This window comes from Kocuria flava (assembly GCF_001482365.1).
GTDB lineage: Bacteria > Actinomycetota > Actinomycetes > Actinomycetales > Micrococcaceae > Kocuria > Kocuria flava.
Map to the genome: position 1 here is coordinate 734,032 of NZ_CP013254.1, position 457,153 is coordinate 1,191,184.

At 74.3% G+C, this 457,153-nt stretch carries 399 protein-coding genes, 3 rRNA genes, 8 pseudogenes and 2 riboswitches (1 of these 412 cut by a window edge); of the genes and pseudogenes, 210 read left to right on the top strand and 200 right to left on the bottom strand.

All coding sequences use genetic code 11. The features are described 5' to 3' along the window. Window positions 1-28: 28 nt before the first annotated feature. The 3 genes from AS188_RS03395 to AS188_RS03405 all read right to left on the bottom strand — a co-directional run bounded on the left by AS188_RS03395 (window position 29) and on the right by AS188_RS03405 (window position 2,686). Entirely contained in the window at window positions 29-1,519 is a 1,491-nt protein-coding gene (locus tag AS188_RS03395; RefSeq protein ID WP_083529221.1) for an amino acid permease, read from the bottom strand. Between the two features lie 107 nt (window positions 1,520-1,626). Beyond that, window positions 1,627-1,830, bottom strand: a complete 204-nt coding sequence (locus AS188_RS03400) for an antitoxin (RefSeq protein ID WP_058857657.1) — start codon at window positions 1,828-1,830, stop codon at window positions 1,627-1,629. Between the two features lie 148 nt (window positions 1,831-1,978). Beyond that, a complete protein-coding gene (locus tag AS188_RS03405) occupies window positions 1,979-2,686 on the bottom strand; it encodes a FadR/GntR family transcriptional regulator (protein WP_058857658.1) in 708 nt (235 codons plus the stop codon). A gap of 138 nt (window positions 2,687-2,824) precedes the next feature. Between AS188_RS03405 and AS188_RS03410 the strand changes: the two genes are divergently transcribed. From AS188_RS03410 to AS188_RS03455, 10 genes are all read left to right on the top strand, one after another. Continuing rightward, window positions 2,825-4,204, top strand: coding sequence for a GntP family permease (locus tag AS188_RS03410; protein ID WP_058857659.1), 1,380 nt, complete (start codon window positions 2,825-2,827; stop codon window positions 4,202-4,204). Next, a complete protein-coding gene (locus AS188_RS03415) occupies window positions 4,204-4,980 on the top strand; it encodes a glucose 1-dehydrogenase (RefSeq protein WP_058857660.1) in 777 nt (258 codons plus the stop codon). Before AS188_RS03410 ends, AS188_RS03415 begins: the two co-directional genes overlap by 1 nt. 42 nt (window positions 4,981-5,022) lie before the next feature. Continuing rightward, the gene (locus AS188_RS03420) at window positions 5,023-6,045 is read left to right on the top strand and encodes an L-idonate 5-dehydrogenase (protein ID WP_058857661.1); all 1,023 of its coding nucleotides are present in this window, start codon (window positions 5,023-5,025) and stop codon (window positions 6,043-6,045) included. Next, the gene (locus AS188_RS03425) at window positions 6,042-7,583 is read left to right on the top strand and encodes a gluconokinase (RefSeq protein WP_058857662.1); all 1,542 of its coding nucleotides are present in this window, start codon (window positions 6,042-6,044) and stop codon (window positions 7,581-7,583) included. Before AS188_RS03420 ends, AS188_RS03425 begins: the two co-directional genes overlap by 4 nt. A 235-nt stretch (window positions 7,584-7,818) precedes the next feature. Further along, the gene (locus tag AS188_RS03430; RefSeq protein ID WP_236945042.1) at window positions 7,819-9,195 is read left to right on the top strand and encodes an FAD-binding oxidoreductase; all 1,377 of its coding nucleotides are present in this window, start codon (window positions 7,819-7,821) and stop codon (window positions 9,193-9,195) included. Window positions 9,196-9,301: 106 nt separating this feature from the next. Continuing rightward, complete coding sequence (locus AS188_RS03435) at window positions 9,302-9,607, top strand: antitoxin (RefSeq protein ID WP_058857664.1); 306 nt, start codon at window positions 9,302-9,304, stop codon at window positions 9,605-9,607. A gap of 705 nt (window positions 9,608-10,312) precedes the next feature. After that, entirely contained in the window at window positions 10,313-11,263 is a 951-nt protein-coding gene (locus tag AS188_RS03440) for a hypothetical protein (protein WP_058857665.1), read from the top strand. Window positions 11,264-11,375: 112 nt separating this feature from the next. Then, window positions 11,376-12,344, top strand: a complete 969-nt coding sequence (locus AS188_RS03445; protein WP_058857666.1) for an asparaginase — start codon at window positions 11,376-11,378, stop codon at window positions 12,342-12,344. A gap of 40 nt (window positions 12,345-12,384) precedes the next feature. Then, the gene (locus AS188_RS03450) at window positions 12,385-12,747 is read left to right on the top strand and encodes a YciI family protein (protein WP_058857667.1); all 363 of its coding nucleotides are present in this window, start codon (window positions 12,385-12,387) and stop codon (window positions 12,745-12,747) included. Continuing rightward, the gene (locus AS188_RS03455) at window positions 12,744-13,778 is read left to right on the top strand and encodes a hypothetical protein (protein ID WP_058857668.1); all 1,035 of its coding nucleotides are present in this window, start codon (window positions 12,744-12,746) and stop codon (window positions 13,776-13,778) included. Before AS188_RS03450 ends, AS188_RS03455 begins: the two co-directional genes overlap by 4 nt. A 19-nt stretch (window positions 13,779-13,797) precedes the next feature. Here AS188_RS03455 and AS188_RS03460 read toward each other — a convergent pair whose 3' ends face one another. After that, on the bottom strand, window positions 13,798-14,436 hold the full coding sequence (locus tag AS188_RS03460) for a hypothetical protein (protein ID WP_058857669.1): 639 nt from the start codon (window positions 14,434-14,436) through the stop codon (window positions 13,798-13,800). A gap of 156 nt (window positions 14,437-14,592) precedes the next feature. On the opposite strand from AS188_RS03460, the gene AS188_RS03465 reads away from it, so the two are divergent. Together AS188_RS03465 and AS188_RS03470 are read left to right on the top strand one after the other, a co-directional pair. Continuing rightward, a complete protein-coding gene (locus tag AS188_RS03465; protein ID WP_058857670.1) occupies window positions 14,593-15,756 on the top strand; it encodes a PP2C family protein-serine/threonine phosphatase in 1,164 nt (387 codons plus the stop codon). A 53-nt stretch (window positions 15,757-15,809) separates the two neighbouring features. Further along, on the top strand, window positions 15,810-17,039 hold the full coding sequence (locus AS188_RS03470) for a multidrug effflux MFS transporter (RefSeq protein WP_058857671.1): 1,230 nt from the start codon (window positions 15,810-15,812) through the stop codon (window positions 17,037-17,039). A 43-nt stretch (window positions 17,040-17,082) separates the two neighbouring features. On the opposite strand, the gene AS188_RS03475 is transcribed toward AS188_RS03470, so the two are convergent. From AS188_RS03475 to AS188_RS03490, 4 genes are all read right to left on the bottom strand, one after another. Then, on the bottom strand, window positions 17,083-17,766 hold the full coding sequence (locus tag AS188_RS03475; RefSeq protein WP_058857672.1) for a hypothetical protein: 684 nt from the start codon (window positions 17,764-17,766) through the stop codon (window positions 17,083-17,085). Between the two features lie 142 nt (window positions 17,767-17,908). After that, window positions 17,909-18,649, bottom strand: coding sequence for an SDR family NAD(P)-dependent oxidoreductase (locus AS188_RS03480; RefSeq protein ID WP_058857673.1), 741 nt, complete (start codon window positions 18,647-18,649; stop codon window positions 17,909-17,911). Between the two features lie 201 nt (window positions 18,650-18,850). Beyond that, window positions 18,851-19,054: a hypothetical protein gene (locus tag AS188_RS03485; RefSeq protein ID WP_058857674.1), complete on the bottom strand. Its 204-nt coding sequence runs from the start codon at window positions 19,052-19,054 to the stop codon at window positions 18,851-18,853. 24 nt (window positions 19,055-19,078) lie between these two features. After that, complete coding sequence (locus AS188_RS03490) at window positions 19,079-19,552, bottom strand: hypothetical protein (RefSeq protein ID WP_058857675.1); 474 nt, start codon at window positions 19,550-19,552, stop codon at window positions 19,079-19,081. Between the two features lie 163 nt (window positions 19,553-19,715). On the opposite strand from AS188_RS03490, the gene AS188_RS03495 reads away from it, so the two are divergent. Continuing rightward, window positions 19,716-20,264 carry a CueP family metal-binding protein gene (locus AS188_RS03495; RefSeq protein WP_058857676.1) on the top strand — a complete coding sequence of 183 codons (549 nt, stop codon included), beginning with the start codon at window positions 19,716-19,718 and terminating at the stop codon, window positions 20,262-20,264. An 82-nt stretch (window positions 20,265-20,346) separates the two neighbouring features. Here the strand turns inward: AS188_RS03495 and AS188_RS03500 are convergent, their stop codons facing one another. The 6 genes from AS188_RS03500 to AS188_RS03525 all read right to left on the bottom strand — a co-directional run bounded on the left by AS188_RS03500 (window position 20,347) and on the right by AS188_RS03525 (window position 27,643). Further along, window positions 20,347-21,150, bottom strand: a complete 804-nt coding sequence (locus AS188_RS03500) for an IclR family transcriptional regulator (RefSeq protein WP_236945043.1) — start codon at window positions 21,148-21,150, stop codon at window positions 20,347-20,349. A gap of 201 nt (window positions 21,151-21,351) precedes the next feature. Next, complete coding sequence (locus AS188_RS03505) at window positions 21,352-23,190, bottom strand: BCCT family transporter (protein ID WP_083529222.1); 1,839 nt, start codon at window positions 23,188-23,190, stop codon at window positions 21,352-21,354. A gap of 7 nt (window positions 23,191-23,197) precedes the next feature. Continuing rightward, window positions 23,198-23,974, bottom strand: a complete 777-nt coding sequence (locus AS188_RS03510; protein ID WP_058857678.1) for a creatininase — start codon at window positions 23,972-23,974, stop codon at window positions 23,198-23,200. A gap of 126 nt (window positions 23,975-24,100) precedes the next feature. Then, window positions 24,101-25,357, bottom strand: coding sequence for a M24 family metallopeptidase (locus AS188_RS03515; protein WP_058857679.1), 1,257 nt, complete (start codon window positions 25,355-25,357; stop codon window positions 24,101-24,103). 93 nt (window positions 25,358-25,450) lie between these two features. Next, window positions 25,451-26,794 carry an MFS transporter gene (locus AS188_RS03520; protein ID WP_058857680.1) on the bottom strand — a complete coding sequence of 448 codons (1,344 nt, stop codon included), beginning with the start codon at window positions 26,792-26,794 and terminating at the stop codon, window positions 25,451-25,453. A gap of 189 nt (window positions 26,795-26,983) precedes the next feature. Then, on the bottom strand, window positions 26,984-27,643 hold the full coding sequence (locus tag AS188_RS03525) for a GntR family transcriptional regulator (RefSeq protein ID WP_058857681.1): 660 nt from the start codon (window positions 27,641-27,643) through the stop codon (window positions 26,984-26,986). Between the two features lie 154 nt (window positions 27,644-27,797). On the opposite strand from AS188_RS03525, the gene AS188_RS03530 reads away from it, so the two are divergent. Genes AS188_RS03530 through purU form a run of 7 tightly spaced genes read left to right on the top strand, consistent with a single transcriptional unit; the run spans window position 27,798 to window position 36,537 of the window. Beyond that, entirely contained in the window at window positions 27,798-29,108 is a 1,311-nt protein-coding gene (locus AS188_RS03530) for a serine hydroxymethyltransferase (protein WP_058857682.1), read from the top strand. Further along, the gene (locus AS188_RS03535; RefSeq protein WP_058857683.1) at window positions 29,108-30,325 is read left to right on the top strand and encodes a sarcosine oxidase subunit beta family protein; all 1,218 of its coding nucleotides are present in this window, start codon (window positions 29,108-29,110) and stop codon (window positions 30,323-30,325) included. The genes AS188_RS03530 and AS188_RS03535 overlap by 1 nt, the downstream gene beginning before the upstream one ends. Window positions 30,326-30,345: 20 nt before the next feature. After that, complete coding sequence (locus AS188_RS03540) at window positions 30,346-30,633, top strand: sarcosine oxidase subunit delta (RefSeq protein WP_058857684.1); 288 nt, start codon at window positions 30,346-30,348, stop codon at window positions 30,631-30,633. Then, complete coding sequence (locus tag AS188_RS03545; protein WP_058857685.1) at window positions 30,630-33,545, top strand: sarcosine oxidase subunit alpha family protein; 2,916 nt, start codon at window positions 30,630-30,632, stop codon at window positions 33,543-33,545. The genes AS188_RS03540 and AS188_RS03545 overlap by 4 nt, the downstream gene beginning before the upstream one ends. Further along, window positions 33,538-34,242 carry a sarcosine oxidase subunit gamma gene (locus AS188_RS03550; RefSeq protein WP_058857686.1) on the top strand — a complete coding sequence of 235 codons (705 nt, stop codon included), beginning with the start codon at window positions 33,538-33,540 and terminating at the stop codon, window positions 34,240-34,242. Before AS188_RS03545 ends, AS188_RS03550 begins: the two co-directional genes overlap by 8 nt. Next, window positions 34,242-35,642: an L-serine ammonia-lyase gene (locus tag AS188_RS03555; protein WP_058857687.1), complete on the top strand. Its 1,401-nt coding sequence runs from the start codon at window positions 34,242-34,244 to the stop codon at window positions 35,640-35,642. Before AS188_RS03550 ends, AS188_RS03555 begins: the two co-directional genes overlap by 1 nt. 22 nt (window positions 35,643-35,664) lie before the next feature. Next, entirely contained in the window at window positions 35,665-36,537 is an 873-nt protein-coding gene (gene purU, locus AS188_RS03560; RefSeq protein ID WP_058857688.1) for a formyltetrahydrofolate deformylase, read from the top strand. Window positions 36,538-36,822: 285 nt separating this feature from the next. On the opposite strand, the gene AS188_RS03565 is transcribed toward purU, so the two are convergent. The 3 genes from AS188_RS03565 to AS188_RS03575 all read right to left on the bottom strand — a co-directional run bounded on the left by AS188_RS03565 (window position 36,823) and on the right by AS188_RS03575 (window position 40,988). Beyond that, complete coding sequence (locus AS188_RS03565; RefSeq protein ID WP_058857689.1) at window positions 36,823-37,974, bottom strand: S-(hydroxymethyl)mycothiol dehydrogenase; 1,152 nt, start codon at window positions 37,972-37,974, stop codon at window positions 36,823-36,825. 143 nt (window positions 37,975-38,117) lie between these two features. Next, window positions 38,118-40,589, bottom strand: coding sequence for a GcvT family protein (locus AS188_RS03570; RefSeq protein ID WP_058857690.1), 2,472 nt, complete (start codon window positions 40,587-40,589; stop codon window positions 38,118-38,120). Window positions 40,590-40,625: 36 nt separating this feature from the next. After that, window positions 40,626-40,988: a bifunctional 3-phenylpropionate/cinnamic acid dioxygenase ferredoxin subunit gene (locus AS188_RS03575; protein WP_058857691.1), complete on the bottom strand. Its 363-nt coding sequence runs from the start codon at window positions 40,986-40,988 to the stop codon at window positions 40,626-40,628. A gap of 347 nt (window positions 40,989-41,335) precedes the next feature. Between AS188_RS03575 and AS188_RS03580 the strand changes: the two genes are divergently transcribed. From AS188_RS03580 to AS188_RS03600, 5 genes are all read left to right on the top strand, one after another. Next, complete coding sequence (locus AS188_RS03580; RefSeq protein ID WP_058857692.1) at window positions 41,336-42,535, top strand: NAD(P)/FAD-dependent oxidoreductase; 1,200 nt, start codon at window positions 41,336-41,338, stop codon at window positions 42,533-42,535. Between the two features lie 75 nt (window positions 42,536-42,610). Next, complete coding sequence (locus AS188_RS03585) at window positions 42,611-43,777, top strand: aromatic ring-hydroxylating oxygenase subunit alpha (protein WP_058857693.1); 1,167 nt, start codon at window positions 42,611-42,613, stop codon at window positions 43,775-43,777. After that, window positions 43,774-45,735 (top strand): BCCT family transporter, encoded by a 1,962-nt coding sequence (locus AS188_RS03590; RefSeq protein WP_058857694.1) that lies wholly within the window; start codon window positions 43,774-43,776, stop codon window positions 45,733-45,735. Before AS188_RS03585 ends, AS188_RS03590 begins: the two co-directional genes overlap by 4 nt. A gap of 32 nt (window positions 45,736-45,767) precedes the next feature. Beyond that, entirely contained in the window at window positions 45,768-46,619 is an 852-nt protein-coding gene (locus AS188_RS03595) for an IclR family transcriptional regulator (RefSeq protein ID WP_058859705.1), read from the top strand. A 35-nt stretch (window positions 46,620-46,654) separates the two neighbouring features. Continuing rightward, window positions 46,655-47,131 (top strand): hypothetical protein, encoded by a 477-nt coding sequence (locus AS188_RS03600; protein ID WP_058857695.1) that lies wholly within the window; start codon window positions 46,655-46,657, stop codon window positions 47,129-47,131. A gap of 30 nt (window positions 47,132-47,161) precedes the next feature. Here AS188_RS03600 and AS188_RS03605 read toward each other — a convergent pair whose 3' ends face one another. Beyond that, the gene (locus AS188_RS03605; RefSeq protein ID WP_058857696.1) at window positions 47,162-47,614 is read right to left on the bottom strand and encodes a hypothetical protein; all 453 of its coding nucleotides are present in this window, start codon (window positions 47,612-47,614) and stop codon (window positions 47,162-47,164) included. A gap of 426 nt (window positions 47,615-48,040) precedes the next feature. Between AS188_RS03605 and AS188_RS03610 the strand changes: the two genes are divergently transcribed. The 10 genes from AS188_RS03610 to AS188_RS03655 all read left to right on the top strand — a co-directional run bounded on the left by AS188_RS03610 (window position 48,041) and on the right by AS188_RS03655 (window position 58,754). After that, entirely contained in the window at window positions 48,041-49,414 is a 1,374-nt protein-coding gene (locus AS188_RS03610; protein WP_058859706.1) for a hemolysin family protein, read from the top strand. Further along, complete coding sequence (locus AS188_RS03615; protein ID WP_058857697.1) at window positions 49,411-50,457, top strand: hemolysin family protein; 1,047 nt, start codon at window positions 49,411-49,413, stop codon at window positions 50,455-50,457. Before AS188_RS03610 ends, AS188_RS03615 begins: the two co-directional genes overlap by 4 nt. Before the next feature lie 138 nt (window positions 50,458-50,595). Next, entirely contained in the window at window positions 50,596-51,606 is a 1,011-nt protein-coding gene (locus AS188_RS03620) for a metal ABC transporter substrate-binding protein (protein WP_058857698.1), read from the top strand. Between the two features lie 25 nt (window positions 51,607-51,631). Next, window positions 51,632-52,390, top strand: coding sequence for a metal ABC transporter ATP-binding protein (locus AS188_RS03625; RefSeq protein WP_058857699.1), 759 nt, complete (start codon window positions 51,632-51,634; stop codon window positions 52,388-52,390). 26 nt (window positions 52,391-52,416) lie between these two features. Next, window positions 52,417-53,277 (top strand): metal ABC transporter permease, encoded by an 861-nt coding sequence (locus tag AS188_RS03630; protein ID WP_186815337.1) that lies wholly within the window; start codon window positions 52,417-52,419, stop codon window positions 53,275-53,277. A 567-nt stretch (window positions 53,278-53,844) separates the two neighbouring features. Continuing rightward, window positions 53,845-54,000: riboswitch (cyclic di-AMP (ydaO/yuaA leader) on the top strand. A 5-nt stretch (window positions 54,001-54,005) separates the two neighbouring features. Then, window positions 54,006-54,656: a C40 family peptidase gene (locus tag AS188_RS03635; RefSeq protein ID WP_058857700.1), complete on the top strand. Its 651-nt coding sequence runs from the start codon at window positions 54,006-54,008 to the stop codon at window positions 54,654-54,656. 164 nt (window positions 54,657-54,820) lie between these two features. After that, a complete protein-coding gene (locus tag AS188_RS03640; protein WP_058857701.1) occupies window positions 54,821-55,717 on the top strand; it encodes an alpha/beta hydrolase in 897 nt (298 codons plus the stop codon). Between the two features lie 9 nt (window positions 55,718-55,726). Beyond that, window positions 55,727-56,227, top strand: coding sequence for a GNAT family N-acetyltransferase (locus AS188_RS03645; protein WP_058857702.1), 501 nt, complete (start codon window positions 55,727-55,729; stop codon window positions 56,225-56,227). 47 nt (window positions 56,228-56,274) lie between these two features. After that, window positions 56,275-57,624, top strand: a complete 1,350-nt coding sequence (locus AS188_RS03650) for a DUF2254 domain-containing protein (protein ID WP_211268315.1) — start codon at window positions 56,275-56,277, stop codon at window positions 57,622-57,624. Between the two features lie 53 nt (window positions 57,625-57,677). After that, window positions 57,678-58,754: an NAD(P)-binding domain-containing protein gene (locus AS188_RS03655; RefSeq protein WP_058857703.1), complete on the top strand. Its 1,077-nt coding sequence runs from the start codon at window positions 57,678-57,680 to the stop codon at window positions 58,752-58,754. Here AS188_RS03655 and AS188_RS03660 read toward each other — a convergent pair. The 7 genes from AS188_RS03660 to AS188_RS03690 all read right to left on the bottom strand — a co-directional run bounded on the left by AS188_RS03660 (window position 58,734) and on the right by AS188_RS03690 (window position 63,984). Then, window positions 58,734-60,227 carry an NCS1 family nucleobase:cation symporter-1 gene (locus tag AS188_RS03660; protein ID WP_058857704.1) on the bottom strand — a complete coding sequence of 498 codons (1,494 nt, stop codon included), beginning with the start codon at window positions 60,225-60,227 and terminating at the stop codon, window positions 58,734-58,736. The two genes, AS188_RS03655 and AS188_RS03660, sit on opposite strands and share 21 nt — an antisense overlap. A gap of 256 nt (window positions 60,228-60,483) precedes the next feature. Then, window positions 60,484-60,885, bottom strand: coding sequence for an Ig-like domain-containing protein (locus tag AS188_RS03665; protein ID WP_058857705.1), 402 nt, complete (start codon window positions 60,883-60,885; stop codon window positions 60,484-60,486). A 68-nt stretch (window positions 60,886-60,953) separates the two neighbouring features. Continuing rightward, window positions 60,954-61,991, bottom strand: a complete 1,038-nt coding sequence (locus AS188_RS03670) for a GmrSD restriction endonuclease domain-containing protein (protein WP_261340415.1) — start codon at window positions 61,989-61,991, stop codon at window positions 60,954-60,956. Between the two features lie 273 nt (window positions 61,992-62,264). After that, window positions 62,265-62,579: a hypothetical protein gene (locus AS188_RS03675; protein WP_058857706.1), complete on the bottom strand. Its 315-nt coding sequence runs from the start codon at window positions 62,577-62,579 to the stop codon at window positions 62,265-62,267. Window positions 62,580-62,746: 167 nt separating this feature from the next. Continuing rightward, window positions 62,747-63,070, bottom strand: a complete 324-nt coding sequence (locus AS188_RS03680; RefSeq protein ID WP_058857707.1) for a DMT family transporter — start codon at window positions 63,068-63,070, stop codon at window positions 62,747-62,749. After that, the gene (locus AS188_RS03685) at window positions 63,070-63,450 is read right to left on the bottom strand and encodes a DMT family transporter (RefSeq protein ID WP_083529225.1); all 381 of its coding nucleotides are present in this window, start codon (window positions 63,448-63,450) and stop codon (window positions 63,070-63,072) included. Before AS188_RS03685 ends, AS188_RS03680 begins: the two co-directional genes overlap by 1 nt. Window positions 63,451-63,453: 3 nt before the next feature. Beyond that, complete coding sequence (locus tag AS188_RS03690) at window positions 63,454-63,984, bottom strand: TetR/AcrR family transcriptional regulator (RefSeq protein ID WP_058857708.1); 531 nt, start codon at window positions 63,982-63,984, stop codon at window positions 63,454-63,456. Between the two features lie 176 nt (window positions 63,985-64,160). Here AS188_RS03690 and betT point away from each other — a divergent pair, with 176 nt between their 5' ends. The 5 genes from betT to lhgO all read left to right on the top strand — a co-directional run bounded on the left by betT (window position 64,161) and on the right by lhgO (window position 71,868). Next, a complete protein-coding gene (gene betT / locus AS188_RS03695; RefSeq protein WP_058857709.1) occupies window positions 64,161-66,308 on the top strand; it encodes a choline BCCT transporter BetT in 2,148 nt (715 codons plus the stop codon). Continuing rightward, entirely contained in the window at window positions 66,305-67,798 is a 1,494-nt protein-coding gene (locus AS188_RS03700) for an aldehyde dehydrogenase family protein (protein WP_058857710.1), read from the top strand. Before betT ends, AS188_RS03700 begins: the two co-directional genes overlap by 4 nt. 116 nt (window positions 67,799-67,914) lie before the next feature. Further along, complete coding sequence (locus tag AS188_RS03705; RefSeq protein ID WP_058857711.1) at window positions 67,915-69,537, top strand: GMC family oxidoreductase; 1,623 nt, start codon at window positions 67,915-67,917, stop codon at window positions 69,535-69,537. Window positions 69,538-69,716: 179 nt separating this feature from the next. After that, the gene (locus AS188_RS03710) at window positions 69,717-70,427 is read left to right on the top strand and encodes a dienelactone hydrolase family protein (RefSeq protein WP_058857712.1); all 711 of its coding nucleotides are present in this window, start codon (window positions 69,717-69,719) and stop codon (window positions 70,425-70,427) included. A 220-nt stretch (window positions 70,428-70,647) separates the two neighbouring features. After that, a complete protein-coding gene (lhgO, locus tag AS188_RS03715; RefSeq protein ID WP_058857713.1) occupies window positions 70,648-71,868 on the top strand; it encodes an L-2-hydroxyglutarate oxidase in 1,221 nt (406 codons plus the stop codon). 9 nt (window positions 71,869-71,877) lie between these two features. Here the strand turns inward: lhgO and AS188_RS03720 are convergent, their stop codons facing one another. Beyond that, on the bottom strand, window positions 71,878-72,321 hold the full coding sequence (locus AS188_RS03720; RefSeq protein ID WP_058857714.1) for a DUF1801 domain-containing protein: 444 nt from the start codon (window positions 72,319-72,321) through the stop codon (window positions 71,878-71,880). A 143-nt stretch (window positions 72,322-72,464) separates the two neighbouring features. Between AS188_RS03720 and AS188_RS03725 the strand changes: the two genes are divergently transcribed. Then, entirely contained in the window at window positions 72,465-72,800 is a 336-nt protein-coding gene (locus AS188_RS03725; RefSeq protein ID WP_058857715.1) for a DsrE family protein, read from the top strand. A gap of 12 nt (window positions 72,801-72,812) precedes the next feature. Here AS188_RS03725 and AS188_RS03730 read toward each other — a convergent pair whose 3' ends face one another. The 5 genes from AS188_RS03730 to AS188_RS17320 all read right to left on the bottom strand — a co-directional run bounded on the left by AS188_RS03730 (window position 72,813) and on the right by AS188_RS17320 (window position 79,820). Continuing rightward, window positions 72,813-73,838, bottom strand: coding sequence for a zinc metalloprotease (locus tag AS188_RS03730; protein WP_186815335.1), 1,026 nt, complete (start codon window positions 73,836-73,838; stop codon window positions 72,813-72,815). A gap of 306 nt (window positions 73,839-74,144) precedes the next feature. After that, a complete protein-coding gene (locus AS188_RS03735; RefSeq protein WP_058857716.1) occupies window positions 74,145-75,227 on the bottom strand; it encodes a CobW family GTP-binding protein in 1,083 nt (360 codons plus the stop codon). Next, window positions 75,224-76,897 carry an amidohydrolase gene (locus AS188_RS03740; protein WP_058857717.1) on the bottom strand — a complete coding sequence of 558 codons (1,674 nt, stop codon included), beginning with the start codon at window positions 76,895-76,897 and terminating at the stop codon, window positions 75,224-75,226. The genes AS188_RS03735 and AS188_RS03740 overlap by 4 nt, the downstream gene beginning before the upstream one ends. 65 nt (window positions 76,898-76,962) lie before the next feature. Beyond that, a complete protein-coding gene (locus AS188_RS03745) occupies window positions 76,963-78,453 on the bottom strand; it encodes a sodium:solute symporter family protein (RefSeq protein ID WP_058857718.1) in 1,491 nt (496 codons plus the stop codon). A 239-nt stretch (window positions 78,454-78,692) separates the two neighbouring features. Beyond that, window positions 78,693-79,820, bottom strand: coding sequence for a thermonuclease family protein (locus AS188_RS17320; protein WP_058857719.1), 1,128 nt, complete (start codon window positions 79,818-79,820; stop codon window positions 78,693-78,695). 461 nt (window positions 79,821-80,281) lie between these two features. Between AS188_RS17320 and AS188_RS03755 the strand changes: the two genes are divergently transcribed. After that, window positions 80,282-81,031 carry a nuclease-related domain-containing protein gene (locus AS188_RS03755; protein WP_236945045.1) on the top strand — a complete coding sequence of 250 codons (750 nt, stop codon included), beginning with the start codon at window positions 80,282-80,284 and terminating at the stop codon, window positions 81,029-81,031. A gap of 96 nt (window positions 81,032-81,127) precedes the next feature. Then, complete coding sequence (locus AS188_RS03760) at window positions 81,128-81,346, top strand: hypothetical protein (protein ID WP_058859713.1); 219 nt, start codon at window positions 81,128-81,130, stop codon at window positions 81,344-81,346. A 48-nt stretch (window positions 81,347-81,394) separates the two neighbouring features. Here AS188_RS03760 and AS188_RS03765 read toward each other — a convergent pair whose 3' ends face one another. Next, entirely contained in the window at window positions 81,395-81,721 is a 327-nt protein-coding gene (locus tag AS188_RS03765; RefSeq protein WP_058857720.1) for a GYD domain-containing protein, read from the bottom strand. A gap of 279 nt (window positions 81,722-82,000) precedes the next feature. Between AS188_RS03765 and AS188_RS03770 the strand changes: the two genes are divergently transcribed. Next, window positions 82,001-82,297 carry a hypothetical protein gene (locus tag AS188_RS03770; protein WP_058857721.1) on the top strand — a complete coding sequence of 99 codons (297 nt, stop codon included), beginning with the start codon at window positions 82,001-82,003 and terminating at the stop codon, window positions 82,295-82,297. Window positions 82,298-82,352: 55 nt separating this feature from the next. Here AS188_RS03770 and AS188_RS03775 read toward each other — a convergent pair whose 3' ends face one another. The 3 genes from AS188_RS03775 to AS188_RS03785 form a co-directional block, all read right to left on the bottom strand. Further along, window positions 82,353-83,309 (bottom strand): NAD(P)-dependent oxidoreductase, encoded by a 957-nt coding sequence (locus AS188_RS03775; RefSeq protein WP_058857722.1) that lies wholly within the window; start codon window positions 83,307-83,309, stop codon window positions 82,353-82,355. A 101-nt stretch (window positions 83,310-83,410) separates the two neighbouring features. Continuing rightward, window positions 83,411-84,070: a response regulator gene (locus AS188_RS03780; protein ID WP_058857723.1), complete on the bottom strand. Its 660-nt coding sequence runs from the start codon at window positions 84,068-84,070 to the stop codon at window positions 83,411-83,413. Beyond that, a complete protein-coding gene (locus AS188_RS03785; RefSeq protein WP_058857724.1) occupies window positions 84,067-85,278 on the bottom strand; it encodes a sensor histidine kinase in 1,212 nt (403 codons plus the stop codon). Before AS188_RS03785 ends, AS188_RS03780 begins: the two co-directional genes overlap by 4 nt. Before the next feature lie 153 nt (window positions 85,279-85,431). Here AS188_RS03785 and AS188_RS03790 point away from each other — a divergent pair, with 153 nt between their 5' ends. Next, complete coding sequence (locus AS188_RS03790; protein WP_058857725.1) at window positions 85,432-85,854, top strand: hypothetical protein; 423 nt, start codon at window positions 85,432-85,434, stop codon at window positions 85,852-85,854. A gap of 47 nt (window positions 85,855-85,901) precedes the next feature. Next, complete coding sequence (locus AS188_RS03795) at window positions 85,902-86,453, top strand: DUF1772 domain-containing protein (protein ID WP_147050387.1); 552 nt, start codon at window positions 85,902-85,904, stop codon at window positions 86,451-86,453. A gap of 90 nt (window positions 86,454-86,543) precedes the next feature. On the opposite strand, the gene AS188_RS03800 is transcribed toward AS188_RS03795, so the two are convergent. From AS188_RS03800 to AS188_RS03805, 3 genes are read right to left on the bottom strand one after another with little or no spacing between them, the layout of a single operon-like run. Continuing rightward, window positions 86,544-87,791, bottom strand: a complete 1,248-nt coding sequence (locus AS188_RS03800) for a flavin-containing monooxygenase (protein ID WP_269465328.1) — start codon at window positions 87,789-87,791, stop codon at window positions 86,544-86,546. Continuing rightward, window positions 87,788-88,159 carry a flavin-containing monooxygenase gene (locus AS188_RS17705; RefSeq protein WP_269465329.1) on the bottom strand — a complete coding sequence of 124 codons (372 nt, stop codon included), beginning with the start codon at window positions 88,157-88,159 and terminating at the stop codon, window positions 87,788-87,790. The genes AS188_RS03800 and AS188_RS17705 overlap by 4 nt, the downstream gene beginning before the upstream one ends. Then, window positions 88,156-89,040, bottom strand: coding sequence for an alpha/beta hydrolase (locus AS188_RS03805; protein ID WP_236945046.1), 885 nt, complete (start codon window positions 89,038-89,040; stop codon window positions 88,156-88,158). Before AS188_RS03805 ends, AS188_RS17705 begins: the two co-directional genes overlap by 4 nt. A 69-nt stretch (window positions 89,041-89,109) precedes the next feature. Between AS188_RS03805 and AS188_RS17085 the strand changes: the two genes are divergently transcribed. Next, complete coding sequence (locus tag AS188_RS17085) at window positions 89,110-89,787, top strand: GntR family transcriptional regulator (RefSeq protein WP_058857726.1); 678 nt, start codon at window positions 89,110-89,112, stop codon at window positions 89,785-89,787. Window positions 89,788-89,844: 57 nt separating this feature from the next. Here AS188_RS17085 and AS188_RS03815 read toward each other — a convergent pair whose 3' ends face one another. Both AS188_RS03815 and AS188_RS03820 read right to left on the bottom strand, forming a co-directional pair. Next, window positions 89,845-90,042, bottom strand: coding sequence for a hypothetical protein (locus AS188_RS03815; protein WP_058857727.1), 198 nt, complete (start codon window positions 90,040-90,042; stop codon window positions 89,845-89,847). 224 nt (window positions 90,043-90,266) lie between these two features. Then, window positions 90,267-91,217, bottom strand: a complete 951-nt coding sequence (locus AS188_RS03820; protein WP_058857728.1) for a helix-turn-helix domain-containing protein — start codon at window positions 91,215-91,217, stop codon at window positions 90,267-90,269. A gap of 128 nt (window positions 91,218-91,345) precedes the next feature. Between AS188_RS03820 and AS188_RS03825 the strand changes: the two genes are divergently transcribed. The 4 genes from AS188_RS03825 (at window position 91,346) to AS188_RS03840 (ending at window position 94,704) form a co-directional block, all read left to right on the top strand. Then, window positions 91,346-91,651, top strand: a complete 306-nt coding sequence (locus tag AS188_RS03825; protein ID WP_058857729.1) for an NAD-dependent epimerase/dehydratase family protein — start codon at window positions 91,346-91,348, stop codon at window positions 91,649-91,651. Between the two features lie 279 nt (window positions 91,652-91,930). Further along, the gene (locus tag AS188_RS03830) at window positions 91,931-93,214 is read left to right on the top strand and encodes a hypothetical protein (RefSeq protein ID WP_058857730.1); all 1,284 of its coding nucleotides are present in this window, start codon (window positions 91,931-91,933) and stop codon (window positions 93,212-93,214) included. Between the two features lie 166 nt (window positions 93,215-93,380). Next, window positions 93,381-93,914, top strand: a complete 534-nt coding sequence (locus tag AS188_RS03835; RefSeq protein ID WP_058857731.1) for a hypothetical protein — start codon at window positions 93,381-93,383, stop codon at window positions 93,912-93,914. A 94-nt stretch (window positions 93,915-94,008) separates the two neighbouring features. Then, a complete protein-coding gene (locus AS188_RS03840; RefSeq protein ID WP_058857732.1) occupies window positions 94,009-94,704 on the top strand; it encodes an EcsC family protein in 696 nt (231 codons plus the stop codon). Between the two features lie 22 nt (window positions 94,705-94,726). On the opposite strand, the gene AS188_RS17325 is transcribed toward AS188_RS03840, so the two are convergent. From AS188_RS17325 to AS188_RS03870, 7 genes are all read right to left on the bottom strand, one after another. After that, entirely contained in the window at window positions 94,727-94,855 is a 129-nt protein-coding gene (locus tag AS188_RS17325; RefSeq protein ID WP_162628902.1) for an AraC family transcriptional regulator, read from the bottom strand. Window positions 94,856-94,911: 56 nt separating this feature from the next. Next, window positions 94,912-96,138 carry an IS110 family RNA-guided transposase gene (locus AS188_RS03845; protein ID WP_058857733.1) on the bottom strand — a complete coding sequence of 409 codons (1,227 nt, stop codon included), beginning with the start codon at window positions 96,136-96,138 and terminating at the stop codon, window positions 94,912-94,914. Between the two features lie 418 nt (window positions 96,139-96,556). Further along, window positions 96,557-98,977 carry a hypothetical protein gene (locus AS188_RS03850; protein ID WP_058857734.1) on the bottom strand — a complete coding sequence of 807 codons (2,421 nt, stop codon included), beginning with the start codon at window positions 98,975-98,977 and terminating at the stop codon, window positions 96,557-96,559. Between the two features lie 652 nt (window positions 98,978-99,629). Continuing rightward, on the bottom strand, window positions 99,630-100,424 hold the full coding sequence (locus tag AS188_RS03855; RefSeq protein ID WP_058857735.1) for a TIGR03084 family metal-binding protein: 795 nt from the start codon (window positions 100,422-100,424) through the stop codon (window positions 99,630-99,632). Then, on the bottom strand, window positions 100,421-100,813 hold the full coding sequence (locus AS188_RS03860; RefSeq protein ID WP_147050612.1) for an AMP-binding enzyme: 393 nt from the start codon (window positions 100,811-100,813) through the stop codon (window positions 100,421-100,423). Before AS188_RS03860 ends, AS188_RS03855 begins: the two co-directional genes overlap by 4 nt. A gap of 34 nt (window positions 100,814-100,847) precedes the next feature. Then, window positions 100,848-101,207, bottom strand: a complete 360-nt coding sequence (locus AS188_RS03865) for an AMP-binding protein (RefSeq protein ID WP_058857737.1) — start codon at window positions 101,205-101,207, stop codon at window positions 100,848-100,850. Between the two features lie 82 nt (window positions 101,208-101,289). After that, window positions 101,290-103,167, bottom strand: coding sequence for a hypothetical protein (locus AS188_RS03870; protein WP_058857738.1), 1,878 nt, complete (start codon window positions 103,165-103,167; stop codon window positions 101,290-101,292). Between the two features lie 207 nt (window positions 103,168-103,374). On the opposite strand from AS188_RS03870, the gene AS188_RS17180 reads away from it, so the two are divergent. Continuing rightward, the gene (locus AS188_RS17180; protein WP_058857739.1) at window positions 103,375-105,783 is read left to right on the top strand and encodes an McrB family protein; all 2,409 of its coding nucleotides are present in this window, start codon (window positions 103,375-103,377) and stop codon (window positions 105,781-105,783) included. Next, window positions 105,767-106,948, top strand: coding sequence for an McrC family protein (locus AS188_RS03880; protein WP_083529539.1), 1,182 nt, complete (start codon window positions 105,767-105,769; stop codon window positions 106,946-106,948). The genes AS188_RS17180 and AS188_RS03880 overlap by 17 nt, the downstream gene beginning before the upstream one ends. Here the strand turns inward: AS188_RS03880 and AS188_RS03885 are convergent. From AS188_RS03885 to AS188_RS03905, 5 genes are read right to left on the bottom strand one after another with little or no spacing between them, the layout of a single operon-like run. Continuing rightward, a complete protein-coding gene (locus AS188_RS03885; protein WP_236945047.1) occupies window positions 106,928-107,677 on the bottom strand; it encodes a 4Fe-4S single cluster domain-containing protein in 750 nt (249 codons plus the stop codon). The two genes, AS188_RS03880 and AS188_RS03885, sit on opposite strands and share 21 nt — an antisense overlap. Beyond that, window positions 107,655-108,512, bottom strand: coding sequence for a ComEA family DNA-binding protein (locus AS188_RS03890; RefSeq protein WP_083529228.1), 858 nt, complete (start codon window positions 108,510-108,512; stop codon window positions 107,655-107,657). The genes AS188_RS03885 and AS188_RS03890 overlap by 23 nt, the downstream gene beginning before the upstream one ends. Next, window positions 108,493-108,714, bottom strand: coding sequence for a DUF2997 domain-containing protein (locus AS188_RS03895; protein ID WP_058857742.1), 222 nt, complete (start codon window positions 108,712-108,714; stop codon window positions 108,493-108,495). The genes AS188_RS03890 and AS188_RS03895 overlap by 20 nt, the downstream gene beginning before the upstream one ends. Further along, a complete protein-coding gene (locus tag AS188_RS03900; RefSeq protein WP_058857743.1) occupies window positions 108,711-109,163 on the bottom strand; it encodes a hypothetical protein in 453 nt (150 codons plus the stop codon). Before AS188_RS03900 ends, AS188_RS03895 begins: the two co-directional genes overlap by 4 nt. A 29-nt stretch (window positions 109,164-109,192) precedes the next feature. Continuing rightward, window positions 109,193-110,905 carry an AAA family ATPase gene (locus AS188_RS03905; protein ID WP_058857744.1) on the bottom strand — a complete coding sequence of 571 codons (1,713 nt, stop codon included), beginning with the start codon at window positions 110,903-110,905 and terminating at the stop codon, window positions 109,193-109,195. A gap of 162 nt (window positions 110,906-111,067) precedes the next feature. On the opposite strand from AS188_RS03905, the gene AS188_RS03910 reads away from it, so the two are divergent. Beyond that, a complete protein-coding gene (locus AS188_RS03910; RefSeq protein ID WP_058857745.1) occupies window positions 111,068-112,315 on the top strand; it encodes an IS256 family transposase in 1,248 nt (415 codons plus the stop codon). A 346-nt stretch (window positions 112,316-112,661) separates the two neighbouring features. Here the strand turns inward: AS188_RS03910 and AS188_RS17330 are convergent, their stop codons facing one another. The 3 genes and pseudogenes from AS188_RS17330 to AS188_RS16360 form a co-directional block, all read right to left on the bottom strand. Continuing rightward, a complete protein-coding gene (locus tag AS188_RS17330; RefSeq protein WP_261340416.1) occupies window positions 112,662-113,066 on the bottom strand; it encodes a maleylpyruvate isomerase family mycothiol-dependent enzyme in 405 nt (134 codons plus the stop codon). Continuing rightward, a pseudogene (locus tag AS188_RS17810) lies at window positions 112,960-113,460 on the bottom strand (maleylpyruvate isomerase N-terminal domain-containing protein); the annotation flags it as partial. The gene AS188_RS17330 and the pseudogene AS188_RS17810, both read right to left, overlap by 107 nt. Window positions 113,461-113,647: 187 nt before the next feature. Then, on the bottom strand, window positions 113,648-113,797 hold the full coding sequence (locus AS188_RS16360; protein WP_083529229.1) for an S-layer homology domain-containing protein: 150 nt from the start codon (window positions 113,795-113,797) through the stop codon (window positions 113,648-113,650). A gap of 63 nt (window positions 113,798-113,860) precedes the next feature. Between AS188_RS16360 and AS188_RS03920 the strand changes: the two are divergent. The 3 genes and pseudogenes from AS188_RS03920 to AS188_RS03930 form a co-directional block, all read left to right on the top strand. After that, window positions 113,861-114,955, top strand: a pseudogene (locus tag AS188_RS03920) (IS256 family transposase); the annotation flags it as partial. Window positions 114,956-114,996: 41 nt separating this feature from the next. Further along, entirely contained in the window at window positions 114,997-116,577 is a 1,581-nt protein-coding gene (locus AS188_RS03925; protein WP_211268301.1) for a transposase, read from the top strand. A 112-nt stretch (window positions 116,578-116,689) separates the two neighbouring features. Then, window positions 116,690-116,944: pseudogene (locus tag AS188_RS03930) on the top strand (transposase); the annotation flags it as partial. A 15-nt stretch (window positions 116,945-116,959) separates the two neighbouring features. On the opposite strand, the gene AS188_RS03935 reads toward AS188_RS03930, so the two are convergent. After that, a complete protein-coding gene (locus tag AS188_RS03935; protein ID WP_058857748.1) occupies window positions 116,960-118,675 on the bottom strand; it encodes an S-layer homology domain-containing protein in 1,716 nt (571 codons plus the stop codon). A 282-nt stretch (window positions 118,676-118,957) separates the two neighbouring features. Here AS188_RS03935 and AS188_RS03940 point away from each other — a divergent pair, with 282 nt between their 5' ends. From AS188_RS03940 to AS188_RS16825, 11 genes and pseudogenes are all read left to right on the top strand, one after another. Continuing rightward, on the top strand, window positions 118,958-119,746 hold the full coding sequence (locus AS188_RS03940) for an MFS transporter (protein ID WP_147050300.1): 789 nt from the start codon (window positions 118,958-118,960) through the stop codon (window positions 119,744-119,746). Window positions 119,747-119,768: 22 nt separating this feature from the next. Then, window positions 119,769-120,686 (top strand): LysR substrate-binding domain-containing protein, encoded by a 918-nt coding sequence (locus tag AS188_RS03945; protein ID WP_058857750.1) that lies wholly within the window; start codon window positions 119,769-119,771, stop codon window positions 120,684-120,686. Window positions 120,687-120,848: 162 nt separating this feature from the next. After that, the gene (locus AS188_RS16365) at window positions 120,849-122,606 is read left to right on the top strand and encodes an AIPR family protein (protein WP_083529231.1); all 1,758 of its coding nucleotides are present in this window, start codon (window positions 120,849-120,851) and stop codon (window positions 122,604-122,606) included. Between the two features lie 458 nt (window positions 122,607-123,064). After that, window positions 123,065-127,294 (top strand): BREX system serine/threonine kinase PglW, encoded by a 4,230-nt coding sequence (gene pglW / locus AS188_RS03950; RefSeq protein WP_058857751.1) that lies wholly within the window; start codon window positions 123,065-123,067, stop codon window positions 127,292-127,294. Next, window positions 127,291-130,845, top strand: a complete 3,555-nt coding sequence (gene pglX / locus AS188_RS03955; protein ID WP_058857752.1) for a BREX-2 system adenine-specific DNA-methyltransferase PglX — start codon at window positions 127,291-127,293, stop codon at window positions 130,843-130,845. Before pglW ends, pglX begins: the two co-directional genes overlap by 4 nt. Before the next feature lie 52 nt (window positions 130,846-130,897). Continuing rightward, window positions 130,898-134,620 carry a BREX-2 system ATPase PglY family protein gene (locus tag AS188_RS03960; protein ID WP_058857753.1) on the top strand — a complete coding sequence of 1,241 codons (3,723 nt, stop codon included), beginning with the start codon at window positions 130,898-130,900 and terminating at the stop codon, window positions 134,618-134,620. After that, entirely contained in the window at window positions 134,610-137,336 is a 2,727-nt protein-coding gene (gene pglZ, locus AS188_RS03965; protein ID WP_058857754.1) for a BREX-2 system phosphatase PglZ, read from the top strand. Before AS188_RS03960 ends, pglZ begins: the two co-directional genes overlap by 11 nt. Continuing rightward, window positions 137,333-138,655: a BREX system ATP-binding protein BrxD gene (gene brxD / locus AS188_RS03970; protein ID WP_058857755.1), complete on the top strand. Its 1,323-nt coding sequence runs from the start codon at window positions 137,333-137,335 to the stop codon at window positions 138,653-138,655. The genes pglZ and brxD overlap by 4 nt, the downstream gene beginning before the upstream one ends. Next, window positions 138,655-140,781 (top strand): DEAD/DEAH box helicase, encoded by a 2,127-nt coding sequence (locus AS188_RS03975; protein WP_058857756.1) that lies wholly within the window; start codon window positions 138,655-138,657, stop codon window positions 140,779-140,781. Before brxD ends, AS188_RS03975 begins: the two co-directional genes overlap by 1 nt. Window positions 140,782-140,977: 196 nt before the next feature. After that, window positions 140,978-142,303 (top strand): annotated as a pseudogene (locus AS188_RS03980) (ISL3 family transposase). Window positions 142,304-142,430: 127 nt separating this feature from the next. Continuing rightward, window positions 142,431-144,944 (top strand): P-loop NTPase, encoded by a 2,514-nt coding sequence (locus tag AS188_RS16825; RefSeq protein ID WP_169797980.1) that lies wholly within the window; start codon window positions 142,431-142,433, stop codon window positions 144,942-144,944. Window positions 144,945-145,225: 281 nt separating this feature from the next. Here the strand turns inward: AS188_RS16825 and AS188_RS03985 are convergent, their stop codons facing one another. Next, entirely contained in the window at window positions 145,226-148,615 is a 3,390-nt protein-coding gene (locus AS188_RS03985) for a UvrD-helicase domain-containing protein (protein ID WP_058857757.1), read from the bottom strand. Further along, complete coding sequence (locus AS188_RS03990; protein WP_058857758.1) at window positions 148,612-151,521, bottom strand: PD-(D/E)XK nuclease family protein; 2,910 nt, start codon at window positions 151,519-151,521, stop codon at window positions 148,612-148,614. Before AS188_RS03990 ends, AS188_RS03985 begins: the two co-directional genes overlap by 4 nt. Before the next feature lie 251 nt (window positions 151,522-151,772). Here AS188_RS03990 and AS188_RS03995 point away from each other — a divergent pair, with 251 nt between their 5' ends. Continuing rightward, the gene (locus tag AS188_RS03995) at window positions 151,773-152,915 is read left to right on the top strand and encodes an ATP-binding protein (RefSeq protein WP_058857759.1); all 1,143 of its coding nucleotides are present in this window, start codon (window positions 151,773-151,775) and stop codon (window positions 152,913-152,915) included. 295 nt (window positions 152,916-153,210) lie between these two features. Then, the gene (locus tag AS188_RS04000) at window positions 153,211-154,521 is read left to right on the top strand and encodes a hypothetical protein (protein WP_058857760.1); all 1,311 of its coding nucleotides are present in this window, start codon (window positions 153,211-153,213) and stop codon (window positions 154,519-154,521) included. Between the two features lie 269 nt (window positions 154,522-154,790). On the opposite strand, the gene AS188_RS04005 is transcribed toward AS188_RS04000, so the two are convergent. The 3 genes from AS188_RS04005 to AS188_RS04020 form a co-directional block, all read right to left on the bottom strand. Beyond that, on the bottom strand, window positions 154,791-155,393 hold the full coding sequence (locus AS188_RS04005) for a GIY-YIG nuclease family protein (RefSeq protein ID WP_147050307.1): 603 nt from the start codon (window positions 155,391-155,393) through the stop codon (window positions 154,791-154,793). A gap of 555 nt (window positions 155,394-155,948) precedes the next feature. Further along, window positions 155,949-156,176: a hypothetical protein gene (locus AS188_RS04015; protein ID WP_058857763.1), complete on the bottom strand. Its 228-nt coding sequence runs from the start codon at window positions 156,174-156,176 to the stop codon at window positions 155,949-155,951. Window positions 156,177-156,423: 247 nt separating this feature from the next. Further along, window positions 156,424-156,807: a hypothetical protein gene (locus AS188_RS04020; RefSeq protein WP_058857764.1), complete on the bottom strand. Its 384-nt coding sequence runs from the start codon at window positions 156,805-156,807 to the stop codon at window positions 156,424-156,426. Between the two features lie 327 nt (window positions 156,808-157,134). Here AS188_RS04020 and AS188_RS04025 point away from each other — a divergent pair, with 327 nt between their 5' ends. From AS188_RS04025 to AS188_RS04040, 4 genes are all read left to right on the top strand, one after another. Further along, on the top strand, window positions 157,135-157,332 hold the full coding sequence (locus AS188_RS04025) for a helix-turn-helix transcriptional regulator (protein ID WP_058857765.1): 198 nt from the start codon (window positions 157,135-157,137) through the stop codon (window positions 157,330-157,332). Next, entirely contained in the window at window positions 157,332-158,522 is a 1,191-nt protein-coding gene (locus AS188_RS04030; protein ID WP_058857766.1) for a type II toxin-antitoxin system HipA family toxin, read from the top strand. Before AS188_RS04025 ends, AS188_RS04030 begins: the two co-directional genes overlap by 1 nt. A 204-nt stretch (window positions 158,523-158,726) precedes the next feature. Continuing rightward, window positions 158,727-159,092, top strand: coding sequence for an SdpI family protein (locus AS188_RS04035; protein WP_058857767.1), 366 nt, complete (start codon window positions 158,727-158,729; stop codon window positions 159,090-159,092). Between the two features lie 146 nt (window positions 159,093-159,238). Next, complete coding sequence (locus AS188_RS04040; protein WP_058857768.1) at window positions 159,239-162,493, top strand: DEAD/DEAH box helicase; 3,255 nt, start codon at window positions 159,239-159,241, stop codon at window positions 162,491-162,493. Between the two features lie 57 nt (window positions 162,494-162,550). Here AS188_RS04040 and AS188_RS04045 read toward each other — a convergent pair whose 3' ends face one another. Beyond that, window positions 162,551-163,732 carry an MFS transporter gene (locus tag AS188_RS04045; RefSeq protein WP_058857769.1) on the bottom strand — a complete coding sequence of 394 codons (1,182 nt, stop codon included), beginning with the start codon at window positions 163,730-163,732 and terminating at the stop codon, window positions 162,551-162,553. Window positions 163,733-164,497: 765 nt separating this feature from the next. After that, window positions 164,498-165,841, bottom strand: a complete 1,344-nt coding sequence (locus tag AS188_RS04055) for an alkaline phosphatase PhoX (RefSeq protein ID WP_058857771.1) — start codon at window positions 165,839-165,841, stop codon at window positions 164,498-164,500. A 362-nt stretch (window positions 165,842-166,203) separates the two neighbouring features. Between AS188_RS04055 and AS188_RS04060 the strand changes: the two genes are divergently transcribed. Next, window positions 166,204-167,436, top strand: a complete 1,233-nt coding sequence (locus AS188_RS04060; RefSeq protein ID WP_058857772.1) for an MFS transporter — start codon at window positions 166,204-166,206, stop codon at window positions 167,434-167,436. A 110-nt stretch (window positions 167,437-167,546) separates the two neighbouring features. After that, window positions 167,547-168,362, top strand: a complete 816-nt coding sequence (locus tag AS188_RS04065; protein WP_083529235.1) for a glycine betaine ABC transporter substrate-binding protein — start codon at window positions 167,547-167,549, stop codon at window positions 168,360-168,362. A gap of 60 nt (window positions 168,363-168,422) precedes the next feature. On the opposite strand, the gene AS188_RS04070 is transcribed toward AS188_RS04065, so the two are convergent. The 4 genes from AS188_RS04070 to AS188_RS04085 form a co-directional block, all read right to left on the bottom strand. Further along, window positions 168,423-168,971: a hypothetical protein gene (locus AS188_RS04070; protein WP_058857774.1), complete on the bottom strand. Its 549-nt coding sequence runs from the start codon at window positions 168,969-168,971 to the stop codon at window positions 168,423-168,425. A gap of 37 nt (window positions 168,972-169,008) precedes the next feature. Beyond that, on the bottom strand, window positions 169,009-169,632 hold the full coding sequence (locus AS188_RS04075) for a hypothetical protein (protein ID WP_058857775.1): 624 nt from the start codon (window positions 169,630-169,632) through the stop codon (window positions 169,009-169,011). A 164-nt stretch (window positions 169,633-169,796) separates the two neighbouring features. Beyond that, window positions 169,797-170,924 (bottom strand): flavin-containing monooxygenase, encoded by a 1,128-nt coding sequence (locus AS188_RS04080; protein WP_058857776.1) that lies wholly within the window; start codon window positions 170,922-170,924, stop codon window positions 169,797-169,799. A 33-nt stretch (window positions 170,925-170,957) separates the two neighbouring features. Beyond that, window positions 170,958-172,352, bottom strand: coding sequence for an FAD-binding oxidoreductase (locus AS188_RS04085; protein ID WP_058857777.1), 1,395 nt, complete (start codon window positions 172,350-172,352; stop codon window positions 170,958-170,960). Window positions 172,353-172,449: 97 nt separating this feature from the next. Here AS188_RS04085 and AS188_RS04090 point away from each other — a divergent pair, with 97 nt between their 5' ends. Then, complete coding sequence (locus AS188_RS04090; RefSeq protein WP_169797981.1) at window positions 172,450-175,350, top strand: AfsR/SARP family transcriptional regulator; 2,901 nt, start codon at window positions 172,450-172,452, stop codon at window positions 175,348-175,350. A gap of 43 nt (window positions 175,351-175,393) precedes the next feature. Here AS188_RS04090 and AS188_RS17650 read toward each other — a convergent pair whose 3' ends face one another. Both AS188_RS17650 and AS188_RS04100 read right to left on the bottom strand, forming a co-directional pair. Then, window positions 175,394-178,030 carry an AAA family ATPase gene (locus AS188_RS17650; RefSeq protein WP_058857779.1) on the bottom strand — a complete coding sequence of 879 codons (2,637 nt, stop codon included), beginning with the start codon at window positions 178,028-178,030 and terminating at the stop codon, window positions 175,394-175,396. Next, a complete protein-coding gene (locus AS188_RS04100; RefSeq protein ID WP_058857780.1) occupies window positions 178,027-179,166 on the bottom strand; it encodes a metallophosphoesterase family protein in 1,140 nt (379 codons plus the stop codon). Before AS188_RS04100 ends, AS188_RS17650 begins: the two co-directional genes overlap by 4 nt. A gap of 258 nt (window positions 179,167-179,424) precedes the next feature. Here AS188_RS04100 and AS188_RS04105 point away from each other — a divergent pair, with 258 nt between their 5' ends. Further along, window positions 179,425-180,948 carry an acetyl-CoA hydrolase/transferase family protein gene (locus AS188_RS04105; protein ID WP_058857781.1) on the top strand — a complete coding sequence of 508 codons (1,524 nt, stop codon included), beginning with the start codon at window positions 179,425-179,427 and terminating at the stop codon, window positions 180,946-180,948. Between the two features lie 82 nt (window positions 180,949-181,030). On the opposite strand, the gene AS188_RS04110 is transcribed toward AS188_RS04105, so the two are convergent. Beyond that, window positions 181,031-181,876, bottom strand: coding sequence for an urea carboxylase-associated family protein (locus tag AS188_RS04110; protein WP_058857782.1), 846 nt, complete (start codon window positions 181,874-181,876; stop codon window positions 181,031-181,033). Window positions 181,877-181,911: 35 nt separating this feature from the next. Then, window positions 181,912-182,589, bottom strand: coding sequence for a GntR family transcriptional regulator (locus AS188_RS04115; RefSeq protein ID WP_058857783.1), 678 nt, complete (start codon window positions 182,587-182,589; stop codon window positions 181,912-181,914). Between the two features lie 194 nt (window positions 182,590-182,783). Here AS188_RS04115 and AS188_RS04120 point away from each other — a divergent pair, with 194 nt between their 5' ends. Together AS188_RS04120 and AS188_RS04125 are read left to right on the top strand one after the other, a co-directional pair. After that, complete coding sequence (locus AS188_RS04120; protein WP_236945048.1) at window positions 182,784-184,085, top strand: Nramp family divalent metal transporter; 1,302 nt, start codon at window positions 182,784-182,786, stop codon at window positions 184,083-184,085. Between the two features lie 86 nt (window positions 184,086-184,171). Then, complete coding sequence (locus AS188_RS04125; RefSeq protein ID WP_236945049.1) at window positions 184,172-185,056, top strand: creatininase family protein; 885 nt, start codon at window positions 184,172-184,174, stop codon at window positions 185,054-185,056. 17 nt (window positions 185,057-185,073) lie between these two features. Here AS188_RS04125 and AS188_RS04130 read toward each other — a convergent pair whose 3' ends face one another. Continuing rightward, window positions 185,074-185,796, bottom strand: a complete 723-nt coding sequence (locus AS188_RS04130; RefSeq protein ID WP_083529541.1) for a nuclear transport factor 2 family protein — start codon at window positions 185,794-185,796, stop codon at window positions 185,074-185,076. 209 nt (window positions 185,797-186,005) lie between these two features. Here AS188_RS04130 and AS188_RS04135 point away from each other — a divergent pair, with 209 nt between their 5' ends. Beyond that, the gene (locus AS188_RS04135) at window positions 186,006-186,977 is read left to right on the top strand and encodes a CapA family protein (protein ID WP_058857785.1); all 972 of its coding nucleotides are present in this window, start codon (window positions 186,006-186,008) and stop codon (window positions 186,975-186,977) included. A gap of 12 nt (window positions 186,978-186,989) precedes the next feature. Here the strand turns inward: AS188_RS04135 and AS188_RS04140 are convergent, their stop codons facing one another. Continuing rightward, complete coding sequence (locus AS188_RS04140; protein WP_058857786.1) at window positions 186,990-188,273, bottom strand: benzoate/H(+) symporter BenE family transporter; 1,284 nt, start codon at window positions 188,271-188,273, stop codon at window positions 186,990-186,992. A gap of 176 nt (window positions 188,274-188,449) precedes the next feature. Here AS188_RS04140 and AS188_RS04145 point away from each other — a divergent pair, with 176 nt between their 5' ends. From AS188_RS04145 to AS188_RS04155, 3 genes are all read left to right on the top strand, one after another. Further along, window positions 188,450-189,346, top strand: a complete 897-nt coding sequence (locus tag AS188_RS04145; protein WP_058857787.1) for a helix-turn-helix transcriptional regulator — start codon at window positions 188,450-188,452, stop codon at window positions 189,344-189,346. Between the two features lie 160 nt (window positions 189,347-189,506). After that, window positions 189,507-190,145, top strand: coding sequence for an HD domain-containing protein (locus AS188_RS04150; protein ID WP_058857788.1), 639 nt, complete (start codon window positions 189,507-189,509; stop codon window positions 190,143-190,145). A gap of 95 nt (window positions 190,146-190,240) precedes the next feature. Next, entirely contained in the window at window positions 190,241-190,738 is a 498-nt protein-coding gene (locus tag AS188_RS04155) for a VOC family protein (protein ID WP_058857789.1), read from the top strand. Window positions 190,739-190,784: 46 nt separating this feature from the next. Here the strand turns inward: AS188_RS04155 and AS188_RS04160 are convergent, their stop codons facing one another. Next, window positions 190,785-191,492 carry a ComEA family DNA-binding protein gene (locus tag AS188_RS04160; protein ID WP_058857790.1) on the bottom strand — a complete coding sequence of 236 codons (708 nt, stop codon included), beginning with the start codon at window positions 191,490-191,492 and terminating at the stop codon, window positions 190,785-190,787. Window positions 191,493-191,710: 218 nt separating this feature from the next. Here AS188_RS04160 and AS188_RS04165 point away from each other — a divergent pair, with 218 nt between their 5' ends. From AS188_RS04165 to AS188_RS04185, 5 genes are all read left to right on the top strand, one after another. Next, on the top strand, window positions 191,711-193,102 hold the full coding sequence (locus tag AS188_RS04165; RefSeq protein WP_058857791.1) for a solute carrier family 23 protein: 1,392 nt from the start codon (window positions 191,711-191,713) through the stop codon (window positions 193,100-193,102). Window positions 193,103-193,456: 354 nt separating this feature from the next. Beyond that, window positions 193,457-194,107 (top strand): excalibur calcium-binding domain-containing protein, encoded by a 651-nt coding sequence (locus AS188_RS04170; RefSeq protein WP_058857792.1) that lies wholly within the window; start codon window positions 193,457-193,459, stop codon window positions 194,105-194,107. A 39-nt stretch (window positions 194,108-194,146) separates the two neighbouring features. After that, complete coding sequence (locus AS188_RS04175; RefSeq protein ID WP_058859717.1) at window positions 194,147-194,863, top strand: class F sortase; 717 nt, start codon at window positions 194,147-194,149, stop codon at window positions 194,861-194,863. 192 nt (window positions 194,864-195,055) lie between these two features. Then, window positions 195,056-196,141, top strand: coding sequence for an ATP-binding protein (locus AS188_RS04180; protein WP_058857793.1), 1,086 nt, complete (start codon window positions 195,056-195,058; stop codon window positions 196,139-196,141). 280 nt (window positions 196,142-196,421) lie between these two features. Then, window positions 196,422-197,309 (top strand): polysaccharide deacetylase family protein, encoded by an 888-nt coding sequence (locus AS188_RS04185; protein ID WP_058857794.1) that lies wholly within the window; start codon window positions 196,422-196,424, stop codon window positions 197,307-197,309. A gap of 115 nt (window positions 197,310-197,424) precedes the next feature. On the opposite strand, the gene AS188_RS04190 is transcribed toward AS188_RS04185, so the two are convergent. The 8 genes from AS188_RS04190 to AS188_RS04225 all read right to left on the bottom strand — a co-directional run bounded on the left by AS188_RS04190 (window position 197,425) and on the right by AS188_RS04225 (window position 203,993). Beyond that, window positions 197,425-197,658, bottom strand: a complete 234-nt coding sequence (locus AS188_RS04190) for a hypothetical protein (RefSeq protein ID WP_058857795.1) — start codon at window positions 197,656-197,658, stop codon at window positions 197,425-197,427. Between the two features lie 17 nt (window positions 197,659-197,675). Continuing rightward, a complete protein-coding gene (locus tag AS188_RS04195) occupies window positions 197,676-197,978 on the bottom strand; it encodes a DUF4193 domain-containing protein (RefSeq protein ID WP_058857796.1) in 303 nt (100 codons plus the stop codon). Window positions 197,979-198,140: 162 nt separating this feature from the next. Further along, on the bottom strand, window positions 198,141-199,652 hold the full coding sequence (locus AS188_RS04200) for an amidase (RefSeq protein WP_058857797.1): 1,512 nt from the start codon (window positions 199,650-199,652) through the stop codon (window positions 198,141-198,143). Between the two features lie 76 nt (window positions 199,653-199,728). Next, window positions 199,729-200,694 carry a 5-oxoprolinase subunit C family protein gene (locus AS188_RS04205; RefSeq protein ID WP_058857798.1) on the bottom strand — a complete coding sequence of 322 codons (966 nt, stop codon included), beginning with the start codon at window positions 200,692-200,694 and terminating at the stop codon, window positions 199,729-199,731. Continuing rightward, window positions 200,678-201,598 (bottom strand): 5-oxoprolinase subunit B family protein, encoded by a 921-nt coding sequence (locus AS188_RS04210; protein ID WP_058857799.1) that lies wholly within the window; start codon window positions 201,596-201,598, stop codon window positions 200,678-200,680. Before AS188_RS04210 ends, AS188_RS04205 begins: the two co-directional genes overlap by 17 nt. Further along, on the bottom strand, window positions 201,595-202,959 hold the full coding sequence (locus AS188_RS04215; RefSeq protein ID WP_058857800.1) for an acetyl-CoA carboxylase biotin carboxylase subunit: 1,365 nt from the start codon (window positions 202,957-202,959) through the stop codon (window positions 201,595-201,597). Before AS188_RS04215 ends, AS188_RS04210 begins: the two co-directional genes overlap by 4 nt. 3 nt (window positions 202,960-202,962) lie before the next feature. Further along, window positions 202,963-203,202, bottom strand: coding sequence for an acetyl-CoA carboxylase (locus tag AS188_RS04220; protein WP_058857801.1), 240 nt, complete (start codon window positions 203,200-203,202; stop codon window positions 202,963-202,965). A gap of 44 nt (window positions 203,203-203,246) precedes the next feature. Continuing rightward, the gene (locus AS188_RS04225; protein WP_058857802.1) at window positions 203,247-203,993 is read right to left on the bottom strand and encodes a 5-oxoprolinase subunit PxpA; all 747 of its coding nucleotides are present in this window, start codon (window positions 203,991-203,993) and stop codon (window positions 203,247-203,249) included. 353 nt (window positions 203,994-204,346) lie between these two features. On the opposite strand from AS188_RS04225, the gene AS188_RS04230 reads away from it, so the two are divergent. Both AS188_RS04230 and lepB read left to right on the top strand, forming a co-directional pair. Further along, window positions 204,347-204,937 (top strand): DUF6448 family protein, encoded by a 591-nt coding sequence (locus tag AS188_RS04230; protein WP_058857803.1) that lies wholly within the window; start codon window positions 204,347-204,349, stop codon window positions 204,935-204,937. A gap of 21 nt (window positions 204,938-204,958) precedes the next feature. Continuing rightward, entirely contained in the window at window positions 204,959-205,486 is a 528-nt protein-coding gene (lepB, locus tag AS188_RS04235) for a signal peptidase I (RefSeq protein ID WP_058857804.1), read from the top strand. Between the two features lie 52 nt (window positions 205,487-205,538). Here the strand turns inward: lepB and AS188_RS04240 are convergent, their stop codons facing one another. Beyond that, entirely contained in the window at window positions 205,539-207,020 is a 1,482-nt protein-coding gene (locus tag AS188_RS04240; RefSeq protein ID WP_058857805.1) for a DHA2 family efflux MFS transporter permease subunit, read from the bottom strand. Window positions 207,021-207,127: 107 nt separating this feature from the next. Here AS188_RS04240 and AS188_RS04245 point away from each other — a divergent pair, with 107 nt between their 5' ends. Further along, window positions 207,128-207,754, top strand: coding sequence for a TetR/AcrR family transcriptional regulator (locus AS188_RS04245; RefSeq protein WP_058857806.1), 627 nt, complete (start codon window positions 207,128-207,130; stop codon window positions 207,752-207,754). A gap of 18 nt (window positions 207,755-207,772) precedes the next feature. Here the strand turns inward: AS188_RS04245 and AS188_RS04250 are convergent, their stop codons facing one another. Continuing rightward, the gene (locus AS188_RS04250; protein WP_083529241.1) at window positions 207,773-208,396 is read right to left on the bottom strand and encodes an AmiS/UreI family transporter; all 624 of its coding nucleotides are present in this window, start codon (window positions 208,394-208,396) and stop codon (window positions 207,773-207,775) included. 251 nt (window positions 208,397-208,647) lie between these two features. On the opposite strand from AS188_RS04250, the gene AS188_RS04255 reads away from it, so the two are divergent. After that, window positions 208,648-209,595 carry a helix-turn-helix transcriptional regulator gene (locus tag AS188_RS04255; RefSeq protein ID WP_058857807.1) on the top strand — a complete coding sequence of 316 codons (948 nt, stop codon included), beginning with the start codon at window positions 208,648-208,650 and terminating at the stop codon, window positions 209,593-209,595. A 64-nt stretch (window positions 209,596-209,659) separates the two neighbouring features. On the opposite strand, the gene AS188_RS04260 is transcribed toward AS188_RS04255, so the two are convergent. Then, the gene (locus AS188_RS04260) at window positions 209,660-210,766 is read right to left on the bottom strand and encodes a GAF domain-containing protein (protein WP_083529242.1); all 1,107 of its coding nucleotides are present in this window, start codon (window positions 210,764-210,766) and stop codon (window positions 209,660-209,662) included. Window positions 210,767-210,908: 142 nt separating this feature from the next. On the opposite strand from AS188_RS04260, the gene AS188_RS04265 reads away from it, so the two are divergent. Then, window positions 210,909-212,720 carry a flavin-containing monooxygenase gene (locus tag AS188_RS04265; protein WP_147050310.1) on the top strand — a complete coding sequence of 604 codons (1,812 nt, stop codon included), beginning with the start codon at window positions 210,909-210,911 and terminating at the stop codon, window positions 212,718-212,720. 71 nt (window positions 212,721-212,791) lie between these two features. On the opposite strand, the gene AS188_RS04270 is transcribed toward AS188_RS04265, so the two are convergent. Continuing rightward, window positions 212,792-213,571 (bottom strand): acetoin reductase, encoded by a 780-nt coding sequence (locus AS188_RS04270; protein WP_058857809.1) that lies wholly within the window; start codon window positions 213,569-213,571, stop codon window positions 212,792-212,794. A gap of 215 nt (window positions 213,572-213,786) precedes the next feature. On the opposite strand from AS188_RS04270, the gene AS188_RS04275 reads away from it, so the two are divergent. Beyond that, entirely contained in the window at window positions 213,787-214,353 is a 567-nt protein-coding gene (locus AS188_RS04275; RefSeq protein ID WP_058857810.1) for a hypothetical protein, read from the top strand. A gap of 27 nt (window positions 214,354-214,380) precedes the next feature. Here the strand turns inward: AS188_RS04275 and AS188_RS04280 are convergent, their stop codons facing one another. The 6 genes from AS188_RS04280 to AS188_RS04305 all read right to left on the bottom strand — a co-directional run bounded on the left by AS188_RS04280 (window position 214,381) and on the right by AS188_RS04305 (window position 219,447). After that, a complete protein-coding gene (locus AS188_RS04280; RefSeq protein ID WP_058857811.1) occupies window positions 214,381-215,553 on the bottom strand; it encodes a thiolase family protein in 1,173 nt (390 codons plus the stop codon). Then, window positions 215,534-216,943 (bottom strand): class I adenylate-forming enzyme family protein, encoded by a 1,410-nt coding sequence (locus AS188_RS04285; protein ID WP_058857812.1) that lies wholly within the window; start codon window positions 216,941-216,943, stop codon window positions 215,534-215,536. Before AS188_RS04285 ends, AS188_RS04280 begins: the two co-directional genes overlap by 20 nt. Before the next feature lie 3 nt (window positions 216,944-216,946). After that, a complete protein-coding gene (locus AS188_RS04290) occupies window positions 216,947-217,543 on the bottom strand; it encodes a biotin transporter BioY (protein WP_058857813.1) in 597 nt (198 codons plus the stop codon). Window positions 217,544-217,621: 78 nt separating this feature from the next. Further along, window positions 217,622-218,317, bottom strand: coding sequence for an energy-coupling factor transporter transmembrane component T family protein (locus AS188_RS04295; RefSeq protein WP_058857814.1), 696 nt, complete (start codon window positions 218,315-218,317; stop codon window positions 217,622-217,624). Beyond that, entirely contained in the window at window positions 218,317-219,072 is a 756-nt protein-coding gene (locus AS188_RS04300) for an energy-coupling factor ABC transporter ATP-binding protein (RefSeq protein WP_083529243.1), read from the bottom strand. The genes AS188_RS04295 and AS188_RS04300 overlap by 1 nt, the downstream gene beginning before the upstream one ends. Before the next feature lie 42 nt (window positions 219,073-219,114). Continuing rightward, window positions 219,115-219,447 carry a CHY zinc finger protein gene (locus tag AS188_RS04305; RefSeq protein WP_058857815.1) on the bottom strand — a complete coding sequence of 111 codons (333 nt, stop codon included), beginning with the start codon at window positions 219,445-219,447 and terminating at the stop codon, window positions 219,115-219,117. A 107-nt stretch (window positions 219,448-219,554) separates the two neighbouring features. Here AS188_RS04305 and AS188_RS04310 point away from each other — a divergent pair, with 107 nt between their 5' ends. Together AS188_RS04310 and AS188_RS04315 are read left to right on the top strand one after the other, a co-directional pair. Further along, window positions 219,555-220,235 carry an HD domain-containing protein gene (locus AS188_RS04310; protein WP_083529244.1) on the top strand — a complete coding sequence of 227 codons (681 nt, stop codon included), beginning with the start codon at window positions 219,555-219,557 and terminating at the stop codon, window positions 220,233-220,235. Beyond that, a complete protein-coding gene (locus AS188_RS04315; RefSeq protein ID WP_058857816.1) occupies window positions 220,232-221,707 on the top strand; it encodes an aldehyde dehydrogenase family protein in 1,476 nt (491 codons plus the stop codon). Before AS188_RS04310 ends, AS188_RS04315 begins: the two co-directional genes overlap by 4 nt. A gap of 16 nt (window positions 221,708-221,723) precedes the next feature. Here AS188_RS04315 and AS188_RS04320 read toward each other — a convergent pair whose 3' ends face one another. Together AS188_RS04320 and AS188_RS04325 are read right to left on the bottom strand one after the other, a co-directional pair. After that, the gene (locus tag AS188_RS04320; protein WP_058857817.1) at window positions 221,724-222,617 is read right to left on the bottom strand and encodes a hypothetical protein; all 894 of its coding nucleotides are present in this window, start codon (window positions 222,615-222,617) and stop codon (window positions 221,724-221,726) included. 179 nt (window positions 222,618-222,796) lie between these two features. Beyond that, a complete protein-coding gene (locus AS188_RS04325; RefSeq protein WP_058857818.1) occupies window positions 222,797-224,317 on the bottom strand; it encodes a GntP family permease in 1,521 nt (506 codons plus the stop codon). A gap of 116 nt (window positions 224,318-224,433) precedes the next feature. Between AS188_RS04325 and AS188_RS04330 the strand changes: the two genes are divergently transcribed. The 5 genes from AS188_RS04330 (at window position 224,434) to AS188_RS04350 (ending at window position 229,004) form a co-directional block, all read left to right on the top strand. After that, the gene (locus tag AS188_RS04330) at window positions 224,434-225,915 is read left to right on the top strand and encodes a four-carbon acid sugar kinase family protein (RefSeq protein ID WP_058857819.1); all 1,482 of its coding nucleotides are present in this window, start codon (window positions 224,434-224,436) and stop codon (window positions 225,913-225,915) included. After that, window positions 225,912-226,829 carry an NAD(P)-dependent oxidoreductase gene (locus AS188_RS04335; protein ID WP_058857820.1) on the top strand — a complete coding sequence of 306 codons (918 nt, stop codon included), beginning with the start codon at window positions 225,912-225,914 and terminating at the stop codon, window positions 226,827-226,829. The genes AS188_RS04330 and AS188_RS04335 overlap by 4 nt, the downstream gene beginning before the upstream one ends. Next, window positions 226,822-227,586 (top strand): FadR/GntR family transcriptional regulator, encoded by a 765-nt coding sequence (locus tag AS188_RS04340; protein ID WP_058857821.1) that lies wholly within the window; start codon window positions 226,822-226,824, stop codon window positions 227,584-227,586. The genes AS188_RS04335 and AS188_RS04340 overlap by 8 nt, the downstream gene beginning before the upstream one ends. Next, entirely contained in the window at window positions 227,583-228,359 is a 777-nt protein-coding gene (locus tag AS188_RS04345; protein ID WP_058857822.1) for an SDR family NAD(P)-dependent oxidoreductase, read from the top strand. Before AS188_RS04340 ends, AS188_RS04345 begins: the two co-directional genes overlap by 4 nt. A 120-nt stretch (window positions 228,360-228,479) precedes the next feature. Beyond that, window positions 228,480-229,004, top strand: a complete 525-nt coding sequence (locus tag AS188_RS04350; protein ID WP_169797982.1) for an excalibur calcium-binding domain-containing protein — start codon at window positions 228,480-228,482, stop codon at window positions 229,002-229,004. A 176-nt stretch (window positions 229,005-229,180) separates the two neighbouring features. On the opposite strand, the gene AS188_RS17345 is transcribed toward AS188_RS04350, so the two are convergent. From AS188_RS17345 to AS188_RS04365, 3 genes are all read right to left on the bottom strand, one after another. Beyond that, entirely contained in the window at window positions 229,181-229,741 is a 561-nt protein-coding gene (locus tag AS188_RS17345; protein ID WP_058857824.1) for a hypothetical protein, read from the bottom strand. A 21-nt stretch (window positions 229,742-229,762) separates the two neighbouring features. Then, window positions 229,763-231,571 (bottom strand): AMP-dependent synthetase/ligase, encoded by a 1,809-nt coding sequence (locus AS188_RS04360; protein WP_058857825.1) that lies wholly within the window; start codon window positions 231,569-231,571, stop codon window positions 229,763-229,765. Window positions 231,572-231,743: 172 nt separating this feature from the next. Then, entirely contained in the window at window positions 231,744-232,229 is a 486-nt protein-coding gene (locus AS188_RS04365) for a glutathione peroxidase (protein ID WP_058857826.1), read from the bottom strand. A 107-nt stretch (window positions 232,230-232,336) separates the two neighbouring features. On the opposite strand from AS188_RS04365, the gene AS188_RS04370 reads away from it, so the two are divergent. After that, the gene (locus tag AS188_RS04370) at window positions 232,337-233,248 is read left to right on the top strand and encodes a phosphotransferase (protein WP_058857827.1); all 912 of its coding nucleotides are present in this window, start codon (window positions 232,337-232,339) and stop codon (window positions 233,246-233,248) included. A gap of 15 nt (window positions 233,249-233,263) precedes the next feature. On the opposite strand, the gene AS188_RS16830 is transcribed toward AS188_RS04370, so the two are convergent. Further along, a complete protein-coding gene (locus AS188_RS16830) occupies window positions 233,264-233,413 on the bottom strand; it encodes a hypothetical protein (RefSeq protein WP_157570911.1) in 150 nt (49 codons plus the stop codon). A 249-nt stretch (window positions 233,414-233,662) separates the two neighbouring features. Then, entirely contained in the window at window positions 233,663-234,817 is a 1,155-nt protein-coding gene (locus AS188_RS04375; protein WP_058857828.1) for a YkvI family membrane protein, read from the bottom strand. 228 nt (window positions 234,818-235,045) lie between these two features. Here AS188_RS04375 and AS188_RS04380 point away from each other — a divergent pair, with 228 nt between their 5' ends. The 7 genes from AS188_RS04380 (at window position 235,046) to AS188_RS04410 (ending at window position 242,491) form a co-directional block, all read left to right on the top strand. Next, window positions 235,046-235,843 (top strand): VOC family protein, encoded by a 798-nt coding sequence (locus AS188_RS04380; RefSeq protein ID WP_058857829.1) that lies wholly within the window; start codon window positions 235,046-235,048, stop codon window positions 235,841-235,843. Between the two features lie 68 nt (window positions 235,844-235,911). Further along, the gene (locus AS188_RS04385) at window positions 235,912-237,618 is read left to right on the top strand and encodes a carbon starvation CstA family protein (RefSeq protein WP_058857830.1); all 1,707 of its coding nucleotides are present in this window, start codon (window positions 235,912-235,914) and stop codon (window positions 237,616-237,618) included. A gap of 12 nt (window positions 237,619-237,630) precedes the next feature. Continuing rightward, a complete protein-coding gene (locus tag AS188_RS04390; RefSeq protein ID WP_058857831.1) occupies window positions 237,631-237,906 on the top strand; it encodes a cory-CC-star protein in 276 nt (91 codons plus the stop codon). After that, window positions 237,897-238,907: an ArsA family ATPase gene (locus AS188_RS04395; RefSeq protein WP_058857832.1), complete on the top strand. Its 1,011-nt coding sequence runs from the start codon at window positions 237,897-237,899 to the stop codon at window positions 238,905-238,907. Before AS188_RS04390 ends, AS188_RS04395 begins: the two co-directional genes overlap by 10 nt. Before the next feature lie 13 nt (window positions 238,908-238,920). Further along, the gene (locus AS188_RS04400) at window positions 238,921-240,453 is read left to right on the top strand and encodes a molybdopterin-dependent oxidoreductase (protein ID WP_058857833.1); all 1,533 of its coding nucleotides are present in this window, start codon (window positions 238,921-238,923) and stop codon (window positions 240,451-240,453) included. Between the two features lie 44 nt (window positions 240,454-240,497). Further along, entirely contained in the window at window positions 240,498-241,802 is a 1,305-nt protein-coding gene (locus tag AS188_RS04405; protein WP_058857834.1) for an MFS transporter, read from the top strand. A gap of 116 nt (window positions 241,803-241,918) precedes the next feature. Beyond that, complete coding sequence (locus AS188_RS04410; RefSeq protein WP_058857835.1) at window positions 241,919-242,491, top strand: hemerythrin domain-containing protein; 573 nt, start codon at window positions 241,919-241,921, stop codon at window positions 242,489-242,491. A gap of 19 nt (window positions 242,492-242,510) precedes the next feature. On the opposite strand, the gene AS188_RS04415 is transcribed toward AS188_RS04410, so the two are convergent. Further along, on the bottom strand, window positions 242,511-243,185 hold the full coding sequence (locus tag AS188_RS04415; protein ID WP_058857836.1) for an SDR family NAD(P)-dependent oxidoreductase: 675 nt from the start codon (window positions 243,183-243,185) through the stop codon (window positions 242,511-242,513). A gap of 246 nt (window positions 243,186-243,431) precedes the next feature. Here AS188_RS04415 and AS188_RS04420 point away from each other — a divergent pair, with 246 nt between their 5' ends. Continuing rightward, window positions 243,432-244,331, top strand: a complete 900-nt coding sequence (locus AS188_RS04420; RefSeq protein WP_058857837.1) for a hypothetical protein — start codon at window positions 243,432-243,434, stop codon at window positions 244,329-244,331. Between the two features lie 46 nt (window positions 244,332-244,377). Here AS188_RS04420 and AS188_RS04425 read toward each other — a convergent pair whose 3' ends face one another. Together AS188_RS04425 and AS188_RS04430 are read right to left on the bottom strand one after the other, a co-directional pair. Continuing rightward, complete coding sequence (locus AS188_RS04425) at window positions 244,378-245,574, bottom strand: acyl-CoA dehydrogenase family protein (protein ID WP_058857838.1); 1,197 nt, start codon at window positions 245,572-245,574, stop codon at window positions 244,378-244,380. Continuing rightward, a complete protein-coding gene (locus tag AS188_RS04430) occupies window positions 245,571-246,293 on the bottom strand; it encodes a TetR/AcrR family transcriptional regulator (RefSeq protein ID WP_236945050.1) in 723 nt (240 codons plus the stop codon). Before AS188_RS04430 ends, AS188_RS04425 begins: the two co-directional genes overlap by 4 nt. A gap of 121 nt (window positions 246,294-246,414) precedes the next feature. Between AS188_RS04430 and AS188_RS04435 the strand changes: the two genes are divergently transcribed. From AS188_RS04435 to AS188_RS04465, 7 genes are all read left to right on the top strand, one after another. Next, window positions 246,415-248,022 carry a carboxyl transferase domain-containing protein gene (locus AS188_RS04435; protein ID WP_058857839.1) on the top strand — a complete coding sequence of 536 codons (1,608 nt, stop codon included), beginning with the start codon at window positions 246,415-246,417 and terminating at the stop codon, window positions 248,020-248,022. 4 nt (window positions 248,023-248,026) lie between these two features. Beyond that, window positions 248,027-250,126, top strand: a complete 2,100-nt coding sequence (locus tag AS188_RS04440) for an ATP-binding protein (protein WP_083529245.1) — start codon at window positions 248,027-248,029, stop codon at window positions 250,124-250,126. 3 nt (window positions 250,127-250,129) lie between these two features. Next, complete coding sequence (locus AS188_RS04445) at window positions 250,130-251,290, top strand: acyl-CoA dehydrogenase family protein (RefSeq protein ID WP_058857840.1); 1,161 nt, start codon at window positions 250,130-250,132, stop codon at window positions 251,288-251,290. Between the two features lie 11 nt (window positions 251,291-251,301). Then, complete coding sequence (locus AS188_RS04450) at window positions 251,302-251,790, top strand: MaoC family dehydratase (RefSeq protein WP_058857841.1); 489 nt, start codon at window positions 251,302-251,304, stop codon at window positions 251,788-251,790. A gap of 50 nt (window positions 251,791-251,840) precedes the next feature. After that, complete coding sequence (locus tag AS188_RS04455; RefSeq protein WP_058859723.1) at window positions 251,841-252,713, top strand: HpcH/HpaI aldolase/citrate lyase family protein; 873 nt, start codon at window positions 251,841-251,843, stop codon at window positions 252,711-252,713. Beyond that, window positions 252,710-253,534: an electron transfer flavoprotein subunit beta/FixA family protein gene (locus AS188_RS04460; protein WP_236945051.1), complete on the top strand. Its 825-nt coding sequence runs from the start codon at window positions 252,710-252,712 to the stop codon at window positions 253,532-253,534. The genes AS188_RS04455 and AS188_RS04460 overlap by 4 nt, the downstream gene beginning before the upstream one ends. Before the next feature lie 61 nt (window positions 253,535-253,595). Continuing rightward, complete coding sequence (locus AS188_RS04465) at window positions 253,596-254,552, top strand: electron transfer flavoprotein subunit alpha/FixB family protein (protein WP_058857842.1); 957 nt, start codon at window positions 253,596-253,598, stop codon at window positions 254,550-254,552. Here the strand turns inward: AS188_RS04465 and AS188_RS04470 are convergent. After that, window positions 254,549-255,055, bottom strand: coding sequence for a MarR family winged helix-turn-helix transcriptional regulator (locus AS188_RS04470; RefSeq protein ID WP_373865612.1), 507 nt, complete (start codon window positions 255,053-255,055; stop codon window positions 254,549-254,551). The genes AS188_RS04465 and AS188_RS04470 overlap by 4 nt on opposite strands. Before the next feature lie 220 nt (window positions 255,056-255,275). On the opposite strand from AS188_RS04470, the gene AS188_RS04475 reads away from it, so the two are divergent. From AS188_RS04475 to AS188_RS04510, 8 genes are all read left to right on the top strand, one after another. Further along, entirely contained in the window at window positions 255,276-255,788 is a 513-nt protein-coding gene (locus tag AS188_RS04475) for a hypothetical protein (protein WP_147050328.1), read from the top strand. A 328-nt stretch (window positions 255,789-256,116) separates the two neighbouring features. Beyond that, complete coding sequence (locus tag AS188_RS04480; protein WP_058857845.1) at window positions 256,117-257,742, top strand: peptide ABC transporter substrate-binding protein; 1,626 nt, start codon at window positions 256,117-256,119, stop codon at window positions 257,740-257,742. A gap of 102 nt (window positions 257,743-257,844) precedes the next feature. After that, window positions 257,845-258,768 (top strand): ABC transporter permease, encoded by a 924-nt coding sequence (locus AS188_RS04485; protein WP_058857846.1) that lies wholly within the window; start codon window positions 257,845-257,847, stop codon window positions 258,766-258,768. Continuing rightward, window positions 258,761-259,738, top strand: coding sequence for an ABC transporter permease (locus tag AS188_RS04490; RefSeq protein WP_083529246.1), 978 nt, complete (start codon window positions 258,761-258,763; stop codon window positions 259,736-259,738). The genes AS188_RS04485 and AS188_RS04490 overlap by 8 nt, the downstream gene beginning before the upstream one ends. Further along, window positions 259,735-260,793 carry an ABC transporter ATP-binding protein gene (locus AS188_RS04495; RefSeq protein WP_058857847.1) on the top strand — a complete coding sequence of 353 codons (1,059 nt, stop codon included), beginning with the start codon at window positions 259,735-259,737 and terminating at the stop codon, window positions 260,791-260,793. The genes AS188_RS04490 and AS188_RS04495 overlap by 4 nt, the downstream gene beginning before the upstream one ends. Continuing rightward, the gene (locus AS188_RS04500; RefSeq protein ID WP_058857848.1) at window positions 260,786-261,829 is read left to right on the top strand and encodes an ABC transporter ATP-binding protein; all 1,044 of its coding nucleotides are present in this window, start codon (window positions 260,786-260,788) and stop codon (window positions 261,827-261,829) included. The genes AS188_RS04495 and AS188_RS04500 overlap by 8 nt, the downstream gene beginning before the upstream one ends. Window positions 261,830-262,029: 200 nt before the next feature. Next, complete coding sequence (locus AS188_RS04505) at window positions 262,030-263,283, top strand: NRAMP family divalent metal transporter (RefSeq protein ID WP_083529247.1); 1,254 nt, start codon at window positions 262,030-262,032, stop codon at window positions 263,281-263,283. Further along, entirely contained in the window at window positions 263,280-264,083 is an 804-nt protein-coding gene (locus AS188_RS04510; RefSeq protein WP_058857849.1) for a putative hydro-lyase, read from the top strand. The genes AS188_RS04505 and AS188_RS04510 overlap by 4 nt, the downstream gene beginning before the upstream one ends. A gap of 114 nt (window positions 264,084-264,197) precedes the next feature. Here the strand turns inward: AS188_RS04510 and AS188_RS04515 are convergent, their stop codons facing one another. The 4 genes from AS188_RS04515 to AS188_RS04530 are packed head-to-tail and all read right to left on the bottom strand — an operon-like array spanning window position 264,198 to window position 268,992. Further along, complete coding sequence (locus tag AS188_RS04515; RefSeq protein ID WP_236945052.1) at window positions 264,198-264,893, bottom strand: GntR family transcriptional regulator; 696 nt, start codon at window positions 264,891-264,893, stop codon at window positions 264,198-264,200. Window positions 264,894-264,942: 49 nt separating this feature from the next. Continuing rightward, window positions 264,943-266,667, bottom strand: coding sequence for an acetyl/propionyl/methylcrotonyl-CoA carboxylase subunit alpha (locus AS188_RS04520; RefSeq protein WP_058857850.1), 1,725 nt, complete (start codon window positions 266,665-266,667; stop codon window positions 264,943-264,945). 4 nt (window positions 266,668-266,671) lie between these two features. Continuing rightward, window positions 266,672-268,231, bottom strand: a complete 1,560-nt coding sequence (locus tag AS188_RS04525; protein ID WP_307725689.1) for a 5-oxoprolinase subunit B/C family protein — start codon at window positions 268,229-268,231, stop codon at window positions 266,672-266,674. Next, window positions 268,228-268,992 carry a LamB/YcsF family protein gene (locus AS188_RS04530; RefSeq protein ID WP_058857851.1) on the bottom strand — a complete coding sequence of 255 codons (765 nt, stop codon included), beginning with the start codon at window positions 268,990-268,992 and terminating at the stop codon, window positions 268,228-268,230. The genes AS188_RS04525 and AS188_RS04530 overlap by 4 nt, the downstream gene beginning before the upstream one ends. A 296-nt stretch (window positions 268,993-269,288) precedes the next feature. Here AS188_RS04530 and AS188_RS04535 point away from each other — a divergent pair, with 296 nt between their 5' ends. Then, a complete protein-coding gene (locus AS188_RS04535; RefSeq protein ID WP_058857852.1) occupies window positions 269,289-270,173 on the top strand; it encodes an ROK family protein in 885 nt (294 codons plus the stop codon). A 19-nt stretch (window positions 270,174-270,192) separates the two neighbouring features. Here the strand turns inward: AS188_RS04535 and AS188_RS04540 are convergent, their stop codons facing one another. Beyond that, window positions 270,193-271,419 carry an MFS transporter gene (locus tag AS188_RS04540; RefSeq protein WP_058857853.1) on the bottom strand — a complete coding sequence of 409 codons (1,227 nt, stop codon included), beginning with the start codon at window positions 271,417-271,419 and terminating at the stop codon, window positions 270,193-270,195. Window positions 271,420-271,780: 361 nt separating this feature from the next. Here AS188_RS04540 and AS188_RS04545 point away from each other — a divergent pair, with 361 nt between their 5' ends. Both AS188_RS04545 and AS188_RS04550 read left to right on the top strand, forming a co-directional pair. Then, window positions 271,781-272,101 (top strand): putative quinol monooxygenase, encoded by a 321-nt coding sequence (locus tag AS188_RS04545; protein WP_058857854.1) that lies wholly within the window; start codon window positions 271,781-271,783, stop codon window positions 272,099-272,101. Between the two features lie 79 nt (window positions 272,102-272,180). Next, window positions 272,181-272,984, top strand: a complete 804-nt coding sequence (locus tag AS188_RS04550; RefSeq protein ID WP_058857855.1) for an IclR family transcriptional regulator — start codon at window positions 272,181-272,183, stop codon at window positions 272,982-272,984. Window positions 272,985-272,997: 13 nt separating this feature from the next. On the opposite strand, the gene AS188_RS04555 is transcribed toward AS188_RS04550, so the two are convergent. Next, window positions 272,998-274,596 carry a GMC family oxidoreductase gene (locus AS188_RS04555; protein ID WP_058857856.1) on the bottom strand — a complete coding sequence of 533 codons (1,599 nt, stop codon included), beginning with the start codon at window positions 274,594-274,596 and terminating at the stop codon, window positions 272,998-273,000. Then, entirely contained in the window at window positions 274,593-275,207 is a 615-nt protein-coding gene (locus AS188_RS04560; RefSeq protein ID WP_058857857.1) for a hypothetical protein, read from the bottom strand. Before AS188_RS04560 ends, AS188_RS04555 begins: the two co-directional genes overlap by 4 nt. A gap of 349 nt (window positions 275,208-275,556) precedes the next feature. Here AS188_RS04560 and AS188_RS04565 point away from each other — a divergent pair, with 349 nt between their 5' ends. Then, window positions 275,557-277,098 carry an alpha/beta hydrolase gene (locus tag AS188_RS04565; protein ID WP_058857858.1) on the top strand — a complete coding sequence of 514 codons (1,542 nt, stop codon included), beginning with the start codon at window positions 275,557-275,559 and terminating at the stop codon, window positions 277,096-277,098. Between the two features lie 217 nt (window positions 277,099-277,315). Next, entirely contained in the window at window positions 277,316-277,969 is a 654-nt protein-coding gene (locus AS188_RS16835; RefSeq protein WP_058857859.1) for a hypothetical protein, read from the top strand. Window positions 277,970-278,096: 127 nt separating this feature from the next. Here the strand turns inward: AS188_RS16835 and AS188_RS04575 are convergent, their stop codons facing one another. Beyond that, the gene (locus tag AS188_RS04575) at window positions 278,097-279,074 is read right to left on the bottom strand and encodes an EamA family transporter (protein WP_058857860.1); all 978 of its coding nucleotides are present in this window, start codon (window positions 279,072-279,074) and stop codon (window positions 278,097-278,099) included. Between the two features lie 85 nt (window positions 279,075-279,159). Here AS188_RS04575 and AS188_RS04580 point away from each other — a divergent pair, with 85 nt between their 5' ends. Then, the gene (locus AS188_RS04580) at window positions 279,160-280,353 is read left to right on the top strand and encodes a PQQ-dependent sugar dehydrogenase (RefSeq protein ID WP_058857861.1); all 1,194 of its coding nucleotides are present in this window, start codon (window positions 279,160-279,162) and stop codon (window positions 280,351-280,353) included. On the opposite strand, the gene AS188_RS04585 is transcribed toward AS188_RS04580, so the two are convergent. The 7 genes from AS188_RS04585 to AS188_RS04615 form a co-directional block, all read right to left on the bottom strand. Then, window positions 280,292-281,134, bottom strand: a complete 843-nt coding sequence (locus AS188_RS04585; protein WP_058857862.1) for a hypothetical protein — start codon at window positions 281,132-281,134, stop codon at window positions 280,292-280,294. The two genes, AS188_RS04580 and AS188_RS04585, sit on opposite strands and share 62 nt — an antisense overlap. Window positions 281,135-281,315: 181 nt before the next feature. Beyond that, window positions 281,316-281,612 (bottom strand): DUF1540 domain-containing protein, encoded by a 297-nt coding sequence (locus AS188_RS04590; protein ID WP_058857863.1) that lies wholly within the window; start codon window positions 281,610-281,612, stop codon window positions 281,316-281,318. 128 nt (window positions 281,613-281,740) lie between these two features. Further along, entirely contained in the window at window positions 281,741-282,781 is a 1,041-nt protein-coding gene (locus AS188_RS04595) for a siderophore-interacting protein (protein ID WP_058857864.1), read from the bottom strand. A gap of 10 nt (window positions 282,782-282,791) precedes the next feature. Continuing rightward, window positions 282,792-283,700 (bottom strand): ABC transporter ATP-binding protein, encoded by a 909-nt coding sequence (locus AS188_RS04600; RefSeq protein ID WP_058857865.1) that lies wholly within the window; start codon window positions 283,698-283,700, stop codon window positions 282,792-282,794. After that, window positions 283,697-284,767 (bottom strand): FecCD family ABC transporter permease, encoded by a 1,071-nt coding sequence (locus AS188_RS04605; RefSeq protein ID WP_058857866.1) that lies wholly within the window; start codon window positions 284,765-284,767, stop codon window positions 283,697-283,699. The genes AS188_RS04600 and AS188_RS04605 overlap by 4 nt, the downstream gene beginning before the upstream one ends. Beyond that, complete coding sequence (locus tag AS188_RS04610; RefSeq protein ID WP_058857867.1) at window positions 284,764-285,849, bottom strand: FecCD family ABC transporter permease; 1,086 nt, start codon at window positions 285,847-285,849, stop codon at window positions 284,764-284,766. The genes AS188_RS04605 and AS188_RS04610 overlap by 4 nt, the downstream gene beginning before the upstream one ends. 13 nt (window positions 285,850-285,862) lie before the next feature. Further along, window positions 285,863-286,942, bottom strand: a complete 1,080-nt coding sequence (locus AS188_RS04615) for an iron-siderophore ABC transporter substrate-binding protein (protein ID WP_058857868.1) — start codon at window positions 286,940-286,942, stop codon at window positions 285,863-285,865. Between the two features lie 229 nt (window positions 286,943-287,171). On the opposite strand from AS188_RS04615, the gene AS188_RS04620 reads away from it, so the two are divergent. The 5 genes from AS188_RS04620 to AS188_RS04640 all read left to right on the top strand — a co-directional run bounded on the left by AS188_RS04620 (window position 287,172) and on the right by AS188_RS04640 (window position 294,609). Next, window positions 287,172-288,656: a pyridoxal phosphate-dependent decarboxylase family protein gene (locus AS188_RS04620; RefSeq protein WP_058857869.1), complete on the top strand. Its 1,485-nt coding sequence runs from the start codon at window positions 287,172-287,174 to the stop codon at window positions 288,654-288,656. Continuing rightward, the gene (locus AS188_RS04625; protein WP_058857870.1) at window positions 288,656-289,954 is read left to right on the top strand and encodes a lysine N(6)-hydroxylase/L-ornithine N(5)-oxygenase family protein; all 1,299 of its coding nucleotides are present in this window, start codon (window positions 288,656-288,658) and stop codon (window positions 289,952-289,954) included. The genes AS188_RS04620 and AS188_RS04625 overlap by 1 nt, the downstream gene beginning before the upstream one ends. Then, entirely contained in the window at window positions 289,951-292,389 is a 2,439-nt protein-coding gene (locus AS188_RS04630; RefSeq protein WP_058857871.1) for a GNAT family N-acetyltransferase, read from the top strand. The genes AS188_RS04625 and AS188_RS04630 overlap by 4 nt, the downstream gene beginning before the upstream one ends. A 63-nt stretch (window positions 292,390-292,452) precedes the next feature. Continuing rightward, window positions 292,453-293,553, top strand: a complete 1,101-nt coding sequence (locus AS188_RS04635) for a hypothetical protein (protein WP_058857872.1) — start codon at window positions 292,453-292,455, stop codon at window positions 293,551-293,553. Between the two features lie 48 nt (window positions 293,554-293,601). Continuing rightward, window positions 293,602-294,609 carry a DNA topoisomerase IB gene (locus AS188_RS04640; protein WP_058857873.1) on the top strand — a complete coding sequence of 336 codons (1,008 nt, stop codon included), beginning with the start codon at window positions 293,602-293,604 and terminating at the stop codon, window positions 294,607-294,609. Between the two features lie 49 nt (window positions 294,610-294,658). Here the strand turns inward: AS188_RS04640 and AS188_RS04645 are convergent, their stop codons facing one another. Continuing rightward, on the bottom strand, window positions 294,659-295,894 hold the full coding sequence (locus tag AS188_RS04645; RefSeq protein WP_058857874.1) for an FG-GAP repeat domain-containing protein: 1,236 nt from the start codon (window positions 295,892-295,894) through the stop codon (window positions 294,659-294,661). Window positions 295,895-296,082: 188 nt separating this feature from the next. Next, window positions 296,083-296,322 carry a PLDc N-terminal domain-containing protein gene (locus AS188_RS04650; RefSeq protein ID WP_058857875.1) on the bottom strand — a complete coding sequence of 80 codons (240 nt, stop codon included), beginning with the start codon at window positions 296,320-296,322 and terminating at the stop codon, window positions 296,083-296,085. A 115-nt stretch (window positions 296,323-296,437) separates the two neighbouring features. Between AS188_RS04650 and AS188_RS04655 the strand changes: the two genes are divergently transcribed. After that, the gene (locus tag AS188_RS04655; RefSeq protein ID WP_147050330.1) at window positions 296,438-296,851 is read left to right on the top strand and encodes a DUF6544 family protein; all 414 of its coding nucleotides are present in this window, start codon (window positions 296,438-296,440) and stop codon (window positions 296,849-296,851) included. Window positions 296,852-296,878: 27 nt separating this feature from the next. Here the strand turns inward: AS188_RS04655 and AS188_RS04660 are convergent, their stop codons facing one another. The 4 genes from AS188_RS04660 to AS188_RS04670 form a co-directional block, all read right to left on the bottom strand. Continuing rightward, complete coding sequence (locus AS188_RS04660; protein ID WP_058857877.1) at window positions 296,879-297,415, bottom strand: flavodoxin domain-containing protein; 537 nt, start codon at window positions 297,413-297,415, stop codon at window positions 296,879-296,881. A 92-nt stretch (window positions 297,416-297,507) separates the two neighbouring features. Continuing rightward, window positions 297,508-297,996 carry a DUF4389 domain-containing protein gene (locus tag AS188_RS17355; RefSeq protein ID WP_236945054.1) on the bottom strand — a complete coding sequence of 163 codons (489 nt, stop codon included), beginning with the start codon at window positions 297,994-297,996 and terminating at the stop codon, window positions 297,508-297,510. Next, the gene (locus AS188_RS04665; protein ID WP_236945055.1) at window positions 297,954-299,159 is read right to left on the bottom strand and encodes a DUF4389 domain-containing protein; all 1,206 of its coding nucleotides are present in this window, start codon (window positions 299,157-299,159) and stop codon (window positions 297,954-297,956) included. Before AS188_RS04665 ends, AS188_RS17355 begins: the two co-directional genes overlap by 43 nt. 79 nt (window positions 299,160-299,238) lie before the next feature. Then, the gene (locus AS188_RS04670) at window positions 299,239-300,237 is read right to left on the bottom strand and encodes a zinc-binding alcohol dehydrogenase family protein (RefSeq protein ID WP_058857878.1); all 999 of its coding nucleotides are present in this window, start codon (window positions 300,235-300,237) and stop codon (window positions 299,239-299,241) included. Between the two features lie 211 nt (window positions 300,238-300,448). Here AS188_RS04670 and AS188_RS04675 point away from each other — a divergent pair, with 211 nt between their 5' ends. Next, window positions 300,449-301,276: a VOC family protein gene (locus AS188_RS04675; protein WP_058859729.1), complete on the top strand. Its 828-nt coding sequence runs from the start codon at window positions 300,449-300,451 to the stop codon at window positions 301,274-301,276. A 123-nt stretch (window positions 301,277-301,399) separates the two neighbouring features. On the opposite strand, the gene AS188_RS04680 is transcribed toward AS188_RS04675, so the two are convergent. The 3 genes from AS188_RS04680 to AS188_RS04690 form a co-directional block, all read right to left on the bottom strand. After that, on the bottom strand, window positions 301,400-301,657 hold the full coding sequence (locus AS188_RS04680) for a hypothetical protein (RefSeq protein WP_058857879.1): 258 nt from the start codon (window positions 301,655-301,657) through the stop codon (window positions 301,400-301,402). A 125-nt stretch (window positions 301,658-301,782) separates the two neighbouring features. Continuing rightward, entirely contained in the window at window positions 301,783-302,154 is a 372-nt protein-coding gene (locus tag AS188_RS04685; RefSeq protein WP_058857880.1) for a FluC/FEX family fluoride channel, read from the bottom strand. Beyond that, window positions 302,151-302,558, bottom strand: coding sequence for a fluoride efflux transporter FluC (locus AS188_RS04690; protein WP_058857881.1), 408 nt, complete (start codon window positions 302,556-302,558; stop codon window positions 302,151-302,153). The genes AS188_RS04685 and AS188_RS04690 overlap by 4 nt, the downstream gene beginning before the upstream one ends. 88 nt (window positions 302,559-302,646) lie before the next feature. Here AS188_RS04690 and AS188_RS04695 point away from each other — a divergent pair, with 88 nt between their 5' ends. Continuing rightward, window positions 302,647-303,717: an FUSC family protein gene (locus AS188_RS04695; protein WP_058857882.1), complete on the top strand. Its 1,071-nt coding sequence runs from the start codon at window positions 302,647-302,649 to the stop codon at window positions 303,715-303,717. A 15-nt stretch (window positions 303,718-303,732) separates the two neighbouring features. Here AS188_RS04695 and AS188_RS04700 read toward each other — a convergent pair whose 3' ends face one another. Beyond that, window positions 303,733-304,464 (bottom strand): GAF and ANTAR domain-containing protein, encoded by a 732-nt coding sequence (locus AS188_RS04700; RefSeq protein ID WP_058857883.1) that lies wholly within the window; start codon window positions 304,462-304,464, stop codon window positions 303,733-303,735. Between the two features lie 109 nt (window positions 304,465-304,573). Here AS188_RS04700 and rlmC point away from each other — a divergent pair, with 109 nt between their 5' ends. Next, a complete protein-coding gene (rlmC, locus tag AS188_RS04705) occupies window positions 304,574-305,701 on the top strand; it encodes a 23S rRNA (uracil(747)-C(5))-methyltransferase RlmC (protein ID WP_058857884.1) in 1,128 nt (375 codons plus the stop codon). Here the strand turns inward: rlmC and AS188_RS04710 are convergent. Both AS188_RS04710 and AS188_RS04715 read right to left on the bottom strand, forming a co-directional pair. Beyond that, window positions 305,665-306,480: an ABC transporter ATP-binding protein gene (locus AS188_RS04710; protein ID WP_083529251.1), complete on the bottom strand. Its 816-nt coding sequence runs from the start codon at window positions 306,478-306,480 to the stop codon at window positions 305,665-305,667. The genes rlmC and AS188_RS04710 overlap by 37 nt on opposite strands. A gap of 2 nt (window positions 306,481-306,482) precedes the next feature. Beyond that, window positions 306,483-307,589: an ABC transporter permease gene (locus tag AS188_RS04715; protein ID WP_058857885.1), complete on the bottom strand. Its 1,107-nt coding sequence runs from the start codon at window positions 307,587-307,589 to the stop codon at window positions 306,483-306,485. A 248-nt stretch (window positions 307,590-307,837) separates the two neighbouring features. On the opposite strand from AS188_RS04715, the gene AS188_RS17655 reads away from it, so the two are divergent. Next, window positions 307,838-309,121 carry a sensor histidine kinase gene (locus tag AS188_RS17655; RefSeq protein WP_058857886.1) on the top strand — a complete coding sequence of 428 codons (1,284 nt, stop codon included), beginning with the start codon at window positions 307,838-307,840 and terminating at the stop codon, window positions 309,119-309,121. After that, a complete protein-coding gene (locus tag AS188_RS04725) occupies window positions 309,118-309,744 on the top strand; it encodes a response regulator (RefSeq protein ID WP_058857887.1) in 627 nt (208 codons plus the stop codon). The genes AS188_RS17655 and AS188_RS04725 overlap by 4 nt, the downstream gene beginning before the upstream one ends. Before the next feature lie 1,220 nt (window positions 309,745-310,964). Here AS188_RS04725 and AS188_RS04735 read toward each other — a convergent pair. The 4 genes from AS188_RS04735 to AS188_RS17365 form a co-directional block, all read right to left on the bottom strand. After that, window positions 310,965-312,374: an MBL fold metallo-hydrolase gene (locus AS188_RS04735; RefSeq protein WP_058857889.1), complete on the bottom strand. Its 1,410-nt coding sequence runs from the start codon at window positions 312,372-312,374 to the stop codon at window positions 310,965-310,967. 136 nt (window positions 312,375-312,510) lie between these two features. Then, window positions 312,511-313,641, bottom strand: coding sequence for a glycosyltransferase family 4 protein (locus tag AS188_RS04740; protein ID WP_058859730.1), 1,131 nt, complete (start codon window positions 313,639-313,641; stop codon window positions 312,511-312,513). 5 nt (window positions 313,642-313,646) lie between these two features. Beyond that, window positions 313,647-314,858, bottom strand: coding sequence for an NAD-dependent epimerase/dehydratase family protein (locus AS188_RS04745; RefSeq protein ID WP_058857890.1), 1,212 nt, complete (start codon window positions 314,856-314,858; stop codon window positions 313,647-313,649). Window positions 314,859-314,911: 53 nt separating this feature from the next. Beyond that, window positions 314,912-315,307, bottom strand: a complete 396-nt coding sequence (locus AS188_RS17365; RefSeq protein ID WP_236945056.1) for a class I SAM-dependent methyltransferase — start codon at window positions 315,305-315,307, stop codon at window positions 314,912-314,914. A gap of 650 nt (window positions 315,308-315,957) precedes the next feature. Here AS188_RS17365 and AS188_RS04755 point away from each other — a divergent pair. Next, window positions 315,958-316,461 carry an Lrp/AsnC family transcriptional regulator gene (locus AS188_RS04755; RefSeq protein ID WP_058859731.1) on the top strand — a complete coding sequence of 168 codons (504 nt, stop codon included), beginning with the start codon at window positions 315,958-315,960 and terminating at the stop codon, window positions 316,459-316,461. A gap of 9 nt (window positions 316,462-316,470) precedes the next feature. Here the strand turns inward: AS188_RS04755 and ilvD are convergent, their stop codons facing one another. Beyond that, the gene (ilvD, locus tag AS188_RS04760) at window positions 316,471-318,162 is read right to left on the bottom strand and encodes a dihydroxy-acid dehydratase (RefSeq protein ID WP_058857891.1); all 1,692 of its coding nucleotides are present in this window, start codon (window positions 318,160-318,162) and stop codon (window positions 316,471-316,473) included. Between the two features lie 201 nt (window positions 318,163-318,363). Here ilvD and AS188_RS04765 point away from each other — a divergent pair, with 201 nt between their 5' ends. Continuing rightward, complete coding sequence (locus tag AS188_RS04765; protein WP_058857892.1) at window positions 318,364-319,263, top strand: SDR family oxidoreductase; 900 nt, start codon at window positions 318,364-318,366, stop codon at window positions 319,261-319,263. 68 nt (window positions 319,264-319,331) lie between these two features. Further along, window positions 319,332-319,754, top strand: coding sequence for a ChaB family protein (locus AS188_RS04770; protein ID WP_058857893.1), 423 nt, complete (start codon window positions 319,332-319,334; stop codon window positions 319,752-319,754). Window positions 319,755-319,773: 19 nt separating this feature from the next. On the opposite strand, the gene AS188_RS04775 is transcribed toward AS188_RS04770, so the two are convergent. After that, on the bottom strand, window positions 319,774-320,526 hold the full coding sequence (locus AS188_RS04775) for a TSUP family transporter (RefSeq protein ID WP_058857894.1): 753 nt from the start codon (window positions 320,524-320,526) through the stop codon (window positions 319,774-319,776). Between the two features lie 137 nt (window positions 320,527-320,663). On the opposite strand from AS188_RS04775, the gene AS188_RS04780 reads away from it, so the two are divergent. The 3 genes and pseudogenes from AS188_RS04780 (at window position 320,664) to AS188_RS17755 (ending at window position 323,800) form a co-directional block, all read left to right on the top strand. Then, window positions 320,664-322,127, top strand: a complete 1,464-nt coding sequence (locus AS188_RS04780; protein WP_058857895.1) for an aldehyde dehydrogenase family protein — start codon at window positions 320,664-320,666, stop codon at window positions 322,125-322,127. A gap of 153 nt (window positions 322,128-322,280) precedes the next feature. Then, window positions 322,281-322,655, top strand: a pseudogene (locus tag AS188_RS17750) (DEAD/DEAH box helicase); the annotation flags it as partial. 98 nt (window positions 322,656-322,753) lie between these two features. Next, window positions 322,754-323,800 carry a helicase-related protein gene (locus AS188_RS17755; protein ID WP_307725719.1) on the top strand — a complete coding sequence of 349 codons (1,047 nt, stop codon included), beginning with the start codon at window positions 322,754-322,756 and terminating at the stop codon, window positions 323,798-323,800. Window positions 323,801-323,813: 13 nt separating this feature from the next. Here the strand turns inward: AS188_RS17755 and AS188_RS04790 are convergent, their stop codons facing one another. Both AS188_RS04790 and ppk2 read right to left on the bottom strand, forming a co-directional pair. Beyond that, a complete protein-coding gene (locus AS188_RS04790) occupies window positions 323,814-324,371 on the bottom strand; it encodes a dihydrofolate reductase family protein (protein WP_058857896.1) in 558 nt (185 codons plus the stop codon). A 38-nt stretch (window positions 324,372-324,409) separates the two neighbouring features. Continuing rightward, window positions 324,410-325,345 (bottom strand): polyphosphate kinase 2, encoded by a 936-nt coding sequence (gene ppk2 / locus AS188_RS04795; RefSeq protein ID WP_058857897.1) that lies wholly within the window; start codon window positions 325,343-325,345, stop codon window positions 324,410-324,412. Window positions 325,346-325,558: 213 nt separating this feature from the next. Here ppk2 and AS188_RS04800 point away from each other — a divergent pair, with 213 nt between their 5' ends. Continuing rightward, a complete protein-coding gene (locus AS188_RS04800; RefSeq protein ID WP_083529253.1) occupies window positions 325,559-326,779 on the top strand; it encodes an FAD-dependent oxidoreductase in 1,221 nt (406 codons plus the stop codon). 157 nt (window positions 326,780-326,936) lie between these two features. On the opposite strand, the gene AS188_RS04805 is transcribed toward AS188_RS04800, so the two are convergent. After that, the gene (locus tag AS188_RS04805; RefSeq protein WP_058857898.1) at window positions 326,937-327,482 is read right to left on the bottom strand and encodes a TetR/AcrR family transcriptional regulator; all 546 of its coding nucleotides are present in this window, start codon (window positions 327,480-327,482) and stop codon (window positions 326,937-326,939) included. 122 nt (window positions 327,483-327,604) lie between these two features. Between AS188_RS04805 and AS188_RS04810 the strand changes: the two genes are divergently transcribed. After that, a complete protein-coding gene (locus AS188_RS04810) occupies window positions 327,605-329,116 on the top strand; it encodes an MFS transporter (RefSeq protein WP_058857899.1) in 1,512 nt (503 codons plus the stop codon). Here AS188_RS04810 and AS188_RS17190 read toward each other — a convergent pair. The 4 genes and pseudogenes from AS188_RS17190 to AS188_RS04820 all read right to left on the bottom strand — a co-directional run bounded on the left by AS188_RS17190 (window position 329,079) and on the right by AS188_RS04820 (window position 331,211). After that, window positions 329,079-329,306, bottom strand: a complete 228-nt coding sequence (locus tag AS188_RS17190) for a hypothetical protein (RefSeq protein ID WP_211268317.1) — start codon at window positions 329,304-329,306, stop codon at window positions 329,079-329,081. The genes AS188_RS04810 and AS188_RS17190 overlap by 38 nt on opposite strands. Before the next feature lie 314 nt (window positions 329,307-329,620). Further along, window positions 329,621-330,130, bottom strand: a pseudogene (locus AS188_RS17760) (FAD-dependent monooxygenase); the annotation flags it as partial. Next, window positions 330,091-330,597 (bottom strand): annotated as a pseudogene (locus AS188_RS17715) (FAD-dependent monooxygenase); the annotation flags it as partial. The pseudogenes AS188_RS17760 and AS188_RS17715, both read right to left, overlap by 40 nt. Window positions 330,598-330,605: 8 nt before the next feature. Then, window positions 330,606-331,211 (bottom strand): hypothetical protein, encoded by a 606-nt coding sequence (locus AS188_RS04820; RefSeq protein WP_058857900.1) that lies wholly within the window; start codon window positions 331,209-331,211, stop codon window positions 330,606-330,608. A 168-nt stretch (window positions 331,212-331,379) separates the two neighbouring features. Between AS188_RS04820 and AS188_RS04825 the strand changes: the two genes are divergently transcribed. From AS188_RS04825 to fmdA, 4 genes are all read left to right on the top strand, one after another. Next, window positions 331,380-331,901: a mycothiol transferase gene (locus AS188_RS04825; RefSeq protein ID WP_058857901.1), complete on the top strand. Its 522-nt coding sequence runs from the start codon at window positions 331,380-331,382 to the stop codon at window positions 331,899-331,901. A 195-nt stretch (window positions 331,902-332,096) separates the two neighbouring features. Next, entirely contained in the window at window positions 332,097-334,037 is a 1,941-nt protein-coding gene (locus AS188_RS04830; protein WP_058857902.1) for a peptidoglycan DD-metalloendopeptidase family protein, read from the top strand. Between the two features lie 249 nt (window positions 334,038-334,286). Beyond that, window positions 334,287-334,571: an FmdB family zinc ribbon protein gene (locus AS188_RS04835; protein ID WP_058857903.1), complete on the top strand. Its 285-nt coding sequence runs from the start codon at window positions 334,287-334,289 to the stop codon at window positions 334,569-334,571. Window positions 334,572-334,615: 44 nt separating this feature from the next. Next, window positions 334,616-335,869 carry a formamidase gene (fmdA, locus tag AS188_RS04840; RefSeq protein WP_058857904.1) on the top strand — a complete coding sequence of 418 codons (1,254 nt, stop codon included), beginning with the start codon at window positions 334,616-334,618 and terminating at the stop codon, window positions 335,867-335,869. Window positions 335,870-335,945: 76 nt separating this feature from the next. Here the strand turns inward: fmdA and AS188_RS04845 are convergent, their stop codons facing one another. After that, window positions 335,946-336,473, bottom strand: coding sequence for an alpha/beta fold hydrolase (locus AS188_RS04845; protein ID WP_058857905.1), 528 nt, complete (start codon window positions 336,471-336,473; stop codon window positions 335,946-335,948). Window positions 336,474-336,694: 221 nt separating this feature from the next. On the opposite strand from AS188_RS04845, the gene AS188_RS04850 reads away from it, so the two are divergent. The 4 genes from AS188_RS04850 to AS188_RS04865 all read left to right on the top strand — a co-directional run bounded on the left by AS188_RS04850 (window position 336,695) and on the right by AS188_RS04865 (window position 340,239). After that, the gene (locus tag AS188_RS04850; protein WP_058857906.1) at window positions 336,695-337,735 is read left to right on the top strand and encodes a zinc-dependent alcohol dehydrogenase; all 1,041 of its coding nucleotides are present in this window, start codon (window positions 336,695-336,697) and stop codon (window positions 337,733-337,735) included. Next, complete coding sequence (locus tag AS188_RS04855) at window positions 337,723-338,133, top strand: 6-pyruvoyl trahydropterin synthase family protein (RefSeq protein ID WP_058857907.1); 411 nt, start codon at window positions 337,723-337,725, stop codon at window positions 338,131-338,133. Before AS188_RS04850 ends, AS188_RS04855 begins: the two co-directional genes overlap by 13 nt. Continuing rightward, complete coding sequence (locus AS188_RS04860) at window positions 338,126-339,214, top strand: glycosyltransferase family 4 protein (RefSeq protein WP_058857908.1); 1,089 nt, start codon at window positions 338,126-338,128, stop codon at window positions 339,212-339,214. The genes AS188_RS04855 and AS188_RS04860 overlap by 8 nt, the downstream gene beginning before the upstream one ends. Before the next feature lie 122 nt (window positions 339,215-339,336). Next, window positions 339,337-340,239: a class I SAM-dependent methyltransferase gene (locus AS188_RS04865; protein ID WP_083529255.1), complete on the top strand. Its 903-nt coding sequence runs from the start codon at window positions 339,337-339,339 to the stop codon at window positions 340,237-340,239. Window positions 340,240-340,245: 6 nt separating this feature from the next. Here the strand turns inward: AS188_RS04865 and AS188_RS04870 are convergent, their stop codons facing one another. Further along, window positions 340,246-341,046 (bottom strand): CDP-alcohol phosphatidyltransferase family protein, encoded by an 801-nt coding sequence (locus AS188_RS04870; RefSeq protein ID WP_058857909.1) that lies wholly within the window; start codon window positions 341,044-341,046, stop codon window positions 340,246-340,248. 98 nt (window positions 341,047-341,144) lie between these two features. Here AS188_RS04870 and AS188_RS04875 point away from each other — a divergent pair, with 98 nt between their 5' ends. Together AS188_RS04875 and AS188_RS04880 are read left to right on the top strand one after the other, a co-directional pair. After that, a complete protein-coding gene (locus AS188_RS04875; RefSeq protein WP_147050463.1) occupies window positions 341,145-343,247 on the top strand; it encodes a chorismate-binding protein in 2,103 nt (700 codons plus the stop codon). A 9-nt stretch (window positions 343,248-343,256) separates the two neighbouring features. Then, entirely contained in the window at window positions 343,257-344,141 is an 885-nt protein-coding gene (locus AS188_RS04880) for a lysylphosphatidylglycerol synthase domain-containing protein (RefSeq protein WP_058857910.1), read from the top strand. On the opposite strand, the gene allB is transcribed toward AS188_RS04880, so the two are convergent. The 9 genes from allB to AS188_RS04925 all read right to left on the bottom strand — a co-directional run bounded on the left by allB (window position 344,119) and on the right by AS188_RS04925 (window position 356,272). Continuing rightward, window positions 344,119-345,438 carry an allantoinase AllB gene (allB, locus tag AS188_RS04885; RefSeq protein WP_058859734.1) on the bottom strand — a complete coding sequence of 440 codons (1,320 nt, stop codon included), beginning with the start codon at window positions 345,436-345,438 and terminating at the stop codon, window positions 344,119-344,121. The genes AS188_RS04880 and allB overlap by 23 nt on opposite strands. A 366-nt stretch (window positions 345,439-345,804) precedes the next feature. Next, entirely contained in the window at window positions 345,805-347,016 is a 1,212-nt protein-coding gene (locus AS188_RS04890) for a glycerate kinase (RefSeq protein ID WP_058857911.1), read from the bottom strand. Window positions 347,017-347,114: 98 nt separating this feature from the next. Beyond that, a complete protein-coding gene (gcl, locus tag AS188_RS04895) occupies window positions 347,115-348,890 on the bottom strand; it encodes a glyoxylate carboligase (RefSeq protein WP_058857912.1) in 1,776 nt (591 codons plus the stop codon). 67 nt (window positions 348,891-348,957) lie between these two features. Further along, entirely contained in the window at window positions 348,958-349,887 is a 930-nt protein-coding gene (locus AS188_RS04900) for a 2-hydroxy-3-oxopropionate reductase (RefSeq protein ID WP_058857913.1), read from the bottom strand. Window positions 349,888-349,976: 89 nt separating this feature from the next. After that, a complete protein-coding gene (locus AS188_RS04905; protein WP_058857914.1) occupies window positions 349,977-350,771 on the bottom strand; it encodes a hydroxypyruvate isomerase family protein in 795 nt (264 codons plus the stop codon). 252 nt (window positions 350,772-351,023) lie between these two features. Next, window positions 351,024-351,845: a bifunctional allantoicase/(S)-ureidoglycine aminohydrolase gene (locus AS188_RS04910; protein WP_058857915.1), complete on the bottom strand. Its 822-nt coding sequence runs from the start codon at window positions 351,843-351,845 to the stop codon at window positions 351,024-351,026. A 1-nt stretch (window position 351,846) separates the two neighbouring features. Next, window positions 351,847-353,199 carry a DUF6986 family protein gene (locus tag AS188_RS04915; RefSeq protein WP_058857916.1) on the bottom strand — a complete coding sequence of 451 codons (1,353 nt, stop codon included), beginning with the start codon at window positions 353,197-353,199 and terminating at the stop codon, window positions 351,847-351,849. Then, on the bottom strand, window positions 353,196-354,809 hold the full coding sequence (aceB, locus tag AS188_RS04920) for a malate synthase A (protein ID WP_058857917.1): 1,614 nt from the start codon (window positions 354,807-354,809) through the stop codon (window positions 353,196-353,198). Before aceB ends, AS188_RS04915 begins: the two co-directional genes overlap by 4 nt. 41 nt (window positions 354,810-354,850) lie before the next feature. Beyond that, entirely contained in the window at window positions 354,851-356,272 is a 1,422-nt protein-coding gene (locus AS188_RS04925; RefSeq protein WP_058857918.1) for an NAD-dependent malic enzyme, read from the bottom strand. A 167-nt stretch (window positions 356,273-356,439) separates the two neighbouring features. On the opposite strand from AS188_RS04925, the gene AS188_RS04930 reads away from it, so the two are divergent. Continuing rightward, window positions 356,440-357,204, top strand: coding sequence for an IclR family transcriptional regulator (locus AS188_RS04930; protein WP_058857919.1), 765 nt, complete (start codon window positions 356,440-356,442; stop codon window positions 357,202-357,204). On the opposite strand, the gene aceE is transcribed toward AS188_RS04930, so the two are convergent. The 5 genes from aceE to uraD all read right to left on the bottom strand — a co-directional run bounded on the left by aceE (window position 357,107) and on the right by uraD (window position 363,736). Beyond that, window positions 357,107-359,983 carry a pyruvate dehydrogenase (acetyl-transferring), homodimeric type gene (aceE, locus tag AS188_RS04935; RefSeq protein ID WP_083529256.1) on the bottom strand — a complete coding sequence of 959 codons (2,877 nt, stop codon included), beginning with the start codon at window positions 359,981-359,983 and terminating at the stop codon, window positions 357,107-357,109. The two genes, AS188_RS04930 and aceE, sit on opposite strands and share 98 nt — an antisense overlap. 121 nt (window positions 359,984-360,104) lie before the next feature. Then, window positions 360,105-361,658 carry a nucleobase:cation symporter-2 family protein gene (locus AS188_RS04940; protein ID WP_058857920.1) on the bottom strand — a complete coding sequence of 518 codons (1,554 nt, stop codon included), beginning with the start codon at window positions 361,656-361,658 and terminating at the stop codon, window positions 360,105-360,107. A 273-nt stretch (window positions 361,659-361,931) separates the two neighbouring features. Continuing rightward, entirely contained in the window at window positions 361,932-362,843 is a 912-nt protein-coding gene (gene pucL / locus AS188_RS04945; RefSeq protein WP_058857921.1) for a factor-independent urate hydroxylase, read from the bottom strand. A 72-nt stretch (window positions 362,844-362,915) separates the two neighbouring features. After that, on the bottom strand, window positions 362,916-363,242 hold the full coding sequence (uraH, locus tag AS188_RS04950; RefSeq protein ID WP_058857922.1) for a hydroxyisourate hydrolase: 327 nt from the start codon (window positions 363,240-363,242) through the stop codon (window positions 362,916-362,918). Beyond that, complete coding sequence (gene uraD, locus AS188_RS04955; protein WP_058857923.1) at window positions 363,239-363,736, bottom strand: 2-oxo-4-hydroxy-4-carboxy-5-ureidoimidazoline decarboxylase; 498 nt, start codon at window positions 363,734-363,736, stop codon at window positions 363,239-363,241. The genes uraH and uraD overlap by 4 nt, the downstream gene beginning before the upstream one ends. A 228-nt stretch (window positions 363,737-363,964) precedes the next feature. Here uraD and AS188_RS04960 point away from each other — a divergent pair, with 228 nt between their 5' ends. Next, window positions 363,965-364,756 (top strand): SDR family oxidoreductase, encoded by a 792-nt coding sequence (locus tag AS188_RS04960; protein ID WP_058857924.1) that lies wholly within the window; start codon window positions 363,965-363,967, stop codon window positions 364,754-364,756. A 173-nt stretch (window positions 364,757-364,929) separates the two neighbouring features. Here AS188_RS04960 and bcp read toward each other — a convergent pair whose 3' ends face one another. From bcp to AS188_RS04980, 4 genes are all read right to left on the bottom strand, one after another. After that, on the bottom strand, window positions 364,930-365,397 hold the full coding sequence (gene bcp, locus AS188_RS04965) for a thioredoxin-dependent thiol peroxidase (RefSeq protein ID WP_058857925.1): 468 nt from the start codon (window positions 365,395-365,397) through the stop codon (window positions 364,930-364,932). A 124-nt stretch (window positions 365,398-365,521) separates the two neighbouring features. Further along, a complete protein-coding gene (locus AS188_RS04970; protein WP_058857926.1) occupies window positions 365,522-365,710 on the bottom strand; it encodes a hypothetical protein in 189 nt (62 codons plus the stop codon). Between the two features lie 264 nt (window positions 365,711-365,974). Next, the gene (locus AS188_RS04975) at window positions 365,975-366,754 is read right to left on the bottom strand and encodes a RibD family protein (protein ID WP_058857927.1); all 780 of its coding nucleotides are present in this window, start codon (window positions 366,752-366,754) and stop codon (window positions 365,975-365,977) included. A gap of 7 nt (window positions 366,755-366,761) precedes the next feature. Beyond that, the gene (locus tag AS188_RS04980) at window positions 366,762-367,301 is read right to left on the bottom strand and encodes a hypothetical protein (protein WP_058857928.1); all 540 of its coding nucleotides are present in this window, start codon (window positions 367,299-367,301) and stop codon (window positions 366,762-366,764) included. Between the two features lie 148 nt (window positions 367,302-367,449). Between AS188_RS04980 and AS188_RS04985 the strand changes: the two genes are divergently transcribed. The 3 genes from AS188_RS04985 to AS188_RS04995 all read left to right on the top strand — a co-directional run bounded on the left by AS188_RS04985 (window position 367,450) and on the right by AS188_RS04995 (window position 369,609). Continuing rightward, on the top strand, window positions 367,450-367,707 hold the full coding sequence (locus AS188_RS04985; RefSeq protein ID WP_058857929.1) for a DUF3072 domain-containing protein: 258 nt from the start codon (window positions 367,450-367,452) through the stop codon (window positions 367,705-367,707). A 67-nt stretch (window positions 367,708-367,774) separates the two neighbouring features. Beyond that, window positions 367,775-368,806 (top strand): NAD-dependent epimerase/dehydratase family protein, encoded by a 1,032-nt coding sequence (locus AS188_RS04990; RefSeq protein ID WP_058857930.1) that lies wholly within the window; start codon window positions 367,775-367,777, stop codon window positions 368,804-368,806. A gap of 197 nt (window positions 368,807-369,003) precedes the next feature. Next, window positions 369,004-369,609 (top strand): superoxide dismutase family protein, encoded by a 606-nt coding sequence (locus AS188_RS04995; RefSeq protein WP_083529257.1) that lies wholly within the window; start codon window positions 369,004-369,006, stop codon window positions 369,607-369,609. Between the two features lie 82 nt (window positions 369,610-369,691). Here AS188_RS04995 and AS188_RS05000 read toward each other — a convergent pair whose 3' ends face one another. Then, complete coding sequence (locus tag AS188_RS05000) at window positions 369,692-370,711, bottom strand: AsnC family transcriptional regulator (RefSeq protein WP_058857931.1); 1,020 nt, start codon at window positions 370,709-370,711, stop codon at window positions 369,692-369,694. A 133-nt stretch (window positions 370,712-370,844) separates the two neighbouring features. Here AS188_RS05000 and AS188_RS05005 point away from each other — a divergent pair, with 133 nt between their 5' ends. From AS188_RS05005 to AS188_RS05015, 3 genes are read left to right on the top strand one after another with little or no spacing between them, the layout of a single operon-like run. Next, window positions 370,845-371,600 carry a DUF5058 family protein gene (locus tag AS188_RS05005; protein ID WP_058857932.1) on the top strand — a complete coding sequence of 252 codons (756 nt, stop codon included), beginning with the start codon at window positions 370,845-370,847 and terminating at the stop codon, window positions 371,598-371,600. A 28-nt stretch (window positions 371,601-371,628) separates the two neighbouring features. Further along, complete coding sequence (locus AS188_RS05010; protein WP_236945058.1) at window positions 371,629-372,432, top strand: hypothetical protein; 804 nt, start codon at window positions 371,629-371,631, stop codon at window positions 372,430-372,432. A 36-nt stretch (window positions 372,433-372,468) separates the two neighbouring features. Further along, window positions 372,469-373,695 carry an amidohydrolase gene (locus tag AS188_RS05015; RefSeq protein ID WP_058857933.1) on the top strand — a complete coding sequence of 409 codons (1,227 nt, stop codon included), beginning with the start codon at window positions 372,469-372,471 and terminating at the stop codon, window positions 373,693-373,695. Between the two features lie 174 nt (window positions 373,696-373,869). Here AS188_RS05015 and AS188_RS05020 read toward each other — a convergent pair whose 3' ends face one another. The 4 genes from AS188_RS05020 to AS188_RS05035 all read right to left on the bottom strand — a co-directional run bounded on the left by AS188_RS05020 (window position 373,870) and on the right by AS188_RS05035 (window position 378,341). Then, window positions 373,870-375,228 carry an MFS transporter gene (locus AS188_RS05020; protein WP_236945059.1) on the bottom strand — a complete coding sequence of 453 codons (1,359 nt, stop codon included), beginning with the start codon at window positions 375,226-375,228 and terminating at the stop codon, window positions 373,870-373,872. A 61-nt stretch (window positions 375,229-375,289) separates the two neighbouring features. After that, entirely contained in the window at window positions 375,290-376,150 is an 861-nt protein-coding gene (locus tag AS188_RS05025; RefSeq protein ID WP_058857934.1) for a DUF4097 family beta strand repeat-containing protein, read from the bottom strand. Continuing rightward, complete coding sequence (locus AS188_RS05030) at window positions 376,147-376,872, bottom strand: response regulator transcription factor (protein ID WP_058857935.1); 726 nt, start codon at window positions 376,870-376,872, stop codon at window positions 376,147-376,149. Before AS188_RS05030 ends, AS188_RS05025 begins: the two co-directional genes overlap by 4 nt. Beyond that, window positions 376,872-378,341 carry a sensor histidine kinase gene (locus tag AS188_RS05035; RefSeq protein WP_083529259.1) on the bottom strand — a complete coding sequence of 490 codons (1,470 nt, stop codon included), beginning with the start codon at window positions 378,339-378,341 and terminating at the stop codon, window positions 376,872-376,874. Before AS188_RS05035 ends, AS188_RS05030 begins: the two co-directional genes overlap by 1 nt. Before the next feature lie 234 nt (window positions 378,342-378,575). Here AS188_RS05035 and AS188_RS05040 point away from each other — a divergent pair, with 234 nt between their 5' ends. Then, complete coding sequence (locus AS188_RS05040; protein WP_083529260.1) at window positions 378,576-379,946, top strand: FAD-binding oxidoreductase; 1,371 nt, start codon at window positions 378,576-378,578, stop codon at window positions 379,944-379,946. Window positions 379,947-379,962: 16 nt separating this feature from the next. Here AS188_RS05040 and AS188_RS05045 read toward each other — a convergent pair whose 3' ends face one another. After that, complete coding sequence (locus AS188_RS05045) at window positions 379,963-381,243, bottom strand: ABC transporter permease (RefSeq protein WP_058857937.1); 1,281 nt, start codon at window positions 381,241-381,243, stop codon at window positions 379,963-379,965. Next, window positions 381,240-381,992, bottom strand: a complete 753-nt coding sequence (locus AS188_RS05050; protein ID WP_058857938.1) for an ABC transporter ATP-binding protein — start codon at window positions 381,990-381,992, stop codon at window positions 381,240-381,242. Before AS188_RS05050 ends, AS188_RS05045 begins: the two co-directional genes overlap by 4 nt. 246 nt (window positions 381,993-382,238) lie before the next feature. On the opposite strand from AS188_RS05050, the gene AS188_RS05055 reads away from it, so the two are divergent. Beyond that, window positions 382,239-382,724, top strand: a complete 486-nt coding sequence (locus tag AS188_RS05055; protein ID WP_058857939.1) for an SNARE-associated domain-containing protein — start codon at window positions 382,239-382,241, stop codon at window positions 382,722-382,724. A 148-nt stretch (window positions 382,725-382,872) separates the two neighbouring features. Here AS188_RS05055 and AS188_RS05060 read toward each other — a convergent pair whose 3' ends face one another. Next, on the bottom strand, window positions 382,873-384,456 hold the full coding sequence (locus tag AS188_RS05060) for a thiamine pyrophosphate-binding protein (RefSeq protein ID WP_058857940.1): 1,584 nt from the start codon (window positions 384,454-384,456) through the stop codon (window positions 382,873-382,875). A gap of 252 nt (window positions 384,457-384,708) precedes the next feature. Between AS188_RS05060 and AS188_RS05065 the strand changes: the two genes are divergently transcribed. From AS188_RS05065 to AS188_RS05075, 3 genes are all read left to right on the top strand, one after another. After that, window positions 384,709-385,275, top strand: coding sequence for a helix-turn-helix domain-containing protein (locus tag AS188_RS05065; RefSeq protein WP_058857941.1), 567 nt, complete (start codon window positions 384,709-384,711; stop codon window positions 385,273-385,275). 62 nt (window positions 385,276-385,337) lie between these two features. Beyond that, on the top strand, window positions 385,338-386,420 hold the full coding sequence (speB, locus tag AS188_RS05070) for an agmatinase (protein ID WP_058857942.1): 1,083 nt from the start codon (window positions 385,338-385,340) through the stop codon (window positions 386,418-386,420). Next, a complete protein-coding gene (locus AS188_RS05075) occupies window positions 386,417-387,655 on the top strand; it encodes an aminotransferase-like domain-containing protein (protein ID WP_083529261.1) in 1,239 nt (412 codons plus the stop codon). Before speB ends, AS188_RS05075 begins: the two co-directional genes overlap by 4 nt. 30 nt (window positions 387,656-387,685) lie before the next feature. Here the strand turns inward: AS188_RS05075 and AS188_RS05080 are convergent, their stop codons facing one another. Further along, window positions 387,686-388,912, bottom strand: coding sequence for an FAD-dependent oxidoreductase (locus AS188_RS05080; protein ID WP_058857943.1), 1,227 nt, complete (start codon window positions 388,910-388,912; stop codon window positions 387,686-387,688). 85 nt (window positions 388,913-388,997) lie between these two features. After that, window positions 388,998-390,167: a type III polyketide synthase gene (locus tag AS188_RS05085; RefSeq protein ID WP_058857944.1), complete on the bottom strand. Its 1,170-nt coding sequence runs from the start codon at window positions 390,165-390,167 to the stop codon at window positions 388,998-389,000. A gap of 264 nt (window positions 390,168-390,431) precedes the next feature. On the opposite strand from AS188_RS05085, the gene AS188_RS05090 reads away from it, so the two are divergent. Beyond that, the gene (locus AS188_RS05090) at window positions 390,432-392,066 is read left to right on the top strand and encodes a S8 family serine peptidase (RefSeq protein ID WP_058857945.1); all 1,635 of its coding nucleotides are present in this window, start codon (window positions 390,432-390,434) and stop codon (window positions 392,064-392,066) included. 25 nt (window positions 392,067-392,091) lie between these two features. On the opposite strand, the gene AS188_RS05095 is transcribed toward AS188_RS05090, so the two are convergent. Further along, window positions 392,092-392,637, bottom strand: a complete 546-nt coding sequence (locus tag AS188_RS05095; RefSeq protein ID WP_143709841.1) for a DUF2238 domain-containing protein — start codon at window positions 392,635-392,637, stop codon at window positions 392,092-392,094. Beyond that, window positions 392,634-393,422 carry a glycosyltransferase family A protein gene (locus AS188_RS05100; RefSeq protein WP_058857947.1) on the bottom strand — a complete coding sequence of 263 codons (789 nt, stop codon included), beginning with the start codon at window positions 393,420-393,422 and terminating at the stop codon, window positions 392,634-392,636. Before AS188_RS05100 ends, AS188_RS05095 begins: the two co-directional genes overlap by 4 nt. A 60-nt stretch (window positions 393,423-393,482) precedes the next feature. Between AS188_RS05100 and AS188_RS05105 the strand changes: the two genes are divergently transcribed. The 5 genes from AS188_RS05105 to AS188_RS05125 are packed head-to-tail and all read left to right on the top strand — an operon-like array spanning window position 393,483 to window position 399,235. Next, window positions 393,483-394,049 (top strand): MarR family winged helix-turn-helix transcriptional regulator, encoded by a 567-nt coding sequence (locus tag AS188_RS05105; RefSeq protein WP_058857948.1) that lies wholly within the window; start codon window positions 393,483-393,485, stop codon window positions 394,047-394,049. A 47-nt stretch (window positions 394,050-394,096) separates the two neighbouring features. Continuing rightward, window positions 394,097-395,200: a polyprenyl synthetase family protein gene (locus tag AS188_RS05110; protein WP_083529262.1), complete on the top strand. Its 1,104-nt coding sequence runs from the start codon at window positions 394,097-394,099 to the stop codon at window positions 395,198-395,200. After that, window positions 395,197-397,689, top strand: a complete 2,493-nt coding sequence (gene crtI, locus AS188_RS17765; RefSeq protein WP_083529263.1) for a phytoene desaturase family protein — start codon at window positions 395,197-395,199, stop codon at window positions 397,687-397,689. The genes AS188_RS05110 and crtI overlap by 4 nt, the downstream gene beginning before the upstream one ends. After that, the gene (locus tag AS188_RS05120) at window positions 397,686-398,057 is read left to right on the top strand and encodes a lycopene cyclase domain-containing protein (RefSeq protein ID WP_373865616.1); all 372 of its coding nucleotides are present in this window, start codon (window positions 397,686-397,688) and stop codon (window positions 398,055-398,057) included. The genes crtI and AS188_RS05120 overlap by 4 nt, the downstream gene beginning before the upstream one ends. Then, on the top strand, window positions 398,054-399,235 hold the full coding sequence (locus tag AS188_RS05125) for a prenyltransferase (protein WP_058857949.1): 1,182 nt from the start codon (window positions 398,054-398,056) through the stop codon (window positions 399,233-399,235). The genes AS188_RS05120 and AS188_RS05125 overlap by 4 nt, the downstream gene beginning before the upstream one ends. A 95-nt stretch (window positions 399,236-399,330) precedes the next feature. Here the strand turns inward: AS188_RS05125 and AS188_RS05130 are convergent, their stop codons facing one another. The 3 genes from AS188_RS05130 to pdhA are packed head-to-tail and all read right to left on the bottom strand — an operon-like array spanning window position 399,331 to window position 403,054. After that, the gene (locus AS188_RS05130; protein WP_058857950.1) at window positions 399,331-400,812 is read right to left on the bottom strand and encodes a dihydrolipoamide acetyltransferase family protein; all 1,482 of its coding nucleotides are present in this window, start codon (window positions 400,810-400,812) and stop codon (window positions 399,331-399,333) included. A gap of 2 nt (window positions 400,813-400,814) precedes the next feature. Next, window positions 400,815-401,864: an alpha-ketoacid dehydrogenase subunit beta gene (locus AS188_RS05135; RefSeq protein ID WP_058857951.1), complete on the bottom strand. Its 1,050-nt coding sequence runs from the start codon at window positions 401,862-401,864 to the stop codon at window positions 400,815-400,817. Continuing rightward, window positions 401,861-403,054, bottom strand: a complete 1,194-nt coding sequence (gene pdhA, locus AS188_RS05140) for a pyruvate dehydrogenase (acetyl-transferring) E1 component subunit alpha (RefSeq protein ID WP_058857952.1) — start codon at window positions 403,052-403,054, stop codon at window positions 401,861-401,863. The genes AS188_RS05135 and pdhA overlap by 4 nt, the downstream gene beginning before the upstream one ends. A gap of 252 nt (window positions 403,055-403,306) precedes the next feature. Between pdhA and AS188_RS05145 the strand changes: the two genes are divergently transcribed. The 3 genes from AS188_RS05145 to AS188_RS05155 all read left to right on the top strand — a co-directional run bounded on the left by AS188_RS05145 (window position 403,307) and on the right by AS188_RS05155 (window position 406,556). Beyond that, window positions 403,307-403,759 (top strand): Lrp/AsnC family transcriptional regulator, encoded by a 453-nt coding sequence (locus AS188_RS05145; protein ID WP_058859742.1) that lies wholly within the window; start codon window positions 403,307-403,309, stop codon window positions 403,757-403,759. A 116-nt stretch (window positions 403,760-403,875) separates the two neighbouring features. Beyond that, window positions 403,876-404,008: riboswitch (SAM riboswitch) on the top strand. A 14-nt stretch (window positions 404,009-404,022) separates the two neighbouring features. Beyond that, entirely contained in the window at window positions 404,023-405,357 is a 1,335-nt protein-coding gene (locus AS188_RS05150; RefSeq protein WP_058857953.1) for an O-acetylhomoserine aminocarboxypropyltransferase/cysteine synthase family protein, read from the top strand. Next, window positions 405,354-406,556 (top strand): cystathionine gamma-synthase, encoded by a 1,203-nt coding sequence (locus tag AS188_RS05155; protein ID WP_058857954.1) that lies wholly within the window; start codon window positions 405,354-405,356, stop codon window positions 406,554-406,556. The genes AS188_RS05150 and AS188_RS05155 overlap by 4 nt, the downstream gene beginning before the upstream one ends. Window positions 406,557-406,648: 92 nt before the next feature. Here the strand turns inward: AS188_RS05155 and AS188_RS05160 are convergent, their stop codons facing one another. Further along, the gene (locus AS188_RS05160; protein WP_236945060.1) at window positions 406,649-407,749 is read right to left on the bottom strand and encodes a tellurite resistance/C4-dicarboxylate transporter family protein; all 1,101 of its coding nucleotides are present in this window, start codon (window positions 407,747-407,749) and stop codon (window positions 406,649-406,651) included. Window positions 407,750-407,913: 164 nt separating this feature from the next. Between AS188_RS05160 and AS188_RS05165 the strand changes: the two genes are divergently transcribed. Continuing rightward, window positions 407,914-408,780 (top strand): sulfurtransferase, encoded by an 867-nt coding sequence (locus tag AS188_RS05165; protein WP_058857955.1) that lies wholly within the window; start codon window positions 407,914-407,916, stop codon window positions 408,778-408,780. Here the strand turns inward: AS188_RS05165 and AS188_RS05170 are convergent. From AS188_RS05170 to AS188_RS05180, 3 genes are all read right to left on the bottom strand, one after another. Then, window positions 408,777-410,309, bottom strand: coding sequence for an SDR family oxidoreductase (locus tag AS188_RS05170; protein WP_058857956.1), 1,533 nt, complete (start codon window positions 410,307-410,309; stop codon window positions 408,777-408,779). The genes AS188_RS05165 and AS188_RS05170 overlap by 4 nt on opposite strands. 104 nt (window positions 410,310-410,413) lie before the next feature. Further along, the gene (locus AS188_RS05175; RefSeq protein WP_058857957.1) at window positions 410,414-411,529 is read right to left on the bottom strand and encodes a fatty acid desaturase family protein; all 1,116 of its coding nucleotides are present in this window, start codon (window positions 411,527-411,529) and stop codon (window positions 410,414-410,416) included. 55 nt (window positions 411,530-411,584) lie between these two features. Beyond that, window positions 411,585-412,637 carry a ferredoxin reductase gene (locus AS188_RS05180; protein ID WP_058857958.1) on the bottom strand — a complete coding sequence of 351 codons (1,053 nt, stop codon included), beginning with the start codon at window positions 412,635-412,637 and terminating at the stop codon, window positions 411,585-411,587. 94 nt (window positions 412,638-412,731) lie between these two features. On the opposite strand from AS188_RS05180, the gene AS188_RS05185 reads away from it, so the two are divergent. Continuing rightward, complete coding sequence (locus AS188_RS05185; protein WP_083529264.1) at window positions 412,732-413,937, top strand: PucR family transcriptional regulator; 1,206 nt, start codon at window positions 412,732-412,734, stop codon at window positions 413,935-413,937. 36 nt (window positions 413,938-413,973) lie between these two features. Here AS188_RS05185 and AS188_RS05190 read toward each other — a convergent pair whose 3' ends face one another. Then, complete coding sequence (locus AS188_RS05190; RefSeq protein ID WP_058857959.1) at window positions 413,974-414,789, bottom strand: lysophospholipid acyltransferase family protein; 816 nt, start codon at window positions 414,787-414,789, stop codon at window positions 413,974-413,976. 218 nt (window positions 414,790-415,007) lie between these two features. Between AS188_RS05190 and AS188_RS05195 the strand changes: the two genes are divergently transcribed. Next, window positions 415,008-415,406 (top strand): DUF4870 domain-containing protein, encoded by a 399-nt coding sequence (locus AS188_RS05195; RefSeq protein WP_058857960.1) that lies wholly within the window; start codon window positions 415,008-415,010, stop codon window positions 415,404-415,406. Between the two features lie 23 nt (window positions 415,407-415,429). On the opposite strand, the gene AS188_RS05200 is transcribed toward AS188_RS05195, so the two are convergent. Further along, window positions 415,430-416,131 carry a response regulator gene (locus AS188_RS05200; RefSeq protein ID WP_083529266.1) on the bottom strand — a complete coding sequence of 234 codons (702 nt, stop codon included), beginning with the start codon at window positions 416,129-416,131 and terminating at the stop codon, window positions 415,430-415,432. Window positions 416,132-416,308: 177 nt separating this feature from the next. Here AS188_RS05200 and AS188_RS17090 point away from each other — a divergent pair, with 177 nt between their 5' ends. Then, on the top strand, window positions 416,309-416,452 hold the full coding sequence (locus AS188_RS17090; RefSeq protein ID WP_169797983.1) for a hypothetical protein: 144 nt from the start codon (window positions 416,309-416,311) through the stop codon (window positions 416,450-416,452). A 59-nt stretch (window positions 416,453-416,511) separates the two neighbouring features. Next, a complete protein-coding gene (locus AS188_RS05205) occupies window positions 416,512-417,747 on the top strand; it encodes a sensor histidine kinase (protein ID WP_169797984.1) in 1,236 nt (411 codons plus the stop codon). Here AS188_RS05205 and AS188_RS05210 read toward each other — a convergent pair. Then, complete coding sequence (locus tag AS188_RS05210; RefSeq protein WP_058857963.1) at window positions 417,679-418,962, bottom strand: MFS transporter; 1,284 nt, start codon at window positions 418,960-418,962, stop codon at window positions 417,679-417,681. The two genes, AS188_RS05205 and AS188_RS05210, sit on opposite strands and share 69 nt — an antisense overlap. A 60-nt stretch (window positions 418,963-419,022) precedes the next feature. Here AS188_RS05210 and AS188_RS05215 point away from each other — a divergent pair, with 60 nt between their 5' ends. From AS188_RS05215 to AS188_RS17815, 5 genes and pseudogenes are all read left to right on the top strand, one after another. Next, a complete protein-coding gene (locus tag AS188_RS05215) occupies window positions 419,023-419,655 on the top strand; it encodes a DNA-3-methyladenine glycosylase I (protein WP_373865617.1) in 633 nt (210 codons plus the stop codon). 43 nt (window positions 419,656-419,698) lie between these two features. Continuing rightward, window positions 419,699-419,893 carry a hypothetical protein gene (locus AS188_RS05220; protein ID WP_058857965.1) on the top strand — a complete coding sequence of 65 codons (195 nt, stop codon included), beginning with the start codon at window positions 419,699-419,701 and terminating at the stop codon, window positions 419,891-419,893. Next, a complete protein-coding gene (locus AS188_RS05225) occupies window positions 419,890-420,774 on the top strand; it encodes a PhzF family phenazine biosynthesis protein (protein WP_236945061.1) in 885 nt (294 codons plus the stop codon). The genes AS188_RS05220 and AS188_RS05225 overlap by 4 nt, the downstream gene beginning before the upstream one ends. 2 nt (window positions 420,775-420,776) lie before the next feature. Continuing rightward, entirely contained in the window at window positions 420,777-421,640 is an 864-nt protein-coding gene (locus tag AS188_RS05230) for an SMP-30/gluconolactonase/LRE family protein (RefSeq protein ID WP_058859746.1), read from the top strand. 53 nt (window positions 421,641-421,693) lie between these two features. Beyond that, window positions 421,694-421,801 (top strand): annotated as a pseudogene (locus AS188_RS17815) (hypothetical protein); the annotation flags it as partial. A gap of 651 nt (window positions 421,802-422,452) precedes the next feature. Here AS188_RS17815 and AS188_RS05235 read toward each other — a convergent pair. Continuing rightward, window positions 422,453-423,013 carry a GNAT family N-acetyltransferase gene (locus AS188_RS05235; RefSeq protein WP_058857966.1) on the bottom strand — a complete coding sequence of 187 codons (561 nt, stop codon included), beginning with the start codon at window positions 423,011-423,013 and terminating at the stop codon, window positions 422,453-422,455. A 210-nt stretch (window positions 423,014-423,223) separates the two neighbouring features. On the opposite strand from AS188_RS05235, the gene AS188_RS05240 reads away from it, so the two are divergent. The 3 genes from AS188_RS05240 (at window position 423,224) to AS188_RS05250 (ending at window position 428,315) form a co-directional block, all read left to right on the top strand. Next, a complete protein-coding gene (locus AS188_RS05240) occupies window positions 423,224-425,347 on the top strand; it encodes a 3-hydroxyacyl-CoA dehydrogenase NAD-binding domain-containing protein (protein ID WP_058857967.1) in 2,124 nt (707 codons plus the stop codon). A 48-nt stretch (window positions 425,348-425,395) separates the two neighbouring features. Next, complete coding sequence (locus tag AS188_RS05245; protein ID WP_058857968.1) at window positions 425,396-426,634, top strand: acyl-CoA dehydrogenase family protein; 1,239 nt, start codon at window positions 425,396-425,398, stop codon at window positions 426,632-426,634. Window positions 426,635-426,737: 103 nt separating this feature from the next. Further along, entirely contained in the window at window positions 426,738-428,315 is a 1,578-nt protein-coding gene (locus AS188_RS05250; RefSeq protein ID WP_058857969.1) for an AMP-binding protein, read from the top strand. A 230-nt stretch (window positions 428,316-428,545) separates the two neighbouring features. Here AS188_RS05250 and AS188_RS05255 read toward each other — a convergent pair whose 3' ends face one another. Further along, window positions 428,546-428,893: a hypothetical protein gene (locus tag AS188_RS05255; protein ID WP_058857970.1), complete on the bottom strand. Its 348-nt coding sequence runs from the start codon at window positions 428,891-428,893 to the stop codon at window positions 428,546-428,548. A gap of 509 nt (window positions 428,894-429,402) precedes the next feature. On the opposite strand from AS188_RS05255, the gene AS188_RS05260 reads away from it, so the two are divergent. The 3 genes from AS188_RS05260 (at window position 429,403) to rrf (ending at window position 435,117) form a co-directional block, all read left to right on the top strand. Beyond that, a 16S ribosomal RNA gene (locus AS188_RS05260) occupies window positions 429,403-430,931 on the top strand. A gap of 747 nt (window positions 430,932-431,678) precedes the next feature. Then, window positions 431,679-434,814 (top strand): 23S ribosomal RNA (locus tag AS188_RS05265). A 186-nt stretch (window positions 434,815-435,000) separates the two neighbouring features. Continuing rightward, window positions 435,001-435,117: ribosomal RNA gene (gene rrf, locus AS188_RS05270) — 5S ribosomal RNA — on the top strand. Together the 16S, 23S and 5S rRNA genes form the textbook arrangement of a ribosomal RNA operon. A 117-nt stretch (window positions 435,118-435,234) precedes the next feature. Here the strand turns inward: rrf and AS188_RS16840 are convergent. Continuing rightward, on the bottom strand, window positions 435,235-435,393 hold the full coding sequence (locus AS188_RS16840) for a hypothetical protein (RefSeq protein WP_157570912.1): 159 nt from the start codon (window positions 435,391-435,393) through the stop codon (window positions 435,235-435,237). Between the two features lie 228 nt (window positions 435,394-435,621). Here AS188_RS16840 and AS188_RS05275 point away from each other — a divergent pair, with 228 nt between their 5' ends. The 5 genes from AS188_RS05275 to AS188_RS05295 all read left to right on the top strand — a co-directional run bounded on the left by AS188_RS05275 (window position 435,622) and on the right by AS188_RS05295 (window position 439,510). Next, entirely contained in the window at window positions 435,622-436,434 is an 813-nt protein-coding gene (locus tag AS188_RS05275; RefSeq protein ID WP_058859747.1) for an alpha/beta fold hydrolase, read from the top strand. A gap of 117 nt (window positions 436,435-436,551) precedes the next feature. Further along, window positions 436,552-437,490: an SDR family oxidoreductase gene (locus AS188_RS05280; RefSeq protein ID WP_058857971.1), complete on the top strand. Its 939-nt coding sequence runs from the start codon at window positions 436,552-436,554 to the stop codon at window positions 437,488-437,490. A 135-nt stretch (window positions 437,491-437,625) separates the two neighbouring features. Continuing rightward, complete coding sequence (locus AS188_RS05285; RefSeq protein WP_058857972.1) at window positions 437,626-438,414, top strand: hypothetical protein; 789 nt, start codon at window positions 437,626-437,628, stop codon at window positions 438,412-438,414. Beyond that, window positions 438,411-438,881 (top strand): phage holin family protein, encoded by a 471-nt coding sequence (locus AS188_RS05290; RefSeq protein WP_058857973.1) that lies wholly within the window; start codon window positions 438,411-438,413, stop codon window positions 438,879-438,881. Before AS188_RS05285 ends, AS188_RS05290 begins: the two co-directional genes overlap by 4 nt. Then, window positions 438,878-439,510 (top strand): DUF3618 domain-containing protein, encoded by a 633-nt coding sequence (locus AS188_RS05295; protein WP_058857974.1) that lies wholly within the window; start codon window positions 438,878-438,880, stop codon window positions 439,508-439,510. Before AS188_RS05290 ends, AS188_RS05295 begins: the two co-directional genes overlap by 4 nt. Window positions 439,511-439,664: 154 nt before the next feature. On the opposite strand, the gene AS188_RS05300 is transcribed toward AS188_RS05295, so the two are convergent. Continuing rightward, on the bottom strand, window positions 439,665-440,489 hold the full coding sequence (locus AS188_RS05300) for a GDSL-type esterase/lipase family protein (RefSeq protein WP_058857975.1): 825 nt from the start codon (window positions 440,487-440,489) through the stop codon (window positions 439,665-439,667). Between the two features lie 54 nt (window positions 440,490-440,543). Then, window positions 440,544-441,560, bottom strand: a complete 1,017-nt coding sequence (locus AS188_RS05305; protein ID WP_058857976.1) for an LLM class flavin-dependent oxidoreductase — start codon at window positions 441,558-441,560, stop codon at window positions 440,544-440,546. A gap of 113 nt (window positions 441,561-441,673) precedes the next feature. Between AS188_RS05305 and AS188_RS05310 the strand changes: the two genes are divergently transcribed. The 4 genes from AS188_RS05310 to AS188_RS05325 all read left to right on the top strand — a co-directional run bounded on the left by AS188_RS05310 (window position 441,674) and on the right by AS188_RS05325 (window position 444,691). Then, complete coding sequence (locus AS188_RS05310) at window positions 441,674-442,453, top strand: alpha-ketoglutarate-dependent dioxygenase AlkB family protein (protein WP_083529268.1); 780 nt, start codon at window positions 441,674-441,676, stop codon at window positions 442,451-442,453. A gap of 78 nt (window positions 442,454-442,531) precedes the next feature. Then, a complete protein-coding gene (locus tag AS188_RS05315; RefSeq protein WP_058857977.1) occupies window positions 442,532-443,083 on the top strand; it encodes a flavin reductase family protein in 552 nt (183 codons plus the stop codon). 192 nt (window positions 443,084-443,275) lie between these two features. Beyond that, window positions 443,276-443,926 (top strand): flavin reductase family protein, encoded by a 651-nt coding sequence (locus tag AS188_RS05320; protein ID WP_083529269.1) that lies wholly within the window; start codon window positions 443,276-443,278, stop codon window positions 443,924-443,926. A 168-nt stretch (window positions 443,927-444,094) separates the two neighbouring features. Further along, window positions 444,095-444,691: a YceI family protein gene (locus AS188_RS05325; RefSeq protein WP_058857978.1), complete on the top strand. Its 597-nt coding sequence runs from the start codon at window positions 444,095-444,097 to the stop codon at window positions 444,689-444,691. 68 nt (window positions 444,692-444,759) lie between these two features. On the opposite strand, the gene AS188_RS05330 is transcribed toward AS188_RS05325, so the two are convergent. Both AS188_RS05330 and AS188_RS17385 read right to left on the bottom strand, forming a co-directional pair. Then, on the bottom strand, window positions 444,760-444,972 hold the full coding sequence (locus tag AS188_RS05330) for a hypothetical protein (protein ID WP_147050618.1): 213 nt from the start codon (window positions 444,970-444,972) through the stop codon (window positions 444,760-444,762). Window positions 444,973-444,977: 5 nt separating this feature from the next. Further along, the gene (locus AS188_RS17385) at window positions 444,978-445,376 is read right to left on the bottom strand and encodes a cell division protein CrgA (RefSeq protein WP_058857980.1); all 399 of its coding nucleotides are present in this window, start codon (window positions 445,374-445,376) and stop codon (window positions 444,978-444,980) included. Between the two features lie 168 nt (window positions 445,377-445,544). On the opposite strand from AS188_RS17385, the gene AS188_RS05340 reads away from it, so the two are divergent. Continuing rightward, window positions 445,545-446,183: an aminodeoxychorismate/anthranilate synthase component II gene (locus AS188_RS05340; protein WP_058857981.1), complete on the top strand. Its 639-nt coding sequence runs from the start codon at window positions 445,545-445,547 to the stop codon at window positions 446,181-446,183. A gap of 8 nt (window positions 446,184-446,191) precedes the next feature. On the opposite strand, the gene pknB is transcribed toward AS188_RS05340, so the two are convergent. The 7 genes from pknB to AS188_RS05375 are packed head-to-tail and all read right to left on the bottom strand — an operon-like array spanning window position 446,192 to window position 455,900. Then, window positions 446,192-448,195 (bottom strand): Stk1 family PASTA domain-containing Ser/Thr kinase, encoded by a 2,004-nt coding sequence (gene pknB, locus AS188_RS05345; RefSeq protein WP_058857982.1) that lies wholly within the window; start codon window positions 448,193-448,195, stop codon window positions 446,192-446,194. A gap of 3 nt (window positions 448,196-448,198) precedes the next feature. Continuing rightward, a complete protein-coding gene (locus tag AS188_RS05350; RefSeq protein WP_058857983.1) occupies window positions 448,199-449,932 on the bottom strand; it encodes a protein kinase domain-containing protein in 1,734 nt (577 codons plus the stop codon). Then, on the bottom strand, window positions 449,929-451,374 hold the full coding sequence (locus AS188_RS05355) for a peptidoglycan D,D-transpeptidase FtsI family protein (RefSeq protein WP_058857984.1): 1,446 nt from the start codon (window positions 451,372-451,374) through the stop codon (window positions 449,929-449,931). The genes AS188_RS05350 and AS188_RS05355 overlap by 4 nt, the downstream gene beginning before the upstream one ends. Then, on the bottom strand, window positions 451,371-453,086 hold the full coding sequence (locus AS188_RS05360; RefSeq protein WP_058857985.1) for an FtsW/RodA/SpoVE family cell cycle protein: 1,716 nt from the start codon (window positions 453,084-453,086) through the stop codon (window positions 451,371-451,373). Before AS188_RS05360 ends, AS188_RS05355 begins: the two co-directional genes overlap by 4 nt. Beyond that, entirely contained in the window at window positions 453,083-454,624 is a 1,542-nt protein-coding gene (locus AS188_RS05365; protein ID WP_058857986.1) for a PP2C family protein-serine/threonine phosphatase, read from the bottom strand. The genes AS188_RS05360 and AS188_RS05365 overlap by 4 nt, the downstream gene beginning before the upstream one ends. Window positions 454,625-454,628: 4 nt before the next feature. Next, window positions 454,629-455,117 carry an FHA domain-containing protein FhaB/FipA gene (locus AS188_RS05370; RefSeq protein WP_058857987.1) on the bottom strand — a complete coding sequence of 163 codons (489 nt, stop codon included), beginning with the start codon at window positions 455,115-455,117 and terminating at the stop codon, window positions 454,629-454,631. Next, on the bottom strand, window positions 455,118-455,900 hold the full coding sequence (locus AS188_RS05375; RefSeq protein WP_058857988.1) for an FhaA domain-containing protein: 783 nt from the start codon (window positions 455,898-455,900) through the stop codon (window positions 455,118-455,120). Between the two features lie 332 nt (window positions 455,901-456,232). Here AS188_RS05375 and rraA point away from each other — a divergent pair, with 332 nt between their 5' ends. Beyond that, window positions 456,233-456,715 (top strand): ribonuclease E activity regulator RraA, encoded by a 483-nt coding sequence (gene rraA / locus AS188_RS05380; RefSeq protein WP_058857989.1) that lies wholly within the window; start codon window positions 456,233-456,235, stop codon window positions 456,713-456,715. A gap of 6 nt (window positions 456,716-456,721) precedes the next feature. On the opposite strand, the gene AS188_RS05385 is transcribed toward rraA, so the two are convergent. Next, a protein-coding gene (locus AS188_RS05385) for an NADPH-dependent 2,4-dienoyl-CoA reductase (RefSeq protein ID WP_058857990.1) crosses the window boundary here: on the bottom strand, window positions 456,722-457,153 show its 3' end. Its footprint extends 1,608 nt past the window's final position; only the last 432 of its 2,040 coding nucleotides appear in the window; its start codon lies beyond the right edge, outside the window — the gene reads right to left on this strand; the stop codon is at window positions 456,722-456,724.

Below are 457,153 nucleotides of genomic sequence, written 5' to 3' on the forward strand. Positions count from 1 at the left end.
CGCCCGGCGGGGCGGACGGAGGACCCGCTCAGGCCCCGGGCCGGTCGGCGGCGGCCGCCGGGGACCCGGTGCCCGCCGGGGATCCGGCGGCCGCGCCGGCCTGCTCGGCGGGCCGGGCCCGGCGCCCGAGCACCGCGCACAGCACCGCGATCAGGGCGACGAGCCCGCCGGTGAGCACCAGCTGCGTGCGCACGACGGGGTCGAACCAGCCCAGCACGAGGATCCCGCCCACGAGGGCCAGCGCCAGCCAGGACAGGTAGGGGAAGCCCCACATCCGCAGCGGCAGCTCCCGGCCCTCCCGGTCGGCGCGGCGGCGCAGGACGATCTGGGAGACCAGCGAGAGGGCCCACACCACGAGCACGGTCGAGCCGATGGTGTTGAGCAGGAACCCGAGCACGGCCTCCGGCCAGAGGTAGTTGAGCACCACGGCCACGAAGCCGAAGAGCACCGAGGCGACCACCGCCGGGACGGGCACCCCGGAGCCGCTGAGCCGCACGAACCGGCGCGGGGCGCAGCCGCGGTCGGACAGGGAGTGGAGCATACGGGAGGCGCCGTAGAGGTTGGCGTTGAGCGCCGAGAGCAGGGCCAGGGCGATCACGACCGCCATCACGGCCTGCGCCCCGGGCAGCCCGGCCACGGAGAGCACCGCCACGAACGGGCTCGAGGACAGGCTCTCGGTGTTCCACGGCAGGATCAGGACCATGAGGGCCACCGAGCCGACGTAGAAGACGAGCACGCGCACCACGATGGTGCGGATCGCCCGGGCCACGTTGCGCTGCGGGTCGCGGGTCTCGGCGGCGGCCACGGTGACGAGCTCGGTGCCGCCGAAGGCGAAGACGACGACGAGCAGCGCGGCCGCCACGCCGGTCACCCCGGTGGGCATGAACCCGCCGTGGGCGGTGAGGTTGGCGAGCCCGGGCGAGGGGCTCGGCAGCAGGCCCAGCAGCAGCGCGGCGCCCACGAGCAGGAACGCCACGACCGCGCCGACCTTCAGCAGTGCGAACCAGAACTCGGACTCCCCGAGCGCGCGGACGCTGACGAGGTTCAGCGCGGTGAAGACGACCATGAAGGCGAGGGCCAGCGACCACTGCGGCAGGACGGGCCACAGCTCGCTGAGGATCTGGGCGGCGGCGGTGGCCTCGGCGGCGATGACCACGACCAGCTGCGCCCACCACAGCCACCCGAGGGTCTGCCCGGCCGTGCGGCCCAGGGCCTTCTCGGCGTAGACGGAGAACGCCCCGCGGGCGGGGTCGGCGGCGGCCATCTCGCCCATGGCCCGCATGACGAGCACGAGCACCACGCAGGCGACGAGGAAGGAGATCAGCACGGCGGGCCCGGCGAGGGCGATCGCGGAGCCGGTGCCCACGAACAGGCCCGTGCCGATGGCGGAGCCCAGGGCCATCATCACGAGGTGGCGGGGCTTGAGGTGCTGGGCGGACGCCGGGTCGGGCGTCCCGTGGGGGGCGGGAGCCGCGGCGGGGGTGGTGCCGCGCTCCTGCGTCAGGAGGGTTTCACTCATGGACCCCCATGGTGTCACCCGGATCACACGGGAATGAAATCCAGGTCACAGCACAGGGGTGGGCGAGGGGTGCCGCCGCGGGGCCGGGACCCCGCGGCGGCACGGGCTCACTGCTGCTCGCCGCCCTCGTCCTGGCCGCCGGAGAGGAAGTCCCCGGCCTTCTCCTGGGCGGTGTCGACGTGCTCGGCGTGCTGCCCGCCGGTGCGCTCGTCGACCCTGTCGCCGGCCTTGTCGATGCCCTGCTGGACCTGGTCCGGGTGCTGCCCGGCGAGGTCCTTGGCCTTGTCCGCGAATCCTCCGATGTCAACCATGGTCGGTCCTTCCGTCGTTCGGTGGCCGGGGGCCTGCGCCGCCCGGCTCGGATCCTCCCCATCGTGCCGTGTGCACCCGCCCCTGGCCACCCCGCCGCGCGGTGTTCGCCCGCCGCGCACACCGCCCGCTCCGGTGCGGCCCGGCCGTTCAGCGCCCGTGCGGGGGCGGCTGGACGTCCCCGAGCACCTCCGAGACGACGGCCCGGGCGTGCTCCTCGGCCGCCGCGGGGTCCCCGGCGAGCACGGCGGCGGCGGTGGCCTCGTGGTGGGCCAGGGCGGCGGGCTCCGGGTCCGCCGGCATCAGGCCCAGGCTCGTGCGGCCCGAGAGCACCTCGGCCACCACGTCCCGCAGCGCGGCGAGCATGGGGTTGCCGCTGGCCTCGAGCAGCAGGCGGTGGTAGGCGGTGTCGACCGCCAGGTACTCCGGGTCCGTGCCCCGCCCGGCCTCCCCGAGCTCCCGCAGCCGGGCGGCGAGACCGGCCAGGCGGGCCCGCTCGTCGTCGCCGGCGCGCACGGCCGCCAGCCGGGCGGCCACGGGCTCGATGGCCGAGCGCAGCTCGGTCAGGTCCAGCAGCTGGGCGGCCCGCCCCGGCCCGCCCAGCCGCCACCGGATCAGCCGGGGGTCGAACGGGTTCCAGGACTCCGGGGGCAGGACCGTGACGCCCACCCGGCGCCGGGACTCGACCAGTCCCATCGACTCGAGCACGCGCACGACCTCGCGCACGAGCGTGCGGGAGGCGCCGAGCTCCTCCTCGAGCCCGGCCAGGGTCAGGACCGTGCCCGGCGGGCGGGTCCCGGAGGCGATGGACTCCCCGAGCCGGTCCAGGACCGCGCCGTGCAGCTCCACGCCGTGCATGGGCCCTCCGTCCGTGGCCGGGGCAAGTCCTTGCCGCTGGTTGCCAAAAGTATGATCTTTCTGCCAGCCTAGCGCGTGTCGTGGATCACGACGACGCCTCACCGCCCGATCCGGGCACGAGATCAACGGAGATGCTCAGTGGACGACTGGACACAGACCCTCGGCACCGCGCCCCTGCTGGGCATCGCGGCGGCCGCCATCGCGCTGATCCTGGTCCTGGTGATCAGGTTCAAGCTGCACGCCTTCCTCACCCTGATCGTGGTCGCCCTGCTGACCGCCTTCGCCACGGGCATCCCGACGGGCATGATCGTGGACACCGCGGTCGAGGCCTTCGGCGGCACGCTCGGCTCGGTCGCCCTGCTGATCGGCCTCGGCGCGATGCTCGGCAAGCTCGTCGAGCACAGCGGCGGCGCCCGGGTGCTCGCCGACAGGCTCGTGGAGATCTTCGGGGAGAAGCGGGCGCCCTTCGGCCTCGGCATCGCCTCGCTGATCATGGGCTTCCCGATCTTCTTCGACGCCGGCCTGGTCGTGATGCTGCCGATCATCTTCGCCGTCGCCCGCCGGGTCAGCGGCAACAACGTGCTGCTCTACGGCATCCCCGCCGCCGGTGCTTTCTCGGTCATGCACGTCTTCGTCCCGCCGCACCCGGGCCCCGTGGCCGCCACCGAGCTCTACGGCGCCGACCTCGGCACGGTCCTGCTGATCGGCCTGCTCCTGGCCTTCCCGCTCTGGTACTTCTCCGCGTACCTGTGGGGCAAGCGCGTGGGCACCAAGTACGTCCTGCCCGTCCCCGGGTTCTTCGGCGAGGTCGACCCCGACCAGCCCGCCGACCCGCCGAAGGTCGGCACCATCGTGGCCCTGTTGCTGCTGCCGCTCGTGCTGATCTTCATGAACACCGGCCTCGACTTCCTGCGCGCCGCCGGCACGGTCTCCGAGGACACCTCCTGGTTCCAGCTGCTCTCCGCGCTGGGCGAGTCCCCGGTCGCGCTGCTGATCTCGGTGCTCGTGGCCCTGTTCGTGCTCGGCACCCGGCGCGGCGAGCACGGCACCGCGCTCGAGAAGGTCGTCGACTCCTCCCTGGGCCCGGTCGCCTCCGTCATCCTCATCACCGGCGCCGGCGGCATGTTCGGCGGCATCCTGCGCGCCTCCGGCATCGGCGACGCCCTGGCCTCGTCGCTGGACGGCATCGGGCTGCCCGTCATCTTCGCCGCCTACCTCATCGCCGTCGTCCTGCGCCTGGCCCAGGGCTCCGCGACCGTGGCCCTCGTGACCGCCGCCGGGCTGATGGCCCCGGCCGTGGCCGCGGGCGGGTTCGGCTCCGTGGAGGTCGCGGCGATCGTGCTGGCCACCGCCGCCGGCTCGGTGTTCGCCGGCCACGTCAACGACTCCGGCTTCTGGCTGGTCGGCCGGCTCATGGGCATGGACGTCAAGACCACCCTGAAGACCTGGACCGTCCAGCAGGCCCTCGAGTCCGTGCTGGGCTTCCTGATCGTCCTCCTCGTCTTCTGGATCGCCTGATGCGCCCCGTCGCGCAGCTGTTCGACCTCACCGGCCGCCTGGCCCTGGTCACGGGCTCCTCCCGCGGCCTCGGCCGGGTCCTCGCCGAGGGCCTCGCCCAGGCGGGTGCGCGCGTGGTGCTCCACGGCCGCGACCGGGAGGCCCTGGAGGCGTCCCGGGCGCAGATCGCGGCGGCCACGGGCACCGACCCGCTCACGGTGCGCTTCGACGTCACCGACGCCGCCGCGGTGCGCGAGGCGCTCGCGGCCCTGGTCGCCGCCCACGGCGTGCCCGAGATCCTCGTCAACAACGCCGGGATCCAGCGCCGGGCGCCGTTCAGCGAGTTCTCCGCCGAGGACTGGGACGAGATCGTCGCGGCGAACCTCTCCAGCGCGTTCCACGTCTCCCGGGCGCTGGCCCCGGGCATGCAGGAGCGCGGCTCGGGGAAGATCGTCAACGTCGGTTCCGTGCAGTCCGTGCTGGCCCGGCAGACGATCGCCCCCTACTCGGCGACCAAGGGCGGGCTCGTGATGCTCACCAAGGGCATGGCCGCCGACCTCGCCCGCCACAACGTGCAGGTCAACGCGATCTCGCCCGGCTACTTCGCCACCGAGATGAACCAGGCCCTCGTGGCCGACGAGCAGTTCAGCGCCTGGGTCGCCCAGCGCACCCCCGCCCAGCGCTGGGGCCGGGTCGAGGAGCTCGTCGGGACCCTCGTGTGGCTGTGCTCCGACGCCTCGAGCTTCGTCTCGGGGCAGAACGTCCTCGTGGACGGCGGGATGACCGCCGTCGTCTGAGCCCGTCCGTCCCCGCCGCCCGCACCCCCAGGAGGAGTCCCCATGCAGGCCGTCGTCATCCACGGGAAGCTCGACCTGCGGGTCGAGGACCGCCCCGTCCCCGAGCTCGGCGAGGGGCAGGTGCGGCTGCGGATCGCCTACGCCGGGGTGTGCGGGTCCGACCTGCACTACTACTACGAGGGCGCCAACGGCGAGTACGCCGTGCGCGAGCCCCTCGTGCCCGGCCACGAGGTCTCCGGGACCGTGGACCTCGACCCGTCCGGGGAGCTCGCCCCCGGCACGCCCGTGACCGTCCACCCCGCCACCTTCGGCACCCCCGAGCCCGGCATCCTGGACCGCCGGCACCTGTGGCCCGGCGGGGCCTACCTGGGCAGCGCCTCGACGGACCCGCACACCCAGGGCGGGATGAGCGAGCACCTCGTGGTGCGCCGCGACATGGTCCGGGTGCTGCCGGCGGGCCTGGGGCTGCGCGCCGCCGCGCTCGCCGAGCCCCTGGCCGTGGCGCTGCACGCCCTCACGGTGGCCGGGGACGTGGCCGGGCGCCGGGTGCTCGTCTCCGGGTCCGGGCCCATCGGGCTGCTCGCCGCCGCCGCGGCGCTGGCCCGGGGCGCGGCCGAGGTCGTGGCCACCGACGTGCTCGCGGGCCCGCTCGAGCGGGCCCGCGCGCTGGGGGTGCACGGCACCGTGCGCGTGGGCACCGAGGAGGTCCCGCCCCTGTCCTTCGACGTGGTCCTGGAGTGCTCCGGGGTGCCCGCGGCCGTGAGCGCGGCGCTCGTGGGCGCGCGCCGGGCCGCCGTGGTCGTCCAGGTCGGCATGGTCCCGGGGGAGCCCCGCCCGGTGAACCTCGCCCCGCTGGTGTCCAAGGAGCTGCAGCTGCGCGGGAGCTTCCGCTTCGACGACGAGATCGGCGAGGCGCTCGAGCTGCTCGCCCGCCGCCCGGAGATCGAGGACGTCGTCACCCACGTGCTCCCGGCCGGGCAGGCCGTGGCGGCCTTCGAGGCCGCCCGCGACTCGGCCGCCTCCGGCAAGGTCCTCGTGTCCCTGCGCCCCGGCGGCGCCCGGTGACGGACCCGCGCGCCGGGGCGGCAGGGCCGGTCGTCGTCGGCGTCGACATCGGCACCACGGCCACCAAGGCGGTCGCCTTCACCCCGGCGGGAGAGCAGCTGGCCTGCGCCTCCGCCGGCTACCCCCTCGAGGCGCCCGCGCCCGGCCGGGAGGAGCAGGACCCCCGGCGGATCCTCGAGGCGGTGCTCACCACGGTGCGCCGGGTCGCCGCCGAGGTCGGCCCCGCGCGGGTGGCCGGGCTGTCCTTCAGCGCCGCGATGCACAGCCTGCTCGGGCTCTCGGCGGCGGGCGAGCCGCTGACCGGGCTGATCACCTGGGCCGACGCCCGCGCGGGCGCCCAGGCCGAGCGCCTGCGGGCCGCGCCCGGCGGCCTGGAGCTGCACCGGCGCACCGGCACCCCCGTGCACTCGATGTCCCCGCTGGTGAAGCTCGTGTGGTTCCGAGAGGAGGAGCCGGCGCTGTGCGCCCGGGTCGCCGCGTGGGCCGGGATCAAGGAGTGGGTGCTGCTGCGGCTGTGCGGTGAGCTCGTGACCGACCACTCCGTGGCCTCGGCGACCGGGCTGCTGGAGCTGAGCACCCTGGACTGGGACGCCGAGGCCCTGGACCTCGCCGGCCTCGGCCCGGACCGGCTGCCCCGCCTCGTGCCCACCACCCACGTCCTGCCGGGCCTCACCGCCGAGGCCGCCGCGGCGACGGGGCTGCCCGCGGCGACCCCCGTCGTCGTCGGCGCCAGCGACGGGCCGCTGGCCAACCTCGGCCTGGGGGCGGTGCGCCCGGGTGTCGCCGCGTGCTCGATCGGCACGAGCGGGGCCCTGCGGGTGGTCGTCGACCGCCCCGTGGTCGACCCCCGCGGGCGCGTGTTCTGCTACGCCCTCGTGCCCGGGCGCTGGGTCGTGGGCGGGGCGATCAACAACGGCGGCGTGGTGCTCGGCTGGGCCGGCGACGCCCTGGCCCCCGACCTCGGCGACGAGCCCGAGGAGGAGCTGCTGGCCCTGGCCGCCCGCGTCCCGGCCGGTTCCGGCGGGCTGCTCATGCTCCCCGCCCTGCTGGGGGAGCGGGCGCCCCGCTGGACCTCCATTCCCCGTGGGGCATATGTCGGGCTCACGCGCGCCCACCGGCGGGAGCACCTCGTGCGCGCCGCCCTCGAGGGGGTCTGCCAGCAGCTGGCCCTCGTTCTCGACTCGATGCGCGAGGCGGGGTTGCCCGTCACCGAGATCCGCGCCACGGGCGGGTTCGCCCGCAGCCCCCTGTGGCGCCGGCTGCTCGCCGACGTCCTCGGCACGGAGATCTCCTTCGCCCCCGGCCACGACGGCTCCGGCTTCGGCGCGGCCCTGCTCGGGATGCAGGCCCTCGGGCTGGTCCCCTCGGTGGACGTCGCCGCCGACCTCGTGACCGTGGCCGAGACCGTGGCCCCGGACCCGCACGACGCCGCCGTCCACGCCGCCCTGCGCCCGGTCTTCGACGGCCTGCACGACGCCCTGGCCCCGTCCTTCACCGCGCTGCGCGACCTCGCGGGCCGCCTGCCGCTGGAGCGCTGAGCCCCCGGGCCGCCCCGGCCCGGACGGTGGCCCCGTCCCGGCCCGGACGGTCCGGCCCGCGGCCCGCGTCGTCGCCGGTCCGCCGTGCCTGCGGCCCCGCGGGTCCCGAACCGGTATCGATCCGCCGGACGCCCCCCTCGGACGGGCGCGACGGCCGTACCCTGGACCCAGCCTTCCGCGCGGGACCGCGATCCGCGCGGCACCACGACCGTCGACGGCGCCGAGGGGGCGCGCGGTGTTCACACGGACCGACGTGGCCGAGCTCGTCCCGCAGATCTGCGGGCCCGTCCTGCTGCCCGGCGACCCCGGCTTCGCCGAGGAGGTCGCCGGCTTCAACCTCGCCGCCGTCCACCGCCCCGACCTCGTGGTCGGCGCCGACGACACCGGGGACGTCATCACCGCCGTGCAGTGGGCGGCCGCCCACGACGAGCCCGTCGGCGTGCAGGCCACCGGCCACGGGGCGGACCTGCCGATGGAGGGCGGGCTGCTGCTGACCACCCGCCGGATGCAGGAGCTCGTGGTGGACCCGGTCCGCCGGTGCGCCCGGATCGGGGCGGGCGTGCGCTGGGGGTCGGTGATCGACGCCATCGCCCCCCACGGGCTCGGGGTGCTCAACGGCTCCTCGACCCACGCGGGAGCCGTCGGGTACACGCTCGGCGGCGGGCTGCCCGTGCTGGGCCGGGTCTTCGGCTTCGCCGCCGACTGGGTGCGCGCCCTCGAGGTCGTCACCCCCGACGGCCGGCTGCGCGCGGTGGACGCCGAGCACGAGCCCGAGCTGTTCGCGCTGCTGCTGGGCGGGAAGGGCAACCTGGGCATCGTCACGACCATGACCCTGGAGCTGTTCCCGCTGGGGCCGCTGCTCGGCGGCGGCATCTTCTGGCCGGGGGAGGACGCCCAGGAGGTACTGGCCGCGTTCAGCCGGTGGGCCCCGGGGCTGCCCGCGGCCGCGAGCACGTCCGTGGCGCTGCGCTGGATGCCCCGCTCCGCGGCGGTGGACCCCCGGGTGGCCCGCCGGCAGGTCGTGCACCTGCGCTTCTGCTGGGTCGGGGACCCCGAGGAAGGCCGGCGCGCGCTCGAGCCGATGCGCTCGACCGGCCGGCCGCTGCTGGACACGGTCGCGCCGCTGGACTACCGCCGGATCGACCGCGTCCACCTCGACGCCACCCAGCCGGGCCTGTACGTGCTCACCGGGGAGTTCCTGCGGGACTTCGACGCCGCGGCGCTCGCGGCGCTGCTCCAGCACGCCGGCCCCGGCACGCAGTGCCCCCTGCCCGAGGTCGGGATCCGCCTCATGGGCGGGGCGCTGGCCGGGCCGGGCGCGCGGGACGACGCCGTGACCGGCCGGGACGCCGCGTTCTTCCTCGAGCTGATCGGCCGGCTCTCCCCGGGGGTGGCCGAGCGCACCCCGCCCGCCCTCGCGGCGATCCTGCGGGCCCTGGCCCCCTGGAGCACCGGGCGGGCCTTCGTGAACCTGCACGGGATGCCCGGCGGGGAGTCGGAGCGGGCCCGGGCCTGGTCCGAGGAGGTCTACGCGCGGCTCGTGCGCGCCAAGGCCGTCTACGACCCGCAGAACCTGCTGCGCTTCCAGCACGTCGTCGGCCAGGTCCGCTGAGCCCGCCCGCCGGGCCCGGCCTGTCCCGCCCGGCCCGCGCCCGGCATGATGGGACCGGGCCGTCCGCGGGCAGCGCGGGCGGGACACACCGGAAGGAGACACGACCGTGGACCTCAAGGGCCTCGTGAACAAGGCGAAGGACTACGCCCGGCGCAACCCCGACAAGGTCGGCAAGGTCATCGACCGGGCCGGGAACCTCGTCGACCGGCGGACGGGGCGCAAGTACGAGCGCCACGTGGACAGCGCCCAGCAGAAGGCCCGCGACCTCCTCGGCGGAGGCCCCGGGACGGGACCGCGGCCCGGGGACGGGTCCGCACCCGGGTCCGTGCGGCCCGGGGAGGCCGGCCCGGACGGGCAGCCGCCCCGCCAGGACCCGCACGGCCGGGGCCCGCAGGAGCCGCCGCGCCCCTGAGCGCCGTGCCGCCCGCCCCGCCGGGGCGGGACCCGTGCGGCCCGGCCGGACCCGCCGGCCGGGCCGCCGGCGTGCTCAGGGCCCGCACGGCCGCGGCCGTGCGGGCCCTCGAGGCGGCGACCGCGGCGGAGACGGGGCGGTCCGGGCCCGCCCGGCGAGCGGCCCGGCGGCGCAGGGCGCCGCTCACGGCGCGTGCCACCAGCAGGGCCAGTCCCGCCGCGGTGGCGGCGGCGACGACGAGGGCGGGAACGAGGACGACGACGACCATGCCTGCTCTTCTCCGGGGGCTCGAGCACCGTCGGGCGCGAACGGGGCCGCGGCCGCCGGGGGAGCGGGCGCGGGGAGCCGGCGCCGGGGGCGGGCGCCGGGGCGACCGCCGGGGGAGGCGGTCCCTCCCATCCTCCCGACCCCGGGCGCCGGCGCAATGGACTTTCGGCGGAACTTTCGCCCCGCCCCCTCGACCCGGCGGGGCGAGGGGGCCGGAGCGCACGCCGCGGGCCACGGCTCCGGAGTGTTCCCCGCGGATGGGCGCCGCCGCTGTCACAATGGCCCCGTGACCTCCGGGAACGGACGGGCGCGGGCGTGTGGGCCACGCCGGTGCCGCCCGCTCCCGCCGGGTCGCGCCACCGCGGCCTCCCCCCGCCGCGGCCGACCGACCGCCCGCAGCACGTCCGCCCCGCTCCTGTCCCCCCGAGGAGTTCCCCCATGTCATCCACCTCCGCCACGCCCGGTCCCGAGGACCGGGTGAGCTGCCGCAGCGCCCACGACCCGTTCGCCACCGGCCCCTACCCGGTGCGCTTCGGCTCCCCGGCCGAGCTCGCGGCCGCGACCCGGCACGAGTACCTGGCCCGCACCGGGCCGCTGCTGGTCGCGTCCCGGGCGGGCTACCACCCGGACGGCCCCTGGCCCGGCTCCGCCCTCGAGTCGGCGCAGAACGTGCTCGCGACCCGCCCGGGCGTGCTCGTGCAGCTGGACCTGCGCCGCACCGTCGACGGCACGTGCGTGGTCCTGCACGAGCCCGTCATGGGCCGGGCCTGCACGGGCGTCGGCCCCATCAGCGAGCAGTCGGCCGACTACGTGCTCAGCCAGCGCCTCGTGGACAACCACGGCGAGGTCTCCGGCTACCGCGTCCGCGAGGCCGCCGACTTCCTCGCGTGGGCGGTGCGGGAGGGGGCGGTGCTGTGGCTGGTCGCCCACGACGTCGACCCGGCCGAGGTCGTGCGCCTGGTGCGCGCCCACGACGCCGCCGCCCACGTCGTCGTCGCCGTCCACGGCCGGGCGGAGCTGACGGCCTACCGCGAGCTCGCCCCCGAGCTCGTCTACTGCGTCCCCACCGGCCGGGACGGCCTCGGCACGGCCGAGGACGTGCGCCGGGAGGCCCCCGACCCGGCCCGGCTGATCGGCTGGGGCGGGCAGTACATGCCCGACCCGGAGGAGGGGCTGCGGCTGCGGTCCTGGGACGTCCCCACGGTCCTGGACCTCACCCGCTACGACGAGAACCTGCACGACGACGAGCTCGACCCGCACTGCTACCGGCGCGCCGTGGAGACCGGCTGCCTGATCCTGGTGACCACCCACTACCGGGAGGCCGCCGACCTGCTCGGGGTGCGGCCCTGGCAGGCCGCGCCCACCGGCCGGCGCGCGCAGCGCGGCTGACCTTCCGCCGGGGCGCCGCGGGGACTAGCGTCGGAACCCAGCGGTGCCCGGGCCCCCGGGAGCGGCGCGACCGGGGCGGGCCACCGACGCAGGCGAGTCCAGGAGGCAGGCCATGGTCCACGTCCAGCTGCTCGGCACCGGCGGCACGATCGCCTCGCGCGGCAGCGGGGAGACCGGGGCGGTCGCGACCGACCTCGCCGCCGGCCTGGCCCGCGGCGAGCACGGGGCCGTCACCGTCGGCGCCCGCGACGTCCTGACCACCAACAGCTTCCGGCTGGACCTGGCGGACCTGCGCCGCATCGCCGAGGCCGCGCGGGAGGCCCTGGAGGACCGCGGCAACGACGGCGTGGTGGTCACCCACGGCACCGACACCCTCGAGGAGACCGCGTTCCTGCTGGACCTCGTCCACGCCTCGCCCAAGCCGGTGGTGCTCACCGGGGCGCAGCGCCCGGCCGACAGCCCCGCCCCCGACGGGCCGGGCAACGTGGCCGACGCCGTGCTGGCCGCCGCCTCGACCGCGCTGCACCACTGCGGGGCCGTGATCGGCTTCGCCGGCACCGTGCGCACCGCCCGCGGGGCCCGCAAGGCCCACACCACCGCCCCCGACCCGTTCGCCGGCGGCACCGAGGTCGCCCGCATCGCCGGGGGCCGGCTGCACGTGCTGGCCAAGCCCGTGCGCCGGCCGCCGCTGCCGCTGCCGGGCCCGGGCTTCGGCACGGCCCGGGTCGAGGTCGTCACCGCCTACCCCGGGGCGACCCCGCACCTGCTCGAGGCCGCCGTGGCCTCCGGGGCGCAGGCGGTCGTGCTGGCCGGGACCGGAGCGGGCAACGCCGGGCCGGGCTTCGCCGAGGCCGTGCGCGCCGCGGTCGGGGCCGGGTGTGCGGTGGTCCTCGGCAGCCGGGTGCCCTGGGGGCCGGTCGTGCCCCGCTACGGCGACGGCGGCGGGGTCGACCTCGTGGCCGCCGGCGCCGTGCCCGCCGGGGAGCTCAGCCCCTTCCAGGCCCGCATCCTGGTGGCGCTGCTGCTCTCCCACGGCACGGCCCCGGCCGAGCTGCCCGCGGCGCTGCGCCCGTACCTGTGACCACCGGCCCCGTTCCCGCCCGAGCCCAGGAGGACCCGTCATGAAGCACTACCTGCTCAGCATCGAACAGCCCGACGGCGGTCCCGCCGGCCCCGAGGTGCTCGGGCCCGTGATGGAGCGCGTCGCCGCGTTCAACGACGAGCTGCGGGCCGCCGGCGCCTGGGTCTTCGCGGGCGGGCTGGACCGGGCCGAGGCCTCCGTCGTCGTCCGCTTCCACGGGGACGACGTCGTCACCACGGACGGGCCCTACGAGCGGGAGGACGAGCACGCCGGGGGGATCTGCGTGCTGGCCGCCCCCGACTACGACGCGGCCATCGAATGGGGGCGCAAGCTGGCCCGCGCCACGACCCTGCCGGTGGAGGTGCGGGAGTTCCAGGGAGAGCCGGCCGAGCACCTGCCGTGAACCCCCCGCGCGGGCCCGGCAGGCTCCGGGCGCTGGTCCGCACCCTCGCCCGCGTCGCCGCACGGGCGCTCACGGCGCAGCTGCTGCGCTGGCTGCTGAGCCTCGTGCGGATCGGCCGCGACGCCGCGGCGGCGGCCCTGGCCAACCGCACCGCGACCTCCTCGGTGCTGGGCGAGGCCCCCGTGGTGGTCAGCCTCGCCTCCCACGGGCGGCGGCTGCGCACCGTCCACCTCGCCGTCGAGGCCATCGCCGCCGGCACCGTGCGCCCCCGCCGGCTGGTGCTGTGGGTCCCCGACGCCGCCGTCGTGGCCGACCCGCCGCCGCCGCTGGCCCGGCTGGTCGCCCGCGGCCTCGAGCTGCGCCGCGCGGACCCGGACCGGGGCCCGCACAACAAGTACTGGCACCACGTGGTCTCGTGCGCCCACCACGAGCTGCCCCTGGTCACCGCCGACGACGACGTCCTCTACGGGCCGGGGTGGCTCGAGCAGCTGCTGGCCGCGCACGCCCGCCACCCGCAGGACGTCGTCGCCCACCGGGCCCACCGGATCCGGCTGGAGAACGGCCGGGTGCTGCCCTACGCCCAGTGGGGTCCGGCCGTGCCGGGCACCGTCTCGCGGCGGACCTTCGCGACCGGGCTGTCCGGGGTGCTCTACCCGCCCCGGGTGCTCGACGCGCTGCGGGAGGCCGGGCCCGCCTTCGAGCGGTGCTGCCCGCGGGCCGACGACGTCTGGCTGCACGTCACGGCCCTGCGCCTGGGCGTGCCCGTGCGCCCGGTCGCGGACGGCGCCACCACCTACCCCGCGGTGCCGGGCACGGTGTGGGGCGGGCTGTGGCCGCGCAACGTGCTGGGCGGGGGCAACGACGCCCAGGTCGCCGCGACCTACACCCCGGAGGACGTCGCGGTCCTGTGGCGGGACCAGCTGGCCACGGAGGGACCCGTGCCCCGCCTGCGCCCCCGCCCCCGGGGGCGCCGTGCGGGCCGCGGGGGCCCCCGCGGTGTGCGGGGCGCGCGCACGCCCGGTCCGCGCTGAGCGCCCTGCGGGCCCGGCGTCAGCCCGCGCGCCCGCGCAGCACCGCCTCGTAGAGGTTCGTGGACACCTGCCCGAGCCGGTGCGCCCGCTCCACCGCGGCGAAGCCGCCGGGGACCTCGTCGTAGGGGAAGTGGATCAGGTCCGCCACGAGCTCCCAGTGGTCGATCATCCCGCCCGTCCACAGCCGGCAGATCTCCTCCGGGGTGTCGCCCGAGAAGGCGGGGACCTCCGGCAGCACGTACTCCTCGTCCGGCACGCGCCAGGCCTCGATCGCGTCGAGGTCGCCCGCGAGCTCCTCGAGGGTGTCGTAGTGTGCGCTCCGGTCCGCGGCCACGCTGCCGCTCGCGGAGGCGAGCTCGACGTCGAAGCCGCCCTCGGCCGCGGCGAACACCGAGGTGGGCCCGGGCTCACCGCCCACGCCGGCGTCCAGCGGCAGCTGCGAGGGCAACCACTCCCAGCCGTCGCCGAGCTGGTCCATCTCCAGGTCGCGGTAGGCCGTCCAGCCGCGGGCGACCAGCAGCTCGTGGGCGTCGTCGTCCCACGTGCCCTGCTCGGCGCCGGTGATCTCCGGCTCGGGCGCGGCGGCCCCGGCGTGGAAACGGCGGCGCTCCTGCTTCTTCTTCGCGGCGGCCTTCTTGCGGGGCTTGCTCTTGGGCACGGGGTCTCCTGGCGGGCGGGAGGACCGGGCGGCGGGTCCTCGGGACCTCCATGATGACCCATCCCCGCGGCCCCCGCGGCGCCTCCGCACGGGGCCGTGGGCGGCCCGGCCCCGTCGTCGGGCGCCGCACACCGTGCGCTGGTTAGAGTGAAGTGCATGGAGCATTCGGAGGCCGAGCGCGTCGGGGCCCTGCACGCCCTGGGCGTGCTCGACACCCCGCGGGAGGAGCGCTACGACCGCGTGGTGCGCCTCGCCCAGCAGATCTTCGGGGTGGGCGCCGCCGCCGTGAACCTCGTCGACGCCGACCGGCAGTGGACCAAGGCCGAGGTGGGGCTGCCCGGGCTGGTGAACACCCCGCGGCGGGACTCCTTCTGCGCCCGCACCGTCGAGCACCCGGGCGCGCTCGTGGTGCCCGACGCCGCGGCCGACGACCGCTTCCGCGCCAACCCCTTCGTCCGCGGCGACCCGCCCGTGCGCTTCTACGCCGGGCACCCGCTGCGCGCCCCCGGCGGGGAACGGATCGGCTCGCTGTGCCTGACCGACCCCGTCCCGCGGGAGCTCACCGCGCGCGAGCAGGCGATCCTGGCCGAGCTGGCCGGGCTGGTCGAGCACGAGCTCGCCGCCCAGCACGAGATCGACCACGCCGGGCAGGTGCAGCGGATGCTGATGCCGCGCACCGCCCCGTCCGTCCCCGGCTGGGACCTCGCGGCCCGGTGGGCGCCGGCGCGCGAGCTCGGCGGGGACTTCTACGACTGGTGGGTCCAGGACGGGCGGCTGCAGCTGCACGTCGCCGACGTCATGGGCAAGGGCCTGCCCGCCGCCCTGCTGGCCGCCTCGGTGCGTGCGGTCCTGCACGGGTCCGCCCGCTACAACGACCAGCGGGCCGCGGTCGACCGGGCCGGGGCCGCCCTGGAGTCGATCCTCGAGGACACCGGAACCTTCGTCACCGCCTTCGCCGCCCGGGTGGATCTCGGCACCGGCGTCCTCGACTACGTCGACGCCGGTCACGGCCTCGCCGTCGTCTGCGACCCCACCGGGGCCCACCGCCGGCTGTGCTCCTCCGGGCTGCCGCTGGGCGCGCTGCCGGGCAGCACGTGGGAGCCGCGCACCGAGCGGCTCGCGCCCGGGGAGACCCTGCTGGTGATCAGCGACGGGCTGCTCGACTACTTCCCGGACGTCCCCGCCGCCCTCGCCCGCGCCGGCCGGGCCGTGGCGGACAGCGCAGGCTGCGAGGAGCTCGTCGAGCGGGTGCTGCGCTTCGCGCTCGAGCGAGGGCTCGACGACGACGTCACCGTGCTCGCCCTGCGCCGCGCCGGCTGAGCGGGAGTAGCCTCGGGAAGGCCCGCCCTCCCGCCCCGCGTCCCAGGAGCCGCATGTCCTCGTCCCGCCCGCCCGAGCCCGTGCGCTCCCGCCTGGACCTGCCCGGGCGCGCCGACCACCTCGTCCTCGTGGGCGCGCTGGGGATCCTCAGCGCCGTGAGCCCCATGGCCATGGACATCTACCTCGCGTCCATGCCGGCGATGGCCGACGACCTCGGCGCCTCCGCCTCCGCCGTGCAGCTGACCATGACGACCTACATGGTCGGCATGGCCGTGGGGCAGTTCCTGCTCGGGCCCGTCTCGGACGTGCTGGGCCGGCACCGGCTGATGGTCGCGGGCAACGTGGTCTTCCTGCTCAGCTCCGTGGCGGTCGTGCTCGCCCCCGGCATCGGCACGGTCCTGGCCCTGCGCACCCTGCAGGGGGTCGCCGGGGCGGCGGGGGTCGTCATCGCCCGCGCCGTCGTCTCGGACATCGCCACCGGCCGGCAGGCCGCGAAGCTGTTCTCGGCGCTGGCGACCATCACCTCCCTGGCCCCGGTCGTGGCGCCGCTGCTCGGCGGGGTCATCGCCACGGTGGCCCCGTGGCAGGTCGCCTTCTGGGCGCTCGCCGGCTTCGGGCTGCTGATGCTCCTGTGCTCGGTGCTCGTGGTCCCGGAGACCCTGCCCCGGTCCCGCCGCCGCACCGGCGGGATCGGGGCGGCGGTCGCCGGCTCCCGGGCCGTGCTGCGCAACGGACCGTTCATGGCCTGGGCGCTGGTCTTCGGGCTGAGCTTCGGCACCCTGTTCTCCTACGTCTCGGCGTCCTCGTTCGTGGTGCAGAACGTCCTGGGCTACTCGGCGCTCGCCTACTCCGCCGTCTTCGCCGTCAACGCCGCGGGGATGATCGCGGCGGCGCTGATCAACGCCCGGCTCGTCGACCGGATCGACCCGGCGGTGGTGCTGCGCACCGCGCTCACGGTCCTGGCCGCGGTCACCGTGGTGGGCCTGGGACTGGTCCTGGCCGGGATCACGGGATGGACCACGCTGGTGCAGCTGTTCGTCGTCCAGACCTGCGTGGGCTTCGTGATGGGCAACGCCACGGCCCTCGCCCAGGAGCGGGTGCCCGGCCGGGCCGGTGCGGGCTCCGCCGTGCTCGGGCTCGTGCAGTTCCTGCTGGGCGGGCTGGTCTCCCCGCTCAGCGGCATCGCCGGGCAGCACACGGCGGTGCCGATGGCGGTGCTCATGGCCGGCTGCGCGGTGCTCGCCCTGGGCGCCGCGGTCGTGGCGACCCGGCTCTCCCGCTGAGCGGGCCGGGCCGCGACCCCGGGCGAGAGCCCGGTGTGCCGCCTCAGCCGCCGAGCTGCCGGGCCTGCTCGTCCCAGGCGGCGTGGGCGTCTCGGGTGCGGGTCGCGCGGTCGATCTCGCGCAGCGCCCGCAGCGCGGCGTTGCGCTGCCGGGCCAGGGAGTCCGCGGCGGCCCGGGCGGCCGCGTCCTGGCGCCCGCGCGCCCTGGCCTCGGAGATGGTGCGCATGACGGCGTCCACCCCGTCGGAGCCGCCGGCGAGGTAGGCGGCGCGCACCTGCGGGTCGGGGTGGCACAGGCAGCGCTCGTCGGACTGCCCGAGCCGGGTGTCGAACTCCCGCCCGGTCAGGTCGGAGAGCATCGCCGCCACCCGGTCCAGCCGCTCCTCGACCTCCGCGAGCAGCCCGGCGCGGGCGGCCGCCGGGCGCAGCGACCACAGGAGCTGGCCGTGCCGGCGCAGGGCGGCCGCGTCCCAGTCCGCCCGGGGGACCTCCGCCAGCCGCGCCGCCACGAAGGCCGCGTCCCCGCCCCGCTGCGGGGGCGGCAGCGCGCCCAGCTGGGCGCCCAGCCAGGCCGCGCGCATGTCCTCCGCCCCGGCGTGCCGGGCCTGCTCGGGGGTGATCCGGGGGCGCGGCGGCGCGGCGGCGCCGGTGGCGCGCACGGCGTTCAGGGCCAGGTGCACCAGCAGGCCCAGGGCGAGGAGGGCGGCGGCGAGGGCGGCGGCGATCACGGCCGTGCTCCCCGCGGGCGGGGCGCCCCGTGCGGGACGGCCCGGTGGGTGCGGCGCCGGTGCGTGGTGCTCATGGGATCCTCCCGAACCCTGCGGCCCTGGACCTCCAGGGTATCCGGGCGGGAGGCCCCGGCACAGGGGGTCAGCCCGGGACCGGGTTGTGGGCGGTGCCGGCGGTCTCCCCGCCGTCGACGACGATCTCGGCGCCCGTCACGAACGACGCGTCGTCCCCGGCGAGCCAGGCCACCGTCGCGGCGACCTCCTCCGGCCGGCCCGCCCGGGCCATCGCGACGTGCTCGACGTCCGGGGACATGCCCTCGGTCATCGGGGTGGCGATGAAACCGGGGTGCACCGAGTTGACCCGGATGCCGTCGGCGGCGAGATCCAGCGCCGCGGTCTTCGTCAGCCCGCGCACCCCGGACTTCGAGGCGGTGTAGGCGGGGATCCGCTCGTAGCCGCGCAGCCCGGCGATCGAGGAGACGTTCACGACCGACCCGCCGCCGCGCTCGCGCATCGCGGGCACCACCGCCTGCAGCCCCAGGAACACCCCGGTGAGGTTCACGGCCAGCACCCGGTCCCAGTCCTCCCGCGAGTGCTCCGCGGTGTGCCCGAAGGCGACGATCCCCGCGTTGTTGACCAGCACGTCCAGCCCGCCGAAGGCCGCCACCGTCGCGTCCACCGCCGCGGCCCAGCCCCCGGCGTCCGTGACGTCGAGGTGCACCCGCTCGGCACGGGCCCCGAGCGCGGGGTGCACGTCCGTCTCCGGCAGGACGTCGGCCAGCATCACCCGGGCGCCCTCCTCGACCAGGCGCACGGCCACGGCCGCCCCGATCCCGCGCGCCGCGCCGGTGACCAGCGCCGTCCGTCCCTCGAGCGTCCCCATGGCGCTCCCCTTCCGCGTCGCTCGTGACCGGGGCGCCCCCGCGCCCCCGGGCGGGACCGGACGGACGACGACGCCCCGCCGCGGCTCCCGCTCCTCCAGCAGAGCACCGCCGCGGCCGCAGCACAACGGGCCCGCGCCTCCCCGCCGGGATGTGACCCGGCGGCGGTGGGCGTGCGGCGTTCCGCTGCGGCGGGGCCGAGTTCAGCCCTCCTCGTTCTCCCCGTGGTCGCTCGAGCTGATGATCAGGAAGGTGATGCCGACGGCGAGGAAGGCGATGCCGCTGCCGGCGTTCTCGGCACCGAACGCGGTGCCGACCCCGATTACGAGGAACACGACCCCCAGGACGAGGAACGTGCTGGTCCTCCGGTGCTCGGGACGGTGCGGTGGGTCGTCGTGGCGGGGCATGGGGTTCCTTCCGGGAGCCGGGGGTCAGGGGCGGGCGAGCAGGTCCACGCCCAGGGCGGTGAGCAGGCCGAAGGCGGTGCCCCACAGCAGGATGGAGACGATCTGCCACAGGATCACGGCGTTGCGGGCGGCGCCGAAGGAGACCATGGCGGTCGCGGTGATCTGGCTGGGCAGGATGGTCTGACCCAGGAGGCTGACCCCGGCCACGCCGTACCGGTCGAAGGCCCGCCGCAGCTTCTGCCGCTGGGCCGAGGGCTCCTTCCGGGAGTCGGCGAACCGCCCCCGCAGCCGGTGCGCGCCCAGCACCAGCAGCAGCATGGAGGCGATGTTGCCGACCACGGCCGCGCCGACGGCGGCGACCGGGTGCAGCCCCGCCAGGACGCCGATCACCGAGCCGAAGTAGGACTCGACGAAGGGCACGGCACCGGCGAGCAGCACCCCCAGCCACTGCAGCAGCGGGGGCAGGGACGAGGTGAAGTCCTGGAGGGTCTCGAGCACGGGGATCCTTCGGTCGTGGGGGCCGGGGCGCGCGGTGGCCGGATCCGGCGGTTCCCAGCGTAGGGACGCGGGTGCGGCGGCGGATCCGCCCGGAGGCTGAGCCGCGCGGGGGAGGTCGGGTGCCCCGGGAGGAGAGGACCGCCGGCCCCGGTAGCCTGGGGGCATGAGATCCGTGCTGCTCCCGCTCCCCGCCGCCGCCGTGCTGCTCCTGTCCGCCTGCGCCGGGGACGACGGCTCCGCCGACCCCCTGCTGGCCGAGCACGGCCTGACCGGGATGAGCACGGAGGAGGTCGTGGCGCAGCTCGACCGCACCCACGAGGACCGCGAGGCCGGTCTCGCCGGGTCCGTGACCTACGACGAGGTGCTGCTGGCCGACGGCGCCGCGGAGACCTCCCTGCCGATGCCCGAGGACCGGTTCTACCTCGCGATCGCGCCGTACCGGACGACGACGCACGAGTGCTTCGCCCACAGCCTCTCCGGCTGCCAGGGGGAGCTCGTGGGCGAGGACCTCGACGTGCGGATCACCGACGCCTCCGGGGCGGTGCTCGTCGACGAGCAGGTCACCAGCTACGAGAACGGGTTCGTGGGCTTCTGGCTGCCCAAGGACATCACCGGCACCGTGGAGGTCTCCTCCGCGGACGGGGCGGCGCGCACCGCGTTCGGGACCTCCGCCGGGGACCCGACCTGCCTGACCACCATGCGGCTGGTCTGAGCCCAGCGGCACCGCACACGGCCCGCGCGCCCGGCCGGGTTCCGCACCTCGGCCCGTGCCGCGGGGATCCCGTCGGTCCGGCTCAGACCCTGCCGGTCGAGCCGCCCAGGCGCTGGGAGATCTCCCCGGCGGCGGCGCGGCAGGCGTCCTGCAGCAGGCGGGCCTGCTCCTCGCCGACCCGGTAGCGGGGCGCGGCGATCATCGTGACCGCGACCAGCTCGCCGCGGTGGTCGTGGACGGGGGCGGCCACGCCGACCTCGTCCACCGAGGTCATCCCGTAGTTGAGGGCCACGCCGTCGCGGGCGACCTCCGTCAGCAGCCCGAGGTAGGCGGTGACGGCGTCCTCGGTGGGGGCGGGGTGCTCGATCGCCCCGGACAGCAGCATCGTCCGGACCCGCTCGGCCGGCTGGCCGGCGAGGAAGACCTGCACCGAGGCGCTGTGCGCCGTGTTGAAGCGGGCACCCAGCGGGGTGGTGTGCTTGATCTGGCGGCGGCTGGGGATCTGCTCGACGCACACGCTCTCGGCACCGTTCCACAGCATCAGGGTGCTCGTCTCCCCGGTCTGCTCGGCCAGGGCCTGGAGCACCGGGTAGGCGACCCGCCGCTCGTCGAGGTCGGCCAGCAGGGGACCGGTCACGGAGATCAGCCCGAGCCCGAGCCGGAAGCGGCGGCTCTGCGGGTCCCGCTCGACCAGCTCCTCCTGCTCGAGGACCGAGAGGATCCGCGAGACCGTGCTCTTGTGCAGGCCGACCTGCGCGGCGATCTCGGTGACGCCCAGCGACGGGCTCTCCGTGGAGAAGCAGCGCAGCACGCTGATCGCGTTGGAGACGACGGAGGCGGCGCGGGCCTCGCCGTTGGACGGGGAGCTCTCGGCTGACACAGGCATAGGACTGACCATTCTTCACCATCGGACGGTTCCCGCGGGCCCGCACCGGCGCGCGCCGTGCCACGGGGCCCGCGACCCGGCCGGGCACGGGCACGGCACCGGGTGCGGCGCCTCGGGACGCCGCACCCGGTGCCGGTGCTGGGGGAGGGGGCCGCCCGCCGTCCCCCGTCGGGGGGAGCGGGCGGCCCGGGGCTCAGCGGCTCAGGGGCCGGTGGCCGCCGGTTCGGTGCCGGCCCGGGCGGAGGCCGGACCGGTGCCGTTCGGGCTCGGCCGCTCCGGACCCGGCTGCTCCGGCCCCGCCCGTTCCGCGCGCGGGGCCGGCGGGAGGTCCCCGGCCTCCATGCGGGCCCCGGCGAGGCGCTCCGCGGCGGTGGGCGTCGGGTCGTTGACCTCCCGCTCCAGGCGCACGATCTCCCGGTTGCGGGTGATCAGACGGCGGACCAGGTTGGCGATCATGAGCAGGATGATGAAGGAGAACGGGAACGCGCCGATGATGGTGCCGGTCTGGACCGTGTCCACCACGGCCGTCCCGCCGAGGGTCAGCAGCGTGACGGCCACGGCCCCGATGCTGGCCACGAGCACGACGCGGAAGAGGGGGCCGGCCTTGCGCGGGGCGGAGACGAACTCCGCCAGGGCGTGGGCGCCGGAGTCCAGCGAGGTGACGTAGTAGGTGGCCACGAGCACGGTCGCCACCACGAGCAGCAGGGACCCGATGACGGGCACGGACTCGAGCATCACGAACAGCCCGCTCGAGGTGTCGGCGGCCACGGCCCCGGAGATGCCCCGGTCGCTGCGGTCGTCGTAGTACAGGGCGGCCGAGCCGATGACGCCGATCCAGATCATGACGATCAGGGAGGGGACCACGGTGACGCCGATGACGAACTCGCGGATCGTGCGCCCGCGGGAGATGCGGGCGATGAACCCGGCGACGAAGGGGCTGAAGGCGATCACCCAGCACCAGATGAACACGGTCCACCAGCCGTTCCAGCTGTCCTGCCAGGTCTCCAGCGGCCGGCCCGAGGTGCCGGCGTCGGTCCAGAAGCTCATCGCGGTGAAGTTCGCGAGGAAGGAGCCGAAGGTCTGGGTGATGTTCGAGAGCAGGAAGATCGTGGGGCCGAAGACGAACACGGCCGCGATCAGCACGATGCTCAGCACGGAGTTGAGCTCGCTGACGCGCTTCATGCCCTTGTTGATCCCGAAGAACGCCGAGACGGCGGTGAGCCCGCCCAGCCCGAGGATGACGACCAGCCACAGGCCCGGGCCCGAGGAGACCCCGGTGAAGGAGCCAAGACCGGAGCTGAACTGCATGGCGGCGAAGCCGAAGGAGGTGGCCAGGCCGAGGACCGTGGCGCTGATGGCGAGCAGCTCCACGACCACGCCGGCCCCGCGCTGGGACCACTTGGGCAGGATGTCCACGGTGGCCTCGCGGAAGGTCAGGGTCTTGCCCAGGTTGTGGTGGGAGTAGGCCAGGCACACGGCGACCACGCAGTACATCGCCCACGCGGTGAAGCCCCAGTGGAAGTAGGACCAGACCATGGCGCCCTCGCCGGCACCGTCCGGGCCGGCGGGCACCACCGGGTTCTCGTCGCGCAGCATGATGGGCTCGGCCACGGACCAGAAGATCAGGCCGATGCCCTGTCCGCAGGCGAAGAGCATCGAGTACCAGGCGAACTTCCCGTGCTCGGGGCGGGCGTCCGGGCCGCCGAGGCGGACCTTGCCGACCCGGCTGAACACCAGCCACAGGCACACCGCCACGGCCACGACCGAGTAGAGGATGAACAGCCACGTGAAGTTGCCGGTCACGAACGTGCGCGCGCCGGAGATCGACTCCGCGGCGCCGGCCGGGTCGAGCGTGACGACCACCAGCACGGCGATGATCAGCAGCGGCGGCAGGACGGCGATGATGGTCCGGTCCAGGGGCGGCAGGTGACGGCCGCGGAAGCGCGGGATGTTGATGGCCCCGGTCGTCACGTCGACGTCGGAGTACCCGTTGCCGTGGTCCGGCGCGGACGCCGGACCGGTCTCGAGGTGCTTGGTCATGTCGGACTCACTTCCCGAACTCGCTGGAGACCGCGCGGGCGATGCCTGCCCGCACGGCGTTGAGCAGCAGCTCGCCCCGCTCCGCGGTGGCGCCTGCCGGTGAGGAGAGGCAGCCCGAGCCCGGGGTGCGGGCCGGGTCCTCGGGGAACACGTCGTAGGGGGTCAGCTCGGCCGGGGGGTGGACCGGGGCCCGGGACATGTCGACCTTCCCGGGGTGCAGGTGGAGCATCAGGGAGGTCTCGAGCACGCCGCCGTGCTCGATGTCCCAGCCGAGGAAGCCGTCGGGGAAGACGGCCTCCAGGGTCTGCTCGTCGACGAAGTCCCAGTAGGACAGCAGCAGCGCCCGCACCGGCCCGCCGTCGTCGTCGCGGTGCTCGCGCACGGCCAGGTCGAGGCCCTCGTAGAGGAACTGGTAGTTCTCGAAGTGGCCGTTGACGACCACGACCCGGCGGATGCCGTGGCGGAAGAACTCGGAGACCACGTCGCGGGTCTGCAGGATCAGCACCTGCCCCGACAGGCTCGTGGTGCCCACGCGGTGGTTGCCGCCGCCGGAGCGCGGCTGGGACTTGTAGCCGTAGCGGAACGCCGGGGCGACCACGGCGTCGAGGTCGTCGGCGACCGCGGCGCAGACGGCGGTGGAGAGCATCGCGTCCACCCCCAGCGGCATGTGGGGGCCGTGCTGCTCGGTGGCCCCGGTGGGCACGAGCACCAGGCCGTGGCCGGTGGACGCGTACTCCTCGTACGAGGCGGCGTCGAGGTCTTCGAGGTGGCGGGTGCTGACCACAGGGATCCTTCCGTGTGCCCGGGGCGCCGGCGGCGCGGACCCGGTGCGGGGTGCGGGGTTCCCGGGCGGCAGGCCCGGGGAGACCGGTGGCGCCGCCCGCGGGCGGCGCCACCGGGGAGGAGCGGCTCAGGCCTCGATGATGTTGTGCTCGGGGCCGTAGGGGAACTTGGTGATGTTCTCGGCGCCGTCCTCGCCGACCACCAGGATGTCGTGCTCGCGGTAGCCGCCGGCGCCCGGCTCGCCCTCCGGGATCGTGATCATCGGCTCCATGGACACGACCATGCCCGGCTCCAGCACCGTGTCGATGTCCTCGCGCAGCTCCAGGCCGGCCTCGCGGCCGTAGTAGTGGCTGAGGACGCCGAAGGAGTGGCCGTAGCCGAAGGTGCGGTTGGCCAGCAGGCCGTGGGAGACGAAGATCTCGTTGAGCTCCGCGGCGATGTCCTTGCACACCGCGCCCGGCTTGATCAGCTCGAGGCCGCGCTCGTGGACCTGGACGTTGATCTCCCACAGCTCGCGCGAGCGGGCGTCCGGCTCGCCCAGGAACAGGGTGCGCTCGAGGGCGGTGTAGTAGCCGGAGGTCATCGGGAAGCAGTTCAGGGACAGGATGTCCCCGCGCTGCAGCTTGCGGGTGGTGGCCCAGTTGTGGGCGCCGTCGGTGTTGATCCCGGACTGGAACCACACCCAGGTGTCGCGCACCTCGCGGTGCGGGAAGGTGCGGGCGATCTCGTGGACCATCGCCTCCGTGCCGGCCAGCGCGACCTCGTACTCGGTGATGCCCTCGCGGATCGCGGCGCGGATGGCCTCGCCGCCGAGGTCGCCGATGCGGGCGCCGTGCTTGATGACCTCGATCTCCTCGGCGGACTTGATCATGCGCTGGCGCATGGCGTCCTGGGAGACGTCGGTGAGCTCGGCGCCCTCGAAGGCGGCCTGGATGCGCTGACGGGTCAGCAGCGGCAGGGCGTCGTCCTCCACGCCGATCCGGTTCGCCTTCACGCCCCGCTGGCGCAGGACCTCCTGGAGGGCGAAGTAGAAGTTGTCGCGCTGCCAGTCGGTGTAGACGATGTTGTCGCCGTAGCTGGTGCGCCACGGCATGCCGGCGTCGATGTTGGCGGTGACCGTGACCGAGTCGTCGGCGGTGACGACCAGGGCGTAGTTGCGGCCGAACGTCGTGTACAGGAAGTCCGAGTAGTACTTGATGCCGTGGTAGCTGGTGAGGATGACGGCGTCCAGCTGCTTGGCCGCCATGATCTTCCGCAGGCCGGTGAGGCGGCGCTCGAACTCGGCGTCGGAGAAGGTCAGCTGCTCCTTCTGGCCGTTGTGCAGGACCTTCAGGCGCTCGAGCTCGGCGACGGAGGTGGCGTTGGCGGTGGTCGTGGTGGTCATGGTGATCCTTCCGTGGGTGGTGCGTGCTTCGGGTGTGGAGTGGTCCGCGCCGGGCGGCGCCGGACCGGGAGGGGTGGTCTGTTCGGGGAGCGCTCAGTGCTCCAGGGGCTTGCCGCCGGTCTCCCGGGAGAGGGCGACGGCGACGAAGGACACGGCCGCGGCGGCCATCAGGTACCAGGCCGGGGCGAGGTTGGTGGCGAAGGCGGAGATCAGCAGCGTGGCCATGAAGGGTGCGGTGCCGCCGAAGACGGCGTTGGCGAGGTTGAAGCTCACGGCGAAGCCGGTGTAGCGGATGCGGGTCGGGAACAGCTCGGCCAGGAAGCTCGGCAGCGTGCCGTCGTTGAGGGTCAGCATCGCCCCCAGCAGCACCTGGACGGCCAGCACGGCCAGGAACGTCCCGGACTCCAGGACCATGAACGCCGGCACGGTCAGCACGACGAAGCTCACGGACGCCGCCATGAGCATCCGCTTGCGGCCGAAGCGGTCCGAGGCCAGGCCGGTGAGGAAGATGAAGCCCACGTAGGACAGCAGCGCCAGCGAGGTGGCCAGGAACGACTCGGTCTTCCCGAGCCCGATCTCCTCGGAGAGGTAGGTCGGCATGTAGCTCAGCAACACGTAGAAGCCCACGGCGTTGAGCAGCACCGCGCCGACCGCGCGCAGCAGGGCGCCCCAGTGGTTGCGGAACATGTCCCGGACCGGGGCCTGGATGACCTCGTCCTCCTCGGCGAGCTCCTGGAACGCGGGGGTGTCCTCGAGCTTCGTGCGGATGTAGCGGCCGATCAGGCCCATGGGCGCCGCGAGCAGGAAGGGGATGCGCCAGCCCCAGCTGTTGAGCTGGTCGTCGGAGAGCAGCGCGGTCAGCCCGGCCACGAACAGGGAGCCGAAGAGCAGACCGGTGGCCGTGGAGGCCGGGACCACGGCGGCGTAGAGGCCGCGGCGGTTGGCGGGGGCGTACTCGACGAGGAACGCCGAGGCCCCGGCGTACTCGCCGGCCGCGGAGAAGCCCTGCACGATGCGCACCACGAGCAGCAGCACCGGCGCGAAGATCCCGATGGTCGCGTAGCCCGGGATGAGGGCGATGCAGAACGTGGAGACGGACATGATGAGGATCGACAGGGACAGCGCGGTGCGCCGGCCGAGCTTGTCGCCCAGGTGCCCCCAGACGAAACCGCCGAGCGGGCGGACGAAGAACGAGATCGCGAACAGGGCGAAGGTCGCCAGCAGGGCCGTCTGCGGGTCCGACTCCGGGAAGAAGACCACCGCGATGGTCGCGGCCAGGTACCCGTAGATCGCGTAGTCGAACCACTCGACGAAGTTGCCGATGAAGCTCGCGGTCACCACGCGGCGGCGGACCGAGGGGTCCGGGGCGCCCGGGGCCGGCGGGCTCGCCGGCACGGCCTGGGCCGCAGCGGCGGCGGCGTCGGAGGAGTGTGACATGTCATCTCCCTGGGGTGGTGTGTTGCATCTTTTGCAACAGCGTTGCCTCAATGTAGGGAGTGGTCCGGCTCACGGTCAATGGGTTCCGCGTTAATTCGTGTTAACCATCGGTAACGGTCTGCAACACGGTTGCTTCGGGCGCGGGGATGACGGCATGCGCATGCGCCGCCCGGGCCGGCGCGGAGGTTCTCAGAGGACCTTGCGCACCTGCTCCTCGAAGTCGCGGATGTGCTCGAGCATGATCGTGGCGGCCTCCTCGTCGCGTCCCTCGAGCACCGCGGTGAGCAGGGCGGTGTGCACCGCGATGTGCTCCTGCAGCTGCGGGATCCGGTCGGCGGCCACGCACCAGATGCGGGTGGCCAGGTTGCCGTAGCGGGTCAGGGTCGTCTCCAGGTGGGCGTTGCCCGCGGCGGCGTAGACGGCGCGGTGGATGGCCACGTCCCAGCGCAGCGTGTCCTCGCGCTCCTCCGCCGCCGGCTGCTCGAGCTGGTCCCGCAGCCGCAGCAGGCGCTCGCGGGCGGCGCCCCCGTGCCGCTCGGCGGCCAGGCGGGCGGCCAGGGGCTCCAGGACCTCGCGCACCTGCGAGATCTCGGACAGGGCGGTGATGTCCACGGTGGTCGCGAAGGTTCCCCGGCGGGGGTAGGTGACCACGAGGTGCTCCGACTCCAGGCGCTTGAGGGCCTCGCGCAGGGGGGTGCGCCCCACGCCCATCTCCTCGCTGAGGCGGGCCTCGTTGAGCGGGCTGCCCGGTGGGATGTCGAGCAGGATCAGCCGGTCCTGCAGCCGGAGGAAGGCCTGGTCGGCCAGGGACCGTCCGCCCTCCGTGGTGTCGTCGTGCTGCAGCAGCATGCGGGGAACCCTTTCCTGCGGCGGGGATGACGGTGCTGTGACGGGTGTTCGGGCCTCCCGGAAAAAAGTGCTTGACCCCGAGTGGTCCTGCTCACATACTAAGGGTCAACAACTGATATATCAGTTGCACACCGCAGACATCCCAGGAGGTCACATGACCGTGCACGAGGAGTCCCCTCTGTACCAGCTGCTGGCCGAGAGCGATCCCGAGATCGCCGCCGCCGTCGACGCCGAGCTGCGCCGCCAGCAGTCCACGCTCGAGATGATCGCCTCCGAGAACTTCGCCCCGAGCGCGGTCATGGAGGCCCAGGGCTCCGTGCTGACCAACAAGTACGCGGAGGGCTACCCCGGCCGGCGCTACTACGGCGGCTGCGAGCACGTCGACGTGGTCGAGCAGCTCGCGATCGACCGCCTCAAGGCGCTCTTCGGCGCCGAGCACGCCAACGTCCAGCCCCACTCCGGGGCCCAGGCCAACGCCGCCGCGATGTTCGCGCTGCTGGACCCGGGGGACACGATCCTCGGCCTGGACCTCGCCCACGGCGGGCACCTCACCCACGGCATGAAGCTCAACTACTCCGGCAAGCTCTACCGCGTGGTGGCCTACGGCGTCTCCCCGGAGGACCACCGGATCGACATGGCCGAGGTGGAGCGCCTCGCCCTGGAGCACCGGCCCCGCATGATCGTCGCCGGCTGGTCCGCCTACACCCGTCAGCTGGACTTCGCCGAGTTCCGGCGCATCGCCGACGCGGTGGGGGCCTACCTCATGGTCGACATGGCCCACTTCGCCGGGCTCGTCGCCGCCGGGCTGCACCCGAACCCCGTGCCCCACGCCCACGTGGTGACCTCCACGACCCACAAGACCCTCGGCGGCCCCCGCGGCGGCGTGATCCTCACGACCCAGGAGCTGGCGAAGAAGATCAACTCCGCGGTCTTCCCCGGCCAGCAGGGCGGCCCGCTCGAGCACGTGATCGCCGCCAAGGCCGTGGCCTTCAAGCACGCCGCCGGCGAGGAGTTCCGCGACCGCCAGCGGCGCACCCTGGAGGGCGCCCGCCTGCTCGCCGAGCGCCTGCTCGCCCCGGACGTGCTGGCCGCCGGCATCGACCTGGTCAGCGGCGGCACCGACGTGCACCTGGTCCTCGTGGACCTGCGCGACTCCGAGCTCGACGGCAAGCAGGCCGAGGACCGGCTGCACTCGATCGGGATCACCGTCAACCGCAACGCGGTCCCCTTCGACCCCCGCCCGCCGATGGTCTCCTCCGGGCTGCGCATCGGCACCCCGGCCCTGGCCACCCGCGGCTTCGGGCCCGAGGAGTTCGCCGAGGTCGCCGACATCATCGCCGAGGCCCTCGTGCGCGAGCCCGAGCCGGCGCACACCGAGCGGCTGCGCGAGCGCGTCACCGCCCTGACCGAGCGCTTCCCGCTCTACCCGAACCTGTCCGCCCCCGTCCTGAACGGAGCCCTCTGATGGCCGACCTCCTGCCGGAGCACCCGGACTTCCTGTGGCACAACCCCGACCCCAAGCCCTCCTACGACGCCGTGATCGTCGGCGGCGGCGGGCACGGGCTGGCCACCGCCTACTACCTGGCCAAGAACCACGGCATGACCAACATCGCCGTGCTCGAGCGCGGCTGGCTCGCCGGCGGCAACATGGCCCGCAACACCACGATCATCCGCTCCAACTACCTGTGGGACGAGTCCGCCGGGATCTACGAGCACTCCCTGAAGCTGTGGGAGCAGATGGAGGACGAGCTCGACTACAACGTCTTCTTCTCCCAGCGCGGCGTGATGAACCTGGCGCACACCCTCCAGGACGTGCGCGAGAGCGTGCGCCGGGTCAACGCCAACCGCCTCAACGGCGTGGACGCCGAGTGGATCGACCCGCAGCAGGTCAAGGAGCTGTGCCCGATCATCAACATCGGGGACGACATCCGCTACCCGGTGATGGGCGCGACCTACCAGCCGCGCGCCGGCATCGCCAAGCACGACTGGGTCGCCTGGGCCTACGCCCGGGCCTGCGACCGGATGGGCGTGGACATCATCCAGAACTGCGAGGTCACCGGGTTCGTCAAGGACGGCGAGCGCGTGGTCGCCGTGGAGACCTCCCGCGGGACGATCCGCACGGGCAAGGTCGGCCTCGCCGCCGCCGGGCACTCCTCGGTGCTCGCCGAGCTCGCCGGGTTCCGCCTGCCCATCCAGTCCCACCCGCTGCAGGCCCTGGTCTCGGAGCTGCACGAGATGGTCCACCCGACCGTGGTGATGTCCAACCACGTGCACGTCTACGTCTCCCAGGCGCACAAGGGCGAGCTCGTGATGGGCGCCGGCGTGGACGCCTACAACGGCTACGGCCAGCGCGGGTCCTTCCACGTGATCGAGCAGCAGATGGCCGCCGCCGTCGAGCTGTTCCCGATCTTCGCCCGGGCCCACGTCCTGCGCACCTGGGGCGGGATCGTCGACGTCACCCTCGACGCCTCCCCGGTGGTCTCCAAGACCCCGGTGGACCAGATGTACGTCAACTGCGGCTGGGGCACCGGCGGCTTCAAGGGCACGCCCGGGGCCGGGTACACCTTCGCCCACACCATCGCCACCGACGAGCCGCACCCGCTCAACGCCCCCTTCAGCCTCGAGCGGTTCGAGACGGGCATCCTCATCGACGAGCACGGCGCCGCCGCCGTGGCGCACTAGCGGACCAGGAGAGAGAGACCATGCTGCTCATCGAGTGCCCCTACTGCGGGCCGCGCAACGAGACCGAGTACCACTACGGCGGCGAGGCACACGTCGCCTACCCCGAGGACCCCTCGGCCCTGTCCGACAAGGAGTGGGCGGAGTACCTCTTCTACCGCAACAACCCCAAGGGCCTGCTCAAGGAGCGCTGGGCGCACAGCACCGGCTGCCGCCGGTGGTTCAACGTCGTGCGCGACACCGCCACCTACGAGATCCAGGCCGTCTACCGGATGGGCGAGACCGCCCCGCAGAACGGAGGTGTCCGATGACCACCCAGCCCCAGCGCCTGTCCGCGGAGCGCAGCCCCGCCCACGGCATCGACCGCTCGGCCACCGTGCGCTTCAGCATCGACGGCCAGGAGCTCACCGGCCACCCCGGTGACACCCTCGCCTCGGCCCTGCTGGCCGCCGGCCGGGTCTCCTGCGCCGACTCGATGTACCTCGGCCGCCCGCGCGGGATCATGGCCGCCGGCGTCGAGGAGCCCAACGCCCTCGTGAAGGTCGCCGCCCGCACCTCCGCCGACGTCGACGAGTCGATGCTGCCGGCCCCGGCCGTGGAGCTCACCGACGGCCTGTCCGCCACGTGGCTGCGCGGCATGGGCCAGCTCGACCCCCGGGAGGACCGGGCCGTCTACGACCACAAGCACGTGCACACCGACGTGCTCGTCGTCGGCACCGGGCCCGCCGGCCTGGCCGCCGCCCGCGAGGCCGCCCGCTCCGGGGCCCGCGTGCTGGTGATGGACGAGCAGCCCGTGGCCGGCGGGTCCCTGCTCGCCGGCCGCGACCAGCGCATCGACGGCGAGGACGCCGTCGCGTGGACCCGGACGGTCGTCGCCGAGCTCGAGGACGCCCCCGAGGTCACCGTCCTGGCCCGCACCACGGCGATCGGCAGCTACGACAGCAACTACGTCGTGGCCGTCCAGCGGCGCACCGACCACCTCGGCGGCGCCCCCGCCGAGGGCGTCTCCCGCGAGCGGATCTGGCACGTGCGCGCCCGCCAGCTCGTGCTGGCCACCGGCGCCCACGAGCGCCCGATCGTGTTCGAGAACAACGACCGGCCGGGGATCATGCTCGCCGGGGCCGTGCGCGCCTACCTCAACCGCTGGGGCGTGGCCGCCGGGTCCGAGGTCGTCGTGGCCACCACCAACGACTCGGCCTACGACGTGGTCGCCGACCTCGCCGCCGCCGGGGTGGGCGTGGCCGCCGTGGTCGACTCCCGGCCGCGGCTCGAGGGTCGGGCGGCCGAGCTCGCCGCCGCGGCCGGGGTGCGGGTGCTCACCGGCAGCGCCGTGGTCGACACCCTCGGCGAGGGCGCGGGGGGCCGCGTCAGCGGCGTCGTCGTCGCCCCGCTCGACGACGACGGGCAGCCCGCCGGCCCCGCCGAGACGCTGCCGGCCGACCTGCTGGCCGTCTCCGGCGGGTGGACCCCCGTGGTGCACCTGCACAGCCAGCGGCAGGGCAAGCTGATCTGGGACGAGCGCCTCGCCGCGTTCGTGCCCGCCGCCCCGGTGGCCGGCCAGCACACCGCCGGGTCGGTCAACGGCACCACGGACCTGTCCTGGTGCCTCACCGAGGGTGCGCTCGCCGGCGCCGAGGCCGCCCGCCGGGCCGGCTTCCAGGTCCAGCCCTCCGCCCCCGAGGCGGAGAGCGTCGAGTCCGCCCCGGTGCGGCCCCTGTGGCTCGTGCCCGCCCGCGAGGGCGAGCCGGCCGAGTGGCGGAACTCCTTCGTGGACCTGCAGCGCGACCAGACCGTGGCCGACGTGCTGCGCTCGGTCGGGGCGGGGATGCGCTCGGTGGAGCACGTCAAGCGCTACACCTCGATCTCCACGGCCAACGACCAGGGCAAGACCTCGGGGGTCAACGCCATCGGCGTGATCGCCGCGGCGCTGAACACCCAGGACGTCGGCGGGATCGGCACCACCACCTACCGCGCCCCCTACACCCCGGTGGCCTTCGCCGCCCTCGCGGGCCGGCAGCGCGGGGAGCTGTTCGCCCCCGCCCGCCGCACCCCGATGCACGAGTGGCACGAGGCGCACGGGGCGCTGTTCGAGGACGTCGGGGAGTGGAAGCGCCCCTGGTACTACCCGCAGCCGGGCGAGGACATGGACGCGGCCGTGCTGCGCGAGTGCGCCGCGGCGCGCGAGTCGGTGGGCTTCATGGACGCGACCACCCTCGGCAAGATCGAGATCCGGGGCAAGGACGCCGGCGAGTTCCTCAACCGCGTCTACACCAACGCGTTCAAGAAGCTCAAGCCCGGCATGGGCCGCTACGGCGTGATGTGCACGCCCGACGGCATGGTCTTCGACGACGGCGTGACCCTGCGCCTGGACGAGGACCGGTACCTGATGACCACCACCACGGGCGGGGCCGCCAAGGTCCTCGAGTGGCTCGAGGAGTGGTCCCAGACCGAGTGGCCCGAGCTGGACGTGGTCATGACCTCCGTGACCGAGCAGTGGGCGACCATCGCCGTCGTCGGCCCGAGGTCCCGGGACGTCGTCGCGGAGCTGGCCCCGGACCTGGACGTCTCCCAGGACGCCTTCCCGTTCATGGCCTTCCGCGAGACCGTGCTGGCCTCCGGGGTCCCCGCGCGGATCTGCCGGATCTCCTTCTCCGGGGAGCTGGCCTTCGAGATCAACGTGGCCGGCTGGTACGGGCTGCGCACCTGGGAGGACGTCGCCGCCGCCGGCGAGAAGTTCGGCATCACCCCGTACGGCACGGAGACGATGCACGTGCTGCGCGCCGAGAAGGCCTTCCCGATCGTCGGGCAGGACACGGACGGCACCGTCACCCCGCAGGACCTCGGCATGGAGTGGGTGGTGTCCAAGACCAAGGACTTCATCGGCAAGCGCTCCTACTCCCGGCCCTCCGCGACCAGCGAGGACCGCAAGCAGCTCGTGGCGGTCCTGCCGGCCGACCCGCAGTTCCGGCTGCCGGAGGGCGCCCAGCTGATCACCGCGGGCACCCCCGTCACCCCGGAGGAGGGGCCCGTGCCGATGGAGGGCCACGTGACCTCCAGCTACCGCAGCGCCGCCCTGGGCCGGACCTTCGGCCTGGCCCTGGTGAAGAACGGCCGCAACCGCATCGGCGAGACGCTCCAGGCCCCGCTCGACGGGCAGCTGGTCGACGTCGTCCTCGCCGAACCCGTCCTCTACGACCCCGAAGGGAACCGCCGAGATGGCTGAGCAGCTGATGACCGACGACGCCACCGACCTCACGACCCTGCGCCGCAGCCCGCTGGCCCACCTGGCCGGGGCGATGGCGGAGCGGACCGTGACGGGCGAGCGGGGCGTGGCCCTGCGCGAGGTGCCGTTCCTGACGATGGTGGGGCTGCGGCTCGTGCCCGGCACGGACTCCGCCTCGACCGTCACGGACCTGACCGGCCTGCCCCTGCCGGGCGGCCACGGGGAGGTCACCGGCGACCCGGCGGCCACCGCCGTGCTGTGGCTGGGCCCGGACGAGTTCCTGCTCGTGGGCCCCGACGAGACGGTCGTGCCCGCAGGGCTCACCGGGGGCGCCGAGCGCGAGCCCGGGGCCCTGCCGAGCCTGTCCACCGCCCCGGCGGCCGTGCGCCTGTCCGAGGCGCTGGCCGGGGCCGGGGTGCCGGGGCAGGTCGTGGACCTCTCCGCCAACCGCACCACGCTCGAGCTCTCGGGCCCCTCGGCGCGGGAGGTCCTCGAGAAGGGCTGCCCGATGGACCTGCACCCGCGGGCCTTCGCGGCCGGCACCGCCGTGGCCACGACCCTGGGCCCGGTCCAGGTCCTGCTGTGGCGCACCGGGGAGCAGGAGTGGCGGGTTCTGCCGCGCGCCTCCTTCGCGGACTACACGGCCCGCTGGCTGCTGGACGCCATGACCGAGTTCGCGGCTCCCCAGGTGCCCTGATGGCCCTCAGCGTCCTCGACCTGTTCTCCGTCGGCATCGGGCCCTCCTCCTCCCACACGGTGGGCCCGATGCGGGCGGCCCGGCGCTTCGCCGAGGGCCTGCGGGCCGACGGCCTGCTGGATCAGGTGGCCCGCGTGCAGTCCGAGCTCTACGGCTCCCTCGGCGCCACCGGGTGGGGCCACGGCTCGGACAAGGCGGTGGTCCTGGGCCTGCTCGGGGAGGACCCCGAGACGGTCGACACGGACACCGCCGACGACACGGTGCGCACCACCGGCGAGCGCGGCGAGCTGCTGCTCGCCGGGGTGCGCCCCGTGCCCTTCGACCGGTCCGGGGACGTGGTGCTGCACCGGCGCAAGTCCCTGCCGGCCCACCCCAACGGGATGACCTTCCGGGCCCTGGGCGCGGACGGGCAGGTGCTGCGCGAGCGCACCTACTACTCCGTGGGCGGCGGGTTCGTGGTGGACGAGCAGGCCGCCGGCGCGGACCGGGTGGTGGCGGACGCCACGGTGGTGCCCCACCCGTTCCGCTCCGGGGCCGAGCTGCTGGCGATCTGCCGCCGGGAGGGGCTGAGCATCGCCGAGGTGATGCTCGCCAACGAGCGGGCCTGGCGCCCCGACGAGCAGACGCGCGAGGCGCTGCTGCGGATCTGGGCCGTGATGCAGGAGTGCGTGGAGAACGGCTGCACCCGCCCGGAGCCCACGCTGCCCGGCGGGCTGAAGGTCCGCCGCCGGGCCCCCGCGCTGCGCGCCCGGCTGCAGGAGCTCGAGGCGGCCGCCGCCGCGGCGCCGGGGCGGGTCGACGACCCGCTGCGGGCCATGGAGTGGGTCAACCTCTTCGCGCTGGCGGTCAACGAGGAGAACGCCTCCGGCGGGCGGATCGTGACGGCCCCCACGAACGGGGCCGCCGGGATCATCCCGGCCGTGCTGCACTACTGGGCGCGCTTCGTCCCCGGGGCCGACGACGACGGCGTGGTGCGGTTCCTGCTTACCGCCGGCGCCATCGGCATCCTCATCAAGGAGAACGCCTCGATCTCCGGGGCCGAGGTCGGCTGCCAGGGCGAGGTCGGCTCGGCCTGCTCGATGGCCGCCGCCGGGCTGTGCGCGGTCCTGGGCGGGACCCCCGAGCAGGTCGAGAACGCCGCCGAGGTCGGCATCGAGCACAACCTCGGGCTGACCTGCGACCCGGTGGGCGGGCTCGTGCAGATCCCGTGCATCGAGCGCAACGCCATCGCCTCCGTCAAGGCCGTCAACGCCGCACGGCTGGCCCTGCAGGGCGACGGCGAGCACAAGGTCTCCCTCGACCAGGCCGTGAAGACCATGCGGGAGACCGGCAAGGACATGAAGATCAAGTACAAGGAGACCTCTCGTGGTGGACTCGCCGTCAACGTCGTCGAATGCTGATCCGCGCCCGCAGGGGGAGGCCGTGCTGACCGCGCCGGCCACCACCGAGCTGGTCCTGACCCTGGACTGCCCCGAGCGGCCGGGGATCGTGCACGCCGTCAGCGGCGTGCTGCTCGAGCACGGCTGCACGATCGTGGAGCTGACCCAGTTCGACGACCGCCGCTTCGGGCACTTCTTCATGCGCGTGCACGTGGCCTCGGCCACCGGGGAGGGCCTCGACGCCGACGCCCTGCGCGCCGACCTCACCCCGGTGGCCGAGCGCTTCGGGATGCGCTGGGAGCTCAACGAGCACGGGGCCAAGCGGCGCGTGCTCGTGATGGTCTCCAAGTTCGGCCACTGCCTCAACGACCTGCTCTTCCGCGCCCGCACCGGGGAGCTGCCGGTGGACATCGTCGCGGTGGTCTCGAACCACCGCGACCACCAGCGCCTCGTGGAGTGGCACGGCATCCCGTTCTTCCACGTGCCCGTCACCCCGGACACCAAGCCCCGGGCCGAGTCCCGGCTGCTGGAGCTCGTGGACCGCTTCGAGGTGGACCTCGTGGTCCTGGCCCGGTACATGCAGGTGCTCAGCGACTCGCTGGCCACCCGGATGGAGGGACGGGTGATCAACATCCACCACTCGTTCCTGCCGTCCTTCAAGGGCGCCAAGCCCTACCACCAGGCCTACGAGCGCGGGGTGAAGACCGTGGGCGCCACGGCCCACTACGTCAACGCCGAGCTGGACGAGGGGCCGATCATCGCCCAGCAGGTCGTGGAGGTGGACCACACCTACGGACCCGAGGACCTCGTGGCCGCCGGCCGGGACACCGAGTGCAAGGCGCTGTCCAACGCGGTGAAGTGGCACTGCGAGGGCCGGGTGATCCTGCACGGCAACCGCACGGTCGTCCTGCGCTGAACGCCGCCCCGGCAGGGCGCGGCGGAGGGCCGGCGGGGAGCTCCCCGCCGGCCCTCCGCGCGTGCCGGGGCCGTTCCGGGTCCGGCGGTGCGGGGGAGAGGCACCCGCCCGCAGCCGAGCGGTGCCGGGCGCACGGCTCCTCCCCGGGGCTGCGCGCCCGGGCGCACGGCGACGCCCCCCGGGCAGCCGGGGGGCGTCGTGGCGGTGCGGGTCAGCGGCCGGCGCGTTCCTGCCGGCGGGGGCACCGGCCCGCCGCGACGGTGCGGCCGGGAACGCGGCCGGCGCTCACCGGGCGGCTCCGGCCGTCTCGCTCCGCTCCGTCCCGGCCGCGGCCGTGCCGTCGCGGGCGATCTCGACCACGGAGCGCAGCACCGTTCCGGTCCGCATCCTGGCGAAGGCCTCGTCGACGTCCTCGAGCCCGATCCGCTCGGTGACGAAGCCGTCGAGGTCCAGCCGGCCCAACAGGTACTGGTCCACGAGCATGGGGAAGTCCCGCGAGGGCAGGGTGTCGCCGTACCAGGCGGACTTGATGGCCCCGCCGTGGCCGAAGACCTGGTCCAGCGGGGCCTCCCAGGTGGTGCCCGGGGCGGGGACCCCGACCAGGACCAGGCGCCCGGCCAGGTCGCGGGCCTCGAAGGCCTGGGCGAAGGTGGGGGCGATCCCCACCGCGTCGACGACCAGGTCGGCGCCGTGCCCGCCGGTGAGCTCCCGGATCGCGGCCACCGGGTCGGTGTCCTTCGAGTTCACGGTGTGGGTGGCGCCGAACCGCCGGGCGGTGGCGAGCTTGTCGTCGTCGAGGTCCACGGCGACGATCGTGGTGGCCCCGCCCAGGGCGGCCCCGGCGATCGCTGCCGCACCGACCCCGCCGCAGCCGATCACGGCCACGGACTCCCCGCGCTGGAGGGCCCCGGTGTTGAGGACCGCGCCGATGCCGGCCATGACCCCGCAGCCGAGCAGGCCCACGGCCGCGTACTGCTCCGGGGCCAGCTCGGCCTCGATCTTCGTGCACTGCCCGGCGGCCACCAGGGTCTTCTCGGCGAAGGCGCCGATGCCCAGGGCGGGGGTCAGCTCGGTGCCGTCCTCGAGGGTCATCCGCTGCGTCGCGTTGGCGGTGTCGAAGCAGTACCAGGGCCGGCCCTTCTTGCAGGCCCGGCACTGCCCGCACACCGCGCGCCAGTTGAGGATCACGTGGTCGCCCACGGCGACCTCCGTGACGTCCTCGCCGACGGCCGAGACGATGCCCGCGGACTCGTGGCCCAGCAGGAACGGGTAGTCGTCGCCGACCCCGCCCTCGACGTAGTGGTGGTCGGTCTGGCAAACCCCGCAGGTGAGCACGTCGACCAGGACCTCTCCGGGCCCCGGGTCCGGGACCAGGACCGTCTCCACGCTGACCGGCTGGTTCCTGCCCCTGGACACCACGCCCTTGACCTTGTGCATGCGCTGTCCTGCCTTTCGTCGTCGTCGGCGCCGGGACCGGCGCCGTTCGAGGAGGTTCCGTGCTCCCGGGGATCCGTAGGCTCCCCGGGGCCCGGGGCGGTGCGACCGCGGCCGGGGCGACGGGCGTCCCGGCCGCGGAGGTCTCAGCCGCGGATGCGCTCCATGCCGGGGTCCACGAGCGGCTCGGCCGAGACCGTGGCCGGGACCCGCTCGCAGTGGTAGAGGATCTCCACGGTGTCGCCCTCGGTGACCTCGGGCGGCAGCCACGCGTAGGCGACGGGCCGCCCGACGGTGTAGCCCCACGCGGCGCTGGTGACGTAGCCGGCGGGGACCCCGTCCACGAACACGGGCTCCTTGCCGAGCACCACGGTGCGGCCGTCGTCCACCGTCAGGCAGCGCAGGCGGCGCCGGGCCGGGGGCTCGGCCGCGACGGCCGCCGAGCCCACGAACTCGCCCTTGTCCTTCTTCACGGCGAAGTCCAGCCCGGCCTCCACGGGGGTGTGCTCGGTGGTCATGTCCGTGCCCCACGCGCGGTAGCCCTTCTCCAGGCGCAGGCTGTTGAACGCGGCGCGCCCCGCGGGGACGATCCCGTGCTCCCGGCCCGCCTCGGCCAGCAGGTCCCACAGCCTCAGGCCCTGGTCGGCGGTGGTGTAGAGCTCCCACCCGAGCTCGCCCACGTAGGACAGCCGCATCGCGGTGACCCGCAGCCCGCCCACCCGGATCTGCTTGGTGCGGAAGTACTTCAGCCCGTCGTTGCTGAGGTCGTCCCGGGAGACCTTCGCCATGACCTCGCGGGCCTTCGGGCCCCACAGGCCGATGCAGCAGGTCTCGGCGGTGATGTCCCGCACCCGGACCCAGGCGGTGGGGTCCTCGGCGCTCTGCCGCTTCGCCTCGGCGCAGAGGTAGGCGACGTCCACGGCGCCGTTGATGCCGGCCTGGAACAGCTCCTCGTCGAGCCGGGCCACCGTGATGTCGCTGCGGATCCCGCCCTTCCCGTCCAGCAGGAGACAGTAGGTCACGGCTCCGGGCTTGCGCAGGACGTTGCCGGTGCTCAGCCGCTGCAGCAGGGCGGCGGCGCCGGGGCCCTCGACCGTAACACGCGCGAGCGGGGTCATGTCGTACATCGCCACGGCGGTGCGGGTCCTCCAGGCCTCGACGGCCGCGACGGGGGAGTGGTACCTCGCCGCCCACGGCTCCCGCTCGGGCTCGCGCCACTGCTCGGGCAGCTCGTCCAGGAGCGCCGCGTTGGACTCGTACCAGTGGGGCCGCTCCCAGGCGTGGCCCTCCAGGAAGAAGGCGCCCAGCTCGCGCTCCCGGGAGTGGAACGGGCTGACCCGCAGGTCGCGCGGGGATTCCCGGGGCTGGAGGGGGTGGAGGACGTCGTAGATCTCCACGAAGTTCTGCTTGCCGGTCTCCTCGACGTACTCGCGGGACAGCTGCACGTCCTCGAAGCGGGTGGCCTCGCAGCCGTGCAGGTCCGTCTCGGAGGCACCCTCCACGAGCAGCTCGGCCACGGCCTTGGCCACACCGGAGGAGTGGGTGACCCACACGGCCTCGGCGACCCAGAAGCCCGCGAGGTCCGGGGACTCGCCGATGAGGGGACCGCCGTCCGGGGTGAAGGAGAAGATCCCGTTGAACCCCTCGGCCACCTCGCTGCCGCGCAGGGACGGCAGGAAGCGCCGGCTCTCCTCCCACTGCGGGGCGAAGTCCTCGGGCGTGAACTCCAGCCGGGACGGCATCCGGTCGTGGGCGATGTCCCGGGGCGCCCAGCGGGGGAGCTCCTCGAGGTCCACCGGGATCGGGCGGTGGGCGTAGGAGCCGATGCCGATCCGGTCGCCCCACTCCCGGTAGTACAGGTCGGCGTCCTGGTGCCGCAGGATCGGCAGGGTGGCCCCGTTCGGGGCGTCGTGCCTGCCGACGAGCTCCGGGACGGCGGAGGTGAAGACGTACTGGTGGGCCAGGGGCTGGAGGGGGCAGGGCATGCCGGCCAGCTCGCCGATCGCCGGTCCCCAGAAGCCCGCGCAGGAGACGACGACGTCGGCCGGCACCGTCGACCCGTCGGCGACGGTCACCCCGGTCACGCGGCCGTTGGCCCGCTCGATGCCGGTGACGGTCGTCTCCGCCCGGTAGGTCACCCCGGCCCGGGAGGTGCGCTCGACGAGCACCTGCACGGCCCGGGCGGCGAGGGCGAGCCCGTCCGTCGGCACGTGGTAGCCGCCGAGGACCATCTCGGGGTTCACCAGCGGGTGCTGCTCCAGGACCTCCTCGGGGGTGAGCAGCCGGCCCGGCAGGCCCCACGACGCCGCCCAGCCCACCTTGCGCTTGAGCTCCTCCAGCCGTTCGGGAGTGGTGGCCACCTCGAGGCCGCCGACCTGGTTGAAGCAGCCCAGGGAGAGGAGCTTCTCCACCGTGTACGTCGCGAACCGGGTCATCGTGCGCGAGGGGTTCGTCTGGTAGACGAGCCCCGGCGCGTGCGAGGTCGAGCCGCCGGGCAGGGGCAGCGGCCCCTGCTCGAGGACGGTGATGTCGGTCCAGCCGCGCTGGACCAGCTCGTCGGCGAGGTTCGTGCCGACGATCCCGGCTCCGATGACGACGACGCGGGGGGTGGTGCTCATGGGCGGTCCTCCTGACCTGTGGGTGCCGGGCGTGGTTCAGCTCGGCCGGGACTCGTGGCCGTGGACCGTGAGGCCGGGCGGCAGGTTCGGGGCCTCCTCGGACTCCCGGACCACGATGTCGCCGTCGACCACGCTCACCTCGTGGACCCGCACGGGCAGCTTCGCCGGCGGGGCGTCGACGGCGCCGGTGCGCAGGTCGAACTTCGAGGCGTGCAGCGGGCACTCCACCTCGCAGCCCTCCACCCAGCCGTCGGCGAGCGAGGCGTCCTGGTGGGTGCACGTGTCGTCGATCGCGAACAGCTCGCCCTCCTCGGTGTGGAACACGGCAATGGGCGGCGTCGTCTCGAGCCGCAGCGCCTCGCCGGGTGCGAGGTCCTTCAGGGGACAGGCCTTGTGCATCCGAACGGATCCTTTCCTGAGGAGCGGCCGTGCCGTGCCGGGTGCTCCGACCCGGCCGCATCGACCTCACGATGAGCAACGAGTGTTGCGATGCGCAACATCGTGGGGACCGCTTCCGCGTCGTGTCAAGGATTGCGCCGTTCTCCCGGGGTGTCGCCGGGTCACACGGGCGCGCGGTGTGAAATCCGTGTGTCGAATTCCCGGAACCTCTTGACGGCGGGGGTGGGGAGGCCCACGCTGTTCCTCACATCACGCATCGCGTTGCACTTGACGCACAGGCGGATGGAGCGGCGGGATCCCCGCCGCGCCCCCGACCACCTGCACCAGACACCCGAAAGGGGTCCCCCATGGAGTCCCTCGTCATCGTCGGGGCGTCCCTCGCCGGCCTCGCCGCCGCCCGGGCCGCACGGAACCACGGATACACCGGCCGCCTCACCGTCGTGGGCGAGGACCCGCAGCGCCCCTACGACCGCCCCCCGCTGTCCAAGGACTTCCTCGCCGGCCGGATCGGCGCGGAGGACCTCGCGCTGGAGACGGAGGCCGACGACCTCGACGCCGAGTGGGTCCTGGGGGTGCGGGCGGTCTCCTTCGACGCCGTCACCCGCACCGTCGTGCTCGACGACGGCCGGCTGCTGCACGCCGAGGGCCTCGTGGTCGCCACCGGCGCCTCGCCCCGGTCGCTGCCGCCGATCGCCGGCCTGGACAACGTCGTGACCCTGCGCACCGTCGCGGACGCGCACCGGCTGCGGGAGCTGCTGGCCCCGGGCCGGCGGCTGGTCGTGGTCGGCGCCGGGTTCATCGGCGCGGAGGTCGCCTCCACGGCCCACGAGCTGGGGCTCGAGGTCACCGTGGTCGAGAAGTCGCCCACCCCGCTGTGCGGGCCCCTCGGGGCCGAGCTCGGCGCGGTCGTGGCCGGCCTGCACGAGCGCGCGGGCGTCGAGCTGCTCTGCGGCACCGACATCGAGCGCTTCGAGGTCGCCGGGGGCGCCGTGCGCGCGGTCCACCTGGCCGGCGGGCGGCAGCTGCCGGCCGACGTCGTGGTCGTCGGCATCGGCGCGGCGCCCAACACCGCCTGGCTGGAGGGCTCCGGGGTCGAGCTCGGCAACGGCGTGCTGTGCGACGCGGTGGGCCGCACCGGTGTCCCCGGCGTCGTCGCCGTCGGCGACTGCGCCGCCTGGTACGACCCCGCCACGGGCACCCACCGCCGGGTCGAGCACTGGACCGGCGCCGCCGAGCGTCCGGCGATCGCCGTCGGCGCGCTGCTCGGGGCCGATCCGGCGGAGCTGCCGGCGGTGAAGCCGCCGTACTTCTGGTCCGACCAGTACGGCACCCGCCTGCAGTTCGCCGGGGACGCCGCCCGCGGGGACCGCATCGTCTACGAGCAGGGCGGGCCCGGCGAGGACTCCCTGCTGGCCGTCTACTACGCCGGCGACGAGCCGGTCGCCGTGCTCGGCTGGAACCAGGTGCGGCTGTTCTGCCGCTGGCGCAAGACCCTCGAGAAGCTCGCCGCCGCCCGCGCGGCCGCGGCTCCCGCCGTGGCCGCCTGAGCCCGACCCGCCCGTCCCGACCCCCGTCCGCCGCCCGTGCGGCGGGCCGCCGCCTCGACCCTCAGGAGCACGACCTTGTCGACCACCGTCATCTCCGACAGCCTCATCGCCACCCTGCCCGGTTCCAGCTACGTCGACGAGGAGGTCTTCCGCGCCGAGCAGGAGCGGATCCTCGAGCAGATGTGGTTCTGCGCCGTGCGCGCCTCGGACCTGGACAAGCCCGGGGCCTTCCGCACCGTGCAGGTGGGCCGGGAGTCGATCATCATCACCCGCAACCGCAAGCACGGGATCCGGGCGTTCTACAACGTCTGCCGCCACCGCGGCGTGAAGCTGTGCACGGAGCAGACGGGCGAGGCCGGCCGCTCCTTCCAGTGCCCCTACCACGCGTGGACCTACGACTTCGACGGCAAGCTGATCGCGGCCCCCAACCTCACGAAGATGCCCGACATCGACCGCCAGGAGTACGGGCTGGTGGGCGTGCCGGTGCGGGAGTACCTCGGCTACGTGTGGGTCTGCCTGGCCGACGAGCCCCCGTCCTTCGAGGAGGACGTGGTGGGCGCGATCCAGGAGCGGCTCGGGGACGCGACCGCGATCGAGGGCTACGACGTCGCCCACCTGTCCGTGGGCCGGCGGATCACCTACGACGTCAAGGCGAACTGGAAGCTCATCATCGAGAACTTCATGGAGTGCTACCACTGCGCGACCATCCACCCCGAGCTCACCGAGGTGCTGCCCGAGTTCGCCGACGGGCTGGCCGCGCAGTACTTCGTGGGCCACGGCGCGGAGTTCGGCGAGGAGGTCCAGGGCTTCACGATCGACGGCACCGAGGGCCTCGAGCGGATCCCCGGGGTCGCCGAGGACCAGGACCGGCGCTACTACGCGATCACCATCAAGCCCACGGTGTTCGTCAACCTCGTGCCCGACCACGTGATCGTCCACCGCATGTTCCCCCTCGCCGCGGACCGCACGGTCGTGGAGTGCGACTGGCTCTACCTGCCCTCGGTGGTCGAGTCCGGCAAGGACGTCTCCGCCTCGGTCGAGCTCTTCCACCGGGTCAACCAGCAGGACTTCGACGCCTGCGAGCGCTGCCAGCCCGCGATGAGCTCCAGGGTCTACGCCAAGGGCGGGGTGCTGGTGCCCAGCGAGCACCACATCGGCGCGTTCCACGACTGGATCCTGACGAAGGTCGGGGACGTCCTCGAGCGGCGCACCGCACCCGCGGCCCAGGAGGTGCAGGGGTGAGCGGCGACGGCGGCCGGCAGGACCCGGCCCGCCCCGCCGACGCCCCGGCGCCGCCGGAGGTGCGCCCGCCCGTGGACGACACCACGCACCTGCACGAGACCGAGGCCCAGGAGGCCGCGATCCTCGACGAGCTCAGGGTCGGGGTCGCCGAGCGCCGCACCTCGGTGCGCGCCGGGCTGGAGGGCCTGGACCGCACCATCCTCGTGGTCACCGGCGCCCTCGTGGTCGGCTTCGTGCTGTGGGGCTTCCTCGGCACGGAGTCCCTGTCCGCCGCGTCCTCGGCCGCGCTGGCGTGGGTGCTCGAGAGCACCGGCTGGGTCTTCGTGCTGCTGGCCTCGCTGTTCGTCGCCTTCGTGCTGTGGTTGGCGCTGGGCCGGTTCGGGGCCATCCCGCTGGGCAAGGACGGGGAGCGCCCGGAGTTCCGCACGGCCTCGTGGATCTCCATGATGTTCGCGTGCGGGATGGGCATCGGCCTGATGTTCTACGGCGTCGCCGAGCCGCTCTACCACTACGTCTCCCCGCCGCCGGCCACGGTGGACGGTCAGAGCGCCGAGGCGATCGAGACGGCCATGGCCACCTCGCTGTTCCACTGGACCCTGCACCCGTGGGCGATGTACGCGGTGCTCGGGATCGCCATCGCCTACGGCACGTTCCGGATGGGGCGCAAGAACCTGCTCTCGGAGGCGTTCGTGTCCCTGTTCGGGCGCCGGGCGGTCGACGGGGTCGGGGGCAGGCTCATCAACATCCTCGCGATCTTCGCGACCCTCTTCGGCTCCGCGGCCTCGCTGGGGCTGGGGGCCCTGCAGATCGGCAGCGGCCTGCAGTTCAACGGCGTGGTCGGGCAGGTGGCGACCCCGCTGCTGGTGCTGGTCATCGCGGTGCTGACCTTCTGCTTCGTGGCCTCCGCGGTCTCGGGGATCGAGCGCGGCATCCAGTTCCTGGCCAACACCAACATGGTGCTCGCCGTCCTCATGGCCGTCGTGGTCTTCGCGGTCGGGCCCACCCTGTTCGTCCTCAACCTGGTGCCCACGGCGATCGGCTCGTACTTCCAGCAGCTGCCGGAGATGGCCGCCCGCACCGAGGCCGCCGGGGACGCGTCGATGCGCGAGTGGCTCTCCGGGTGGACCGTCTTCTACTGGGCCTGGTGGATCTCCTGGACGCCCTTCGTGGGGATGTTCATCGCCCGCATCTCCCGCGGGCGCACCATCCGCCAGTTCGTCACCGGCGTGCTGCTCGTGCCCTCGCTGGTGTCCCTGCTGTGGTTCGCCGTCTTCGGCGGCACCGCGATCGACATCCAGCGCCGGGCCGACGCCACGCCCGACCCGGGGGACGGGATCGCCACGGTCGTGGACGGGGTGCCCACCATCGCCTTCGACAGCGCGATCTACGACATGTTCACCGGACTGGACGCGCCGCAGGCGCTGACGACCGGGCTGGCGGTGCTGGCCATGGTCCTCACCGGCATCTTCTTCGTCACCGGGGCGGACTCCGCCTCCATCGTCATGGGCTCGCTCAGCTCCCGGGGCAGCCTGGAGCCCTCGCGCCCCGTCGTCGTCCTCTGGGGCGTGCTCATGGGCGCGGTGGCCGCGGTGATGCTGCTGGCCGGCGGGGACACCCCCGCCGAGGCCCTGAGCGGGCTGCAGCGGATGACGATCGTGGCCGCGCTGCCGTTCGTGCTCGTGATGGCCCTGCTGTGCGTGGCGCTGGTCCGGGACCTGCGGCGGGACCCGATGTGGCTGCGCCAGCGCCTGTCCGAGTCGGTGATGAACCGGGCGGTGCGCACCGCGGTCGACGAGTACGGCCACCAGCGCTTCACCCTGGTCACCCGGGAGAGCGCCGACCCGCCCACGGGGCAGCTGCGGGCGGTCGACGCCACCGCCGCCGGGCAGCCGATCTACGCCGCCCCGAACGGGAAGGACCGGCCCCGGACCACGGGACGGGCCCCGGAGCGGACCTGAGCCCCGTGACGGCCGTGGATAGCATGGGGGTCATGCCCCCTCATGCCCGCGCCTCCTCCGACCCCGCCGACGCCACGACCGAGCGCAGCGGCGGGGAAGGAGGAGGCGGCGGCGTGCAGTCCGTGGACCGGGCGATCTCGGTCCTGGAGATCCTCGCCCGCACAGGCGGGTCGAGCGTGACCGAGGTGGCCGCCGAGCTGGGGGTGCACAAGTCCACCGCCTCCCGGCTGCTCGCCGCGCTGGAGGCCCGCGGCCTCGTCCACCACGCCGCCGACCGCGGCCAGTACCGGCTCGGCTTCGGGATCCTGCGCCTGGCCCACGCGATCCCCGGACGGCTGAGCGTGGTCACCGAGGCCCGCGACGAGATCCGCGAGCTGGCCCGGACGGTCTCGGAGACCGTCAACCTGGCGGTGCTGCGCGAGGGCCACGCCGTCAACGTCGGCCAGGAGATGGGCCCGTCCACGGTCTCCACCTACGACTGGATCGGGAGCATCACCCCCCTGCACGCCACGGCCTCCGGCAAGGTGCTGCTCGCGGGGCTGCCCTCCGAGGACCGGGCCCGGGTGCTCAAGGAGCAGGGCCTGCGCTCCTACACCGCCCGCACGGTCACCTCCCGCAAGGCCCTGGAGCGGCAGCTGCTGGACGTCGCGGCGCAGGGCTACGCGGCCACGTCCGAGGAGTTCGAGATCGGCCTCAACTCCGTGGCCGTGCCCGTGCACGACCACCTCGGGACCGTGGTCGCGGCCATCAGCGTCTCCGGTCCCGCCTTCCGCTTCTCGGACGGGACGATGGAGGCGGTGCTCGAGGACCTGCGCGCGACCGGTGAGCGGGTGAGCCGGCGGATGGGCTGGGTGCCGGTGGACGGGACCGCCCCGCGCGGCTGACCGGCCGCGCCGGGGCCCGCCGCTACCCTGGGCCCATGACCGTGGAGCTGGACGAGCAGGGCACCGTCACCGCCGGGGGCCGCCCCGTGGACTGGGCCACCGCCTACCACTGGGCCGTGGACTCGCCCGAGACCATCACCGACCTCGTGCACGACACCAGGGCGTTCGTCACCGTCCTCGCCGCGGCCGAGCACGCGGGCCCCGGGGAGCAGGCCGCGGCCGTGCCCCGCGCCTTCGCCGCCGGAAGGCCCCGCCGCCCGGGGGCCACCTGGGCGGACGGGCAGCCGCAGGGCCCGGGCCCCAACGCCGTCGAGGTCCCCGGGGACGAGCAGGCCCCCGGCGGGGCGCGCGGGGCGGGGACCCCGGACGAGGCCGGCACCGCGGCGAGCCGTCCCGCCGAGGCGTCCGTCCCCGGGACGGACACCCCGGCGGACGACGACGGCGCCCCCGCCGCCGGCGGAACCGCCGCCCCGGGTCCGGCCGCGGAGCAGGCGGACTCGGAGCGCCCGTGAGCGCCCGCCGGCGCACGCTGCCGCCGGGGGCTACGCCGGGTTCTTGATCCCGAGCAGCTGCTCGAGCACCGTGTCCGGCTCGACCGGCCGGACCCGCACGCTCACCGCACCCATCCCGTGCAGCGCCGCCAGCGTCCCGATCCCGCGCCGCAGCTCCGCCAGGTCCCGGGCGGAGCGGTGCCGGTCGTAGGCGCGCGCGGTGGCGACGGCCCAGGCGTGGTGGTCCGAACCCGGCCCGGTGGGCGCTGCGCGGTCCCGGAAGTCGGCCGGGACGTCCCCCTCCCGCACCGCGAGCATCGTCAGGTCGAACACCGTGTCCGGGGCCGGGGCGAGCACCACCTCCGTCACCGGCTCCCCGGAGGGGTCCTGCGCGGGTCCGGCGGTGGCGACCAGGCCCCACCGGCAGGCGTAGTCGCCGAGGGCCTCGCAGAAGGCGCGCGGCACGGTCTCCGCGCAGGTGGAGAACTCAAGGGTCGTGGGCAACGGGCGGTCCTCGGGTCGGGTGCGGTGGGTGTCCGGGCGCCGGTCGGGCGGCCGCGGCCCGGGCGGTGCGCCGGGGCCGGGCAGGACACTGCAGGTCACACTATCCGAACGCCGGACGGCGCACTTGACACGGGGCCTGCCGCGCGATCCGTTTCTGTCGGCTCTTCGGGGGACAGGGCCGGTCGGTGCAGGAGCGGTTCGAGCCGTGTCCCGCCGGCCACGAGGAGCCCTGCCGGCCCCGGCCGGCGGACCCGACGGGGCTCCCAGGGTGCTCACGGCCGGCGCTGCTAGCTTCTGTGCTTCCCGCGGTCCGAGAGCCGGTCCGCCGCACGAGTGAGATACGGAGATCATGAGCGCCCTCTGCGACGCACCCTGTGACAGACCCGGGCCTTCGGGCCGTGCAGATGTGACGGGGTGGTGGGGCTGATGGAAGTCCTGTCGATCCTCGTGGGGGTGGCGCTGATCGCCGCCTGCGGCGCCTTCGTGGCCGCCGAGTTCTCCCTGATCACCGTCAACCGCAACGACGTCGAGGCCGCCGCCGCGGCCGGGGACCGCCGGTCGGCGGGCGTGCTGACGGCGATGCGGACCCTCTCCACCCAGCTCTCCGGCGCCCAGCTGGGCATCACCGTGACGAACCTGGGCATCGGCTTCCTGGCCGAACCGGCCGTCGCCGCGCTCGTCGTGGGACCGCTCACCGGTGCCGGGCTGTCCCCGGTGGCGGCGCGGTCGGCCTCGATCGTGCTCGCCCTCGTGCTGGCGACCGGGCTGACCATGATCTTCGGCGAGCTCGTGCCCAAGAACCTGGCCATCGCCCGGCCGCTGGGCACCGCCCGGGCGGTCACCGGTTTCCAGCGCGGCTTCACCACGGCCCTGGACTGGCCGATCCGCCTGTTCAACGGCAACGCCAACCGCATCGTGCGGGCCCTGGGCGTCGAGCCGCAGGAGGAGCTGGCCTCCACCCGCTCCCCGGAGGAGCTCGCCGGGCTCGTGCGCCACTCCGCCGACCGGGGCGCGCTGGCCGCGGCCACGGCCGAGCTCGTGGAGCGCTCCTTCGCCTTCGGCGACCGGCGCGCCCACGACGTCATGGTCCCGCGGGGCCGGATGATCACGCTCGCCCCGGACGAGACGGTCCAGGAGCTGCTGGCCCGCGCCCGCGCCACCGGCCACTCCCGCTTCCCCGTGGTCGCGGCGGAGGAGGGCCGTGTGGCCGGGGTGGTGCACGTGCGCCACGGTCTCGCGGTACCCCACGAGCGGCGCCACGAGGTGGCCGTCGGCACGGTCATGGGCGAGGCCCGGTTCGTGCCGGACACGGTCGAGCTGGACGAGCTCATGGACACCCTGCGGGCCGGCGGCCTGCAGATGGCGGTGCTGGTCGACGAGTTCGGCGACACCGCCGGGCTGGTCACCCTGGAGGACCTCGTGGAGGAGCTCGTCGGCGAGGTCCGCGACGAGCACGACCCCGTCGTCGAGCCCGTCACGGCGGAGGCCGACGGCTCCTGGGACCTGCCCGGGGCCCTGCGCCCGGACGAGGCGGCCGAGCACCTGGGGGTGGGCGTCCCCGAGCACGAGGAGTACGAGACCCTGGCCGGGCTCGTGACCCTGCACCTGGGCCGCCTCGCCGAGGTCGGCGACCGGGTGGCCGTGGCCGCCGAGCCCGCCCCCGGGGCGCCGCCGGCCACGATCGGCCTCGAGGTGACGGCCGTCGACGAGCACCGCATCACCGCGGTGCGCGTGCACGTCGAGTCCCCCCAGGGCGACGGCGCCGCCGTCGCCGCGCACGCCGAGGGGGCCCGGCGGTGAGCGAGCTGACCGGACTGGTCCTGACCGTGGTGCTGCTGGGTGCCAACGCCTTCTTCGTCGGTGCGGAGTTCGCCCTGATCTCCGCCCGCCGGACGGTCGTCGAGCCCAAGGCCCTCGCCGGGTCCTGGGCCGCACGGGTCACCCTGGGCGCGATGGAGAACGTCTCGATGATGATGGCCGGCGCGCAGCTGGGCATCACCATCTGCTCGCTGGCCCTGGGCTGGATCAGCGAACCGGCCATCGCGCACCTGCTGGAGGTGCCCTTCGCCGCGATCGGCGTCCCCGAGGCGCTGCTGCACCCCGTCGCCTTCGCGATCGCCCTGTCCCTGGTGACCTACCTGCACGTGGTCTTCGGGGAGATGGTGCCCAAGAACATCGCCCTGGCCGGCCCGGAGCGGATGGCCGTGGTCCTCGGCCCCGTCCTCGTCGGCGTGGTCACCGTGCTGCGCCCGCTGCTGTGGCTGCTCAACGGGGTGGCCAACACGATCCTGCGGCTGCTGAGGGTGGAGCCCAAGGACGAGGTCGCCTCCGTGTTCACCCGCGACGAGGTCGCCGCCCTGGTCGAGGAGTCCCGCCAGGGCGGGCTGCTGGAGGCCAACGACGAGCGGCTGCTGCTCGGCGCGCTGACCTTCGAGGAGCGCAGCGTGGCCGGGGTCGTCATCCCCCTCGCGGAGGTCACCGTCCTGCCCGCCGGGACCACCCCTGCCCAGGCCGAGACCGTGGCCGCGGGCGGGTTCTCCCGCTTCCCGGTCCTCGACGTCTTCGGCGAGCCGGCCGGCTACGTCCACATCAAGGACCTGCTGGAGCTCGACGCCCGGGTGCGGGACGCCCCGATCGATCCGCTCCTGATCCGGCGGCTGCCGGAGATCGGCCGGGAGGTGCCCCTGCGCCGCGCCCTGGCGCTGATGCAGCACTCCGGGGCGCACCTGGGCCTCGTGCTCGGGCCGGAGGGCAGGGCCGAGGGGATCGTGACCCTCGAGGACGTGCTCGAGGAGCTCGTCGGCCAGATCCGCGACGACAGCCGGCGGCTGCGCGTGCGCTGACCCGGCACCGCCCGCGTCCGTGCCGGCCCTCCGCGGGGAGGGCCGGGGCGGACGCGTTCCGGCGGGCGCCGGGCGGGGACCGTGCGCCCTGCGTCTCCGCAATTGACAACGATTCTCAAATACGTGAGAATCGTTCGCATGAAACGATCCCCGCTCCTCGCGCTGTCCGCGCTGACCGCCCTCCTGCTCTCCTCCTGCGCCGCCCCGTCGGAGGAGACCGCGGCCGGCGGGGAGGAGGGGGAGACGCTCAGCGTGATGACCTCCTTCTACCCGCTGCAGTACGTGACCGAGCGCGTGGGCGGCGAGCAGGTCCGGGTGGAGTCGATGACCCCGCCCGGGGCCGAGCCCCACGACCTCGAGCTGTCCCCGGCGGCCGTCGACCGGGTGCGCACCGCCGACGCAGTGGTCTACCTCGCCGGCTTCCAGCCTGCCGTCGACGACGCCGTGGCCCAGGCCGCCCCCGAGCACGCGCTCGACGCCGCCCACGCCGGCATCGAGGGCGAGGCGGCCCACTCCGCCCAGGAGCACGCCGCCGCGGAGGAGGGCCACGGCGCCGAGGCCCACGCGGGCGAGGCGTCCGGGGCCGAGGAGGGCCACGCCGAGGAGGGCGGGGCCGACGACGGTCACGGCCACGGCGCCCAGGACCCGCACTTCTGGCTGGACCCGCAGCGGCTGGCGGCCGTCGCCGTCGAGGTCGCCCACGAGCTCGGCGAGGCCGACCCGGACAACGCCGCGCTCTACGAGCGCAACGCCGAGGAGCTGACCGGTGAGCTCGAGGCCCTGGACCAGGAGTTCGCCTCCGGCCTGGAGACCTGCGAGCGGCGCACCGTCGTCGTCGCCCACGAGGCCTACGGGTACCTCACGGACAAGTACGACCTCGAGCAGGTCTCCGTCGCCGGGCTCGAGCCCGACACCGAGCCCTCCCCGGCGCGCCTGGCCGAGATCGGCAAGGTCGTCGAGGAGGAGGGCGTGACCACGGTCTTCGCCGAGTCCGAGGTGGACACCGGCGTCGCCGAGACCCTCGCCGCCGAGCACGGCGTGGAGACCGCCGTCCTCGACCCCGTCGAGACCCAGGCGGACGAGAGCGCCGACTACCAGCAGGTGATGCGCGCCAACCTCGAAGCCCTGCGCGCCGCACTGGGCTGCTGAGCCCGTGCCCGAGGAGAATCGGGGCATGGTGCTGCGCATTGACGACCTGGACGTGACCCTCGGGTCGAACCCCGTGCTGCGCGGGATCGGCCTGGCCGTGGCCGCGGGCGAGGTCGTGGCCGTGCTCGGGCCCAACGGCTCCGGCAAGTCCACCCTGGTGAAGACCGTCACCGGGCTCGTGGCCCCCGACCGCGGCCGGGTGCGCGTCTTCGGCGCGGATCTCGCCGGCCCGCACCGGCAGGTGCCCTGGCAGCGCCTGGGCTACGTGCCCCAGCGCACCGGGGCGACGACGGGGGTGCCGGCCACCGCCCTCGAGGTCGTGGCCTCGGGGCTGCTGCACCGGCGCTCCCTGCGCCCGGGCCGCGGCGCCCGGCGCCGCTGCCTCGACGCGCTCGCCGAGGTCGGGCTCGCCGACCGCGCCGGCGACAGCGTGCAGGTGCTCTCCGGCGGCCAGCAGCAGCGGGTGCTCATCGCCCGGGCCCTCGTGCGCGAGCCCGACCTGCTCGTGCTCGACGAGCCCCTGTCCGGGATGGACCGGGCCTCCATGGAGGCCCTCGCCGGCACGCTCGGGCGGCTGCGCGAGCGCGGGGCCACCGTGCTGGTGGTCCTGCACGACCTCGGCCCGCTCGAGCGGCTGATCACGCGCACCGTGGTCCTCGAGGGCGGCCGGGTGGTCCACGACGGCCCGGTGGCCCCCGGCCCGGAGGAGCACCCCGAGGCCCACCCCCACCCCGAGACCCCCGGTCGCCCGCCGACCGCCCCCGACCTGGAGAGGAACTGGTGACCCCGGTGCTCGAGACGCTGAGCGCGATGCTCGCCAGCCCGCTGATGCAGCGGGGCCTGATCGCCGCGGTGCTCGTGGGCCTCGCGGCCCCCGTGATGGGCACCTACCTGGTCCAGCGGCGGATGGCGCTGCTGGGCGACGGCATCGGCCACATGGCCCTGACCGGCGTGGCCATGGGCTGGCTCACCGGTGCCGCGGCCGGGCTGGGGGACAAGGACGCCCTGGCCGTGCCCGGGGCGATCGTGGCCTCCGTGGGCGGGGCCCTGCTGCTCGAGGCCGTGCGCCGGCGCGGTCGGACGAGCGGGGACGTGGCCCTGGCCCTGCTGTTCTACGGCGGGATCGCCGGCGGCGTGCTGCTGATCGGGATCGCCGGCGGCACCTCGGCCAGCCTCACCGGCTACCTCTTCGGCTCGATCTCCACGGTGACCACCGCGGACGTGTGGCTCACCGCCGGACTGGCCGCCCTCATCCTCGGCGTGGGCATCGGCCTGCGCCCGGCCCTGTTCGCCCTGTGCCACGACGAGGAGTTCGCCCGCGCCTCCGGGGTGCCGGTCCAGGCGCTGAACCTGCTCGTGGCCGTGGTCGCGGCCCTGACCGTCTCGGTGTCCATGCGGGTGGTCGGGGTGCTGCTGGTCTCGGCGATCATGATCGTGCCGGTGGCCACCGCGCAGCTGCTGACCCGCTCCTTCGCCACCACCATGGCCGTGGCGATGGGCCTGGGCGCCGCGGTGTGCGTGGCCGGGCTCGCGATCACCTACGTCCAGCCCCTGTCCCCGGGGGCGACCATCGTGGTGCTGGCCATCGGCGCCTACACCGTGGCCGCGGTGGCCGCACCCGTGCTGCTGCGGCTGCGGGACGGGCGCGCCCGGCGGACCGCGGCGGCCTGAGCCGCGCCGCCGCCGGCACCCGCGGAGGTGGCGCCGGGGCGCTCGCGGGCGCCGGCCGCGTCCTGCGCCCACGCCCCGCAGCTCCTCACCCCGCCCCGGACCGCCCCGGACGGGGCGGTGGGCCCCCGCCGGACATGACAGTCCTGTGAAGAATCCCGCCGGCTCCCGCCCGTGGTGAACGGCACATCCTGATTCCCGCCTGGTGCCGTCCTCCCCGGCCGCCGGGTGCGGGAACCGCTCCGCCGGCACCCGTCCGGGGCGCGCCCTCGGACGGGCGGGCCCCGTCCGCCGGCGCGACGCCCCTGGTCAGCCCGGTCCCGGAGGCGCCGAGGCTCGCCGGGGGTCGGTGCGGAGGGGCCCGCCTCCGGCTGCCCGGGCGGGGGCCGAGCCGGGAGCAGGAGCTGGGCGCCGGGCGGGAGGCGCCGCACAGGAGCCTGGGAACGGCCCCGGCGATGCCGTTATCGAAATGTGACATGCAGGCTCCGGGCTGGCTACGGTCACCGACGTGCCGAGGACAGATCCGCCCGGCACCCCCGGGCACGACGCCGAGTTCTGCCGGTGTCCGGGGTCCACCAGACCGTTTCGGCAGAAGCGGGGGAACCACTTCTCGGTCCCGGTCCGCCCGGGACCTCGGGGTGAAGCTCGCCCGGACGTGCGCGTCCGGGCGGCCGGGTGACTCCCACCCGAACCCGACAGCTCACCCCGCAGGCGCAGGGAGGAACACCAGCATGACCTTCTTCAGCAGCAGCTCCGCCCGCCACCGCGCGAGCGCCTCGTCCCGTCTCGTGCGCGGCACCGTGCTCACGGCCGCCGCCGGCGCGGCGGTGCTCGGCTCCGTGGCCCCGGCCCAGGCCTACGCCGAGATCCCGGTCGCCCCCGAGAGCTCGTCCACCGCGCCCGCCGCGGCGACGGCGTCCCTCACCGCGGCGAGCACGGCCGCCCCCGCGCCGCTGGACGCGCCCACGGCCGCCCCGGCCGAGGAGCCCGCCGGCACGGACCTCGCCCCCCAGTCGGAGGGCGTCGTCGAGATCGCCTCCACCGCGTCCTCCGGCGGCATCGTCGGCACCGCGATGCAGCAGGAGGGCAGCGGCTACGTCTACGGCGGCACCGAGCCCGGCGCCTGGGACTGCTCCGGCTTCACCCAGTGGGTCTACGAGCAGCAGGGCATCGACCTGCCCCGCACCAGCCAGCAGCAGTGGGCGGCCGGGACCCCGACCTCCGACCCGCAGCCCGGCGACCTCGTCGTCCAGAACGGCGGCGCCCACATCGGGATCTACCTCGGCGGCGGCAAGATGATCTCCGCGCTGAACCCGTCCCAGGGCACCGTCGTCCACTCCGTGGACGCCATGCCGGTCGACGCCTACGTCAGCTTCCGCTGACACCCGGCGCGGGCACGGGCCCCGCCGAGGACGACGCCGGGGCGCCGTGCCGGTCCGCCGACCGCGCCGGCGCCCCGGCCCCTCCCACCGGAGGAGCGGTAGCCTGCGGTACGAGTCGTGGAGGAACCCCGCCGCGCCCGGACGAGCACCGGAGGAAGCACCCCATGAGCCTGAGGATGGCCCTGACCGCCCGGGCGGTCGCCGCCCGCGCCCGCCGCACGCCGCGGCGGGAGCTCGCCGCGCTGCACGGCCGGCCCTGCCCGCCGCCCGCCCGCGTCCCGCGGGACCTGCGGCGCAGCCACGCGGTGGAGCGCACCGAGGTCGCCGGGCGGCCCGTGCTGCGGCTGACCCCGCGCGCCGGGGCGGACGGGACCCACCTGGTCTACCTGCACGGCGGGGCGTTCGTGAACCCGCTGCTGCCCGCGCACTGGTGGATCGTGCGCGAGCTCGTGCGGGGCACCGGCACCACCGTCACCGTCCCGCTGTACCGGCTGGCCCCCGAGGGCGATGCCGACGAGGGCTACGACTTCCTCACCGCCGCCTGGGCCGGCCTGACCGAGGACCCGGGGGTGCGGCGGATCGTGGTGGCCGGCGACTCCGCCGGCGGCAACCTCGCGATCGGCCTGGCCATGGCCCTGCGCGACGCCGGCCGGCGCGGCCCGGACCACGTCGTCGCCTTCTCCCCGGCCCTGGACCTCACCGCCTCCCACCCGGCCGTGCGCGAGCTGGACCCGCACGACCCGATGCTGGCCGTCGACGAGGTCCAGCCCCTGTGCGCCGCCTGGGCCGGGGACCGGGCGCTGACCGACCCCGTGGTCAGCCCGCTCTACGGGCGGGTCGAGGACCTGCCGCCGGTGCACGTGGTGCAGGGCGGGCTCGACATCCTCACCGCCGACGCCCTCGAGTTCGCCCGCCGGCTGGCCGCCGCGGGCAACCCGGGCCGGCTGATCTACGAGCCCGGCGCCTTCCACGTCTACGTCGGCGCGTGGTGGACCCCCGAGGCCCGGCGGGCGCTCGCGCACGTGCGCTTCCTGCTCACCGGCCCCGGGACCGTGCGATAGGGTCCGGGCATGTCGCAGATCCGTGAGGCCCGCCCCCAGGACGTCCCCGCCGTCCTGGCGATGGTGCGGGAGCTGGCCGAGTACGAGCGGGAGCCCGATGCCGTGCGCATGAGCGAGGAGCAGCTGGCCGAGGCCCTGTTCGGGACGCACCCGGCGGTCTTCGCCCACGTCGTGGACGACGGCGAGCGCCTGCTCGGCTTCGCCCTGTGGTTCCGCACCTTCTCCACCTGGGAGGGCGTGCACGGGATCCACCTCGAGGACCTCTACGTCCGCCCCGAGGCCCGCGGTGCCGGCCACGGCAAGGAGCTGCTGCGCACCCTCGCCCGGCACGCGGTCGACCGGGGCTGGGCCCGCGTGGAGTGGAGCGTGCTGAACTGGAACGAGCCGTCCATCGGCTTCTACCGCAGCCTCGGGGCCCTGCCCCAGGACGAGTGGTCCGTCTTCCGCCTCACCGGGGACGCCCTGCGGGAGGTCGGGGCCGCGCGGGAGCACGAGCCCCGTTCGGCGTGAGGCCCGGACCGGCGGGTCCCCGGGGAGCGACGAGGAGGACGACGACGGTGGTCGGCACCGTGCTGGCGCTGCGGCTGCGCGCCGGGCTCTACGCCTTCCGGGAGAGCCTGTTCCTGCTGCCGGCGCTGATCGTGGTCGCGGGCGCGGTGGCGGCCGAGGCCGCCTGGGCGCTCGACCGCGCGGCTCCGGAGCTGCTGCCCGTCTCGCTGCGGATGTCCACCAACGCCGCGATCTGGCTGCTCAGCGTCGTGGCCGGGGCGACGATCACCACCGCCGGGGTCGTGTTCTCCCTGACCGTGGTCAGCCTGCAGCTGGCCTCCAGCCAGTTCTCGCCCCGGGTGATGCGCTCCTTCGTCCGCGACCGGCTCAGCCAGGCCGTGGTGGGCCTGCTCGTGGCCACGTTCGTCTACTGCGTGCTCGTGCTGCGCCACCTCAACGGTGAGCCCGCCGAGCCCGCGCCGGGGCTCTCCCTGGCGCTCGCGGTGGTGCTCACCGTGGCCACGGTGCTGCTGATCATCGCCCACCTGGACCACCTCGCCCGCCGGCTGCAGGTGGGGGAGGTCGTGCGCTCCATCGCGGGGGAGGGGCGCGACGTCGTCGACGCCGTCCTGGCCCGCGGTGCGGCGGAGGAGCCCCTGCGCGGGCGGGTCGAGCTGCCCGGAGGCGGGTGCCGGGTGGTGCGGGCCCCGCACGACGGCTGGGTCACCCAGGCGGGCAGCGCCGACATCCTGGCGGCCGTCCCCCCGGGCACCGTGGTGCGCCTGGAGACCCGCACCGGCGCCTACATCCATGAGGGCGAGGCCCTGGCGACCTTGTGGCCGGTCCCGGACCGGCCCGGGCCCGTGGACCGGCGCCTGGGAGCGGTCGTGCGGGTGAGCGCGACCCGCACGATGCAGGAGGACGTCGACTTCGCCGTGCGCCAGCTCGTGGACATCGGCCTGCGGGCCCTCAGCTCCGCGGTCAACGACCCGACCACGGCGGTCGAGTCCGTGCTGCGGCTGGGCAGCCTGCTGCGCCGGCTGATCGCCTGCGACCTCCCGCCGGAGGCCGTGGGCGGGCCCGCCGGGAGGGTGCTGCTGCGCCCGTGGGAGCTCAGCCACGAGGAGTACCTCGGGCACGCCTTCGACCAGCTGCGCCACGCCGCACCGGCCCAGCCGCAGGTCGCGGCCGCCCTGCTGCGCACCCTGCGGATGCTCGCCGTCCACGCGGAGGACGTCGGGCGCCCCGGGCTGGTGGCCCCGCTGCGCCGGCAGGCCGCCCTGCTGCTCGAGGCCGCCGAGGCGGAGCCCGCCCTGCACCCCGCCGACTGGCGGTGGCTGCGGGCCGTGGCCGACGCCGCGACCGACCCGGCCGACCACGGCCCCCGCCTCGTGGACGGGGCCGTGCCCGCGGAATAGCGCGCACCCGCTCCGCGTTGCCCTTTCATTGACATGTCAATGAAGGAGTCGCCGTGCTGGACGTCGTCGTTCTCGGGGCCGGGCAGGCCGGGCTGTCCGCCGCCCACCACCTGCTGCGCCGGGGCCTGGAGCCCGAGCGGGAGTTCGTGGTGCTCGACGCCAACCCCGGTCCCGGGGGCGCATGGCGGCACCGGTGGCCCTCGCTGACCTTCGGCGGCGCCCACGCGATCCACGACCTGCCCGGGATGCCGCTGGGGGAGCCGGACCCCGCCGAGCCGGCCTCGGCCGTGGTCGCCCGCTACTACGGCGACTACGAGCGCCGCTTCGGTCTGCCCGTCCACCGCCCCGTGGCCGTGCGGCGGGTCGGGTCCACGACCGGCGACGACGCCGGGCCGCTGCGCGTGACGGCCGAGGACGGCGCGTGGGAGACCCGGCTGCTGATCAACGGGACCGGCACGTGGGACCGCCCGTACTGGCCCCACTACCCCGGGCGCGAGCTCTTCCGCGGCCGGCAGCTGCACACCCACGACTTCCGCGGCGCCGAGCAGTTCCGCGGGCAGCACGTGGTCGTGGTCGGGGCCGGGACCTCGGCCGTGCAGTTCCTGCTCCAGCTCGAGCGGGCCGGGGCCACGACCACCTGGTCCACCCGTCGCCCCCCGCAGTTCACCGACCGGACCTTCGACGCCGCGTGGGGCCGCGACGTCGAGCACCGCGTCGCCGAGCGCACCCGGGCCGGGCTGCCCCCGCTCAGTGTCGTGGCGACGACCGGTCTGCCCCTGACCCCGGAGTACCGCGCCGGCATCGAGGCCGGGGTGCTCGTCTCCGCCGGTCCGCTGCAGGCCCTCGTCCCGGACGGGGTGGTCCTGGCCGGCGGCCGGCACGTGCGCGCCGACGCGGTGCTGTGGGCCACCGGCTTCCGCGCCTCCCTGGACCACCTCGCCCCGCTGCGGCTGCGCGAGCCCGGCGGCGGGATCCGCACCGACGGCGTGCGGGTGCTCCGGGACCGGCGGGTGCTGCTCGTCGGCTACGGCGCCTCCGCCTCGACGCTGGGGGCGACCCGCGCCGGACGGGCCGCCGCCCGCGAGGCCGTGCGCCTGCTGGCCGGGTCCTCAGCGGTCGTCGGCCGATGACCGCACGGTCACCCCGCGCATCGCGATCCGGTGGAAGAGCCCGCCGAGCGCCGCGCCGATCACCCACGCGAAGCCGCTGAGTCCCGCCAGCTGCGGCAGCCACACGGCGAGCACCGAGAACACGGCGGCCAGGGCGAAGGCGAGCACGGCCCGCCGGTTCCAGCCGTCCGTGAACCAGTAGGTGCCGCGCGGGTCGGCCGAGTACAGGTCCTGCAGGTTCAGCCGCTGCTTCCGCACGAGGTAGTAGTCGGCCACGATGATGCCGTACAGCGGGGCGAGCACCGCCCCGAGGGTGTCGACGAAGCGGGGCAGGCCGATCGTCGAGATCACGGCCACCCACAGCGCGCCGATGACGAAGCCCGCGACCGCGGTGATCGTCCCGGCCGTGCGGAAGGAGATCCGCGACGGGCTGATGTTGGACAGCGAGTAGGACGGCGGGATGAAGTTCGCGACCACGTTGATCCCCAGCGTCGCCACCAGGAACGTCACCGCGGCCAGCACGGTCAGCGCCACGTTGTCCACGAGGGCCACGATCTCGGCGGGATTGGTCAGCGGCTCCCCCCCCCGGCCGTCCTGGTAGAGCAGGTAGGCCCCGGCGGTGATGAACACGGACAGGAACGTGAACAGGGCCAGGCTCACCGGCAGGCCGGTGAGGTTGCCGAGGCGCATGGCCCGCTCCGTGTGCACGTTGCGGGCGAAGTCCCCGAAGTTGATGACGACTGCGGCGAAGTAGGCGATCATCGTGCCCGTCACCCCGGCGAACGCCGAGACCGCCGCCCACCCGGTGACCTCGGAGCGGGAGAAGACCGAGCTCACCGCCCGGGGCAGCTCGGGGCCCAGCTGCACCCAGATGGCCGCCAGCAGCGCGATCATCACGAGGTAGACGGCCGGGCCCACGATGTTGAGGAAGCCGGCGATCCGGTCGATCCCGCCCAGGAACAGGGCGACCTGCAGCACCGAGGCCAGCACATAGGAGACCCACGAGACCCGGTCCATGCCGAGGAACAGCGCCCCGCCGGGGGAGCCCAGCAGTGCGTCGAGTGCGAGGGCGATCGCGGTGGAGGCGAAGTAGGTCTGCGCGCCGTACCAGAAGATGGCGACGACGGCGCGCACGATCGCCGGGAACTGTGCCCCGCGCACGCCCATCGAGGCGCGGGCGAGCACCGGGTAGGGGAAGCCGTACTTCACGCTGGGGCGGCCGCTGAGGTCCACGAGGACCTTGATGACGAACCCGGCCAGCAGGATCGCGGCGAAGACCCACCAGCCGCTGATGCCCGCGGTGATGAACAGGCTGGCCGCGAGCGTGTAGCCGGCGAGGCTCTGGATGTCGTTGGACCAGACGTTGAAGATCGCGAACCAGCCCCACGTCCGTCGCGAGGCGGGCAGCGGGGCGAGGTCCGCGTTGAACAGGCTCGGATCGGCCGAGCGCACCGCCAGGTCGGCGTCGTCCAGGTCGTTGTGCTGAGCGGGCATGATCGTCGCTTCCCCGCGCCGCGTGCGGCACGTGCGCCGTGGCGGGGCGCCGCCCCGCGCGTCGATGTGATGCAGGACACCACGATGACGGCAACCGCGGGAGGAAGGGGGAATGCCGGCGACGTGTCGTGACGACCTCTGTGCTCCGCCCGGAGGCCGGCCGCGGCGGCCCGCCCGCGGACAGGGGCGGGCCCCCGGTGCCGGGTGGCGCCGGGGGCCCGGGCGGCGCGTGCCGCCGTTCCGTGCGGGGACGGGGTCAGGCGATCAGCCGGCCGTCCTCGACCGTGAACTGCACGGTGCCCGTGCCGGTGACGCCCGAGGCGTCGGTCGCGGTCACCGCAGCCGTGTACTGCCCGTCGGCCAGCCCGGGGGTCGCCGTGCCGGCGGGGTCGAAGGAGCCCTCGACCGGGGCCGCGAGCGGGCCGCCGACCACGAGGTAGTCGTAGGCGGTCCCCGGGGCGGAGGCGTCGGCGCTGCCGAGGACGATCTGCCCGCCCGGCTGCTGGGTGACGGTCACGGGCACCGCGCCCGCGGCGTCGGCGGCCACGGGCGGCACCTCCGGCAGCTGCTCCGCGGGCACGCACCCGAGGGAGAAGAGGCCCGCCGCCAGGGCCCCGGTCGTGACCAGTGCTTTTCCTCGTCCGTTCCTGATGTCCATGGGGCGACCGTAGACAGCCCCGCGGAGCCGATGCCACCCCACGATCGTCCAGTCAGGAAGCTCCGGGCTCACTCGCAGGCGACGCCGTCCCGGTCGCCGTCGAGGCCGGCGCGGTAGCCGGGCTCGCCCGCGTGCAGCGGGGCGGCGCCCGCCTCCCGCACCGCGGCGCAGTTCGGGTAGTGGACCTCCTCGGCCGGGGCGGGCGCGGGGGCGGGCGCGGGGGCGGGCGCGGGCTCCTCCGCCGGGGCCTGCTCGGGGACGGGCGCGGCGCCGGGCAGGGGCTGGCCCGGGCAGTCGACGAGGACGTCGGCCATCGCCTGCTTCTCGGGCGCGGTGACCCACAGGTCGTAGCGGGTCTTGACGGCGATCTGGAGCGCCACGAACTCGCAGCGGAACGCCTCGTTCGGCGGCAGCCACTGGCCGGCGTGCTTGTCGGACTTCACCCCGTTGGTGGGCCCGTCCACGGCCAGCAGGTTCAGGGGGTCGTTGGCGAGGGCCACCCGCTGGTCCTGGCTCAGCCGCCGGGCGCCGCTGACCCAGGCGTTGCCGAGGGAGACCACGTGGTCGATCTGGACGTCCGAGGAGGTCAGCACCCCGCGCCGGAACTCGATGACCGTCCCGGTGTAGGGGTCCTCCAGAATCCCGGAGCGCACCGTGCACCCGTCCTCCGTGACCACGTCCGTGAGGTCGCGGGCCAGGACGTCGTTGCGGGCGTCGCAGCCGCTGCCGTCGGGGTCGGCCCACCCGCCGAAGTCGCCCTCGCGGTCGTAGTCGGACATCGTCCCGGCGGCCGCGACCGGCAGGTCCGCCAGCGCGGTGGCGGCCGGGGAGGCGGGCGCCGGCGGCGGGGACGGGGCCTCCGGCGCCGCCGTGGTGGGGGCAGCGGGGGCGGGGGTCGCCCCCGGCGTCGCCGGATCGCTCCCGGACGGGGTCCCGGCGGAGGGGGCGAGCGTGGCGGCCGAGGGCCCGGGTGCCGGGGCGGGGGAGGGTGTGTCCGTGCACCCGGCCAGCAGGCCGAGGGCGAGGGCCGCGGCCGCGAGCCGGGGGCCGGTGCGCAGCAGCGGGGAACGACGGCCGGGGCGGGACGAGGGCGAGGTGGGGGTCACGGAACGGCTCCTGGGGCGGGAGGGCGGGGGGTGCGCAGGGGCTGCCCCACCATTGTGGGGCCGGAACCGGCCGTGGGCCGAACCCCCGGCGCGTCCCCGCGTCCCCGTGTCACGGCGCGCGGCGGCTGGGCTCCGGGTGCGGGTCCCCGTGTCGCGGCGCCCGGTCGCCGGCGGCCGCCCGACGGTCGCGACCCGCACAGATCCGTCCGCGCCGGCGCGGCGACCAGCACCTGCGCGGACGCCGGGGTCTGCGCGGCGCTCCGGGGAGGGAACTCAGTACCCGCGCAGGGCGTCGATCGCCTCGCCGAGGCTCGCGCCGGGGTGGTCGCGGCGGTAGCGCCGGATGGCGTGGACCGGCGGGACCGGGGCGCTGCCGGCCCGCGGCGGGTCGCCCAGCGTGCCGGTCGACAGGCCCACGGCGGCGGCCGCCGCGAACAGCAGCGCCGCCCAGCCGAAGGCCTGGGCCTCCAGCAGCAGCACGGTCCCGCTCACCACGAACAGCGCCATGGCCGCGAGCACCAGCCACTTCGCGACCTGCTCCGAGGGGTGCTGCGCGGTGCCCCCGTGTGCGTCGTTCCGGTCCGTCATCGCGACCCCCTTCGTCGTCGGTTCCCCCGCCCGAGGACCTGGACGGGTCCTCCCCGACCCTAGGCCCCGGGGGCCCTCCGGGGCAGGGGACTTAAGTCCAGACCTTCATGCCGAACGCGGCATGTGTCCTGATCAGGACGGAGAGATGCCGGATCGGGAACGGCCGTTCAGGCGGCCGGGGCGCCGAGCTCGATGAGCAGCACCCCGCCCACGATCAGGGCGACGCCCAGTGCCGAGACCCACGTGAGGGGCTCGCGGAACAGCGCCCAGCCGGCCAGCGCGGTCAGGGCCACCCCGGCGGCCGACCAGATCCCGTAGGCGACCCCGAGGTTCATCCCCTCGGCCAGGGCCAGGCTCAGGCACGTGAACGCGATCAGGTAGCCGGTGACCACGGCGGCGTACCACCGGGGCCGGCCGCGGGCGGCCATCCGCAGGGACAGGGTCGCGGCGACCTCGGTGAGGATCGAGCCGGTGAGGAACAGCCAGGCCATCAGGCGTCCCCCCGCCGGGCGGAGCCCACGGGCTGCCGCTCCTGCTCCGGGGCCCCGCCGGGCCGGGCCGTGCCCAGCTCGACGCACAGCACGCCCGCCACCACCAGCACGATCCCGGCGAGCATGAGCGGGGTGAGGGCCTCGCCGTGCACCGCGGCGGCGCCGAGGGCGGTGAGCGTCACGCCCAGCGCCGCCCACACGCCGTAGGCCACGCCCAGCGGGGTGCCCAGGCGCAGCACCGCGGCCAGCAGCGTGAACGCGGCGGCGTAGCCGGTTCCCACGAGGACGTACCAGGCAGGGTTCTCCAGCGCGGCCTTCAGGGACAGCGAGGCGACCACCTCGCAGGCCACGGCGGCGCCCAGCAGGGACCGGCGCAGCACGGCTCAGCCCGCGAGCAGCTCGTCGGCGACCGCCCGCACCCGCGCCCGCTCCTCCGGGCCGGGGGCGAAGACGTCCGCGGCGTCGGCGAACCACACGCCGTCGGCCAGCAGCCGCACGGCCAGCAGGCGGGTGCGCCGCTCCACGGGCAGGTCCTCGGGCAGGTCCACCCACGGGGCGATCCGCTCCGCCCAGTGCTTCTTGAGCGTGGCCCGCAGCCGCTGGTCGGTGAGCATCACGAGGTCGGTCTCGTCGACCTCCCCGGACAGGCACCAGTCCAGGTAGGCCCGGATGCGCTCCTCGGCGGGCACCTGCTCCGCCGGGGCGGACAGGCGCCGGGACATCTCCGCGTCCCAGCCGTCCAGGACCCGGTCCACGAGGGCGAGCATGAGCGCCTCCTTGGTCCGGAAGTGGTACATCACCCCCGGTTTGCTCAGCCCGACCCGGCGCGCGGTCGACTCCAGGGAGACGGTGCCGCCGCTGCGCACGAGCTCGAGGGCGGCGTCCAGGATGCGGTCGCGGGTGGGGGAGTTCATGCCCCAGACTTTACCAACCGGAAGGTTGGTGACACCATGTGACGCAGGCCGGGGCCCCGCGGGGCGCGATCCCGGCCCGCCGCGGGGACGACGACGTCCCGCTCCCGCCCGGTCCGCCCGGACCGGCGTGCGGGCGACCCCACGAGACCGGACCACCCTTCCCAGGAGGACCCGACATGACCGCTGCCCTGTCCACATCCGCCCCCGAGAGCGAGGAGCCGCCGGGCGTGCCGCGGACCCGCCCGAAGGTCAACCGGGCCGTCTTCGCCGGCTCGGGCGTGAGCATCGTGCTGTTCTCTCTCTGGGCGATCCTGGCCCCCGAGCAGGCCTCCGCCGTGATCGGCGCCGTGGTCGGCTGGATCGCGACCAACATGGGCTGGTTCTACGTGCTCACCGCCGCGGTGGTGACGGCGTTCGTCGTCGTCGTCGCGGTCTCCCGGGAGGGCACCATCAAGATGGGCCCGGACCACTCGAAACCGCAGTACAACCTGTTCACCTGGACCGCGATGCTCTTCGCGGCCGGGATCGGGATCGACCTGCTGTTCTTCTCCGTGGCGGAGCCGGTCACCCAGTACTACGGCCCGCCGGCCGGCGAGGGCGGAACCCTCGAGGCGACCCGCATGGCCGTGGTGTGGACGCTGTTCCACTACGGCGTGATCGGCTGGGCGATGTACGCGCTGATGGGCATGGCCTTCGGCTACTTCGCCTACCGCTGGAACATGCCCCTGAGCATCCGCTCGGCCCTCTACCCGCTGATCGGCCGGCGGGTCCACGGCCGGGCCGGGGACGCGGTGGACATCGCCGCGCTGCTGGGCACCATTTTCGGCGTGGCCACCTCCCTGGGCATCGGCGTGGTCCAGCTCAACTACGGCCTCTACCTGCTCTTCGGCATCGAGGAGGGCGTCGCCGCCCAGACCGCCCTGATCGTCGTGGCCGTGGTCATGGCCACCGCCTCGTGCGTCTCCGGGGTGGACAAGGGCATCCGCCGGCTCTCCGAGCTCAACGTGCTCATGGCCGTGGCCCTCGTGGCGTGGGTGCTGATCGCCGGGCGCACGTCCTTCCTGCTCGACGCCACCGTGAAGAACCTCGGCGACTACGTGGCCGAGCTGCCCTCGATGGCCCTCGACACCTTCGCCTACACCGGGGCCGCCGAGTGGATGGCCGGGTGGACCCTGTTCTTCTGGGCCTGGTGGATCGCCTGGGCCCCGTTCGTGGGGCTGTTCCTGGCCCGGATCTCCCGTGGGCGCACCCTGCGCGAGTTCGTGGTCGCGACCCTGACCGTGCCGTTCGTGTTCATCCTCATCCTGGTCTCGGTCTTCGGCAACAGCGCCCTGGAGATCGTCACCGGCGGCGACGACGCCTTCGGGCAGGCCGCCATGAACACCCCCGAGCGGGCCTTCTACTCCCTGCTCGAGCAGTACCCGGGCGCGCCGCTGCTCATCGCGCTCGCGACCCTGTCCGGGCTGCTGTTCTACGTCACCAGCGCCGACTCCGGGGCGCTCGTGATGTCCACGTTCACCTCGACCATCCAGGACCCCACCCAGGACGGGCCCAAGTGGCTGCGCGTGTTCTGGGCCGCGGCCACCGGCCTGCTGACCCTGGCGATGCTGCTCGTGGGCGGGGTGCCGACCCTGCAGAGCGCCACGCTGATCATCGGCCTGCCGTTCTCGGTCGTGATGTACCTCGTGATGATCGGTTTCTGGAAGGCGCTGCGCGCCGAGCGCTCCCAGCGGGAGGGCCGCTCCGCGACCCGCCGCTCCGTGACGGCCTCCCGCACCCCGGGCCCCGACAGTCAGTGGCGGCGCCGGCTCACCCGCATCGGCTCCTTCCCGGGCCCGCGGGCGGTGCGCCGCTACGAGGAGCAGGTGCTGGCCCCGGCCCTGGCCGAGGTCGTCGAGGAGTTCTGCGCCCAGGGCCACGACGCCCAGCTCTCCAGCTCGGAGGTCGGCTACCAGGGGCTGTCCGAGTTCACGCTGTCCGTGCCGATGGGCGAGGACCGGGACTTCTGCTACCAGATCTACCCCGTGGCCACCCCGGTCCCGGCCTTCGGCGGGTTCCGCACCAACCCCGACTCCGACCTCTACTACCGCCTGGAGGTCTTCAACGAGACCGGCTCGCAGGGCACCGACGTCATGGACTGGAACCGCGAGCAGCTCATCAACGACGTCCTCGACAACTGGGAGGCCCACCTGGCCTTCCTGAGCATCCACACCGGCCCGTCCAAGATCCAGGCCGGCGCCGAGGGCCACCCCGACTGGTCCACCGACATCCGCGACGTGCCGACGGGGCAGATCCCCGCGGCGACCAAGGAGGCACAGCCGTGACCGAGACCCTGTTCATCGACGGACGCTGGGAGCCCGCCGCCGCCGGCGGCACCCGCACCATCGTCTGCCCCGCCGACGGCACCGAGGTCGGCACCGTCTCCGAGGCCGCCGCCGAGGACACCGAGCGCGCGATCGCCGCGGCCCGCCGCGCCTTCGACGACGGCCGCTGGTCCTCCGTGCCGGCCCCGCAGCGCGGGGACCTGCTGCTGCGGGTCGCCGCCCGGCTGCGCGAGCGCAAGGACGAGTTCGCCCGCGCCGAGTCCCTGGACACCGGCAAGCGCCTGGCCGAGTCCGAGATCGACATGGACGACATCGCCGCGTGCTTCGACTGGTTCGGCAAGAGCGCCGCCGAGCACGCCGGGCGCGTCGTCGACGCCGGGAACCCGGACGTGGTCTCCCGCGTGGTCACCGAGCCGGTCGGGGTGTGCGGGATGATCACGCCCTGGAACTACCCGCTGCTGCAGGCCGCGTGGAAGATCGCCCCGGCGATCGCCGCCGGGTGCACGTTCGTGCTCAAGCCCGCCGAGCTCACCCCGCACACGGCGGTGCTCATGATGGACGTCCTCCAGGAGGTCGGCCTGCCCGACGGCGTGGCCAACCTCGTCACCGGCGCCGGCGCCGAGGCGGGGGCGCCGCTGGCGAGCCACCCGGACGTGGACCTCGTCTCCTTCACCGGCGGCGTGGTCACCGGCCGGTCGATCGCCGCCGCGGCCGCCCCGACCGTGAAGAAGATCGCCCTGGAGCTGGGCGGGAAGAACCCCAACGTGGTCTTCGCCGACGCCGACTTCGACGCCGCCGTGGACAACGCCCTCAACGGCGCGTTCGTCCACTCCGGGCAGGTCTGCTCCGCCGGGGCGCGGCTGGTGGTCGAGGAGTCGATCGCCGAGCGCTTCGTCGACGAGCTCGTCCGCCGTGCCGAGGGCATCCGCCTCGGCGGGCCCTTCGACGAGCAGGCCGAGACCGGCGCGCTGATCTCCGCCGCCCAGCGGGAGAAGGTCCACGCCTACGTCCAGCGCGCCCGCGAGCAGGGCGCCCGCGTCCGCTGCGGCGGCGAGTTCGCCACCGGCACCTCCGCCGACGGCTCGCTCGAGCTCGAGCGGGGCTTCTTCTACCTGCCCACCGTGATCGACCGCTGCACCCGCGAGATGGACTGCGTGCACGACGAGGCCTTCGGCCCCACCGTCACGGTCGAGACGTTCACGACCGAGGACGAGGCCGTGGCCATCGGCAACGACACCGTCTACGGGCTCGCCGGGGCCGTGTGGACCTCCGACGCCGGGCGCGCCCAGCGGGTCGCCGCCCGTCTGCGCCACGGCACGATCTGGATCAACGACTTCCACCCCTACCTGCCGCAGGCCGAGTGGGGCGGGATGAAGCAGTCCGGCGTCGGCCGCGAGCTCGGGCCCACCGGCCTGGGCGAGTACCAGGAGCTCAAGCACGTCTACCAGAACACCGCCCCCGCCGTGACCGGCTGGTTCGCCCAGCACTGACCCGCGCCCGCCCGGCGTCGTCGTCGTTCCCGTGCCCGACGACGACGGCGCCGCGGCGCCGCCCGGTGCCATCCGGCCGGCGCACCCCGGCCGACGAGACCCGTCAGAGGAGAGACATGACCACGCCCAGCACCACCCCCGCCCCCGAGACCCCGCAGGAGTTCGACTACCTGGTGGTCGGCGGCGGCTCCGCCGGAGCCGTCGTCGCCGCCCGGCTGTCCGAGGACCCGGCCGTGACGGTCGGGCTCATCGAGGCCGGCCCCCACGACCGGGGCGTCGACGAGGTGCTCACCCTCAACCGCTGGATGGAGCTGCTCGAGTCCGGCTACGACTGGGACTACCCGCTCGAGGAGCAGGAGAACGGCAACTCGCACATGCGCATGGCCCGGGCCAAGGTGCTCGGCGGCTGCTCCTCCCACAACTCCTGCATCGCGTTCTGGGCCCCGGCCGAGGACCTCGACGAGTGGGAGGAGCGGTTCGGCGCCGAGGGCTGGAACGCCGAGACCGCCTTCCGGCTCTACCAGAAGCTCGAGACCAACGACGCCCCGGGGGCCCACCACGGCCACGACGGGCCGGTGCACCTGATGCAGGTCCCCGACAACGACCCCTGCGGCGTCGCCGTGCTCGAGGCCTGCGAGCAGGCCGGGATCCCGCGCACCCCGTTCAACACCGGCAGGACCGTGGTCGAGGGCGCGAACTTCTTCCAGATCAACCGCCGCGCCGACGGCACCCGGGCGTCCTCGTCCGTGTCCTACCTGCACCCCGCCGAGGACCGCCCCAACCTCACGGTCCTGCACTCGACCCAGGCCAGGCGCGTGGTGGTCGAGGACGGCCGGGCCGTGGGCGTGGAGGTCGTCGACAACGCCTTCGGCACCGCCCGCACCGTGCGCGCCCGCCGCGAGGTCGTCGTCTCCGCCGGGGCGATCGACACCCCGAAGCTGCTGATGCTCTCCGGGATCGGCCCCGCCGAGCACCTGCGCGAGGTCGGCGTGGACGTGCTCGTGGACGCCCCCGGCGTCGGCTCGAACCTGCAGGACCACCCCGAGGGCGTGATCCAGTGGGAGGCGAAGCAGCCCATGGTCACCGACTCCACCCAGTGGTGGGAGGCCGGGATCTTCACCCGCGTGGACCCCGGCGGGGACCGGCCGGACCTGATGATGCACTACGGCTCGGTCAACTTCGACATGCACACCTACCGGCAGGGCTACCCCACCGCGGACAACGCCTTCTGCCTCACCCCCAACGTCACCCACGCCCGCTCGCGCGGCACCGTGCGGCTGCGCTCGCGCGACTTCCGGGACAAGCCGAAGGTCGACCCCCGGTACTTCACCGACCCCGAGGGCTACGACATGCGGATCATGACCGCCGGGATCCGCAGGGCCCGCGAGATCGTCGCGCAGTCGGCGCTGTCCGAGTGGGCGGGGGAGGAGCTGTTCCCCGGCAAGGACGTGCAGACCGACGAGGAGATCGCCGACTACGTGCGCCGGACCCACAACACCGTCTACCACCCCGCCGGCTCGTGCCGGATGGGCCCGGTCGAGGACGGGATGTCCCCGCTGGACCCGCAGCTGCGGGTCAAGGGCGTGGCGGGCCTGCGCGTGGCCGACGCCTCGGTGATGCCGGAGCTGGTGACCGTCAACCCCAACATCACCGTCTACATGATCGGCGAGCGGGCGGCGGAGCTCATCGCCGCCGACCGGCAGGCGGCGGCGGTGCCGGCCGGCGCCGAGACGGCCTGAGCGGCGGCGCGCTGCCCCCTGCCCCTCCCGCCGAGTGACCCCGTTCCCGGCCATTGACCACGCCGTGCCTTGGTCGGTCGACCGGAACGGGGTCACTCGGCGGGAGGGGGAGCGCCCGCCCCGTGCCTAGACTGACGACGACGGGCCGCCGCGGCCGCCCGTCGTCGTCGCCCGACCGGATGCAGGAGCACGCAGTGGAGCAGACCCCGCACCAGAACGTCACCTTCCCCTCGGCCGGCGGCACGGCCCACGGCTACCTGGCGCTGCCGGAGGGCGGGCGCGGCCCCGGCGTGATCGTCGTCCAGGAGTGGTGGGGGCTGACCGACCACATCCGCGACGTCGCCGACCGGCTGGCCGCCGAGGGGTTCGTGGCCCTCGCCCCGGACCTCTACGGCGGGCGGGTCACCCACGACCCGGACGAGGCCCGGAGCATGATGGCCCGGCTGCCCGAGGACGAGGGCGCCCGGCTGCTGAGCGGGGCCGTCGACCACCTGCTCGGGCACGAGGCGGTCACCAGCACCACCGTCGGCGCGATCGGCTTCTGCATGGGCGGGGGCTTCGTGCTCGCGCTCGCGGCCCACGAGGGCGGCCGCGTCAGCGCGGCCGTGCCCTTCTACGGGGTGGGGCAGGGCGTGCCGGAGTCCTACGAGACCGTGCAGGCCTGCGTGCAGGGCCACTACGCCCGCCAGGACCGGGCCTACCCGGTCGAGGAGGCGCAGGCGCTCGAGGAGCGGATCCGCCGGGAGTCCTCGGCCCCGGTCGTGGAGTTCCACTACTACGACGCCCCGCACGCCTTCCACAACGACGAGAAGCGGCAGAACTACCGGCCCGAGCACGCCCGCACCGCGTGGACCCGGGCCGTGGCGTTCCTGAAGGAGCACGTGCGCTGAGCAGTGCCTCCGCCCCGCCCCGCCCCGCCCCCTTTCCGCCGAGTGACCACGTTCCCGGCCACTGACCACGCCGTGCCGTGGTCACCCGGCGCGGACGGGGTCACTCGGCGGGGAGAGGTGAGCGGGGCGGGGCTGGCGCGTAGGGTGCTGGGAACCGCTGCCGAGGACCCGCCGCCGACCCGGCCGCGGGCCGAGCACGCCGCAGGAGCAGGAGGGGACCGTGCCGTCGTTCGCCGTCGTCGGAGCAGGGATCATCGGGGCCGCCGTGGCCCGGGAGCTGACCCTGCGCTTCCCCGGTGCCGCCGTGACCGTCTTCGAGAAGGAGCCGCAGGTCGCCGCCCACCAGACCGGGCACAACTCCGGGGTGGTCCACGCCGGGCTCTACTACGAACCGGGCGGGCTCAAGGCCCGGCTCTGCCGCCGCGGCGCCACGCTGCTCCAGCGGTTCTGCGCCGACCGGGAGCTGCCCTACGAGGAGTGCGGCAAGCTCGTCGTCGCCCTCGACGCCGCCGAGGAGGCCCGGCTGGAGGCCATCCACGAGCGGGCCGTGGCCAACGGGGTCCCGGACGTGCGGATGCTCGGCCCCGAGGGGATCCGGGAGGTCGAGCCGCGGGCCGTGGGCCGGGCGGCGCTGCACTCCCCGCACACCGCGATCGTCGACTACGCCCGGGTCACCCGGGCGCTCGCCGACGACGTCGTGGCCGCCGGCGGCACCGTGCACCTGGGCACACCGGTGCGGCGGATCGGCGGGACGGCCACGGGGGCGATCGTGCACACCGACCGGGGCCGCCACTCCTTCGACCTGGTCGTCGTCTGCGCCGGCCTGCAGTCCGACCGCCTGGCCCGCGCCTCCGGCGGGGAGGAGGAGCCCGCGATCGTGCCGTTCCTCGGGCAGTACTTCCTGCTCGACCCCGCCCACCGCGACCACGTCCGCGGGCTGGTCTACCCGGTCCCCGACCCGCGCTACCCGTTCCTCGGCGTGCACCTGACCAAGCGCATCGACGGGGAGACCACGGTCGGGCCCAACGCGTTCCTCTCCCTGTCCCGCGAGGGCTACCGCGGGCTCGGGCTCGCGCCGAAGGACGCCCTCGAGACCGTCGCCCACCCCGGCTTCCGGCGCTTCGCCGCGCGCAACCTGCCCACCGCCGCCCGCGAGATCCGCACGGTCCTCTCCCGGCGGTGGTTCCTCGAGGAGGCCCAGCGCTACGTCCCCTCCCTGGCCGGGGCCGGCACCACCCGGGTCCCGCGCGGGATCCGCGCCCAGGCGATGACCCGCGACGGGGCGCTGGTCGACGACTTCGTCATCCAGCACCGCGGCCGCGTCACCCACGTGCGCAACGCACCCTCGCCCGGGGCGACCTCGTCACTGGCGATCGCCGAGCACATCGTCGCGGCCGCGGCCCGCGAGCACGGGCTGCCGGCGGCGCCGGTGCAGGAGTAGCCCCGGGACTCAGCTGCCGCCGGCCGGGTCCTTCCCGCCGTCGCGGGCCCGGGCCGGCCACGGGACGTCGCCGAGGGCCGCGTAGGATGCGGCGACGATCTCCTCGAGCACGGCCAGGTCCACGGCGTCGAGGTCCTTGACGTAGAGGCAGCCCACGCCGGTGGTGTGCGGGCCGAGCCGCTCGAGGCGCTCGCGGTGGGCGTCGACGCCGTCGTAGAGGTAGATCGTCGTGGCGGCCCTGCGCGGGGCGAAGCCGGCGGCGGGGGCGTCGCCCTCGTGCCCGCTGGCGTACCTGTAGTGGTACTGGCCGAAGCCGATGACGGTTCCCCACATCTCGGCCGGCTGCCCGGTGACCCGGGTGAACAGCGGCAGGAGCCGCTCGGCGTCGGCCCTCCGCTTCCTCGGGCTCACCCCGGCCAGGTGCTCCTCGACGGACTGTCCGGTCTTCTCCACGGCGGGCTCCTCACGGTCGCTGGGAGGACGATCCTCGCAGGGACCGGGATCGCGGCCCGGTCCGACACGGCGGGACGGCCCGGGCGGGTGCGCGCGGCGGCTGGCTACAGTGGCCGGGACGTCCCCGCACCGGAAAGGTCCCCATGACGCACCGCGCGCTGATCCACCTCAACGAGGCCGCCCCGGAGAAGATCCGGGCGGTGCTGCAGAACACCACCAACCTCCTCGCCGCCCTCGGGCCGGGGACCCGGGTGGAGCTCGTCGCCCACGGTCCCGGGATCGCCGTGGCCACGGAGCCGCCCACCGAGCAGCTCACCGCGCTGCTGGACGCCGGGGCGAGCCTGTGCGTGTGCCGGAACACCCTGACCGCCCGCGGCCTGAGCGAGGCGGACCTCCACCCGCAGGCCGAGGTCGTGCCCTCCGGGGTGGCGCACCTGGTGGTCCGCCAGGCCGAGGGGTGGGCCTACCTGCGCCCCTGAGCCGGGCGCCCCTCACAGGTCCGGGGCGCAGGTTCCCGCGCCGAGGCGGGCGAGGCCGGCGCGGTCCCCGGCGGCGAGGTCGGTGACGCCCGAGGTCTCGGGGTGCATGAGCTGCGCGGGGTCGTCGACGTGCGCCAGGCCGACGACGTGGGCCAGCTCGTGGAGGATCACCGCCCGCACGAGCTCGGGCCGGTCCATCATCCGCGTCAGGGCCGGGGCGTCGAGGGTGACCTGCCCGCTCACGGACACGTACGTCCCGTCCCGGCTCAGCCGCGGGGTGCTGCCGCCCAGCCCGGCCACGTTCCCGGCGAGGTCGGGGTGCTCGGCGGGGTCGGACCACGTGATGAGCACCGGCGCCCACTGCCGCCCGTAGCGCTCGGGCTGGTACGGATCGCGCTGGGAGGAGGGCGCCTCGTCGGTGGTCCCGGCGTCGATGAACTGCAGGCCGGTCGCGGCCGAGATCCGCCCGACGGCCTCCTCGATCAGTCGCTGCCCGCCCGGGGGCGCGTTGTCCGGGCGGACGACGACGCGGACCGGGCGGCACGGGTCCCAGGCGAGGACCTCCTGCTCCGGGTCCGGGGCCTCCATGAAGCGGTGGCTCCCGGTCCCGGTCGCGGCCGGCGGGGTCCCCAGGGGCTCGTCGGCCGCCCCGACCCCGGGCGGGGGCGCCGACGCGTTCGGCAGGTACGGGCGCACGACCGGCAGCGCGTGGTCGGCGAACAGCCCCGGGGTGAACCACAGGGTCGCGAGCAGCACGACGCCAATCGCGGGCGAGGCCCGCCGGGCCCGGCTGCTGCGCCGGGTGCCCCGCGCCCACCGGCGGGCGTCCCGGCGTCCGGCGCGGTCGTCCCGCCGCTGCTCCCGGCGCCGGCGGGAGGGGCTCAGCCCGGCCCGCCGCTGCTGCTCGGCCGCCTCGTCGAGCACCCACTGCGGGATCCGCCCGCTCGGGGCCCGCTGCACGGGCAGGCGGACGCCGGGCGCGGGCTCGTGGCGCCCGCGCGGGCCCTGGTGCGGCGCGGTGCTGCCGGTCTGGTGCATGGAGTTCCCCGGTTCCCCCGTCGGGGCGGCGAGGCCCTGCCCCCGCAGGGGCGGGGAACGGAGCGGAGCGCCGAGCCGACAATGAATCACTAAAGCAAACGAAGCGTACCCCGGGGAAGCGGCGCGTGGGGAGGTGCCGGCGCCGACCCGCGTCATCGTCGGGACGGGTGCAGCGGCCGGACCGCGTGGGGCGGGCTGCGAGGTGCGGGAGGCGGGCGGCGCTGCGGGGTCGTGGCGGTGCCCGGCGGGGGCGGACTTCGCGGAAGGGGCGGCGTGGGCGGAAGCGCGCAGCGCGGCGGGGTGGCGCTACGGGTCGGTGGCCGCCGGGGGCGGGACCGCGCAGCCCAGCACGGCGCTGCGGGCCTCGTCCAGGACCTGCCGCGCGTCGGGGCCCGCGGCGATGAGCACCAGACCCGGGTGCTCCGGGACGGGGCGGTCGGCGGCGCGCGGGTGCCGGTCGACCCGGCCGCCGGCGAGCTGGACCTCGTGCCACCGCCCGCCCCGGTCCCGGACCACGCCCTTGGCCCGGGCCAGGGGTCCGGACCGCTCGGCCAGCACCCGGGCGAGCGCGTCGACGTCGACGGGGCCGGGATCCTCCACCGCGCTGGTCACGTGGGTCCGCGCGTGGTCGTCCGGAGCGGCGAGGGCCGGTGCCGCGACCGCAGGTGCCGGGGCAGCGGGAGCCGGAGCGCCAGGAGGAGGCGCGTCGTCGTCGTCGGCCGGGCCGGCAGCGGCAGCCGGGGCGCCCGGAGAGGGGCGCGCAGCGCCGTCGTCGTCGGCGGGCGGGACGGAAGGCGCCGGGGCGGGGCCGGCGAAGGCCGCGGTCGCCGCGGCGCCCGGGTCGGCGGGGTCCTGCACGAGCAGCCGGGCGCCCGGGGCGGCCTCCCGGCACGCCGCGACCGCCGCCTCGAGCTCGGCGGGGGCGGTGAGGTCCGTCTTCGTCACGAGGACGACCTCTGCGGCGGCGAGCTGGCGGGCCACGGTGTCGGCGACGTAGGCGTCGCGCAGCAGCCGCCGCACGGCGGTCGCGTCCGCGCAGACCAGCACGGGGCCGGGGGAGAAGCCGGGGAACCGACGCCACGCGGCGAGCTGGGCGGGGTCGCCCACGCCGGAGACCTCGCACAGCACGTGGTCGAGGTCCCCGCGGGCGGCGAGGGCGGTCATGGTGCGCAGGGCGTCGTCGCTGATCTGGCAGCAGATGCACCCGTTGGTCAGCTCGATCGTGTCCCCGGAGGCCGAGGCGATGAGGTCGGCGTCGATGTTGACGCTGCCGAAGTCGTTGACGACCACGGCCGTGCGCCCCGGCAGCACCCCGCCCAGCAGGCGGTTGACCAACGTCGACTTCCCCGAGCCCAGGTAGCCGCCGATGATCCCGAGCCGGGCGGTCACGGCGCCGAGCCCGGGGCCGGGACCACGCTCGCGTGGTGGTCGCCGCCGACCACCGTGCCGAGGACGTGGATGCCCCCAATCTCCTCGGGGACCACGGCCAGCGGGTCCTCGGCCAGCACGGCGAGGTCGGCGAACTTCCCGGCCTCGAGCGAGCCGACCTCGTGGTCGCGCTTGAGCAGGTACGCCCCGCCGATCGTGACGGCCTCGAGCGCCTCCTGCACCCCGATCCGCTCGTGCTCGCCCATCACACGCCCCGAGACGGTCAGGCGGGTCACGGCGTGCTTGACCGCGTGCAGCGGGCCCAGCGGCGTGACGGGGGTGTCGGAGTGCAGCGAGATCGGCACCCCCAGCCGCAGCGCGGTGGCCGCGGCGTTCATCCGCGCGGCCCGGTCCGGGCCCACGGTCAGGTCCATGTGCTGGTCGCCCCAGGCCCAGATGTGGTTGGCGAACACGTTCGCGCACGCGCCCAGGGCGGCCATGCGCCGGTACTGGGCCGCGGTGCTCAGCTGCGAGTGCGTGCACGTGTGCCGGTGGTCGGGGCGCGGATGGGTGGTGAGGACGGCCTCGAGGGTGTCGAGGAACAGCTGGGTGGTCTGGTCGCCGTTGCAGTGCACGTGGATCAGCAGCCCGGCCCGGTGGAAGGTCTCGAAGGCCTCGCAGAACTCCTCCGGGCTCACGGCCCAGATCCCGTTGGGCTCGCCGTTGAGGTAGCCCGGCTCCAGCAGGCGGGCGGTGAAGCCCTGGATGGAGCCGTCGAGCATGAGCTTGACGTTGCCGAAGCGCAGCCGGTCCGTGCTCAGCTCCCGCAGCTGCACCAGCCGTTCGGCGGCCTCGGGCAGGGGCCGGGAGACGGGGCCGACGCCGGCGCCGAAGTGGAAGACGTCGAGCCGGGCCGGGAACCCGTCGTCGACCGTGGAGCGGTAGAGCTCCACGCCGTCGTCGTCCATGAGCAGCATCGACCCGAGGTCGGTGAGCGTGGTGGTGCCGGTGTTGACGCCGTCCTGGGCGAAGCGGCGCAGCGCCCGGGCGTCGATGGTCAGCAGCCCCGTGCCGGCCGTGAGCTCCTCGACCAGGCCCATCGCGGCGAACTCCTGGAGCTCCCCGGTGGGGTTGCCGGCGTCGTCCTTGACCACCCCGGGGACGGGGGTGGAGGCGTCGATGCCGAACCGGCGCAGCACCGCGGTGTTCACGGCGCACACGTGCCCGCTGGTGTGGGCCACGTGGATCGGCCGGGTCGCCGAGACCCGGTCCAGCTGCGCGGCCGCGAACGGCTGGCCCGGGAAGTAGATGGGATCCAGGCCCCAGGCCAGCAGCGGTTCGTCCGGGCCGGCCAGCTCGGCCTCGGCCTCGCGCAGGCGCTGCAGCACCTCGTCGAGGGTGCGGCAGCCGGGCCAGCGGCGGCCGTCGGGATCGGTGCGGTCCACCAGCCCCACGTAGGTGTTCGCCCACACGTTGCCGGAGCCGGCGTGGCTGTGGGCCTCGACGAAGCCGGGCAGCAGCACGGTCCCGGCGTAGCGCTCGTCGAGCACCGCGCCGGGATAGGTCATCAGCTCCGCGACGGTGCCGACGGCGCGGATCCGGTCCCCGCGCACGGCGACGGCCTCCGCCGTCGGCCGGGCGGGGTCCATGGTGCGCACGAGGCGGGCCGGGTAGACGGTGGTGGGCTCCATGGGGTCCTCTCGGTGGCGCGGTCCGGGGCGGTCGGCGTCGCGGCTCGTGCAGGGAACGGGTCGGGTCAGTCGGCCTCGGGCCGGCGGACGGCCGCCAGGTCCGGCGCGCCCGTGCGCTCCGCCGGGGCGGCGGCCGCGCGCAGGCGGCCGGCGCGGAACTCGCGGACGTAGGCGGTGACCTGCTCGTCCGGGGCGTGGGGGGTCAGCAGGCTCACGGCGACCAGCAGCACCGCGGAGGCCACCAGGCCCGGGGCGATCTCGTGCAGGCCGAACGGCTGGCCGGCCAGGCGCCAGAGCAGCGTCGCGGCCAGGGCGCCGATCGTGCTGGCGAGCACGCCGGCCTTCGTGGCCCGCTCCCAGAACATCGCCGCCAGCACGGGAGCGACCAGCGCGGCGGCGGTGAAGGACAGCGCCACCTGGTAGATCGCGATGATGTCCTCCACCCACAGGGCGATCACCAGGCCCAGCACGGCCATGAACCCGACGGACAGCCGCGAGACCCGCAGGATCCGGGTGTCGTCCGCGGCCGGGTTCACCCACCCCTGGTAGATGTCCTTGGAGATGTTGATCGCCCCGCTGAGCAGGAACGACGTCGCGCCCGTGAGCAGCGCCGCCAGCAGCGAGACCATGAGCAGCCCGCCGATCGAGCCGGGGAAGACCTCGGCCACGAACGAGGTGTAGATCGCGTCCGGGTCGGTGCCCTCCGGGAACGCCTGGACGGCGGTGATCCCGATGAGGATCGCGAAGAGTGCGATGAGCCCCGAGATCAGGAAGCCGACGACGACGGCGGAAATCCCCGTCCTGGTGGTCCGGGCGGCGGTCAGGCGCTGCCAGGTGGTCTGCCAGACGATGTAGAACGGCCCGAAGATCAGGAACCAGTTCAGCAGCTCGGTGAAGCCGATGCTGCCGAAGCTCAGCAGGTGCTCCGGGGTGGACCCGACGACGGCCTCGGGCCCGCCGACGTAGTTCACGCCCAGCACGAGCATCAGCAGCACGCCGGCCACGATGACGACCGTCTGGACGGTGTCGGTCCACGCCACGCTCGGCATGCCGCCGATCATGGTGAACGCCAGGGTCACGGCGAAGCCGAGGACGATCCCCCAGAGCACCGGCAGGTCGGTGATCGAGGACAGGATCGAGCTCATGCCCACCAGCTGCATGCCGAAGGTGGGGGTCATGTAGAGGAAGCCGATGATCAGCGCCGGGACCAGCGCCGAGAGCTTCCCGAACCGCCGGGCGAACAGCTCCGGGACGGTGTAGAGGCGCAGGGCGCGGATCGTGGGGCCCAGGACCAGCACCGCCACGACCGTGAACCCGGTGAAGGCGAGCACCGTGATGAAGTAGGAGATGCCCAGCTGGAAGCCCTGGCCGGCGCCGCCGATCAGCGCCGCCGAGCCCGTCACCGTGGCGATCACCGAGCCGCAGATCGGGAAGAACCCGAGGCGGAAGTCGGCCATCGCGTAGTCGTCGGCGGTCTTCACCGTCTGCGCCGAGCGCACGCTCACCGCGAAGAGCAGGAGCAGGAACCCCACGATCCACACCAGATACCAGTTCATGGGCCCTACCGCCGTTCCTGTTCGGAGTTTCCCGGTCCACGCACTCGATCGGCCGCACACGGCATGCGGGGCCTCCCGCCGGCGGGCGCCGCGGTCGGACCGGGGCGGAACCCCCGAGCGGGTTCGGGCACGGGTTCATCCTGACGGCGTGGCGGGATCACCACAAGTCGGGGGACAGGAAACGCGGCGAGGGCCGGCCGTCCGCGCGGACGGCCGGCCCTCCGTGCTGTCCGGCCGGATCAGCAGGGCCTGAAGACCTTCCCGCCCGGCGCGTAGCAGCGCGGGCCGGTGTAGCCGGGGAGGTCGGCGTAGTAGCCCGGCGGGGCCTGCTCCACGATGTTCGCCCCCGGGTTCGGTGCCGGCTGGGGAGCCGGAGCAGGCGCGGGCGCGGGAGCAGGTGCGGGCGCCGTGGGCTGCGGCGCGGGCACGGCCGGAGCCGCCGGGGCGGGCCTCGGGGCGGGCGCCACCGGCTGCGGGGCCGGTGCCGGGGGCGCCGGGGGTGCCGGCGGGGTGTCGCGCCGCTCGGCCGCGGCCCGCTCCGCCGCCCGGCGCTGCTGCGCGGCGCGCTGCGACTCCAGCGCGGCGACGTCGTCGCGGACCGCCGCGATCTTCCCCTTCAGCGAGGGCAGGCCCACGAGGTGGCGCACGTGCGGGTGGGCGTCGCCGTCGACCGCGTCCAGGGCCGCCAGGAACGCCACCGCGGCGGCGACCTCCCCGGCCGCGTCGGCGAGGTCCGCCGGCTCCGCCCCGGCGAGCGCGCTCGCGGCCTGCTGGACCTGCGCGGGGATCGTGCAGCCGTGGGCGGGGTCGAGCAGGCCGACCTGCCGCTCCTGCGCCTCGGCGAAGGCCTCCTCGACGGGCGGGAGGAAGCGGTCGTTGGGTGCGATGTAGAGCGGGGTGCCCAGGCCCTGGCGGGCGATCTCGGCGTTGACCAGCGTCCCGTCGCCCAGGAACACCCCGGCCAGCGTGCGGCCGTAGGAGTCGGTGCGCTCCTGGTCGTACTCGAGCCCCACCACGGTCCCCGCCGGCAGCAGCTCCTCGAGCAGCGCGGTCGCCTCGGGGCCCATGCACTGCACGACCTCGTTCGGGTCCTTCGTCTCCGGGGTGTCGATGTTCAGCAGCCGCACCCGCACGACCTCGCCGTCCAGCCGCACGTCCACGGTGTCGCCGTCGATCACCCGCTCCACCACCGCGCGCTCGCCGCGCACCTGCGCGGTGGGTCCCGCCGTGGTGGTCCCCGCAGCCGCGGGGGTGGCCGACGACGACGGCGCCGCGCCGGTCGAGGCCGCCGTCCCGCCGCAGCCGGTCAGCAGCAGGAGGGCGAGCGCGGCGGAGCCCAGACGGGCAGCGGATGAGGGAGGCGTCATGACGGGGGAGTCCTCTCGGAAAAGCATCAGGTGCCGCCCAGCCTATGGATGCACGTGCAAATACCGGCGCAGGCCGCTGTCCCCAGTTGCGGGGGCACGGAAAGGGGTGAATGGAATGCTGGCCAGGCCGTTCGTCGCACATGCCACCACGTCATCGCACGCCACGGCGTCTCGCCTGCTTGTGGTGTGCACATGCAAAGAGATGGAATCCGGTGACCACCCCTCGTTCCCGAGAGCAGGCCATCGTGACCCTTCACCCGCCGACGGCACCCCGGCATGTCGGGCCGGAGCCCTCCGCCCGCTCCACCGCCGTCCCGCCGGTCGCCTTCCCGGACGACTCCTCGCCGCCTTTCATCCGCTCGCTGGGTTTCGCGGCCTTCCGCCTGCTCCGACCGAGGCCCGAGCCCGCGACCGAGCCGCCCCTCCGGCCGCTGACGGACCGGTGCGCGGCTCAGGCCGTGATGGCCGAGGCCCTCTCCGTCCAGGAGGGCGTGCCGCTCCGGTCGTGGTGGGGCCGCCTGACCGGTGCCGACCCGCTCAGTGCCGAGAGCCGTCCGTGGGTGCGGGGTGCGGAGGGCGAGCTGTGGGTCGGCGAGCTCCTCGACCGGCTGGGCCCGGAGTGGACGGTGCTGCACTCGGTGCCCGTCGGGGCCGGGGCCTCCGACATCGACCACGTGCTCGTGGGCCCGGCGGGGGTGTTCACGCTGAACACCAAGCACCACGCAGGGCAGGACGTGTGGCTCGGGGAGCACCTGCTCATGGTCGCGGGGCAGCGCACCCACCACCTCCGCCACGCCCGCCACGAGGCGGCCCGCGCGGCCAAGAGGCTCGGTGCCGCCGTGGGGGAGCCCGTGCACGTCACCCCGGTGATCGTGCTGGTGGCCCCGAAGGAGCTGACCGTCCGGCAGCGCCCTGCCGACGTGCAGGTGCTCACGGACCAGAGGCTGCTGCGGTGGCTGCGCCGTCGTCGTGCGGTGCTGACCGCCGATCAGGTCGCCCGCCTCGAGGTGGCGGCCGTGCGGCCGGAGACCTGGCACGACGCGCCCGGCCCCGCGGAGGACCCGGTCACGCTGCGCGAGCGCTTCACCGCGCTCCAGGAGAGCGTGCGCGCGGCCCGGCTCCGCCGCGCGCTGTGGCGGTTCGGCGGTCCCGCCGCTGCGGTGCTCTTCTTCGGGTCTGAGCCGGTCCGCGCGGTGCTGAGCGGTCTCTGACTCGCACAGCGCTGAAGTGCTCTGTGCACGGTGACGGTGGGCGACGCCCGTCCGGGCGCTCTTGCGGGGCCCGTCCCGCGGGCGCACAGTGTGGGCATGACGAGGACGTCCCCGTGGTTCGTGCTGGCCGCGGTTCTCGCGGCCTTGTTCCACCTGGTGGTCGGGTTCTACTACCTGGCCAGCGGCTTGATGGCGCCGCTGTGGGCCGTGGTGCTTCTGGCCGTCTGGTGGGTGCTGCTGGTCCCGGTCGCGGCCGCCGCCACGTGGTTCGGCGTCATGGCCTTCGGCAGTTCCGTGCTCGGCTGGAGACCCTGAGGCCGCCGTCGCGGTCCCCCCGGTTGCGAGCGACGCCCGTGAGGGACGTCAGGCGCCGGGCGGCCGGTAGGCGACCTGTCCGGCGCGGCGCAGGGCGTCCATGGTCTCCTCGACGCTCAGGAGCACCGTGGTCTCGAAGGAGCTCAGGGCCCCGCCGCCGGTGATGGCCAGGGCCACCGCGGCCATGGACGCGTTGTCGGGCGCCTCCCAGAGGGTGTACCCGTCGTGGGCCCCGAAGGCGTACCAGAAGCCGTGGAGCTGCCCGCCGACCGACTCGATGTACTGCCGCCCGGCCACGCGGCGGTCCTCCGGGCGGGCGATCATCCGCGCCCACGTCTCGGGGGTGTAGCTGAACCTCGTCAGGTAGAGCGGCATCGTCCCGTCCTTCCGTCCGGCGCGGCAGCGACGGCACCGCGCGCAGGGGGTGCCCCGACCGTAGGCCCGGGCCCGCGCGGCCCCAAGGGCGGAGGCCGCATCGACACCGGTCCGTGACTCCCGGCGGTTCCGTGTCGGGACCCGGGACGACGACGGGCGGCCCGCCGCCGCGCCCGTCCGCCAGGAGCGGGCCGTCATGTGGTGTTCACGCAGGTCCGCCCGGGTGTCGCGGACCTAGACTGGGACTCCCGAAAGGCCTGATCCGAAGGAGTGTGCGTCATGGCCTTCGTCCAGCTGATCGAGTTCAGCACCTCGAAGCCGGAAGAGGTGGAGAAGATCGTCGCGGAGTGGGAGAGCAGCTCCCAGGGGAACAGGACCGCCCGGCGGGTCCTGTCGACGAAAGACCTCGACAATCCGAACCGCTACACCCACATCGTCTTCTTCGACTCCTACGAGTCCGCCATGGAGAACTCCAACCTCCCGGAGACCCAGGAGTACGCGAAGAAGCTGATGACCCTCATGGACGGGGAACCCGTTTTCCGCAACCTCGAGGTCTTGGAGGAGCACGAGCTCTGAGCCACGGACGCAGGGCCCCGGTGCGCACGCGCACCGGGGCCCTGCGCCCGTCGTCTCAGGCCGATGCGCCGCTGCGCTCCACCCGGTTGGTGAACTCGCCGCCGCCCGCCAGGGCCTCGAGGTTCTGACGCAGCAGCTCCCCGCCGCCGATGGGCCGCCCGCCGGCCATGTGCGGGGTGATGGTCAGGTTCGGCGCCGTCCACAGGGCGGCGTCCGCGGGCAGGGGCTCCCGGGAGGCGACGTCGATGGCCGCGCCGGCGATGGACCCGCTGGTCAGGGCGTCCACGAGGGCGTCCTCGTCGACGGTCGAGCCCCGGCCCACGTTGACGACGAAGGCGTGCGGGGGCAGGGCGTCGAGCCGCTCCTGGTTCAGCGCGCGTTCGGTGGCCGGGTCGTGGGGCAGGATCAGCACGAGCACGTCCGTCTCCGGCAGCTGCTCGGGCAGCTGCTCGGGGGTGACGACCGGGTAGCCGCCGCGCTCGCCGGCGCTGCGGGCCACCCCGGTGACCGTGCTGCCCAGCGCGGTGCACAGCCCGGCCAGGTGCTGCCCGATGGCGCCGAAGCCCCAGATGAGCACGCGCGCGTCCAGCAGGGTGGTGAGCCGGCCCTCGGGGTGCAGCGGCTGCAGCCCGCCCAGCTCCGGGTCCCACAGGTGCTCCTCCTGGGAGCGCGCCGCGGCCGGCAGCTGCCGGACCAGGTGGAGCATCAGCGCGAGCGCGTGCTCGGCCACGGTCAGGGTGTGCAGGCCGATGCCGGCGCAGAGCACCGCCTCCTGGCGGAACCCGGCCTTCAGCACGGCGTCAGGCCCGGCCGCCAGCGCCTGGACGAGCTCCACCCGGGTCAGGCGGCGGGCGGTCTCCTGCAGGACGTCGAGCGGGGTGCCCCAGTCGACGAGGACCTGCGCGTCGGCGTGCTCCTGCGGCACGGGCGCCTGGGCGTCGTAGCGGACCACCTCGTGGCCGGGCAGGTCCGCGGCGGCGATGTCGGCGGTGTCGGGGATCAGGATCTTCATCGGGTCGGGCTCTCCTGCTCGGGTCGGCGGGCTGGGCGGTCCGGCGGGACGCGCAGCGGTGGTGGGACCCACCGTACGAGGCGGGGCCTGCGGCCGTCGCGTCACGAGCCGGGTGTGATCAGCCCGGTCTCGTAGGCGAGGACCACCAGCTGCGACCGGTCCCGGACGTCGAGCTTGGTCAGCAGCCGGGAGACGTAGGTGCGCGCGGTGGCGGGGGAGAGGAACAGCGCCCGGGCGATCTCGTCGTTGCTCAGCCCCCGCCCGACCTGTTCGAGCACCTCGCGCTCGCGGTCGCTCAGGGCCCGCAGCGGGGCGTCGTCGAGCGGGGTCCCCGAGCGGGAGGCCACGGCCGAGAGCACGGTGCGGGTCACCGACGGCGAGAGCAGGGAATCCCCTGCGGCGACCACGCGGACGGCCCGGCGCAGGTCGGCAGGAGAGACGTCCTTGAGCAGGTAGCCGGCGGCACCGGCGCGGATGGCCTCGAACACGTGCTCGTCCTCGTCGAAGGTGGTCAGGACGAGCACCCGGACGTCGCGCAGCGCCGGGTCGGCCACGATCCTGCGGGTGGCCTCGAGGCCGTCCAGCTCGGGCATGCGGATGTCCATCAGCACCACGTCCGGGTGCAGCTCGCGCACCCGGGCCAGCGCGGCCCGCCCGGTGGCGGCCTCCCCGACCACGGCGATGTCCCCGTCCCGCTCGGCCAGGGCCCGCAGCCCCGTGCGCACCAGTTCCTGGTCGTCGACGACGACGACGGCGATCACGGTCCCAGCCTCGCCGGCAGCGTGGCGCGGACCTCGAAGCCGCTGCCGTCCCGGGGACCGGCGGTGAGGGTGCCGCCCAGCAGGCCCACGCGCTCGGCCATCCCTGCCAGGCCTCGCCCGTCCCTCCCGGTGCCGGCCGCCCGGACGGGGGCGGTGCCCGGGGGCGTGCCGCGCCCGTCGTCCGTGATGCTCAGGTCCAGGGTCCCGTCCCGCAGCCGGGCCGCCACGACGGCGTGCCGGGCCCCGGAGTGCCGCAGGACATTGGTGAGGGACTCCTGGACGATCCGGTAGGCCGCCGCGTCGATGGTGGCGTCCAGCTCGGCCGGGTCGACGTCGATCCGCGCCGTCACCGCCACGTCGGTGTCCTCGGCGGTGGCCAGCAGCTGCGGGAGCCCGGCGAGCCCGATGCTGCTGCGCTCCGCCGGATCGGCGCCGGGGGTGCGCAGCAGCTTCACGGTGGTCCGCAGCTCCCGCAGGGTGGCGGAGGCCGCCGACCGGATCTGCTCCAGCGCCCGCGCCACCGCGTCGTCGTCGCGCCCGAGGGCCTCGGCGGCCACGCTGCCGTGCACGGCGATCACCGACATCGTGTGCCCGACGGTGTCGTGCAGGTCCCGGGCGATCCCGGCTTTCTCGGCCTGCAGGCGGCGCTCGGCCTCCCGGCGCTCCTCGGCGGCGGTCAGCGCCCGCAGCCGCTCCTGCTGGACGCGCAGCTCCCGGCGCGAGCGCACGCTCACCCCGAGTGCCACGGCCGCCGCGACCAGGGCGATGTCCGTGAGCAGGTCGTAGCTGACCAGGTAGGAGACCGGCAGCCCCTCGTCCACGCGGAAGTAGGCCGCCACGGACACCAGCACCGCCCCGGCGGTGACGACCGACCGGGTGCGGTCGGCCTCGGCGGCCGAGAACAGGGCGGCCACGGCCGGCAGGGCGATGCCGATGGGCGGCAGCTGGAACACGTAGTAGACGAAGATGCCGAGCACCGTCAGCGCCAGCACCGTCCGGGGCGCGTGCCGCCGCGCCAGGAGCACGGCCCCGAAGCCGGCGGCGAAGAGGTAGGCCGGGGCGCCGGCGCGGCCGGTGCCCTCCAGGTCCGCGGCGGCGACGACGGCCACGACGACGGCCATCGCGGCCGCGAGCACGCCGTCGACCAGCCGGGGGTCGACCTCCCCGGCCGGCCGGGGCGCGGTGCGGGTGGCCACGGTGCTGGGCATGGTCCCAGCGTAGCCACGCCGCCCGCCCCCGCCCTCCGTCCCAGCGCGACAGTGCGGGTCGCCTGCAGGCGACCGGAACCGTCGGTCGGGGGCGACGCACGAGACGCTTCCGGCTCGATGTCCGCCGGGGCGGCGCTCCGTAACGTCGGTGCCATGACGAACTCGGCTGACTCCTCTCCGACCACCCGTCCCGCCGTCAACTGGGTGCTGGTGCTGGGCCTGGGCGCGGTCGCGCTGGTCCGTCCTCTCGCCCGGATCACCGGGGCGGCCGAAGGCCTCGGGGCGCCCGCGGGGCCGCTGCTGCTCACGGGGCTGGTCACGCTGGTGTGGGTCGGCGTCGCAGGCCTCGGCCGTGTGCCCCGGCCCGTGCTGACCCTGGTGCTGGCCGGCCTCCTCTACGGGATCTGTGTCATCCCGCTGAGCGCGGTCCTCTCGACCGTGCTGACCGGCACGGTGCAGGGCCCGGTCGCCGTGCCGATCGCGGTCGTGCCCGTCCTGCTCACGAACGCCCTGTGGGGCCTCGTGGCGGGTCTGCTCGCCCTGGCCGTGCAGCACGTGCGCGGAGTCCGGCCATGATCCCGGCGACACCCGGCCCCGCCCGCTCCTCGGACAGGAGGCGCCCCGTGCGCGCCCTGACCCGACCGGCCCTGCCCGTCCTGACGGCCTACCTGTGGGTCACGATGACCTCGTTCGGCGCCGTCGTCCTGGAGACGGTCATGGTCTACCCCAACGTCTTCGCCGACCCGCCGGGCTCCCTGGAGCTCGGGATGGAGTTCTTCGCCCTCAGGGGTCCCTCCGACGTCTTCCCGCCCCTGGGCCTCGCCTCCTGGGTGCTGGGGGCGGCCTCCCTGGTGCTGTGCCGGCGGGTGCCCACGGTCCGCTGGTGGGTGCTGCTGAGCCTGATCATGTTCGTGGCGGAGGGGGTGGTCTCGATGCTGTACTTCTGGCCGCGCAACGAGGTCCTGTTCGTCGAGGGCACGGCCGTGCACTCCGCCGAGCACCTGAGGCAGGTCGCCGCCGAGTTCGAGACCTGGCACGCCCGCTCCCGGACGGTCCTCAACACCGTCGCGGCCGTGGCGGCCTTCACCGCCCTCGGCCGGGCGTATCGGCTCCACGTCCTCGCCACCGGCTCCGGCGCACGGCACGGCGCCGCGGCGGCGCGCCGTGGCCGCTGAATCCCCGCCGGGGCCCGCGACACCGGGTTGCGGCACGGAGAGGGCCCCGGCGCGGACGTGCACCGGGGCCCTCCGCTCGGCGGATCGGGGTCAGACCAGGCTGAAGCCCTCGTACTGCTTGGCCGCGACCTCGTCGCACTTGGCCCGGTAGGCCCCGACCCCGCCCACGTAGGGCATGAACACCCGCGGCTTGCCGGGCACGTTCGCGCCCAGGTACCAGGAGTTGGCCTGCGGGAACAGGGTCGTGTCCGCGGCGTCGTTGACGTGCTGCACCCACGCGTCCTCCGCCTCGGGGGAGGCCTCGGAACGGGTGAGGCCCTGGTCCTCGAGGTAGCGGATGTGGTCGGTGATCCAGTCGACGTGCTGCTCGATCGAGGTGACCATGTTGCTGAGCACCGACGGGCTGCCGGGGCCGGTGACCAGGAACAGGTTCGGGAACCCGGCGGTGGCCAGCCCGAGGTAGGTCCGCGGGCCGGCGGCCCACTTCTCGGCCAGGGCGAGGCCCTCGGTGCCCCGGATGTCGATCCGGTTCAGGGCCCCGGTCATGGCGTCGAAGCCGGTGGCGAAGACGATCGCGTCGACCTCGTACTCCCGCTCCGTGGTGGCCGGGCCCCGCTCGGTGAGCCGGGTGATCGGCGCGGAGCGGACGTCGACCAGGGAGACGTTCTCCCGGTTGAACGTCGCGTAGTAGTCGGTGTCCACGCAGATCCGCTTGGTGCCCACGGGGTGGTCCCAGGGCTTGAGCAGCTCCGCGACCTGCGGGTCCTCGACGATCTCGTCGATGCGCTCGCGGATGTACTGGGCCACGACGTCGTTGGCCTCCTTGTTGATCGCGAGGTCCGAGAAGCACTGCCCGAGGCGGAACCCGCCCAGCGTCCAGTGCTCCTCCATGACCTTGCGCTGCTCCGCCGGGTCGGTCTCCAGGGCCGAGGCGGTGCTGGGCGGGAACGGCAGCCCGGTGGGGGTCTGCCGGGCGATCTCCCGGATCCGCGGGTACTCGGCCTTGATCTTCGCCCACTCCTGCGGGTCCAGCGGCTGGTTGCGCGCCGGGACGCTGAAGTTCGGGGTGCGCTGGAAGACCGTGAGGTGCTCGGCCTGCTTCGCGATCTCGGGGATCGACTGGATGCCGGAGGAGCCGGTGCCGATCAAGGCCACGCGCTTGCCGGTGAAGTCCACGCCCTCGTGCGGCCAGGAACCGGTGTGGTACACCTCCCCGGTGTAGTCGGCCAGGTCCTCGAAGTCCGGGACGCGCCCGGCCGAGAGGCACCCGGTGGCCATGATGCAGTACCGGGCGCTGACGGTCTCCTCGGTGCCGTCGACGGTCGAGCGGGTGGTCACGCGGCCCACCGTGCGGCCGCGTCGTCGTAGACCGCGGAGACCACCTCGGTGTCCAGCGCGATGTGGGGGCGCAGGTCGAAGCGGTCGGCCACGTGGTTGAGGTAGCGCAGGATCTCGGGCTGGGTGGGGTAGCGCTCGGTCCACTCCCACTCCTGCTCCAGCTCCGGGGAGAAGGAGTAGGAGTAGTAGGGGCTCTCCACGTCGCACCGGGCCCCGGGGTAGCGGTTCCAGTACCACGTGCCGCCCACGCCGTCGCCCTTCTCGATCACGGCCACGGACATCCCCGCCCCGCGCAGGCGGTGGAGGAGGTAGAGGCCGGAGAACCCGGCGCCGACGACGACGACGTCCAGCGCGCGCACGGTGCTCATCGCTCGCCCGCCTCCTCCAGCTCGGCCCGGACGTCCGTGGCGATCGACTCCACCACGAAGTCCATGACCTCCGCGCTGGCCGGCAGCACGTTGACCATCGAGAAGAAGCCGTGCAACTGGCCCTCCCACCGGCGGTGGTGGACCTCGACCCCCGCCTCCTCGAGCTTCGCGGCGTAGGCCTCGCCCTCGTCGCGCAGGACGTCGTGGGCGGCGGTGATGACCAGCGCCGGCGGCAGCCCGGAGAGGTCCTCGGCGTGGAACGGCGCGGCGTCCGGGTGCGTGCGCTGCTCGGCGTCGGGGACGTACTGGTCCCAGAACCAGGACATGAACTCGGTGGTCAGCAGCGTCTGGTTCTCCTCCTCGCCGTAGGACGGGCGGGTGAAGTCGGCGTCGGTGACCGGGTAGATCAGCACCTGCTTCGCGATCGCCGGCCCGCCGTTCTCCCGCGCCCGCAGGGCCATGACGGCCGAGAGGTTCCCGCCGGCGCTGTCCCCGCCCACGTAGAGCGGGGCCTGCGCCCCGGCGAGCTCCGCCAGGTGCTCGCCCGCCCAGGTCAGGGCGGTCCAGGAGTCCTCCACCGCGGTGGGGAAGGGGTGCTCCGGGGCCTTGCGGTAGTCCACGAGGACGACGGCGCAGCCCGACTTCTCGGCCAGCTGCCGGCCCAGGGTGTCGTAGCCGTCGATGTCCTGCAGCACCCAGCCGCCGCCGTGGAGGTAGACGAACACGCCGGTCGGCGACTCCCGCGGCACGTGCACCCGGATGCGGAAGCTGCCTCCGTCGGAGGCGTCCAGGACGTGGTCCTCGGTGCGGTGCATCTCGGGGCCGGTGCCGAACATCTCGTTCATGGCGGCGGCGGTGGCGCGGGCCTCGGCGGGGCTCATCTGCCACATGGGCTTGGCGTCGGGCCCGGCGGCGACGTCCGGACCGGCCGACGGAGGGACACGAGGACTGTGGCGTTCGAGATGCCGGCCACCCGGCGCGAGGCGGTCGCGCAGCACCTGCGGGAGGAGATCCTCTCCGGCGCCCTGCCCCCCGGCGCCCCCATCCGCGACGCCGAGATCGCCGCCCGCCTCGACGTGAGCATCACCCCGGTGCGCGAGGCCATCACCGAGCTCATCGGCGAGGGGCTCGTGGTCAGCACCGCCAACAAGCGCCGCCACGTCGCCGTGCTCACCCAGCGTCAGGCCATCGAGCTCATGGACGTGCTCGGGGTCGTCACCGTGGCCGCGCTCGAGCGCGCCGTGCCCGCCCTCGACGACGGACGCCTCGATGCGCTCGCCGGCGCCGTCACCCGCTTCACCGAGGAGGTGGGGCAGCATCATTTCGAGGCCTCCCGCGCCGGCCTGATCGACGCCGTGCGCGTGCTGCTGGCCACCGCCGACAACGACGAGCTGACGGCGATGGCCGAGCACGTGATGCTGCGCTCGCTGCGGCGGATCTCGCTCTACCCCTCCGGCCACCTCGTGCCGCTGTGGGCCGAGGGCTGGCAGGAGACCCTGCGGCTGCTGCGCGCGGGCGCCGGCCCGGAGGCGGTGGCCCGGCTGAAGGCGTTCTTCACGGAGCTCACCACCCGGATGCGGGCGGACCGCCCGCTCGACGCGACGGTCGGGCCGGCCGCGCAGGGCTGAGCGCGCACCGGGTGCCGGTGCCCGGGGTCCTCGGCGCGGCCGTTGGTCTCGGCGGTCTCAGGGCGTGCAGGTTCCGCCGCGCGGGGCGCCCTCGCCCAGGGCCACCAGGCTGCGGCGCAGCGTGTGCCACCAGCCGTCCCAGCCGAGCTCGTGCCACGGCACCCGGTCCTCGGCCGGGATCGCCAGGCGCCCGATCGCCGTGTACACCGCCAGGATGCCCGTGGCGGCCAGCAGGAGGAACAGATCCGTCGTCATGGGTGGCTCCTTGCCCGTGGGGGCCGGTCCGATCCGGCGCCCGCTCGTGCTGACCAGCCTGCTCGTCCGGCTCCGGCCGCACGAGTGGCAGAAATGCCGCCTTCCGATCAATTTCTGCCAACCCTGGTCAGGGGTGCGCCGCGCGGGCGGAGGACGGCCGCCCCCGGCGCGCGCCGCGGTGCTGCTCGGTCCGGGATTCCCCGCCCGTGCCGCCGGGGTGGTGCTCAGGCGGTGGTCGCGAAGCGGCGGCGGTACTGCTGTGGGCTGAGCCGGCGGACCCGGGCGAAGTGGTGGCGCAGCGTGGCCGCGTTGCCGAAGCCCACGTCCGCGGCGATGCGCTCCACCGGCAGGTCGGTCTCCTCGAGCAGCTGCTCGGCCCGGTGCAGGCGCCGCGCGGTGATCCAGGCGTGCGGGGTCGTGCCCGTCTCGTCGCGGAACCGGCGGGCGAAGGTGCGCGGGGACATGGCCGCGCGCCGGGCCAGGGCGTCGACGTCGAGCGGTTCGCCGAGGTGCGCCACGATCCAGCCGAGCAGCGGGTCCAGCGTCTCGGCCCGGCGCTCGGGCACCGGGTCCTTGATGAACTGGGCCTGCCCGCCCTCGCGCTGCGGCGGCACGACCATGCGCCGAGCCACGGTGTTGGCGGCCGCCGAGCCGAACTCCTGGCGCCACAGGTGCAGGCAGGCGTCGAGGCCCGCCGCGGTGCCGGCGCTGGTGAGGACGGGGCCGTCCTCGACGTAGAGGACCTCGGGCACCACCTGCGCGGCGGGGAACCGCGCGGCCAGCTCCGCGGTGTGCATCCAGTGGGTGGTGCAGCGGCGGCCGTCGAGCAGCCCGGCCGCCCCCAGCACGAAGGCCCCCGAGCAGATGGACAGCAGCCGGGCGCCGCGGGCGGAGGCCGCGCGCAGCACGTCGAGCACCTTCGCCGGGACCTCCCGCTCCCGGGACATCGCCGGCAGGACCACGAGGTCCGCCGCGGCCACCCGGTCGAGCCCGTGGTGGACCGCCAGGTCGAAGCCCGCGGTCGTGCGGACCGCCCGCCCGCCGGGGCTGCACACGGCGAAGTCCATCACCGGCAGGCCGTCGGCGGAGCGGTCGATCCCCCACGCCTCGCAGGCCACGCCGAGCTCGAACGGGGAGACCTCGTCGAAGACGACGACGGCGACGCTGCGGATCATGGGCCCAGGCTCCCACGGTGGTGGCACCTTCTCGACGGTCGGCGGAAAAGTGACCCTCGCGGCCGGGCGGTACGGCGGGAAGAATCAGCCGCAGCACCACCGGAGCGCAGGCGGACAGGGGAGCGGCGATGGCGGACACGGACAGCGGCGAGCGCCCGAGGGTGGCGGTTCTGGGCGCGACCGGGCTGCTGGGCTCGCGGGTGGTGGCGCACCTGAGGGCGCGCGGGGCCGAGGTCGTCGAGGTCTCGCGCCGGCACGAGGTCCGCGACCTGGCGGAGCCGGCCCGCGCGGTCGCCGCGCACCGCGGCGGGCGCCGACGGGTGCTGCGGGTGCCCGTGTATCTCACCGCCCTCGGCAACGGCGACCTCCTACCCCGGGGCGAGGTCACGACCGCCCCGACCCGGTTCGAGGACTGGTTGCGCGCGGGCTCCTGAGATCGTCGGTCACGGCCGCCTGCTCGACCACCCCGGGCGGCACGAGCGCACCGGGCGTACCCCCTCCACGGGGTGCTGTCCCCAGAACTGGCTCTTCGCTGAGACACATGCGGATGCATAGGATCCGGGTGTCGACTCCGGTGCTCCTTAGTTCGGCTTCGGCCGCCTCCTGAGGTCCTCCCCGGTCGGGTCGCACCACCCGCCGCGCCCTCCCTCATACCGCCTGCACGCACGACCGTGTCCTCCACCGCAGGCGTCGAACCGCCAGAAGTAGGTCCCATGCTCCGCCGTCCTGCCGTGCCCACCGCGCCCGCTGCCCGCCGGGGCCTGTTCTGCCTGCTCCTGGCCGTGCCGCTGGCACTGACCGGGTGCACCAGCGTGGAGGTCGCCGTCGACTCCCCGCAGCAGCAGCCTGCTCCTGCGGTGGCCTCACCGTCGTCGTCGGACGCCTCCGCACCCCGGCCCGTCGCGGCTGCCGAGCCGGCGGCGACCAGGACCTTCACCACCCCGGACGGCGCCTACCGCTTCGAGCACCCTGCGGAGTGGACCGTGCGCGCCGATCCCGCGGAGGCCGGCGTCTACGCCGTGCGCGACGGCAGCGGCCGGCTGATGGCGGGACTGGCCATCGGCGACCGGGCCGATCCTGTCGCCAGCCCGGTGCACCCGGTGTCCGCCCACACCTCCGTGGACGTGCCCGGTCTCGCCGGCCCGCTCGGGCGGCCCGTCAGCGCGGTGGTCGGGCTGTTCCCCGGCCAGACCGTCGGCGGCGAGGCGGTGGCCTTCGGCCTGGCCGACGGCGGGGACCCCGCTGCGAACTACGGGCGGGTGCGGTCGGACGATGCCTCGTTCGTCTACTTCGGCGGCACCCGGGCCATCGGCAACGGTGCCACGATGCTCTCGCAGGCCGCGGTGGACCGCGAGATCGACGCCTACACGGCCTCTCCCGAGGGCCGCGCCGTGGTGGCGATGCTCGCCAGCTTCACGGTGGACACCTCCGTCACCGGGAGCGTCTGCCGCGACGGCGACTACGTCTACACCGACCTGAGAGGCCTCGGCTGCGACGAGGCACAGGGCGTCGTCGGCGAGCTGCGCGCTTCCGGGAGCGCCGAGGACGACCAGTCCGTCGTCTCGGACGAGTACTACTGCTCCGGGGACGGCGTCGAAGAGACGGCGTACCACGACCCGATGTACGCCTGCGGCGTCGTCGGTGCCGCGGACGTCAGCTTCCTCCTCGACCCGGTCACCATCACGGCCGACCACCCCCTGCTGCACGTCGAGACCGGCCCGACGATCAGTGCCCCCGAGGAGATGACCGACGTCGCCGCCGACTGCGTGGGCGTGAACTACGAGTTCACCGAGGTCGACGGCCTGACGTGCCCGGAGGCCAAGGGCATGCTCCAGCCCTTCCTCGAGGGGAAGGGAACACCCGCCGACAGCGATGGCCAGGTGCTCGACGACACCCAGTGCACCCGTGCGCCGGCCGAGCGCGGCGGCGCCACCGTGCCCTCGTGGTCGTGCTTCCGGGAGCAGGGCGGGTCCTTCGTGGCCTACGCGCGGATGTAGGCCACCTCGAGCCCGGATGTGGTGTCCCGGCGGCGTCTTGCCGGGAGAGGTCTGTTGGTTCTCGGCGGGGCCACGACGACATGCCCGGTGAGTGCTCCACGGCTGCGCCGACGTCCTCCCAATTGTGAAATTTTGATGTGTTCATTGCCGCACAGGAAGAAGATCCATGAAGAACTTGGACCGCAATCAGATCATTTCTGGTGCCCAGCGATATGTCTCGATGGCCAAAGAGCGGTGGGCCCGGGCGTCCGTGAGGCAGCGGAAGATCGTCGGGGGCATCCTGGCTGTGCTTCTCGTCGTCATCGGGATCAATGTGCTGACGGACGATGCAGCCGACTCCCGGACGAGCCTCTCCGGTGGCGCAAGTACGGGACAGGGAGCTTCTGCGATGACTCCCGGGGAGATCGCCCGATGGGCAGAAGATGTGGAGGACGAGTACCTGGCTCAGTACGGCTACACCGAATTCATGGAGGCCGAGACAGCGCCGGGGACCGTGCCCAGTGCCATCAACACCTTTGACGCCACTGATCAGGGGGAGCTGAAGGTGTACATCTGGGCGTGGATCAGCGAGGACGACGCCCAGGTCGTCGCCGATGACGTGGCGGCCACGCTGGCGGGATCTCCTGATGCCCCCGAGACCGTGGTGGTCAGCGTTGCGTGGGACAAACCCACGCTGGCCAGAGCTTCTGTCAGGGGGTGATTGCGCCACCGTCATCCGTCTCGACATCAACGTAAGGAACCGAGAACGACAACTTCTCCGAGCATCTGGTTCTACCACTCACTAGCCTTTGCTCATGCAAAACAATGCGTACGTCAATGCTGGGCACGATCTTCCTGAATCGTCGGACTCCACGAAACGGGAGAAGATCAGCGCCCGCGCCATGCAGGTCGCCGAGACGGTGCTCAACGTCGGGGTCGACGGCAAAGGTCCGTGGAAGGGCTCGATCGAGGTCGCGGAGGAGCATCTCGCCAAGCACGGGGACGTCGAGAAGGCCATCGAGCGGCTCATCGCTACCCATGTGCGGATCACCTCTGGCTCGGGGTTCCTGACCGGGCTGGGTGGACTTCTGACACTGCCTGCGGCCGTGCCCGCGGATTTCACCGCACTGTGGCTGACCCAGGCCCGCCTTGCCGGCGCGATCGCGCACCTGCGCGGGTACGACCTCCGGTCCGAAGAAGTGCGTTCCGTCGTCCTGATCTCCTTGATCGGCTCCTCGGCGACTGAGGTGCTGGCTGCAGCAGGCGTGGAGATCGGCACCAAGACGGCGGTCGGCGTGATCAAGCAGGTGCCCGGAAAGGTGCTGATCGAGATCAACAAGAAGGTGGGATTCCGTCTCGTCACGAAGGCGGGTTCGAAGGGCATCGTCAACCTGACCAAGCTTGCGCCCATTGCGGGCGGCATTGTCGGCGGCGGCGTCAATCTCGTCAGCACCCGGGCCGTGGGCGCATGGGCGAAGACCAACTTCTCGGCCGACAGCTCGGACGGCTGACAACGAGTGCCGGGTCGGCTGTTCAACTCCAGGGTCCGCGCTTGCGTGCTCGGTCCAGAACGGGCGAGGGCTGGACGCCGTACTCCCCGCGGAACAGGGCCGAGAACCGGCCGAGGTGCGAGAACCCGCAGACGAGGTCCACCTGCGTCACCGTCGCCTTCGGAGCGCTCTGTCGCAGCAGGCGGGGGGGTGCCTCTATGGTTTCCGTCAAGCGGCCAGGGCCACCGGTGACGTGTTCTGGGGCTCGGTGGGGTCTTGGTAGAGGGTGCCGTCGCGCAGCATGGCGAACAGGACGTCGGTCCGTCGGCGGGCCAGGGCGATGATCGCCTGGTTGTGGCGTTTGCCCTGGGCGCGTTTCCGGTCGTAGTAGGCCCTCGAGGGTGGGTGGTTGAGTGAGGCGAAGGCCGAGAGGAACAGTGCCCGCTTCAGGCGTTTGTTGCCGCCCTTGGCGGCGTGCTCGCCGCGGATCGAGGTTCCCGACCTTCGGGTGACCGGGGCGATCCCGGCGTAGGAGGCCAAATGCCCGGCATCTCGGAAGTCCTTGCCGACGACCTCGGTGAGGATTCTCGCGGCGGTCCTGACCCCTATCCCGGGCATCGAGGTCAGGACCGGGCAAAGAGGGTGGGCCTCCACGAGGGCCTCGACCTGGGCGGCCACCGTGGCCCGTTGGTGGATCAGGCCGGCCAGCTGCCCGGCCAGGATCGGCACGACGGTGGCGGCGGCCTCGGTGCCGGCCACGACCACGGTCTGCTGCCCCAGAGCGTCGAAGATTTCCTCGGTGAGGGTCTCGGCCAGCCGGGGTGCGTGCTTCTTGAGCCTTGCCCGCACGTGGCCCCTGCCGGCCGCGGCGAGCTTGGCCGGGGTCGGGTAGCGGCTGAGCAGATCGGCGACCGCCGGGTGGGTCACCCGCGATCCCAGGACCCGTTCCAGGGCGGGGTGGATCTGGGTGAGCATGCCCCGTAGGCGGTTGGAGGTGGCGGTGATCTGGGTGGCGAGGTCGTCGTCGAAGCCGGCCAGCACGGCCAGTTCGGCGATCTGGGCCTCATCGACCTGGATGTCGCGCAGGGTGTGCGGCATGGTCCGGGCGGCCTCGGCGATGATCAGTGCGTCGCGGGCGTCGGTCTTGGCCGTGCCCGGGTGCAGATCGGCGATCCGGCGCATCGCCAGCCCGGGCAGGTAGGCCACCTGTACGCCATCGGTGCCTTCGGCGACGGCCACCGGCAACGCCCCGATCGTGGCCGGCTGGTCCACGACCATCAGCACCGGCCCATGGGCCGCGGCCAGGTCGGTGAGGATGGCCCGCAGCCGGGTCTCGTCGTTAGGCAGGGCCTTGTCGTAGACCGTCTTCCCCGCAGCCGTCACCGCCACGGCGTGGTGGTCGGACTTGCCGACGTCGAGGCCGACGAACACCGCCGGTTGTGGTTGCTCTGACATGGCCGGGCCCCTTCTCATCCGCTGCTGTACGAGCATGCTGGCCGGCCGGATGGTGATCACGCTCGGCATCCACGTTACGAAGGCCCTAATCCAGCGGGCCCTGCCTCTATTAGCGATCCGCGATCACCGGACCGGTCCTCGGTGACTACACCCCCCGGATCATGGATGACTGGGGGCAAACGATCATGCCGAGGACCGGCCGGTCAGCACCCCTCCATCCTGTCGGACCGAGGAGTTGGGAAGAAGGTAACGGGGGGCGCTTTCCAGCCGGGTCGTCGTGACGAACGCGAGGGGTGACGTGCCGAGGTGGTTCCTGAACACGGTCTGCGGTCACTCCGCGGGAGCAATGACACGCGGAGGGCTCCGCCTCTTCGAGTGAAGAGGTGGGGCCCTCCGCGTGTCGGGTACCCCGATGGACCTACCAGGTGCCCGACAGATCCAGTGACAACCGGTCGCCCTCCAGGACGATGGGCGCCGAGAAGTAGACCGTCTCGGTCGTGTCCTGGCTCTCCCAGTCCGCCGGCTCCTCGTCGTCCCACTCGGTGTTGTACTCGTAGGTCAGGGTGACCTCCCCGGGGTCCTCCGTGCTCAGGTAGACCGAGCCCCAGGTGTCCTCCACCGCGTACGTCGGATAGGACTCCACCGTCCACACCGGGTTCCGGTAGTCGTCGTCATCGTCGTAGAAGGATGAGCCGAACGGGCAGTCCTCCGGGTCGAACTCGGCCTTGGCCGCACACGCATCGATCGCCGCGTTGGCGGCGGCGATCGCGTCGTCCCGCACGGCGTCCGTCGGCTCTGCGGTGAAGCTCACCGCAGTGGTGTCCCCGGAGCCGTCCGCGCGGACCTCCACGGTCTGCTCGGCGCCGTAGCTCATGTACTTCCCGCCCGGCGGCGGTGTGATCACGTAGTCACCCGGCAGCGCGACGAGACTGACGTTTTCGCCGTCCGAGATCCCGGCCTCGTCCAGATCCAGCGGCGTGTCGTTCACCGTCAGCTCGGTGACCCCGGCCGGGACATCCACCGACAGGGTCTGGTAGAGGGCGGACCCTCCGCCCTGGAGCTTCCAGTCCTTGAAGAGACCGGCCCTGCGGCCGTCCTGGGCCAGTGTGAACTGCACGGGCGTGGTGACGGAATCCTGGGTGATCTCGGCGGAGACCTCTGCCGTGGAGCCGTTCACGGTCACGTCCTGGATGCTGTAGTCGGTGACGGGATTCGCCGCGGCGCCGTACACGTCGTCGTTCAGCAGCAGGCGCTGATCGGTCGGCACGTTTGGGTCGAGCGCCTGGGTGGCGTCCGCGGCCCGCCCGTCGACGACGGACTGCAGGTAGGACTCGACCGCATGGCTGGGGCTGAACACCGTCCTGCTGAGCACGGAGTGGGCCACTGCGGCCGCCACGGCGAGAACGGCCACGGCCAAGCCGGCGACCAGCGCGGTCCGCACCTTCTTCCGGGTAGCCTCGCTCATCGGGGGCCGGGACGGGTCGGCTTGCTGCTGGGCCCCGCCGGAGGATGCCGCAGGCGACCCGGCCGGGGTGCCGTCGGGGGAGCGGCCCGGTACCTGGTCCGGAGCCGGGCCCGACGCCGCGGGAGCGGACGGCTGCAGACGCCGGACGAGACCCGAGGGCAGGACGTCGGCGAGGGCCGGGGCGACGTAGCGGGAGAGCACCTCGACGATGCCGCCGACCACCAGCAGGACGAGGCACGTCCAGGCGGCAGGACGCAGCAGCGCGGCGGCGGACACCGTCCCGAGCCCGAACAAGCTGGCGTCCATGCCGGCGGCCACCCGTGCCACGGCCGTGAGCAGCAGCCCGAGCAGGAAGTAGAGCAGCGGGAGGACCGCCCACGAGGCGGGCCGGGCCAGGGTGGCCGGACCGGCGTCCCGGCGCACGCGCCAGGCCACCGAGGCGACGACCACCGACACGACCGCCAGCAGGAGCAGGAGCGCCACGACCCACCCGGGCAGCTGGACGCCCCACAGGTAGGCGGTTCCGCCGCTCGGCGCGTCGGCCCATGCCAGCAGCTGGCGGGCGGCGCCCTCCGTCTGCACGGAGATCCCGGAGAGATGGGCCCAGGTGAACAACCACAGCACTGCGGACGGGACCCACAGCGGGGTACTGAGCCCGCCGGCCCAGCCGCCTTCGGTGAACGCCACCACGACCAGCAGGAGTGCCGCCGGAACCAGGAAGACCGCCAGGTGCACGGCGAGGACCGGCAGGGCCCGGCTCAGCGACGGCAGGTACCTGTCGCCCAGCCCCACCAGCCGAGCACCCGGACGCTGCTGTCCCCGCGGGAGCAGGGCGGCCATCAGCACCAGTGTCCCGGTGAGCCAGGCGAGGACGAAGGCCGTGCCGGACGCCGCCTCCAGGGACAGCGACATGGGGAAGGACGACTCGTCGTCGCTGTACCGGACCGTGGAGATCGTCGCGAGAAGGACGACGACGGCCGCGAGGGCGAGGCCGCCGGCGAGGGCCAGCACACCGGTCGAGGCGGTCCCCAGCGGCCCGATCCGGCCGACGAGCCGGCGGGCCAGCAGGTGCAGGGCCAGCGCACCGATCGCGGCGAGCAGCAGGGGGGAGAACAGGACCGAGAAGACCTCGTTGCCGCTCTGCGTCCCCATCAGCGGGGAGCCCATGGAGGCGGTGAGCCGCCCGAAGAACGCCATGGCGACCAGCTGGGCGGGCAGGCTGAACAGGATGCTTGCCGGGTGCGGTCCCTCCTCCGTGGACATGCCGGTGGACGACGCGGCGTCGTCGATGGCCTCGGACGGCGAGCCGTTGTCCGAGGAGAGCGCGACCCCGACGGCGAGCAGCAGCAGCAGGACCGTCGCGCTGAGGAACATCGCGGCGTAGGAGCCCAGGACGGCGAGCGCGGTGCCGCCCCAGTGCCTGGGCGTGAGTGCCGACAGCCATGCCGGGACGGTGGCCCGGGCAGCCGCCGGCGCCGTGTTCCCCGCCGCCGCTTCCCCGGAAGGCGTTCCCGGAGGGCCATCCGTCGCCGGCAGCTCTCGCGTGTCCTCGGTGGAGGCACTGGGCGCGGCCGGACCGTGCGCGGTGGCCGGTCGCGGGGAGGCGTCGTCCTCCGGGGGATCGGGGGGAAGGTGTGAAGAACTCATCGGGGGCCTCTCGGGGGAACGATGCCAATGAATCCATCATGGCCGAGCGGTCCCCGAGCAGGACATCGGTGCTTCGGCGGGGAGGCGGAGCCCGCGGGAACACGCCGTCGAGGGGCCACGAAGCCGAGGGCGTGCCGGTTCCAGGTCGCCGGTGCGTCCCGCGACGGCGGGACCGTCCCGCCAGTGCTGAACACCCAGCAGAGGCGCACTCCGAGGCGGCGGGCCTCGTCCTTCGCCCCGAAACGTGCGGTGACCCAATCAGCGCGGGGTCACAGGTTCAGCTCGCCGTCGAGGTCGCGCACTCTGCCCACGCCGTGGACCTCGCGGCACGGGCCCGGGCCGTGGAGGCACATATCGGCGCTCATCGGAATCGGTCCGCTTACTCCGCCTGAGGCAACGGCTCCCGCCCCGGGCCCGGCCGGCCGGCGAACGCCTGGACGATGTCGAGCCACGCGTCGGCGTCGGGGCCCTCGGCGACGAGGTCCCCGTCCCGGCGGTGCCGCCGCCGGGTGGCGAGCAGCGCGAAGTCCAGGGCCGGGCCGGTCACGCGCTGGGCCGCCTCGGACGGGCCCCAGGTCCAGGTCCCGTCCTCGTGGGTGAGCTCGACGCGGAACGGCTCGGCCGGCGGGTCCAGCCGGCGCTGCGTGAAGGCGTAGTCGCGGGTGGCCACGCCCAGGTGGGCGACGTGCCGCAGCCGGTGCGAGGCCACCGGGGGAACCCCGAGGGCGTCGCGGACGTCCTGGCCGTGGGCGAAGGTCTCCATGATCCGGGCGCTGGCCATCATGGGCGCACCCATGGGCGGGCCGATCCACGGGATGCGCTCGCCCTCCGGCACGGCGGCGAGCCGCTCGAGCACCCGGCGGCGGCTGTCCTGCCAGGACGCCAGGATCTCGGCCGGGGGCCGTGCGGCACCCTCCTGGGCGCCGCGGTCGACGACGTCGGCCTCCGCCCGGAACCGCTCCCGCAGCTGCGCGAAGACCTCCGGCTCCTCGAGGGCGGTCAGCACGGTCCGCTCCGTCCAGGTGAGGTGGGCGACCTGGTGGCGGATCGTCCACCCCTGCGCCGGGGTGGGGCGGTCCCAGTCCTCGGCGGGCAGCGGGCGCAGCAGCTCCTCGAGCAGGTCCCCCTCCTGGCGCAGGTCGGCCAGCAGGGCAGCGGGGTCGGGGCGGGTCATCGGCTCATCACGGTGCGCAGCTCCTTCTTGAGGATCTTGCCGGTCGCGTTGCGGGGCAGGTCGTCCAGGAACTCTACGTCGGTGGGCACCTTGTAGGAGGCCAGGCGCTCGCGGCACCAGGTGCGCAGCTCCTCGGCGGTCGCGGTGGAGCGCCCGCTCAGCACCACGAACGCCCTGCCGGTCTCGCCCCACCGCTCGTGCGGCATCCCGACCACGGAGGCCAGCACGACGTCGGGGTGCTGGTAGAGCACGCTCTCGACCTCGGCGGGGTACACGTTCTCCCCGCCGGAGATGTACATGTCCTTCCACCGGTCCACGATGTGGAAGATGCCGTCCTCATCGACCTGGGCGGGCAGACACCCTACGAACGCCTCCGCCAGAAAACCCAAGACCCCCTGTCATAAGCCTCCGTCAGTTGCACAACTAGCCCTCGGGCGTGATGGCCTTCGCCGTCTCCTCCGGTTTGTTCCAGTACCCCTGCATGAGCAGGGGACCGCGCACCCACAATTCGCCGATCTGCCCGGCGGGAACCTCCGCGCCCTCGAGGTCGCGGACGCTGCACTCGGCGTGGATCACCGGGATCCCGATGGCCGAGGGGCCGTCGCTGCCGCGCGGGGACATGGTGAGGATGGTGGATCCGGCCTCGGTGGCGCCGAAGTCGGCCATGACCCGCACGCCCTTGGCGGCCCACTGGTCCACGAGGGTGCGGGGGACGGGGGAGCCTCCGACGGCGACGACGACGGGCCGCAGCCTCGCCTCATCGAATCCCGGCAGGGAGGCCATGAGCTGGAACAGCTGGAGGTCCGTAATCCAGGTGCGACCGACGTCGAACCGGGTGATGTTTCAGCGCCGGCTCGAAACTCCGTCAGTTGGTCATGGTGTTCGTGAGATGACGGCCGATGTACCCGATGTAGATCTTGCCGGTGTTCGCGTAGTCATCGTGGTAGTACATACGGGGACTCAGCATCCCGATCGAGGCGAGTTTGAAGTGAGCCTTCATCGTGATGACCTGTTCGGGCGCAACCTCCGCCGGGACCGGGAAGATCCTTTCGCCGCCGAACTGCTTCATGGTGACTGCGGTCTCGGTCGGGCCGTGCTTGCCGGCGCTGACGCCGTCGTAGCCCTCGGGCCGGTTCTTCAGGAATTGGTCCACGCCGCTGTCCCAGTTTCCGTCGTTGCGGGCCCGTACGTACTCTCTCAGTGCACCGCAGGCTTCCCAGGCGCTCCGCACGGCCAGTTGAAGTGTGTCCGCGGCGTCGACGACTCGTACCTTGTCCATGTCACCCGTGAAGACCAGGACATCTTGGTCTTCCTGGAGCCGGGCGATGAGTTCCACGCACGACGACGGATAGGCCTCCAGTGCATCCTCAGGCGTTTCGCCGTACGCCGTCTCGTAGTCTGACCTCTCCGCGAATCGGTCCCGCAACCAGCGGACCGTTGCCCGAGACTTCTCCAAATCGTCCTGCAGTTCGGCGCGCTCGATCTGCTGGTCGTCGAGGGCACGCACGGCGTCGCGCCGAAAGTCCTCGAGTTCCTCGATTCGAGCGAGCTGTTCTTTGATGCGCAGGCTCGCCGCCTGCAACGCCCCGCTGCGTAGGCTCTCGGGAGACGGCGCGGTGTGGCCGGGACGGATTGCCTGCTCCAGAGCGGCGCGTGTGATGGACGTGATGCCCAGGACCGAGCGGACGAGATCGAGCTGGGCCTCCGCCGCGGAGACGGCGGGACGTTCGGCGTGGTCTGTGCCGACGTCCTGGAAATCCGCCGGCTGGAGCTCAACCCCCGGCGGTGTGGCGCTGATGTCCGGCGATGACGGCACGTCAACGGCACGGTCGTGCGCAGGGAGGACAGGCTCCTCAAAGGCTGCGAGCAGTGCACGCGTCTCCGCGCGGGTGAAGGCGCGTTTCGCGCGAATCACTTCTGCCGGATCCAGGCGTGTGGCCGCATGACGGCGGGCGGTGTTCGCCAGGAGTTGTCTGACTCGCCAGTCCTTCTCGTTGGCGAGAGTGGCAGTCGTCAGATACCGGTGGCGGCGGGAGTCCACGATCTGGGCGGGTGCCACTCCTGGGTAGTATGTCCGCAACATCCATGGGCCAACCGCGTGGTAGCCCAGCCTTTCGCTGAGCACCTGGGTGGCGCGTGGTGTGAGGACGATCGACTGCGCCATGCCGAAGACCTCACGGGTCCAGGTGGACACCCGCGTCCGGAAAGCTTCGTAGAGATCAGGTACGTCAGCGGTCCCCGCGACGAACACGAGTCCGTGCCGATCCTGGTCCTCGAGCAGCTCCACGAGCCGATCGACCTCGTTCACGTCCCACAGCTTGACCTCGTCGACGAGTTGCATGGAGGCATCACGCACGTCGAGGGCTTGCATGAGGTACCGGGCCAGTTTGGGAACGGCGACGAAGTTCCCCTCAGAGTTCGTCACGGTCAGGTCGATCCACCCGACGGAGGACGCCACCACCTCGGTGCACCACGTACCTTGTGGCGTCTCCGATTCGATAAGCCGGCACCGGACGTAGTCGTCATGACCGCGGGTATGCTCGACGACCGATGCCCGGACCCTTTCAGAGACGTATTCCGCACCGTGGGTGCAGTCGAAGTCGATCCCTTTGGTGCGCAACCACGTTGCGAACTGGTCTTGGACCGTGGCCAACGTCAGTTCGGGAGTCTCGGTGCGCATGAACGCGCGGTAGTCCCGGGGGCCGAGCGTATCCAGGTCCTCGGTCTCGACTGGTTGTGACATCGTCTCCTCATTTCCGTGCCGGTGTGCGCGCCCGAACCACGCTGCGAGCGATCGCCGGATCCCATGTCTTGCTGCCAGTGATGTATTTGCATGGTAGGTCCGTGGGCCGACCCCATAAGGAGGACTGGGCCGTCCCAAGTCCATGATTGCGTGAGCTCGGCGGTGAGGCGCTCCCAGCGATGGAGCCTCACTCGGCATCATGGACCCATGGAAGAACCCGATGACGTGACAACCAGCCGCTCCCGCGTGACTCTTCCCTCCGCGCAGAAGATGTACTGGGCGGCGGAGCAGTGGCGGAACCGCGCGTTGATCGACGACCGCAGCCTTTTCAGCGGGGAGCCCATGAACGGCGCAGCTGCAGCGCAGGAGCTGGTGGAGGCGTTCGTGGAACAACCTGACCTGGGCGCTGGGACCTTCTACGAGAAACTCGAGACCCAGCTGGCCACGGTCAGCGCGGACGCGGTGCAGCTTGCCGCGGAGCTGATGTACGTCTACTACCTCATCGTCACCACCCGAGCGGCGCGGGGGAAGACGAAGCGCGAGCAGATCCAGATGATCCTCGACTACCGCGACGCCGGCACCACGGATTTGCCGGACGAGTTCGCCGAGGCGCTCGCCGGCGGTGTCGCCCACCCGGGAACCGGCTACAACACGTTCCGGTGGAAGATGTTCGCCTATCTCATCCGGGTCTACGAGGCGGCGAAGAAACTTCCTCGCGCCGAGCGAAGCGGAGTCTTCACCGAATGGGACGCTTTTCAGCGTTTCATGGGCGGCATCGACGACCAGTCCGTGTGGAGCCAGCGCTTCGCCCTCGAGCACATGCTCTTCCCGGACTACGCGCCGGCCATCACGAGCCGCGACGACCGCAGTGCTCTGCCCAAAGTGTTTGCGAAGCGGCTGGGCGGGGAGTACGAGGTCGCCGAGATCGTCCGCCGGCTCGAGCCGAACGCCTGGTTCGGGAACCGTGCCTACACGGACCTGTACCGCACGCCTTATCGGGAGCTGTGGCAGCAACCCAACCCGAAGATGGACGCCTATGTCTCGTGGGCACGGCGCTTCACCGACATGCTGGAGCAGCCCCGTGCCACCTGGCAGGAGCGTGCGCTGCGGGCAGCGGAAACTCTGCGGGCGGCAAGCAGCGGGGCGCCTATCGCTGAGCCGCTGCGGGCAGCGCTCCACGACCTGGATTCGGGGCTCGCGTCGGCCGTCTCGGCCGTCGTGTCCTGGGCCGAGAACGACGACGCTGCCGCCCGGCACGCCCTGACCGCCTTCGCGGATCACCGCGGCGGGGAAGCGATCGATCGGTTCCTGGACCGGGTGCCCGACGACGTGCTGACAGGCGGCAGAGCCCAGATGGCACTCGCCTCGGCCTTGCTCATGGCCCAGGGCGCCGAGGAATTGCCTCTCTGGCCGTTCGACACCGCGGCTGCGTCACACCGCCTCGCCAACGGCTATCCGGGACAGGACTCCTCCACCGTGGGGGAGAACTACGTTCTCTACCTCGAGCGTCTCGACGCCGTTCGTGTCGGGCTGGGAACGCCAGAGAACCTCTGGGCTACTCGCCTCGACGCCGCCGTGCTCGCCGACCTCCTCGTCCGCACCGGCCGTCCCGACGGGTGGGAGGACGCCGAGTGGCGTGCCTTCGACGCCTGGCGCACCGGCAAGGCGGTCGCCCTGACCACGCAGGCCAGCACCTCTTCCGCGGGAGCGGTCACCGCGCCGGCGGAGGCCCCGGAGACGGAGGCGTCGTCGACCTCCTTCGAGGACCTGGCGGCCGCGCTGTCCCTGGATGAGCAGGGCATCGAGTGGCTCGAGGAGACCCTCGAGCTGCTCCGGCTGAAGAAGCAGCTGATCCTTCAGGGCCCTCCTGGTACGGGGAAGACCTATCTGGCACGTGAACTCGCGGAATTCCTTGCTGAGGACCCGAAGCGAGTGACGCTCACCCAGTTCCACCCGGGCACCAGCTATGAGGACTTCGTGCAGGGACTGCGCCCGGACCCGGAGAATCCCACGTCGTTCCGGGTGGTCGACGGCCCGCTCATCCGCATCGCCGAGGAGGCGCGGGCACATCCGGAGGCCACCTACGTGCTGCTCGTCGACGAGATCAACCGCGGCAACGTGCCAGCGGTGTTCGGGGAGCTCTACTTCCTGCTCGAGTACCGTGGCGAGACGGTCACGCTGACCTACGGCAAGGACTTCAGCCTGCCCGGAAATCTCTTCCTGATCGGCACCATGAACACCGCCGACCGCTCCATCACCGCCCTGGACTCCGCACTGCGCCGGCGTTTCTACGTCCGGGATCTGCGCCCGGGTGAGACCCCGGTGGACGGCATGCTTCGCAATCACCTCACCCAGCACGACGCCGAGCTGGAATGGCTCGCCGAACTCCTCGACCGGGCGAATGCCATCATCAAGGACAAGGACCAGCGCGTCGGCCCCAGCCACTTCATGGGGCGGCAGATGGACGAGACACGGGCCCGTCGCGCTTGGAACTACACCGTGATGCCGACATTGCGCGAGGTGTTCTACCGTCGCCCGGAGCTGCTGGACCAGCTCGAGTTCGCGACCCTGAAGGCGGCCGTGACGCACACGGCGGGCGATGCTGCAGCTGACTGAGTGGGAGACCTCCGGGCCCCTGACCCTGACTCCCGCCCAGCGGCACGTGCTGGAGACCCGCTTCGAGGCCGTCGTCCGCGCGAGCGGCCACGGGGATGAGGTCGCTGTGCGCCCCGGCGGCGTGGTGGGCAGCGTCAGCGTCGGCGGCGTTCCGATCGTGGTGCGGCCCAAGATCCCGATCGACCGGGTGCTGTTCATGACCGCCTACGCCGCGGACCCGTTCCGGTGGGAGGAGAACTGGTCGGTCATCGCCGGCGCCGACGACCTCGAGGACGGCATGGCCGCCCTTTTCGTCGCGGCCTGCCGCCGGACACTGCAGCGCGGACTGCTGCGCTCGTACCGCACCGTCGACGCCGACCTGCCGATGGTCAAGGGTCGGGTGCGCTGGAACGTCCAGGCGCGGCGGCCGGCACCGCTACCCGTGGCGTCCCGCTTCCAGGTGCACGACGACGACATCACGGAGAACCGGATCCTCCGCGAGGCACTCGCGGCGCTGCGCCACAGCCGCCTGACGGACCCGGCGCTCGCGGCCGGTGTGGACCGCCTGTGGCGCAGCCTCGAGCACGTCCGGCCCCTGCGGGAACCCCTCGCCGCACTGGACACGATCACCTGGACCCGTCAGAACGAGCACTACCGCCAGGTCCTCGGCCTGGCGCGGGTCGTGCTGGAGAACTCCATGGCCGACCTCGCCGGGGGAGTCGTGGGCACGATCGGCTTCACGCTGCACCTGCACACGGTTTTCGAGCAGTTCGTGCGCACGGCCCTGCGCGAGGCCGCCGGCCTCACGGAGACGGAGTTCCCCGACAGTTGGCGAGGGAAGGGGCTTTTCCTGGCCGAGAGCGGGCAGGTCCCACTGGTCCCGGACCTCGGTGTGCGGGTCGGCGCACACTGGCGGTTCGTGGGCGACGTGAAGTACAAGCGGGACGCAGGACCCGGCCACGAGGCAGATCTCTACCAACTGTTGGCCTATGCCACGGCAACCGGCCTGCCGGAGGCCACGTTGATCTACGCACAAGGGCCGCAGGTGCCGGTCACGCATGAGGTGCGACATGCGGGGAAGCGACTGCACCTGTGGCATCTTGACCTCACCAGTGAGCCACGGGAGGTCCTACGGCAGCTCCGCGGGCTGACGCCCGCCTTGTCCTCATCGGCGGCGGACCGGTAGACCTCCGCTGTCGGAGCCGGCCCCGAGGGGTGCCGAGCCGGTCTCGGACGGGGCGATCCCATCACGGGAGCGGCGCAAGCGAGACGGCGGACGTTGCCGGGTCCCGAGGTCGGCGAGAAGCGTGTCGAGATCGTCCGAGGCAGCCCATCCGTTGACGGAGACCTGCCCCTCAGCGGTGACTCGGACTTCCAGGCGGTCATTGCATGCGCCCAGCCTGTTCCGGAGGTGGGCATATCGCGGGGTGAGGAAGTGGAAGCGCTGATTGGTTGAGCCGACCCAGGGGCGGGCGAGGTCGGGGCGCGCACGGTCATAGGGACCGTCCACCAGAAGATCGGTGGCCTCCAGGAGACGACGAACACTCGTGTCACCACGGGCCGCACGGGTCTCCAGGTCTTCGCGGAGGAAACCGGTGAACGTCATGACGGACAGGCCGCCGACGCGGACCGCTTCGGCCAGCGCGGCGAGGCCCTCAGCCTGCTCGAAGGGCTCGCCGCCGAGCAGGGTGATGCCCTCGACGTCCGAGCGATCGGCTTCCTCCGCGAGCTGGAGGGCTGCCACGGGACGCCCACCCGTCCTGGCCCACATGTGCGGATTGAAGCACCCGCGGCACCGAATGCTGCACCCCTGGATCCACACCGCGAACCGGCGCCCGGGTCCCTCGGCCTGGGTCACCGGGACGACGTGCGCCACGCGCAGCGTTGCCGTGTCAGATGTCAAGGATTCGTCCACCTGGGGGCCCCTGACGCGGGCCGCGCTGCTCTGTGGTCGGGGCGTCGACCGTGACGAGGTGGGCGATTCTCGTGTACTGGTGAGGCTGCAGTCCCGTGGACCGCACGAAGTCGTCGTCGTCCCGGAATCGGCCCTGAGCCTTCCGCACGGACAGGATGTGCTGGGCGAGAACTTCGTCGATGCCGGGAAGTCGGGCCAGGTCCTGGGCTGTCGCCGTGTTGACGTGCACACGTCCGAACTGCACCGGTGCTGGTCTCGATGCCGGTGGCGATGCGGGGGCAGGAGGTACGAACTGCGCCGGCCCGCGCGGCGGGGGCGGCGTCCACGGTCGAGGACCCGGTGCCGGGGCCTGCCGACCGGGCTGGTAATAGGCGGCGTTGTCGATGCCCTGGAAGCTGTGGCTCGGCTGGCCGGGCTGACGCAAATCGGCAGGCGGCGCCTGTGGCGGAGCGCCCTCCGTGTACCAGGGGACGAGTGAGGCGCGCCACCGAAGGTACTCCTTGTTGAGGATGAAGGCATGAATGACCCCGCCGACCCATGTGCCTAGGAGTAGCAGCCCTCCGACGTCGGCGAACGCCTGCACTCCCGTGGACCTGGCCGCCTCGTCGAGAACGAAGAGCAAGACACCGAGACCGGCATAGATCGCCGCGATGACCCACCACCGGCGCTTCCTCGTGCGCGCCGCGACGTAGACGAAGCCGACCCACGAGAACAGGCCCAGGCCGAGAATGGGCGCGAGCAGCCACGCGCTGTGACGGAGGCGCCACTTCCCGTTGGCGAGCTTCTGCGCAGCCATCGGCTGGCCTCCGACGGAGTTATTGCTGACGTAGTTCATGTCGTACCTCGGTGTGGATGGTGCCCTCTCGCCGGTCGTAGTCGGCGGTGAACGTGCTGTGGACAGTGGTGGCCTCGAGCAGGTCCTCGAGAACGGCGATCGACTCCAGGCAGCTCGGGCCGAGCATGCCCCTGGTCTCGGCCGTGATGGCGCCGTCGGGATCGACGCGAAGGACGATCTGCCGGGGCTCGGGGGCGGTCACGCCGAAGCTCCCACGGTCAGGACCACGGTGACGCTGTTATCGTGCTCGACGGTTTCGGACTCCAGGGTCATCCCGGCCTGGGGCGCCCGTTCGCGCAGCTTGGCGAGCACCTCCTGCTGGACCCGCCCTCCGTATGCCGCGTCGACGGCCGCGATGATCTGTTCCGCCCGGTCGGTGTCGACCTCGCCGACCAGGTGCACCGACCAAGCACCCTCCGCATCGCGCTGGAACTCGGCGTGGACTCTCTGCCACTCCGCCGACAGCCGGTTCTCGTGGAGCGCCGTCGAAGCGCCGGTATCGGCGAGCGCGGCCGCGAGGAGGTGCTCATTGCGCATGCGGGTGGCGACATGGCAGACCGTGCGACCGTGTGCATCGATCTCCGGGCGGCTGGCCTTCCACGCCGCAACGGCGGCCATGGCCGCGGGCACCAGGATCAGTGAGACGCTCATGGGGATCCCTCCGGGGAGTAGTGAGTCATCTAGAAGTCCACCAGTCGACCGCCGCGGCTCAGCGGAAGCTCGACCACCGTCCCGGTGGACGTGGTCCCTGCCTCGTCCGGTCCGTCCGGCCCAGGAGGCGTCTCGACGCCGTATCCGGTGCGATCCTCCCCTGCGGTCGCGGCGACAGCACGGACGGCGGCCCAGGCGCGGATCGCCCGGATCTGCTCGGCCTGGGTGATGCTGAGGGGCACCATGTTCTCGACAGCGCGGAACAGGTCCTCCTCGGTCAGCGGACGTCGTTCCGAGAAGGCGTCGAAGAGCCCGGCAATGACGGCGTGCTCGATCTCGGCTCCTGAGTACCCCTCCGTCACGTCCGCCAGCCGGGACGTCAGGGCGTCGTCGATCGTCAGCCCGGTGGCGACGTTCCCGTTGCCCAAGCGTTTGTGGAGGTGCAGTCGCCACACATCGCACCGCTCGGCCGCGGTGGGAAGGTCCACGAAGAAGATCTCGTCGAAGCGGCCCTTCCGCAGGAACTCAGGGGGCAGAACATCGACGTTGTTGGCCGTGGCGATGACGAACACGGGCGCGCTCTTCTCCTGCATCCAGGAGAGGAAGGAACCGAAGACGCGGGAGGACGTGCCGGAGTCCCCGGCGTTGCCGGCAGCCCCGGAGAATCCCTTCTCGATCTCGTCGATCCACAGGACGCACGGAACCGTTGCCTCGGCCGAGCGAATGGCATTGCGCATGTTCTGCTCGCTGGACCCCACGAGACCGGCGAACACCTTGCCGATGTCGAGTCGCAGAAGGGGAAGACTCCACGCGGAGGCCACGGCTTTCGCGGTGAGGGACTTGCCGCAACCGGGCACGCCGGTCATCAGCACGCCCTTCGGCGCAGGAAGCCCGTAGTCGGCTGCGGCAGCCATCCAGGAGTTGTCACGTTTGCCCAACCACCGCTTGAGGTTCTGCAGACCACCCACGTCCGCGAGGTCCACGTCCGCCGGCACGAATTCCAGCAACCCGGATTTGCGGATCGTCTGACGCTTCTCCTCGAGGACCACCTGGACGTCCTCGTTGGCCAGCACGCCGTTGTTCACCATGGCGCGCGCAAACGCGTTGGCGGCCTCGTGGAGCGTCAGCCCCATGGCGGCCTGAGCCAGTCGCTCCCGCCCGGCCTCGTCCACTTCGACCCGGATCCGCCCGCCCGAGGCGTTGGTGTCGATCATGGCGTCGAGAAGCTGCCGGATCTCGGTCTCATCAGGTAGCGGGAAGTCAACGATGGTGATGTCCTTCTCCAGCTCCGGTGGGATGCGCAGCACCGGGGACACGAGGACGAGTACCCGCGCCGCGGTGCCGGTCTGGAACGCCTCGGCGATGTCGCGGATGCGGCGGGTCACGGCCACATCCGCGGGGCGCCCGGTGCCGTCGCCGAGATGGGCGTGCAGGTCACGGAACACGAAGACCCCGGGCTCCTCGTGCTTCAGTACGCGTTCGAGGGCCTTCGCGGCATCGTTCGTGCCGGACGGGATCTTTCCCTCCGGATCCACCAGGCCCTGGGTCGCCGACCAGGTCCACACCGGACGCGGTGTTCGTACGTGCTCGGCGTCGGAAGCGATCGCCGAGATCTCCCGGAGGACTCGGGTCTCCTCGAACGACTCGATGTACAGAACGGGGAAACGCGCCTTGAACAGCAGGCCCAGGGTGTCCCGAAAGGAAGGTCTCGCCCGTCGGGCTGGTCCCGCTACGTCCTGCATGTGATGTGTCCCCTGTTCCTACGGTTGCCACCTATCGGTTCGAGTTGCGTCCTGCAGAGTGGTGTACGGGTAGCCCGGTGAGCGCGTCGCCACAGACGAAGGCGGTCACCGCGTGATCCTTCGAGTGAACCTTCCACAGCACTCTCGAAGAGGACCATCACGATGACCGCTCCTTCCAGTATCGACCCTGCCCAGTTCCTGCACGAGCACCTCGCCCAGGCCTCTCCGGACCTGCTGCGCGAGATGCTCACGACCTTCGTGAACACCTTGCTCTCGGCCGAGGCCGACACGGTGTGCGGGGCCGCCTACGGGGCGTCCTCGCCAAAGAGGGTGAACTCCCGCAACGGCTACCGCCACCGTGACTTTGACACCCGCACCGGGACCATCGACGTGGCGATCCCCAAGCTGCGGACCGGCACCTACTTCCCGGAGTGGCTCCTGGAACGGCGCCGCCGGGCCGAGTCCGCCCTGACTTCCGTGGTGGCCACCTGCTACCTGCTCGGCGTCTCGACCCGTCGGATGGACAAGCTCGTGCAGTCGTTGGGCATCACCGGGCTGTCTCGCTCCCAGGTCTCGACCATGGCCACCGACCTCGACGAGCACGTGGAGTCCTTCCGCACCCGCCCGCTCGATGCCGGCCCCTACACGTTCGTGGCCGCTGACGCACTGACGATGAAGGTCCGCGAGGGCGGGCGGGTGGTGAAGGTCGCGGTCATGGTCGCCACCGGCGTCAACGCCGACGGGCACCGGGAGATCCTCGGGGTGCAGAGCGCCACGGCCGAGTCCGGCGCCGGGTGGCTGGGGTTCTTCCGGGATCTGGTGGCCCGCGGACTGGCCGGGGTGCGACTGGTGACTTCTGACGCCCACGCCGGGCTGGTGGAGGCCATCGGGGCGACCCTGCCCGGGGCGTCCTGGCAGCGGTGCCGCACCCACTACGCGGCCAACCTCATGGCGACCACCCCGAAGGCCTCCTGGCCGGCGGTGAAGGCGATGCTGCACTCGGTCTACGACCAGCCCGACGACGCCTCGGTGCAGGCGCAGTTCGACAAGCTCCTGGAGATGGTCGAGCCCCAGCTGCCGGCCGTGCACGCCCACTTGGACGAGGCCAGGGCCGACATCCTGGCCTTCACCACCTTCCCGAAGGGGCTGTGGCGCCAGATCTGGTCCAACAACCCCAACGAGCGGCTCAACCGCGAGATCCGCCGGCGCACCGACGTGGTCGGGATCTTCCCGGACCGGACCTCCCTGATCCGTCTGGTCGGGGCGGTGCTGGCCGAGCAACACGACGAGTGGGCCGAAGGCCGCCGCTATCTGGGCCTGGACGTGCTGGCCAAGTCCCGACTGACCCTCGTCAATACCGCCGACACCGATCAGGAGGACACCACCGCCCTCGGCGCCCTCAGCGCCTGACCCCACAAGGATCACGCCGAATCTGTACACCACTCAAAAGGACTTGACCTCGGTTCGTCGCCGATGCGCCTGCACATCTAGCACCTGCGGAGGCCTGTGGCAGTGGTCCCCCCCAGGCTATCTCCATCGATGTGCATATATAGAGAGTGCGTGCTGAGATGACGCTGGCCTCGTTTCCGTGATGGCGAAGCGTGCGGTCACGAGCGGCTCGTGGCCCTCGATGAGTGGGGCGAAGACAGCCAGGGCGTGGGGGGGAAGGCCGACGGTTTCCTCCGGCTGATGACGCTCAGGAGGTCCTCGGACCTGCTCACGGACAGTTGTGAGCCAACCCGTGATGGTCGGCACGTCACCTGATCGCCGATCCCGGCTCACGCCCCGGGCCCGGCGGACCGGCGTAGGCCTGGACGACGTCCAGCCAGGCGTCGGCGTCGGGGCCCTCGGCGCTGACGGCGCAGTCCTGGCGGTGCCGCCGCCGGGTGGCGAGCAGGGCGAAGTCCAGGGCCGCCCCGTGCACCCGCTGGGCGGCGTCGGCCGGTCCCCAGGTCCACGTCTCGTCTTTGTGGGTGAGTTCCACCCGGAACGGTTCCGTGGGCGGGTCCATCCGGCGCTGGGCGAAGGCGTAGTCGCGGGCGGCCACGGCCAGGTGGGCGACGTGCCGCAGCCGGGGCGAGGCGGCCGGCGGGAGGCCGAGGGCGTCGCGGACGTCCTGGCCGTGGGCGAAGATCTCCATGATCCGGGCGCTGGCCATCATGGCCGCGCCCAGGGGCGGGCCGATCCACGGGATGCGCCCGGCCCTCCGGCGCGGCGGCGAGCGCCTCGAGCACCCGGGTCCGGGACGTGCACCAGGACTCCAGGATCTCGGTGGGGGAGAGTGCGGCGCCCTTCTCGGCAGCGCGATCGACGACGTCGGGATCGGCAGCACACCGCTCTCGCAGCCCGGCGAAGATTGCAGAGGCCTCGATCGCGCTGAGCACGGCACCGTCCGTCCAGGCCAGGTGGGCCACCTGGTGGCGCACCGAGCACCCTGCGGCCGGGGTGAGGAGGTCCCAGTCGGAGTCGGGCATCGGGCGCAACAGTTCCCCGAGGAGATCGCCCTCATCCCGCAGGACGACCAGCATGGTCGGGGCGGGCCATTGGATCACCATATTGCGCAAGTCCTTCTTGAGGATCTCGCCGGTCGTATTCCGCGGCAAGTCGTCGAGGAACTCGACCTCGGCCCGGACCTTGTAGGCCACCAGCCGCTATCGGCACCAGTCGCTCAGGTCCTCGGAGGTCCTGGGGCAGGGGCCCAGGCACGCGAAATGTCGCGCTGCGACCACAGCGCCTGCCCGGTCAGAGGGCGCTGGCGGCCAACCGGTACATGAACGCGGCCATCTGGTCGCGCAGCACTGGCCCGTAGGGACGGAACTCTTTGCCGCGCGAGGTGTTCCACCCGCCGGAGACTCCCTTGCCAGCCAGCCAGGCGATCGGCTTGTAGAACACGTGGGACTATCGCAGTAACGGTGTAAGAGGCCCAATCACCCCGAGAGGGGCTGGAGGGTCGACATGAGCGAGAACATCGAGACACTGGTGGACGTGAGCCCACCACCACCCGGCGAGCAGCCGGATCAGACACCGGAGCTGTCCCCGGCCGAGCAGGACACGGTCCGGGAACTGGTCCGTGCCGCCCGCGCCAGCGGGACGGCGTTGACCGGTCCGGGCGGATTGTTGAAGCAGCTGACCAAGATGGTCGTCGAGGCCGCCCTGGACGAGGAGATGAACGAGCACCTCGGCTACGAGCCCGGCGAGCCCGAGGGGCGCAACCGCGGCAACTCGCGCAACGGGAAACGGTCCAAGACGGTCATCACCGACAACGCCGGCCCCGTGCAGATCGAGGTCCCGCGGGACCGCGAGGCGACCTTCGAGCCGGTAATCGTGCGCAAGCGCCAGCGGCGCCTTTCGGACCTGGACCAGGTCGTCCTCTCGCTCTCGGCCAAGGGACTGACCACCGGGGAGATCAGCGCGCATCTGGGCGAGGTCTACGGCGCGGAAGTCTCCAAGGACACCGTCACCCGCATCACCGACCGGGTCATCGAGGAGATGCAGGCGTGGTGGGCCAGGCCCCTGGAGCAGGTCTACGCGGCGGTGTTCATCGACGCGATCATGGTCAAAGTCCGTGACGGGCAGGTCCGCAACCGGCCCGTGTACGCCGCCATCGGGGTGGACCTGGCCGGGCACAAGGACATCCTGGGGATGTGGGCCGGGGACGGCGACGGGGAGTCGGCGAAGTTCTGGTACGCCGTGCTGACCGACCTGAAGTCCCGCGGCGTCAAGGACGTGTTCTTCGTGGTCTGCGACGGCCTGAAAGGCCTGCCCGACAGCGTGAACGCGGTGTTCCCGGCCGCGATCGTCCAAACGTGCATCATCCACCTGATCCGCGGGACGTTCCGGTACGCCTCGCGGAAGTACTGGGACGAGCTCGCCAAGGACCTGAAACCGGTCTACACCGCCCCGACCGCTGCCGCCGCCGAGGCCGCCCTGGAGGAAGTGGAGGACAAGTGGGGCGCCCGGTACCCGGCGATCAGCCGACTCTGGCGCGGGGCGTGGACGGAGTTCGTGCCGTTCCTGGACTACGGAGCCTGTTGCAGAATCGGGTGTTGCCCAGGCGTGGTTTGTCGGTGGCGGGCAGGGGATGATGTGACATGGCCAAGTCGTATCGCCCGGTGCTCCGGAACCAGCCGATGCTGTTGCCGGTGGATCTGCGGGAGTGGCTTCCGCAGAATCACCTGGTCTGGTTCGTGCTGGAGACCGTCGAGGCTCTCGACACCACTGCTCTGGAACGCACCCGGCGTCGCGGTGGGGCCGGCGCGGCCGGCTACGACCCGCAGATGCTGCTGGGACTGTTGGTCTACGCCTACTGCCAAGGGGTGCGGTCCTCGCGGGCGATCGAACGGATGTGTCTCACCGACGTGGCGTTTAGGGTGTTGTGCGCCCAGGACGGCCCGGACCACACCACGATCGCCCGGTTCCGCGCCGATTCCCAGGACGCGTTCACGGAGTTGTTCGCGCAGGTCTTGATGATTGCCGCCCGGGCCGGGCTGGGCCGGTTCGGTACGGTCGCCATCGACGGCACCAAGATCGCAGCCAACGCCTCGATCGACGCCAACCGTGGCCAGGACTGGTTCGACCGCCACGTCGCCGGCGTGGTCGCCGAGGCCGAGGAGACAGACCGGGCCGAGGATGCTGCAGCACATGAGAGTGATGGCGACGACCGCCCGGATCGGGTGCCCGCCGCCTTGCGGGATCGCACCCGGCGGCTGGAGAGGATCCAGCAGGCCTCCGAAGAGCTCAAGGCCCAGCGGCAACGACGGACCCGGGAACAGGCCGAGCACGAGGCCGCCGCATTGGCCCGGCGCCGCCGCTCGGAGCAAGGACAGCCGGTGGTGGGCCGGATCCCGAACGGGCCGCACCGGCTGGCTGAGGCACGGGCGCACCTGGCCCGGGAGATCACCTCCCATCAGGCGAAACTGGACCGGTACGCCGCCCTGGTCGCGGCCGGCAGGAAACCGATGGGGCGACCACCGGTGCCGATGGCCGAGAGCACCAGGGTGGCGCGGGCGCGCCGCGTCGTGGCCAACGCCGAGGCCGCCGCAGCCGCCGTGGAGCCGGTCCCGGCCGGGAAGGAGCTGCCGAAGGTCGTGGCGAACACCACCGACCCGCAATCGCGGATCATGCCGACCCGTCGAGGGTTCCTGCAGGGATACAACGCCCAGGTCGCGGTCACCAGCGATCAGCTCATCGTCGCGGTGCAGGTGGGACAGACACCGAACGATCAAGCCTGCTTCACCCCGATGATGGACGCCGCCCAGGACGCCGCGACGCGGATGCACGCCCACACCGGCAACCCCGATCACCTGGTGGGCACCGTGCTGGCCGACGCCGGGTACAACAGCGACGCCAACCTCACAGCCGCAGGACCGGACCGATTGATCGCTCTGGGCAAGCGGCGCGACGACCAGCGCGCCGCAGCCCAGGAACCAGCACACGGGCCGCCGCCAGCGGAGGCGACCCCGCGTGAGGCCAACGCCCACCGGCTACGCACCCGTGAAGGCCGCGATCTCTACAAGCGGCGAGCAGCGACGGTGGAACCCGGCATCGGCAACCTGAAGAAGATCATCGACCGGTTCTCCTGCCGCGGCCTCGATCACGCCACCAGCGAGCTACACCTGGCCGCCACAGCGTTCAACATCCTCAAAATCCACCGAGCAACCCCCACCGCCTGAAGGCAGGGGTCCTGGACCCCTGTCCTCGGCGCGGTTCTGGGCCGGCCCCTCGTCATCATCGGCTCAGGCCAGCTTTGGACCGGCTCCTGCAGGCCGATTCTGCAACAGGCTCTACGACGTGGAGATCCGCCGGGTGATCTGCTCGACCAACGCGATCGAGTCGCTCAACGCCCGGTTTCGCCGTGCCGTGCGGGCCCGGGGGCACTTCCCGAATGAGCAGTCCGCGATGAAGACCCTGTACCTCGTCGTGCGTTCCCTGGACCCGAAGGGTACCGGGCAGACACGATGGGTCACACGGTGGAAGCCGGCGCTGAACGCCTTCGCCATCACCTTCGCCGACCGGATGCCGGCAGCGGAGAACCACTAACCATGGAAACGCCTCTTACACCGTTAGAGCGACAGTCCCGAACACGTGGCTGGTGGGGACGTCGATGAACGGCGACACCGCCGGTGGGGTGAACTCCGGCTCCCCGGCCAGGCGGTACATGAACGCGGCCATCTGGTCGCGCAGCACGTTGGACTCCGGCCGGTAGAGGCGGGTGCCGCCGGGGCCGGACCAGCCGGTGGAGATGCCCTGCGCGGCCAGCCAGGCCATGTGCTTGTAGAACGCGCGAGTGGTGGCGACGTCGGCGAACGGTGAGGTGGCCGGGGCCGTGTAGGCCGGTGAGCCGGCCAGGCGGTAGAGGAACGCGGCCATGATCTCGCGGGTCACTTTCGCGGTGGGGCGGAATTCCTTGCCCCGGGGCGTGGACCAGCCTCCGGAGACGCCGACCTCCGAGAGCCAGGAGATCTCGTTGTAGAAGACGTAGGAGGTGGACACGTCGGTGAACGGGGTCATCACCGGCCCGCGGTAGGGCATCCCGTCCCAGGCGTTGTGCATGACCACCGGCCGGAAGTCGGGGGAGTAGCCGTCGGAGAACAGCATGCCCCCGGTCGCCGTGTAGACGATGTCCTCCAGCCCATGGGTGGTGATCTGGGAGATCAGCCGGGAGGGCAGCGAGATGACGTGCTGGGCTTCCTGCCACTGCCAAAACAGACGGTTGGTGCCCTCGATGCGGGTGAGCGTGACCTGCCCGGGCAGGGACCTACCGAAGTAGTCGTCGGGTGATCCGGCGTTGAAGGTCATCATGCGGGCGCCGTTGGCCGGGTCGATCTCCTGTACGGCGCTCTCGGCAGAGACGTAGAGCTTGCCCAGCACCTCCACGATGGCGTGCAACACCTCGTAGGGCCAGTAGCTTGCGGTGCGGTGCGGCTCCTCACGCTGCCACAGCACCGTGGAGGTCGCCGGGTCGAAGGCGAAGACGACCGGAGCGACGCTGTAGTCGGTGCCGTTGGGACGGGTGGTGCCGTAGACGGTGTCGCCGATGGCCGTCAGGTGGTTGACCCGGTGGCCCGGGAAGAGGTCGTGGCGGATCGAGACCGTCCCGGTGGACTTGTTGATGATGCCCAGCGCACCGGTGGTGCCGGCGGGCGCCTCGCCGTAGTAGTCGTCGTACCCGTCGGGCACGGCGGCGAAGACGGCGTGGGAGTTGGTAGCGGCCCACGACTCGGCCCGCTCCTGCCCGCTGCCGGCCAGGGAATGAATCCGGCGATAGGAGGACGCCGAGCCCGCGCCCATGCTGATGACGTGGGAGTAGATGCCTCCGTCGCCGGTGCCGAAGTACAGGATGTTCCCTGCCACGGTCATTCCGGAGACCCAGCCGATCGCGGCGGTCTCCGGGGAGAGCTGGTAGGCGCGCGTGGACATGTTGGTGGCTGTCAGGCCCAGCTTGTCCTTCTGCTTGCCGCCGGCGTAGATGATGTTTGTAGCGCGGTTGAGCGCCGTCGCGCCGGGCAGGGCCGTCGCCTGCTGCGTGGAGCTGTAGCGGGACCAGTAGCGGAAGACGTAGAAGGTCCCGGAGTCGGTCTCCGGGGTGTCGAAGAAGAGGCCGGAGTACCCGGTGGAGGCCGTCGACGCGGTGAGCGCCATGCGAGTCGGCTCGGCGGCCACGGCCGGGGAGAGACGGGTGCCGCCGGCGAGGGCTGCGGCACCGCCGAGCAGGGCGACGGCGGAGAGCAGGGTGCGCCGCGTAGGCACGGCAGTGGAGAGCTCAGACACGGGGGTGTTTCCTTTCGCGGTGCTGTCTGGATGCAGCACGGGGATGGTGGCCGGGGACGCCACGGTGCCGAGCTTAGGCGTATGGCGGACTCGATCCCGAAGGTGTTTCTTTTTGCAACGCGACCGCGGGGCCCGAGCGCACCATGGCGGTGAGTCAGAGTCCGCTCAAATGCAGGAGGAGGCGGCTCGGTAGAACAACGCCGCCATTCGTCCGCGAGAAACTTCCTACAACCGTCGGTAGACCGTGCCAGTGGAGCTCGACCCTTCGGCGGTAATTTTGGCGTGGGACATCCACCAGACCGCCTTCTAAAAGGTCGAGAAGAAGGTGATGTCCTCCTGCAGGCTGCGAATCCCCTTGGGGTCGACGCCCTGCTGGGCCTCTACGGGCTGCTCATCCGTTTCCGGATGGCGGAGTCCCACGTGTTCGAGGCCAGTGCCGAGGCGGCAGCGGCCGACGTCGTCGTCGCCCGCCCGTCCGTGTGGCGCACCCTGTGGAGCGAGAAGCGGGCGGTCCTGCACATCTCGGCTCTGTCGATGAGCGGCGTGGTCGTCTTCTACACCTGGTTCATCTTCGCCCCGTCCTACGCGGTGGCCGTGCACGGGCTGGATGCCCAGCACTCCCTGGTGGCCGGGCTGCTGGTGCAGGGCGTGTTCCTGGGCATGATCCCGCTCATGGGCCGGCTGGCCGACCGGTGGGGCCGGAAGCCGCTGGCCTTCGTCTTCACCCTGGGCTTCGCCGTCCTGGCGTTCCCGCTGGAGTGGCTGCTGGGCTCCGGGTCGGTGAGCCTGTTCGCGAGCATGGGCATCGCCTCGGTGCTGCTGGCCGCGGCCTGCGCCCCGCTGGGGGCGATCTTCACCGAGCTCGTGCCCACCCGGGTGCGGGCCACCGTGGTCGGCTTCACCTACGGCGGCGCTTCGCCGGTCTTCGGCGGCAGCGCCCCGTACCTGAACACCTGGGTGTCCTCCCAAGGTATGCGCGCAGTGTTCGTCGTCGCCCTGATCGCCGCCTGCCTGGTCACCGCGGCCGTCACCCTGCGGATGCCGGAGACCCGTACGGTAGAGCTGACCTGATCCCCGGCGCGAGGCGGCACTGATGACACGGTTCACCCTGCGGCAGCTCGAGTACTTCCGGGCGATCGCACGGACCGGGAGCATCAGTGCCGCCGCCGCGCAGGAAATGACCTCCCGCTCCGCCATGGCCAGCGCGCTCGGGGAACTGGAGAAGTCGCTCGACGCGGAACTGGTCATCCGACGCAAGGCGCAGGGCATCGTGCTCACCGAGGCCGGCCAGGAGGTGCTCGAGCTCGCCTCGAATCTGCTGCACCAGGCCGAGGAGCTCGAGGGCGCGGTTCATCCGGAGCGCCTGCGCGGCACGGTGTCCGTGGGCTGCTTCAGTTCGCTCGCTCCGACCTTCCTGCCGGTCATGATGGACACGTTCGCCCGCGCCCACCCCGACGTTCAGTTCCGTGCCCATGCCGAGCCGGAAGACCTCCTGCTCAAGCGGCTGCGGGCCGGGGAGATCGACGTGGCGGTCTCCTACAATCTGCACGAGGACCCCACTTTGGAGTCGGTGGAGCTCTACCGCACCCGCATGCACGTCATCCTGGCCGCCGACGACCCGCTGGCTGCCGAACCCACGGTGCCCGCCGCCGCGCTCATGTCCCGGCGGCTCATCCTCCTCGACACCCCGCCGAGCCCGCAGTACGTCATGGAGTACTTCACCGGCCAGGGCTTGTCCCCGCGCGCGGAGGAGATGTTCTCCATCTTCGAGCTGCTCCGCTCGCTGGTGGCGCGGGGGATGGGCTACTCCCTGTTCATCCAGGAGCCGGCCGGCGGGCTCAGCTATGAAGGGCTCCCGCTGGCCAGCCGTCCACTGGATCCACCACCGTGGACCGAGCGGGTCTCGATCGCCCTGCCCGCGAGGCGGCGTCCGTCGGGGACGGCGCGGGCGTTCGTCCTGGCGGCGAAGGCTGCGGCTCCGAGCTACTCGCCGCCGGACCCGTACTGGTAGGGCAAAGGTTCTGGCTCCGCAGGCCGCAACCGTTTATGGGCGACCTGAAGTGCAAATACGAGTACGGGCCCGGCCATGAGGCCGCTCTCTACGGTGACATCGACTCGACCACCCGCCACGTGTCCTCGGGCCCGAGATGGCATCGCGCGATAGATTCATCCAATGAGCGACTCCCCGGATCAAGTCATCGCGAAGGACAACTTCACCCAATACAAGGCAGCCAACTACGCGAAGCTCTCGGACGATGAGGCCTTCGAGCGGTTCACCATGAGCTTGCTGCTAAAGCAGTACGGCGCCGGACCTGCCGACATCGAGCAGGGCCTGGTATCTGGGACCGACGATGGTGGCATTGACGGCTTCTACGTGTTCCTGAATGGCCGTGAACCGGTAGGGTCTGATTCAATACGGCTCACAAACCGCAGGAATGCTCTTGAAGGACTACAAACAGGCGTCACTCTCGACGTAGTAGTCGTCCAGACAAAAAAAGAGTCGACTTGGGACACGAATGTTTTCCCTAAAATTGAAAGCGCTCTGAAATCCATCTTTGACACTAGTCAGACAGCCGCCGACCTCAGATCATTCCCTCTCAATGACGACATAATTGAGAAGACAATGACGTGGCGGAAGCTACGCTCCAAGATCGCGATGCTCGCGCCTGTCGTTCATTTTCATGTGTACTACGCCACCTTCGCGAAGCAACCAGATGTAAACAACTACATGAAAACTAAGGCCCGACAACTTAAAGCATGGTTGGTGACCAGCCTCCCTACGGGCAGCACCACCTCAGTGGAGTACGTAGGTGATGCCGAACTCGTCACTCGTCTGCGTGTTGGATCGGACTTCGTGGCGAAGCTCGTTTTAACGAAGTTGCCGATTCGCGAAGCTAATGCCCTGGTAGGGCTGGTCTCGATCAAAGACTATCTCAAGTTTCTGAGATACGATAAATCCAAGGTAATCCGAAATGAGATGTTTGCCGTTAACGTGCGCGATTACGCTGGATCGAATGTCCGCGTCAACGATGCGATTGGAAAGACCCTCGCGGGTGATTCTGAGTCTCTGTTCTGGTGGCTCAATAACGGGATCACGATTATTGTTGACAAAGCCGACAATCCACTTGAACTCGTGTGGGTGCTGACGAATCCTCTAATCGTGAACGGCCTACAAACGTCACATGTCATCCATGAACAAGATCTGGCCAAGAGCATTACGAAAAAACGACTAAATCAGTCCGTCCTCGTCCGGGTGATTACTGAATCTGACCCCGAAGTGCGCGAAGCGATCATCAGCGGGACCAACAATCAGACCGCGATCGCAAGCCTCCAGCTTCACGCAAACGAAGAGAAGCAGTTACGCATCGAAGAGTTCCTGCGCGCCTACGGCTGGTACTACGAACGCCGTCGTTACCAGTATCGCGGAATGAAGGTTCCTGCGAGCAGGATTCGAAACATGACCGAGGTGGGTCAGGCAGTCATGGCGTATCGTCTCCTCCAGCCTGACACTGCCAGGGCGCGGCCTACGTCGTTGCTCGGCACCAACGCCGGGTGGGAGAAAGTCTTTGATTCTAGTGAATCGGAGGAACTCTACCTGAAGGCTTTAACTGTGGTCGATGCGGTCGATGATTACCTCAGAACGAGTGAAGCAAAGGCTATTGCTGATGATCTGACTAATGCGCGCTATTACCTTGTTGCCGGCTACGGGTTGCGAACGTCTGGCATCAAGAAGCTCGAGGACTTCGAAAAGATTCCCACTTCGGCCTTGAAGCAAAATCCATCCGCGACTGTGCTCACTGAACTGCACGAGCTTCTCTATCAAGAGGTTGGAAAGCTTGATGATGGCAAGACTGCTCTGGATCGTATGTTTAAAGGCGCCAAACTGAAGACGGCATTCTTTGATCAAATTCTCGGACTAAACGCTCACTAGCGGTTCGCCATTGGAATACTCCCCCCAGATACGTTTAATTCGACCAGGTAGAAATGGTGCCCTTACCATAGGTTATCGTTCGGAATGCTGGGCGCCGCTGCCCGGCTTCCTGTCGGGCATCGAACCTGTCTGCGCCGGGCATGGGCAAGGGGTGTGAGCCGGACTCGCTTCGAAGCCAGACTTGTAACCTTTACGCGGGACAGTCCGACGCTCGTCCGTTCGGTCGTGGGAAGTCGATCGGGGCGTCGAATCGTGGAGCCCGAACTGACTTCCAGCTCGGTCGCCGTGGTCAAGTGGCGTGCGTTGCAGCCTGGCCGTTCGGAGAGGTTGCAACGCCGTAGCCGAGAGTTCGGATCCTCTAGGGTGGAGGGATGTGCCGTCATCAAACCGGTTGCATTTTCATGATGCTGTTAGCGTGACTGCACCGTAGCGACACCGGGAAGCAGGGAGGAACGACGTTGGCTGACGAGAGGTGGATCGAAGTCAGCCCGTCGGAGTTCGAGCACGAGGCCCAGGGTCTGGCCTACCTCCGGGAGCGGCTCCCGGACGAGATGCCCTACCGTGCATGGACCAACTTCGAGTTCCGCGACTCCCAGGGTCGCTGGCACGAGGTCGATGCCATGATCCTCACGCGCAACACCCTCCACATCGTCGAGCTGAAGTACTACAGCGGGACCATCACCGGCACGGACACCCGGTGGCGTCGCGAGAACGGCGGCGGCAGCCGCTCCGAGGACTCTCCGCTCATGCTGGCGCAGAAGAAGGCCCGGGTCTTCGCCTCCCGGCTCAAGGACGAGTTCGCTGATTGGGCGACCAAGAACGGTGTCGACCACCGAGCGCTCATGCGGCAGGTCGTCCCGTACGTGAAGGCGGACGTGTTCCTCCATCACCCGCGCGTCCGCGTCGACCTGAGCGAGGAGTCGAAGCAGGATCTGTGGGGCCTCGACGCCACCGAGAACGTCTCCGGGCTCCCCGGGGTCACTAGCCTCATCCTGGAGGAGCCGCACAGCGGCACGCCGATCGGCAGGAACCAGGAGAAGATCCTCGCCGAGCTGATCGAGCGCGTCGGCGTGCAGCGCCGCGAGCGGCAGTACGGCTCGTGGACCCTGCACGCCAGCGAGGTCCTCGGCCAAGGATCCGACTGGCTCGATCTCGCCGCGAGCCACTCCGCCGTCCAGGACCGCCAGGCACGGATCCGCATCCACCTCACGCCCGAGGGCGCGTCGAAGGAAGAGGTCCGCCGCCGGCGCCAACTGGCCGAGCACGAGTTCCGCCTCATGAGCAGGCTCTCTCACGACGGCCTCATGCGCCCGGTGGACTTGCTCGAGACCGACATGGGCGTGGGCCTCGTCTACGACTACGACAAGGACTACCAGCGGCTGGACCTCTGGATGGCAGACCAGGTCAACGGCGCAAAGCTTGAGGACCAGCTCGAGATCATCCGGCAGGCTGCCGAAACGCTCGACTACGCCCACCGCAATGCCGTGGTGCACCGCGGTCTCTGGCCGCAGGCGGTGTGGGTCAAGCGCGAGCGGAACAGGCTCGCGGTGAAGCTCAGCGACTGGCAGACCGCCGGCTCGGCCTCCGCCGACGCCGCGGAGACCGGCGTGACCAGCCTCGTCCGGTCCGAGGCCACCGTGTTCGGAGGAACGGACGACGACGGTTCACGGGCCGACGTGTACCGCGCACCGGAAGGCCGCTGGATCGGACCGTCCACCGATCGCATGGGGCTGGACGTGTTCTCCCTCGGGGCGCTCGCCTTCTATGTCCTCACCGGCCGGCCTCCGGCTGACAGCCCTCTTGACCTGGCGGAGAAGCTCCGCGAGCAGGGCGGCCTGGACGCCGCGGCCCTGGTGCCACAGCTCGGCTCCAACATCCGTGATGCCGTGCGCAGCGCCACCCGACCCCGGCCCAGTGACCGCACGCAAACCGTCCGGGACTTCCTGGACCAGCTGGAACGCCCGGACGTCGACGAGACCGTTGTGGACGATCCGTTGGAGGCCACCGCGGGCACCGTCCTGGTCGGCGGCCGGTTCGTCGTGCAGCGGCGCCTGGGTAAGGGCTCGACCGCCGTCGGCATGCAGGTCGAGGACCGGTCCGGCGAGGAGCCGATGGTCCGTGTGCTCAAGCTCGCGCTCGACGACAAGGCGGCCGCCCGTCTGGAGGACGAAGCCCAGGTCATGGCCGACCTGCCGCGTTCCCCGCGCCTGGTCGCTCGTGTGGAAGGGCCGATCGACGTCGACGGCCGCCAAGCCCTCCTCCTGGAGTCCGCCGGGCCGCAGACCCTCACCGAGCTGCTCCGCGAGCGCCGGGGCCGTCTGTCCCTGGACCTCACCGAACGCTTCGGCAACGACCTGCTCCAGGCCGTCGAACTCCTCGACAAGGCCGGCATCGTCCACCGCGACATCAAGCCCTCAAACCTCGGGGTACGGGCCGACAGCAACAAGTCCAAGCACCTCGTGCTCTTCGACTTCTCCGCCTCCCGGGCCGACCCCGGCAATCTGGAGATCGGCACCGCGCCGTACCTGGACCCGTTCCTGGGGAAGGACCGCCCGCAGTTCGACTCCGCCGCGGAGCGCTACGCCGCCGCCGTCGTCCTCTTCGAGATGGCGACCGGTCGGACGCCCTACTACGGGGACGACCCGTACGCAGCGCCTACCGTGGTGGACGACGACGTCACCATCCGGCCCGGCGAGCTCGACCCGTCGGTGGAGCAACCGCTCGGCGAGTTCTTCCGCCGCGCGCTGGCCCGCGATATCGCGGACCGTTTCGACACCGTCCAGGACATGCGGACGGCGTGGCAGCGGGTGTTCACCGGCCAGGCCACCACGGCCCCGGAGGACGCCGACGAGCTCGCCGAACGGGCGGAACTGGACACGCCCCTCACGGAGGCCGGGCTCTCCGCCAGGGGGCTCTCGGCCCTCGAGCCCTTCCGCGTGACGACCGTCGGGGACCTGCTGGCGGTCGACGCCGTCCGGCTCAACCACCTGTCGGGGGTGGCCGAGCCGAGCCGCCGGGAGGTCAAGGGCCGTGCGAACGCCTGGCGGCGCCGCTTCGGCGAGCAGGTCGCCCTGGACACGGACCGGTCCGGGCTCCCGACCCTCACGCACGCTGCGGACCTCCTCCACGCGGTGCTCACCAGCACCCGCACCACGAGCGGCGTCGAGGCCGTCGACCTGATCCTCGGACGGACGGGCTCCGTCGACGCCTTCGCCACTCAGGCGGAGCTCGGCGGATCCATGGCCAAGCCCATCACGTCGGCGGGGACAAGCCTGCTCCTCGACCGTCTCCAGGACACCTGGGCGAAGCACGACGACAGCCTCCGGCTGCTGCGGGCGCTGGAGCGCGTGATCGACGCCCGGCTCGACGAACTCGGCCAGGTCGCCACGCCGGAGGAGCTTGCCGACGCCATCCGGAATGCCTCCGCGGCGGGGCCCGAGAAACCGGCCGAGGCCCGCCGACTCGCCCACGGCCTGCTGCGGATCGTCGTCGACCGGCGCCGCGCCCAGCTGCGCGGCGAACAGGACGCACAGCCCCTGGAGATCCGGCGCCGCGAGAAGCGCGTCCTGGCGGTGGCCCGCGACACCCGATTGCTGGACCGGGCGGACTCCCTGGGCGCCGAAGCCGACGCCCTCGTCCGCCGCCTGGCCGCCGAGGACGATCTCGTTCCGGCGGAGCGCGTCCTGGCAGGGCTCCAGAAGCACAGACAGGACGACGACCCTCCGACGCTGTGGGACGGGCTCCGTCCCGTGCGTCTGGCCGCGCAGCTGTCGGCGACGGCGGCGGCCACCAGCATCGGCGAGCTGTACTCCCGCGACCTGCCTGCCCATCGGGCCGTGGCGCTCGTGCTCGGCGGGATGGGGGTCCGGGAACTGCACACGCCCAAGGAGATCCACGACCGCGTCCGGACACGCTTCCCGTCGTTCGGATCCCTGCCGAACCGCCCGGGCCTGGACTCCGTGCTCCGGGACGCCGGCGTGGAGCTGATCTTCGACGAGACGCGCAAGGCCTATGTGAGCCCGACGGTGCGCGGTGACACGGCAGGCCTCTACACCCAGGTGCCCACCTATGTGGCGGACACCGCGGAGGACCTCAGCGCCGGTGCGCTGACGCAGCGGCTCAAGGACAGCATCGACCGCCGCTCCTACCTCGTGCTCGGCACCCGCCCGGACCGCATGGACAAGCTTCAGCGAATCCTGCAGGACCAGTTCGGCGGTCAGGTCCTGGACGTCACCAGCCTGCTCCTGGACGAACTGCACCGGATGGCCGACGAGGGGAAGGTCCCGCCCTGGACCTCGCTCGTGGCGGCCGACGCCCAGCCGGAGACCGCCCGGCCGCGCAAGGGCCTGCAGGTCGTGGTGGACCGGGCCATTCCCGCGGTGATCGACCGGTTGCACGAGGCCATGAACGACGCCGACCGCCCAGGGCCGGTGATCCTCACCGAGACCTCGCCGCTGGTCCGCTACGGCCACGGCGCGGTCCTGCGCCGGCTCAGTGACCTGACCGAGCGCAGGGAGCGCGCGGTGTGGGTGCTCGTGCCGCAGTTCGCGTCCCACATCGGTGCCATGGTCGACGGTGAGTCCGTGCAGACCTCCCCGCAGCAGTTCATTCCCGTCGATTCCGTGTGGATCGACCCCCGGGCGGCCCAACTGCTGGAGCCCGGTGATCCCCGAGGAGCCCACGCATGACAGCCACCCCCCAGCTGACCGCCGACCTGCAAAAGCTGGTCCTGGAGGTCGAGGACGACCTCCGCGCCCGGCTGGAGGCGGACCCCGAACGCAGCAGGGACTGGCACGAGGAGCACCGACAGGCCATGCGTGCCCGGCGCACCGCCATGGCCTGGACGACCTGGCGGGACGACCGCATCGTCCAGGCAGCGGTCTCCTGGGTGCTCACCACGGTCTTCGCCCGCTTCGCCGAGGACAACGAACTGGTGGGCCCCACCTGGTTCACCGGACCCGGCGAGAGGCGGCACCATGCCGTCGAGGCCCAGCAGGCCTTCTTCCGCGAGCACCCCGAGCTGACCGACCGTGAGTGGATCGAGGAGTCCTTCCGGCACCTGCGCAGCCACCCCGCGACCGCCGGGCTGGTTGACGACCACGCCTGGTTGCGCCTGATCAGTCCCTCCGGCCAAATGGCGACCCGCATCATCGAGTTCTGGCGCAGGCTCGGCGACGACGGCGCTCTGGCCCACGACCTGACGGATCCGGTGCTGTCCACCCGATTCCTGGGGGACCTGTACCAGGACCTCTCCGAGCACGCCCGGGAAACCTTCGCCCTGCTCCAAACGCCGGAGTTCGTCGAGGAGTTCATCCTCGACCAGACGCTGACGCCGGCCCTCGACGAGCGCCCGCTCGAGGGCTTCAAGCTCATCGACCCCACGTGCGGTTCGGGGCACTTCCTGCTGGGCGCCTTCACCCGGTTCAACGACCTGTGGGCGCAGAAGGCCCCGAGCATGGGAGCGCGGGAGCGCGTGCAGAAGGCCCTGGAGTCGGTCTACGGCGTGGACATCAACGCCTTCGCCGTGGCCGTGGCGCGGTTCCGCCTCACCATCGCCGCGATGCAGGCCTGCGGCGAGCGGTCCCTGGACACCGCCGATGCGTTCGACATCCATGTGGAGACCGGCGACTCGCTGATCCACGGCAAGGCCGAGGACATGTTCGAAGGCTTCTCGGACGGCACCGGCGCCGACCTGTTCGCCTACGCCACCGAAGACCAGCAGGCGCTCAAGGAGATCCTGACACCGGGACAGTACGACGTGGTCGTGGGGAACCCGCCATATATCACCGTCAAGGACAAGACGCTCAACGAGCGGTACCGGGAGCTGTACCGCACGTGCAAGGGCAAATACGCCATGACTGTGCCCTTCATGGAACGGTTCTTCGAGCTCGCCAAGCGCGGCTCATCGCACCAGCCCGCGGGCTGGACCGGGCAGATCACCTCGAACTCCTTCATGAAGCGCGAGTTCGGATCGAAGATCATCGAGGACTTCCTGTCCCAGCTCGACCTCCGGTCGGTCATCGACACGTCCGGTGCCTACATTCCGGGCCATGGCACGCCCACCGTCATCCTGGTGGGGCGCAACGACCGGCCACAGTCAGGAATCGTCCGTGCGGTACTCGGCATTCGAGGGGAGCCTGGCCGTCCCGCCGATGCTTCCCGCGGGCTGGTGTGGGCGTCCATTTCCGCTCATGTCGGCGATCCAGGCTACGAGGATGAATGGGTCTCGGTCGTCGACCTCGAGCGACAAGTGTTGGCTGCGCATCCCTGGAGTTTGACCGGAGGATCAGCTCCCGCAGTCGCTGGGCGAATCGAAGCCGCTCGGCACTCAAACCTCGGGGACATCACGTATCGGATCGGCGTCTTCGGGATCATGGGCGCCGATGACGCCATGATGCTTGAAGATGGTGTGGCCGAACGCACCGACCGGGAAACGTCTGCGGTATCGGCTCTGGTCGTCGGCGACAGGGTGCGGGACTTTTCCATCACCGAGACTTACCCCACATGGTTTCCGTACACCGAGAACCATGCGCTCCGTCGCATCGACGAGTTCCCTGGCTGGGGTCGGCACTTGTGGCGGGTGAGGACTGAGCTGGGCAATCGGGCGACATTCTCGAAACAAACGTATTTTACAGAGGGTCGGCCGTTCTATGAATGGCACCAACTGCCGAAGGACATCGGGGTTTCGAAGCTGACTCTGACGTTCGCTTTTGTAGCGACGCATAATCACTTCGTGCTCGACCGGGGTGGGAAGGTCTTCAAACAGTCCGCTCCGGTGGTCAAGCTGCCCGAGGGGGCGACGGAGGAGGAGCACCTGGCGTTGCTTGGCGTCCTCAATTCGGCGGTGGCCTGCTTCTGGCTCAAGCAGAACAGTCACAACAAGGGCAGTACCGTGGATTCCAAGGGAGCTCGGCAGACACAGGTTCCGTGGGAGAACTTCTATGAGTTCACCGGTACAACACTCAAGGATTTCCCTTTGCCTAGCCATCTAGATGCCCGTTTGGCGGCCTCCCTAGATGGATTGGCGCAGCAACGTCAGGAGATCACTGGCCGACTGGCTGCCGGGGACCAGGTCCCGGATGTCAGTTCCACTGCTGGCTGCGCGGATCGGGATGCCAGCCTGCGGCGTCGCATGGTCGCCCTGCAGGAGGAGCTGGACTGGGAGAACTATGCGGTATACGGCTTGCTGAACGACACGCTGACGTTCGACACCGCTCGCCTGCCGGAGGTCGCTCCGGGACAACGCGCCTTCGAGATCGTGATGGCTCGCAAGGTCGCAACCGGTGAGCTGGACAGCGCGTGGTTCACCCGACACGGCAGCACGCCTATCACCGACATCCCGCAGGACTGGCCGCAGGACTACCGCGAGCTGGTGCAGCGGCGGATCGACGTCATCGAGTCCGACCGCATGATCAATCTTCTCGAGCGCCCCGAGTACAAGCGCCGCTGGGCCGAGGAGCCCTGGGAGAAGCGCCAGGAGCGCGCTCTGCGCGGATGGCTCCTGGACCGGATCGAGGCTCGGGAGCACTGGTTCGACCGGCAAGGGCGTCCGTCGGTGCGCAGCATCGGTCAACTGGCCGATGCGCTGGGGCGTCACCAGGACTTCGTGTCCGTCCTTGAGCTGTGGGCGGGACAGCGGGACGTGGACCTGGTGGCCACGCTGACCAAGCTGTTGATCGACGAGGCGGTGCCCTACCTCGCGGCGTGCCGGCTGAAAGAACCGGCCCTGCGCAAGTGGGAGGCGTGGAAGACCACGTGGGACCTCCAGCGGCGCGAGGATGCGGGAGAGGATGTCGGACAGATTCCCGTGCCGCCCAAGTACACCACCGCGGACTTCCGCAAGCAGTCCTACTGGTCCCACCGCGGGAAGCTGGACGTGCCGAAGGAACGCTTCATCGTCTACCCCGGGGCGGAGCTGTCCACCGACCGGTCGATGCTGCTGGGCTGGGCGGGCTGGAACCACGCCGAGCAGTTCCTCGCCCTGGCCTCGCACATGGACCGGATGATTGCCGACGGCGCCGAGGACGACCGGCTCGTCCCCGTGCTGGCCGGGCTGCACGAGCTCCTTCCGTGGGTGCAGCAGTGGCACGCCGAGCTCGACCCCGCTTACGGGGTGAGCCTCGGCGACTTCGCGGCGCAGGAGGTCGAACAGCGGAGGGCGCGCCTCGGCGTCGCCCTGGACGACCTCGTCGCCTGGCGTCCGCCAAAGGCGACCCGTGGCCGGAAGAAGGCTTCATGACGGCCGCACTGTGCACTCTGTCCCCGACGGACCCGGATGGAAGGATCAGCGCGTGACCTCCCCCCTCCTCAAGGACGTATTCGACATCCCCCGCCGCGCCGGGGCAGAGGACTACGTCCTGCGCCTCACCAGCACGGTCGACGACGACGGCGCCGCCCAGGCGATCCACGACTACGTGGTCACGCCTGCGCTGGTAGAGGCCTTCGACCAGGCGCTCGACCTCGTGTCCAGCGGGATCCGGGAGCGAAAGAACCGCGGGGCCTTCCTCGCCGGGTCCTTCGGCTCCGGTAAGTCGCACTTCATGGCCGTGCTCCACGCCCTGCTGCGGCACCGCCCGGAGGCGCGGGCCATCGAGGAGCTGCAGGACGTCGTCGTCCGCCACGACGACGCTCTGCGGGAGAAGAACATCCTCCCGCTGGCCTTCCACTTCCTCGACGCCTCGTCCATGGAGGAGGCGCTGTTCGACGGGTACGTCGAGCAAGTCAGGGCGCTGCACCCGAAGGCCCCGCTGCCGGCGTTCTACCGGACCGACGACCTCCTGCGCGACGCGGAAGGGCTGCGCGCGTCCATGGGGGACGCGGCGTTCTTCGCCGGGCTCGGCGGCGACGCCCCGGCCGACGACGAGTGGGGCATGGTGCTCGGCGGGGACGGCTGGGACCGCGCCCGGTACGACGCCGCGCGGGCGGCTGGGCCGCACAGCACGGAACGCCAGGAGCTGGTGACCGCACTCACCGACGCCTACTTCCGGTCGTACACCCGGCAGGGCACCTACGTGGACCTGGACGAGGGGCTGCGGGCGATGTCCGAGCACGCCCAGAGCCTCGGCTACGACGCCGTGGTGCTGTTCCTGGACGAGCTCGTCCTGTGGCTGGCCTTCGCCATGCACAGCCCCGACTTCTTCCGGCGGGAGTCGCAGAAGATCACCAAGCTCGTGGAGGGCTCCTACGGCCGGCTCCCGGTCCCCCTGATCTCCTTCATCGCCCGCCAGATGGACCTGAGCCAGTGGTTCGCGGACTCCGGGGCCAGCGGCAGCCAGCAGGCCGCCCTGGACCAGGCCTTCCGCCACCAGGAGGGCCGGTTCGCGACGATTACTCTGGGCGACGACAACCTGCCCTACGTCGCCAGCAAACGCCTGCTCCAGCCCAAGGACGACGCCGCCCGCGCCGCGGTGGCGGCCGCCTTCGACCACCTCGACCGCGCGCCCGACGTCTGGACCGTGCTGCTCGACGGGGTCAACACCGACGAGCAGCACCGCGGGGCCGACGAGAAGTCGTTCCGGATGACCTATCCGTTCTCCCCGGCGCTGGTCTCCACGCTGCGGTCCCTGTCCGGGGTGATGCAGCGCGACCGCACGGCGCTGAAGGTCATGCAGCAGATGCTCGTGGAGCGTCAGGACACCATGACCATCGACGAGGTAATCCCCGTCGGCGACGCCTTCGACCACATCGTCACCGGAAAGAGCAACGCCGTGCTCGATCCCCAGGCCGCGGCCCTCTTCCGGTCCGCCGCCCAGCTCTACGAGGAGAAGCTGCGGCCGGTCCTGCTGGAGACCAACAACCTCTCCCCGCAGGACCTCGAGGACCGCAACAGCTTGCCCCCGGCCTACCTGGCGGACGAGCGGCTGGCCAAGACGCTGCTGCTGTCTGCCGTCGCCACGAAGGTGCCCGCGCTCAGCCGGCTCACCACCACGCGCCTGGCCTCCCTGAACCACGGCTCGATCGTCTCACCCCTGCCCGGTGGCGAGGCCCGGGTCGTCGGCGCCAAGGTGCGCACCTGGGCCAGCCGCGTGCCCGAGATCCACGTGGACGACGACCACCAGGACCCCGTGGTCCGCGTCCAGCTCTCCGACGTCGACTACGAGTCGATCGTGGACAAGGCCCGGGTTGAGGACAACGCCGGCCGCCAGCGCAACATGCTCCGTCGGCTCCTCCTGGAAAACCTCGAACTGAACCTGGGCGAGGACACGGACATGACCGGCGCCCACCGGCACACGGTTGTGTGGCGGGGGTCCCGGCGCGAGATCGAGATCGTTTTCGGCAACGTCCGTGATGCCGGCGACCTGCCCGAGGACCGGCTGCGGGCCACGGCCGGCACCTGGCGCTTCGTCATCGATCACCCTTTCGACGAGGAAGGCCACTCCTACCGGGAGGACGTCGAACGGATCGACAGCCTCCTGGCCCGCAATGTCGCCAGCCAGACCGTGCTGTGGCTGCCGCGGTTCCTCTCCCAGGAGAAGCTCAAGGAACTCCGCCGCCTCGTGGTCCTCGATTGGCTGCTGACCGGCAGCGGGGACCGATGGAACCAGTACTCCCAGCACCTCAGCGAGACCGACCGCAGCGTGGCCAAGGAGATCCTCCACGGCCAGCGCCGGACCCTGCACGACGCCCTGCACAAGGCCGTCGCCCAGGCCTACGGCGTGATCACCGCTCAGGGCGGGACTCTGCAGGAAGGGGCGGCGAGCCAGGTGCTCTGGTCCCTCGATCGCGGGTTCACCCCGGAACTGGCCACCGACCGGCCGATGAAGGTTGCCTTCGAGCGGCTGGTCTCCGACGCCTTCGACGCCAGCTACCCGGGGCACCCGGAGTTCGAGCCGGCGGATCAGGAGGTCCGGGTGCCGCAGCTGCAGCAGGTCCTGCGCCACGTCGAGCGCGCCGTGGCGCACCCTGACCACCGGGTGCCGCTGGAGGGCGATCACGTCGCGGTCCGTCGGATCGCCAATGCGCTGAATGTGGGCCAGGCGACGGAGACCCACTTCCTCTTCGGCGAGGACCGCTTCGGCGACTGGCCGCGGCTCATCGCCCGCGGCATGGTGGAGCAGGGCCTCCAGGAGAACGAGCCCGTGACCGTCCAGCAGCTGCGCGGCATCCTCGAGCGCGCCGAACCCGCGCGCGGACTGCGCGACGAGGTCGCCGACACGGTGATCATCGCGTGGGCGGCGCTACGGCAACGAGCCTGGTTCGCCTACAACGTGCCGATGAGGGAGCAGGTGGTCCCCGGAAAGATCCAGGGGACCTGGGAGCTCCGCCCGCAGGAGATGCCCGAGCCGGAGGAGTGGGACCGTGCCCGGAACCGGGCCTCGAAGCTCTTCGGCGTGGGCGACCAGCCGTACCTCACCGCCTCGGCGGTCAACCGTCTGAGCCAGCACGTCACAGACAAGGCCGCCGCGCTCGCCGCTCCGGCGCAGGACCTCGTCACCGCGCTGGAGCAGGCCTACGGAAAGCTCGGCCTGCGCCAGGGAGCCCGGCTCGACATGGCTCGTGCCGCCGCCACGCTGGTGCGGACCCTTCGGGAGCTGTCCGGGGTGCCCCTGGTCCGGCACCTCGCCGCCGCCGACCTGCCCGGGACCGACGCGATGGCCTCGGTCTCCCTCGACAAGGCCGCAGGTGTGGCCCAGGCTCTCCGCGCCGTCGAGTGGGAGCCGCTCGATGCCCTTCTGCAGGCCCGGAACGACTCCACCGAGCGTGGCGAAGCCGCCGCAAAAATCCTCGACGCCCTTGGCACAGCACTGACCGCCCACGAGTACGAGCAGTCACTGGTCGGAGCGCTCGCGGTCGCGAAGAAGGCCGCCTGGGACTGGGCCATGCGCCCGTGGGGCGTTCGTCCCGAAGGACCGGACACGGAGCCGCCCCACCCCAATCCTCCTGACATCGCGTGGCACGCCCACACGGTGACCTGGGGCAGCAACTCCCTGCAGCAGTTGCAGGAGGAGCTCGACCAGCGCAACGCGGAGGGTCGCAGGATCGAGTTGCGCTGGAGGTTCGTCGATGGTGGCTGACGTGCTCGCGGCTCCGGCCGTGACGGGCGCGGCCGTGGCCGCCGTCGTCGCCAGGGTCGAGGCCACCGGCCGTCACCGGAACGGCGGCGTCCTCGGCATCCGCGCAGTCCCCGACCCGGATGTCACGGTGGCCCGCCCCTCACCGGCCGGCCACCGGATCCAGGTGGAAGCCTGCCCGTCCACCCTGGCGGTCTGGGACGCCCTGCACCGCTGGGACGGGACCGGGTGGCTGGTCGTCCTCACCGACCGGCCCGAGGACGACCTCGGTCCCGGCACCCTCGCCCGCCTGGTCGACCATCGACTCCTGACCCCGGATCCGTGGGAAGCGGCAATGCAGGTGTTCGGGGCCCGCACCCTCCAGCGGGCGCTACTGGCCGAGGGCAGGCAGTCCGACCTGCCGTCCCAGCTCGTCGCCATCACCCCCGACGACGGCTGGCCCACGGCGCCGGGCGGCGTGCTCACGAGGGAGCACGTGTTCGCCTCGGTGGCCGTGAAGTACCTCGGTCTGCTGCTGGGCGCCGACGCGCCGGGCATCCTCCAGTGGACCACGCGGCCCGAGGCGGTTTCGGCCGTCTCCACGCTGCGTGCGCGGACGGGCGATGCTCTGACCGACGCGGTTCTCGGTTGGTTGGCAGACCAGACCGGTCCGGCGCGTCGTCCGATCCTGCACCTGCTCGAACGCGGACGGCTCGGCGAGATCCTCCCCGCCGGTCTCGCGCTCCACCTGCTCCGCCGCGCGTCGCGCGACCTGCGGGAGGAGGCACAGACAGCCGCCGTGCGGCTCACCGAGCGGCTCTGGAGCGGACTGGATCTCCGTTCCGAGGAAGCCGAGGGGATCGGCACACTGTGCGAGGTCACGGTCCAGGAACTCTTGGAGCGCACCGCCACCCGGGAGACCGGCGAGCGCATTCTCGACCGCACCGACCGGGCGCTCATCGAGGTGTCCGCACCGACGGTCGCCCGGGGCTCCGGGCTCCTTCCCTCGTCGCTCAACGCTGCCTACGAAGTGCTCGGCCGGGCGCTCGCGAACGGGACCCACGGCGTGGAGCCCGCGTGGCAGGCCATCGATAAGCACCCCCTGGCGCGGGGCACCGGAGGCCGCCCGGACCCACGGCGTGCTCCGGCCGAGGCGGGAGTGCGGATCACGCGCTGGATCGCCCATCTGACCGAGGCGGGCGAATCCCCGGATCTGGTCTCGCTCACCCGCCGGCAGAGCGCCGACGACGCCTGGGTGGATGCCGCCGTCAACACCGCCGCCCGCGGCGTGGACGATCCGGACCTGGCGGTGGGGCTCGAAGCGGTCGTCGGTCGGGCGTTGGAGCTGCGCCGCGGCCACGACCGGGAGTTCGCCCGGGCCCTGGCGGACGAGGGCACGGCCACGGGCCGACCCCTGCGTGGAGCCGCACAGGGCGATGGCCGGGTGTGGCGGATCGAGGAGTTGGCCCATGAGGTGATCGCCCCGATCGCCCGCGAGGAGCCCACTCTCGTGCTGCTGCTCGATGGCATGAGCACCGGGGCGGCGACCCAGGTGCTGGACAGCGTCCTGCAGGGCGGAGCGCAGTGGACGGAGCTCGTCCCGGCCGGCACCACCCGCCGTGCCTCCGCGCTCGCCGTGCTGCCCAGCCTCACCGAGCACAGCCGGACGTCCTTCTTCAGCGGCCGCCCAGTCACCGGCGGCCAGTCCGAGGAACGCGCCGGCTTCGCCGAGACCACCCGCGTGGCCGGCCATACCTCCGGCAAGCTGTTCCACAAGGCTGTGCTGGACACCCGCCGCGCCGGCTTTCAGCTCGCAGCCGACGTCGCGGACGCCATTGCCGACGTGTCCCGGCACCGCCTCGTCGGGTGCGTGCTCAACACCATCGACGACGCCCTCGACCGCAGCGACCCCGCCGGGACGGTGTGGAACGAGGAGCTCGTCAAGCACCTCCGCCCGCTGCTCGCCGCGGCTCATGCCGCCGGGCGGACGGTGGTCCTCACCGCCGACCACGGGCACGTCGTCGAGCGACGAGCGGGGACCAAGCTCCCAGCCACCGGGGTCTCGAGCGCCCGCTCCCGGGCTCCCGAGGAGCCGGCCGGAGAGGGCGAGATCCTCGTCAGCGGGCCGCGCGTGCTCTCGCACGGCGGCACCGCGGTGCTGGCCGTCGACGAGGACCTGCGGTACTCGACCCTCAAGGCCGGTTACCACGGCGGCGGCTCGCCGGCCGAAGTCGTCGTCCCGGTCGTCGTGCTGACCCCGACCGCCACCGTCGTCGGTGAAGAGGTCCGCGTCGCCGACTGGACGGGCGCTCCGTCCCAGGAGCCGGTCTGGTGGAACCTCGCCCGAGCGGGGACTCCTCCGACTGCTCCTGAGCCGGAGGAGAACAGGGCGGGTCAGGGGGAGTTCGACCTGTTCGAGCAACCTGCGCTGCAGCCTGCGGGTCGGGCGGTGGTGGCAACTGATCGCTTCGCCGACCAGCGGAAGATCTCGGGGCGAGTGAGCCTGTCCGACGCCGTGCTGGCGGATCTGATCGATGCCCTGCTGGGCGCCGACGGCCACCGGATCGCGGCTCCGGCCGTGGCCTCCCTTCTGCGCATCCCCCAGCAGCGGGTCCAGTTCGCGGTGGGACAGGTGCAGAAGCTGCTCAACGTCGAGGGCTACCGCGTGGTGCGCATGGATGGTGGCATGCTCGTGCTGGACGCCCCGCTCCTCGCCCAGCAGTTCGGAGTCGCCGTATGAGCACCGTCTCGCCCCGTCGTCGGCAGGAGATCGTCGACGCCCTGCGCCGTGGCACCGTGCCCGCCAACGGGCTCGATCAGCTCGCCGTGGGGCTGGAGCGATTCCAGGGCGCGCTGAGCGAGGAGCTCGACGCCGTGGCCGGCGGTGGGTCCGTCGTGAAGGCCGTGCGCGGTGAGTACGGGACGGGCAAGACCTTCTTCGCCCGGCATCTCTCCGAGTCGGCGCTGCGCCGGGGGTTCGCGGCCGCCGAGGTGCAGATCTCGGAGACCGAGACGCCGCTGCACAAGCTCGAGACCGTCTACCGGCGGATCACCGAGTCCCTGCGCACGGCCTCCGTCCCGCCGTCCGCCTTCCGATCCGTGCTGGACTCCTGGCTGTTCACCTTGGAGGACGACGCCCTGGCCGCAGATGCCGCGCTGGACCCCTCCGATGCCGCCGCCCTGGAGGCGGCCGTGACCAAGCTGCTCGACGAGCGCCTGGCCTCCGTGAGCGCCAAGACCCCGGCCTTCGCCCAGGCCCTGCGCGGATACCGGGGCGCGGTCGCCTCCGGAGAAGCGGCCGTGGCCGACGGGCTGGCGGCCTGGCTTGGCGGGCTGCCGCACGTTGCCGCGGCCGCCAAGCGCGCCGCCGGGGTGAAGGGGGACCTCGACCACTTCGGGGCCATGGCCTTCCTCCAGGGACTGCTCCTCGTCCTGCGGGATGCCGGTCACCCGGGGCTGCTCGTGGTGCTCGACGAGGTCGAGACCCTGCAGCGCATGCGCTCCGACGTCCGCGACAAGGCGCTCAACGCCCTGCGCCAGCTCATGGACGAGATCGACGCCGGACGTTTCCCCGGCCTGTACCTCGTGCTCACGGGCACGCCCGCGTTTTTCGAGGGACCCTCCGGAGTGCCCCGGCTTCCACCGCTCGCACAGCGGCTGGCCACGGACTTCACCACCGACGCGCGCTTCGACAACCCACGGGCGGTGCAGATCCGCCTGCCCGGCTTCAGCCAGGACTCGCTGGTGGAGGTCGGCGGCCGGGTGCGCGACCTCTACGCGGCAGGATCCTCCGGCGCCGACCGGATCTGCTCCGTCGTCGACGACGCTTACCTCGCGGACCTCTCCGCCGCGGTGGCGGGCGGGCTCGGCGGTCGGGTCGGCATCGCCCCACGCCTGTTCCTCAAGAAGCTCGTCGGCGACGTGCTCGACCGCGTCGATCAGTTCGAGGACTTCGACCCCCGGCAGCACTACTCCCTCACGCTGTCCCGTGACGACATGACGGATGTCGAGCGGAACGCCAGTGCGCGGACGGCGGACGACATCAGCCTCGACCTCTGATGGGCCCCAGCGGATTCGACCTGCTCAGCCCCGCGGTCCAGCACCACATCGTCAACACCCTCAGGTGGCCGGCACTGCGACCGCTTCAGGACCAGGCCGTCGAGCCGCTGTTGCGCGGCGACGACGCATTGCTGCTCGCCCCGACGGCCGGCGGGAAGACCGAGGCCGCCATCTTCCCGCTGCTGTCCCGGATGTCCGAGGAGCAGTGGCAGGGCACCTCGGTGCTCTACGTCTGCCCCCTGCGGGCGCTCCTCAACAACCTGGAGCCGCGGATCGCCGCCTATACCGCCTGGCTCGGCCGCACGGCCGCCGTCCGCCACGGGGACGTCGGTGCGTCCGCCCGACGCCGGCAGATGCTGTACCGTCCGGACATCCTGCTGACCACGCCTGAGTCGCTGGAGTCCATGCTCGTGTCTGCGAGCAGCGATCCACGGCGGCTGTTCGCCGACGTCCGCGCCGTCGTCGTCGACGAAGTGCATGCCTTCGCCGGTGACGACCGCGGCTGGCACCTGCTCTGCGTCCTGGAGCGCATCAGCAAGCTGGCAGGGCACCCGCTCCAGCGGGTGGGCCTGTCCGCGACCGTGGGCAACGCTCCGGACCTGCTCCACTGGCTCCAGGGCGGGGCAGCCGACCGGCCGGCCACGGTAGTGGCTCCCGAGATTTCCTCGGCCGTGGTCCCGGACATGGAACTCGACTTCGTCGGAAGCGCCGACAACGCCGCGACGGTCATCTCCCTCCTCCACCGTGGGGAGAAGCGACTCGTGTTCGCCGACTCGCGGCGGGTCGTGGAAGACCTGGCGCTGGGCCTGCATCACCGGGACGTCGAGACCCACGTCTCCCATTCGTCCCTGTCGGCCGACGCCCGGCGCCGCGCCGAGGCGGCCTTCGCCGAGGGACGGGACTGCGTCATCGTGGCCACCTCGACGCTGGAGCTCGGCATCGATGTGGGCGACCTCGACCGAGTCATTCAGGTGGGCGCTCCGGGCACGGTTGCTTCTCTGCTGCAGCGGCTCGGCCGCACGGGCCGGCGCTCGGGGACGTCGCGGAACATGCTCTTCCTGGGCACCAACGACGCCGAGTTCCTGCGCGCCTACGGGTTGTTGCTGCTCTGGTCCGAGGGCTACGTCGAGCCGGTCGTGCCTCCGCCCTCGCCGCGACACGTCGCTGCCCAGCAGCTGCTCGGTCTCGTCCTGCAGGAGCGCCACGTCGGCCGGAACCTCTGGCCCGAGTGGTTCGGTGCTCTCGGCCTGGCGTCGCCGGAGGAGTGGGCCGAGATCCAGGACTGGCTCCTGCAGCAAGGACATCTCGACGAGGACGGCGGGATGCTCTTCGTCGGACCCGAGGCTGAGCGACGCTACGGCAAGATCCATTACCGAGACCTCATGGCGGTGTTCACGGCCGACCCGCAGATCATCGTCCTGCACGGCCGGCAGGAGGTCGGTGCCGTCGACCCCATGCTGCTGCAGCGCAAGGTCGAGGGGCCCCGACTGATCACCCTGGGCGGCCGACCCTGGCGGGTGACCTACATCGACTGGAAGCGGCGCAAGGCCTTCGTCGAGCCCTCCGACAGTGGCGGCGCCGTCCGCTGGATGAGCATGCCGCAGCCCATCTCCTGCGCTCTTTCGGACGCTGTGCGCCGGGTCCTGCTGGGTGCCGAGCCGGACGGAGTGCGACTGACCAAGCGGGCCCAGGACAGGATCGCTGAACTCCGTGAGGACTACGCCCACCGGGTGGACGGTTCCGGGTCCGTGGTCACCGGTCAGGACGACAGCCGGGTGCGCTGGTGGACGTGGGCTGGGGCGAGAACCAACGCCCTGCTGGTCGCAGCGCTCTCCGAGGTGGCCCCTGAGCTGTTCGAAACCACCACCGCGTTCGACAACTTCCAGATCGCTCTGCGCAGCGACGCGACCCGCGGCGCCGTATTCTCGGCGCTGAGGGCCGCTCAGAAAAAGTTCGGCATGGATCTTGTCGACGCTGTTCCCGCAACCGACGAAAAGTCGGTCCGACAGCTGAAATTCTTCGAGATGCTACCACCCGCGCTTTCTTTTCGGACGATTGCGGAGCGGATGACCGACAGGTCCGGGATGGCGCAGACGTTGGAGCGCGGCCGCGTCATCAGTGGCTGACTCGCCTTAGCCTGTATCCGTCGACGCGATTTTTTCGGTAATTTGATCGGGGCTGGTCAGCGTTTTCTTGTTATGGGCGTGGGTGGATCGCCATTCTGCCCGGCTTTTCCGGCCCTTCCCAGATGAGTGTGGGTGATCGGTAGGGCCAGGTGCGTGTCACGGGGGTCGGGTAGGGGTCGAGGCCTCCGGGATGGGGGTGCTTACTCCAACCGTCCTCGAAGGCCTCGACGTGTCTCATGCTACGTGCGCGCTCTTCGACCTGTCCGATGTCCATGTGCTCACGATCGAGCGTCACCACTCCTCGTTCACCTTGGTGGTCGAAACCGTGCCGTCACTGGTGGGCTGCCCCTGCTGTGGGGTGCTCGCGGCCGACCACGGCCGGGTGGCGGTGCTGTTGCACGATCTGCCCTTCGCCGGGGTGCCCGTGCGCGTGGTCTGGCGCAAGCGCCGCTACCGCTGCCACGAGATGGCGTGCGAGGTGACGACCTTCAGCGAGGTCCACGAGCTGGCGGCACCGCGGGCGAAGCTCACCAGCCGGGCGGTCGCTTGGGCGGTGGCCCAGCTGCGTTACCACGACATCGCGGTCTCGGCCCTGGCCGAGATGCTCGGGGTCGCCGGGAACACCGTGTGGGACGCCATCGTCCCGGTCATCGAGGCCCAGCTGGCCGCCGAGGATCGGCTGGCCGGGGTGGACACCCTGGGTGTGGACGAGCACGTCTGGTGCCACGTGGGTCCGCCGGGCACCAGGTTGGTCACCGGGATCGTCGATCACTCCCGTGACGAGCACGGCCGGTCCCGGGCGAGGTTGCTGGATCTCGTGGCCGGGCGCACCGGAGCGGCCTACGGTGACTGGCTCACCGAACAAGGCAAGGCGTTCACGAACGGGATCCGCACGGCGACCCTGGACCCGTTCCACGGCTACGCCAACGCGATCCGCGACGAGCTGCCTGAGGCGATCACCGTTCTCGACGCGTTCCACGTGGTCAAGCTCGGCGGGCAGGTCGTTGACGAGGTGCGTCGGCGGGTGCAGCAGGACACCTTGGGCCACCGCGGCCGCGCCGGCGATCCCTTGTACGGGATCCGGCGGACCCTGAAGATCGGTGTGGAGTACCTGACCGAGAAACAGATCCGGCGCCTGAGTGCGAAGCTGGTGGCCGGGGACCCGCACCACGAGGTCACCCTGGCCTGGAACTCCTACCAGCAGCTCCGGGCCGTCTACCACGCCCGCCCAGAGCAGGGACGCCGGCTCGTCGCCGAGATCCTCGCCGCGTTCCCGACCCGCCCCATCCCGGAGATCGCCCGGCTCGGACGCACGCTGCGGCGGTGAAGGGCGGCGATCCTGGCCTACTTCGACACCGCCGGCGCCTCGAACGGACCCGTCGAGGTGATCAACGGCGTCATCCAGACAATGCGACGGGTCGCTCGAGAGTTCCGGAACTTCGGCAACTATCGGCTACGAGCGCTGCTCGCCGCCGGAGGCCATCGGCCGTGGCGACACGCCCCTACCCACACTCAATTGTGAAGGGCCCCATTGACACTGAATCGAATAATCAAGATAATACGGTAAAATTAGCAAATCAAGCTCGCTATTTCACAGAACACGACTGGAGCGATTTGTAATGTCATTTATAGACCAAATACCGCCCCACATGCAAGAAGAAGTTCGGTTTTTGCTGGGTTCAGGAGAATATCACCTCTTGCTCGGCGCGGGAGCCAGTCGTGATTCCAAAAGTAAGAACGGAGAGTTCCTGCCGGGATCAGGGGATATGACCGCTGAACTTAACAACCTATCTGGGGCCGTTCAAGAAAACTTAACAGAAGCTTTTGAAATCGCTCAAGACCGCGACAAAAACGGCAAACTAGACAAGTATCTAAAGGACAGATTCACTGACTGTGAACCGGCACAGTGGTGGAGCGACGCCCTAATTCCACGTTGGAAGAAAATTTGGAATCTCAATATTGACGACGTTGTAGAACAAGCGACCAAGGCGCTACCGTCAGAAATCAACCGTAAAGTCCAATACTATTCCTGGCATAAAAACGCGGGAGAATATGACGGGTTGCAAGTCATTCATCTCCACGGACGCGCAAGGACGGACTATCATTCCCAACTTATATTCAGTATAGTGCAGTACGCCGAATCAATCGACAAGAAACATGCCTGGCACAGGAGGTTCTTTGATGACTGGGTGCAATACCCATTCGTCACAGTAGGCGCCACGCTGTTAGATGAACCCGATCTATCTACGTCCACGCGTGCGCGCAAGGCCTCGGGTACTAATCCTAATCTCTACGTATCTTCTACCATAAGCCCTGCCATGCGAGAGCAATTAGAAATACGAAATATTATCGGCATCGAGACAACGGCCGAAACTTTTTTTCGAGAAGTTGCTCAATTAGTAAATGAGTACCGTACTAAGCATTCCTATCAATGGGTGTCGGCGGACGTGCCCAAAAAAGTCCTGGCCGAATTTTCTGAGCAGTACCATATGATGCCTCGTGTGGATAACCGCAGTGTTATAAAACGAAGTGACTTTTATGCGGGAGAAGAACCTTCCTGGTTGGATATTATTGAAGAAAAGAACGGCGACTTTTCCTGGTATGCAAAATCTTTGGGGCATCTTGATGTTCCGGGCCATGAAATAAATAAGGAACTCCCAAAGTGTTACCTTCTGTTCAGTGCACCGGTGTCCGGCAAGACCGTGGCCCTCTTGGCCATGGCCAAAAGACTGATAGACAAAGGCTTTACCGCATATAAATTCACATCCGAGCATAAACCTAATCACAAGGCGACCGTTGACTACTTAGCCCACCAAGGGCTATCTGTGTTGGTTTTTGATGGCTTTGCGGATTATGCTGATAGTATTGTTGACATTGCTAAGGACCTTAGGGATAAAAAAGTACCCGCGCTCATTCTCGCTGCTGATACCATTTCTAGAAAAGATTTCGTGCTGCCCCGATTTCCTACTGACCTCTTTCGGGATTTAACGCGCGCCGACGATCGGGGTCGGTGGCATTTGACTAGAGGCGAGTCTGAAACTCTTGTGACTAAGCTGGAATCTGCCGGACGATATGGACTGCTGCAGCAGAAGGACCATGCGTCTAGAGTTGCGTTCTTCCAAGGCCGCGAAATCTTCGACGCCATGGGAGAGGCGGAATTTGGTAAGGGATATAGGAGTCGACTGACGGCGCAGATTGGAGAACTGCAGTCTCCGGAGATGCTTCATTTGATAAAACTCGTGGCTGTGCTACATCAATCTGGCCTTACTTTACCTTTGAGTTTTTCTTCTGCGGCGGGGGTGCAAGCTCATGATTTTTCAAAGCCACAATCCCGTGATCAATTAAATAAGTTTTTAACGGTTCGCCGAGGACAAGTCTCCCTGAGGTACCGAGCCATGCGGCCCGAAGATGTACACGCCTCATCCTCCCGCCATGACTTTTTCGATGTTCTGGTCAATTTCTTGGCCAGTCTTTCACCTTACGTGAATGAATATTCTAGAAAGCAGAAAACGCAGGCATATCGTATTGCAAAAGCGGTTATGCGCGCGGAGTCAGCGGTTAAAATTGTAGGAAAAAGCTCCCTTCGTGCGTTATACGACTCAATACACCCCTTTTACGAAATGGACGCACGCTTTTGGGAGCAAAGATCAAAGTCGGAGGAACTACTACGAGATTATGCCAAATCCGCCTCCTATGCTGGCAAGGCGGTAGATTTGGCTGGCAACGATTCATGGCGACTTACAACCTATGGGCGCATTCTTCTTATCCGTGCCCTTCGTGAGTTTGAAATCGGAAGTACCTCATTTTGGCATGTTTACGATCTGGGCCACGAACGCCTTGAAGCTGCATGGAGCAGCAAAAATGCTACAGCAGTTCCTGTGCGGGTTGGTATTCGATGGTCAATTGAATGTTATTTAGTTTACCTTAAGGAGGGGTGTCCTCACGGCAGATCCGTACTGTCTGACCTAGAATCTGATATCACGCGACGCATAACCAATGCTTACAATATAGACATTGTGCGCCAGACGCCTGAGGCTAACAAGATTAGCGAACTGCAGTCATACTTTCTGCAATTGGTCACTGTTCGGGACGCTGATTCAAATGCAGTTGACTTCATTGACGTAGTTCGACGGGGAGTTCCGCAAATAAAGGGATACGAGTAGTACTAAATATTGCTTGGATACGCGTGGTCGTGAATTGATTCTGATGGGGCGGAGGTGTTGTGCTACTAGAGCCCCTCGGGGCTCCCAGTGTCTCTGTTGAAGATGTCCCGGGCTCTTAGTTGGTGCGGCTTGGCTGGGACGCGCCGAAGCGGGTTATACGCACGGCCTTTAATATGAACGTTTTCCGCCTGATGCGGTCGTAGTTACAAGCAAGTTCCGGGATCGACAGATCCCTGCGTGCAGAGGCCCGGCCGTTTCTAGCCCGGTGAGTGAACTCAACTTCAGCGCGTGGCGTGCTCATACACCATCACCTGCGGCACCGTCGGCTGGCAGCACACCAGCACCAGCTCGCGGACGCGCCCGCCGGTGATCCGCTCCAGCTGGCCGGCGTAGAGGGACAGCTGCTGCCGGTAGGCCTCCTGGCTCAGCTCGGAGAGCGCCATGTCCGTCTTGTAGTCCACAACCACGTAGTCCCCACCGGGCTCCCGGTACAGCAGGTCCACCACGCCCTCGAGGACGGCGCCGTCCTCGTCGACCGTGGCGACCGGGAGCTCCTTCCAGTGCTCGCCCGCGGCGGCCGCCCGCACAGGCTCGGAGTCCCAGGCGATGCGGGCGCAGGCGAGCAGGGCTTCGGTGCCGGGCAGGCCGTGCAGCTCCGCCACCGCCGGGGCCAGTCGGTCGATGGACTCCCTGTCGGTGAGGTCGCACAGTTCCATCAGTCGGTGCAGCGCGGTGCCGAACTCGGGCCCGTGGAGCAGCTCTCCACTCTCCTCCGGCGCGGTGCTCTCCAGCGGCACGACGCGCTCGGGCTCCCCGAGGGTGGGCGGGGCCGGTGCGGCGGGGACGTCGTCGTCGGGCGTGGCTGTGACGCCGTACGCGGACGGCGCGGGCACACCGTCCCCTCCGGCCGCAATCGCCGGCGCGGCGTGCGCCGTGCGCGTGACCGACCGGCTGCCCTCGACCCGCGACGCCTCGGCCCAGCGGCTGCTCACCGCGGTCCACTCGGCGAGCACCTCGTCCCAGGACCGCTCCTCGGCCACGGTCTCCGCCCGGCGCCCGCCGCTCTCGACATCCTCGAACGGCAGCTCCGGCGTGCCCGCCACGTGCGCCTTCCGGAGCTGCGCCGCGTGCGAGGACTCGCCCTTCTCCGAGACCGTGTACAGCGACACCACCAGGTGGCTCTGCGCTCGGGTGCACGCCACGTACAGCAGCCGCAGCCGCTCGGCCGCGAGCATGTCCTTCTCGCGCTCCTTGAGCTCCTCGTGGCCGGCGGTGGCCAGGCCCTTCTTGAGGGAGACCTCCATGGTCCCGTCCGCGGCGAAGAGCACGTGCTGGGTGCCCGACCGGGGCGTGGAGCCCGTCCCGGCCAGGATGACCACCGGGTACTCCAGGCCCTTGGCGGCGTGCACCGTGGTGATCCGCACGGCCTTCGCGTCGGTCTCGGGGACGACCGCCTCCTTCACCCGGGCGCCCTCCTCCATCTGGGTCCCGGCCCAGCGCAAGTAGTCGCGCAGGCTCCCGTGGGTGGCGGTGCCCCAGGCGCGGGCCTGGTCGACGACGAAGCGCAGCCGCCGCCACGTCTCCCGGTGCCGGGGCGAGTCCGTGGCGGCCTCGAGGACCAGGAACTGCTCCAGGATCCGCTCCATGAGGTCGCACACCCCGGTCCGGGACAGCTCCCGGGAGAGGGCGCGCAGCGCCAGCAGGGTGCGGGCCACGCGGGTGTCCTCGAGGCCCTCGGGGGCGTCGGCCCGGTAGTTCCAGGAGCCGCCGCCCAGCCGCCAGGCGGCGAGCTCGTCGTCCCCGCAGCCCAGGATGGAGCTGCGCAGGGCCAGCACGAGCCGGCCCGAGTCCGCCGGGTTGGCCAGCGCCTGCAGCACCAGCATGAGCTCCTGGACCTCCGCCGCGCCGTAGACCATCGAGGACGCCTCGGCCCGGTAGACGATGCCCGCCTCGTCCAGCGCCTTCTCGAGCACCTCGAGCGAGGTGCGGGTGGGGAGCAGGATCGCGATGTCCTCCTCGGTGACGGGACGTGTCTCGGCGTCGTCGCGCCCGTCCTGGTGCCGCCAGGCCGGTTCGCCGGTGCGGCCCAGTGCGGTGAGCACCGTGTGCGCGACGTGCCGGGCCTCCCGCTCGTGCACCTCCGCGGCCTTCGGCTTCCCGCCGTCCTCCGCGCCGGGCAGGGTCAGGCCGATCACGCTCACCGGGTGCCCGAAGCCCTCCGGCAGCGGCGGCCGCGCCGGGTCCGGCACGAGCGGCACGTAGGCCGGCTGCCGGCCGTGCTCCTCCTCGATCAGCGTGCCGAACACCTGGTTCACCCACTCCAGCACGGGAGCCACGGAGCGGAAGTTCGTCTGCAGGGTCGCGATCGACGACGACGCCTCCGCCGCGGCCCGCTCCTGGAAGCCCAGGTAGGTCTCGATGTCCGCCCGCCGGAAGCGATAGATGGACTGCTTGGGGTCGCCGACCATGAACAGCCGCCCGCCCTCCACCGGCAGCTCCCGCCAGCCCTCGGGCCCGCAGGCGGCGGAGGAGGCCAGGCGCAGGGCGATCTCGGCCTGGATGGGGTCGGTGTCCTGGAACTCGTCGATCATCAGGCACGCGTACCTGTCGTACAGGCGAGAGCGGACCTCGGCGTGCTCCTCGCCCACGAGCAGGTCCCGGGCCAGGACGAGCAGGTCGTGGAACTCCAGCCGTCCTTGCCGGCGGCGCTCCTCAGCGGCTTCGCACAGCACCGAGGCCATCACGCCGAGCACCAGGTCCAGGGCCCGCCCGGTCAGAGAGTCCTTGAGCGTCACCGCTCTCGCGCTGATCTCTTTCGCCAGCGTCCGGACGTCTGCGATGTTCCCTGTCCACTTCGCCTTGGATCCCTGGCTGAACCCCGTGGTGGGCACCTTCGCCAGATGAGCCACCAATGCCCGAGGCGCGCCACGGCGAGCGGCCTCGATCCCGTCCGCCCAGCTCAAAAGGCGCCCGGTGCCGACATAGAGGCGGTCGTCCACCGACTCGCATCCTTCGCGCATGCTGCGCAGCTCGTCGCAGGAGCGAATGATCGTCGACCACTCGGTGTCCGGGACGGAGAACTCAAAGGCCTCCACAGTGTGCTGCGGCAGCCGGTCCCAGTTCTCGTCCATGACCCGGGCGGTGTCCCGGAGATTGGCCATGGTCATGTCGCAGGCGAAGAGCACCTCCATGGCCGCGGAGTGCTCGGGATTCCCGAACAGGGCGGAGACGATCTGCTGCCACCGGTCCTCGAAGGCCAGCGAGGACTCGATCTCGTCGAGGGTCTCGATGCCCGGCGGGACCCGGGCCTCCAGCGGGTTCTCCCGGATGATCCGGGCGGCGAAGGAGTGGATGGTCCCGATCGGGGCGATGTCGAGGTCGTGCAGGGCCCGGGCGCGGCGGGAGCGCACGGCGTCGTCGTCGGAGGCGGCCCCGAGCGCGGTCCGGACGCGCTCGCGCAGCTCCCCGGCCGCCTTCTCGGTGAAGGTGATGGCCACGAGCGCCGTAATGGGCGTCCCGCGGTCCACCAGCGCCACCACGCGCTGGACCATCTCCCGGGTCTTGCCGCTGCCGGCGCCGGCCTCCACGAACACGGAGCGGTCCAGGTCGTGGCGGATGGTCTCGCGGGCGGGCTCGTCGACGAGCGGGAGCTGCACGGTCTGCGTGGTCACTTCGCGTCCTCCTGGATCAGCAGGGACAGGTGGGGCTCGAGGCCGGGGTCGTCGCGCAGCTTCTCCCACAGGGCCGTCACGTCCCGGTGGCCGCAGACGGTGGTGACGTTGGTGTAGCGCTCCGACTCGGGCACGTGCGGGAAGACCCCGGCGCGCAGCGCGGTGACGATGCCGTGGGCGCCGGTGCGCAGGGCGTCGACGACGTCGTCGGTCAGCTCGTAGCCCACCGGCTCCCCGGGGGCGGAGAGGAACCAGTACTCGCTGCGCACGCCCGCCCCGCCGAGGGAGCGGGCGTAGAGGCCGTAGACGGGCAGCTGGAACTTGGTGCCGCCGGCCGTCGGGTCCTCCCGGGTGAGATGGGCGAACCGGTCCCGGCGGCCGGACTTGTAGTCGACCACCCGCACCGTGCCGTCCGCGTGGCGGTCCACCCGGTCCACGGTGCCGCGGAAGCGCAGGACCGTGCCGTCGGACAGGTCCAGGGTCAGCTCGGCGTCGGTGCCGAAGACCACCTCGGGGGCGTCGATGCCCCACCCGTCCTGGCACTGGGCGGCGAGGTGGCCGTGGGTGGCCTCGAGCTGCTCGAGCATCTCGGCGCGGTGGTGCTGCCAGAGGTCCTCGATCCAGAACTCGTTGCGCTCCCGCTCCATGATCCGCTCGGCTTCCTCGAGCAGGTGCTCCACGGGCGGGAGCGCGCCGTCCTCGATGGCGCGGTTCGCGTGGCTTTCCAGCGCCTCGTGCAGGATGGTGCCCTTGAGCAGCGGGTCGATCTGCTGGGCGAGCTCCCGGTCCGCGAACAACTCGGCGCCCAGGACCTTGGTGACGAAGTAGCCGAAGGGGTTGTTGACCCACTCCTCCAGCGCGGTGGGGGAGACGGGCCGGTCCAGGAAGTCCTCGGGCAGCGCGCTCGGGCCCGCGTGGCCGGTGAAGCGGGTGAAGCGCCCGCGCCGCCGGTCGGCGCGCAGCTGCAGGACGCGGTCCAGGTGCTCGTCGCCGAGACCGTCCGCCCGGTGGCCGCGCACGGTCAGCCACTGCTGGCGCAACTCCTGGGCGGTGACCGGGCGGGGCTCGGCGGCCGTGGCCCAGCCGGCGGAGCGTTCGATGCCGGCCACCGAGGACGGGATCGCCGTCTCCGGTTCCGGGCGGCCGAGCAGGGCGGGCAGCCAGCGCGAGGGCAGGTAGCTGCGGTTCTCCCGCAGGCTGCCGCGGGGTTGGAAGAGCAGCGGCTCCGGGGCCACGGCGAGGGCGGCCTCGAAGAGTTCCCTCTGTCTCCGGACGCGCTCGTCGAGCTCAGGCAGGCCCTCGGTCTGCTGTCGGACCGACTCCGGCAGCAGCGCGTCCTCCTGGGCGTGGACGGGCACGAGGCCGTCGGCCAGGCCCACGAACACCGCGTGGTCGAGGTCCCGGCCCAGGGCGTCGCCGAGCGAGCCGGTGGTCACCCCGGTGCCGATGCGCCCGGTCCGGGAGCGGTGGGCGGTGACGACCTCGCCCACGGTGTGCGCCACGGTGGCCGGGGTGGGGGTGGCGCCGCACCCGTCGAGGTCGGCCAGGTCCGTGAGGGCCTCCCGCAGCATGGATCGGGCCGCGGCGCGGGTGGGTTCCTCGGGGCCGGTGGCGGCCAGGAAGTCGTCCACCAGGCCGAGCAGCCCCGCCGAGACCCCGGCCCACGTGCGGGCTTCGGCGATGCCGTGCAGCTGGGCGGACAGCGCCTGGTGGAAGGCGTCGAAGGCGCGCTGGTCCTCCCGGCGTCGCCGCTTCCGCTCCGCGGACCGGGCCTCCTCGGTGTCCTGCGCGGTTCCTGGCTCGGCGGGGCCCGTTTCACCGGAGGTGTCCTGCTCGCCGGGGGTCTCGGCCGGTTCGGCGTCGTCGTCGGTCACGGGCTTCACCCAGAGGCGCTCGCAGGCCGCGGAGGAGGGCAGGGGGAGCTCCCGGTGGCGCACGAGGCCCTCGGCGATGGCGTCCAGCAGCGGGCGGACGGGTAGCAGCTGACCGGGGGCGGGGAGGTGGTCCAGCAGGCGCAGGACGGTGCGGGCCATCGGGGTGTCGACGAGCTGGACGGGCGCGGGGCCGTTGAACTCGATGCCCGCGTCCTGCAGCCGTCGGGAGACGAGCGGGCGGTAGATCTCCTCGGAGGACCAGAAGATGCCGATGCGGTGGCCGGGGGTTTCCTCGGCCAGCCAGGAGGCGACGGCCCGGACCGCGGCGCGGGACTCGTCCTCGGGGTCGGAGGCGCTGGTCCACCGGGCGTTGTCCAGCTGGGGGCGTGCGGCTCTCAGGATGTCGCCGTCCTCGATGCCGAGCGCTGCCAGAACCGCTTCGGTGCCCGGATCGGGGGCGGTAGGCAGGGCGAAGGCCAGGACCGTGCCGAGATTCCGCACCTCGCCGGCCGCGATGCGCCGGGCCGCGGTGGTCAGCGCCTCGTGGCGGGACCAGAAGCCGCCCGTCAGCCGTTCGGTGACGGCGCGGTGGGCGCGGTGCACCTCGTGCACGACCGGGGGTGCTCCGGTGGGGTCGAGATCGATGCCGTCGAGGGTGGCCGAGCACCGGGCGAGGGCCTGGGCGGTGACGGGACGGTCCGCGCAGTAGTCGAAGCGGCCGGGGTCCGCGGCCAGCAGCCCGGCCGCGGCAGCCTGCCGGACCGCCGGGGTGAGGGGCTTGCGGCCACGGGCGACGTCGTCGGCCAGGAAGACCTCCGTGGCCAGCTCCTCGACCGTCACGGCCCGCACGTTGGCGACGCCGTGGCCGCCCTTCTCGGCCGCCGCCCGGGCAAGGCGGCGGACGACGTCGAGGCCGCTGGCCGGCGTCGGCACGACGATCGTGATCCGGGTCAGGGGAGTCCCCGCGCGGGCCTCGGCGACCCGGTCGGCCAGTGCGGTCCACGGGTCCTGCTCGTCCGGGGCTGCTGTCACGGTGCTCGTCCTTCCCTCGACGAATTTCAGGGACTGCAGAAGCATCGACCGTGCCACCAACGCCGACCGGAGATGTGCCTCGTCTCCGGGCGCCCTCCGATGCATGGCTTTTCATCCGCAATCCAGTCCCGACTGTAGGGGATCGTGAGCCAATGCACAGGGCGGAGCCGGACGTGACGTCTGGACGACACCTGGATAGAATTCTAAAAGTTCTAAAGAAATCTAAACGGAGCAAACGGAAGGGAGGTGCGATGCCCAATCCCTTCAAGCCCACCGCAGGAGCCACTCCGCCGCTGTTGGTCGGGCGCCGGCCGATCCTGGAGGCCTTTCAGGAGTCCATCGATGACGGCCCCGGGGCTCCGTACCTGCTGCAGCTGATGACCGGCGCCCGGGGCGTCGGCAAGACCGTCATGCTCAACGAACTCGGCGACGTGGCAACGCGCAACGGGTGGATCGTCATCCACGCCACCGCCGGACCGGGGATGCTCGATCGGATCGCACGCCGGGCCTCGACATACCGGCAGGAGCTTGGTTCGCGAGATCGCGGCCCCGAAACGACGAGTTGGAGGATCACCACTCCCGTGGGCGAGCTGGGCCGCGAGAGCCAGACCTCGGGGTCGGAGCTGCGGATCTGGTCGGACGAGCTGGCGGACTTGCTGGATGTTCTGGAGCAACATGGCACCGGAGTATGTGTCACGGTCGACGAGATCCACAGTCTTGACCTGGGCCAGATGCAGATCCTGGCCGGAGACGTCCAGATGCTCGTCCGCGAGGGGCGCCGCATATCGCTGATCATGGCCGGCTTGCCGCGGGCTGTGGAGGAGTTGTTGGCCGGTGACAGCCGACCGACGACCTTCCTGCGCCGGGCGGAGCGACCGCTGCTGGCCGATGTTCCGGTCGCCGAGGTCGCTGATTCGTTCCTCCAGATCATCACGGATGCCGATCGGTCCATCAGCGACGAACTGGCCATGGAGTGCGCACAAGCCACAGGTGGATATCCGTTCATGATCCAGCTGGTCGGCTATCACGTCTGGCGTCAGGCGGGAAGGGGGCCCATTACGGAAGAGCACGTCACGGCAGGAGTGGCCGCGGCTCAGTCGCGGCTGGGTGCCTTGGTGCACGAACCTGCGCTGGCGGATCTGTCCGCGGTGGACCGTACGTTCCTGGTGATGATGGCCCGGGACGATGAGCCTTCGCGCCTGGGGGACATCGCCGGCCGGATGGGCAAGGACAGTCGCTATGCCAGCGTCTACCGCGATCGGCTGCTGAAGGCCGGCATGATCCGGGCGGCGGGCCACGGTCTGGTCGACTTCGAGGCCCCCTACCTGCGGGAGTACCTGCGCGAGCACGCGGCACACCTGGTGGCTGGACAAGACGATGGAGGGCAGAGCTGACCCGCCACAATTGCAGGCCTGTGACTGGTCGGAGACGAGGCGCCGCAACTCCTCCAGGCAATCCGTTGCGAACTCGGCAACGTGTGCCTGGGCATTGCCGATGTGGAGATCCGGGAGCGACATGATGAGCAAGTCGCCGGATGCCGGACGGGCGTGCACGCGGAGAAACTCTGATTGACGTCACACGCAGCGACGAGATTTCTGCCTGCGGAATTCAGCGGACACGCCACGATTGCCCCGACATGTCATCGGTGCCGCCTATGGTCGAAAGTGTCAGCGTGGGGGGGAATGAGACGTGACTGCCGATAACAATTCGCCCGTGCCGGTGTGGACACTGGCCACCAAGGACGAGAGCGTTCCGAACATTCTGGGTGATGCAAGCATGACGCCGGCCCGCCTCGCAGAGCTGAGAACGGCATTGGCGTCACTCGCAGCCGCTCCGATCGCGACATTGGAAGCGCACCCCATGTCGGCCAAGCGCGACCGGAATGCCGGTATTCCGCTCAGTGCGGCAAGCCCGCTCGCGCAGCAGTTGTCGCAGCTCGTCACTCGGACGGCGAAGTCGGCGCCCACGGCCAATATTTCCGACAGCGGCGAGGTGCTCTACCGAATGGTGGTTCCCGCCAAGGTCGCCGCCCAGGTCGGCAAGGGCCTCGTGAAACCCATGGCCGCCAAAGCCAACCCCGGCGCCGTGTACACCGATCTGGTCGGCTCCACCGGCATCGTCGCGAAGGCCACCCTCGTTCCCGTTGCCGGCACGAGAGCTGCCGCGGGAGCGGCCACGGGCTCGGCTGCCACCGCTGGTGTGGCAGCCGCAAGTGCCGGGGCATTGACGGTCGCCGCGCCGCTGGTGCTCATGGCCGTCGCGGTCAGTGTCAGCGCTCATGCCGAGCGCCAACGCCAGGAATCGATCGAGCGGATCACGGATCTGCTCGAACAGCTGCACGAGGACAAGCTCGAGGACGAGCGCAGCGAACTGGACGGCTGCCGCGACGCTATCGACAAAGCCACCTCGATCCTCCTCGACCAGGGGCGCATCGGCCTGTCCCTTGGCCTCGACTCGGCTGTGCACGCCATCGGCGCGTCGATCGAACGGGCACGCAGGCGGCTGGGCAAGTGGCAGCGCGCACTGGTCGAGCTCGGGGACGGTCCGGTCGAGATCGGGGCGCTCACGAAAGCATTTCCCGGCGTCAACGAGGAAGGTGGCATTTTCCGCGCGCACCTGGAACTCGCTCGCCTCGCGATCGCTCTGAAACGCCGTGTACTGGTTCTCCAGGCCGTGGAGCATGCACAGCTGGAGGGAGCGGACCACCCGTTCGAGACGTTCATTGGCACGTTGCGGGACGACGAGCGTCGCGTCGACGAACTCGACGCCGGAATCACCGCAGTCCTGCTCCGGCTGTCGACTCTCGAATTGAAGCGTCGCGGCGGCTTCCGCAGCATCATGTACACGCAAGGAGAGGTGGACAACCTTCTCAGTGCTGTGTACCGCCTGCGCGCCCTGGGCGACGACCTTGATATGAAGAACCACCACGCCGACGTCGCCATCGAGATCGAACGACGAGGCGACGGATCGCTCGTGGTGTTGCCCGCTGTCGGTGCTTGACCGTCCCGGGACGTCCCGACGCACCTGCTGAGGGCGCCGGAACGTGCCCAAGGGGACATTCCGTTGCGGGGGACGTACGCGACGGTGAGTGAGGGCTCCGGCCCGAGCTCGGCGACGCTCGCCGCCATGGGATCCATCACGAGCGAGCGGCCGATGGGGATCAGGCCCGCCTGGCAAGGCCCGACCACGTAGGCCGGGACTGCTGCATCACCGGATGAGCGGCTTGTGGACCTCCGTGCGGCGCTGCGGTGGTCTCCGAGCGTGCCGAATCAAGGGTGGTCCGAATGACCGCCCAGAGCCGACCGGCGGCGGATCTCCTGGACGAAGTCCTGCTTCCTCGAGACCAGCTTCGGGCGATGAGCCGTGCCGTCCGTGTTCAGGGGAGGTGCGTAGCATGCGATCCAGGCCGCTTCGAGGGCGTCCACCTCGGCCACGTCGTCGAGCTGGATCCAGCCCACGAGCAGATGCTCGCTCATCCACGCGCTGAGGCGGTCCTCTGCCTGCTTGCCCGGGTCGACCCGGCCGCGGATGTCGAGCGCGGCTCCTTCGGCCCAGCGGGGACTCAGTGGCCACAGTGATGCCAGCAGGGTGCGGCGCAGGGCCGACGACCGTGTGCGTTGCAGATGCTGGCGCCTGATGCGCTGGTGCAGGTTGCGACGGGCGCGTCCCACGTACAGCAGGAGGGCGCCTGACTCGGAGCGGTACAAGGGCGAAGGATCCACCGGCAGGACCAGGCCTGCGGCTGCGGGGTCGTCGGCCGTCGACGGCGCGAGCCACCAAGAGTACACCCCCGGAAACCGGGGGAGATCCGGGAGATCCGGCACCGGCACCGGGACGTGGTCGAGCGGCACTACTTCCGGGTCAGGCATCATCGGACAACAATAAGCGCGGGGGACCAGGGCTCAGCGACCGACGTGCTGGTGGGCCATGGCTTGCCTCATCGTCAGCCAGCAGCACACCAGCACCATCTCCCGCACGTGTCCGCCGGCGCGGGCATCGCCATGGTGGCGCCCCGCCCACGGTGAGCGGGGTCCTCGTCGTCGTGCACCTCCACGGTGGGGAGACCGAGCAGGCGCTGCTCATCATCGACCTGCGCCTGCTCGGCCCCTTCGCGCTGCAGCCGGCGACCTGCCTCTCGGCGGTCGGCCGGCGTCCCGGGGTGTGCCTGGCCGGGTGCGGCACCCGGCCGGCCCATGTCAGACGCGTGAGAGGTCCACGTCCTCGTAGCGCACCATGCGGCTGCCCGCCATGATCCGGTGCCCGGCCCACAGGGTCAGGAAGATGGGGCAGGCCGATGTAGGCGGACAGGGCGGCCAGCAGGTCCATGTTCCCGACGAACGCCTGGTAGTTCTGCCCTGGGAAGATCTCCGTGGCGAGCCGGTCGATACATCTGCGTCCGGAGGTTGCCGACGCCGCGCCCACGGTGGTCAGCGCGAGTCGATCTCGTAACGCGCCAGCACCCGCTGCAGGTCGGGATCCTCGAGCTCGATCGACGACCTCTCGACGACGGACACGGCGTCGGGGCCCAGCTGCTCATCGCGGCGTCGCATCCAGTACGCCCGGCACAGCCTGGAACCGTACTCGGAGTGGAACTGCAGGCCGGCGGCGTAGGAACCGTCGTCGAGGACCTGCTCACGGATCCACTCGGCAATCATGGTGGTGGCCGTACGGTTCGGGCCGGCCAGCGTGCCCAGGGTGACCTCGGCCCGGCATAGGCGGTGGCGGCATCACCGGAGAGGTAGACCGTCGAACCGGGCGTGTCGAAGCGGGACGAGTCGGAGCGGTCCACAATGGCTTCCGGGCGCACCGGAGGGTTCAGCGGGCCGTAGGACGTCTTGGCGATCCGAAACCCGTTGACGGGCCCGTCCACACGGGCCAACCCAGTCCGTGTGCAGACCCCGCTCATGCTCCGTGGCGGTCCTCGGTCATGGCATGGGCGGCGTCCATGACGTCCCGGGCGCGGTCCTGGCTGATGGCTTCGATGGGCGAGATCTCCCCGAGCCAGGGGTTGGCGCCGATGAACCACAGCCGGGCGACGTGCTCGCCCTCCACGCCGGCGACTACGGTCCAGGCCCGGTGCGCCAGCTGCAGCCGCTTCTGCGCCTCCGTGCGCGGCTCGGGGCCGTCGACGCGGGCCCAGCGGTAGCTGATCTTCGGGTCCTTCGTCCCGGCCAGCGCCCCGACGAGGGTGGCGCCCAGGGCGGTGTTGAGCTGACGAACGATCTCGCGGATGCCCAGGCGCGCGGTGCCGGCGTGCGTTCCGCCGACGTCGATGGAGACTCCCATGTCGCTCCCTCCCAGGGGCATGGCAAGAGCGTACTGGTTCATCACCTGAAAAGCGACTGAAATGCCACTCAAGAGTGGTATCTCCGCGTGGTGCCGAGCGTGTGCGGCCGGTCAGGACACGACGGTTCGGACGGGGGTGCGGAGGGCCGCCCGCATCTCCGGCTTCGTCCGATCACACCGGCAACATAGTGCCGCTTCCTTGTCTCACGGAGCCTCCGAGAGTCGATGGGGATCAAATCAGCAGGATATTGCCGATTTATGCATTTCTCGACCAGAATGGGGGAGGATCAGTGTGCACCGGCAGGATGCTGCCGCAAGGGGAGGGCCATGAGTGACGTCGAGGGGGTCGGTAGGGCGATCCGTACTGCTCGCAAGGAGGCCCGTCTGACCCAGAAGGACCTTGCCGACCTGGTCGGCATCTCGGAGCGGACGGTCCGGGCGATCGAGACCGGCACCGGTAATCCCTCGCTGGCCGCTGTGGCCGCCGCGGCAGGCGTGCTCGGACTGCGCCTGGTGGCCGCGTAGTGGCCGACCTGCACCGGCTGCGGTTCGTGGCCGTGGCCGACGTCTACAAGGCCGGCCGGCTGGCCGGCCGGCTCGAGCGCACCGCGGACGCAGGCACAGTGTTCGCCTACGACCAGGCCTACCTCGCCGCAGGCCACCCGCCGGTGGCCGTCACGCTGCCCCTGACCGGCGACCCCGTCACCGTCCCCTCCGGCGGGGTGCCTGCGTTCTTCGCAGGGCTGCTGCCCGAGGGCCACCGCCTGACCGTCCTGAAGGACGCGGTCAAGACCAGCCTGGACGACGAGCTCTCACTGCTGCTGGCCGTCGGCGCCGACGCCCCCGGAGACGTCCAGGTCGTTCCCGCCGGGCAGAGCCCGGTCGAGCCCGAGCCCCTCGCCGACTCCACGAGCCCCCAGGAGCTGGACTTCACCGTGCTGGCCGCGGCGGTGGACCTGCATGCTCTGCCGGGGGTGCAGGAGAAGGCCAGCGCCTCCATGCTCACCGCGCCGCTGACCACCCGGGGCGCGCGGCTGATTTTGAAGCTGAACCCGCCCCGGCATCCGCACCTGGTGGAGAACGAGGCCTTGCACCTGGCCGCGGCCAAGGGGCTGAAGATCCCGGTGGCCGAGGCAGCCGTGGTCGCCGACCGCCACGGGCGGCGCGGGCTGCTGGTGGAACGCTTCGACCGGGTCCGCGAGCGGGAGGGCTGGGGGCGGCTGCCGTTGGAGGACGCCGCTCAGGTCATGGGCCTGCCCCCGGCCGCCAAGTACACCGTGGCGTCCGAGGACGCGGTATTGGCCCTGGCCGCCGTGTGCAAGGCACCCGTGGTCGCGGCGCGGAACCTGTACCTGCAGTTCGTCTTCGCCTGGCTGACCGGCAACGGAGACCTGCACGCCAAGAACGTCTCCGTCCTGGGCGGCCAGACCGGTGGTTTCGCCATTGCCCCCGTCTACGACGTGCCCTGCACCCTGCTGTACGGCGACGACAGCCTGGCCCTGCCGGTGGACGGGCGGACGAAGAACCTGCGGGCGAGGCACTGGGCGGCCTTCGCCCGGGCGATCGGGCTGCCCGAACGCGCCGCCCTGGCCGCCAACACCCTGGCCCTGAAGGCGGCCTCGGCCGTGGACCTGACGTCGCTGCCGTTCGAGGGGTCTCCGCTGACCCATGCGCAGCGGGAACTGCGCCACCGCCGCGGCCAGCTCGAGACGTGATGCCCGCAGCTCTACGGGCCTGCCCACGACCGGGGAGGCCCACCGGTCGGCGGTGCGTGCGTCGGTCTCCGGGGCGGGTCAGTACTGGCTGCCGTCCGCGGGCCCTCCCGGGCCCGTCGTGGTCCGGGACCCATACTGGGGCCATGGGCGACGACGGCTCCTGGTTCCCCCACCGGGGCCGGCCCCGAGAGACGAGGTGAGCAGATGATCGCTGTGATCGTGCGGGGCGTGCTGATGATCCTGGTGCCGGTGGTGGTGTACCTCGTGGTGTCGGCGGCCGCGACCGGGCGGCTGCCCCGCAACCGATGGGTGGGCCTGCGCACCACCGCGAGCCTCTCCTCGGAGACGGCATGGCGGGCGGGGCACCGGGCGGCCGTGCCCAGGCTCCGCTGGTCCGTGGTCGCCGGGGTGGCGGGAGGCGCGGTCGTCTTCGGGAACCTGCTGCTCGCCGACAACGACAGCGCGGGGCTCCTCCCCCTGGGACTGCTCATCATGATGCTGGTGACGATCTTCCAGGCGGCCGCCCGGGGGATCCGCGCGGCGGAGCTGGTGGCCTCGGTGCAGCGCTGAGGGCACGGAGCGCGCACTGCGCCACCGCCGCGGCCCGCCGGAGACGTGATGCCGCCATCTCTGCGGGCCGTCCCGGAGGCGGCGTCGAGCCGGTGGAGAAGCCACATCCGTCGATGCGGGCGGGGGCGGGGCGCTAGCCTGGTCCGGTGGCTCCCGCACGATCCGCCCCGGCCGAGCCCCGCCGCTGGTCCGACCTCCCGAGCGAGGAGGCCGTCCGCGCCGCCCTCGGCACCGAGACGTACGCCCGCGGCGCCGCGTACGCCCGGGCCGGGCGCGTCCACGTCCTCACCAGCGACCCCGAGCACCGGATCCTCTTCGCCGCCGTGGCCGGCAGCGCGCGCGAGCCCTACCAGACGTTCGTGCAGGTCGGCGACGCCCACGGCGCCCTGCACAGCTCGGGGCGGTGCACGTGCCCGGTGGCGGTCAACTGCAAGCACGTCGCCGCGGTGCTGGTCGCCGCGCTCCACGACCTCGGGACCGCGGCACCGGCCACGCCCGCCTGGGAGCGCCGACTGGTCGACGTCGTGGCGGAAGCGGATGCCGAGGGTGCGGCGGGCACGCCCATCGGGCTGCAGTTCGAGCCGGAGGCCGAGCCCGATCGGTACGGCCGCCCGGCCGTGCTCCGGGTGCGGCTGCGCCCGGTGGTGCCGGGGAAGAAGACCCCCTGGGTCCGCACCGGCATCGGCTGGCGGGACCTGGCCTACCCCTACGGGGCGCGCAATCGGAGAGCGGGCCACCGGGAGGCCCTGCACGCCCTGTACCAGGCGCACCAGTCCACGGCGTACTACTACTACGGCGACGCGGCCGTCTTCCTGGACGAGTTCGGCCCGGCGCTGTGGCCGCTGCTGCGCGACGCCGTCGAGGCCGGGGTGCCCCTCGTGCCCGCCAAGCGGGCCGTGGGCGCCGTCGTCCTCGCCGAGGCGCCGGCGGCGCTGTCCCTGGACCTGACCCGGGACGGGAACGGGATGACGGCCGCCCCCGTCGTCCACGTCCCGGGCGTGGACGACGACGGCGCCTCCCTCTCGTTCGTCGGCGAACCCGCCCACGGGGTCGTTCTCCAGCGCTCCGGCGGGGAGGCCGGGCTCGTCCTCGCCCCGCTCGAGCGCCCGCTGACCCGGCAGGCCTCCGCGCTGGTCGCGGCCGGGCCGCTGCACGTGCCCGGCGAGGACGTCGCCCGCTTCCTGGCCGAGTACTACCCCGCGCTGTCCCGCATCGTCGCCGTCCGCTCTCCCGACGGGTCGGTCGAGCTGCCCGAGATCGCCCCGCCGCGCCTGGGGCTGACGCTGACCTACGACGGCCCCCGGGAGGTGGCCCTGGCGTGGTCGTTCCGGTACGACGTCGACGGCGCCGGCCGGACCGTGCCGATCGACGCCGCCGGCGGACCGGGCCGCGACCGGGCCGCCGAGCAGGCCCTCCTGTGCGGCCTCACGCTGCCCGGCGGGCTCGGCGCCGCCATCTCCGCCGGGCCGGGCACACCCGGGCCCGCCCCCACCGCCCGGCTGCGCGGGGTCGACGCCGCGGTGTTCACCGAGGAGACGGTCCCCGCCCTGCGCGAGCAGGGCGTCGTCGTCGACGTCGTCGGCGAGGCGGTCGAGTACCGGCGTTCCGACGCGGCGCCGGTCGTGCGGATCTCGGCCACGGACTCCGAGGACGCGGACTGGTTCGACCTCGGCGTCACGGTGGAGATCGACGGCGAGCGGATCCCCTTCCAGCAGCTCTTCGTCGCCCTCGCCGGTCAGGAGGACCACCTCGTGCTCGACAGCGGCACGTGGTTCTCGATCGACCGGCCCGAGCTCGACCGGCTCCGGCAGCTCATCGAGGAGGCCGGGGCGCTGACCGACCGCGAGCCGGGCCGGCTGCGCGTCACCACGTACCAGGCCGGGCTGTGGGAGGAGCTCGCGGCGCTGGGCGTCGTCGAGGCGCAGAGCGAGCGGTGGTCCGCCGCCGTCGGCCGTCTGCTCGCCGGGGAGGGCGCCGACCCGCCCGCGCCGCCCGCCGGGCTGGTCGCCACCCTGCGTCCCTACCAGCTCGAGGGCTACCGGTGGCTCGCCCACCTCTGGGACGCCGGGCTCGGCGGGATCCTCGCCGACGACATGGGCCTGGGCAAGACCGTCCAGACCCTCGCCGCCGTCCTGCGCGCCCGGGAGAACGGCACGCTCCCCGCGCCGGTGCTCGTCGTCGCCCCGACGTCGGTCGTGGGCAACTGGGCCGAGGAGGCCGCCCGGTTCGCCCCCGGCCTGGCGGTGACCGCGGTCGAGCGGACGGAGCAGAAGGCCGGGCGGGCGCTCGCGGAGACCGTGGCGGGCGCCGACCTCGTCGTCACCTCCTACGCCCTGTTCCGCATCGACGAGCAGGCCTACCAGGGGCTGACGTGGAGCGGGCTCGTGCTCGACGAGGCCCAGTTCGTCAAGAACCACCACGCCAAGACCTACCAGTGCGCCCGGCGGCTCGCCGCGCCGTTCAAGCTCGCGATCACCGGGACGCCGCTGGAGAACAGCCTCATGGACCTGTGGTCGCTCCTGTCGATCGCCGCCCCCGGCGTGTACCCGGACCCGAAGGCCTTCACCGAGACCTACCGCAAGCCCATCGAACGCGGCGACGCCCCGGAGCTGCTGGGCACGCTGCGCCGCCGGATCCGCCCCTTCATCCGCCGGCGCACCAAAGAGCAGGTCACCGCCGACCTGCCGCCCAAGCAGGAGCAGGTGATCGGCGTCCAGCTCAACCCGCGGCACGCCAAGATCTACCAGACCCACCTGCAGCGCGAGCGCCGGAAGGTCCTGAGCCTGCTCGACGACGTCGACAAGAACCGGTTCACGATCCTGAGGTCCCTGACCCTGCTGCGACAGCTCGCCCTCGACCCCGCCCTGGTGGACGAGCAGTACGCCACGGTGCGCTCGAGCAAGATCGACGTCCTCCTCGAACAGCTGCAGGACGTCGTCGGCGGCGGGCACCGGGCGCTGGTGTTCAGCCAGTTCACCGGCTTCCTCAAGGCCGTCCGCGACCGGCTCGACGCCGAGGGCATCGCCTACGTCTACCTCGACGGGCGCACCCGCCACCGCGCCCGGCGGATCGAGGAGTTCAAGACCGGCACGGCACCGGTGTTCCTCATCAGCCTCAAGGCGGGCGGCTTCGGGCTGAACCTCACCGAGGCGGACTACTGCTTTCTCCTCGATCCGTGGTGGAACCCCGCCGCCGAGGCGCAGGCCGTGGACCGGACCCACCGGATCGGGCAGGAGAAGAACGTCATGGTCTACCGGCTCGTGGCCGACGAGACCATCGAGGAGAAGGTCGTGGAGCTGCAGCACCGCAAGCGCGACCTCTTCGACAGGGTCGTCGACGAGGGCGGGGAGCTGTCCGCGCCGCTGAGCGCGGCGGACATCCAGGAGCTGCTGGCGCCGTAGCGCGCGCGGCCCGGGCGCGGTGCGCCTCCTTCCGTCGGTGCCTCCCGGTGTCCCGGATCAGGCGTCACCACGTCCCGCGTCGGTGCCGACGGGCGCCCTCCGCGGTGCGCCGGGCAGCACCAGCGCCGCTCCGCCGAGCAGCGACACGGCGGCGGTGAGGACCAGCACGGCTCCCAGTCCCAGGCCGGGGATGATCGCCCCGGCCAGGGCGGGTGCGACGACCGAGCTGACGCCCCCCACGACCAGGCAGGTCGTGAACGCCGCGCCGGCGCGGTCCGGGACCAGCTCGGCCGTCCAGACCGCGACCACCGCCGAGCCCGTCATGTACCCCACGCCGAAGACGCCGGCCGAGGCCATCGTCGCGGTCAGGGAGTCGCCGGCCAGCCCGAGGAGCGCCAGCGCCGCGCCCACGGTCACGAGGCACAGCGCGGCGACCCGCCGGCTGCCCAGTCGCCGGGCGAGGTTCCCGGTCGCCGCGCCCGCCAACCCGGTGAGGCCGACGGCCGCGTAGAGCGCGGGGACGGCCGCGGCCGGGAGGGCGCCGCGGTCGAGGACGTCGGCCGCGTAGGTGAGGTAGACGACGATGACCGCGAAGAAGACGATCGAGTAGGCGGCCGGGACCCGGAGCGCTGCCGCCGGAGAGGAGGCGCCGTCCCGTGGGTGCGGGCGCGGGGTCGGTCCGGTGCGCGGCACCAGGCGGAGGTTCACGACTGCGGCGGCCACCGCGGCCAGGGCGATGCCGGCCCACACCAGGCGCCACGGGCCGAGCGCGGCGAGGACGGCCAGGGCGGCCAGCAGCAGCAGTCCGCCGCTGGTGCCGGTCGTGATGATCGCCAGCGCTCGGGACTGCTGCCGCACGGGCACGGCACGGGTCACGATGTCGGAGTAGGGTGCCCAGACCCAGCCGCCCGCGCTGCCGGCCAGGACGACGCCCACGGCGAGCAGCCAGGGGGTCGGCGCGAGGGTCACGATCACCGCCCCCGCGGCGCCGCAGGCCCCGCCCACGGTCGTCGGGGCGCGCGAACCGTGACGGGCGGCCAGCGGGCCCGCGAGCAGCAGGCCGGCCAGGTAGCCCGCGAAGGTGGCGCTGGAGACCAGGCCGAGCACCAGTTCGGAGAGCCCCAGGTCGTGCCGGATGCCGGGCAGCGTCAGGCCGTAGGCGTACCGGGCCATGCCGAAGGCGACCCCGACCACCGCCGCGCCCGCCAGGCCGATGCGGTTGCCCGCGGAGAGTGCCATGCGTGTCCCTTCGTCCTGCGGCGTGCGCCGTTGCCGGGCCGGCCGGCGATCTCCCGGCCGCTCAGCGCGGCGTCATGACGTCCGGCGCTGATGGTGGATGAGCAGCCGCGCGTAGCCGTCCAGCAGACGGTCGACGAGATCCACCTTCAGGTATTCGTCCTCGGAGATCCTGCGCACGGTGTGCAGGGACGTCCCGTCGTACTCGACGGGCGCGGGCAGATCCAGGGGGCCGCCGGGGGGGCTCCACGGCCAGTCTCCACGCCCCCAGGTCCGTCTGCGGGGTGGAGCCGCCGACCGGTGTGCGCGCCCACAGCCGCCCGTCCGTGCCGACGACCAGGCCGCGGACGACGTGCCACCCGTGGCCGCACGTGACCCGGGAGAACGCCCGGCCGACGAGGGGATAGGACCGGGCGTCCCGGGGGACGTACACGAGGGTGGCCGGTTTCAGTCCCTCCGTGCGCAGCAGCTCGCTCGCCTCGACCCCCACCTGCCGGACGTGCTCCAGGGCCCGCCGGAGGCCCTCGTCGTGCCGGGCGGGATCGGGCGGGATCCGTGCGCCAGGCTCCGGCGCGGACGCCTCCACGGCGTCGGCCCGGGAGCGACGCTCGTCCTCGATGCTCATGCCGGCCCCTCACTCGGGCGGCCGCGATCGACTGTGGGCCACCTCACTCGGGAGACGATCCTACTGGGTGCGGCGAGGCGCCGCCCGGAGTCCTCCGGGCGGCGCCTCGCGGTCACCTCAGGTGCCGCAGCGCGGCGGACGCGCTACAGCGCGCCGTTCTCCCACGGGCCGGTGATCGCGTAGGTGATGCCGGGGCTCTGCACGTTGAAGAACAGGATCCGGCCGTCCGGGCTGAACGTGGCCCCGGCCAGCTCGCTGGTGTTCGGGGAGTTCAGCTCCACCAGGTCGAAGATCAGCCCGTCGGTGGTGACCCCGCGCAGCAGGTCCTTGCCGCCGCCGTCCTCGCACAGCACCAGACCGCCGGTGTTCGGGGACACACAGAGGTTGTCCGGGGCCTGCAGCACCTCCGGGTCGGTGGACTCGTAGACGAGCACGAGCTGACCGCCGGAGTTCCCGCGGGGCCGGTACTCCCACACCTGACCCAGGCCGGCGTCGCCGCCGCTGGTGGAGTTGATGTAGATCGAGCCGTCGCCGTACCAGGCGCCCTCGAGCCGGGCGAAGACCGCGCCGCCCTGGCCGTAGCCCTGCTTGAACACGGCCAGGGTGTCGGTGCTGTCCGGGTCCGGGTCCGCGATGTCGACCCACTCGGCCGGGAGGGGCGTGCCGACGCGCTGGCTGAAGCGGGTGTCGTACTGGGGCCGGTCCTTGACGGCCAGCATCTGCAGCCGTCCGCCGGCGGCCAGGTCGTCCCGGTCGTCGGGGATGAACCGATAGAACCCCGAGGTGCCGCGGTCCTCGGTCTCGTAGACGATGCCGGTCTTCGGGTCGATCGCGACGGCCTCGTGGGTGAAGCGGCCCATCGCCTTCAGCGGCACCGGGTCGACGGGCGCGGTGGCGCCGGCCGGGACCTCGAACACGTAGCCGTGCGGGTGCGCGACGTCCAGGCCGGTGAACGTCTCCTCGCAGGTCGGCCAGGTCCCGGCCGGGGTGGGGCCACCGGCGCAGTTGCGGATGGTGCCGGTCAGCGACGGGTAGGTGCTGACCAGGGACATGGTGGCCGGGTCGAAGACCAGGTTGGTCGTGCCGCCGGCGGCGTTCGGGTCGTAGCTGCGCGCGCCGAAGGCCGGTCCCTCCGCCTGCTCGTGGTTGCGCACCAGGTTGATCATGCCGTTCTCGCCGGGGAACGCGGCCATGCCGTCGTGCTTGCCCGGCGTCGGCGTGCCGTCGCTCATCGGGGTGCCGGTGTGGCCGAAGGCCACGTAGGAGAAGCCGGCCGGCAGCAGCAGCTCCCCGCCCGGGGCGGGCTGCAGCGCCCCGTAGCCGCCGTTGTCCGGAGCCTGCATCGTGTCGTTGCCGCGCGCACGCCCCTCGGCGGCGTGCGCGGTGTTCCCCATCAGCGCGGACAGCGCGGCGGCGGCGCTCAGCGCCCCGCCGGCCTTCAGGAGTCCGCGGCGCCCCATCGTCGTCCGGGTCTGTTGTGCGCTCATGTGGTCGTGGTCCTCACTGGCTCGGTCGGCTGCTTCCGGGGACCGACTCCACCAAGGGCGGGCGAACAGCGGGCCAGCGCGCCGTGAACCGCCCGTATCGGGCACGTGGCCGGTCCTGTTGCGTCCGTGAACGCAGCCACCGGGAAGTGGGAAGGGGCGGTCCCCGCCGCCGGGCGCTGCCCGCCCCGCGGGCCGGACCGGGCCCGGGGGCGTGCCGCGGCCCGGAGGCGGTCCGGAACGTCACGGGACGGTGCCCGGAGCGCACGACGACGACGGCGGGGCGCGGCAGCCGCCCCCGGTGGGGCTAGCGTGAGGTGGGCGCGGTCGTCCCGCGCCCACCCGTCCCGCCGTGAAAGGCCCGCATGTTCCTCCGCTCCGGTGCCGCGCCCCGCCGCCGGCCCCTGCTGCCCGCGCGGGCGGCGTTCTGGGTGCAGGCCTCCGTGCTGCTGGTCATCATGGCCGCCTCGAGCGCGCCCAGCCCGCTGTACCCGCTCTACCAGGACCAGTGGGGCTTCCCGCCGGTCGTGCTGACGGTCATCTTCGCCGCCTACGTCGTGGCCCTGCTCGCCGCGCTGCTCACGGTGGGGGCGCTGTCCGACCACCTGGGGCGGCGCCCGGTGCTGCTGGCCGCCCTCGTGCTGGAGATCGCCGCGATGGCCGTCTTCGTCGCCGCGGACAGCGCCGGGACCCTGATCGCCGCCCGCCTGGTCCAGGGCCTGGCCACCGGCACCGCGACCGGGGCGCTGGGCGCCTACGTCATCGAGCTCGAGCCGCGGGAGCGCCGGGGGCTGGGCACGGTGCTCACCGGCGCCGGGCCCGTGCTGGGCCTGGCCGCCGGGGCCGTGGTCTCGAGCCTGATCGTCGCGGCGGCCCCGGCGATGATCGACCTCGTCTTCCTCGTGCTGCTGGGCCTGCTCGTGCTGCAGGCCGTGGGCACCGCGCTCGGCCCCGAGACCGTGGCCCGGGCGCCCGGGGCGCTGGCCTCGCTGGTCCCGCGCGTGTCCTTCCCGCCGCAGGTGCGCCCCTCGGCGCTGTGGGTGCTGCCCGCCGCGACCGCCTGCTGGGCCCTGGGCGGGCTGATCATCTCCCTCGGCCCCAACCTCGTGCGCACCCTGACCGGGACGGAGTCGGTGGTCCTCACCGGCGTGGTCGTCGCGGCCCTGACCGGCACCGGCGGGACCGCCATCCTCTTCCTGGGTGCGACGGCCCCGCGGCGGGTGCTGGCCCTGGGCATGAGCCTGCTCGCGGCCGGGATGGCCGCCACGATCGGGGCGCTCGCGGCCGGGTCGGTGGCGCTGTACCTCGCGGCCACGGTCGTGGCCGGCGTGGGCTTCGGCGCCGGCTTCCTCGGGGTGCTGCGCACGCTGCTGCCGCAGGCGGCCCCGCACGAGCGCGCCGGGCTGCTCTCGGCGATCTACGTGGTCAGCTACCTCTCCCACAGCATCCCGGCCGTGGCCGCCGGCGCGGTGGCGGGACCGGCCGGGCTGGTGCCCACGGCGATCGGCTACGCCGTGGCGGTGCTGCTCCTGGCCGTTCTCGTGCTCGTCGGGCTGCGCCGGAACCGGCCCGTGCCGGGCCGGGACCGCGCCGCCTGACCGCCCCGCACCTCCCGGGCCCGCGGTGCCGTCCTCGTTACGATGCCCGAGACACGGCGCGCCGCGGCGCGGTGGTGCCGCGCGCCGACACGACACGAGAGGACACCCCCATGACGTCTCCGACACCGGCCCCCGTGGTGCTGGGCCGCATCGACGAGTCCTTCCACCAGGTCGCCGCGGCCGTGGTCGAGGAGGTGCTCCTGCGCCTGGGCCACGAGGTCGAGGTGCGCGAGGGCCCGCACCCGCAGATGTACCCGCAGCTGGCCGAGGGGGAGCTGGAGCTCTTCGCGGACAGCTGGCTGCCCGGCGGCCACGGGACCTACTGGGCGGAGGTCGGCGACCGGGTCCTCGAGGTCACCCCGCTGTTCGAGGGCGCCCGGTTCTACTGGGCCGTGCCCGGCTACGTCCCCGCCGAGCTGGTCTCCTCGCTCGGTGACCTCGCCCGTCCCGAGGTCACGGCCCGGATGACCACGCTGGAGGTCCAGGGCACGACGCCGGGGGCCGGGCTGACCATGCGCTCCCAGCAGCTGGTGGCCGACTACGGGCTGGACGCGGCCGGGTGGACCCACCGGATCGGGGACCTGCAGGCGATCCTCGACACGGTCGAGCGGCGGATCGCCGCCGGCGACTGGTTCGTCACGCCCCTGTGGCAGCCGCAGTACCTCAACGACGTGCACGAGCTGCGGCCCCTGGCCGACCCGCTGGGGGTCTTCCCGCTCCCGGACCGGGCCTCGCTCGTGGCCCACCGCGGCGCCTGGGAGCGGCTGCCGCAGCGCACCCGGGAGGTGCTCGGGCGGATCCACTACCCGATCGAGGCCGTCAACGCCATGGACCGCACGGTCAACCTCGACGGCCTCGACCCGCTCACCGCTGCCCGGCAGTGGATGGCCGGCCACGAGGACGCCGTGGCCGCCTGGCTCGCCTGAGCGCTCCCGTGCCGGGGGCCGCGGGGCACGTCCTCGGGCGGGCCGTGCGCGGTGCTGCGCTCAGGAGCGGCGCCGGTGGTGGAGGATCAGCAGCCGCGCGTAGCCGTCCGTGAGCCGGTCGACGAGCCCGGCCCGCGTGCACACGTCCTCGGCGATCCGGCGCACCACGTGCAGGGAGGTCCCGTCGAACTGCACGCTCGGGGGCAGCTCGAGCGGGCCGCCGGGCGGCTCCACGCGCAGCCGCCACGCGTCCAGGTCCGACGGCGGGGCGGGGCCCCCGGCCGGGGAGCGCGTCCACAGCCGCCCGTCCGTGCCGACGACGACGCCGCGCACCACGTGCCACCCCCGGCCCTCGACGACCCCGGACAGGGCCCGGCCGACCAGGGGCCAGGACCGGGCGCCGTGGGGGACGTGGACGAGCTTCGCGGGCGCGAGCCCCTCCGCGCGCAGCAGCTCGCTCGCCTCGACCCCGACCGCGCGCACCTCCGCCAGGGCGCGCTCCAGGCGCTCCTCGTAGGCCGCCCGCTCGCGCGGCTCCCGGCGGCTGGGCCGGTGGGGGTGGGCCGCCGTGGTGGCGACCCGGCAGCGTCGTTCGTGCTCGATGCTCATGCCCGTCCTCGTCTCGACGGGCACGAGTCTATGTGGTTCAGCTCACGCGCACGGCCGACCCGGCCGGGCTCCGGCGCTCCGGCGCCGGGACGGGCTCGGCCGTGAAGGTCTCCCACAGCCACCGGGCGATCCGGGCGGTCTCGGCGCGCAGCTCCCCGGTGCTCATCGGCCCGAAGGTGGTGGCGGTGTCCGAGCCGGCCACCGCCGCGGCGGCGGCGGTGTTGGCCCGGGCGTAGAAGGCCTGCGCGTCCGCCAGGAACTCCGCCCACTCCCGGGCGCGGCCGAGCGCGGGGCACAGGCCGGGCCACATGCCGGAGGCCTTGAACGCCTCCCGCGGGATCCGGTCCAGCACCGCCCGCCGCGGGTCGCGCCCGGTCTCGGCCGCCCGGGCGGCCTCCCGGCTGACGAACCCGGCGACCGTTGCCGCGCAGCGGTCCCCGGCCGCGCCGTCCATCCCGTGCCGGTAGAGCACCGCCCGCACCTGCCAGTGCACCCAGGCGCCGGCGGCGCGGTGGCCGGTGACCTCCGCCCAGGTCTCCACCGCGGCGTCGGTGGCCAGGCTGAAGGCCCGGCGCAGCCCGGCACCGACCGGTGTGGGGGGCGGTCCCGCCCCGAGCGGGTCGTGGGTCAGGAGAGCAGGGTCGTGCAGGGAAGTGTCCATGGTCGGCGTTCCGATCCTCGCAGGGCGGGCACCCGGTGGCCGACCCCCTCGTTTGCGTCGGCGAACTCCTGGGCGCTGAAGCTCCAGTATGGCCAGGAAGCCCTCCGGCGACCAGTTCCCAGTGTGGCCCACAGCCACCGCACCGCCGGGTGCGGACGATCCGGTCAGGATCCGGCGGCGATCTCCCGGGCCACCCGCCGGGCGATCTTCCCGACGTAGCCGGTCAGGCCCGGGCGGTGGACGTAGCCGACGAACCGCAGGCCCGGAGCGAGCTCGCGGCCGGCGCCGTCGCGCGGCATCCCGTGCTCGTCCAGCACGCCGAGCCCGCCGACGAGCTCCTCCAGGCCGGTCCGGTACCCGGTGGCGGCGATGACGGCGTCGGCGGGCTCGCGCCGGCCGCCGGCCAGGACCACGTCGGCGCCGTCGAGCCCCACCACGGCGGGGACGCACTCGATCGCCCCAGCCCGGATCTCGTCGAGGACCACCTGGTCGACGACCGCGGGGGTGACCCCGCGGGCCCTGATCGCGGCCATCGCCCCCTCCGTGGGGCGGGGCAGGCCGTAGGCGCTGAGGTCCCCCACCGTCCGGCGCTGGAGGGCGAACAGCAGCCGGTCCACGAGCGGGTCGGGCAGGCGCAGCAGCAGCGGGACGGGCAGGTCGCCGGGCACGCCGTGCAGCTCGCGCAGCAGGATGTTGGGCGGGGTGCGCACGGCCAGCAGCACCCGCGCGGCGCCGCCGGCGACGAGCTGGTGGGCGATCTCCATCCCGCTGGTGCCCGCGCCGGCGACGACCACGGTCCGGCCGGCGAAGGGTGCGGGGCTGCGGTAGGCCGAGGAGTGCAGGACCTCGCCGCGGAACGTGCTGCCGACCGCCCAGGAGGGCAGCTTCGGCCGGTTGAGGGCGCCGGTGGCGACGACCACGTGCCGGGCGGGCCGGTCGCCCGCCGAGGTGCTGACGCGCCAGCCTCCGTCGTCGTCGGGGCGCACCCGGGCGACCTCCACGCCGGTCTCGACCGGCACGCCGTGGTCGGCGGCGTAGCGCTGCAGGTAGGCGACGTACTGGTCGCGGGTCGGGAACTGGCCGTACGCGCGCGGGAAGGGCGCGCCGGGCAGCGCGGAGCGGCGGCGGGAGGTGTTGAACCGCAGCGCGTCGTAGCGGCCCGTCCACGCGGCACCGGGCCGGTCGCCGCGCTCGAGCACGGTGACCGGCACGGCGCGGGCCAGCAGCTCCGCGGCGGTGGCCAGGCCCGCCGGGCCGGCACCGAGGACGAGGACGGGGGGAGCGGTGCCCACGGGGGCCTCCTTCCGGCCGGCCTGCGCGGCGGCTCAGCGGATGTTCTGGTTGACGTGGAAGAGGTTGCCGGGATCGTAGCGGCGCTTGACCTCGAGCAGCCGGTCGTAGTTCTCCCGGTAGCCGGCGCGCACCCGGTCCTGGCCCTCCACCATCATCATGTTCACGTAGGCGCCGCCGAGCGAGTGCGGGTGGATGGCCTGCCAGTACCGCCCGGACCAGTCCCGCAGCTCCTCGGCCCGGGCGGGGTCGTGGTCCACGGCGGCGATGACCATGGCCCAGGTGGCGTCGCGGTAGCTGAACGCCGTGTCCGTGCGGCCGGGGCGGTGGGCGGCGCCGTCGACCGGGTACAGGTGCATGGTCGACTGCACCGTCGGCAGCGTCGCCCCGTGCCGGGCGTGCAGCTCCACCGCCTCGTCGGGGATCTCCCCGATGAAGTCGGCCCGCCAGTACCACTGGTCGCCCGGCGGCAGGAGGGCGTCGAAGGCGGTCTGCAGCGCGGGGAACGGCATCGGCTGCACGCCGTCCAGGGCCGGTCCCAGTGCCCGCGCCGGGGCGAGGGCCGCGTCGGCCTCCTCCGCGGGGCCCGTCCAGCACCACACCACCCCGCACACCCGCTGCCGGTGCAGCTCCTCGGGGAACGGCGGGACGGGCGGGACGATGTGGAAGGCGAAGAACCCGTTGAGGTCCTCCGGGGCGGTGGGCAGGAAGTCGCGGTACCAGCGCAGCAGCTCCGCGGCCCGTTCGACCGGCCAGAGCATGGGCCCGCCCACGACCGTGTCGACCGGGTGCAGCCGGAAGGTGAACGCGGTGACCACCCCGAAGTTGCCCCCGCCGCCGCGCAGCGCCCAGAACAGGTCGGGGTGGTGCTCGGCGTCGGCCGTCACGAGCCTGCCGTCGGCGAGCACGACGTCGGCGGCCAGCAGGTTGTCGACCGTCAGCCCGTGCCTGCGGGTCAGATAGCCTATCCCGCCGCCCAGGGCCAGCCCGCCGACCCCGGTCGTGGAGACGATCCCGGACGGGCAGGCCAGGCCGAAGGCGTGCGTGGCGTGGTCGACCTCGCCCCAGCGCGCCCCGCCCTCCACGACGGCGCGGGCGCCGGCGGGGTCCACCCTGATGCCGTTCATGGGGGAGAGGTCCAGCACGATCCCGCCCTCGCAGGTGCCCAGCCCGGCGCCGCTGTGCCCGCCCCCGCGCACGGCCAGGTCCAGCCCGGTCTCCCGGGCGGTGGTGACCCCGGCGACGACGTCGGCCACGTCCTTGCACTGCAGGACCAGCGCCGGGTGCTTGTCGATCATCGCGTTGTACACGGCGCGCGCGGCGTCGTAGCCGGGCTCGCCCGGCAGGAACACCGGGCCGCGCATCCGGCTCCGCAGCCGCTCCAGCGCCTCGGGCGTCAGCGCGCCGGCCGTGGTGGCTCGTTCCGCCATGACGGCACCTCCTCCGTGCTCGTGGGCCTGTGCCCACGGTGCGCGCCGGGGCTTTCACGGGCCTTTCATCCCGCGGTCAGTGGCGGACAATGGGGACATGGGACAGGACCCCGTGGAGATCGGCGTCCTGGGGACGCTCGAGGTCCGGCGCGCCGGAGCACCGGTCGCGCTGCCCGGCGCGCGGCCGCGCACGGCCCTCGCCGCGCTCGTCGTCCACGCCCCGCACCCGGTCTCCGTGGACGCCCTCGTCGAGGCCGTGTGGGGCGACGACGGACCGGCCCGCCCCCGCGGGGCGCTGCACACCGTCGTCTCGCGGCTGCGCGCGGTCCTGGGCGGGGAGGCCGTGCGGGCCGGTCCCGCGGGCTACCGGCTGGCGCTGCCGCCCGGGGCGGTCGACGCCGGCCGGTTCGAGGCCCTGCGCTCCCGGGCCGCCGGGATGCCGGCGCCGCAGGCGGCCGGGGTCCTCGACGAGGCGCTGGCGCTGTGGCGCGGGCCCGCCTACGCCGAGTTCGCCGACCACGGTTTCGCCGCCCCCGAGGCCGCGCGCCTGGAGGAGCTGCGCCTGCGGACCGTGGAGGACCGGGCGGTGCTGGCGCTGGGCACCGGGGCGGTCGACGACGCGGTGGCCGCCCTCGAGGACCTCGTGATCCGGGAGCCGCTGCGGGAGCGCGCCCACGGGCTGCTCATGACCGCCCTCTACCGCGCCGGGCGGGCGGCCGAGGCGCTCGAGCGCTACGCCGCGCTGCGCCGGAGCCTCGCCGGCGAGCTGGGCCTGGACCCCACCCCGGCCCTGCAGGACCTGCAGCGGCGGATCCTCGGCCACGACCTGCTGCCCGGCCCGCCGGTCGCCCCGGCGGCCGTGCGGGGACCGGCGCCCGCCTGGCCGCCGGCCGCCGGCGCCTTCGTCGGGCGGGAGGAGGAGACCGCGCAGCTGCTGCGGGCCGTGGCCGCCCACCGCCTCGTGTGCGTCACCGGCCCCGGCGGGGTCGGCAAGTCCCGGCTCGTCGCCGAGGCCCTGCCCGGGCTCTGCCGGCGGCTGGCCCGCCCGGCGGTGGTGGTCGAGCTCGAGGACGCCGCAGCCGCCCGGGTCGAGGCCCGGGTCGCCGCCGCCCTGGGCCTGGGCGCCACCGGGCGGCTGCGGGAGGCCGTGCTCGAGTACCTCGCGGCGTCCTCCCTCCTGCTGGTCCTCGACGGTGGTGACCGCGTCCTCGGCGCGCTGCGTGACCTCGTGGACGCCGTGCAGCGGACGGCCCCGCGGGTGCACGTCGTGGTGACCGCCCGGCACCGGCTCGAGCGCCCGGACGAGCAGGTCCTCCCGCTGGCCCCGCTGCCGCTGCCGGATCCGGAGGACACGCCGGAGCGGGCCGCCCGGACCGGTGCCGTGCGGCTGTTCCTCGACCGGCTGGGCCGGGCCCGGCCCGGCGCCGGGCCGGACGCGCCGGCGGACGTCGTCGAGCTGTGCCGCCGGCTGGACGGGGTGCCGCTGGCCCTCGAGCTGGCCGCCACGCAGGCCGCGGCGCTCGGGGTCCGGGCCGTGCTCGAGGGCCTCGGGGCGGGGCTGGAGCTCGAGGACGGTGCGCACGGGCCCCTGCGCACCGTCGTCACCCGCTCCTACGACCTGCTCGCCCCGCCCGACCGGGCCCTGCTCGGCCGGCTCGCGATGTTCACCGGGACGTTCGACCTCGGCGCCGCCGAGCAGGTCGCCCCGGGGACTCCCGCCGCCGCGGGCCTCGCCCGGCTCGTACGGGCCTCCCTGGTCCTTCCCGTGGTGGACGGCGCCGCGACGCGCTACCGGCTGCTCGGCGTCGTCCGCGCCTTCGCGGCCGAGCGCGCGGACGCGGGCGCCCCGGAGGCCCACCGGCGGTGGGCGGCCGACCACGCGCAGCGGTGCGCCCGCGCGGCGATCGGACCGGACTGCGGTGCCGCCCTGGGCGGGCTCGAGCGCACCCGGGCGGACCTCGCCGCCGCCGTCGCCGGTGCCCTCGCGGCCGGCCGTCTCGAACCGGCGGCCCGCACCGTCGGCGCCCTCGGGCTGTGCGTGCACTGGGTCCCCGGCCCCGTCCTGTCCGACCTCGCGCTGCAGGTCGGCGAGCACCCCCGTCTCGGGAGCACCGGGGCGGGCGCACTGGCGCTCGGGGCCGCGGCCCTCGCCGCGGACGAGCGCGGTGAGCCCGGCCGGGCGCGCCGGCTCGGGTCCCGGGCCCTCCGGGCGGCCCGCACCCCGGCCGAGCGGTACCTGGCGCGGGCCGCGCTGGGCATCGCCGCCATGTACGCCGGGGACCGGGACGAGGCGGCGCGGCACTGGCGGGACGTCCTGACGATCGCCGGCCTGCCGGAGGCCTACCGGGTCGACGCGCACGCGGTCCTGGCCCTGGCCCACGCGACGGCCGGCGCGGCCGCTCCGGCCGAGGAGCACGCGGCCGCCGCCCGCCGGGCCGCCGAGCGCAGCGGCGCGGCGTCCCGGGAGGCGTTCGCCCTCTACGCGAGCGGTGAGGCGCTGCTGCCCGCCGACCCGGAGGCCGCGGTGGAGGTCCTGCGGGAGGCGGCGCGGATCGCCGAGGGCGTCGGCGCCGCGCAGGTCTCCGCGGTCTCCTCGGTGGCGCTGCTCTCCGCGCTGACCCGGACCGGGCGCGGGGCGGAGGCCCTCGACCTCGCGCGCACCCTCCTGGAGGTCCAGCGCCGCGGCGGCCACTGGCCGCAGCTGTGGACCACGCTGCGGATCCTGGCCGAGCTGTTCGCCGCGGGCGGGTGCCCGGAGGTCGCCGCCCTGATCCTCGGCGCGGCCGAGGTGGCCGGGTCGGCGCCCGGCCTCGGCGGCGCCGACGTCGAGCGCTACCGGGCCCTGCAGGCCGGCCTGCGGGCGGAGCTCGGCCCCGAGCGGACCCACCGGATCGCCGTCCTCGCCCGGCTGCTCCCGCGCGCGGAGGTCCTCGACCGGGCCCGGGACACCGCCGAGGCGCTCGGGGCGCGGCGGTCCCCGTCCTTCCCGGGCCGGTAGGACGTGCTCCCGCCGTGCGGGGAGCCCCCGCACGGCGGCGGGCTCAGATCTCGATCCGGTGCGCCTCCCGCAGGGTCGCGAAGCGCTCGGGGTTGGAGGTCAGCACGATCACCTGGGTCCGCTCCCCGGCGGTGGTGATGGCCGAGGCCAGGCGCCGCAGCCGCTGCGGGTCGGAGTGGCCCAGGGCGTCGTCGAGCAGCACCGGCACCCCGTCCTCCGGGTCCACGAGCAGGGCGGTGGCCAGGCGGATGAGGATCACCAGCTGCTCCTTGGCCCCGGTCGAGAGCGCGGGGAAGGGCAGCCAGTCGCCGTCGAGCCTGCGCTCCTCGACCTCCAGCGACCCGCTGACCCGCACCTCGAAGTCGGGGCCGTAGACCGCCCGGCCCAGCTGCTCCACCGCGGCGCGGAACGGCTGGACGTACTGGGCGTGGGCGCGCTCGCGGTGGGCCAGCAGCGTCCGCTCCAGCAGCAGGGCGGCCTCGGCCCGCCGCTCGAGCCCGGCCAGGTGGCGCCGGGCGGCCTCCAGGCGGGTCCCGGCCCGGTCGTGGTCCTGCTGCACCCGGTCCCGGCCCATGCCCTCGAGCCGGCCCTCCAGGGAGCTGCGCCGGCCCCGCCGCTCCTCGAGGATCCTCTGGAGCCCCTCGATCTGGTCGCCGACGAGCTCCCGGTCGGTCAGCACCCGGTCGGCGTCGAGGCCGGCCAGGGCGGCCTCATGGGCGTCGATCTCCTCCTGGACCGCCGCCATGGCCTCGGCCGCCGCGGTCACGGCGCGGTCGAGGTCCTCGTCGGGCACCTCCCGGCGGGCCTCCTCGAGCCGGGCCCGCCGGCCGGTGAGGCTGCGCTCGAGCTCGAGCAGCTGTCCCCGGACCGAGTGCACGTCCGTCTGGGCCCGCTGCAGCTCGTCCCGGGCCGCGTCGGCGGCGGCCTCGGCGCGGCGGGCGGCGTCCTCGGCCTCCTCGAGCGCGGCCTCGGCGGCGTCGGCCGCCTCCCGGGCGGCCTCGGGGGTCGCCGGCAGCGGCACGTCGTCGTCGCGCCGTGCGCGGTGCTGCTCGATCGCGGCCGCGAGCCGGTCCCGGTCGTCGCGCAGGCGGGACTCGTCCTCGCCGTCGAGCAGGCGGTCGCGGTCGGCGACCGCCTCGCGCACCTGCCGCTCGAGCTCCTGGGCCTCGCGCAGCGCGGCGCGGGCCGCGGCGACCGAGGCGACGCCGTGCCGGGCCAGCAGCGCGACGAACGCGGCGGCGGCCGTGCGGGCGGCCTCGCGGCGGGTCTCGATGCCCTGCTCGGGGGACAGGCGCAGCCGCCACTGATCGGGCAGCTCGAGCTCGACCTCCCCGGTCACCGGGACCGCGAGGGGCTTTTCTGGGTCGACCTCCTCGCGGACGCCGTCGCGCACGAGCGGGCGCGCCCGGCCGAGCGCGGTGAGCTCGAGGCGGGCGCTGCCGGCGGCCAGCTCCGCCTCGGCCCGCTCCGCGGCGCGCTCGGCGCGCTCGAGCCGGTCCACGGCGTCCTCGTCGACCTCCGTGGCGGGACGCGACTGCAGCTCGGCCAGCCGGGCCCGGACCTCCTCGAGCGAGCCCAGGACCTCGAGCACGCGGCGGTGGCGCCCGACGTCGTCGAGGTGGGCCCGGTCCTCCCGCGCGGACCGGGCCGCCGCGCGGGCGTGCTGGACCGCCGTCTGCGCGGCGGCCCGGCGCTGCTCGGCCTCCCCGGCGCGCTCGCGCACCGGGGCGAGCTCCTCCTCGCACCGGGCCAGCTGCCCGGCGAGCGCGGTGCTGCGCTGCTCCTCGGCGGCCAGGGCGGCCACGAGCTCGGTGCGGCGGGCGGCCCGCTCCCGGGCGCGGTCGAGCTCGCCCTGGGCGGCGTCGCGGCGGCGCCGGGCCTCCTCCCGCTGCCGCTGGACGTCCTCGACCTGCCCGGCGGCGCGGTCCAGCTCGGCGTGCTCGGCGCGGGCGGTGGCCAGCTTGCGCTCGGCGTCGGCGATCGAGGCGGTGAGCTCGGTGAGCTCGTCCTCGACCACGGCGATCGTCCGCAGCTCCTCGGCGGCCTCGGCGGCCGCGGCCTCGGCGTCGCGGCAGGCGGTCTCGGCCTGGACGTAGCCGGCGTTCTTCTTCCGCGTCGCCGTCCAGTACTTCTCGCACTCGGCCCCCACGCGCTCCAGGAGGGTGGCGACCTCGCGGTCGTCGCCCGGGGCCTCCCCGGCGCGGGACTCCAGGGCCCGGCGCAGCGCGGCGCTGTCGGTCAGGGCGTTCTGGGCCAGCCCGCCCGCCTGCATGAAGCGCAGGGCCTTCCACAGCGCGGTGTCGGCCCCGGCCCACAGCGCCTCGGCGGCGTCGTGGGCCTCGCGCCCGGTCACGGCCCTCCCCGACTCGGGCCCGGCGACGTGGCGCAGGGTCGTGGACGGGCGCTTCAGCCACTGCTTGGTGTAGACCACCCGGGTGGTCCCGATGGAGAACTCCGCCTCCACGAGCACGGGCACGTCCCGGCCGGCGGGCCGGGCCTCGAGGATCCGCTTGTGCTTGCTGCTGTCGGGCAGGTCCAGCAGGGCGTCGAGGGCGTCGATCATCGAGGTCTTGCCGATCTCGTTGCGCCCCGTCACCACCACGACCCCCGCGTCGGGGAAGGTCAGCTCGCGCTCGGTCACGCCGCGGAAGTTCTCCAGCCTCAGGCGGTGCAGCTTCATCGGGCGGCTCCTCCCACGAGGCGGTACAGCAGGCGCAGGGCGTCCCCGGCGGCGGGGGCCTCCGCCGTCTCCGAGGCGGCCGTGGCCCGCAGCTCGGCGACGGCGTCCGCGGCGTAGCCGCCGACGTCGAGGTCCTCGAACTCGTGCCGGTCGGGGACCACGGCGAGGTCGGTGTGGCGCTCCCACGCGTTGAGGCTCGCGAAGACCTCGGCCTGCTGCTCGAGCAGGGCCTCCAGGGCCGCGGCCTCGGAGAGGTTCAGGGTGCCGGTGAAGACGGTCTTCAGGACGATCCGCTCCTTGGGGGTGAGCGCGGCCAGCTCGGCGCGCAGGGCCTCGACGTCCTCGGCGCCGTCGAGGTGGCGGGTCAGGACGCGGTGCTCCCACTGCCCGACCGGGTGGGCGGTGACGCGGGGCCCGTCGTCGTCGAGGTCGACCTCCAGGACGTGGCCGCGGCCGGGCTCGCGGAAGCCCGTGGACTCGTGGGTGCCGGAGTAGTGGATCGCCCCGTGCCCGTCCTCGGGCCAGCGGATGTGGCGGTCGCCCAGGGCCACGTAGTGGATTGCCCCGCGGGCCAGCGCCTCGTCCAGCGGCGCCCGGCGCACGGTGGTCAGGGAGGTGCGATCCGGGTCGAGCTCGTCGAGCATGCCGTGCCCCACCACGATGCGCAGCGTCCCGTCCGCCTCGAGGCCTTCCAGGGCCGGGGCCACCGGGTCGGTGTCGGGGCGCTTGCTGCGCCAGGGGGCCGCGACCAGTTCCACGCCGTCGACGACGGGGTGCGGGCCCCGCTCGTCGAGCAGCACCACGTTGGCCGGGGCGAGGTCCCGGAAGTCCGGCCGGCCCCAGAGCGAGCCCGGGCCCAGGGGGTCGTGGTTGCCCGGCAGCAGGTACACGGGCAGCCCCACGGAGCCCATGGCGTCCAGGGCGCGCCCGACGTCCCGGCGGCTCAGGTTGGCGTGCTCGAACACGTCCCCGGCCACCACCACGAACGCGCACCCGCGCTCGCGGGCCAGCTCCCCGATGCGCCGGATCGTCTCGACGCGGTCGCCCGTGTACCGCGACTGGGCCTCGCCCTCGAGGTAGTGCCGGGTCATGCCCAGCTGCCAGTCGCTCGTGTGCAGGAAGCGGGTGCTCGTCATGGACGTCCTTCGGTCGTTCGCCGTCGCGTGCGCGGGGTCCGCGCCACCGGCGCGCCGCACAGCCCGTGCGGTTCCCCGGTGACACCGCCATTCTGGCCCCTGTCCCGGACACGCTCCGGCATCCGGCCCGTCGAGGCCCGCCCGTGCCCGTCCCCGGACCGTCGTGCGGCGTCCTCCGGGCGCAGCGGCCGGATTCCTGGCGCACCACCGGTTCTCGATACCGTGAGGCGGATAACCGACGCACGGAAAGAGGCCAGAATGCACGATCGGATCCGCAATGCCCGGCTCGGCGAGCGCGTGATGTCCGCCGAGGAGGCGGCCGCGCTGATCCAGCCGGGGATGACCGTCGCGATGAGCGGCTTCACGGGCGCGGGCTACCCCAAGGAGGTGCCGCTGGCGCTGGCCCGGCGCATGGAGGCCGCCGAGCAGCCGTTCCGGATCCGGGTGCTCACGGGCGCCTCCACCGCCCCGGAGCTGGACGGGGCCCTGGCGAAGGTGGACGGCATGGAGCTGCGCCTGCCCTACCAGTCCGACCCCGCGCTGCGGGAGCGGATCAACGCCGGCACCCTCGACTACATCGACATCCACCTCAGCCACGTCGCCCAGCACACCTGGTTCGGGTTCTTCGGGCCCGTCGACGTGGCCGTGGTCGAGGTCGTCGGCATCACCGAGGACGGGCGGCTGATCCCGTCGTCGTCCGTGGGCAACAACAAGACCTGGCTCGAGCAGGCCGACAAGGTCATCCTCGAGGTCAACCGGTTCCAGCCCGCCGGCATGGAGGGCATGCACGACGTCTACTACGGCACCGCCCTGCCCCCGCACCGCAGGCCCATCCCGCTGGTCGACCCCGAGGACCGCATCGGCGAGCCCTACCTGAGCGTGGACCCCGAGAAGGTCATCGCCGTGGTCGAGACCGACGGCCCCGACCGCAACTCCCCGTTCAGCCCGCCGGACGAGTCCTCGAAGCAGATCGCCGGGCACCTGCTGGAGTTCTTCGACCACGAGATCCGCCGCGGCCGCCTCACCGACCGGCTGCTGCCGCTGCAGTCGGGGGTCGGCAACATCCCCAACGCCGTGATGGCCGCGCTCGCCGAGGGCGGGTACAAGGGCCTGACCGCCTACACCGAGGTCATCCAGGACGGGATGCTCGGGCTGATCAAGGAGGGCGTGCTGCGGATGGCCTCGGCCACCTCCTTCTCCCTGAGCCGGGACGGGGTGGACGAGTTCAACGCCAACGTCGACTTCTACCGCGAGCGCATCATCCTGCGCACCCAGGAGATCTCCAACCACCCGGAGCTCATCCGCCGCCTCGGCTGCATCGCCCTCAACGGGATGATCGAGGCCGACCTCTACGGCAACGTCAACTCCACCCACGTGGCCGGGACCAAGGTGATGAACGGGATCGGCGGCTCCGGGGACTTCGCCCGCAACGGCTACCTGTCCGTGTTCATGTCCCCGAGCACCGCCAAGAACGGCAACATCTCCGCGATCGTGCCGATGGCCAGTCATGTGGACCACACCGAGCACGACACCATGGTCGTCATCACCGAGCAGGGCCTGGCCGACCTGCGCGGGCTGGCCCCGAAGCAGCGGGCCCGCACGATCATCGAGAACTGCGCCCACCCGGACTACCGGCCGATGCTCGAGGACTACTCCGAGCGCGCCCAGCGGGAGAGCTTCGGCAAGCACACCCCGCACCTGCTCGGCGAGGCCCTCTCCTGGCACGAGCGGTTCGTGGAGACCGGCAGCATGCGCGTGCCCGACCGCCGGCCCGCCGGCTGAGCGTCCCGGACCACGACGACGAGGAACGGCCCCGGCCCGCGGCACTGTGCGCGGTCCGGGGCCGTCCCTCGTGGGGGAGGGCTCAGCTCCAGGGCTGGTGGCGCAGCCCGTGGGCACCCCGGTAGTCGGGGGAGACCGGCTCGGCCCAGCCCTCGACCAGCTCGTCGTCGAGGCGGTAGACCGTCACGTCCAGCGGGTGGCAGATCTCCACCGGGTCGGTCACGCCGGGGCCGAACATCGGCTTGGACAGGTCCCCGCCCGGGCAGGCGGAGAGCGCCACGAGCAGGTCCTGCTCGGCGAAGAACTCGAAGTGGTCGCCCGGGGTGGCCGGGCAGGTCTTCATGAAGTACTCGTCGTCGTCGTTGAGCCCGGTGCACTGGAAGACGTTGAGGACGTCGTGGACGTCGAACTCCGTCAGACCCCAGGGCAGCACGGCGCGCACGAGGTTGGAGTGGCAGTGGAAGTCGAAGTCCACGCCGTTGAGCATCTTCGACACGTAGGGGTCGCAGCGGGTGCCCAGGGTGTCGTGCAGTCGCCCGCCCTCGGCGTCCACGCCGTAGCCGGCCAGGGTGTCGCCGACGATCGTGGCCATCGGCCGCAGGAACGGCAGGTTCGACCACAGCCGGTCGAAGGTCGTGACGTGGGCGGCCTGGAGCTGGCGGGTGCGCGCCGCCCAGAACCGCTCCCGCGGGTTGTGCCGGTTCCACAGGTTCAGGTCCCCGACCTGCGGGCCCTCGACCGTGGAGATCCGGCAGACGTGCCCGGCCGGCACCTCCCACGCGCGGCCGGAGCGGATGGGGACCCTCAGCTCCTCGACGACGGTGCGCCGCTCGGTCGCGGCGCCGATGCGCCCGTAGAACTCCTGGTCGACCTGCAGGGCGGCGCCCTGGTAGGCGGCCTCGGTGAGACGGGCGTCGGGCTGGGTCACGGGAACTCCTTCGGGGACGGAACGGGTGGTCGGGGTCATCGGGGCACGACGGCGGAGCGCTGCGCCGCCCGCACCGCGTCCACCACGGCGGCCTCCGAGTCGGCGAGGTAGGCCAGCAGCTCGATCTCCGCCGCGTCGCGGCGACCGGACAGCAGCAGGTCGGCGATCGTGCGGTCGCGCTCCATCCACTGCGCCTGGAACGCGGCCTCGTCCGGCATCACGGCGAAGGCCAGGCGCAGCTGCGCGGCGAGGTCGGTGAAGAACGCGTTGAGCCGGGCCGAGCCGGCCAGGCCCACGAGCGCGGCGTGGAAGACGAGGCTGGCGGTGCCGGCGCCGCGCCAGTCCTCGAGGGTCCGCTCGTGGAGCCCGGCCGTGGCGGCCCGGTCCACCTCGGCGAGGTCGCGGTCCGTCGCGCGGGAGCTCGCCTGCACCCCGCCGACCTCCAGGACCCGCCGGGCGGCGTAGATGTCGGCGACGTCCGCGGCCGTCAGCACCCGCACGGAGCTGCCGGTGTTGCGGGCGTGGACGACCAGCCCGTCGCTCTCCAGCAGCCGCAGGGCCTCCCGGACGCTGTTGCGCGAGACCCCGTGCTGCGGCGCCAGCGCGCGGTCCATCAGCCGCGCCCCGGGCGGCAGCTCACCGCGCAGGATCTGGGTCCGCAGCGCGTCCCGGACCCGCCCGGAGGCGCTCGCGGTGTCGTCGGTGGTGGTCACCCTCCGACGCTACCAGTGTTCAACCATTTCTGTCTCCAGGGGTTCTGGGAAGTCCGCTCCAGTGGCGGGAAGCGTGTGAATACCGGGTAAATTCTGCAGATTCTGTGTCGATTGCCGTTCCCGGGGGTGGTCAAATGGTTCAACCATCCCTAGTGTGTGGGATCACAACTCGTCGTCCACCGAAGGAGCGGGCCGTGCCCGAGAGCAGACGCCCAGAGGTTTCCACCGTCCCGCCGGGAACCGCCGGCCCCGACCGCGGCCGGGAGACGACCGGCCGCCGCCGGCGCCTGCCGTTCGGGCCGGGCCTGATCATCGCCGCGTCGTTCATCGGCCCCGGCACCATCACCACGTCGATCGTCACCGGCGCCTCCTACGGCTTCACCCTCGCGTGGGCCGTGGTCTTCTCGATCCTCGCGACGATCGTCCTGCAGGAGATGACCGGACGCCTGGGCCTGGCCACGCGGCTGAGCCTGGGCGAGGCCCTGCGGGTCGTCTTCGAGTCGACGGCCGCCCGTGCCGTCATGGTCGTGCTCGTCGTCGCGGCCATCGGCATCGGCGGGGCCAGCTACGCCGGCGGCGACACCACGGGCACGGCCCTGGCCCTGACCACGGTCACCGGGCTGGACGTGCGCGTCGTCGTGGTCGGGATCCTGCTGCTCATCGGCGCGCTGCTGTGGACCGGCAGCTACAAGGCCATCGAGGTCGTGCTCACGGCGATGGTGGTGATCCTCGGGCTGATCTTCCTCGTCACGGCGATCGTCGTCCGCCCGCCGATCGGGGAGATGCTGCGCGGGATGTTCGTGCCGACCGTGCCAGCCGGCGCCCTGCTCACCACCATCGCGCTCATCGGCACCACCGTGGTGCCCTACAACCTCTTCCTCCAGTCCAGCCTCGTGCAGGAGAAGTGGGGCCGGGACGTCGACCCGGACCTCGCGATGCGCCAGTCGCGCACGGACACGGTCGTCTCGATCTCGGTCGGCGGCCTGATCACCCTCGTCGTCATGGCCACCGCCTTCGGCGCGATGTTCCTGCGGGGGATGACCGCCGAGACCGGCCAGGACCTCACCCGCGCCCTCGAGCCGCTGCTCGGCCCGGCCGCCCCCTGGGTCTTCGCCGTGGGGCTGTTCGCCGCCGGGTTCACCTCCGCGGTCGCCGGCCCGCTGGGCGCGGCCTACGCCATCAGCGGCACGATCGGGCGGAGCACCGACCTGCGCAGCACCCCGGCGCGGATCATCTGGATCAGCGTGCTCGTCGTCGGCGGCGTCATCGCCCTGACCGGCTTCAACCCCGTGCAGATCATCGTCGTCGCCCAGGCCGCCAACGGGCTGCTCCTGCCGATCATCGCGATCTTCCTGATGATCGTCATGAACAGCTCCCGGCTGATGGGCCGGTACCGCAACGGCCCGGTGGCCAACGTGCTGGGGGCGCTCATCTGCCTCGTCGTCACCGGCCTGGCCGCCTACCAGCTCACCGACCTGGTCGGGCTCTGGGGCTGAGCGCGGGCCCCGGCCCGCGCTGCCCACGACGACCGCGGCTTCCCGGTGCCACGATGGACCCGGAGACCACCACCCGAGGAGGAACCGTGACCGACCCGACCGAGACCACCGCGCCCGGGGCCGCCGGCGCCCTGCCGTCCGTGTGGATGCAGGACCTCACGTGGGAGGAGGTGGCCGGGTACCTGGAGCACGAGCGCATCGCCGTCGTCCCCGTGGGCAGCACCGAGCAGCACGGCCCCGCCGGGGTGCTGGGCGTGGACGCCTACGTGGCGATCACCCTCGCCGAGGACCTGGCCCAGCGCACCGGCGTGCTGTGCACGCCCCCGATCTGGTTCGGCGACTCCAGCCACCACGGGGCGTTCCCCGGCACCCTCAGCGTCCAGGCCTCGACGCTGTCGCTGCTCGTGCGCGACGTCTGCCGCAGCCTGGCCCGCCACGGCTTCGACCGGATCGTGCTCGTCAACGGGCACAAGGGCTCCAACCTGCCCGCGCTGACCACCTCGCTGCGGCAGCTGCACGACGAGGAGCTGCCCGGGGTGCTCTTCGCCGTGGCCGACCCGCTGCACCTGGCCCGTTCCGCGGCGCCGGGGCTCAAGGACGTCAACGAGCACCACGGCGGGGAGCTCGAGCTCTCCCACGTCCACCACCGGATCCCCGGGTCCGTGCGCACCGACCGGCTCACCGACGCCGGCGTGGACTTCCAGGAGGTCTTCGGCGGGTTCGTGGGCGACGACCTCTTCGGTCCCGCCCCGGACGGCGTGGACATCATCTGGTCCGGGGAGGAGCAGCGGCGCTTCGCCCCGACCGGCAGCTTCAGCTCCTCGACGGGGCTCAGCGAGGAGAAGGGGCGGCGCTACCACGACCACATCGTGGCCCGGCTCGCCGAGCTGGTCGCGTGGCTGCGCACCTACGACGGCCCGGTCGGCGCGAAGCCGGCCCCCCGGGGCCCGGAGGGGCCCGCGGCCGGCTGAGGTCCCGGGGGACCGGCTCAGAAGAAGCCGTTGCCGTGCGGCATCCGCTCCGGCACGGGCTGGACGACCTCCCAGTGCTCCACGATCCGGTCCTCGGCCACCCGCCACAGGTCGTAGCAGCCGGCCGGGACCGGGGCGCCCGGCGCGCCGTCGCCGGGCTCGAGGTCGGCCTCGGTCAGGGTGAGCACGAGGTCGCCCTCGCCGAGCACCCGGCGGAGCGTGCGCCGGGTCAGCCGCCGGTCCGGGCGGTGCTCGACGTAGTAGTGGCCCCGGCCCAGCTCCTCGAGGGCGTCCTGGTCGGCGCCGAGGAGCCGCTCGTGCACCCACTCGGTGACCAGTGCCTTGTTCGCGGCGGTGCGCTCCGCGTCGGAGGCCTCCGGGGGCCCGCCGGTCCGGTGGGCCCCCTCGTGCCCGCCGGGCAGGGGCTCGAATGCGTCCCAGTGCTCGGCGATCCGGTCCCCGTCCAGGCGGAAGACGTCCACCGCCACCATCGGGTCGGGGCCGAAGCCGTGGTAGACGCTGTGGGTCGCGACCATGTCCCCGTCCTGGATCATCCGGAGCATGTCGATCCGGAAGTCCGGCGGCAGCTGACCGACCACGGCCTTGAGCCCGTCCGGGCCGTCGGGTCCGAGCGCCGAGTGCTGGCGGAAGCCGGGGGCCCAGTGGCGGTCGACGGCCGTCGGGTCCCGGTCGCCGAAGAGCTCGGCGCCGGCGGTGATCACGATCTGCTTGCGGTCCATGGCCGTCCCCTGACGCTGCCGGCCCGACAGGTCCGCCGGACCGTCCCGGTGGGGCACCCCGCGGGGCGTGGCGACCACGCTACTCCGGCCGGGTCCGCCCGGACAGGGACGTGCGCCGTGTGACGGACCGGGCGCCCGCCGGCCGGTCCGGACGTCTTGTCCTCGGAGGGCCCACGGCCCACCATGGAGCTGTCCCGAGGGGAGGGGTCATGCGGATCGCGCTGGCCGGCGACGTCATGCTGGGCCGCCTGGTCGACGAGCGGCTGCGCCGGGAGGCGCCCGACTACCCGTGGGGCGACGTCCTGCCGCTGCTCGCGCAGGCGGACCTGCGCATCGCCAACCTGGAGTGCGTGCTCGCCGACGACGGGCCGCCGTGGCCGCGCAAGACCTTCCACTTCCGCTCCGACCCGGCCAACGTCGCCGTGCTCGAGGCGGCCGGGATCGACGTCGTGACGCTGGCGAACAACCACGTCCTCGACCACGGCGCCGGGGCGCTGGGGCAGATGCTCGCGGTGCTCGACGCCCACGGCATCGCCCGCACCGGCGCCGGCCCGGACGCGGCCGCCGCGTCCGCCCCGGCCGTCGTGGACGTGGGCGGCACGGCCGTGGGCGTCGTGGCGGCCACCGACAACGAACGCCGCTGGGCCGCGGGCCCGGACGCGCCCGGGATCGCGTGGCTGCCGATCGACCTGCAGGACCCGCGGGCGCAGGAGTTCCTCGCGCTCGTCCGGCGGACCCGGGCCCGCACCGGCTTCCTGGTCGCCGCCGTGCACTGGGGCCCGAACTGGGGCGACGACGTGCCCGAGGAGCACCGGGTCTTCGCGCACGCACTGGTCGAGGCGGGGGCGGACGTCGTCGTCGGGCACTCCCCGCACGTCTTCCGCGGGGTGGAGCTCCACCGCGGCCGGCCGGTGCTCTACAGCGCCGGCGACTTCGTCGACGACTACGCGGTGCACCCGGTCGAGCGCAACGACCAGTCGTTCCTCTTCCACCTCGACGTCGAGGGGGCCCGGCCGCGGACCCTGCGCCTGCACCCCACCGTCGTCGAGGACTGCCGGGTGGTGCGGGCGGGCAGGGAGGCCCGGGCGATCGCGGCGCGGATGGCCGAGCGCAGCGCCGCGCTGGGCACCGCGTCCCGGTGGATCGACGGCGAGCGCTGCCTGGAGATCCCCGTGGGCTGAGACCGCCGCGGGCTACGCCCCGGCGTGGTCGCGGCGCTCGAGGAGCCGGGAGACGCCGTAGCCGATGACGATGCCCCAGAACGCGGCGTGGATGTTGAACAGGTCCAGCCCGGAGACGGTCACGACGAAGGTCACCAGGGAGCCGAGGGTGAAGGTCGTGGCGAAGGCCGTGACGAAGGCCTGCTGCAGGGCCTTGAGCATCGCGATCCCGCCCAGGGCCAGCACGAACGCCTCCGGGGTGGCGAGCATGAACCGGGTCAGGGCCGGGGCCAGCAGCGCGAAGACCAGCGCGATCGAGCCGTAGACCACCGCGCCGGTGTACTGGCGGTGCTTCTCCCCGGAGGAGGTCAGCAGGGCGTTGGTCGGACCGGTCACGCACGCCGAGACGGCCCCGAACCCGGCGTTGAGCACCGAGAACGCCCCGGAGACGATCGCCGAGACGTTGACGGGCGGGCGGTGGCCGGCGGCGCGCAGCACGGCCACGCCCTGGCCGCTCTGGACGATGAGCACCGTGATCGCCAGCGGGACCACGAGCTCCAGCTGGGCGGCCCAGGTGAACTCCGGGGCGGTGAACACGGGGGCGGCCAGGATCGGCCCGTCCGCCGAGTCCAGGGCGAACTGCCCGCTGAGCGCCACGGCGGCGATGCCCACCACCAGGGTGCCCAGCACCGGCGGGAGGAACCGTCCCAGGACGGGCACCGCGCTCAGCAGCAGGAAGGCCAGCACCATGGGACCGGCCACCACGGGGTTGGTGCGGGTGGACTCCACGATGTCGGTGCCGAAGCGCAGGAACACCGCCGCGACCATGGCCATGACGATGGGCATCGGGATCGCCGCCATCACCCGGCGCACCACCCCGCTCGCGCCCAGGGCCAGGATGAGCACCCCGGAGGTGAAGAACGCCCCGACCACCTCGGGGAAGGACAGGTGCTGCAGGGACGGGCCCAGCAGCACGGTGCCGGGGATGGACCAGGCGAAGCCCAGCGGCTGGCGGTAGACCAGGGACATCAGCAGGGTCGCCGCCCCCGCGGAGAGGAAGATCCCGCTGACCCAGGACGCGAGTTGGCCCTCGGTGAGCCCGCCGGCCGCGCCCACGGCCAGGGTCACCGCGATCGGCCCGGAGGCGGCGAAGATCAGCCCGATCACGCCGTTGGCCACGTGCTGCGGGCCGAGGTCCCGCAGCACCCGGCGCGGGCCCGCCGGGCGGGTGCCGGGGCGCTCGAGCAGCGGCGAGGACCCGTTCTCCGCGACCGGTGCGGCCGGGGTGGCGGTCGGGGTCTGCTGGTCGGTGGGCATGGGCACTCCTGGACGGCGCGGACGGACGGGTGGTGCGACCAGTACAGCAGAGCCCGGCGGCCGGCGGGCTCTCCCGGGGGTGCCCATCCGATCCTGGGCACGGCATGCCCAGGATCGGATGGGTGTCCTGCTGCTGCCGGGGCGCATGATGGAGGAGAGGGAGAGGAGGCCCGACCATGAACCCCGGTACCGACCTCGGCGAGTTCCTCAGGGCCCGCCGCGCCCTCGTCGCCCCCGATCGCGACGGCGGGCCGCGGCGGCGTGTGCCCGGCCTGCGGCGGGAGGAGGTCGCGGCCCTGGCCGGGGTCAGCGCCGACTACTACACCCGCCTGGAGCAGGGCCGGCACAAGCGCCCCTCGGAGTCCGTGCTGGACGCCCTGGCCCGGGCCCTGCAGCTGGACGAGACGGCCACCCGCCACCTGTTCGACCTCGCCCGTGCGGTGGCGGCCCCGCAGCGGGCCGCGCCGCCGGAGGCCCAGCGCGTGCGGCCCTCCCTGCACCGCCTGCTGGAGTCCTTCACCGCCCACCCGGCGTTCGTCCGCGGCCGGCGCACCGAGGTGCTGGCCATGAACCCGCTGGCGGCGTTCCTGCTCGCCGACCTCCCGGCCCGGCCGGCCCGGGAGCGCAGCCTGATCCGCTGGGCCTTCCTGGACCCCGAGGCCCGGACCCGCTACGTGGACTGGGAGAAGGTGGCCTCCTCCATGGTCGGCACCCTGCGCCTGGACGCCGGGCGCCACCCGCACGACCCGCTGCTGGCCCAGCTGGTCGGGGAGCTGTCGGTGCACAGCGAGCAGTTCCGCACGTGGTGGGCCGACCACCGCGTGGTCGAGCGCCGCGACGGGATCAAGCGGCTCGACCACCCGCTGGTCGGGCGCCTGGACATCTGCTACGAGGCCCTCGACGTCACCGGGGCGGCCGACCAGACCCTGTTCGTCTACACCACCGAGCCCGGCTCCGAGTCCGAGGCCAGGCTGCGGACCCTCGCCGCCTGGGTCCACGAGGAGTCCCCGGCGCCCCCGTCGTCGCCCGCCGCGGCTCCGGAGCGTCCCGGGGCGGACCCCGCCGGGCGGTAGTCCCCGCCGGTCCCGGCGCGGGCGGGACGTCCGGGCCCGGGAGGCGGCCGTCCGCCCGGAGGCTGGGCAACCGCGGCGGAACGCGAGAGGGTGGGAGTGGGCCGGTCCCGCACGCCGCGGCGCCGGTCCGCCGACCCAGCCCCCGAGCAGAGGAGAGACCGTGCCCGAGACGATCGCCGGCATCACCGTTCCCGATTCGCCCCTGGTCCGCGAGACCACCGAGCTGGTCCGCCGGGCGGCCGACGAGAGCCTGTTCAACCACTCCCGCCGCGTCTTCCTGTGGGGGATGCTCAAGTCCGCCGCCCGCGGCCGCGAGGTGGACCCCGAGCTCGCCTACGTCGGGGCGATGTTCCACGACCTCGGCCTCACCGACGCCCACCGCACCACGGACCAGCGCTTCGAGATCGACGGCGCCGCCGCGGCCCAGGCGTTCCTGCGCGACCACGGCCGCTCCGAGGAGGAGGCCCGCAACGTGTGGCTGGCGATCGCCCTGCACACCACCCCCGAGATCCCCCTGCACCTGGCCCCGGAGGTCGCCGTGGTGACCCTCGGCGTCGAGACCGACGTGCTGGGACTGGACCTGGACGAGATCTCCGCGGAGCACCGCGCCGAGGTCGTCGCCGCCCACCCGCGCACCGACTTCAAGAACCAGATCCTGCACGCCTTCTACCAGGGCATGGCCGACCGGCCGGAGACCACCTTCGGCACCATGAACGACGACGTGCTCGCCCACTTCGACCCCGGCTTCCAGCGGGAGAACTTCGTGCGGATCATCCAGGAGAACGCCTGGCCCGAGTGAGCGCCGCCGGGCCTTCGCCGGCGGGCGGGGGCCCGGACCCGCGCCGGTGCAACAGAGGGGTCACATCGTTGTGGCCCCCTCCGCCCGGGCGGAGCATGGAGGCCCTGACCTCGCCGATCCCGGAGGAGCCCGTCATGGCCTACACGTTCATCCCGCACATCCCCGTCGCCGACCTGGAGCGGTCGCGGACCTTCTACGAAGCCCTCGGCTGGCGGGTGCGCCCGGGCATGGAGGAGGGGCACAGCATCGTCCTCGACCTCGGCGAGGACTTCGGCGTGACGCTCGTGGAGCGGTCCTACATGCAGCAGATGGTCGGCGAGGGACAGGAGCTGGCCGATCCCACCCGCTCGCTGTGCGGCAGCTACGCCCTGGTCGTCGAGACCCCCGAGGAGGTCGACGAGCTCGCCGACCGGGCCGCGGCCCTCGGCGCCCCCGAGATCCGGGGCGAGGACGCGGGCTACATGCGCTACCGGATCTTCGCCGACCCGGACGGCCACCGGTGGGACGTGGCCTGGGTGGATCCCCTGGCGATGGACCGGGACTGGGAGGCGGTGCGGGCCAAGTACCCGGACGCCGCGATCCCGCAGGGCTGAGGCCCCGGACCAGGGTCCTCGCACAGAGGTCCCGGCGCCGGCCCGGTCAGCGACCGGGGCCGAGCCGGGGCGGCGGGTCGACCACCACGTGCGGGGCGATCCGCTCCACCTGCTCCCGGACCAGCCCGGTGCAGCGGACGAAGTCCTCGAGGTCCCGGAAGGGGCCGTGGGCCATCCGGGCCGAGAGGATGCGGTGGGTCAGCCACGGGTCCGCACCGGGCAGCCGCGAGAGCTCCTGGGCGGTGGCCGTGTTGAGGTCCAGCGGCCCCCGCCGGTCCCGGTCCGGCGCCGGCGGGGCCTCCCACGCCGAGCTGCCCGCCGGCCCGGGGCCGGCCGGCCAGGCCCGGGCCGCGTGCGGCACCGGCCCCGCCGGCTGCGGCGCCGGCTCGACGCGCTGGGCGTACCAGGGGCCGTGGGCCGCCCGCCAGCGCAGGTACTGCGGGTTGACGACGATCCCGTGGACGATGCTCGCGCCCCACGTGAGCACGAGGATCCCGCCGGCGAACGACCCGCCGTCGCTCGCGTCCGCCAGGACGGTGCCCGTGAGGCCGAGGACCGCGTAGACGCCGGCGGCCAGCCACCACGCCGGCCGCTTCGCCCGGGCGGCGATGTAGACGAACCCGGCCGCCGAGAAGACGCCGAAGCCCAGCAGCGGGGCGAGCAGCCACGCGCTGTGCCGCCACCGCCAGGCACGGCTCATCAGTTTCTGCTCCGGCGTGCGGTAGGGCCGGCCGTGGACGGTGCCGTAGGTCATCGCACTCCTCGGATGCGGGCGGACGGGACGGTCCCTACGGTAGCGAGCCGCGTGTGCTTTCGTGACGGGCGACGACGGCGCGTCCGTGCCCCGTCCTGGGCCGTCCCCGACCCCTTCACGTCGCACCCGGTCGGCGCCCACCGGGACCACCAGATCTGGACACTTCACGGGACCTGCGACGAGGCCGGGGCCCGGGAAAAACAGTGGATCGCCGGACCTTGCGCAGCAGCGACGACGCCTGCGCTGAAGGAGGCACCTTCCATGTCATCGACCCCCTCTGCGTCCCGCACCCGAGACCGCGCGGCCCGCCGCGGGCGGACGGCACCGCCGCCGCGCACCCCCGGCCCGAGGACGAGAAGCTCCCGCTGGGCCGCACCACGGCCTACGGCTTCCAGCACGTGCTGACCATGTACGGCGCGATCGTCGCCGTGCCCCTGATCATCGGGCAGGCCGGCGGGCTCAGCGCCGACGAGACCGCCCTGCTCATCAGCTCCTGCCTGCTCATGGGCGGGATCGCGACCTTCCTGCAGAGCTTCGGCGCCCCGTACATCGGCTCGAAGCTGCCGCTCGTGCAGGGCGTCTCCTTCGCCGGCGTGGCCCCGATGCTGGTCATCCTGGCCGGGGGCAGCGACCTGCGGGCCGTCTTCGGCGCCGTCCTGGTCTCCTCGGTGGTGGGGTTCCTGTTCGCCGGGGCGTTCTCGCGGATCATCCGCTTCTTCCCGCCGGTGGTCACCGGCACCGTCATCACCGTCATCGGGATCTCCCTGCTGCCCGTCGCGATCTCCTGGGCGGCCGGCGGCGGGGAGGGCGGCGCGGCCGCCCCGGACAGCCTGCTGCTCGCGGGGATCACCCTGCTCATCGTGCTGCTGCTGTCCAAGGTGGGCATCGGGATGATCTCCCGCCTGTCGATCCTGCCCTCCTTCGTCCTCGGCACGGGCGTGGCCGTGCTCATGGGCACGGCCGACTCCTCCGGGGTGGGCGAGGGCGCGCTGATCACCTTCCCGACCCCGCTGGCCTTCGGCACCCCCACCTTCGAGGTCGCCGCGATCGTCTCGATGCTCATCGTGGTGCTCGTGACCATGACCGAGACCACCGCGGACATCCTCGCGGTCGGGGAGATCACCGGGGCGAAGGTCGACTCCCGCCGCGTGGCCAACGGCCTGCGCGCCGACATGCTCTCCTCGGCCGGGGCGCCGCTGCTGAACTCCTTCACCCAGACCGCCTTCGCCCTCGGCCTCGTGCCCGTGGCCGCCCCGCAGTTCTACGCCGGGTTCCCGGCGTGGACCCAGACGATCCTCGGCTCGGGCATCAGCGCCGCGGCGATCGTCGCGATCGTGCTGAACCTGCTGTTCAACGAGCTGACCGCCGGCAACGCGAAGAACCCGTCCGCCGTGGCGGCGGCCCCGGTGCGGATCGTGCGCGCCGACGTCCTGGCCCACCTGCGGGACGGGGACCAGCTGCAGAACGGCACCGTGGTGGACCGGGAGGGCGCCGAGGTGGCGGTCGTGCCGGAGCACCACTTCGACGACGTCCGCCGGATGATCGACGCCGGCGAGATCACCGACACGGGTCAGGTCCAGCAGCTGATCCTGTCGAAGAGCTCCTCCTGAGGAGGGAGGGGGGGCCGTCGGGCGCGCACCCCTGGTGACGGACGCGCCCGGCAGGCGCGGGCAGGTGCGTTCCCCGTCCGACCCGGTGACGGGTCGGTGCGCAGCGGGGACGTCCCTGCGTCGTGCGGCCCGTCCGGTGCGGGGTCCGCGGATCGGTGACATGTCCCCCAATCAGGGGATGAAAACAGTGCCGAGGCCGACGACGACGGGGCGCCGAGCCGCCGCGGCCGCCGTGTTTCCGCAGGTCAAGGCTCGTGCGGGGTCGTGTCGCCCTCGTGCTCGCCCCGCCCGTGATCACCCTTCCTACGATGAAAGTGCAACGGATCACGTTCGCACACACTTGGAGGAATCACGATGAAGAAGACTGCAGCAGCGCTGGCCGCACTCGCCGCCGCCGGGTTCACGGGACTGTCGATGGCGCCGGCCTCGGCCGCGCCGATGGTGTTCGACAGCTGCGGCCAGGCGGCCCAGTACGGGGTCTACAACCTGCGGGCGGGTCAGCCCGGGTACGGGACCCACCTGGATCGGGACCGTGACGGCCTCGCCTGCGAGAACGCTTCTGTGGCCTACGACCCGAACCTCGTTCCCGGCTACGTTCCCCCGGCCCCGGTGCCGGAGACCCCCGAGGTGGTGCAGAACGATGTCGTCCAGGACAGCGCCGTCTTCGACAACTGCACCGAGGCGCGTGCCGCCGGCCGGACCAACATCCCGTCCTGGGACCCCGCCTACGGCCTGCACCTGGACGCCGACCGTGACGGCTACGGCTGCGACGCCGACGGCACCGACGACGGCGTGCAGCAGCACGAGATCATCGACTGGGTGCCGGAGTCCTGGAACGACGGCGGCAACGGCTACGACCAGGTGAGCCAGGTGCCCGTGGGCGGTGCCGACACCGGCGCCGAGGGTGAGTCGGCCGTGCCGGGCCTCGCGCTCGCCGGCGGCCTGACCCTGGCCGCCGCAGTCGGTGCGACCGTGGCGGTCCGCCGCCGCGCCGCCCGGGCCTGAGCACCCGCAGGCCGGGATCCACGGGATAGGTTCGTGCCCGTGCCGACCATCTCCCGCGACCGCCGCAGCGGCCTCCTCGCCGCTGCGGCGGTCGCCGCCCTGCTGCTGACCGGCTGCGCCCAGGACTCCTCCGGGGAGACGGGGGAGGCCGCGACGGCTCCGGCGTCGTCGTCCTCCGCGTCCGTGCCGTCCGGGCGGCCGGCGCGGTCCGCGGACCCGACGTCGTCCGCGGCTGCCGCCGCTGCCTCCGCCGAGCCCGACTCGGGTCCGGCGGGCACGGCGGCCGGCGTCCCGGCGCCGATGGCCGAGTCGGCCCCGGTCGCCGTGCGGATCCCCTCGACCGGCACCGGCTCGGAGCTGCTGCACCTGGGGCTGCGCGAGGACGGTGCGCTCGAGGTCCCGCCCGAGGCGCCGGGCTCGCCCGCGGCCTGGTACGACGGCTCGCCCACGCCGGGGGAGCGGGGGCCCGCGATCCTGCTCGGCCACGTCAACGCCACCGGCGGCGGCCCCGGGGTCTTCGCCGGCCTGCGCGAGCTCGCGCCCGGGGACACGATCGAGGTGGGCCGGGCGGACGGCACCACCGCCGTGTTCGCCGTGGAGCGCGCCGAGCAGTACTCCAAGGACGCGTTCGACACCCGCGCCGTCTACGGGAACACCGAGGGGCCCGAGCTGAGGCTGATCACCTGCGACGGCTACGACCGGCTCACGGGGGAGTTCGACGACAACTACGTCGTCTTCGCGACGCTCGTCGGCTGAGGCCGCGGTCTCGCTGCCGGTGTTCATCGAGCTCTCGGGGCACGGCTTGCGCTGCGAGTCCACGAGCTGACCGCTCAGCATCGGGGGTGACGGGGCCACCCCGTGCCGATTCGTCGACACTGTTCTCGGGCTACGCTGTCCTGACCGAGATTCACAAGATTCACAAGATTCACCGACATTCACAGGATGGCCATGGAGAACCCGTTCAGACCCACAGCGGGGGCCACCCCGCCGGAGCTCATCGGGCGGGCCGGCATCCTGGACGAGTACGCCTACGGCCTCCGCCTGCGCTCCGGTGCACCCGGGCTGCTCACGATCTTCACGGGTGCCCGAGGGGTGGGCAAGACCGTGATGCTGGGCGCGGCCGAGGACCTGGCCCGCAGCCAGGGCTGGGCCGTCGTGTCCGAGACGGCGACACGGGGGTTCATGGGACGCATCGGCAACGCCATGCGGCGCCTGGCCGACGAGCTGGGGCCCGGCCCGCACGGCAGGCGCGTCACCGCCCTCACCGCCGCAGGCTTCGGCATCACCACGCAGCTGCCGCCCGAGCAGCAGCTGGAGTGGCGGGAGGAGGGCGTCCGGCTGCTGAGGCTGCTGGAGGAGCAGAGAACCGGACTGGTCATCACCGTGGACGAGATCCACGCCGCCGAGCGGCAGGAGATCGCCCAGCTCGCGGCCGACGTGCAGCACTTCATCCGCATGGACCTGCCCATCAGCCTCGTCTTCGCCGGACTGCCCGCAGCCGTGTCGAACCTGCTCAACGAAGGGGTGGCGACATTCCTGCGCCGCGCAGACCGGATCGACCTGCATGCAGCCGCCGTCGACGAGGTCGAGCGCTCCTACCGGGAGATCTTCGCGGACGGGGGCTTCACCCTGTCGGCGGAACAGGCCCGTCGTGCCGCAGAGGCCACCGGAGGCTATCCCTTCCTGATCCAGCTGGTCGGGTACTTCCTCTGGCAGGAGACGGAGAGGATCTCTGCCGAGCCCACGGACGACATGGTGGAACGAGCGGTGGCCGCTGCCCGGCGGCGCAACGAGCGCGTGGTCATCGAGGCGGCCCTCTCCACCGCGTCGGGCCGGGACCTCGACTTCCTCCGGGCCATGGCGGAGGACGACGGTCCGTCCGCCACCGCGGACATCGGCCGCCGGATGGGCGCCAGGCCCAACACGGTGGGCAACTACAGGACGCGGCTCATCGACGCCGGCCTGATCGAGGCCGCGGGGCACGGACTGGTCCGTTTCGCCATCCCCGGCCTCCGCGACCACCTGCGGCGGTGACCGGAGCCGGGGCAGCCGCCCGGCTCCGTCCGAGGTGATGCGGATCACCGGGCAGGGCCGTATGGTCGTGCCAACGGTCCCGAGCACCCGAGGACGACCTCCGCTCGCACAGAGTGCCGGCTTCCCGGCCGAGCCGCCCCGGGGGAAAGGCGGTCCCGACGCCCCTCCATCCGATCGGCCCCGGCGCACCGTCTCCCCGCGCAGTCCTGGCCCGGCCATCTCCTGCGCGTTCGCGCACGCCGCCTCCGACGAACGAATCCACCCCCAGAGGAGAGAGAACATGACGAAGAAGATCTATGTGTCCGTGGGCATCGACGTCGACGCCGTCGGCGGCTGGCTGGGCTCGTACGGCGGGGAGGACTCCCCGGGGGACATCTCCCGCGGCCTGTTCGCCGGCGAGGTCGGCGTGCCGCGGCTGCTCCAGCTCGCCCAGCGCCGCCAGATGCCCGTGACCTGGTTCTGGCCGGGGCACTCGATCGAGACCTTCCCCGCGGAGTTCGACGCGGTCGTCGAGGCGGGCCACGAGATCGGCGTGCACGGGTACTCGCACGAGAACCCCATCGCGATGACCCGCGAGCAGGAGACCGAGATCCTCGACTACTGCACCGACCTCATCACCCGGCGCGCCGGGAGGAAGCCGGTGGGCTACGTCGCCCCGTGGTGGGAGTTCTCCGGGGTCACCAACGAGATCCTGCTCGAGCGCGGGTTCCTCTACGACCACTCGCTCATGCACGACGACCACACCCCGTACTACGTCCGCGTCGGGGACACCTGGACCAGGATCGACTACGACGCCGCCTCGGCGAAGGAGTGGATGAAGCCTCTGGTCCGCGGCGAGGAGACCGACCTCATCGAGATCCCCGCCTCGTGGTACCTCGACGACCTCCCCCCGATGATGTTCATCAAGTCCAGCCCGAACAGCCACGGCTTCGTCAGCCCCCGAGATATCGAGCAGCTGTGGAAGGACCAGTTCGACTGGGTGTACCGGGAGATGGACTACGCTGTCTTCCCGATCACGATCCACCCGGACGTCTCCGGCCGGCCGCAGAACCTGCTGATGCTCGAGCGGCTCTTCGACCACATCGGCTCCCACGACGGCGTCGAATTCGCCTTCATGGAGGACGTCGCCCGCGACTTCGCCCGCCGGAGCCCGCGCTCCACGTCCTGACCCTCCGCCCGGCGCCCGGGGGCCGGGCCGGTCTCCCGGACCGAGGACGGCGCCGGCGCCACCCCTCTCGCGGGGCGGCGCCGGCGCCGTTCTTCGTCAGCCGTCCGTGCCGGTGTCAGTCCCGGCGGGGGCGGAGGTAGGTGCGGCCCTGCGCGTCCTTCTCCACCACGTACTCCTGCTGGAGGTTCGCGTACCAGTCCCGCACCTGTTCGGTGGGCTCGTCCTGGCCCCGCAGGCCTCGGGGACTGCGCGCGGCGGGGCCGTAGAAGCGCATCGCGAAGTCGTCGAAGCGGCGGAACAGGCTGCGGCCGTCCTCCTGCGGACCGTCCGTGGCGTCGCGGCGGCGCATGCTCCCTCCCTCCGGGCTCAGCCCTCGCAGTCGGTGCAGTAGACCGTGCCGCCGCTCTCCCGGGCGCGCTGGGAGCGGTGGCGGACCAGGAAGCACGAGCCGCAGGTGAACTCGTCCGTCTGCTCCGGGATCACCTGGATGGTCAGCTCCTCGTGGGAGAGGTCCGCCCCGGGCAGGTCGATGCCCTCGGCGGTGTCGGCGTCCTCCAGGTCGATCGCCGGGGCCTGGGCGGTCGCGCCGCGGGCCTGGACCACGGCCAGGGATGCGGTGGCCGGCTCGTCCTCGGGCCGGGTGCGCGGAGCGTCGTAATCGGTGGCCATGGCGGGGTGGCTCCTCCTCGAGCGTTCGGTGCGGCGCGGAGAGCTCCGGCGCCGGAAGGATCGGAGCATACCCGGCGAAGATGAGCGATCGGTGAGAACGCGCCGCCGGGGCGGCACCCGGCGCAACATCCCGGACGCCGCCCCGGTGGCGGGGGCCGCCCGCTACGCGGTGAGCGGGTCGGCGCCGGCCTCCAGCCGCGGGGCGCGCCGGGCGTCCAGCACCTCCTCGACGCCGCGGGCGAGCCCGAGCAGCTCCGTCTCCTCGAAGCCGGAGGTCATGATCTCCAGACCCACGGGCAGGTCCCCGTCCGTGAACCCGGCCGGCACGGTGGCCGCCGGGAAGTGCAGCTGGGAGGCGATCACCGTGTTGGTCGGGTAGGTGAGGCAGGTCCACCGGCCGCCGAGCACGTCCTCGTGGGTGGGGGCGGCGAGCTGGACGTCGGGGAGGACCATCGCGTCCAGGTCCAGCTCCACGAACCGGCCCTGCACGGCGCGCACGAACTCCTCGCGGGCCAGCACCCGGTCCAGGTACTCCGGGTCGGTGCGCGGATCCTCGGGCCCGTCGGTGATGCCCTCGAACAGGTCCAGGTGCGGGTCGTGGTCGCCGCGGGCGCGGACCTCGTCCACGCTGCTGATGCCCGTCTCCGGGTGGGCGGCGAAGAAGGCGTTCATGTCCTGGCGGGAGCGGGTGAAGTACAGGGACGTGAAGCCCACGTAGTCCATCAGGCCGGGGACCTCGACGTCGACCAGCTCCGCCCCGGCCGCGGCCAGCCGCTCGAGGGCGGCCTCGACGACGCGGTTGACGGCGGCGGCCTCCGGGTCGGCGCCGTCGCCGAAGGCGCCGCGCAGCACCCCGAGGCGCCTGCCCCGCACCGACCCGCCCGCGGCGGCCTCGACGAAGGACCCGGCGCCGCGCCGGTGCCGCACGGCGGCCGTGTAGTCGTCGCCCGGGTCGAAGCCGACGAGCACGTCGAGCACCGCCGCGGCGTCGGCCACGGTCCGGGTCATCGGCCCCGCCGTGTCCTGGGGGACGACCAGCGGGGACATGCCCTGCCGGCTGATCAGCCCGGGGGTCACGCGCACCCCCACGAGGTTGCAGAAGGAGGCGGGCAGGCGGATGGAGCCGCCGGTGTCCTCGCCGATGCCCACGAGCGCCAGGTTCGCGGCGATCGCCGCTCCCGTGCCGCTGCTGGAGCCGCCGGGGTCGCGGGAGAGCGCGTAGGGGTTCTTCGTCACCCCGGAGACCGAGGAGGTCGAGAACCACGAGGTGGCGAAGTCCGGCATCGTCGTCTTGCCCAGGATCACGGCGCCCGCCGCCCGCAGCCGGGCGATCGCGGGGGCGTCCTCGGCCGGGACGTGCTCGGCGGTGCAGCGGTTGCCGTAGGTGGTCCGCAGCCCGCCCGTGGCGACCTGGTCCTTCACCAGGACGGGCACCCCGTGCAGCGGGCCCGAGAGCTCCCCGCGGGCGGCGTACTTCAGGTCCAGGGCGTCGGCCTCCTCGAGGACGGTCGCCGAGACCGTCACCACGGAGTTCAGCCCCGGGCCGGCGGCGTCCAGGGCCTCGATCCGGTCGAGGTAGGCCTGGACGACCTCGCGGACGGTCGCCCGCCCCTCCCGGTAGGCCGCGTGGACGGACGCGATCGTGGCCTCCTCGATGTTCCAGCTCAGGCTCATGGTTCCCCTCGTGCTCGGGCGGCCCCCGGGGCGGGGGCGGCCGTGGTGTGCGGGTGGTCGGTCGTGCGCGGGCCGGTCAGAGCGCCCAGATCTCCTGCAGCCGTGCCGCCCGCTCCCGGCGGGCCCGCAGGGCCTCCTCCATCGGCACGGCGCGGAACCGGGTGACGGTCCCGGGCGTGGCGCGGGCCAGCAGGTCCATGTCCGCGGAGATCACGGTGCCGACCATGGCGTAGCCGCCGCCGGAGACGGCGTCGCGGTGCAGCACGATCGGTTGGGTGCCGCCGGGGACCTGGATCGAGCCCACGGCGTAGCCGGCGTCGACGATGTTCGACGGGTCGGAGCCGGCGCCGAAGGGCTGCTCCCGCTGGATCCACTCCACGCCGGGGCCCTCGTAGCGCAGGCCCATGCGGTCGGCCACCGGGGTGAGCCGCCACTCCTCCTCGACGAGCCGGCGGCGGCCCTCCTCGGTGAGCAGGTGGTCGTAGAGCCCCCACACGATGCGCAGCTCCTGGGCTCCGCCCAGGGCCGGGCGCAGGGACTCCGGCAGCTCGGTCACGGCGGGCAGCTCCCCGGTGGGGCAACCCACGGGGACGACGTCGCCGGCCTCGAGCTTGCGCCCGCCCATGCCGCCGAGCCGGCCGATCGCGTAGGTCGAGCGGGAGCCGAGGACCTCGGGCACGTCGACGCCCCCGCGCACGGCCAGGTAGAACCGGGCCCCGCCCCGGAGCACGCCGAAGGTCACGGCGTCGCCCTCGGCCAGCTCGAGGCGCGTCCAGGGAGGCTGCTCCTGCCCGTTGACGAGCACGGGCACCTGCGCGCCGGCGACCGCGATCGTGGTGGGGGCGTCGACCGTGAAGGCCGGGCCCATGTAGGTGCACTCCAGCACGGCCTCGGCCGCGGTGTTGCCCACCAGCTTGTTGGCGGTCTGCGCGGACTCCTGGTCCATCGCCCCGCCCTGCGGGATGCCGACGTTGTAGTACCCGATCCGCCCCTGGTCCTGGACGGTGGTCAGCAGCCCGGGCTGCTCAGTTCTCAGCGCCATCGAGGGCCTCCAGCAGGGTGCGGTTGTAGGTGGCGGGATCGGCGAGCGCGGCCTCGACGTCGAAGGTCACGGGCGCCTGCTTGTACCGCCACGTGCCGGCCTCGACCTGCTCCTGGACGGCCCGGTACTCGGCCTCGTCCACCGGGCGGAACTTCACGATGTCGCCGGGGCGGAAGAGGATGAGGAAGTCCTCGAAGTCGGGCAGCTCCTGGCCGGGGTCGTAGATCGGGGCGGCGGCGACCCCGAACATCTGGTAGCCGCCGGCCCCGCGCACCGAGTAGATGCAGGCGAAGCACCCGCCGTGGCCCACGGTCAGCGGGGGCGTGTCCGTGCGGGGGCTGAGGTACTTGGGGACCTCCAGCTGCCGGGCGCGCGGGACGAGCTGGTACATGAACGGCAGCCCGGCCACGAACCCGACCATCGACACCAGCCACGGGGACTCGTGGTGGCGGCGGATGAACTCGGCGGCGTCCTCGAGGCCGTTGACCTTCGCGGCGTAGTCCAGGTCCGTGCCGGAGGGGTCCTGGTGGTAGCCCTCGCGGAAGCGCTGGACGACCTCGGCGGTGTAGGGGTCCTGGTACCAGACGGGGACCTCGACGATGCGGGTCTCCACGGTGTGCTGGGTGGCGGTCCGGGCCTGGGCCTCGAGCTCCTGGACGCGGCGCCTGAGCTCCTCGCCCCCGAGGACGTCGGGGTCGAAGCGCACCAGCAGGGACGCGTTGGCGGGGCAGACGTCGACGACGCCGGGCAGGTCCAGCTGCTCGAGGCCGTGGGCGACCGTGGTGGCGAGGTAGTTGGCGGTGAGGTTCATGGCCTCGTCGAACTCCACGAACAGGAACTCGTCCCCGCCCCACGTGTAGCGGGCGTTGGGCAGGTAGAGGATCTCGGTCGACTGCTCGGTCATCGTGCGCCCCCCGGGCTCGGCATCTCGGTCTCGATGTAGGTGGTCCAGTGCTCCACGGCCTCGAACCGCGGATCCGTCACGAGCCGCGCCAGCAGGGGCACCGTGGTCTTGATGCCCTCGATGTGCGTGGCGGCCAGGCCCTCGCTCATCCGCCGCACGGCCTCCCGCCGGTCGTGGCCGTGCACGATCAGCTTGGCCAGCAGCGAGTCGTAGAAGGGAGCGACGGTGTCGCCCTCGCGCACCCCGGCGTCCACCCGGTAGTCCTCGCCCTCAGGCCAGTCCAGGCGGGTGAGCCTGCCCGGGCTGGGCAGGAAGTTGCGGTCCGGGTCCTCGGCGTTGATCCGGCACTCGATGGCGTGGCCGTCGAAGGAGATGTCCTCCTGCCGCAGCCGCGTGCGCCCGGTGGCGGCGATCCGCAGCTGCTCGGCGACGAGGTCCACGCCGGTGACGAACTCCGTGACCGGGTGCTCCACCTGCAGGCGGGTGTTCATCTCGATGAAGGCGGCCTCGTGGCGGACGGGGTCGTAGAGGTACTCGACCGTGCCCACGCCCGTGTACTTCGCCAGCCGGGCCAGGTTCACGGCCGAGGCGCGGATGCGCTCGCGGACGTGGTCGGGCAGCTCCGGGGCCGGCGCCTCCTCGACGATCTTCTGGGAGCGCCGCTGCATGGAGCAGTCGCGGTCGCCCAGGTGCAGGAAGGTCTCGCCGTCGCCGAGGACCTGGACCTCCACGTGACGGGCGTGCTCGACGAAGCGCTCCAGGTAGACGGTGGGGTCCCCGAAGCTCGCGGAGGCCTCCGCGCGGGCGACGTCGACGGTCTTCAGCAGGTCCTCCTCGGCCCGGACCAGGCGGATGCCGCGCCCGCCGCCCCCGGCCGAGGCCTTGATGACCAGCGGGTAGCCGACCTCCCGGCCCAGGGCGAGCACGGCGTCGTCGTCGTCCGTCAGGGGGCCGTTGGAGCCGGGCAGGACGGGCACGTCGGCGGCCACGGCCGCCTCCAGGGCGCGGGTCTTGTGGCCCATGAGGTCGATGACGTCGGGATCGGGGCCCACCCACGTCATCCCGGACTCCTGGACGCGGCGGGCGAAGGCGGCGTTCTCGGAGAGGAACCCGTAGCCGGGGTGGACCGCGTCGCAGCCGGCCTCCGTGCCGGCGAGCACGATCGCCTCGGCGTTGAGGTAGGAGGCCTGGGCGGGGGCGGGGCCGACGACGGCGACCTCGTCGGCGAGCCCGGCCGCCATCGAGTCCCGGTCGATCTCGCTGACGGCGAGCACCGTGCGGATGCCCATGTCCCGGGCGGAGCGCAGGATGCGCACCGCGATCTCGCCGCGGTTGGCGACCAGCAGGGTGGATATCGCCACGGCTCAGCCCTCGGCGACGACGGCGATGGTGTCCCCGGGGTTCACCATGGCCGCGTCCTCGACCGAGAAGCTCTCGAGGGTGCCGGCGACGTCCGAGTGGACCTCGGTGAACTGCTTCATGATCTCGACCATGCCGATGACCTGGCCGGCCTCGACGCGGTCGCCCTCCTGGACGTAGGGGTCCTTGTCGGGGCCGGGCTTGCGGTAGAAGACGCCCGGCAGCGGGGACTGGATCTCGGCCATGGTGGGTCCTTTCGGCGGTTCGTGCTCGGGGTGGGCGGGCCGGGTCAGCCGGCCGCCGCGTGGGCGTCGAGGGCCTCGCGCACGGCGCGGGCCACGGCCGGGGCGCCGGGGGCGTCGGAGTGCACGCACACGGAGTCGAAGCGCACCGGCAGCTCCGTGCCGTCCACGGCGGCGATCCGCCCCGTGGTCAGGGCCCGGGTCACGCGCTCGGCCGCGGCCCGGGGGTCGGTGGCGTGCGGGGTGCGCTGGATGATCAGCCCGCCCTCGGCGTCGTAGTCGAGGTCCACGTAGAGCTCGGCCACGAAGGGGACCCCGCGCTCGGCGCAGACGGACTCGTGGGCGGTGCCGGCCAGCCCGAGCACGGCCACGCCGTGGTCGGCGGCGACCTTGGCCACCGGTTCCATCAGCGCGGGGTCGCGGGCGACCATGCCGTAGAGGGAGCCGTGCGGCTTGAGGTGGTGCAGCGGTGCGCCGTGCTGGAGGAGGAACCCGGTGAGCGCACCGACCTGGTACCGGACCAGGGACTCGACCTCCTCCGGGGTCAGGACCATGGCCCGTCGGCCGAAGCCCCACTGGTCGGGCAGGGACGGGTGGGCGCCGATGCGCACGCCGTGGGCCGCGGCCGAGGCGACGGTGGCGGACATGATGTCCGGGTCCCCGGCGTGGAAGCCGCAGGCGATGTTGGCGAGGTCGACCACCTCCATCAGCTCCGGGTCGTTGCCGAAGCGGTGGAGGCCGATGCCCTCGCCCATGTCCGAGTTCACGGTCGGACGGCTCGATGCTGTGGTCATGGTCACAGCGTCGGAAGCGGGCCCGTCCGGCGGAATGGGCACGGTGCCCGGTCCTGCAGAAATTTCCGTGGACGAGGCGCTGTCCCGCGGGGGAGCGTGGTCCTGACCGGCCTGCGGGCCGACCCGGTCCTGCGGCCGGCGCACGCTCAGCGGTGGTGCCGACGGCCCGGTCCCGGGAGCGGTGGTGCCCGCCGGCCGGTGACGACCGCATAAGCCGCAGACACATTGGCTCGGGTCGTAGGCGGCGCGGGGACGACCGGCGCACACTGGCTGTGCCGGGGCGGGTGAACAGGTCCTGGTGGGGGCATTCCCCCGGCCGCCCCCGGGGATGCCCGTGGAGGAGGAGGTCCGTGATGAGCGTGCTGCTGGTTCTCGCCGCCTGCCTGGTGGCTGCCGTGGTGGTGTGCCTGCGTCCGGTGCGGGCCTCCGCGCACTGCGACACCATGGACGGACCCGCCGCCCAGGACGGCAGGCGAGCCTTGGAGACGGGCAACCCCGACCACGCCGTGAAGTGGGTCGACGCCGGGCACGAGGGCGAGCTGCGCGAGATCTTCGCCCTGGCGCGGACGGCGCGGGACCAGGGCGGTGCGGCCCGGGAGGTGGCCGAGCGCTGGTTCCTGGAGAACCTCGTGCGCCTCCACCGTGCCGGTGAAGGGGCCCCATACACCGGTCTGAAGCCTTCGGGTGCGCCCGTGGGCGAGGAGGTGGCCGCCGCGGACCGCTGCATCGACGCGGGGAGCCTGGAACCGCTGACCGGTCTGGTGCGTCCCGAACAGGTCCCGGAACTGCAGGACCGCCTCGCGGCGGTGCTGGCCCGCAAGGGCCATGACGTGGACGACCTCGAGGCCGGCAGGGCCTACGTCGAGGCCTACGTCCGTTTCGTCAAGCTGGCCGAGGGCGAGGAGGAGGGCCACCACCACGCGAGCGCCGGGCACGGGCACTGACGGTGGCTGCGGGACCGAGCCGTGGAACCTGACCCGGTCACGGTCGCCGGGACGCTGCTGGTCGCCGTCCTGGCCGGTCTGGTGGTGCGCCGCCGGCTGCTCTTCGTCACGCTGGTCGACTCGTGCTCCATGGTCCCCGCACTGGCGCCGGGGCGTCGTGTGCTGACCCGGCGCCTCGGCCGCACCGGACGGATCCGCCGCGGCGACGTCCTCGTCGTCACCTCGCACGAACTGGGCCGACCGGTCGTCAAGCGGGTTCTCGGCCTGCCGGGGGAGCAGGTGGTGATCGGGTCCACCGGCCGCCTGAGCATCGACGGCCGCGATGTGGCGGAACCCTACGTCGTGCACCCCGGGGGCCCGGGCGGCACCTTCCGGGTCCCGCCCGGGCACCTGCTGCTGCTCGGCGACAACCGGGCCTGCTCCGACGACGGCCGCCACTGGAGGTGCCCGTACCTGCCCGTGACCGCCGTCCGCGGGAAGGTGGTCAGCGGCCTCGCCCCGCCGCCGGCCGCGCGGCACCGGGCCGGACGTGCCCCCTGCTCCCCGTGACGCTCCGCGGCCTCCGCGGGCGGCGTCCGGCAGGGGAGCGGTGGCGCCGGGCTCAGGAGGCGTCCCCGCCGCTCACCGCCTGCGCCGCCCGGGTCTCGGGCCCGCGGACGAAGCACGCGGCGACCACCGCGACGACCGCCACGCAGGCGCCGACGAGGAAGGCCTGCTGGATCCCCGCCGCCTGGGCGGCGGTCGCCGGGGCGCCGCCGGCGGCGGCGCCGGCGGTTCCGAGGGCCATGAGGGTGACGAACAGCGCCGTGCCGACCGCCCCGGCAAGCTGCTGGAGGGTGTTCATGATGGCGCTGCCGTGGGAGTAGAGGTGCTGGGGGAGGGACCCGAGCGCGGAGGTCATCAGCGGGGTCATGAGGAAGCCGAGCCCGAGGGTCAGGAGTATGTGCAGGAGCGTGACGGTGAGCGCCCCGGTGCGCTCGTCGAAGAGGAAGGCCATGAGGAACAGCGCGGCCGCGAGCACCACGGCCCCGGGGATCGCCAGGGGGCGGGGGCCGACGCGGTCGTAGAGGCGGCCGATGAACGGGGCGACGACGCCCATGAGCACACCGCCGGGGAGCACCGCGAGGCCGGTCTCGAGCGCGGAGAGCCCGCGGACGTTCTGCAGGTAGAGCGGCAGCAGGATCAGCGCGCCGAACAGCGAGGCCATGGCGATGAGCAGGACGACCACGCCGATCGAGAAGGGGCGCAGGGCGAAGGGTCGCAGGTCCAGCAGCGCCCGGTCCTCGCGCTGCAGGCGCAGCTGGCGCCGCACGAACAGGGCCAGCGCCGTGGCGCCGACCGCGACCGGCAGGGCCGGGGGCAGCAGGGCGTGGCCCTCGGTGGACTCGCCGATGCTCGAGAGCCCGAAGATCAGCGCGCCGAACGCGGTCGCGGACAGCAGCACCGAGGGCAGGTCGAGCGGCAGCGGGCGCGGGGTGCCGATGTCGCGGACCAGCACGAGCCCCAGACCGAGCGCGAGGACGGCAACGGGCAGGACGGCGACGAACACCGCCCGCCACCCGAAGGCCGAGAGGATCACCCCGGACAGCGTCGGGCCGACCGCCGGCGCCACGGAGATCACGACGGAGACGAGGCCGAAGACGGTGCCCCGGCGCTGGACCGGGACGAAGGTGAGGATCGTGGTGGTCAGCAGCGGCAGGACGACCGCGGTGCCGGCCGCCTGGAGCGCCCGCGCGGCCACCAGCACCCCGAAGGCGGGGGCCAGGGCCGCCAGCAGGGTGCCCGCGGTGAACAGCAGCAGCGCGCCGGCGAACACGGCCCGGCTCGCGAAGCGCTGCAGGACGAAGCCCGTCAGCGGGATGACCACGGCCATCGTGAGCATGAACACCGTGGTCAGCCACTGCGCGGTCGAGGCCGGTACGGAGAAGTCCGCCATGACGTGGGGCAGGGCGATGCTCATCACCGTCTCGTTGAGCACCATCACGAAGGCCGCCACCAGCAGGACGCCGATCATGACGGTCATCCCGCGCCTCGTCCGTCCTCCGGGCGGGGCGGTCTCGGTGGTCTCGGGGGTCGCGGTCATGTCGGGTCCTCGGTCCTGCTCGTGCGTCGCTCGCGTGCTGTCGCCCGCAAGGAATGACAGTGTACAGCGCCACTGTCAGTGACTGACACGACCGGTAGGGTGGGGGCATGAACTCGACGTCATCGCTGCGCCAGGTCTCGCGCGAGGCGGTCCGGGACCGGATCGTCGAGGTCGGACTCGGCCTGTTCGCGGAGCACGGCTTCGAGCGGACCACGGTCGAGGAGATCGCCCGGGCGGTCGGGACCTCCGAGCGGACCTTCTTCCGCTACTTCGCCACCAAGGACGAGGTCGTGCTCCTGCCCTACGAGCACGCCTACGCGCAGATGCTCACCCTGCTCGGCGAGCGACCGCTCGAGGAGGACGTCTGGGAGACGCTCACGGTGGTCTGCGCCCACTCGATCCGCGCGCTGCTGATGGGCCCGTACGAGACGGGCGGGGTGCAGCGGCTGCAGCGGATCATCGGCGACAGCCCCGTGCTCCTGGCCGCCTATCTGCGCCAGTTCGACCGCCTCCAGGAGCGGCTGACCGACGCGCTGGTGCAGCGGCAGGAGCGGCGCGCCCCAGGCCGGGAGGCGGACCGGGTGGTCGCCCGCGCCCTGGTGGGCGCCTCGTTCGCCCACCTGCACGCGGTCGTCTCCGCCGCCCGGAGCGCCGAGGACGTGGCCCGCGCCGACGAGCGCTTCGCCGCGCTCATGCAGGACCTGCGCCCGCGCTCGCTGCCCGCCGGGAGCTGACCGGCAGCAGCGCGCCGCCTACCCCGTGGCGGCGGGCGACGCCGGAGTGCGGGCGGCCAGGACCCGGCCCAGCGGGCGGCACACCGCCAGCAGGACGAGCCCGGCCACGGCGATGGTCAGGGCGAGCGCGGTGGAGTCCTGCCACCAGTCGGCGAGCCCGGCGAAGCCCGGGATCCCGGTGGTGACCACGGCGTTGCCGATGGCCAGTACGCCCACGGCCGGTCCGAGGTGCGGCCGGTCCAGGGCCATCAGGGCGAAGAACGCGAGCCAGAGCACGGCCCACATCAGCCACAGCGCGGTGAAGGCGCGGTCCCCCAGGCCCACCCAGGAGTGGACGGCGAAGCCGACGGCGCTGACGGCCACCACGAGCGAGAACCAGCCCAGCCCCTGGTCGGGCCAGCCGGTGATGGCGTCGATGCCCACCCACAGGTAGGTGAAGCCGAAGAAGTACAGGCCGGCGGCCAGCATGATGCGTCCGGTCTCGCCGTCGGCGGAGATGATCAGGTACGTCGGGGTGAGGACCTGCAGCGCGCCCACGAACAGGTTCAGCGGGGCCGCCGCCTTCGGCGGGATCCGCCCCAGGAGCATCACCCCGTTGACGAACAGGACCGCCCCGACGTACAGCAGGCCGACGGCAGCCACGGCTCACCGGCCCCTGCGGGCGGGACGGTGGACAGCGCTTCCGGTCATGGCAACCTCCTGATGGTCTCGACCAAGGTTCTTATCACGGGAGCCGCCGCAAAGGGTTGTCCGGCAGGGGGCGGCCCGACCAGGATGGACCTCACCCGCGGCGCACGGTCCGTGCGCCGCCCCCAGGAGGGACGAGCCATGCCCGCTTCCGATCGGGCCCGCGTGCCCGTGCCCAGGACGACCACCTCTCCCCGAGGTGCCCGGTGAGCGGCGTGGTGCGCCACGAGGCCACCGTGACCAGCTCCGAGGCGGTCCGGGGTCTGTTCGAGGACGTCGGGGTGCCCTTCTCCTTCGAGCCCGTCGGCGAGCAGTTCGCCTACCGGCACCGCCACGACGGCGACGAGCGCCTCACCGTGGTCCAGCTGCGGCTCGAGGGTGCCTACTCGGCCTGGGGCGAGACCGAGGTCTTCTGCGCCGCGGACGTGCGGGCCGAGCGCTACGACTGGCGGACTCGCGACGAGACCGGCAGCGGCGTGCGCGGCCCGGCGCTGTTCCGTCCCGGCCACCCGGCGCTCGTCGTCGGCGCCGCCGTGGAGGTCACCAACATCAACCTCGCCCCGCACCTGCTGCAGGAGGTCGCCGGGACGGTCTACGGCACCGAGGATGAGCCCGTCCGCTTCCTCTCCACCGAGCCGGTGAGCCCCCGGCTGGGGACGTACTGGACGCGGCTGTCGGGGATCGCCCGCGAGGCGGTGAACTCGGGGGCGTTCGAGGCCGAGCTCGTCCGGGCCGACCTCACCCGCCACCTGGCGGTGGCCGCCCTGGAGTGCTTCCCGCTGGCGGGCGACCCGGTCCGCCGGACCCTGTCGATGGAGGCCCAGGCACGCCGGTACCGGATGGCCGTCGAGTTCCTCGACGCCCACGCCTCCCTGCCGATCACCGTGGAGGACGCCGCCCGCGCCGCCGGCACCACCACGCCCGCGCTCGTGCGGGCGTTCCGCGCCAACCACCCGCTGGGCCTGCACCCGCTCCAGCACCTGCGCCGGACCCGCCTCGCCGCCGCCCACGCGGACCTGGCGGCCGGCAGCCCCGCGCTGGGCGACACCGTCCGGGAGATCGCCCTGCGCTGGGGCTTCGCCCACCCCGGGCGCTTCGCCGCCGCCTACCGCCGCGCCCACGGGGTCTACCCGCGCGAGACCCTCGGGCGGTAGCGCTCTTTGCCGGGGCCGGTGGACCGGGCCCGCCGCGGCACCCGGCGTCGTCGTCCCGCACGGGTCAGCCGCACCCCTGGGCGTGGCCCATCTCGGTGTGGGCCCAGCGGGCCGCGAACCGGGGGTCGCCGCTGCGGCGCACGGCCTCGGCGGTCTCCCGGTCGAGCTCGGCCCGCCACTCCTCGATGCTGAGCAGCTCCGAAGAGCGCAGCAGCGGCTGCCGGTAGATGCTCAGCGCCCGGGCGACCTCGCCGTGCTCGAGGGCGTCCCGCAGGCGCGCGACGTCGCTCGTGACCCCCGCCGGGTCGGCGAAGCGGTAGGGGCCGGTGGTGAGCACCGCCCCGAGCCGGCAGCGGACCCGGTGGATCTCGGTGCGGACGGTGCCCGGGCTGCCCTGCTCCCCGTAGAGGGCGTAGGCCATCTCCTCGGCGCTCCACCCGCGCTCGCGCAGGCTCAGCAGCGCGAGGATCTCCGCCGAGCGCGTCGGCAGCGGGAGCTCCTCCCCGCCGCCCACCCGGGCCGTGGCCGGCTCGGCGAGCAGGCGCAGCTCCAGGGACGGGACCGCACCGGGGCCCGCGGGGCGGGGGCGCGCCGGGGCCTGGGCGGCGAGCAGGGTCTCCACGACGCGGGCGGCCGAGCGGACCAGGCCCCGGGTGTCCTGCGTGGCGCTGCCGCGCGGGCCCGAGAGGTCGAGCACCCCGAGCACCTCGCCGCCGTGCGGGTCGCGCACCGGCGCCGAGGTGCAGTCCCACGCGCTGTGGGCGCGGGCGAAGTGCTCGGTCCCGCGCAGCTCCTCCGCGGTCCCGCTGCGCAGCGCCTGGGCGATCGCATTGGTGCCCACCCCGTGCTCGTCCCAGCCGGCGCCCTCCACGAAGCCGAGCCCGTCGGCCCGGCCCAGCGGCGCGCGGCCCCCGCGGCGCCACAGCACCGTGCCGTCGGGGGCCGTCAGGACCGCGACCCGGGGCTCGGACGGATCACGGGCCACGCCGAGCAGGTCGGCGACCGTCTCGACGTGCGCCCGCAGCGGGGAGGCCACCCGCAGCTCCTCGACCGTCCGGTCCGGGAGCACCTCGCGCGGGCCGTCCAGGTCCCGGGACAGCCCGCGGGCGGTGCACCGCTCCCAGGCCGAGCGCACCCGCTCCGGCGCCTCCGTCGATCCTCTGCTGTGCACAGCGCTCCTCCGTCCTCCGCGCCCGGTGATCGTGCCGCGGCCCCGATGCAACGCCGGGGAAACCCCCGCGGCCCCACAGTGGTGACACGCATCACACCGGACCCTATGCCACCGGGGTCCCGGCGTACACCGAGGAGGAACGATGACCCAGATCGACGAGACCGGCGTGGCGGCCGGCACGGACACCGCCCGCACCTGGCTGGCCGCCCTGCAGGACGCCCTCGCCGCGGAGGACGCGGGGGCCGCGGCCGAGCTGTTCGAGGAGGGCGGCTTCTGGCGCGACTTCCTGGCGTTCACCTGGAACCTCAAGACCCTCGAGGGCCGCGAGCAGATCCGCCGCATGCTCGCCGAGACCCTGCCCCACGTGCGGCCCACCGGCTGGGAGGTCGAGGGGGAGCCGACGACGGCGGACGGCGTCACGGAGTGCTGGCTGCGCTTCGGGACCGCCGCCGGCTCCGGGTGGGGCTACCTGCGCCTGCGCGGCGGGAAGGCGTGGACCCTGCTCACCACGCTGCAGGACCTGCGCGGGTTCGAGGAGCGGAAGGGCCCGCGCCGGGACCGCGGCGTCGTCCACGAGATCACCCGCGAGCGCACCACCTGGCTGGAGCGGCGCCGGGCCCGGGAGGAGTCCCTGGGCCGCGACGAGCAGCCGTACTGCCTCGTCGTCGGCGGCGGCCAGGGCGGGATCGGCCTCGCCGCCCGGCTGGGACGGCTGGGCATCCCCACGATCGTGGTGGACAAGCACGAGAAGGCCGGCGACGCCTGGCGCAACCGCTACAAGTCCCTGCACCTGCACGACCCCGTCTGGTACGACCACATGCCCTACCTGCCGTTCCCGGACGACTGGCCGGTGTTCCCCGCCAAGGACAAGGTGGCCGACTGGCTGATGCACTACGCCGACATCATGGAGCTGAACTACTGGTCGAGGACGGAGTGCCGGTCGGCGCAGTGGGACGAGGCGTCCGGGACGTGGACGGTCGTCGTGGACCGCGACGGCGAGGAGGTCGTGCTGCACCCCACCCAGCTCGTCTTCGCCCTGGGCGTCTCCGGGTACCCGCGGATCCCCGTGTTCCCCGGCGCCGAGACCTTCCGCGGCGCCCAGCACCACTCCTCCGCCCACGCCGGCGGCGACGACTGGGCGGGCAAGCGGGCCGTGGTCATCGGCTCCAACAACTCCGCCCACGACATCTGCGCCGACCTGTGGGAGCACGGGGCCGAGGTGACCATGGTCCAGCGCTCCTCGACCCACATCTCCCGCAGCGAGTCCCTCATGGACCTCGTCCTCAAGCCCCTCTACTCGGAGGAGGCCCTCGAGGCGGGCATCACCACGGAGCAGGCGGACATGCTCTTCGCCTCCTGGCCCTACCGGGTCCTGCCGGACGTCCAGCGGCCCGCGTTCGACGAGATGGCCGAGCGGGACCGGGAGTTCTATGCGGCGCTCGAGGCGGCCGGCTTCGACCTCGACTTCGGGGAGGACGGCTCCGGGCTGTTCCTGAAGTACCTGCGCCGCGGCTCCGGGTACTACATCGACGTGGGCGCCTCCCAGCTCATCATCGACGGCCGGGTCCGGCTGGCCACCGGGCAGGTCGACCACCTCACGGAGGACGCGGTGGTCCTCGCCGACGGGACCGAGCTGCCGGCCGACCTCGTCGTGTACGCCACCGGCTACGGGTCCATGAACGAGTGGCTCGCCGACCTGATCTCCCCGGAGGTCGCCGACCGGGTCGGCAAGTGCTGGGGCTACGGCTCCGACACGACCCGCGACCCCGGCCCGTGGGAGGGCGAGCTGCGGAACATGTGGAAGCCCACCAACGTGGAGAACCTCTGGATCCACGGCGGGAACCTCCACCAGAGCCGGCACTACTCCAAGTACCTGGCCCTGCAGCTGAAGGCCCGCATGGAGGGCGTCCCCACCCCGGTCTACGGTCTCGAGGAGTCCCACCACCCCCGGTGAGTCCCCGCCACGGGGGCGGGGCGCCGGGACGGATCGACCCGTCCCGGCGCCCTGATCCCCCTCCGGCGAGCTCAGCGGTAGACGAGCCCGCCGTCGATCAGCGGCGCCTGGCCCGTCATGTAGTCGGCGTCCGGCCCGGCGAGGTAGGACACGAAGGCGGCGACGTCCTCGGGCGTCTGGGCGCGGCCCAGCGCGATGCCTCCCACGTACTGCTCATAGGTGGCGCCCTTCTCCGCGCCCGTGAGCTCGGCGAAGCGCTCGTCGATCTCCACCCACATGTCGGTTCCCACGACCCCGGGGCAGTAGGCGTTCACGGTGATGCCGTGCGGAGCGAGCTCCTTCGCCGCGGCCTGCGTGAGACCCCGGACGGCGAACTTCGTCGCCGAGTAGACGCCGAGCACGGCGAAGCCCTCGTGCCCGGCGATGGAGGCCGCGTTGATGATCTTGCCCCTGGTGCCCTGCTCGAGGAACCGGGCGGCCGCGGCCTGGATGCCCCACAGCACGCCGTTGATGTTCACCCGCTCGATCGTCTCCACCTCGTCGGGGGTCACCTCCAGGATCGGCTGCACCTGGGCGATGCCCGCGTTGTTGACCATCACGTCGAGACGACCGAGCCTCTCTGCGACCTCCTGGACCGCGGCTCGCACGGAGTCGCGGTCGGAGACGTCGGCGGTGACGGCACAGGCTCGGCGACCTGTCGCCTCGATCTCGCCCAGGACCTCTCGCGTGAGCTCGTCGCGCAGGTCCACCAGCCCGACGTCGAACCCGTCCTGCGCGAGCCTCAGGGCGATGGCCTTCCCGATGCCCCGGCCGGCTCCGGTGACCAGGGCCACCCGTGCTTCTTCCGTCATGATGTCTCCTCCGTGATGCAGTGACCGCTGCACGTTGCGACGGTGCAGGCCCAGGATGGGGTCCGGAGGGTTTCCGCGGCGTTGCACGAGGTGGAGCCCCTGCCGGTCCGGCGCGCACAGGGAGAGCCTCGTCTCCCAGGCCTCCCCCGAGGTCGGGCCACGGCCTAGGGTTGCTGGTGCAACCGCATTCCGACGGGCGTGGAGGAGCACTGGGCGTGGGCCGTGAACCGGGAACCTGGCGAGAGCCGGATCGACACACCGCCGTCCCGTTCCCGCGGGCCCTGGAGGAGTGGACCACAGCGGCGATCCCGGTCCTCGAGAAGGTCGCCTCACGGTACGGCGGGTACATCACCTACAAGGACCTCGCGGAGCGGCTGTTCGAGGCCACCGGGGTCCGCACGCAGATGCGGCTGAGCAACTGGATCGGCAAGCCGCTCGGGGCGGTCCTGTGGTACTGCCGGGAGCGCGACCTGCCCGGGCTGTCCTCCTTGGTCGTGCACAGCGGCGACGGAATGGTGGGGGAGGGGTTCAACGAGTTCCTGCGCACGAAGGGGCGTGAGCCCGTCGAGGACCCGGTGAGGCTGGAGTGGGTGGCGGCCGAGGAACGGCTCAACTGCTACCGCCACTACTGCCCGGACATCCCCGTCGGCGCGCAGCCGATGCTGACCCGCGAACTCGCCGAGAAGCTCGAGCGCAGGGTTCCCGCGCCGCCGCCTGTGCCCTCCTGTCCCACCTGCGGGATGCAGCTGCCCGTCACCGGGCAGTGCGACTACTGCGCGTGACCGACCACGCCCACCGCGAGCTCGTGGTCAGAGGGCGACCTTCTCGAACAGGGCCGCCGTGCCGATGCCCCCGGCGGAGCTGATCATCGCCAGCAGCAGGCTCCCCTCGGGCAGCTCCCGGGCGCGGGCGAGCAGCCGCACCACCGACACCGCCCCGGAGGCGCCGTAGGCGTGGCCGAGGGCCAGGGCCCCGCCCTCGGCGTTGAGCACCTCCTCGTCGAGGCCGAGCAGGTCGGTGCAGGCCAGCACCTGCCCGGCGAAGGCCTCGTTGAACTCGGCCGCGGCCAGCGCCCGGACGGGCACGGCCTGCTCGGCGAGCAGCCGCCGGGCGGCCACGGCGGCGCCCAGGCCGAGCCGGGCCGGGTCCACCCCCACCGTGGCGGCCCCGCGGAAGGCCAGCGCCGTGGCCGTGCCCAGTTCGCGGGCGGCGGCCGGGTCGGCGACGAGGACCGCGGCCGCGCCGTCGGCGTCCCCGCACGAGTTGCCGGCGGTCACGGTGCCGCCGGCGGCGAAGACGGGCGGGAAGCGGGCCAGCAGCGCCGCGTCCAGGCGCGGGCGGGGGCCGTTGTCCGCGGTGACGGCCCCGCGCGGGGTGCGCACCGGCACGAGCTCGCCGGCGAACGCCCCGGCGGCCGCGGCGGCCAGCGCCCGCCGGTGGCTGCGCAGGGCGAAGGCGTCCTGGCGCTCCCGGCCGATGCCGTGCTCGCGGGCGACCGTCTCGGCGGCCTCGCCCATGTCCGGGTCGCCCAGGTGCTCCGGGGCGAACTGCGCGCGGCGGTAGAACGCGACGCCGCCGTCCTCCTGCCGCCGTCCGCGCAGGGGCGCGGTGCTGATGCTCTCGGCGCCGCCGGCGAGGAACGCCCGCCCGGCCCCGGCGCGGGCCAGGTGGCAGGCGAGCACGACCGCGTCGAGGCCGGACCCGCACTGGCGGTCCACGGTGAGCCCGGGTACGGACTGCGGCAGCCCGGCCTCGAGGGCGGCGAGCCGGGCGGGGTTGCCGCCGGCGCCCACGGCGTTGCCCACCACGACGTCCGCGACCTGCTCCGGGGCCAGGCCGGTCTCCTCGAGCAGCGCGTCCAGCACCGGGGCCAGGAGCCGGTGGACGGGCACGCCCGCGAGCGCGGTCCCGGCCCGGGCCAGCGGGGTGCGCCGCCCGAGGAGGAGCAGGGGAGCGCCGGGCTCAGTCGAGGGGACGGGCACGGGGGTCTCCTTCCAGGAGGCGCTCGCGCAGGAGCCGGCGGCTGATCTTGCCTCCGGCGGTCAGGGGCAGCTCGGTGAGCCGGACGTAGCGGTGGGGCAGCTTCGCCGGGGCCAGCCGCCCGGCGAGCCCGGCGTGCAGGCGGGTGCGGTCGAGGCGGGCCCCGTCGTCGTCGGGGGCGGGCAGGACCCCGGCCACCACGCGCTGGCCCCGGGTGCGGTCCGGGAGGCCGACGACGACGGCGGCGGCGACCCCCGGCACGGCCGTCAGGGCGGCCTCGACCTCGTGCGGGTAGACGTTGTGCCCGCCGGTGACGATCATCTCCGCGGCCCGGCCCAGCACGTGCAGCCGGCCGCCGCGCAGGAACCCCCGGTCACCCACGGTGGTCGTGCCGCCGAGGCGGGCCAGGGCCAGACCGTCGTCGCCCCACAGGTAGCCGTCGCAGACGAACGGGGAGCGGACGCCGATCGTGCCGGGCCGGCCCTCGGGCACCGGCCGGCCGGCGTCGTCGAGCACGGCGAGCTCGACCCCGGGGAAGGCCGCGCCCACGCTCGTGTCCCCGGGGTCGAGGGGCTCGCCCGGGTCGTGGCGGCGGGCGGCGACGAAGCCGAGCTCGGCGGCGCCGTAGTACTCCCAGATCACGGCGCCCGGGGCCCACCGGCGGGCCGCGGCGAGGGTGGCGGGGTCCAGGGGCTGGCCGGCGCACACGACCGCGGTGAGCCCGCGGGCTCCGGCGCCCACGGCGAGGCCGCGCTCGGCGAGCACCCGCAGCATCGTGGGCACGACGACCAGGCGGGTCGCCCCGCCGCCGGCGATCAGGGCGTGGGCGGCGGCGACGTCGAAGCGCGGCAGCGTGGTGAACGCGGCCCCGGTCCAGAGGCACTCGGAGAGCGCGTAGAGGTTCAGGCTCGTGCTCAGCGGCCCCGGGGCCAGCACCCGGTCGTGCGGGCCGAGCTCGAAGCACGCGGCCGAGGCCTCGAAGGAGCGCTGCCAGGAGCCGCGGCTGCGGGCGAAGCCCTTGGGCGTCGAGGTGGTGCCCGAGGTCAGCCCTACCAGGAAGGTCGAGGCGGGGTCGCCGTCGCGCAGCCGGGCCGGGGCGGGGCCGGCGGGCAGCAGCGGCGCACACCGGCGCAGCACCGCCGCGGCCTGCTCGGGCGGCCAGGACGGGTCGAGGACCGCGCACGCCCGCTCCTCGGCGACCCCGGCGGCCCAGCGGACGGCGAGGTCCGTGCCGTTGGGCCGCCGCAGGATCCCCGTGGGCTCCCCGGAGGCGGCCAGCGCCGCGGCGGCCTCCCGCAGCCCGGCCCAGGTGACGGCCTCGCCGGCGCAGGCGACGGCCGGGTCCCCGGGACGCTCGGCGGCCCACCGGGCCAGCCGGTCGAGGAAGGGCACGGGCTACCGGGCGGCGGTGCGCACGCCGCCGAGCAGGCGCCGGTAGCTGCGGTGGACGCTGACCGCCACGAGGCTGGCCACGACCGCCTTGAGCAGGTCGCCCGGGACGAACACGAGCGAGCCCAGCGCGGAGGTGGACAGCGGCAGGCCGGTGACCACGCTGGTCCACGGGACGCCGAACGCGTAGATGACGACGATCCCGCCGAGGACCGTGCTCAGCAGCATCGCGAGGAACCGGGCGGTGGACCCGGTGCGCCGCAGCGCCCAGTGCTGCACGAGCAGACCGATGACCAGCGCCGCCGGGATCCAGCCGACCAGGTAGCCGCCGGTCGGGCCGAGGAACACCCCGAGCCCGCCGCGCCCGCCCGCCAGCAGGGGCAGTCCGGCGAGCACGAGGACCTGGAGGACGACGACGGAGAGCATCCCCCGCCACGGCCCGAGCAGGGCGCCCGCGAGCATGACGCCGAGGGTCTGGAGGGTGATCGGCACCGGGACGATCCCGACCGTGATCGGCGGGACGAGCCCGAGGGCGGCGATGAGGGCGGCGAAGACCGCGACGAGCACGGTGTTCTGGGTGGTCTGCGGGTTCTGGGCGGCCATGACGTCCTTCGGGGCAGGGGTGGGTGGGGAACGGGCGGGAGACGGTGCGACGGGGCCCGCGGTGGCGGGGCGGCGGGCTCAGCCGGGAGGCGGGGCGGGCGCCGTCGTCGTGGACCGCGGTGCGCGCCCGGGGGCGGGCGCGGAGTCGAAGCAGCGGGCGTCGAGGGCGTCGGAGATCTCCTGGGCGGACTCGAGGGTGCGCACGATCAGGGGCACGAGCACGGCCACCGGGCTGTTGTGCAGGCCCCGGGCGAACTGCGCCTCGCGGACCTCGAGGTACTTCGCGCGGATCTCGGGGATGAACCGGATCGTCATCGACAGCGCCAGGCTCGTCTGGGCCGGGTTGAGCCCGAGGTGGCGGGTGGGCCGCAGCACGCGCTCGAACAGGGCGAGCATCTCGCTGAAGGAGGTGCTCAGGCTGACCGCGTAGGCGAACAGGCACAGGCTCAGCAGCCGCAGCCCCGACACGGCCGCCGCGACCCACCCGGTGGTCAGCCCCAGGGTGAGCACGACGATCCCGACGATCAGGACCAGTCCCGCCAGCAGCCGCGCGAGGCGGGGGAGCGGGGTGCGGGTCAGCACCGCCGCCGTGACGGCCAGGACGAACACCGCGGAGAGCACGAACAGGTCCGCCACGGCATAGATGCCGAGGCTGGCGATGAAGAGGAAGCCGAACTTCGGTCCGGCCGGGATCCGGGCCAGCACGCCGGAGGGAACCCCACCGTGGGTGCGGGCCGCGCGGTGCCCGGGGCGCGGCGGCCGGGGCGCGCCCATCAGTCGCTGATCCCGCAGTAGAACGCGAGGGCCTCGTCCGGGGCGCCGTCGAAGGCGATGCGGCCCTCGTGGACCACCAGCACCCGCTCGTAGCCGCCGATCAGGTCGAGGTCGTGGGTCACCACGACCGCGCGCTGGTCGAGCTCGTCGATGGTGGCCTGCAGGCGGCGGCGGTTGCGGCGGTCGAGCATGGTGGTCGGCTCGTCGAAGACGATCGTGGACGGCTCCATCACCAGCACGGAGGCCAGCGCGACCAGCTGCTTCTCCCCGCCGGAGAGGGCGTAGGACTCCCGCTCCCGCAGGTGGGCGATGCCCAGGCGCTCGAGCGCGGCGTCCACCCGGGCCGTGAGCTCGGGCCCGCGCAGGCCCAGGTTCTTCGCCCCGAAGGCGAGGTCCTCGCCGACCTGCGGCATCACGATCTGGTTCTCCGGGTTCTGGAACACGAAGCCGACCTCCCGCCGGACCCGCTTGGCGTCCTCGGCGGTGGAGACCCCGCCCACCCGGACCTCGCCGGTGGTGGGCAGCAGCAGACCGTTGAACAGGCGCACCAGCGTGGACTTGCCCGAGCCGTTGAGCCCGAGCACGGCCACCCGCCGCTCCTCGACCACCAGGTCGATCTCCCGCAGGACGACGACGTCCTCACGGGTCACCGACACCCCGGTCAGCTCGATGCCGGAGGCGCCGGCGCGGGGGGTCCCGGGGGCCGTGGGCTGCCCGCGGTGGGACGGGCGCCGCAGCGCATGACGGAGCGACACGTTCGGCTCCTCCCTCCTCGGCCCGGTCGCGCCCGGGCCGGCTCAGCGCTGTCCGGACGGGTCCGGCTCGAAGTACAGGTGGGCGTGCAGCCGGCACCCCGGGTTGAAGCCCGCCCCGCACCGGGGACAGGCCTCCACGGCCAGGTACTGCCGGACGGAGAGCTCCGTGCGGCACACCCCGCACAGCACGGCCGCGGTGTCCTGCTCGGCGACCGGCCACTGCGCGGCCGGGTGACCGGCGCTCTCCTCGTGACACCGATGACAAGGGTAGTACGCCCCGCAGCACCGGAACCTGATCGCGATCACGTCCAGGGGCGTGCGGTAGTGGACGCACCGCGTCTGGTCGTCGACCGTGGGGCCCAGCACCTCCGGCACGTCGTTCTCCTTCCCCGGCTCCCGCCGTGTGCCCGATCCGTCCTGCCGCGGACCATTGTCCCGGATTCTCCAGCGCTGCCCCGGCGTCGTCGGGTAGGCATGGCGGCATGCACACCGACGCCGCGCCGCACGGGGCGCCCACCCAGGACCTCGCCGCGAAGATCCCGCCCGCCGAGGAGGTCGCCGGGGTCTTCGGCCTCTCCGCCACGGAGCGGGAGATCTGGGTGCGCGCCCGGCCCCACCTGGACGTGCGCAACAACGACGCCCACAGCCTCTACGCCTGGGGCATCGCCCGCCAGCTGCTGCCGCTCGTGCCCGGGGCGGACCCGGACGTCGTGCTCCCGGCGATCCTGCTGCACGACACGGGCTGGGGCCGGGCCGACGAGGAGCGGATCCTCTCGGAGGGGTTCTCCGGGGACTGGCGCAAGGCCGACATCCGCTACGAGCACGAGCGGCAGGGCTGCCTGATCGCCGAGGAGGTCCTCCCGGAGCTCGGCTACGACGCGGAGTTCGTCGGGCGGGTCACCGCCATCATCGACGGCCACGACACCCGTCCCGAGGCCCGCTCCCTCGAGGACGCCCTCGTGCGCGACGCCGACCGGCTGTGGCGCTTCGACCAGGTCGGCATCGCCCTGGCCTCGTCCTGGTTCAAGCTCACCCCCTCCGCCTACATGGACCGGCTCGAGACCGAGATCGTCCCCGAGCTGCAGACCTCCGCGGCCCGGCAGATGGCCGAGGCCGACCTCGCCCGCTCCCGGGCCCTGCTGAAAGCGAGCGTCCTGCGATGACCGACACCACCGCCGCCCCGGCCCGGGCCGGGCTGGAGCTGCCCTACACCCACGTCGACGACCACTTCATCGACGGCGCCTATCTCGCCTCGACCGGCGCGCAGCGCAACGACGTCGTCGACCCCGCCACCGAGGAGGTCTGGGCCTCGGTGCCCAACGCCACCGAGGAGGACCTCGACCGCGCGGTCGGCGCCGCCGAGCGCGCCTTCGCCGGGTGGGCGGCGCGCACCCCCGCCGAGCGGGCGCAGGTCCTGCTGCGGGCCGCCGAGGAGATCGAGACCCGCCGCGAGCCCATGGCGCTGACCAACACCCGCGAGAACGGCACCCCGCTCGCCGAGACCCGCGGCGCGGCGGCCAACGCGGCCGGCATCTTCCGCTACTTCGCCCCCTGGCTCGAGGCCGAGGACGTGCGCCCCTTCCCCAACGGGGCGGGGGAGACCGTGGTGCACGAGAACCCCGTCGGGGTGTGCGCCCTCATCGCCCCGTGGAACTTCCCGATCAACCTCGTGGTCGCCAAGCTCGCCCCGGCCCTGCTCGCCGGGTGCACCGTGGTGATCAAGCCGGCCTCGCCCACGCCGCTGTCCGTGCGCTTCGTCGTCGACGCGCTGACCGCCGCCGGGGTGCCCGCTGGCGTGGTCAACCTCGTCACCGGCAACGGCCGCATGGGCGACCGGCTGGTCCGGCACCCGGCCGTGCGCAAGGTCGCCTTCACCGGCTGCACGCCGGTGGGCCGGCGGATCGCCGCCGCGTGCGGCGAGCAGCTCAAGCCCGTGACCCTGGAGCTCGGCGGGAAGTCCTCCGCGATCGTGCTGCCCGACGCCGACCTCGAGCACATGTCCTCCGTGCTCCTCCGCTCCTGCCTGCGCAACACCGGGCAGACCTGCTACATCTCCACCCGGATCCTGGACCCCGAGAGCCGCTACGACGAGGTCGTCGAGATGGTCGGGGCGACCGTCGCGGCGGCCCCGCAGGGCGACCCGCTCGAGGAGGGCACGGTCTTCGGGCCCATGGCCAACCGGGCCCAGTACGACGTGGTCATGGGCTACCTCGAGACCGCCCGCGCGGAGGGTGCCCGGGTGGTCACCGGCGGCGGCCGCGCCGACCGGGAGACCGGCTTCTACGTGGCCCCCACCGTCCTGGCCGACGTCACCCCGGAGATGACGGTGGCGCGGGAGGAGATCTTCGGGCCCGTGATCACGGTGCTGCGCTACCGCGACGTGGACGAGGCGGTGGCCCTGGCCAACAACACGCCGTTCGGCCTCGGCGGGATCGTCTTCTCCGCCGACGAGGAGGAGGCCCAGCGGGTGGCCCGCCGGGTGAACACCGGGTCGGTGGGCATCAACTTCTTCGCTTCCAACCACGCCGCGCCCTTCGGCGGGCGGGGGGACTCGGGCCTGGGCGTGGAGTTCGGCGTCGAGGGGCTCAGCGCGTACCTGACCTACCAGTCGGTGCACCGCGGGCCCCGGGGCTGAGCGCCGTGCCGCCGGCTCAGGGCGCCGGCACGGCGGCGCCCGGGGCGGCCGGCGCGGGCGCCGCCGCACCGGGGGCGACGTTCTGCGCGCCCGCGTCAGGGACGGCGCCCTGCTCCCCGGTGCCCTGGTCCTGCGTGCCCTGGTCCTGCGAGCCCGGCTGCGCGGGGTCCGCGACCTGCCCGTCCGACCCGGTCGCGCCCTGGCCGGTGCCGGTCTTCTCCTCCGGTGCGGCCCCGTCGGCGGGGGCGTCCGGGGGAACGGCCCCCGTGGGGACGGTGCCCTCGGCCGCGCCCTCGCCGCCGGCCGGGACGTCCTCGACCGGGGTGGTCGTGGCGGCCGAGCGCGGGGCCACGGCGTCGGAGCCGGTCACGGTGCGCTGGAGCTGCCCGGTGCCGCCGGAGAGCTCGGTGCCCGTCACGGCCTGGACGGCGAAGATCGCCGCGACCGCGAGCCCGACGATCACCCCGGTGCTGGCCAGGAAGCGCCGGACCGGGAAGGGGGCGCGCTCCTCGGCCACGGCCGTGCTGCCCGCCCCGGAGGCGGTGCCCGTGCGGCGCAGGCGGCCGGCCACGGTGCCCTGGACCTTCTGCAGCCCCTTCTTGCCCTTCTCCAGCGAGGTCGAGTAGAGCGCGACGACCACGCCGGAGACGATGCTGGTGAGCGCGGCGCCGAGCACGGTGCCGGCGACGCTGAGGTGGCCGCCGATCACGGCCATCGTCGCGGCGGTCGCCGCGCCCGTGACCAGCCCCGGGACGCTCAGGGCGGACTTCTTCTCCTCGGTCCGCTCCGCCGTCCCGCTCGAGGGGGTCTGCTCTGCATCGGGTGCCACGGCGGGAGGAACGGCGGTGGCCGCCACGGTGCCGGGCGCCTCGGCGGCCGGTGCGGGGGTGGTGGTCTTCTCCGGTGTCATCTGGTCCTGGTCCTGGTCCGGTCGCGGGTCACGGGGCCGGTGCGCTGCGACCTCGGGCGGGCCGGCCGCGGATCAGTATGCCCGGCCCACCGGGGAGGTTGCCCGGAAGCGTGAGGAGGTTCACCGGGGCGCACCGGTCCCCCCGCGTCACGCGGCGTCGCGGGGGGACCGGTGCGGATTCAGCCGAGGACCACGTTCAGGACGAACAGCAGCGGGATGGACCCGGCCCACACCGCCGTGGTGATGCCCGACCAGCCGCGCAGCGCGTCGACGCCCTGCAGGCCGGTGAAGCGGGTGACGACCCAGAAGTAGGAGTCGTTGAAGTAGCTGAAGACCATGGACCCGGCGGTGCACGCCATCGCGGCGACCACGGGTGCGATGTCCAGGCTGGTCACCAGCGGGGCCGTGACCGAGGCGGCGGTGATCATCGCGACCGTCCCGGAGCCCTGGGCGATGCGCACCAGGGTGGCGATGAGGAACGGGACGAGGAACGCCGGCAGCGGGGTCGCGGCGATCGCCTCGGCCAGGGCGTCGCCGACCCCGGAGCTGCGCAGGACCTGGCCCAGGGCCCCGCCGGCGCCGGTGATGAGCAGGATCAGTCCGGCCGAGGCCGCGGCCTCCGCGAACCAGCCGTGGGCCTTGTTCCGCGGCGTCCAGCGGGGCAGCAGCACGTAGAGGGCCAGCACCATGCCGATGACCAGGGCGATCACCGGGTTGCCGATGAACGCGAAGGGCACCGCCCACGCGGAGGGCTCGTACTCGTCGCCGCCGATCACGCCCTGGGCGTTCTGGTCGATCGCCCCCGTGACGGTGTTGGCGATGATCAGCACGAGGGGCACGAGCAGCGGCAGGGACGCGGTGAACGCCCCGACCCGGTGCGGCTTCGCGCCGGCCGGGGGCTCGCCGAGGTCCACGGCCGGATCGGCCACGGGACCGCGGGCCTCGGCGTCGAGGCCGTCCTCGAGCTCGCCGTCGGCACCGCGTCCGGGGCCCGCGGTCCCGGGGCGGTCGGCCACGGCCGTGGTGGTGCCCCCGGCGGTGCGGGCCGTGCCGTAGACGGCCTCGCGGACGCTCTCCTCCACGGAGGGCTCCAGCTTCGGGCCGATCCAGCGGGCGTAGAGCACCACGACCGGCAGCAGCACCACGGTGAAGACCAGGCCCACGACGATCAGCAGCCCGAGGTCGGCGCCGAGGATGCCCGCCACGGCCAGCGGGCCGGGGGTGGGCGGGACGAGGTGGTGGGTGAGCGTCATCCCGCAGCCCAGCGCGAGGGCGAGGGTGACGTAGCCGGCCCGCTTCACCCGGGCGATCGAGCGGGCCAGCGGGTTCATGATGACGTAGCCGGAGTCGCAGAACACCGGGATCGACACGAGCGCCCCGACGCTGCCCAGCGCCCACGGCTCCCGGCCCTTGCCGAAGACCCGCAGGAAGGCCAGGGCCAGGGCGTTGGCCGCCCCGGAGACCTCGAGGATCTTGCCGATGCCCACCCCCAGGCCGATCACGATGCCGATCGAGGCGAGGGTGTTGCCGAAGCCGGTCGTGATGGCCGAGACGATCTCGAGCACGGGCTGTCCGGCGACCAGGCCGGTGACGAGGGCGGCGATGAGCAGGGCGACGAAGGCGTCGAGCCGGGTGCGCAGCACCAGCACGATGATGGTCGCGATGCCCAGCACCAGGGCCAGCAGCAGCTGTAGGTCCACGGTGAGATCAGAGCTCCTCGGGATTGCGGTGGGTGCGGGCCGCACGGATTGACGGAAACGCCGCTGGGTGTGAGGCTAGTCACAGTCCAGACGTCTGACAAGTGAGCGGGAGCGTTGTGACCACCGAAGCCGAGCTGCTGTCGACCTTCCCGCCGGAGCCCGCCGTGGACCCGGCCGAGGTCGCCGCGTCCGTGACCGCCTCCGGGCGCGTGCTCGTCGTGCTCGACGACGACCCGACCGGCACGCAGTCGGTCGCCGACCTGCCCGTGCTCACCCGCTGGGAGGTCGAGGACTTCGCCTGGGCCCTCGGCGCCCGCATCGGCGGGCGGCGGCCCCCGGCCGTGTACGTGCTGACCAACACCCGCAGCCTCGGCCCGGAGGAGGCCGCCGCGCGCAACCGCGAGGCCGTGCGCAACGCCCTGGCCGCGGCGCAGCAGGCGGGGGTCGAGCTCGGCTTCGTCTCCCGCAGCGACTCGACGCTGCGCGGGCACTTCCCCCTCGAGACCGACGTCGTCGCCGAGGAGCTGGCCGAGCGCGCGGGCCGGCCCACGGACGGCGTCGTGGTGGTCCCCGCGTTCCCCGAGGCCGGGCGGGTGACCGTCGGCGGCGTGCACCGGGTGCGCGACGGCGCCGGCGGGCTCGTGCCCGTGGCCGAGACCGAGTTCGCGGCCGACGCCACGTTCGGCTACTCGTCCTCCGCGCTGCCCCGCTGGGTCGAGGAGAAGTCCGGCGGCCGGTGGCGGGCCGACGACGTGCTCGTGCTCGACCTGCACGCCGTGCGCGGCGGCACCGACCGGATCGCCGGCGTCCTCGAGGCGGCGCACGACGGCGTGCCCGTCGTCGTCGACGCCGTCACGGAGAACGACCTGCGCGCCCTGGCGCTGGGACTGGCCGAGGCCGAGCGCCGCGGCAAGCACCTGCTCCACCGCGTGGGCCCGCCGTTCGTGCGCGCCCGCATCGGCCAGCCGGAGCGGGCGCCCCTGACCCGCCGGGAGTGCTTCGGCGGGGACGGCCCCGCCACCGGCGGACTCGTCGTCGTCGGCTCCCACGTCGGGCTGACCACCCGCCAGCTCGAGGTCCTGACCCGCGAGCACCCCCGCGCCACCACGGTGGAGCTGCCCGTCGAGGAGGTCCTCGACCCCGGCCGCGCCGAGGCCTGCCTGGCCCGCACCGCCGAGGCCGTGACCGGGGCCCTGGCCACCGGCGACGTCGTGCTCCACACCAGCCGCGGGCTCGTGCGCACCGAGGACCCCGCCGAGAGCCTGCGCATCGCCCGGACCGTCTCGGCGGCCGTCGTCGACGTCGTCCGCCGCACCCTCGCCGCGTCCCCGCCCCGGTTCGTGGTCGCCAAGGGCGGGATCACCTCCTCCGACGTCGCCGCCCACGGGCTGGGGATCCGCCGTGCGATCGTGCGCGGGCCGATGCTGCCCGGGATCGTCTCCCTGTGGGAGCCCGTGGACGGGCCCGCCCGCGGGATTCCCTACGTCGTGTTCGCCGGCAACGTCGGCGGGGACGGCTCCCTCGCCGAGGTCGTGCGCACCCTCAGCGCCGCGGCCGGCCCGGACCGCACCCCGACCGACCCGGAGGTCTCCCGATGACCAGCACCGACACCGTCGCCGTCCTCGGGCTCGGGGCGATGGGCCTGCCCATCGCCACCCGCCTCGCCGGGGCCTTCGCGGTCCGCGGCCACGACATCGCCGCGGACCGCCTGTGCCTGGCCGAGCAGGCCGGGATCGCCCCCCACCCCACGGCCCGGGGCGCGGCCGCCGGGGCCGGGGTGGTGCTGCTCGCCGTGCGGGACGCCGCCCAGCTCGAGGAGGCCCTCTTCGGCCCGGACGGCGTGGCCGGGGTCCTCGACCCCGGGGCGGTCGTGCTCCTCACCTCCACCGTGGGCCGCGAGGCGGTCCCGCCCGTGGTGCAGCGCCTGCGGGAGCGGGGCGTCGGGCTCGTCGACGCCCCGCTCTCCGGCGGGCCGGCCCGGGCCGGGGCCGGGGACCTGCTCGTCGTCGTCGGCGCGGAGCCCGCCGCCCTGGCCACCGCCCGGCCCGTGCTCGAGCGCCTGGCCTCGACCCTGACGGTGGTCGGGGACGCCCCCGGGGACGGGCAGGCGCTGAAGACCGTCAACCAGCTGCTGTGCGGGGTGCACATCGCCGCCGCCGCCGAGGCGCTCGCGCTCGCCGACGCCCTCGGGCTCGACCCCGCCCGCACGCTCGCGGCCTTGGAGGCCGGGGCCGCGGGCTCGTTCATGCTCGGCAACCGCGGCCCGCGGATGCTCGAGGCCTACGACGACGACGGGGCCGAGGTCCTCAGCCGGCTCGACATCTTCGTCAAGGACCTGGGGATCGTCGGCGACGCCGCCCGCACGGCCGGGCTGGCCACCCCGGTGGCGGCCGCCGCCGAGCAGCTGTTCCTGCTCGGGCGCACCCAGGGCCTGGGCGCCGCGGACGACTCCGCGGTGATCCGCGTCGTGGCCCCCGGCCGCCGCGGCGGGACGGAGACCCCCGGTGCCTAGGGTCTCGCTCGTCGAGGAGGTCGCCGAGGCCCTGCTCGAGCGGATCCTCTCCGGGCAGGTCGCCCCCGGGGAGGCGCTGCCGCCGGAGGCGCGCATCGCCGAGGAGGCGCAGGTCAGCCGGGTCACCGTCCGGGAGGCCCTCAAGGCGCTGCAGGCCCAGCACGTCGTCACCGTCCGGCGGGGCCTGGGCACCTACGTCAACCCGCCCGAGACCTGGACGGGCCTCGACGCCGTCCTGCGGGCGGCCTCCCGCGGGGTGGGCGCGGGGCAGCTGCCCCTGCGCCTGCTCGAGATCCGGCGGATGGTCGAGACCGGCGCCGCCGAGCTCGCCGCCACCCGCCACGGGCCCGAGGACCTGGAGGCGATGGCCTGCGCCGTGGCCGACCTCGAGCACGCCCACGCCGCCGGGGACCTGGACGCCGTCACGGAGGCCGACCTCGCCTTCCACGACGCCGTGCTGCGCGCCTCCGGCAACCCCTTCGTCCCGGTGCTGCTGGCCCAGCTCGGCCAGCTGCTCTACGCCACCCGGCGGGAGACCTCCGCGTTCCCGGAGGTCCAGCGCCACGCCATCCACCACCACCGGGCCGTGCTCGCAGCGATCGGCTCGGGGGAGCCCGAGGCCGCGCGCCGGGCGATGGACGCCCACATCACGCAGACCTGCGAGGACTACGAGCACTACATCGGCCGCTCCCCGCGGCCCGCCGGCCCCGACCACGACCCCACCCGTCCCGACCCGACCCGGAGGACCACGACATGAGCGAGATCATCCCCTTCCCCGCCGAGCGCACCGCCGTGCTCACCGGCGCCGCCTCCCCGCGCGGCATCGGCCGCGCCACCGCCGACCTGCTCGCGAGCCAGGGCTGGGCCGTGGCGGTCCTGGACGTCGACGGCGACGAGGCCGCCGCGGCGGCCCGCGAGATCGCCGAGCGGCACGGCGTGCCCGCCCTCGGCCTGCGCACGGACGTGACCGACGAGGCCTCCATCGAGGCGGCCATCGGCCGCGTGGAGGCCGAGCTGCCCGCGGTCGTGGCCCTGGTCAACTGCGCCGGCATCAGCTCCCCCACGGACGTCATGGACGAGACGAAGGAGGGGTGGGAGCGGGTCTTCGCGGTCAACATGACCGGGACCTTCCTCGTCACCCAGCGGGTGCTGCGCGGGATGATCGAGCGCAAGCTCGGGCGCGTGGTCAGCATCTCCTCGATCTCCGCCCAGCGCGGCGGCGGCACCTACTCGAAGTCCGCCTACAGCGCGTCGAAGGCCGCGATCATCGGCTTCACCCGCGCCGTGGCCCGCGAGATGGGCGAGCACAACATCACCGTCAACTGCATCGCCCCCGGCGCCGTGGACACCGACATCATGGGCGGGACGCTCTCCGACGAGCGCAAGGCGGCCATGGCACAGGACATCCTCGTGCGCCGGGTCGGGGCCGTGCGGGAGATCGCCGCACTGCTGGCGTTCCTCGTGGGCGAGGACGCCGGGTACATCACCGCGGCCACCTACGACGTCAACGGGGGCCTGCAGATCTCCTGACCCCCCGCACGTCACATCCGCGACTGTCCGGGACGGAGTTCGCACCCGGGAACTACGATGCGCCCACCATCTCCTCCGCTCCGGCACCGGCCGGAGCCCTTCAGCGACAGTGGGGACACCATGAGGACGAGCACCGCGGTCGTGGCACTGGTGGCGGGGGCGGGCCTCACCGGCCTCACCGCGACCCCCGCGAGCGCCGCCTACGCGTTCGGCGACTGCGCCGAGGCGGCAGGGTACGGCGTCCACAACATCCCGGTCGGCGCGCCCGGCCACGGTCCCCAGCTCGTGGACGAGGACGGGGACGGGATCGTGTGCGAGGACGACTTCTGGCCCTACGACCCCACCCGGGTCCCGATCGAGGTCGTCCCGGGACAGTTCGAGCACCACATCTACGACCGGGTCCCGGGGGCGGGGCCGACCCTGCCCGCCCCCGGGGCGCAGCAGGACCACGTCGTGGACGAGGTCCCCGGGTCCTGGGACGTGCCCGCCGACGGGTACTCGCAGATGGACCGGGTGCCCGTCGGCGGTGCCGACACCGGCGTGGCGGCCGGGGACGGGCCCGGTCCCGCGCCGCTCGTCCTGGGCGGCCTGGTCCTCGCGGGCGCCGGGGCGGCGGCCGCGGCGACCCGGCGCCGCCGCGCCTGAGGCGCATTCCCGGAGGGGTCGAGCTGCGGCCGGTCGCGTGCGCCGGCCACGGCCCGGTCACCGGGCCGCTCGAGGACGACCGCGTGGTCCTCGCCCGCCCGGCCGGCACCCGGAACGGCGCGCCGGCAGGCCAGGACGGCGCCCCGTCCCGGCGGGACGGGGCGCCCCGGGCGGTGCTACTGCTGGACGCCGCCCCCGCCGAAGATCAGGAACATGCCGAGGATGCTGCCGACGAGCGCGACCCAGCCGAGGACCTTGCCCGCGGTGGCCTTCACCCCGAGCTTCTCCGCCTTGCCGGCCTGCCACACGGCCAGCGGCCCCAGGACGATGCCCAGGACGAACAGGCCGATCACGCCCAGCACGATCGAGGTCGTGCGGTGCTTGCGGCCCTGCTCGGACCCGCCGGGCATGCCCTGCGCGGCGTACGGGGCGTGCCCGTACTGGCCCTGCCCGTAGGGTGCGGTCTGTCCGTGCGGGTGCTGGTCGTAGGAGCCGGTCTGCCCGTACTGGTGCTGGTCGTAGGAGCCGGTCTGCCCGTACTGGTTCTGGCCGTACCGGCCCTGCCCGTACCGGGCGGTCGGGTCCTCGCCGTAGGGCGGCTGCCCGTACTCGGCCTGCCCGTACTGGCCGGACCCGTACTGGTGGCCCGCGGGCGGGCCGCCCTGGGCCTGTCCGTGCGGGTCCTGCGCGTACGGGTCCTGCCCGTCGCGGCGGGGGTCGCCGGGGTGCTGCGTCATGGTCGGTCCTCTCGTGGCGGGTCAGGGGCGCGGCTGTGCGTAGATCTGCTCCACGAGGTCCCCGAAGTCCTTGAGCACCCGTGCCCGGCGCAGCTTCAGCGACGGAGTGAGGTGCCCGGCGGCCTCGGTGAAGTCGGTGGGCGCGATCCGGAAGGCCTTGATCTGCTCGGCCTGGGAGACCGTGGTGTTCGCGGCGTCGACCACGCGCTGGACCTCGGCGAGGACGGTCTCGTGCTCGGCGGCCTGGGCCGCCGTGGTCGAGGCGGGCAGCCCGTGCTGCTCGGCCCAGCCCGGCAGGGCGTCCTCGTCGAGGGTGATCAGCGCCGAGATGAACGGCCGGTTGTCGCCGAGCACCACGCACTGGGAGACGAGCACGTGGGAGCGGATCCGGTCCTCGAGCATCGCCGGGCTGACGTTCTTGCCGCTGGCGGTGACGATGATCTCCTTCTTGCGCCCGGTGATCCGCAGGTAGCCCTCGTCGTCGAGCTGCCCGAGGTCGCCGGTGCGGAACCAGCCGTCCTCGAAGGCCTCCTCGGTCAGGTCGGGGCGCTTCCAGTAGCCGCGCATCACGCACACGCCCCGGGCCAGGACCTCGCCGTCCTCGGCGATGCGCACCGCGTTGCCGGGCAGGGGCGGGCCGACCGTGCCGATCTTGATCCGCGCCGGGGTGTTGACCGTGATGGGGGCGGTGGTCTCCGTGAGGCCGTAGCCCTCGAGCACCGTGAGCCCGATGCCGTGGAAGAAGTGGCCGAGGCGCTCGCCCAGGGGCCCGCCGCCGGAGATTGCGTGCTTGACGCGCCCGCCCATGGCCTCGCGCAGCTTGCCGTAGACGAGCCGGTCGAACAGGGCATGGCGCAGGCGCAGGCCCAGGCCCACCTTCCCCTGCTCCGTCGCCCGCGACCAGGCGACGGCGGTCTCGGCGGCGACCGCGAAGATCCTGCCCTTCCCGCCGGCCTCCGCCTTCAGCTGCGCGGAGTTGTAGACCTTCTCGAACACGCGCGGCACGGCCAGGATGAACGTGGGCCGGTAGCTCTGCAGGTCCGGCAGCAGGTTCTTCAGGTCCGGGGTGTGGGCCACGGTGGTGCCCGCGGCCACGGCCAGTACGGAGATGAACCGGGCGAAGACGTGGGCCAGCGGCAGGAACATGATCGTGCGGGCGCCCTCGTAGGCGACCTCGGGCAGCGCCGCGAGGGCGTTGTCGGAGAGCTCCACGAAGTTGCCGTGGGTCAGCTCGCAGCCCTTGGGCCGTCCGGTGGTGCCGGAGGTGTAGATGATGGTCGCCAGGTCCTCCAGGCCCGCTGCGGCCCGGCGGTGCTCGAGCTCGTCGTCGTCGACCCCGGCGCCGGCCGCGCGCAGGGCCTCGAGGCCGTCGTCCTCCATCCGCCACACGTGCTGCACGGCGGAGAGGTCCTCGCCCTCGGCGGCGCGGCGGAAGACCTCCTCGTGCCGGGCGGCCTCGACCACGAGGGCCACGGCCCCGGAGTCGGAGAGGTTCCAGGCCACCTGCTGCGGCGCGGAGGTCTCGTAGATCGGCACCGACACGGCCCCGGCGAACCAGACGGCGAAGTCGACCAGCGACCACTCGTAGCGGGTCCGCGACATGATGCCCACCCGGTCCCCGGGGCCCACCCCGGAGGCCACCAGGCCCTTGGCCAGGGCGCGGACGTCGGCGAGGAACGCGCTCGCGGGCACGTCCGTCCACCCGTCCTGCCCGTCGGGGCGGGAGAACAGCGCAGGGTCCGAGCTCTTGCGCGCCTGGCGCAGCAGGAGGTCGGTGACGTTGGTCTGCGGTGGGACGTCCACCAGGCGGGGGGTGCTGTGTTCGCGCACGACGACTCCTCGGGTCTCGTCCTCGGACGGGGGGACCGGCGTCCGTCCGGGTTCCTCGACGATACCGGGGCGTGATCCACCGCACAGCCGGACGGGGTCGTGTCGGGCGGCACACTTCGGGGGACGGTGCCCCGGCGGCGTCCGCGCAGGGCTTTCCGGCCGCGCCCGGGGGTCAGGCCCTCCCGAGGGCGGACTCGATGCTCCCCGCGATCTGCGCCGGCTGGGTGCGGGGCCCGAAGCGGCGGACCACCCGGCCGTCGCGGCCGACGAGGAACTTGGTGAAGTTCCACTTCACGTCCTCGCCGAGGACCCCGGGCCTCTCCTCGCGCAGCCACGCCCACAGGGGGTGGGCGCCGGGGCCGTTGACCTCGACCTTGGCGAACATCGGGAAGGTGACGCCGTAGTTGCGGCGGCAGAAGTCCGCGATCTGCTCCTCGTCGCCCGGCTCCTGGCCGCCGAACTGGTCGCAGGGGAAGCCCAGGAGCACGAAGTCCTCGTCGCGGAAGTTGCGCCACAGCTCCTCCAGGCCCGCGTACTGCGGGGTGAACCCGCACTCGCTCGCGGTGTTCACGACCAGGACCACCTTCCCGGCGTAGTCGGACAGCGGCTGTTCGCGGCCGTCGATGGTCGTGGCGGTGAAGTCGTGCAGCGTGGTCACGGTGGCCTCCGGTCGGCTCGGGGACGGGTCCTGTCCTCAATCCTGCCCCCGGGAGCGGGTCCGCCGCGAGAGGCCCGCCCGGGCCGGGTGCGCACTACCGTGGGGGCGTGGACGCGGAGCTGCCGACGACGGCGCAGGTCCGGCGGCTGCTGGACGAGCAGCTGCCCGCCGGCCTGCGGGACCTGGCCGGCGCGCCCGTGCGCTTCGCCGCCCGCGGCTGGGACAACGCCGTCTTCCGGGTGGGGGAGGACCGTGCCGCGCGCCTGCCGCTGCGGGCCGCGGCCGTGCCGCTGCTGGCCGCCGAGCTGCGCTGGACCGCCGAGGCCGCCGCGCCGCTGGTGCGGCTCGGGCTCGGCGTGCCCGTGCCCCGGTTCGCCGGGCGCCCGGGAGCGGGCCTGCCCTGGCCGTGGGCGCTCGTGGACTGGGTGCCGGGGGAGCCCGTGGCGCTGCTGCCCGTGGTGCGGCGCGACCGGCCGGCCGCCGACCTCGCCCGGGCCCTGGCCGCGCTGCACCGCCCCGCGCCCGCCGGGGCCCCGCACCACCCCCGGCGCGGGGTGGATCTCGACCGGCGGCTGGCCACGGCTCCGCCCGACTGGTCCGCGCTCGCCCGCCGCCTGGGCCCGGGCACGGCCGCGCGGCTGCGGGAGGTGGTCGCGGCGGGGGTGCGGGCCGCGCCCTGGACGGGCCCGCCGCTGTGGCTGCACGGGGACCCGCACCCGTGGAACCTCGTGCACCGGGACGGGCGGCTGAGCGGGCTCGTGGACTTCGGGGACGTCTGCGCCGGGGATCCGGCCTCCGACCTGGCCACCGCGTGGCTGAGCCTGGACGCGCGGCAGCGGGCGGGGTTCCGCGCCGTCGTCGACACCGCCGGGGGCCACGACGACGCCGTGTGGGTCCGTGCCGCCGCGTGGGCGGCGCTGTACACGGCGGCCCTGGCGGGCCGTCCGGGATCCTGGCCGCGGTTCGGGCCGGTGGCGGCCCACGCGGCCGCGCAGCTCACCGCGCGCGGCGGCGCCTGACGAGGGGGCCTGCGCTCAGCGCTGCTGCTGGACCGGGGCGGAGACGACCGTCTCGGCCGGGTCCAGCTCCGCGCCGGCCGGGGCCGAGATGCCGATGAACGCCGCGGAGAGCGCGGCCACGCCGAGGGAGAAGGTCACGTCCCGGCGGGTGGGCTTGCGGATCATGGCGCGTCCTTCGGGGGAGGAGGTCGGCACGGCACCGGCGGCGCCGGTGCGGGAGGGGCACGGTCCACGCTACGCAGGGCGCGGGCACCCGGCGATGGACCAATGTCCAGACCTGTGCATGCACTCGTCGGCACGGGGCTGCGGAAGGCCCGGCTCCCGGTGCGCGGCGGATCCCGTTCCCGGCACGCCGCAGGCCCCGCCGGAGGTCCGGCGGGGCCTGCGCGGCACCGGGGGCCGCCCGGGCGGTGCTCAGCGGCCGGGGCCGGCGGGCTCGGGCGCCCGCAGCGGCCGGCGCCCGGCCAGCCGCAGCCCGGTGGTTGCCAGCATCAGCACGAGCATGAGGATCCCCACGTAGCCGTTGACCACGTAGACGATGTTGACCATCTGGGAGAACGGCAGCACGAGCCCGATCACGGTGCCCACCGCCGCGAGGGCGAGGGTCAGCCCCTTGAAGCGCGGGGTCCTGTCGGCGAAGAACCGCGAGGACACCGTCCACAGCAGCGGGATGGCCGTGGTGTAGATCCCGGCCAGGATCATCACGGAGATCCCGGCGGCCAGCGCGGGGCTCACGTCCCCGGCGAGGACGAGCATGGGGATCTCGGTGCCGTTGACCCGCTCGATGTTCGCGAGCAGGCCCAGGCCCACGACCACGCAGGCCAGCGAGAAGACGACCCCGCCCAGCGCCCCGCCGGAGGCCGCCTCCCGGCGGCTGCGCGCCGTCCGCCCCAGCGCCGTGAGGAAGGCGGCCAGCCACAGCATGCAGAAGCCCACGTAGGACAGTCCGGACATGAACCAGTTGGAGGCCGCCTGGGTGAGCTCCAGGTCGGGCAGCAGGGCGCTGCCCTCCCGGATCCCGCCGGGGTTGCGGACGATGCCCAGCACGCCCAGCCCCACGGCGATCAGCACGATGAGCGGACCGATCTTGCCGATGACGTCGACCAGGCTCCTGAGCCCGAACCACACCGTGATCCCGACGGCGGCGGCCAGGCCGATGCCGCCCACGTGCTTCGACAGCCCGTAGTGCTCCTCGAAGACGGCCCCCGCGCCGGCCACCATGACCGTGAAGCTCAGGAAGACGAACAGGACCGAGAAGAAGTCGAAGAACGTGCCGAGATGCTTGCCGCAGTAGTAGCGGAAGACCATCGAGGGCTTCTCGAAGCGCTGCGCCTGCCCGACGACGAAGAACTCGACGGCCACGTAGGTCATCAGCACGAGGACCAGGGCGCCGGTGCCGAACACGCCCCAGTAGCCGTAGGAGGCGTAGTACTGGAGGATCTCCTGGCCGGTCGCGAAGCCGGAGCCGATGAGGAACGCGACGATCGCACCGGCGTAGGTCAGCACGCGCAGGGGGCTCGCCCGCTCCGCGGTGTCGAGGTGGGCGCGGGTCGGGGTGGTCTGTGCCATGGGTGGGTCTTCCTTCGCGGAAGGGCCGCTCCGCGACGGGCGGCGGGCCGACGAGACTGATATATCAATCGTATCGAGAGCGTATTTCCACGGTGTGACGTGGTCAACAGGTGGCGACCCCGGCGCGGCAGGACACGGAACGGCAACACCGGGGCCCGCCGCGGCCGGGCCGTCTTCCCGGGGTGCGGGGGCGCGCGTAGCGTGGAGCGCGTCCGGAAGGAGCCCGCCATGACCGTCCGCCACGCCCCCTGGCCCGCCGGCACGCCCTGCTGGGCGGAGCTCGCCGTGCAGGACCCTGCCCGCTCCCAGGAGTTCTACCGCGCCGTCCTCGGCTGGGAGCACACCGCCCCGGACCCCGGCGGCCGGGTGCTCGCCCTCGTGGACGGCGCACCCGTCGCCGGGCTCGCCCCGGGCGCCGCGCCGGACGGGGCGCCCGTCTGGCAGGTCCACCTGGCCTGCGACCGCATCGAGGCCTGCGCCGAGCGCGTCCTGGCGGCCGGGGGGAAGCAGCTGCGGGCCCCGGCGCCGCGCGGGAGCGCCGGGACGGCCGGGCTCTGGCGCGACCCCACCGGCGCCGCCTTCGGGCTGTGGCAGGCCGGGGAGCTGATCGGCTTCACCGCCGTCGACGTCCCCGGGGCCCCGGTGTGGTGCGACCTCACGACCCCCGACCCGGACGGGGCCCGCGACTTCTACGCCCAGGTCTTCGGCTACGCCTACACCGACCGCGCCACGACGGGCGCCCCCTACGCGGCCTTCACCGTCCCCGGCGGGCAGCAGTGGGGCGGCGGCATCGGCGGCACGGACCCCGCCGCGGGGGACGCGCCAGCGGTGTGGTCGGTGTGCTTCGCGGTCGAGGACGCCGACGCCGCCGCCGCGCGCGCCCGCGAGGCCGGCGGCGCCGTCATGGAGGAGCCGATGGCCTTCGAGTACGGGCGCCTGGCCGTGCTCGCGGGCCCCGACCGGGAGTCGTTCGCGGTGATGTCCCCGACGGCCCCCGAGGACGGGCGCGCCCCCGCGGGCCGGTGAGACGGATCACGGCCCGCGGCTAGGATGGGCCGCAGAGCACACCCTCCCTCCGACCGATCAGGAGCGACATGAACTCCGTCGTCCTCGCCGTGGTCGGCGTGGCCATGATGATCCTCGGGTACGCCCTGTACTCGAAGTTCCTGGCCCGCCGCATCTACCGCCTGCAGCCCGACTTCGAGACCCCGTCGCACGAGCTGCGCGACGGGGTCGACTACGTCCCCACCAACAAGTACGTCCTGTGGGGCCACCACTTCACCTCCGTGGCCGGCGCGGCGCCCATCGTGGGCCCCGCCGTCGCCGTGATCTGGGGCTGGCTGCCCGCCTTCCTCTGGGTCACCATCGGCACGATCTTCTTCGCCGGCATGCACGACCTCGGCGCCCTGTGGGCGTCGGTGCGCAACAAGGGCCGCTCCATCGGCTCGCTGTCCGGGCGCTACATCGGCGCCCGCGGCCGCAACCTGTTCCTCGTGGTGATCTTCCTGCTGCTGCTGATGGTCAACGCGGCCTTCGCCGTGGTGATCGCCAACCTGCTGGTCTCCACCCCGACCGCCGTGATCCCCACCTGGGGCGCGATCGTCGTGGCGCTTCTCGTGGGCCAGGCGATCTACCGCCTCAAGTGGAGCCTGCCGCTGGTCTCGGTGGTCGGCGTCGTGGCCCTCTACAGCCTCATCCTCCTCGGCGACCGCTTCCCCGTGGTGCTGCCGGACACGGTCCTGGGCCTGTCCGCCAACGCCTTCTGGATCGTGGTGCTCTTCCTCTACGCCGGCGTGGCCTCCGTGGTGCCGGTGTGGGCGCTGCTGCAGCCGCGCGACTACATCAACGGCCTGCAGCTGTTCATCGGCCTGGGCCTGCTCTACGGCTCGGTGCTGCTGTCCGCGCCCACGGTCGTGGCCCCGGCCTACAACGAGGCCGTGCCCGAGGGCACCCCCAGCCTCGTGCCGCTGCTGTTCGTGACCATCGCGTGCGGGGCGATCTCCGGCTTCCACGGCATCGTCTCCTCCGGCACCTCCGCCAAGCAGCTGGACAAGGAGACCGACGCCCGCTTCGTCGGCTACTTCGGGGCCGTGGGCGAGGGCCTGCTCGCGCTGGGGGCGATCATCGCCACCACCGCCGGCTACCGCACGATCGCCGACTGGGAGGCCGTCTACACGGCGTTCAACCAGGGCGGGGTCGCCGCGTTCGTCCAGGGCGGGGGCAGCATCATGAACGCCGGGCTCGGCATCCCGCCGTCGCTGTCGGCCACGATCCTCGCGACCATGGCCGTGCTCTTCGCCGCCACCACGATGGACACCGGCGTGCGCCTGCAGCGCTTCGTGGTCCAGGAGGCCGCCCACCTCATGGGCGTGAACCTCAACAAGGCGCTCGCCACCGTGATCGTGCTCGTCGTGGCGCTGGGGCTGACCTTCGGCGCCGGCGCGGACGGCTCCGGCGGCATGCTCATCTGGCCGCTGTTCGGCACCACCAACCAGCTGCTGGCCGGACTGACCCTCTCGGTCGTCGCGGTGATGCTCATGCGCAAGGGCCGCCCCGTGCTGCCCGTGCTCGTCCCGCTCGTGTTCGTGCTCGTGATGTCCGTCTACGCGCTGGTCGTGCAGCTGGGCCAGTTCTGGGCCGCCGAGAACTGGCTGCTGCTGGTGCTCGACGTCGTCATCCTGGTGGCCGCGCTGTGGGTGATCGTCGAGGCCGTCGGCGCGATGGCCAGTGCGCGGAAGAACCCGCAGGACCGGGACGACCAGCCGCAGCCGTCCACGGCCGGGGAGAACCGCTCCCTGTGAGCCGGTGAGCCCGTGACGGCCCTCGAGCGGCTGCGCACCGTGCGGGCCCGCCTCCGGGCGGGCCTGCACGAGTTCTACGTCGCGCCCTACCGGCGCACCTTCGCCCGCGCCGAGCGCGACGAGGAGGACCTGTTCATGATGCTCGTCCTCTCCGAGGCCCTCGGCGTGCCCAACCCCGCCGGCTACTACACCGCCGAGCTGCTGCCCGTGGTCTACGACCGGTTCCACGACTGGCACCGGCGCATGGGCATGGACCGCTCGCCCCTGGAACACGTCTCATGCTGCTAGAGCTCGCCGCGACCCGGCGCGTCCTGTTCGTCGGCGGCAAGGGCGGGGTCGGCAAGACCGCCGTCGCCTCCGCCACCGCGCTCGCCCGGGCCCGGGCCGGGCAGCGGGTGCTCGTGGTCTCCACCGACCCCGCGCACAACCTCGGCCACCTGTGGCAGCGGGAGGTCGGCGACCGCATCACCGCCCTGGCCCCGGGCCTGGACGGGATCGAGGTCGACCCCGTGGCCACCACCGACGCCCACCTCGCCGCAGTGGGGGCCACGATCCGCCGGCTGATGCCCGAGCACCTCCACGGCGAGGTCACCAAGCACATGGAGCTCGCCCGCGACTCCCCGGGCACCCACGAGGCCGCCGTGCTCGAGCGCATCGCCGAGCTCGTGGACCTCGGGCTGCGCGAGTACGACCTCGTCGTCTTCGACACCGCCCCCTCCGGGCACACCGCCCGGCTCATGGCACTGCCCGAAATCATGTCCGCGTGGACGGAGGGCCTGCTGCGCCGCCGCGGCCGGGCCGAGGGCTTCGGCGCCGCCCGGCGCGCGCTCGAGGACCCGGACGCCGGGGCCGAGCAGCTCGTGGGCACGGGGGCCGTGCGCGACCCCCGGCGCGAGCGCGACCTCGGGATCCGCCGGGTCCTCCTGCGACGCCGCGAGCGCTTCGAGGCGCTGCGGGAGGTCCTCACCGACCGGCGGCGCTGCGCGTTCGTCATCGTCCTGGCCGCCGAGCGGCTGCCCGTGCTGGAGACCGTCGAGCTGCACGGGCAGCTGGCCCGGGCCGGCGTGCACGTCGGGGCGCTCGTGGTGAACAAGCGCTCCCCGGCCGGTGCGGGGGAGCTGCTCGCCGCCCGCCGGGCCCTCGAGGACGGCTGGCTCGCGCGGCTGCGGGCCGCCCTGCCCGGCCTGCCGGTGCTCGAGGTGCCCCTGCTGCCCGGGGAGGTCGTGGGGGAGGAGGGGCTCGAGCGCTTCGGGGAGGCCCTCGCCCAGGGCGCCACCAGCTCCCCGTGAGAGCCTCCCGGCCATGAGCACGGAGCCCGCAGGAGGACGCCGGCCGCCCTGGTGGCTGCTCGGTCTCGGCGCGACCGCGGTCGCCGTCGGCACGGCCGAGCTGCTGGCCTGGGTGACCGGCCCCGTGGGCGCCCCGCTGACCGCGGTGGGCGGGGTGGTCGTCGACGCCGTGCCCGCCCCGGTCAAGGACGCCGCGATCGCCCTGTTCGGCACCGCCGACAAGCTCGTGCTGCTGCTCGTCATGGTGACCGGGCTCGCGGGACTGGGCGCCGGGATCGGGGCGGCCCAGCGGGCGAACCGGCCCATGGGCGCGGTCCTGCTCGCGGTGCTGGGGCTGCTCGGGCTGCTCGCGGTGCTCTCGCGGGCCGGGGCGGGGGCGGTCGACGCGGTGCCCGTCGTCGCCGGCACCGCCGCCGGGGTGGCGGTGCTGACCCTGCTGACGCGCGCCGCGGCACCGGCCCCGGACGGCCCCGCCGGTGCCGGGCGGCGCGACGTGCTCACCCTGGCCGTCGCCGCCGCGGTGCTGGGCACGGCCGCCGGGGCCGCCGGCCGGTGGGCCGGCTCCGTGGCCGCCCGGGCACCGGCCGCCCGCGAGCTGCTGCGCCTGCCCGCCCCCGCCCTGCGCGAGCGGATCCCGCCCGGGACGGACCTGGGCGTGGCGGGCGCCGAGCCGTGGCTGACCCCGTCCGGGCAGTTCTACCGCATCGACACCGCCCTGGCCGTGCCGCGCATCGACGTGGGGACCTGGCGGCTGCGGATCCACGGGCTCGTCGAGCGCGAGCTCGACCTGGACTTCGACCAGCTCACGGCCCGGCCGCTGCTCGAGCGGGCCGTGACCCTGGCGTGCGTGTCCAACCCCGTGGGCGGGGACCTGGCCGGCAACGCCGTGTGGACCGGGGTGCCGCTGCGGGAGCTGCTGGCGGAGGCCGGCGTCGCCGCCGAGGCGGACATGGTCCTGTCCACCTCCGCGGACGGCTTCACGGCCGGCACCCCGCTGGGGGCCCTGACCGATCCGGACCGGGACGCGCTGCTCGCGGTGAGCATGAACGGGCAGCCGCTGCCCTTCGAGCACGGCTACCCCGTGCGCATGGTCGTGCCGGGGCTCTACGGCTACGTCTCGGCGACCAAGTGGGTCGTGGACCTGGAGGTCACCCGCTTCGACCGCGCCGAGGCGTACTGGACCGTGCGCGGCTGGTCGGCGCGGGGCCCGGTCAAGACCGCCTCGCGGATCGAGGTCCCCCGGCAGCGGGCCACCGTGGCCGCCGGGACGGTCGTGCTCGCCGGCACCGCGTGGGCCCAGCACACCGGGATCGCCGCCGTCCAGGTCAGCGTGGACGGCGGCCCCTGGCGGGAGGCGGAACTGGGCGCGGTGCCCTCCGCGGACACCTGGCGGCAGTGGGCGCTGCGCACCGAACTGGGCCCCGGGGCGCACACCGCCCGGGTCCGGGCCGTCGACGCGGACGGCACCGTGCAGACCGGCGAGCAGGCCCCGCCCGCCCCGGACGGCGCCTCCGGGTGGCACGAGCGCGGCTTCACCGTCGCCTGAACCCGGGGCGGTGCGCTCCGCGCCCGCCCCGTAGAGTCGGCCGGGTGACCGCTCTCGACCCCGCCCGGATCCGCCGCGCCCGTCTCGCCGTCTCGGCGTTCTTCCTCACCAACGGGGCCCTCTACGCCAACCTCCTGCCCCGGCTGCCCGAGGTCAAGGACGCCTTCGGGCTCTCCAACACCCTCTACGGCCTGGCCGTCGTGGCGTTCCCGCTCGGGGCGATCCTCGTGGGCGCCCTGCCCGGACGGGCGGTCCGGCGCATCGGCTCGGGCCGGCTCGCCGCCCTCGGGACGGTCGTGCTCTCGGCGTGCCTGGCCGCCGCCGGCCTCGGCGCGGGCCCGGGGGCGGGCACGACCGCCGGCCTCGCGGTGTTCGTGCTCGCGATGCTGCTCGCCGGGATGCTCGACGCCCACGTCGACACCGCCCAGAACGCCCAGGGCATGGACGTCCAGCGGGCCCGGGGCCGGTCGATCATCAACTCCCTGCACGCGCTGTGGAGCCTCGGGGCCGTGGCCGGCGGGCTCATGGGCACCGCCGCGCTGGCCCTCGGCCTGCCCATCGCCTGGCACCTGGGCCTGAGCGGCCTGCTGTGGAGCGCCGTGGCCCTCACGGCCCTGCGCTGCGCGCTCGGGCCCGAGGACGGCACCAGGCTGCGGACGACGACGGCCTCGCCCGCCGACACCCGCGCCGCCGCCGGTCCCGAGGATCCCGGTGCCGCGCCCGCCGCGCCCGCCGGGGCCGGCGCCGCACCGGCCGGCCGCGGCGGCCGGGGACGCGCGGCCCTGCTGCTGCCCGTCGCGGCCGTGGCCATGGCCGGGGTGATGGTCGAGGACGTCGGCGCCAACTGGTCGGCCGTCTACCTCACGACCCAGCTCGCCACCCCGCCGGCCGCCGCCGGCCTCGGGCTCGTGGCGATGATGGCCGCCCAGTTCGTGGGGCGGATGCTCGGGGACCCCATGACCGACCGCTGGGGCCGGGCCCCCGTGGCCCGGGCCGGCGCAGGCCTGAGCGCCGCCGGGATGCTGCTGGTCGTGCTCGCCCCCGTCCCGGCCGTCGCCGTCGCCGGCTTCGCGCTCGCCGGCTTCGGCTGCGCCACCCTCGTCCCGGCGGCCTTCCACGCCGCCGACCACCTGCCCGGGTTCCGGCCGGGCACGGGCCTGGCGCTGGTGAGCTGGATGATGCGGATCAGCTTCCTCGGCCTCTCCCCGGCGGTCGGCGCGCTCTCCGACGCGGTGGGGCTGCGCTGGGCGCTCGCCGTCGTGCCCGTCTTCGCGCTCGGCGCCGTGCTGGTCGCGGGCTCACTGCGCGACCGGCCGGCACCCCTGGCCGGGAGCGCGCGGCCCGCCTAGAGTCGGAGGTGCTCAGCACACTGCCGAAGTGTGCGCCGGCCCCGGCACGAGGACGTGCGGGGCCGGGCGGCTCCCGCGGGCTCCCGCCGGGAGCAGGACCGACGGAAGGACCCACCATGACCGAGAACACCGCCGGCGGCGGCCAGGACGTCGTCGACATCCTGGCCGCGGACCACCGCGACATGCTCGAGCTGCTCGGGCGCGTCGAGGCCGCCTCCGACCCCGGCGAGCGACGGGACCTCCTGGACACCGTGATCGCCGAGGTGATGCGCCACTCCGTGGCCGAGGAGATGCACGTCTACCCCGTGATGGAGCAGCACCTGCCCAACGGCTCCGAGGAGGTCGAGCACGACAAGGAGGAGCACCAGGAGCTCGTCGAGCTGATGAAGAAGCTCGAGGCCGTCGACGCCGCCGACCCCGCCTTCCTCGAGCTCGTCCGCACGTTCCGGGGACAACTGAGCCACCACGCCGACGACGAGGAGAGCGACCAGTTCCCCGCGCTGCGCGCCCACATCCCGGCCGACACCCTCGTGGAGCTCGGGCGGAAGGTCGAGCACGCCAAGAAGCTGGCGCCCACCCGGCCGCACCCGCACGCCCCGCACGCCGAGCTGTTCCACAAGACGGTAGGCCCGGGCGTGGGCATGGTCGACCGGCTGCTCGACAAGCTCACCGGCCGGCGGACCGGCTGAGCCGGCGGCGGGGTCCGGGTCAGCCGACCCGGACCTCGTGCACCCCGCGCTCCAGGCCGCGCTCGAGGGCGGCCAGGGCGTCGTCGACGTCGTGGCCCGGAGGCAGCCGCGGCGGCAGCCCGGCGAGGGCGCGGTCGACGAGCCCGGTGTCCATGTGGGGCAGGCGGGCGTCGACCACCGCGATCCGCCGCCGCCGCAGCTCCCGCCGCAGCGACCCGAGCCACGAGGCCATCGCGGCCTTGGACGCGGCGTAGGCGGCCATCCCCGCCAGCGGCAGCTCCGCGACCACGCCGGTCAGCACCGCCACGGCCCCGCCGTCGGACAGGTGCGGCAGGGCAGCCCGGACCAGGGCCATGGGCCCCAGGGCGTTGACCTCGAAGAGCTCCTCCACGACCGCCCCGTCCTCCTCGGCGGCGGGGCCGAAGGCCGCGGCGCCGGTGGCGATCACCACCGCGTCCAGCCCGCCCAGCTCCTCGGCGGCCCGGCGCACCACCTCCGCGACGGCGTCGTGGTCCACGAGGTCCAGGGCGTGGGCGGCGCGCAGCCCCAGCTCCCGGCGCACGTCCTCGGCGGCCGCCGCCGAGCGGCCCGTCACCACGATCTCCCGGGTGCGCGCCGCGAGCCGCTCGCACAGCCGCCGCCCGAGCACACCGGTGGCCCCCACCACGAGGATCCTCGCGCCGTCCAGGTCCATGGCCGTCCTCCCGTCGCGGCCCCGGGGCGGAGCCGTTGCGACCATGCTCCGGGAACGGGCGGAGCGCGACAAGAGGGCGCCGCCGACCTGCGCCGACGCCCGGGCCGGCCGCGGCGGGCGCAGCACGGGGCCGGTGCCGCGGCGGCCGTTGCCGGGGCGGGCGCGCCTGCGTAGATTGCGGTGCGTCGGGACCGTGGCCGGAGCGCGCCCGCGCGCCGCACGGGTCCCGGGCAGGGAGCGCACCCCATGTCCACCACGTCCCGCCCCGCCCTGGCGCTCGCCGCCGCCTGCCTGCTCGTGAGCTCGTGCGCCGGACCGGGGGAGGGAGGCCCGTCCGGGGAGGGGACGGGACCCGCCGCGACGGCCACGGCACCGTCCCCGTCCGCGCCGCCGCGGGACGAGCCTGCGGCGCAGGAGTCCACCACCGCCTCCCCCACCGGGGGAGCCCCGCCGGCCCCCGCGCCCACGGCGGCTCCCGCGCCCACGGCGGCCCCCTCGCAGCACCCCTCCGCCCCCGCCGGCCCGGCGCCCGGGGTTCCAGGTCCGGCGGGACCGGGCGAGGCCCCTACGGCCGCACCGGCGCTGAAGACCTGGTCGGGCACCGCCGCGGACGCGGCCTTCGCGCTGGAGATGCCCGCCGCGTGGACGGTGCAGGGGGAGTTCACGGACGTGGGCGGCACCGTGACCGTCCTGGGCGAGGACGGGGCCCCGGTGGCCCACCTCAGCGTCCTCGTGGCCTGGGGCGCCGAGTGCAGCCCCGGCTGCCCGGCCCCGCCGGTCGTCCATCTCGGGGACGTGCCCGGGGGCGCGCCGCTCTCGCGCAGCGGGGAGTTCGTGGTGCGCTCCGTGGCGATGGACCTCGGGGCGGAGCCGGAGCTGCGCACCCTCTACGGCTGGCAGGGGCCGGTGCGGCTGACGACCTCCCTGACCGACGCCGAGGTCCCGCCGCCGGCCACGATGCTGCCGCACGTCATGTACGGCCTCGGGCTCGTCGAGACCGGCGTGGTCGCCGTCAACGGCATCACCTACCGCACCGTCGTCCTCAGCTCCGTCCACGACGTCGCCACGCTGCAGGAGGCCGAGGCGTACACCGCCTCGGAGGAGCACCGGCAGGTGCAGGCGATGATCGCCTCGTTCCGCGCCTGAGCCGCCGCACCCGGGGCTCGTGCCGGGGCCCGGGGCGCGTGCCGGCTCAGACCAGGTCGCGGCCGATCGTCTCGCGCAGGATCTCCGAGGTTCCGCCGAAGAGCGTCAGCAGCCGCGCGGCGAGGAAGGACTGCGCGACCGGCTGGTCGAGGATGTAGCCGTAGCCGCCGTGCAGCTGCAGGCACCGGTCCGTGACCTCCTTGGCGCGCTCGCTGGCCCAGTACTTCGCCTTCGACGCCCCGGCGAGGTCGAGGGCCCCGGCGTTGAACGCGGCCACGGCCCGCCGCACGTAGGCCTCGGTGACCTCCACCTGGGTCGCCAGCTCGGCGAGCTCGAAGCGGGAGTGCTGGAAGTCGGCCACGCGCTCGCCGAAGGCGGTGCGCTCCCGCGTGTAGCGCAGGGTGCCCTCGAGGGTCTCGCGGGCGACGACGGCGGAGGCCACGGCGATCGCCAGCCGCCCCTGCGGGAGCAGCCGCCGGATCTGCCGCAGCCCCCCGCCCTCGGCGCCCACGAGGTCGCCGCCGGGCACGCGGACCCCGTCGAAGAACAGCTCGGCGGTGTCCGAGGCGCGCAGGCCCATCTTCTCGAGCGGCCGGCCGGTCGTGTACCCGGGCGAGCCCTCCTTGTGCACGAGGAACAGGCTGAAGGAGTCCTCCCCGGCGCGGTCGGTGCGCCCGTCCGTGCGCGCGAGCACCAGGGCGGCGTCGCCGCTGATGCCGTTGCCGATGAACGTCTTCTGGCCGTCGAGCACCCAGTCCCCGCCCTCGCGCACCGCCCGGGTGCGCACCCCGCGCAGGTCGGACCCGGCCCCGGGCTCCGTCCAGGCCACGGAGGTCACCAGCTCGCCGGTGAGCACGCGCGGCAGCCACCGCCGCCGCTGCTCCTCGGTGGCGTCGGCCAGCAGGTGGGGCAGCACCCAGTCGTCGGCGAGGTGGAAGGCCAGGGCCGCGCCCAGGGCGCCGGCGCGCACGAGCTCCTCGTCGAGCACCGCCCGGAACCGGTAGTCGGTCAGGCCCAGGCCCTCGTGCTCCTCGGGGACCGCGAGCCCGAGCAGCCCGGCCGCGCCGGCGGCGGTCCACAGGGTGCGCGGCATCAGGTGCGCGGCGTCCCACCCGGCGCAGTGCGGGGCGACCTCGCGGGCGACGAACTCCCGGGCGACCCCCCGGAACTCCTCGTGCTCCTCCTCGTAGAAGGCCGAGGACCCGAGGTCGAAGGGCGGCGCGGGGCGGGGGTCGGTGCTCACGGGGTGCCTCCTGGGGCGGTCGGGGCCGGGAACGGGCCGGGGCCCGGCGCCAGGGCGGTGCGCAGGGCGGCGCGGGCCATCTCCTCGAGCGCGGCGCGGGCGGCGCCGGTGCTCCCGGCGTCCTGCGGGGCGCGCAGCCGGCGCGCGGCGCGCAGGGAGTGCGGGGTCGAGTTGATCAGCCCGAAGACCGCCTGGGCGCGCAGGGTGAGGTCGGCGGGGTCGCGCCCGGGGGCGAGCTCGCGCAGCGCGTCGACCCACAGCGTCACGTAGCCGCGCTGGAGGGCGCGCACGGTGCGGCGGTCCTCCTCGGCGAGGTGGGGCAGCTCGCGGTCCTGCACCACGATCACGGCCGGGTGCTCCAGGGCGAAGTCGACCTGGAAGGCCACCAGCGCCGCCAGCCGCGCGGCGGGGTCGGCCGTGGCGGCGGCCACCGCGCGGGCGCGCTCGAGCAGGTCGGTGCTGACCTCCAGCAGGACGGCGCCCAGCAGGGCCTGCTTGGACGGGAAGTGCCGGTAGACGGCGGGACCGCTGACCCCGGCCGCCGCCCCGACGTCGTCGATGGAGACCCCCGCGAAGCCGCGCTCGGCGAACAGGGCGGCCGCCGCCCGCAGCAGCTCCGCCCGGCGCCGGGCCTTCGCCCGCTCCCGCCCGGTGGCCGGAGCAGCGTCCCGGGGCACCGGCCCGGGGGGTGCCGGAGGGGTGTCGGTCGGGGTCGGCACGGGACCTCCTCCTGCGGGAACGGGGAACTGCTGGACAGTTTAGTTAATCACCACTAACTTGGAAATCCAGTGAACGACCACTCACCGGAAGGGCGGCCGGCCGCCCGGGGCGGAGGCCCGGATGCAGGTGCTGGGCACCGCGGTGGAGCCGGAGGCGGCGGCCTTCCGCGCCAACGCCGCCGCGCAGGCGGAGCTGGCCGCGGAGCTGGGCCGGCGCCTGGAGCGGGTGGCGCGCGGCGGCCCGGAGGCCTCCCGCGAGCGGCACACCGCCCGCGGCAAGCTGCTCCCGCGCGAGCGCGTGGACCGGCTGCTGGACGCCGGCAGCCCCTTCCTGGAGATCGGCGCGCTGGCCGCCGAGGGGATGTACGAGGACGAGTGCCCCGCCGCCGGCCTGATCGCCGGGATCGGCCTGGTCCACGGGCGGCAGGCGATGGTCGTGTGCAACGACGCCACGGTCAAGGGCGGGACCTACTACCCGATGACCGTCAAGAAGCACCTGCGGGCCCAGGAGATCGCCCTCGAGAACCGTCTGCCGTGCGTCTACCTCGTGGACTCCGGCGGGGCGTACCTGCCCCTGCAGGACGAGGTCTTCCCGGACCGCGAGCACTTCGGGCGGATCTTCTACCACCAGGCCAGGCTCTCGGCCGCGGGGATCCCGCAGCTCGCCGCGGTGCTCGGCTCGTGCACCGCCGGCGGCGCCTACGTCCCGGCGATGAGCGACGAGACCGTGATCGTCCGCCACCAGGGCACCGTCTTCCTGGGCGGCCCGCCCCTCGTGCGGGCCGCGACCGGGGAGGAGGTCACCGCCGAGGAGCTCGGCGGCGGGGAGCTGCACGCCCACACCTCCGGGGTGGTCGACCACCTCGCGGAGAACGACGAGCACGCCCTGCAGATCCTCCGCGACGTCGTCGCGACCCTGCCCCAGCCCGCCCCCCGTGCCTGGCCGGTGACGGCGCCCGAGGCCCCCGCGGTGGCCGAGGAGCAGCTGCCCGGGGCGGTCCCGGTGGACCCCAACACCGGCTACGACGTGCGCGAGGTGATCGCCCGGCTCGTCGACGGCTCCCGCTTCGGCGAGTTCAAGGCCGGGTACGGCACCACCCTGGTCACCGGCTTCGCCCGGCTGCACGGGCACCCGGTGGGGATCGTGGCCAACAACGGGGTGCTCTTCGCCGAGTCGGCGCTGAAGGGCGCCCACTTCGTGCAGCTGTGCGACCAGCGCGGGATCCCGCTGCTGTTCCTGCAGAACATCACCGGGTTCATGGTGGGCCGCGACTACGAGGCCGGCGGGATCGCCAAGCACGGGGCCAAGATGGTCACCGCCGTGGCCACCACCCGCGTGCCCAAGCTGACCGTGGTGATCGGCGGCTCCTTCGGCGCCGGCAACTACTCCATGTGCGGGCGCGCCTTCTCCCCGCGCTTCCTGTTCCTGTGGCCCCAGGCGCGGATCTCCGTGATGGGCGGGGCCCAGGCCGCCTCGGTGCTGGCCACCGTGCGGGCCGACCGGCTGGCCGCCCGCGGGCAGGAGTGGGACCCGGCCGGGCGCGAGGCGTTCATGGCCCCGATCCGCGCGCAGTACGAGGCCCAGGGCAACCCCTGGTACGCCACCGCCCGGCTGTGGGACGACGGCGTGATCGCCCCCGCCGACACCCGCGAGGTGCTCGGGCTGGCCCTCGAGGTCTGCTCCCGCACCCCGCTGCCCGAGCCCTCCTTCGGCCTGTTCAGGATGTGAGCCCGTGACCGCCGCCCCCGTCCCCGAGCGCCCCGCCGGCCCGCGCGCCGGAACCGGGCCGCGCCCGTTCGGCGTCGTCCTCGTGGCCAACCGCGGGGAGATCGCCCGGCGCATCCTCCGCACCCTGCGCGCCCTGGGGATCCGCTCGGTCGCCGTGCACAGCGAGGCCGACCGGGACGCCGTGCACGTGCGCGAGGCGGACCTCTCCGTGTGCCTGGGCCCGGCCGCCCCGGCGCACAGCTACCTGCGCGTCGAGGCGGTCGTCGAGGCAGCCCTGGCCACGGGCGCCGACGCCGTGCACCCCGGCTACGGCTTCCTCGCCGAGAACCCCGCCCTGGCCCGGGCCTGCGCGGCGGCGGGGATCGTCCTGGTCGGCCCCGGGCCCGAGGCCATGGAGGTCATGGGCGACAAGATCCGGGCCAAGACCCGCGTGGCCGCCTCCGGGGTGCCCGTGATCGGCGGGGTCGCCGAGCCGGGCCTGGACGACGCCGCCCTCGTGGCCGCCGCCGCCGCGCTGGAGTTCCCGCTGCTCGTGAAGCCCTCGGCCGGCGGTGGGGGCAAGGGCATGCACGTCGCCCGCACCCCCGGGGAGCTGCCCGAGGCCCTCGCCGCCGCCCGGCGGGTCGCCGCCGCGGCCTTCGGCGACGACACCCTGCTGCTCGAGCAGCTCGTCGAGGCCCCCCGCCACATCGAGGTCCAGGTCCTCGCCGACGCCCACGGGGCGGTGATCCACCTCGGGGAGCGCGAGTGCTCCCTGCAGCGGCGCCACCAGAAGATCATCGAGGAGGCGCCCTCGCCGCTGCTGGACGCGGCCGCCCGCGCGCGGATGGGGGAGGCGGCCTGCCGGGTGGCCCGCTCGGTGGGCTACACCGGGGCCGGGACCGTGGAGTTCCTCGTCCCCGCCGCCGCGCCGGAGCAGTTCTTCTTCATGGAGATGAACACCCGCCTGCAGGTCGAGCACCCCGTGACCGAGGCCGTCACCGGCGTCGACCTCGTCGAGCAGCAGCTGCGCGCGGCCGCCGGGCAGCCCCTGGCCCTCGCCCAGGAGGACGTGGTCCTCACGGGCCACGCCGTCGAGGCCCGCGTCTACGCCGAGGACCCCGCCTCCGGCTTCCTGCCCACCGCCGGGACCGTCCTGGCCCTCGAGGAGGCGTCGGGGCCCGGGGTCCGCGTGGACTCCGCGCTCGCCGAGGGCCTGGTCGTCGGCCCGGACTACGACCCGATGCTCGCCAAGGTGATCGCCCGGGGCGCCGACCGGGCCCAGGCCCTCGACCGGCTCGACGCCGCCCTGGCCTCGACCGTGGTCCTGGGGGTCGGGACCAACACCGCCTACCTGCGCGCGCTGCTGGCCGAGCCCGCCGTGCGCGCCGGGGCGCTGGACACGACCCTCGTGGAGCGGCGCCTGCCGGGACTCGCGCTGCCGGTCCCGGACGAGGAGCACTGGGCCGCCGCGGCCGCCTTCGCCGCGGCCCGGCGGCCCCCCGACCCCCGCCCGGCCGGGGACCCCGGACCCTGGGGGCGCCCCGACGGGTGGCGGCCCACCGGCCGCGCCCGGCCCGCGGTCCACCTCGCCCACGGCCTGGGTCCGCCGCGGCGGACGGCCGTCGACGACGGCGTGCGCCTGAGCCCGCTGCCCGGCCGCCCGTCCGCGCACCTGCTCGAGGCGCACGGGCGGAGCCGGGTCGTGCACCTGGCCGCGACCCCCGGCGGGGACCGCGTGTGGGTCGGGGCCGAGGGGGCGGCCTTCGCGCTGAGCGTGCTCTCCCGCGAGCAGCTGCTCGAGCGCTCCCTCGCGGCCCTCGACCGGGCCGCCGGACCGGCCGCCCCGGAGCTGCACGCCCCCATGCCCGGAACGGTGGTCGCCGTCCCGGTCGCCCCGGGCGAGCGGGTGGCCGAGGGGCAGACCGTCGTCGTCGTCGAGGCGATGAAGATGGAGCACCGCCTCACCGCCCCCACCGCCGGCACCGCCGAGGTCTCGGTGCGCCCCGGCGAGCGGGTGCGCCTGCACCAGCTGCTCGCCCGCGTGGTCCCCGACGACCCGCCCGATCCCGCCGCCGCGCCCGCGGGCGCCCCGCCGGCCCGACCCGACCGACCAGGAGCGTGAGCCGTGAACGTCGAGCTCGACGAGGAGCACCAGGACCTCTCCGACACCGTCCGCGCGTTCGCCGACGAGGTGATCGCCCCGGTCTCCGCGCGCCACGACGCGGCCCACGAGTTCCCCTACGACATCGTGGCGCAGATGGGGGAGATGGGCCTGTTCGGCCTGCCCTTCCCCGAGGAGCACGGCGGGATGGGCGGGGACCTGCTCGCCCTGTGCCTGGCCCTGGAGCAGATCGCCCGCGTGGACCAGTCCGTGGCCATCACCCTCGAGGCCGCCGTCTCCCTCGGCGCGATGCCGATCCACCGCTTCGGCACCGAGGAGCAGAAGCAGCGCTGGCTGCCCGACCTCGTGGCCGGGCGCGCCCTGGCGGGCTTCGGGCTCACCGAGCCCGGGGCCGGTTCCGACGCCGGCGGCACCCGCACCACGGCGCGGCGGGAGGACGGGCAGTGGGTGCTCGACGGCGCCAAGGAGTTCATCACCAACTCCGGCACGGAGATCACCAGCCTGGTCACCGTCACCGCCGTGACCGGCACCGGCACGGACGCCGGCGGGCGGGAGCGCAAGGAGATCTCCACGATCGTCGTCCCCGCCGGCACCCCGGGCTTCGAGGTCGGGGCGGCCTACGACAAGGTCGGCTGGAACGCCTCCGACACCCACCCGCTGTCCTTCCAGGACGCCCGCGTGCCCGAGGGCAACCTGCTGGGGGAGGAGGGCCGCGGCTACGCCAACTTCCTGTCGATCCTCGACGAGGGCCGCATCGCCATCGCGGCCCTGGCCACCGGCGCCGCCCAGGGCTGCGTCGAGGAGTCGGTGCGCTACGCGCAGGAGCGCCGCACCTTCGGCCGGCCGATCGGGGAGCACCAGGCGGTCGCCTTCAGGATCGCCCGCATGCAGGCCCGCGCGCACACCGCCCGGCTGGCCTACTACGACGCCGCGTCCCGGCTGCTGGCCGGACGGCCGTTCAAGACCCAGGCCGCGATCGCCAAGCTCGTGGCCGGGGAGGCCGCGATGGACAACGCCCGGGACGCCACCCAGGTCTTCGGCGGCTACGGGTTCGTCAACGAGTCCCGGGTGGCCCGCCACTACCGCGACTCGAAGATCCTCGAGGTCGGCGAGGGCACCACCGAGGTGCAGCTGATGCTCGTCGCCCGCGAGCTGGGACTGTGAGGAGGAGCGGGATGGGCGAGCAGCGCAGGGTGGTCCGGCAGCGGGGCCTGTGGTTCGAGGAGTTCGAGATCGGCACCGTCTACGAGCACGCCCCGGGCCGGACCCTGACCGAGGCGGACAACGTCCTGTTCACGACCATGACCATGAACACCCAGTCCCTGCACCTGGACGCCGCCTGGGCCGCCCGCCAGCCCTTCGGGCAGCGGCTGGTGAACTCCATGCTCACCCTCTCCACCCTGGTGGGGGCCTCCGTGGCGCAGCTGACCCAGGGCACCATCGTGGCCAACCTCGGCCTCGAGGAGGTGCGCTTCCCCGCCCCGCTGCACCACGGCGACACCCTCTACTCCTCCTCCGAGGTCCTCGCCGCGCGCCCGTCCGCCTCCCGGCCCGGGCAGGGGATCGTCCGCCTGCGCCACACCGGGCGCGACCAGGACGGCACGGTGGTCGCCGAGTGCACCCGGTCGGTGCTCGTGTGGACCCGCGCCGCCGCCCCGCCGTGACCCGGTCCCCGCCCCCGCCCGCCGCGACACCCGAACCGGAGGAGACGCCCGTGACCGACGCGACCGCCCTCGGCCCGGCCCTGCTGTTCTGCCCGGCCGACCGCCCCGACCGCTACGCCAAGGCCGCCGCGCGCGCCGACACCGTGGTCCTCGACCTCGAGGACGCCGTGGCCGGACCGGACCGGCCCGCCGCCCGCGCGGCCCTCGTGGCCACCCCGCTGGACCCCGCCCGCACGGTCGTGCGGATCAGCGCCGAGGACACCGAGGACTTCGCCCACGACCTCGTGGCCCTGCGGCACACCGCCTACACCACCGTGATGCTGCCCAAGGCCGCCTCCGCCGAACGGCTGGCCGTCGCCGCCGAGCTGGGCCTGGAGCGGGTGGTCGCCCTGTGCGAGACCGCCGAGGGGGTCGTCAACGCCGCGGAGATCGCCCGCGCCCCCAACGTCGTCGCCCTCATGTGGGGCGCGGAGGACCTCGTGGCCTCCCTCGGCGGCAGCTCCTCCCGGCACCGCGACGGCACCTACCGGGACGTCGCCCGGCACGCCCGCTCCGCCGTGCTGCTGGCCGCCGGCGCGGCCGGCAAGCCCGCGATCGACGCCGTGCACCTGGCCCTCGACGACCTCGACGGGCTGCGCGCGGAGGCCCGCGACGCCGCGGCCTCCGGCTTCGCCGCCACCGCCTGCGTCCACCCCGGGCAGGTGGCCACGGTCCGGGAGGCCTACCGCCCCGGCCCGGAGGAGCTCGCCGCCGCCCGGGAGCTGCTCGAGGCCGCCCGCGGCGCGGCCGGGGTCTTCGCCTTCCGCGGGCGGATGGTCGACGAGCCCCTGCTGCGCCACGCCGAGCGCCTGCTGCGCCGGGCCGGCGAGCGGCCCCCGCCCCGTTCCCCGCACCACCCGCCACCGCCCGGAGGAGCACCGTGAACCGGCCCCTGACGATCGTCGTCCCCGTCAAGCACGTCCCCGACGCCGCGCAGGAGCGCGTCCTCGCCGGCGACCCGCCCCGCCTGCAGCGCGGGACCGGGATCCTCTGCGAGCTCGACGAGTACGCCCTCGAGGCCGCCCTGCAGCTCGTCGAGGCCCGCGGCGGGACCGCCGCCGGCCACCGCGTGCTCGCCCTGACCATGGGCCCGGCCCCCGCCGCGGACGCGCTCAAGCGCGCCCTGCAGCTGGGCGCCGACGCCGCCGTCCACGTGCTCGACGACGCGCTCGCCGGCTCCGACGCCTGGGCCACGGCCCTCGTCCTGGCCGCCGCCGTGCGCCGGACCGCCGAGGAGGAGGGCCGGCCCGTGGACCTCGTGCTCACCGGCATGGCCTCGACCGACGGCGAGACCTCGCTCGTGCCCGGCCAGCTCGCCGAGCGGCTCGGCCTCGCCCACGTCGGCTTCGCCACCGCGCTGTCCCTCGACGACGACGCCGCCGCGCTCACGGCCGTGCACGCGACCGCGACCGAGTCCCTGCGGGTCGAGGCGCCGCTGCCCGCCCTCGTCGCCGTGACCGACCGGAGCAGCACCCCCCGCTACCCGAGCTTCAAGGCGATCCTGGCGGCGAAGAAGAAGCCCGTGCGCACCTGGTCCGCCGCGGACCTCGGTCTGGGCCCGGAACAGGTGGGCACCGTCGGCTCGCGCACGGAGGTCCTCGGCGCCGAGGCCCGGCCCCCGCGCACCGCGGGGCGGGTGATCCACGACGACGGCGAGGGCGGGATCCGCCTGGCGGAGTTCCTGCTCGCCGAGAGACTCGTCTGACCGGCGCCGCCGGACCGGACCCCACGACCGCCCGGGGAGCCCGGGCAGGAGGAGGACGACGATGACCACGACCCTCGTGGTGCTCGGCGGCACGCAGCGGCTGCGCCGGGCCGACCGGGAGCTGCTCGTGCTCGCCGGCGGCCTCGGCGGGACCCACGCCGTCGTCCCCGGCGCGCCGGGACAGGAGCTGCTGGACGCGCTGGCCGCGCACGGCACGGCCGCCGTCCACGTCCCCGCCGGGGAGCCGGACGACCGGCTCACCACCCCGCTCACCGCCCTGACCGAGGCCGCCGCCCGCGCGTGCGCCGCGGACGCGGTGCTGCTGAGCGCGACCCCCGAGGCCACGGACGTCGCCGCCCGCCTGGGCGTGCGGCTGGAGGCCGGGGTCGTGACGGACGTCGTGGCCCTCGACGCGCAGCTCACGGCCACGAAGCAGGTGCTCGCCGGCGGCTGGACCACCCGGTGCCGGGCCCGCGGCGGCGTGCTCGTGGCGACCGTGCGGCCCCACGCGGTCGAGCTGCCCGACCCCGCCCCGCCGGCGGGGGAGCCCGCGGGCCGGCCCGCGCTCCGCCGGCACGAGCTCACCGACGGGGCCCCCGCCGCCCGGATCGTCGGCCGCGACCCCCTGCCCCCCACCGGGCGGCCCTCCCCGGCGGAGGCCCGGGTGGTCGTGGCCGGCGGGCGGGGCACGGGCGGGGACTTCGGCCCCCTGGAGGAGCTCGCCGACGTCCTGGGCGCGGCGATCGGCGCCTCCCGGGCCGCCGTGGACGCCGGCTGGATCGGCCCCGAGGCGCAGATCGGGCAGACCGGTCTCACCGTCTCCCCGCAGCTCTACGTCTCGTGCGGGATCTCCGGGGCGCTCCAGCAGCGGGCCGGGATGCAGACCGCGAAGGTGGTCGTCGCCGTGAACAAGGACCCCCAGGCGCCCGTGTTCGAGATCGCCGACCTCGGCGTGGTGGGCGACCTGCGGACGGTGCTGCCCCAGGCCGCCGCCCACCTGCGGCGGCTGCGCTCCTAGTCCTGGCCGTCGACGGTGTCCACCGCGTCCCGGGCCGCGTGCAGGAAGCCGATCACCGTCTCGGCCTGCTGCGCGTCCAGCCCCAGCGCGGCGTCGAGCAGCCGGGCGTGCATGGCGTCGAGGCTCGCGCGGACCTCGTCGTCGGAGCCCTCCGTGGCGCGCACGACGAGGGCCCGCCGGTCGGTGGGGTGCGGCTCCCGGCGCAGGTGCCCGCTGCGGGTGAGCCGGTCCAGCAGGGTCGTGACCGAGGCGGAGGAGATGCCCAGCCGCTGGGCGAGCTCCCCCGGGCGCACGAGCCGGCCGGCGCGCTGGGCCTCCAGCAGGTGGCGCAGGGCCAGGAGGTCGGTCTCGCCCATGCCCATCGAGGTCCGGGTGCGCCGGCGCATGGCCGACTCCGCGCTGCGGTAGTCGCGCAAGGCCTCCAGCACGCGCACCGCGGCGCGCCGCTCCTCCGCGCCGCCGTACCAGTATCCGGAGGAGCTCCGCGTTGGCTCAGAGTTCACCGTCATCTCCTGGCGTCGTGGGCTGTTCGGTGGTGGACTGGTGGGACGTCGGCGGCGACCGGCGCGGACCGGGTTCCCCCGGCACGCACCGATCGTACCGCCACCGCGGCTGATAACTAGACTTTCTAGCGGTTCTCGGCTTGCATGGTGGCCACGCCCCGTCCCCGATCCGGCGCGGCCCCTCCGTGGGCCGGGCCGGACAGCAGAGGAAGGTTCGACCATGAGCAGTGCAGTGTCCCCGCGAGACGAGCAGCCGGTGTTCTGGGCGGACGATCCCGCCCCGTCCCCGCTCCTGTCCGACCTCCACGACCTGATCGACGAGCCGGCCGAGGCGCCGGAGGAGGGGGGCGCCGTCGTCGCCGACCCCCGCTTCCTGCGTGCCGAGCTCGAACGGCGCATCCTGGCCGCCGCCGGCGAGGTCGAGTCCGCCGAGTGGGCGCTGGACCGGACCCGCGAGGAGGCCGCCTGGGGCGGCGCCGAGATCGGCGTGGGCCTCGACGTCGAGCCCGTGGACAGCGAGCTCGAGACGGCCCGCTGGTCCCTGGACCAGGCCGTGTGCCGGCTCCACGCCGAGCTGCACCGGGCCGCCCGCCAGGGCCTGCCCGTCGAGGACATCGCCCGGGCCGCCTCCCTCGAGACCGGCGAGGTCGGCGCGGTCCTCGCCGCCCCGGAGCGGGCCTGCGAGGACACCGGCGCGGCCGGTGCCGCCGGCGGCCTGGCCGCCGTCGTCTGACCCCGCCCGGCCCGGACCTGCCTCCGCAACGCCCCCGTCCGCCCCGCGGACGGGGGCGTTGCGCGTGCCCGCGGGAGGAGGCGGAGGGGGCCGGGAGGTATCCGAGACCTACAGTCCTGACAACTTCGGCGTGTCGGCTGTGACCCAGGTCTCATGCGGCCTAGGGTCCTGATCAGGCCCGGAGGGCGGCACCCCCGCCGACCTCCCCGGAGCCCGTGGGACCCCCGTTCGGCCAGCCTGTCCGCGGCCACCCCACCCCGACCTCGCCCGGCCGGGTCCGCGCCACCGCGCGGACGCGCCGGGCCCGTACCGATCCATGGAGGAAACGATGAGGACGAAGCGGGCCGCGGGTGCGGCAGTGCTCATGACCGGAACGCTGCTGCTCACCGCCTGCGGCGGTGGCGGCGGCGAGGCCGGCGCCGACGGCGGCGGCGGCACCTTCAGCGCGTACATCGGCGAGCCCGAGAACCCGCTGGTCCCCGGCAACACCACCGAGACCGAGGGCGGCCAGGTCGTCGACGCGCTGTGGACCGGTCTCGTCGAGTACGACCGCGAGACCAACGAGGCCGTCTACACCGGCGTCGCGGAGTCCGTGGAGTCCGAGGACCAGAAGACGTGGACGGTCACGCTCAAGGACGGCTGGACCTTCCACGACGGCACCCCGGTGACCGCGCAGAGCTACGTCGACACCTGGAACTACGTTGCCAACAGCACGAACGCCCAGGGCAACTCCTACTTCTTCGCCAACGTCGAGGGCTACGAGGACCTGCAGGCCGAGGAGGGGAAGGAGCCCGCCGGGACGGAGATGTCCGGGCTCGAGGTCGTCGACGACACCACGTTCCGGGTGACCCTCACCGAGCCCTACGCGCAGTTCCCCACGACCCTCGGCTACACGGCGTTCTTCCCGATGCCCCAGGCGTTCTTCGACGACCCCGAGGGCTTCGGCGAGCAGCCGATCGGCAACGGGCCCTTCAAGGCCGACGAGGCCTTCCAGGAGGGCCAGGGCATCACCCTGACCCGCTACGAGGAGTTCGGCGGCGAGGAGCCGGCGAAGGCCGCGGGCGTCGAGTTCCGCGTCTACACCGAGATCAACACCGCCTACAACGACCTGCAGGCCGGCTCCCTCGACGTGGTCGGCCAGATCCCGCCGGACGCCATCGCCTCCGCCGAGGACCAGTTCGGCGAGCGGTTCAAGACCACCCCGCGCGGGGACATCACCTCGCTGGGCTTCCCGACCTACGACGAGCGCTTCGCCGACCCGCAGGTCCGCCGGGCGTTCTCCATGGCGATCGACCGGCAGGCGATCACCGACGCGATCTTCCAGGGCTCCCGGACCCCGGCCGCGTCCTTCGTCTCGCCCGTGATCGACGGCCACCGCGAGGACGCCTGCGACGCCTGCGAGCTGAACGTCGAGGAGGCCAACCGCCTGCTCGAGGAGGCCGGCTTCGACAGGTCCGAGCCCGTGGACCTGTGGTTCAACGCCGGGGCCGGGCACGAGGAGTGGATGCAGGCGGTGGGCAACCAGCTGCGGGAGAACCTCGGGGTCGAGTACCAGCTGCGCGGCGACCTCCAGTTCGCCGAGTACCTGCCCAAGCAGGACGAGAAGGGCATGACCGGCCCGTTCCGCTCCGGCTGGATCATGGACTACCCGGTCATGGAGAACATGCTCGGCCCGACCTACTCCACCGCGGCCCTGCCGCCGGCCGGGTCGAACGTGACCTTCTACTCGAACGAGGAGTTCGACGCGAAGCTGCAGGAGGGCAACGCCGCCGACTCGGTCGACGCCGCGATCCAGGCCTACCAGGAGGCCGAGGACGTGCTCCTGGCCGACATGCCGGCCGCCCCGCTGTTCTACGGGCTCGTCCAGTACGCGCACTCGGAGAACGTCAGCGACGTCCACGTCAACAGCTTCGGCCGCGTCGAGGTCGAGGACGTCGTCGTCGGCTCGGAGTGACCCGGCCCCGAGGCCCGGGGCGCCCCCGATCGGGGCGCCCCGGGCCCGTGCGGAAGACCGAGCGCTCCGACCGGGCGCTGCGACCGTGAACGAAGGAGACCCATGGGGCGGTACGTCCTCCGCCGTCTGCTGCTGACCATCCCGGTGCTGCTGGGGGCATCCCTGCTCATCTTCTCGATGGTCTACGCGCTGCCCGGCGACCCCATCCGAGCCCTCGGCGGGGACCGCCCGCTCTCCGAGGCGGTGCAGGCGCAGCTGCGCGCCGAGTACAACCTCGACGACCCGCTGCTGATCCAGTACCTGAAGTACCTGGCCGGGCTGGTCCAGGGCGACTTCGGCACCGACTTCTCCGGCCGGCCCGTGCTCGCCACGATCCTGGACCGGCTGCCCGTGACCGCCCGCCTGGCCCTCGTGGCCGTGGGCTTCGAGATCCTCATCGGCATCGCCGCCGGCGTCCTGGCCGGCCTGCGCCGGGGGTCGTTCTTCGACAACCTGGTGCTCGTCTCGACCACGGTCGTGGTCTCGATCCCCGTGTTCGTCCTGGGCTTCCTCGCCCAGTACGTCTTCGGGGTGCGCCTGGGCTGGTTCCCGATCGCGGGCATCTCCCAGGGCTGGTACAGCTACGTCCTGCCGGGCCTGGTGCTCGCGGCGCTCTCGCTGGCCTACGTGGCGCGGCTGACCCGCACGAGCCTCGCCGAGAACCTGCAGAGCGACTACGTGCGCACCGCCCGGGCCAAGGGCCTGAGCGAGGCCCGCGTGGTCGGCAAGCACACCCTGCGCAACAGCCTGATCCCGGTGATCACCTTCATCGGCGCCGACCTCGGCGCCCTGATGGGCGGGGCGATCGTCACCGAGTCGGTGTTCAACATCCCCGGCCTGGGCCGGGCGGTCTACGACGCGGTGCTGCGGCAGGAGGGCGCCGTCGTCGTCGGGATCGTGACCCTGTTCGTGTTCTTCTACATCTTCTTCAACCTGGTGGTCGACGTCCTCTACGCCGCCCTCGACCCGAGGATCCGCTATGAATGACCCCCGCACGGACGCCCTCGAGGACCAGGCCCACCCGGAGGGCCTGCACCGGGAGAGCTACGCCGACCGGGTGGACGACCGCGCCGACGAGCTGGCCTCGGCGGCCGCGGCCGGGGACATCGAGCAGACCAGCCTGTGGCAGGACGCCTGGCGGCAGCTGCGCCGCAACCCGTTCTTCCTCGTGGGCGCGCTGCTGTTCCTGGTCTTCGCGACCATGGCGGTGGCCCCGGGGCTGTTCACCTCGACCGACCCGAGGGCCTGCGACCTCGCCCGCTCCGGGGACGGCCCGCGGGCCGGGGCCCCGTTCGGCTTCGACGTCCAGGGCTGCGACTACTACGCCAACGTGGTGCACGGGGCCGGGGTGTCCCTCGCGATCGGCTTCCTCTCCGTGCTCGGGGTGCTCGCCATCGGCGTGGTCGTGGGCGCGCTGGCCGGCTACTACGGCGGGTGGATCGACTCGCTGCTGGCCCGCGTGACCGACATCTTCTACGGCCTGCCGCTGATCCTGGGGGCGATCATCCTGCTCTCCGTGCTGCCCGAGCGCGGGGTGCTCGAGGTCTCCCTCGCGCTGATCGCCTTCGGCTGGATGACCGCGATGCGCCTGGTGCGCTCCAACGTCATCGGGGTCAAGCAGTCCGACTACGTCCAGGCCGCCCGCGCCCTCGGGGCCCGGACCGGGCGGATCATCGTCCGGCACATCCTGCCCAACGCCGTGGCCCCCGTGCTCGTCTACGCCACGATCGCGGTGGGCACGATCATCGCCTCCGAGGCGACGCTGACGTTCCTGGGCGTGGGTCTGCAGCTGCCCGAGATCTCCTGGGGCCTGCAGATCAACGCCGCCCAGAACCGGCTGCGCGACGCCCCGCACCTGATCCTGTTCCCCTCGCTCTTCCTGTCCCTGACCGTGCTCGCGTTCATCCTCATGGGGGATGCGCTGCGCGACGCCCTCGACCCGAAACTGCGCCGATGAACCCCTCGCACCCCGTTCCCGCCCCGGCGGACCCGCAGCAGCGGGACGCGGAGCAGCCCGTCCTCGAGGTCGAGGACCTCGCGGTCGAGTTCCGCTCCCGCCGCCGCACCGTCCGGGCCGTCAACGGCATCTCCTACGCGGTCCGCCCCGGGGAGACCCTCGCCATCGTCGGGGAGTCCGGCTCGGGCAAGTCCGTCTCCGCCCAGGCGGTCATGGGCATCCTCGACGTCCCCCCGGCGCGCATCACGCGCGGCGCCATCCGCTTCCGCGGCCGCGACCTGCTGGGGATGACCCGCAAGGAGCAGCGGGCCGTGCGCGGGCCGGGCATCGCCATGGTCTTCCAGGACGCGCTGTCCGCCCTCAACCCCGTCTTCACGGTCGGGCACCAGATCGGGGAGCTGTTCCGCGTCCACCGCGGGGCCTCCCGCGCCGAGGCCCGGGAGCGGGCGGTCGAGCTCATGGAGCGCGTCGGCATCCCCGCCGCCCGCGAGCGCGTCGACGCCTATCCGCACCAGTTCTCCGGCGGGATGCGCCAGCGCGTGATGATCGCGATGGCCGTCGCCCTGGACCCGGACCTGCTGATCGCCGACGAGCCCACGACCGCCCTCGACGTCACCGTCCAGGCCCAGATCATGGACCTGCTCACCGAGCTGCAGGAGCAGACGGGGACGGGGATGATCCTCATCACCCACGACCTCGGGGTCGTCAACGAGGTCGCCGACCGGGTGGCCGTGATGTACGCCGGGCGGATCGTGGAGAACGGCACGGTCGACGAGGTCCTGGCCGCCCCGCTGCACCCCTACACGAAGGGCCTGATGGCCTCGATGCCGAGCCTCGAGTCCCATGGGGAGCGGCTGCACCCGGTCACCGGCACCCCGCCGGACCTCTCGGCCATCCCCTCCGGGTGCGCCTTCCACCCGCGCTGCCCGCTGGCCCGCTCCGGGGCCGCGGCCGCCCCCGGCGCCGACTGCGCCGGAGATGTCCCGGCGCTGCGCGAGATCGTCCCGGGCCGCACGGCGGCCTGCCACTACAGCGAGGAGCTCGCCCATGGCTGAGACGGCACCGGTCCCCGGGGGGACGACGACGGCGCAGGCGCCGCTGCTGCAGCTGCGGGGGCTGACCAAGCACTTCCCGCTCACGCAGGGCATCGTCCTGCGGCGCACGATCGGGCAGGTGCGGGCGGTCGAGGGCGTGGACCTCACCGTGGGCGCCGGCGAGACGCTGGGGCTGGTGGGGGAGTCCGGCTCGGGCAAGTCCACGGTCGCGAAGCTCGTGATGGCACTCGAGCGGCCCACCGCCGGGCAGGTGCTCTACAAGGGCCGGGACGTCGCGGCGATGGGCGCCCGCGAGCTGCGGGAGTACCGGCGCAACGTGCAGATCATCTTCCAGGACCCCTACTCCTCGCTGAACCCCCGGATGACGGTGGGCGACATCGTGGCCGAGGCCTGGGACGTGCACCCCAACACCCTCGACCGCAAGGACCGCGGGGCGCGGGTGCGGGAGCTGCTCGAGCGGGTGGGGCTGCGCGCCGACTACGCCAACCGCTACCCGCACCAGTTCTCGGGCGGGCAGCGCCAGCGGATCGGGATCGCCCGGGCCCTGGCGCTGCGCCCCGAGCTGATCGTCTGCGACGAGCCCGTCTCCGCCCTCGACGTCTCGGTCCAGGCCCAGGTGATCAACCTCCTCCAGGACCTGCAGGACGAGTTCGGGCTGTCCTTCCTGTTCATCGCCCACGACCTCTCCGTGGTGCGCCACCTCAGCGACCGGGTGGCCGTGATGTACCTCGGCGGCGTGGTGGAGACCGGCGACCGGGACGCCATCTACGAGCGCGCCGCCCACCCCTACACCCAGGCCCTGCTGTCCGCGGTGCCGGTGCACGAGCCCGCCCTGCGGGGATCCCGGGAGCGGATCATGCTCAGCGGCGACCTGCCCAGCCCGGCCGACCCGCCCTCCGGGTGCCGGTTCCGCACCCGCTGCTGGAAGGCCCAGGACGTCTGCGCCGAGGAGGTCCCGGAGCTGGTGGACCGGGGCCAGGGCCACCCCTCGGCCTGCCACTTCGCCGAGCTGCGGGCGCCCGCCCCGCGGCCCTAGCCGGGGCGCCCCTCCCGGAGGTCGTGGGCACAGGGCCCCGGCCGGACCGCCGGTCCGGCCGGGGCCTTTTCCGCGCCCGACCGTTGCGCAGATTGTTCAACAATCACTACACTGACTCGGAAGTGACCGGGGCCACTCCCGTGGCCGGTCGGCGTCGCCGTCGTCGTGCAGGTCGCAACCGCGAAACCCAGGAGGGCTCCATGTCCAGCTCCGCCCCCGTGCCGCCCGCCGAGAAGGAGACCGGCTCCGCCCTCGGCCCCGCGGCCATGCGGGCCGTGAACCGCTCCGCCCTGCTGGGCGCGCTGTTCCTCATGGCCACCTCGGCCATCGGCCCCGGCTTCATCACCCAGACCGCCAACTTCACCGTCCAGCTCGGCGCGGCCTTCGCCTTCGCGATCGTCGTCTCGATCGTCGTGGACATCGCCGTGCAGCTGAACGTGTGGCGGGTCATCGGCGTCTCCGGGCTCAAGGCCCACGAGCTCGGCAACCGCGTGCTGCCCGGTCTGGGCTGGTTCATCGCCGCGCTCGTGGCCACCGGCGGGCTCGTGTTCAACATCGGCAACACCGCTGGCGGCGGGCTCGGCCTCAACGCCCTGCTGGGCCTCGACGCGACCTGGGGCGGGATCCTCACCGCCCTGCTCGCCGTGGGCGTGTTCCTCAGCCGCCGCGCCGGCGTGGCCCTCGACCGGATCGTCGTGGCCCTCGGCGTCGTGATGATCCTCGTGACCGGCTACGTCGCGGTCGTCTCGCAGCCGCCCGTGGGCGAGGCCCTGCGCAACGTGGTCCTGCCGGAGGAGGTCAGCTTCCTCGTGGTCACCACGCTGATCGGCGGCACCGTGGGCGGCTACATCACCTACGCGGGCGCCCACCGCGTGGTCGACGCCGGGATCACCGGGGTCGAGAACGTCAAGCAGATCTCCCGCAGCTCCGTGGTGAGCATCGTCGTCACCGGCGTGATGCGCTTCCTGCTCTTCCTGGCGATCCTCGGCGTGGTCGCCGGCGGGGCGCAGCTGGCCGGGGAGAACCTCGCGGCCCAGGCCTTCCAGTCGGCCGCCGGCGAGGTCGGGCTGCGGCTGTTCGGCGTGATCCTGTGGGCGGCCTCCGTCTCCTCGGTGATCGGCGCGGCCTACACCTCCGTCTCCTTCCTCACCACCTCCCGCACCGCCCCGCGCACCCGCAGCCTGCTCACCGTGGCGTTCATCCTGATCTCCGCCGCCGTGTTCACCCTGCTCGGGCAGGCGCCCTCGACCCTGCTCATCGTGGCCGGGGCCGTCAACGGGCTGATCCTGCCGCTGGGCTTCGCCGTGCTCCTGTGGGTGGCCTGGCGCCGGCGCGACCTGCTGGGCGGCTACGAGTACCCGACGTGGCTCGCGGTCCTCGGCACCCTGGTGTGGCTGCTGACGATCTGGCTCGGCGTCCAGTCGCTCAGCGGCATCGCCGCGCTGTGGGCATGAGCGCCGCGCCGGCCCGCGCCGAGCGGGCGGGCCTGGCCCCCGCCGCGGCGCGCGCCCTGTTCCGCGACGGACTGGTCACCCCGACCTCCGGGTTCAGCGACGGCCACGCCCAGGCCAACCTCATCGTGGTCCCGCGGGACTGGGCCTTCGACGTCCTGCTCTTCGCCCAGCGCAACCCCAAGCCGTGCCCGGTGCTGGGCGTGCTCGACGCCGGCGAGGTCGAGGGGCCCCTGCTGCCCGGCGGCGACGTCCGCACCGACGTGCCGCTGTACACCGTCTACGAGCACGGGGAGGCGGCCGGCACCCGCACCGACCTGCTCGACGTGTGGCGGGACGACCTCGTGACCTTCGCCCTGGGCTGCAGCTTCACCTTCGAGGCCGCCCTGCAGGAGGCCGGGATCCCCGTGGCCCACCTCGAGCAGGGCGTCAACGTGCCGATGTACCGCACCTCGGTGGAGTGCACCCCCGCGGGCCGGCTCTCGGGCCCGCTCGTGGTCTCGATGCGCCCGGTCCCCGCCTCCCGCGTGGCCGACGCCGTGCGGATCACCTCCCGCTACCCGGCCGTGCACGGGGCGCCCGTGCACGTGGGAGCCCCGGAGGAGCTGGGCATCCGCGACCTCGCGGCCCCCGACTTCGGCGACCCGGTCGGGATCCCCGCCGGGCACGTGCCGGTGTTCTGGGCCTGCGGGGTCACCCCGCAGGCGGCCGTGCTGGCCTCGGGGGTGCCCTTCGCCCTCGGCCACGCCCCCGGGCACATGCTGGTCACCGACGCCCCGAACTGGCAGTACCAGGTGCCCTGAGCGGCCCGGACCGATCCGACCCCGCACCCCGGGGGCCTGCCCGACCGGGCAGGCCCCCGGGGTGCGGTCCGTCCGGCAGGGCCTCCGGGCCCGGCAGCGGCGACCGGGCCGCCGTCAGGCCCGGTCGGGGACCCCGAGGGCGGCGAGCACCCGGTCCCGGCCCGCGGCCAGGTAGGCGGCCATCTCCGCGGCGGCCTCCTGCGACCGGCCGGCCTCGAACAGGGCGGTGATCCGGTCGTTGCGCTCCACGAAGGGCATGTGGAAGGACGGGTCCTCGCGCATGCCCAGGAACACCAGGCGCATCTCCGCGAGGATCCGGTCCATCAGCTCGTCCTGGCGGCTCGAGCCCGCGAGCGCGACCACGGCCCGGTGGAAGCGCTGGTTGGCGTCGGCGGTGGCCGCGACGTCCCCGCGCTCGCGCGCGGCCCGGCCCGCGGCCACCGCGGCGTGCAGCTGCGGGGCGGGGCCCGGCTCGGCCCAGCGCAGCGCGGAGGTCTCGAGGGCCAGGCGCACCCGGTACATCTCCCGCACGTCCTCGGGCCCGGGCCGGGCCACGCTGACCCCGCGGTGGGGCAGGCGGGTCAGCAGGTTCTCGTCGGCGAGGGCCGCGAAGGCCTCCCGCAGGGTGTTGCGGGAGATCCCGAGCACCCGGCTGACCTGCGCCTCGGACAGGCGGGTCCCGGGCAGCAGCCGCCCGGCGGTGATGGTCCCGCGCAGCACCGCCGCGGCCCAGGGGGTGGCCTCGCCCGAGGGTGCGGGGCCGGCCTGGGCGGCGGCGGCGGCGAGGGTGGAGTCGTCGACGGCGTTCATCGCCTCCCCATCCTGGCACCCCGGCTCGGCGCGGGCGGGACCGGCACGCTCAGTCCAGCCGGGCCAGCACCTGGTCCGCCGCGACGGACTCGCCCGGCTCGGCGAGCAGCTCGCCCACCCGGCCGGTGCGGGGGGCGGGGACGCGGGTCTCGGTCTTCATGGCCTCGAGCACCGCGACGTCCTGGCCGGCCTCGACCTCCTGACCCGCCTCGACGAGCCAGGACACGAGCGTCCCGGCGAACGGGGCCGTCACGGCGCCGTCCTCCGCCGCGGCCGGAGCGGGGGCGGCCGCGGCCCCCGGGGCCGCGCTGAGCGCGGCGGCGAGGGCCTCGGGCAGCCCGATGCGCACCCGCCGCCCGTCGACGTCGACCGTGAAGCGGGTGCGCCCGGCCTCGCCGGCCCGGGCGTACTCGGTGTCGGGGGCCAGCCGCGGGGCCAGCTCGTCCTCGATCCAGGTGGTCCACACCCCGAGACCGTCGCCGCCGGCGAAGGCCGGCTCGTCGAGGACGGTGCGGTGGAACGGCACGGTCGTGGCCACCCCGTGCACCCGCAGCTCGCGCAGCGCGGTGCGGGCGCGCACGAGGGCCTGCTCGCGGGTCGGGGCGCTGACCACGAGCTTGAGCAGCAGGGAGTCGAAGGTCGTGGCCACGCGGGAGCCGGCCCGCACCCCGGAGTCCAGGCGCACGCCGGGCCCGGTGGGGGCGTCCACGGCCTCCACCGTCCCGCCCGAGGGCAGGAAGCCGCGGCCGGGGTCCTCGGCGTTGACCCGGAACTCGATCGCGTGCCCCCGCGGGGCGGGCGTGCGCGTCACCGGCAGGGGCCGGCCGGCGGCGACGTCGAGCTGGGCGCGCACGAGGTCCACGCCGTAGACCTCCTCGGTGATCGGGTGCTCGACCTGCAGGCGGGTGTTGACCTCCAGGAAGGAGATCAGCCCGTCCGGGGCCACGAGGAACTCGGCGGTGCCCACGCCCACGTACCCGGCCTCGCGGAAGATCCCGGCGGCGGCCTCGTGGATGCGGGTGCGCTGGTCGTCGGTGAGGAACGGCGCGGGGGCCTCCTCGACGAGCTTCTGGTGGCGCCGCTGCAGGGAGCAGTCGCGGGTGCCGAGCACGACCACCTGGCCGTGGGCGTCGGCGAGCACCTGGGCCTCGACGTGGCGGGGGCGGTCGAGGAAGCGCTCGAGGAAGCACTCCTCGCGGCCGAAGGCGCCGCGGGCCTCGCGGGCGGCCGCGGCGAAGGCCTCCTCGACCTCCTCGAGCTCGCGCACCACGCGCATCCCGCGCCCGCCGCCGCCGTGGGCGGCCTTGACGATCACCGGCAGCCCGTGCTCCTCCGCGAAGGCCCGGGCCTCCTCGGGGGTGCCCACGGGTCCGTCGGTGCCGGGCACCAGCGGGGCCCCGACCCGGCGGGCGAGCTCGCGGGCGGCGACCTTGTCCCCGAGCAGCGCGATGGTCTCCGGGGAGGGGCCGATCCAGGTCAGACCGGCCTCCTGCACGGCCCGGGCGAAGCCGGCGTTCTCGGAGAGGAAGCCGTAGCCGGGGTGCACGGCGTCGGCCCCGGCCCGGCGGGCGACCGCGAGCAGCTTCTCGGCGTCGAGGTAGGTCTCGGCGGGGGAGGAGCCCTCGAGGGAGTGCGCCTCGTCGGCGAGCTCCACGTGGGGGGCGTCGGCGTCGGGGTCGGCGTAGACGGCCACGGAGGCCAGCCCGGCCTCGGCGCACGCGTGGACCACGCGCACGGCGATCTCCCCGCGGTTGGCGATCAGGACTTTGCGCACGGTGTCACTCCTGTGGGTTCTCGGTCAGGTCGGGCGCCGGGTGGCGGGTGAAGCGCAGCCGCGCGCCCGGGGGCAGCTGGGCGAGCAGGGACAGGTCCTCGGGGTGGACCGTGCCGAGCACGGGGTAGCCCCCGGTGGTCGGGTGGTCGCGCAGGAACACCACGGGGGTCCCCGACGGCGGGACCTGGACGCTGCCCGGGACGGCGCCCTCGCTGGGCAGCTCGCCGGTGCGGGCCCGCTCCAGCGGCGTCCCGCGCAGGCGGGCGCCCACGCGGTCGGAGTCGGGGCTGAGCTCCCACTCCTGGTCGAAGAACGCCTCGCGGGAGGCCGGGGTGAACCAGTCCTCGCGCGGGCCGGGGACCACGCGCAGCACGGGCTCGCGCGGGGGCCCGGGCACCGGGACGGGCGCCTGCACGGCCGTGCCCGGGTCCGGGCCCACCGGCAGCAGGTCCCCGGCGGCCAGCGGCGCGGGGCCGAGGCCGGCCAGGACGTCGGTGGAGCGGCTGCCGAGCACGGGGGCCACGGCGATCCCGCCGCGCACGGCCACGTAGACCCGGGCGCCGGCCGCGACCGGTCCGACGACGAGCTGCTCGCCGTCGCGCAGCGCGAAGGGCACCCCGGGCTCCGGCGCCCACCCGGCCACTCCGGGCACCTCCAGCGGGGCCGGGGCGCCGGTGACGGCCACGACCTGGTCGCCGGAGGCGCTCAGGCGCAGCCGGCCCAGCAGGTTCTCCAGCACGGCGGCGTCCGCCGGGTTGCCGACGAGGCGGTTGGCGGCGGCGGCCGCGACGTCGTCGAGGGCCCCGGAGGGCGAGACGCCCAGGGCGGCGGAGCCGGGCCGGCCGCGGTCCTCGACGAGGCTCTGCAGCCCGGGCTCGTCCACGACCAGCCCGGGTCCCTCCGGGCGCGCCTCCGGTGCGGGGGCGGGGGAGAGCTGCACGAGCTCGCGCACCGGCCGGTAGCGGACCCGGTCGCCGGGGCGCAGCAGGGCCGGCTCCTCCCGGTCCAGGTCGAACAGCACCGCGTCGGTGCGCCCGATCAGCTGCCAGCCGCCGGGGGAGCGGCGCGGGTAGACGGCGGAGAACCGCCCGGCCAGGGCCACGGCGCCGGCCGGGACGGCGGTGCGGGGACTCTCCCGCCGCGGGACGTCGAGGGTCCCGGCCTCGCCGAGGCAGTAGAAGAACCCGGGGGCGAACCCGGCGAAGGCCGCGGTCCACTCCTGCCCGGAGTGGGCCCGCACGACGCCCTCGGCGCCGAGGCCGGTGAGCTCGCCGACGGCCTCGAGGTCCTCGCCGTCGTAGACCACGTCCACGTCCACGGTCCGCGGCTCGGCGGAGACCTCCTCCCCGGGGGCGACCGCCCGGGCGGCGGCCACGATCCCGCGCAGGGCCGCGGGCGAGCTCGCGCGCACGACGACGGTCTCCGCCCCCGCCGCGCAGTCCACCAGTCCGGGCAGCCCGGCCCCGGCGAGGGCGGCCCGCAGCGCCACGGCGTCGTGCAGGCCGGCGCACTCGAGCAGGGCGGCGCGCGGGCCCATGGGGCGCACCCGGCGCGGGCTGCTCACAGGAAGCTGCCGAGCTCGACGCCGGCCTCCTGCAGGGCCGCCCGCACGCGCTCGGCGATGGCGACGGCCCCGGGGGTGTCCCCGTGCACGCAGATGCTCTGGGCGTCCACCGCCACGAGCGAGCCGTCGGCGGCCTCCACGACGCCCTCGAGGGCCATGCGCACCACCCGCTCGGCGATGGCCTGCGGGTCGTGCAGCACCGCCCCGGGCTCGGTGCGCGGGACGAGGGTCGCCTGCGGGGTGTAGCCGCGGTCGGCGAAGGCCTCCCGGACGGTGCGCAGCCCCGCCTCCCGGGCCCGGCGCTCGATCTCCGAGCCCGGCAGCACGAGCAGCGCCAGCTCCGGGTCCACGTCCCGGACCGCGTCCACGACCGCGGCCGCGTGCTCCTCGTGGTGGACGATCGCGTTGTAGAGCGCCCCGTGCGGCTTGACGTAGCCGACCTCGGTCCCGGAGGCGCGGGCGAGGGCCTGCAGCGCCCCGATCTGGTAGACGAGCTGGTCGGCGAGCTCGGTGCGCGGCACGGCGATGAAGCGGCGGCCGAAGCCCTTGAGGTCGTCGTAGGAGACCTGCGCGCCGACGGCCACGCCGTGCGCGGCCGCGGCCGTGCAGGTGCGGCGGGCCACGGTCGGGTCGCCGGCGTGGAAGCCGCAGGCCACGTTCGCGCTGGTCACCACGCTCAGGATGGCCTCGTCGCCGTCCATGGACCAGGCGGCGAGGGACTCGCCGCAGTCCGCGTTCAGGTCGATCCGGGGGGCGGGCATGATGTGCTCCTTCTCACGTCGGTCTCCCCAGGATGCCTCGTCCGGCCGGATTGTTCAACAATTTTCGGGAAGCGGTCCTCGCAGGGAGCCCGCGGGAGCCCGCAGCCCCGGCCCCTGGAGGCGGCGGCCGGCGGTGCGGCCCGGCCCCGCCGCCGTGGGGCATCCTGGTCGTGCCGCCCGGGCGCACCGCCCGCGGCGGCCGTCCCGCCCCGGAGGAGCACCATGGCCCGTCCCGCCCGTCCCGCCCGTCCCGCGCACGCCGTCCGTCCCGGTCCGCCGCCCGCCGGGGGCCGGCCGTGATCGCCGGGATCGAGACCGGCGGCACCAAGGTGCTGTGCGCGCTCGCCGAGCCCTCGGCGCCCGCGCGCCCGGTGCGCTCGGCCCGCATCCCCACGACCTCCCCGGAGCAGACCCTCGGACGGGTGCGGGCGTTCCTGGCCGAGCACGCCGGCGGGCGGCTCGAGGCGGTGGGCCTGGCCTCCTTCGGTCCCGTGCGCACGGACCCGCGCGACCCGCGCCGCGGGGCGATCGCCGCGACGCCCAAGCCCGGGTGGAGCGGCACCGACCTGCTGACCGGCCTGGGCCTGGGCGCCGTGCCCACGGCCGTGGTCAGCGACGTCACCGGCGCGGCGGTCGGCGAGCACCGGCTCGGCGCGGGCCGGGGCGTGCGCGACCTCGCCTACGTCACGGTCGGCACCGGCGTGGGACTGGGGCTGCTCGTGGACGGGCGGCCCCTGTCGGAGCGGGCCCACCCGGAGGCGGGGCACCTGCTCGTGCGCCGGCACCCGCAGGACCGCTTCCCCGGCTCGTGCCGCTTCCACGGCGACTGCCTCGAGGGTCTCGCGGCCGGTCCCGCCGTGGCCGCGCGCTGGGGCCGGCCGGCCGAGGACCTCGGCCCCCACCGGGAGCGGGCGGTCGAGCTCGGCGCCTGGTACGCCGCCCAGCTGCTGGCCGCCGTGACCTGGACGGTGATGCCCGAGCGGATCGTGCTGGGCGGGGGCGTGGCCGGCGCCGAGGGCCTGCTCGGGGCGGCGCGGGAGCGGCTGGCCGGCCTCGTGGGCGGGGCGCTCGAGGGCCACCCCGCGGGGGACCCGGGCAGCGGCTACGTGGTCCCGCCCGGACTCGGGGCCGACTCCGGGGTGCTGGGCGCCCTGGCGCTGGCCCGCGACCTGCTGGACTGAGGACTCCCCGCCGGCCCGGTCACTCGCGCACGTACCGGGGGCGCCCGGCCTGCCAGCCGAACACCGCCGCGAGGACGCCGACGACCGCGAACATTCCGCCCGCGGCCGCGAAGCCGCCGGTCAGGGCGAGCAGCTGGCCCACGAGGAAGGTCCCGGAGGAGCCCAGGCCGTAGCCCACGCCCTGCATCATCCCGGACAGCCGCACCGCCATGGCCGCGCTGCGGGTGCGCAGGGCGATCATGGTCAGCGCCACGGCGGTGAGACCGCCCTGGCCGAGCCCGAGCAGGCCCGTCCACACCCAGATCAGCGGCAGCGGGCCGAAGATCGAGAGCACGAAGCCCCCGCCGGCCATGAGGCCCAGCGCCGCGTTGAGCACCCGCTGGTCGCGCAGCCGCACCGCCAGGGGCGGGGCCACGAGCGAACCGGTCATCTGCAGCACGATCGAGACGGCCACGATCAGCCCCGCGGCGGCGCCGTCGACCCCGCGGTCGCGCAGGATCGGGGCGAGCCAGGCGAAGACGCTGAAGGACATCATCGCCTGGAAGACCATGAACAGGGTGACCTGCCAGGCCACCGGCGACCGCCACGGGCTGGGCCCGCCGGGAGCGGGCGGGGCCGACGCGGCCGAGCGGTGGCGCCGTGCCACCGGCACGAGCAGCACCACGACCAGCGCGGCCGGCGCCGCCCACAGCGCCAGGGAGGGCCGCCACGAGCCGGTGGCCTGCAGGAGCGGGTAGGTCAGGCCCGCCCCGAGGGCGGCCGAGGCGCAGATCGCCGTGGTGTACAGCCCGCTCATCAGGCCCAGACGGTGGGTGAAGTCGCGCTTGACGATCGAGGGCAGCAGCACGTTGCCCAGCGCGATCGCCGCGCCGCAGGCCACCGTGCCGATCAGCAGCAGCGGCACGGCGCTGCCTCCCGGCAGGGGCAGGCCGCGGGTCAGCAGGCCGAGGGTCAGCAGCGCCATGGCGCCCAGCAGCACGTTCTCCGCCCCGAAGCGGCGGGCGAGCCGGGGCGCCACCGGCGCGAAGAGCCCCAGCAGGGTGACCGGGGCCGTGGTCAGCAGCGTGACCGCCCAGGCGGGCAGGTCCGCGGCGGCGGTGATCTCCGGCAGGATCGCGGAGAAGCTCGAGAAGACGGTCCGCAGGTTCAGCCCGACCAGGACCACGCACACGCCCAGGTACAGCAGGGCCCGCCGGGACGGGCCGGAGGGACCCCCGGCGGACGTGTCGGGGCGCGGGCTTCGCACGGTCTGACCTCCTCGGGACGGGCGGGTGCGGCGGGACGGGGGCGTCGTCGTCCCGGGCGCAGTTCAGGCTACTGCCCCCGGGTCCCGCGCCCGCGCTCCGGGCCCGCCCGCCCCGTCGTGTTCCGGCCACCGGTGCGCCACCGGGACGCGCGTCCCCGTGCCGGACCGGCGACGACGACGGGGCCGGCTGCGCCGGCGCGGCCAGGACCTCCCCGTGCGTGTCGGCGTGCCGGGGTCGCGGCCTGAGCCGCCGGCCGTATCGGCCCGCGAGAGGCCGCCTTGGCGCGCGGCCCCCCGGGCGGGAAGAATCGCCGGGAGGCCGGGAACCGCCCGGCGCGAACTGCGGAGGAGCGGAGCAGGGATGATCTTCATCGTCGTCAAGTTCAAGGTGAAGCCGGAGTGGGCCGACCGCTGGGTCGAGTTCAGCCGGGAGTTCACCGAGGCCACCCGCGCCGAGCCGGGCAACCTGTGGTTCGACTGGTCCCGCAGCGTGGAGGACCCCCACGAGTTCGTGCTCGTCGAGGCCTTCACCGACGACGGCGCGGCGCCCCACGTCAACACCGAGCACTTCAGGAAGTTCACCGCGGAGGCGCCCCAGGCCCTCGTGGAGACCCCGCAGATCATCAGCCGGCAGATCGACGGCCAGGGCTGGGACCGGATGGGCGAGATCACCGTCCCCTGAGTGCTTCCGGCGGGGCCGGCAGCGCGGGCACGGCCCGGGCTGCTGGCCCCTCGCGGTGCCGGGCACGAGAATGTGTGCCATGGCACCCACCGACCCGCAGACCGGCACGGCCTCCGTCCAGAAGGCCTTCGCGCTGCTGGACGTCATCGCCCAGGACCCGCGCGGGGTCACCGCCCGCGCGATCGGCACCGCACTGGGCATCCCGCTGCCCACCGTCTACCGGCTCCTGCAGACCCTCGTGGCCTCCGGGCACGTCGTGCACCTGCGCGACCAGCGGCGCTACGGGCTCGGCTACAAGGTCCACGCCCTGGACGCGTCCCTCCGCCAGCAGGTCGGCACGCCGGCGGGGGTGCGCCGTGCGGTCCGCGAGCTGCACCTCGCGGCCGACGCCGCGGCGTACTTCGCCGTCTACCGCGGGGACGCGATCGTGCTCGCCCACGTCGCGGACTCCGTGCGCCGGCCGCGGATCGACCCCATGGACTTCGGCTTCACGGACGCAGCCCACGCCACCGCGTTCGGCAAGATCCTGCTCTCCCGGATGGAGCCGCCCGAGGTGGCCGCCTACCTGGACCGGCACGGGATGCCCGCCCTGACCCCCCGGACGCTCACGAGCGTGCCCGCGCTCGAGCGCGAGCTCGCCCGGGTGCGGGCCGAGGGGCTGGCGGTGGAGCGGGAGGAGTTCGTCCTCGGCGCCTCCTGCCTCGCGGCCCCGGTCGTGGACACGGCCGGACGCACCCTCGGGTCGGTGGCGGTCTCCCTGCCCCCGCCCGAGTTCGCGCGCCGGCACGGGAGCGTCGCCCCGCTGCTGCGGGCGGCGGCCGACCGCGTGGGCCGGGCCCTCCGGGCGGCCGACGGCGCTGCGGAGGGCCCGGCGGTCCGCTGAGGCGGGACCCGCCTCAGAGCTGACGCGTGGACAGCTGCTGGGCGATGTACTCGGCCTGGCGGATCGCGAGGGCCACGATCGTCAGCGTCGGGTTGGCGGCGGCGCCCGTGGTGAACACCGACCCGTCGGAGACGAAGAGGTTCGGGACGTCGTGGGCCTGGCCGAACGCGTTGGTCACCCCGTCCTCGGGCCGTTCGCTCATCCGCGCCGTGCCCATGTTGTGGGTGGACGGGTACGGCGGGGTGTGGTGGACCGAGCGGGCACCGACCGCCTCGTAGAGCAGCGACGCCTGCTGGTAGCCGTGGTTGCGCATGGCGACGTCGTTCGGGTGGTCGTCGAAGTGCACGTTGGGCACGGGCAGCCCGAGGTGGTCGGTGACGGCCGTGTTGAGCGTGACGCGGTTCGACTCCTGGGGCATGTCCTCGCCCACGATCCACAGACCGGCCGTGCTGGCGTAGCCGTCGAGCAGGGCCGTGAACTCCGGGCCCCACGAGCCCGGGTCCACGAAGCTCGCCAGGAAGGCCGGGCCCAGGGAGATCGTCTCCATGAAGTACCCGCCGGCGAAACCCCGGTCGACGTCGTGGCGGGACTCGTCCGCGATCAGCCCCGCCATCGTCTCGCCCCGGTACATGCGCACCGGCCGGTCGAACTGCGCGTAGACCGAGCCCGTGGTGTGCCGCATGTAGTTGCGGCCCAGCTGGCCCGAGGAGTTGGCCAGACCGTCCGGGAACAGCGGGGAGCCCGAGAGCATGAGCAGCCGGGGCGTCTCGATGGCGTTGCAGGCCACGGCGACCACCCGCGCCCGCTGGCGCTGGACCTGCCCGTCCTCGTCGACGTAGACCACGCTGTCCACGAGGCCCTTGTCGGTGTGGGTGATCTGCACGGCGTGGCAGCCCGCCCGCAGGTCGAGGTTGCCGGTGCGCAGGGCCTTGGGGATCTCGGAGACGAGGGTGGACCACTTCGAGCGGTTCTTGTCGCCCTGGAAGTTGAACCCGTCCTGGACCGAGGCGGGGCGCCCGTCGTAGGGCTCCGCGTTGGTCCCGTAGGGCCCGGTCGCGTAGTGCCGGTAGCCGAGCTTCTGGGCGCCCGCGGCCAGGACCTTGTAGTTGTTGTTCGCCGGCAGGGGCGGGCGGCCGTGGCGGTGGGTGCTGCCGATCTTCTGCTCCGCCCGGTCGTAGTAGGGGGCGAGGTCTTCGAGGGCGATCGGCCAGTCGACGAGGTTGGCGCCGTCGACGCGGCCGTAGACCGACCGGGTGCGGAACTCGTGGGCCTTGAACCGCGGGGTGGCCCCGGACCAGTGGGTCGTGGTCCCGCCGACGGCCTTGACGATCCACGCGGGCAGGTTCGGGAAGTCCCGGGCGATCCGCCAGGACCCGGTGGTCGTGCGGGGGTCCAGCCAGGCCATCTGGTGGAAGGCCTCCCACTCGTCGTTGACCCAGTCCTCGGAGGTGAGGTGGGGGCCCGCCTCGAGCAGCACCACCTTCACGCCCTTCTCGGTCAGCTCGTGGGCGAGCGTGCCGCCTCCGGCGCCGGAGCCGATGACGACGACGGCGGAGTCGTCGTCGAGCTCGATCCGGGCGCCGCGCTGCTGGTCCTGGGGTGCGGTGGTCATGCGGTCTCTCCCGGCTCGATGGTCTCCGACCCCTTGAAGAGGTCGCTGAAGGGCTGGTCGGTGGTCTCGGACGCGCCCTGCTGGTCGATGTTCCAGCCCTCCGGCGGAGCGGCGGTCGCGACCTCGTAGCCCAGCGGGCCGCACTCGACGAGCTCCTCCTCGGACTCCTCCACGCGCGGGTCGGGCAGCCAGTCGAGGTCGTCGAAGCCCCGGTGCAGGTAGCCGCCCTTCGAGAACGACTCGCCCTCGTAGCCCAGGGCCTCCCACACCTCGTGGTCGTCGTAGAGGTGCAGCACGGTGGTGCGGCGCACGAACCCGAAGAACTCGAGGTCGGCGATGCGCTTGAGCACCTTCAGCGCCGTGTCGTCGTCGAGCTCCACGAAGGGCCTGTCGCTGAGCGAGTCGATGGTGAGCAGCCCCTGGGTCAGGGCCATCCGGAACCAGGTCGAGCTCTCGGCCTCGGCGACGATCTTCTCGGTCATCCGCTCGTAGGGTCCGTCGGGCAGGCCGGGGTGCGGGAACGCGACCCGGATGATGCGGGTGAGCGTCCGCTTCGCCTCGTCGGTCAGGGCCAGGGCGTTGAGGGCGGAGTACTTGGCGGGATAGACCACGGGTCTGCTCCTCCTGCGTCGACGGACGGGTGTGCTCCCGAGTGTGACCCGGCGCACGTCGAGGGGCCACGGGGCGTATCGCACAGTGAGAACCGGCCCGCCGGGGCACGCCGGCGACGGGCCGCCGGGCGGCCGTCCGACGGCGACACATCCTTGACCCCCTCCGCGGGACCTTCCTAGCCTGAAGTCCCTCGTCAGACCCTGTTCTCTCGCGGACGGCCGGACCCGGGGCGCCGGGAGCACCGGGTGCCCGGCCCTCCGCGCGGCCGGTGGGGCACCGGCACCGGCACGCCCCCGCGGGCGGCCCCGCTCCGCTCCCGGGACGTCCGAGCGAAAGACCTGGTGCCCCGTGCTCTCCTCCCCACCCGTGCCCGCCCGTGCCCGCCGCGGGACCCGAAGGGCGGCGGCCGCGCTGGCCGTGGCCGCGCTGCTCGCGGCCGGCCCCGCCGTCGCCGCCCCCGTCCCCGCCGTGCCCGCCCAGGAGCAGGTCCCGCCGGGCCTGGAGCCCTACTACGGCCAGGAGCTCGCCTGGACGGCGTGCGGCGCCGCCGCGGAGTGCGCCCGGCTGGCCGTTCCCCTCGACCACGACCTCCCGGCCGCCGGACGGATCGAGCTGGCCGTCACGCGCGTGCCGGCCACGGACGCCACGGCCGAGCAGGGCGCCCTCGTCGTGAACTTCGGCGGGCCCGGCGGTCCGGCGGCCGGCCGGGTCGAGCAGTGGGCGACCGAGCTCCCGCCCCAGGTGCGCGCCGGCTACGACGTGGTGGGCGTCGACCCCCGCGGCGTGGGGGCCTCCACCCCCGTGGAGTGCATCGACGACGCCGCGTGGGACGCCCAGCGCGCTGAGACGATCGACCGGGACACCCCGGAGGGGCTCGCGCAGGCCCGCGCCGCGGCCGAGCAGTTCGCCGCCGCGTGCGCGGCGGCCACGGGGCCGCTGCTCGGCGAGGTCGACACCGCGAGCGCCGCCAGGGACATGGACATCCTGCGGACCGTCCTGGGGCAGGCGGAGCTCGACTACCTCGGCTACTCCTACGGCACCTTCCTCGGCGCGGTCTACGCCGACCTGTTCCCCGAGCGCACCGGGCGGTTCGTCCTCGACGCCGCCATGGACCCGACCATCGACCAGGAGCGGTGGACCCTGGACCAGGCGGTCGGCTTCGAGCGCTCCCTGCGGGTGTTCGTGGAGTCCTGCCTTCCGCAGGACGGGTGCCCCTTCGAGGGCACGGCCGAGGAGGGGCTGGCCGAGATCGAGGGCCTGCTGCGGCAGGCGGAGGCCCAGCCGCTGCCGACCCTGGACGGCCGCCCCCTCACGGTGGACGACGCCAGGAGCGCGGTGATCCTGCCCATGTACAACCAGACGATCTGGTGGTTCCTCGTCCAGGCGCTCAAGCTCGCCCTCGACCACGGCGACGGCACCGGGCTGATGGTCCTGGCGGACCTCTCCTACGGCCGGCAGCCCGACGGCACCTACGCGGACAACAGCAGCGAGGCCTTCCGGGCCGTCACCTGCCTCGACTTCCCGGCCGATGCCGACCCGGCGGCCATGGCGGCGATGGACGCCCAGCTGCAGGAAGCGGCGCCGACGCTGGGGGACTGGTTCAGCCACGGCGCGGTCGAGTGCGAGCCCTGGCCGTACGAGACCGTGCGCGAGCCCGCGCCCATCGCCGCCGCGGGGGCCGGGCCGATCCTCGTCGTCGGGGGCACGGGGGACCCCGCCACCCCGTACGCGTGGTCGCAGGCCCTGGCCGCCCAGCTCGAGGGCGGGCACCTGCTGACCCGCGTGGGCGAGGGCCACGGCTCCTACCTCAAGGGAAACCGGTGCATCGACGAGACGGTGACCGCCCACCTGCTCGAGGGGGTGCTGCCCGCGCAGGAGCGGATCTGCTGACCGGAGCCGGCGCGCCGGACCGGCCACCGAGGGGAAGGACCGGCCCCGGGCCCCGCTGCGGGACCCGGGGCCGCTCCGCTCCCGAGCCGCGTCCGGGCGGGCGTCACGCAGCTTCACGGCACCGTGCCGGCCCGTGCCCTCGCCTAGGGTGGCGGCGTGGACCACGGCCGCCGTGGCCGCCCTCCGCACCCCGTCCGCCCCTGCCCGAAGGCGACCCATGACTGCCGCTCCCGCCCCGCCCGTCCGCCCCGCCCGCACCGGTGGCCGGCTGCGGCGGACCCTGAGCGCGTCCGCCGTGGTGGCGTTCGTGGTCACCGGGATCCTGACCCTGTTCGGCGGGGCGACCAGCGCGGTGCGCGCCGCCGCGGGCGAGGCCGACCTGTGGCTGCCCGCCGCCCCCGCCGACGCGCCCCCGGTGGCCCGCCTGAGCCCGCGGCTGAGCTCGGACGGCTACAGCCTCGTCCACGTGGGGGTCAGCGGGGTCAGCCCGGAGAGCCTCGCGGTCCACACGGCCGTGCTGCTGACCGGCTACGTCCTGATCGCCGGGGTCGCCTTCTTCCTGGCCTACCTGTCCTGGCGGTTCTGGACCGCCCGGCCCCTGGCCCGCGGCGTCGTCGTCGGCTTGGGGATCTGCTCGGGGGCGCTGATGGTCTTCTCCGCGGCGGCGCCGCTGCTGTTCACGCTCGCCCACCGGCAGATCTTCGCGGAGCTGGCCGTGGACCTCGCCGCGGCGCCCTTCAGCGCGGTCGACACCTTCGGCCTCGACGACGCCGTGCTGTTCTTCGCCGGGCTGTCCCTGGGCCTGCTGGCCCTGGCCCTGGCCGCCGTCCGCTCCCTGGCGGACGGCGGGGACGGGCCCGACCGTCCGTAGCCCCGAACCGCCGCGGCCGCAGATGAGGCGGCCGGTACGGAAGAGGTCCTCCGTACCGGCCCAGCCGCCGGGATAGCGGGAAGCTCCGGCGACTCCCGCCCATCCTACGGACAGGGCGTGTCCCGGATCACCCCTTCCGCCCCGGGTGCGGGGCGGGGCCGCCGCCCGCCCCGCGGCGGGACGCGGCGGGCTCGTCCGGCGCGTCCGTGCGTGACGACCCGTGACGGCGGCGCAGCCCGGGCGGGGCGGGCAGCTGCCCCGCCAGGGCCGCCAGCACGGCCAGCCCGAACCCGGCCGCCTGGAGCGGGGTGAGGGCCTCGCCCAGCACGGCCCACCCCAGCACCGCGGCCGTGACGGGGGTCAGCGGCATCAGCAGCGTCAGGCTCGTGGACGGCAGCCGCCGGCCCGCGTGGAACCACGCCGCGTAGGCGATCGCACCGCCGGGCACGGCCAGCCAGGCGTACCCCGCCGCCGCCGGCAGGTCCAGGACGAAGGGGCCGGTGTCCACGAGCGGGACCAGCGGCAGGATCATCAGCCCGCCCAGGGTCAGCTGCCACCCGGTGGCCGCGATCCCGCCCAGCCCCTCGGGCAGGCCCCACCGGCGGGTCAGGACCACCCCGGCGGCCATCACGGCGGTGCCCGCCACGGCGGCCGCCAGCCCGAGGGGGTCCAGCACCACCGGGCCCCCGAGCACGGCCACGGCCACACCCGCCACCGCCGCCGCCGCCCACAGCAGACGGGGCAGGGGCGTGCGCTGCCGGAACGCCGTCCACAGCAGGGCCGCGGCCACGAGCGGCTGGGCGGAGCCGACGACGGCGGCGAGCCCGCCCGGCAGCCGGTAGGCGCCCAGGAACAGCAGCGGGAAGAACGCCCCGAAGTTCAGCAGCGCCAGCACCGCCAGCCGGCCCCACCACGCGGCCGGCGGGAGCTGCCGGGTCAGCGCGAGCAGCAGCAGCCCGGCCGGCAGGGCCCGCAGCAGGGAAGCCGTCATCGGCCGGTCCGGGGGCAGCAGCTCCGTGGTGACCACGTAGGTGGTGCCCCACACCACCGGGGCCAGCGCCCCCAGGAGGACCAGTCGTGCCCGGCCCGTGGTGCCCGCGTCCATGCGCGCCTCCTTCCCGGCGGCCGGCCGGACGGCGTGCGCCCCCGGGCCGGTGTGCCCACCGGGGAACCAGGATAGATTGACCGCCATGGACACCGGCCGAGTCCCCGCCGTCCGCCGGGCGGTCACGACCGCCGCGGCCGCCGCCCTGCTGCTCGCGGGCTGCGCGGCGGGACCGGCCCCGGGCGGCGCGCCGTCGTCGGTGCCCGGGGAGACCCCCTGGGCGGGACCGGCGCCCGCGCTGGAGGTCGAGGCGGTGGTCGAGGACCTCGAGCTCGCCTGGGACGTGGCGCCGCTGCCGGGCGGCGGCGTGCTGGTCACCGAGCGCGGCGGGCGGCTGCTGGTCCACGACGACCGCGGCACCCGGGAGGTCGCCGCCGACCTCGGCGACCTGTTCGTCGGCAGCGAGGCCGGGCTGATGGGCCTCGCCCTCGCCCCGGACTTCGAGCGCTCCCGCGAGCTGTTCCTCTGCCACGCCGCGCAGGAGGACGGCCGGCCCCGGGACGTCCGCGTCACCCGCTGGCGGCTGGCCGGGGACGCCTCCGCCGCCGAGCGCACCGGCACGGTCGTGGACGGGATCCCGCTGAGCTCCGGGCGGCACAGCGGGTGCCGGCTGCTCGTGGCCCCCGACGGCACGCTCGTGGTCGGCACCGGCGACGCCGCGCAGGCGGGCAACCCGCAGGACCCGGACTCGCTCGGCGGCAAGACCCTGCGGGTGGCCCTCGACGGCTCCGTGCCCGCGGACAACCCCTTCGCCGACCGCGCCGGGGACGCCGCCCTCGTGCACACCCTGGGCCACCGCAACGTGCAGGGGCTCGCGGTCCAGCCGGGCACGGGCACGCTGTGGTCGGCCGAGCACGGCCCGGACGCCGACGACGAGGTCAACGTCCTCGTCCCCGGCGGCAACTACGGCTGGGACCCCGGCCCGGGCTACGACGAGTCGGTGCCGATGACCGACCGGCAGGCGTTCCCGGACGCGATCGGGACGGCCTGGTCCTCCGGGCGGCCCACCCGCGCCACGAGCGGCGCCGTGTTCCTCGAGGGCGAGCAGTGGGGGCCCTGGGACGGGGCGCTCGCGGTCGCCGAGCTGAAGAACACCGGCGTGGCCGTCCACCGGGTCGACGGACGGGAGATCACGGGCACCGCCCGGATGGCCGAGCTCGAGGACACGTGGGGCCGGCTGCGCTCCCTGGCCCTCGACGCCGACGGCGCCCTGTGGGTCACGACCTCGAACGGCGAGGGCGACGCGGTCCTGCGGGTCGCGCCCCGGAGCGCCGGCTGAGCAGCCGGCCCCACCACCAGGCCCCGGCCGCCGCCGACAGCCACAGGACCACGACGACGGCTCCGCCCGGGCCGTCCAGGAGCCGGCCCTCCGTCCCGGCCGGCGGCAGGTAGGTGGTGCCCTCGTTCTCGTGGAGCACCGCGGCCACGTGGGTGCTCACGTGGGCGAGGACCGCCCCGACCGGGTTGGCGGTCACGAGCGCGGGGACCGAGAACTGCACCGCGCCGGCCAGCGGCAGCAGCAGCGCGGGGCCCTGGTACTGGGGGTAGCCCAGGTGGTAGGCGCCGACCACGACCACGGCCAGCAGCAGCGTGAGCCCCGCGAAGGCGAGGTGCCGGCCGGCCCCCGCCGTCCGCCCCCGCAGCAGCAGCAGCGCCACGAGGGCGGGGAAGACGTAGAGGACGGCGGCGTCCACGGTGCCGTAGACGAGCCCGCGCCACAGGACGTCGACCACGAGCTCGAGCCCGCCGGGGCGGGGCGTGGGCGGGTTCCGCAGCACGTTGAGCACCGCCACCACGGACACGAGCGCGCCGACGGCGAGACTCCACCCCGCGCGCCGCCGCAGCCACCGGCCCCAGGGCGCGCCGGTGCGGGCCAGGAAGGCGGCGAGGAAGGCCAGGAGCACGGTGAACTGGAGCAGGTGGTAGAGGTCCCGGTCGAGGGCCAGCAGGTCGGTGCCCGCCCAGGGGGCCAGGAACACCAGGACGGTGCCGGCGGCGAACCACCCCAGGGCCGCCGTCCGGGAGGCCTGCCCGTCCGGCAACTGCTGCGCGTCGCTCATGGGGTCCCCCGCTTCCTCGGACCGTCCGCCTCGGTGGCGTCAGGGTAGGACGGGGACGGGGGGCGTGCCAGGGGGCGCGGGGAACCGGTCGCCGGATGACGGGGGCCGGAGGGGGCGGGACGCACCGCGGGCCGGGGCCGCCCCGGTGCGGGGAGGCCCCGGCCCGCGGTGCCGGCGCCGCTCAGGCGGCCCGGTAGGTGAGGCAGTCGGCCTCGTCCGCGCCGGCGCCGATCTTGACGTCGTGGGCGGTGCACATCAGGTGCTCGTTGTGCGTGCACTCCGAGCGCTGGCACGCGCCGACCTCGGCGTGGAGCGTGGGCAGCCCGCCGCCCTTGCCCAGCGGGATGAAGGTGCCGCAGTGGGCGTGGCCCGACGAGCCGGCGACGGTGATGGCGTGGGCGGTGCACTCGTGGTCGTGGTTGTAGGAGCACTGGCCGACGCTGCAGTCGGAGACGGGCGCGAACTCGGTGGTGGCCATGACGGTTCCTCCTGGTGGTGACCCGGGGCCGGACGGGGTGCCGGCCCCTGCATGTCTTCCAGGATGCGCCTGATCGGCGCCGGGGAACAGCGAATTCTTCCGTGCCCGAAAGCCCGGCTCCCCGGGTCTCAGGACTCGGCCTGGCCCCGGCGCCAGTAGCCCATGAAGGAGACGTGCTCCTTGGGGATCCCGGCGGCGTCCACGCACAGGCGCCGCAGCGCCCGGACCGTCCCGGACTCCCCGGCGAGGAAGACGTACGGGGCGTCCTCGCGCACGGGGGCGGCCACCGACCACGCCCGCGGCTCGGCCGGGTCCTCGGCCAGGGCCAGCGCCCGGGTGCGCTCGGGGCGGCGCCCGGCGAGGACCTCGCTCACGGACCGGCCGGGCAGCCCGAGCAGGTCGGCCAGCCGGCCGGCGGCCCGGTGCCCGTGCCCGGCGGGCCCGTCCGCCCCGCCGGAGCGGGGCAGCACGTGCAGCCGCACGTCGGGCAGCTCGGCGGGCAGGCGGTGGGCCCGGGCGTCCTCGGGGTGCGGGACCTCGAGCACCACGTCGAGGCGCGGCCGGGCCCCCCCGGCGCGCTGCCCGCCGACCTCCTCGGCGAACTCCTCCGCGACCGACATCAGCGCCGGCGCCGCCGTCTCGTCGCCCACGGCCAGCACCCGCCGGGCCCCGCCGTGGTCCCAGGCCGCCCAGGGGCGCTCCTGCGGGCCCGGGCCCAGCAGGTAGACGCGCTCCCCGCCCGTGACGGCGGCGGCCCACCGGCTGCCCGGGCCCTCCTGGCCGTGGCCCTCGTGGACGACCACGTCGATCACCAGCTCGGGGACGACCATCCCGCAGAACGTGGTGCGCCGCACCCCGCGCACCGTGTAGGTGCGCATCCAGCCGCGCTCCTCGGCGGGCCGGGCGAACCAGCCCTCCCGCAGGCCCAGCGAGAGGTCGGCGCGCTGCGGCTCCCGCCCGGGCGGGGGCACGAGCAGCTTGATGTAGGCGTCCCGGCACCGGGTCCGCTCGCCCGCGCCCAGCAGGGCCGGGGACAGGCGGGCGAGCTCCGGGCCGGCCAGGCCGATCCGGCGGAACGAGGGGCACAGCTGCTCCACGGAGGTCACCACCGCCTCGACGCACAGCACGGGCTCGGCGGCGGGGGCCTCGGGGGTCTCCAGGACGGTCACGGTCGGCTCCTCAGGCTCGGACGGACAGGACGGGGGCGGTGGCCGCGGCGGGGGAGGACCCCTCGCGGGCGCGGCCGCGGGGCAGGACGACCGGGCGCCCGCCCACGGGGTCGGCGGCGACGTCGGCCTCCAGGCCGAAGACCTCCGCCAGCAGCTCGGGGGTGAGCACCTCGGCGGGCGAGCCCACGGCCACGATGCGCCCGGCGGCCATGGCCACCAGGCGGTCGGCCACGCGGGCGGCCAGGTTCAGCTCGTGCAGGACGGCCACGACGGTCGCCCGGCCGGTCCCGCCGGGCCGCTGCAGCCCGCTCAGCATGTCCAGCAGGTCGACCTGGTGGGCGAGGTCGAGGTAGGAGGTCGGCTCGTCGAGCAGCATGGTGCGGGCCTGCTGGGCCAGGGTCAGCGCGATCCACACCCGCTGCCGCTGCCCGCCGGAGAGCTCCTCGACCGGCCGGTGGGCCAGGGCGGTGAGCTCGGTGAGCGCCATGGCCCGGTCCACGGCCGCGTCGTCGTCGGGGGAGGGGGCGCCCCACCACCGCCGGTGGGGGTGGCGGCCGCGCTCGACGAGCTCGGCGACGGTCAGCCCCTCCGGGACCACCGGCGCCTGGGGGAGCAGGCTCACGGAGCGGGCGTACTCGCGGGCCGGCCACGAGCGCAGCTCCCGGCCGTCGGCCTCGAGGGTCCCCGCGGTGGGGCGCAGCTGGCGGGAGAGGCCCTTGAGCAGGGTCGTCTTGCCGCACCCGTTGGCGCCGATCAGCACGGTCGTGCACCCGTGCGGGACCTCGAGGTCGACCTCCCGCACCACGGCGCGGTCGCCGTAGCCGAGGCTCAGTCCCCGCGCCCGGAAGGCCGGGACCCCGGCCTGCGGGTCCTCGACGGCCCGCAGCTCCGCCCGGGCGTGCGTCCGGTTCCGTCTCATCCCACGTTCCCCTTCCGCTGCTTCACGAGCAGCCACAGCATCACGGGCGCGCCGATCGCGCCCGTGACCACACCGGCGGGCAGGTCGGTGCGGGCGAGCAGGTCCGCCCCCAGCCCGTCGGCGGCCACCACGACCACGGCGCCCACGAGCGCGCACGCGAGGATCGAGGTCCGCCCCCGGGTGAGGGCGGTCGCGATCGGGGTGGAGACCAGCGCCACGAAGGCCAGCGGCCCCGTGGCCGCGGTCGCCGCGGCGGCCAGCAGCACGCCGGTGACCAGGGCGAGCCCGCGCGCGGACGCGGGGCGCGCGCCCAGCCCCGCGGCCAGCTCGGGGCCCAGCTCGGCCGGCTCCAGCGCCCGGTGGGCGGCGAGGGCCACGGGCACGAGCAGCAGCAGGCAGGCCCCCAGGACTCCGATCCGCTCCCACGTGGCCGCGTTGAGCGACCCGGCCGTCCACACCGCGGCGTCCTGGGCGGAGTTCAGGGACAGGCGCACGAGCAGCGCGGCCGTGAGGGCCTGGCACAGGGCGGCCACCCCGATGCCCGCGAGCAGGAAGCGCTCGCCGACGATCCCGGCCCCGCCCCGGACCCGCACCGAGGCGGCGCCGATCAGGGCCGCGGCCAGCAGGGCCCCCGCCAGGGCGGTCCACGACACGGCGGCCCCGCGCAGCCCCCACAGGGCGGTGCCGGCCACCGCGCCCGTGGCGGCCCCGTAGGTGATGCCCAGCACGTCCGGGCTGGCCAGCGGATTGCGCAGCACGCGGCGGAACAGCGCCCCGGAGCAGCCCAGGGCGGCCCCGGCGAGGGCGCCCAGCACGGCGCGGGGCAGCTTCTCCTGGAGCACGATGAAGCTCGCCCCCGGGATCCGGGCCCCGCCCAGGATCGCCACGAAGTCGGGGACGGTCACGGTGTAGCGGCCCAGCAGCACGCGCACGGCCAGCACGGCCAGCAGCGCGAGGGCGAGCAGGGCCACGGCCCGGCGGGTGCGCCGGGCCCGGGCGCGGCGCAGCACGGCCACCCCCTGCGGGGTGGCCGGTGGCGCGGGGACGCGGTCCAGGACGGTGCTCACAGGCTCGTGCTCCGTCCCCGGCGCAGCAGCACCAGCAGCACGGGCACCCCGAGCACCACGGTGGTCACGCCCACGTGGATCTCCTGCGGCGGGGCGACCACGCGGCCGACGACGTCGGCCAGCAGCAGCAGGACGGGGCCGAGGACCGCGCTGAAGGCGACGATCCACCGGTAGTCCCCGCCGAGCAGCCGGCGCACCGCGTGGGGGACCATGAGCCCCACGAAGGCGATCGGCCCCGCCAGGGCGGTCGCCGCCCCGGAGAGCAGCACGACCCCCGTGAACACGAGGGTGCGCTGCAGGCCCAGGCGCACGCCGAGGCCGTGGGCGAGCTCCTCGCCCAGGGCCATGGCGTTGAGCCCGGAGGAGCCGGCGAGCACCAGGAGCAGCCCGGCCGCCACGAGGGGGGCGGCGCCGGCGAGGTCGGTGGTCTCGGCCCGGGCCACCGAGCCGATGCTCCAGAAGCGGAAGCGGTCCAGGACCGCGGGCAGGGCGAGCACCGCGGACGTGGTCAGCGCGGTGAACCCGGCGCTGACCGCGGCCCCGGACAGGACGAGCCCGGCCGGGGTCGGGGCCGAGCCGCCGATCCGGGAGACCCCGAAGACGAGCACCGCCGCCACGGTCGAGCCCAGCAGCGCGGACAGCGTCAGCTGCCACGTGGCCGTGGCCCCGAGGGCGCCGATGGCCAGGACCACCCCGGCCGCCGCGCCCGCGGTGAGCCCCAGCAGGCCCGGGTCGCCCAGCGGGTTGCGGCTGACCCCCTGCATCCCGGCCCCGGCCACGGCCAGCGCCGCCCCGGCCAGCAGGGCGGTGAGGGTGCGGGGGATCCGGCTGTGCACCACCGCGGCGTCGATGCCGGCGCCGGCGGGCACCTGCGCCCCGCCGTCGAGCAGGGCTCCCGGCAGGGCCGCGAGCACGGAGGCGACCGTGGCCGGGTCCACCGCCCGGGCGCCCCAGAACAGGGAGGCCGTGCAGGAGGCCAGGAGCAGCGCCGCGGCGGCGAGCAGGGCGGCACCCCGGTGCCGGCGGGCGGCACCGGGGGCCCGGGGGCTCCCTGCGGGGGGCGCGGTGGCGGTCGCGGTCACCGGGGGAGCGGGCTCACTCGCCGCCGGCCGTGCGGGCGGCCTCGGCGATGTCGGGGACCACGTTCTCGAGCGCCCACGGGATGCTCAGCGGCGAGGCGGCCGAGACGGAGAGCACCTCCTGCTCGTCGGTCTGCAGCACGAGGGCGTCGTCCGCCACCGCCGGGATGCTGCTCAGCAGCGGGTCGGACTCGATGTCCTCGCGCACGTCCTCGCCGGCCGCCCAGCTGACGAAGACGTCGGAGACGAGGTCGTCGGCGTTCTCGGGGGACCAGGTCACGTAGAACTCGTCCTCCTTGCCCTCGGCCGCCCCGGTGACGGCCTCGGCCTGGGCCATGCCCAGGGAGGTGAGCAGCTTCGGGCGGTTGTCGACCTCGGTGTAGGCGATGATCGGGTCGGCCGCGGAGGGGTCCAGCGTGCCGTAGACGAAGGAGGTGCCCTCGAGCTCGGGGTACTGCTCGGCGGTCTCGGCGATCTGCTGCTCGACGTCCTCGACGACCTCCCGGGCCCGCTCCTCGCGGCCCAGGGCCTGGCCGATGAGCTCGGTGGAGTCCTGCCAGGAGGTGCCGTAGGCGACCGCGTCCTCGGGGTAGGCGACCACGGGGGCGATCTCGGAGAGCTTGTCGTAGTCCTCCCGGGTCAGCCCGGAGTACGCGCCGAGGATGACGTCGGGGTCGAGGGCGGCGATGGCCTCGAAATTGATCCCGTCCGTCTCGGAGTAGGTCCGGGGGGCCTCGGCCCCGGACTCCTCGAGCGCGGCGTCGAACCAGTCGGTGGACCCGGCCTCGTTGGCGCCGAAGTCGGTGGTCGGCACGCCGACGGGCACCACGCCGAGGGCGGTCGCGACGTCGTGGTTGACCCAGGACACCGTGGCCACCCGCTCGGGGGCCTGCTCGATCGTGGTCTCCCCGTAGACGTGCTCGACGGTGCGGGGGAACTCCCCGGTCGCGCCCTCGGCGGCGGAGCCGGAGCCGCCGGCGCTCCCGCTGCCGGCGGGGCCGGTCGAGCAGCCGGCGAGCAGGAGGGCGCCGGCGGTGAGGAGCACGGCGGGGACGGCGCGCGGCGAGCGCCGGGCGCGGAGGGGGGAAGAGGCCACGGGGCACCCTTTCGGACGGGGACGGCGGGGCCGTCGGCAACGGATCGTGCTGCGGCGGCGCACCGTCCCGGGGACCCGGGCGAAGGTTTGCCTTACCGAAGCGTCGCCCTCACCCTAGGGTGTGAGCGGAAGAATACGCAACACGACCATGATGTAATCGACGCCGAAGTGTGATTAGGTGAGCCTCGCCTCAGTCCGGGCACCTTCCCGACCCCCCTGCGAGGAGCTCATGCACGACTTCCTGCTCAGCCGGAGCACCCCCGGCCAGTACGCCCGCGCCCTGCACTCGACCGTCGACACGGTGGCCGTCCACCTCGCCGGCACCCGCGCCCCGCGCTCCGACGCCGGCCCCGCCGAGCTCGAGCAGCTCGTGGCGGCCGTGGACCTCGACCGCCCGCTCGGGGACCTCGAGGCGGTGCTCGAGGAGACCCGCGCGCTCTACCTCGACCACGCCGTGCACTTCCACGACCCCGGCTACATGGCCCACCTCAACTGCCCGGTCGCGATCCCCGCGGTGGCCGCCGAGGCCTTCACCGCCGCCACCAACACCGCCGTGGAGAGCTGGGACCAGAGCACGGTCGCGACCCTCGTGGAGCAGCGGCTCGTGGACTGGACCGCCGACCGGATCGGCTTCCCCGCCGCGGACGGGCCCGACGGGGTGTTCACCTCCGGCGGCACCCAGTCCAACCTCCAGGCCCTGTTCACCGCCCGCGAGGAGCGCCTGTCCCGCCCGCACCCGCGGGCCCGCCAGGACCGGCTGGGCCGGCTGCGGGTGCTGGCCGGGGAGCACGCGCACTTCAGCGTCGCCCGCGCCGCCCACCTGCTGGGCCTGCCCCGCGACGCCGTCGTGGCCCTGCCCGCCCGCCGGGACGGGTGCCTGGACCCCGTGGCCCTCGAGCGGGCCCTGCACGGGGCCGCCGCCGCCGGGGACGAGGTCATGGCGGTCGTGGCCACCGCCGGCAGCACCGACCTCGGGCTGATCGACCCGCTGCCCGCGGTCGCCGACGCCTGCCGGGCCCACGGCGCGTGGCTGCACGTGGACGCCGCCTACGGCGGCGGGCTGCTGGTCTCCCCGTCCCACCGGGGCCTGCTCGACGGGATCGAGCGGGCCGACTCCGTGACCGTGGACTTCCACAAGTCCTGGTTCCAGCCCGTGGCCGCCTCCGCGCTGCTGCTGCGCGAGGGCCGCCACCTGGGGCTGTCCACGTGGAGCGCGGAGTACCTCAACCCCCGCCACGCCGTGCGGCCCAACCTCGTGGACAAGTCCCTGCAGACCACCCGCCGCTTCGACGCCCTGAAGCTGTGGATGACCCTGCGCACCGTCGGCGCCGAGGCCCTCGGCCGGAGCCTGGACCGGGCCGTGGACCTCGCCCGGGAGGCCGCCGCCGCGGTCGCCGCCGCCCCGGACATGGAGCTGCTGGGTGAACCGGCGCTGTCCACCGTCCTCTTCCGCCACCGGCCCCCCGGCACCGGCGAGGCCGAGGCCGACCGGCTCGTGGAGACCGTGCGCACCGCCCTGTTCGACACCGGCCGGGCCGTGGTCGCCTCGACCGTGGTCGGCGGGCGCCGCTGGCTCAAGCTCACCCTGCTCAACCCGCGCACCGACCTCGCCGACGTCGAGCACGTGCTCGGGCTGGTCCGCGAGGCCGCCCGCGAGGCCGCCCGGGAGGCCGCCCGCGAGCAGGCGCCCCTGAGCACGGCGGGGGCCCGCTGATGGGCACGGCCACCGGGCGCGTCCACGACCTGCTGGGCATCGGCATCGGGCCGTTCAACCTGGGCCTGGCCTGCCTCGCCGAGCCGCTCGCGGACCTCGACGCCGTCTTCCTCGACGCCCGGGAGGGCTTCGACTGGCACCCCGGGCTGATGCTCGAGGACGCCACGATCCAGGTCCCCTTCCTCGCCGACCTCGTCAGCCTGGCCGACCCCACCTCCCCCTACTCCTTCCTCAACCACCTCAAGCAGGCCGGGCGGCTCTACCCCTTCTACATCCGCGAGGACTTCAACCCCCTGCGCGCCGAGTACAGCACCTACTGCCGGTGGGCGAGCGAGCAGCTGGGGAGCCTGCACTGGGGACGGGAGGTCGTCGCCGTCGAGCGCGATCCCGCCGGGGACCACTACACGGTCACGGCCCGGACCCGCACGGGCACCGAGCGGTGGCGCACCCGCCGGCTCGTGCTCGGGGTGGGCACCGTCCCCTCCCTGCCCGCGTGCGTGGACCCGGGGCTCGAGCCGGTGCTGCACACCGGCGAGTACCTGCACCGGCGCGAGGAGCTGCTCGCGCAGGAGTCCGTCACCGTGCTCGGCAGCGGCCAGTCCGCCGCGGAGGTCTACCGCGACCTGCTCGAGCGGGCCGGGGCGGGCGGGCCGCGGGTCGACTGGATCACCCGCTCCCCGCGCTTCTTCCCCATGGAGTACACGAAGCTGACCCTCGAGCTGACCTCCCCCGAGTACGTCGACCACTTCCACGGCCTCGACCCCGACCGCCGCGACCGGCTCAACCGGGAGCACACGAGCCTGTACAAGGGCATCAGCGCGGAGCTCGTCGACGGGATCCACGAGCTGCTCTACCGCCGCTCGGTGCACGGCCACCCCGCCGGGCTGCTCACCACGTCCACGACCCTCACCGGCGCCGCCCGCGACGACGACGGGCTCGTCCTCGAGCTGCACGACGACGAGCTGGGCCGGTCCTGGCGCCACCGCACCGGGGCGCTCGTGCTCGGCACCGGCTACCGGGCCGAGGTGCCCGCCTTCCTCGACCCGGTCCGCGACGAGATCGCCTGGGACGCCGCCGGCCGCTACGACGTCTCCCGCGACTACGCGATCGACCGGGACCGCCGCCGCATCTGGGTGCAGAACGCCGAGGTGCACACCCACGGGCTGACCGCCCCCGACCTCGGCATGGGCGCCTACCGCAACAGCGTCATCCTCCGGGCCGTCACCGGCCGGGAGGTCTACCCCGTCGAGACCGCCATCGCCTTCCAGACCTTCGGCATCCCCCAGGAGACCGCATGACCACCACCGCCCCCGACACCACCGCCCGGCCGGCCCCGGCCGGAGGCGGGACCGCCGCCCCGGTCCGCCTCGCGACCCCCGGCGGGATCCTCACCCTCGCCCCGGCCGTGCCCGACGCCCCCACCGTCGAGCTCCTCCACGCCTGGCTCACCCACCCCCGCTCCGCCTGGTGGGGGATGCTCGACGCCGACGCCGACCGGGTCCGCCGCGACCTCGAGGAGCTCGCCGCGTCCCCGTACGCCGGGGCCCGGCTCGCCCGCCTCGACGGCGTGCCGATCGGGCTCGTGGAGACCTACGACCCCGCCCGCGTGCTCCTCGCCGGCCGCTACGCGCACCGGGAGGGCGACGCCGGGATGCACCTGCTGCTCGCCCCGGCCCGCACCCCCGTGCCGGGCACGAGCGCCGCCCTGATGGCCGGGGTCCTCCGCCTGCTCCTGGACCGGGAGGGCGCCCGCCGCGTCGTCGTCGAGCCCGACGCGCGCAACGAGGCCGTCCACCGGCTCAACGCCCGCGCGGGCTTCACCGTCCACGGGCCGCTCGAGCTGCCCGGCAAGACCGCCCTGCTCGCCACCTGCACCCGCGCGCAGTTCGAGGCCTCCGAGCTCGGGCCCGCCGCCCGGCTGCTGCCCGACCCGCCCCCGGCCGGCGAGCCCGCCCACCTGGGCCGCCACCCGATGCGCGCCGCCCACCGCCACCTGTGCTGCAAGGCGCTCGCCGAGTTCGCCCACGAGCGCCTCCTGCACCCCGCACCCCTGGGCGGGGACGCCTGGGAGGTCGCCACCGCGGACGGGCGGGTGCGCTACCGCTTCCGCGCCCGCCGCACCGCCCTCGAGCACTGGGTCATCGACGAGGGCTCGCTGCGGCGCACGGTCGACGGCGCGGCCGCCGAGCCCGACGCCCAGGAGCTGGTCGCCGAGCTCGCCCCGGCCCTGGGCATCCCGCCCGCGCTGCTGGGAACCTACCTCGAGGAGATCGCGAGCACTCTCGCCTCGGCCGCCTACAAGCTCGTCCACCGCACCCGGCCCGCCCACGCCCTGGCCCGCGCCGGCTTCCAGGAGGTCGAGGCCGCCATGACCGAGGGCCACCCCGGCTTCGTGGCCAACAACGGCCGGATCGGGCTCGGGGTCACCGAGCACGACCGCTGGTCCCCCGAGGCCGCCCGTCCCGTCGAGCTCGTGTGGCTCGCCGCCCGCCGGCCCCTCAGCCGCCTGGACACGGTCGCCGGGCTCGACGAGGCGGACCTGGTCGAGGCGGAGCTCGACCCGGCGGTGCGGGCGCGGTTCCGGGCCCGGCTCGAGGGCCTCGGCCTGGACCCGGCGGACTACCGGTGGCTGCCCGTGCACCCCCACCAGTGGGAGCACCGGGTCACCGTGACCTTCGCCCCCGACCTCGCCCGCCGGGACCTCGTGCTGCTGGGCACGAGCGGCGACGCGCACCTGGCCCAGCAGTCGATCCGCACGTTCTTCAACGCGACCCGCCCCGAGCGCCACTACGTCAAGACCGCCCTGGCGGTGCAGAACATGGGCTTCCTGCGCGGGCTGTCCCCCCGGTACATGCGCGACACCCCGGCGGTCAACGACTGGGTGGCCGCGACCGTGGCCGCCGACCCGGTGCTCGCCGCGAGCCGGTTCACCGTGCTGCGGGAGGTCGCCGCGGCCGGCTACACCGGCGACGCCTACCACCGGGCCGCCGCGGCCGGTCACGGCGAGGAGGGCCCGCACACCAGGATGCTCGCGGCGCTGTGGCGGGAGAGCCCCGTGCCCCGCCTCGGCCCGGGGGAGCGGCCGGCGACCCTCGCCTCGCTGCTGCACGTGGACGCCGCCGGCGGGTCGGTCGCCGCCGAGCACGTGCGCGCCTCCGGGCTGGCCTCGGCCGCGTGGGTGCGCCGCCTGCTCGACGCCTACCTCGCCCCGGTGGCCCGGTGCCTGCTCGCCCACGATCTCGTGTTCATGCCCCACGGCGAGAACGTGGTGCTCGTGCTCGAGGGCCACGTCCCGTCCCGGGTGATCATGAAGGACATCGGCGAGGAGGTCGCGGTCGTCTCGGACCGGCCGCTGCCGGCGGGGATCGAGCGGATCCGCCACGTCGTGGACGCCCCCACCGCGGCCCTGTCCGTGCATACCGACGTCTTCGACGGCGTCCTGCGCCACCTCGCCGGGATCCTCGAGGACCAGGGGCTGCTGCCGGCCCCACGGTTCTGGGCGCAGGCCGGGGCGTGCCTGCGGGCGCTGCTGGAGCAGGACCCCGCCACGGCGCAGCGCTACCCGCTGCTGGCCCCGCGCTTCCGGCACTCCTGCCTGAACCGGCTGCAGCTGCGCAACACCCTGCAGATGGTCGACCTCGCCGACCAGGCCTCCTCCCTGCAGTACGCCGGGGAGCTCGACAACCCCGTGGCCGGGCCCGCCGGGGGCGGCCCGGACGGGGCCGGCGCGTGAGGACCCGGTGGTCCACCGGGGCCGGAAGTGGCGCCCCCGGCCCCGGTGGACCACCATGGAGGGGTGCCCGACCACCGCAGCCCGCACCCCACCGACACCTCGACCGGCGACGAGGCCCCCGAGCTGCTGGTCGGCCTCGTGGTCTCGCCGAAGGTCGCGGCCCTGCTCCCCAGGGACCTCCCCGCCGTCCTGACCGAGCTGCTGGGACGGCGCCACCCCGGCGTCGTCTGGCGGGTCCGGGCCGTCGAGGACCGGCTGGCCGTGCCGCCGGCCGACGGCCTGGACCTGCTCGAGGCCGCCCGCGACCGGATGCTCGACGAGGACTGGGACCTCGTCGTCGCCCTCACCGACGTCCCGCTCAAGGACGGGCGCACCCCGGTGCTCACCCAGCTCAGCCCCGTGCACGGGGTGGGCCTGATCGCCGTCCCGGCCCTGGGGGCGGTGCACGTGGGGCAGAAGGCCCGGGACGCGACCGTGCGCGTGGTCGGCGAGCTGCTCGGCCACGACCCCGACGACGAGCAGCAGGAGGAGCTCGTGCGCCGGGCCCGTCAGCGCGCCGAGGACCTCGGGGAGCACCCGGAGGACAACGCCGTGCAGTTCACCGCCCGCGTGCTGGGCGGCAACGTGCGGCTGCTGCTGGGGATGATCCGCGCCAATCGCCCCTGGACGCTGGTCGTGCGCCTGTCCCGCCTGCTCGCCGTCGCGGCCGCCACCGGGGTGCTCACCCTCGTGGCCTCGGACCTGTGGCTGCTGGCCGTCGAGTACGGGCCGTGGCGGCTCGGGCTGCTCACCGCGCTGGCGGTCGGGGCCGTGGCCGGGGCGCTCGTGGTCGGGGCCCGGCTGTGGGAGCGCCCCCGCCGCCGCGCCGAGCGGGAGCAGGTGGCCCTGTTCAACCTCGCGACCGCGGCGACCGTCGCGATCGGGGTGGTCGTGTTCTACCTCGCCGTCTTCGCCCTGTCCTGGCTCGGGGCGGTGCTGCTCGTGGACCGGGACGTGTTCGCCGCGGTCGTCGCCGAGCCCGTGGGCGCCGCCGAGTACGTGCGCCTGGCCTGGCTCACGGCGACCCTCGCGACGGTCGGCGGCGCCCTGGGCGCCGGGCTCGAGGACGACGACGTCGTGCGCGCGGCGGCCTACACCCGCTCCATGGAAGCCGACCCGCAGTAGACTGACGGGCCCCGGGCCCTCCCGGTCCCCTCCTCCCGGAAGGACGCCATGGCCGCCGCCCCGCAGCGCCCCGCGACGCCCCGCCGCCCGCGCCTGCGGCGCAGCGACTGCCACCGCCCCGGTATCACCCGCCGCGGCCACGGGCGCGGCTTCGCCTACGCCCGTGCCGACGGCACGAAGGTCACGGACCGGGAGGAGCTCGACCGGATCCGGGCGCTGGCGATCCCGCCGGCGTGGCGCGACGTGTGGATCAGCCCGCACCCCAACGGCCACATCCAGGCCACCGGGATCGACGACGCCGGACGGCGCCAGTACCTCTACCACCCCCGCTGGCGGGAGCTGAAGGACCGGGAGAAGTTCGACCGGGTCCTGGACCTCGGCGACGCCCTGCCCCGGGCGCGGCCGGTCGTCACCCGGCTGCTGCGCTCGTCCGAGCCCACGGAGGAGCGGGCCTGCGCCGCGGCCTTCCGGCTCGTCGACGCCGCCGCCCTGCGCGTGGGCAACGAGGAGTACGCCCAGACCAACGGCTCCTACGGGGTGACCACCATGCTCGTCGAGCACGTGCGCACGGACGGGGACGAGGTCCACCTGGACTTCCCCGGCAAGAGCGGCCACCGCTGGTCGCTGAGCCTGCGGGACGCCGACCTCGCCGCGGCGCTCGCGCCCCTGCTCGAGCGCGACCCGCAGGAGACGGCCCTGGCCCACCCGGACGCCGAGGGGAGGTGGGTGCCCCTGACCAGCGCCCGCCTCAACGACTTCGTGCGGGAGCGGTGCGGGCCCGACTTCACGGCCAAGGACCTGCGCACCTGGCAGGGCACGGTCACCGCCGCGCTGGCCCTGGCCGCCCGGGCCGACACCCGGCCCTCGCACAGCGCCCGGAAGAAGGCGGTCGCCGCGGCCGTGCGCGAGGTCGCCGAGCACCTGGGCAACACCCCCGCGATCGCCCGGAAGTCCTACGTCGACCCCCGGGTCGTGGACCGCTTCCTCGACGGCGAGACCATCGACGCCGCCACCTACCCGGCCGCCGAGCGGGGCCTGCGGGCGTTCCTCACCTGAGCCGGGGAACCGGTTCGCCCTCCGGTCCGGACGGCGGACCGGTTCCGGGTCAGAGCAGCCCGACGTAGGTGGCGGAGAACCCGAAGCCGACGACGTCGTCGCGGCCGTCGCCGTTGACGTCGCCCAGCAGGCGCGGGTACCGGTCCGGGGTCCACCCGGCGCCGTAGCCGAACTCCGGGCTCAGCAGCTGCGGGCCGACGAGGACGTTGTCGTCCCCGAAGGCCGCGTAGGTGCCCGCGTTGCCGAAGCCGACCACGTCGGCGATCCCGTCGCCGTTGACGTCGGCCGTGCCCCGGGGATGGCGGTCGACCCGCCAGCCCTGGGCGCTCCCGAGGTCGGCCAGCTCCAGGCTGACGGGGAAGAACGTCGGCTCCCCGGCCTGGTGGGCGCGGGAGTAGGCCGCATACGTCCCGGCCCGGCCGAAGCCGATGAGATCGGCCCGGCCGTCGCCGTTGGCGTCGGCGACCGCCCGCGGGTGCTGGTCGACGCGCCAGCCCTGGGCCCAGCCGAAGTCGCGGACCTCCAGCGCGGGCTGGGTGAACGTGTCGCCCAGCACCGAGAAGGAGGAGACGTAGGTCCCCGCGTCCCCGAAGCCGACGATGTCCGCCGTGCCGTTGCCGTCCACGTCGGCGAGCAGCCGCGGGTTCTTCTCCACCCGCCAGCCGCGGTCCCAGCCGTAGCTGTCGATCCGCTTGCCGGCGCCGTCGAAGATGCGGTCGGCCCGGCCGTGGGCGACGGTCACCCCGGAGTGGCCGAAGCCCACGATGTCCGCCGTGCCGTTGCCGGAGAGGTCGGCCAGCGCGCGCACGTGCTGGTCGGTGCGCCAGCCCTGGTCCCAGCCGAACTCGCGCAGCTTCAGCTGCGGGGCGGTGAAGCCGCCGCCGGGCTGGGCGTAGGAGACGACCACCCCGGCGTCGCCGAAGCCGACGAGGTCGTCGCGGCCGTCGCCGTCGACGTCGGCCACGTGCCGCGGGTGCCGGTCGACCCGCCACCCCTGGTTCCAGCCGAAGTCGCGGACGGCCAGGGCCGGGGCGGTGAACGTGCCGTCGGCCCGGCCGTAGCCGACCCACACCCCGGCGTCGCCGAAGCCGACCACGTCGTCGCGGCCGTCGCCGTTGAGGTCGCCGAGCGCGCGCGGGTGCCGCTCGACGCGCCACCCGTCGCGGTAGGAGAGGAAGGGCTGCGCGGTCGCGGCCTGGGCCGGGCCGGCGACCGCGATCCCGGTCGCGGCCAGCAGCGCGGCCGAAGCGCCGGTGAGCAGCCGCGTGAGCATCGAGCGTGACATGACAGGTCCCCCAGACCTCCGAGTGCCGATCGGGCACAGGACCGGCGCCGTGCGCGGGGCGTGCCCCGGACGTCCGGTGGGGTCAGGGGCGGCTCCGTGGTGAACGGAAGCAAATCCTGGTGCTCACAGTGTAGGACCGCCCCGTCCCGCGCACCAGGGACAACCCGGGTCGTCCCCGGACGGTCGGCTCAGCGGCGCACGCCGCGGGCGAAGTAGAGCACCGGGCCCACGAAGTTCACGGCGATGACCGCCGCCCAGGCGGCCTTGCGGCCGTTGACCTGCGCGGCCGGGCGCAGGGCCAGGTCGGTCCAGGCGGTCACGGCCAGCGAGACCTGCACCGAGGCCAGCACGAGCAGCGCCGTCCGCTGGGCGTCGGTGAGCTCGTCCCACCGCTTCGTCCGGCAGCTGCGGTCGGGGGTGCGCGTCATGGTCGTCTCCTCGGGCTCGGGCGGGACCGCGGTCCTGGAACGGCCCCGGGATCCCATGGTGGAATGGGCGCCCGCACCGGTCAACGGCGCGCGTCGCGCCGGGCAGGAGAGAGCCGTGGACGTGTTTCCCCGAGGACGTGCGGCGGCCGTGCCGCGCTCCGTGCCGTGCGCGGCCCGGGACCGCTGGGCCGGGCTCCTGCCGACGACGACGCCACCGCCCGCCGACCGCGCCCGCCTGGCCGCCCTGCCCGAGCCGGCGCGGCGGTGGCCGGAGCACGCCGTGCCGCCGGGCACGCCCGCGTGGACGACGACGGAGGCGGTGATGAGCGGGCGGATCCGGCTGGGCGGGCGCTGGCGGCGCTTCCGGGCCCGGCAGCTGCTCGCCCCGGGGCACGGCTTCGCCCGGGCGGCCCGCACCCGCATGCTGGGGCCGCCCGAGCGGCTGCGGGCGGGCTGGGACCGGGGCACCGCCCGGCAGGCCGAGGGCGAGTTCTTCCGGGCGCGGATCGAGGGCGTGATCCTGCGCTGACCCGTCCCCGACCCCGGGGCGGGACGCTCAGGACCGTCCGGGGGCGTCCTGGTGCTCGGCGGTCAGCTCCCCGGCGATCTGCCCGGCCCAGGACGCGACGGCGTCCCAGTCGCGGTGGTCGCCGAAGCGCACGCCCAGCACCCGGGCGACCCGGCCCACCGCGCCCGGGAACTGCTCGGGGCGGGCCAGCCCGGAGAACAGCCGGTGGCCCCGGGGGCGGACGAGGTCGCGCAGGGCCGCCGCCATCCGCCGGTCCTGGGCCCTGTGCGCCGCCCCGCGCACGGGCCGGGGCAGCGCCGCGGACATGCCCGCGCTGAACAGCCACACCGGGCGGGCCCGCAGGGCGTCCCGGTGGCGCTGCACGAACGCGGTGGCCTCCGGCAGCCACGCCTGGTTGTGGACCGCGCTCCCGAGCACGGCCGCGTCGTAGCCGCCGGGGTCCGGGTCCGCTCCGATCGGCACGACGTCGACCGTGCAGCCCCGGGACTCCAGGACCTCGCCGATCCGGCGGGCGATCCCCGTGGTCGAGCCGTGGGCGCTGGCGCACGCGACGAGAACGCGCATTCCTGCCACCTCCTCCGGTGTGCTCCCAGGGTAGGGCTCCCGGCCCCGCGGGCGCGCTCCCGGCGGTTCCGTGACGCCGGGGCCCCGCCGGTTCAGGCCCAGGGCGGGGGCGGTGCCCCCGGGTCGGACCGGGCCGGGGGCGGCGGACCGTGCTCCGGCGGGGGCGGGGAGGGTGCCCGGCCCGGCTCGGGCGGCTCGGCGGCCGGGCGGGTGGCCGGCCCGGGCGGCACCGGCTCGACCGGGCCCTGGTCGAGCCGGAAGGGCGGGTACTCGTCGCGCAGCAGCAGCACGTAGGCCGCGACCCGGTAGACCCAGCGGTTGATCCCCACCACGAGGGCGAAGAGCCCCTCCCGGTAGCGGCCGGTGAACAGCAGCGCCACGGCCGCGACCAGCACGAGCAGGCCCAGCAGGGACGGGCTCCAGGAGCCCGTGGTGGTCACGACGTCCCCCTCCGCGTCCCGGGCCGTGGTCGTTCCCCCCGTCCCGCCGGTGAGCACGGCCAGGACCAGCAGGTGCGGGATCGCGAGCAGCCACCACTTCACGAGCACCAGCCCGCGGGAGAGCCGTTCGGGGCGGGCCACCTCCAGGTCCGCCGGGTAGGGGGGGCGGAGGCGAGGGTGAACGGCGGGTACCGGTCGGTGCCCAGCGCCGAGTAGGCGTAGAAGCCCACCCGCCAGCTCCAGCGCAGCACGCCGACCGCGAAGGCGAACCAGGGCCGGGGGTAGCGGCCGGTGAACAGGACCGTGAGCCCCGCCGCGACCGTGGTGACCAGCAGCGCCGGCCACAGCACGGCCAGCACGAGGGCGTGGGGGACCACCAGCAGCCACTTCACCAGCCACAGCCCCCGCGACAGTCCCCGGTCCAGGTGGCCGGTGAGCGCGACCGGGTACGCCGCCCGGTCGGGCGTTTCGGCCCGGGCCGCCCCGGGGCCGGTCCCGGGCGGGGGAGCGGACGGGGCGGAGGGCCCGCCGCGGCCGCGCGGCCGGGCCCGGGTCAGCTCCGGGTCGGCGTCGCGGCCCAGGCCCGCGGCCCCGAGCAGCAGCAGGGGCAGGCCGAGCACGAGCGCGACCGCCCCGCCCAGCAGCGGCCCGGTGGACAGCGGGCCGAGCAGGTCGGAGCGGGCCCCGGCCTGCAGGTCCACCCACACGGGGGCCGAGGCGTCGGCGTTCATCACGACCAGGCTCCACCGGCCCGGGCGCAGCTCGAAGGCGACCTCCCGGGTCCCGGTGCCCTGGTCGGAGACCGCCCAGAACGGCTGCTCGCCGGGGCGCTCCGGGGTGCGCTCGCCGACGGGGGCCTCCTGCTCGTCGTCGTCGCGGGTGTCCTCGCCGAGCTCGGCGCGGGGCACGCCCTCGAGATAGCGCTCGACGTCGGCGGTGGGGGCCACGCCCACGAACAGCTCCTGCGCCGGGTCCACCGCGCCGGCGCGCACCTGCACGGCGGCGAGCTGGTCCTCCGGGTCGAGGAACGGCAGCTCGGGCAGCGGCGCGCCGCCGGTGTCCAGCTGCGCGGGCGGGCTCGTGAGGGCGCGCCCGACGGTCTGGTGGCGTTCGGTGCCGCCGGTCAGCCACCGGCCGTCGTCCTGGGCCGCCGCGGCCCCGGCCAGCACGAGCCCCAGCACCAGGGAGCCCGCGCCGAGGACGGTCAGGACGGTGCCGAGCACCAGCAGCACCCACTGGCCCGGCCGGGCCCGCGGCGGCGGCCGGTGCGGGGCGGTCGGTGCGGGGACGGGACGGTCGGTCATGGGATCCCCCGGTGGGCTCGGGCCCGGCCGCGGCCGGGCGTCGGGTGCGGCGCCGGTGCGGGACCGGTGCCGCGGGGCGTCAGACGCGCAGGACGGCGGCGCCCGTCAGCCGGTCCGCGGCGAGGTCGGCGAGCGCGCGGTCGGCGTGCTCGAGGCGGTAGGGGACGGTCGTGGGCCGCAGCCGCAGCCGCGCGGCCAGGCGCAGGGACTCCTCGCCGTCCCGGCGGGTGTTCGCCGTGACGCTGCGCAGCCGGCGCTCCTGGAAGAGCTCGGCGGCGTGGTCGAGCGCGGGGATCGTGCTGAGGTGGATGCCGGCCACGGCGAGGGTCCCGCCGCGGTCGAGCGCCCGCAGCGCCGGCGGCACGAGCTCGCCGGCCGGGGCGAAGAGCACGGCGGCGTCGAGCAGCCGCGGCGGGGGGTCGGCGGCCCCGCCCACGGAGGCGGCGCCCAGCTCGCGGGCCAGCTCGCGCGCCCGCTCGGAGCGGGTCAGCACGTGCACCTCGGCGCCCTGGTGGATCGCGACCTGCGCGGCCAGGTGCGCCGAGGCCCCGAACCCGTAGATCCCCAGCCGGCCGCCGGGCGGCAGCTCCGCCAGCTTCAGCGCCCGCCAGCCGATGATGCCCGCGCACAGCAGCGGCGCGGCCGCGACGTCGTCGAACTCCTCGGGCAGCCGGTAGGCGAAGGCCTCGGGGACGACCGTGCGCTCCGCGTAGCCGCCGTCGGCGTCCCACCCGGTGAAGCGCGGGGCCGTGCACAGGTTCTCCCGGCCGCGGCGGCAGAAGCGGCAGCGCCCGCAGGTGTGCCGCAGCCACGCGGCACCCACGCGCTCGCCCCGGCGGAAGCGGGTGCAGCCGGGACCCAGGGCCACGATCTCGCCGACGACCTCGTGGCCGGGGACCACCCCGGGGCGGTGCAGCGGCAGGTCCCCCTCGGCCAGGTGCAGATCGGTGCGGCAGACCCCGCACGCGCGCACCCGCAGGAGCAGCTCGCCGGGCCCGGGGACGGGGTCCGGGCAGCGGCCGAAGCGCAGTGGCCCGCCCTCGACGGGCCCGGGCTCCTCGATCCACCAAGCACGCATGGCCGCCCGTCCGTCCCCCGTGGTCGGGGCGCGGCCGCGGCCGCGGCCCCTCGTCTGCTCCCGAGTGTAGGAACGCCCCCGGGCCCCCGGAAGAGCGCCGGCAATGTTAATCCCGGCCCGGCCGGCCCGGGTGTTCCCAACGGCGGGCCGGGCGGGGACCATGGGGGCACGGCCGGGCGGCCCGCGCGCGGCACGAGGGAAGGTGCGGACCGTGGCAGAGCGCGTCGACCGGTGGCCCCCGGGGGCCCCGTGCTGGGCAGACCTCATGGTCTCGGACCTGGACCGGTCCGAGGACTTCTACGCCACCGTGCTGGGGTGGCGGTTCACGCCCTCCGACCCCGCCTTCGGGGGCTACTGCAACGCGCTCGTGGCCGGGGAGCCCGTGGCGGGGCTCTCTCCCGGGCTGCCGGGGGCGGAGGACGACCCGCACGCCTGGGCGGTCTACCTCGCCTCCGACGACCTCGCGGCCACCGGGCGGGCGGCCGTCGCCGCCGGGGCCCGCCCGGTGCTCGAGCCGGTGCGGGTCGGGGACTTCGGGTCGATGGGCGTGTGGGCGGACCCGACCGGGGCCGCGTTCGGGGTGTGGCAGCCGGGGCGGCACACCGGGTTCAGCGTGGTCGGCGGGCACGGGACGGTGGCCTGGTGCGAGCTGATGACCCGCGACCAGCGGGCCGCCGAGCGGTTCTACGCCGCGGTCTTCGGCTACGCCTACCGGGAGCTGGGCACCCGGCACGAGGCCTACGCGGCCTTCACGGTCCCCGGTTCCGAGCGCGGCGGCGGGATCGGGGTGCCCGCCCCGGACGTGGACCCCCTGCGGGAGGCGCCCCCGATGTGGTGGGTGTGCTTCGAGGTCGACGACGCCGAGACCGCGGCCGAGGCCGTCGTCGCCGCCGGCGGGTCGCTGCTGGGCGAGCCGGAGGAGTTCGGCTACGGCGAGCTGGTCCTCGCCGCCGGCCCCGACGGGGAGCGCTTCGCCATGACGGGACCCCGCTCCGAGGACTGGGACGACCACTCCTGGAGCCGGAAGCTGCGCCGCTGACCCGCCGCCCCGGGCGGCGGGTCAGCGGCGCGCCGGAGCGGGAGGTGCGGGGCCCGGACGCGTGCGGACCGGGGTGCCGCCGGCACGGCGGCACCCCGGTCCGGGCGGATCAGCAGTGGGGACTCAGAACATGCCCACCACGGCGCCGACGAACCACAGCAGGACGAACAGCGCCACGAGACCCACGATCACGCCGATCCAGACCTTGCCCTTGGCGGAGTCGCCCGGGCGGTCGACGTCGAGGTCGGGGTTGTCCGGGCCGACGCCCACCCCGGCGTCGGGCGGGGTGTCGCCCGCGTAGCTGCGCCCGTCCTGCTCGTCGAGGGCCTTGCGAGCCTTCTCGGGGTCGTTGCGGGCGTCCTCGGGATTGATCTCGGCCATGGTTGTCCTCGCTCTCTGCGGGCGTTCGCACGCCGGGTCGGTGTCCGGCCACAGTAGCAAGCCTGCTGGTGATGACCCAGGGCCCGTCCGGTCCGGCGCCCGGATCCCGGACGCGCGGCGGTGGTTCAGCCCAGCGCCGCGGCGGCGCTCAGGCCCGCGGCGGCGGCGGCGAGGGCGAGCGCGGCCGTGCCCGCGGCGTTGAGCACGGCCCGGCGCACCCGGCCCTGCCGGGCGAGGCGGACCGTGTCGGTCATGGCCGTGGAGAACGTCGTGTACCCGCCGCAGAACCCGGCCACCGCCGCCGTGGCCGCGGTGCCGCCGAGGGCGCCGGCCAGTGCGGCGCCCGCGAGCAGGCCCGCCAGCAGGGAGCCGGTGACGTTGACCACGACCGTGCCCACGGGGAACGTCCCGCCCCACCGCTGCCGCACGGCACCGTCGACCGTGAACCGGGCCACCGCCCCCAGCCCGCCCAGCAGGCACACCAGCAGCGCCGTCACGGCCGCCGCCGTCCCGCGAGCAGCACCCCGGCCAGGCAGGCCGCGAACCCGCCCGTCACGGACAGGACGAGATAGCCCACGGCCTGACCGGGGGCACCGCCGGCCAGCAGCCGCTCGGTCTCCAGGGCGAGGGCGGAGAAGGTCGTGAACCCGCCCAGGGCGCCCGTGCCCAGACCCAGCCGCAGCAGCTCCCGGCGCGGCGTCTCCGCGCCGCGGCGGGCGAGGGCCTCCAGCAGCAGTCCGAGCAGGAAGGCGCCCAGCAGGTTCGCCGCGAGGGTCGCCACCGGCCACCCGGCGGCCGGGGGCAGCAGCAGCGCCAGCCCGTGGCGGGCGCCCGTGCCGGCGGCCCCGCCCGCGCCCACGGCGAGGATCAGCAGCGGTCTCCGGTGCGGCGGTCGGGGCACGGGTCCTCCTGGCGGGTGCGGGCCGCGGCGGCCGGGTGCGCACGGCGGGGCGGGACGATCCTACCGGCGGGTCCGTATCATCGGTCGGATGCACACCATCCGCTGGCCACGGGTCCTGCTCGCCGTCAAGGCCGCCCTGGCCGTGTCCCTGTCCTGGGTCGTGGCCCAGCGCATGCCGGGCGTCATCGACCAGTACCCCTACTACGCCCCGCTCGGGGCCATCTGCGCCATGTACCCGACCGTCATGGGCTCGGTGCGCACGGGGCTGCAGACCCTCGCCGGGCTGGCCCTCGGGATCCTGCTCGCCGCCGGGGTGCTGCTCGTGGGCGACCCCAACCTGCTGACCATCGGCGTGGCCGTGGGCCTGGGCGTGCTCCTGTCCGGGATCCGCCGCCTCGGGGCGGGCGCCGACTACGTCCCCGTGGGAGCGGTGTTCGTGCTGATCCTCGGCGGCCAGGACGCGGAGAACTACTCGCTGGGCTACCTCGTCCAGATGGCGGTCGGCGTGGGCATCGGGCTGCTCGTCAACGTGACGGTCCTGCCGCCGCTGGACTTCCGCAGCGCCCGGCTGCAGCTGGACCGCCTGCAGGGCGCCGTCGTCGACTACCTCGAGGACGTGGCCGGGGAGCTCGAGAGCCCCGGGGCGAGCGGGGGGCGCGACTGGGAGCAGCGCAACCACGACCTCGTGCGGCTCACCGGCGAGGTGCGCGAGGCCGTCGACGAGTCCGCGCTCACCGCCCGGGGCAACCCGCGGGCCGTGCTGCGCCGCCGCCGCCGCGGGCTGGACCCCGGCTACCGGCCGCTGAACACCCTCGACCGCCTGGTCTTCCACGTGCGCGGGTTCACGGACGTGCTGCGGGCCCTGCACGATCCCGACCGGCGCGACTGGCGGATCTCCGAGGAGGTCGCGGACCGGCTGGCCGAGGCCGTGCGCGGCGCCGCCGCGTGCGTGCGGGCGTGGTCCCAGAGCGAAGACACCCGGGAGGGCGCGGCGGCCGTGCGCTCCCGGCTCGACCGGCTCTTCGACGAACCCGTGGACCCCACCGACCAGGAGGGCCGGCTGGTGCTGGCCGCGGCGCAGGACCTGCGGCGGCTCGTGGACGTCCTCGCCCCGCCCACCGCCCCCGCGGCCGGCAGCACCCGGGCCGAGGCCCGCTGACGAGCCCGCCCCGGCTCAGGCCTCGAAGTGCGTCGCGGCCGGCCCCCGGCCCACGGTGGCCACGAGGTCGGCGGCGAGGTCGCTCAGCTTGACGTTGCGGTGGCTCGAGGCGGCCTTGAGGATCTCCACCGCCCGCTCCTGGGAGCAGCGGTTCTGGCCCATCACGATGCCCACGGCGAGGTCGATCGGGGTGCGCGAGCGCATCGCCGCCCGCAGGTCCTCCCGCTCCTCCCGGTGCCGGGCCAGCCGCACCGCGAGCCGCAGGCCCTTCGACGCCAGCAGCACCTCGCGCTGCACCGTCCGCACGGTGTCGTCGTCGAAGGCCCCCGGGCGCTCCGCGTAGACGTTGAAGCCCGCCTGCGCCTCGTCCCCCAGCTCGAACGGGACCCCGAGCACGGCGCGCACGCCGACCTTCCCGGCGGCCTCGGCGTAGGCCGGCCACCGGCCGTCGGTGCGCAGGTCCGGCACGTGCACCGTGCGCCGCTCCCGGACCGCGGTCAGGCAGGGGCCCTCGCCGAAGCCGTACTGCACCTCGTCCAGCAGCGCGGCCTCCGGACTGGAGGAGGCCACGGTGGTGCCGCGCCGGTGGCGGATCAGCGTCACCGCGCAGTGGCTCTGCCCGCCGCCCGAGAGCGCGGCGGCCATCGTGCGGGTGAACTCCTCGAGGAAGCCCGCGATGTCCTCGCTCTCCAGCAGCAGGTCCTGGAGCCGTTCCGCGGGCGCGGGGCCCGCCGCGTGCTCGGTCATGTCCCGTCCGATCCTCGGTCGTTCCCGGCGGGGGTCCGCCGGGCGCCGGGGCACTCCCGCCGCGGCGCCCCGCCACTCTAGCAAGGGCCCCCGCGTAGACTCGGGGGCCATGCAGTGCGACTACCACGACGCCGGGGCGTGCCGCTCCTGCACCCTCATGGGGCGACCCCACGACGAGCAGCTGGCCGGCAAGCAGGAGCACTGCCGCGGGCTGCTGGGCGAGCGCCCGGGCCTCGAGTGGCTGCCGCCGGTGGCCGGCCCGGAGTCCGGGTTCCGCAACAAGGCGAAGATGGTCGTGGGCGGCACCGCGGACGAGCCGACCCTCGGCATCCTCGACGAGCAGGGCCGGGGCGTGGACCTGCGCCGCTGCGGGATCGCCGCCCCCGGGCTGACCGCCGCGCTGCCCGCGCTCGCCGCGTTCGTGACCCGGGCCTCCCTCGTGCCCTACGACGTGCCGGCCCGGCGCGGGGAGCTCAAGCACCTGATCCTCACCGAGTCCCCCGCGGGGGAGCTCATGCTGCGCTTCGTGCTGCGCTCCACGGAGTCCGTGGTGCGCATCCGCAAGCACCTGCCCGCGCTGCGGGAGCGGCTGCCGCGGCTGGCCGTGGTCTCCGTCAACCTCCAGCCGGAGCACAAGGCGGTGCTCGAGGGCCCCGAGGAGATCGTGCTCACCGAGCGGCAGACCCTGCCGATGGCCCTCGGCGACGTGGTGCTGCACCTGCGCCCGCGCAGCTTCTTCCAGACCAACACGGCGGTGGCCGCCGCCCTCTACCGGCAGGCCCGCGAGTGGGTCGACGAGCTGGACCCGGCCACCGTGTGGGACCTCTACTGCGGCGTGGGCGGCTTCGCGCTGCACGTGGCAGCCCCGGGGCGCACGGTCACCGGGATCGAGACCAGCGCCGAGGCCGTGGCCTCCGCGCAGCTCAGCGCCCGCGAGGCCGGGCTGACGGGGGTGGAGTTCGCCGCCGGGGACGCCACGGCCTTCGCCCTGGCCGCGCGGGAGGCCCCCGGGCTCGTGGTCGTCAACCCGCCGCGGCGCGGGATCGGGCCGCGGCTGGCCGGGTGGCTGGAGTCCTCCGGGGCGGCGCACGTGGTCTACTCCAGCTGCAACGCCGTCACCCTGGCCCGCGACCTCGCCGCGATGCCGTCCCTCGTGCCGCGCCGGGCGCGGGTGCTGGACATGTTCCCGCAGACCCGCCACTACGAAGTGATGGTGCTGCTCGAGCGCGCCGCCTGATCCCCGTCCCGGCCCCGCCCCGCCGGGGCCGGGTCGAGCCGCAGCCGGCCGTCGAGCATCGTCGCGCAGCGGTCGGCCAGCGGGACGAGGCCGGGGTCGTGGGTGACCAGCACCGTGGCCGTGCCGAAGCGCCGGGTCGCGGACACGAGCAGCTCGGCGATCTCCCGCGAGCGCTCCCGGTCCAGGGCCGCGGTCGGCTCGTCGGCCAGCAGCACCCGCGGACGGGCCATCAGCGCCCGGGCGATGTTCACGCGCTGGCGCTGCCCGCCGGAGAGCTGGTGCGGGCGCCGGCCCGCCGCGGCGGACAGGCCCACGAGCTCCAGCAGCCCGGCCGCCCGCTCCCGGGCGCCGGCGAGCCGTGCGCCGCGGGCCCCGCGCACGTGGGCGGTGAGCACGAGCTGCTCCAGGGCGGTCAGGGACGGCAGGAGGTTGGGCTGCTGGAAGACCACCCCGATCCGCGTGCGGCGCACCCGGGCCAGCTCCGGCTCGGGCAGGCCGGTCAGCTCCTGCCCGTCCAGGCGCACGGAGCCCGCGGTGGGGCGCACGAGGGCGGCGGCGACGGCGAGCAGGGAGGACTTGCCCGAGCCCGAGGGCCCGACCAGGGCGGTGACCGTTCCCGCCCGTGCGGTGAGGTCCACGCCGTCGAGGGCCCGGACCGTGCGCGGGAGCCCGGCGGCGTCCGTGCCGTCGGGGTGCAGCAGGTCCACGCCCGCGAGCTCGAGGGCCGGGGGACGGGCGCCGGCGGGCGCGGCGGACGGGGGAGCGGGTGCGGGAACCATGGTCAGGTGCCTCCGAGGGCGAGCAGGGGATCGACGGACGAGACGCGGCGGGTCGCGAGCAGGGCGCCGGCCCCGCCGAGGACGGCCACGCCGAGGGCCGGGAGCAGGACGGTGGCGGGCCCGGTGGCGAAGGGCACCGCGGTGCCGGCGGCGAGACCGGTCAGCCCGCCGGCGAGCGCGCCGGCGAGGGCGCCGAGCACGAGCACCGCGGCGGCCTGGGCCAGGGCGTCGCGCAGCAGGTAGCCGCGGGAGGCGCCCAGCGCCCGCAGCACCGCGACGTCGCGGGTGCGCTGGAGCGTCCACACGGTGAGGAAGGACACGACCACCAGTGCGGAGATCCCGTAGAGGAAGCCCTGCATCGCCAGCAGCGACCCGCGCTCCGAGGCGTAGGCGGGCAGCGCGGCGAACGCCCCCCGGGTGTCGGTGGTGACCGTCCCGGCCGCGGCGTCCGCGGCGGCGGTGGCCTGCGCGTCCGGCGGGTCCCCGGCGGCGGGCAGGGCCAGCGCGGTGGCCACGGCGTCCCCGCCCAGGTGCGCGATCGCGGGCAGGTCGGCGACGGCGGCCCACACGACGGGCAGGTGGCTGTGGTGGACGTCCTCGGTCACGCCCGCGACCCGCAGCGCGGCGGAGGACAGGCGCACGGTGTCCCCGGGGCCCACCCCGAGGTCCTCGGCCACCGCGGCGCTGAGCACGGCCTGGCCGGGGCCCGGGTGGGAGCGGCCCTCGAGGGCCCGGAGGCCGGGGGCCAGGCCGGTGTCCTCCTCCAGGGCGAGGACGGCGACCGCGGCGGCGGAGCCGCCGGCCTCGGCGCGGGTCTGGGCCGCGCCGAGGCGCTCGACGGCGGGGGCCCCGGCCGTGCGCGCCCAGGCGCGGGTCTGCTCGGCGGTGAGCGCGGAGTCGGTGAAGGAGGCCTCGCCGGAGCCGTCGGCCGGGGCGTCGAGCACGATGCGGGCGGCCTCCAGGCGCTCGAGGCCCGAGGTGTTCTGCCGGCCCAGGCCCTCGGTGAGGCCGGTGAGCAGGACGAGCAGCAGGGTGATGAGGGCGACCGCCCCGCCGACGAGGGCGAAGCGCCCCCGGGCGAAGAGGAGGTCGCGGACGGACAGGTACACGGGGTGCTCCTGGGTGCTGGTGCGTGCGGTGGTCGTGGACGGGCGCTGCCCGTGCCCCCAGCATGCTCCCGCCGCCCCGTCCGCCCCATCGCCCGCACGGTCGGTCCGCCGGCGCCGTCCGGCGGGCTCCCGGATCGACCGAACGGTTGATCCGGGACCGGGGCGGCGCCCGTAGCATGGCCGGGAGCTCCCCGGTCGCCCGCACCCCGCCGGGCCGCCGGCGGGCACCGGGAGCCGGAGGAGGCAGCGTGCAGGAGGACAGCTCGACGACCGCCCTGCTGCGTGCCCTGCGCGTCACCCTGCACGTCGGCTTCGCCGGGCTGCTCCTGCTGGGGGTGCTGCGGGTCCTGCTGGAGTCCCGGGCGGGCCAGGCCCCGCCGGGCGGGCCCCTGCCGGTGCTGGGCCTGGCGGCCGTCCTCGCCCTGACCTACCTCGCGGGGACGGTGGCGGAGAGCCGCGCCGCCACCGGGCGCACGGGACGGGACCCGCGCCGGCTCGCGCTGCCCTGGCTCGCGGCGATCACCCTCCTGTGGGGCGCGCTGACGCTGTTCAGCCCGGACTTCTCCTGGGTGGTCTTCCCCCTCTTCTTCGTCTACCTCGTCCTGCTGCCGCGGGCGGCCGCGCTGCCGGTCGTCGCGGGGCTCACCGCCGTGGTCGTGCTCGCCCAGTACCTGCACGCCGGCCCCGGCGCGTTCGCACCGGCCATGGCGGTGGGGCCGGTGGTCGGGGCGGTCTCCGCCGTCGTCGCCGGGCGCGTCTACCGCGCGCTCTACCGCGAGGCCGAGCGGCACCGCCGGACCGTGCGCGCGCTCGAGTCCGCCCGGTGGGAGCTGGCCCGGCGGGAGCGGGAGGCCGGGCGGGCGGGGGAGCGCGAGCGCCTCGCCCGGGAGATCCACGACACCCTCGCCCAGGGGCTGTCCTCGATCGTGCTGATGTCCCGCGCCGCCCGGGACTCCCTCGCCGCCCGGGACGAGGAGCTCACGGGCCGGCGGCTCGGCGTCATCGAGGCCACCGCGGCGCAGAACCTGGCCGAGGCCCGCCGCTTCGTGCGCGACCTCGGCTCCCCGGCCCTGGACCCGGGGCTGCCCGCGGCACTGGCCGAGCTGTGCGCGGCCACCGCCGAGCGGGCCCGGGCCGCCGGGGGCGAGCTGGAGTGCCGGTTCCGCGCCGAGGGCGAGCCGCCCGTGCTGGGCCCCGAGCAGAGCGCGGTGCTGCTGCGGGCGGCGCAGTCGTGCCTGGCCAACGTCGCCGAGCACGCCGGGGCCCGCACCGCCGTGGTCACCCTGGCGGGCTGGCCGGACGCCGTCTCCCTCGACGTCTACGACGACGGCCGGGGGTTCGACCCCGCGCGGCCGCCGGGGCGCCGCGACGGCGGCCACGGCTTCGGCCTCACCGGGCTGGACGCCCGGGTCCGGGAGCTGGGCGGCGGGCTGACCGTCGAGTCCGCCCCCGGCGGGGGCACCGTGGTGGGGGTGCGGCTGCCCCTGGCGCCCGCCGCAGGACGGCCGGCGGGCCGGGGGCGGGCGCGGTGACGGGCGTGCGGGTGCTGCTGGTCGACGACCACCCCGTGGTCCGGGCCGGGCTGCGCGCCGTGCTCGAGGGCGCCGGCGGGGTCACGGTCGTCGCCGAGGCCGCCGACGGTGCGGAGGCGCTCGCGGTCCTCGCCGCCGCGGACCCGCCCGTGGACGCGGTCGTCATGGACCTGCAGATGGGCCCCGGCATGGACGGGATCGAGGCCACCCGCCGGATCTCCGCCGCCGGCGGGCCGCCGGTGCTGGTCCTGACCACCTACGACACCGAGGCGGACGTCGTCGCCGCCATGACGGCCGGCGCCACCGGCTACCTGCTCAAGGACGCCCCGCCCGAGGCCGTGCGGGAGGCCGTGCAGGCGGCCGCGGCCGGGCGCCCCGTGCTCTCGCCCGCGGTCACCGCCCGGCTCGTGCACCGGCTGGGCGCCCCGGCCACGGCCCTGACCGGCCGGGAGATCGAGATCCTGCGGCGGCTGGCCACCGGGGCGACCAACCGCGAGCTGGCCCGGGCCCTGTTCATCTCCGAGGCCACGGTCAAGACCCACCTCGTGCACATCTACGACAAGCTCGGGGTCGACAACCGCACCCGGGCGGTCGACCGCGCCCGCGCCGAGCGGATCATCTGAGGACCCCCGCCCACGGCCGGGCGGACGACGACGGGGCGGGTGCGGGCCGGTCAGGCGCGGGCGCGCCGGCGCACGAGGACGGTCGCGGCGGCCGCGAGCAGGAGGCCGCCCGCACCGGCGACCAGGAGCGGGGTCCCCGAGGACCGCGCGTCGGCGGCCGTCTGGACGTCGAAGCCGGGGTTGACCGCCTCCGGGTGCGGCCGGGGCCTGCTCGACCGGGGCGGGGACCACCGGCGCGGCCTCGACCGGGGCGGGGGCGGCCACGGGTGCTTCCACGGCCGGGGCGGGGGCGGCCACGGGTGCTTCCACGGCCGGGGCGGGCGCCACCGGGGCCGGTGCAGCCGGGACGGGCGCGGCCGGGGCGGACCCGCAGGCCAGCGCGGCCTGCTCGAGCAGCCCCGCCAGCTGCGCGGCCGTGGCCTGGTCGATCCCCAGCTGGGCGAGCAGGCCGTCGAGGACCACGGTGGACTCGGCCACCGCCTGCTGCGCGGCGGCGGGGTCCACGCCCTCGAGCGCGGTGCCCAGCCGGGCGTCGAGCTCGGCCAGGCGCGCCTCGGCGGCCGCGACGGCCGCCGGGTCCCCGGACTCCTGGGCCAGCGCCAGCTGCTGGGCGGCCTGCTCCAGCTCCTGCAGGCTCGGCCCGCCGGCGCCGCCGACCAGGGCGGCGTACCGGGCCTCGGCGGCGGCGACGGCCTCGGCGGAGAGCTCCACCTGGGCCAGGGCCTGAGGGGTGATGCCGGTGCCGGCCACGGCCGTCTCGAAGGCGGCGGTGGCCTCGGGGCAGGCGGGCGTGCCCGGGGCGGCCGAGGCCGCGGGGCCGCCCGCGACGAGGCTCCCGGCCAGCAGGGCGGCCGTGGTGGAGGCGGTGGCCCAGCGGCGTGCCGGGCGGCGGGCGGGGCGTGGCTCGGGGGTGGCAGTCGTCATCGCGTCCGGATCTCCGATCGTCGTGCCCTGCGGGCGCTTCCCGCGGGGGCCGTGCCAGCGCGCGGGCGGGCCGGGCTCCTCCGGGCGGAGGGGACGGGGCCGTCCCGCGTGGTCCCCGGGGCGTGCGCGGGCCCGTGGAGCTGCCTGGAGCCCGGACGGGACCGGAGGACCGCTGCTGGGCTCAAGCTACGCACCCGTAGGTTCCGCTGACCAGCACCAGTTGTGCGGACAGGGGCGCGGACGTGCGGCCGGGGCTGCCGGTCGGGGTGCGGGCGGCGGGGTGCCCGCCGGCCGGGTCAGCGCACGGAGGCGGTCTCCAGGGCGCCCTGGCGGGCCAGCCAGCCCGCGTAGCTGCCGTCGAGCTCGACCACGTCGAAGCCCTCGTGGCGCAGGGTCGAGGCGACCACGGAGCTGCGCATGCCGCTCTGGCAGTAGGTCACGATCGTGCCCTCGGCCGGGAGGCCGTCCAGGTTCCACAGGACCCGGCCGCCGTGCAGCTGGGTGGCGCCGGGGACGGCGCCCGCGGCGTGCTCGCTCTTGGCGCGCACGTCGAGCAGCAGGGCCTTCTCGAAGGACTCCACCTCCTCGGGCCGGACCAGCCGCGGGGTCTCCTGCGGCAGGCCCTCGAGGCCGGTCACGTAGCCGGCCACGGCGTCGATGCCCACGCGGACCAGGTGGTCCCAGTACTCCTGGGCGGCCTCCTGGCCGTCGGCCAGCAGCACGAGCGGGCGGGCGTCGCGCTCCGGGTCCACGGCCCAGGCGGCGTAGGTCGCCACGGAGCCGCCGGCCGGGACGTTGAGGGCGCCGGCCACGGTGCCCTCGTGCACCACCGCGGCGGGGCGGGTGTCCACGAAGGTCACGGTCCCGGCCCCGAGGTCGGCGGCGACCTGCTCGGCGGGCAGCTCCTGCAGCGGGGCGCGCTCGCCCATCACGGCCGGGCCCTGCCGATTCTGCCGCTTCATGCGGCCGAAGTAGAACGGGGCGTCCGGCTGGCCCTCGAGCAGCTCGTCGATGAAGCCCTGCTCGTCGCCGGAGGCGACGTAGTGGCCCCACCAGGAGTACAGGCGCTCGTAGCCCACGGTGGTCGAGGGGATGGCGCCCAGGGCCTTGCCGCAGGCGGAGCCGGCGCCGTGGCCCGGGTAGACCTGGACGTGGTCGGGCAGGGTCAGGAACTTCTCCCGGAGGCTGCGGAACATCTGCTGGGCGCCCAGGAAGCGGGTGTCCACGCCCCCGGCCGCCTCGTCGAGCAGGTCCGGGCGGCCGAGGTCGCCGGAGAAGACGAAGTCGCCGGTGAGCATGTAGCCGGGCTGGTCGCTGAACGCGCCGTCGGTCACGAGGAAGGACAGGTGCTCCGGGGTGTGCCCGGGGGTGTGCACCGCCTCGACCACGATGTTGCCGATGCGGATCTCGTCGCCGTCGTGCAGGCGCTCGGCCTCGAACTCGTACTGCCAGTCCGGCCCGCCCTCGGCGGAGACGTGCATGGTGGCGCCGGTGGCGGCGGCCAGCTCGCGGGTGCCGGAGAGGTAGTCGGCGTGGATGTGGGTCTCGGTGACGGCCGTGATCCGCATGCCGTTCCTGGCCGCGAGGTCCAGGTAGACCTGGATGTCGCGGCGGGGGTCGACCACGACCGCCTCGGCCTTGCGCTGGCAGCCGATGAAGTAGCTCGCCTGGGCCAGGTCCTCGTCGTAGATGCGCTCGAGCAGCATGGTTGTCTCCTTCGCGGGGTGCGGGGTTCTCGGTGCTCCCGGAGGGGTTCCCCGGTCGCTTCGAGTACTACGGTAATACCCCCTAGGGTATGACGCAAGTACCCCCTGGGGTATCCCTTTCCGGGCGGTCCCGGCCTCAGCGCCGGAGCGCCCCGTGCCGCTCGACCGCCGACCGGTAGTGACCCACGAGGGTCTCGGTCGCGGCGCGCCAGTCCAGCGTCCGGGCCTCCGCGCGGCCGGCGGCGCCCATCCGCGCCCGCAGCCCGTCGTCGTCGAGCAGCCGGGCGAGCGCGGCCGTCAGCTCCTGCGGCCGTCCCGGGTCCACCAGCAGCCCCGTCCGCCCGTCGTCGACGGCGAAGGGGATCCCGCCCGCCCGGGCGCCCACCACGGGCACCCCGCTGGCCAGGGACTCCAGGGCCACGAGCCCGAGGGTCTCGGTCGTCGAGGGGAACGCGAGGACGTCCGCGCTGGCGTAGGCGGCCGCGAGCTCCTCCCCGGCCAGGGGGCCGGTGAACACGACCGGCAGACCGGCGAAGGCCCGCTCCAGGGCCGCCCGGTGCGGGCCGGTGCCCACGAGGGCGAGCCGGGTCCCCGGCAGCCGCCGCAGGGGCTCGCGCAGCGCCTCGAGGTTCTTCTCGCGCGAGAGCCGGCCCACCGCGAGCACGAGCCGCTCCCGCGGGTGCCCGCCGGTCAGCCGCTCGCGCACCGCCGGGTGGGCCCGGTTCGGGCGGAACAGGACGGTGTCCACGCCCTTGGGCCACAGGAGGGGCTCGCGCACCCCCAGCGCGGCGGCCCGCTCGAGCATCGGCGCGGAGGTGCACAGGTTGACCTGCGCCGCGTTGTGCGTCGTGCGGATCCACCGCTCGGCGGTCCCGCGCAGGGCCCCGAGCCCCAGGGCGTCCATGTACTGCGGGACGTCCGTGTGGAAGGACGCGAGCAGCGGCAGCCGCCGGCGCCGGGCCGAGAGCGCGCCCCAGGCGCCGAACCACACCGGGTTCACCGCGTGCACCACGTCGGGGCGGAAGGCCGTGACGGCCCGCTCGGCGCGCGGTCCGGGCAGCCCGGCCCGCAGGTCCGGGTACCAGGGGAACGCCAGCGACGGGGCGCGGACCACCCGGTGCGGACCCCAGCGCCGCGGCGGGCGTCCCGGGGTGACCACGAGCACCTCGTGGCCGAGCTCCCCGAGCTGCTCCAGGGTGCGCAGCAGGCGGGTGACGACCCCGTCCACGTGGGGGGCGAAGACGTCCGTGTAGAGCGCGACCCGCATCCGGGTCAGGCGCCGACGCGCGCGGCGGGACGCCGGGCGGGCAGGCCGGGGCTGCGGTGCCGGTTCCACACGGCGGTCGCCGGGATCCGCTGGGGGTCCACGCGGTCGGCGTAGCGCACCGCCGTCTGTTCGATCTCCAGCAGCAGGCCCGCCGAGAGCGTGGTCGGCTCCAGGCCCAGGTCCAGGAACGCGTCGTTGACCACGTGCAGGTCGTTCTCCGCGGCCTCCTGGCGCGGGTTGGGCACGCGTTCCACCTCGGCGCCGGTCAGCTCCGCCACGAGGCGGGCGAGGTCGCGGACCCGGTGGGTCTCGGTCATCTGGTTGAAGATCTTCACCCGGTCCCCGGCCGCCGGCGGGTGGGCCAGGGCCAGCTCCACGCACCGGACCGTGTCCTGGAGGTGGATGAACGCCCGGGTCTGCCCGCCCGTGCCGTGCACGGTCAGGGGGTGGCCCACCGCGGCCTGGACGAGGAAGCGGTTGAGCACGGTCCCGTAGTCGCCGTCGTAGTCGAAGCGGTTGACGAGCCGGTCGTCGAGGGCGGTCTCGGCGGTGGCGGTGCCCCACACGATGCCCTGGTGGAGGTCGGTGACGCGCACGCCGTCGTTCTTGGCGTAGAACGCGAACAGCGTCTGGTCCAGCACCTTCGTCATGTGGTAGACCGACCCCGGGCTGGCGGGGTAGAGGATCTGCTGCGGCACGGGGCCGTCCGGGCCGTGCACCTCGACGTCGAGGTAGCCCTCCGGGATGCGCATCCTCGCCGTGCCGTACCCGTAGACGCCCATGGTCCCGAGGTGGACCACGTGCACGTCCAGGCCCGACTCCACCACGGCGGCGAGCACGTTGTGGGTGGCGTTGACGTTGTTGTCCACGGTGTAGCGCTTGTGCCCGGGCGAGCGCATCGAGTACGGGGCGGCGCGCTGCTCGGCGAAGTGGACCAGGGCGTCCGGGCGCTCGGTGACGAGCAGGTCCACGAACGCCTCGTAGTCGCGCGAGAGGTCCAGGTGCGCGAAGCCGATCCGCCGCCCGGTCCGCTCCGCCCACGCCACGCGGCGCTCGTCGAGGGAGCGCACCGGGGTGAGGGACTCCGTGCCCAGCTCCCGGTCCACGGCCCGGCGGGAGAGGTCGTCGACCACGAGCACCTCGTGGCCGCGCGCGGACAGGTGCAGGGTGGTGGGCCAGCCGCAGAAGCCGTCGCCGCCCAGGATCGCGATCTTCATCCGTGCTCCGTTCCGGGAGGCGCGGGACGCCTCCCCTGGTGGTGGTTCGGTGTTCAGGGTGCGGGGTCCGCGTGACCGGCAGGTGAACGGGTGCGGACCAGCTGCTGGTGGGCGTAGGAGCCCGGGGTCACCGTCCAGCCCGGCCCGGCCAGGCCGGCCAGCTCGGCGGGGGAGTAGGCCCGGCGCAGGGAGCGCATCCCGTCCGTGCGCAGGAACGACCCGGGCGCCAGCGGCAGCACGCCCACCGACCACAGCCGGTGGGCGGCGGCGCTGCGCACCAGGTCGTTGTGCACCACGAGCCGGCGGGCCAGCCGCTCGGAGTCCGCCAGCAGCGCCCGCAGCGCCGGCGGGTCCAGGTGGTGCAGCAGGTGGTTGGAGACCACCACGTCGAAGCGCTCGCCCGCCTCGACCAGCTGCGCGCTCGTGACGGCCCGGAAGGACGGGGGCACCAGCCGCGGCCGTCCCGCGGCCCAGCCGCCGGGCCGTGCGCCGCGCGGCCCAGTCCTGGGCGCGCTCGTCGGGGTCCGCCCCCGTCACGCGCAGGGACACGCCGTCGCGGGCCGCCCAGGCCGTGAGCGCGCGGGCGAGGTCGCCCCCGCCGCAGCCCACGTCCAGGACGCTCAGCCGCCCCTCCCGGGCCGCCAGGGGCAGCAGCGTCCGGCGCCAGGTGCGCGCCCAGCCCGCGACCAGCCGGTTGACCAGGCCGAAGCGCGCGTACGTGCGGTGCAGCGCGGCGAGGTCGCAGGCGGGGTCGTCCATCAGCTCGGCGAGCGCGGCGTCGCGCCGCGAGAAGTCGGGGCGGGCCCTGCGTGTCGACATGGTCCCATCCTGGACCAGGGCGCCGGCGTGCGTGCTCGATAGACTGGCCGCCTCCGGACCCGGAGCCGTCGGAGGCCGTGCCGTCCCGGGGTGCCGGGCGGACGCGGGCGCCGGTCCCCTCGTGGGGGCCCGGCGCCGGCCGGGGTGCGCCGCTCCTCGTGGGAAGACGCTCCGTGTGCACACCAGAGAACATCGGGTTCGGCACCCTGCGCAAACGTCTAGTCTGGAACTGATCAGATCGACCAATTCGCGCCGCGGCGCGGGACGGGAAGTGGTCAGCATGACGAACGACCGGCTGGACGCCACCGACCGCAGGATCCTGGCCGCCCTCGACGAGGACCCGCGGATGACGGTGCTCGCCCTGGCCCAGCGCACGGGCCTGGCCCGCGGCACCATCCACGCCCGCCTCGAGCGCTTCCGCGCCGGGGACGCCCTGCGCCGGCACAGCACCCGGGTGACGCCCGGGGCCCTCGGGTACGGGATGGCCGCGAGCGTGGCCGTGGAGCTGGACCAGCACCAGCTCGAGGCCGCGGTCGCCGGGCTGGAGGCCATCCCCGAGGTGATCGAGGTCTTCGCCCCGGCCGGGCAGACCGACCTGCTGTGCCGGGTCGTGGCCCGCGACCCCGACGACCTCTACCGGGTCTCCGAGGAGATCCGGCTGTGCCCGGGGATCCTGCGCACCTCCACGAGCATGTTCCTGCGCACCGTCATCCCCTACCGGATCGCCCCGCTGATGGACCGGGACCCCGGCCCGCAGGCGCGGGGCGGTCCGGGCGGGCGGTGACCGGGGCGCTCAGACGGTGACCGCGCCCAGGGAGGCGGAGCGCACGAGCTTGACGTACTTGCCCAGCACCCCGCCCGCGTACTGCGGCGGCAGCGGTGACCAGCCGGTGCGCCGGGCGGCGAGCTCCTCCGCGTCGACCAGCAGCTCCAGGTTCCTGGCAGCGAGGTCCACGCGGATCCGGTCGCCGTCGCGCACGAACGCGATCGGCCCGGCGTCGACCGCCTCGGGGGCGATGTGGCCGATGCACAGCCCCGTCGTCCCTCCGGAGAACCGCCCGTCCGTCAGCAGCAGCACGTCCTTGCCCAGGCCCGCGCCCTTGATCGCGCCGGTGATCGCGAGCATCTCCCGCATCCCGGGCCCGCCCTTGGGGCCCTCGTAGCGGATCACCACGACGTCGCCGGCGGTGATCCCGCCCCGGCCCAGGGCGTCCATCGCGGCCTGCTCGCGCTCGAAGACCCGGGCCGGGCCCTCGAAGACCTCGGCGTCGAAGCCGGCGGACTTCACCACGGCCCCCTCCGGGGCCAGCGACCCGTGCAGGACCGTGATCCCGCCGGTGCGGTGTATGGGGTTGTCCAGGGCGCGGATGACCGTCCCGTCGAGGGGGTCGGGGTCCAGGGCGGCGAGGTTCTCGGCGACGGTGCGGCCCGTCACGGTCAGGGCGTCCCCGTGCAGCAGCCCGGCGTCGAGCAGGGCCTTCATGACCACCGGGATCCCGCCGTGGCGGTCGACGTCGTTCATCACGTACCGGCCGAAGGGCTTGAGGTCGGCGAGGTGGGGCACGCGGTCGCCGATCCGGTTGAAGTCGTCGAGGGAGAGCTCCACCTCCGCCTCGTGGGCGATCGCGAGCAGGTGCAGCACGGCGTTGGTGGAGCCGCCGAGGGCCATGAGCACGGTGATCGCGTTCTCGAAGGCCTCCCGGGTCAGCACGTCCCGGGCCGTGATCCCCCGCCGCAGCAGCTCCACGACCGCCTCCCCGGAGCGGTGGGCGAACTGGTCGCGGCGCCGGTCGGCCGAGGGCGGGGCGGCGGAGCCGGGCAGGCTCATGCCCAGGGCCTCGGCCACGGAGGCCATCGTGTTCGCGGTGTACATCCCGCCGCACGCGCCCTCGCCGGGGCAGATGGCCCGCTCGATCCGGTCCAGGTCCTGCTTGCCCATCAGCCCGGCCTTGCAGGCGCCCACCGCCTCGAACGCGTCGATGAGCGTGACGTCCTTCTCGGTGCCGTCGGTAAGCTTCACCCACCCCGGGGCGATCGTCCCGGCGTAGAGGAAGACCGCGGCGAGGTCCAGGCGGGCGGCGGCCATGAGCATCCCCGGCAGGGACTTGTCGCAGCCGGCCAGCAGCACCGAGCCGTCCAGGCGCTCGGCCTGCATCACGGTCTCCACCGAGTCGGCGATGACCTCGCGCGAGACCAGCGAGAAGTGCATGCCCTGGTGGCCCATCGAGATCCCGTCCGAGACGGAGATCGTGCCGAACTCCAGGGGATAGCCGCCGCCGGCGTGCACGCCCTCCTTGCACCCCTGGGCCAGCCGGTCCAGGGAGAGGTTGCACGGGGTGATCTCGTTCCACGAGCTGGCGATGCCGATCTGCGGCTTCTCCCAGTCGTCGTCGCCCATCCCCACTGCGCGCAGCATGCCGCGGCTGGCGGTCGCGTCGATGCCGTCGGTGACCTGGCGGCTGCGGGGCTTCATGTCGGGGCTCATGCGGTCCTCCGGGGTCGGGGCGTGCGGCGGGGTGTCCGGCGAGCCTATCGACGGGCTCGCGGGGCGTCGACCCCCGCGCCCGGGGGCGACCGCCGCCGTGCGCGGGGACCTCCGCCGCCGGGCGCGGGGGAGACAAGCGCGGCCAGGGCTCCTAGGCTGGAGGAGAGCAACGATAAGCACCCTGATCGAAGGAGTTCCGCGATGCCCGAGTCCCCCGTCTCCCAGCACGCCCGTGCGATGACCGACGAGGGGGGGATGCCCGAGCAGCAGCAGCGTCCGCCCGGGCTCACCGCCGCGATGGACCCGGTGCCCGACCACGGGGAGTCCTCGTGGCAGGGCCGCGGCCGGCTGGAGGGGCTCAAGGCCCTGATCACCGGCGGGGACTCCGGCATCGGCCGGGCCGTGGCGATCGCCTTCGCCCGCGAGGGCGCCGACGTCGCGATCAACCACCTGCCCGAGGAGCAGGAGGACGCCCAGGACGTGGTCGGGTGGATCGAGAAGGCGGGGCGCACGGCCGTGCTGGTCCCCGGCGACCTGCGCGAGGAGCAGGTCTGCCAGGAGGTCGTCGACCGCGCGGTCGAGGGCCTCGGCGGGCTCAACGTGGTCGTCAACAACGCGGGCTACCACTGGGCCCGCGGCGAGCCGGGCCTCGAGGGCCTGCGCACCGAGGACCTCGAGCGGGCCGTGCGCACCAACCTCTACGGCACCCTGTGGGTCAGCCGGGCGGCGCTGCCCCACCTCGGCCGCGGGGACAGCATCATCAACACCACCTCGGTCCAGGCCTACGACCCCTCCGTGACGATGATCGACTACGCCGCGACCAAGGCCGCCCTCAACAACGTCACCGCCAACCTCGCCGCCGAGCTCGGCCCGCGCGGGATCCGCGTCAACGCCGTGGCCCCCGGCCCGGTGTGGACGCCGCTGCAGCCGGCCACGAAGGAGCCGGAGGCGGTCGCGGCCATGGGCCGGGACACCCCGCTGGGCCGCATCGCCCAGCCGGCCGAGCTCGCGGGCGCCTACGTCTTCCTCGCCTCCCCGGAGGAGGCCGGCTACGTCAGCGGTTCGGTGCTGGGGGTCACCGGCGGCACGCCGGTCTTCTGAGCCGCCGCGCCGCCGGTGCGGCGGGATCCCGCACCACCCGAAGCTCCCCGCACGGAAAGGAACGGATCATGGCCAAGACGGGCAAGGACGACCACGCGAAGAAGAGCGAGCTGCCCTCGACCCTGCAGCGCTCGGCGCAGCAGGCGCAGGACACCTTCGCCAAGACCTACGACTCCGCGCTCGAGCAGTACGGCGACGAGGAGCGCGCCGCGCGCACGGCCTTCGCGTCCCTGAAGCACACGCACGAGAAGGTCGGCGACCACTGGGAGGTGAAGCAGGAGAGCGGGCCCTCCGACGAGCACGCCGAGGGCGGCCGGGACGACCCCGCACCGACCGCCGGGGGCGTGGACGCGAACGCCTCGAAGCAGCACCTCTACGAGCTGGCCCAGCGGCTGCGGGTCGAGGGCCGGTCCTACATGACCAAGAAGGAGCTCGTCGAGGCGATCCGCAAGGCCAACGACGCCGCCACGCGGCAGGCCCGCGGGAACTGAGCCGCGGCGTCGGCGCCGCTCAGGCCACCCCGAGCAGGCCCCGCACGAGGGTGAGGGTCCCGCCGGCCCCGGCGAGCACGAGCGCGAGGGTGCGCGCCGCGGCGGTCGGCACGCGCCGGGCCAGCACCCCGCCGAGCAGGACGCCGAGCACGACCACGGCGACGACGCCGGGCGCGATCCACCACGGCGGCACCCCGCCGGGCCCGGCCGCCCCCAGCAGCGTCTTGGTCAGCACCGACAGTGCGCCCATGGTCATGAACACCGGCTGCAGGGTCGCGGCGAACGAGCGGTGGTCCCAGCGGGCCAGCCGGGAGTGGATGACCATCACCGGCGCGGCCACCCCCGCCGTCGTGTTGAAGAAGCCCCCGATCGCGCCGGCGAGCACCGTGGGCAGCCGCCCGGGCCACTCCGGCAGCCGGGGCAGGCCGAAGGTCGTCGCGAGCGCCGCCAGCACCACCGCCCCGATCACCACCTGCAGCCACGCCGCGGGCAGCTCCCGGACCAGCAGCGCCGCCGGCACCGCCCCCACGGCCGCGGCCGGGGCGATCAGCGCGTAGCGGCGCCAGTCCACGTCGCGGCGCACCGAGAGCATGATGAGGAAGCCGGAGACCGTCGTCGTCGCGTTGGTCACGAGCACCCCCGAGGCCGGGCCGATCAGCAGCGCCAGGGTCGGGGCGACGACCAGGCCCACCCCGGTCCCGGACACGCGCTGGAGGACCGTGCCCACGAGCACGGCCAGGGCGGCGACGACGACGAGTTCCACGGGCCCCATTGTGCGCCACCGCCCGTGCGCCGGGAGCGGACGCGCCCCCGCCCCCGTTGGCGCCGGCCCCGACCGACAGTAGGCTGACGAGGAGACGCGGCCCCTGGCGGCCGGCCACCGCACGACCGAGGACGGAGAGACAGCACATGACCATCACCCGGGACCTGATCATCGGCGGCGAGCACGTGCCGGCACAGTCCGGACGCACCACCGAGGACCTCAACCCCTACACCGGCGAGGTCTTCGCCCGCGTCGCGGCCGCCGGCCCCGACGACGTCCACCGGGCCGTGGGCGCGGCGGCGGACGCGGCCGAGGCCTGGGCCGCCACGGTCCCGAACGAGCGGCGGCGGATCTTCCTGCGCGCCGCCGACATCTTCGAGTCCCGCCTCGAGGAGGGCGCCCGGATCATGGCCGAGGAGGTCGGGGGCGTGCGCGGCTGGGCCGAGTTCAACACCCACCTCGCCGCGAACATCCTGCGCGAGGCGGCCGGGGCCACGACCCTGCCGCAGGGCGAGGTGCTCGCCACCGACATGCCCGGGGTGATCTCGATGTCGGTGCGCCAGCCCTACGGCGTCGTCGCCGCGATCTCCCCCTGGAACGCCCCGTTCATCCTGGGCATGCGCGCCATCGCCGTGCCCCTGGCCGTGGGCAACACCGTGGTGCTGAAGCCCAGCGAGGACGCCCCGCTGGCGTGCGGGCTCTTCCTCGCCGACGCCCTGGTCGAGGCCGGGCTGCCCGCGGGCGTGCTCAACGTGGTGACCAACGACCGGGCGGACGCCGCCGGGGTCGTCGAGGCGCTGATCTCCGACCAGCGGGTGCGGATGGTCAACTTCACCGGCTCCACCTCCGTGGGCCGCACCATCGGCACCCTCGCCGCCCAGCACCTGAAGCCCGCCGTGCTGGAGCTCGGCGGGAAGAACAGCCTCGTGGTGCTCGAGGACGCCGACCTCGACTACGCGGTCGACGCCGCGGCGTTCGGCGCGTACATGAACGCCGGGCAGATCTGCATGTCCGTGGACCGGGTCCTGGTGGACCGCAGCATCGCCGCGGAGTTCACCGAGCGCTTCGCCGCGAAGGTGCGGGACCTGCCCACCGGCGACCCGACCGACCCCGCCACGGTGATCGGCCCGGCCGTCAACCCGCGGTCCGCCCAGCGCCAGTACGGGCTCATCGAGGACGCGGTCGCCAAGGGCGCCACCGTGCGCGCCGGCGGCCACCGGCTCGAGAACTCGCTCGTGCCCGCGACCGTGCTCACCGACGTCACCCCGCAGATGGACATCTTCCACGACGAGATCTTCGGGGCGGTCACGGTGGTCTTCGAGGTCGACGGCCCGGACGACGCCGTGGAGTTCGCCAACAACACCAACTACGGGCTCACCGCCGGGGTGATCACCGAGAACCTCGGCGAGGGCTGGGACGTGGCCAAGCGGCTGAAGACCGGGATCGTCCACGTCAACGACCAGTCGGTGGCCGACGAGCCGCAGGCCCCCTTCGGCGGCATCCAGGAGTCCGGCTACGGCAAGTTCGGCGGCCAGGCCGGCGTCGAGTCCTTCAGCGAGCGGCGGTGGATCACCGTCCAGGAGGAGGGCCACGCCCGGTTCCCCTTCTAGGCCGTGACGATGACGGCGACAGGGACCGGTCCGGCGCCGGACGCCGGGCGGCTGCGCGAGGTCGCCCGGGACTGCTTCGGGATCGAGGAGTTCCGGGAGGGACAGCTCGAGGCCGTGGCGGCCGCGGCGGGCGGGCGCGACGTGCTCGCCGTGATGCCCACCGGCCACGGCAAGTCCGCGATCTACCAGGTCCCGGGCGTCGCCCTGCCCGGGACCGCGGTGGTCGTCTCCCCGCTGATCGCGCTGCAGCACGACCAGGTCGAGGCGCTCGGGGAGCACCTCGGCCCGGGGCGCGCCGTCGCGGTGAACTCCCGCGTGGGCGCCCGCCAGGAGCGCGCCGCGTGGGCGGCCTACGACGACGGGACCGCCGACTTCCTCTTCCTCGCCCCGGAGCAGCTGGCCCGGGAGGAGACGGTCGAGCGGCTCGCCGCGCGCCCGCCGTGCCTGTTCGTGGTCGACGAGGCGCACTGCATCTCCTCGTGGGGCCACGACTTCCGCCCCGACTACCTCGTGCTGGGGGAGACGGTCGAGCGGCTCGGGCACCCGCCGGTGCTCGCGCTGACGGCGACCGCCTCCCCCCGCACCCGCGCGGAGATCACCGAGCGGCTGGGGCTGCGCGACCCCTCGTGCTCGTGCACAGCTTCGACCGGCCCAACATCGAGCTGCGCGTGGTGCGCCACCACGAGGACGCGGACAAGCGCCGGGCGGTGCTCGACGAGGTCGCCCGCGCGGGCGGGCCCGGCCTGCTCTACGTGGCCACCCGCAAGGAGACCGAGCAGTACGCCGCCGCGCTGGCCGAGCGCGGGCTGCGCGCGGAGGCCTACCACGCCGGGCGCCGGCAGTCCGACCGGGAGGCCGTCCACGCCCGCTTCCACGACGGCGCGCTCGACGTGGTCGTCGCCACCACGGCCTTCGGGATGGGCATCGACAAGCCCGACGTGCGCTTCGTGGTGCACGCGGACGTGCCCGACTCCCTCGACAGCTACTACCAGGAGATCGGCCGGGCCGGCCGCGACGGCGCCCCCGCGCTCGCGGTCCTGCACTACCGCTCCGAGGACCTGGGCCTGCAGCAGTACTTCGCCGGCGGCGCCCCGGCCGAGGAGGACGTCGCCGCTGTGTTCCGGGCCGTGCGCCGGCACGGGCCCGTGCGCGTGCGCGGGCTGGGGGAGCGCACGGGGCTGGGCCGGCGCGCCGTGGCGCGGGCCCTGCACCTGCTCGAGCACAGCGGCGGGGTCCTGACCCGCCGCGAGGGCGCCACGGCGGCCCCGGGGGCCACCCCCGCGCAGGCCGTCGCGGCGGCGCTGGCCGAGGCCGAGTCCCAGCACGCCATCGACCGGTCGCGGATCGAGATGATGCGCGGCTACGCGGAGACCGACGGCTGCCGCCGCGACTGGCTGCTCAACTACTTCGGCGAGGAGACGAGCGGGTGGTGCGGCAACTGCGACAACTGCCGGGAGGAGGGCTCCGCGGCCGAGGCGGCGGAGCGGGCCGCCGCCACCCCGCACGGCTGGGAGATCGGGACCCCCGTCACCCACCGCGAGTGGGGCCCCGGCCAGGTGATGGGGTCCGAGCCCGACCGGATCACGGTCCTCTTCGACGCCGTGGGCTACAAGGAGCTGTCCCTGCGGCTGGTCGAGGAGCACGAGGGCCTGCTCGTGCGCGACGGGGCCTGACGCGCCCGGGGCCTCAGCGCACGACGTCGTAGACGGCCTTGACGACCCCGTTGGCGTAGGCCTCGTGCTCCACCAGGGCGAGGCGGCGCAGCGTGTCGGCGGAGTCGTCGAAGAGCCGGCGCCCGGCGCCCAGCAGCAGCGGGAAGACGAGCAGGTGGTAGCGGTCCACCAGCCCGGCGGCCGCGAGGCCCTGGGCCAGGGTCGCGCTGCCGTGCACGAGCAGGGGACCATCGAGCGAGTCCTTGACCCGGGCGACCTCCGCCAGCGAGCGCAGCACGGAGGTGTTGTGCCACTGCGGGTCGGTCAGTCTCGAGGAGACCACGTACTTGGGCATGGCGTTGTACTCGGCGAACTCCTCCATCGCCGGCCACACCGGGGCGAACTCCTCGTAGCTGACCCGGCCCAGGAGCATCGCGGCAGCCTGCTTCTGCTCCCGGTCCTTGAGCTCGTAGGCCGCCTCGTCGAACTCGACCTGCCGGAAGGTCCACCCCGCGTGGGGGTGGTCCCCGCCGCCGGGGGAGTCGACGACGCCGTCGAGGGTGATGAACTCGGTGACGATCAGCTGTCCCACGGGTCCTCCTTGCGGGTCGGGACGGTGCCCGGGCGGCCTCAGTCGCCGACCGCGTCCCGGCCGCGCTGGACCAGCAGCGGGTCCGGGGCGTGGACCACCTCCGGGTCCTTGTCCTCGTAGTCGAACTGGTCCAGGAAGTATCGCATCGCGTTGACGCGGGCGCGCTTCTTGTCGTTGGACTTCACCGTGATCCACGGGGCGTGGTCGGTGTCGGTGCGCAGGAACATCTCCTCCTTCGCCTCCGTGTAGTCCTCCCACCGGTCCAGGGACGCCAGGTCGTTGGGGGAGAGCTTCCACCGGCGCACCGGATCGATCTGGCGGATCGCGAAGCGGGTGCGCTGCTCCTGCTGGGTGACGGAGAACCAGAACTTCGTCAGGTGGATCCCGGAGTCCACGAGCATCTTCTCGAACACCGGGGCCTGGGCCATGAACTGCTCGTACTGCTCCGGGGTGCAGAAGCCCATGACCGGCTCGACCACCGCCCGGTTGTACCAGGAGCGGTCGAACATCACGATCTCCCCGGCCGTGGGCAGGTGCTGGACATAGCGCTGGAAGTACCACTGCCCCCGCTCCCGGTCCGAGGGGGTGGTCAGGGCCACCACCCGGGCCGCCCGGGGGTTGAGGTACTCGGTGAAGCGCTTGATCGTCCCGCCCTTGCCGGCCGCGTCGCGGCCCTCGAAGACGATCACGTGCTGGAGCTCGTGGTCCTGGGCCCAGTACTGGAACTTCAGCAGCTCGATCTGCAGCCGGTACTTCTCCAGCTCGTAGTCCTCCCGCGACATCAGCTCGTCGTAGGGATAGTCCTCCCGCCAGGTCTCCACCGCCGAGCCGCCCGGGTCGATCAGGTCGGGGTCGTCCTCGTGCCCGTGCGGCACGGTGTAGCCCATCTCGGTGAGGTGGTCGATGAACTCCCGCAGGTTCTCCCGCACGGACCACTGGTCGGCGGGCATCCACTGCCGTCTGGCGTCGGGCATCAGCCGCTCCTCCTCCTGCGCACGATCTCCTGAGAAGCACACTACGCGGGCCGCCCCGCCCCCGGAACCGTCGTGCCCGCGCCGGGTGCCGCGGAGGCGCCCGGGCACCGGCGGGTGCCGCCGGTGCCCGGGCGCGGATATCTCCCTTGCGCGGCCGGGGCCCCGGTGGGACCCTCGGCAGCAACGGCGGTTCGGCGAGGTCGGGAGGCACCCGTGGCGGCGACGGAGCAGACGGTGCGGCGGCTGCGGACCACGTGCTGCGTGGTGGGCGGCGGGCCCGCCGGACTGATGGCGGGGGTCCTGCTGGCGCGCCAGGGCGTGGACGTGGTGGTGCTGGAGAAGCACGCCGACTTCCTGCGCGACTTCCGCGGCGACACCCTCCACCCCTCGACCCTCGAGCTGATGGCCGAGCTCGACTGGCTCGACGACGTCCTGGCTCTGCCCCACACCCGCGTGGAGCGGGCCACGGTCTCCCTCGGCGGGGAGGCGGTCGTGGTCGGGCGCTTCGACCGGCTGCCCGTGCGCTGCCCGTTCATCGCGTTCCTGCCGCAGTGGGACTTCCTGGACCTGCTCGCCGAGAAGGGCCTGGCCCTGCCCGGCTTCCGGCTGCTGCGCTCCACGGCCGTGGACGGCCTGCTCGTGGCGGACGGGCGCTACACGGGCGTCACGGCCCACGACGACGACGGGGCGCCCGTGCAGGTCCGCGCCGACCTCGTCCTGGCCGCCGACGGCCGCGACTCCGTGCTGCGGGCGGCGGCCGGTCTGGTCCCGCGCTCCTCGCCGTCCCGGATGGACGTCCTGTGGTTCCGGCTGCCCCGCGCCGAGGGGCAGGAGCAGCCGCTGTTCAACGCCGGCGACGGCGCGGTGGTCGCCCTGCCCAGCACCGGCTACTGGCAGGCCGCCCTGATCGTGCGCGCCGGCGAGCACGAGGCCCTGCGCGCCGCGGGCCTGGAGGCCTTCCGCGACCGGGTGCGCACCCTGGCCCCCGGCCTGGCGGAAGGGATCGGGACGGTCCGGGACTGGGAGCAGGTGAAGCTGCTGCGCGTGCGCGTGGACCGCCTGCGCCGCTGGTGGCGTCCCGGCCTGCTGTTCCTCGGCGACGCCGCCCACGCCATGTCCCCGGCCGGCGGGGTGGGCATCAACCTCGCGATCCAGGACGCCGTGGCCGCGGCCAACCTCCTCGGGCCCCGGCTGCTGCGGGGCGGGGTGCGGGGGCGCGACCTCGCCCGCGTGCAGCGCCGCCGGGCCTGGCCCGCCCGGGCCACCCAGCTGTTCCAGCTGCTGCTGGCCCGCCGGCTCGTGCCCGCCCGGCCCGGGGGCCGCTCCCGGCCCCCGGTGCCGCTGGGCCTCGTGCGGGCGCTGCCGTTCCTGCCGCACCTCACGGGCCGGGCGATCGGCATCGGTCTGCGCCCGGAGCACGTCCGCCCCGGCTGACCGCTCCTGACTCCTCCCCGTCCGACTCCTCCCCGCGAGCTCCCGTCGCAGCGACGGGACCCCGTGCCACAGGCCTCGAGAACGTGGGGTCCCGCGCCTGCCGTGGGAGCTCGCGGCCGGACGGAGGAGCGGGGAGGGGCAGGGAGCGGGCTGCTTCTCAGGGGCGGGGGGAGAGGCGATCGACCGCCTCCAGCAGCGCGGTGAGGATCGCGTGGCGCTGCTCGTGGGCGTCGGGCAGCAGGCCGATCGAGGCGTTGTGGTAGAGCCCGTCGCCCATCTGCTGCACCGTCGTGGCCACCACCGGGTCGCCCACGTCCGCGAGGATCAGGGCGTACCAGGACTGCTCGAGCCGCTTGAGCGCGGCCCGCGCGTTCTCGTCCCCGGACTGCACGAGCCGGGAGGCGACGACGAGCGCCCGGTCCAGCCGGCTGTCCTCGTACAGGGACGTGGTGAGGAAGTAGCGGGCCGCGCCGTCCTCCGCCGCGGCCATGGCCTCGAGGTCCAGCTGCATGAGCTCCTCGAGCTGCTGCAGGGTCGCGTCCACCAGTGCCTGGCGGTGCGGGAAGTGGTAGAGCAGCCCGCCCTTGGACACCCCGGCGGCGGCCGCCACGGCGTCGAGGGTCGCGGCGCGCTCGCCGTCGTCGAGGACGATCTGCTCGAAGGCGGCCAGGAGCTTGTCCCGGGCGACGGGCCGGCGCGGCATGTGACGAAGACCTCCCTGGTGGTGGCGATTTCCCCCATTGTGGCAGTCGCAAAATAACTGTACCGTCTGGACGGTACAGTTTCAGGCTGTCGCTCCCCGATCCGTTCCCCCGGAGGTGAACCATGACCACTCTGCTGACGTCCCGGCCCACGGCGGGCGCGCGGGAGTGGGCCGCGCTCGCGGTCCTGATGCTCCCCGTCCTGCTCGTCTCGGTCGACAACACCGCGCTGAGCTTCGCCCTGCCCGCCGTCTCCCAGGCCCTGCGGCCCACGGGCGCGCAGCTGCTGTGGATCGTGGACGTCTACGCCCTCGTGCTGGCCGGGCTGCTCATCCCCATGGGCAGCCTGGGGGACCGCGTCGGCCGCCGCCGGCTGCTGCTCGTCGGCGGCACGGGCTTCGCCCTGGTCTCCGCCGCGACCGCCTTCGCCCCGACCGCCGAGCTGCTCGTGGCCGGCCGGGCCGCGATGGGCCTGTTCGGCGCGATGCTCATGCCCGCGACCCTGTCCCTGCTGCGCAACATCTTCCTCGACGCCCGCCAGCGGCGGATCGCGGTCGCCGTGTGGGCCGCCGGCTTCAGCGGCGGCGCCGCGCTGGGGCCGATCGTGGGCGGGTTCCTGCTCAACCACTTCTGGTGGGGCTCCGTGTTCCTCATGGCCGTGCCCGTGCTCGTCCCGCTGCTCGTGCTGGGCCCGCTGCTGATCCCCGAGTCCCGCGACCCCCGCCCCGGGCCCGTGGATGTGCCCTCCGTGGTGCTCGCGATGCTGGCCATGACCCCGGTCGTCTACGGCATCAAGGCCCTGACCGCCTCGGGCCGGCTCTTCGACGGGCTGCTGGCCACGGCCTTCGGCGTGCTCTTCGGCGTGCTCTTCGCCCGCCGCCAGGCCGTGCTCGCCACACCGATGCTCGACCTCGGGCTCTTCCGCGAGCGCGGCTTCACCGGCGGGGTGGCCGTGAACGTGCTCGGCAACGTGGGCCTGTACGGGTTCCTGTTCATGCTCACCCAGTACCTGCAGCTCGTGGTGGGCCTCGACCCCATGACCGCCGGGCTCACCATGGTCCCCGGTCTCGTGCTCACCGTGCTCGCCGGGTTCGCCGCCGTGCGGGCTGTGGCCCGCGTCGCCCCGCGCACCGTGATCGTCACGGGCATGCTCCTCTCGGCGGCGGGCTTCCTCGGGGTGGCGCTGGCGGACCTCGCGGCGGGCCCCGTCGTCGTCCTGGCGGCCTTCTGCCTGGTGGGCGCGGGCATCGGCCTCGCCGAGACGCTGTCCAACGACCTCATCCTCGCCGCGGCCCCGCCGCACAAGGCCGGGGCCGCCTCGGCGATCTCCGAGACCGGCTACGAGGTGGGCGCGGTGGCCGGCACCGCGGTGCTGGGCGGACTGCTCACCGCCTTCTACCAGCACCACCTGGACCTGCCCCGGGCCCTGGACACCGGTGCCGCGGCGGCCGCCCACGAGACCCTGGGCGCGGCCGTCGGGATCGCGGACGAGGCCGGTGCGCTGGGGCCGGCCGTGCGGGAGGCGGCGTTCGCGGCGTTCACGGCCGGGATGCACTGGACGGCCGTGGTGATGGCGGTCGTCGGCGTGCTCGCGGCCCTCACGGTCGCCCGCGTGCTGCGGCCAGCCACGCGCTGAGCCCGGCGGCCTCGAGCGGGTCGGCGCGCAGCCCGACCCACCCGTCGGGGCGCACGACCGTCCCGCCGCGCCCCGGCCGGCCCTCGAGCCAGTGCACGTGGACCCCGGGCCCCAGCGGCCCGGGGTCCACGGCCGAGCGCTCGAGCAGGACGTGGACGCCCGGTGCGGCCGTGAGCTCGTGCAGCCGCACCGTCCGCCCGCCGCAGCGCACCGGCCCGTCCGGCAGGCGCTCGCCCGCCCGCGCGGCCGGCCCGTGGTCACCGACAGCGGGCTCGCGCGGTGGTGCACGCGCAGCTGCGCGAGCACGGCCAGCGGCGGGTCCACGAGGAACCGGGTGCGCAGCACGGCGGGCAGCGCCGGCGCCCCCAGCGGGGCCAGCCGCGTGCGGGCCAGCCGGGAGAGGGGGTCCGTGTCGGCCTCGCCCCGGAACAGCACGTCCGTCAGGGCCAGGACCCGCCGGTCCGCGGGGCGGCGCTCGAGCTCGTAGGACTCCAGCAGCCGCTCCCGGGCCGCGCCGCCCGCCCCGGGTGCGGCGGCCCACGCCAGTTTCCAGCCGAGGTTCAGCGCGTCCTGGATCCCGGTGTTCATCCCCTGGCCGCCGGCGGGGGAGTGGGCGTGGGCGGCGTCGCCCACCAGGAACACGTCCCCGGCCCGGAAGCGCTCGGCCAGCCTCCGCTGCAGCCGGACCCGCGCGGACCACGCCACCCGGGTGATCCGGGCGGGCAGACCGGCCGCGGTGAGCGCGGCCCGCAGCTCCTCCACCGGCACGGGCGGGCCCGGCTGCCCGAACGGGACCGCCGAGGGGCGCGCCGGGGCGGAGACGAGCAGCCGCCAGGGGCGGCCTCCCCGATCGCGAAGAGGAAGACGATCCCCCCGGCCGCCGCGACCACGTGCGCCCGGTCCGGGGCGAGCCCGTCGAGCTCGAGGTCGGCCAGGAGGATGTCGGCCCGGTACGGGCGCCCGCGCCACGGGACGCCGGTCAGGGCCCGGGCGGTGCTGTCCGGGCCGTCGCACCCGGCCAGGAACCGGAACGGGGCCCGCTCCCGGGTCCCCGCCCGCTCCAGCACGGCGGTCCGGCCCGCGAGACCGGTCAGTGCGGTGCCCCGCTCGACCGGCACGCCCCGGGCCGCCAGTGCCTCCCGAAGCACCTCCTCGACGTCGGCCTGGCGCACGAGCACCGGGTGCGGGAAGGCCGTGCCCGGCAGCCGCACGTCCTCCAGCCGCGCGGTCACGACCCGCCGGCCCAGGTGCAGGTCCACCACGGGAGAGCGGTCGGCGCGGGCCAGGACGGCCTCGGTCACCCCGAGCGGGCGCAGCCCCTCGAGAGTGCGCGGGTGCAGGATCAGCGCGCGGGAGGGGCGGCGCAGCCGCTCCCGCCGCTCCACGACGCGCACCGCGGCCCCGTGCGCGTCGGCCTGCAGGGCCAGTGCGAGCCCGCTCGTCCCGGCGCCGACCACCAGGATCCCGCCGTCGCCCGCCACGGCCGGCCTCAGCCCCGGCCCGGCCGGACGCCGGTGAGCAGCCCCCAGTCGGGGACGCCGCGGCCGGCGGCGGCGGCAGGGTCCGCCAGCACCGCGTCCCGGTGCAGCCCGGGCAGGACGACGGCCCGCACCGTGGCCGGGTCGCACACCAGCGAGAGCACCCGGCCCAGCGCCAGCACGTACGCCTGGGCCGCGTCCGGCCCGTCCCACTCGTAGAAGCCCCGGTAGCGCCCCTGCTCGTCGTGGGCCAGCCACAGCTTCGAGACGAACCCGGGGAAGCCGGCGAACAGCGGGGTGTTCAGCTCGCTCTCCCAGCGGAAGGCGGTGTGGGCCGGGCCGCGCACCCCGCGCAGCCGGAAGACCACCACGAGCACGGCCGGGCCGGCCGGGGCCGCGGGCGTCACGACCGTCTCCCGGTAGACCCGCCCGCCCGTGCCGTCGGCGAAGCACAGGCGCGTCCCGCGCCACCGGCGCGGCTGGTGCAGGCGCCGCCCGGCGATCAGGGCGGCGGAGCGCGCCACGGAGGCGACCACCGCCCGTCCCGCGGGCCGGGGCCCCGCGAAGGGCGCGGCGAGCGCCCGCGCGGGCGGGGCGGTGCCCTCGTGCTGCGCCATGCCGGTGCCTCCCTGTCCCGGACCCGGTCCGATCGGTGGCTGACCAGTGTAGGAGCGGCGGCGCACGGGGTCAGGGGCACGGCCTTCGTGTGACGCGCCGGGCCGGTGCGCGGGCCGGCCCGCCGGTCGTAGGCTCGGGACATGCACCCGCCGGGAGGAAGGACCGCCATGACCCCGCAGGAACTGCTCGAGGACGCCGCACGGCGCCCGTGCGAGGCCGCCGACCACGTGCTCGAGGGCGTGGGCGCCGAGGCCCTCCACGCGCGGCCGGGCGGCGCGAACCCGGTCGCCTGGCTGCTCTGGCACGCCGCGCGCCAGGAGGACGCCCAGGTCGCCGCGCTCGCCGGCACGGAGGAGGTCTGGACCGGCCAGGGCTGGAGCGCCCGCTTCGGCCTCGACCTGCCCGACGCCGACACGGGCTTCGGCCACGGGCCCGAGGAGGTCGCCCGCGTCCGGGTGGACTCGGCCGACCTGCTGCGCGACTACCTGGGGGCCGTGGTCGAGCGGACGGCGGCCTACGTCCGCGGGCTCACGGCCGAGGACCTCGACGAGGTCGTGGACCGCTCGTGGGACCCGCCCGTCACCCGCGGGGCCCGGCTCGTCAGCACGCTCGACGACGCCGCCCAGCACCTCGGTCAGGCCGGCTACGCCCGGGGTCTGGCGGAGGAGGGCTGGCGCGGCCCCTGGTGAGCGTCCCCGCCCGCGGCGGCATCCCCAAGAAGTTGTAAACGCATTGAGACGGAGTGTGACAGCGCGCTGAAGTGGGGACGCCCGTTTCCTCGGCGGCCACGGGGCGTTCACCTACGCTGAGCATGCTGGATCCAGCGCTCCGGGCACCTGCTCCACCTCTGCTGCCCGTCCGTCTCCACCCGGGGGAATGCCGTCATGCCACCTCGCGACCACGCCCGCCGCCGGGCCGCGTCCTCGCTGCGCCACCGCGCGTCGTCGCCGGTGGCCGCGCTCTCGGCGTTCTCGGCGCTGGTCGCCCTCAGCGTGGCCGTCAGTTCCGGGGTCGAGCCCGGCGCGGAGCGGGAGCGCGGTTCCGGCCAGGGCTCGGCAGCCGGCCTCGCCGCTGCCGGCGGGCGGCCGGGACAGAGCTGGACGCTGCTGGCCGCCGGCCCCGACGGGGCCGCGGCCCCGGACGCACCGCGCCGCGAGGACCGCGACGAGTCCCCGGTGCGCGACGGCGGGACCGGCACGGACTCCTGGCGTCCCGGTGCCGGCCGCGGCGACGAGGCCCGCGGCGCCCGCTCGACGGTGCGCCCCGGCCGCGAGGCGCCGAACCTCTACGTGGGCGAGCTGCCCGTCAACACGCTCATCGCCCCCGCCCAGGGCGTCGTCCTGCCCGGCGGCGACTTCGGGTGGCGGATCGCCCCCGACCGCGGCGGGCGCGAGTTCCACAACGGCACCGACGTCTCGGCCGCCGCCGGCCTGCCGGTCGTCGCCGCCCTCGACGGCACCGTCACCGCCGTCTTCTGGGACGTCTGGGGCGGCAACCGCGTGGAGGTCACCCACGCCGACGGGCTGAAGACCACCTACAACCACCTCGCGGACGTCCGGGTGCGCACCGGCGACCGGCTGGCTGCCTCCGAGCAGCTGGGCTCGGTCGGCAGCACGGGGATGCGCACCACCGGCCCCCACCTGCACTTCGAGACCTGGATCCACGGCCGGGCCGTGGACCCGCAGTCCTTCGACTGGCTCGACGGCTCCCGGGTCATCCCCGCCTCCCGCAGCAAGTACTCCCTCGAGGTCCCGCCCCCGCCCGGGGCGGACGCGGCGGCGGACGAGCAGCAGCCGCAGGACCCGAAGCGGGCGGAGAAGAAGGCGCAGCAGGAGAAGGCGCAGCAGGACAGGAAGCGGCAGCAGGAGAAGGCGCAGCAGGACAGGGCGCAGCGGGGGAAGAAGCACGAGGAGAAGGCCTCCGAGCGGCGGGAGCCGGCCGGGACGAAGCCTGCGCCGCAGCCGACGAGCGGGAAGCCGGAGCGGCCCGCCGCGGAGCAGGAGCCGGCGCCCCAGGCCCCGGCCGACGCACCGGCCGCGGGCACCCGGCCGGGCGGGACCACCCCGCCCGCGCAGGCCCCGGCGCAGCAGACCCCTGCACCGGCCCCCGGCACGGGCACCGTGCCGGCCCCGGGGACGGGCACCGTGCCGGCCCCGGGGACCGCCCCGGACGAGCGGCCCGACCCCGCGCCGGGGGACGGCGCCGTCCCGGACCCCGCCGTCCCGGACCCCGCCGTCCCGGACCCCGCCGGTCCGCCCGCGCCGGGCACGCCCGTACCCGAGCCGGCCGAGCCGTCCACCCCGGCCCCCGCGCCCGGGGACCCGGCCGACGGCGGCGCCCCCGGCGCCGAGCAGCCCGACCCGCTCTCCGGCGTGCAGGAGCGCGTCCCGGACGAGCTGCGCGACACGGACGGCGACGGCGAGCTCGACGTCGACGACGACAACATCGACGGCGACCGGAAGTCCGACGGCACCGAGCTGCGCAACCACGAGGACCCCGACCTCGACGGCGACGGCGTGCCCAACGAGCTCGACGACGACCTCGACGGCGACGGCCTGCCCAACGCCGCCGACCCGGACATCGACGGCGACGGGTTGCCCAACGAGGAGGACCCGGAGCAGTTCGTGCCCGCCGCGCCCAAGGCCCCGAGCGGTCCCGCGGCCGGGAAGCCCGCCGCCGGCACCCCGGCCGGGACGCCCGCGGACACCGCGCCGGGGGCGGGCGCCGAGGCCGGTCCGGCCACCGGCGGCGCCGCCTCGGCCGGCGCGGAGCAGGTCCCCGCGGACGCCCCGTCCCCGGCCGCCGGGACGCCCGCCGCCGGGTAGCCGCCGGGAGCGCCACGACGCCGAGGCTCCGCGACGACACCGAGGCGCCGCCCCGCCGACGACGGCGGTCGTGGCACGGCCGCGTCGTCGTCACGGCGCCGGCATCCCTGCGCCGACGACGGCGGTCGCCGCCCGGTCGAGGGACCTGCGGCGCGTCATCCGGGCCCCGGCTCGGGGCCGGCCCTTCCCCTGCGCGGCGGCCCGGGCTACGGTCGGGCTCAACCGGCCAGCCTCCCGGAGGTGACGCACATGCCGCTCTACGAGTACCGCTGTCCCGCGTGCGGGGTCTTCGAGGCCCTGCGGAGCATGGGCGCGGCCGGCGCCGAGCAGGCCTGTCCCGGCTGCGGCGCCCCCGCCCGGCGGCTGATGAGCGCCCCCGGCCTCTCCCGCACCGGCTCCGCCGCCGCCCGCCTGATCGAGCGCACCGAGGCCACCGCGAGCGAGCCCGGCGTCGTCGCCGCCCCGCCGCCCGGCCCCCGCACGGGCCCCCGGCGCAGCACGAACCCCCTCCACCGCAGACTTCCCCGGCCCTGAGAGGCACCGCACCCGAAGCACCGATCCCACCGAGGAGGCACGTCATGCCGGAGCTCGTCTTTCCCCTGGACTCGTCACGGCCGTTCGAGGACCAGCAGCTGGTCGGGCACAACCGGTGGCACCCGGAGATCCCGCCGGTGGCCACGGTACGTCCCGGAGACACCTTCCGGGTGCACTGCCGGGAGTGGTTCGACGGCGCGATCGTCAACGACGACTCCGCCGAGGACATCCTCAACGCCCCGCTGAAGACCGTGCACAAGCTCTCCGGACCCTTCGCCGTCGAGGGCGCGAAGCCGGGGGACCTGCTGGTCGTCGACATCCTCGACGTCGGGCCGATCCCGCAGGAGGACTCCGGGCCGCTCGCCGGCCAGGGCTGGGGCTACACCGGCATCTTCGCCCGGAGCAACGGCGGCGGATTCCTCACCGACCGCTTCCCGGACGCCTACAAGGCGATCTGGGACTTCCGCGGCCAGACCGCCACCTCCCGGCACGTCCCCGAGGTCTCGTTCACCGGCATCGTCCACCCGGGGCTGATGGGCACCGCGCCGTCGGCCGGGCTGCTCGCGCGCTGGAACCAGCGCGAGGGCGCGCTCATCGCCACCGACCCCGACCGGGTCCCGCCCCTGGCCCTGCCCCCGGAGCCGGACGGCGCGCTGCTGGGCGGGGTGCCCGAGGCCGACCGGCAGCGGGTCGCCGGGGAGGCCGCCCGCACCGCCCCGCCGCGGGAGAACGGCGGCAACCAGGACATCAAGAACCTCACCAAGGGCACCCGCGTGTTCTACCCCGTCTTCGTCGACGGGGCGAACTTCTCCGTGGGCGACCTGCACTTCTCCCAGGGCGACGGCGAGATCACCTTCTGCGGGGCCATCGAGATGGGCGGGTTCATCGACTTCCACGTCGACGTCATCAAGGGCGGCATGGAGACCTACGGGGTCTCCGAGAACGCGATCTTCCTGCCCGGCAACACGGACCCCCAGTACAGCGAGTGGATCGCGTTCTCCGGCACGTCCGTGACCCTGGAGGGCGAGCAGTGCTACCTCGACTCCCAGCTGGCCTACCAGCGGGCGTGCCTGCACGCGATCGACTACCTCACCAACTTCGGGTACTCCCCGGAGCAGGCCTACCTGCTGCTCGGGGCCGCACCGATCGAGGGCCGCTTCTCCGGGGTGGTCGACATCCCCAACTCGTGCGCGACCGTCTACCTGCCCACGGCGATCTTCGACTTCGACGTCCGGCCCTCCGCGGCCGGCCCGCACCGGATCGACCCCGGCACGGGCGCCCCGCACGCCGCGGCCTGACCCCGCCGGCCCCCGGGCCGCCGCACCCGCCGCGGGCCGGGGGCCGGTGCGCGGCGGACCCGAAACCGTCGGGGCGTCAGGGGATCAGGCCCCGCCCGGTCCACCCGGTGGGCAGGTGGCCACCGCGGGGCAGCAGCACGAGCCGTGACGAGGGCAGCTGCTCCGCCAGACGGCGGGCGTGGTCGGGCGGGACGACGTCGTCGTCCTCGGCGTGCACCACGACGATCTCGAGGTCGGCCAGGGTCCGGCCGGCGGTCGGGGGCAGGGCGAAGCCCGGCTCGCCCCACTCGGGGTCCGCGGGGTCCCACGCCGGGGCGGCGACGGTGACGACCCGCTGCAGCAGCGTGGGGATCCGGTGGCACAGGAACCGCAGCGCCTCGGACCCGCCCAGGGAGTGGCCGACGATCGCCCACGGCTCGTCGGGGATCTCCCGCACCGCCCGCCCGATGGCCTCCTGCCACAGGTCCGGGTCGGGGTCCTCCGGGCGCGGCAGCGCCGGGGCGACGACGTCGGCCTCGGGCCACTGCCGGCGCACCGCCTCGAGCAGGGGGTTGCAGGCCGGCTGCGGGCCGGCGCCGTGCAGGAAGAGGATCCGGTGGACCATGGAGCACCTCGGGGAAGGGGCGGGGCCGCGGGAGGAACCGCTGCACCCAGCGTCCTCGCGCCCGCTCCGGGGTGTCAAGGGCGCCGGTGTCCGCCGCCGCCCGTCCCTCTGCCCGCCCTGTGCCCGCCCTGTGCCCGCGACCGTGGTCACTCGCGGAGGGGGGAGGCGTCCGGGCGTGGTCATGCGGTGGTGCCCCGGGGCCGGAGCGCCACAATGGGACCATGACCGACGCCGCCGACCCCTCCCGTCCGACCCGCGCCTACTGGACCGTCGAGCCCGGCCGCGGCGAGCTGCGCCCCGCCCCGCTGCCCGCCCCGGGCCCCGGCGAGGTCCTGGTCCGGGCGCTGCGCTCCGGGATCAGCCGCGGCACCGAGTCGCTCGTGCACCGGGGGAAGGTGCCCGAGCGGGTCCGCGAGCGGATGCGCGCCCCGTTCCAGGAGGGCGAGCTGCCGGGCCCGGTGAAGTACGGCTACCTCTCCGTGGGCGTCGTGGAGCAGGGCCCGGCGGAGCTGCTGGGCCGGCGGGTGTTCTGCCTGCACCCGCACCAGGAGCGCTACGTGGTGCCCGCGGACGCCGTGACCCCCGTGCCCGACGACGTCCCCTCCGAGCGGGCGGTGCTCACCGGCTCGGTGGAGACCGCCGTCAACGCCCTGTGGGAGGCCGCGCCCCGGCTCGGCGACCGGGTGGCCGTGGTCGGCGCCGGGATGATCGGGGCCTGCGTCGCGGCCCTGCTGGCCCGCTTCCCGCTGGGACGGCTGCAGCTGGTCGACCCGCAGCCCGGGCGGGCCGCGCTCGCCGAGGCCCTGGGCGTGGCCCACGTGCTCCCGCAGGACGCCGCGGGCGAGTGCGACCTCGTCCTGCACGCCTCCTCGACCGCCGCCGGGCTGGCCCGCGGCCTGGAGCTGCTGGGCGACGAGGGGGAGCTGATCGAGCTGTCCTGGTACGGGGAGGACGACCCCGTGGTGCCCCTGGGCGCAGACTTCCACGCCCGCCGCCTGCAGATCCGCGCGAGCCAGGTCGGCGCCGTCGCCGCCGCCCGCCGGGCCCGGCGCACCCCTGCCGACCGGCTCGCCACCGCCCTCGAGGCGCTGCGCGACCCCCGCTTCGACGCGCTGCTCTCGGGCGGCTCGTCCTTCGAGGAGCTGCCCGCGACCATGGCCCGCCTGGCCGGGGCGCCCTCGGACGTCCTGTGCCACGTGGTGGCCTACGACCAGCCCCGCCCGGGGCCCGCACCGACCGAGGAGACCGCGTGTTCACCCTGACCGTCCGCGACCACATCATGATCGCCCACAGCCTCCCCGACCCGTTCTTCGGCCCCGCCCAGCGGCTGCACGGGGCGACCTACGAGGTGGAGACCACCTGGGCGCGGCCCGTCCTCGACGAGCACGGCGTGGTCATGGACATCGGGATGGCCTCGGGGCTGCTCGGGCAGGTCCTCGACGGCCTGCGCCACCGCAACCTCGACGAGCACCCCGACTTCGCCGGGCGGCTGAGCACCACGGAGGTGATCGCCCAGCACGTCGGCGAGCGCCTGGCCGCGGCCGCCGCCGGGACCGAGGGTCTCGAGCGGCTGACCGTGACGCTGCGGGAGAACCCCGACGCGTGGGCCTCCTACACCCTGGAGCTGCCCGTGCTCGGCGGGGGGTCGGGCCGTGGCTGAGCCGGCCGGCGCGCGGATCGACGTGGTGGTCCCCGACGACGACCGGCCCACCGGCGGCTCCCTCTACGACGAGCGGGTCGCCGCCGCGCTGCGCGGGCTCGGGCGGGAGGCCCGCACCGTGCCGGTCGCCGGGGACTGGCCGCGCCCGGACACCACGGCCCGCCGCCGGCTGCGCGCCGCCCTCGGGGCCCCGGTCCCGGGCCGGGCGGTCCTGCTCGACGGCCTGGTGGGCTGCGCCGCCCCGGAGGCCGTCGCCGACGCCGTGGCCGCCGGGGTGCCCGTGCACGTGCTCGTGCACCTGCCCCTGGCCCTCGAGACCGGCCTGGACCCGCAGCTCGCCGCGGCGCTGGACCGGCAGGAGGCGGCCGCCCTGGCCGCGGCCACCGGCGTGGTGGTGACCAGCTCGTGGGCCGCCGAGGACCTGCGCCGCCGCCACGGCACCGAGGACGCCGCCGTGGCCGTGCCCGGCACCGAGCCCGCCCCGGTCGCGACCGGGTCGGACCCGCCCCGGCTGACCTGCCTGGGCTCGCTCACGCCCCTGAAGAACCAGGTGCTGCTGCTCGAGGCGCTCGCCCCCCTCGGCGGGCAGGCCTGGTCCCTGGACCTCGTCGGCGCCCCGGGACCGCCGCCGTGGCGGGCCCGGGTCGACGCCGCGGTGGCCGCCCTGCCCGACCCGGCGCGGGTGCGCGTCCCCGGCCCGCTCACCGGTGCGGCCCTCGAGGCGCAGTGGGCCGCCACGGACCTGCTCGTGCTGCCCTCCCGCGCCGAGACCTACGGGATGGTCGTCGCCGAGGCGCTCGCCCACGGGGTGCCCGCCCTGGTCCCCGCCGGCACCGGGGCCGTCGAGGCCCTCGACGGCACCCCGCACGGGGTCGACCCCGCCGAGCGCGCCGGGGCCGTTCTGGACCCCGACGACCCCGCCGCCTGGACGACGGCCCTGCGCGCGTGGCTCACCGACCCGGCCCTGCGCGCACGGTGGCGGGCCGCGGCCCTGGCCCGCCGCCGGCGGCTGCGCCGGTGGAGCGACACCGCCCACGACGTCCTGGCCGCGCTCGAGGCCCCGGCCCGCGCGCCGTCCTGACCCGCCCGCACGACCGACCCGCCCGCACGACCGACCCGCCCGGGACCGACCGCCCCGCACCGCCGACCCCGCACCGGGGCCCGCTCCGGGGCAGGCCCCGGCCACCGACCGAAGGAGACACCGTGGACCGTTCTGCCGACCCGCACGAGACCGCCGGCCCCACCGGAGCGGCGGGCCCCGTGCCCGAGCGCCCCGTGGCCGAGGACTGGCTCGCGCTGCGCGAGGCCGCCGACGCCGCCGCCCGCGAGGACTCCCGCTTCCTGCTCGAGCGGCTCGAGCGGCACTGGGCCGCGGCCGCACCGGCCGGGGCGCCGGGGGCCGGGGAGCCGGTCGTCGTCGTCGACCTCGGGGCGGGCACGGGCGCGAACCGCGCGTGGCTGTCCTCCCGGCTGCCGGGCCCCCAGCGGTGGGTGCTGCTGGACCACGACGACCGCCTGCTCGAGCAGGCGGTGGCCGCGGCCCGCGCGGACGGGGCCGAGGTCGAGCCCGTCCACGCCGGGGTCGAGGAGCTGGCGGACGTGCTCGCCCGCCACCCCGGCCGGCGCCGGCTCGTGACCTGCTCCGCGCTGCTCGACCTGCTCACCACGGCGCAGATCGGGCAGCTGGCCCGCGTGCTGCGCGCCGAGGCCGTGCCCGCGCTGCTCGCCCTGACCGTCGACGGGGAGGTGCACCTCGACCCGCCGCACCCGCTCGACGCCCGGGTGCTCGGCGCCTTCGAGGACCACCAGAAGCGCGGCGAGCTCGCCGGCACGGAGGCCGTGGCCCTGACCATGGACGCGCTGCGGGAGCAGGGCATGGTCGTGGACGCGGCCCCCACCCCGTGGTGGGTCGCCGACCAGCCCTGGGCGCAGCCGCTGCTCGAGCGCTTCCTGGCCGACCGCGCCGACGCCGCCGTGGAGCACTACCCGGAGCTCGAGCCCGAGGCCCACGCGTGGCTGCGCACCCGCCTCGTGGACGTGGCCCGCGGCCGGCTGCGGGCCACCGTCGGCCACGCCGACGTCCTGGGGCTGCCGCCGGAGGACTGAGCCGCCTCAGCCCTCCGGGGTCCCGGCGCGGGCCCTGCGCTCGAGGCCCACGACGTCGCGGCCGAAGGAGGCGACCAGCAGCACCAGGGCCACCGCGGTGGCCGCGGCGGCCAGCGGCAGCGGGATCCAGGGCACGAGCGCGCCGATCAGCGTTCCGCCCTGGATCCCGGCGGTCGTGCGCCGGTAGCCGCTGGGCGGCAGGGGTGCCCGCCAGGCCGGGCGCACCCGCAGCCCCAGCAGGTACAGGTAGCGCAGCGCGCCGATGACCAGTACCCACGCCGCGCCCGGCAGCCCGAGCCGGGCGGCGACCGCCACGGCCAGCAGCAGGATCAGGGCGGCGTCGACCTCCTGGTCGAACCGTGCCCCGGCCGCCGTCGCCGTGCCCGTGCGGCGGGCCACCCGGCCGTCGAGCCCGTCGAGCAGCCACGCGGGCAGGGCCAGGGCCACCACCGCCCAGCACCACGGCTCCGGGGGGCGCGGCGCGCCGGCGAGCACCGGTGCGAGCCCGGCGGGCAGCAGGGCCGCGACGGCGGACACGAGCACCGACCGGGCGACCGTGACCCGGTCGGCGGGGCCGTAGGGCTCCGCCGACCGGCGGGTCGTGCTGCGCACGACCGCGCCGGTCACGGCGAGCGCGGCCAGGGCCGAGAGCACCGTCCCGGCCGGGCCGAGGCCGGTCGTGACGGCGACGGCGGCGACCGCGGCGCCCGTGGCGGCCAGGGCGGCGGCGGCGTCGCGGCGCACCGGGGCTGGGGGTGCCCCGGGGGCGCGGGGCCGCCCCGGCGCGGCGGGGTGGTCCGGGGCCATGCGCTCCTCCTGGGGTCGGGTCCCCATCCTGTCGGCGGCCCCGGGCGGGGGTCAACGCGCGGGCGGCGCGGGGGCCGCGCGTGGGGGAGACTGGGACGATGGACGACGACGTGAGGACCCGGCCCGAGGTGGTCGCCCCGGCCGGGGTCGGCCCCACCCGGATGCTGCGCGCCCTGCGGGACCGGCCGGGACTGGTGGCGCTGGTCGGGGACTGGCACGGCGGGGACACGGTCGTGGCCGTGGACCCGGTGCGGGTGCTGGGCCCCGGGGAGGACCCCTTCGCCGCGCTCGGGGCGGGCGGCCCGCCGGCGCCCGGGCAGGACCGGGACCCGCACGGGGACCGGGTCTTCGGCGGGGGCTGGATCGGGTGGCTGGGCTACCAGCTGGCCCGGGACCTGGAGCGGCTGCCGCCCGCCCCGCCCCGGGCGGCGACGCTGCCGGACCACCACCTGGCCCGCTACGACCACGTGCTGCGCCGCCGCGCGGCCACGGGGGAGTGGGTCCTCGAGGCGCTGCCGGGCGCCGACCCGGCCCGGGTGCGGCGCACCGCCGAGGCGGTGGCCGCCGGGCTGGCCGCCCCGGACCGGCCCCGGGACTGGGACTGCGGCCCGTTCGCGGCCGACGCCTCCGGGGAGGAGCACGCCGCGGCGGTGCGCCGGGCCCTGGGGCACATCCGCGACGGCGACGTCTTCCAGGTCAACGTCTGCCGCACCCTGGAGGCCTCCTTCGCCGGCGACCCCCTGGACCTGTTCTGCGCCGGGCAGGAGCGGCTTCGCCCGCGCTTCGCGGCGTTCCTGCGCGGCCCGGACGGATCGGCGGTGGTGAGCCTGTCCCCGGAGCTGTTCCTGCGACGCACCGGCACGGACGTGCTCACCTCCCCGATCAAGGGCACCGCCGCCGCGGATACGGACCCCGCGGCGCTGCACGCCTCGGCGAAGAACCGGGCCGAGAACGTCATGATCGTCGACCTCATGCGCAACGACCTCTCCCGCGTCTGCGTGCCCGGGTCCGTGCGCGCCCCGCGCGAGCCCCGCGTGGAGCCCCACACCGGGGTGCACCACCTCGTGGCCGACGTCCGCGGCCGGCTGCGCCCGGGCCTCGACGACGGCGACCTGCTGCGGGCGAGCTTCCCTCCCGGCTCCTGCACCGGGGCGCCCAAGATCCGGGCGATGGGCATCGTCAACGACCTCGAGCCCGCCGCCCGCGGGGTCTACACCGGGGCGGTCGGCTTCGCCGGCCCCCTGGCGGGGCTCGCGCTCAACGTCGCGATCCGCACCTTCGAGTTCTCGGGCGGGCGCGTGCGCCTGGGCGTGGGCGGGGGCGTCGTGGCCGACTCCGACCCCGCCGACGAGACCCGCGAGACCCTGGTGAAGGCCGCGCCCCTGCTCGCCGCCGTCGGGGCGCGCCTGGCCGCCCCCGCCCCGCCGGACCCCGCCCGCGGGGTCTTCACGACCCTGCCCGTGCGCGACGGCGCCCCCGTGGGCCTCGACGAGCACCTCGCCCGGCTCGGGCGCAGCGTGCGCGCCCTCTGGGACGCCCCGCTGCCGAGCCGCCTGCGCGAGCAGGTGCACGCCCGCGCGGCGGCCCTGGCGGGCCCGCACCGGCTGCGCGTGACGGTCGTGCCGGGCCCGGGCGGCCCGGAGGCCACGGTCGTCACCGCGCCCCTGGGCGAGGACCCCGGGCGGCCGTGGCGCCTCGTGCCGCTCGAGCTCCCGGGCGGGCTGGGCGGGCACAAGTGGGCCGACCGGCGCGTGCTCGAGGAGACGCCGGGGCCGTGGGGGCCCGTCTGCGACCCCCTGCTCGTGGAGCCGGACGGGACGCTGCTCGAGGCCGGCCGGGCCAGCGTGTTCGTGGTCTCCGGCGGGCGGGTGCGCACCCCGCCGGCCGACGGGCGGATCCTGCCCGGGGTGCAGCGGGCGCGCGTGCTCGCCCGGCTGCGCGCCGAGGGCGCCGAGGTCGCCGAGGAGCCCGTGCGCCTGGCGGAGCTGGCCGCGGCGGACGAGGTGTTCGTGACCAACGCGCTGCGCGGGGTGCGCCCGGTCGGGGTCGTCGACGGCGCCGGGGCCTGGGCCCCGGGACCGGTCGCCGTCCGGCTGGCCCGGACGCTCGGGACCGCCCCGGCCGGGCCGGAGGCGGGGACCGGCGCGGCGGCGGCCGCCCGGCCCGTCCCGGCGCCGGTGGGGCCGGCGGTGCCTGGCTAGACTGCGCCCATGCCCAGCGCCGCCGTCCCCGCCCGCCCGCGGCGCCGGGCGCTTGCGGCCGCGCTGCAGGTGCTCGCCGGCGCCGTGCTGCTCGCGGCCCTGTTCCGCGCCTTCGGCACGGAGGCCCTCGGCGCCGCCCTGGGGATGCTCTCCCCGGCCACCGTGGCCGCCGCGCTGCTCGCCGGGCTCGTCGCCACCGCCGCCCAGGCCCAGCGGTGGCGGCTCGTGGCCCGCGCCCGCGGCGTGCGGCTGGGCTTCGGCGAGTCCTTCGCCGAGTGCTGGGCCGCCGGGCTGGTGAACCTGCTGCTGCCCGGCGGGGTGACGGGCGACGCCGTGCGGGTGCTGCGCCGCCGCCGCAGCGGCGACAGCCTCCCCGAGGCCGGGGCGGCCGTGGTCGGGGAGCGGCTGGCCGGCACCTCGATCCTGCTCGCGGCCGGGGTCCTGCCCGCTCTGGCCCTCGGCCCGTGGGCCGCGGCCGGGCTGGGGGCCGGGGCGCTCGCCGTGGGGGCCGCCGCGTGGCGGGCCGGGGCCGGGGCGCCGTGGCGGGACCGGGCGGCCGTGTGGGGGCTGTCGGTCCTGAGCTGGGCCTGCTTCCAGGGACTGTTCCTGCTGGCCGCCCTCGCCACCGTTCCCGGCGCGCCGGTGGGCGCGCTGTGGGGCACCACCGTGCTCGGGCTCGCGGGGATGTCGGTGCCCGTGGGGATCGGCGGGTGGGGGCCGCGGGAGGGCGTGACGGCCCTCGCCGCGGCCGCCCACGGCCTGGGGGGCGGGACCGGGTTCGCGATCTCCCTGGGCTACGGGCTGCTCGCGCTCGTCTCGGCGCTGCCCGGCGCGGTGGCGCTGCTGCGCTGGCTGCTGCCGGGCCGGGCGCTCAGCTCTCGCCGCGGCGGATGAGCCGCCCGCGGGGCGTCTCGAAGTCGACGGCCCGCCCCCGCACGAACGTCCGGCGCACCCGGCCGGAGAGCGCCTTGCCCTGGTAGGGGGTGATCGGGTTCCTGTGGTGCAGCTTCCCGGCGTCGACCACGAAGGCGTCGTCGGCCGCGAAGACCACGAGGTCGGCGTCGTAGCCCAGGGCGAGCTTGCCCTTGGTGCGCAGCCCCGCGCGCTGGGCCGGGCGGGTCGACATCCACTCGACCACGCGCCCCAGGTCGACGCCGCGGCGTCGGGCCTCGGTCCAGATCAGCGACAGCCCCAGCTGCAGGGAGGAGACCCCGCCCCAGGCCACGCCGAAGTCCCCGTTCTCCAGGTCCTTCAGGTCCAGGGTCGAGGGGGAGTGGTCGGAGACGATGAAGTCGATCGTCCCGTCGATCAGCCCCTCCCACAGCAGCTCCCGGTTGCCGACCTCCCGCACGGGCGGGCAGCACTTGAACGCGGTGGCGCCGTTGGGCACCTCCTCGGCCAGCAGCGTCAGGTAGTGCGGGCAGGTCTCGACCGTGATGTCCAGGCCGTCGCGCTTGGCCGTGGCCAGCATCGGCAGGGCGTCGGAGGAGGACAGGTGCAGGATGTGGGAGCGGGCCCCGGTCCACCGGGTGCGCTCGATGACCTCGGCGATCGCGAGGTTCTCGGCCCCGCGCGGGCGCGACTTCAGGAAGTTCTCGTAGACGTCCCCCTCGGGGTGGGGGGCCCGGTCGATGGCCCGGGAGTCCTCCGCGTGGACGATCATCAGGGAGTCGAAGGTCTTGATCTCCGCGAGGTACTCCTCCATCTCGTCGGCCTCGAGGTGCGGGAACTCGTCGACCCCGGAGTGCAGCAGGAAGCACTTGAAGCCGAACACCCCGTCGTCGTGCAGCTCCCGCAGGTGGGGCTTGTTGCCGGGGATGGCCCCGCCCCAGAACCCGACGTCCACGAAGGCGTTGTTCCGGGCGAAGAGGCGCTTGTACTCCAGCGCCGGGACGTTGACCGTGGCCGGGACCGAGTTCAGGGGCATGTCCAGCACGGTGGTCACCCCGCCGGCGGCGGCGGCGCGGGTCGCCGAGGCGAAGCCCTCCCACTCGGTGCGGCCGGGCTCGTTGATGTGCACGTGGGTGTCGACCAGCCCGGGCAGCAGCGTCTCGTCCTCGGCGAGCTCCACGACCTCGCGCCCGCGCAGCCCGGCGCCCAGGGGCTCGACGGCCACGATCCGCCCGTCGCGCACCCCGATCTCCCGCGGGGCGAAGTGGTCGCCGCACGAGACGCTGCGCCCGCGCACCACGAGGTCGAACTCGCGGTGGTCGCCCGCGAAGGCCCCCTTCGCGTCGGCCCCGGCGCGCGGGGACTCGACGGCGTCCTCGGGCAGGCCGTGCTCACGCCGGTACTCGGCGATGAGCCGGCGCACCCGCTCGGGGTCGTTGACGTCCTCGCTGACCTGCTGCTGGTGGGCCTGCTCGGCCGCGTCGGCCTCCCGGGCCTCCGCGGGCTCGGTCACGGAGCGCGCGGAGTTCTCCCGGGCGATCTCCGCCGCGCTCTCCTCGTGGGGGGCGGGGCGGGCGCGCCCGGGTGCCGCCCGGTGCGCACCGTCCTCCGGGGCCTCGGGGTTCTCGCCGTCGCGGGGGGTCTGCTGGTCCGTCACCGGATCTCCTCACTGGTCCTTCTGGTCGGGCGCGCCGGCGGTCGACGGCGCGGGGTGGGCGGGGGTGGTGCCGTGCACGAGCCCGGGCATCTCCCGGGCCAGGTCGGCGCCGACCTGCTCGAGCAGCCGGCCGGCCTCGCGCATGCTCACCCGGGGGTCGGGCTCGAGGTCGGCGAGCGCCCAGGTCCGGGCGAAGCCGGCCCCGCGCAGCACCTCGGGCGCCAGGGTGGTGCGCCCGCACACGGCCACGACCGGGACGCCGGCGGCGTGGGCGGCGGCGGCCACGCCCAGGGGGGTCTTGCCGCCGAGGCTCTGCTCGTCGAGGCTGCCCTCGCCGGTGACCACGAGGTCGGCGCCGGCCACGCGGCCGGCCAGCCCGGTGAGCTCCAGGACCACGTCGATCCCGGGGCGGCGCACGGCGCCGAGGACGGCGAGCGCGGCGAAGCCGACCCCGCCGGCGGCGCCGGCGCCGGGGGCGGCGGCGGCCTCGAGCACGTCCGGTCCGAGGGCCTCGGCGAGGCGGTCGCGGAACACGGCCAGGGCGGCGTCGAGGCGCTCGACCGTGTCCGGGTCGGCGCCCTTCTGGGGGCCGAAGACGGCGGCGGCGCCGCGGGGACCGGTGAGCGGGTTGTCGACGTCGGCGGCGAGCACGAACCGGGCCCCGCGCACCCGCGGGTCGAGGCCGGAGAGGTCGACGCGGGCGAGGCGGGACAGGGCGGCCCCTCCCCGGCCGAGCTCCTGGCCGGCGTCGTCGAGCAGACGGGCGCCGAGGCCCTGGAGCAGGCCCGCGCCGCCGTCGGTGCAGGCGCTGCCGCCCACGCCGAGGACCACGGTCCGCGCCCCGGCGTCGAGGGCGGCCCGGACGAGCTCGCCGGTGCCGCGGCTGGTCGCGCCGCCGGCGTCGGGCACGGGTTCGCCGTGCCCGACGGTGGGCAGGGCGACCAGCCCGGAGGCCTGGGCCATCTCCACGACCGCGGTGCGGCCGCGCACGGCGTACTCGGTCTCGACGGGCTCGCCCACGGGCCCGGTGACGGTCGCGGGGCAGGCGGTGAAGCCGGCGCCGACGGCGGCGTCGAGGGTGCCCTCCCCGCCGTCGGCGACCGGCACGGCGACCACCTCGACGGAGGGGTCGACGGCGCGGAGGCCCGCCGCGAGGTGCTCGACGACGTCGGCGGCCTCGAGGGAGCCCTTGAACTTGTCCGGGGCGACGACGACGCGCACGGCCGGTCCTCCTTCTGCTGCTGCGGGTGCCGGCCGCTGCCGCGGCCGGCGGTGCCCCCGGCGCCTGCCGGCGCCGGGGGCCTGGTGGGGCGCCGGTCTCAGTCGAGCAGGGCGATCGCGGTGGGGGCGTCCACCCCGCGCTCGGCCAGCTCCTCGAACTCGACCACGCCGTCGATCTCGGTGCCCATCGAGATGTTGGTGACCCGCTCGAGGATCACCTCGACCACGACCGGCACCTGGTGCTCGCCGGCGAGGGTGCGGGCCTCGGCGAAGGCCTCGCGCAGCTTCTCCGGGTCGGTCACGCGCAGCGCCTTGCAGCCGAGCCCCTCGACCACCTTCAGGTGATCCACACCATACCCCTGGGTCTCGGGGGAGTTGATGTTCTCGAAGGCGAGGGAGACGTTCTGCTCCATCTTGAACCCGCGCTGGGACTGGCGGATCAGGCCCAGGTAGGAGTTGTTCACGACCACGTGCACGTAGGGCAGGTTGAACTGCGCGCCCACGGCCAGCTCCTCGATCATGAACTGGAAGTCGTAGTCGCCCGAGAGGGCCACCACGTTGGCCTCCGGCACGGCGCGCACCACGCCCAGGGCGGCGGGGCCGGTCCAGCCCAGCGGGCCGGCCTGCCCGGCGTTGATCCACTTGCGCGGGCCGTAGACGTGCAGGAACTGCCCGCCGGCGATCTGGGAGAGCCCGATCGTGGAGACGTAGGTGACGTCCGTGCCGAAGGCCGCGTTCATCTCCTCGTAGACGCGCTGGGGCTTGACCGGCACCTGCTCGAAGTGGGTCTTGCGGTGCAGCGTGCCCTTGCGGCGGGCGCAGTCCTTGACCCACTCGGAGCGGTCCGGCAGGCCGGGCCCGGAGCGGCGGTCGCGGGCGGCCTCGACGAGCACCTCCAGGGCCGCGCCGGCGTCGGAGACGATGCCGAGGTCGGGGGAGAAGACCCGCCCGATCTGGGTCGGCTCGATGTCCACGTGCACGAAGGTGCGCCCGCGGGTGTAGGTCTCCAGCCCGCCGGTGTGCCGGTTGGCCCAGCGGTTGCCGATGCCCAGCACGAAGTCCGACTCCAGGAACGTGGCGTTGCCGTAGCGGTGGGAGGTCTGCAGGCCGACCATGCCGGCCATCAGCGGGTGGTCGTCGGGAATGGTGCCCCAGCCCATGAGGGTCGGGATCACCGGCACGTCGAGCAGCTCCGCCAGCTCCACGAGCTTGTCCGAGGCGTCGGCGTTGACGATCCCGCCGCCGGCCACGATCAGGGGCCGCTCGGCGGCGGCCAGCATGTCCAGGACCTTCTCGGCCTGGGCGCGGGTGGCCGCCGGCTTGTGCACGGGCAGCGGCTCGTAGAGGTCGATGTCGAACTCGATCTCGGCCAGCTGCACGTCCAGGGGCAGGTCCAGCAGCACGGGCCCCGGCCGGCCCGAGCGCATCAGCGAGAAGGCCTTCTGGAAGGCGCCGGGGATCTGGCCGGGCTCGAGCACGGTCATGGCCATCTTGGTGACGGGACCGGCGATGGCGGCGATGTCCACGGCCTGGAAGTCCTCCTTGTGCAGCTTCGCGACCGGGGCCTGCCCGGTGATGCACAGGATCGGGATCGAGTCCGCGGAGGCGGAGTACAGGCCCGTGATCATGTCCGTGCCGGCCGGGCCGGAGGTGCCGATGCACACCCCGATGTTGCCGGCGGCGGCGCGGGTGTAGCCCTCCGCCATGTGGGAGGCGCCCTCGACGTGGCGGGCGAGGGTGTGCCGGATGCCGCCGTGGGCGCGCATCGCGGAGTAGAGCGGGTTGATCGCGGCGCCGGGCAGGCCGAAGGCCTCGGTGGCGCCCTCCTTCTCGAGGATGGCGACGACGGCGTCGACCGTGCGCATTCTGGCCATGGTGGAACTCCTTGCGGGCGGGACCCGGGCGGGTCGGGCGGGTCGGTGCGGATCGGGTGGTGCGGGCTCAGCCGTCGGTGCGGCCGGAGAGCTCCTGGGTGAGCTTGAACAGCCCGGAGTGGTCCAGGCCCCCGTCGCCGCGGGCGACGGTCGCGGCCACGAGCTGGGCGACGAGCGCGCCGAGCGGGACGCTCACCCCGGCCTCGCGGGCCGCGGCGGTGACGATGCCCATGTCCTTGTGGTGGAGCTGGAGGCGGAAGCCGGGCTCGAAGCTGCGGTCGAGCATCTTCTGGCCCTTCTGATCGAGGACCTTGGAGCCGGCGAGGCCGCCGCCGAGGACCGTCAGCGCGGCGTCGGTGTCCACGCCGTAGGCCTCGAGGAAGACCACGGCCTCGGCGAGCAGCTGGATGTTGCCGGCCACGATGAGCTGGTTGGCGGCCTTGACGGTCTGCCCGGAGCCGGAGGGGCCCACGTGGACGATGGTGCGCCCGACGCCCTCGAGGACGGGGCGGGCCTCCTCGAAGTCGCCGGCCTCGCCGCCGACCATGATGGAGAGCACGCCGTCGATCGCGCCCTGCTCCCCGCCGGAGACCGGCGCGTCGAGCGGGCGGACCCCGGCCGCGCGGGCCTGCTCGGCGAGGCGGACGGCGACGTCGGGGCGGATGGTCGAGGCGTCGATCCACAGCGCGCCCTGCTCCGCGTGGGCGAACACGCCGTCCTCCCCGGTCACGACGGCCTCGACGTCCGGGGAGTCGGGGACCATGGTGATCACGACGTCGGCCCCGGCCACGGCCTCGGCCACGGAGGAGGCGCCCTGCCCGCCGGCGGCGACGAGCTGGTCGGTCTTCTCCTGGGAGCGGTTGTAGCCGGTGACCCGGTGGCCGGCGGCCACGAGGTTCCTGGCCATGGGCAGGCCCATGATGCCGAGGCCGATGACGGCGACGGTGGCGGTGGTGGACGCGCCGGCGGCGGCGGTGGTGGTGGCGGGGGTGGTCATGCGGTGCTCCTCACGGTGCGGCAGCGCGGTGCGGCTGCGGGATGCGGAAGGGGTCGGGGTCCCGGGCGGGGCGGCCCGGGCGGCGAGGCTCAGGCGGAGGCGGCGCGGGCCAGCCAGGCGAAGGGGTCGGGCTGGGAGGCCTTGTACTCGAGGCCGATCCGGCCGGTGTAGCCGAGCTCGTAGGTCCGGTCGATCCAGCGCTGCAGGGGCAGCTCGCCGGTGCCGGGCTCGTTGCGCCCGGGGGCGTCGGCGATCTGGACGTGCCCGAACCCGGCGGCGTGGGCCTCGATCACGGCCCCGACGTCGTCCCCGTTGACGGCCAGGTGGTAGAAGTCCGCGAGCAGGGCGATGTTCTGCGGCCCGGCGGCCCGGACCGCCCCGATGACGTCCAGGGCGTCCTGGGCGGTCTTCAGCGGGTAGGCCTCCGTGCCCGAGACCGGCTCGAGCAGCACGGTGCCGCCGATGCCGGCCACGCCCTCGGCGGCGGCCACGAGGTTGGCCACGGCCAGCTCGTCCTGGGCCTCGGGGCGGTGCCCGTCCCGGCGGTTGCCGTAGAGGGCGTTGAAGGCGCGGCAGCCGGTGCGCTCGCCGATGGCGGCGACCACCGCGATGTTCTGCGCGAACTCGTCCTCGCGGCCGATCCAGGACACGAGGCCGCGGTCGCCGGCGGGCATGTCCCCGGCGTTGAAGTTCAGCCCGCTCAGCTGCACCCCGGCGTCGTCGAGCGCGCGCACGAAGGCGTCGACGTCGCGGTCGGCGGGCACGGACTCCGCGAAGGGCCACCAGAACTCGACCGCGTCGAAGCCGGCGGCCTTCGCAGCGGCGGGCCGCTCGAGCAGCGGCAGGTCGGTCAGCAGGATGGAGCAGTTGACGGTATAGGACATCGGGTTCCTCCTGAGGTCGAGCGCTCCTGCCATCTATTTCATGATGCGGAACTTGTCTTCTGTCTTGTGGAACAGCCTACGGGTCGTTGTGACGCAGGTCAACGCCTGAATGAAATATTGATTTCATGATGCGGAAGTCTCCGGGTGTGGAAGTCCCGGGGTGTGGAAGTCCCGGGATGTGGAAGGACCCCGTGCCGCCGCGGTGGCAGGCGGCACGGGGTCCGGTCTGGTGGGGGCGGGTGCGCCCCGGCGTCAGCGCAGCTTCATCTGCCGGTTGACGTCCTTGTAGAGGAGGTAGCGGAAGCGGCCCGGACCCCCGGCGTAGCAGGCCTGCGGGCAGAAGGCGCGCAGCCACATGAAGTCACCGGCCTCCACCTCCACCCAGTCCTGGTTGAGCCGGTAGACGGCCTTGCCCTCGAGCACGTAGAGCCCGTGCTCCATCACGTGCGTCTCGGCGAACGGGATCACCGCGCCGGGCTCGAAGGTCACGACCGTCACGTGCATGTCGTGGCGCAGGTCGTCCGGGTCCACGAAGCGGGTGGTGGCCCACTTCCCGTCCGTGCCGGGCATGGGGGTCGGCTCGACCTCCTGGTCCGAGGTGATCACGGGCTCGGGGACCTCGAGGCCCTGGACGTACTCGTAGGCCTTGCGGATCCAGTGGAAGCGGGCCGGCTCGGCACCGGGGTTGCGCACGGTCCACTCGCACTCCGGCGGCAGGTAGGCGTAGCCACCGGGGGCGAGCTCGTGCTCCTCGCCCTCCACGGTCAGGGCCAGGGAGCCCTCCATGACGAACAGCGCGGACTCCACGCCCGAGTCGGTCTCGGGGCGGTCGCTGCCGCCGCCCGGGCCGACCTCCATGACGTACTGCGAGAAGGTCTCCGCGAACCCGGACAGGGGCCGGGCCAGGACCCACGCGCGGGTCCCGTCCCAGAACGGGAGCCTGCTCGTGACGATGTCGCGCATCGTCCCGCGCGGGATCACCGCGTAGGCCTCCGTGAACATCGCCCGGTCCGTCAGCAGGTCGGTCTGCGGCGGGTGCCCGCCGTGCGGGGCGTAGTAGGTGCGGTCGGTCATCTCATCTGCCTCCAGGGGTCGGGGCGCTCAGGGCGGCCTCGGGGTGGGCGAGCTCGGCCAGCTCCCGCTCGCCGAGGCCGGCGGCCTCCGCGAGCTCCGGTGCGCCGACCGCCCCGCACAGCACGCCGCGGTGCACGAAGCGGGCCAGGGCCCGGGCGGTCGCCGGCTCGTCGGCGACGTCGGCCGCCTCGATGCCCGGCACGGAGCGGGAGCGGTAGACCTTCAGCCGGTGCGCCGCGGCGTCGAAGGACCGGCGGTAGAAGGCGTAGGTGCTCAGGTAGCGGGTCGGCAGCTGGTGGGCGTGCAGGTCCCAGCCCTGGTACAGCCCGCGCTCCAGGGAGCGGCGGACCAGCCGGGCGTGCAGGGCCCAGGCCTCCCGCCGCTGGGACGGATCGCCCACCGGCAGCCGGTTGGTCGACCCGTCGGACAGGCGCACCCCGGTGCCGGCGACCGCGACCTGCATGACCTGCTTGGCGTGGTCGGCCACCGGGTGCTCCATCGACTGGAACTCCGCGGCGACCCCCAGCGAGGCCGAGTAGTCGTAGGTGCCGTAGTGCAGGGCCGTGACCCGGCCCCCGCCCGCGCGCAGCATCGCCGGGATCGGGCACGTCCCGTCCGGGCCCACGATCATGGGGGCCGTCTCCATCTGGATCTCGAAGCGCAGCCGCCCCTCGGGCAGGCCCAGCGCCTGCTCGAGCGCCCGGCAGGCCTCGACCATGACTTCGACCTGGGCCACGGCCGAGACCTTCGGCAGGGTCAGCACCAGCCCCGGCGGCAGGCCGTCCTCGGCGACCCCCGCGGCGGCCAGCCCGCCCTCGCGCACCAGCGCCGTGACGAACAGGTCCAGCGTGCGCAGCCCGCGCTCGCGGGTGGCGGCCTCCAGGCACTTGAACCGGATGCCGGCGAACGCCGGCTGGGGCGCCTGCCCGCGGTGGCGGGAGCGGGCCATCGCGGCCACGGTGCGCGCGGCCCCGACCGCGGCGGCGTCCTCCTCGGCGTCCGGGCGCTGCCCGTAGCCGTCCTCGAGGTCCAGGCGCAGGTCCTCGACCGGCTCCTCGCGCAGCTTCCGGACGGTGCGGGCCACGACCTCCGCCCGCAGGTGCTCCTCGACCCCGGCGAGCTCCGCGAGGACCTCCGGGCCGCCGGCCTCCTCGGCCGCCGCCAGCGCCGCCTCGCCCCACTCCCGCGGGGTGTCCGGGGTGACGAGGTCGGCGGGGACGTAGCAGGTGTGCACCGGCTGCCGGCTCCCGTCGTCGCCCGGGTAGAGGCGCTCGAGGTCGGCGTCCGTGCCGGCCAGCAGCGCCGCGGCGCGCTGCCCGAAGGAGGCGGGCAGGCTGGTCCCCGGGGCGCTCACCGGCCCTCGATGAGGTCGTAGGCCGGGAGGGTGAGGAAGTCCACGTACTCCTCGCCGAGCACGAGGTCGGCGATCAGCCGGGCGGCGGGCTCGAAGTGCTTCTCGAAGCTCTGCGCGTCGACCTCCCCGCGCAGCACCTCCTTCTGCCGCTCGAGCTCCTCGGCCACGAGCTCACGGGTGGCCGTGGCACCGGTGTCCTCGTAGACCACGCCGTTGCGGATCTGCTGCCAGACCTGCGACCGGGAGATCTCGGCCGTCGCGGCGTCCTCCATGAGGTTGTGGATGGCCACCGCGCCGTTGCCCGACAGCCACACCGCGGTGTAGCGGATCGCGACGTAGAGGTTGAGGGCGAGCTCCTTCTGGGTGCGCACGGCGCCGGCGCTGGGGACGTCGAGCAGCTGCTCGGGGGTGACCTGCACGTCCTCGCGCAGGCGGTCCACCTGGTTGGGCTTCTCACCGAGCACGGCGTCGAAGACCTCGCGGCAGGTGGCGACCAGGTCGGGGTGGGCCACCCACGAGCCGTCGAAGCCGTCCTCGGCCTCGCGGGTCTTGTCGGCCCGCACCTTGGCGAAGGCCGCCTCGGTGACCTCCGGCTCGCGGCGGTTGGGGATGAACGCGGCCATCCCGCCCATCGCGAAGGCTCCGCGGCGGTGGCAGGTCTTCACGAGCAGCTCGGTGTAGGCGCGCATCAGCGGGGCGGTCATGGTGATCGTGGAGCGGTCCGCCAGGACGAACTTCTCGCCCGCGTCGCGGAAGTACTTGATGATGCTGAACAGGTAGTCCCAGCGCCCGGCGTTGAGCCCGGAGGCGTGGTCGCGCAGCTCCCAGAGGATCTCGTCCATCTGGAACGCGGCCGGGATGGTCTCGATGAGCACGGTCGCGCGGATCGTGCCGTGCTCGATGCCCAGGTGCTCCTCGGCGAAGGTGAACACGTCGTTCCACAGCCGGGCCTCGAGGTGGGACTCCATCTTCGGCAGGTAGTAGTACGGTCCGTGGCCGTTGGCCAGCAGCTGCCGGGCGGTGTGGAAGAAGTGCAGGCCGAAGTCCACCAGGGACCCGGAGGCCGGCTTCCCGTCGACCGTGACGTTGTGCTCGGGCAGGTGCCAGCCGCGGGGGCGGGCGACGACGACGGCCAGCGGCGCGTCCTGGCGCAGGCTGTACTCCTTGCCCTCGGGGGAGGTGAAGGAGAGGGTGCCGCGGGCGGCGTCGCGCAGGTTGAGGATGCCGTCGACCTGGTTGTGCCAGGTGGGGCTCGAGGCGTCCTCGAGGTCGGCCAGCCAGACCTTCGCCCCGGAGTTCAGGGCGTTGATCGCCATCTTGGCGGGGGCGGCCGGGCCGGTCATCTCGACCCGCCGGTCCTGCAGCGCCGGCGGCGCCGGTGCGACCGTCCACTCGCTCTCCCGGATCTGCTTCGTCTCCGGCAGGAAGTCGAGGGTGCCGCTCGCGGCGGCGGCGCGGCGGTTGTCCTCGCGCGCGCCGAGGAGCTCCTCGCGGCGGGACGCGAAGCGGCGGTGCAGCTCCGCCACGAAGGCGAGGGCCTCGTCGGTGAGGATCTCCCCGGCGCGCTCAAGCGCCGGCGGCAGGACGTGCTCGATGGTGCTGGTGGTCATGGGTGCCTCCTGTGGGCGTGGGAACGGGCGGGTGGTCGGGCTCAGACCGCGGCGGGCACGGAGGCGTCGACGGTGGCGCCGACCTCCTGGGCGGTCCGGCGCACGGCCTCGGCCACGGCCGGGGCCACGGCGGGGTCGAAGACGCTCGGGACGACGTAGCTGGCGTTGAGCTCCTCGGCGCCCACGCAGTCGGCGATCGCCCGGGCGGCGGCGACGAGCATCTCCGTGGTGATGTCGGTCGCGCCGGCGTCGAGCAGGCCCCGGAACAGTCCCGGGAAGGCGAGGACGTTGTTGATCTGGTTGGGGAAGTCGGAGCGCCCGGTGGCGACGACCTCGGCGTGCTGGGCGGCCGCGGCGGGCTCGACCTCCGGGTCCGGGTTGGCCATCGCGAAGACGATGGCGCGCTCGTTCATCGTGGCGACGTCCGCGGCGTCGAGCAGGTTCGGCGCGGAGACGCCGACGAACACGTCGGCCCCGGCCAGGGCCTCCTTGAGCGAGCCCGAGAAGCCGGACTCGTTGGTGTGCTCGGCGATCCACTGCCGGTGGGCGTCGTCGTAGGACTCCCCGCGGTGGATGGCGCCCTTGCGGGAGCAGGCGACGATGTCCCCGGCGCCCTGCGCCTTGAGCAGCTGGATGATGGCGTGCCCGGCGGCGCCGACGCCCGAGACCACGATGCGGACGTCCTCGATCTTCTTGTCCACCACGCGCAGGGCGTTGAACAGGGCGGCGAGGGCCACGATGGCGGTGCCGTGCTGGTCGTCGTGGAAGACGGGGATGTCGAGCTCCTCGCGCAGGCGGGCCTCGATCTCGAAGCAGCGGGGGGCCGCGATGTCCTCGAGGTTGACGCCGCCGTAGACGGGGGCCATGGCCTTGACGATGCGCACGATCTCGTCGGTGTCGGTGGTGTCGAGGCAGACGGGCCAGGCGTCCACGCCGCCGAAGGCCTTGAACAGGGCGGCCTTGCCCTCCATGACGGGCAGGGCCGCGGCGGGGCCGATGTCGCCGAGGCCGAGCACGGCGGTGCCGTCGGTGACCACGGCCACGGTGTTGCGCTTGATGGTCAGGCGGCGGGCGTCCTCGGGGTTCTCCGCGATGGCCGTGCACACGCGGGCGACGCCCGGGGTGTAGGCGCGGGAGAGGTCGTCGCGGTTGCGCAGCGAGACCCGCGGGGTGAGCTCGATCTTGCCGCCGAGGTGGATCAGGAAGGTGCGGTCGCTGACCTTGCGCACCTGCACGCCCTCGAGGGCCTCCAGGGCGTCGCGCACCTCGTCGCGGTGGGCGGCGTCGGCCACGTTGCAGCTGACGTCGACGACCACGTGGTCGGGGTGGGACTCGACGATGTCGAGGGCGGTCACCGCGGCGCCGGCCGTCGCGGCGGCGGAGGCGATCTCGCTCGTGGCGGTGAAGCTGGACGGAGCCTGCACGCGCAGGATCATCGAGTATCCGGGGCTGGGAGTGGCCATGGGTTCCTCCGGTCGGGACGGGCGTTTCATCGTATGGCGGAATGAAAATTCCGTATTATGGATATTATGGAACGACCGGGGTGTTGGCAAGGTCACAGCAGGATCGGCTGAACGTGTCGAGGTCCAGCTTGCCCCGTCCCGTCCGCGACGAACAGGAGTGCACAACCATGGCCGAACGAGCTGCCACCGGCGGCGTCCAGTCGGTGGAGCGGGTCTTCGAGCTCCTCGAGGTGATCACCGCCGCGGGCGGCGAGATGTCCCTCAGCGAGCTCTCCGCCACCGTGAACCTGCCGCTGCCCACCATCCACCGCCTGCTGCGCACGCTCGTGCCCTCCGGCTACGTCCGCCAGCTGCCCAACCGCAGCTACGCCCTCGGGCCCCGTCTCATCCCGCTGGGGGAGGGGGCGAGCCGCCAGCTCGGCTCCGCCGCGCGGGGGCGGCTGGAGCAGCTCGTGCGCGAGCTCGGGGAGTCCGCGAACATGGCGGTGCTCGACGGCCAGCAGGTCGTCTACATCGCCCAGGCGCAGTCGAACCGGTCCATGCGGATGTTCACCGAGGTGGGCCGCCGTGCCGACACGCATGACACCGGGGTGGGCAAGGCGATCCTGGCGACCCTGCCGGACGAGCGCGTGCGCGAGATTGTCCTCTCCGCGGGCATGCCCACGCCCACCGAGAAGACCCTGGGGACCCCCGAGGCGCTGTTCGCCGACCTCGAGCGGATCCGGGAGCGCGGCTACGCCGTGGACGACGAGGAGCAGGAGCTCGGGGTGCGCTGCTACGCCATGGCGGTGCCGGGGGCGCCCACGCCGACGGCGATCTCCGTCTCGGGGCCGATCAGCCGCGTGGACGAGGACTTCGCCGCGCGCGCCGTGCCGGTGCTGCACCGGATCGCCGAGGAGATCGCCGCCGATCTCGCCCCCGCGGGGGTCTGAGCTCCCGCGGGGCCTGCGGCGCCCTGCGGGGTCCGCCCGCGACGACGACGGCGCCGCCGGTGGTGCCGGCGGTGACGTCGTCCAGCCGGTAGCGCTCGTGCGCCTGCGCCGGGGCCGCGGCGTCGACCTCGCCGCGGTCGGCCAGCAGCTGCAGCGTGCGCACCACGATCGAGTGCACGTCCGTGCGGAACCAGCGCCGGGCGGCGGCGCGGGTGTCGGAGAAGCCGAAGTCGTCCGCGCCCAGCGTGGCGAAGTCGTTCGGGACGTACTGGCGGATCATGTCCGGCAGCTCCGAGACGAAGTCGGTCGAGGCGATCACGGGACCCTCGGCCCCGGCCAGCTGCCGGGTCACGAACGGGGTCCGGCGCGGGGCGCCCGGGTCGCGCAGCCGCTCTTTCTCGGCGGCCAGGCCGTCGCGGCGCAGCTCGGTCCAGGAGGTCACCGACCAGACGTCGGCCGCCACGCCCCACTCCTGCTCGAGCAGCCGCTGGGCCTCGAGCGCCCACGGCACCGAGACCCCCGAGCCCAGCAGCTGGGCCCTCGGTCCATCGGCCGTCGAGCGGGAGACCCGGTGGATGCCGCGCACGATGCCCTCGACGTCGACGTCCTCCGGCTCGGCCGGCTGCTGGTAGGGCTCGTTGTAGACGGTCAGGTAGTACATGACGTCCGGGTCGGTGGAGTCGGGCCCGTACATCTGCTCCAGGCCGTGGCGGACGATGTGGGCGATCTCGTAGCCGTAGGCCGGGTCGTAGGCCCGCACGGCGGGGTTGGTGCCGGCGAGCACGGGGGAGTGGCCGTCGGCGTGCTGGAGGCCCTCGCCGGTGAGGGTGGTGCGCCCGGCGGTGGCGCCGATGACGAACCCGCGGGTCATCTGGTCGGCGGCGGCCCAGAAGGAGTCGCCGGTGCGCTGGAAGCCGAACATCGAGTAGAAGATGTAGACCGGGACCATGGGCTCGCCGTGGGTGGCGTAGGAGGTGCCGGCGGCGGTGAAGGCGGCGGTGGAGCCGGCCTCGTTGATCCCGGCGTGGAGGATCTGGCCTTGGGGGGACTCCTTGTAGGCGAGCATGAGCTCGCGGTCCACGGAGAGGTAGTTCTGCCCGTTGGGGTTGTAGATCTTGGCGGTGGGGAAGAAGGAGTCCATGCCGAAGGTGCGGGCCTCGTCGGGGACGATCGGCACGATCCGGTGGCCGAACTCCTTCTCCCGCATGAGGTCCTTCAGCAGCCGCACGAAGGCCATCGTGGTGGCCGCCTGCTGCTTGCCCGACCCGCGGCGGGTCCCGGCGTAGGCCTTCTCCCCGGGCAGCACGACGGGGGTGTGCGCCGTGCGGCGGGCCGGGACCGGCCCGCCCAGCTGCCGGCGGCGCTCGAGCAGGTACTCGATCTCCGGGGAGTCCGGGCCGGGGTGGTAGTACGGGGCGTTGTAGAGGTCGTCCTCGATCTGCTCGTCGGTCACCGGGATGCGCAGGTGGTCCCGGAAGGCCTTGAGGTCCGCCATGGTCAGCTTCTTCATCTGGTGGGTCGCGTTGCGGGCCTCGAAGGAGGCGCCCAGCCCGTAGCCCTTGACGGTCATCGCGAGCACCACCGAGGGCTTGCCCTCGAACTCGGTCGCCGCCTTGTACGCCGCGTAGACCTTGCGGTAGTCGTGGCCGCCGCGCTTGAGGGCCCAGATCTGCTCGTCGGTCATGTCCGCGACGAGCTCCTTGGTGGCCGGCGACCTGGCGAAGAAGTGGTCGCGCACGAAGCCCCCGGACTCCGCCTTGTAGGTCTGGTAGTCGCCGTCGAGGGTCTCGTTCATGATCCGCACGAGCTCGCCCTCGCGGTCGGCCGCCAGGAGGGGGTCCCACTCCCGGCCCCACAGGACCTTGATGACGTTCCAGCCGGCCCCGCGGAAGAAGGCCTCCAGCTCCTGGACGATCTTGCCGTTGCCGCGCACCGGCCCGTCGAGGCGCTGGAGGTTGCAGTTGATCACGAAGTTGAGGTTGTCGAGGCGCTCGTTGGCGGCCAGCTGGAGCAGCCCGCGCGACTCCGGCTCGTCCATCTCGCCGTCGCCGAGGAACGCCCACACCTGCTGGTCGGAGGTGTCCTTGATCCCGCGGTGGTGCAGGTAGCGGTTGAACTGCGCCTGGTAGATCGCGTTCATGGGACCGATGCCCATCGACACGGTCGGGAACTGCCAGAACTCCGGCAGGCAGCGGGGGTGCGGGTAGGAGGGCAGCCCGTGCGGGGCCTTCGAGCGCTCCTGGCGGAACCCGTCGAGGTCCTCCTCGCTGAGCCGGCCCTCGAGGAAGGCCCGGGCGTACATGCCGGGGGAGGCGTGCCCCTGGAAGAAGACCTGGTCGCCGCCGCCGGGGTGGTCGGGGCCGCGGAAGAAGTGGTTGAACCCCACCTCGTAGAGCGTCGCGGCGCCCGCGTAGGTGGAGATGTGCCCGCCGACCCCGATCTCGGGGCGCTGGGCGCGGTGCACGAGCACCGCGGCGTTCCAGCGCAGCCAGGCCCGGTAGCGGCGCTCGATCTCCTCGTCGCCGGGGAACTCCGGCTCCTGGTCGGCCGGGATCGTGTTGACGTAGTCGGTGGTCGTCACCATCGGCACGCCCACGCTGCGGGCGCCGGCCTGCTGGAGCAGCGAGCGGACGATGTACTGGGCGCGGGAGGTGCCGCGGGTCTCGACGAGGTCCTCGAAGGACTCCAGCCACTCCTGGGTCTCGCCGGGGTCGGCGTCGGGGAGGTCGGTGGTGAGCCGGCTGCGGATCTCACCCAGCCGTTCGGGGGTCGTGGTCATGGTGCGTGCCTCGTTTCGTCGGTGCGGGGGTGCCCCGCGGACGGGACGCGCCGGGCACCGTGGTGCGGTGCCCGGCGCGTCCGTGGTCGGTGTCGGTGGTGGCCCGGGGCGGGCCGGGACGTCAGTGGGCGGAGGAGGCGTCGTCGCCGGAGCGGCAGATGCGGGTGTCGATGATCTCGCCGGCGGCGGTGACCACCGGGACCTCGTTGCCGTCGCAGTCCACGAGCTTGCCGTCGCGGACGGTGTCGCCCTCCTGCAGGTGCTCCTGCAGGTGCTCGAGGCTCTCGTAGCGCACGGCGCGCACGGGGGCGTTGGCGAAGACGGAGCCGGTGCCCCGCGGCGGGTTGCCGGCGCGGAACTCGTTGAACAGCAGGTTCAGCAGCACGGCCATCACGGCGGCGGAGCTGATGCCGGAGTGGAAGATCGTCTCGAACCAGCCGGGGAAGTTCGCGTAGATCTCCGGGACGGCGATCGGCAGCATGCCGAACCCGATGGAGGTCGCCACGATGATGAGGTTCGCGCCGTTCTTGTAGTCCACCTTGGCGAGGGTGCGGATGCCGGAGGCGGCCACGCTGCCGAAGAGCACCACGCCGGCGCCGCCGAGCACGGGCGGGGGCACCGCCGCCACGACCCGGCCCAGCACCGGCAGCAGGCCGAGGGTGAGCAGGATGAAGCCGCCGGCGGTGACCACGAAGCGGCTCTTGACGCCGGTGATCGCCACGAGGCCCACGTTCTGGGCGAAGGCGCTCTGGGTGAAGCCGTTGAACAGCGGGGCCACCGCGGAGGCGGCCATGTCGGCGCGCAGGCCGTCGGCGATGCGCTTCTTGTCGACCTTGGTGTCCACGATCTCGCCGACCGCGATGATGTCGGCCGTGGTCTCGGTGAGGATCACCAGCACGACGATGAACATCGAGATGATCGCGGCGAGCTCGAAGACCGGCGGGCCGAAGGCCAGCGGCTGCGGGACGGCGAAGATGTCGCCCTCGAGGACCGTGCTGAAGTCCGCCTTGCCCAGCACCGTGGCCACGATCGTGCCCAGGACGAGGCCGATGAGGATCGACAGCCGGGAGATCGCCGCGCTGCCGACCTTGGACAGCAGCAGGATGATCAGCAGCGTCAGCCCGGCGAGCCCGATGTTGCCCACCGACCCGTAGTCGGGGGACTGGGCGTTGCCGCCCATGGCCCAGCGCCCGGCCACGGGGAAGAGGGTGAGCCCGATCGCGGTGATCACCACACCGGTGACCACCGGCGGGAAGAAGCGCACGATGCTGGCGAAGAACGGCGTGATGAGGAAGCCGAGGGCCGCCGAGGCGATCACGGCGCCGAAGACGGCCTGGATGCCGCCGTCGCCCTGGGCGATCGCGGTCATGGTCGCCACGGAGGCGAAGGACGTCCCCTGCACGAGGGGCAGCTGCGAGCCGAAGAACTTGATGCCCCACGACTGCAGGACCGTCGCGATGCCGCCCACGAACAGGCAGGCCGCGATGAGCAGGCCCATCTCCTGCGGGTCGACGCCGGCGACGCCGCCGATGATCAGGGGCGGGGCGATGATGCCGCCGTACATGGTGAGCACGTGCTGGAGGCCGTAGCCCAGGCTGGCGCCCACCCCGAGGAACTCGTCCTCCGGGCGCGTGCGGGTGGTCGTGGGCGGCTCGGCGGTGCGTGACCTGGCCATGGTGTTCTCCTAGGGATCCTGGTGACGGAAGAGACCCGGTGCCGGCCTCGACGGGGCGGGGACCGGGGCGGAGCGAGGAGGGGGAGAGGACGCGGCGGAACGGACCGGCGCGGGCGGCGGCGCCTCGAGGACGCCGGTGCGTGCGGGCGGGGCGGCTGCCCGGACCTGCAGGAGGGTGTGGCGGGGGAGGGGCCCGTCGTCGTGCGCGCGACGACGACGGACCCCGGGGCGCTCCGGTCAGGAGCGCGGGGCGGGACGGCGGGGCCGGCCGGCTCAGCAGAAGCCGGCGATGCCCGTCCAGGCGGCCTCGCGCAGCGGGGCCCCCTTGCGCTGGATCGTGGCCTCGATCAGGCCGAACGGGCGGTCCGCCGCGTAGTGCGTCTCGTTGTTGTTCGGCAGGTCGCAGAAGCCCAGGTCGTAGACGAAGTGGTGCTTGTTCGGGCAGGAGAACTTGATCTCGTCGATCTCGGGGTGGGCCTCGATGACGGCCTTGCCCATGAGGTACAGGGTCTCCTGCAGCGCCCGGGAGTAGTGGTCGGTGAACTTGGTGAGGATGATCCGCTTCACGTCCTCGTAGACGGCGTCGTGGTCGACGTCGGTGGTGTTGTAGCGCCACCGGGTCGCGACGTCGGTGGACATGATCCGGTCCTCCGTCTCGGGCAGGGTCGTGTACTTGTCCTTCGGGTAGCCCGCGAAGCCCGACTGCGTGGACTTCAGGACGGTCAGGTCCTTGAACCCGGAGATCACGGTCCGCTCCTCGCCGTCGGCGACGACCACGGCGGTGCGCACCTCGTCCTTGTTCTGCACGAAGCAGTGGTCGTGGTCGTCGATGCGGTTCCAGGCGTACTCCTGGGCCGCCCAGCGCCCGCCCGTGATCCACTCGAACTCGCCGGTGAAGTGGTCGGCGAGCGTGAGCAGGAACTTCTCGGGGGACTCGATGCCGTACTGCTGGGCGAAGGCGAACACGGTCTGCTTCTGCGTGTCCGTGGGCACGCAGTGGGCGTTGTCGCCCACGGTGTGCACGGCCTCCAGGTCGCCGCGCAGCTGCGAGGTGACCACGAGGTCGCGGATCTCGTGGCGGTCGGTGTCGCGGTTGATGCGCACGACGTGGTTCTCGGCCTTGCCGTACTGGTTCCTGCCCAGGACGACGGTGTCCGTGGTCTTCTCGGTGACGACGTCGGTCATGACGTTTCTCCTAGCGGTGATGGTTTCTGCTGGCGGGGCGGTCGACGACGGGCTGTCCCGTCGACTCCTGGGTCAACTGCCCCTGTAGGTGGAAAAGGCGAACGGGCTGAGCAGGAGCGGCACGTGGTAGTGCTTCTCCTCGGCCTGCACCGTGAAGTGCACCGTCACGAACGGGTAGAACGTCGGCTGGTTCCTGCCGGCGAAGTACTCGCCCGTTCGGAAGGTGATCCGGTAGTCGCCGGATTCCAGGGTCTCTGGGCCCAGATCGGGCACGCGGCCGTCGGCGTCGGTGACGGCGGTCGCGACGGGGGAGCCGTCGGCGGTCTCGAGGACCACGGTGATCCCCCGGGCGGGGGTGCCGACGACGGAGTCGAGGACGTGGGCGGTGACGTAGCTCATGCGGTGACCAGCCCTTCGAGGCGGAGGAGGGCGATCTGGCGCAGCTGGTCGGCGACCACGGTGCGCTCCGTCGCGGGGTCGTTGTGCAGGCGCTGGGAGAGCTGCTCGAGGATCTCCTCGGGGCTGCGGCCGGCGGCGCGGATGAGGAAGACCTGGCCGAACTTCTCCTCGTAGGCGCGGTTGCCCTCCCGCAGCCGCCGCTGGACGTCCTCGTCGGAGGGGTCCACCGCGGCCTGCTCGGCGCGGGACAGGCTCGCCTCGGCGCCCTCGCCCGCGGCGCGCTCGCCGATGCGGGGGTGGTGGGACAGGGCCTGCTCGACCTCCGCGTCGGTGAGCGGCTCGGCGGCGGTGCGGGCCGCGCCCAGGAGGGCCTCCCGGTGCCAGTACGGGCGGGCGTCCGCGACGGCCTCGAGCCAGCGGGGGACGTCCAGCGCCGGGCGGATCGCCTGGACGGCGTCCTCCCGGGTCAGGCTGTTGAACTCGGTGAGATGCATCGGTCGCGCCCGGTTCCTTTCTGAATTCCGTGATGTGAAATAATAATTTCACTGAGAACAGTGAAGTGGCTCACAGCACAGAAGTCAATGGGTTCGGTCCATCGTTTTCATGTTCGCCCCGAAGTGTTACGCGCCGGCGACATCCGGCTCACGGGCGGCGCCGCGCGGGCCGGCGGGCAGGATGGGCGGCAGGCGCGCAGCGGCGCGCGACGAGCGGAAGGAGCAGGCATGAACGGCACGCAGGGTGCAGGAGCGGCGGGAGGCGCCGACCGGGCGCGCACGGGCACGGCGGTGGTCACCGGGGCCGGGTCGGGGATCGGGCGGGCCGTGGCCCGGGCCTTCCTCGACGAGGGGTGGGCGGTCGTGCTCGCCGGGCGCCGGCGGGGGCCGCTGGAGGAGACGGCGGAGGGGCGGCCGGGGGCGCACGTGGTCCCCCTGGACGTCACCGACGCGGCGGACGTCGCGGCCGGGTTCCGGCGCGCCGAGGCCCTGCTGGGCCGCCTCGACGTGCTGTTCAACAACGCGGGCACCTTCGGCCCGCGCGGCACGGCCGACGAGATCGACGTGGCGGACTGGGAGCGGACCCTGCGGGTCAACCTCACCGGCAGCTTCCTGTGCGCGGCCGAGGCCTTCCGGATCATGCGCTCGCAGGAGCCGCAGGGCGGGCGGATCATCAACAACGGCTCGGTCTCGGCCCACGCCCCGCGCCCGCTCTCGGCGGCCTACACGGCGAGCAAGCACGCGGTCACGGGGCTGACGCGGTCCCTGGACCTCGACGGCCGCCCCTACGGGATCAGCTGCGGGCAGATCGACATCGGCAACGCCGCCACCGAGCTGCTCGCGGGACTGGGCACCGACGGCGGGGCGCTGCAGGCCGACGGGTCGCTGCGGCCCGAACCGAGCTTCCCCGTGGCGGAGGTCGGGCGGGCCGTGCTGCTCATGGCGCAGCTGCCGCCCTCGGCCACGGTCAACTCGCTCGTGCTGACCGCCGCGGGCATGCCCTTCCAGGGCCGGGGCTGACCCCCTCCCCCCTCCCCCTCACCCTTCCGCGAGATCCCATGCCGAGGCCGAGATCCCATGTCGCACACGGGTGCGGCATGGGATCTCGGAGCTGCGATGGGATCTCGCGGAGAGGGGTGGTGCGGGATGGGGCGGCGGGGTGAGGGGGCGGCGGGATGAGCGGACGGTGCGGCTCAGGCCGCCAGCTGCTCGCGCAGGCGGGCCACGTGGCCCTGCGCCTGCACGTCGTACTCCGCCGAGGCGATCGTGCCCTGCTCGTCGACGACGAAGGTCGAGCGCAGCGGGCCCACGCGCGTCTCGCCGCCGACCGACTTCTCGCCCCAGGCGCCCCAGGCGCGTGCCGTCGCGGACTCCGGGTCGGAGAGCAGCCGGTAGGGCAGGGCGTGCTCCTCGGCGAAGCGGGCCAGGGTCTGCCGGTCGTCGGCCGAGACGCCCAGCACGGTGTAGCCCAGGCTCTCGAGGGAGGCGAGGTTGTCGCGGAAGTCGCACGCCTCGGACGTGCACCCGGGCGTGAACGCCTTCGGGTAGAAGTAGACGATCACCCGCCGGCCGCGCAGACCGGCCAGGTCCACCTCGCGGCCCTCGTGGTCGGCCAGGGCCAGGGCGGGGGCGGGGTCGCCCGCGCGGAGCTGCTGCGTCATGGGTCCTCCTCGTGGTGCTGCGGTGGTCGTGGTCCGAGTCTGCCCTGCCGGCCCCGGTGCCCGGGGTGCGGACGCGCCCGGTGCGCGGGCGCGTCCGGGCGGTCGCGAGCCGGTCCGGGCGGGGTCAGGCGAGCGGGCGGCGGACCGAGAGCCGGCCCACGGCCGCGCCGACGGCGGCCGAGGAGAGCGCGAGCACCCACAGCGGGGTGGCGCGGTGCTCCCGCTGCGGGGGGAGGCTCAGGTCCGGGTCGCAGTCGGCGCCCGTGTAGGTGAAGAACGTCGCCGGGGCGGCGTAGGCCGGTGCAGTGGTCATCGGAACTCCTCACAGTTCATTCTACGGAATAATAATTCCGTATCGTGAAACATAGCGTGGAGTGCGGAGGTGGTCAAGGGGTTCGGCGCAATTGCGGGCCCGAACAGGGGGCCCGGGACGGTCGCGCGCGGGTCGACGGGTCGCCACGGGCACGGGCCGTGGCGCGCCCCGGCGGGCAGCGGGTGAAGACCCGCCGGAGGCGGGACGGGGCCGGGAACGGCCGGGGTGCCGGAGCCCGAAGAAGAGGGGCCGGAGCGGCGGCGCTCAGTCGCGCAGCCGCAGCTCCGTGCACAGGTCCTCGCCGAGGACGAAGCGGCGCACCGGGGCCCGCACGGCCCCGGAGAGGTGGTCGGCGCCGGGGAAGCGGATGCCCGGCACGCCGTCGCCGATGAGCATCGGCGCGGTCGTGAGGAACAGCCGGTGCAGGGCGCCGGCGGCGAGGAAGCCGGAGACGGTGCGGCCCCCGCCCTCGACGAGCACCCGGTCCAGCCCCCGCCGCGCGAGCGCGGCGAGGACCTCGGCCGGGGCCAGGCGGCGTCCCGGGGCGGGCAGGCGCAGGAGTTCCACGTGCCCGGCGAGCCGTCCGGCCACGACGGCGTCCTCGCCCACGACCCACAGGGTCGGGGCGGCCCCGTCGGTCAGCACGGCCGCCCCCCGCGGGGAGCGGGCCGAGGGGTCCAGGACCACGCGCACGGGGTGCTCGCCGGCCACGGCCCGCACGGTCAGCCGGCAGTCGTCGGCGGCCACGGTGCCGGCGCCGACGACGACGGCGTCGACGAGCGCGCGCAGCCGGTGCAGGTGCTCCCGGTCCTCGGGGCCGGTGACGAACTCCGCGTGGCCGGTCCGGGAGGCGATGAAGCCGTCGAGGCTCTGGCCCAGCTGGGCGATCACCAGCGGGCCGTCCCGGGCGACGAGCGGGCCGTAGCGCTCGGCGAGCGCCGCGCCGGGGCCGTGCGCGGCGGGGACCTCGCCGGCCAGCAGCGCAGCCCACGCCGCGGCCCCGTCGGGGGCCGCGGCGTCGTCACGGGCGGGGACCTCGCGCACGGCGGGCTCAGCCGTGCGCGCGGAACCGGTCCCGGGCCGTCTCGCGGGCGACCTCGAGCAGCCGGTCGTACTGGTCGGCGGCCTCGGCCTCGAGGCGGCGCAGCTGCCCGGCGTCGAGGCGCGGCTCGTCGGGGACGAGCTCGAGCAGCGTGACCCACATGCTGCGCTTGGCCACCACGAGGGACTGCAGCATCTCGAGCTCGCCGTGGGCGGCGACCCCGGCGCGCTCGCGGATCCGGCTCAGCGGGTTGAGCCGGGAGGCGATGCCCGCGACCGTGCCCAGTGCCTTCGCGAGGGTGCGCCGCGAGAAGCCGAGCCGGGCGAGCATGGTCTCGAGCTCCTCGATGTCGTGGCGGATCTCCTCGTGGAACGTGGCGAAGCGCCCCTCGTGGGGGGTCCCGGCCCAGCTGCGGCGGGCCTCGTCGAAGAGCCGCACCCCGGACAGGGCGCCCATGTAGTGCCCGAGCATGTACGCCTCGAGCCGGTCGGCCCGCAGCGCGGCGGGGCGGGCGGTTCCGTCGTCGTCGGGCCGGGTCTGCTCGCTCACGGGGACCTCCTGGTCGTCGGTGCCGCGGGCCGTCCGGCCGCGGGGGCGTGGGTGCCCAGCGTACTGACTCGTGGGCGCGCACGGCAGGCGGGCGACGGCGTGCGACCGCCGCCGGGAGGATCGTAAGCGATGTGATTATCATGGGCGCATGAGCGAGCACAGCGACCAGGACCCCCGCACCGACGAGACCCTCGGCGCCCCGGCCCCCGAGCCGGGCAGCGGGCTCGACCGGGACCCGGACGAGTGGGCCACGGGCGAGGAGCCCATGACCGCCGCCCAGCGCAGCTACCTCGACACCCTGGCCCGCGAGGCCGGGGAGGAGCTGCCGGCCGACCTGACCAAGGCCGAGGCCTCCAAGCACATCGACCGGCTGCAGGACCGCAGCGACCGGGTCGGGGACGAGTAGTCCCCGCCCCGGGCAGGCGGCAGCCAGGACACCCGCCGCGAGGGCGGCCGACCGGAAGGAGAGCGCCGTGAGGATCGTCGTGCTGGGAGCGACCGGCAACGTGGGCACCGCCGTGCTGCGGCGGTTGCACGCCGCGCCCGGGGTCACGGATGTCGTGGGCGTGAGCCGCCACGGCCCGGAGCGCTCCGGGGCGCCGTACGACGGCGTGCAGTGGCACCGCCTCGACGTCGCCGACAAGGAGTGCGTCGCCCCGCTCGCGGAGGTGCTGCGCGGGGCCGACGCCGTGATCCACCTCGTGTGGCTGATCCGGCCCAACCGCGACCGCGCCGTGATGCACCGGACCAACGTCGACGGGCTCGTGCACGTCCTCGACGCGGTCGCCCTCGCCGGGGTCCCCCACGTCGTCTACCCCTCCTCGCTGGGGGCCTACGCCCCGGGGCCCAAGGACCGGCCCGTCGACGAGTCCTGGCCGCTGGGCGGGGTCGAGACCTCCCACTACAACGTGCAGAAGGCCGAGACCGAGACGATCCTCGACCGGTTCGAGGCGGCGCACCCGCAGGTGCTCGTCACCAGGCTGCGGCCCGGGTTCCTGTTCCAGGCGGCCGCCGGGCCCGAGATCCACGACTACTTCTTCGGCCCGCTCGTGCCCCGGTGGCTGGTGGCCCGGCTGCGGCTGCCCGTCCTGCCCTTCCCGGAGCGCTTCCGCTTCCAGGTGCTGCACACCGACGACGTCGCGGACGCGCTCTGGCGGGTGATCGACCAGCGGGCCGGCGGGGCCTTCAACGTCGCCGCCGAGCCCGTGGTGGGCCCCGACGGGCTGGCCCGGGTGCTCGGGGCTCGGCGGGTCCTTCCCGTCCCCCCGGCCCTCGTGCGGGCCGTCGTGGCCCTGGCCTACCGGCTGCGGCTGCAGCCCACCGACCCCGGGTGGATCGACCTGGCCGAGGCGGTGCCCGTCATGGACACCACCCGCATCCGCGAGGTCACCGGGTGGTCGGAGACCGTCAGCTCCCTCGACGCGATCCGCGAGCTGCTCGACGCCGCCGGCGGCCCCGAGGGGCTGGGCAACGCGGAGCACCGCGCGCGCTCCCCGCTGGTCTGACCGTGTTCCTCCATGACGTTGCTGTCACTGGCGGCAGCCGGCCTCGCGTCCTTCGCGACGCGACGTCCCGGTGGGGACCGCAGCACCGGCTGTCGTGCCGGGGCCCCGTCACGGCCGCGGCCGACCGTTGCCCCGGGCCGGCGCCGGGGCGTAGCGTCCCAGCACAGCGCCCGTCGCAGACACACGGAGGATCTCTCATGCGGCTCAGGACACAGGTGGGGATGCTCGCAGCGGCGGGCGTGCTGGTGCTGACAGGCTGCGGCGGCACCGCCGGGGACGACGCCGGGCAACCGGCCACCACGGCGCCCGGCGGCGATGCCCTCGCGGCGAGCATGCGCACCGCGGAGGAGGCCGGAGTGGGGACCGTGCGGTTCACCGAGGCCGAGGGCGGCATCCGGGTGGAGGCGCAGATCGACGGTCTGGAGCCGGGATTCTACGGTCTGCACGTCCACGGCACGGGCCTGTGCGAGCCGGACAGTGCGGCCCCGGGCGACCCGGCCGCGACGGGGTCGTTCCTCTCAGCCGGCGGGCACCTCGGCTCCGAGCGGGGCGAGCACCCCGACCACGCGGGTGATCTGCCGAGCCTCTACGTCACCGACAGCGGTCAGGGCGCCCTGACCGTCCTCACCGACCGGTTCACCCTGGACGAGCTCCGGGACGAGGACGGCAGCGCCGTGATGATCCACTCCGGGGCGGACAACTACGCCAACATCCCCGACCGCTACGCCCCCGACGGGCCGGACGAGGACACGCTGGGCACCGGCGACGCCGGCTCCCGCCTGGCCTGCGGCGTGGTGGAGTAGACCGGGGAGCGGGGCCGCAGGAGGAGGGTCCGGCGGGCGGGCGGCCCACCGTGGTCCGCCCGGGCGGCGGGCTCGCGAGCCGTCACCGGCCCCTGGGCGGGGCGGGCTCCCCGCCGCGGACGACGACCTCCCCAGTGGCCGTCGAGTCGTCGCGCAGCATCCATCCCATGCGCTTGTGCGTGCGCACCCCGACGTCGGACTCCACGACCTGCACCCCGGGCGCGGCCGCCTGCAGCCCGGCCTCGACCTCGAGGATCTCCCCGGGGGTGCGCAGCCACAGCAGGAACGTCAGGTTCGTGTCCCCCGTGGTGGAGGCGCACAGCCGCAGCGTGCGGTAGGAGCGCAGGTAGCGCACCGCCGCCTCGAGCTGGGCCGGGGGCACCCGCACGTACCACTGGCAGGGCACGGGGTGGCCCGAGTGCTCCTGGGCCAGCTCGCAGCGCACGGCCACCAGCCCCGTCCCCACCGCCTGCCGCAGGTGCCGGGCCGCCGTGGTGGGGTGGGTCCCGGTGGCCGCCGCGACCTGCGCCGCGGTGGCCCGCCCGTCCCGCTGCAGCACGGCCGTGAGCTCCTCCAGGTGCGGGGGCACCGCCCCGTGCGGGCGCTCCGGCCCGCCGCGCAGCTGCGCGACCCGCCGCTGCTGCTCGGGGGTGAGCACGTCCAGGCGCCAGTTGCTGCCGATGGCGTACAGGCGGGTGGCCACGGTGACCCGGCTGCGCAGGATCGCCGGGTCGGCCCGCACGAGGGGGAGCACGTCGCGGGTCATCTGCTGCCAGTCGCGGGTGAGCACGGTCAGCCGCACGTCCCAGGCGCGCGCCGACTCCTCCACCGTGCTGATCTCGGGACTCGCGCACAGCCGCCGCAGCACCTCCTCCCGGTGGCCGGGACGGCACTCGAGGCCGATGAAGGTCGCGCAGCCCCGGGTCCCCGAGGTGCCGAGGTGGCCGGTCACCCACGTGCGGCCCTCCGTGCGCAGCCGCTCCCAGCGTGCGGCGAGCGTGGTGGGGTGGCGCCCCAGGGTCGCGCCCAGCTGGGTCCACGTGGCGCGGGGGGCGATCTGCAGGGCGTGGACCAGTTCCAGGTCCTCGACGGGCAGCTCCATGCTCGATCCTTCGGTGTGAGGGTTCTCGTATGCAGTTTATCGCAGTTCTGCGGCGGTCGTGATCCGGGTCACGCCACGCTCGATCCGACCAACGAGCGCGTCCCGCGCCCGCCCGACCGTCCAGGGAGTTCCCATGCCGCTCCGCACCGTCGTCGACGGCGCCTCCACCGAGATCCTGTCCGTGGCCAACCTGCCCGTGCTGTGGATCTGCGCCCTCGGCGTCTTCGCCGTGATCGTCGTCCAGACCCTCGTCTACGTCCGGGCCGCCCGCACCGCCGCCCCGGCCGCGGGGATGACCCGCGAGGAGCTGCGGACCTCCTTCCGCGCCGGCGCGGTCTCCGCCGTCGGCCCGTCCCTGGCCGTGGCCCTCGTGGCGGTGGCCCTGCTGACCGTCTTCGGCGCCCCGGCCGTGCTCGTGCGCATCGGGCTGATCGGGTCCGTGTCCTTCGAGACCGGCGCGGCGAGCATCGCCGCCGGCACCATGGGCGCCGACCTCGGCGGGCCCAGCTACACCCAGGGCGTGTTCGCCGTGGCGTTCATGGCCATGAGCCTGGGCGGGGCGATGTGGATGCTCGCCACGCTGATCCTCACCCCGCTGCTCAAGCGCGGGGACGTGAGCCTGCGGCGGGTCAACCCCGCGGTGATGACCGTCGTGCCCGGCGCCGCCCTGCTCGGGGCCTTCTTCGCCCTCGGCCTGGCGGAGCTGCCCAAGTCGGGCAACCACGTGGTCGCCTTCCTGGCCTCGGCCGCGGCGATGGCGGTCTGCCTCGGGGTCGCCCGGGCGCTGGGACGCCGGTGGATCCGCGAGTGGGCCCTGGGCCTGGCGATCCTGACCGCCCTGGTCGTCACCTACTTCACCGTCGGCGCGGGCCTGTTCCCCGCCGCCTGAGCCGCCGACCCACCGGAGGAGAACCACCATGAACGCCGAGCACACCGCCGCGCTGCGCGAGTTCGACACCACCACGGCCCGCTGGGGCCGGCTGACGATGATCGCCGGGCTGCTCTTCGCCCTCGCCGGACCCGCCTACCTCGTGCTCTTCAGCGGGCTCGACGTCGAGCAGGCCCGGATCTGGACGGCACTGATCGCCATCGCCGGCACCTTCGGCGTGCTGTGGGTGGTCGAGCCGCTGACCTACTACCCGATCCTCGGGCAGGCCTCGATGTACCAGGCCTTCATGATCGGCAACATCTCCAACAAGCTGCTGCCCTCCGCGCTGATCGCCCAGTCGGCGATCGGCGCCAGGCCCGGGACCCGGCGGGGCGAGCTGGCCGCGGTCATGGCCATCGGCGGCGCCGCCGTGGTGCACCTGGTCTCCCTGCTGGTCTTCGTCGGCGTCCTCGGCACGTGGCTCGTCGGCGTCGTGCCCGCCGACGTGATCGCGGTGGTCCAGACCTACATCCTGCCCTCCGTCATGGGCGCCGTGCTCGTCCAGGCCATCGTCTCGACCCGCAACCTGCGGATGACCCTCGTGGCCGGGACGGTCGCGGCCCTCGTGGTGTTCGTGCTCGTGCCCGCGGTCCCGTCCCTGGCCTTCTTCGGCACGGCCATCGCCGTGCTCACCACCGCGGTGCTGGCGTGGTTCCTGCGCGACCGCACCGCGGCGCCGTCCGGACCGGCGGCGGGCGCCCCCGCCGCCGCGGACGCCCCCGCCGTGCCGGCCGGCCCCGGCGACCCGGCCGCACCGGTCCCGCCGCGGACCGAGGACACCGCCCGCGGCTGAGCCACCCCGCACCCCGCACCCCCGAAGGAGAACGCCATGACCACCACGACCGTCCCGCAGCCGAGCGAGGAGCTCACCGAGCGGATGCACGAGCTCTACCGGCACCTGCACGCCCACCCGGAGCTGTCGATGCAGGAGCACGCCACGGCCGAGCTGATCGAGCGCGAGCTCGACGCGCTGGGGGTGGAGCACTTCCGCTGCGGCGGCACCGGCGTCGTCGGCGTGCTGCGCAACGGGCAGGGGCCGGTGGTGGCCTTCCGCGCCGACACGGACGGGCTGCCCCTGGCCGAGGACACCGGGCTGGACTACGCCAGCACCGCCACCGGCCGCCTCGAGGACGGCACCGAGGTGCCCGTGATGCACGGCTGCGGCCACGACACCCACGTGGCCGTGCTGCTGACGGCCGCGCGCCTGCTCGCGGGCGCGCGCGAGGCGTGGTCGGGGACCCTGGTGCTCGTCTTCCAGCCCGGGGAGGAGACCGCCGCGGGGGCGCAGGCCATGCTGGCGGACGGGCTGTGGGAGCGGGCCCCGCGCCCGGAGGTGGTCCTGGGCCAGCACGTGATGCCGCAGCTCGCGGGCACGATCCACTGCTCGGTGGGCGACGCCATGGCCATGGCGGACTCGTGGCGGGTCACCGTGCACGGCAAGGGCGCCCACGCGTCCCAGCCGCAGGACGCCACCGACCCGATCGTGCTGGGGGCCCACATCATCACCCGGCTCCAGACCGTCGTCGCCCGCGAGGTCGACCCGCGCCGCTCCGCCGTCGTCACGGTGGGGACCTTCCACGGGGGGCTCAAGGAGAACATCATCCCGGCCCGGGCGGAGTTCACGCTCAACGTGCGCACCCTCGACCCGGAGGTGCGCGAGCACGTGCTCGGGGCCCTGCGGCGGATCATCAGCGCGGAGGCCGCGGCCTCGGGCGCCCCCGAGCCCACGGTCGAGGTGCTCTCGACCTTCCCCCGCAACTACAACGACCCCGCCGCCACCACGGAGCTGCTCGAGCACTTCCGCCGGGAGCTGGGGGAGGAGCGCGTGGTCCAGGTCGACCCGCTCATGGGCTCGGAGGACTTCGGCGCCCTCGGCGCGGCCATCGGGGTGCCCTCGGTGTTCTGGATGTTCGGCGGCCACGACGCCGCGACCCTGGCCGGGGAGGGGCCGGTGCCGGTCAACCACTCGCCGTTCTTCGCCCCCGCCGTGGAGCCCACGCTGTCCACCGGCGTGCGGGCGGCCGTGGTGGCGATCCTCGCCCGGCTCGGGCGCTGAGGGCGGGACCGGCCGGCGCCGCGGCGGCGTGCACCGGGCCGGGGGCGTCCGCCGTCGTGCCCCGGTCCGGTGCCCGGGGCCCGACGACGGCCCTGCGGGCCGGCGGCCCGGGCCGGCCGAGCGCACGGCGGGCCGGCGGCACGGGCGCTGCGGCCCGGCGCGGCCGGGCGCGGCTCAGCGCCGGGAGCGGGTCAGCAGCGCGGAGGCGCCGCTGACGAGGACCATCGCCGCGGCGGCGCCGATCGCCGCCGCGAAGGCCCCGTCCGGGCCGGCGAGCTCGGCGAGGGACCCGGCCAGGGCCGCGCCCAGGGCCGTGCCCAGGACCACGCCGCCGGCCAGCAGCGTCATGACGGTGCCCTGCCGCTCCGGCCGGGCGGCGTCCCCGCCGACCGTGAAGATCGTGACCATCACGGGGCCCACGGGGATCCCGGCCACGAGCAGCGCGACGACCATGGCGGGCACGGTCGCCGGGGCGAGCAGCAGCAGGCTCAGCCCGGCCATGGCCGCGGCGCTGCCCACCCACCGGGCGCCGGGGCGCAGCCGCTGCGGCCACCACGCCACGGACAGCGCCGCCGCGGCCGAGCTCAGGCCCAGCACGGCGTAGAGCAGCCCGGCCGCGCTCTCCAGCCCGAAACGGCCGCCGAACGCGGCCAGCCCGTTCTGCAGGGCCCCGAAGAAGGTGCCCATGGCGACCATGCCCAGCACCGGCAGCAGCACGAGCACCCGCTCGCGCGCGCTCATCGGGACCGGGGGCCCGGCCGCGGCACGGGCCGGGCCCGCCACGGCGCGGCCGGAGGGGTGCAGGGCGAAGGCCGGCACGAGCAGCAGCACGAGCAGCGCGGAGAGCACGAACGGCAGCCAGGGCGCGACGAGGGAGGCCAGCAGCCCCACCAGGGCGGGCCCCAGGACGAAGGTCAGCTCGTCCGCGGTCGACTCGTAGGACAGCGCCGTGTCGAGGGTCCGGCGGTCGGGGCCGGCCAGCGCCCGCCAGCGCACGCGCACGAGCGGGCCGACCGGCGGGCACGTCGCGCCCACGAGCAGGGCCGCCGCCACGACGGCCGGCAGCGCCGGCCCGCCCGGACCCAGGGGCACGTGGGCGGCGGCGAGCAGCAGGGCGGTGCTCACCGCGTGGAGCAGGGCCAGGACCAGCAGCACCGGCCGCTGGCCGGCCCGGTCGGCGAGGGCCCCGGCCAGCGGCCCGCCGGCGGCGGCGCCGATCCCCACGGCCCCGGCGGCCAGCCCTCCGGCGGCGTAGGACCCGGTGACGGCGGTGGCCAGGGTCAGGGTGCCGACGGTGACCATCGCCATGGGCAGGCGGGCCAGCAGGGCCAGCGGGAGGAAGCCGAGGCCGGTCAGCCGCACGAGCCGGGTCCACGGCCCGCCGTCCGCGGCGGGCCGTGCGGATGCGGCGGCGGGGCCGGCCGCGGTGCCGGGGGACGCGGCCGGGCCGGGCACGGCGGGCGCGGGCACGGCGGGCGCGGGCACGGCGGTGAGGGGGCCGGTCGAGGGGTGGGCGGGGGGTGCGGTGGTCACGGGTCTCCTGAGCAGCTGCGCACCGTCCCGCCTCCCGGTGCGCCCGACCCGGACACGCCCGCTAGTCTACCGGCCCCCGCGCCGGCACGCGGGTGATCTCCACCGCACCCGTGGCCGAGGAGGCGTGGAGGCAGGGCCGGTCGGCGGGGGCCGCGGCGCAGACCGCGGCCGCCGGCCGGGCGGTTCCGCCCCGCTCCGCACCGGGCACGGCGGGGGTCCACCAGTCGGCCTCCGGCACCGTCGCCTCGACGGAGCCCGCGCCGGCCGTCAGGGACGTGCGCCGGGGCGCCTCGCCCACGAGCCGGACCTCGGTGGAGCCGACCTCGGTGTGCACGTCCAGGTCCTCGCGCACCCGCAGCCCGTCGAGCTCGACCGACCCGACGTCGGAGGCCGCCCACAGGGAGCGGGCGCTGCCGGAGGCCTCGACCACCCCGGCGTCGGTCTCGAGGCGCACGTCGCCGAAGTCGCCCTCGAGGCTCAGGACGCCGGCGTCCGAGGACAGCCGCAGGTCCACGGGCCCGTCCCCGGAGGGGACGGTCACGCGCACGTGCATCCCGCCGCCGGCACCGGGCCAGGAGCTGCCCGGGAGGGCGTCGATGCTCAGCCGCCCGTCCGCGACGCGGGGCTCGGGGGCGCTCTCGAGCCGGATCCCGGCGTAGACGGACTCCACGCGCAGGTCGGGCACGTCGGCCGTGGCGACCTCGACCACGGCCGAGCGGCCGTCGACCACGACCGTGTCCACGGGCTCGGTCACCGTGGTCGCGACCCGGTGCTCCTGGACGGACAGGGCGGCGGCCGCGACCGCGCCGCCGCTGCCCAGCAGGGCCAGGGCGCCGAGGCCGCCGAGCACGGCGGTGGGCACGAGCCAGGCGGCGCGCTCGCCGCTGCCGGGGACGGACCGGGGGCTGGGGTGGGTGGTCATGGCCGGAACTCCTGACGGGTCGGACGGGTCGGGCGGGCCCCGGGGGACGCCGCCCCCGGAGGTGCCGCCCCGGGATCGGGGTAGCCGAGGTAGCGCAGCACCGCGCGGACGCGGCGGTTGCCGCCGTCCTCGTGGGCGAGGCCGAGCTTGGTGAACACGGAGCGGATGTTCTTCTCGACCGAGGACTCGGTGAGGAACAGGTTCGCCGCGATCGAGGCGTTGGACAGGCCCTGGGCCATGAGCCCGAGCACCTCGTGCTCCCGCGGGGAGAGCAGCTCCAGGTCCTGGCGGTGCCGGGAGCGCACGAGCAGCTGGGCGACGACCTCGGGGTCGAGGACGGTGCCGCCGGCGCCGACGGTCTCCACGGACTCGAGGAACTGCTCGACGTCGGCCACGCGGTCCTTGAGCAGGTAGCCGAGCCCGTCCCGGCGGGAGGCGATGAGCTCCGCGGCGTAGCGCTCCTCGACGTACTGGGAGAGCACGAGCACGGCGATGCCGGGGTGCTGGGCGCGCAGCAGGACCGCGGCGCGGATGCCCTCGTCGGTGAAGGTCGGGGGCAGGCGCACGTCGACGAGCGCGAAGTCGGGGGCGTGCTGCTCCACGGCCCGCAGGAGGTCCTCGGCCGTGTCGACGTCGGCGACCACCTCGTGCCCGGCCTCGGTGAGCAGGCGCACGAGCCCGGCGCGCAGCAGGACGGCGTCCTCGGCGACGACCACGCGCATCAGGACCGCCCCCCGGTGCTGCCGGCCGGCAGCTCGACGCCCAGGACGGTGGGCCCTCCGGCGGGGGAGTCGAGGGTGAACCGCCCGCCGGCGGAGCGGACGCGGTCGGCGATCCCCGACAGGCCGCCGCCGGGCACGACCACGGCACCGCCGCGGCCGTCGTCGAGGACCCGGGCGAGGACCCGGTCCGCGCCGGGGTGCTCGCCGCTCTGGAGGGAGACCTCGACGGAGACCCCGGTGGCCCCGGCGTGCTTGACCACGTTGGCCAGCCCCTCGGCGACCGCGAAGTACACGGCGGCCTCCGTCTCGGGGGCCAGGCGGGGCACGCGCACGTCCACGGCGACGGGCACGGGGGACTGGGCGGCCACGGCCGACAGCGCCGCGTCCAGGCCCCGGTCCTCCAGCACCGCGGGGTGGAAGCCGCGGGCCAGCCGGCGCAGCTCGGCGATGGCGGCCTTCGTGGTCGCGTGGGCCTCGCCGATCAGCTCCTTCGCGGCGGCGGGGTCGTCGTCGATCCGGCGCCGGGCCATGGAGAGGTTCATCGCGACGGCGACCAGCTGCGGCTGCACGCCGTCGTGCAGGTCCCGCTCGATCCGGGAGCGCTCGGTGCGCGCCCCGCGCACGGCGGTCTCGCGGGCGGCGGCCGCCTCGGCGGCCCGCCGGCGAAGCTCCGCGGCCTCGTCCACGCGCAGCAGCAGCCGGGACAGGCCCCGGTGGGCGGCCGCGCACAGGCCGACGACGACGAGGCCGGTCAGCGCGATCGTGCTCCCGGCGAGGACGACGGCCCAGCCGGGCCAGGCGCCGGGCCCGCCGGCCGGCCACACGGGGTTCCCGGGCGCCGCGTAGAGGGGGGCGAGGGCCAGGGCGAGCGCCGCGCCGGTGCCGGCGAGGGCGCCCACGACCGCCCAGCCGAGGGCGGTCGTGAGGACCAGGTGCAGCAGCCCGGTCCACAGCGGGGCCTCGGAGACGTCGAGCCACAGCTGGTGGAGCAGCCGCCAGCCGTCGGTGCGCGGCGAGCGCCGCCGGTGCGGGGCGGGCAGCACGAGGCCGAAGGCGGCCTGGGTGCGGCGGCGCTCGACCCACACCGCGGCGCGGGCGGCGTAGACGGCGGCCGCGAGGGGCACCACGCCGACCACGACCGGCAGGGCGGCGACGCCGGAGGTGACCAGGGCCAGGAGCATGCCCAGCCACAGGGTGCCCAGCGCGGCGTCGACCACGAGGTCGGCGGACCCGGCGAGGAGGGTCCGCGGGGACCAGGGGCCCCAGCCCGGCAGGGCGCCGGGGGCCGCACCGTCCGCGGCGGCGGGGGCGCCGGCCGCCCGGGCGGCGGCGGGGTGGGATCCCGCGGGACGGGGACCGGGGGAACGGGAGTCGTCGTGGCCGGGGGCGGTGTCGGAGGGCGCCGGGCGCCCGCCCTCGTGCTGCCAGGGCACCGGTGGCAGGGGCCGGGTCTCGTGCGGTGTGCTCATGGCCACCACGCTACGGTCGCGGGCGGCCCGCCGACTGCGACGCTGCCCGCCCGGTGCGGGTGCGGATATCCGCACCCGCACCGGGCGGGCCGCCGCCGGGCAGCCCGCCCGGCGACACGCGGCGGCGGCCGGGCGGGCGGGTGTTGACGCAGCTCACATCCCGTCCCTACGGTCGCACCGTGGCCCGGGAGCCGTGCGCCCCGGGCCCCGCCGCCCGAGCCGAGGAGCCCGCCCATGACCACCACCCCGCCGGCCCGTCCCGTGCCCGAGGCCCTGGCCGGGCTGCCGGGCTTCACCCGGGACCCCGCCGAGCTCGAGCGGGTCCGCACCGACCGCTCCGGCTACGTCCCGCCCACGCGCCCCGCCGGCCTCGTGCGGGCCCGCACCGTCGAGGACGTGGTGCGGACGCTGCGCGCCGCCCACGAGCACCGCGTCCCGGTCGTGCCCCGCGGGGCCGGCACGGGCCTGGCGGCCGGGGCCTCGGCCCGCGAGGGCGAGATCGTCCTGGACCTGCACCGGATGAACCGGATCCTGCGCATCGACCCGGTCGAGCAGATCGCCGTGGTGGAGCCGGGGGTGCTCAACGCCGACCTCAACGCGGCCGCCGCCGAGCACGGGCTGTTCTACGCCCCGGACCCGGCCAGCACGTCGATCTGCTCCGTCGGGGGCAACATCGCGACCAACGCCGGCGGGATGCGCTGCGCCAAGTACGGGGTGACCCGTGAGGCGGTGCTCGCGCTGACGGTCGTCCTCGCCGACGGCCGGGTGCTCACCACCGGGGCCGGGACCGTCAAGGCCGTCACCGGCTACGACCTCAAGGCGCTGTTCACCGGCTCGGAGGGCACCCTGGGCGTCGTCGTCGAGGCCGTTCTGCGCCTGCGCCCGGCGCCCGTGGCCACGGCGACCGTCGCGGCCTGGTTCCGCGACGTGGGCAGCGCGGCGGCCGCGGCCTCCGCGGTCATCGCGGCGCGGGCGACCCCGTCGGTGCTCGAGCTCGTCGACGGCCCCACCCTGGGGGCGATCGACCTGGCCACGGGCAGCGCCCACCGCAGCCGCGGCGAGGCCTTCCTGCTCGCCCAGACCGACGGCTTCGGGGCGGAGCTCGAGCGGGACGTGGTGCTGCGGGCGATCGAGCCCTTCGCCGAGTCCGTGCTCGTCGCCGACGACCCGGCGGAGGCGGAGGCGCTCGTGCAGGCCCGCCGCAGCGCCATCCCCTCGCTCGAGGCCCTCGGGCGGGTCTCGATCGGGGACGTCGGGGTGCCGCGCCACCGGCTCGCGGAGATGGTCACCGGGCTGCGGCGGATCGCGGAGGAGACCGGCGTGGAGATCTGCACGGTCGCCCACGCGGCGGACGGCAACCTGCACCCCATGATCGTCGTGGACCGGGACGAGCCGATCACCGAGGGCCCGCCCAAGCTCGCCCTGGGCCGGATGTTCGAGCTCGCCCGCAGCCTCGGCGGCACCCTGACCGGCGAGCACGGGGTGGGGCTGCTCAAGCAGGACTGGTTCACCGCCGAGGTCGGGGAGCTCTCCCGCGAGGTCCAGCACCGGATCAAGCAGGCCCTGGACCCCCACGGCATCCTCAACCCCGGCAAGGCCGTCTGAGCCGGTCCCGCCGGGCTCACTCGTGGCGCAGGGCCTCGATCGGGTCCTTGCGCGCGGCCCGGACGGCGGGCAGGGTCCCGGCGAGGAACGCGATGCCCACGACCGCCGCGACGATCAGCAGCACCCGGTCGCCCTCGAAGGCGAACAGCGACAGCCCGGGCAGCCGGGCCAGCGGCCCCGCGGCCAGGGCGTCGCTCGCCGCGGTGCCGGCCAGGACGCCGGCCGCGGCGCCGGCGACCGCCCCCAGGAACCCGATCACCACGGCCTCGAGGGAGAACAGCCCGAAGACCTTGTGCCCGCCCATGCCCACGGCCTTCATCAGCCCGATCTCCCGGGTGCGCTCCTGCACGGACATCAGCAGCGTGTTCACGATGCCGAGACCGGCGGCGAGCAGCGCCACGACCGCCGAGGTGTTGAGGATCCACACGATCCCGTTGATCACGGCCCGGAACATCCCGAGCTTGTCCTCGACCGTGGAGGCGACCATGCCCTCGTCCTCCAGCCGGTCCTGGACCGCCCCGATCCGGTCGAGGTCCGGGACGCTGACCGTGGCCATGAGGTAGCTCTCCGGCACGGGCTGCGGGCCCCCGGAGACCTGGTGGGCGTGCAGCCGCTCGTTGAAGGACGCCGAGGGAATGGGGTTCAGGGCCGTCCCCGCGAGGCTGGCCTGGGTCACCCCCGAGACGGTCGCCGGGAAGGCCCGGGGCCGGCCCGCGACGTCCTCCATCACGACCTCCACGCGCGCCCCGACCGCCTCCTGCGGGGAGGCGAAGCCGAGGCCCGCCACCCAGCTGCCGGGCAGGGACAGCTCGTCGCGGCCCGGGTCCGGGGCCCGGCCGGCCACGAGCCGCAGCCCCTCGACGTCGACCGGGATGCCCAGGGGCAGCTGGAAGCGCTCCCCGCCGGGGGTCTCCAGCCAGCTGGGCGTCACCGAGTACATGGGCTCCACGGAGGCCACGTGCTCGAGGCCCTCCAGCAGTGCCACGTCCCCGGGGGTCAGCCCCTCGAAGGAGACCCCCAGCCCCGTCTGCACCCGGGAGGACCCCGGTTCCCAGGGCCGCGGCCCCGAGCCGGAGGAGAGCTCGACGAGCGGGTGGGAGCGCTGGACGTAGAGCGTGTCCGGGGTGCCGAAGGCCGCGACCGTCTCGTCGATGTAGCGGTTGACGCCGGTGCCCATCCCCGAGGTGAGGGTCAGGGCGAGGGCGCCGATGAACACCGCGAGGACGGTCAGGCCCGCCCGCAGCCCCGCGCGGCGCGTGTTGGCCACGGCCGCGCGCAGCAGGTCCGCCCACGTCATCGCACGGCCCCCGCGGGGTGGACGTCCCCGCGCGGGAGCACGTCCGCCGCGAGCAGCGGCACGCGCGCCGGCGGGCCGGCGACCAGACCGTCGCGCAGGTGCACCCGGCGGTCGCAGCGGGCGGCCAGGGCGTCGTCGTGGGTGACGACCACGAGCGTGATGCCGCGCTCGCGCTGGAGGCCGAGGAGGGTGTCCTCGACCACCGCCCCGGTGGCCGAGTCGAGGTTGCCCGTGGGCTCGTCGGCGAAGACCACGAGGGGGTCGTTGACCAGGGCGCGGGCGATCGCCACGCGCTGCTTCTGCCCGCCGGAGAGGTCGGTGGCGCGGCTGGCGGCCTTCCCGGCCAGCTCGAGCCGCTCCAGGACCTCGAGGCCGCGGCGGCGGCGCTCGGCCCGGCGCACCCCGGCGATGGTCAGCGGCAGCACGACGTTCTCGAGCACGGACTGGTGCGGGGTGAGGAAGAACTGCTGGAAGACGAAGCCGAACGCGGTGTTGCGCACCCGGTCGACCTCCCGCGCCGACAGCGACGCCGCGGGGCGGCCCTCGACCGCCACGGTCCCGGAGGTCGGGGCGTCGAGCAGGGCCAGCAGGTGCATCAGGGTGGACTTCCCGGAGCCCGACCGGCCCACGACGGCGACCGACTCCCCGCGCCCGATCCGCAGGCTCACCCCGCGCAGGGCCTCGACCCGGTCGGCGCCGCGGCCGTAGGCCCGCACCAGGTTCTCGGCCTCCAGCACCGCGCAGCTCATCCTCGCGTCCCCCTCGTCGCCCGGCCGGCACCGCCGGCGGCACCGCGCGGCCGGCGGCCCGCCCCGGGCGGTGCCGCCGGTCGGTCCGCGCGGACGGGGCTCCCCGCACCCCGGGGACCATCATGTGCACGCGCACAGCGCGGGCGGAACCTGTGACGCGCCGCCACTAGAGGGGACAGACCCGGCCGGGGCGGCGCTGACGACCTGTCGCAAACCCCCTGTCGGGCCCGTCCCTAGACTGGAGGGGTGCAGGCATGGCTCGAGTCCCTCCCCCTCGGCGCCGGCATCGCCTTCTTCTGGCTCGTGGCCGTCGTGCGGACCACGGTCGTCTACGCGCTCGGCCGGGCGGCCGCCCGCGGCGGGCGGCGCGTGGCCGCGGTGCGGCGCGCCACGGACGGGCCCGTCTACCGGCGGGCCGAGCGGCTCGTGCACCGGTGGGGCGTGCTCGCCGTCCCGGCCTGCTTCCTGACGGTCGGGCTGCAGACCGCCGTCATCCTCACCACCGCCCTCACGCGCATGCCGCTGTCCCGGTGGGTACCGGCGATGCTCGTGGGCACCTTCGTGTGGGGCGTGGTCTACGGCACGGTGGGGATGGCCGTGGTCTGGGCGTTCCTGCGCCGGCCCGGGGTCGCGGTGGCCGCCGTCGCCGTCGTGGTCCTGGCCGCCGCCGTGCACGCGGCCCTCCGGGCGGGGCGCCGCCCGGCGCGCGAGCACGCCGGCCCGCAGGCCTGAACGGGCCGGGGGCGCGCGGACCGCCCCCGGGGCGGTCTCACTCCTGCCGCTCGACCTCGGCGGCGTCCGCGGCCCGCACGGAGGACCCGCCCGCCACGTCGGAGAGCTCGTCGCCGAGGTCCCCTCGACGTCGGTGCCCGGCCCGCGCTCAGATCCGCAGGTGGACCAGGGACGGGCCCGTCAGCGTGAGCGCGAGGGCGACCTTCTCGGCCAGGTCCTCCTGCGTGGCCTCGAGGCCCGTGGCGCCGAAGGCCTCGGCCAGCGCCGGCCAGTCCGGCTGGCGCAGGTCCACGGCGAGCGGGTCGATGTCCCGGTCGACCATGTTCTGCCGGATCTCCCCGTAGCCGCCGTTGTCCACGCACACGATCGGCAGGTCCAGGCCCAGCTCCACGGCGGTCATCAGCTCCTGGACCGAGAACATCAGCGCGCCGTCGCCCACGAGGCACAGCACGGGCCGGTCCGGTGCGGCGAGCTTCGCCCCGATCGAGGCGGGCAGCCCGTAGCCCAGGGTCGCGTACGTGCCCATGTACAGCAGCGAGTGCGGCAGCTGCGCGCGGAAGAACGTGGTCGAGCCCAGGTAGGTGACCTGCGAGGAGTCCCCGCCGATGATCGTGTCCTCCGGGACCACGGACATGATCGTCTCGTTGAGGGCGGCGAGCTCGGGGGCGGTGCGCCGGCCCTCGTCGTCGAGCCGGGCGAAGACCTCGGTGAGGTCGCGGGCGGGGCGCGGGGGCAGCGGACCGATCGCCTCGAGGAGCTGCGGGACCACGGCCGCGGAGTGGCCGGGCAGCTCGATGTCCGGGTCGAGGTTGCACAGCATCTGCTCGCGCGCGATGTCCACGCGCACCACCGGCCCGTCCGGGACGACGTCCCCGCCCCACAGCTCGGCCTCGCCCACCTTGGAGCCGATCACCAGCAGCGCGTCGGCCGAGCGCAGGAACTCGTGGGCCGTGGACAGCCTCAGGTCCGCGCCCAGGGACAGCCGGTGCCGCTCCGGGATCGCGCCCTTGCCGTTGGTCGTGGTGATCACCGGGGCCTCGAGCAGCTCGGCGAGCTCGAGCAGCCGTGCCCCGGCGGGCAGGGAGCCGCCGCCGGCCAGGATCACGGGGCGGCGGGCCGCACGCAGCACCTCGGCGGCCCGGCGCACGTCGTCGGCCGGGGCCGGCTGCGGGGCGCCCAGCGGCCGCGGGGCCACCTGCCGGTCGGTGTACTCCAGCTCCGCCTCGAGGACGTCCAGCGGGATCTCGATGTGCACCGGCCGGGGCCGGGAGTGGGTGAAGTCCCGGAAGGCGTCGTGGACCATGGTCACCGCCTCGGCGCCGCTGGTCACCCGGCGGGAGCGGCCCACGATCGCGTCCACGGCGGCGGAGGGGTTCTTCGTCTCGTGCAGCGAGCCGATGTCCCGGAAGTCGTGGCCCAGCGGCCGGCCCGGGGAGAGCAGGATCATCGGCCGCGACTCGGCGTAGGCGGTCGCCGCCCCGGACAGGGAGTTGAGCAGGCCCGGCCCGGAGGTGGTGATCACGACCCCCGGCAGCCCGGAGACCTGGCTCCAGCCGTCGGCGCCGTACGCGGCGCCCTGCTCGTGGCGGGTCGTGACCGCCCGGATCCCGAGCTCGCGCAGGGGACGGTAGAACTCGAGGGAGTGGGTCCCCGGGATCCCGAAGACGGTGTCGACCCCGTAGCCGCGCAGGGTCTCCAGGACGGCGCGGGCGGTCGTGCGGCGGGCGCTCACGGGCGGGCCTCCGCACCCGCGGGGGCGGCCGGGGCGGTGTGCCTGCGCCCCCGGGCGGCTGCTCCGGCGGGGAGGGGGAGGACCGGTGGGGCGCTCATCGGCTTCACGTCCTTCTCCGGGAGCGAGCCGCGGCCCCGGACTGCTCGTCCTGTTTTCCAGGGATCAACAAAAGTTTCCCCCAGCGTATGATGCGGATCACGTTCTGGGAACGGTGCCGGTGGCCGGCCGCCGGCGGGGAAAGGGGGTGGCGCGGTGAAGGCCCTGCCGATCGAGAGCTCCGAGGCCGCGGTCCGGGTCGGCGCCCGGCTGCGCAGCCACCGCCTGCGGGCCCGCATGACCATCGACCAGCTGGCCTCCGCCGCCGGGCTGACCAAGGGCTTCGTCAGCCGCGTCGAGCGGGACCTGACCTCCCCGTCCGTGGACTCCCTCGTGCGCATGTGCCGGGTGCTGCGCCTCGAGGTCGGGGAGCTGTTCGCCGGGCCCGCGGAGGTCGAGCTCGTGCGCCTCGCCGACGCCCCGCACGTGGACCTCGGCGGTGAGGGGATCGAGGAGCAGCTGATCACCCCCGCCGGCCGGCGCCGCGTGCAGGTGCTGCGCGCCCGGGTGGCCCCCGGCGGCCGCGGCGAGGAGGCCATGTACACCATGGACTGCGAGACGGAGGTCCTGCACCTGATCAGCGGGTGCTTCCGGCTCCACGTCCCGGGCCGCACCCACGACCTCGCGGCCGGGGACACCGTGACGATGCCCGGCTCGGAGCCCCACACCTGGGAGAACCCCGGCGACGAGGACGCCGTGCTGCTGTGGATCCTCGGCACCTGACCCGACCCGCCCGACCCCGCCCGGGGCCCCGTGCCCCGGCCCGCCCCGAGAGGACCCCTCGCATGGACCACGACCGCACCACCGCCACGACCCCGGAGGGCACCCCCGTGCTCGGGCCCGTCGACGCCGCCCGCACCCCCCGGTGGGTCGGGCCGGCGACCTTCGCCCGGCTCCCGCGCACCGACGAGGTCGGGCACACCGACATCGCCGTGGTGGGGGTGCCCTTCGACGCGGGGGTCTCCTACCGGCCCGGCGCCCGCTTCGGGCCCCACCACGTGCGGGAATCCTCCCGCCTGCTGCGCCCCTACAACCCCGCCCAGGACGTCTCGCCCTTCGCCGGCGCCCAGGTCGCCGACGCCGGGGACCTCGTGGCCAACCCCTTCGACATCCGCGAGGCCATCGCCGCGATCGAGGCCGGGGCGAAGGAGCTGATGGGCGAACGCACCCGGCTCGTGGCCATCGGCGGGGACCACACGATCGCCCTGCCGCTGCTGCGCGCGGCGCACTCGCGCCACGGGAGGGTCGCGCTGCTGCACTTCGACGCGCACCTCGACACCTGGGACACCTACTTCGGCGCCGAGCACACCCACGGCACCCCGTTCCGCCGTGCGTTCGAGGAGGGCCTGCTCGACACGGACGCCGTGTGCCACATGGGCACCCGCGGCCCCCTCTACGGCACCCGGGACCTCGAGGACGACGCCCGCTTCGGCTTCGGCATCGTCTCCTCCGCCGACGTCCTGCGGCTGGGGGTGGACGCCGTCGTCGCGCACCTGCGCGAGCGCGTCGGGGACCGCCCGCTCTACGTCTCCCTCGACATCGACGTCCTCGACCCGGCCCACGCCCCCGGCACCGGCACCCCCGAGGCCGGGGGGATGACCAGCCGCGAGGTGCTCGAGATCCTGCGCGGGCTGCGCGGGGCGGACGTGGTGGGCTGCGACGTCGTCGAGGTCGCCCCCGCCTACGACCACGCGGAGCTGACCGGGGTCGCCGCCGCCCACGTGGCCTACGAGCTCATCACGCTGCTGGCCCTGGGCGCGGGTGCGGCCCCCGGCGGGCCCGCCTACGGGCTCGCCCGGCACGTCCACGGCGCCGCGCCCCGGCCCGCCGCGGAGCGGACCGGGGACGACGGCGGGGCGGACCGGTGAGCGGGACCGCGCGCGCAGGCCGCACGGGCGCACCGGGCCTCCCGGACCCGGCGGCCCTGTTCGCCCGCCGGGCCGAGGGGTTCCGCCCCTCGCCGGTGCGCGCGGTGTTCGAGATCGCGATGCGCCCGGGGATGATCTCCCTGGCCGGCGGCAACCCGGACACCGGCGCCCTCCCGCACGCGGTCCTCGCCGGGACCGCCGCGCGCCTGCTCGCCGAGCGCGGGTCCGAGGTGCTCCAGTACGGCTCCGGGGCCGGGATCGAACGGCTGCCGGAGCTGGTCTGCCGGCTCATGGACCTCGAGGGCGCGGCCACCGACCCCGGACGGATCCAGATCACGGCCGGCTCCCAGGCCGGGATCGACCTGGTGGTCAAGCTCTTCTGCGACCCCGGCGACGTCGTCGTGGCCGAGGGCCCCACGTACGTGGGGGCGCTGGGGGTCTTCGGCAGCTACGAGGTCGCGGTCTCCCACGTCGACGTCGACGACGACGGGCTCGACCCCGAGGCCGTCGCCGAGCGGATCGACGCGCTGCGCGCGACCGGGCGGACCGTGAAGCTGGTGTACACCGTGCCGACCTTCCACAACCCCACCGGGGTCACCCTCGGCGAGGAGCGCCGCCGCCGGCTCGTGGCGGTGTGCGCCGAGCGCGGGGTCGTGGTCCTCGAGGACGACCCCTACGGGCTGCTCGGCTTCGACCGGGAGCACCGCCTGCCGTCCCTGTACTCCCTGGACCCGGAGACGGTGGTGCACCTGGGCAGCTTCTCGAAGATCTTCTCGCCGGGGCTGCGCGTGGGCTGGATCGCCGCGTCCCCGGCGGTGCGGGCGCGGCTGCAGATCGCGGCGGAGGCCGTGACGATCCACCCGTCGGTGCTGGGCCAGGAGCTCGCCGCCGAGTACGTGGGCGGCGAGCACTGGCGCCCCGCCCTGGACCGGGCGGTGGCCCGCTACCGCTCCCGCTGCGCGGCGATGATGGCCGCCCTGGAGGAGCACATGCCCGAGGGCGTGCGCTGGACGCGCCCGGCCGGCGGGTTCTTCACGTGGCTGGACCTGGACCCGGCCCGGGCCCACGGGGACCTGCTGCACCGGGCGATCGACCACGGCGTCGTCGTCGTCCCCGGCGGGGCCTGCTACGCGGACGGCCGGCCCAGCACGAGCCTGCGGCTGGCCTTCTCCGCCGCCGCGGAGGAGGACATCGCCGAGGGGGTCCGCCGGCTCGGGCGCATGCTGCGCGCCTGAGCCCGCGCCCGCCGCCGGGCGGGCACGGGCTCAGGCCAGGACCGCCTCGGCGGCCCGGCGCCCGGAGCGCAGCGCCCCCTGGATCGAGGCGGTGTCGCGGTGGTCCCCGCACACGAACCGCCCGTCGCCGAGGGCGGCCGGGCGGTCGGGGACCAGCGGCGGCAGCTGCTCGGGCAGCCCGTCGCGCACCTCGTGCACGGTGACCACCTCCCAGCCGGCGGTGGCCGTGCCCCAGATCCCGGCGAGCTGGCGGCGGACCTCCGCCTCGGCCGGCAGGCCGGCCCCGCGGGGGAGCAGGGAGGTGGCCTGCACCAGCGCGCGGGCGTCGGGGGAGTAGGTCGGGGCGGCGTTGCTCACCACGGCCGTGTCCGTCAGCGGACCGCGGGTCCGCCCGGGCAGGACCAGGCAGCGCAGCGGCGAGGGCGGGACCGGAGCGGCGAACCACCACGTGGCCTCGCCCTTCATGGGCGCCGCCGCCAGGCCCAGCAGCGCCCCGGCCGCGGGGGCCTCCGTGGCCACGACCACCGCCGGCGCCTCCCACGCCGCGCCGGCGGCCACCGCCCGCCACCCGCCCGGCACGCGCTCGAGGGCCTCGACCCGGGTGCCCAGCACCGCGCGGGCGCGCAGCCCGTCGTGGATCCAGGCCGGCAGGGCGCCCATGCCCGCCGCGGGCAGGCCGGGGGTGCCGAGCACGAACCAGCCGGCGAGCCGGCGCACGAGATCGGCCGAGGTGCGGCCCTCGTCCTCCAGGACGACCCCGGACAGGAACGGCTCGAGCACGAGCTCGCGCAGCGGGCCCCGGACCCCGGCGGCGTCGAGGCTCTCGCGCCAGGGCCGGTCGGCCTCCTCCCGGTGCCGGGCCCGGGGGTCGAGCACCGGGGCCAGCCACGCGGCCAGGGCGGGCAGGCGCCGCAGCTCCACGAGCGGGCTGCGCAGGGTCCGCGCGAGCCGGGCCGGATGGCGGCGGGGGTCGGCGAGGACGTCGATGCCGCCCTCCCGGGCCACCCCGGCCGCGGCCTCGAAGCGCTGCAGGCCCAGGGCGCGCACGTCCACGGCCCGGCGCAGCTCCGGGTAGGCGGGGTTGAGCACCTGGAAGCCGCGGTCGCAGCGGAAGCCGTCGACGACGTCGGTGCGCACGCGCCCGCCCACGCCGTCGGAGGCCTCCAGCAGCACCACGTCCAGGCCGCGCTGCTCGAGCAGGCGGGCGCACTGCAGGCCGGCGAGCCCGGCGCCGACGATGACGACGTCGTGGTCCACGGGAACCTCCTGGCCGCGGCCGGCGGGACCGCCGCGGCGCGTCGCGGGTCCGGCCGGGCGGCCGGGCCCTCCTGGTGCGACCGTCCTACAGCGGTGCCGCGACCGCCCCCGGCCGGGCCTGCGGGGCCGCGGCGTCGCGGGCCGGGACGGTGAACAGGGCCGACTCCACGGTGAGCCCGGGGCCGAAGGCCAGCGCGCACACGGTGCGCTCCGCCCCGGCGGGGAGGCCGCCGAGGACCCGGTCGAGCACGTGCAGCACGGTCACGCTGCTCATGTTGCCACGCTCGGCCAGGACCGCGCGCGAGGCGTCCAGGGCCCGCGGGGGCAGCCCCAGGGTCCGCTCGAGCTTGTCGAGGATGCCGGGCCCGCCCGGGTGCACGGCCCAGTCCGTGATCGACCCGGGGTCCACGGCCCCCTCCGGTCCGGTCAGCAGGGCCTCGAGGGCGGCGTGCACGCTGCCCTCGATGACCCGCGGCACCGCGGCGCCCAGGACCATCTCGAAGCCCTCGTCCCCGATCGTCCAGGCCATCTCCTGCTCGCCGTCGGGCAGGACCAGGGTGCTGAACCGGTCGAGCGCGAGCAGCGGCTCCGCCCCGCCGGGCCGGCGGCAGCTCACCAGCGCCGCGCCCGCCCCGTCCGCGAACAGCGCCGCCCCGCGCACGGCGTCGGCGTCGCGGGCCGGGCGCAGGTGCAGGCTGCACAGCTCCGCGGCGACGACCAGCACGACCGCGTCCGGGTCGGCCGCGGCGATCGCCCGGGCCTGGCGCAGGCCCACGAGCGCGCCGTGGCAGCCCATGAACCCGATGTGGGAGCGGCGCACGGCCGGGTCCAGGTCCAGGTCGCGGACCAGCCGGTAGTCGGGGCCCGGGGCGAAGAAGCCGGTGCAGGAGACCGTGACCACGTCCGTGACCTGCGCCGGGTCCAGGCCCGGGCAGCGCGCGAGCGCGTCGCGGGCGGCGGCGGCGAACAGGCCGGGGGCGTGCTCGACGTAGGTGCGGTTGCGCGCCCCCGTCAGCGGGGCCAGCATCCGCCCGTCCGGGGCCAGGTAGACCGAGCCGTCCCGGGCGCCGGCGTCGACGAGCTCCGGGAGGACGGTGTGCCGCCGCTCGACCCCCGCGGCGCCGAACACGGTGCGCACGAGCCGCTGGGCGAGGCGGTCGGTGCCGGGCTGGGCGAGGTAGAGGTCGCGGGCCTCGGCCTGGCCGAGCACGTGCGGCGGCAGTGCCGAGCCGAGGGACAGGAGAGCGGGGGTCACCCGACCCAGTATCGACCCGCGCGCCCCCGGGCGCCATGCGGGGCGCGCCGCGCCCGGGCCCGTGCAGGCCCGGGCGCTGTTGGCGATCGCACTTCGCATTGGGTCACACGCGCGGACCGTTCCTAGGCTGGCCGGAGCACAGGAGTGGGGGCTCCTGGTTCCGCCGGGCACACGGCAGGGGATCCGCCGCCGCTCCCGGTCCTCCGGGGGGCAGGACCGCGTGCGCCCCGTTCCGCCCCCGTCCGACCGGCCGGAGGAACCCCCGTGACCCCATCCCGCGCTGTCCCCGCGGCGCTCGCCCTCGCGGCGGGCCTCGCCCTCGCCCCGCTCTCCGCCGCCGCCGCGACTCCCGCGGCGGCCGATCCGGCGGCGCCCGCCCCGGCCTCCGGCCCCGCCCCGGTGTCCGCCCCCGCGGCGGGGACCGACCGCCTCCTGGTGAAGTTCCGCGCGGGCACCGCGCCCGGGACGGCCGAGGACGTGCTGGCCGCCCGCGCCCCCGAGCTCGCCGCCGCGGGGCCGGGGACCGCGCCCACCGTGGACGGCGCCGCGGTGCTGACCGCCCCCGGGGAGCTGGACGAGGACCGCCTGGCCGCGCTCACCACGGCCCTGCAGCAGGACCCCGCGGTCGAGTACGCCGCCCCGGACGTGCGCGCGAGCACCGCCTTCGTGCCGAACGACCCGTCCTACGCGGGGCTGCAGTGGAGCCTGTGGGACGACCCCGCCGGCGTGGGCATGCCCCTCGCCTGGGACCGGGCCACCGGCGCCGGACAGACCATCGCGATCGTGGACACGGGCATCACCGCCCACCCCGACCTCGACGCCAACGTGCTGCCCGGGTACGACTTCGTCTCCCTGCCCGAGAACGGGCGCGACGGCGACGGCTGGGACGCCGACCCCACCGACATGGGCGACTACCCGGACGCGGCGCTGTGCCCGGGCAGCCCGATGGCCCCGGCCTCCAGCTGGCACGGGACGCACACGGCCGGGATCGCCGCGGCGGACGGCAACAACGGCATCGGCGTCACGGGCGTGGCCCCGGACGCCCGGATCCTGCCCGTCCGGGCCGTGGGCGCGTGCAGCCAGGGCTACATCTCCGACGTCGCCGCGGGGATCGCCTGGGCGGCCGGGGCCCCGGTGCCCGGCGCCCCGGCGAACGCCAACCCCGCGGACGTGGTCAGCGTCAGCCTCGCCGTCCCCGGCGCGCAGTGCCCGGCGGTGCTGCAGTCCGCGATCACCGAGGCCACCTCCCGCGGCGTCACCGTCGTCGTCGCCGCCGGCAACCAGGGCATCGACGCCGCCGGCTCCGTGCCGGCCAACTGCGCGGGCGCGGTCTCCGTCGCCGCCACGGACGTCTCCGGCGCGATGCCCGCGTACTCCAACTTCGGGGCCGTGACCCTGGCCGCCCCCGGCGGCGACCCGTGGGCGCAGGTCCACTCCACCGGCAACGCCGGCGCCCAGCAGCAGGGGGCGCCCACCTACATCGGCCGCAACGGCACCTCGATGGCCGCCCCGGTGGTCGCCGGCACGGTCGCGCTGATGCGCGAGGCCGCCCCGGGCCTGAGCCCCCAGGCGGTGCGCGAGCTGCTCACGAGCACCGCCCGCACGGCGCCCGGCGGCTGCGCCCTCGGGTGCGGCGCCGGCATCGTCGACCCCGTCTCGGCCGTGATCGCGGCCCAGGGCGGTCAGCCCTTCACCGTGGCCGGCGGCATCGGCGGGCTGCACCAGCGCATCGCCGCGACCGCCGGCGTGCCCGTCTCCCGCGAGCTGTGCGCGCTGGGCGGCACGCCGTGCTTCCAGGAGTTCGAGGCCGGCTGGATCGTGTGGAACGCCGGGGCCGGGGCCCGCTGGCTGCCGGGCCTGCTCCCCGCCCAGTGGTGGGCCCTCGGCGCCCCCGCCTGACGGACCGCCGCCGGCGGGCGGGCGGCTACGGCCCGTCCGCCGCGCCCGGGCCGTCCCCGCGGTGGCGCGCCCACGCCCCGACGATCCCGGCGGCCACGGCCCCGGCCGTGCCGGCCGCGAGGTCGCCCATGGTGTCCCGGTAGCCGACCTGGACCCGCGGGTCCACCGCGGCGTTGCCGACGAACTCGGCGTACTCCCACAGCACCGCCAGGGCCGTGCCCAGGGCGGTGGCGACGAGCACGTGCGTCACCGCCCCGGGGGCCGCGAGACGCCCCCACCGCTCGAGGGCGCGGAAGGCGAGCTCGGCGAGGACCGCGGTCGCGGCGAAGTGCACCACGAGGTCCCAGAAGGCCAGCCGCTCGTAGAGCAGGAACACCGAGCTCCACGCGGCCAGCAGCAGGACCAGCCCCGTGGCCAGCTCCAGCGGCGCGGGCAGCCGGGCCCGCCAGGTCACGGTCAGGCCCAGGCACACGAGCATCATCACGGCCGCGCCCACGGCGTCGAACAGCCCGGCCGTCAGCAGCACCGAGGCCGGCCCGGCCCAGCGCACGGCGAGCACGAGCGCCCTCACCGGCGCGCCCGCCCGGTCCCGCGCAGCCGGGCGGACCAGCGCTCCCACGGGCGCTCGCGGGCCCAGTTCACGCGCAGGGTCCGCCCGGCGCGGGCGAGGCGGCGCACCGCGGCCGGCCCGGGGCGCAGCGCCCGCGGGGACATGCCCACGGCCGGGCGGGCGAGGAAGACGATGCGCCGCCCCGGGTCCAGCCGGAAGCTCAGGTCCATGTCGTCGTGCAGCTCCGGGTCGGCCCGGTGGACGCGGCCGCGGACCTCGAGCCACCACGACCGGCGCATCGCCATGTTGGTCCCGAACAGCGGCGGGTGCGCCAGCGCCGCCCCGGCGGCCGTCACGTAGAGCCCCACGTACAGGGCGGACAGCACCGTGCCCAGGCCCGGGGGCAGGCCCAGGAACCGGCCCGGACCCGAGACGGCCACCGCGTCCGGGCGGGCCCCGAGCGCCGCGACCAGCTCCGCGACCCACTCCGGACCCGGGCGCGAGTCCGCGTCGCAGCGCACCACCACGTCCCCGCGGGCGGCGTCGTAGCCGGCGGCCGCGGCCGCCGGGATGCCCCGCACCGGCTCCCGCACCACGCGGGCGCCGGCCGCGCGGGCCACGGCCGCCGTCCCGTCCGTCGAGGCGTTGTCGACGACGACGACCTCGTCCGGGCGCCGTGACTGGGCGGCGAGCAGGCGCAGGCACACGGCGAGCTGGGCGGCGTCGTCGCGCGCGGGCACGACCACGGAGACGGACGGGCCAGTCCCGGGCGGGGCGGGCTGCGGGGCGTCGGGAACGGGGAGCATGGGCCCATTCTCCCGGTCCGGCCGGTCCCGGAGGGACCGACCCGCGCCTACAATCGGCACATGCAGGCCGACGAGCGAACCGGAACGGGCGCCGCGGGCGCGCCCGGGGACCCGGCGGGCCCGCCGGCGCGGGGCTTCGACATCCTGTTCCTGCTCCAGCACTTCAGCACCGAGGCCGAGCGCTACGCGGACCAGGTCCGCCGCGGCTTCGGCCTGGCGCACAAGGACGTGCACGCCCTCAACGAGGTGATCCAGGCCAACCGGGAGGGCCGGCCGGTGCGGGCCGGGGACATCGCCCGCCGGCTCGTGCTCAGCCGCTCGGCCACGACCACCGTCATCAAGCGGCTGGTCGCCTCGGGCCACCTCGTGCGCGCCGTGGACCCCCGCGACCGGCGCGAGGCGGACCTGCGGGCCACGGAGGACGCCCACCGGGCGGGCCGGGCGATGTTCCGGGCGATGAGCGAGGAGCTGCTCGCGGTCCTCGACGGCTGCACCGACGAGGAGATCGAGGTGCTCCGGCGGCGGATCCCCGAGCTCACGGAGGCCGTGCGGCGGGCCGGGCGCCGGGCCGGGGAGAGCGGCCCGGACACCGTGCCGCCGGCCGGCGGTCCGCCCGACGGCGGGTGACGCGGACGACTGCTTCGATTTTCGAACGACTGTGGTGGAATGGGGACATGGTGACGGTCTCAGCACGGCAACCGACGGCCTCCGACGCCCCGCCGGGGCGGGCAGGGGCCCCCGACGACGCCGGCCGGGCGCCGGTGCTCGAGGCGTTCCTGGCCGATGCCGCGCAGCGGGCCGCCGCGGTCGACCCCGGTTTCGAGCAGCTGTGGCACGAGCTGTCCCGGCTCAGCGCCGGGGGCAAGCGGATCCGGCCCCGCCTCGTGCGCAGCGCCGCCGCGGCCTACCCCGGCGGCGAGCCCGCGCCCGTGGTCGAGGCGGTGGGCGCGGCCTTCGAGCTGCTGCACACCGCCCTGATCGTCCACGACGACGTCATCGACCAGGACGACCGGCGCCGCCACCAGCCGACCCTCAACGCCGCGGCGGCGGCCCGGGCCGCCGCCGCCGGCTCCGCCCCGGAGCACGCCCGCCAGTACGGGGCCAGCGTCGGGGTGATCGCCGGGGACCTCGCCCTCGCCGGGGCCTACCGGCTCGTGGCCCGGTCCGGGATCGGCCCGACCCGGCTGCCGCAGGTCCTGGACCTGCTCGACGAGGCGCTGTTCGCCTCGGCCGCCGGCGAGCTGCTGGACGTCGACCACGCCCTGCCCGGGGCCCGCCCCGCGAGCGAGCAGGTCCTGGCCGCGACCTGCCTGAAGACCGCCGTCTACTCCTTCGAGGCGCCCCTGCAGGCGGGCGCCGTGCTCGGCGGGGCACCCGCGGAGGACGTGGCAGCCCTCGGCCGGCTGGGACGGGCCGTGGGCACCGCCTACCAGCTCGTCGACGACCTCCTGGGCGTGTTCGGGGACCCCGGGGCCACCGGCAAGTCCGTGCTCAGCGACCTGCGCGAGGGCAAGCGCACGATGCTCGTGGCCGCCGCACGGCGCACCCCGGCCGCCGCCGAGCTGGACGCCGTCCTGGACGGGCGGCGGATCGGCGAGGCCGAGGCCCGGCACGCCCGCGACCTGCTCGAGCGGTGCGGGGCCCGCCGCGAGGTCGAGGAGCTGGTCGAGCAGTGCGCCGCCGAGGCCCTGGCCCTGCTGGGGGAGGCCGGCCTGCCCGCCGCCCTGGACGCCGAGCTGCGCCGCGTCGTGGCCGGCGCCACGGAGCGCGCCCGGTGAGCACCGCACAGGCCCCCGTGGGCGCCGGCACCCCGGCCGAGGCCGCCGCCCGCTACGACGCGGCGGCCCGGGCCGCCGCCGCGACCGTGATCCGGCGCTACTCGACCTCCTTCGGCCTGGCCTGCCGGCTGCTCGCCCCCGGGGTGCGCGAGCACGTCCGCGCCGTCTACGCCCTCGTGCGCGTGGCCGACGAGATCGTCGACGGCGCCTCCGCCGGGGCGGGGGTCCCGCCGGAGGAGGCCCGCCGGCTGCTCGACGACCTCGAGGCCGAGACCTGCGCGGCGACCGCCCGCGGGTTCAGCACCAACCTCGTCGTCCACGCCTTCGCCCGCACGGCCCGGCACGCCGGGATCGGCGAGGACCTGGTCCGGCCCTTCTTCGCGTCCATGCGCGCGGACCTCAGCGAGGACCGGCACAGCGCCGACTCCCTCGACGCCTACGTCTACGGCTCCGCCGAGGTGGTCGGGCTGATGTGCCTGCAGGTCTTCCTCGCGGACCGGCCCGTCCCCGCCGCCGAGCGGGCCGAGCTCGTGGCCGGGGCCCGCCGCCTCGGGGCGGCCTTCCAGAAGGTCAACTTCCTGCGCGACCTCGCCGAGGACTACGGTGAGCTGGGCCGGGTCTACTTCCCCGGCGTGGAGCCGGGGGAGTTCTCGGAGGCGCAGAAGCACCGGCTGCTCGACGACGTCGACGCCGACCTCGCCGCCGCCCGCGCCGTGATCGACGACCTGCCCCGCTCCGCACGCGCCGCCGTGCTGACCGCCCACGACCTGTTCCGGGAGCTGTCCGCGCGGATCCGCGCCACGCCCGCCCGCGAGCTGCTGCGCACCCGGGTGCGCGTGCCCGACGCCCGCAAGGCCGCCCTCGCCGTCGCCGCCGTGGCCCGGGCCCGCCGCCCGAGGCGCCGCGGCCCGCGCGGGCGGCGGGCCGTGGTGATCGGGGCGGGGATCGCCGGCCTCGCGGCGGCGGGCCTGCTGGCCCGCGACGGCTGGGACGTCGAGGTCCTCGAGCGGGGGGAGACCACCGGGGGCCGGGCGGGGCTGCTCGAGCGCGAGGGCTTCCGCTTCGACACCGGACCCTCGTGGTACCTGATGCCCGAGGTCTTCGACCACTTCTTCCGGCTGATGGGCTCCAGCGCCGCCCGGGAGCTGGAGCTGCAGCGGCTGGACCCCGCCTACCGGGTCTTCGGCGAGAACTACGCCGAGCCGCTGGACGTGCGCTCCGACCTCGAGCACACGGTCGCCCAGTTCGAGGCCGTCGAGCCCGGGGCGGGGGCCCGGATCCGGGACTACCTGGCCTCGGCGCGGCGGACCTACGAGCTGGCGGTCGACCACTTCCTCTACACCTCCTACGCGTCGTTCGCGCCGCTGCTGACCCGCGCGGTCGTGCGCTCCCTGCCCGACCTCGCCCGCCACCTCACCGGGTCCCTCCACGACCTCGCGGCCCGCACGGTCGGGGACACCCGGCTGCGGCAGGTCCTGGGCTACCCGGCGGTCTTCCTGGCCTCGGCGCCGCGGATGACGCCGTCGCTCTACCACCTGATGAGCCACATGGACCTCGCCGACTCCGTGCAGTACCCGCAGGGCGGGTTCCGCACGGTGGTCGGCGCGGTCGAGCGCCTCGCCCGGGCCCACGGGGCCCGCATCCGCACCGGGGCCGACGTCGTGCGGATCCGCACCGAGCGGGCCTCCGCCGGCCCGGCCCGGGCGCGCGGGGTCGTGTGGCGCGACGCCGTCGGGGCCGAGCACGAGCTCGACGCCGACCTCGTGGTCTCCGCCGCGGACCTGCACCACACGGAGACGGCGCTGCTGCCGCCGGAGCTGCGGACCTACCCCGAGCGGTGGTGGCGCCGGCGCCGGAGCGGCCCGGGGGCCGTGCTCGTGATGCTCGGGGTGCGCGGGGCGCTGCCCGAGCTGGCCCACCACTCGCTGTTCTTCACCGAGGACTGGGACGCGAACTTCGCCGCGATCTTCGAGGAGCCCACCCGGGTGCCCGATCCGGCGTCGGTCTACGTCTGCCGGCCCTCCGCGACCGACCCGGACGTGGCGCCCGCCGGGCACGAGAACCTCTTCGTGCTCATCCCCGTGCCCGCCGACCCCGGCCTGGGCGCCGGGGGCCCGGACGGGACCGGGGCCCCCGCCGTCGAGGCGGCCGCCGACCGGGTGATCGACCAGATCGCGGCGTGGGCCGGCGTGCCGGACCTGCGCGAGCGGATCGTGGTGCGCCACACGGTGGGCCCGGAGGACTTCCGCCGCGACCTCAACTCGTGGCGGGGCAACGTGCTCGGCCCGGCCCACGTGCTGCGCCAGTCCGCGTTCCTGCGCGGGAGCAACCGCAGCCGGAAGGTCGCGGGCCTGCACTACTGCGGGGGCTCGACGATCCCGGGCATCGGCCTGCCGATGTGCCTGATCAGCGCCGAGATCCTCCTCAAGGACCTGCGCGGGGACACCTCCACCGGACCCCTGCCCGAGCCGGCGGACCCGGCCCCGTGAGCGCGCTGCTGCCCTTCGCCTACCTGGGCTTCCTGCTGCTCAGCCTCGCCGGGATGGTGGTCCTCGACGTGCGGCAGCGGCTGTTCTTCGCCGCCGACCCCCGCCGGGCCGCGCTCGTGCTGCTCACCGGGGTCGTGTTCTTCCTCGCCTGGGACGCGGCCGGGATCCTCCTGGGGATCTTCCTGCACAGCGAGAGCCGGTACGCGACCGGGTGGATGGTCGCCCCGCAGGTGCCGGTCGAGGAGGTCGTCTTCCTCGCCTTCCTGTGCTACCTGATCATGAACACGGTGCGCCTCGTGGAGCAGGCGCTCGCGCGGCGCACCGCCGCGCCCGCCCGCGAGGACGCGCGGGAGGGGAGCCGGCCGTGACCTACGCCCTCGTCATCCCCGTCTTCCTGGCCCTCGCGCTCGTGCCCGCCGTGCTGCTCGTGCGCGCCCCGTCCCCCGCCCCGCCCCGGGGGCGCGCCGCGGCGGTGCTCGGGCTCTCCTTCGCCGTGCTCGCGGCGCTCACGGTCGTCTTCGACAACCTCATGATCGCCGCCGGGTTCTTCGACTACGGCGACGGGCACATCACCGGGCTGCGGATCGGGCTCGTGCCCGTCGAGGACCTCGCCTACCCGCTGGCCGGGCTGCTGCTGCTGCCGGCGCTGTGGTGGGGGCTGGGGGAGCGCGGCCGGGTCGCCTCGACCGTGCGCACCCTCGTGGCGACCTCCCGGCCCGTGTCCTGGGTCAACACCGCCTACCCGTTCGCGGCCGCCTACGTCATGACCACCGGCCGGGTCGACCTCGACCTCGTCGTGGGGACCCTGTTCTTCCTGTTCCCCTACAACCTCGCGATGTACGGGGTCAACGACGTCTTCGACTACGAGTCCGACCTGCGCAACCCCCGCAAGGGCGGGGTCGAGGGCGCGCTCGTGGACCGCTCGGAGCACCGGACGGTCCTGACCGGGTCGGTGCTGGTCGCGCTGCCGTTCCTGGCCTACCTGTTCGCGGCCGGCGGGCCGGCCGCGGCCCTCGTGCTCCTCGTGAGCCTCTTCGCGGTGGTGGCCTACAGCCTGAAGGGGCTGCGGTTCAAGGAGGTGCCGTTCCTCGACTCGGCCACCTCCGCCACCCACTTCGTCTCCCCGGCCGTCCACGGCCTCGTGCTCGCCGGGGCCGGGTGGTCCACGGGCACCGTGGCGCTGTGCGCCGCGTTCTTCCTGTGGTCGATGGCCTCCCAGGCCTTCGGCGCGGTGCAGGACGTGCAGGCCGACCGGGAGGGCGGGCTCGCCTCGATCGCCACGGTCCTCGGGGCGCGCCCGACCGTGCTCGCGGCCGGGGCCTTCTACCTCGTGGCCGGCCTGCTGCTGCTGCTCGTCCCGTGGCCCGGGCCCCTCGCGGCGCTGCTCGTGCTGCCGTACCTCGCCAACCTCGTGCCGTTCCGCTCGATCACCGACGCGGACTGCGAGCGCGCCAACCGCGGCTGGCGGCGGTTCCTGTGGCTGAACTACCTCACGGGCTTCCTGGTGACCATGCTGCTGATCTGGGCGTGGTCGCTCGGGCGCTGAGCCGCGGCCGGCGGGACCGGACCGCACGGTCCGGGGCGTGGGACGGGAACGGGGCCCGGGGCGTGCGCCCCGGGCCCCGTTCCACGCCGGGACCGTCAGAGGTCGGCGAGCACCGAGACCGGGTTCTCCACGGCGTCGGCGACCATCCGCAGGAACCCGCCGGCCGCCCCGCCGTCGCACACGCGGTGGTCGAAGGCCAGGGAGAGCTGGGTGAGCTTGCGGACGGCCAGCTGCCCGTCGACGACCCACGGGCGGTCGATGATCCGCCCGACCCCGAGGATCGCGACCTCCGGGTGGTTGATGATCGCCGCGGCGCCGTCGGTGCCGAAGACCCCGTAGTTGTTGAGCGTGAACGTGGAGCCGGACAGCTCGGCGGGGGAGGCCTTCCCGGCCCGCGCCAGCGCGGTGAGCCGCTTGAGCTCGGCGTCCAGGCCCCGGGCCGAGAGGGTGTGGGCGTCGCGGATGCTGGGGACCACGAGCCCCCGGTCGGTCTGGGCGGCGAAGCCGAGGTTCACGCCGTCGAAGCGGACGATCTCCTGGCTGCCGTCCTCGCGCGTCTCCAGCCGCGTGGCGAGCTCCGGGTGGCGGGCCAGCCCGGCGAGCACGAACCGCGCGATCAGCGCCATGAGCCCCGGGGCCCGCTCGGGGTCCTGCGCCTTGAGCTCGGCGCGCAGCTCGAGCAGCCGGGTGGCGTCGACGTCGACCCACACGGTCGCCTCGGGGATCTCGGCGCGCGAGCGGGTCATGGCCTGGGCGATGACCCTGCGGACCCCGCTCACCGGCACGCGCCCGGCCACGCGCAGGCCCGTGCGCGCGTCCACGGCCGGGTCCTCGGGCGCCGGGACGGCCGGCGACGCCGCCGCGGCGTCCCCCGCCGGCGCGCCGGCCGGTGCCGCTGCGCCGTCCGGTGCCGCCGGCGCGGCGGCCGCCTCGACGTCGCGGCGCAGGATCAGGCCGCCGGGCCCGGAGCCGCGCACGGTGGCGATGTCCAGGCCCCGGTCCTTCGCGAGCTTGCGCACGATCGGGGAGACGACGGTGGGCGCCAGGCGCGGCGCGGAGGCCATGGCGTCGTGGGCGGCGGCGGTGGCCGCGGACGTGACCGTCGCCGAGACGGGGGCGGCCGTGACGGCCGGGGCCGCGGAGCGCTTCGGCCGCCGCCGGCGCCCGCCCGAGGCGCCCCCGGGGGTGCCGTAGCCGATCAGGACGCTGCCGGAGCCCCCGTCGTCGTCGCCCGGGGAGGTCCCCGCGGCCGGGTCCGCCCCGGCGCGCTCCTCCTCGCGGTAGCTCTGCCCGCCCTTGGGGCCCCCGCCCTCGGGGGCGGGGGTGCCGGCGCGGTCGCCGGTGTCCACGGAGATCAGCGGCGCCCCCACGTCGAGGGTCTGCCCGGCGTCCCCGTGCAGCCGGTGCACCGTCCCGGCGAACGGGCAGGGCACCTCCACGGCGGACTTGGCGGTCTCCACCTCGGCGATCGGCTGGTCCACGGCCACGGTGTCGCCGACGCTCACCAGCCAGGTGACGAGCTCCGCCTCGGTCAGTCCCTCGCCGAGGTCCGGCAGGGTGAACGTCCTCACGGTCATGGTCAGTCCTCCCACTGCAGGTCGTCCACGGCGTCGAGGATGCGGTCGACGCTGGGCAGGTAGTGCTCCTCGAGCTTGGGAGCGGGATAGGGGATGTCGAAGCCGGTGACCCGGCGCACCGGGGCGGCCAGGGAGTGGAAGCAGCGCTCCTGCACGCGGGCGACGATCTCGGCCGCCACGGACGCGAAGCCCGGGGCCTCGGCCACGACCACCACGCGCCCGGTCCGGCGCACCGAGGCCCCGACGGTCTCGTCGTCGAAGGGCACGATGCTGCGCAGGTCCACGACCTCGAGCGAGCGGCCCTCGGCCTGCGCCGTGCCCGCGGCCGCGAGGGCCGTGGGCACGGAGGGCCCGTAGGTGAGGATCGTCGCGTCCGTACCCGGTCGGGCCACGACCGCCCGGCCCTCGCGCGGCTCGGGCGCCCGGTCCTCGTAGCGCTCCCGCAGCTCGGCCAGGTCGACCGGGGCCTTGGACCAGTAGAGCTTCTTGGGCTCGAAGAACACCACGGGGTCGTCGGAGTCGATCGCCTCGCGCAGCATGAGGTAGGCGTCCTCGACGGTGGCGGGGGTGAAGACCTTCAGCCCCGGGGTGTGGGCGTAGTAGGCCTCGGAGGAGTCGCAGTGGTGCTCCACGCCGCCGATCCCGCCGGCGTAGGGGATGCGGATGACGATCGGCAGGGTCACGGCGCCGCGGGTGCGGTTGTGCATCTTCGCGATGTGCGAGGCGACCTGCTCGAAGGCGGGGTAGGCGAAGGCGTCGAACTGCATCTCGATCACCGGGCGCATCCGGTTCATCGCCATGCCCACGGCCATGCCCGCGATCCCGGACTCGGCCAGCGGGGTGTCGAAGCAGCGGGTGCGCCCGAAGCGCTGCGTCAACCCGTCGGTGATGCGGAAGACCCCGCCCAGGGTGCCGACGTCCTCGCCGAAGACGACGACGGCGTCGTCGGCGGACAGCGCGTCGGCCAGGGCGGTGTTCAGCGCCTGGGCGAAGGTCACCGGCCTGCGGGCCGGGGCCTCGGCCGCGGGGGCGGGGGCCTGGAGGGTGCTCACTTCTCGGTCTCCTCTCGGGCGAGCTCGTCCGCCAGGAAGCGCTCCTGCTCGGCGAGCTGCGGGGTCTGCTCCGCGTAGACGTGCCGGAACAGCTCCAGCGGGTCGATCCGCGGCTCGGCGTTCATGCCCTCGCGCAGGGCCGCGGCGACGTCCTCGGCGCGGGCGGCGATGCGCTGCTCCCCGGCGTCGTCGAGCAGCCCCTCCCCGCGCAGGTAGGCGCGCATCCGGGTCACCGGGTCCTTGGCGATCCACTCCTGGACCTCGGCGTCGTCGCGGTAGCGCGTCGCGTCGTCGGCGTTGGTGTGGGCCTGCATGCGGTAGGTGTGGGCCTCCACGAGCAGCGGCTCGGACTCCGAGCGGGCGAGGTCCACGGCGCGGCCCAGGGTCGCGAGCACGGCCACGAGGTCGTTGCCGTCCACGCGCTCGCCGGCCATCCCGTAGCCCACCGCCTTGTGCGCGAGCGTCGGGGCGGCCGACTGCTGGGACAGCGGCACGGAGATCGCGTAGCCGTTGTTCTGCACGAAGAACACGACCGGCAGCTTGAACACGGCCGCGAAGTTCAGCGCCTCGTGGAAGTCGCCCTCGCTCGTGGCGCCGTCGCCGCACATGGCCAGGACCACGGTGTCCTCGCCCCGCAGCTTCGCGGCGTGGGCGACCCCGACCGCGTGCAGCAACTGGGTGGTCAGCGGCGTGGACTGGATGCTCACGCGGTGCTCGTGCGGGTCGTAGCCGCCGTGCCACTCGCCCCGGAAGATCGCCATGACCTCCATGGGGTCCACGCCCTTGGTCATCACGGCGACGGTGTCCCGGTAGGTCGGGAAGAGCCAGTCGCGCTCCTCGAGGCACAGCGCGGCCGCGACCTGGCAGGCCTCCTGGCCGTGGCTGGAGGGGTAGACCGCCATCCGGCCCTGGCGCACGAGGGCGGAGTTCTGGTCGTTGACCCGGCGCCCCACCACGAGCTTCTCGTAGGCGTCGAGGAGCACGTCCTCGGGCGGTAGCGGGTACTCGTGGCCCGGCTCGGTGCCCTGCTCCTCGGGGGGCCGCAGGCGGCCGGAGGGGTCCACCAGGCGGATCTCGCCCCGGGCGGGGAGCATGTACTGCTCCGGGGTGATGCCGAAGCTCCGGGAGGCGCGCAGGATCGGGTCCTCGGCCCCGCCGAGCGGCTCGGCGTTCTCGACGGTCTGGCTCATGGGTTCCCCCTCGGTCGGTCCCGGGCACCGTGGCGCGGGAGGCGGGTGGGCGTGACGTGTTCCGTCCGCCAAGTATGCGGAGAAGCTCCGCTTCGTATCCACGCGGTCGGTATATTGCAGAAGATCGGCACACCGGCGGTGTTCCGTCTGGACGAAATGTTCTACTGTGGCCTGGACCACAAGGATTCGTCCGGGGCCGCCGCCGCGGCCCCGGCGGCCGCCCTGCCGCCCCGCCCCGAAGGAGGCCCCGCCGTGCCCTCGACCCCCGTGCCCCTGGACGAGACCGACCGCAAGATCCTCGCCGAGCTCTCGCGGGACTCCCGCCAGTCGGTGACCGCGATCGCCGCCGCCGTCCACGTCTCCCGCGCCCACGCCTACGCCCGGATCAACCGGCTGCGGGAGGAGGGCGTGATCCTGCGCTACAGCACCGTGATCGACCCGGTGCGGGCGGGGCTGCAGGCCTCGGCCTACGTGACGCTCAAGCTCGAGCAGAACACCTGGCGGGAGCTGTGCGCGCAGCTGCAGGAGATCCCGGCGGTCCACCACATCGCCCTGGTGGGCGGGAACTTCGACGTCATGCTGCTGGTGCGGGCCGTGGACACCGTCCACCTGCGCCAGGTGATCTTCGAGCACGTCCAGCAGCTGCCCGGGGTCGTGGACACCCAGACGTTCCTGATCTTCGAGGACATCGACACCCGCGCCTGAGCCCGTCCTCCCGCGGTGCGTCCTGCGGGCGACGGGGCGACGTCACACGGCGTCACCTCCGTCATGTTGCGGTCGCTCCGGGTCGCGGCGGGGACGGGCCGGTAGGTTGGTGCCCGCTTCACGAGACGCGGCCGCCAAGCTCCGACTGGGCCGCGCACCAACCCCATGCTCATCGGGTGGTTCGGATGAGGAAGCGGCCCGCACCCCGGCGGTGGCTCCGCCGGTGACCGGTGCGGGCAAGAGCGAGCGCGAGGAGCACCGCGATGTCCGTCCCTGTGACCCACTACGACCTCTCGACCCGGCAGATCCACGCCGGCGCCGACCACGACCCGGGCCAGCGCACCCTCACGGTGCCGATCTACCAGAGCGCCGCCTTCGAGTTCCCGGACTACGAGGCCGCCCGGCAGATGTTCGCCCAGACCCGCGCGGGCTTCACCTACACCCGCACCGGCAACCCCACGGTGGCCGTGCTCGAGCAGCGGATCAGCGACCTCGAGGGCGGGGCGGGCGCCGTGGCCACCGGCTCCGGGCAGTCCGCCGTGGCCGTGGCGCTGCTGGCCCTGCTCGGCCAGGGGGAGGACAGGCACCTGGTCGCCTCCGAGAAGCTCTACGGCGGGACCGTGGACCTGCTCACCGACTCGCTGGCCGACCACGGCGTCGAGGTCGACTTCGTGGACCCCACCACTCCCGGCGCCTGGGCCGCGGCCGTGCGCCCCGACACCCGCGCCTTCCTGCTCGAGTCCATCGGCAACCCGCTGGCCACGCTGCCGGACCTGCCCGGCATCGCCGACGTCGCCCGGGCGGCCCGGGTGCCCGTCGTCGTCGACAACACCCTCGCCTCCCCGGCGCTGTACCGGCCGCTGGAGAAGGGCGCGGACATCGTGGTGCACTCGGCGACCAAGTTCCTCGGCGGGCACGGCAACGCCCTGGCCGGGGCGGTCGTGGACGGCGGCACCTTCGACTGGTCCGCCCAGCCGGCGAGATGGCCGCAGTTCACCCGCGCCCGCGACCGCTGGGGCGGGCAGAGCCTGCTCGACCGGTGCGCCGGGGCCAGCCCCTACCTGCACCTGGTGCGCGCCAAGTACGTCCACGACCTCGGCACGACCCTCTCCCCGTTCAACGCCGCCCAGATCCTGCAGGGCACCGAGACGCTCGAGCTGCGCGTGGCCCGCCACACCGCCTCCGCGCTGACCGTGGCCGAGTTCCTCGCCGGGCACCCCGCCGTCGCCCGCGTCCACCACCCCGGCCTGCCCGGGGACCCCGGTGCGGGGATCGCCGCCCGGGACTTCCCGCGCGGCACCGGTTCCGTCTTCTCCTTCGACCTCGCCGCCCCCGACGACGCGGTGGGGCCGTTCATCGACTCCCTGCGGCTGTTCAAGCTGGTCGCCAACATCGGCGACACCCGCAGCCTCGTGGCCCACCCGGCCGCGATGACCCACTGCCGGCTCACCCCCGAGCAGCGCCGGGCCGGCGGGATCGCCGCGACCACGGTGCGGCTCTCGGTCGGCCTCGAGGCTCCCGAGGACCTCGTGGCCGACCTGCGCCAGGCCCTCGACGCCGTCCTCGACCGCACCCCCCGGAAGGAAGCCCTGCGATGACCACCACCACCACCGCGGGCCCCGCGCCCACCGGCGCCCGCGTTCAGGGGTTCACGACCACCGCCGTCCACGCCGGTCAGGCCCCCGACCCGCTCACCGGTGCCGTGATCCCGCCGGTCCACCAGACCTCCACGTTCGTCCAGGACGGGATCAACGTGCTGCGCGGCGGGCACGAGTACAGCCGCGGCTCCAACCCCACGCGCAGCGCCTTCGAGGCCCAGCTCGCGGCCCTCGAGCACGGTGAACGGGCGTTCGCCTTCGCGTCGGGGATCGCCGCGGAGGACGCCCTGCTGCGCGCCGTCCTGCGCCCCGGCGACCACGTGGTGCTCGGCGCCGACGGCTACGGCGGCACGAACCGGCTGATCACCAGGGTGCTCGCCCCGTGGCAGATCGCCTCCACCCCCGTGGACGGCACCGACCTCGACGCCGTGCGCGCCGCCGTCCGCCCGGGCACCACCAGGGTGCTGTGGCTCGAGACCCCGTCCAACCCGCTGCTCGGCATCGCCGACGTCGCCTCGTGGGCGGAGCTGGCCCACGAGGCCGGGGCGCTGCTGGTGGTCGACAACACCTTCGCCTCCCCGTACCTGCAGAACCCGCTGCTGCTCGGCGCGGACGCCGTGGTGCACTCCACCACCAAGTACGTGGGCGGGCACTCCGACGTCCTCGGCGGCGCCGTCGTCGTCGGCGCGGCGCAGTGGCTCGGCGCCCCGCTGGCCGAGGCGGTCGGCTTCCAGCAGTTCGCGGCCGGGGCCGTGGCCGGCCCCCAGGACAGCTGGCTGGCGGCCCGCGGGCTGAAGACCCTGAGCCTGCGGATGGAGCGGCACCAGCAGAACGCGCAGCGGATCGCCGAGTGGCTGCTCGGCCGGCCCGAGGTCGCCCAGGTCCTCTACCCGGGGCTGCCCGAGCACCCGGGACACGACCTCGCGGCCGCGCAGATGCGCGGGTTCGGCGGCATGGTCTCCTTCCGCCTGGCCGCGGGCGAGGCGGCGGCCCGCGCCGTGGCAGAGGGCACGCGGCTGTACGCGCTGTCCGTGAGCCTGGGCGGGGTCGAGTCCCTGATCTGCTACCCCTCCGAGATGACCCACGCCACGGTCAGGGGCACCGCGCTGGCGGTCCCGGTGGACCTGGTGCGGCTGTCCGTGGGGATAGAGGACGTCGAGGACCAGCTCGAGGACCTCGAGCGGGCGCTCTCCGCCTGACCGGGCCGGAACCGCCCGTCCGGCCGGCCGGTTCCGGCCGGCCGGGTCAGGCGGTTCCGGCCGGCCTGGTCAGGAGGTGCCGTCCGGCCGGGTCAGGCGGTGCCGTCCGGCCGGGTCGCGGGGTCGGGCTCCGGCCACACGGGGGCGGGGTCCTGCCGGCCCAGGACCAGGCGCCGGACCACGTGGACGACCATGGCCGTGGCCACCACAGCCCAGGCGCCCAGGGCCACCCACAGCCAGACCGCGCCCACGAGCGGCAGCTCGTCCGCCCGGCCCAGGTAGATGCTGGCCACCGCATACATGCCGAGCGGGAAGACCACGCTCCACAGGGAGGACTCGTAGCGCAGCGGCACCCCGTGCACCCGGTGCCGCCACCACCCGGCGGCGACCAGGGCCGGGACCAGCCACGTGGCGAAGGCCCAGAACACGACGCCCAGCCCGGCGACGAGGCCGCGGACCACCGCCACCATCGGGGTGTCGGACATCTCCACGATCCGCGAGGCCGCGAGCACGGTGATGGCGCAGGCGCCCATCGCCACCCAGTACGGAGGGGTGAGGTCGACCGGCCGCAGCCGGTAGAGCATCATGCGCAGGGCGACCAGCACCCCCACCGCGGCGTAGAGGAACAGCCCCACCGACCAGCAGACCACGGCGACCACGGACAGGACGTGACGCCCGGTGCCGCTGCCCACCACGGGGTCCAGGGCCGCGGCGGCCACGGCCACGGACTGGCTGGCCACCACCCAGATGAACCACGTGCCGTTGGCGGTGCTCACCACGGGCCGGCTGCGCCGGGAGAGGACGGCGCTCCACGGGACCACGTAGCCGAGCACGAGCCAGGCCGACCCGGCGAGCACGAGCAGCGCCGCGGTGGCCGCGTGCCAGCCGGTCGTCGCCAGCCGGGCCGCCAGCACGTCGGTGCCGGCCACGAAGGTGAAGAAGCCGAAGGCCCGCCGGGGGTCGAGGAACTCGACGAGGAACTCCCGGCGGAACGCCGCGAGCCGCCAGAGGGTGAGCGCGCTCAGCGCCGCCCAGCCGCCGGCGCACACGACGAGCAGCACGGTGGAGAGGGCGGCGAAGCCCTGCAGCTGCAGCCCCACCGAGAGGATGCCGCTGGCCATGACGAAGGCGAAGTAGCCGGGGGCCAGGCCGCGGACGCCGTCGAGGACGCGTTGTCGGAGCGAGTCGGCCACCCGCCCAGGCTACGGGACCGGGGCCGCACCCGGGGGCGCCGGCGCGAGGGCTGCGGGACCCCGGGCGGGGCGGCCGGGCGGGGCCGCGGCGGAGCCGTCGGGGCCGGGCGGCGGGAGCCCGTGCGCGCACGACACCGGCGCGGGCACGGCCTAGGGTGGGGCGCATGGACCCCAGGACCGCCGCCGACACCGCCGCACCGCTCGAGCCGCCCGGGCCCGTGGTGACCACCGCGTGGCTCGCCGAGCACCTGCACGACCCCCGGCTCGTGCTCGTGGACGCGTCCTCCGTGCTCAACCGCACCGAGGAGGCGATCCCCGGCGCCCTGCTGCTGGACCTGGACGGGCCCTTCTCGGACTCCTCCGCGGACCTACCGCACACCCTGCCCCCGGCGGAGCAGCTGAGCGCGGCGGCCCGCGGGCTCGGCATCTCGGGCACCAGCACGGTGGTCGCCTACGACGCCCGGGGGATCTTCGCCTCCGCCCGGGTCTGGTGGCTGCTGCGCGCCGCGGGCTTCGACCGGGTCGCCGTCCTCGACGGCGGCCTGCCCGCCTGGACCGCCGAGGGCCGGCCCACCGCGGCCCACGCCGCCCCGCCCGCCGAGCCCGGCGACGTGGAGCTGACGGCGCGCCCGGGTTTCTTCGCGGACGCCGAGGACGTGGCCCGGGCCCTGCGGGACCCCGCCGCGACCGTCCTGGACGCCCGCTCCGCCGGCCGCTTCGCCGGCACGGAGCCCGAGCCGCGCCCGGGCCTGCGCCCCGGGCACATGCCGGGGGCGGTGAACCTGCCGTACACGCGGCTGCAGGGACCGGACGGGAGGCTGCTGCCGCTGCCCGAGCTGCGGGCGCGGCTCGCAGCGTGCGCCCCCGAGGGGCACCGCCTGGTCACCACCTGCGGCTCGGGGCTCACCGCGTGCGTGCTGGCGCTGGGCGCGCACCTGACCGGCCGCGACGACGTGCGGGTCTACGACGGCTCCTGGGCCGAGTGGGGCCGGCCCGGGCCCCGGCCGGTGGTGGGACCGGACGGCTCCTAGGCCCGGGGCGGGCCCGCGGTCGGGGCGATCCGCTCGGCCGCCCGCCGCGGCGCCCCGGGACCGGGCTCGTCCAGTGCGGCGGCCGTGGCGAGGATGTTGCGGGCCATCGACGGGAAGATGAACCCGTGGAAGGGCCACACCCCCCACCAGTACAGCCGCCCGGGCAGCCCGCGGGGGAAGAAGATCGCCCGCTGCCGGTAGCGGCTGCCCTCGCCCTCCGGTTCCACGGACAGCTCCAGCCAGGCCCGTCCCGGGGCCTTCATCTCGGCGTGGAGCAGCAGCCGGTGCCCCTCCTCGAGCGCCTCGACGCGCCACCAGTCGACGTGCTCGCCGACCTGCAGGTCCACGGCGTCGCGGCGGCCCCGGTTCAGCCCGGCGCCGCCCACGAGCTTGTCCACGGCCCCGCGCACCCGCCAGGCCAGCGGCAGGGAGTACCAGCCGTTGCGCCCGCCGATGGACTCGATCACCCGCCACACCTGCTCCGGGCGGGCCCGGCCGGTGCGGCTGCGCTCGTCGACGAAGACCGTGCGCCCGGCCCAGTCGGGGTCCGAGGGCAGGGGGTCGGCGGCGGCCTCGGGGCGGTGGTCCCACGTGGTCTCGACGCTGTTGTCCTCGATCTTCTTCAGCGCGAGCGCCACTGCCCGCCGGTAGCCGGTCAGGCCCCCGGCCGGCGGCGGGAGGTAGGCGTCGATGTCGTGCTCGGCGGAGACGGCGTCGTGCTGCAGGGACTGGACCAGCGGCAGGGCCAGCCCCAGCGGGATGGGGGTGACCAGCCCGATCCAGAACCCGGACAGCCGCGGGGCCGGCAGGGGCAGGTGGAAGACGAACCGCCGCCGCAGCCCCGCGACGCGGGCGTACTGGCGCATGGCGTCGGCGTAGGTCAGGACGTCGCGCGAGCCGATGTCGAAGGTGCGGTTGAGCCCCTCCGGCAGGTCCATGGCGCCCACGAGGTAGTGCAGGACGTCGCGGATCGCGATCGGCTCGATCCGGTTGGTCACCCACGACGGGGCGGGCATCACGGGCAGGGTGTCGCCGAGGTGGCGGATCATCTCGAAGGAGGCGGAGCCGGAGCCGATCACCGTGCCGGCCTGGAGCACGACCGCGGGCACGGGGGACTCCAGCAGGATCCGCCCCACCTGCACGCGCGAGCGCATGTGCTGGGAGAGCTCCACGCCCTCGGGGTGCAGCCCGGAGAGGTAGACGATGCGCCGGACCCCCGCCCGCTCCGCGGCCGCGGCCACGGTGCGGGCCATCCCGGCCTCCTGCTCCTCGAAGTGCTGGGAGCCGCCCATGGAGTGGACGAGGTAGTACAGGGTGTGCACGTCGCGGCACGCGGCGGTCATGCCCTCGAGGTCGGCCAGGTCGGTCTCGTGCACCTCGACCCGTTCCCGCCACGGCACCTGCTGCAGCTTCTGGGGGGAGCGGACGGCCACCCGCACCGGGTGGCCGGCGTCGAGCAGCCGGGGGACGAGGCGGCCGCCGACGTAGCCGGTGGCGCCGGTGACCAGGACGCGCGGGGAGGAGCTCATGGGCCTGCCTTTCGGGCGGTGGGCCCCGAGCCTACCAACGTGCTCCGACGGGAGCGGGCCGCGCGGGGAGACCCCGCACGGCCCGCTCCCGTGGGCAGGGCCGGTCAGGGCAGGGCCAGGCGGAAGATCTTCGCCCAGGCGGAGCCGACCTGCTTGGGCAGCGGCCCGGTGGTGTAGGGCAGCCCGTAGCGCGCGCAGATCTCGCGCACCCGCACGGCGACCTCCGCGTAGCGGTTCGAGGGCAGGTCCGGGAAGAGGTGGTGCTCGATCTGGTGGGAGAGGTTGCCGGTCATCAGGTGCATCAGCCGCGAGCCGGAGATGTTCGCGGAGCCGAGCATCTGGCGCAGGTACCAGTCGCCGCGGGTCTCGCCCTCGATCTGCTCCTCGGTGAAGGTGTCGGCGCCCTCGGGGAAGTGCCCGCAGAAGATCACCGCGTGCGCCCACACGTTGCGCGCCGCGTTGGCGGTGAGGGTCGCCGCGAGCGCCTGCCGGGCGGAGCCGGTGACGGCCGCGGCGGCCGGGGTCGCCACGTAGTCCTTGGCGCTCTGGCGCAGGAACTTCCGGCCGAGGGCCTTCAGCCCCTGCCGCAGCTCGCCGCGGGACTTGCGCCCGGCCCGCACCTCGTCGAGCTCGAGGTCGTAGATCGCGATGCCCCACTCGAAGACGGGGGCCAGGAGCATGTTGTAGACGGGGTTGCCGAGGTTCCACCACTGCCAGGGCTGGTCGCGGTCGACCCGGAAGATGTTGTACCCGACGTCGCGGTCCTTGCCGACGACGTTGGTCCAGGTGTGGTGCAGGTCGTTGTGGGTGTGCTGCCACGCCGCGGCGGGGGTCACGAAGTCCCACTCCCAGGTGGTGGAGTGGATGTCGGGGTCGCGCATCCAGTCCCACTGCCCGTGCAGGACGTTGTGGCCGATCTCCATGTTCTCGAGGATCTTGGCGACGGTGAGCATGCCGGTGCCGGCGACCCACGCCGGGCGGTGGCGCGAGAACAGCAGCGTGGCCCGGCCGGCGAGCTCGAGGGAGCGCTGCACGGCGATGACGCGGCGGATGTAGGCGGCGTCGGCGGCGCCGCGGGCGGCGACCACCTGCTCGCGCACGGCGTCGAGCTCGCGGCCGAGCTCCTCGATCTGCGCGTCGGTCAGGTGGGCGGCGGCGTCGGGCCGGGCGGGCCGGGCGCGGGGGCCGGCGTCGAGCAGGAACGGGGTGACGATCGTCATGGTCGGGTCCTCCGGAACGGGGTCGGGGAAGGGTCGGGAAATCGTGGGGGCCGGGTCAGGCGTCGAGGCTGACGGGGCCGGCGGCGGTGGAGACGCAGGTCTGGACGAGGTGGCCGGGCTCGCCGTGCACCTCCCCGGTGCGGGTGTCGCGGACCTGTCCGGACAGCAGGGGGGTCACGCACGCGTGGCAGATGCCCATGCGGCAGCCGCTGCGCATCATCAGGCCGGCGTCCTCGCCGGCGGCCAGCAGCGTGGTGGCGCCGTCGGCCTCGACCTCCCGGTCGGCCTTCTCGAAGGTCACCCGCCCGCCCTCCCCGCCGGAGCCGGGGGCGACGACGGGGGCGAAGCGCTCGACCCGCAGCTCGCCCTCCTCCCGGGCCCAGAGGGCCTCGGCGGCGTCGAGGAGGTCGGTGGGCCCGCAGGCGTAGGCGGCGCGCTCCCGCCAGTCGGGGCACGCGGCGTCGAGGTCGGCGGTGCCGGTGAGGTCCAGGCGACGGCCGCGCTCGCCGGTGAACCACTGGACGAGGCGGAAGCCGGGGAACTGGTCGGTGAGCTCGAGCAGCTCCTCGCGGAACAGGGACTGCTCGGGGGAGCGGGAGGAGTGCACGAGCACCAGGTCGGCGTCCGGGCGGCGCGGCACGAGGGTGCGGATCATCGACATCACCGGCGTCAGCCCGCTGCCGGCGGTGAGCATCAGCAGCGGCCGGGGGTGCTCGGGCAGCACGAAGTCGCCCTCCGGCGGGGCCAGGAAGAGGACGTCGCCGGGGCGGGTGCCCCGCACGAGCGCGGTGGAGACCTTGCCCATCGCCGTGACGGTGATCGCGGGGTCCTCCCCGGCGCCGGTGCTCAGCGAGTAGGAGCGCCAGTGCCGCACCCCGTCGATCTCCACCCCGATGCGGGCCCACTGCCCGGCCTCGTGCACGTTCCAGCCGCGGCCGGGGCGGAAGCGGATGGTGACGGAGTCGGCGGTCTCGGGGACCACGGAGGTCACCAGCCCGCGCAGCTGGCGGGCGCTGGCCAGGGGGTCGACGAGCCGCAGGAAGTCCTCCGGCGAGCGGGGGGTCGTGAAGGTGGAGGCCAGACGGGAGAGCAGTCGCAGATGAGGCACTTGATCACTGTGCCCCAATTGTGACGCTTTATCTCGTCGTCGCGCGTACTCTTTCCGCAGAGAAACTGTGCTGCCGGAATGAAAGAGGGAAGACGTGGAACGGGCCGAGCAGAGGAGCCCGGCGGGGCGGGCGGACCGGGAGCTGCCGTGGACGTCCCTGCCGCCGGCGCTGACCCCGCTGCTCGTCCCGCACCTGCCGGCGGTCTCCGAGGAGCTGCTCGCCGGGGTGCGGCTGGACGTTCCCGTCTACGCCCGTCCCATGGAAGGGGTCTTCGGCGACAGCATCCGCCGCGGGGTCGAGGTGGCCCTGACCCGGTTCCTGCAGCTGCCCGGCACCCAGCAGCCGGCGCTGATGGGCGACGCCCGGCGGGTCTACGAAGGGCTCGGGCGCGGGGAGGTGCGCGAGGGGCGGCCGATGGACGCCCTGTTCGCGGCCTACCGCTCGGGGGCGCGGACCACGCTGCGCTCCTTCTCCCGCGTGGCCATGGACGCGGGCTTCGAGGCCTCCGTGCTGATCGCCCTCGCCGAGTCGGTGTTCGCCTACATCGAGGAGCTCTCGGCGGCCAGCGCGGAGGGCTACGCGCAGGAGCAGTCCGAGCGGGCGGGGGAGCGGGACCGCCGCCTGGACGCGCTCGCGGACCTGCTCGTGCGCGGGCACGCGGCCGAGGACACCGTGCGGGCCGCGGCGGCGGCCGCCGGGTGGCCCGTGCCCGAGCGCGTGGTCGTGGTCGTCCTCGCCGCGGACCGGCGGGTGGGGCTGCGCTCCCGGCTGGGCGACCGGGCGCTGCTGGCCTCCCGGCCGGGGGACGTGCTGGCCGTGGTCCCCGAGCCCGCGACCCCCTCCGGGCGGCGCGACCTCGGGCGTACCCTCACCGGGCGCGGCGCCGTGATCGGCCCGGCCCGGCCCTGGCACGCCGCCGCCGACTCCCTGCGCCTGGCGGTGCGGGCGCGGGATCTGCTGCAGCCGCGCGACCCCGGCGGGGAGGCGCCCCTGTGGGTCGCCGAGCACCTCGCGGAGCTGGTGCTCGGCGGCGAGCCGAGCGTGGTGGAGGACCTGGCGGCCCGGCGGCTGGCGCCGCTGGCGGAGCTGCGCCCGGCGCAGCGCGAGCGCCTCGGCGCCACCCTGCTGAGCTGGCTGGCCCACCACGGCCAGCGGGCGGCGATGGCCGAGGAGCTGGGCGTGCACGAGCAGACGGTCGGCTACCGGGTGAACCAGCTGCGCGAGGTCTTCGGGGAGGACCTGCGGGACCCGCAGGTGCGCTTCGAGCTCGAGCTGGTGCTGCGCGCGGGCCACCGCTGACGGGCGGGGGCCCGCCGGTGGGCCGCCCGGGGGTCCTCAGCCGGTGCGCCGGTAGGACTCCCGCTCCCGGGCGTCGTGGGCGACCTGCTCGGCGGCGGTGATGGCGCCGCCGCCGAGGTGCGCCGGCATCCACCAGGCCCCGGGCGCGGGGACCTCGGGGTAGCTCTGCGTGCAGCGGTCGATCCCCGCCTGCAGGGCGGCGCGCAGCCGCTCGGAGGCCGCGGCGGCGTCCTCGCCGGGGGCCACCCGCAGGAGCTCCCCGACGTGCACCCGCACGGGGGTGCGCCACACGTCGCGCAGCCGCAGCCGGCCCCGGCCGCGGGTGAGCATCCGGTGCCCGCCCCACACGGCCACGGGCGCGACCGGGGCGCCGGTCGCGGCGGCCAGCCGGACCGCGCCGGTGCGCAGGGGGCGCACGGTGAAGCTGCGGCTGACCCCGCCCTCCGGGAAGAGCGCCACGAACTCCCCGCGCCGCAGCTTCGCCAGGGCCTCGGCGAAGGCCGGGGCACCGGCGGCGCGGTCGACGACGACGTGGTCGCACAGCCGGCAGACGGCGGTGACGAGCGCGCTGCCGGTGTGCTTGCGGGTGATGAGGAACCGGCTGTGGGCGCGCAGCCGCCGCCAGAGCACGAGCTCGGCGAAGACGAAGTCGAGGTAGCCGAAGTGGGTCACGGCCACGACCGCGCCGTGGCCGGGCCGCACCTCGTGGTGCAGCCCGCGCACGACCTGGTCGCGGGGGAGGTTCTCCTCGCCGGTGACCAGCACCGGCACGCGCAGCAGCCGCACCGCGGCCGCTCCGGCCAGCACGATCGCGCGGTAGGCGTGCCTGCTGGGGCGCAGGATCGGGACCACGGTCCCTCCTCGGGGGCGGGCCCGTGGTGCCGCGGGCCGGGGACGGTCTGTCCGGGTCATCCTAGACCCGGCGGCCCACCCCCGCCGGACGGTGCGGAAAGCCCCCGTACCGCCCCGGTCCGGGGCTCGGTACGCTGGCGGGACAGCGCCCCGGCGCGACCCGTCCCGCGGCGCCCGCCCCGTGCCCGGCAGCGGGCACCCGTTCCCAGGAGACCCCCATGTCCTACGTCCCGCCCGCCGCGTCCCCGCCCCCGACGGGGGCCCAGGGGGACGAGCGCACCCTGGCGATCCTCACCCACCTCTCCGGCCTGATCGGCGCGCTGGTCTCCGCCGGCTGGCTGGGCTTCGTGGGCCCCCTCGTGGTGTGGCTGGTCTACAGGGACCGCAGCCCGTTCCTGCGGGCGAGCGCCGCGGGCTCGTTCAACTTCAACCTGTCGATGTGGCTGCTCAACGCCCTCGCGTTCGTGTGCTTCGCGACGATCCTGCTGATCCCGGTCGCGATCGTGCTGTGGGTCGTGGCCTTCGTGATGCTCGTGGTCCTGCACGTCCTGGCGGTGCTGCGCGCCAACCGGGGCGAGGTCTACCCCTACCCCCTGCAGGTCCCGGTCCTGCGCTGAGCCCCGCCGCGCCGGGCCGGGGCTCAGGGGATCCCGACGAGCCCGGTGCGGTAGGCCGCGATGACGGCCTGCACCCGGTCGCGCACCCCCAGCTTCGTGAGGACGTGGCTCAGGTGGGACTTCACGGTGGGCTCCGAGAGGTAGAGCTGCGCCGCGATCTCCTTGTTGCTCAGTCCCTCGCAGAGCAGCTCGAGCACGGTCAGCTCGCGCTCCGAGAGCGCCCGGCGCAGCGCGGCGGCCCCGGCGGGCCCGTCCGCCCGGGCCCGCGGGGCCGGGGGATCGGCGACCACGCTGCGGATGAGGGTCGCCGCGACCCCGCGCGAGACGGCCGACTCCCCGGCGAGCACCGCCCGCACGGCCCCCACGATCTCGTGCGGTTCCGAGTCCTTGAGCACGTACCCGCTCGCGCCCGCCCGCAGCGCCGGGATCACCCAGTCCTCCGAGGAGAACGTGGTCACGGCCAGCACGCGGGTCGCAGGGAACTCGCCCGTGATCGCCCGGGTCGCCTCGACGCCGTCGAGCACCGGCATCTGCAGGTCCATGAGCACGAGGTCCGGGCGCAGCGCCCGGCACTGGGCCACGGCGGTCCGGCCGTCCTGGGCCTCGCCGACGACGACCAGGTCCTCCTCGTGGTCGATGAACACCCGCAGGGCCCCGAGCATCAGGCGCTGGTCGTCGACGACCAGGACCTTCGCGGGCCCGGCCGAATCCTCATGCATGCTCATGTTCCCCATGGTACGGGGAGGACCCCGGCCCGCCGCGGGCGGCCCCGCGCGGGGTCCGTCTCCTCCGTCCGGAGGAGACGGACCCCGACGAACGGATGAGGCGCCGCCGCGGGCGGGTGCGGCAGGATCGGGGTGCGCCCGCCCGCGCACCCCTCCCCGCTCCCGGAAGGCCCCCCCATGACGCACCGCCGCACCCTCACCGCCCTGCTCCTGGCCGCCGCCCTGGTCGGCGGGGGCGCCGCCCCGGCGACCGCGGCCCCGGCGCGCTGGGACAGCTACCACGGCACGTGGTGCAGCTTCCTCCTGCTGCGGTGGTGCTGACCCGCCCGCTGCGCCCGGAGGGCCCGGGTCCCGGCGGTCCCCGCGGCTATCATCCGTGGGTGAGCGCCTCCCCGCACCCCCCGCACGACGACCCCGCGGCGGGCACCCGCCCGCCCGGCCCGGGACTGCTGCCGCCCGGCTTCGCCGACCGGCGACCCTTCCACCGGTGGGTGCAGGTCGGCCTGTTCGTCCTCGTGGGCATCAACGGCCTCGACGGGGCCCGCGTCGTGCTGCGCGGCCCGGGGCTGGGCTTCGGGGACCAGGACTACGAGCTGCTGCTGCTCGCCGTGGAGGCGTGCACGATCGTGGTGCTGGCGCTGCGGCCCAGCTGGACCTGGGTGCCCCTGGCCGCGCTGCTCGCGCTGCTGCTCCCCCTGGAGAACCCGGGCAGCTACGTGGTCCTGGTGCCCCTGCTCCTGGCCTTCGCCGCCTACGCCGCCGCCCTGCCGGGGCTGGGGCTGGCCCTGGCCGCCGTGCTCGTGTGGCAGGTCGCCTGGTCCGCGGGGTTCTCCGCGGTCGGGCCCCGCTTCCTGTGGAGCTACGTCCCGCTCACGCTCGTGCTCACGCTGCCCGGGCTGGTCCTGCGGTCCCTGAGCGCCCAGCGGGAGCGGGACCGGGCCGAGCTCGCGGCGGCCGAGGAGAGCACGGGCCGGGCGCTCGAGCAGCAGCGGCTCGAGCTGGCCCGGGAGCTGCACGACATCATCGCCCACGACCTCACCGTCATCGCGATGCAGGCCCGCTCGGGGGCCTACGCGGAGGACCCCGCGGTGATGCGGGAGACCCTGGGGGTGGTCGGCGACTCCTCCCGGGCCGCGCTGCGCGACCTCCGGCGGCTGCTGCAGGTGATGCGCTCGGGCCAGGACGAGGGAACGGCCGGCGAGGTCGAGGGGGCCGTCGCGGCGGACCCGCGCAGCGACCTCGAGGACGTCGCCGAGGCGCTCGCGGAGGTGGGCGTGCCGGTGCGCACCCGCTGCGAGGGCCCCCTGGCGCGGATCCCCGACAGCGTGCGCCCGACCGTCCGCCGGGTGCTGCGCGAGGCCGCGACCAACGTCATGAAGCACGCCCCGGGCACGACCTCCTGCGTGCTGTCGGTCGTCGTGGACGGCACGGACGTGCACGTCGAGGTCGGCAACACCGCCGGCGAGCGGACGGGACCGCGCTTCCCCGCCTCCGGCTTCGGGCTCACCGGCCTGCGCGAGCGCGTGCACCTGCTGGGCGGCCGGCTCTCAGCGGGCCCCACCGCCGAGGGCTGGCGGGTCCGGGCGAGCATCCCGCTGACCGCCGCCGCGGTGTGAGAGCACCACGGCCGCCACGAGCACCAGCAGTGCCGCGCTGAGGCCGTCGAAGCCGATCCGCGCCAGCACGGGGCCCGCGAGCGCCCCGCCCGCCGCCCCGGCCAGGTTCATCAGCAGGTCGGAGACGCCCTGCAGCTTCGGACGGTCCGGGGCCGCCACGGCCTCGGCCACGAGCGCCGAGCCGGCGACCGTGGACGCGGACCAGCCCAGGCCCAGGAGCACCAGCGCCGCGGTCACGAGCACGGGGGAGCCTGCGCCCAGCCAGGCCAGGACGAGGGCGGCGACGAACATCGCCTGACCGGCCAGGATCACGGGCCGGCGCCCGGCCCGGTCGGCGAACCGGCCGAAGACGGGGGACAGGGCGTACATGCCCGCCACGTGCAGGCTGATGGTCAGGCCCACGACGCTGAGCGAGGCCCCGTGCCCGGACAGGTGCACCGGGGTCATCGACATCAGCGCGACCATGGTGGCGTGGCTCAGGGCCACGGTCAGCACCGCCCGGCGGGCCGGGGCGGAGGATCGCAGCACCGCCAGCCCGCCGCCGGGGGAGGGCCGGTCCCGCCCCGCGGCCTCGCCGTCGGCCGCCGCCAGCAGCAGCGGGTCCGGGCGCAGCGCCGTGAGGTAGACGAGCGCGCCGACCGACTGGGCGGCCAGGGCGATCACGAACCCGCCCGTCAGCGGCGGCAGCCCCAGGGCCCGCCCGATCAGCTCGCCCGGCTCGAAGAGGTTGGGCCCCAGCACCGCCCCGACCGTCGTCGACCACACGACCAGGGACAGGTCCCGGGCGCGGGTGTCGTCGGCGGCCAGGTCGGTCGCGGCGAAGCGGGACTGCAGGTTCAGGGCCGACCCCGCGCCCAGCAGGGCCAGGCCCGCGAGCAGCACCGGGAAGCTGCCCAGCACCGCGGCGCCGATCGTGACCGCCGCCCCGGCCACGGCGGTCAGCGCCCCGGTGCTCAGCGAGATCCGGCGCCCGCGCGCCTGGGCGAGGCGGGCCAGGGGGACGGCCAGCAGGGCCGCGCCGAGGGTGTTCATGGTCGCGGCCATCCCGGACCAGGCGGAGGAGCCGGAGACCTCGGTGGCCAGCAGCGCGCCGAGCGCGAGCGTGGCCCCGACCCCCAGTCCGCCGAGGACCTGGCCGAGGGCGAGGACGCGGACCACCCGGCGCTGGAGGGCGCGGCGGTCGACGGTGGTGTTCGTGGTGCGCATGACCGCCATGGTATGCCCCCGGGGGTACGTCCCGGCCGCGGGGGAGCGGGATGTGCTTCCATGCAGGGCATGGCCCCCGCAGCGCACCCCGACCCCTCCGACCTCGTCGTCGGCCCCGACGGCCTCGCCCGGCCCCGCTGGGCCGCGGCCGACCCGCTGCTGCGGGAGTACTACGACACGGAGTGGGGGATGCCGGTGCGCGACGAGCGGGGACTCTACGAGCGGATCTGCCTCGAGGGCTTCCAGTCCGGACTGTCCTGGGCGACCATCCTGCGCAAGCGCCCCGCCTTCCGCGCCGCCTTCGCGGGCTTCGACCCGGACGCGGTCGCGGCCTTCGGGGCCGACGACGTCGAGCGGCTGCTGGCCGACGCCGGCATCGTGCGCCACCGCGGGAAGATCGAGGCGGCGATCGGCAACGCCCGGGCCACGGTGGCCCTGCGCGCGGACGGCGGGCTGCCCCGCCTCGTGTGGTCCTTCCGCCCCGCCGCCACCCCCGCGCCCCGCACCGCCGCCGAGGTCCCGACCCGCTCCCCGGAGTCGGAGGCGCTGGCCCGGGCGCTGCGGGACCGCGGCTTCCGCTTCGTGGGCCCGACCACCGCGCACGCCCTGATGGAGGCCGTCGGGCTGGTGGACACCCACCTCGTGGGCAGCCACCGCCGCGGCAGCTCGGGCGTGTGGCCCGCCCCGCCGGAGGGTGCGTAGGATCGCTGGCACCGGCCCGTTCCCGTCCCCGCAGGAGGCCCCGATGTACGACAACAGCCGCCAGCGCAGCGCCGTGCTCCCGCTGGTGCTCACCACCGTGGGCTCGGTCCTCGTGGGCATGGTCGCGCGCCGGGTCCGCCAGGAGCGGGCCGCCCGCGACGGGGTCCCGGGCGGCCGGCGGGCCGCGGCCCGGGACCGCCGGCTGCGCTCCCGCCGCGCCCGCGGTCCCGTCCTGTGAGCGCCCCGGGCGGCGCCGGCGGGCGCCCGATCAGCTGGGTCGACGTCTTCTCGGCGCGGCCGCTGGGCGGCAACCCCCTCGCCGTCGTGCACGCGGCCGAGGGCCTCGACGACGAGCGGATGGCACGCCTGGCCCGGTGGACCAACCTGTCCGAGACCACGTTCGTGCTGCCCCCGCGGGACCCGGGCGCCGACTACCGGGTGCGGATCTTCACCCCCGGCGGGGAGCTGCCCTTCGCCGGGCACCCGACCCTCGGCACCGCCTCCGCGTGGCTGGCCCGGGGCGGGCGGCCCGCGGGGGAGGAGATCGTCCAGGAGTGCCCGGCCGGGCTCGTGCGGATCCGCCGCACCGGGCAGCGCCTGGCCTTCGCCGCGCCCCCGCTGGTGCGCTACGAGCCGGTCGGCGACGAGCAGCTGCTCGGGCGCATCGCCCGCTCGCTGCGGCTGGGGCGCGAGCAGCTGCTCGAGGCCTCGTGGCTGGACAACGGGCCCGGCTGGATCGGCGTGCGCCTGGCCGACGCCGCCGCCGTGCTGGCGGTCCGCCCCGACTGGACGGCCATGGCCGGGCTCAAGCTCGGGCTGGTCGGGGCCCACCCCGAGGGCGCCGAGTGCGCCGTGGAGGTCCGCGCCCTCGTCGGCGACTGGGTCGTCGAGGACCCCGTCACGGGCAGCCTCAACGCGGGGCTGGGCCGCTGGCTCACCGACCGTGGCTGGGCCCCGGACGACTACGTCGCCGCCCAGGGCACCGTCCTGGGGCGCAGCGGCCGGGTCCACGTCCGGCGCGAGGGCGCCGAGGTGTGGGTCGGCGGGCACGTGCGCTCCGTGGTCGAGGGCGTGCTCGAGCTGCCGGACGAGGACGAGGACGAGGAGGAGCGGTCGTGAGCGTGCGCGAGCTGCGGGCCGAGCCGGTCACCGGCGCCGTCGCCCACCACGGGGAGGGCCCCTGCTGGTCCCCGTCGTGGGGCGGGCTGCGGTGGGTCGACATGCTGGCCGGCGACGTCCTGAGCCTCGGCGCCGACGGGCGGGTGCGCCGCACGCACGTCGCCGACGTCGTGGCCTGCGTGCGGCCCCGGACCCGCGGCGGCGCGGTGCTCGCCGTCGCGCGGGGGATCGCCCTCGAGGAGCCCGACGGCGCCGTCCGCACGGTCCTGGAGCTGTGGCAGGACCCCGGCGTGCGGATGAACGAGGGCGGCACCGGGCCCGACGGCTGCTTCTGGGCCGGGTCGATGGCCTACGACCAGGCCGAGGGCGCCGCGCGGCTCTACCGGGTCCGTCCCGACCTGACCTGGGAGACGGTGCTCGAGGGCGTGACGGTCTCCAACGGCATCGCGTGGTCCCCGGACGGGTCCCGCGCCTACTACGCCGACACCCCCACGGGGCGGATCGACGTCCTCGACCCCGCCGCGCCCGCCGCTCCCGGCGGCCGCCGGCCCTTCGTGACCCCCCGCCTGACCGACGGCGACCCCCTGCCCGACGGCCTCACGGTGGACGCCGAGGGCGCCGTGTGGGTGGCCCTGCACGGGGCGGGGCAGGTGCACCGCTACCGCGCCGACGGGCAGCTCGACACCGTGGTGCACGTGGGCGCCCGGCAGACCACCGCCTGCGCCCTGGGCGGCGACGACCTGCGGACCCTCTACGTCACGACCTCCCGCGAGGGCCTCGCCCCGGGCGAGGACCCCGCCGCCGGCTCCCTGTTCGCCGTGCGGGTCGGCGTCCCGGGCCTGCCGGTCCTGCCCTTCCCGGGCTGAGCGGCCGCACCACCCGGCGGCGGCCCGGCCCACGACCGATCCAGGAGACCACCATGACCGCAGGCCCCGGCGCGTCCCCGGACGTGGTCACCGGCTCCATCCGCCTGCTCGCCGAGCGCGGCTGGGAGGCCACCACCGTCGACCAGCTCGCCCAGGCCGCCGGGGTCAGCCGGGCCACGTTCTTCCGCAAGTACGGGTCCAAGGAGGACATCGTCTTCGCGGACCACGCCGCGACCCTCCGGCGGCTCGAGGAGCTGCTGGCGCGCACCGACCAGGACCCGGCCACGGTCCTGCGCACCGGGGTGCTGCTGGTCTTCCGCCACCACCTCGACCACCGCGAGCGCACCCTGGCCCGCCACGCCCTGCTGCGGCAGGTCCCGCAGCTGCGCGACCGGGAGCTGATCACCTCGCACCGCTACGAGCGCGTGTTCCGCGCGTGGCTGCGCACGGCCCTGCCGCCCGGCCCGCACCGCGAGACCCTCGCCACGGCCCTGTCCGCCGCGGCGGTCGCCGTGCACAACGCCGCCCTGCGCTCCTGGCTGCGCGCTCCGGGCACCGACCCCACCGAGGAGCTCGACGCCCGCACGGCGCGGCTGGCCCGCACCCTGATCGCCGGCCTCGGCGACGGGGGCGGTGGCGCGGACGGCCGCGAGGGCCTGGCACCTGCGGACCTCCGACCGAACGGCGGCCCCGGGGGGGCGGGCCCGCCGTCGTCGTCACCGTCCTGGACCCGGGGGCGGGCACCGAGGAGGTCCTCGCCGCGGTGCGCGCGGCCCTGGAGACCGCCCCCGGCGCCCGCGGGTGACCCGCGCTCAGGACTCCTCGGCGAGGAACTCCTCGGCCAGCACGGCGTAGACCAGCTCGTCGCGCCACTGCCCCAGCTGGTGGTGGCTCTCCCGCAGGGTGGCCTCCAGGCGCATCCCGAGCCGCTCGCAGACCTTGGCCGAGCTGATGTTGAGCGCGTCGAGGCTCGCGCGCACGCGGTGGGCGCCGAGCGGGCCGAAGGCGAAGCCGATGGCCGCCCGCGCGGCCTCCGAGGCGTAGCCCTGCCCGGTGTGCTCCGGGTGGACGACCCACCCGATCTCCACCTGGGCCGCGTGCGCGTCCACGAGGGTCATCACGATCTCGCCCACGAGCTCGTCGCCGCCGCGCGGGGTCACCGCGAAGCGCACGTGGTCGCCGTCGCGGCCCCACGGGCGCAGCCCGCTGTTCTCGGCGATGGCGCGCTCGCAGTCCGCCCGCGAGCGCGGGCCGCGCCACGCGTACTGCGCGTAGTCCTCGCGGCTCTGGTAGGAGTGCATGGGGTCGAGGTCCTCCGCCCGGAAGCGGCGGAACGAGAGTCGGTCGGTGTCGGGAGGCAGCACGTCGATCATCCCGCCCAGCCTATCCGCGGCGGCACGCCCCCGACCACGCGCGGGCCCGGGCGTGCGCGTGCCGCCGTCACGGGGCGACACCGGGAGCGGGCGCCTCCCCGGGACCCGATTGTGATACTGAGTCCCTTGACGATGATACTGAGTATCAGGCAGTGTGGTGGCGATCACCGTGCGGGACGCCCGCACCGCGCCGACCCAGGAGCACCGCCCATGGCCCCCACCGCGTCCGCCCCCTCGTTCCCCTCGACCGTCGACGTGCGGGCGGAGCAGCTCGTGCTGCCCGGCCGGACCCGGCCGACCGCGCTCGTGCGGCTGGACGCCACCGAACCGGGCGGGCTGATCATCTGGGGCTCCCGGGCCCTCGCCGACCTCCGCGACGTCCTCGCGGGCCTCGACACCGGGGCGGTCGAGGCGATCGTGGTCACCGGCAACGAGCGGTCCTTCGGCGCCGGGGCGAACCTCAAGGAGATCCGCTCCGCCCAGCTGCGCGGGGCCTCCGAGGAGTACGTCGGCCTCGGCCACGAGGCCTTCGGGCTGCTCGCCGACGCCCCGGTCCCCACCTTCTCCCTGGTCACCGGCCAGGCCCTCGGCGGCGGCCTGGAGCTGGCCCTGCACACCGACCACCGGATCGGCCACCGCGGCGCAGGGCCGCTCGGGCTGCCCGAGTGCCGCCTCGGCTTCTTCCCGGGCTGGGGCGGGGTGCACCTGCTGCCGCACCTGATCGGGCCCGCCGCCGCCCTGGAGCAGATCGTCTTCGCCCCGATGCGCGGGCGCACCCTGCGGGCCCCCGAGGCGCTCGAGCTCGGCCTGCTCGACGCCGTCCTCGACGCCGCCCCCGGCACCGAGCAGTGGGAGAGCGGCTGGCAGCAGTGGGTCGCGACCCGGCTCGAGGCCATCGACGCCGGCGCCCCCCGCCGTCCCGCCGGCACCCCGGGGGAGGCGGACGCGCAGGAGTGGGAGCAGGCCGTCGAGGCCGCCCGCGCCCGCGCCGAGCGCACCTGGCACGGCGCCGCCCCGGCCCCGCTCGTGGCGATCGACCTCGTGGCCGCGGCCCGCACGCAGTCGCGCACCGAGAACGGCGACCGTGCCGTGCGGGCCTTCGCGGAGCTCGTGGTCGGGGACGTCGCCAAGGCCTCCCTCTACGCCTTCGAGCTCGTCTCCGCCCGCTCCCGGCGGGCCGCCGACGTCCCGCCGGTCCCGCCCGCCCCGCTGCGCCGCGCCGCGGTGATCGGCGCCGGGCTGATGGCCGGGCAGCTGGCCTCCCTGATCGCCGGCGGCGCCGGGATCCCCGTGGTCATGACCGACCTCGACGACGAGCGCCTGGCCGCCGGTGTCGCCCGCACCCGGGAGCGCTTCGCCGCCCAGGCCGCGAAGGGCCGGCTCTCCCCGGAGCGCGCCGAGCAGCTCTCCGCGCTGGTCACCGGCGCCCGCGGCCCCGAGGACCTCGCCGACGCCGACTTCGTGATCGAGGCCGTGTTCGAGGACCTCGAGGTCAAGCGCGCCGTCCTCGCCCAGTGGGAGGGCGTGCTGCGCCCCGACGCGGTGCTGGCCACCAACACCAGCTCCCTGTCCGTGACGGCCATGGCCGAGGGGCTGCGGCACCCCCAGCGGGTGGTCGGCTTCCACGTCTTCAACCCCGTGGAGGTCACCCCGCTGCTCGAGGTCGTCGCGGGCGAGCGCACCGGGGACACCGCCCTGGCCACCGCCTTCGACCTCGCCGCCCGGCTGCGGCGCACGGCCGTGCGCGTCCAGGACGCCCCCGGGTTCGTGGTCAACCGGGTGCTGACCCGCATGTTCGACGTCGTGGTCCGGGCGGTCGACGCGGGCACGGACCCCGCCGTGGCGGACCGCGCCCCGGACCCGATGGGCCTGCCCATGACCCCGCTGCGGCTGCTCGACTTCGTGGGCCCCGCCGTGCTGCACCACGTGAACGCGACCATGCACGAGGCCTACCCCGAACGCTTCGCGCGCTCGCCGTGGATGGATGCCGTCGTCGAGGCCGGCCTGCAGCACGTGCTGCCGACCCGCGAGGAGCCCGCGACCGGGGCCGACGGCTACCTGGCCGCCCCGGCCGCCGAGCTACTCGAGCGCACCCGCGACCCGCGGCGGGCCGCCCCCGCCACGGCGGAGGAGCTGCTCGCCCGGGTCCAGGACGCCCTGGCCGAGGAGATCGGGACGATGCTCGCGGAGGGCGTCGTCGCCGGGCCCGAGGACGTGGACCTGTGCATGGTGCTCGGCGCCAACTACCCCTTCCACCTCGGCGGGATCACCCCGTACCTCGACCGCACCGGCGCCGCCGAGCGCGTGCTCGGCCGCCGCTTCGCCGCGGGCTGAGCCCCGTCCGCCCGCCTCCCGCCCCACCGACCCGAAGGACCGACCGCCATGACCGCCACCCCCGAGACCGGCGAGAGCCTGTTCCCCGCCGGCACCGTCGAGCCCGACTACGTCCTCGACCGCGCCCTCGACACCGACGCCGCCGGGGTCCTCGACTCCGTGGCCGCCGCCGACCGGGAGCACTGGATGCGCGCCCGGGCCTTCGTCGAGGAGGACCTGCTGCCGGTCATCGGCGAGCACTGGGACCGCGCCGAGTACTCCCTCGACCTCGTCCGCCGCCTCGGGGAGCTCGACCTCCTGCGCGACGGCGTGGCGGTCGAGGGCTTCGCGCCCATGTCCAAGACCGCGGCGGGACTCGTGTGCATGGAGCTCTCCCGCGGGGACGGGTCGATCGCCACGGTCACGGGCGTCCAGGGCGGTCTGGCGATGCGCTCGATCGCGATGTGCGGCACCGAGGAGCAGCGGCAGCGCTGGCTGCCGCGCATGGCCACGGGCGAGCTCCTCGGCGCGTTCGCCCTCACCGAGCCCACCCACGGCTCGGACTCCGTGGGCCTCGAGACCCGGGCGAGCCCGGTCGAGGGCGGCTGGCTGCTCAACGGCGAGAAGAAGTGGATCGGCAACGGCTCCATGGGCGGGATCACCGTGGTCTGGGCCCGCTCCGACGCCGACGGCCGGGTGCACGGGTTCGTCGTCCCGCAGGAGAGCGAGGGGTACACGGGCACGACCATCCCCGGCAAGCTCGCCCTGCGCGCCATCCACCAGGCCCACATCCGCTTCGAGAACGTCTTCGTCCCCGAGGAGAACGTCCTGCCGGCGGCCCGGTCCTTCAAGGACACCGCCGCGGTCCTGTTCGCCACCCGCATCGGCGTGGCCTGGGGCGCGGTCGGCCACGCCCAGGCCTGCTACGAGTCGGCCGTGCAGTACGCCGCCCAGCGCGTGCAGTTCGGCCGCCCGCTCGCGGCCTCGCAGATCGTCCAGGAGCGGCTGGCCCGCATGCTCAGCGAGCTCACCCAGATCCAGCTGCTCGTGGCGCGGATGACCGAGCGGGAGGAGGCCGGCACGCTCACCGCCGAGCAGGCCTCGCTCGCGAAGTACACCGCGACCCGCGCGGCCCGCTCGATCGCCGCCAACGCCCGCGACCTGCTCGGCGGCAACGGCATCCTGGTGCGCCACCGGGTGGCCCGCCACTTCGCCGACGTCGAGGCCCTGCACACCTACGAGGGCACCGAGACCGTCCAGGCCCTGATCGTGGGGCGCGGGATCACCGGCATCTCGGCCTTCGCCTGAGCCCGCCACCGCCGGGACGACGGCGGTCCCCGACCCCGCCGGTGGCCACCGCCGCCCCGGCCACGACTCCCGGCGTGCTCCCCGGGACGACAGGAGGACGACCGTGCTCGCCAACCACGAACCCCTGAGCCCCCTGCGGTTCCTGCAGCGCTCCGCCGAGGTCTTCCCCGACCGCGAGGCGGTCGTGCACGGGACGCGGCGCTGGACCTACCGGCGGTTCGCGGCCGAGGCCCAGCGTCTGGCCCGGGCCCTGGGCCCGCACCTCGAACCGGGCGGGCGGGTGGCCGTCGTGGCCCCCAACGTCCCGGAGATGCTGCTCGCCCACTACGCCGTGCCCCTGGCCGGCGGGGTGCTCGTGCCGCTGAACCCGCGCCTGTCCGGGCGGGAGCTCGGCTACGTCCTGGGCCACTCGGAGGCCCGGGTCGTGCTCGCCGACACCGAGGTCGTGGCCACGGTCGCCCGGGTCGCGCGGCAGCTGGAGCCGGCGCCCGTCGTCGTCGAGGTGAACGACCCCACGACCGGCGCACCGCCGGCGGCCCCCGAGGGCGCCGTGGCCCTCGAGCGGTTCCTGGAGGCGGGCCCCGACGGACCCGACCTGCCGTGGCGGGTCGCCGACGAGAACACCCCCATCACCCTGAACTACACCTCCGGCACCACCGGCCCGCCCAAGGGCGTGCTCTACTCCCACCGCGGCGCGTACCTCAACGCCCTCGGCGAGGTGTTCCACAACGGCTTCGACGGTGCGACCCGCTACCTGTGGACCCTGCCGATGTTCCACTGCAACGGCTGGTGCACCACCTGGGCCGTCACCGCCGCCGGGGGACGGCACGTGTGCCTGCGCGCCGTGCGGGCCGAGGCCGTCTGGGAGGCGTTCGACACCGAGGGGATCACCCACCTGTGCGGGGCGCCCGTGGTGTGCTCCACGATCGTGGACGCCGAGCAGGCCCACCCGCTGGACCGGCCGCTGCGGATCACGACCGCTGGTGCCCCGCCGGCCCCCTCCGTGATCCAACGGCTCGAGGAGCACGGGATGAGCGTGGTCCACGTCTACGGGCTCACGGAGGTCTACGGCCCCCACACCATCTGCGAGCCCCAGGACGAGTGGGCGCAGCTGCCGCCGGCGGAGCGGGCCCGGACCATGGCCCGCCAGGGGGTGGGGATGCTGCAGGCCGAGTCCGCCCGGGTCGTCGACGAGCGGATGCGGGACGTCCCCGCCGACGGCGAGACCCTCGGCGAGGTCGTGCTGCGCGGCAACAACGTGATGCTCGGCTACTTCAAGGACGAGCAGGCCACCGCCGAGGCGTTCCGCGGCGGCTGGTACCACACCGGCGACCTCGGGGTGATGCACCCCGACGGCTACCTGCAGCTGAAGGACCGGGCGAAGGACATCATCATCTCGGGCGGGGAGAACATCTCCTCGATCGAGGTCGAGCAGGCCCTCGCCTCCCACCCGGACGTCCTCGACGTCGCCGTCGTCGGCGTGCCCGACGAGAAGTGGGGCGAGCGGCCGGTGGCCTGGGTCGTGCGCACCGGTGGGTCCTCCGCCACGGCGGAGGAGCTGCGCGCCCACGCCGCGGAGCGGCTGGCGCGCTTCAAGGTCCCGGACAGCATCCGCTTCCCCGAGCAGCTGCCCCGCACCGCCACGGGCAAGGTGCGCAAGAACGAGCTCCGCGGCGCCTGACCCGCAGCGGCGCCCGGTTCGCGACCGGGCCCCGGTCACGGCGCCGGGGAAGGGCGCGGTGCGGCCGCGCCGCGGGAGACGCGCGCGGCCGGGCGGCCCGTCCGGCACGGGCGCCCGTCCAGCACGAGCTCCCGCGCGGCGGGGGCCCCGTGCAGCAGGAGGCCCCCGCCGGGCGGCGGGGGCCTCCTGCTGCACGGCCGGCGGACGGGCCGGCCGCTCCGTCCCGGTGCTCAGGCCAGCGGATCGCCGCCCGCGTGGAAGGAGTCGTTGCTGGCGTCGACCTCGTCCTCGAAGGTCGGGTCCACGGGCACGTCCAGATCGGCCAGGGCCTCGCCCATGCGGGGCTCATCCGGCGGGATCTGCTCGTCGCCCTCCAGGTAGCGCTCGTCCCGGCGCTCGTCGCGCTCCTCCTGCTCGCTGGGGACGTCCGGGTGCTCGGGGTCCGCGCGGTCGCTCTCGTCGACGGCGGCCTCCTCGCCCTCGACCAGGGGGTCCTCGCGCCAGTGCTCCGGGTCGACCTCGGCCGCCCCCTCGTAGGTGTCGGGCGTCTCGGGCAGCTCTTCCGGTGAGGTGCTCATCTGAGGTCCTTCCTGCTCGTGGAAACGGTGTTCGATCAGCCTACGCACGACCGCCGCGCGGCCCCAGGAACCGCTCCGGCCGCCCCTCCGGACCGGGGGAGCTCCGGTTTTGACGGTCCCCCGGGGCGTGTGTAATGTATTCCGAGTCGCCGCAAGGGACGCGAGAGATCGCCCCGGCCGACGCCGCCGAACTCCGGCAAGAACCAGCCCCTCTCCTCGAGACGAGCGATGCCCGCTGCGCGGGAGACAGCGAGTTGCGAGAAGGTGAACGGCTGGATAAGCTGGAGAGGTTGCTTCGGGCAGGAACGAGAAATCGCGAACCCGACGACGACGACGAGAATTCATCTCGGTTTCGGGGTCTGGTGGCCCGGTTGCCGGTCTGTTGTTTGAGAACTCAATAGTGTGCCATGTTTGTTGATACCGGATGTTTTATCTGGTTGATGGATCGCTGTGCCCTGCCTCCGTGGGGTGTGGTGGTCTTGTCGGCCGGGGTTTTGTTTTCTGTTTTTTTGACGGAGAGTTTGATCCTGGCTCAGGACGAACGCTGGCGGCGTGCTTAACACATGCAAGTCGAACGCTGAAGCTCCAGCTTGCTGGGGTGGATGAGTGGCGAACGGGTGAGTAATACGTGAGTAACCTGCCCTTGACTCTGGGATAAGCCTGGGAAACCGGGTCTAATACTGGATACGACGTCCTACCGCATGGTGGGGGGTGGAAAGGGTTTTACTGGTTTTGGATGGGCTCACGGCCTATCAGCTTGTTGGTGGGGTAATGGCCTACCAAGGCGACGACGGGTAGCCGGCCTGAGAGGGTGACCGGCCACACTGGGACTGAGACACGGCCCAGACTCCTACGGGAGGCAGCAGTGGGGAATATTGCACAATGGGCGCAAGCCTGATGCAGCGACGCCGCGTGAGGGATGACGGCCTTCGGGTTGTAAACCTCTTTCAGCAGGGAAGAAGCCACAAGTGACGGTACCTGCAGAAGAAGCGCCGGCTAACTACGTGCCAGCAGCCGCGGTAATACGTAGGGCGCAAGCGTTGTCCGGAATTATTGGGCGTAAAGAGCTCGTAGGCGGTTTGTCGCGTCTGCTGTGAAAGCCCGGGGCTCAACCCCGGGTCTGCAGTGGGTACGGGCAGACTAGAGTGCAGTAGGGGAGACTGGAATTCCTGGTGTAGCGGTGAAATGCGCAGATATCAGGAGGAACACCGATGGCGAAGGCAGGTCTCTGGGCTGTTACTGACGCTGAGGAGCGAAAGCATGGGGAGCGAACAGGATTAGATACCCTGGTAGTCCATGCCGTAAACGTTGGGCACTAGGTGTGGGGGACATTCCACGTTCTCCGCGCCGTAGCTAACGCATTAAGTGCCCCGCCTGGGGAGTACGGCCGCAAGGCTAAAACTCAAAGGAATTGACGGGGGCCCGCACAAGCGGCGGAGCATGCGGATTAATTCGATGCAACGCGAAGAACCTTACCAAGGCTTGACATCCACCGGACCGCACTGGAGACAGTGCTTCCCTTCGGGGCTGGTGGACAGGTGGTGCATGGTTGTCGTCAGCTCGTGTCGTGAGATGTTGGGTTAAGTCCCGCAACGAGCGCAACCCTCGTTCTATGTTGCCAGCACGTGATGGTGGGGACTCATAGGAGACTGCCGGGGTCAACTCGGAGGAAGGTGGGGATGACGTCAAATCATCATGCCCCTTATGTCTTGGGCTTCACGCATGCTACAATGGCCGGTACAAAGGGTTGCGATACTGTGAGGTGGAGCTAATCCCAAAAAGCCGGTCTCAGTTCGGATTGAGGTCTGCAACTCGACCTCATGAAGTCGGAGTCGCTAGTAATCGCAGATCAGCAACGCTGCGGTGAATACGTTCCCGGGCCTTGTACACACCGCCCGTCAAGTCACGAAAGTTGGTAACACCCGAAGCCGGTGGCCTAACCCCTTGTGGGAGGGAGCCGTCGAAGGTGGGACCGGCGATTGGGACTAAGTCGTAACAAGGTAGCCGTACCGGAAGGTGCGGCTGGATCACCTCCTTTCTAAGGAGCCGTTGACCGCCGTGTGGTGGTCGCCCCCGCCTGAGTGCCCGTTCGTGGTGCTGGTGGGGTGAGCTCATGGGTGGAATATCAACGAACGAGTGGCCGCACACCACGGCCGCCGTCTCCTGCTGTCCCCGTTGCGGGGTGGTCGGTGCTGGTGGTGGTGGGGTGCTGGTGGTGCGGGTCTGTTCAGTACCTGCTCCTGGGGGTTCCTTGACGGGGGCCTGTGGGGGTGGTGGAACGCGGGCCCGGTGCTGCTGGTGCTGGTGTGGTCCTTGGCGCACTGTTGGGTCCTGAGACAACAGGCCCTTCTGTTGTCGCTGTCCTGCTGTGGGTCGGTCGCGGGTTCGTCCTGTGGTCGGCGTGGTGGGTGGTGGTGCGGGGGGTGTGGTGTTTCGGTTGTTCCCGGCGCCCTGCGCCGGATGCTTGCCCCGGGTCTGGTCCCGTTCTCCGTGGTGGAGGGCGGGGGTGGGTTCCTGGGGGTGGCGTCCGGGTGGTGTGGGGTGTGTGGGTTGTTGTTTGAGAACTGTATAGTGGACGCGAGCATCTTGAAGACGCCGCACCGTGCTCGCCCCGTTCGCGGGGTGGGTTCCTGCCTGTCGGGTGGGGTGGTGCGGGACGTTTTCGTGATTTGTGATCGCCGCCGGCTGCCGGCCGTGGTGCCCTCGTGCTGTCCTTCCCGTTGTGTCGGGGTGGGTGGTGTGGTGGTGCCCGGTGTGTGGCCGGTCGGTGTGTTCTGTGATCATGTGGCAAGTTTTCAAGGGCGTACGGTGGATGCCTTGGCATCAGGAGCCGATGAAGGACGCGGTAATCTGCGATATGCCTCGGGGAGCTGATAAACGAGCTGTGATCCGAGGGTCTCCGAATGGGGAAACCCCGCCGCGTGTTATGCGTGGTGACCCGTACCTGAATTCATAGGGTGCGTGGAGGGAACGTGGGGAAGTGAAACATCTCAGTACCCACAGGAAGAGAAAACAACAGTGATTCCGTCAGTAGTGGCGAGCGAACGCGGAAGAGGCTAAACCGGTGGTGTGTGATACCCGGCAGGGGTTGCATCATCGGGGTTGTGGGGCGTGTTTGTCCTGGGTCTGCCGGCCCGGGCGTGTGAGTGCAGGGCGATAGTCGAACCGGTGTGAGTGCCGGGCCGTAGAGGGTGGAAGTCCCGTAGACGAAATCGTTGCTGCCGCATGGAGCGCGTGCCCAAGTAGCACGGGGCCCGAGAAATCCCGTGTGAATCTGCCAGGACCACCTGGTAAGCCTAAATACTCCCTGATGACCGATAGCGGACCAGTACCGTGAGGGAAAGGTGAAAAGTACCCCGGGAGGGGAGTGAAATAGTACCTGAAACCGTGCGCCTACAATCCGTCGGAGCCTTACGGGGTGACGGCGTGCCTTTTGAAGAATGAGCCTGCGAGTTAGTGTTACGTCGCGAGGTTAACCCGTGAGGGGTATCCGTAGCGAAAGCGAGTCCGAACAGGGCGTGTGAGTGGCGTGATCTAGACCCGAAGCGAAGTGATCTACCCATGGCCAGGTTGAAGCGCGTGTAAGAGCGCGTGGAGGACCGAACCCACTTCAGTTGAAAATGGAGGGGATGAGCTGTGGGTAGGGGTGAAAGGCCAATCAAACTTCGTGATAGCTGGTTCTCCCCGAAATGCATTTAGGTGCAGCGTTGCGTGTTTCTTGCCGGAGGTAGAGCTACTGGATGGCCGATGGGCCCTACAAGGTTACTGACGTCAGCCAAACTCCGAATGCCGGTAAGTGAGAGCGCAGCAGTGAGACTGTGGGGGATAAGCTTCATAGTCGAGAGGGAAACAGCCCAGACCACCAACTAAGGCCCCTAAGCGTGTGCTAAGTGGGAAAGGATGTGGAGTTGCTCAGACAACCAGGAGGTTGGCTTAGAAGCAGCCACCCTTGAAAGAGTGCGTAATAGCTCACTGGTCAAGTGATTCCGCGCCGACAATGTAGCGGGGCTCAAGTACACCGCCGAAGTTGTGGCATTGCACCAATGATACCCAACCGGTCCTCTTCGGGGGTCCGGTTCAGGTGGTGCGATGGGTAGGGGAGCGTCGTGTGGGCAGTGAAGCTGCGGGGTGACCCAGTGGTGGAGCCCACACGAGTGAGAATGCAGGCATGAGTAGCGAAAGACGGGTGAGAAACCCGTCCGCCGAATGATCAAGGGTTCCAGGGTCAAGCTAATCTGCCCTGGGTCAGTCGGGACCTAAGGCGAGGCCGACAGGCGTAGTCGATGGACAACGGGTTGATATTCCCGTACCGGCGAAGAACCGCCCCTATCGAACCGGGGACACTAACCACCCGAACCGGGCCACGCGGTGACCATTGGTCATCGCCGGCGCCGGGGAGCGTGGGACCTGAACCGGGGAGGTAAGCGTATTAACAGGTGTGACGCAGGAAGGCAGCCGAGCCGGGCGATGGTAGACCCGGTCCAAGCGTGTAGGGCGATCCGTTGGCAAATCCGCGGATCACGGGCCTGAGACGTGACGGGACCCCCATTCGTGGGGGGATTCGGTGATCCTATGCTGCCGAGAAAAGCATCGACGCGAGGTTCCAGCCGCCCGTACCCCAAACCGACACAGGTGATCAGGTAGAGAATACCAAGGCGATCGAGAGAATCATGGTTAAGGAACTCGGCAAAATGCCCCCGTAACTTCGGGAGAAGGGGGGCCCGGACCGTGAACGGAACATGCTTCCGGGAGCGGGTAAGGGCCGCAGAGACCAGGGGGAAGCGACTGTTTATCAAAAACACAGGTCCGTGCGAAGTCGCAAGACGATGTATACGGACTGACTCCTGCCCGGTGCTGGAAGGTTAAGAGGACCCGTTAGCCTCACGGCGAAGCGGAGAATTTAAGCCCCAGTAAACGGCGGTGGTAACTATAACCATCCTAAGGTAGCGAAATTCCTTGTCGGGTAAGTTCCGACCTGCACGAATGGAGTAACGACTTCCCCGCTGTCTCAACCATGAACTCGGCGAAATTGCAGTACGAGTAAAGATGCTCGTTACGCGCAGCAGGACGGAAAGACCCCGAGACCTTTACTATAGTTTGGTATTGGTGTTCGGTGTGGCTTGTGTAGGATAGGTGGGAGACTGTGAAGCGGGCACGCCAGTGCTCGTGGAGTCATCGTTGAAATACCACTCTGGTCACTCTGGACATCTAACTTCGGCCCGTGATCCGGGTCAGGGACAGTGCCTGATGGGTAGTTTAACTGGGGCGGTTGCCTCCTAAAGAGTAACGGAGGCGCCCAAAGGTTCCCTCAGCCTGGTTGGCAATCAGGTGTCGAGTGTAAGTGCACAAGGGAGCTTGACTGTGAGAGCGACAGCTCGAGCAGGGACGAAAGTCGGGACTAGTGATCCGGCGGTACATTGTGGAATGGCCGTCGCTCAACGGATAAAAGGTACCTCGGGGATAACAGGCTGATCTTGCCCAAGAGTCCATATCGACGGCATGGTTTGGCACCTCGATGTCGGCTCGTCGCATCCTGGGGCTGGAGTTGGTCCCAAGGGTTGGGCTGTTCGCCCATTAAAGCGGTACGCGAGCTGGGTTCAGAACGTCGTGAGACAGTTCGGTCCCTATCCGCTGCGCGCGCAGGAAATTTGAGAAGACCTGTCCTTAGTACGAGAGGACCGGGACGGACGAACCTCTGGTATGGCAGTTGTACCGCCAGGTGCACCGCTGCTTCGCTACGTTCGGAAGAGATAACCGCTGAAAGCATCTAAGCGGGAAGCTCGCTTCGAGATGAGATTTCCACGCACCCTCGTGGTGCGAGAGGCCCCCAGCGAGACCACTGGGTTGATAGGCCGGAGGTGGAAGCACGAACCAACGACGTGCGCAGCCGACCGGTACTAATAGGCCGACAACTTACCCACAACCCCCACCCCTGGTGGGGCACAGAACACCGCGTCCACTATACGGCTCCCAACCAACAACCCCCGTCCCCGACCCCGTGGTCGGGCAACGGTACGGGAACCACAACTGAATACTCACGAGCAGTCGTGACACGACTTCCCACCCACCCCGGGCACCCCCCGCGGGCCGGGCCGCGGAGAACGAGTTACGGCGGTCATAGCGTGGGGGAAACGCCCGGTCCCATCCCGAACCCGGAAGCTAAGACCCACAGCGCCGATGGTACTGCACCCGGAAGGGTGTGGGAGAGTAGGACACCGCCGGACCACACCAGAAGGGTCGAGCCCCCGCACCACACGGTGCGGGGGCTCCCCGCATTCAACCACCCGGCACCCCGGTTGCCGGACGCCACCTCGGCCGTCCCCCCTCCCCGGGGCGCCGTCTCAGTCGTCCCCCGGCGGATCCTGCGGGGCGTCGCCCTCCGCCTGCGAGGGCTTGTTCCCGGCCGGGTCCACGGCCGTCTCGACCTGCTGGTCCTCCGGCGCGTCTCCTTCCGCCTGCGAGGGCTTGTTCTGCGCGGGGTCGGGCACGTTCTGGCTCATCGCCTCTCCTCTCCGCCGTCGGGCGACGGCTGCGGGCCACGCTACGCGCCGTGCGGGCGTCGCGACAGGGGTGCCACCGCCACGGCGGCCGGTGCGGACCGGCCGCCGCCGAGCCGGCGGCGCGCTGCCGTGCCCGGCCGAGGGCTCCCGCCGCCGCGCGGAGCCGTGCACGGCTTCGCTACCCTGGAGGCCGACCGTTCCCCCGTCGTCCCGCAGAGAGGCCCCAGCATGTCCGCTACCCCCACCGCCCACGCCCGCACCGGCGAGATCACCACGGCCTACACCGATCGGGGGGAGGGGCCTGCGCTGCTCCTCGTCCACGGGCACGCCTACGACCGGAGCATGTGGGAGCGTCAGGTGGAGGTCTTCTCGTCCCGCGGCTGGCGGGTTCTCGCCCCCGACCTGCGGGGTTTCGGCGGGTCGGAGGGCACTGCGGGCATCGTCTACACCGAGGAGTTCGCGGACGACCTCGCTGCCCTGCTCGACCACGCCGGCGTCGTCCGGGCCGTGGTCGTCGGTTTCTCGATGGGCGGGCAGGTCGCCATGGAGCTGCTGCACCGGCACCCGCAGCGGGTGCGCGCCCTGGTCGTCAACGACACCGTTCCCCAGGCCGAGGACACGGCGGGCCGCCGCCGCCGCCACGTCACGGCGGACACGATCCTGCGCACGGGCATGGAGGAGTACGGGCGGGCCGTGCTGGGGAAGATGATCGCCGAGGCCAACGTCGAGGCCATGCCGGAGACGGCAGCCCGGGTCCTCGCGATGCTGCAGTCCGCCCCGGCCGAGGGGGCGGCCGCCGCGATGCGGGGGCGCGCCGAGCGCCGGGACTACACCGACCTCCTCTCCGGTGCGGAGCTGCCCGTGCTCGTCGTGGTGGGTGCCGACGACCCCTTCGACGGCGGCGCCGGGCGGCGCACGGCGGAGCTCGTGGCGGGGGCCGAGCTCGTCGTCGTCGACGGTGCGGGGCACACGCCCAGCATGGAGCAGCCCGAGGCCTTCGACGCCGCCGTGGACGCGTTCCTGCGGCGGCTGCCCGCCTGAGCCGCGCCGCCGCTGTTCTCCCGCAGTGAACTTCCGGCTCCCGCGGGGGTCATCAGTAGGCTTTCGTCCTGTTCGTCAGTATGCTTCCATGAACGACGTACGACGAGAGGAGCGGACATGAGCGACACCAGCGGCACCCGCCCGGACGACGCCCACCGGGAGCGCACCGACCAGCTCACCTTCCAGAACCCGGTCGACCGGTACCCGGTGGTCGAGCCCCCCGAGCAGGACCAGCCCGAGCCGGGTCTCGACGCCGAGCTCGAGCCGAAGACCGACCGTGGCGAGTTCTCCTACCGGGGGACCGGGCGTCTCGAGGGGCGCAAGGCGCTGATCACGGGTGCCGACTCCGGGATCGGCGCCGCGGTCGCGATCGCCTTCGCCAAGGAGGGGGCCGACGTCGCCCTCAACTACCTCCCGGACGAGGAGCCCGACGCGCAGGCGGTCAAGGGCATCATCGAGCGGGCGGGGCGCCGGGCCGTGCTGCTGCCCGGAGACCTCACCGACAAGGACTTCTGCTCCTCGCTCGTGGAGCAGGCGGTCGAGGGCCTCGGCGGACTGGACGTCCTCGTCAACAACGCGGGCAAGCAGATCGCCGTGGAGAGCCTCGAGGAGCTGAGCGACGAGCAGCTCACGGACACGTTCACGGTCAACATCATCGCGATGTTCCGGATCACCAAGGCCGCCCTGAAGCACCTCCCGGCCGGGTCCTCGATCATCAACACGACCTCGATCCAGGCCTACGAGCCCTCCCCGCACCTGCTCGACTACGCCTCGACCAAGGCCGCGATCAACAACTTCACCAAGGGTCTGGGCCAGCAGCTCGCACCCCGGGGCATCCGGGTCAACGCGGTGGCCCCCGGCCCGTTCTGGACCCCGCTGCAGGTCAGCGACGGCCAGCCCAAGGAGGCGCTGCCCGAGTTCGGCACGTCGACGCCCCTGGGCCGTGCCGGCCAGCCGACCGAGCTCGCCCCGGCCTACGTCTTCCTGGCCTCGCCGGAGTCCAGCTACGTCATCGGCGAGACCCTCAACGTCAACGGGGGATCCCCCTCGCCGTGACCCGACGGCCGCTTCGCCCGGGAGCCGCGGGACGCACCCGCGCCGCGGACCCTTGGCGGACGGCGGACATCGGCCTAGGCTGGACCCAGTCCGCGCACTAAGTGACCTTATGATCTGCTGACGAAAGGCGGAACCATGACCACGAACCCGTACGACCCCACCCGGCACGACGCCGCGCCGAGCCACGCGGCCGCGACCGGCACCCCCTCCAAGAAGGACGTCGCGGCCGAGCAGGGCAAGGCCGAGGCCGCCCAGCTCAAGCACGAGGCCGCCGGCTCCGGCGAGCGCGTCAAGGAGACGGCCAAGGAGCAGGCCGTGGCCGTCAAGGAGGAGGCCGCCCACCAGGTCCAGGGCCTGCTGGACCAGCTCACCAGCGGCCTGCGCGAGCAGGCCCGGCCCCAGCAGGAGCGGATGGCCGGGACGGTCCGCTCCCTGAGCGACGAGATCAACGCCCTCTCCCGGGGCGAGAAGCCCGAGACCGACTACGTCGCCGGCCTGCTCGGCAACGTCTCCGGGCGCGTGGAGAGCCTCGCCTCCTCGCTGGAGAACAAGGACGGCCAGGAGCTGCTCCAGGACGTGCGCCGCTTCGCGGCCCGCCGCCCTGGCACCTTCCTCGCCGTGGCCGCCGGCATCGGCCTCCTCGCCGGCCGGGCGACCCGCGGTGCGAAGGACAGCGACCGCATCGCCACCGACAAGGAGGGCGCCAAGGAGTACTTCGGCGTCTCCGGCGACCGCACCGGGGACCGGTCCGGCCCCGGGACCCAGTCCGGGCAGGGTCGCCACCTCGAGGGCGGGCAGGCCGGCGGCTACACCCCGGGCGACCCCTACGCCTACCGGTCCGCGGAGCAGGGCGAGGCCGCCCGCACCTACACCGACCGCGTGCCGGGCACCGTCTACCCCGACCAGGAGGGCGACCGTCGATGAGCCACCCCATTCCTCCCTCCGACGCCGAGGCGCGGGCGGAGCGGGAGTCGCTCGGCGAGATGTTCAAGTCGCTGAGCACGAACCTCTCCACCCTCATCCAGCAGGAGATGGCCCTGGCCAAGGCCGAGCTGCGGCAGTCCGCGCGCGAGGCCTCGCAGTCCGCCAAGGACGCGGGCAAGGGGGCCGGCATGCTCGCCGGCGCCGGTGTGGCCGGGCACTTCGTCCTGCTCTTCCTCTCCCTGGCCCTGATGTGGGCCCTGGGCAACCTCGTGGGCCTGGGCTGGTCCGCCGTCATCGTGGCGGTCGTCTGGGCGATCATCGCGGCGATCCTTGCCGCCGTCGGCAAGAAGAACCTCAAGAAGGGCCAGCGCGAGCTGACCGAGGCCACCCACGACCCGGTGCACCACACCCGTGAGACCCTCTCCGAGATCCCGGACACCGTGAAACCCTCCAAGGAGACCCCATGAGCCAGCAGAACCCCGAGCAGATCCGCGCCGACATCGAGGCCACCCGTGCCCGTCTCGGGTCCGACGTCGACGCCGTGGCCGAGAAGGTGACCCCGGAGCGGGTCGTCGACCGGCAGAAGAGCAAGGTCCGCAACAAGGTCCAGGGGGTGCGCGAGCGGGTCATGGGCGCCTCCGACGACGAGTTCGCCCTGGGCGACCGCACGGGCGAGCTCCGGGACGAGGCGTCCCACCGGGCCGAGCAGGCCCGCGACGCCGTCCAGCACGCGCCGCAGGCCGCCCGGGCGAGGACCCGCGGCAACCCGCTCGCGGCCGGGCTGATCGCCCTGGGCGCCGGCTGGCTCGTCGGCTCCCTGCTGCCCTCCTCGCAGAAGGAGCAGGAGCTCGTCGAGACCGCTGCCGACCGCGTGCAGCCGCACGCCCAGCACGCGGTGTCCTCGGCCAAGGACTCCGCCCGGCACGTGGCGGAGGATCTCAAGGAGCCCGCCCAGGAGGCCGCGCAGTCCGTGAAGGAGACCGCGACCTCGGGCGCCCAGGAGGTCAAGGAACAGGGCCGGTCCGAGGCGCAGGACCTGAAGTCCTCGGCCCAGGGCTCCGCGCAGCACGTCAAGGACGAGACCCGCAACGCCTGACGGGCACCGAGCAGCAGGGAGGAAGGCCCCGGACCGCGACGGTCCGGGGCCTTCCTCGTGCCCGCCCCTGCAGGTCGGAGCCCGGCCGGGCGCGGGCGAGCCGGCCCGGGCTCCGGCGGGCCCCAGCGGGACGGGGCCCGCCCGGGCCCGGACCTCAGCGGGTCCGGGCGAGCTCACCCCGCAGTGCGGGGAGGTACCCGGAGAGATAGCCCCGCTCCGTGGGGTGCAGGTTCTCCTGCCCTCCGGGCTCGAAGAGGATCCACGGGTCCCGGGCCCCGACCCCGTGGCCGCGGAACCGGTCCGTGACGTCCGCGAACACCGCGCCCTCGGCCGTCACCGCTTCCTCCAGGGCCGCGTTGAGCTCGTCGGTCCACGCATTGAGCTCGGCGGCGCGCTCGGCGGTGATCAGGGCCGAGTCGCGCCGGGCGTCGAAGAGGCGGGGATAGCCGAGCACCACGACCTGCCCGCACGTGGCGTCGTCGACGGCGGCGACCGTCCGCCCGGCGGCCTCCGCGGCCGCCGCGATCCGCGCCGGCGCCCCGTCCTGCAGCTCCTCGCACGCCTCCGGGTCGCCCCGGGTGCCGCACCGGGTCACGAACTCGCCCCACCCCACGTCGTTGCCGCCGAGGGTCAGGGTCACCGCGTCGGCCCCGGCCAGCGCCGCCGCGACCGCCGGCGTCCCGGCGAGGACGGCCACGTCCGCGCTGCGGAAGCCCGCGCACGCGGCGTCGAGCACCACGTCCACGCGCGGGTGGTCGTCGAGGGCGGCGACGTGGTCCCGCCCCGAGCCCTGCAGGCACCGCTCGTCCCAGGGCTGGGCCCGCACCCCGCCGGTGCCGATCCCCGCCGAGTAGGAGTCGCCGAGGTTGACGACGTCGAGGGTGGGCGGCGCGGCCGCAGCGGACGGGACACCGAGCCCGGTGAGGGCGAGGGCGGCGCCGAGGACCGCCGCGGCGCGGCGGGAGGGGGTCGAGGGCATGGCGGGCCTTTCCGGACGGGGCGGGGCCGGGAGGCGCCCGCGCTGAGCCCGAACCTATCCCCGGCCGGCCGCCTGCGGAAGGGCCGGGTCCGTCAGGCCCCAGGCCCCGGAGAGGATCTCCAGGGAGCGCAGCATCTCCTCGCGGCCGGGGGAGGCCGGGGCGATCATCAGCTCGTCGGCATCGGCCGTGCGCGCGAAGCGCTCGAGGTACTCGCGCACCTGCGGGCCCGTGCCCGCGGTGGACCAGTGCAGCATGTGCAGCACCTGGTCCGCGGCCGGGCTGTCCATCACCATGTCCAGCTCGGCCTCGCTCAGCTCCCGCCCGCGCCCGACCATGGCACGCACGCGCTCGCGGCGCGCCGTCTCCTGCTGGGCGGCGGCCTCCTCGGCGGTGTCGGCGGCGATGACGTTGACCGCGGCGATCACCCGGGGCTCCGCGAGCTGCTCGGAGGGGCGGAAGGACGTGCGGTAGGCGGCCACGGCCTCCACGAGGGCATCCGGGGCGAAGTGGGAGGCGAAGGCGTAGGGCAGGCCGTAGGCCGCCGCCAGCTGGGCGCCGAACAGGGAGGAGCCCAGGATCGTCAGGGGCACGTGCGTGCCCGCGCCGGGCACCGCCGCGACGCCGGGGACGACCGAGCGTCCGCTCAGGTAGCCCTGGAGCTCCCGCACGTCCTGCGGGAACGCCTCGGCCGAGGAGGGGTCGCGGCGCAGCGCCCGCAGCGTGCGCTGGTCGGTGCCGGGGGCCCGGCCCAGGCCCAGGTCGATCCGGCCGGGGTGCAGCTCGGCGAGCGTGCCGAACTGCTCGGCCACCACGAGCGGCGCGTGGTTGGGCAGCATCACCCCGCCGGCGCCGAGCCGGATCGAGGACGTGTGCGCCGCGACGTGGGCGATGAGCACGGCCGGCGCCGACGAGGCGATCGTGGGCATGTTGTGGTGCTCGGAGTACCACACCCGTGCGTAGCCGAGGCGCTCGGCGTGCTGGGCCAGGCGCACCGAGTCGGCGAAGGCCTCGCCCACGGAGGCTCCGCGGCGGACCGTGGCGAAGTCGATGACGGACAGGGGCAGGGGCATGCGGAGCACCTCTCGGGGTCGGGGAGGGCCTCCACGCTACTCCCGGGGGCGCCGCGGCGCAGTGGTCCCGGGCACAGCCCCCGTGTCGGCCCCCGACGCTACGCTCGGGTGCCATGGACGAGCCGACGCACCCCGCCGAGGGGCCCCCGCTGCCCGCCGGGGTGCCCGAGCTCTTCGAGCTGCCCCGCGAGCGCGAGGAGGTCGCCCCCGGCGCCGTCCACGTGCCCGGATGGCTCGATCCCGAGCAGCAGCGGGAGCTCGTGGTGCGCTGCCGCGCGTGGGCGAGCGGCCCCGCGCCGCTGCGGCACGCGGTCCTGCCCGGCGGCGGGCGCATGTCCGTGCGCTCGGCCACGCTGGGCCGGGACCGGGAGCCCTACCGGTACCGGCGCACGGGGCCGGGCACCCGGGCGCCGGCGGTGCCGCAGGACCTGCGCGAGCTGGGCCGCCGTGCCGTGGCCGAGGCCTACGGGCCCGGTGCGCCCGCAGCGCAGGGCTACCACCCCGACACCGTGCTCGTGAACTTCTACGACGCCGCCGCCCGCATGGGCATGCACCAGGACCGTGACGAGGCCTCCGCGGCGCCGATCGTCTCGCTGTCCCTCGGGGACGCGTGCGTCTTCCGCTTCGGCAACACGCTCACGCGCTCGGCCCCCTACCGCGATCTCGAGCTGCGCAGCGGCGACCTGTTCGTCTTCGGCGGCCCGTCCCGCTACGCCTTCCACGGGGTGCCGCGGATCCGTCCCGGCACGGCCCCGGCCGGGCTCGGCATGCGCGGCGGCCGGCTCAACCTCACGCTGCGGATGACCGGGCGGGCCCCGGCGCACGGGGACCGAGCGCCCCGGGACCGAGCGCCCCGGGACCGAGCCCCCCGGGACCGAGCGCCCCGGGACTGAGGGCCCCCGGGCCGAGCGCCCTCGGGACCGAAGGCCCCGGGACGGACGCGGCGGCCGGCGGCGTGCCAGACTGGCCGCATGGAGCTGCCCGATCCCGTCCCGGCCCGCCTCGTGGACCCGTCCTCGGTCTCGGCCGAGGACGCCGGCGCCTACCGCCTGCTCGCGGCGGACATCGCCTCCGGCGTGGGCGTGGTGGCTGCCCGGCACCGCCGGCGCGACCACGCCGCGACCGTCACCGGCTTCCTCGACGTCTCCTGGGACCCGCCGACCGTGCTCGTGAGCCTGTTCGAGGAGGGGCGGATCTGCGAGGCCGTGGAGGAGTCCGGGGCGTGGGCCCTCTCGCTGCTGCGGCGCGAGCACGAGGGCACGGCCAACTGGCTGGCCAGCCCCGGCAACCCCGTCGAGGGGCTCCTGGACCGGGTGCCGTTCCGGCGGGCGCCGCACTCCGGGGCGCCCGTGCTGGCGGGCTCCCTCGCGTGGTTCGAGCTCCGGACGACGGCCGTGCACACGGCCGCCACGCACCGGCTCGTCGTGGGCGAGGTCGTCGCCCTGGGACGGGGTGTGCCGGAAGGGGACGCCGCGGACCCGCTCGTGCACTTCGGCCGCGGCTACCACGGCCTCCGCCCCTGACCGGGCGACCCATAGCAGGTTCGCACTGCAGTGTCGAGCGGATGACGCCACGTGACCCGAATGACGTCATCCGGGGAATGCGGTCCCGGGGGGCCGGGTTCTGGTCGTAGCGTGGTCGCAGCGGGCGGGCCCGGCGGCACGGGCCCGGACCCGGCCCCACCCACCGAGCACGATCCCCACGGAAGGACCCCCATGGCGGCCCAGCACCACGAACCCGGACCCGGCCGCGCGTCCGAGGACGCGCGCCTGAGCGTGGTCCCGGACGGCGGCGTCCCCGCCGAGCGCTTCGCCGCCGACGTCAGGGACCTCGAGGTGCCCGCCGACCACCTCGCCGGGCTGGGGCCCGTGGGGGAGCTGTTCAAGGCGGCCTTCGCCCACCACCCGGCCGGCGTCGCCGTCATCACCGCGCGCGGGCCGGAGGGCCCGGTGGGACTCACCGCCTCCTCGGTCTCCTCCGTCTCGGTCGACCCGCCCATCCTGGGCTTCTCCCTGCAGGCCCGCCGCGGTTCCGCGGCCGTCGTCGCCGAGGCGCCCTCGTTCCTGGTGCACCTGCTCGACGCCGAGGACCTCGCCCTGGCGCAGTCCTTCGCGGTCTCCGGCGCGCCCCGCTTCGGGGCGGAGATGCCCTGGGAGGAGCTGCCCACCGGCGAGCCCCGCCTGCTGGGCGTGGGCCGGGTGCTGCGGGCCGTTCCGCTGGCCCGGATCAAGGCCGGTCCCGCCCTGGTCTTCAACGCCGCCGTGGTGGACGTGCTGGGTGCGGAGAGCTCCGGCTCGCCGCTGGTCTACCACCGCCGCCGCTTCCACGGCCTCAGCGAGGACTCCGCCCTTCCGGGCTCGCCCTGACGCGGCCGGCCGTGCCGCTGCCACGCCGACGGGGCGCCTCCCACCACCGGGGGGCGCCCCGTCGGCGTGGCAGCGGAAAAAGTTCACCCCCAGTTCGTTGACACATCACCAAAGGCGTCCTAGAGTATTTGACACAGCAACAAACCCCCACCACCCGAGGAGAACACCATGTCGCAGCTCACCGATCTCGTCCCCGGCTCCTGGACCTTCGACCCCGCCCACTCGGAGGTCGGCTTCACCGTCCGCCACGCCGGGATCTCCAAGGTCCGCGGCGTCTTCCGCGAGGTCGACGCCCAGCTCCTGGTCGCCGAGCCCCTCGAGGACTCCCGCCTGAGCGCCACCGTGCAGATGGCCTCCATCGACACCAAGAACGCCGACCGGGACGCCCACGTGCGCAGCGCCGACTTCTTCGCCGTCGAGCAGTACCCCACCATGACCTTCACCTCCACCGCGGTCGCCTTCGACGGCGAGGAGGGGACGATCACCGGTGAGCTGACGATCAAGGACGTCACCCGCACCGTCGAGCTGAGCGCGGAGTTCAACGGCGTCGTCGTGGACGCCTTCGGCGTGACCCGCGCCGGCTTCGGCGCGAAGACCACGATCTCGCGCAAGGACTTCGGGATCACCTGGAACGCCGCCATGGAGGCCGGCGGGGTGCTCGTCTCGGACAAGGTCACCATCGAGCTCGACGTGGCCTTCACCGCGCCGCAGGACGACCCCGAGGAGACCGTCGAGGGCCAGGAGTCCGTCTCCGCCGAGGCCTGAGCCCCGGAGCCCGCACGCGCAGCGGCCCGCACCCCGTGGAGGGGTGCGGGCCGCTGCGCGTGCGGGGATCAGCCGAGGCGCTCGACGACGAACCACACCGCCGGCACCGCGATCAGCAGCAGCAGCGCCCACCGGCGCAGCCGCACCTCCAGGCGGGCCGGGTCCACCCGCCGCCCCCGGGCGGGGCGGGAGGCGGCGATCTCGTCCTTCAGCGGGCGGGGCGCACCGTCGTCGTCGCCGGCCGTGCTGCCGGTCCGGTCCGGATCGCGGGGCTCGGGCACGGCGGTCACCGCCAGCGCGTGGTCATGACGAGGCCGACCATCATCAGCCCCAGCCCCACGCCGATGTTCCAGGTCCCGAGCCCGGGCACCGGGTAGAGGCCCTGGAAGAGGTAGTAGACGATCAGCCACAGCAGGCCGAGGACCATCAGGCCCAGCATGAGGACCTTGTACCAGGTCGGGGTGGGGGAGGGCGGCACGGGGCCGCCGTGCCGGGAGCGCTCCGTGAGCTCCGCCGCCACGGCCGTCGCCGCGGCGTCCGGGTCGAAGGCGGCCGTCGAGCCGCCGGGCAGGCCCTCCGCCGCCAGCCGCGCCAGCTCCTCGTCGACGCGCGTCGAGGCCGCGCCCCGGTCCTCGGCGGGGGTGCGGCGGCCGGCCTTCCGGCGGCGGTTCTTGGACTCGGGCACTGTTCCTCCTGGTGGCCGGGCGGGCCGTGGTCACGGCGGGGGGTCCGGTGGACCAGTCTAGCCGTCCCCGTCCTGCGGCGGCCGTCCTCCCGCGGACGGCGGACCGGCTCCCCGGACCCGGCGCGTAAGCTGGGATGGCCCGTTCCGCACCGCACCCCAGGAGTCCCCGTGACCGTCAGGATCCTCGTCGTGGACAACTACGACAGCTTCGTCTACACCCTCGTCGGCTATCTCCAGCAGCTCGGCGCGCAGACCACGGTGATCCGCAACGACGACCTCGGCGAGGACGCCGCCCGCGAGCTGGCCGGCGAGCACGACGGCGTGCTGCTCTCGCCCGGGCCCGGCGCCCCGGCCGACGCGGGCGTGTGCACGGCGCTGATCCGGCACGCCGAGGCCACGGGGACCCCGCTGCTCGGGGTGTGCCTGGGCCACCAGGCGCTCGCGGAGGCCTACGGGGGCACCGTCACCCACGCGGAGGAGCTCATGCACGGGAAGACCTCCCGCGTGGAGCACGACGGCACGAGCGTGTTCGGCGGCGTGCCCAGCCCCTTCACGGCGACCCGCTACCACTCGCTCGCGGTGGTCGCCCAGTCCGTCCCGGACGTCCTGCGGGTCACGGCCCGCACGCCCAACGGGGTGATCATGGGCCTGCAGCACCGCAGCGCCCCGCTGCACGGCGTGCAGTTCCACCCGGAGTCGGTGCTCACCGAGGGCGGCTACCGCATGCTCGGCAACTGGCTGGAGCTCGCGGGGCTCAAGGGCGCGGCGCGCGCGGCGTCCTCGCTCTCCCCGCTGATGACCGCCTGAGGGCCGGCTCAGCGCTCCCGCCCGCGGGCCTCCTCGTCCCGCTCGCGGGCTGCCTCGGCGCGCTCCGCGGCCCGCTCCTGCGCCCGCTCGGCGGCCGCGGCGCGGTCGCCCCCGTCCTCCCCGCCCTCCTCGGGGGCGCCGGTGCGCTCCTCCGAGGGCTCCGCGGTGGGCTCCTCCCCGTCCTCCTCCGCGGTGGGGCTCGGCTCCGGGGTCTCCTCCTCGGTGGGCTCGGGCGTGGGCTCGGGGCTGGGCTCCGGCGGCGGGGCGACCGCCACGGTCAGGGTGATCGTGGCGCCCTGGGGGGCGGAGCCGCCGCCGGCCACGCTCTGCTCGACCACCTGCCCGGCCGGCACGTCCGAACGCTCGGCGACGACGACCTCCGCGCCCAGGCCCACCCCGTCCGCGGACAGCGCCGCGACGGCCTCGTCCCGGGGCATCCCCACGACGTCGGGCACGGTGACGCGGCCGGTGGAGAGCACGAGCTCCACCTCGGAGCCCGACGGGACCCTCGTCCCGCCGGCCGGGTCCGTGGTGACGACCGCGCCCCGCGGGACCCAGGCGCTGTTGACGGTGCGGGTCGGGCCCGGGTCGAGGCCGGCGGCCTCGAGGGCCTCCCGCACCTCCTCCTCGGAGCGGCCGGCGAGGTCGCCGGGCACCTCCACCTCGGCGGGCCCGAGGGAGACCTCCAGGACCACGGTGCTGCCCTGCTCGACCTGGGTGTCGGCGGCGGGGTCCGTGGCCACGACGTCTCCCTCGGAGACGGCGTCGCTGTGGACCTCGTCCCGCTCGGGCACGAGCCCGGCGTCGCGCACCGCGGTCTCGGCCACCGCCGCGTCCATGCCCGCCACCTGGGGGACCACCGCGAGGGCGGGGCCCTCGCGCCCGGCCTGGACCCACTGCAGGGCCAGGACACCGGCGACCGCCAGCACGGCGAGCACGAGCAGGGTGAACAGGGCGGCCCGCAGGCCGCCGCGGCGCCGACGCACCGCGCCGGAACCGGTGCCCGGCGGGCCGGGGGGAACGGGGCCGGGGCCGCCGGTCGCCGCGGTCCCGGCGGCGGTCGCGGCCGGGACCGGCACGGGGGGCAGGGTCTTCGTGTCCTCGTCGCGCACCGGCACGGCGGCGACGGGCTGGGTCTGCTCGAGGTCCGACGGCACGGCCGCGCGCAGCTCCCGCAGCGCCCGGCGCATCTGCCCGGCGTCCTGGAAGCGCTCGGCGGGGTCCTTGGCCAGCGCCCGCGCCATGAAGGCGTCCACCCGGGGGCCGAGCCGCGGGTCGACCTGCGAGGGGACGGGGGCGGTGTCGCGCACGTGCTGGGCGGCGACGTCCACGGAGGTCTCTCCCACGAACGGGGCCCGGCCGGTGAGCAGCTCGAAGAGCACGCACGCCGCGGAGTACAGGTCGGAACGGGCGTCGACCGACGCGCCGCGGGCCTGCTCGGGGGACAGGTACTGGGCCGTGCCCAGGACGGCCTGGGCCTGGGTGAGCGCCGGGGCCGTGTCCTCCACGGCCCGGGCGATCCCGAAGTCCATGACCTTCACCTGGCCCTCCGGGGTGACGATCACGTTGGCCGGCTTGATGTCCCGGTGCACGATCCCCGCGCGGTGGCTGTACTCGAGCGCGTCGAGGATCCCGAGCACGAGGTCCACGGCCTCGCGCGGGGAGACCGCGTCCTGGTGCACGAGCTCGCGCAGGGTGCGCCCCGGGACGTACTCCATGACGATGTAGGGCCGGTCCACCCCCTCCTCGGTGCTCGCGGCGATCTCCCCGGTGTCGTAGACGGAGACGATGGAGTGGTGGTTCAGGGCGGCGACCGACTGCGCCTCCCGCTTGAAGCGCTCGTGGAAGGAGTCGTCCTGCGCCAGCTCCGGGCGCAGCACCTTGATCGCCACGCGCCGGCCCAGCCGCAGGTCCCGCCCGACGTGGACGGTCGCCATGCCGCCCCGGCCGATGGCCTCCCCGACCTCGTAGCGGTCGTTGATCAGGCGGGGGACGGTGCTGCGGCCGGGCACGGCTCAGTTCCCCTCGGTGGGCGAGACCGTGGCGGGGGCGGAGGTCGCGCCCTGCGTGGGGGCGGGGCTCGCCGCCCGCTCGCGGGCCACCCACACCTGCACGGTGTCGCCCGGACGCACGGTGGAGCCGCCGATGGGCTGGGTGCGCAGCACGGTGCCGGGGGCCTCGTCGGAGGAGTAGTCCTCGTAGAGGGTCACGTTGACCCCGGCCTCGGTGATCTCCCGGATCACGTCGGCCTCCTGGCGTCCCACGAGCCCGGTGGGCAGCTCGACCGTGTCCGGGCCGGTGGAGTGGACGACCGTGATCGTGGTCCCGCGGGCGACCTGACCCACGGGGTCCAGGGACAGCACGGTGCCGACCGGCTCGCCGGAGGCCTGGCCCACGCGCTGGACGGCGAAGCCCAGGTCGGAGAGCTCCTGGACGACCTCGTCGACGGAGCGGCCCTCGTAGCGGGCGGCGAGCACCTCGACGGTCTCGCCGTCCGGGGCGCTGGTCTCGGGCACGGCCGTCGTGGAGACGGTGCCGGTCGGGGAGGGGTCCGGGTTTCCCGAGCCGGTGTCGCGCAGCACGAACAGCCACACCAGCCCTGCGGCCAGGGCGAGCGCGAGCAGCAGCGGCAGCAGCCACGGCCACACCCGGCGCCGGCGCGGCTGCTCGGCCGGGGGCCGGGGCGCGTCCCGCCCGGGGGCCCGTTCCGGCTGCACGACGCCGAGCTCGGCGGTGACCGGGTGCGCGGGGCCGGCGGCGGCGCCCGCGCCGGGGGCGGCCGCCGCGGGACGGCCGTCCTGGCGGGTCATCATCCGCGTCGGCTCGTCGTCCACCGGCGCGAAGGCCTGCGTGGGCTCGTCGTCGTCGAGGTCCTCGGGCAGGTCCAGGAAGGCCCGCATGCCGGGCACGGCCGCGGCGGCGGCCGCGACGTCGCCGCGGCGGATCGCGTCGACCGCCGTGGCCAGCGCGCCCGCGGTGGCGGGACGGTCCCGGGGCTCCTTCGCGAGCATCGACATGATCAGGGCCCGCACGGGCTCGGGGACGTCCTCGGCCAGGGGCGGGGGCGGGTCGTTGACCTGGGCCAGGGCGATCGCGATCTGCGACTCGCCCGTGAACGGCCGCCGCCCCGCCAGGCACTCGTAGCCGATGATCCCCAGGGAGTAGATGTCGGAGGAGCCCGTGGCCGTCTGCCCGGTGGCCTGCTCGGGTGCCAGGTACTGGGCCGTGCCCATGACCTGCCCGGTCGCCGTCAGCGGCACCTGGTCGGCGAGGCGGGCGATGCCGAAGTCGGTGACCTTCACCCGGTTGTCCGGGGTGATGATCAGGTTGCCCGGCTTCACGTCCCGGTGCACGAGCCCCTGGGCGTGGGCGGCCGCGAGCGCCCGGGCGGTCTGGCCGATGTAGTTCAGGACCGTGTCGGCCTCGAGCGTGCGGCGCCGCTCGATGATGTTGGACAGCGGCTCGCCCGGGACCAGCTCCATGACGAGGAAGGCGGAGCCCTCCTCCTCGCCGTAGTCGAAGACGTTGGCCACCCCGGGGTGGTTCAGCAGGGCCGTGTGGCGGGCCTCGGCGCGGAAGCGCTGCAGGAAGTTGGGGTCCCCGTTGTACTCCTCCTTGAGGATCTTCACGGCGACGACGCGGCCCAGGACCCGGTCCTTGGCCCTCCACACCTCGCCCATCCCGCCGATCGCGATCCGATCGGTCAGTGCGTAGCGCCCGCCCAGGACGGTGCTCGACGAAGGTCTCACTTGTTCAACACCGCCTCGAAGATCTGCTTGGCGCCCGTGGTGGTCAGGGAGGATCCGGTCGCGACGTCGACGTCCTCGACGACGATCGCGACGGCGACCTCCGGGTCGTCGGCCGGGGCGAAGCCGGTGAACCAGGAGTCGTTGAGTCCCTCCTCGGAGCCGATCTCGGCGGTGCCGGTCTTGCCGGCCACCTCGACCCCGGGCACGGCCGCGCCCCGGCCGATCCCGTCGTCGACGACCTCGACCATGAGGTCGGTGACGGTGCCGGCGACGTCGGCGCTGGTCGAGCGGCGCAGCTGCTCGGGGCTGAACTCGTCGAGCACGGACAGGTCGGAGGAGCGGACGGTGTCCACGAGCTGGGGCCGCATCATGACGCCGTCGTTGGCGATGGCGGCGCTCGTCATGGCGACCTGCAGCGGGGTGGCGCGCACGTCGTACTGGCCGATGGCGGACAGGGCCAGCTGCGAGGCGTTGAGCTCCTCCGGGAAGACGGAGGGCGTGACCTGCAGCGGCAGCGAGAGGGGTTCGCCGTAGCCGAAGTTCTGGGCGGTGCGCCGGATGGCGTCCTCGCCGAGATCGAGGGCGATCGAGGCGAACGGGGTGTTGCAGGACTGCTCGAGGGCGAACTCGAGGTCGGCCTGGGGGCGGGCGGCGCACCCGCCGCCCACGTAGTTGGGCAGGGTGACGTCCGTGCCGGGCAGCGGCAGCTCCGGCGGGTTCGGCAGCTGGGAGTCGGTGGTGTAGCGGCCGGACTCGAGGGCCGCCACCGTGTCGAGGATCTTGAAGGTCGAGGCCGGGGCGTAGAGGTCGCCGGCGATCGCCCGGTTGACCAGGGGCTGGTCGGGGTCGCCGTTGAGGCGCTCGGCGGCGGCGATCACGGAGGCGGCGTCGTGGGAGGCGAGCTCGTTGGGGTCGAAGCCGGGGGAGGAGACCATCGACAGGATCGCCCCGGTCTCGGGGTCGAGGGCGACGACGGCGCCGCGGCGGCCCTGCAGCACGTCCTGGGAGACGCGCTGGAGCTCCGGGTCGACGGTCAGCTCGACCGAGGCCCCGGTGGGCTGGTCGCCGGAGAACATCGCGAGCACCCGGTCGTAGAACTGGTCGGCGGAGGCCCCGGAGAGCTCCTCGCCGAGGGCGGCCTCGAGCCCGGTGGCCCCGTAGACGAGGGAGAAGTACCCGGTCAGGTGGCCGTAGAGGGGGCCGTCGGCGTAGACGCGCTGGTGCTCGAAGTCGTCGTCGGAGGGCACGGAGTAGGCCTTGGGGTCGCCGCCGACGACGATCGCGCCGCGGTCCGCCCCGAACTGCTCGTAGAGGCTGCGGTTGTTCCAGGGATGGGCCTCCAGGCTGCGCGCCGCGAAGAACTGCACGTAGGTCAGCGCCAGGAGCAGCACGGTGAAGATCGCCACCCCGGCGGTCCAGGTGTGTCGGATCGCCCGGTTCACGAGGTCCCTCCCTTCCCGGTCCCGCCGGCGCCGCCGTCCGTGCGCCGGGTGTCGTGCTCGGTCAGCCGGGACATCGCCTCGGTGGGGGTCCCGTCGTCGTCGTGGCCGTCGGGGGCCGCCCCGTGGTGGCCGGCCTCCCGGTGGGCGGACGCGCCGGCCGGGGCGATGGCCTCGGTCTCGGCCGTGCGGGGGCCGCCGCCCGCGGCGGCGGGGACCTCCGGCTGCGGGGCGGTGTCCGCCCGGCCGTGCCCGTCGTGGCGGCGCTCCCGCCGCTCGGCGCGCTCCTGCTCGTCGCGGCGGGCCGCCTCCCGCAGCGCGGCCTCGTGGGCGGCGATCTCGGCGAGGTCGGCGTCCGTGGCGGGGCCGGTGACCACGGGGCGGCGGGCGGTGTGCGAGATCGCGAGCACGATCGCCGCGATGATCCAGTTGGACAGCAGCGACGAGCCGCCCGCGGACATGAACGGGGTCGTGAGCCCGGTGAGGGGGATCAGGCGGGTGACGCCGCCGACGACCACGAACAGCTGCAGCACGATCACCGCGGACAGCCCGGCCGCGAGCAGCTTCCCGAAGGCGTCGCGGGTGCCCAGCGCGGCGCGGAAGCCGCGGGTGACGAAGAGGAAGAACAGCATCAGCACCGCGGTGACGCCGATCAGCCCGAGCTCCTCGCCGAAGGCCGTGATGATCATGTCCGAGTTGGCGTAGGAGACGAGGTCCGGGCGGCCCTGGCCGAGGCCCTGGCCGAAGAGCCCGCCGGAGGACAGGCCGAACAGGCCCTGGACGATCTGCTGGGAGCCGCCGGGGGCGCGGTTGTAGACGTCGGGGTCGAAGGCGTTGAGCCACGAGTCGAGGCGGGCGGCCACGTGGCCGAAGACCTGCGAGGCGAGCACCCCGGCGACCGCGACGAGCAGCAGCCCGATGACGATCCAGCTCAGCCGGGCGGTGGCGAGGTAGAGCATGGCCAGGAACAGCCCGAAGTACAGGATCGCCGAGCCGAGGTCGCGCTGGAGCACGAGCACGCCCACGGCGATGGCCCACACGGCGAACATCGGGGCCATGTCCCGGAAGCGGGGCAGCCGCAGGGGCCCGATCTTCTTGCCGGCCAGCAGGATGAGGTCGCGGTTGGTGGAGAGGTACCCGGCGAAGAACACGGCCAGGGTGATCTTGGCGACCTCGCCGGGCTGGAAGGTGCGCCCGCCCACGGAGATCCAGATGCGGGCGCCGTTGAGCTCCACGCCCAGCCCGGGCACGAGCGGCAGCAGCAGCAGCAGGCCGCTGAGCAGCAGCGACACGTAGGTGACCCGCCGCAGCACCCGGTGGTCCTTGAGGAACCACAGCACGAGCCCGGCGGCCGCCATGGCCACCGCCGTCCACAGCACCTGGGACCCGGCGGCGGACTGGTCGGTGCTGAGGTCGATCCGGTGGATCATCGCGATCCCCAGGCCGTTGAGGGCCACCACCACGGGCAGCACGTAGGGGTCGGCGTGGCGGGCGCGCACCCACAGCACGACGTGCAGCAGCAGGGCGCCCAGGCCCAGCACCAGCCCGGAGACCAGGATGTGCGGGTCCCCGGAGCCGAGCAGGTCCGGGTCGACCAGGATGTTGGCGGCCACGCCGATGCCCACGGCGACGACGAGCAGCACCAGCTCGGTCAGCCGGCGGGGCCTGGCGGCGGGGGCGGCGCGGTCCTCGGCCGCGACGGCGGTGGTGCTCATCGTTCACCTCCGGGGCTCTCGGTCGGGGTGCCGGGCGCGGTCGTGCCGGGCGAGGCGGTGGCGCGGCGGACGGTGCCCGTGGGCCGGGGCGTGGGACCGGGGGACTCGGCCTCCTCGCGGGCGGAGGTGCGCAGCTCGCCCACGATGCGCTCGGCCTCCTCGAGGCTGTCCGCGGGGATGGCGTTGCGCACCCGGGCCTGGGCGAACGCGGGCAGGTCCTCCATCCGCAGGTCCGTGCTGCGCTCGAGCTCGCTCAGCGCCACCGGGCCCAGGGTCTGGGAGACGCCGTTGTAGATCGCGACCGTCCCGCTGTCCTCGCCCACGTAGTACTGGGAGCTGATCCAGCTCTTGGCCAGCCAGCCGCCGGCCACGAGCAGCAGCCCCACGGTGGCCAGGGCCAGCACGGCGAGGGCCCGCCGGGACCGGCGCCGGCGCGGGGAGCGGACGGCGGCGTCGGCCCGGTCCAGGGCCGAGGCCACCTCCCGGGGGTCGGCCAGGGTGTCCGGGGAGGAGGTGCGCACGAGCGTGGCCCGGCGCTCCCGCACGCTGTCGCTGACGGTGGGGATGCGCCCGGTCTGGGTGGCGTTGGCGGCCGCGCCCACCAGCAGGTGGGGGCGGGCGGAGAGGTCGCGGCGCAGCGCGGCGGCCGAGGACTCCGCGGCCGCCGGGTCGCGCACCCCGTCCGGTGCGCCGTCGGGGGCGCCGGGCACCGGGGCGGTCCGCGCGGTCAGCTCGTCCGAGGTCCGCGCCGAGGCCGGGTCGGGCACGGCGCCGTGGGCCTCCCCGGCCTGGGGAGCCGCCGGGTCCCCCTCGTCGGGCTCGAAGACCTGGACGACGACGACGGTGACGTTGTCCGGCGCCCCGCGGTCGAGGGTCAGCTCCACCAGCGTGTCCACGATCTGGTTGAGGTCGCCGGTGGAGCGCAGCACGGCCTCGATGGTCTCCGGGCGGACCACGGCGTTGAGCCCGTCGGAGCACAGCAACCAGCGCTCCCCGGGGCGGGGGCGCACGACGTCGACCTCGATCTCCGGGGACGCGTCGACGTCCCCGAGCACGCGCATCAGCACGTTCTTGTGCGGGTGGGACTCGGCCTCCTCGGGCCGCAGCCGGCCCTCGTCGATGAGCCGCTGGACGAAGGTGTGGTCGCGGGTCACCTGCCGGAAGCCGTCCTCGGAGAGGCGGTAGGCGCGGGAGTCGCCGATGTGGGCGAGCACGATCTCGTCGCCGTCGGCCAGCAGCGCGGTGACGGTGGTGCCCATCCCGCCCAGCCGCGGGTCGGCGACGACGAGGCGCACCAGGTTCTGGTTGGCGTTCTGGATCTCGTCGGCGAGCACGGTCGCCCCCTGGCCCCCGTGGTCCGGGCGGTCGAGCGCGGTCAGGTCGATCACCGCGGAGGCCGAGGCGACGTCGCCCCCGACGTGCCCGCCCATGCCGTCGGCGACGACGGCGAGGTAGCGGCCCGCGTAGGCCGAGTCGTCGTTCTTGGAACGGACCCGGCCCACGTCGGAGCGCGCGGCGTAGCGGAAGGCGATGCCCATGCGGTCAGGGCCTCAGTTCCAGGACGGTCTTGCCGACCCGGAACGGGGTCCCGGTCTCCAGGGGGACGGCGCGGGTCAGGCGCTGCTGGCCGACGTAGGTGCCGTTGGTCGAGCCGAGGTCCTCGAGGAACCAGCGGGAGCCCTGCGGGAACAGCCGGGCGTGGCGGCCCGAGGCGTAGTCGTCGCCCAGGGGCACGGTCGCCTCGGGGGAGCGCCCGAGGAGCACGGGGGCGCTGCCCAGCGGGTAGCTGCGCCCGCGCAGCGGGCCGTCGAGCACCACGAGCGTCCCGGGGCGGGCGCGGCGGTCCGCCGGCGCCTCCGCGGGCGGGGCCTGCTGCGGGGCCGCGTCCTGCCGGCGGCGGGACCGCCCGGGGACCGGCAGCCGCCCGCCCACGGCCAGGTCACGGCCCTGGCTGGCGACGATGCTGAAGATGAAGATCCACAGGAGGGCCAGGAAGCCGAAGCGGAGCAGCGTGACGGTCAGTTCGGACATTCAGCGTGGCCCCTTCGGGGTCAGGAGGCGGAACGTGATCCGCGTGCGCCCCATGGTGATGACGGAGCCGTTGACCAGCTCGGCGCGGCCGATCACGCGCTCGCCGTCCACGTAGGAGCCGTTGGTCGAGCCCAGGTCCACGGCCACGAAGTGCTCGCCCTGGCGCCGGATCTCGAGGTGGCGGCGCGAGACGCCCGTGTCCTCGACGGTGATGTCCGCCTCGGCGGAGCGGCCCAGCACGATCGAGTCGGCGTTGAGCGAGTAGCGCTCCCCGCCGAGGTCGAGCACCGGCACCCACCGCTGCACGGGGGCGGTCGGGGGCGGGGCGTGGTCCTCGCGCCCGTGGCCGGTGGCGATCCGGTGCCCGCCGTCGGGGGCGGGGGCCGGGGCGGTCGTGTTCGGGGACTCGGTGGTGCGCTGGGCCGAGGAGTGGATGCGGAACCCGCCCGCCTCCGCCTCGGCGCTGCGGGTGAAGGAGACCTTCACGGCGCCCTGGAGGGTGTAGGCCTGGCTGCGGGCGTGCTTGATGACGACGTCGCACAGCTCCTCGGCCAGGGGCGTGCCCCAGTTCTGGGCGCGGGGGAAGTCCTCCTCGGAGAACTCCACGACGAACACGTTGGGCGCCATCGTGCGCCCGGCGGAGATGGTGAACGCCTCCTGGTCCAGCTCCCGGCGCAGGGCGCTGGCGATCTCGACCGGCTCGACCCGGCGGCGGGAGCCGGTCGAGAAGGCGGAGCGCACGGCCTTCTCGATGTTCTTCTCGAGGCTCTCGAGGAATCCCACGGCCGCCTCCTTCCTGTCGTCGATCGCGGCGCACGTGCCCCGGTCCCGGGCCAGGCGCTCCTCAGGATAGTAGACGCGGCGGCTGAGAACCCGGTGGGCGCCCGCGACCGGGCGGGTCCGGGTCCTGTCCGGCCCGTCGTGGCGGGGAGGAGCCCGGCCGCGACGCCCACCGGTTCACCGCCTGCTCCCCGCCGGGCCCGGGCCGGCGACACCGCTCCTGCCCGGCTGCGGCGGCGGCGAGGAGGCCCGTCCCGGGCCCGGTCGCTAGGCTGGGGCCGGAGCGGGCCGGCGCCGCCGGCCCGGGCACCGCCCGCCGACGCCGAGGAGCACCCATGACCGAGACCCCGCGCCCGTTCGCCACCGCCGACCTCTACGACGAGCGCGGTGAGCAGCTGCAGTCCTGCCCCCGCCAGTTCCTCGACCTGGGCGGGGTGCGCGCGTTCACCGGACCGGTGCGCACGATCCGCTGCTTCCAGGACAACGGCCTCGTCAAGGCCCTGCTCAACACCCCGGGGGAGGGCGCGGTGCTCGTGGTGGACGGCCACGGGTCGATGGGCACGGCCCTGATGGGCGACATGATCGCCGAGGCCGCCGTGCGCAACGGCTGGGCCGGGGTGATCATCAACGGCCCCGTCCGCGACCGGGTGGCGCTCGCGCAGCTGCCGCTGGGCGTGAAGGCCCTCGGCTCGAACCCCCGCAAGTCCGCCAAGGACGGGGTCGGGGAGCAGGACGTGCCGGTGGTCATCGAGGGGACCACCTTCCTGCCCGGCCGCACCGTGTGGGCCGACGAGGACGGGGTGCTCGTCGAGGGCTGAGCCGGCTCAGCCGATGGCCGCGACGAGCTCGGCCGCCTGCCGGACCGCCCGCTTCGCGTCCAGCTCCGCGGCCACGTCGGCCCCGCCGATCAGGTGCACCGGCACCGCCGCGGCGTCGTGCCCGCCGGCCAGCAGCCGCTCGTGCAGCTCCCGCAGCGGCTCCTGGCCCGTGCACAGCACCACGGTGTCCACCGCCAGGACCTGCTCCTGCGGCCCGTCGGGGCCGGGCACGCTCACGTGCAGCCCGTCGTCGTCGATCCGCCGGTAGGCGACCCCGGCGAGCGTGCGCACCCCCGCCGCCCGCAGGGACGCCCGGTGGATCCACCCCGTGGTGCGGCCCAGCCGCTGCCCGGGCTTGCCCGTCGAGCGCTGCAGCAGGACCACGTCCCGCGCGGGGGGTCGCGGCCGGGGCGGGACGAGGCCGCCGCGGGCGGAGAG

Coding starts and splice junctions, on each gene's coding strand:
- AS188_RS04145 (WP_058857787.1), top strand. CDS start 188,450: ATGAACCCCGGTACCGACCTCGGCGAGTTCCTCAGGGCCCGCCGCGCC.
- AS188_RS05040 (WP_083529260.1), top strand. CDS start 378,576: ATGACCACCACCCCGCCGGCCCGTCCCGTGCCCGAGGCCCTGGCCGGG.
- AS188_RS03480 (WP_058857673.1), bottom strand. CDS start 18,649: ATGGGGACGCTCGAGGGACGGACGGCGCTGGTCACCGGCGCGGCGCGC.
- AS188_RS17345 (WP_058857824.1), bottom strand. CDS start 229,741: ATGACGCAGCACCCCGGCGACCCCCGCCGCGACGGGCAGGACCCGTAC.
- AS188_RS03400 (WP_058857657.1), bottom strand. CDS start 1,830: ATGGTTGACATCGGAGGATTCGCGGACAAGGCCAAGGACCTCGCCGGG.
- AS188_RS04395 (WP_058857832.1), top strand. CDS start 237,897: ATGCTGCTAGAGCTCGCCGCGACCCGGCGCGTCCTGTTCGTCGGCGGC.
- AS188_RS17650 (WP_058857779.1), bottom strand. CDS start 178,030: ATGAAGCTGCACCGCCTGAGGCTGGAGAACTTCCGCGGCGTGACCGAG.
- AS188_RS04810 (WP_058857899.1), top strand. CDS start 327,605: ATGACCACTCTGCTGACGTCCCGGCCCACGGCGGGCGCGCGGGAGTGG.
- AS188_RS04380 (WP_058857829.1), top strand. CDS start 235,046: ATGACCGTCCGCCACGCCCCCTGGCCCGCCGGCACGCCCTGCTGGGCG.
- AS188_RS17320 (WP_058857719.1), bottom strand. CDS start 79,820: ATGACGCCTCCCTCATCCGCTGCCCGTCTGGGCTCCGCCGCGCTCGCC.
- AS188_RS04910 (WP_058857915.1), bottom strand. CDS start 351,845: ATGACCGACCGCACCTACTACGCCCCGCACGGCGGGCACCCGCCGCAG.
- ilvD (WP_058857891.1), bottom strand. CDS start 318,162: ATGAGCCCCGACATGAAGCCCCGCAGCCGCCAGGTCACCGACGGCATC.
- AS188_RS05285 (WP_058857972.1), top strand. CDS start 437,626: ATGACCACGAACCCGTACGACCCCACCCGGCACGACGCCGCGCCGAGC.
- AS188_RS03725 (WP_058857715.1), top strand. CDS start 72,465: ATGACGCACCGCGCGCTGATCCACCTCAACGAGGCCGCCCCGGAGAAG.
- AS188_RS04600 (WP_058857865.1), bottom strand. CDS start 283,700: ATGAGACGGAACCGGACGCACGCCCGGGCGGAGCTGCGGGCCGTCGAG.
- AS188_RS16825 (WP_169797980.1), top strand. CDS start 142,431: ATGCAAGAAGAAGTTCGGTTTTTGCTGGGTTCAGGAGAATATCACCTC.
- AS188_RS04225 (WP_058857802.1), bottom strand. CDS start 203,993: ATGACCACAGCATCGAGCCGTCCGACCGTGAACTCGGACATGGGCGAG.
- AS188_RS04140 (WP_058857786.1), bottom strand. CDS start 188,273: ATGCCCACCGACCAGCAGACCCCGACCGCCACCCCGGCCGCACCGGTC.
- AS188_RS04850 (WP_058857906.1), top strand. CDS start 336,695: ATGACCGACGCCGCCGACCCCTCCCGTCCGACCCGCGCCTACTGGACC.
- AS188_RS03850 (WP_058857734.1), bottom strand. CDS start 98,977: ATGTTCCTCAGCGCGACGGTCCTGCTGCTGCTGCTCGCCGTCGGGGTC.
- AS188_RS05110 (WP_083529262.1), top strand. CDS start 394,097: ATGGTGACGGTCTCAGCACGGCAACCGACGGCCTCCGACGCCCCGCCG.
- uraD (WP_058857923.1), bottom strand. CDS start 363,736: ATGCATCTCACCGAGTTCAACAGCCTGACCCGGGAGGACGCCGTCCAG.
- rlmC (WP_058857884.1), top strand. CDS start 304,574: ATGCAGTGCGACTACCACGACGCCGGGGCGTGCCGCTCCTGCACCCTC.
- AS188_RS03865 (WP_058857737.1), bottom strand. CDS start 101,207: ATGGCCTCCCTGCCGGGATTCGATGAGGCGAGGCTGCGGCCCGTCGTC.
- AS188_RS03770 (WP_058857721.1), top strand. CDS start 82,001: ATGGCCTTCGTCCAGCTGATCGAGTTCAGCACCTCGAAGCCGGAAGAG.
- AS188_RS04665 (WP_236945055.1), bottom strand. CDS start 299,159: ATGACCGACCGTCCCGTCCCCGCACCGACCGCCCCGCACCGGCCGCCG.
- AS188_RS03845 (WP_058857733.1), bottom strand. CDS start 96,138: ATGTCAGAGCAACCACAACCGGCGGTGTTCGTCGGCCTCGACGTCGGC.
- brxD (WP_058857755.1), top strand. CDS start 137,333: ATGAGCACCGTCTCGCCCCGTCGTCGGCAGGAGATCGTCGACGCCCTG.
- AS188_RS04495 (WP_058857847.1), top strand. CDS start 259,735: ATGAACCCCTCGCACCCCGTTCCCGCCCCGGCGGACCCGCAGCAGCGG.
- AS188_RS03900 (WP_058857743.1), bottom strand. CDS start 109,163: ATGAGCGTCTCACTGATCCTGGTGCCCGCGGCCATGGCCGCCGTTGCG.
- AS188_RS03790 (WP_058857725.1), top strand. CDS start 85,432: ATGACGAACTCGGCTGACTCCTCTCCGACCACCCGTCCCGCCGTCAAC.
- AS188_RS03405 (WP_058857658.1), bottom strand. CDS start 2,686: ATGCACGGCGTGGAGCTGCACGGCGCGGTCCTGGACCGGCTCGGGGAG.
- AS188_RS03775 (WP_058857722.1), bottom strand. CDS start 83,309: ATGAAGATCCTGATCCCCGACACCGCCGACATCGCCGCCGCGGACCTG.
- AS188_RS16830 (WP_157570911.1), bottom strand. CDS start 233,413: ATGATCCGCAAGCCCACCCGCCGGGACGTGACCTTCTCCCTCGGCGTG.
- AS188_RS05300 (WP_058857975.1), bottom strand. CDS start 440,489: ATGCCCTCGACCCCCTCCCGCCGCGCCGCGGCGGTCCTCGGCGCCGCC.
- AS188_RS03485 (WP_058857674.1), bottom strand. CDS start 19,054: ATGCCCCGCCACGACGACCCACCGCACCGTCCCGAGCACCGGAGGACC.
- AS188_RS17705 (WP_269465329.1), bottom strand. CDS start 88,159: ATGAGCACCGTGCGCGCGCTGGACGTCGTCGTCGTCGGCGCCGGGTTC.
- AS188_RS04335 (WP_058857820.1), top strand. CDS start 225,912: ATGACCAGCACCGACACCGTCGCCGTCCTCGGGCTCGGGGCGATGGGC.
- AS188_RS03495 (WP_058857676.1), top strand. CDS start 19,716: ATGAGATCCGTGCTGCTCCCGCTCCCCGCCGCCGCCGTGCTGCTCCTG.
- AS188_RS04195 (WP_058857796.1), bottom strand. CDS start 197,978: ATGGCCACCGATTACGACGCTCCGCGCACCCGGCCCGAGGACGAGCCG.
- AS188_RS04735 (WP_058857889.1), bottom strand. CDS start 312,374: ATGCTGCTCGAGCGCATCTACGACGAGGACCTGGCCCAGGCGAGCTAC.
- AS188_RS05320 (WP_083529269.1), top strand. CDS start 443,276: ATGGCGGCCCAGCACCACGAACCCGGACCCGGCCGCGCGTCCGAGGAC.
- AS188_RS16365 (WP_083529231.1), top strand. CDS start 120,849: ATGAGCGACTCCCCGGATCAAGTCATCGCGAAGGACAACTTCACCCAA.
- AS188_RS04530 (WP_058857851.1), bottom strand. CDS start 268,992: ATGCCCGCCCCCCGGATCGACCTGAACGCGGACTGCGGCGAGTCCCTC.
- AS188_RS04680 (WP_058857879.1), bottom strand. CDS start 301,657: ATGGCCGAGATCAATCCCGAGGACGCCCGCAACGACCCCGAGAAGGCT.
- AS188_RS05015 (WP_058857933.1), top strand. CDS start 372,469: ATGACCACCACGACCGTCCCGCAGCCGAGCGAGGAGCTCACCGAGCGG.
- AS188_RS03395 (WP_083529221.1), bottom strand. CDS start 1,519: ATGAGTGAAACCCTCCTGACGCAGGAGCGCGGCACCACCCCCGCCGCG.
- AS188_RS03710 (WP_058857712.1), top strand. CDS start 69,717: ATGCAGGAGCACGCAGTGGAGCAGACCCCGCACCAGAACGTCACCTTC.
- AS188_RS04245 (WP_058857806.1), top strand. CDS start 207,128: ATGAACTCGACGTCATCGCTGCGCCAGGTCTCGCGCGAGGCGGTCCGG.
- AS188_RS03975 (WP_058857756.1), top strand. CDS start 138,655: ATGGGCCCCAGCGGATTCGACCTGCTCAGCCCCGCGGTCCAGCACCAC.
- AS188_RS04035 (WP_058857767.1), top strand. CDS start 158,727: ATGATCGCTGTGATCGTGCGGGGCGTGCTGATGATCCTGGTGCCGGTG.
- AS188_RS03890 (WP_083529228.1), bottom strand. CDS start 108,512: ATGAACTACGTCAGCAATAACTCCGTCGGAGGCCAGCCGATGGCTGCG.
- AS188_RS04475 (WP_147050328.1), top strand. CDS start 255,276: ATGAGCAGTGCAGTGTCCCCGCGAGACGAGCAGCCGGTGTTCTGGGCG.
- AS188_RS03830 (WP_058857730.1), top strand. CDS start 91,931: ATGCTCCGCCGTCCTGCCGTGCCCACCGCGCCCGCTGCCCGCCGGGGC.
- AS188_RS04745 (WP_058857890.1), bottom strand. CDS start 314,858: ATGAAGATCGCGATCCTGGGCGGCGACGGCTTCTGCGGCTGGCCCACC.
- AS188_RS03755 (WP_236945045.1), top strand. CDS start 80,282: ATGGCCGAGGCCCTCTCCGTCCAGGAGGGCGTGCCGCTCCGGTCGTGG.
- AS188_RS03840 (WP_058857732.1), top strand. CDS start 94,009: ATGCAAAACAATGCGTACGTCAATGCTGGGCACGATCTTCCTGAATCG.
- AS188_RS04835 (WP_058857903.1), top strand. CDS start 334,287: ATGCCGCTCTACGAGTACCGCTGTCCCGCGTGCGGGGTCTTCGAGGCC.
- gcl (WP_058857912.1), bottom strand. CDS start 348,890: ATGGCCAGAATGCGCACGGTCGACGCCGTCGTCGCCATCCTCGAGAAG.
- AS188_RS04385 (WP_058857830.1), top strand. CDS start 235,912: ATGAACTCCGTCGTCCTCGCCGTGGTCGGCGTGGCCATGATGATCCTC.
- AS188_RS03515 (WP_058857679.1), bottom strand. CDS start 25,357: ATGACCACCACGACCACCGCCAACGCCACCTCCGTCGCCGAGCTCGAG.
- AS188_RS03505 (WP_083529222.1), bottom strand. CDS start 23,190: ATGACCAAGCACCTCGAGACCGGTCCGGCGTCCGCGCCGGACCACGGC.
- AS188_RS03870 (WP_058857738.1), bottom strand. CDS start 103,167: ATGTCACAACCAGTCGAGACCGAGGACCTGGATACGCTCGGCCCCCGG.
- AS188_RS03835 (WP_058857731.1), top strand. CDS start 93,381: ATGAAGAACTTGGACCGCAATCAGATCATTTCTGGTGCCCAGCGATAT.
- AS188_RS03415 (WP_058857660.1), top strand. CDS start 4,204: ATGCGCCCCGTCGCGCAGCTGTTCGACCTCACCGGCCGCCTGGCCCTG.
- AS188_RS04485 (WP_058857846.1), top strand. CDS start 257,845: ATGGGGCGGTACGTCCTCCGCCGTCTGCTGCTGACCATCCCGGTGCTG.
- AS188_RS03825 (WP_058857729.1), top strand. CDS start 91,346: ATGGCGGACACGGACAGCGGCGAGCGCCCGAGGGTGGCGGTTCTGGGC.
- AS188_RS04240 (WP_058857805.1), bottom strand. CDS start 207,020: ATGACCGCGACCCCCGAGACCACCGAGACCGCCCCGCCCGGAGGACGG.
- AS188_RS04650 (WP_058857875.1), bottom strand. CDS start 296,322: ATGACGCGCACCCCCGACCGCAGCTGCCGGACGAAGCGGTGGGACGAG.
- AS188_RS04940 (WP_058857920.1), bottom strand. CDS start 361,658: ATGGCCAGGTCACGCACCGCCGAGCCGCCCACGACCACCCGCACGCGC.
- AS188_RS05025 (WP_058857934.1), bottom strand. CDS start 376,150: ATGACCACCCACCCCAGCCCCCGGTCCGTCCCCGGCAGCGGCGAGCGC.
- AS188_RS05360 (WP_058857985.1), bottom strand. CDS start 453,086: ATGAGCACCACCGCCGTCGCGGCCGAGGACCGCGCCGCCCCCGCCGCC.
- AS188_RS04090 (WP_169797981.1), top strand. CDS start 172,450: ATGGGACAGGACCCCGTGGAGATCGGCGTCCTGGGGACGCTCGAGGTC.
- AS188_RS04020 (WP_058857764.1), bottom strand. CDS start 156,807: ATGGGAGTCTCCATCGACGTCGGCGGAACGCACGCCGGCACCGCGCGC.
- AS188_RS04065 (WP_083529235.1), top strand. CDS start 167,547: ATGACGTCTCCGACACCGGCCCCCGTGGTGCTGGGCCGCATCGACGAG.
- AS188_RS04870 (WP_058857909.1), bottom strand. CDS start 341,046: ATGGCCCCGGACCACCCCGCCGCGCCGGGGCGGCCCCGCGCCCCCGGG.
- AS188_RS04435 (WP_058857839.1), top strand. CDS start 246,415: ATGCAGGTGCTGGGCACCGCGGTGGAGCCGGAGGCGGCGGCCTTCCGC.
- AS188_RS05100 (WP_058857947.1), bottom strand. CDS start 393,422: ATGCTCCCCGTTCCCGACGCCCCGCAGCCCGCCCCGCCCGGGACTGGC.
- AS188_RS03635 (WP_058857700.1), top strand. CDS start 54,006: ATGACCTTCTTCAGCAGCAGCTCCGCCCGCCACCGCGCGAGCGCCTCG.
- AS188_RS04820 (WP_058857900.1), bottom strand. CDS start 331,211: ATGGCGCAGCACGAGGGCACCGCCCCGCCCGCGCGGGCGCTCGCCGCG.
- AS188_RS04415 (WP_058857836.1), bottom strand. CDS start 243,185: ATGGACCTGGACGGCGCGAGGATCCTCGTGGTGGGGGCCACCGGTGTG.
- AS188_RS04575 (WP_058857860.1), bottom strand. CDS start 279,074: ATGGACGCGGGCACCACGGGCCGGGCACGACTGGTCCTCCTGGGGGCG.
- AS188_RS03520 (WP_058857680.1), bottom strand. CDS start 26,794: ATGTCACACTCCTCCGACGCCGCCGCCGCTGCGGCCCAGGCCGTGCCG.
- pdhA (WP_058857952.1), bottom strand. CDS start 403,054: ATGAGCCAGACCGTCGAGAACGCCGAGCCGCTCGGCGGGGCCGAGGAC.
- AS188_RS04900 (WP_058857913.1), bottom strand. CDS start 349,887: ATGACCACCCCCGCCACCACCACCGCCGCCGCCGGCGCGTCCACCACC.
- AS188_RS05175 (WP_058857957.1), bottom strand. CDS start 411,529: ATGACGATCGTCACCCCGTTCCTGCTCGACGCCGGCCCCCGCGCCCGG.
- AS188_RS04220 (WP_058857801.1), bottom strand. CDS start 203,202: ATGGCCGAGATCCAGTCCCCGCTGCCGGGCGTCTTCTACCGCAAGCCC.
- AS188_RS05050 (WP_058857938.1), bottom strand. CDS start 381,992: ATGAGCTGCGCGGTGCTGGAGGCCGAGAACCTGGTGCGGGCCTACGGC.
- AS188_RS04845 (WP_058857905.1), bottom strand. CDS start 336,473: ATGGTCCACCGGATCCTCTTCCTGCACGGCGCCGGCCCGCAGCCGGCC.
- AS188_RS04295 (WP_058857814.1), bottom strand. CDS start 218,317: ATGGGCGCGCCCCGGCCGCCGCGCCCCGGGCACCGCGCGGCCCGCACC.
- AS188_RS04510 (WP_058857849.1), top strand. CDS start 263,280: ATGAGCGCCGCGCCGGCCCGCGCCGAGCGGGCGGGCCTGGCCCCCGCC.
- betT (WP_058857709.1), top strand. CDS start 64,161: ATGACCGCTGCCCTGTCCACATCCGCCCCCGAGAGCGAGGAGCCGCCG.
- AS188_RS04105 (WP_058857781.1), top strand. CDS start 179,425: ATGCACGATCGGATCCGCAATGCCCGGCTCGGCGAGCGCGTGATGTCC.
- AS188_RS04710 (WP_083529251.1), bottom strand. CDS start 306,480: ATGGTTCCCGCACCCGCTCCCCCGTCCGCCGCGCCCGCCGGCGCCCGT.
- AS188_RS05200 (WP_083529266.1), bottom strand. CDS start 416,131: ATGAGCATGCATGAGGATTCGGCCGGGCCCGCGAAGGTCCTGGTCGTC.
- AS188_RS04230 (WP_058857803.1), top strand. CDS start 204,347: ATGAGCGTGCTGCTGGTTCTCGCCGCCTGCCTGGTGGCTGCCGTGGTG.
- AS188_RS03805 (WP_236945046.1), bottom strand. CDS start 89,040: ATGAGCCCCGCCGAGGCCCGCGCCACCGCCGCCGCCATGAACGAGATG.
- AS188_RS17180 (WP_058857739.1), top strand. CDS start 103,375: ATGGAAGAACCCGATGACGTGACAACCAGCCGCTCCCGCGTGACTCTT.
- AS188_RS05245 (WP_058857968.1), top strand. CDS start 425,396: ATGACCGCCACCCCCGAGACCGGCGAGAGCCTGTTCCCCGCCGGCACC.
- AS188_RS04180 (WP_058857793.1), top strand. CDS start 195,056: ATGGAGAACCCGTTCAGACCCACAGCGGGGGCCACCCCGCCGGAGCTC.
- AS188_RS04345 (WP_058857822.1), top strand. CDS start 227,583: ATGAGCGAGATCATCCCCTTCCCCGCCGAGCGCACCGCCGTGCTCACC.
- AS188_RS17090 (WP_169797983.1), top strand. CDS start 416,309: ATGACGCACCGCCGCACCCTCACCGCCCTGCTCCTGGCCGCCGCCCTG.
- AS188_RS04780 (WP_058857895.1), top strand. CDS start 320,664: ATGACCATCACCCGGGACCTGATCATCGGCGGCGAGCACGTGCCGGCA.
- AS188_RS03645 (WP_058857702.1), top strand. CDS start 55,727: ATGTCGCAGATCCGTGAGGCCCGCCCCCAGGACGTCCCCGCCGTCCTG.
- AS188_RS05325 (WP_058857978.1), top strand. CDS start 444,095: ATGTCGCAGCTCACCGATCTCGTCCCCGGCTCCTGGACCTTCGACCCC.
- AS188_RS03525 (WP_058857681.1), bottom strand. CDS start 27,643: ATGCTGCTGCAGCACGACGACACCACGGAGGGCGGACGGTCCCTGGCC.
- AS188_RS04315 (WP_058857816.1), top strand. CDS start 220,232: ATGACCGACACCACCGCCGCCCCGGCCCGGGCCGGGCTGGAGCTGCCC.
- AS188_RS04640 (WP_058857873.1), top strand. CDS start 293,602: ATGGCCGCCGCCCCGCAGCGCCCCGCGACGCCCCGCCGCCCGCGCCTG.
- AS188_RS03545 (WP_058857685.1), top strand. CDS start 30,630: ATGACCACCCAGCCCCAGCGCCTGTCCGCGGAGCGCAGCCCCGCCCAC.
- AS188_RS05165 (WP_058857955.1), top strand. CDS start 407,914: ATGGACCCCAGGACCGCCGCCGACACCGCCGCACCGCTCGAGCCGCCC.
- AS188_RS04515 (WP_236945052.1), bottom strand. CDS start 264,893: ATGAACGCCGTCGACGACTCCACCCTCGCCGCCGCCGCCGCCCAGGCC.
- AS188_RS05220 (WP_058857965.1), top strand. CDS start 419,699: ATGTACGACAACAGCCGCCAGCGCAGCGCCGTGCTCCCGCTGGTGCTC.
- AS188_RS05105 (WP_058857948.1), top strand. CDS start 393,483: ATGCAGGCCGACGAGCGAACCGGAACGGGCGCCGCGGGCGCGCCCGGG.
- AS188_RS04015 (WP_058857763.1), bottom strand. CDS start 156,176: ATGATTGCCGAGTGGATCCGTGAGCAGGTCCTCGACGACGGTTCCTAC.
- AS188_RS04660 (WP_058857877.1), bottom strand. CDS start 297,415: ATGCGCGTTCTCGTCGCGTGCGCCAGCGCCCACGGCTCGACCACGGGG.
- AS188_RS04695 (WP_058857882.1), top strand. CDS start 302,647: ATGCACACCATCCGCTGGCCACGGGTCCTGCTCGCCGTCAAGGCCGCC.
- AS188_RS04085 (WP_058857777.1), bottom strand. CDS start 172,352: ATGGCGGAACGAGCCACCACGGCCGGCGCGCTGACGCCCGAGGCGCTG.
- AS188_RS04270 (WP_058857809.1), bottom strand. CDS start 213,571: ATGACGGAAGAAGCACGGGTGGCCCTGGTCACCGGAGCCGGCCGGGGC.
- AS188_RS04170 (WP_058857792.1), top strand. CDS start 193,457: ATGAAGAAGACTGCAGCAGCGCTGGCCGCACTCGCCGCCGCCGGGTTC.
- AS188_RS03730 (WP_186815335.1), bottom strand. CDS start 73,838: ATGCACCAGACCGGCAGCACCGCGCCGCACCAGGGCCCGCGCGGGCGC.
- AS188_RS04620 (WP_058857869.1), top strand. CDS start 287,172: ATGCACGACTTCCTGCTCAGCCGGAGCACCCCCGGCCAGTACGCCCGC.
- AS188_RS05235 (WP_058857966.1), bottom strand. CDS start 423,013: ATGATCGACGTGCTGCCTCCCGACACCGACCGACTCTCGTTCCGCCGC.
- AS188_RS03450 (WP_058857667.1), top strand. CDS start 12,385: ATGAAGCACTACCTGCTCAGCATCGAACAGCCCGACGGCGGTCCCGCC.
- AS188_RS05030 (WP_058857935.1), bottom strand. CDS start 376,872: ATGCGCGTGGTCGTCGCCGAGGACGCCGTCCTGCTGCGCGCCGGGCTC.
- AS188_RS04700 (WP_058857883.1), bottom strand. CDS start 304,464: ATGACCGAGCACGCGGCGGGCCCCGCGCCCGCGGAACGGCTCCAGGAC.
- AS188_RS03630 (WP_186815337.1), top strand. CDS start 52,417: ATGCTCGCCAGCCCGCTGATGCAGCGGGGCCTGATCGCCGCGGTGCTC.
- uraH (WP_058857922.1), bottom strand. CDS start 363,242: ATGAGCTACGTCACCGCCCACGTCCTCGACTCCGTCGTCGGCACCCCC.
- AS188_RS03580 (WP_058857692.1), top strand. CDS start 41,336: ATGGAGTCCCTCGTCATCGTCGGGGCGTCCCTCGCCGGCCTCGCCGCC.
- AS188_RS04420 (WP_058857837.1), top strand. CDS start 243,432: ATGTCCACCACGTCCCGCCCCGCCCTGGCGCTCGCCGCCGCCTGCCTG.
- AS188_RS03785 (WP_058857724.1), bottom strand. CDS start 85,278: ATGCCCAGCACCGTGGCCACCCGCACCGCGCCCCGGCCGGCCGGGGAG.
- AS188_RS05195 (WP_058857960.1), top strand. CDS start 415,008: ATGTCCTACGTCCCGCCCGCCGCGTCCCCGCCCCCGACGGGGGCCCAG.
- speB (WP_058857942.1), top strand. CDS start 385,338: ATGGACCACGACCGCACCACCGCCACGACCCCGGAGGGCACCCCCGTG.
- AS188_RS04410 (WP_058857835.1), top strand. CDS start 241,919: ATGACCGAGAACACCGCCGGCGGCGGCCAGGACGTCGTCGACATCCTG.
- AS188_RS04995 (WP_083529257.1), top strand. CDS start 369,004: ATGCGGCTCAGGACACAGGTGGGGATGCTCGCAGCGGCGGGCGTGCTG.
- AS188_RS03470 (WP_058857671.1), top strand. CDS start 15,810: ATGTCCTCGTCCCGCCCGCCCGAGCCCGTGCGCTCCCGCCTGGACCTG.
- AS188_RS04830 (WP_058857902.1), top strand. CDS start 332,097: ATGCCACCTCGCGACCACGCCCGCCGCCGGGCCGCGTCCTCGCTGCGC.
- AS188_RS03660 (WP_058857704.1), bottom strand. CDS start 60,227: ATGCCCGCTCAGCACAACGACCTGGACGACGCCGACCTGGCGGTGCGC.
- AS188_RS04775 (WP_058857894.1), bottom strand. CDS start 320,526: ATGGGGCCCGTGGAACTCGTCGTCGTCGCCGCCCTGGCCGTGCTCGTG.
- AS188_RS04320 (WP_058857817.1), bottom strand. CDS start 222,617: ATGACACCGGAGAAGACCACCACCCCCGCACCGGCCGCCGAGGCGCCC.
- AS188_RS03705 (WP_058857711.1), top strand. CDS start 67,915: ATGACCACGCCCAGCACCACCCCCGCCCCCGAGACCCCGCAGGAGTTC.
- AS188_RS04480 (WP_058857845.1), top strand. CDS start 256,117: ATGAGGACGAAGCGGGCCGCGGGTGCGGCAGTGCTCATGACCGGAACG.
- AS188_RS04500 (WP_058857848.1), top strand. CDS start 260,786: ATGGCTGAGACGGCACCGGTCCCCGGGGGGACGACGACGGCGCAGGCG.
- AS188_RS04765 (WP_058857892.1), top strand. CDS start 318,364: ATGCCCGAGTCCCCCGTCTCCCAGCACGCCCGTGCGATGACCGACGAG.
- AS188_RS03565 (WP_058857689.1), bottom strand. CDS start 37,974: ATGCACAAGGTCAAGGGCGTGGTGTCCAGGGGCAGGAACCAGCCGGTC.
- AS188_RS04930 (WP_058857919.1), top strand. CDS start 356,440: ATGGCCGAACGAGCTGCCACCGGCGGCGTCCAGTCGGTGGAGCGGGTC.
- AS188_RS03625 (WP_058857699.1), top strand. CDS start 51,632: ATGGTGCTGCGCATTGACGACCTGGACGTGACCCTCGGGTCGAACCCC.
- AS188_RS04585 (WP_058857862.1), bottom strand. CDS start 281,134: ATGAGCGACGCGCAGCAGTTGCCGGACGGGCAGGCCTCCCGGACGGCG.
- AS188_RS03595 (WP_058859705.1), top strand. CDS start 45,768: ATGCCCCCTCATGCCCGCGCCTCCTCCGACCCCGCCGACGCCACGACC.
- AS188_RS03640 (WP_058857701.1), top strand. CDS start 54,821: ATGAGCCTGAGGATGGCCCTGACCGCCCGGGCGGTCGCCGCCCGCGCC.
- AS188_RS04310 (WP_083529244.1), top strand. CDS start 219,555: ATGCACACCGACGCCGCGCCGCACGGGGCGCCCACCCAGGACCTCGCC.
- AS188_RS04265 (WP_147050310.1), top strand. CDS start 210,909: ATGACCCAGATCGACGAGACCGGCGTGGCGGCCGGCACGGACACCGCC.
- AS188_RS04905 (WP_058857914.1), bottom strand. CDS start 350,771: ATGTCCTATACCGTCAACTGCTCCATCCTGCTGACCGACCTGCCGCTG.
- AS188_RS03745 (WP_058857718.1), bottom strand. CDS start 78,453: ATGAACTGGTATCTGGTGTGGATCGTGGGGTTCCTGCTCCTGCTCTTC.
- AS188_RS16835 (WP_058857859.1), top strand. CDS start 277,316: ATGACTGCCGCTCCCGCCCCGCCCGTCCGCCCCGCCCGCACCGGTGGC.
- AS188_RS04135 (WP_058857785.1), top strand. CDS start 186,006: ATGCGGATCGCGCTGGCCGGCGACGTCATGCTGGGCCGCCTGGTCGAC.
- AS188_RS03995 (WP_058857759.1), top strand. CDS start 151,773: ATGCCCAATCCCTTCAAGCCCACCGCAGGAGCCACTCCGCCGCTGTTG.
- AS188_RS04075 (WP_058857775.1), bottom strand. CDS start 169,632: ATGGACACTTCCCTGCACGACCCTGCTCTCCTGACCCACGACCCGCTC.
- rraA (WP_058857989.1), top strand. CDS start 456,233: ATGACCGAGACCCCGCGCCCGTTCGCCACCGCCGACCTCTACGACGAG.
- AS188_RS04550 (WP_058857855.1), top strand. CDS start 272,181: ATGGCACCCACCGACCCGCAGACCGGCACGGCCTCCGTCCAGAAGGCC.
- aceE (WP_083529256.1), bottom strand. CDS start 359,983: ATGACCACGACCCCCGAACGGCTGGGTGAGATCCGCAGCCGGCTCACC.
- AS188_RS04160 (WP_058857790.1), bottom strand. CDS start 191,492: ATGACCTACGGCACCGTCCACGGCCGGCCCTACCGCACGCCGGAGCAG.
- AS188_RS04740 (WP_058859730.1), bottom strand. CDS start 313,641: ATGCGGGTCGCGCTCTACACGGACGTCTTCGCCCCCCACGTGGACGGG.
- AS188_RS05275 (WP_058859747.1), top strand. CDS start 435,622: ATGTCCGCTACCCCCACCGCCCACGCCCGCACCGGCGAGATCACCACG.
- AS188_RS03665 (WP_058857705.1), bottom strand. CDS start 60,885: ATGGACATCAGGAACGGACGAGGAAAAGCACTGGTCACGACCGGGGCC.
- AS188_RS04875 (WP_147050463.1), top strand. CDS start 341,145: ATGGACGACGACGTGAGGACCCGGCCCGAGGTGGTCGCCCCGGCCGGG.
- AS188_RS04770 (WP_058857893.1), top strand. CDS start 319,332: ATGGCCAAGACGGGCAAGGACGACCACGCGAAGAAGAGCGAGCTGCCC.
- AS188_RS04060 (WP_058857772.1), top strand. CDS start 166,204: ATGTTCCTCCGCTCCGGTGCCGCGCCCCGCCGCCGGCCCCTGCTGCCC.
- pucL (WP_058857921.1), bottom strand. CDS start 362,843: ATGACCGACGTCGTCACCGAGAAGACCACGGACACCGTCGTCCTGGGC.
- AS188_RS04045 (WP_058857769.1), bottom strand. CDS start 163,732: ATGGCACTCTCCGCGGGCAACCGCATCGGCCTGGCGGGCGCGGCGGTG.
- AS188_RS04070 (WP_058857774.1), bottom strand. CDS start 168,971: ATGAGCATCGAGCACGAACGACGCTGCCGGGTCGCCACCACGGCGGCC.
- AS188_RS03760 (WP_058859713.1), top strand. CDS start 81,128: ATGACGAGGACGTCCCCGTGGTTCGTGCTGGCCGCGGTTCTCGCGGCC.
- AS188_RS05005 (WP_058857932.1), top strand. CDS start 370,845: ATGCCGCTCCGCACCGTCGTCGACGGCGCCTCCACCGAGATCCTGTCC.
- AS188_RS04505 (WP_083529247.1), top strand. CDS start 262,030: ATGTCCAGCTCCGCCCCCGTGCCGCCCGCCGAGAAGGAGACCGGCTCC.
- AS188_RS05210 (WP_058857963.1), bottom strand. CDS start 418,962: ATGGCGGTCATGCGCACCACGAACACCACCGTCGACCGCCGCGCCCTC.
- AS188_RS04200 (WP_058857797.1), bottom strand. CDS start 199,652: ATGAGCCTGAGCTGGAACATCGAGGAGGCCACGATCGCGTCCGTCCAC.
- AS188_RS04825 (WP_058857901.1), top strand. CDS start 331,380: ATGACCCCGCAGGAACTGCTCGAGGACGCCGCACGGCGCCCGTGCGAG.
- aceB (WP_058857917.1), bottom strand. CDS start 354,809: ATGACCACCAGCACCATCGAGCACGTCCTGCCGCCGGCGCTTGAGCGC.
- AS188_RS03765 (WP_058857720.1), bottom strand. CDS start 81,721: ATGCCGCTCTACCTGACGAGGTTCAGCTACACCCCCGAGACGTGGGCG.
- AS188_RS04205 (WP_058857798.1), bottom strand. CDS start 200,694: ATGGCGCTGAGAACTGAGCAGCCCGGGCTGCTGACCACCGTCCAGGAC.
- AS188_RS04580 (WP_058857861.1), top strand. CDS start 279,160: ATGGACACCGGCCGAGTCCCCGCCGTCCGCCGGGCGGTCACGACCGCC.
- AS188_RS03465 (WP_058857670.1), top strand. CDS start 14,593: ATGGAGCATTCGGAGGCCGAGCGCGTCGGGGCCCTGCACGCCCTGGGC.
- AS188_RS03880 (WP_083529539.1), top strand. CDS start 105,767: ATGCTGCAGCTGACTGAGTGGGAGACCTCCGGGCCCCTGACCCTGACT.
- AS188_RS16840 (WP_157570912.1), bottom strand. CDS start 435,393: ATGAGCCAGAACGTGCCCGACCCCGCGCAGAACAAGCCCTCGCAGGCG.
- AS188_RS05170 (WP_058857956.1), bottom strand. CDS start 410,309: ATGAGCTCCTCCCCGCGCGTCCTGGTCACCGGCGCCACCGGCTACGTC.
- pglZ (WP_058857754.1), top strand. CDS start 134,610: ATGGTGGCTGACGTGCTCGCGGCTCCGGCCGTGACGGGCGCGGCCGTG.
- AS188_RS05010 (WP_236945058.1), top strand. CDS start 371,629: ATGAACGCCGAGCACACCGCCGCGCTGCGCGAGTTCGACACCACCACG.
- AS188_RS04970 (WP_058857926.1), bottom strand. CDS start 365,710: ATGACCACTGCACCGGCCTACGCCGCCCCGGCGACGTTCTTCACCTAC.
- AS188_RS03925 (WP_211268301.1), top strand. CDS start 114,997: ATGGCCAAGTCGTATCGCCCGGTGCTCCGGAACCAGCCGATGCTGTTG.
- AS188_RS04375 (WP_058857828.1), bottom strand. CDS start 234,817: ATGGCACAGACCACCCCGACCCGCGCCCACCTCGACACCGCGGAGCGG.
- AS188_RS05365 (WP_058857986.1), bottom strand. CDS start 454,624: ATGGGCATCGCCTTCCGCTACGCCGCGCGCTCCGACGTGGGCCGGGTC.
- AS188_RS04645 (WP_058857874.1), bottom strand. CDS start 295,894: ATGTCACGCTCGATGCTCACGCGGCTGCTCACCGGCGCTTCGGCCGCG.
- AS188_RS03570 (WP_058857690.1), bottom strand. CDS start 40,589: ATGAGCACCACCCCCCGCGTCGTCGTCATCGGAGCCGGGATCGTCGGC.
- AS188_RS04005 (WP_147050307.1), bottom strand. CDS start 155,393: ATGATGCCTGACCCGGAAGTAGTGCCGCTCGACCACGTCCCGGTGCCG.
- AS188_RS04880 (WP_058857910.1), top strand. CDS start 343,257: ATGCCCAGCGCCGCCGTCCCCGCCCGCCCGCGGCGCCGGGCGCTTGCG.
- AS188_RS04805 (WP_058857898.1), bottom strand. CDS start 327,482: ATGCCGCGCCGGCCCGTCGCCCGGGACAAGCTCCTGGCCGCCTTCGAG.
- fmdA (WP_058857904.1), top strand. CDS start 334,616: ATGCCGGAGCTCGTCTTTCCCCTGGACTCGTCACGGCCGTTCGAGGAC.
- AS188_RS04960 (WP_058857924.1), top strand. CDS start 363,965: ATGAACGGCACGCAGGGTGCAGGAGCGGCGGGAGGCGCCGACCGGGCG.
- AS188_RS05255 (WP_058857970.1), bottom strand. CDS start 428,893: ATGAGCACCTCACCGGAAGAGCTGCCCGAGACGCCCGACACCTACGAG.
- AS188_RS04055 (WP_058857771.1), bottom strand. CDS start 165,841: ATGAGCGCACAACAGACCCGGACGACGATGGGGCGCCGCGGACTCCTG.
- AS188_RS05240 (WP_058857967.1), top strand. CDS start 423,224: ATGGCCCCCACCGCGTCCGCCCCCTCGTTCCCCTCGACCGTCGACGTG.
- AS188_RS04670 (WP_058857878.1), bottom strand. CDS start 300,237: ATGCGTGCTTGGTGGATCGAGGAGCCCGGGCCCGTCGAGGGCGGGCCA.
- AS188_RS03680 (WP_058857707.1), bottom strand. CDS start 63,070: ATGGCCTGGCTGTTCCTCACCGGCTCGATCCTCACCGAGGTCGCCGCG.
- AS188_RS05215 (WP_373865617.1), top strand. CDS start 419,023: ATGGCCCCCGCAGCGCACCCCGACCCCTCCGACCTCGTCGTCGGCCCC.
- AS188_RS05290 (WP_058857973.1), top strand. CDS start 438,411: ATGAGCCACCCCATTCCTCCCTCCGACGCCGAGGCGCGGGCGGAGCGG.
- AS188_RS05035 (WP_083529259.1), bottom strand. CDS start 378,341: ATGAGCACACCGCACGAGACCCGGCCCCTGCCACCGGTGCCCTGGCAG.
- AS188_RS03420 (WP_058857661.1), top strand. CDS start 5,023: ATGCAGGCCGTCGTCATCCACGGGAAGCTCGACCTGCGGGTCGAGGAC.
- AS188_RS03575 (WP_058857691.1), bottom strand. CDS start 40,988: ATGCACAAGGCCTGTCCCCTGAAGGACCTCGCACCCGGCGAGGCGCTG.
- AS188_RS04290 (WP_058857813.1), bottom strand. CDS start 217,543: ATGGCCGCCCAGAACCCGCAGACCACCCAGAACACCGTGCTCGTCGCG.
- AS188_RS05000 (WP_058857931.1), bottom strand. CDS start 370,711: ATGGAGCTGCCCGTCGAGGACCTGGAACTGGTCCACGCCCTGCAGATC.
- AS188_RS03550 (WP_058857686.1), top strand. CDS start 33,538: ATGGCTGAGCAGCTGATGACCGACGACGCCACCGACCTCACGACCCTG.
- AS188_RS05045 (WP_058857937.1), bottom strand. CDS start 381,243: ATGACGTGGGCGGACCTGCTGCGCGCGGCCGTGGCCAACACGCGCCGC.
- AS188_RS05280 (WP_058857971.1), top strand. CDS start 436,552: ATGAGCGACACCAGCGGCACCCGCCCGGACGACGCCCACCGGGAGCGC.
- AS188_RS05315 (WP_058857977.1), top strand. CDS start 442,532: ATGGAGCTGCCCGATCCCGTCCCGGCCCGCCTCGTGGACCCGTCCTCG.
- AS188_RS03855 (WP_058857735.1), bottom strand. CDS start 100,424: ATGACCCGCCCCGACCCCGCTGCCCTGCTGGCCGACCTGCGCCAGGAG.
- AS188_RS05370 (WP_058857987.1), bottom strand. CDS start 455,117: ATGTCCGAACTGACCGTCACGCTGCTCCGCTTCGGCTTCCTGGCCCTC.
- AS188_RS04155 (WP_058857789.1), top strand. CDS start 190,241: ATGGAGGCCCTGACCTCGCCGATCCCGGAGGAGCCCGTCATGGCCTAC.
- AS188_RS03610 (WP_058859706.1), top strand. CDS start 48,041: ATGGAAGTCCTGTCGATCCTCGTGGGGGTGGCGCTGATCGCCGCCTGC.
- AS188_RS03690 (WP_058857708.1), bottom strand. CDS start 63,984: ATGAACTCCCCCACCCGCGACCGCATCCTGGACGCCGCCCTCGAGCTC.
- AS188_RS05130 (WP_058857950.1), bottom strand. CDS start 400,812: ATGACCGTGAGGACGTTCACCCTGCCGGACCTCGGCGAGGGACTGACC.
- AS188_RS03675 (WP_058857706.1), bottom strand. CDS start 62,579: ATGACGGACCGGAACGACGCACACGGGGGCACCGCGCAGCACCCCTCG.
- AS188_RS04025 (WP_058857765.1), top strand. CDS start 157,135: ATGAGTGACGTCGAGGGGGTCGGTAGGGCGATCCGTACTGCTCGCAAG.
- AS188_RS05150 (WP_058857953.1), top strand. CDS start 404,023: ATGTCCGTCCCTGTGACCCACTACGACCTCTCGACCCGGCAGATCCAC.
- AS188_RS04350 (WP_169797982.1), top strand. CDS start 228,480: ATGAGGACGAGCACCGCGGTCGTGGCACTGGTGGCGGGGGCGGGCCTC.
- AS188_RS04210 (WP_058857799.1), bottom strand. CDS start 201,598: ATGACCGAGCAGTCGACCGAGATCCTCTACCTGCCCAACGCCCGCTAC.
- AS188_RS03620 (WP_058857698.1), top strand. CDS start 50,596: ATGAAACGATCCCCGCTCCTCGCGCTGTCCGCGCTGACCGCCCTCCTG.
- AS188_RS03820 (WP_058857728.1), bottom strand. CDS start 91,217: ATGATCCGCAGCGTCGCCGTCGTCGTCTTCGACGAGGTCTCCCCGTTC.
- AS188_RS04985 (WP_058857929.1), top strand. CDS start 367,450: ATGAGCGAGCACAGCGACCAGGACCCCCGCACCGACGAGACCCTCGGC.
- AS188_RS03530 (WP_058857682.1), top strand. CDS start 27,798: ATGACCGTGCACGAGGAGTCCCCTCTGTACCAGCTGCTGGCCGAGAGC.
- AS188_RS05310 (WP_083529268.1), top strand. CDS start 441,674: ATGGACGAGCCGACGCACCCCGCCGAGGGGCCCCCGCTGCCCGCCGGG.
- AS188_RS03500 (WP_236945043.1), bottom strand. CDS start 21,150: ATGCCTGTGTCAGCCGAGAGCTCCCCGTCCAACGGCGAGGCCCGCGCC.
- pglX (WP_058857752.1), top strand. CDS start 127,291: ATGACAGCCACCCCCCAGCTGACCGCCGACCTGCAAAAGCTGGTCCTG.
- AS188_RS17330 (WP_261340416.1), bottom strand. CDS start 113,066: ATGATGGCCAGCGCCCGGATCATGGAGATCTTCGCCCACGGCCAGGAC.
- AS188_RS04545 (WP_058857854.1), top strand. CDS start 271,781: ATGATCTTCATCGTCGTCAAGTTCAAGGTGAAGCCGGAGTGGGCCGAC.
- AS188_RS05305 (WP_058857976.1), bottom strand. CDS start 441,560: ATGCCCCTGCCCCTGTCCGTCATCGACTTCGCCACGGTCCGCCGCGGA.
- AS188_RS04925 (WP_058857918.1), bottom strand. CDS start 356,272: ATGGCCACTCCCAGCCCCGGATACTCGATGATCCTGCGCGTGCAGGCT.
- AS188_RS04450 (WP_058857841.1), top strand. CDS start 251,302: ATGGGCGAGCAGCGCAGGGTGGTCCGGCAGCGGGGCCTGTGGTTCGAG.
- AS188_RS04465 (WP_058857842.1), top strand. CDS start 253,596: ATGACCACGACCCTCGTGGTGCTCGGCGGCACGCAGCGGCTGCGCCGG.
- AS188_RS04100 (WP_058857780.1), bottom strand. CDS start 179,166: ATGACGAGCACCCGCTTCCTGCACACGAGCGACTGGCAGCTGGGCATG.
- AS188_RS03445 (WP_058857666.1), top strand. CDS start 11,376: ATGGTCCACGTCCAGCTGCTCGGCACCGGCGGCACGATCGCCTCGCGC.
- AS188_RS04590 (WP_058857863.1), bottom strand. CDS start 281,612: ATGGCCACCACCGAGTTCGCGCCCGTCTCCGACTGCAGCGTCGGCCAG.
- AS188_RS04130 (WP_083529541.1), bottom strand. CDS start 185,796: ATGGACCGCAAGCAGATCGTGATCACCGCCGGCGCCGAGCTCTTCGGC.
- AS188_RS04400 (WP_058857833.1), top strand. CDS start 238,921: ATGAGCACGGAGCCCGCAGGAGGACGCCGGCCGCCCTGGTGGCTGCTC.
- AS188_RS03535 (WP_058857683.1), top strand. CDS start 29,108: ATGGCCGACCTCCTGCCGGAGCACCCGGACTTCCTGTGGCACAACCCC.
- AS188_RS03600 (WP_058857695.1), top strand. CDS start 46,655: ATGACCGTGGAGCTGGACGAGCAGGGCACCGTCACCGCCGGGGGCCGC.
- AS188_RS04490 (WP_083529246.1), top strand. CDS start 258,761: ATGAATGACCCCCGCACGGACGCCCTCGAGGACCAGGCCCACCCGGAG.
- AS188_RS03555 (WP_058857687.1), top strand. CDS start 34,242: ATGGCCCTCAGCGTCCTCGACCTGTTCTCCGTCGGCATCGGGCCCTCC.
- AS188_RS04190 (WP_058857795.1), bottom strand. CDS start 197,658: ATGCGCCGCCGCGACGCCACGGACGGTCCGCAGGAGGACGGCCGCAGC.
- AS188_RS05155 (WP_058857954.1), top strand. CDS start 405,354: ATGACCACCACCACCACCGCGGGCCCCGCGCCCACCGGCGCCCGCGTT.
- AS188_RS03540 (WP_058857684.1), top strand. CDS start 30,346: ATGCTGCTCATCGAGTGCCCCTACTGCGGGCCGCGCAACGAGACCGAG.
- AS188_RS03905 (WP_058857744.1), bottom strand. CDS start 110,905: ATGCAGGACGTAGCGGGACCAGCCCGACGGGCGAGACCTTCCTTTCGG.
- AS188_RS04630 (WP_058857871.1), top strand. CDS start 289,951: ATGACCACCACCGCCCCCGACACCACCGCCCGGCCGGCCCCGGCCGGA.
- AS188_RS03740 (WP_058857717.1), bottom strand. CDS start 76,897: ATGGAGCCCACCACCGTCTACCCGGCCCGCCTCGTGCGCACCATGGAC.
- bcp (WP_058857925.1), bottom strand. CDS start 365,397: ATGACGCAGCAGCTCCGCGCGGGCGACCCCGCCCCCGCCCTGGCCCTG.
- AS188_RS04555 (WP_058857856.1), bottom strand. CDS start 274,596: ATGACCACCGCACCCCAGGACCAGCAGCGCGGCGCCCGGATCGAGCTC.
- AS188_RS03910 (WP_058857745.1), top strand. CDS start 111,068: ATGACCGCTCCTTCCAGTATCGACCCTGCCCAGTTCCTGCACGAGCAC.
- ppk2 (WP_058857897.1), bottom strand. CDS start 325,345: ATGCCCGACGCCAGACGGCAGTGGATGCCCGCCGACCAGTGGTCCGTG.
- AS188_RS04625 (WP_058857870.1), top strand. CDS start 288,656: ATGGGCACGGCCACCGGGCGCGTCCACGACCTGCTGGGCATCGGCATC.
- AS188_RS03945 (WP_058857750.1), top strand. CDS start 119,769: ATGACACGGTTCACCCTGCGGCAGCTCGAGTACTTCCGGGCGATCGCA.
- AS188_RS03440 (WP_058857665.1), top strand. CDS start 10,313: ATGTCATCCACCTCCGCCACGCCCGGTCCCGAGGACCGGGTGAGCTGC.
- AS188_RS05295 (WP_058857974.1), top strand. CDS start 438,878: ATGAGCCAGCAGAACCCCGAGCAGATCCGCGCCGACATCGAGGCCACC.
- AS188_RS03815 (WP_058857727.1), bottom strand. CDS start 90,042: ATGACGACGGATCTGTTCCTCCTGCTGGCCGCCACGGGCATCCTGGCG.
- AS188_RS04755 (WP_058859731.1), top strand. CDS start 315,958: ATGACGAACGACCGGCTGGACGCCACCGACCGCAGGATCCTGGCCGCC.
- AS188_RS04185 (WP_058857794.1), top strand. CDS start 196,422: ATGACGAAGAAGATCTATGTGTCCGTGGGCATCGACGTCGACGCCGTC.